This window comes from Natrinema saccharevitans (assembly GCF_001953745.1).
GTDB lineage: Archaea > Halobacteriota > Halobacteria > Halobacteriales > Natrialbaceae > Natrinema > Natrinema saccharevitans.
Genome location: NZ_LWLN01000001.1, coordinates 829,340 through 1,280,095, shown reverse-complemented (window position 1 = coordinate 1,280,095; position 450,756 = coordinate 829,340). Strand labels below are relative to the sequence as shown.

General features: G+C 66.5%; 437 protein-coding genes, 4 tRNA genes and 7 pseudogenes. 239 read left to right on the top strand and 209 right to left on the bottom strand.

What is annotated here, in order from left to right; all coding sequences use genetic code 11:
- Positions 1-134: 134 nt before the first annotated feature.
- Positions 135-452, top strand: coding sequence for a zinc ribbon domain-containing protein (locus A6E15_RS06485; RefSeq protein WP_076144870.1), 318 nt, complete (start codon positions 135-137; stop codon positions 450-452).
- 184 nt (positions 453-636) lie between these two features.
- Here the strand turns inward: A6E15_RS06485 and A6E15_RS06480 are convergent.
- Positions 637-711, bottom strand: a tRNA-Glu gene (locus A6E15_RS06480).
- Between the two features lie 332 nt (positions 712-1,043).
- Here A6E15_RS06480 and A6E15_RS06475 point away from each other — a divergent pair.
- Both A6E15_RS06475 and A6E15_RS06470 read left to right on the top strand, forming a co-directional pair.
- Positions 1,044-1,781, top strand: a complete 738-nt coding sequence (locus A6E15_RS06475) for a fumarylacetoacetate hydrolase family protein (protein ID WP_076144869.1) — start codon at positions 1,044-1,046, stop codon at positions 1,779-1,781.
- A 99-nt stretch (positions 1,782-1,880) separates the two neighbouring features.
- Positions 1,881-2,579: an MBL fold metallo-hydrolase gene (locus A6E15_RS06470; RefSeq protein WP_076144867.1), complete on the top strand. Its 699-nt coding sequence runs from the start codon at positions 1,881-1,883 to the stop codon at positions 2,577-2,579.
- A gap of 18 nt (positions 2,580-2,597) precedes the next feature.
- Here the strand turns inward: A6E15_RS06470 and A6E15_RS06465 are convergent, their stop codons facing one another.
- Positions 2,598-2,903, bottom strand: coding sequence for a hypothetical protein (locus A6E15_RS06465; RefSeq protein WP_076144866.1), 306 nt, complete (start codon positions 2,901-2,903; stop codon positions 2,598-2,600).
- A 247-nt stretch (positions 2,904-3,150) separates the two neighbouring features.
- Here A6E15_RS06465 and A6E15_RS06460 point away from each other — a divergent pair, with 247 nt between their 5' ends.
- Entirely contained in the window at positions 3,151-4,506 is a 1,356-nt protein-coding gene (locus A6E15_RS06460; RefSeq protein WP_076144864.1) for an Nramp family divalent metal transporter, read from the top strand.
- A 78-nt stretch (positions 4,507-4,584) separates the two neighbouring features.
- On the opposite strand, the gene A6E15_RS06455 is transcribed toward A6E15_RS06460, so the two are convergent.
- From A6E15_RS06455 to A6E15_RS06415, 9 genes are all read right to left on the bottom strand, one after another.
- Positions 4,585-5,676 carry a DNA topoisomerase IV subunit A gene (locus tag A6E15_RS06455; protein ID WP_076144862.1) on the bottom strand — a complete coding sequence of 364 codons (1,092 nt, stop codon included), beginning with the start codon at positions 5,674-5,676 and terminating at the stop codon, positions 4,585-4,587.
- Entirely contained in the window at positions 5,673-8,147 is a 2,475-nt protein-coding gene (locus A6E15_RS06450) for a DNA topoisomerase VI subunit B (RefSeq protein ID WP_076144861.1), read from the bottom strand. Before A6E15_RS06450 ends, A6E15_RS06455 begins: the two co-directional genes overlap by 4 nt.
- Before the next feature lie 120 nt (positions 8,148-8,267).
- Positions 8,268-8,624, bottom strand: a complete 357-nt coding sequence (locus tag A6E15_RS06445; RefSeq protein ID WP_076144859.1) for a DsrE family protein — start codon at positions 8,622-8,624, stop codon at positions 8,268-8,270.
- A gap of 242 nt (positions 8,625-8,866) precedes the next feature.
- Complete coding sequence (locus A6E15_RS06440; protein ID WP_076144857.1) at positions 8,867-9,109, bottom strand: amphi-Trp domain-containing protein; 243 nt, start codon at positions 9,107-9,109, stop codon at positions 8,867-8,869.
- A gap of 228 nt (positions 9,110-9,337) precedes the next feature.
- Positions 9,338-9,604 carry a hypothetical protein gene (locus tag A6E15_RS06435; protein WP_076144856.1) on the bottom strand — a complete coding sequence of 89 codons (267 nt, stop codon included), beginning with the start codon at positions 9,602-9,604 and terminating at the stop codon, positions 9,338-9,340.
- 167 nt (positions 9,605-9,771) lie between these two features.
- Entirely contained in the window at positions 9,772-11,208 is a 1,437-nt protein-coding gene (locus tag A6E15_RS06430; protein ID WP_076144854.1) for a dihydrolipoyl dehydrogenase, read from the bottom strand.
- Positions 11,209-11,315: 107 nt separating this feature from the next.
- Entirely contained in the window at positions 11,316-12,320 is a 1,005-nt protein-coding gene (locus A6E15_RS06425) for a hypothetical protein (protein WP_076144853.1), read from the bottom strand.
- On the bottom strand, positions 12,317-13,558 hold the full coding sequence (locus A6E15_RS06420; RefSeq protein ID WP_076144851.1) for a hypothetical protein: 1,242 nt from the start codon (positions 13,556-13,558) through the stop codon (positions 12,317-12,319). Before A6E15_RS06420 ends, A6E15_RS06425 begins: the two co-directional genes overlap by 4 nt.
- Before the next feature lie 263 nt (positions 13,559-13,821).
- On the bottom strand, positions 13,822-14,274 hold the full coding sequence (locus tag A6E15_RS06415) for a universal stress protein (protein WP_076144850.1): 453 nt from the start codon (positions 14,272-14,274) through the stop codon (positions 13,822-13,824).
- Positions 14,275-14,829: 555 nt separating this feature from the next.
- Here A6E15_RS06415 and psmA point away from each other — a divergent pair.
- The 4 genes from psmA (at position 14,830) to gyrA (ending at position 21,001) form a co-directional block, all read left to right on the top strand.
- Positions 14,830-15,570 (top strand): archaeal proteasome endopeptidase complex subunit alpha, encoded by a 741-nt coding sequence (gene psmA, locus A6E15_RS06410; protein ID WP_076144848.1) that lies wholly within the window; start codon positions 14,830-14,832, stop codon positions 15,568-15,570.
- A complete protein-coding gene (psmB, locus tag A6E15_RS06405; RefSeq protein ID WP_076144847.1) occupies positions 15,563-16,267 on the top strand; it encodes an archaeal proteasome endopeptidase complex subunit beta in 705 nt (234 codons plus the stop codon). The genes psmA and psmB overlap by 8 nt, the downstream gene beginning before the upstream one ends.
- Before the next feature lie 111 nt (positions 16,268-16,378).
- Complete coding sequence (gyrB, locus tag A6E15_RS06400) at positions 16,379-18,310, top strand: DNA topoisomerase (ATP-hydrolyzing) subunit B (RefSeq protein WP_076144845.1); 1,932 nt, start codon at positions 16,379-16,381, stop codon at positions 18,308-18,310.
- Between the two features lie 201 nt (positions 18,311-18,511).
- Positions 18,512-21,001, top strand: coding sequence for a DNA gyrase subunit A (gene gyrA, locus A6E15_RS06395; protein ID WP_076144844.1), 2,490 nt, complete (start codon positions 18,512-18,514; stop codon positions 20,999-21,001).
- A 107-nt stretch (positions 21,002-21,108) separates the two neighbouring features.
- Here gyrA and A6E15_RS06390 read toward each other — a convergent pair whose 3' ends face one another.
- A complete protein-coding gene (locus A6E15_RS06390; RefSeq protein ID WP_076144842.1) occupies positions 21,109-21,642 on the bottom strand; it encodes an Rrf2 family transcriptional regulator in 534 nt (177 codons plus the stop codon).
- Between the two features lie 175 nt (positions 21,643-21,817).
- A complete protein-coding gene (locus A6E15_RS06385) occupies positions 21,818-22,504 on the bottom strand; it encodes a metal-dependent transcriptional regulator (protein ID WP_076144840.1) in 687 nt (228 codons plus the stop codon).
- A gap of 96 nt (positions 22,505-22,600) precedes the next feature.
- Between A6E15_RS06385 and rocF the strand changes: the two genes are divergently transcribed.
- Both rocF and A6E15_RS06375 read left to right on the top strand, forming a co-directional pair.
- The gene (rocF, locus tag A6E15_RS06380; RefSeq protein WP_076144838.1) at positions 22,601-23,521 is read left to right on the top strand and encodes an arginase; all 921 of its coding nucleotides are present in this window, start codon (positions 22,601-22,603) and stop codon (positions 23,519-23,521) included.
- Between the two features lie 106 nt (positions 23,522-23,627).
- Positions 23,628-24,797, top strand: coding sequence for an NAD(P)/FAD-dependent oxidoreductase (locus A6E15_RS06375; RefSeq protein ID WP_076144836.1), 1,170 nt, complete (start codon positions 23,628-23,630; stop codon positions 24,795-24,797).
- Between the two features lie 60 nt (positions 24,798-24,857).
- On the opposite strand, the gene A6E15_RS06370 is transcribed toward A6E15_RS06375, so the two are convergent.
- Positions 24,858-25,403: an acyltransferase gene (locus A6E15_RS06370; RefSeq protein ID WP_076144834.1), complete on the bottom strand. Its 546-nt coding sequence runs from the start codon at positions 25,401-25,403 to the stop codon at positions 24,858-24,860.
- A 130-nt stretch (positions 25,404-25,533) separates the two neighbouring features.
- Between A6E15_RS06370 and A6E15_RS06365 the strand changes: the two genes are divergently transcribed.
- Entirely contained in the window at positions 25,534-25,869 is a 336-nt protein-coding gene (locus A6E15_RS06365) for a DUF7344 domain-containing protein (protein ID WP_076144832.1), read from the top strand.
- 31 nt (positions 25,870-25,900) lie between these two features.
- Here the strand turns inward: A6E15_RS06365 and A6E15_RS06360 are convergent, their stop codons facing one another.
- Both A6E15_RS06360 and A6E15_RS06355 read right to left on the bottom strand, forming a co-directional pair.
- Positions 25,901-26,734, bottom strand: coding sequence for an Nmad3 family putative nucleotide modification protein (locus A6E15_RS06360; RefSeq protein WP_076144831.1), 834 nt, complete (start codon positions 26,732-26,734; stop codon positions 25,901-25,903).
- Between the two features lie 54 nt (positions 26,735-26,788).
- A complete protein-coding gene (locus A6E15_RS06355; protein WP_076144829.1) occupies positions 26,789-27,049 on the bottom strand; it encodes a hypothetical protein in 261 nt (86 codons plus the stop codon).
- Between the two features lie 283 nt (positions 27,050-27,332).
- Here A6E15_RS06355 and A6E15_RS06350 point away from each other — a divergent pair, with 283 nt between their 5' ends.
- The 3 genes from A6E15_RS06350 (at position 27,333) to A6E15_RS06340 (ending at position 32,001) form a co-directional block, all read left to right on the top strand.
- Positions 27,333-28,067 (top strand): MBL fold metallo-hydrolase, encoded by a 735-nt coding sequence (locus A6E15_RS06350; protein ID WP_076144827.1) that lies wholly within the window; start codon positions 27,333-27,335, stop codon positions 28,065-28,067.
- A 134-nt stretch (positions 28,068-28,201) separates the two neighbouring features.
- Positions 28,202-31,252, top strand: a complete 3,051-nt coding sequence (locus A6E15_RS06345) for an MMPL family transporter (RefSeq protein ID WP_076144825.1) — start codon at positions 28,202-28,204, stop codon at positions 31,250-31,252.
- Entirely contained in the window at positions 31,249-32,001 is a 753-nt protein-coding gene (locus A6E15_RS06340) for a TrmB family transcriptional regulator (RefSeq protein WP_076144823.1), read from the top strand. The genes A6E15_RS06345 and A6E15_RS06340 overlap by 4 nt, the downstream gene beginning before the upstream one ends.
- A gap of 9 nt (positions 32,002-32,010) precedes the next feature.
- Here the strand turns inward: A6E15_RS06340 and A6E15_RS06335 are convergent, their stop codons facing one another.
- On the bottom strand, positions 32,011-33,078 hold the full coding sequence (locus tag A6E15_RS06335; RefSeq protein WP_076144821.1) for an mRNA surveillance protein pelota: 1,068 nt from the start codon (positions 33,076-33,078) through the stop codon (positions 32,011-32,013).
- Positions 33,079-33,271: 193 nt separating this feature from the next.
- Here A6E15_RS06335 and A6E15_RS06330 point away from each other — a divergent pair, with 193 nt between their 5' ends.
- Positions 33,272-33,883, top strand: coding sequence for a hypothetical protein (locus A6E15_RS06330; RefSeq protein ID WP_076144820.1), 612 nt, complete (start codon positions 33,272-33,274; stop codon positions 33,881-33,883).
- A 28-nt stretch (positions 33,884-33,911) separates the two neighbouring features.
- On the opposite strand, the gene A6E15_RS06325 is transcribed toward A6E15_RS06330, so the two are convergent.
- The 3 genes from A6E15_RS06325 to A6E15_RS06315 all read right to left on the bottom strand — a co-directional run bounded on the left by A6E15_RS06325 (position 33,912) and on the right by A6E15_RS06315 (position 35,084).
- Positions 33,912-34,097 (bottom strand): hypothetical protein, encoded by a 186-nt coding sequence (locus A6E15_RS06325; protein WP_076144818.1) that lies wholly within the window; start codon positions 34,095-34,097, stop codon positions 33,912-33,914.
- A 161-nt stretch (positions 34,098-34,258) separates the two neighbouring features.
- A complete protein-coding gene (locus A6E15_RS06320; protein WP_076144816.1) occupies positions 34,259-34,837 on the bottom strand; it encodes a DsrE/DsrF/DrsH-like family protein in 579 nt (192 codons plus the stop codon).
- A gap of 1 nt (position 34,838) precedes the next feature.
- Positions 34,839-35,084 carry a sulfurtransferase TusA family protein gene (locus tag A6E15_RS06315; protein ID WP_076144815.1) on the bottom strand — a complete coding sequence of 82 codons (246 nt, stop codon included), beginning with the start codon at positions 35,082-35,084 and terminating at the stop codon, positions 34,839-34,841.
- 244 nt (positions 35,085-35,328) lie between these two features.
- Between A6E15_RS06315 and A6E15_RS06310 the strand changes: the two genes are divergently transcribed.
- The 5 genes from A6E15_RS06310 (at position 35,329) to A6E15_RS06290 (ending at position 39,488) form a co-directional block, all read left to right on the top strand.
- Entirely contained in the window at positions 35,329-36,522 is a 1,194-nt protein-coding gene (locus tag A6E15_RS06310; protein WP_076144813.1) for an MBL fold metallo-hydrolase, read from the top strand.
- 6 nt (positions 36,523-36,528) lie between these two features.
- Positions 36,529-37,086 carry a YeeE/YedE family protein gene (locus A6E15_RS06305; protein WP_076144812.1) on the top strand — a complete coding sequence of 186 codons (558 nt, stop codon included), beginning with the start codon at positions 36,529-36,531 and terminating at the stop codon, positions 37,084-37,086.
- Positions 37,087-37,168: 82 nt separating this feature from the next.
- On the top strand, positions 37,169-37,630 hold the full coding sequence (locus A6E15_RS06300; RefSeq protein ID WP_076144810.1) for a YeeE/YedE family protein: 462 nt from the start codon (positions 37,169-37,171) through the stop codon (positions 37,628-37,630).
- Between the two features lie 53 nt (positions 37,631-37,683).
- Positions 37,684-38,856: an inorganic phosphate transporter gene (locus A6E15_RS06295; protein ID WP_076144808.1), complete on the top strand. Its 1,173-nt coding sequence runs from the start codon at positions 37,684-37,686 to the stop codon at positions 38,854-38,856.
- Between the two features lie 161 nt (positions 38,857-39,017).
- The gene (locus A6E15_RS06290) at positions 39,018-39,488 is read left to right on the top strand and encodes a cupin domain-containing protein (RefSeq protein ID WP_076144807.1); all 471 of its coding nucleotides are present in this window, start codon (positions 39,018-39,020) and stop codon (positions 39,486-39,488) included.
- Positions 39,489-39,834: 346 nt separating this feature from the next.
- Here the strand turns inward: A6E15_RS06290 and A6E15_RS06285 are convergent, their stop codons facing one another.
- Positions 39,835-40,269: a thioredoxin family protein gene (locus tag A6E15_RS06285; RefSeq protein WP_076144805.1), complete on the bottom strand. Its 435-nt coding sequence runs from the start codon at positions 40,267-40,269 to the stop codon at positions 39,835-39,837.
- 348 nt (positions 40,270-40,617) lie between these two features.
- On the opposite strand from A6E15_RS06285, the gene A6E15_RS06280 reads away from it, so the two are divergent.
- From A6E15_RS06280 to A6E15_RS06265, 4 genes are read left to right on the top strand one after another with little or no spacing between them, the layout of a single operon-like run.
- A complete protein-coding gene (locus tag A6E15_RS06280; RefSeq protein ID WP_076144804.1) occupies positions 40,618-40,968 on the top strand; it encodes an SHOCT domain-containing protein in 351 nt (116 codons plus the stop codon).
- 4 nt (positions 40,969-40,972) lie between these two features.
- Entirely contained in the window at positions 40,973-41,212 is a 240-nt protein-coding gene (locus A6E15_RS06275; RefSeq protein ID WP_076144802.1) for a sulfurtransferase TusA family protein, read from the top strand.
- A 1-nt stretch (position 41,213) separates the two neighbouring features.
- The gene (locus A6E15_RS06270) at positions 41,214-42,356 is read left to right on the top strand and encodes an NAD(P)/FAD-dependent oxidoreductase (RefSeq protein WP_076144800.1); all 1,143 of its coding nucleotides are present in this window, start codon (positions 41,214-41,216) and stop codon (positions 42,354-42,356) included.
- A complete protein-coding gene (locus tag A6E15_RS06265) occupies positions 42,357-42,980 on the top strand; it encodes a DUF1641 domain-containing protein (protein ID WP_076144798.1) in 624 nt (207 codons plus the stop codon).
- A gap of 88 nt (positions 42,981-43,068) precedes the next feature.
- Here the strand turns inward: A6E15_RS06265 and A6E15_RS06260 are convergent, their stop codons facing one another.
- Positions 43,069-43,914: a universal stress protein gene (locus A6E15_RS06260; protein ID WP_076144796.1), complete on the bottom strand. Its 846-nt coding sequence runs from the start codon at positions 43,912-43,914 to the stop codon at positions 43,069-43,071.
- A 361-nt stretch (positions 43,915-44,275) separates the two neighbouring features.
- Here A6E15_RS06260 and A6E15_RS20820 point away from each other — a divergent pair, with 361 nt between their 5' ends.
- The 3 genes from A6E15_RS20820 to A6E15_RS06250 all read left to right on the top strand — a co-directional run bounded on the left by A6E15_RS20820 (position 44,276) and on the right by A6E15_RS06250 (position 45,972).
- Complete coding sequence (locus A6E15_RS20820; RefSeq protein WP_175607214.1) at positions 44,276-44,422, top strand: DUF7512 family protein; 147 nt, start codon at positions 44,276-44,278, stop codon at positions 44,420-44,422.
- Complete coding sequence (locus A6E15_RS06255) at positions 44,422-45,462, top strand: sulfite exporter TauE/SafE family protein (RefSeq protein ID WP_076144794.1); 1,041 nt, start codon at positions 44,422-44,424, stop codon at positions 45,460-45,462. Before A6E15_RS20820 ends, A6E15_RS06255 begins: the two co-directional genes overlap by 1 nt.
- Positions 45,463-45,564: 102 nt before the next feature.
- Complete coding sequence (locus tag A6E15_RS06250; RefSeq protein ID WP_076144792.1) at positions 45,565-45,972, top strand: helix-turn-helix domain-containing protein; 408 nt, start codon at positions 45,565-45,567, stop codon at positions 45,970-45,972.
- A gap of 436 nt (positions 45,973-46,408) precedes the next feature.
- Here the strand turns inward: A6E15_RS06250 and A6E15_RS06245 are convergent, their stop codons facing one another.
- Positions 46,409-46,780 carry a thioredoxin family protein gene (locus A6E15_RS06245; protein WP_076144790.1) on the bottom strand — a complete coding sequence of 124 codons (372 nt, stop codon included), beginning with the start codon at positions 46,778-46,780 and terminating at the stop codon, positions 46,409-46,411.
- A 413-nt stretch (positions 46,781-47,193) separates the two neighbouring features.
- Between A6E15_RS06245 and A6E15_RS06240 the strand changes: the two genes are divergently transcribed.
- The gene (locus tag A6E15_RS06240) at positions 47,194-48,117 is read left to right on the top strand and encodes a sulfite exporter TauE/SafE family protein (protein WP_076144788.1); all 924 of its coding nucleotides are present in this window, start codon (positions 47,194-47,196) and stop codon (positions 48,115-48,117) included.
- A 13-nt stretch (positions 48,118-48,130) separates the two neighbouring features.
- Here the strand turns inward: A6E15_RS06240 and A6E15_RS06235 are convergent, their stop codons facing one another.
- The 4 genes from A6E15_RS06235 to A6E15_RS06220 form a co-directional block, all read right to left on the bottom strand.
- Positions 48,131-48,394: a DUF7521 family protein gene (locus A6E15_RS06235; protein WP_076144786.1), complete on the bottom strand. Its 264-nt coding sequence runs from the start codon at positions 48,392-48,394 to the stop codon at positions 48,131-48,133.
- Positions 48,394-48,756, bottom strand: a complete 363-nt coding sequence (locus A6E15_RS06230) for a helix-turn-helix domain-containing protein (protein ID WP_076144784.1) — start codon at positions 48,754-48,756, stop codon at positions 48,394-48,396. Before A6E15_RS06230 ends, A6E15_RS06235 begins: the two co-directional genes overlap by 1 nt.
- 257 nt (positions 48,757-49,013) lie before the next feature.
- The gene (locus A6E15_RS06225) at positions 49,014-49,490 is read right to left on the bottom strand and encodes a hypothetical protein (protein ID WP_076144783.1); all 477 of its coding nucleotides are present in this window, start codon (positions 49,488-49,490) and stop codon (positions 49,014-49,016) included.
- Positions 49,487-50,035, bottom strand: coding sequence for a hypothetical protein (locus tag A6E15_RS06220; protein ID WP_076144781.1), 549 nt, complete (start codon positions 50,033-50,035; stop codon positions 49,487-49,489). The genes A6E15_RS06225 and A6E15_RS06220 overlap by 4 nt, the downstream gene beginning before the upstream one ends.
- 108 nt (positions 50,036-50,143) lie before the next feature.
- Here A6E15_RS06220 and A6E15_RS06215 point away from each other — a divergent pair, with 108 nt between their 5' ends.
- The 4 genes from A6E15_RS06215 to A6E15_RS06200 all read left to right on the top strand — a co-directional run bounded on the left by A6E15_RS06215 (position 50,144) and on the right by A6E15_RS06200 (position 53,799).
- On the top strand, positions 50,144-50,869 hold the full coding sequence (locus A6E15_RS06215) for a DsbA family protein (RefSeq protein ID WP_076144779.1): 726 nt from the start codon (positions 50,144-50,146) through the stop codon (positions 50,867-50,869).
- Between the two features lie 209 nt (positions 50,870-51,078).
- Positions 51,079-52,503 (top strand): cytochrome ubiquinol oxidase subunit I, encoded by a 1,425-nt coding sequence (locus A6E15_RS06210; protein WP_076144777.1) that lies wholly within the window; start codon positions 51,079-51,081, stop codon positions 52,501-52,503.
- Positions 52,496-53,497, top strand: a complete 1,002-nt coding sequence (gene cydB, locus A6E15_RS06205; protein WP_076144775.1) for a cytochrome d ubiquinol oxidase subunit II — start codon at positions 52,496-52,498, stop codon at positions 53,495-53,497. The genes A6E15_RS06210 and cydB overlap by 8 nt, the downstream gene beginning before the upstream one ends.
- Positions 53,497-53,799, top strand: coding sequence for a hypothetical protein (locus tag A6E15_RS06200; RefSeq protein ID WP_076144773.1), 303 nt, complete (start codon positions 53,497-53,499; stop codon positions 53,797-53,799). The genes cydB and A6E15_RS06200 overlap by 1 nt, the downstream gene beginning before the upstream one ends.
- 44 nt (positions 53,800-53,843) lie before the next feature.
- Here the strand turns inward: A6E15_RS06200 and A6E15_RS06195 are convergent, their stop codons facing one another.
- The 6 genes from A6E15_RS06195 to A6E15_RS06170 all read right to left on the bottom strand — a co-directional run bounded on the left by A6E15_RS06195 (position 53,844) and on the right by A6E15_RS06170 (position 61,254).
- The gene (locus A6E15_RS06195; protein ID WP_076144771.1) at positions 53,844-54,404 is read right to left on the bottom strand and encodes a class I SAM-dependent methyltransferase; all 561 of its coding nucleotides are present in this window, start codon (positions 54,402-54,404) and stop codon (positions 53,844-53,846) included.
- A 2-nt stretch (positions 54,405-54,406) separates the two neighbouring features.
- Positions 54,407-54,847 (bottom strand): DUF302 domain-containing protein, encoded by a 441-nt coding sequence (locus A6E15_RS06190; protein ID WP_076144769.1) that lies wholly within the window; start codon positions 54,845-54,847, stop codon positions 54,407-54,409.
- Between the two features lie 158 nt (positions 54,848-55,005).
- The gene (locus A6E15_RS06185) at positions 55,006-55,689 is read right to left on the bottom strand and encodes a TorD/DmsD family molecular chaperone (RefSeq protein ID WP_076144767.1); all 684 of its coding nucleotides are present in this window, start codon (positions 55,687-55,689) and stop codon (positions 55,006-55,008) included.
- The gene (locus A6E15_RS06180) at positions 55,686-58,973 is read right to left on the bottom strand and encodes a molybdopterin-dependent oxidoreductase (RefSeq protein WP_076144765.1); all 3,288 of its coding nucleotides are present in this window, start codon (positions 58,971-58,973) and stop codon (positions 55,686-55,688) included. Before A6E15_RS06180 ends, A6E15_RS06185 begins: the two co-directional genes overlap by 4 nt.
- The gene (gene nrfD, locus A6E15_RS06175; protein ID WP_076144763.1) at positions 58,966-60,225 is read right to left on the bottom strand and encodes an NrfD/PsrC family molybdoenzyme membrane anchor subunit; all 1,260 of its coding nucleotides are present in this window, start codon (positions 60,223-60,225) and stop codon (positions 58,966-58,968) included. Before nrfD ends, A6E15_RS06180 begins: the two co-directional genes overlap by 8 nt.
- A gap of 6 nt (positions 60,226-60,231) precedes the next feature.
- The gene (locus A6E15_RS06170; RefSeq protein WP_076144761.1) at positions 60,232-61,254 is read right to left on the bottom strand and encodes a 4Fe-4S dicluster domain-containing protein; all 1,023 of its coding nucleotides are present in this window, start codon (positions 61,252-61,254) and stop codon (positions 60,232-60,234) included.
- A 338-nt stretch (positions 61,255-61,592) separates the two neighbouring features.
- Here A6E15_RS06170 and A6E15_RS06165 point away from each other — a divergent pair, with 338 nt between their 5' ends.
- On the top strand, positions 61,593-63,527 hold the full coding sequence (locus tag A6E15_RS06165) for a bacterio-opsin activator domain-containing protein (RefSeq protein WP_076148216.1): 1,935 nt from the start codon (positions 61,593-61,595) through the stop codon (positions 63,525-63,527).
- A gap of 89 nt (positions 63,528-63,616) precedes the next feature.
- Positions 63,617-63,850, top strand: a complete 234-nt coding sequence (locus A6E15_RS06160; protein WP_076144759.1) for a hypothetical protein — start codon at positions 63,617-63,619, stop codon at positions 63,848-63,850.
- A 51-nt stretch (positions 63,851-63,901) separates the two neighbouring features.
- Here the strand turns inward: A6E15_RS06160 and A6E15_RS06155 are convergent.
- Positions 63,902-64,063: pseudogene (locus tag A6E15_RS06155) on the bottom strand (helix-turn-helix domain-containing protein); the annotation flags it as partial.
- Between the two features lie 200 nt (positions 64,064-64,263).
- On the opposite strand from A6E15_RS06155, the gene A6E15_RS06150 reads away from it, so the two are divergent.
- From A6E15_RS06150 to A6E15_RS06120, 7 genes are all read left to right on the top strand, one after another.
- Positions 64,264-65,610 carry an FAD-dependent oxidoreductase gene (locus A6E15_RS06150; RefSeq protein ID WP_076144756.1) on the top strand — a complete coding sequence of 449 codons (1,347 nt, stop codon included), beginning with the start codon at positions 64,264-64,266 and terminating at the stop codon, positions 65,608-65,610.
- Positions 65,611-65,615: 5 nt separating this feature from the next.
- Entirely contained in the window at positions 65,616-66,878 is a 1,263-nt protein-coding gene (locus A6E15_RS06145) for a M20 family metallopeptidase (protein ID WP_076148214.1), read from the top strand.
- Between the two features lie 117 nt (positions 66,879-66,995).
- Positions 66,996-67,208 (top strand): YgaP family membrane protein, encoded by a 213-nt coding sequence (locus A6E15_RS06140; RefSeq protein WP_076144755.1) that lies wholly within the window; start codon positions 66,996-66,998, stop codon positions 67,206-67,208.
- A 255-nt stretch (positions 67,209-67,463) separates the two neighbouring features.
- On the top strand, positions 67,464-68,588 hold the full coding sequence (locus A6E15_RS06135) for an aminotransferase class V-fold PLP-dependent enzyme (RefSeq protein ID WP_084177341.1): 1,125 nt from the start codon (positions 67,464-67,466) through the stop codon (positions 68,586-68,588).
- A gap of 117 nt (positions 68,589-68,705) precedes the next feature.
- Positions 68,706-70,691, top strand: a complete 1,986-nt coding sequence (locus tag A6E15_RS06130; RefSeq protein ID WP_076144754.1) for a NosD domain-containing protein — start codon at positions 68,706-68,708, stop codon at positions 70,689-70,691.
- On the top strand, positions 70,688-71,425 hold the full coding sequence (locus A6E15_RS06125) for an ABC transporter ATP-binding protein (RefSeq protein WP_076144752.1): 738 nt from the start codon (positions 70,688-70,690) through the stop codon (positions 71,423-71,425). Before A6E15_RS06130 ends, A6E15_RS06125 begins: the two co-directional genes overlap by 4 nt.
- Complete coding sequence (locus tag A6E15_RS06120) at positions 71,422-72,330, top strand: ABC transporter permease (protein ID WP_076144751.1); 909 nt, start codon at positions 71,422-71,424, stop codon at positions 72,328-72,330. Before A6E15_RS06125 ends, A6E15_RS06120 begins: the two co-directional genes overlap by 4 nt.
- A 31-nt stretch (positions 72,331-72,361) precedes the next feature.
- Here A6E15_RS06120 and A6E15_RS06115 read toward each other — a convergent pair whose 3' ends face one another.
- Together A6E15_RS06115 and A6E15_RS06105 are read right to left on the bottom strand one after the other, a co-directional pair.
- The gene (locus A6E15_RS06115; protein WP_076144750.1) at positions 72,362-72,952 is read right to left on the bottom strand and encodes a nitrous oxide reductase accessory protein NosL; all 591 of its coding nucleotides are present in this window, start codon (positions 72,950-72,952) and stop codon (positions 72,362-72,364) included.
- A gap of 512 nt (positions 72,953-73,464) precedes the next feature.
- On the bottom strand, positions 73,465-73,881 hold the full coding sequence (locus A6E15_RS06105; RefSeq protein WP_076144748.1) for a CBS domain-containing protein: 417 nt from the start codon (positions 73,879-73,881) through the stop codon (positions 73,465-73,467).
- Positions 73,882-74,067: 186 nt separating this feature from the next.
- Between A6E15_RS06105 and A6E15_RS06100 the strand changes: the two genes are divergently transcribed.
- Positions 74,068-74,508, top strand: a complete 441-nt coding sequence (locus A6E15_RS06100) for a universal stress protein (RefSeq protein WP_076144746.1) — start codon at positions 74,068-74,070, stop codon at positions 74,506-74,508.
- Between the two features lie 156 nt (positions 74,509-74,664).
- On the opposite strand, the gene A6E15_RS06095 is transcribed toward A6E15_RS06100, so the two are convergent.
- Positions 74,665-75,114 (bottom strand): pyridoxamine 5'-phosphate oxidase family protein, encoded by a 450-nt coding sequence (locus A6E15_RS06095; RefSeq protein ID WP_076144745.1) that lies wholly within the window; start codon positions 75,112-75,114, stop codon positions 74,665-74,667.
- A gap of 332 nt (positions 75,115-75,446) precedes the next feature.
- On the opposite strand from A6E15_RS06095, the gene A6E15_RS06090 reads away from it, so the two are divergent.
- Both A6E15_RS06090 and A6E15_RS06085 read left to right on the top strand, forming a co-directional pair.
- Complete coding sequence (locus tag A6E15_RS06090) at positions 75,447-76,595, top strand: MBL fold metallo-hydrolase (RefSeq protein ID WP_076144743.1); 1,149 nt, start codon at positions 75,447-75,449, stop codon at positions 76,593-76,595.
- A 367-nt stretch (positions 76,596-76,962) separates the two neighbouring features.
- Positions 76,963-77,388: a universal stress protein gene (locus tag A6E15_RS06085; RefSeq protein WP_076144742.1), complete on the top strand. Its 426-nt coding sequence runs from the start codon at positions 76,963-76,965 to the stop codon at positions 77,386-77,388.
- Here A6E15_RS06085 and A6E15_RS06080 read toward each other — a convergent pair.
- Entirely contained in the window at positions 77,359-77,595 is a 237-nt protein-coding gene (locus A6E15_RS06080) for a hypothetical protein (protein ID WP_076144740.1), read from the bottom strand. The two genes, A6E15_RS06085 and A6E15_RS06080, sit on opposite strands and share 30 nt — an antisense overlap.
- 110 nt (positions 77,596-77,705) lie before the next feature.
- On the opposite strand from A6E15_RS06080, the gene A6E15_RS06075 reads away from it, so the two are divergent.
- From A6E15_RS06075 to A6E15_RS06065, 3 genes are all read left to right on the top strand, one after another.
- Entirely contained in the window at positions 77,706-78,359 is a 654-nt protein-coding gene (locus tag A6E15_RS06075; RefSeq protein WP_076144738.1) for a class I SAM-dependent methyltransferase, read from the top strand.
- Between the two features lie 224 nt (positions 78,360-78,583).
- Positions 78,584-78,943 carry a thioredoxin gene (trxA, locus tag A6E15_RS06070; protein WP_076144736.1) on the top strand — a complete coding sequence of 120 codons (360 nt, stop codon included), beginning with the start codon at positions 78,584-78,586 and terminating at the stop codon, positions 78,941-78,943.
- Positions 78,940-79,983 carry an NAD(P)/FAD-dependent oxidoreductase gene (locus A6E15_RS06065; protein ID WP_076144733.1) on the top strand — a complete coding sequence of 348 codons (1,044 nt, stop codon included), beginning with the start codon at positions 78,940-78,942 and terminating at the stop codon, positions 79,981-79,983. The genes trxA and A6E15_RS06065 overlap by 4 nt, the downstream gene beginning before the upstream one ends.
- 154 nt (positions 79,984-80,137) lie before the next feature.
- On the opposite strand, the gene rqcH is transcribed toward A6E15_RS06065, so the two are convergent.
- A complete protein-coding gene (rqcH, locus tag A6E15_RS06060; protein ID WP_076144731.1) occupies positions 80,138-82,297 on the bottom strand; it encodes a ribosome rescue protein RqcH in 2,160 nt (719 codons plus the stop codon).
- 243 nt (positions 82,298-82,540) lie between these two features.
- Between rqcH and A6E15_RS06055 the strand changes: the two genes are divergently transcribed.
- From A6E15_RS06055 to A6E15_RS06045, 3 genes are all read left to right on the top strand, one after another.
- Complete coding sequence (locus A6E15_RS06055) at positions 82,541-83,185, top strand: hypothetical protein (RefSeq protein ID WP_076144728.1); 645 nt, start codon at positions 82,541-82,543, stop codon at positions 83,183-83,185.
- 62 nt (positions 83,186-83,247) lie between these two features.
- Positions 83,248-84,081, top strand: coding sequence for a ZIP family metal transporter (locus A6E15_RS06050; RefSeq protein ID WP_076144726.1), 834 nt, complete (start codon positions 83,248-83,250; stop codon positions 84,079-84,081).
- 270 nt (positions 84,082-84,351) lie between these two features.
- Positions 84,352-84,669: a nickel-binding protein gene (locus A6E15_RS06045; RefSeq protein WP_076144724.1), complete on the top strand. Its 318-nt coding sequence runs from the start codon at positions 84,352-84,354 to the stop codon at positions 84,667-84,669.
- Positions 84,670-84,788: 119 nt separating this feature from the next.
- Here A6E15_RS06045 and A6E15_RS06040 read toward each other — a convergent pair whose 3' ends face one another.
- Positions 84,789-86,495, bottom strand: coding sequence for a tRNA uridine(34) 5-carboxymethylaminomethyl modification radical SAM/GNAT enzyme Elp3 (locus A6E15_RS06040; RefSeq protein ID WP_076144722.1), 1,707 nt, complete (start codon positions 86,493-86,495; stop codon positions 84,789-84,791).
- 162 nt (positions 86,496-86,657) lie between these two features.
- On the opposite strand from A6E15_RS06040, the gene mbhE reads away from it, so the two are divergent.
- From mbhE to mnhG (A6E15_RS06005), 7 genes are read left to right on the top strand one after another with little or no spacing between them, the layout of a single operon-like run.
- Complete coding sequence (gene mbhE / locus A6E15_RS06035) at positions 86,658-89,123, top strand: hydrogen gas-evolving membrane-bound hydrogenase subunit E (RefSeq protein ID WP_076144719.1); 2,466 nt, start codon at positions 86,658-86,660, stop codon at positions 89,121-89,123.
- A complete protein-coding gene (locus A6E15_RS06030) occupies positions 89,120-89,584 on the top strand; it encodes an MnhB domain-containing protein (RefSeq protein WP_076144717.1) in 465 nt (154 codons plus the stop codon). Before mbhE ends, A6E15_RS06030 begins: the two co-directional genes overlap by 4 nt.
- Complete coding sequence (locus A6E15_RS06025) at positions 89,581-89,934, top strand: sodium:proton antiporter (RefSeq protein ID WP_076144714.1); 354 nt, start codon at positions 89,581-89,583, stop codon at positions 89,932-89,934. Before A6E15_RS06030 ends, A6E15_RS06025 begins: the two co-directional genes overlap by 4 nt.
- Positions 89,931-91,592, top strand: coding sequence for a complex I subunit 5 family protein (locus A6E15_RS06020; RefSeq protein ID WP_076144712.1), 1,662 nt, complete (start codon positions 89,931-89,933; stop codon positions 91,590-91,592). Before A6E15_RS06025 ends, A6E15_RS06020 begins: the two co-directional genes overlap by 4 nt.
- A complete protein-coding gene (locus A6E15_RS06015; RefSeq protein WP_076144709.1) occupies positions 91,592-92,197 on the top strand; it encodes a Na+/H+ antiporter subunit E in 606 nt (201 codons plus the stop codon). Before A6E15_RS06020 ends, A6E15_RS06015 begins: the two co-directional genes overlap by 1 nt.
- On the top strand, positions 92,190-92,480 hold the full coding sequence (locus A6E15_RS06010) for a monovalent cation/H+ antiporter complex subunit F (RefSeq protein WP_066296502.1): 291 nt from the start codon (positions 92,190-92,192) through the stop codon (positions 92,478-92,480). Before A6E15_RS06015 ends, A6E15_RS06010 begins: the two co-directional genes overlap by 8 nt.
- Positions 92,477-92,851: a monovalent cation/H(+) antiporter subunit G gene (mnhG, locus tag A6E15_RS06005; protein ID WP_076144707.1), complete on the top strand. Its 375-nt coding sequence runs from the start codon at positions 92,477-92,479 to the stop codon at positions 92,849-92,851. The genes A6E15_RS06010 and mnhG (A6E15_RS06005) overlap by 4 nt, the downstream gene beginning before the upstream one ends.
- A 1-nt stretch (position 92,852) precedes the next feature.
- Here mnhG (A6E15_RS06005) and A6E15_RS06000 read toward each other — a convergent pair whose 3' ends face one another.
- The gene (locus A6E15_RS06000; protein WP_076144705.1) at positions 92,853-93,329 is read right to left on the bottom strand and encodes an SHOCT domain-containing protein; all 477 of its coding nucleotides are present in this window, start codon (positions 93,327-93,329) and stop codon (positions 92,853-92,855) included.
- A gap of 134 nt (positions 93,330-93,463) precedes the next feature.
- Between A6E15_RS06000 and A6E15_RS05995 the strand changes: the two genes are divergently transcribed.
- From A6E15_RS05995 to A6E15_RS21345, 3 genes are all read left to right on the top strand, one after another.
- Positions 93,464-94,108 carry a helix-turn-helix domain-containing protein gene (locus A6E15_RS05995; protein ID WP_076144703.1) on the top strand — a complete coding sequence of 215 codons (645 nt, stop codon included), beginning with the start codon at positions 93,464-93,466 and terminating at the stop codon, positions 94,106-94,108.
- A 72-nt stretch (positions 94,109-94,180) separates the two neighbouring features.
- Complete coding sequence (locus A6E15_RS05990) at positions 94,181-94,570, top strand: HalOD1 output domain-containing protein (RefSeq protein ID WP_084177340.1); 390 nt, start codon at positions 94,181-94,183, stop codon at positions 94,568-94,570.
- Positions 94,557-94,877 (top strand): hypothetical protein, encoded by a 321-nt coding sequence (locus A6E15_RS21345; RefSeq protein WP_245800533.1) that lies wholly within the window; start codon positions 94,557-94,559, stop codon positions 94,875-94,877. The genes A6E15_RS05990 and A6E15_RS21345 overlap by 14 nt, the downstream gene beginning before the upstream one ends.
- Before the next feature lie 84 nt (positions 94,878-94,961).
- Here A6E15_RS21345 and A6E15_RS05980 read toward each other — a convergent pair whose 3' ends face one another.
- On the bottom strand, positions 94,962-97,193 hold the full coding sequence (locus tag A6E15_RS05980) for a DHH family phosphoesterase (RefSeq protein ID WP_076144702.1): 2,232 nt from the start codon (positions 97,191-97,193) through the stop codon (positions 94,962-94,964).
- Between the two features lie 79 nt (positions 97,194-97,272).
- Positions 97,273-97,536, bottom strand: a complete 264-nt coding sequence (locus tag A6E15_RS05975; protein WP_076144700.1) for a hypothetical protein — start codon at positions 97,534-97,536, stop codon at positions 97,273-97,275.
- 326 nt (positions 97,537-97,862) lie between these two features.
- Here A6E15_RS05975 and A6E15_RS05970 point away from each other — a divergent pair, with 326 nt between their 5' ends.
- The gene (locus A6E15_RS05970) at positions 97,863-98,591 is read left to right on the top strand and encodes a metal-dependent hydrolase (RefSeq protein ID WP_076144696.1); all 729 of its coding nucleotides are present in this window, start codon (positions 97,863-97,865) and stop codon (positions 98,589-98,591) included.
- 96 nt (positions 98,592-98,687) lie between these two features.
- Here the strand turns inward: A6E15_RS05970 and A6E15_RS05965 are convergent, their stop codons facing one another.
- Both A6E15_RS05965 and A6E15_RS05960 read right to left on the bottom strand, forming a co-directional pair.
- Positions 98,688-99,272, bottom strand: a complete 585-nt coding sequence (locus A6E15_RS05965; RefSeq protein ID WP_076144694.1) for a metal-dependent hydrolase — start codon at positions 99,270-99,272, stop codon at positions 98,688-98,690.
- A 4-nt stretch (positions 99,273-99,276) separates the two neighbouring features.
- The gene (locus tag A6E15_RS05960; RefSeq protein WP_076144693.1) at positions 99,277-99,480 is read right to left on the bottom strand and encodes a hypothetical protein; all 204 of its coding nucleotides are present in this window, start codon (positions 99,478-99,480) and stop codon (positions 99,277-99,279) included.
- Positions 99,481-99,615: 135 nt separating this feature from the next.
- Between A6E15_RS05960 and A6E15_RS05955 the strand changes: the two genes are divergently transcribed.
- The 4 genes from A6E15_RS05955 to A6E15_RS05940 all read left to right on the top strand — a co-directional run bounded on the left by A6E15_RS05955 (position 99,616) and on the right by A6E15_RS05940 (position 102,413).
- Complete coding sequence (locus A6E15_RS05955; RefSeq protein ID WP_076144691.1) at positions 99,616-100,011, top strand: OsmC family protein; 396 nt, start codon at positions 99,616-99,618, stop codon at positions 100,009-100,011.
- Between the two features lie 148 nt (positions 100,012-100,159).
- On the top strand, positions 100,160-101,227 hold the full coding sequence (locus A6E15_RS05950) for a ComEC/Rec2 family competence protein (RefSeq protein WP_076144689.1): 1,068 nt from the start codon (positions 100,160-100,162) through the stop codon (positions 101,225-101,227).
- Positions 101,224-101,568: a DUF3006 domain-containing protein gene (locus tag A6E15_RS05945; protein ID WP_076144687.1), complete on the top strand. Its 345-nt coding sequence runs from the start codon at positions 101,224-101,226 to the stop codon at positions 101,566-101,568. Before A6E15_RS05950 ends, A6E15_RS05945 begins: the two co-directional genes overlap by 4 nt.
- A 305-nt stretch (positions 101,569-101,873) precedes the next feature.
- A complete protein-coding gene (locus A6E15_RS05940) occupies positions 101,874-102,413 on the top strand; it encodes a gamma carbonic anhydrase family protein (protein ID WP_175607213.1) in 540 nt (179 codons plus the stop codon).
- Between the two features lie 7 nt (positions 102,414-102,420).
- On the opposite strand, the gene A6E15_RS05935 is transcribed toward A6E15_RS05940, so the two are convergent.
- Together A6E15_RS05935 and A6E15_RS05930 are read right to left on the bottom strand one after the other, a co-directional pair.
- The gene (locus A6E15_RS05935; RefSeq protein WP_076144685.1) at positions 102,421-103,473 is read right to left on the bottom strand and encodes an amidohydrolase family protein; all 1,053 of its coding nucleotides are present in this window, start codon (positions 103,471-103,473) and stop codon (positions 102,421-102,423) included.
- 118 nt (positions 103,474-103,591) lie between these two features.
- A complete protein-coding gene (locus A6E15_RS05930; protein WP_076144683.1) occupies positions 103,592-104,824 on the bottom strand; it encodes an HD domain-containing protein in 1,233 nt (410 codons plus the stop codon).
- A gap of 129 nt (positions 104,825-104,953) precedes the next feature.
- Between A6E15_RS05930 and A6E15_RS05925 the strand changes: the two genes are divergently transcribed.
- Complete coding sequence (locus A6E15_RS05925) at positions 104,954-105,199, top strand: hypothetical protein (RefSeq protein ID WP_076144681.1); 246 nt, start codon at positions 104,954-104,956, stop codon at positions 105,197-105,199.
- Between the two features lie 47 nt (positions 105,200-105,246).
- On the opposite strand, the gene A6E15_RS05920 is transcribed toward A6E15_RS05925, so the two are convergent.
- The 7 genes from A6E15_RS05920 to A6E15_RS05890 form a co-directional block, all read right to left on the bottom strand.
- Positions 105,247-105,639: an acyl-CoA thioesterase gene (locus tag A6E15_RS05920; protein WP_076144679.1), complete on the bottom strand. Its 393-nt coding sequence runs from the start codon at positions 105,637-105,639 to the stop codon at positions 105,247-105,249.
- Between the two features lie 513 nt (positions 105,640-106,152).
- Positions 106,153-107,292 (bottom strand): Gfo/Idh/MocA family protein, encoded by a 1,140-nt coding sequence (locus tag A6E15_RS05915; RefSeq protein WP_076144677.1) that lies wholly within the window; start codon positions 107,290-107,292, stop codon positions 106,153-106,155.
- An 89-nt stretch (positions 107,293-107,381) separates the two neighbouring features.
- On the bottom strand, positions 107,382-108,455 hold the full coding sequence (locus A6E15_RS05910; RefSeq protein WP_076144675.1) for a methionine synthase: 1,074 nt from the start codon (positions 108,453-108,455) through the stop codon (positions 107,382-107,384).
- Complete coding sequence (locus A6E15_RS05905) at positions 108,452-109,456, bottom strand: 5-methyltetrahydropteroyltriglutamate--homocysteine methyltransferase (protein WP_076144673.1); 1,005 nt, start codon at positions 109,454-109,456, stop codon at positions 108,452-108,454. Before A6E15_RS05905 ends, A6E15_RS05910 begins: the two co-directional genes overlap by 4 nt.
- Before the next feature lie 146 nt (positions 109,457-109,602).
- Positions 109,603-110,175 (bottom strand): HemK2/MTQ2 family protein methyltransferase, encoded by a 573-nt coding sequence (locus A6E15_RS05900; protein ID WP_076144669.1) that lies wholly within the window; start codon positions 110,173-110,175, stop codon positions 109,603-109,605.
- Entirely contained in the window at positions 110,176-111,315 is a 1,140-nt protein-coding gene (locus tag A6E15_RS05895) for a mechanosensitive ion channel family protein (RefSeq protein WP_076144667.1), read from the bottom strand. It lies immediately after the preceding gene.
- A 121-nt stretch (positions 111,316-111,436) separates the two neighbouring features.
- Complete coding sequence (locus tag A6E15_RS05890; RefSeq protein ID WP_076144665.1) at positions 111,437-112,273, bottom strand: 16S ribosomal RNA methyltransferase A; 837 nt, start codon at positions 112,271-112,273, stop codon at positions 111,437-111,439.
- Positions 112,274-112,485: 212 nt separating this feature from the next.
- Between A6E15_RS05890 and A6E15_RS05885 the strand changes: the two genes are divergently transcribed.
- The 4 genes from A6E15_RS05885 (at position 112,486) to A6E15_RS05870 (ending at position 115,249) form a co-directional block, all read left to right on the top strand.
- Positions 112,486-112,794 carry a 50S ribosomal protein L21e gene (locus A6E15_RS05885; protein WP_076144663.1) on the top strand — a complete coding sequence of 103 codons (309 nt, stop codon included), beginning with the start codon at positions 112,486-112,488 and terminating at the stop codon, positions 112,792-112,794.
- A gap of 5 nt (positions 112,795-112,799) precedes the next feature.
- Entirely contained in the window at positions 112,800-113,156 is a 357-nt protein-coding gene (locus tag A6E15_RS05880; RefSeq protein ID WP_076144661.1) for an RNA polymerase Rpb4 family protein, read from the top strand.
- Positions 113,157-113,356: 200 nt separating this feature from the next.
- On the top strand, positions 113,357-113,953 hold the full coding sequence (locus A6E15_RS05875; protein ID WP_076144659.1) for a DUF655 domain-containing protein: 597 nt from the start codon (positions 113,357-113,359) through the stop codon (positions 113,951-113,953).
- A gap of 129 nt (positions 113,954-114,082) precedes the next feature.
- Positions 114,083-115,249: a cystathionine gamma-synthase gene (locus A6E15_RS05870; RefSeq protein WP_076144656.1), complete on the top strand. Its 1,167-nt coding sequence runs from the start codon at positions 114,083-114,085 to the stop codon at positions 115,247-115,249.
- An 85-nt stretch (positions 115,250-115,334) separates the two neighbouring features.
- Here A6E15_RS05870 and A6E15_RS05865 read toward each other — a convergent pair whose 3' ends face one another.
- Positions 115,335-116,336: a hypothetical protein gene (locus A6E15_RS05865; RefSeq protein WP_076144654.1), complete on the bottom strand. Its 1,002-nt coding sequence runs from the start codon at positions 116,334-116,336 to the stop codon at positions 115,335-115,337.
- A 131-nt stretch (positions 116,337-116,467) separates the two neighbouring features.
- On the opposite strand from A6E15_RS05865, the gene A6E15_RS05860 reads away from it, so the two are divergent.
- Both A6E15_RS05860 and A6E15_RS05855 read left to right on the top strand, forming a co-directional pair.
- Positions 116,468-117,154, top strand: a complete 687-nt coding sequence (locus A6E15_RS05860) for an MBL fold metallo-hydrolase (RefSeq protein WP_076148206.1) — start codon at positions 116,468-116,470, stop codon at positions 117,152-117,154.
- 94 nt (positions 117,155-117,248) lie between these two features.
- Positions 117,249-117,683, top strand: coding sequence for a hypothetical protein (locus A6E15_RS05855; protein ID WP_076144652.1), 435 nt, complete (start codon positions 117,249-117,251; stop codon positions 117,681-117,683).
- Positions 117,684-117,845: 162 nt separating this feature from the next.
- On the opposite strand, the gene A6E15_RS05850 is transcribed toward A6E15_RS05855, so the two are convergent.
- The gene (locus A6E15_RS05850) at positions 117,846-118,112 is read right to left on the bottom strand and encodes an elongation factor 1-beta (RefSeq protein ID WP_006179491.1); all 267 of its coding nucleotides are present in this window, start codon (positions 118,110-118,112) and stop codon (positions 117,846-117,848) included.
- 2 nt (positions 118,113-118,114) lie between these two features.
- A complete protein-coding gene (locus tag A6E15_RS05845) occupies positions 118,115-118,294 on the bottom strand; it encodes an HVO_2753 family zinc finger protein (RefSeq protein WP_076148204.1) in 180 nt (59 codons plus the stop codon).
- 307 nt (positions 118,295-118,601) lie between these two features.
- Between A6E15_RS05845 and nreA the strand changes: the two genes are divergently transcribed.
- Positions 118,602-119,903, top strand: coding sequence for a DNA repair protein NreA (gene nreA / locus A6E15_RS05840; RefSeq protein ID WP_076148202.1), 1,302 nt, complete (start codon positions 118,602-118,604; stop codon positions 119,901-119,903).
- A 215-nt stretch (positions 119,904-120,118) separates the two neighbouring features.
- Positions 120,119-121,555, top strand: a complete 1,437-nt coding sequence (gene arcD / locus A6E15_RS05835; RefSeq protein WP_076144650.1) for an arginine/ornithine antiporter ArcD — start codon at positions 120,119-120,121, stop codon at positions 121,553-121,555.
- Between the two features lie 6 nt (positions 121,556-121,561).
- On the opposite strand, the gene A6E15_RS05830 is transcribed toward arcD, so the two are convergent.
- The 3 genes from A6E15_RS05830 to A6E15_RS05820 form a co-directional block, all read right to left on the bottom strand.
- Positions 121,562-122,638 (bottom strand): AI-2E family transporter, encoded by a 1,077-nt coding sequence (locus A6E15_RS05830; RefSeq protein WP_076144648.1) that lies wholly within the window; start codon positions 122,636-122,638, stop codon positions 121,562-121,564.
- A 68-nt stretch (positions 122,639-122,706) separates the two neighbouring features.
- Entirely contained in the window at positions 122,707-123,402 is a 696-nt protein-coding gene (locus A6E15_RS05825; RefSeq protein WP_076144645.1) for a CPBP family glutamic-type intramembrane protease, read from the bottom strand.
- 4 nt (positions 123,403-123,406) lie between these two features.
- A complete protein-coding gene (locus A6E15_RS05820; protein WP_076144642.1) occupies positions 123,407-123,691 on the bottom strand; it encodes a DUF5789 family protein in 285 nt (94 codons plus the stop codon).
- A gap of 241 nt (positions 123,692-123,932) precedes the next feature.
- Here A6E15_RS05820 and A6E15_RS05815 point away from each other — a divergent pair, with 241 nt between their 5' ends.
- Complete coding sequence (locus A6E15_RS05815) at positions 123,933-124,907, top strand: DUF7139 domain-containing protein (RefSeq protein ID WP_076144639.1); 975 nt, start codon at positions 123,933-123,935, stop codon at positions 124,905-124,907.
- A 69-nt stretch (positions 124,908-124,976) separates the two neighbouring features.
- Entirely contained in the window at positions 124,977-125,300 is a 324-nt protein-coding gene (locus tag A6E15_RS05810) for a DMT family transporter (RefSeq protein ID WP_076144637.1), read from the top strand.
- Positions 125,301-125,321: 21 nt separating this feature from the next.
- On the opposite strand, the gene A6E15_RS05805 is transcribed toward A6E15_RS05810, so the two are convergent.
- Positions 125,322-125,807, bottom strand: coding sequence for a metal-dependent hydrolase (locus A6E15_RS05805; protein ID WP_076144634.1), 486 nt, complete (start codon positions 125,805-125,807; stop codon positions 125,322-125,324).
- 115 nt (positions 125,808-125,922) lie between these two features.
- On the bottom strand, positions 125,923-126,435 hold the full coding sequence (locus A6E15_RS05800; RefSeq protein ID WP_076144632.1) for a CinA family protein: 513 nt from the start codon (positions 126,433-126,435) through the stop codon (positions 125,923-125,925).
- A gap of 109 nt (positions 126,436-126,544) precedes the next feature.
- On the opposite strand from A6E15_RS05800, the gene A6E15_RS05795 reads away from it, so the two are divergent.
- From A6E15_RS05795 to A6E15_RS05785, 3 genes are all read left to right on the top strand, one after another.
- Positions 126,545-127,645 carry a pyridoxal phosphate-dependent aminotransferase gene (locus tag A6E15_RS05795; RefSeq protein WP_076144630.1) on the top strand — a complete coding sequence of 367 codons (1,101 nt, stop codon included), beginning with the start codon at positions 126,545-126,547 and terminating at the stop codon, positions 127,643-127,645.
- Positions 127,646-127,717: 72 nt separating this feature from the next.
- Positions 127,718-129,160: a glycosyltransferase family 2 protein gene (locus A6E15_RS05790; protein WP_076144628.1), complete on the top strand. Its 1,443-nt coding sequence runs from the start codon at positions 127,718-127,720 to the stop codon at positions 129,158-129,160.
- 66 nt (positions 129,161-129,226) lie between these two features.
- Entirely contained in the window at positions 129,227-130,450 is a 1,224-nt protein-coding gene (locus tag A6E15_RS05785) for an ArsA family ATPase (protein WP_076144625.1), read from the top strand.
- Position 130,451: 1 nt separating this feature from the next.
- On the opposite strand, the gene A6E15_RS05780 is transcribed toward A6E15_RS05785, so the two are convergent.
- A complete protein-coding gene (locus A6E15_RS05780) occupies positions 130,452-130,907 on the bottom strand; it encodes a universal stress protein (protein ID WP_076144623.1) in 456 nt (151 codons plus the stop codon).
- A 168-nt stretch (positions 130,908-131,075) separates the two neighbouring features.
- The gene (locus A6E15_RS05775) at positions 131,076-131,465 is read right to left on the bottom strand and encodes a tautomerase family protein (RefSeq protein ID WP_076148200.1); all 390 of its coding nucleotides are present in this window, start codon (positions 131,463-131,465) and stop codon (positions 131,076-131,078) included.
- Between the two features lie 136 nt (positions 131,466-131,601).
- On the opposite strand from A6E15_RS05775, the gene A6E15_RS05770 reads away from it, so the two are divergent.
- On the top strand, positions 131,602-133,428 hold the full coding sequence (locus A6E15_RS05770) for an SLC13 family permease (RefSeq protein ID WP_076144621.1): 1,827 nt from the start codon (positions 131,602-131,604) through the stop codon (positions 133,426-133,428).
- 107 nt (positions 133,429-133,535) lie between these two features.
- On the opposite strand, the gene purF is transcribed toward A6E15_RS05770, so the two are convergent.
- Positions 133,536-135,020 carry an amidophosphoribosyltransferase gene (gene purF, locus A6E15_RS05765; protein ID WP_076144619.1) on the bottom strand — a complete coding sequence of 495 codons (1,485 nt, stop codon included), beginning with the start codon at positions 135,018-135,020 and terminating at the stop codon, positions 133,536-133,538.
- A gap of 593 nt (positions 135,021-135,613) precedes the next feature.
- Between purF and A6E15_RS05760 the strand changes: the two genes are divergently transcribed.
- Positions 135,614-138,691 carry an FAD-binding and (Fe-S)-binding domain-containing protein gene (locus tag A6E15_RS05760; RefSeq protein ID WP_076144617.1) on the top strand — a complete coding sequence of 1,026 codons (3,078 nt, stop codon included), beginning with the start codon at positions 135,614-135,616 and terminating at the stop codon, positions 138,689-138,691.
- A gap of 103 nt (positions 138,692-138,794) precedes the next feature.
- Positions 138,795-140,570: a MutS-related protein gene (locus tag A6E15_RS05755; RefSeq protein ID WP_076144615.1), complete on the top strand. Its 1,776-nt coding sequence runs from the start codon at positions 138,795-138,797 to the stop codon at positions 140,568-140,570.
- Positions 140,571-140,582: 12 nt separating this feature from the next.
- On the opposite strand, the gene A6E15_RS05750 is transcribed toward A6E15_RS05755, so the two are convergent.
- The 3 genes from A6E15_RS05750 to dps all read right to left on the bottom strand — a co-directional run bounded on the left by A6E15_RS05750 (position 140,583) and on the right by dps (position 142,710).
- Positions 140,583-141,242 carry a DUF6735 family protein gene (locus A6E15_RS05750; protein WP_076144613.1) on the bottom strand — a complete coding sequence of 220 codons (660 nt, stop codon included), beginning with the start codon at positions 141,240-141,242 and terminating at the stop codon, positions 140,583-140,585.
- A 280-nt stretch (positions 141,243-141,522) separates the two neighbouring features.
- Positions 141,523-141,975, bottom strand: coding sequence for an SRPBCC domain-containing protein (locus tag A6E15_RS05745; RefSeq protein WP_076144611.1), 453 nt, complete (start codon positions 141,973-141,975; stop codon positions 141,523-141,525).
- Positions 141,976-142,050: 75 nt separating this feature from the next.
- Complete coding sequence (dps, locus tag A6E15_RS05740; RefSeq protein ID WP_076144610.1) at positions 142,051-142,710, bottom strand: DNA protection during starvation protein; 660 nt, start codon at positions 142,708-142,710, stop codon at positions 142,051-142,053.
- Positions 142,711-142,839: 129 nt separating this feature from the next.
- Between dps and A6E15_RS05735 the strand changes: the two genes are divergently transcribed.
- Positions 142,840-144,123 (top strand): DUF7405 family protein, encoded by a 1,284-nt coding sequence (locus A6E15_RS05735; protein ID WP_076144609.1) that lies wholly within the window; start codon positions 142,840-142,842, stop codon positions 144,121-144,123.
- 27 nt (positions 144,124-144,150) lie between these two features.
- On the opposite strand, the gene A6E15_RS05730 is transcribed toward A6E15_RS05735, so the two are convergent.
- Positions 144,151-144,591: a thiol-disulfide oxidoreductase DCC family protein gene (locus A6E15_RS05730; protein ID WP_076144608.1), complete on the bottom strand. Its 441-nt coding sequence runs from the start codon at positions 144,589-144,591 to the stop codon at positions 144,151-144,153.
- A gap of 204 nt (positions 144,592-144,795) precedes the next feature.
- On the opposite strand from A6E15_RS05730, the pseudogene A6E15_RS05725 reads away from it, so the two are divergent.
- The 5 genes and pseudogenes from A6E15_RS05725 to A6E15_RS05705 form a co-directional block, all read left to right on the top strand.
- Positions 144,796-145,710, top strand: a pseudogene (locus A6E15_RS05725) (transposase); the annotation flags it as partial.
- A 93-nt stretch (positions 145,711-145,803) separates the two neighbouring features.
- The gene (locus tag A6E15_RS05720) at positions 145,804-146,688 is read left to right on the top strand and encodes an IS1595 family transposase (RefSeq protein WP_076144604.1); all 885 of its coding nucleotides are present in this window, start codon (positions 145,804-145,806) and stop codon (positions 146,686-146,688) included.
- 659 nt (positions 146,689-147,347) lie between these two features.
- Positions 147,348-147,935, top strand: coding sequence for a tyrosine-type recombinase/integrase (locus A6E15_RS05715; RefSeq protein WP_076144602.1), 588 nt, complete (start codon positions 147,348-147,350; stop codon positions 147,933-147,935).
- A gap of 775 nt (positions 147,936-148,710) precedes the next feature.
- The gene (locus A6E15_RS20265; protein ID WP_139326567.1) at positions 148,711-149,109 is read left to right on the top strand and encodes a hypothetical protein; all 399 of its coding nucleotides are present in this window, start codon (positions 148,711-148,713) and stop codon (positions 149,107-149,109) included.
- A 504-nt stretch (positions 149,110-149,613) separates the two neighbouring features.
- A complete protein-coding gene (locus tag A6E15_RS05705) occupies positions 149,614-150,612 on the top strand; it encodes an IS110 family RNA-guided transposase (RefSeq protein WP_076144598.1) in 999 nt (332 codons plus the stop codon).
- Positions 150,613-150,839: 227 nt separating this feature from the next.
- On the opposite strand, the gene A6E15_RS05700 is transcribed toward A6E15_RS05705, so the two are convergent.
- From A6E15_RS05700 to A6E15_RS05695, 3 genes and pseudogenes are all read right to left on the bottom strand, one after another.
- Positions 150,840-151,664 (bottom strand): IS5 family transposase, encoded by an 825-nt coding sequence (locus A6E15_RS05700; protein ID WP_076144596.1) that lies wholly within the window; start codon positions 151,662-151,664, stop codon positions 150,840-150,842.
- 62 nt (positions 151,665-151,726) lie between these two features.
- Positions 151,727-151,837 (bottom strand): annotated as a pseudogene (locus A6E15_RS21865) (IS5/IS1182 family transposase); the annotation flags it as partial.
- A gap of 56 nt (positions 151,838-151,893) precedes the next feature.
- Positions 151,894-152,280: a 2Fe-2S iron-sulfur cluster-binding protein gene (locus A6E15_RS05695; RefSeq protein WP_076144594.1), complete on the bottom strand. Its 387-nt coding sequence runs from the start codon at positions 152,278-152,280 to the stop codon at positions 151,894-151,896.
- 122 nt (positions 152,281-152,402) lie between these two features.
- On the opposite strand from A6E15_RS05695, the pseudogene A6E15_RS05690 reads away from it, so the two are divergent.
- The 3 genes and pseudogenes from A6E15_RS05690 to A6E15_RS05680 form a co-directional block, all read left to right on the top strand.
- A pseudogene (locus A6E15_RS05690) lies at positions 152,403-152,741 on the top strand (hypothetical protein); the annotation flags it as partial.
- Positions 152,742-152,969: 228 nt separating this feature from the next.
- Positions 152,970-153,746, top strand: a complete 777-nt coding sequence (locus tag A6E15_RS05685; RefSeq protein ID WP_076144590.1) for an NAD-dependent epimerase/dehydratase family protein — start codon at positions 152,970-152,972, stop codon at positions 153,744-153,746.
- A gap of 64 nt (positions 153,747-153,810) precedes the next feature.
- Positions 153,811-154,146 (top strand): DUF7535 family protein, encoded by a 336-nt coding sequence (locus A6E15_RS05680; RefSeq protein WP_076144588.1) that lies wholly within the window; start codon positions 153,811-153,813, stop codon positions 154,144-154,146.
- Between the two features lie 103 nt (positions 154,147-154,249).
- Here the strand turns inward: A6E15_RS05680 and A6E15_RS05675 are convergent, their stop codons facing one another.
- Both A6E15_RS05675 and A6E15_RS05670 read right to left on the bottom strand, forming a co-directional pair.
- Positions 154,250-155,272, bottom strand: coding sequence for a glutathione S-transferase family protein (locus tag A6E15_RS05675; protein WP_076144586.1), 1,023 nt, complete (start codon positions 155,270-155,272; stop codon positions 154,250-154,252).
- Positions 155,273-155,359: 87 nt separating this feature from the next.
- Positions 155,360-156,349 carry a calcium/sodium antiporter gene (locus A6E15_RS05670; RefSeq protein ID WP_076144584.1) on the bottom strand — a complete coding sequence of 330 codons (990 nt, stop codon included), beginning with the start codon at positions 156,347-156,349 and terminating at the stop codon, positions 155,360-155,362.
- Between the two features lie 112 nt (positions 156,350-156,461).
- On the opposite strand from A6E15_RS05670, the gene A6E15_RS05665 reads away from it, so the two are divergent.
- Positions 156,462-157,556, top strand: a complete 1,095-nt coding sequence (locus tag A6E15_RS05665; RefSeq protein WP_076144582.1) for a DNA methyltransferase — start codon at positions 156,462-156,464, stop codon at positions 157,554-157,556.
- 145 nt (positions 157,557-157,701) lie between these two features.
- Here the strand turns inward: A6E15_RS05665 and A6E15_RS05660 are convergent, their stop codons facing one another.
- Positions 157,702-158,376 (bottom strand): potassium channel family protein, encoded by a 675-nt coding sequence (locus A6E15_RS05660; RefSeq protein ID WP_076144580.1) that lies wholly within the window; start codon positions 158,374-158,376, stop codon positions 157,702-157,704.
- A 192-nt stretch (positions 158,377-158,568) separates the two neighbouring features.
- Between A6E15_RS05660 and A6E15_RS05655 the strand changes: the two genes are divergently transcribed.
- Together A6E15_RS05655 and A6E15_RS05650 are read left to right on the top strand one after the other, a co-directional pair.
- Positions 158,569-160,005, top strand: coding sequence for an NCS2 family permease (locus A6E15_RS05655; RefSeq protein ID WP_076144578.1), 1,437 nt, complete (start codon positions 158,569-158,571; stop codon positions 160,003-160,005).
- 127 nt (positions 160,006-160,132) lie between these two features.
- Positions 160,133-160,390: a glutaredoxin family protein gene (locus A6E15_RS05650; RefSeq protein ID WP_076144576.1), complete on the top strand. Its 258-nt coding sequence runs from the start codon at positions 160,133-160,135 to the stop codon at positions 160,388-160,390.
- 225 nt (positions 160,391-160,615) lie between these two features.
- Here A6E15_RS05650 and A6E15_RS05645 read toward each other — a convergent pair whose 3' ends face one another.
- Entirely contained in the window at positions 160,616-161,581 is a 966-nt protein-coding gene (locus A6E15_RS05645) for a transcriptional regulator (RefSeq protein ID WP_076144574.1), read from the bottom strand.
- A 182-nt stretch (positions 161,582-161,763) separates the two neighbouring features.
- Between A6E15_RS05645 and A6E15_RS05640 the strand changes: the two genes are divergently transcribed.
- Positions 161,764-163,065, top strand: coding sequence for a tRNA(Ile)(2)-agmatinylcytidine synthase (locus A6E15_RS05640; protein WP_076144572.1), 1,302 nt, complete (start codon positions 161,764-161,766; stop codon positions 163,063-163,065).
- A gap of 47 nt (positions 163,066-163,112) precedes the next feature.
- On the opposite strand, the gene A6E15_RS05635 is transcribed toward A6E15_RS05640, so the two are convergent.
- From A6E15_RS05635 to A6E15_RS05625, 3 genes are all read right to left on the bottom strand, one after another.
- Positions 163,113-163,316 carry a VNG_1110C family protein gene (locus A6E15_RS05635; protein ID WP_076144570.1) on the bottom strand — a complete coding sequence of 68 codons (204 nt, stop codon included), beginning with the start codon at positions 163,314-163,316 and terminating at the stop codon, positions 163,113-163,115.
- Positions 163,317-163,463: 147 nt separating this feature from the next.
- Entirely contained in the window at positions 163,464-165,086 is a 1,623-nt protein-coding gene (locus tag A6E15_RS05630; RefSeq protein WP_076144568.1) for a COG1361 family protein, read from the bottom strand.
- Between the two features lie 241 nt (positions 165,087-165,327).
- The gene (locus A6E15_RS05625; RefSeq protein ID WP_076148198.1) at positions 165,328-165,732 is read right to left on the bottom strand and encodes a universal stress protein; all 405 of its coding nucleotides are present in this window, start codon (positions 165,730-165,732) and stop codon (positions 165,328-165,330) included.
- Positions 165,733-165,967: 235 nt separating this feature from the next.
- Here A6E15_RS05625 and A6E15_RS05620 point away from each other — a divergent pair, with 235 nt between their 5' ends.
- From A6E15_RS05620 to A6E15_RS05610, 3 genes are all read left to right on the top strand, one after another.
- Positions 165,968-167,080: an OBG GTPase family GTP-binding protein gene (locus tag A6E15_RS05620; protein WP_076144565.1), complete on the top strand. Its 1,113-nt coding sequence runs from the start codon at positions 165,968-165,970 to the stop codon at positions 167,078-167,080.
- Positions 167,081-167,355: 275 nt separating this feature from the next.
- Entirely contained in the window at positions 167,356-169,068 is a 1,713-nt protein-coding gene (locus tag A6E15_RS05615; RefSeq protein WP_076144563.1) for a Na+/H+ antiporter NhaC family protein, read from the top strand.
- 48 nt (positions 169,069-169,116) lie between these two features.
- A complete protein-coding gene (locus A6E15_RS05610; protein WP_076144561.1) occupies positions 169,117-169,905 on the top strand; it encodes a VOC family protein in 789 nt (262 codons plus the stop codon).
- A gap of 75 nt (positions 169,906-169,980) precedes the next feature.
- Here A6E15_RS05610 and A6E15_RS05605 read toward each other — a convergent pair whose 3' ends face one another.
- The 3 genes from A6E15_RS05605 to A6E15_RS05595 form a co-directional block, all read right to left on the bottom strand.
- Positions 169,981-170,370, bottom strand: a complete 390-nt coding sequence (locus A6E15_RS05605; protein ID WP_076144558.1) for a universal stress protein — start codon at positions 170,368-170,370, stop codon at positions 169,981-169,983.
- 398 nt (positions 170,371-170,768) lie between these two features.
- A complete protein-coding gene (locus A6E15_RS05600) occupies positions 170,769-171,086 on the bottom strand; it encodes a DUF7521 family protein (RefSeq protein WP_076144555.1) in 318 nt (105 codons plus the stop codon).
- Entirely contained in the window at positions 171,083-171,430 is a 348-nt protein-coding gene (locus tag A6E15_RS05595; RefSeq protein ID WP_076144553.1) for an ArsR/SmtB family transcription factor, read from the bottom strand. Before A6E15_RS05595 ends, A6E15_RS05600 begins: the two co-directional genes overlap by 4 nt.
- A 233-nt stretch (positions 171,431-171,663) precedes the next feature.
- Here A6E15_RS05595 and A6E15_RS05590 point away from each other — a divergent pair, with 233 nt between their 5' ends.
- The 4 genes from A6E15_RS05590 to A6E15_RS05575 are packed head-to-tail and all read left to right on the top strand — an operon-like array spanning position 171,664 to position 174,612.
- Positions 171,664-171,843: a cytochrome oxidase gene (locus A6E15_RS05590; protein ID WP_076144551.1), complete on the top strand. Its 180-nt coding sequence runs from the start codon at positions 171,664-171,666 to the stop codon at positions 171,841-171,843.
- Positions 171,840-172,631 (top strand): cupredoxin domain-containing protein, encoded by a 792-nt coding sequence (locus tag A6E15_RS05585; protein ID WP_076144550.1) that lies wholly within the window; start codon positions 171,840-171,842, stop codon positions 172,629-172,631. The genes A6E15_RS05590 and A6E15_RS05585 overlap by 4 nt, the downstream gene beginning before the upstream one ends.
- Complete coding sequence (locus A6E15_RS05580) at positions 172,628-174,385, top strand: b(o/a)3-type cytochrome-c oxidase subunit 1 (RefSeq protein WP_076144549.1); 1,758 nt, start codon at positions 172,628-172,630, stop codon at positions 174,383-174,385. The genes A6E15_RS05585 and A6E15_RS05580 overlap by 4 nt, the downstream gene beginning before the upstream one ends.
- Positions 174,385-174,612, top strand: a complete 228-nt coding sequence (locus A6E15_RS05575; RefSeq protein ID WP_076144547.1) for a CbaC protein — start codon at positions 174,385-174,387, stop codon at positions 174,610-174,612. Before A6E15_RS05580 ends, A6E15_RS05575 begins: the two co-directional genes overlap by 1 nt.
- A 48-nt stretch (positions 174,613-174,660) precedes the next feature.
- On the opposite strand, the gene A6E15_RS05570 is transcribed toward A6E15_RS05575, so the two are convergent.
- Entirely contained in the window at positions 174,661-175,392 is a 732-nt protein-coding gene (locus A6E15_RS05570) for an alpha/beta hydrolase family protein (RefSeq protein ID WP_076144545.1), read from the bottom strand.
- A 134-nt stretch (positions 175,393-175,526) separates the two neighbouring features.
- Here A6E15_RS05570 and A6E15_RS20815 point away from each other — a divergent pair, with 134 nt between their 5' ends.
- On the top strand, positions 175,527-175,691 hold the full coding sequence (locus A6E15_RS20815) for a hypothetical protein (protein ID WP_006179539.1): 165 nt from the start codon (positions 175,527-175,529) through the stop codon (positions 175,689-175,691).
- A 323-nt stretch (positions 175,692-176,014) separates the two neighbouring features.
- Positions 176,015-177,139 carry a tyrosine-type recombinase/integrase gene (locus A6E15_RS05560; RefSeq protein WP_076144541.1) on the top strand — a complete coding sequence of 375 codons (1,125 nt, stop codon included), beginning with the start codon at positions 176,015-176,017 and terminating at the stop codon, positions 177,137-177,139.
- Positions 177,140-177,232: 93 nt separating this feature from the next.
- Here the strand turns inward: A6E15_RS05560 and A6E15_RS05555 are convergent, their stop codons facing one another.
- Genes A6E15_RS05555 through A6E15_RS05515 form a run of 9 tightly spaced genes read right to left on the bottom strand, consistent with a single transcriptional unit; the run spans position 177,233 to position 185,668 of the window.
- The gene (locus tag A6E15_RS05555; RefSeq protein ID WP_076144539.1) at positions 177,233-179,062 is read right to left on the bottom strand and encodes a Na(+)/H(+) antiporter subunit D; all 1,830 of its coding nucleotides are present in this window, start codon (positions 179,060-179,062) and stop codon (positions 177,233-177,235) included.
- Positions 179,062-181,002 (bottom strand): proton-conducting transporter transmembrane domain-containing protein, encoded by a 1,941-nt coding sequence (locus A6E15_RS05550; RefSeq protein ID WP_076144537.1) that lies wholly within the window; start codon positions 181,000-181,002, stop codon positions 179,062-179,064. The genes A6E15_RS05555 and A6E15_RS05550 overlap by 1 nt, the downstream gene beginning before the upstream one ends.
- The gene (locus A6E15_RS05545) at positions 181,002-182,549 is read right to left on the bottom strand and encodes a monovalent cation/H+ antiporter subunit D family protein (RefSeq protein ID WP_076144535.1); all 1,548 of its coding nucleotides are present in this window, start codon (positions 182,547-182,549) and stop codon (positions 181,002-181,004) included. The genes A6E15_RS05550 and A6E15_RS05545 overlap by 1 nt, the downstream gene beginning before the upstream one ends.
- Positions 182,542-182,919, bottom strand: coding sequence for a cation:proton antiporter subunit C (locus tag A6E15_RS05540; RefSeq protein ID WP_076144533.1), 378 nt, complete (start codon positions 182,917-182,919; stop codon positions 182,542-182,544). The genes A6E15_RS05545 and A6E15_RS05540 overlap by 8 nt, the downstream gene beginning before the upstream one ends.
- A complete protein-coding gene (locus tag A6E15_RS05535; RefSeq protein WP_076144531.1) occupies positions 182,912-183,442 on the bottom strand; it encodes an MnhB domain-containing protein in 531 nt (176 codons plus the stop codon). Before A6E15_RS05535 ends, A6E15_RS05540 begins: the two co-directional genes overlap by 8 nt.
- Positions 183,443-183,982, bottom strand: a complete 540-nt coding sequence (locus A6E15_RS05530) for a DUF4040 domain-containing protein (RefSeq protein ID WP_076144528.1) — start codon at positions 183,980-183,982, stop codon at positions 183,443-183,445.
- Complete coding sequence (gene mnhG, locus A6E15_RS05525; protein WP_076144526.1) at positions 183,979-184,362, bottom strand: monovalent cation/H(+) antiporter subunit G; 384 nt, start codon at positions 184,360-184,362, stop codon at positions 183,979-183,981. Before mnhG (A6E15_RS05525) ends, A6E15_RS05530 begins: the two co-directional genes overlap by 4 nt.
- Positions 184,359-184,640 (bottom strand): cation:proton antiporter, encoded by a 282-nt coding sequence (locus A6E15_RS05520; protein ID WP_076144523.1) that lies wholly within the window; start codon positions 184,638-184,640, stop codon positions 184,359-184,361. Before A6E15_RS05520 ends, mnhG (A6E15_RS05525) begins: the two co-directional genes overlap by 4 nt.
- The gene (locus tag A6E15_RS05515; protein WP_076144521.1) at positions 184,637-185,668 is read right to left on the bottom strand and encodes a monovalent cation/H+ antiporter subunit E; all 1,032 of its coding nucleotides are present in this window, start codon (positions 185,666-185,668) and stop codon (positions 184,637-184,639) included. Before A6E15_RS05515 ends, A6E15_RS05520 begins: the two co-directional genes overlap by 4 nt.
- A gap of 242 nt (positions 185,669-185,910) precedes the next feature.
- Here A6E15_RS05515 and A6E15_RS05510 point away from each other — a divergent pair, with 242 nt between their 5' ends.
- From A6E15_RS05510 to A6E15_RS05495, 4 genes are all read left to right on the top strand, one after another.
- Entirely contained in the window at positions 185,911-186,096 is a 186-nt protein-coding gene (locus tag A6E15_RS05510; protein ID WP_066296827.1) for a CbtB domain-containing protein, read from the top strand.
- Positions 186,096-186,872 (top strand): CbtA family protein, encoded by a 777-nt coding sequence (locus tag A6E15_RS05505; protein ID WP_076144519.1) that lies wholly within the window; start codon positions 186,096-186,098, stop codon positions 186,870-186,872. The genes A6E15_RS05510 and A6E15_RS05505 overlap by 1 nt, the downstream gene beginning before the upstream one ends.
- A complete protein-coding gene (locus A6E15_RS05500; protein ID WP_076144517.1) occupies positions 186,869-187,198 on the top strand; it encodes a (2Fe-2S) ferredoxin domain-containing protein in 330 nt (109 codons plus the stop codon). Before A6E15_RS05505 ends, A6E15_RS05500 begins: the two co-directional genes overlap by 4 nt.
- Before the next feature lie 71 nt (positions 187,199-187,269).
- Positions 187,270-188,904, top strand: coding sequence for a class I adenylate-forming enzyme family protein (locus A6E15_RS05495; RefSeq protein WP_076144515.1), 1,635 nt, complete (start codon positions 187,270-187,272; stop codon positions 188,902-188,904).
- 432 nt (positions 188,905-189,336) lie between these two features.
- Here the strand turns inward: A6E15_RS05495 and A6E15_RS05490 are convergent, their stop codons facing one another.
- Positions 189,337-190,122, bottom strand: a complete 786-nt coding sequence (locus A6E15_RS05490; RefSeq protein WP_076144512.1) for a hypothetical protein — start codon at positions 190,120-190,122, stop codon at positions 189,337-189,339.
- Positions 190,123-190,549: 427 nt separating this feature from the next.
- Between A6E15_RS05490 and A6E15_RS05485 the strand changes: the two genes are divergently transcribed.
- Positions 190,550-191,620 (top strand): quinone-dependent dihydroorotate dehydrogenase, encoded by a 1,071-nt coding sequence (locus tag A6E15_RS05485; RefSeq protein ID WP_076144510.1) that lies wholly within the window; start codon positions 190,550-190,552, stop codon positions 191,618-191,620.
- A 6-nt stretch (positions 191,621-191,626) separates the two neighbouring features.
- Here the strand turns inward: A6E15_RS05485 and A6E15_RS05480 are convergent, their stop codons facing one another.
- Together A6E15_RS05480 and A6E15_RS05475 are read right to left on the bottom strand one after the other, a co-directional pair.
- Complete coding sequence (locus A6E15_RS05480; RefSeq protein ID WP_076144508.1) at positions 191,627-191,866, bottom strand: hypothetical protein; 240 nt, start codon at positions 191,864-191,866, stop codon at positions 191,627-191,629.
- A 139-nt stretch (positions 191,867-192,005) separates the two neighbouring features.
- The gene (locus A6E15_RS05475; RefSeq protein WP_076144506.1) at positions 192,006-193,376 is read right to left on the bottom strand and encodes a dihydroorotase; all 1,371 of its coding nucleotides are present in this window, start codon (positions 193,374-193,376) and stop codon (positions 192,006-192,008) included.
- A 277-nt stretch (positions 193,377-193,653) separates the two neighbouring features.
- Between A6E15_RS05475 and A6E15_RS05470 the strand changes: the two genes are divergently transcribed.
- The 3 genes from A6E15_RS05470 to A6E15_RS05460 all read left to right on the top strand — a co-directional run bounded on the left by A6E15_RS05470 (position 193,654) and on the right by A6E15_RS05460 (position 197,814).
- Positions 193,654-194,628 (top strand): NAD-dependent epimerase/dehydratase family protein, encoded by a 975-nt coding sequence (locus A6E15_RS05470; protein ID WP_076148196.1) that lies wholly within the window; start codon positions 193,654-193,656, stop codon positions 194,626-194,628.
- A 475-nt stretch (positions 194,629-195,103) separates the two neighbouring features.
- Positions 195,104-195,598, top strand: coding sequence for a helix-turn-helix transcriptional regulator (locus tag A6E15_RS05465; protein WP_076144503.1), 495 nt, complete (start codon positions 195,104-195,106; stop codon positions 195,596-195,598).
- A gap of 155 nt (positions 195,599-195,753) precedes the next feature.
- Positions 195,754-197,814 (top strand): DUF7282 domain-containing protein, encoded by a 2,061-nt coding sequence (locus A6E15_RS05460; RefSeq protein ID WP_076144500.1) that lies wholly within the window; start codon positions 195,754-195,756, stop codon positions 197,812-197,814.
- Positions 197,815-198,001: 187 nt separating this feature from the next.
- On the opposite strand, the gene A6E15_RS05455 is transcribed toward A6E15_RS05460, so the two are convergent.
- Both A6E15_RS05455 and A6E15_RS20810 read right to left on the bottom strand, forming a co-directional pair.
- Positions 198,002-198,505, bottom strand: coding sequence for a DUF7344 domain-containing protein (locus A6E15_RS05455; RefSeq protein WP_076144498.1), 504 nt, complete (start codon positions 198,503-198,505; stop codon positions 198,002-198,004).
- 355 nt (positions 198,506-198,860) lie between these two features.
- Positions 198,861-199,022 carry a DUF7563 family protein gene (locus tag A6E15_RS20810; protein WP_162834899.1) on the bottom strand — a complete coding sequence of 54 codons (162 nt, stop codon included), beginning with the start codon at positions 199,020-199,022 and terminating at the stop codon, positions 198,861-198,863.
- Between the two features lie 585 nt (positions 199,023-199,607).
- Between A6E15_RS20810 and A6E15_RS05445 the strand changes: the two genes are divergently transcribed.
- The 3 genes from A6E15_RS05445 to A6E15_RS05435 all read left to right on the top strand — a co-directional run bounded on the left by A6E15_RS05445 (position 199,608) and on the right by A6E15_RS05435 (position 201,684).
- Positions 199,608-199,961, top strand: coding sequence for a winged helix-turn-helix domain-containing protein (locus tag A6E15_RS05445; RefSeq protein ID WP_076144495.1), 354 nt, complete (start codon positions 199,608-199,610; stop codon positions 199,959-199,961).
- 201 nt (positions 199,962-200,162) lie between these two features.
- Entirely contained in the window at positions 200,163-200,438 is a 276-nt protein-coding gene (locus tag A6E15_RS05440) for a PadR family transcriptional regulator (RefSeq protein ID WP_006179577.1), read from the top strand.
- Positions 200,439-200,694: 256 nt separating this feature from the next.
- Positions 200,695-201,684, top strand: a complete 990-nt coding sequence (locus A6E15_RS05435; protein WP_076148195.1) for a DUF1616 domain-containing protein — start codon at positions 200,695-200,697, stop codon at positions 201,682-201,684.
- A 326-nt stretch (positions 201,685-202,010) separates the two neighbouring features.
- Here A6E15_RS05435 and A6E15_RS05430 read toward each other — a convergent pair whose 3' ends face one another.
- Positions 202,011-202,547: a DUF7344 domain-containing protein gene (locus A6E15_RS05430; protein ID WP_076144492.1), complete on the bottom strand. Its 537-nt coding sequence runs from the start codon at positions 202,545-202,547 to the stop codon at positions 202,011-202,013.
- Between the two features lie 453 nt (positions 202,548-203,000).
- Here A6E15_RS05430 and A6E15_RS05425 point away from each other — a divergent pair, with 453 nt between their 5' ends.
- Genes A6E15_RS05425 through A6E15_RS05405 form a run of 5 tightly spaced genes read left to right on the top strand, consistent with a single transcriptional unit; the run spans position 203,001 to position 208,362 of the window.
- Positions 203,001-203,591 carry an acyltransferase gene (locus A6E15_RS05425; RefSeq protein WP_076144490.1) on the top strand — a complete coding sequence of 197 codons (591 nt, stop codon included), beginning with the start codon at positions 203,001-203,003 and terminating at the stop codon, positions 203,589-203,591.
- Positions 203,588-204,781, top strand: coding sequence for a DegT/DnrJ/EryC1/StrS family aminotransferase (locus tag A6E15_RS05420; RefSeq protein ID WP_076144487.1), 1,194 nt, complete (start codon positions 203,588-203,590; stop codon positions 204,779-204,781). The genes A6E15_RS05425 and A6E15_RS05420 overlap by 4 nt, the downstream gene beginning before the upstream one ends.
- Positions 204,778-205,803: a Gfo/Idh/MocA family protein gene (locus tag A6E15_RS05415; protein WP_076144484.1), complete on the top strand. Its 1,026-nt coding sequence runs from the start codon at positions 204,778-204,780 to the stop codon at positions 205,801-205,803. The genes A6E15_RS05420 and A6E15_RS05415 overlap by 4 nt, the downstream gene beginning before the upstream one ends.
- Positions 205,803-207,290: a nucleotide sugar dehydrogenase gene (locus A6E15_RS05410; RefSeq protein WP_076144482.1), complete on the top strand. Its 1,488-nt coding sequence runs from the start codon at positions 205,803-205,805 to the stop codon at positions 207,288-207,290. The genes A6E15_RS05415 and A6E15_RS05410 overlap by 1 nt, the downstream gene beginning before the upstream one ends.
- Positions 207,283-208,362 (top strand): glycosyltransferase family 2 protein, encoded by a 1,080-nt coding sequence (locus A6E15_RS05405; protein ID WP_076144480.1) that lies wholly within the window; start codon positions 207,283-207,285, stop codon positions 208,360-208,362. Before A6E15_RS05410 ends, A6E15_RS05405 begins: the two co-directional genes overlap by 8 nt.
- A gap of 93 nt (positions 208,363-208,455) precedes the next feature.
- Here A6E15_RS05405 and A6E15_RS05400 read toward each other — a convergent pair whose 3' ends face one another.
- Positions 208,456-208,659 (bottom strand): hypothetical protein, encoded by a 204-nt coding sequence (locus A6E15_RS05400; RefSeq protein WP_076144477.1) that lies wholly within the window; start codon positions 208,657-208,659, stop codon positions 208,456-208,458.
- 96 nt (positions 208,660-208,755) lie between these two features.
- Positions 208,756-209,856, bottom strand: coding sequence for a DUF354 domain-containing protein (locus tag A6E15_RS05395; RefSeq protein WP_076144475.1), 1,101 nt, complete (start codon positions 209,854-209,856; stop codon positions 208,756-208,758).
- A gap of 164 nt (positions 209,857-210,020) precedes the next feature.
- Here A6E15_RS05395 and A6E15_RS05390 point away from each other — a divergent pair, with 164 nt between their 5' ends.
- From A6E15_RS05390 to A6E15_RS05380, 3 genes are all read left to right on the top strand, one after another.
- Positions 210,021-211,007: a glycosyltransferase gene (locus A6E15_RS05390; protein WP_076144473.1), complete on the top strand. Its 987-nt coding sequence runs from the start codon at positions 210,021-210,023 to the stop codon at positions 211,005-211,007.
- An 82-nt stretch (positions 211,008-211,089) separates the two neighbouring features.
- The gene (locus A6E15_RS05385; protein ID WP_076144471.1) at positions 211,090-211,677 is read left to right on the top strand and encodes a DUF7342 family protein; all 588 of its coding nucleotides are present in this window, start codon (positions 211,090-211,092) and stop codon (positions 211,675-211,677) included.
- Positions 211,670-212,101, top strand: a complete 432-nt coding sequence (locus A6E15_RS05380) for a hypothetical protein (RefSeq protein ID WP_076144469.1) — start codon at positions 211,670-211,672, stop codon at positions 212,099-212,101. The genes A6E15_RS05385 and A6E15_RS05380 overlap by 8 nt, the downstream gene beginning before the upstream one ends.
- Positions 212,102-212,143: 42 nt before the next feature.
- Here the strand turns inward: A6E15_RS05380 and A6E15_RS05375 are convergent, their stop codons facing one another.
- The 4 genes from A6E15_RS05375 to A6E15_RS05360 all read right to left on the bottom strand — a co-directional run bounded on the left by A6E15_RS05375 (position 212,144) and on the right by A6E15_RS05360 (position 216,304).
- On the bottom strand, positions 212,144-213,124 hold the full coding sequence (locus A6E15_RS05375; RefSeq protein ID WP_076144467.1) for an NAD-dependent epimerase/dehydratase family protein: 981 nt from the start codon (positions 213,122-213,124) through the stop codon (positions 212,144-212,146).
- Complete coding sequence (locus tag A6E15_RS05370; protein WP_076144465.1) at positions 213,121-214,053, bottom strand: DUF362 domain-containing protein; 933 nt, start codon at positions 214,051-214,053, stop codon at positions 213,121-213,123. Before A6E15_RS05370 ends, A6E15_RS05375 begins: the two co-directional genes overlap by 4 nt.
- A complete protein-coding gene (locus tag A6E15_RS05365) occupies positions 214,050-215,204 on the bottom strand; it encodes a Gfo/Idh/MocA family protein (protein WP_076144463.1) in 1,155 nt (384 codons plus the stop codon). Before A6E15_RS05365 ends, A6E15_RS05370 begins: the two co-directional genes overlap by 4 nt.
- Positions 215,205-215,371: 167 nt before the next feature.
- Entirely contained in the window at positions 215,372-216,304 is a 933-nt protein-coding gene (locus A6E15_RS05360) for a polysaccharide deacetylase family protein (protein WP_076144462.1), read from the bottom strand.
- Between the two features lie 268 nt (positions 216,305-216,572).
- Between A6E15_RS05360 and A6E15_RS05355 the strand changes: the two genes are divergently transcribed.
- A complete protein-coding gene (locus A6E15_RS05355; RefSeq protein WP_076144460.1) occupies positions 216,573-218,165 on the top strand; it encodes an alkaline phosphatase family protein in 1,593 nt (530 codons plus the stop codon).
- 45 nt (positions 218,166-218,210) lie between these two features.
- On the opposite strand, the gene A6E15_RS05350 is transcribed toward A6E15_RS05355, so the two are convergent.
- The gene (locus A6E15_RS05350; RefSeq protein ID WP_076144459.1) at positions 218,211-219,599 is read right to left on the bottom strand and encodes a PAS domain-containing sensor histidine kinase; all 1,389 of its coding nucleotides are present in this window, start codon (positions 219,597-219,599) and stop codon (positions 218,211-218,213) included.
- Positions 219,600-219,922: 323 nt separating this feature from the next.
- On the opposite strand from A6E15_RS05350, the gene A6E15_RS05345 reads away from it, so the two are divergent.
- From A6E15_RS05345 to A6E15_RS05320, 7 genes are all read left to right on the top strand, one after another.
- Positions 219,923-220,138: a hypothetical protein gene (locus A6E15_RS05345; RefSeq protein WP_076144457.1), complete on the top strand. Its 216-nt coding sequence runs from the start codon at positions 219,923-219,925 to the stop codon at positions 220,136-220,138.
- A gap of 140 nt (positions 220,139-220,278) precedes the next feature.
- Positions 220,279-220,422: a hypothetical protein gene (locus A6E15_RS20805; protein ID WP_175607212.1), complete on the top strand. Its 144-nt coding sequence runs from the start codon at positions 220,279-220,281 to the stop codon at positions 220,420-220,422.
- Positions 220,419-221,483: a non-hydrolyzing UDP-N-acetylglucosamine 2-epimerase gene (wecB, locus tag A6E15_RS05340; RefSeq protein WP_076144455.1), complete on the top strand. Its 1,065-nt coding sequence runs from the start codon at positions 220,419-220,421 to the stop codon at positions 221,481-221,483. Before A6E15_RS20805 ends, wecB begins: the two co-directional genes overlap by 4 nt.
- The gene (locus tag A6E15_RS05335; RefSeq protein ID WP_076144453.1) at positions 221,476-222,540 is read left to right on the top strand and encodes a polysaccharide deacetylase family protein; all 1,065 of its coding nucleotides are present in this window, start codon (positions 221,476-221,478) and stop codon (positions 222,538-222,540) included. Before wecB ends, A6E15_RS05335 begins: the two co-directional genes overlap by 8 nt.
- The gene (locus tag A6E15_RS05330; protein WP_076144451.1) at positions 222,537-223,868 is read left to right on the top strand and encodes a hypothetical protein; all 1,332 of its coding nucleotides are present in this window, start codon (positions 222,537-222,539) and stop codon (positions 223,866-223,868) included. The genes A6E15_RS05335 and A6E15_RS05330 overlap by 4 nt, the downstream gene beginning before the upstream one ends.
- A gap of 290 nt (positions 223,869-224,158) precedes the next feature.
- Entirely contained in the window at positions 224,159-225,241 is a 1,083-nt protein-coding gene (gene fni, locus A6E15_RS05325) for a type 2 isopentenyl-diphosphate Delta-isomerase (RefSeq protein WP_076144448.1), read from the top strand.
- An 81-nt stretch (positions 225,242-225,322) separates the two neighbouring features.
- Positions 225,323-226,276, top strand: coding sequence for a lysine exporter LysO family protein (locus A6E15_RS05320; protein WP_076144445.1), 954 nt, complete (start codon positions 225,323-225,325; stop codon positions 226,274-226,276).
- Between the two features lie 161 nt (positions 226,277-226,437).
- On the opposite strand, the gene A6E15_RS05315 is transcribed toward A6E15_RS05320, so the two are convergent.
- Positions 226,438-227,556 carry a glycosyltransferase gene (locus tag A6E15_RS05315; RefSeq protein ID WP_076144443.1) on the bottom strand — a complete coding sequence of 373 codons (1,119 nt, stop codon included), beginning with the start codon at positions 227,554-227,556 and terminating at the stop codon, positions 226,438-226,440.
- A 171-nt stretch (positions 227,557-227,727) separates the two neighbouring features.
- On the opposite strand from A6E15_RS05315, the gene A6E15_RS05310 reads away from it, so the two are divergent.
- The 3 genes from A6E15_RS05310 to A6E15_RS05300 all read left to right on the top strand — a co-directional run bounded on the left by A6E15_RS05310 (position 227,728) and on the right by A6E15_RS05300 (position 231,380).
- The gene (locus tag A6E15_RS05310) at positions 227,728-229,089 is read left to right on the top strand and encodes an antibiotic ABC transporter permease (RefSeq protein WP_076144440.1); all 1,362 of its coding nucleotides are present in this window, start codon (positions 227,728-227,730) and stop codon (positions 229,087-229,089) included.
- The gene (locus A6E15_RS05305) at positions 229,086-230,252 is read left to right on the top strand and encodes a glycosyltransferase family 4 protein (protein ID WP_076144438.1); all 1,167 of its coding nucleotides are present in this window, start codon (positions 229,086-229,088) and stop codon (positions 230,250-230,252) included. Before A6E15_RS05310 ends, A6E15_RS05305 begins: the two co-directional genes overlap by 4 nt.
- Before the next feature lie 114 nt (positions 230,253-230,366).
- Positions 230,367-231,380, top strand: a complete 1,014-nt coding sequence (locus tag A6E15_RS05300; RefSeq protein WP_076144436.1) for a GNAT family N-acetyltransferase — start codon at positions 230,367-230,369, stop codon at positions 231,378-231,380.
- A 40-nt stretch (positions 231,381-231,420) separates the two neighbouring features.
- On the opposite strand, the gene A6E15_RS05295 is transcribed toward A6E15_RS05300, so the two are convergent.
- From A6E15_RS05295 to A6E15_RS05270, 5 genes are all read right to left on the bottom strand, one after another.
- A complete protein-coding gene (locus A6E15_RS05295; protein ID WP_076144434.1) occupies positions 231,421-233,559 on the bottom strand; it encodes a right-handed parallel beta-helix repeat-containing protein in 2,139 nt (712 codons plus the stop codon).
- Positions 233,560-234,039: 480 nt separating this feature from the next.
- Positions 234,040-235,506, bottom strand: a complete 1,467-nt coding sequence (locus tag A6E15_RS05285; protein ID WP_076144430.1) for a flippase — start codon at positions 235,504-235,506, stop codon at positions 234,040-234,042.
- Positions 235,507-235,586: 80 nt separating this feature from the next.
- Complete coding sequence (locus A6E15_RS05280) at positions 235,587-236,678, bottom strand: Gfo/Idh/MocA family protein (RefSeq protein ID WP_076144428.1); 1,092 nt, start codon at positions 236,676-236,678, stop codon at positions 235,587-235,589.
- Between the two features lie 87 nt (positions 236,679-236,765).
- Positions 236,766-238,598, bottom strand: a complete 1,833-nt coding sequence (locus A6E15_RS05275) for a DUF6541 family protein (RefSeq protein WP_076144426.1) — start codon at positions 238,596-238,598, stop codon at positions 236,766-236,768.
- Between the two features lie 229 nt (positions 238,599-238,827).
- Positions 238,828-239,838 carry a DUF1616 domain-containing protein gene (locus tag A6E15_RS05270; RefSeq protein ID WP_076144424.1) on the bottom strand — a complete coding sequence of 337 codons (1,011 nt, stop codon included), beginning with the start codon at positions 239,836-239,838 and terminating at the stop codon, positions 238,828-238,830.
- Positions 239,839-240,062: 224 nt separating this feature from the next.
- Between A6E15_RS05270 and A6E15_RS05265 the strand changes: the two genes are divergently transcribed.
- On the top strand, positions 240,063-241,073 hold the full coding sequence (locus tag A6E15_RS05265; RefSeq protein WP_076144421.1) for a lipid II:glycine glycyltransferase FemX: 1,011 nt from the start codon (positions 240,063-240,065) through the stop codon (positions 241,071-241,073).
- A 50-nt stretch (positions 241,074-241,123) separates the two neighbouring features.
- On the opposite strand, the gene A6E15_RS05260 is transcribed toward A6E15_RS05265, so the two are convergent.
- Positions 241,124-242,245 (bottom strand): GNAT family N-acetyltransferase, encoded by a 1,122-nt coding sequence (locus A6E15_RS05260; RefSeq protein WP_084177339.1) that lies wholly within the window; start codon positions 242,243-242,245, stop codon positions 241,124-241,126.
- Positions 242,211-243,188 carry a polysaccharide deacetylase family protein gene (locus tag A6E15_RS05255; protein ID WP_076144417.1) on the bottom strand — a complete coding sequence of 326 codons (978 nt, stop codon included), beginning with the start codon at positions 243,186-243,188 and terminating at the stop codon, positions 242,211-242,213. The genes A6E15_RS05260 and A6E15_RS05255 overlap by 35 nt, the downstream gene beginning before the upstream one ends.
- A 226-nt stretch (positions 243,189-243,414) precedes the next feature.
- Here A6E15_RS05255 and A6E15_RS05250 point away from each other — a divergent pair, with 226 nt between their 5' ends.
- Positions 243,415-245,028 (top strand): alkaline phosphatase family protein, encoded by a 1,614-nt coding sequence (locus tag A6E15_RS05250; protein ID WP_076144415.1) that lies wholly within the window; start codon positions 243,415-243,417, stop codon positions 245,026-245,028.
- Between the two features lie 22 nt (positions 245,029-245,050).
- Here A6E15_RS05250 and A6E15_RS05245 read toward each other — a convergent pair whose 3' ends face one another.
- The gene (locus A6E15_RS05245) at positions 245,051-246,358 is read right to left on the bottom strand and encodes a hypothetical protein (RefSeq protein WP_076144413.1); all 1,308 of its coding nucleotides are present in this window, start codon (positions 246,356-246,358) and stop codon (positions 245,051-245,053) included.
- Positions 246,359-246,701: 343 nt separating this feature from the next.
- Between A6E15_RS05245 and A6E15_RS05235 the strand changes: the two genes are divergently transcribed.
- From A6E15_RS05235 to A6E15_RS05225, 3 genes are all read left to right on the top strand, one after another.
- The gene (locus A6E15_RS05235; RefSeq protein WP_076144409.1) at positions 246,702-248,489 is read left to right on the top strand and encodes a hypothetical protein; all 1,788 of its coding nucleotides are present in this window, start codon (positions 246,702-246,704) and stop codon (positions 248,487-248,489) included.
- A 510-nt stretch (positions 248,490-248,999) separates the two neighbouring features.
- Positions 249,000-249,950: a hypothetical protein gene (locus tag A6E15_RS05230; protein ID WP_076144406.1), complete on the top strand. Its 951-nt coding sequence runs from the start codon at positions 249,000-249,002 to the stop codon at positions 249,948-249,950.
- Positions 249,951-250,378: 428 nt separating this feature from the next.
- Positions 250,379-252,181 carry a hypothetical protein gene (locus A6E15_RS05225; protein WP_175607211.1) on the top strand — a complete coding sequence of 601 codons (1,803 nt, stop codon included), beginning with the start codon at positions 250,379-250,381 and terminating at the stop codon, positions 252,179-252,181.
- A 397-nt stretch (positions 252,182-252,578) separates the two neighbouring features.
- Here the strand turns inward: A6E15_RS05225 and A6E15_RS05220 are convergent, their stop codons facing one another.
- Entirely contained in the window at positions 252,579-253,172 is a 594-nt protein-coding gene (locus A6E15_RS05220) for a DUF7344 domain-containing protein (protein WP_076144401.1), read from the bottom strand.
- A gap of 748 nt (positions 253,173-253,920) precedes the next feature.
- Between A6E15_RS05220 and A6E15_RS05215 the strand changes: the two genes are divergently transcribed.
- Positions 253,921-254,880, top strand: coding sequence for a transcription initiation factor IIB (locus A6E15_RS05215; RefSeq protein WP_076144399.1), 960 nt, complete (start codon positions 253,921-253,923; stop codon positions 254,878-254,880).
- On the opposite strand, the gene A6E15_RS20800 is transcribed toward A6E15_RS05215, so the two are convergent.
- The gene (locus tag A6E15_RS20800) at positions 254,873-255,049 is read right to left on the bottom strand and encodes a hypothetical protein (protein WP_175607210.1); all 177 of its coding nucleotides are present in this window, start codon (positions 255,047-255,049) and stop codon (positions 254,873-254,875) included. The genes A6E15_RS05215 and A6E15_RS20800 overlap by 8 nt on opposite strands.
- 136 nt (positions 255,050-255,185) lie before the next feature.
- On the opposite strand from A6E15_RS20800, the gene A6E15_RS05210 reads away from it, so the two are divergent.
- Positions 255,186-257,129 carry a DEAD/DEAH box helicase gene (locus tag A6E15_RS05210; RefSeq protein WP_076144396.1) on the top strand — a complete coding sequence of 648 codons (1,944 nt, stop codon included), beginning with the start codon at positions 255,186-255,188 and terminating at the stop codon, positions 257,127-257,129.
- Between the two features lie 346 nt (positions 257,130-257,475).
- Here the strand turns inward: A6E15_RS05210 and A6E15_RS20260 are convergent, their stop codons facing one another.
- On the bottom strand, positions 257,476-257,874 hold the full coding sequence (locus A6E15_RS20260) for a hypothetical protein (protein ID WP_139326566.1): 399 nt from the start codon (positions 257,872-257,874) through the stop codon (positions 257,476-257,478).
- Positions 257,875-257,885: 11 nt separating this feature from the next.
- Complete coding sequence (locus A6E15_RS20255; protein ID WP_139326565.1) at positions 257,886-259,184, bottom strand: hypothetical protein; 1,299 nt, start codon at positions 259,182-259,184, stop codon at positions 257,886-257,888.
- Positions 259,185-259,799: 615 nt separating this feature from the next.
- On the opposite strand from A6E15_RS20255, the gene A6E15_RS05205 reads away from it, so the two are divergent.
- Positions 259,800-261,563 carry an ATP-binding protein gene (locus A6E15_RS05205; RefSeq protein ID WP_076144393.1) on the top strand — a complete coding sequence of 588 codons (1,764 nt, stop codon included), beginning with the start codon at positions 259,800-259,802 and terminating at the stop codon, positions 261,561-261,563.
- Between the two features lie 14 nt (positions 261,564-261,577).
- Here A6E15_RS05205 and A6E15_RS05200 read toward each other — a convergent pair whose 3' ends face one another.
- Complete coding sequence (locus tag A6E15_RS05200; protein WP_076144390.1) at positions 261,578-262,684, bottom strand: aminotransferase class I/II-fold pyridoxal phosphate-dependent enzyme; 1,107 nt, start codon at positions 262,682-262,684, stop codon at positions 261,578-261,580.
- Positions 262,685-262,912: 228 nt separating this feature from the next.
- Here A6E15_RS05200 and A6E15_RS05195 point away from each other — a divergent pair, with 228 nt between their 5' ends.
- Positions 262,913-264,541, top strand: a complete 1,629-nt coding sequence (locus tag A6E15_RS05195) for an alkaline phosphatase family protein (protein WP_076144388.1) — start codon at positions 262,913-262,915, stop codon at positions 264,539-264,541.
- Positions 264,538-265,551, top strand: coding sequence for a lipid II:glycine glycyltransferase FemX (locus tag A6E15_RS05190; protein ID WP_076144385.1), 1,014 nt, complete (start codon positions 264,538-264,540; stop codon positions 265,549-265,551). Before A6E15_RS05195 ends, A6E15_RS05190 begins: the two co-directional genes overlap by 4 nt.
- A gap of 177 nt (positions 265,552-265,728) precedes the next feature.
- Here the strand turns inward: A6E15_RS05190 and A6E15_RS05185 are convergent, their stop codons facing one another.
- Positions 265,729-267,156, bottom strand: a complete 1,428-nt coding sequence (locus A6E15_RS05185) for a sodium-dependent transporter (protein WP_076144383.1) — start codon at positions 267,154-267,156, stop codon at positions 265,729-265,731.
- A 227-nt stretch (positions 267,157-267,383) separates the two neighbouring features.
- Complete coding sequence (locus tag A6E15_RS05180) at positions 267,384-267,644, bottom strand: MarR family transcriptional regulator (RefSeq protein ID WP_076144380.1); 261 nt, start codon at positions 267,642-267,644, stop codon at positions 267,384-267,386.
- Positions 267,645-267,900: 256 nt separating this feature from the next.
- Here A6E15_RS05180 and glmM point away from each other — a divergent pair, with 256 nt between their 5' ends.
- Positions 267,901-269,226 carry a phosphoglucosamine mutase gene (glmM, locus tag A6E15_RS05175; protein WP_076144377.1) on the top strand — a complete coding sequence of 442 codons (1,326 nt, stop codon included), beginning with the start codon at positions 267,901-267,903 and terminating at the stop codon, positions 269,224-269,226.
- A 91-nt stretch (positions 269,227-269,317) separates the two neighbouring features.
- Here the strand turns inward: glmM and A6E15_RS05170 are convergent, their stop codons facing one another.
- Positions 269,318-269,524, bottom strand: a complete 207-nt coding sequence (locus tag A6E15_RS05170) for a DUF7563 family protein (RefSeq protein WP_066296984.1) — start codon at positions 269,522-269,524, stop codon at positions 269,318-269,320.
- A 660-nt stretch (positions 269,525-270,184) separates the two neighbouring features.
- Complete coding sequence (glmS, locus tag A6E15_RS05160; protein WP_076144373.1) at positions 270,185-271,996, bottom strand: glutamine--fructose-6-phosphate transaminase (isomerizing); 1,812 nt, start codon at positions 271,994-271,996, stop codon at positions 270,185-270,187.
- 528 nt (positions 271,997-272,524) lie between these two features.
- Between glmS and A6E15_RS05155 the strand changes: the two genes are divergently transcribed.
- Complete coding sequence (locus tag A6E15_RS05155) at positions 272,525-272,710, top strand: DUF5786 family protein (protein ID WP_066296993.1); 186 nt, start codon at positions 272,525-272,527, stop codon at positions 272,708-272,710.
- Between the two features lie 162 nt (positions 272,711-272,872).
- On the opposite strand, the gene A6E15_RS05150 is transcribed toward A6E15_RS05155, so the two are convergent.
- The 6 genes from A6E15_RS05150 to A6E15_RS05125 form a co-directional block, all read right to left on the bottom strand.
- Positions 272,873-273,619 (bottom strand): helix-turn-helix domain-containing protein, encoded by a 747-nt coding sequence (locus tag A6E15_RS05150; protein ID WP_076144372.1) that lies wholly within the window; start codon positions 273,617-273,619, stop codon positions 272,873-272,875.
- 345 nt (positions 273,620-273,964) lie between these two features.
- Positions 273,965-277,198, bottom strand: a complete 3,234-nt coding sequence (locus tag A6E15_RS05145) for a bacterio-opsin activator domain-containing protein (RefSeq protein WP_076144369.1) — start codon at positions 277,196-277,198, stop codon at positions 273,965-273,967.
- Positions 277,199-277,402: 204 nt separating this feature from the next.
- Positions 277,403-277,825 (bottom strand): universal stress protein, encoded by a 423-nt coding sequence (locus tag A6E15_RS05140; RefSeq protein ID WP_076144366.1) that lies wholly within the window; start codon positions 277,823-277,825, stop codon positions 277,403-277,405.
- 104 nt (positions 277,826-277,929) lie between these two features.
- Positions 277,930-278,625, bottom strand: a complete 696-nt coding sequence (locus A6E15_RS05135) for a cytochrome c biogenesis CcdA family protein (RefSeq protein WP_076144363.1) — start codon at positions 278,623-278,625, stop codon at positions 277,930-277,932.
- Between the two features lies 1 nt (position 278,626).
- On the bottom strand, positions 278,627-279,169 hold the full coding sequence (locus A6E15_RS05130; RefSeq protein WP_076144360.1) for a TlpA family protein disulfide reductase: 543 nt from the start codon (positions 279,167-279,169) through the stop codon (positions 278,627-278,629).
- The gene (locus A6E15_RS05125) at positions 279,170-279,886 is read right to left on the bottom strand and encodes an SCO family protein (protein ID WP_076144358.1); all 717 of its coding nucleotides are present in this window, start codon (positions 279,884-279,886) and stop codon (positions 279,170-279,172) included.
- Between the two features lie 179 nt (positions 279,887-280,065).
- Between A6E15_RS05125 and A6E15_RS05120 the strand changes: the two genes are divergently transcribed.
- Positions 280,066-281,190, top strand: a complete 1,125-nt coding sequence (locus tag A6E15_RS05120) for a DUF7350 domain-containing protein (RefSeq protein WP_076144355.1) — start codon at positions 280,066-280,068, stop codon at positions 281,188-281,190.
- 1,843 nt (positions 281,191-283,033) lie between these two features.
- Entirely contained in the window at positions 283,034-284,239 is a 1,206-nt protein-coding gene (locus A6E15_RS05115; RefSeq protein ID WP_076144353.1) for a Cdc6/Cdc18 family protein, read from the top strand.
- Positions 284,240-284,463: 224 nt separating this feature from the next.
- Here the strand turns inward: A6E15_RS05115 and A6E15_RS05110 are convergent, their stop codons facing one another.
- Positions 284,464-285,654, bottom strand: a complete 1,191-nt coding sequence (locus tag A6E15_RS05110) for a M24 family metallopeptidase (RefSeq protein ID WP_076144350.1) — start codon at positions 285,652-285,654, stop codon at positions 284,464-284,466.
- A 477-nt stretch (positions 285,655-286,131) separates the two neighbouring features.
- Here A6E15_RS05110 and A6E15_RS05100 point away from each other — a divergent pair, with 477 nt between their 5' ends.
- The 3 genes from A6E15_RS05100 (at position 286,132) to A6E15_RS05090 (ending at position 289,187) form a co-directional block, all read left to right on the top strand.
- Positions 286,132-287,820, top strand: coding sequence for an alpha,alpha-trehalose-phosphate synthase (UDP-forming) (locus A6E15_RS05100; RefSeq protein WP_076144345.1), 1,689 nt, complete (start codon positions 286,132-286,134; stop codon positions 287,818-287,820).
- A gap of 3 nt (positions 287,821-287,823) precedes the next feature.
- The gene (otsB, locus tag A6E15_RS05095) at positions 287,824-288,663 is read left to right on the top strand and encodes a trehalose-phosphatase (protein WP_076144343.1); all 840 of its coding nucleotides are present in this window, start codon (positions 287,824-287,826) and stop codon (positions 288,661-288,663) included.
- A gap of 176 nt (positions 288,664-288,839) precedes the next feature.
- Positions 288,840-289,187 carry a winged helix-turn-helix domain-containing protein gene (locus A6E15_RS05090; protein WP_076144341.1) on the top strand — a complete coding sequence of 116 codons (348 nt, stop codon included), beginning with the start codon at positions 288,840-288,842 and terminating at the stop codon, positions 289,185-289,187.
- A 151-nt stretch (positions 289,188-289,338) separates the two neighbouring features.
- On the opposite strand, the gene A6E15_RS05085 is transcribed toward A6E15_RS05090, so the two are convergent.
- The 5 genes from A6E15_RS05085 to A6E15_RS05065 form a co-directional block, all read right to left on the bottom strand.
- A complete protein-coding gene (locus tag A6E15_RS05085; protein WP_076144339.1) occupies positions 289,339-290,112 on the bottom strand; it encodes a peptidase M10A and M12B matrixin and adamalysin in 774 nt (257 codons plus the stop codon).
- Between the two features lie 54 nt (positions 290,113-290,166).
- Positions 290,167-290,454 (bottom strand): hypothetical protein, encoded by a 288-nt coding sequence (locus tag A6E15_RS05080; protein WP_076144337.1) that lies wholly within the window; start codon positions 290,452-290,454, stop codon positions 290,167-290,169.
- A gap of 457 nt (positions 290,455-290,911) precedes the next feature.
- Entirely contained in the window at positions 290,912-293,017 is a 2,106-nt protein-coding gene (locus A6E15_RS05075) for a bacterio-opsin activator domain-containing protein (RefSeq protein ID WP_076144335.1), read from the bottom strand.
- 231 nt (positions 293,018-293,248) lie between these two features.
- Positions 293,249-293,500 (bottom strand): MTH865 family protein, encoded by a 252-nt coding sequence (locus tag A6E15_RS05070; protein WP_076144334.1) that lies wholly within the window; start codon positions 293,498-293,500, stop codon positions 293,249-293,251.
- A gap of 51 nt (positions 293,501-293,551) precedes the next feature.
- On the bottom strand, positions 293,552-294,271 hold the full coding sequence (locus A6E15_RS05065; protein WP_076144331.1) for a hypothetical protein: 720 nt from the start codon (positions 294,269-294,271) through the stop codon (positions 293,552-293,554).
- Positions 294,272-294,446: 175 nt separating this feature from the next.
- On the opposite strand from A6E15_RS05065, the gene A6E15_RS05060 reads away from it, so the two are divergent.
- Positions 294,447-294,836 carry a ribbon-helix-helix domain-containing protein gene (locus A6E15_RS05060; protein WP_006179649.1) on the top strand — a complete coding sequence of 130 codons (390 nt, stop codon included), beginning with the start codon at positions 294,447-294,449 and terminating at the stop codon, positions 294,834-294,836.
- A 673-nt stretch (positions 294,837-295,509) separates the two neighbouring features.
- On the opposite strand, the gene A6E15_RS05055 is transcribed toward A6E15_RS05060, so the two are convergent.
- The 4 genes from A6E15_RS05055 to A6E15_RS05040 all read right to left on the bottom strand — a co-directional run bounded on the left by A6E15_RS05055 (position 295,510) and on the right by A6E15_RS05040 (position 300,225).
- Positions 295,510-297,108, bottom strand: coding sequence for a cobyric acid synthase (locus tag A6E15_RS05055; RefSeq protein ID WP_076144329.1), 1,599 nt, complete (start codon positions 297,106-297,108; stop codon positions 295,510-295,512).
- A 108-nt stretch (positions 297,109-297,216) separates the two neighbouring features.
- Positions 297,217-298,698, bottom strand: coding sequence for a hypothetical protein (locus tag A6E15_RS05050; protein WP_076144326.1), 1,482 nt, complete (start codon positions 298,696-298,698; stop codon positions 297,217-297,219).
- Complete coding sequence (locus A6E15_RS05045) at positions 298,695-299,450, bottom strand: ABC transporter ATP-binding protein (protein ID WP_076144324.1); 756 nt, start codon at positions 299,448-299,450, stop codon at positions 298,695-298,697. Before A6E15_RS05045 ends, A6E15_RS05050 begins: the two co-directional genes overlap by 4 nt.
- An 85-nt stretch (positions 299,451-299,535) precedes the next feature.
- The gene (locus tag A6E15_RS05040) at positions 299,536-300,225 is read right to left on the bottom strand and encodes a cob(I)yrinic acid a,c-diamide adenosyltransferase (RefSeq protein WP_076144321.1); all 690 of its coding nucleotides are present in this window, start codon (positions 300,223-300,225) and stop codon (positions 299,536-299,538) included.
- A 110-nt stretch (positions 300,226-300,335) separates the two neighbouring features.
- On the opposite strand from A6E15_RS05040, the gene A6E15_RS05035 reads away from it, so the two are divergent.
- Complete coding sequence (locus A6E15_RS05035) at positions 300,336-300,695, top strand: winged helix-turn-helix domain-containing protein (RefSeq protein WP_076144320.1); 360 nt, start codon at positions 300,336-300,338, stop codon at positions 300,693-300,695.
- A 23-nt stretch (positions 300,696-300,718) separates the two neighbouring features.
- Here A6E15_RS05035 and A6E15_RS05030 read toward each other — a convergent pair whose 3' ends face one another.
- Entirely contained in the window at positions 300,719-301,939 is a 1,221-nt protein-coding gene (locus tag A6E15_RS05030; RefSeq protein WP_076144317.1) for an FAD-dependent oxidoreductase, read from the bottom strand.
- A 638-nt stretch (positions 301,940-302,577) separates the two neighbouring features.
- Between A6E15_RS05030 and A6E15_RS21655 the strand changes: the two genes are divergently transcribed.
- Positions 302,578-302,709 carry a hypothetical protein gene (locus A6E15_RS21655; protein ID WP_277612882.1) on the top strand — a complete coding sequence of 44 codons (132 nt, stop codon included), beginning with the start codon at positions 302,578-302,580 and terminating at the stop codon, positions 302,707-302,709.
- A 28-nt stretch (positions 302,710-302,737) separates the two neighbouring features.
- Here A6E15_RS21655 and msrA read toward each other — a convergent pair whose 3' ends face one another.
- Positions 302,738-303,268, bottom strand: coding sequence for a peptide-methionine (S)-S-oxide reductase MsrA (gene msrA / locus A6E15_RS05025; RefSeq protein ID WP_076144314.1), 531 nt, complete (start codon positions 303,266-303,268; stop codon positions 302,738-302,740).
- 133 nt (positions 303,269-303,401) lie between these two features.
- Here msrA and A6E15_RS05020 point away from each other — a divergent pair, with 133 nt between their 5' ends.
- Positions 303,402-304,172, top strand: a complete 771-nt coding sequence (locus tag A6E15_RS05020) for an enoyl-CoA hydratase/isomerase family protein (RefSeq protein WP_076144311.1) — start codon at positions 303,402-303,404, stop codon at positions 304,170-304,172.
- A 1-nt stretch (position 304,173) separates the two neighbouring features.
- Here the strand turns inward: A6E15_RS05020 and A6E15_RS05015 are convergent, their stop codons facing one another.
- Positions 304,174-304,839: a 2,5-diamino-6-(ribosylamino)-4(3H)-pyrimidinone 5'-phosphate reductase gene (locus tag A6E15_RS05015; protein ID WP_076144308.1), complete on the bottom strand. Its 666-nt coding sequence runs from the start codon at positions 304,837-304,839 to the stop codon at positions 304,174-304,176.
- Positions 304,840-304,991: 152 nt separating this feature from the next.
- Here A6E15_RS05015 and A6E15_RS05010 point away from each other — a divergent pair, with 152 nt between their 5' ends.
- The 4 genes from A6E15_RS05010 to A6E15_RS04995 all read left to right on the top strand — a co-directional run bounded on the left by A6E15_RS05010 (position 304,992) and on the right by A6E15_RS04995 (position 309,754).
- The gene (locus tag A6E15_RS05010; protein ID WP_076144305.1) at positions 304,992-305,687 is read left to right on the top strand and encodes a metallophosphoesterase family protein; all 696 of its coding nucleotides are present in this window, start codon (positions 304,992-304,994) and stop codon (positions 305,685-305,687) included.
- 11 nt (positions 305,688-305,698) lie between these two features.
- Entirely contained in the window at positions 305,699-308,143 is a 2,445-nt protein-coding gene (gene ppk1, locus A6E15_RS05005) for a polyphosphate kinase 1 (RefSeq protein ID WP_076144303.1), read from the top strand.
- A 181-nt stretch (positions 308,144-308,324) separates the two neighbouring features.
- Positions 308,325-308,552, top strand: a complete 228-nt coding sequence (locus tag A6E15_RS05000) for a DUF7511 domain-containing protein (protein WP_076144300.1) — start codon at positions 308,325-308,327, stop codon at positions 308,550-308,552.
- A gap of 206 nt (positions 308,553-308,758) precedes the next feature.
- Positions 308,759-309,754, top strand: a complete 996-nt coding sequence (locus A6E15_RS04995) for a phosphate uptake regulator PhoU (RefSeq protein ID WP_076144298.1) — start codon at positions 308,759-308,761, stop codon at positions 309,752-309,754.
- Positions 309,755-309,910: 156 nt separating this feature from the next.
- Here the strand turns inward: A6E15_RS04995 and A6E15_RS04990 are convergent, their stop codons facing one another.
- The 3 genes from A6E15_RS04990 to A6E15_RS04980 all read right to left on the bottom strand — a co-directional run bounded on the left by A6E15_RS04990 (position 309,911) and on the right by A6E15_RS04980 (position 314,056).
- The gene (locus tag A6E15_RS04990; protein ID WP_066297088.1) at positions 309,911-310,282 is read right to left on the bottom strand and encodes a 30S ribosomal protein S8e; all 372 of its coding nucleotides are present in this window, start codon (positions 310,280-310,282) and stop codon (positions 309,911-309,913) included.
- Between the two features lie 80 nt (positions 310,283-310,362).
- Positions 310,363-311,796, bottom strand: a complete 1,434-nt coding sequence (locus A6E15_RS04985; RefSeq protein WP_076144296.1) for an outer membrane protein assembly factor BamB family protein — start codon at positions 311,794-311,796, stop codon at positions 310,363-310,365.
- 4 nt (positions 311,797-311,800) lie between these two features.
- Positions 311,801-314,056 (bottom strand): NADP-dependent malic enzyme, encoded by a 2,256-nt coding sequence (locus A6E15_RS04980; protein WP_076144293.1) that lies wholly within the window; start codon positions 314,054-314,056, stop codon positions 311,801-311,803.
- Between the two features lie 148 nt (positions 314,057-314,204).
- Here A6E15_RS04980 and A6E15_RS04975 point away from each other — a divergent pair, with 148 nt between their 5' ends.
- Positions 314,205-314,672 (top strand): phosphopantetheine adenylyltransferase, encoded by a 468-nt coding sequence (locus tag A6E15_RS04975; RefSeq protein WP_076144291.1) that lies wholly within the window; start codon positions 314,205-314,207, stop codon positions 314,670-314,672.
- Between the two features lie 124 nt (positions 314,673-314,796).
- Here A6E15_RS04975 and A6E15_RS04970 read toward each other — a convergent pair whose 3' ends face one another.
- The gene (locus A6E15_RS04970; protein ID WP_076144289.1) at positions 314,797-315,105 is read right to left on the bottom strand and encodes a transcription initiation factor IIB family protein; all 309 of its coding nucleotides are present in this window, start codon (positions 315,103-315,105) and stop codon (positions 314,797-314,799) included.
- A gap of 458 nt (positions 315,106-315,563) precedes the next feature.
- Here A6E15_RS04970 and A6E15_RS20795 point away from each other — a divergent pair, with 458 nt between their 5' ends.
- The 3 genes from A6E15_RS20795 to A6E15_RS04960 all read left to right on the top strand — a co-directional run bounded on the left by A6E15_RS20795 (position 315,564) and on the right by A6E15_RS04960 (position 320,014).
- Positions 315,564-315,737, top strand: a complete 174-nt coding sequence (locus A6E15_RS20795; RefSeq protein ID WP_175607209.1) for a hypothetical protein — start codon at positions 315,564-315,566, stop codon at positions 315,735-315,737.
- A 57-nt stretch (positions 315,738-315,794) separates the two neighbouring features.
- A tRNA-Leu gene (locus tag A6E15_RS04965) sits at positions 315,795-315,879 on the top strand.
- A 229-nt stretch (positions 315,880-316,108) separates the two neighbouring features.
- The gene (locus A6E15_RS04960) at positions 316,109-320,014 is read left to right on the top strand and encodes an Eco57I restriction-modification methylase domain-containing protein (protein WP_076144288.1); all 3,906 of its coding nucleotides are present in this window, start codon (positions 316,109-316,111) and stop codon (positions 320,012-320,014) included.
- A gap of 75 nt (positions 320,015-320,089) precedes the next feature.
- On the opposite strand, the gene A6E15_RS04955 is transcribed toward A6E15_RS04960, so the two are convergent.
- Positions 320,090-320,326, bottom strand: coding sequence for a hypothetical protein (locus A6E15_RS04955; RefSeq protein ID WP_084177390.1), 237 nt, complete (start codon positions 320,324-320,326; stop codon positions 320,090-320,092).
- A gap of 242 nt (positions 320,327-320,568) precedes the next feature.
- Here A6E15_RS04955 and A6E15_RS04950 point away from each other — a divergent pair, with 242 nt between their 5' ends.
- From A6E15_RS04950 to A6E15_RS04940, 3 genes are all read left to right on the top strand, one after another.
- Positions 320,569-320,970 carry a hypothetical protein gene (locus tag A6E15_RS04950; RefSeq protein ID WP_076144286.1) on the top strand — a complete coding sequence of 134 codons (402 nt, stop codon included), beginning with the start codon at positions 320,569-320,571 and terminating at the stop codon, positions 320,968-320,970.
- 108 nt (positions 320,971-321,078) lie between these two features.
- Positions 321,079-321,891 (top strand): diadenylate cyclase DacZ, encoded by an 813-nt coding sequence (gene dacZ / locus A6E15_RS04945; protein WP_076144284.1) that lies wholly within the window; start codon positions 321,079-321,081, stop codon positions 321,889-321,891.
- Position 321,892: 1 nt separating this feature from the next.
- On the top strand, positions 321,893-322,660 hold the full coding sequence (locus tag A6E15_RS04940; RefSeq protein ID WP_076144282.1) for a mechanosensitive ion channel family protein: 768 nt from the start codon (positions 321,893-321,895) through the stop codon (positions 322,658-322,660).
- 20 nt (positions 322,661-322,680) lie between these two features.
- Here the strand turns inward: A6E15_RS04940 and A6E15_RS04935 are convergent, their stop codons facing one another.
- A complete protein-coding gene (locus A6E15_RS04935; protein ID WP_076144280.1) occupies positions 322,681-323,502 on the bottom strand; it encodes a nucleoside phosphorylase in 822 nt (273 codons plus the stop codon).
- 59 nt (positions 323,503-323,561) lie between these two features.
- Between A6E15_RS04935 and A6E15_RS04930 the strand changes: the two genes are divergently transcribed.
- Positions 323,562-323,987 carry a DUF488 family protein, N3 subclade gene (locus tag A6E15_RS04930; RefSeq protein WP_076144278.1) on the top strand — a complete coding sequence of 142 codons (426 nt, stop codon included), beginning with the start codon at positions 323,562-323,564 and terminating at the stop codon, positions 323,985-323,987.
- An 82-nt stretch (positions 323,988-324,069) separates the two neighbouring features.
- On the opposite strand, the gene cdd is transcribed toward A6E15_RS04930, so the two are convergent.
- The 3 genes from cdd to A6E15_RS04915 form a co-directional block, all read right to left on the bottom strand.
- On the bottom strand, positions 324,070-324,459 hold the full coding sequence (gene cdd / locus A6E15_RS04925; RefSeq protein WP_076144276.1) for a cytidine deaminase: 390 nt from the start codon (positions 324,457-324,459) through the stop codon (positions 324,070-324,072).
- 63 nt (positions 324,460-324,522) lie between these two features.
- Positions 324,523-325,899 (bottom strand): phosphohexomutase domain-containing protein, encoded by a 1,377-nt coding sequence (locus A6E15_RS04920; protein ID WP_076144274.1) that lies wholly within the window; start codon positions 325,897-325,899, stop codon positions 324,523-324,525.
- An 85-nt stretch (positions 325,900-325,984) separates the two neighbouring features.
- Complete coding sequence (locus tag A6E15_RS04915; RefSeq protein ID WP_076144272.1) at positions 325,985-326,626, bottom strand: MaoC family dehydratase; 642 nt, start codon at positions 326,624-326,626, stop codon at positions 325,985-325,987.
- Between the two features lie 312 nt (positions 326,627-326,938).
- Between A6E15_RS04915 and A6E15_RS04910 the strand changes: the two genes are divergently transcribed.
- The 5 genes from A6E15_RS04910 (at position 326,939) to A6E15_RS04890 (ending at position 330,691) form a co-directional block, all read left to right on the top strand.
- Positions 326,939-327,259 (top strand): AbrB/MazE/SpoVT family DNA-binding domain-containing protein, encoded by a 321-nt coding sequence (locus tag A6E15_RS04910; protein ID WP_066297119.1) that lies wholly within the window; start codon positions 326,939-326,941, stop codon positions 327,257-327,259.
- Positions 327,256-327,741 carry a hypothetical protein gene (locus A6E15_RS04905; RefSeq protein WP_076144270.1) on the top strand — a complete coding sequence of 162 codons (486 nt, stop codon included), beginning with the start codon at positions 327,256-327,258 and terminating at the stop codon, positions 327,739-327,741. Before A6E15_RS04910 ends, A6E15_RS04905 begins: the two co-directional genes overlap by 4 nt.
- Before the next feature lie 44 nt (positions 327,742-327,785).
- Positions 327,786-328,334, top strand: a complete 549-nt coding sequence (locus tag A6E15_RS04900; RefSeq protein WP_076144268.1) for a poly(R)-hydroxyalkanoic acid synthase subunit PhaE — start codon at positions 327,786-327,788, stop codon at positions 328,332-328,334.
- A complete protein-coding gene (phaC, locus tag A6E15_RS04895; protein WP_076144265.1) occupies positions 328,331-329,839 on the top strand; it encodes a class III poly(R)-hydroxyalkanoic acid synthase subunit PhaC in 1,509 nt (502 codons plus the stop codon). The genes A6E15_RS04900 and phaC overlap by 4 nt, the downstream gene beginning before the upstream one ends.
- A 108-nt stretch (positions 329,840-329,947) precedes the next feature.
- A complete protein-coding gene (locus A6E15_RS04890; RefSeq protein WP_076144263.1) occupies positions 329,948-330,691 on the top strand; it encodes a beta-ketoacyl-ACP reductase in 744 nt (247 codons plus the stop codon).
- 50 nt (positions 330,692-330,741) lie between these two features.
- On the opposite strand, the gene A6E15_RS04885 is transcribed toward A6E15_RS04890, so the two are convergent.
- The 3 genes from A6E15_RS04885 to A6E15_RS04875 are packed head-to-tail and all read right to left on the bottom strand — an operon-like array spanning position 330,742 to position 333,693.
- Positions 330,742-331,755: an NAD(P)H-dependent flavin oxidoreductase gene (locus A6E15_RS04885; RefSeq protein WP_076144260.1), complete on the bottom strand. Its 1,014-nt coding sequence runs from the start codon at positions 331,753-331,755 to the stop codon at positions 330,742-330,744.
- The gene (gene moaC, locus A6E15_RS04880) at positions 331,752-332,273 is read right to left on the bottom strand and encodes a cyclic pyranopterin monophosphate synthase MoaC (RefSeq protein ID WP_076148193.1); all 522 of its coding nucleotides are present in this window, start codon (positions 332,271-332,273) and stop codon (positions 331,752-331,754) included. The genes A6E15_RS04885 and moaC overlap by 4 nt, the downstream gene beginning before the upstream one ends.
- Positions 332,266-333,693 carry a bifunctional ADP-dependent NAD(P)H-hydrate dehydratase/NAD(P)H-hydrate epimerase gene (locus A6E15_RS04875; RefSeq protein ID WP_076144257.1) on the bottom strand — a complete coding sequence of 476 codons (1,428 nt, stop codon included), beginning with the start codon at positions 333,691-333,693 and terminating at the stop codon, positions 332,266-332,268. The genes moaC and A6E15_RS04875 overlap by 8 nt, the downstream gene beginning before the upstream one ends.
- A gap of 79 nt (positions 333,694-333,772) precedes the next feature.
- Here A6E15_RS04875 and A6E15_RS04870 point away from each other — a divergent pair, with 79 nt between their 5' ends.
- Positions 333,773-334,270: a hypothetical protein gene (locus A6E15_RS04870; protein WP_076144255.1), complete on the top strand. Its 498-nt coding sequence runs from the start codon at positions 333,773-333,775 to the stop codon at positions 334,268-334,270.
- A 150-nt stretch (positions 334,271-334,420) separates the two neighbouring features.
- A complete protein-coding gene (locus A6E15_RS20790; protein ID WP_175607174.1) occupies positions 334,421-334,579 on the top strand; it encodes a hypothetical protein in 159 nt (52 codons plus the stop codon).
- Between the two features lie 70 nt (positions 334,580-334,649).
- Here A6E15_RS20790 and A6E15_RS04865 read toward each other — a convergent pair whose 3' ends face one another.
- The 3 genes from A6E15_RS04865 to A6E15_RS04855 form a co-directional block, all read right to left on the bottom strand.
- Positions 334,650-334,928, bottom strand: coding sequence for an acylphosphatase (locus A6E15_RS04865; protein ID WP_076148191.1), 279 nt, complete (start codon positions 334,926-334,928; stop codon positions 334,650-334,652).
- Positions 334,929-335,023: 95 nt separating this feature from the next.
- A complete protein-coding gene (locus tag A6E15_RS04860) occupies positions 335,024-335,338 on the bottom strand; it encodes a DUF3784 domain-containing protein (protein ID WP_076144254.1) in 315 nt (104 codons plus the stop codon).
- 120 nt (positions 335,339-335,458) lie between these two features.
- Positions 335,459-336,340, bottom strand: coding sequence for a DNA-3-methyladenine glycosylase family protein (locus A6E15_RS04855; RefSeq protein ID WP_076144251.1), 882 nt, complete (start codon positions 336,338-336,340; stop codon positions 335,459-335,461).
- 127 nt (positions 336,341-336,467) lie between these two features.
- On the opposite strand from A6E15_RS04855, the gene A6E15_RS04850 reads away from it, so the two are divergent.
- The gene (locus A6E15_RS04850; protein ID WP_076144249.1) at positions 336,468-336,944 is read left to right on the top strand and encodes a DUF555 domain-containing protein; all 477 of its coding nucleotides are present in this window, start codon (positions 336,468-336,470) and stop codon (positions 336,942-336,944) included.
- 116 nt (positions 336,945-337,060) lie between these two features.
- On the opposite strand, the gene A6E15_RS04845 is transcribed toward A6E15_RS04850, so the two are convergent.
- From A6E15_RS04845 to A6E15_RS04830, 4 genes are all read right to left on the bottom strand, one after another.
- Positions 337,061-337,300, bottom strand: coding sequence for a UPF0058 family protein (locus A6E15_RS04845; RefSeq protein WP_006179697.1), 240 nt, complete (start codon positions 337,298-337,300; stop codon positions 337,061-337,063).
- A gap of 259 nt (positions 337,301-337,559) precedes the next feature.
- Positions 337,560-337,739: a DUF7836 family putative zinc-binding protein gene (locus A6E15_RS04840; RefSeq protein ID WP_076144247.1), complete on the bottom strand. Its 180-nt coding sequence runs from the start codon at positions 337,737-337,739 to the stop codon at positions 337,560-337,562.
- 103 nt (positions 337,740-337,842) lie between these two features.
- Complete coding sequence (locus A6E15_RS04835) at positions 337,843-338,820, bottom strand: transcription initiation factor IIB (protein WP_076144245.1); 978 nt, start codon at positions 338,818-338,820, stop codon at positions 337,843-337,845.
- 214 nt (positions 338,821-339,034) lie between these two features.
- The gene (locus tag A6E15_RS04830) at positions 339,035-339,322 is read right to left on the bottom strand and encodes a DUF357 domain-containing protein (RefSeq protein WP_066297147.1); all 288 of its coding nucleotides are present in this window, start codon (positions 339,320-339,322) and stop codon (positions 339,035-339,037) included.
- 239 nt (positions 339,323-339,561) lie between these two features.
- On the opposite strand from A6E15_RS04830, the gene A6E15_RS04825 reads away from it, so the two are divergent.
- Positions 339,562-340,887 (top strand): FAD-dependent oxidoreductase, encoded by a 1,326-nt coding sequence (locus A6E15_RS04825; RefSeq protein ID WP_076144243.1) that lies wholly within the window; start codon positions 339,562-339,564, stop codon positions 340,885-340,887.
- 442 nt (positions 340,888-341,329) lie between these two features.
- Here the strand turns inward: A6E15_RS04825 and A6E15_RS04820 are convergent, their stop codons facing one another.
- Both A6E15_RS04820 and A6E15_RS04815 read right to left on the bottom strand, forming a co-directional pair.
- On the bottom strand, positions 341,330-343,882 hold the full coding sequence (locus A6E15_RS04820; protein ID WP_175607208.1) for a BGTF surface domain-containing protein: 2,553 nt from the start codon (positions 343,880-343,882) through the stop codon (positions 341,330-341,332).
- Positions 343,883-344,362: 480 nt separating this feature from the next.
- Positions 344,363-344,977: a TetR/AcrR family transcriptional regulator gene (locus tag A6E15_RS04815; protein ID WP_076144238.1), complete on the bottom strand. Its 615-nt coding sequence runs from the start codon at positions 344,975-344,977 to the stop codon at positions 344,363-344,365.
- A 252-nt stretch (positions 344,978-345,229) separates the two neighbouring features.
- On the opposite strand from A6E15_RS04815, the gene A6E15_RS04810 reads away from it, so the two are divergent.
- The 3 genes from A6E15_RS04810 to solA all read left to right on the top strand — a co-directional run bounded on the left by A6E15_RS04810 (position 345,230) and on the right by solA (position 350,991).
- Positions 345,230-346,840 (top strand): COG1361 S-layer family protein, encoded by a 1,611-nt coding sequence (locus A6E15_RS04810; RefSeq protein WP_076148189.1) that lies wholly within the window; start codon positions 345,230-345,232, stop codon positions 346,838-346,840.
- Positions 346,841-346,842: 2 nt separating this feature from the next.
- Entirely contained in the window at positions 346,843-349,344 is a 2,502-nt protein-coding gene (locus A6E15_RS04805; protein WP_076144235.1) for an efflux RND transporter permease subunit, read from the top strand.
- Between the two features lie 495 nt (positions 349,345-349,839).
- Positions 349,840-350,991, top strand: coding sequence for an N-methyl-L-tryptophan oxidase (solA, locus tag A6E15_RS04800; RefSeq protein ID WP_076144232.1), 1,152 nt, complete (start codon positions 349,840-349,842; stop codon positions 350,989-350,991).
- A 363-nt stretch (positions 350,992-351,354) separates the two neighbouring features.
- Here solA and A6E15_RS04795 read toward each other — a convergent pair whose 3' ends face one another.
- Together A6E15_RS04795 and A6E15_RS04790 are read right to left on the bottom strand one after the other, a co-directional pair.
- Positions 351,355-351,678, bottom strand: a complete 324-nt coding sequence (locus A6E15_RS04795) for a chorismate mutase (RefSeq protein ID WP_076144230.1) — start codon at positions 351,676-351,678, stop codon at positions 351,355-351,357.
- Positions 351,675-352,547 carry a shikimate kinase gene (locus A6E15_RS04790; protein ID WP_076144228.1) on the bottom strand — a complete coding sequence of 291 codons (873 nt, stop codon included), beginning with the start codon at positions 352,545-352,547 and terminating at the stop codon, positions 351,675-351,677. Before A6E15_RS04790 ends, A6E15_RS04795 begins: the two co-directional genes overlap by 4 nt.
- Before the next feature lie 255 nt (positions 352,548-352,802).
- On the opposite strand from A6E15_RS04790, the gene A6E15_RS04785 reads away from it, so the two are divergent.
- Positions 352,803-353,234, top strand: coding sequence for a DUF5796 family protein (locus tag A6E15_RS04785; protein WP_076144225.1), 432 nt, complete (start codon positions 352,803-352,805; stop codon positions 353,232-353,234).
- Positions 353,234-353,479: a DUF7508 domain-containing protein gene (locus A6E15_RS04780; RefSeq protein ID WP_006649357.1), complete on the top strand. Its 246-nt coding sequence runs from the start codon at positions 353,234-353,236 to the stop codon at positions 353,477-353,479. Before A6E15_RS04785 ends, A6E15_RS04780 begins: the two co-directional genes overlap by 1 nt.
- A 1-nt stretch (position 353,480) precedes the next feature.
- Here A6E15_RS04780 and A6E15_RS21650 read toward each other — a convergent pair whose 3' ends face one another.
- Both A6E15_RS21650 and A6E15_RS04775 read right to left on the bottom strand, forming a co-directional pair.
- Positions 353,481-353,615 (bottom strand): DUF7128 family protein, encoded by a 135-nt coding sequence (locus A6E15_RS21650; protein ID WP_277612879.1) that lies wholly within the window; start codon positions 353,613-353,615, stop codon positions 353,481-353,483.
- A 74-nt stretch (positions 353,616-353,689) separates the two neighbouring features.
- Positions 353,690-354,589: a ribonucleotide-diphosphate reductase subunit beta gene (locus tag A6E15_RS04775; RefSeq protein ID WP_076144224.1), complete on the bottom strand. Its 900-nt coding sequence runs from the start codon at positions 354,587-354,589 to the stop codon at positions 353,690-353,692.
- Positions 354,590-354,675: 86 nt separating this feature from the next.
- On the opposite strand from A6E15_RS04775, the gene A6E15_RS04770 reads away from it, so the two are divergent.
- Both A6E15_RS04770 and A6E15_RS04765 read left to right on the top strand, forming a co-directional pair.
- Positions 354,676-355,311, top strand: coding sequence for a helix-turn-helix domain-containing protein (locus tag A6E15_RS04770; protein ID WP_076144222.1), 636 nt, complete (start codon positions 354,676-354,678; stop codon positions 355,309-355,311).
- Between the two features lie 52 nt (positions 355,312-355,363).
- A complete protein-coding gene (locus A6E15_RS04765) occupies positions 355,364-357,598 on the top strand; it encodes an AAA family ATPase (RefSeq protein WP_076144219.1) in 2,235 nt (744 codons plus the stop codon).
- Here A6E15_RS04765 and A6E15_RS04760 read toward each other — a convergent pair.
- The 3 genes from A6E15_RS04760 to A6E15_RS04750 are packed head-to-tail and all read right to left on the bottom strand — an operon-like array spanning position 357,595 to position 360,582.
- Positions 357,595-358,809: a hypothetical protein gene (locus A6E15_RS04760; RefSeq protein ID WP_245800531.1), complete on the bottom strand. Its 1,215-nt coding sequence runs from the start codon at positions 358,807-358,809 to the stop codon at positions 357,595-357,597. The two genes, A6E15_RS04765 and A6E15_RS04760, sit on opposite strands and share 4 nt — an antisense overlap.
- Complete coding sequence (locus A6E15_RS04755) at positions 358,806-360,047, bottom strand: hypothetical protein (protein WP_076144216.1); 1,242 nt, start codon at positions 360,045-360,047, stop codon at positions 358,806-358,808. The genes A6E15_RS04760 and A6E15_RS04755 overlap by 4 nt, the downstream gene beginning before the upstream one ends.
- A 19-nt stretch (positions 360,048-360,066) precedes the next feature.
- On the bottom strand, positions 360,067-360,582 hold the full coding sequence (locus A6E15_RS04750) for a DUF7382 domain-containing protein (RefSeq protein ID WP_076144213.1): 516 nt from the start codon (positions 360,580-360,582) through the stop codon (positions 360,067-360,069).
- A 74-nt stretch (positions 360,583-360,656) separates the two neighbouring features.
- Here A6E15_RS04750 and A6E15_RS04745 point away from each other — a divergent pair, with 74 nt between their 5' ends.
- Complete coding sequence (locus A6E15_RS04745; protein WP_076144211.1) at positions 360,657-361,721, top strand: ATP-binding protein; 1,065 nt, start codon at positions 360,657-360,659, stop codon at positions 361,719-361,721.
- Between the two features lie 57 nt (positions 361,722-361,778).
- On the opposite strand, the gene A6E15_RS04740 is transcribed toward A6E15_RS04745, so the two are convergent.
- A complete protein-coding gene (locus A6E15_RS04740) occupies positions 361,779-364,010 on the bottom strand; it encodes a CDC48 family AAA ATPase (protein WP_076144209.1) in 2,232 nt (743 codons plus the stop codon).
- Between the two features lie 117 nt (positions 364,011-364,127).
- On the opposite strand from A6E15_RS04740, the gene larC (A6E15_RS21860) reads away from it, so the two are divergent.
- Positions 364,128-364,442 (top strand): nickel insertion protein, encoded by a 315-nt coding sequence (larC, locus tag A6E15_RS21860; RefSeq protein WP_394329267.1) that lies wholly within the window; start codon positions 364,128-364,130, stop codon positions 364,440-364,442.
- 18 nt (positions 364,443-364,460) lie between these two features.
- Positions 364,461-364,753: pseudogene (larC, locus tag A6E15_RS21335) on the top strand (nickel insertion protein); the annotation flags it as partial.
- 147 nt (positions 364,754-364,900) lie between these two features.
- Here larC (A6E15_RS21335) and A6E15_RS04725 read toward each other — a convergent pair.
- Positions 364,901-365,203, bottom strand: a complete 303-nt coding sequence (locus tag A6E15_RS04725) for a hypothetical protein (protein WP_076144206.1) — start codon at positions 365,201-365,203, stop codon at positions 364,901-364,903.
- Complete coding sequence (locus A6E15_RS04720; protein WP_076144204.1) at positions 365,200-365,532, bottom strand: hypothetical protein; 333 nt, start codon at positions 365,530-365,532, stop codon at positions 365,200-365,202. The genes A6E15_RS04725 and A6E15_RS04720 overlap by 4 nt, the downstream gene beginning before the upstream one ends.
- Before the next feature lie 707 nt (positions 365,533-366,239).
- Here A6E15_RS04720 and A6E15_RS04715 point away from each other — a divergent pair.
- Positions 366,240-367,754, top strand: coding sequence for a hypothetical protein (locus A6E15_RS04715; RefSeq protein ID WP_076144201.1), 1,515 nt, complete (start codon positions 366,240-366,242; stop codon positions 367,752-367,754).
- 77 nt (positions 367,755-367,831) lie between these two features.
- Here the strand turns inward: A6E15_RS04715 and A6E15_RS04710 are convergent, their stop codons facing one another.
- Entirely contained in the window at positions 367,832-368,623 is a 792-nt protein-coding gene (locus A6E15_RS04710) for a hypothetical protein (RefSeq protein WP_076144199.1), read from the bottom strand.
- Between the two features lie 178 nt (positions 368,624-368,801).
- On the opposite strand from A6E15_RS04710, the gene radB reads away from it, so the two are divergent.
- Positions 368,802-369,509, top strand: coding sequence for a DNA repair and recombination protein RadB (radB, locus tag A6E15_RS04705; RefSeq protein ID WP_076148187.1), 708 nt, complete (start codon positions 368,802-368,804; stop codon positions 369,507-369,509).
- 18 nt (positions 369,510-369,527) lie between these two features.
- Here the strand turns inward: radB and A6E15_RS04700 are convergent, their stop codons facing one another.
- On the bottom strand, positions 369,528-370,685 hold the full coding sequence (locus A6E15_RS04700) for a CBS domain-containing protein (protein ID WP_076144196.1): 1,158 nt from the start codon (positions 370,683-370,685) through the stop codon (positions 369,528-369,530).
- 104 nt (positions 370,686-370,789) lie between these two features.
- On the opposite strand from A6E15_RS04700, the gene A6E15_RS04695 reads away from it, so the two are divergent.
- The 4 genes from A6E15_RS04695 to A6E15_RS04680 all read left to right on the top strand — a co-directional run bounded on the left by A6E15_RS04695 (position 370,790) and on the right by A6E15_RS04680 (position 373,553).
- A complete protein-coding gene (locus A6E15_RS04695) occupies positions 370,790-371,107 on the top strand; it encodes a lycopene cyclase domain-containing protein (RefSeq protein WP_076144194.1) in 318 nt (105 codons plus the stop codon).
- A gap of 72 nt (positions 371,108-371,179) precedes the next feature.
- Positions 371,180-371,920 (top strand): CAP domain-containing protein, encoded by a 741-nt coding sequence (locus A6E15_RS04690; protein ID WP_076144191.1) that lies wholly within the window; start codon positions 371,180-371,182, stop codon positions 371,918-371,920.
- 101 nt (positions 371,921-372,021) lie between these two features.
- Positions 372,022-372,804: a YihY/virulence factor BrkB family protein gene (locus tag A6E15_RS04685; protein WP_076144189.1), complete on the top strand. Its 783-nt coding sequence runs from the start codon at positions 372,022-372,024 to the stop codon at positions 372,802-372,804.
- A 92-nt stretch (positions 372,805-372,896) separates the two neighbouring features.
- Entirely contained in the window at positions 372,897-373,553 is a 657-nt protein-coding gene (locus A6E15_RS04680; RefSeq protein ID WP_076144187.1) for a hypothetical protein, read from the top strand.
- A gap of 37 nt (positions 373,554-373,590) precedes the next feature.
- Here the strand turns inward: A6E15_RS04680 and A6E15_RS04675 are convergent, their stop codons facing one another.
- Positions 373,591-374,499, bottom strand: coding sequence for an AEC family transporter (locus A6E15_RS04675; protein ID WP_076144185.1), 909 nt, complete (start codon positions 374,497-374,499; stop codon positions 373,591-373,593).
- Between the two features lie 85 nt (positions 374,500-374,584).
- On the opposite strand from A6E15_RS04675, the gene A6E15_RS04670 reads away from it, so the two are divergent.
- Positions 374,585-375,631: a hypothetical protein gene (locus A6E15_RS04670; RefSeq protein WP_076144183.1), complete on the top strand. Its 1,047-nt coding sequence runs from the start codon at positions 374,585-374,587 to the stop codon at positions 375,629-375,631.
- 269 nt (positions 375,632-375,900) lie between these two features.
- Here A6E15_RS04670 and A6E15_RS04665 read toward each other — a convergent pair.
- Positions 375,901-375,975, bottom strand: a tRNA-Val gene (locus tag A6E15_RS04665).
- Between the two features lie 184 nt (positions 375,976-376,159).
- Here A6E15_RS04665 and trpD point away from each other — a divergent pair.
- From trpD to trpG, 4 genes are read left to right on the top strand one after another with little or no spacing between them, the layout of a single operon-like run.
- Positions 376,160-377,179 carry an anthranilate phosphoribosyltransferase gene (gene trpD, locus A6E15_RS04660; RefSeq protein ID WP_076144180.1) on the top strand — a complete coding sequence of 340 codons (1,020 nt, stop codon included), beginning with the start codon at positions 376,160-376,162 and terminating at the stop codon, positions 377,177-377,179.
- Positions 377,176-377,832 (top strand): phosphoribosylanthranilate isomerase, encoded by a 657-nt coding sequence (locus A6E15_RS04655; RefSeq protein WP_076144178.1) that lies wholly within the window; start codon positions 377,176-377,178, stop codon positions 377,830-377,832. Before trpD ends, A6E15_RS04655 begins: the two co-directional genes overlap by 4 nt.
- A gap of 5 nt (positions 377,833-377,837) precedes the next feature.
- Complete coding sequence (gene trpE / locus A6E15_RS04650; protein ID WP_076144176.1) at positions 377,838-379,520, top strand: anthranilate synthase component I; 1,683 nt, start codon at positions 377,838-377,840, stop codon at positions 379,518-379,520.
- The gene (gene trpG, locus A6E15_RS04645) at positions 379,517-380,167 is read left to right on the top strand and encodes an anthranilate synthase component II (RefSeq protein ID WP_076144174.1); all 651 of its coding nucleotides are present in this window, start codon (positions 379,517-379,519) and stop codon (positions 380,165-380,167) included. The genes trpE and trpG overlap by 4 nt, the downstream gene beginning before the upstream one ends.
- Positions 380,168-380,188: 21 nt before the next feature.
- Here trpG and A6E15_RS04640 read toward each other — a convergent pair whose 3' ends face one another.
- Positions 380,189-380,380: a hypothetical protein gene (locus tag A6E15_RS04640; RefSeq protein WP_006649331.1), complete on the bottom strand. Its 192-nt coding sequence runs from the start codon at positions 380,378-380,380 to the stop codon at positions 380,189-380,191.
- A 439-nt stretch (positions 380,381-380,819) separates the two neighbouring features.
- Between A6E15_RS04640 and A6E15_RS04635 the strand changes: the two genes are divergently transcribed.
- From A6E15_RS04635 to A6E15_RS04630, 3 genes are all read left to right on the top strand, one after another.
- A complete protein-coding gene (locus tag A6E15_RS04635) occupies positions 380,820-383,972 on the top strand; it encodes an adenosylcobalamin-dependent ribonucleoside-diphosphate reductase (protein ID WP_076144172.1) in 3,153 nt (1,050 codons plus the stop codon).
- Between the two features lie 110 nt (positions 383,973-384,082).
- A complete protein-coding gene (locus tag A6E15_RS20785; protein ID WP_175607207.1) occupies positions 384,083-384,256 on the top strand; it encodes an HVO_2523 family zinc finger protein in 174 nt (57 codons plus the stop codon).
- A gap of 109 nt (positions 384,257-384,365) precedes the next feature.
- Entirely contained in the window at positions 384,366-384,869 is a 504-nt protein-coding gene (locus A6E15_RS04630) for a response regulator (RefSeq protein ID WP_076144169.1), read from the top strand.
- Between the two features lie 128 nt (positions 384,870-384,997).
- Here A6E15_RS04630 and A6E15_RS04625 read toward each other — a convergent pair whose 3' ends face one another.
- Complete coding sequence (locus A6E15_RS04625; RefSeq protein WP_245800529.1) at positions 384,998-385,708, bottom strand: TVP38/TMEM64 family protein; 711 nt, start codon at positions 385,706-385,708, stop codon at positions 384,998-385,000.
- A gap of 222 nt (positions 385,709-385,930) precedes the next feature.
- Between A6E15_RS04625 and A6E15_RS04620 the strand changes: the two genes are divergently transcribed.
- Positions 385,931-386,015 (top strand) — tRNA-Leu (locus tag A6E15_RS04620).
- Between the two features lie 385 nt (positions 386,016-386,400).
- The gene (locus A6E15_RS04615; RefSeq protein WP_076144167.1) at positions 386,401-386,964 is read left to right on the top strand and encodes a DUF420 domain-containing protein; all 564 of its coding nucleotides are present in this window, start codon (positions 386,401-386,403) and stop codon (positions 386,962-386,964) included.
- 8 nt (positions 386,965-386,972) lie between these two features.
- On the opposite strand, the gene A6E15_RS04610 is transcribed toward A6E15_RS04615, so the two are convergent.
- Positions 386,973-387,170: a DUF5800 family protein gene (locus A6E15_RS04610; RefSeq protein ID WP_076144164.1), complete on the bottom strand. Its 198-nt coding sequence runs from the start codon at positions 387,168-387,170 to the stop codon at positions 386,973-386,975.
- A gap of 138 nt (positions 387,171-387,308) precedes the next feature.
- Between A6E15_RS04610 and A6E15_RS04605 the strand changes: the two genes are divergently transcribed.
- The 6 genes from A6E15_RS04605 (at position 387,309) to A6E15_RS04580 (ending at position 393,810) form a co-directional block, all read left to right on the top strand.
- Positions 387,309-388,166 (top strand): polymer-forming cytoskeletal protein, encoded by an 858-nt coding sequence (locus A6E15_RS04605; RefSeq protein ID WP_076144161.1) that lies wholly within the window; start codon positions 387,309-387,311, stop codon positions 388,164-388,166.
- A gap of 288 nt (positions 388,167-388,454) precedes the next feature.
- Positions 388,455-389,324 carry an electron transfer flavoprotein subunit beta/FixA family protein gene (locus A6E15_RS04600; RefSeq protein ID WP_076144158.1) on the top strand — a complete coding sequence of 290 codons (870 nt, stop codon included), beginning with the start codon at positions 388,455-388,457 and terminating at the stop codon, positions 389,322-389,324.
- Between the two features lies 1 nt (position 389,325).
- Positions 389,326-390,849: an electron transfer flavoprotein subunit alpha/FixB family protein gene (locus A6E15_RS04595; protein ID WP_076144155.1), complete on the top strand. Its 1,524-nt coding sequence runs from the start codon at positions 389,326-389,328 to the stop codon at positions 390,847-390,849.
- Positions 390,842-392,515 (top strand): FAD-dependent monooxygenase, encoded by a 1,674-nt coding sequence (locus A6E15_RS04590; RefSeq protein WP_076144152.1) that lies wholly within the window; start codon positions 390,842-390,844, stop codon positions 392,513-392,515. The genes A6E15_RS04595 and A6E15_RS04590 overlap by 8 nt, the downstream gene beginning before the upstream one ends.
- Before the next feature lie 84 nt (positions 392,516-392,599).
- The gene (locus A6E15_RS04585) at positions 392,600-393,007 is read left to right on the top strand and encodes a hypothetical protein (RefSeq protein ID WP_076144150.1); all 408 of its coding nucleotides are present in this window, start codon (positions 392,600-392,602) and stop codon (positions 393,005-393,007) included.
- Between the two features lie 164 nt (positions 393,008-393,171).
- Complete coding sequence (locus A6E15_RS04580) at positions 393,172-393,810, top strand: cupredoxin domain-containing protein (protein WP_076148183.1); 639 nt, start codon at positions 393,172-393,174, stop codon at positions 393,808-393,810.
- Between the two features lie 21 nt (positions 393,811-393,831).
- On the opposite strand, the gene phoU is transcribed toward A6E15_RS04580, so the two are convergent.
- The 11 genes from phoU to A6E15_RS04520 all read right to left on the bottom strand — a co-directional run bounded on the left by phoU (position 393,832) and on the right by A6E15_RS04520 (position 405,920).
- Complete coding sequence (phoU, locus tag A6E15_RS04575; RefSeq protein ID WP_076144148.1) at positions 393,832-394,503, bottom strand: phosphate signaling complex protein PhoU; 672 nt, start codon at positions 394,501-394,503, stop codon at positions 393,832-393,834.
- 121 nt (positions 394,504-394,624) lie between these two features.
- Positions 394,625-395,068: a metal-dependent hydrolase gene (locus A6E15_RS04570; protein ID WP_076144145.1), complete on the bottom strand. Its 444-nt coding sequence runs from the start codon at positions 395,066-395,068 to the stop codon at positions 394,625-394,627.
- 302 nt (positions 395,069-395,370) lie between these two features.
- Positions 395,371-396,300: a phosphate ABC transporter ATP-binding protein PstB gene (pstB, locus tag A6E15_RS04565; protein WP_076144142.1), complete on the bottom strand. Its 930-nt coding sequence runs from the start codon at positions 396,298-396,300 to the stop codon at positions 395,371-395,373.
- Between the two features lie 3 nt (positions 396,301-396,303).
- Complete coding sequence (gene pstA, locus A6E15_RS04560) at positions 396,304-397,917, bottom strand: phosphate ABC transporter permease PstA (RefSeq protein WP_076144140.1); 1,614 nt, start codon at positions 397,915-397,917, stop codon at positions 396,304-396,306.
- A gap of 34 nt (positions 397,918-397,951) precedes the next feature.
- Positions 397,952-398,893 carry a phosphate ABC transporter permease subunit PstC gene (gene pstC, locus A6E15_RS04555; RefSeq protein WP_076144138.1) on the bottom strand — a complete coding sequence of 314 codons (942 nt, stop codon included), beginning with the start codon at positions 398,891-398,893 and terminating at the stop codon, positions 397,952-397,954.
- 49 nt (positions 398,894-398,942) lie between these two features.
- Positions 398,943-399,908: a phosphate ABC transporter substrate-binding protein PstS family protein gene (locus A6E15_RS04550; protein WP_076144136.1), complete on the bottom strand. Its 966-nt coding sequence runs from the start codon at positions 399,906-399,908 to the stop codon at positions 398,943-398,945.
- 638 nt (positions 399,909-400,546) lie between these two features.
- A complete protein-coding gene (locus tag A6E15_RS04540) occupies positions 400,547-401,266 on the bottom strand; it encodes a phosphate signaling complex PhoU family protein (RefSeq protein ID WP_076144131.1) in 720 nt (239 codons plus the stop codon).
- Positions 401,266-402,192, bottom strand: a complete 927-nt coding sequence (pstB, locus tag A6E15_RS04535; protein WP_076144128.1) for a phosphate ABC transporter ATP-binding protein PstB — start codon at positions 402,190-402,192, stop codon at positions 401,266-401,268. Before pstB (A6E15_RS04535) ends, A6E15_RS04540 begins: the two co-directional genes overlap by 1 nt.
- Positions 402,189-403,760 carry a phosphate ABC transporter permease PstA gene (gene pstA / locus A6E15_RS04530; protein WP_076144126.1) on the bottom strand — a complete coding sequence of 524 codons (1,572 nt, stop codon included), beginning with the start codon at positions 403,758-403,760 and terminating at the stop codon, positions 402,189-402,191. Before pstA (A6E15_RS04530) ends, pstB (A6E15_RS04535) begins: the two co-directional genes overlap by 4 nt.
- Positions 403,757-404,824 (bottom strand): phosphate ABC transporter permease subunit PstC, encoded by a 1,068-nt coding sequence (pstC, locus tag A6E15_RS04525; protein ID WP_084177337.1) that lies wholly within the window; start codon positions 404,822-404,824, stop codon positions 403,757-403,759. The genes pstA (A6E15_RS04530) and pstC (A6E15_RS04525) overlap by 4 nt, the downstream gene beginning before the upstream one ends.
- A 37-nt stretch (positions 404,825-404,861) precedes the next feature.
- A complete protein-coding gene (locus tag A6E15_RS04520; RefSeq protein WP_076144121.1) occupies positions 404,862-405,920 on the bottom strand; it encodes a PstS family phosphate ABC transporter substrate-binding protein in 1,059 nt (352 codons plus the stop codon).
- A 527-nt stretch (positions 405,921-406,447) separates the two neighbouring features.
- Between A6E15_RS04520 and A6E15_RS04515 the strand changes: the two genes are divergently transcribed.
- The 5 genes from A6E15_RS04515 (at position 406,448) to A6E15_RS04495 (ending at position 412,706) form a co-directional block, all read left to right on the top strand.
- The gene (locus A6E15_RS04515) at positions 406,448-407,443 is read left to right on the top strand and encodes a phosphate signaling complex PhoU family protein (protein ID WP_076144119.1); all 996 of its coding nucleotides are present in this window, start codon (positions 406,448-406,450) and stop codon (positions 407,441-407,443) included.
- Positions 407,444-407,898: 455 nt separating this feature from the next.
- Positions 407,899-409,173, top strand: a complete 1,275-nt coding sequence (locus A6E15_RS04510) for a Single-stranded DNA binding protein (protein WP_076144116.1) — start codon at positions 407,899-407,901, stop codon at positions 409,171-409,173.
- Complete coding sequence (locus A6E15_RS04505; protein WP_076144114.1) at positions 409,170-410,954, top strand: hypothetical protein; 1,785 nt, start codon at positions 409,170-409,172, stop codon at positions 410,952-410,954. Before A6E15_RS04510 ends, A6E15_RS04505 begins: the two co-directional genes overlap by 4 nt.
- A 10-nt stretch (positions 410,955-410,964) precedes the next feature.
- Entirely contained in the window at positions 410,965-411,801 is an 837-nt protein-coding gene (locus tag A6E15_RS04500) for a metallophosphoesterase (RefSeq protein ID WP_076144111.1), read from the top strand.
- A 77-nt stretch (positions 411,802-411,878) separates the two neighbouring features.
- Positions 411,879-412,706, top strand: coding sequence for a hypothetical protein (locus A6E15_RS04495; RefSeq protein ID WP_076144109.1), 828 nt, complete (start codon positions 411,879-411,881; stop codon positions 412,704-412,706).
- 31 nt (positions 412,707-412,737) lie between these two features.
- On the opposite strand, the gene A6E15_RS04490 is transcribed toward A6E15_RS04495, so the two are convergent.
- Positions 412,738-413,052 carry a hypothetical protein gene (locus tag A6E15_RS04490; RefSeq protein ID WP_076144107.1) on the bottom strand — a complete coding sequence of 105 codons (315 nt, stop codon included), beginning with the start codon at positions 413,050-413,052 and terminating at the stop codon, positions 412,738-412,740.
- 166 nt (positions 413,053-413,218) lie between these two features.
- Between A6E15_RS04490 and A6E15_RS04485 the strand changes: the two genes are divergently transcribed.
- Positions 413,219-413,449, top strand: coding sequence for a MarR family transcriptional regulator (locus A6E15_RS04485; RefSeq protein WP_076144104.1), 231 nt, complete (start codon positions 413,219-413,221; stop codon positions 413,447-413,449).
- An 81-nt stretch (positions 413,450-413,530) separates the two neighbouring features.
- Here A6E15_RS04485 and glnA read toward each other — a convergent pair whose 3' ends face one another.
- The gene (gene glnA / locus A6E15_RS04480; RefSeq protein WP_076144101.1) at positions 413,531-414,883 is read right to left on the bottom strand and encodes a type I glutamate--ammonia ligase; all 1,353 of its coding nucleotides are present in this window, start codon (positions 414,881-414,883) and stop codon (positions 413,531-413,533) included.
- Positions 414,884-415,100: 217 nt separating this feature from the next.
- Positions 415,101-415,466, bottom strand: coding sequence for a hypothetical protein (locus tag A6E15_RS04475; RefSeq protein ID WP_076144099.1), 366 nt, complete (start codon positions 415,464-415,466; stop codon positions 415,101-415,103).
- Between the two features lie 209 nt (positions 415,467-415,675).
- Here A6E15_RS04475 and A6E15_RS04470 point away from each other — a divergent pair, with 209 nt between their 5' ends.
- The 3 genes from A6E15_RS04470 to A6E15_RS04460 all read left to right on the top strand — a co-directional run bounded on the left by A6E15_RS04470 (position 415,676) and on the right by A6E15_RS04460 (position 420,071).
- A complete protein-coding gene (locus A6E15_RS04470) occupies positions 415,676-416,026 on the top strand; it encodes a thioredoxin family protein (protein ID WP_076144096.1) in 351 nt (116 codons plus the stop codon).
- A gap of 66 nt (positions 416,027-416,092) precedes the next feature.
- Positions 416,093-417,544 carry a ribonuclease H-like domain-containing protein gene (locus A6E15_RS04465; RefSeq protein WP_076144093.1) on the top strand — a complete coding sequence of 484 codons (1,452 nt, stop codon included), beginning with the start codon at positions 416,093-416,095 and terminating at the stop codon, positions 417,542-417,544.
- A gap of 1 nt (position 417,545) precedes the next feature.
- Positions 417,546-420,071 carry a DEAD/DEAH box helicase gene (locus A6E15_RS04460; RefSeq protein WP_076144091.1) on the top strand — a complete coding sequence of 842 codons (2,526 nt, stop codon included), beginning with the start codon at positions 417,546-417,548 and terminating at the stop codon, positions 420,069-420,071.
- Between the two features lie 3 nt (positions 420,072-420,074).
- Here the strand turns inward: A6E15_RS04460 and A6E15_RS04455 are convergent, their stop codons facing one another.
- The 3 genes from A6E15_RS04455 to A6E15_RS04445 all read right to left on the bottom strand — a co-directional run bounded on the left by A6E15_RS04455 (position 420,075) and on the right by A6E15_RS04445 (position 422,543).
- On the bottom strand, positions 420,075-420,395 hold the full coding sequence (locus A6E15_RS04455) for a hypothetical protein (RefSeq protein WP_076144088.1): 321 nt from the start codon (positions 420,393-420,395) through the stop codon (positions 420,075-420,077).
- Positions 420,396-420,894: 499 nt separating this feature from the next.
- The gene (locus tag A6E15_RS04450; RefSeq protein ID WP_076144085.1) at positions 420,895-421,119 is read right to left on the bottom strand and encodes a hypothetical protein; all 225 of its coding nucleotides are present in this window, start codon (positions 421,117-421,119) and stop codon (positions 420,895-420,897) included.
- Positions 421,120-421,580: 461 nt separating this feature from the next.
- A complete protein-coding gene (locus A6E15_RS04445) occupies positions 421,581-422,543 on the bottom strand; it encodes a PGF-CTERM sorting domain-containing protein (protein ID WP_076144083.1) in 963 nt (320 codons plus the stop codon).
- Positions 422,544-422,948: 405 nt separating this feature from the next.
- On the opposite strand from A6E15_RS04445, the gene A6E15_RS04440 reads away from it, so the two are divergent.
- The gene (locus A6E15_RS04440) at positions 422,949-424,346 is read left to right on the top strand and encodes an APC family permease (RefSeq protein ID WP_076144080.1); all 1,398 of its coding nucleotides are present in this window, start codon (positions 422,949-422,951) and stop codon (positions 424,344-424,346) included.
- A gap of 19 nt (positions 424,347-424,365) precedes the next feature.
- Here the strand turns inward: A6E15_RS04440 and A6E15_RS04435 are convergent, their stop codons facing one another.
- Positions 424,366-424,857, bottom strand: a complete 492-nt coding sequence (locus A6E15_RS04435) for an Lrp/AsnC family transcriptional regulator (protein WP_076144078.1) — start codon at positions 424,855-424,857, stop codon at positions 424,366-424,368.
- A 167-nt stretch (positions 424,858-425,024) separates the two neighbouring features.
- On the opposite strand from A6E15_RS04435, the gene A6E15_RS04430 reads away from it, so the two are divergent.
- Together A6E15_RS04430 and A6E15_RS04425 are read left to right on the top strand one after the other, a co-directional pair.
- Positions 425,025-426,359, top strand: coding sequence for an aspartate aminotransferase family protein (locus tag A6E15_RS04430; RefSeq protein WP_076144075.1), 1,335 nt, complete (start codon positions 425,025-425,027; stop codon positions 426,357-426,359).
- Between the two features lie 161 nt (positions 426,360-426,520).
- Positions 426,521-427,864, top strand: coding sequence for an acetyl-CoA carboxylase biotin carboxylase subunit (locus A6E15_RS04425; RefSeq protein WP_076144072.1), 1,344 nt, complete (start codon positions 426,521-426,523; stop codon positions 427,862-427,864).
- Positions 427,865-427,871: 7 nt separating this feature from the next.
- Here A6E15_RS04425 and A6E15_RS04420 read toward each other — a convergent pair whose 3' ends face one another.
- The 5 genes from A6E15_RS04420 to A6E15_RS04400 all read right to left on the bottom strand — a co-directional run bounded on the left by A6E15_RS04420 (position 427,872) and on the right by A6E15_RS04400 (position 431,455).
- Positions 427,872-428,633, bottom strand: a complete 762-nt coding sequence (locus A6E15_RS04420) for a LamB/YcsF family protein (protein WP_076144069.1) — start codon at positions 428,631-428,633, stop codon at positions 427,872-427,874.
- A 243-nt stretch (positions 428,634-428,876) separates the two neighbouring features.
- Entirely contained in the window at positions 428,877-429,119 is a 243-nt protein-coding gene (locus A6E15_RS04415) for an acetyl-CoA carboxylase (protein ID WP_076144068.1), read from the bottom strand.
- A gap of 81 nt (positions 429,120-429,200) precedes the next feature.
- Entirely contained in the window at positions 429,201-430,175 is a 975-nt protein-coding gene (locus A6E15_RS04410) for a 5-oxoprolinase subunit C family protein (RefSeq protein WP_076144066.1), read from the bottom strand.
- The gene (locus A6E15_RS04405) at positions 430,172-431,074 is read right to left on the bottom strand and encodes a 5-oxoprolinase subunit B family protein (protein WP_076144063.1); all 903 of its coding nucleotides are present in this window, start codon (positions 431,072-431,074) and stop codon (positions 430,172-430,174) included. The genes A6E15_RS04410 and A6E15_RS04405 overlap by 4 nt, the downstream gene beginning before the upstream one ends.
- A gap of 186 nt (positions 431,075-431,260) precedes the next feature.
- Complete coding sequence (locus tag A6E15_RS04400) at positions 431,261-431,455, bottom strand: hypothetical protein (RefSeq protein WP_076144061.1); 195 nt, start codon at positions 431,453-431,455, stop codon at positions 431,261-431,263.
- A gap of 187 nt (positions 431,456-431,642) precedes the next feature.
- On the opposite strand from A6E15_RS04400, the pseudogene A6E15_RS04395 reads away from it, so the two are divergent.
- The 11 genes and pseudogenes from A6E15_RS04395 to A6E15_RS04345 all read left to right on the top strand — a co-directional run.
- Positions 431,643-431,915: pseudogene (locus A6E15_RS04395) on the top strand (DUF5789 family protein); the annotation flags it as partial.
- Positions 431,916-432,019: 104 nt separating this feature from the next.
- Positions 432,020-432,631 carry a translation initiation factor IF-2 subunit beta gene (locus A6E15_RS04390; RefSeq protein WP_076144058.1) on the top strand — a complete coding sequence of 204 codons (612 nt, stop codon included), beginning with the start codon at positions 432,020-432,022 and terminating at the stop codon, positions 432,629-432,631.
- A 335-nt stretch (positions 432,632-432,966) separates the two neighbouring features.
- Entirely contained in the window at positions 432,967-433,614 is a 648-nt protein-coding gene (locus tag A6E15_RS04385; protein WP_076144056.1) for an HAD family hydrolase, read from the top strand.
- 39 nt (positions 433,615-433,653) lie between these two features.
- Positions 433,654-434,664 carry an adenosylcobinamide-phosphate synthase CbiB gene (gene cbiB / locus A6E15_RS04380; RefSeq protein ID WP_076144054.1) on the top strand — a complete coding sequence of 337 codons (1,011 nt, stop codon included), beginning with the start codon at positions 433,654-433,656 and terminating at the stop codon, positions 434,662-434,664.
- A complete protein-coding gene (cobS, locus tag A6E15_RS04375) occupies positions 434,655-435,434 on the top strand; it encodes an adenosylcobinamide-GDP ribazoletransferase (RefSeq protein WP_076144052.1) in 780 nt (259 codons plus the stop codon). The genes cbiB and cobS overlap by 10 nt, the downstream gene beginning before the upstream one ends.
- The gene (locus A6E15_RS04370; protein WP_076148181.1) at positions 435,434-436,021 is read left to right on the top strand and encodes an NTP transferase domain-containing protein; all 588 of its coding nucleotides are present in this window, start codon (positions 435,434-435,436) and stop codon (positions 436,019-436,021) included. Before cobS ends, A6E15_RS04370 begins: the two co-directional genes overlap by 1 nt.
- Before the next feature lie 2 nt (positions 436,022-436,023).
- Positions 436,024-437,067 (top strand): nicotinate mononucleotide-dependent phosphoribosyltransferase CobT, encoded by a 1,044-nt coding sequence (cobT, locus tag A6E15_RS04365; protein WP_076144049.1) that lies wholly within the window; start codon positions 436,024-436,026, stop codon positions 437,065-437,067.
- Positions 437,057-438,106, top strand: a complete 1,050-nt coding sequence (locus A6E15_RS04360) for a pyridoxal phosphate-dependent aminotransferase (RefSeq protein WP_076144047.1) — start codon at positions 437,057-437,059, stop codon at positions 438,104-438,106. Before cobT ends, A6E15_RS04360 begins: the two co-directional genes overlap by 11 nt.
- 2 nt (positions 438,107-438,108) lie before the next feature.
- Entirely contained in the window at positions 438,109-438,894 is a 786-nt protein-coding gene (locus A6E15_RS04355; protein ID WP_076144044.1) for an adenosylcobinamide amidohydrolase, read from the top strand.
- A 275-nt stretch (positions 438,895-439,169) separates the two neighbouring features.
- A complete protein-coding gene (locus A6E15_RS04350; RefSeq protein WP_076144041.1) occupies positions 439,170-439,619 on the top strand; it encodes a hypothetical protein in 450 nt (149 codons plus the stop codon).
- 132 nt (positions 439,620-439,751) lie between these two features.
- Positions 439,752-439,973: a hypothetical protein gene (locus A6E15_RS04345; RefSeq protein WP_076144039.1), complete on the top strand. Its 222-nt coding sequence runs from the start codon at positions 439,752-439,754 to the stop codon at positions 439,971-439,973.
- A gap of 84 nt (positions 439,974-440,057) precedes the next feature.
- On the opposite strand, the gene A6E15_RS04340 is transcribed toward A6E15_RS04345, so the two are convergent.
- Positions 440,058-440,297: a hypothetical protein gene (locus A6E15_RS04340; RefSeq protein WP_076144036.1), complete on the bottom strand. Its 240-nt coding sequence runs from the start codon at positions 440,295-440,297 to the stop codon at positions 440,058-440,060.
- 123 nt (positions 440,298-440,420) lie between these two features.
- Here A6E15_RS04340 and A6E15_RS04335 point away from each other — a divergent pair, with 123 nt between their 5' ends.
- From A6E15_RS04335 to A6E15_RS04325, 3 genes are all read left to right on the top strand, one after another.
- A complete protein-coding gene (locus A6E15_RS04335) occupies positions 440,421-441,182 on the top strand; it encodes a fumarylacetoacetate hydrolase family protein (RefSeq protein ID WP_076144033.1) in 762 nt (253 codons plus the stop codon).
- 240 nt (positions 441,183-441,422) lie between these two features.
- Entirely contained in the window at positions 441,423-441,932 is a 510-nt protein-coding gene (locus tag A6E15_RS04330; RefSeq protein WP_076144031.1) for a YkgJ family cysteine cluster protein, read from the top strand.
- 143 nt (positions 441,933-442,075) lie between these two features.
- Positions 442,076-442,360, top strand: coding sequence for a translation initiation factor eIF-1A (locus tag A6E15_RS04325; protein ID WP_074854731.1), 285 nt, complete (start codon positions 442,076-442,078; stop codon positions 442,358-442,360).
- A 114-nt stretch (positions 442,361-442,474) separates the two neighbouring features.
- On the opposite strand, the gene A6E15_RS20245 is transcribed toward A6E15_RS04325, so the two are convergent.
- Positions 442,475-442,669: a hypothetical protein gene (locus tag A6E15_RS20245; RefSeq protein WP_139326564.1), complete on the bottom strand. Its 195-nt coding sequence runs from the start codon at positions 442,667-442,669 to the stop codon at positions 442,475-442,477.
- A 67-nt stretch (positions 442,670-442,736) separates the two neighbouring features.
- On the opposite strand from A6E15_RS20245, the pseudogene A6E15_RS21855 reads away from it, so the two are divergent.
- Positions 442,737-443,189 (top strand): annotated as a pseudogene (locus A6E15_RS21855) (TSUP family transporter); the annotation flags it as partial.
- Positions 443,190-443,254: 65 nt separating this feature from the next.
- Here the strand turns inward: A6E15_RS21855 and A6E15_RS04315 are convergent.
- Positions 443,255-443,953 (bottom strand): SDR family NAD(P)-dependent oxidoreductase, encoded by a 699-nt coding sequence (locus tag A6E15_RS04315; RefSeq protein ID WP_076144028.1) that lies wholly within the window; start codon positions 443,951-443,953, stop codon positions 443,255-443,257.
- A 157-nt stretch (positions 443,954-444,110) separates the two neighbouring features.
- On the opposite strand from A6E15_RS04315, the gene A6E15_RS04310 reads away from it, so the two are divergent.
- From A6E15_RS04310 to A6E15_RS20780, 4 genes are all read left to right on the top strand, one after another.
- Positions 444,111-445,607 carry a phytoene desaturase family protein gene (locus A6E15_RS04310; protein ID WP_076144025.1) on the top strand — a complete coding sequence of 499 codons (1,497 nt, stop codon included), beginning with the start codon at positions 444,111-444,113 and terminating at the stop codon, positions 445,605-445,607.
- 112 nt (positions 445,608-445,719) lie between these two features.
- On the top strand, positions 445,720-446,592 hold the full coding sequence (locus A6E15_RS04305; protein ID WP_076144023.1) for a prenyltransferase: 873 nt from the start codon (positions 445,720-445,722) through the stop codon (positions 446,590-446,592).
- Entirely contained in the window at positions 446,585-447,484 is a 900-nt protein-coding gene (gene cruF, locus A6E15_RS04300; RefSeq protein ID WP_076144021.1) for a bisanhydrobacterioruberin hydratase, read from the top strand. The genes A6E15_RS04305 and cruF overlap by 8 nt, the downstream gene beginning before the upstream one ends.
- A gap of 95 nt (positions 447,485-447,579) precedes the next feature.
- The gene (locus A6E15_RS20780; protein WP_175607205.1) at positions 447,580-447,741 is read left to right on the top strand and encodes a hypothetical protein; all 162 of its coding nucleotides are present in this window, start codon (positions 447,580-447,582) and stop codon (positions 447,739-447,741) included.
- Here the strand turns inward: A6E15_RS20780 and A6E15_RS20775 are convergent, their stop codons facing one another.
- The 3 genes from A6E15_RS20775 to A6E15_RS04290 form a co-directional block, all read right to left on the bottom strand.
- The gene (locus A6E15_RS20775; RefSeq protein ID WP_175607204.1) at positions 447,742-447,894 is read right to left on the bottom strand and encodes a hypothetical protein; all 153 of its coding nucleotides are present in this window, start codon (positions 447,892-447,894) and stop codon (positions 447,742-447,744) included. It abuts the gene before it with no gap.
- Positions 447,895-447,956: 62 nt separating this feature from the next.
- Positions 447,957-448,907: a phytoene/squalene synthase family protein gene (locus A6E15_RS04295; protein WP_076144018.1), complete on the bottom strand. Its 951-nt coding sequence runs from the start codon at positions 448,905-448,907 to the stop codon at positions 447,957-447,959.
- A gap of 217 nt (positions 448,908-449,124) precedes the next feature.
- A complete protein-coding gene (locus tag A6E15_RS04290; protein WP_076144016.1) occupies positions 449,125-450,726 on the bottom strand; it encodes a bacterio-opsin activator domain-containing protein in 1,602 nt (533 codons plus the stop codon).
- Positions 450,727-450,756 lie beyond the last annotated feature (30 nt).

Genomic DNA, 450,756 nt, shown 5'->3' with positions numbered 1-450,756 from the left:
GGGGGTTCGGTCGGCTGGCCGTGAGCCGTCACTCGGGCGGCCACACGGCTCGTCCCACGGGATCCGTGGTGGCGTATATGACTCGTGGACCATTCCACGAGTGCGGTTACGGTGAGCGAGACGAACCGTTCCCTATGAGCCTCGTCCTCCTGGGAACGGTCCTCTCGCTCTGTCTGCTCCCGTCGCTTTGCTTTCTGGGACTCTGGCGCGGACTCGGCCGACTGCAACGCAGTTCGCTGGTTTCGCGTGCGAGCGATCGTGCGGGCTGTCCCGATCCGGCAGTCACGTGGGGCGACGTTCTCGACGCGTACACTGACCCCCAGAAACGACGCTTCGCGTCCCCGTCCGAATCCCGCCCGTCGACGACTCGCGACGACCAGTGTGACGTCTGTGCCGCGGACAACGACCCGGTCGCGTCGTACTGCCACAACTGCTTCCGGAAGCTCGAGTGAGGCCAGTTCTCACGTATTAGGGCGGCAGTTCCCGATCCATAGTCGGGACTCCGGAATTCGGCCGTCGGAAAATGCTCCGTCTGGGATTTGAACCACGCCCAGACGTGCTCGCTACGCTGCGCGCGACTGGTCTGATTCAAATCAAGGGCCGCATTTTCGGCTCACGGATTTGTTCGCCGAAAAGTGCTCCGTCTGGGATTTGAACCCAGGTCATCGGCTCGAAAGGCCGAAATGATTGGCCGGACTACACCAACGGAGCGTTCATTGCGTTCGCGCACCGAGCCGCAACGGACTGTGTCCACCTCGCCAACGGAGCGCGTCTCGCAACTGCTTGTTGCCGAGGGCTAATGAAAAGCGTTCCGTTCCGATCCGGCACTGCCACGAGGTCACGCACGCTGACTCATCAGGATACGAACACCATTCGGTTCCCGCTCGAGTCCCGGCAGGGCGACGATCGGCGGAGTCACGTCGCTCGCGTCGACCGGCCCCGTGTTTTCGAGGACGGCGTCGCCCTTTCCGAGGCCCGCAGGCCACCCCTCGGACCGTCCGGCTTCTCAACGCTTTTGATCCCCGGTGTCCATTCCACCGAGCATGAAATACGTCCGCTTTCGCGACCCGGCCGGTGCCGTCCGCCGCGGCGAGTACGAGAACGGCACGGTCCAGTTCGGAACGGAAAGCTACGACCTCGAGAGCGACGAGATCGACGTGTTACCGCCGACGGAGCCGTCGAAGATCGTCTGTATCGGAAAGAACTACGCCGACCACGCGGCGGAACTCGACTCCGAGGTGCCTGATCGACCCTTGCTCTTCCTGAAGCCGCCGAACACGCTGGCGGCCCACGGCGACACCGTCACCCTGCCTGCGGGCAAGGAGCGGATCGACCACGAGGCCGAACTCGGCGTCGTCATCGGCGAGCAGTGCCACCACGTCTCCGAAGCCGACGCGATGGACGTCGTGGCAGGCTTTACCTGTGTCGACGACCTCTCGAACCGCGACGATCAGCGCCAGGAACAGAACTGGGTCCGCGGGAAGGCCTTCGACGGCGCGGCCCCGATCGGACCGGTGCTGGCGACCCCCGACGAAGTCCCCGCGGACGCGTCCGTACGGACTCGCGTCAACGGTGACCTGAAGCAGGACGGCTCCCGCGAGCAACTTATCTTCCCGATCCCGGAACTGATCGCCGAGATCACGACGTATCTCACCCTAGAGCCCGGCGACGTGATCGCGACGGGCACGCCCGAGGGCGTCGGCCCGCTCTCGGACGGCGACACCGTCGAAATCGAGGTCGAAGGCGTCGGCACCCTCGAGCATTCGGTCCGAATTCCCTGAACCGGCCACGCAGGAGCCAACACTCGACCGGCCGACGACCGGGGCCGCTCACGGCCCTCGAGAGAAGCCTTTTCGGATCTCTCGCCTGTGTCTTCGGGCATGACAGTTCGATTCGACGCGGTGACCGTCGACTGGCTCGGCCACGCCACCGTGCGCCTCGCGGGCCAGACCGGCGCGGTCGTCTACACCGATCCCGGACCGGAGCGGATACTGAAAGACCTCGAGCCGCGTGACGGCGACCTGATCCTCGTCTCTCACGGTCACCACTACGATCCCGACGCGATCCGGCGGGTCGCTCGCGACGACGCACTGGTCGTCGTTCACGAGTCGGTCGACGCGGGCGAGATCGACGGCGTCGACGAGCGCCTCGACGACCTCCCCTTCGACGTCGAACGCGTCCGTGCGGACGAGTCGTTCGTCCTCGGCCCGCTGGATCTGTTCACGACGCCGGCGTACAACGATCCCGCCGGGCCACACACCGATGCGGACGGCATCCCCGCACATCCGGCGGGACAGGGCTGTGGCTTCGGCGTAACGGTCGACGGGATCACGGCGTTCTGGCCCGGCGGCACCGACGCCCTCCCGCTCCACGAGTCGCTCGAGATCGACCTCCTGCTCCCGCCGATCGGCGGTTCGGTCACGATGGACCGCCGTGAGGCCGCGTCGCTGGCGAGCGAGATTCGCCCCGATCTAGTCCTGCCGGTCCACTACGACGCGGACGGGACGCTCGCCGCCGACGCCGAGGCGTTCGTCGTCGACGTGGCGACCCGCGGCGTCCCGGTCGTCCTCGACGAGTAGGCGCGCCGGCGGCCGTACTCACACGCCGGCTCGAGACCAGGCGAAAAGTGCGATCGCGGCCAGGGCCACCGCGCCGAGTGCGAGCCACTGCCCGAGCCCCGAGTCGGCGATCGGCGCGAAGAAGTCGACGAGGCCGGACCCCTGCAGGAGACCGAGCCCGAGGAGGACCATGGCACCGATGGCGATCAGCCCGACCGTGACCCCCTCTTTCATCATCCACGCGGTCTCGTCGGCCTCCTGTGCGCCCGAGGTCGTCGGCTCGTCTATCGCGCCCTCGTCGGGGTCGCTGTGCAACGGCCGTTGGTCGTCTTTGTCGTCCGCCATGCCACCGTTCTAGACGGTGAGTGGCCGCGCAGACGGGAACCGGTTGCACCTGCAGTCACAGGGCGCCGGCTCGGGCCGTGACTGAGCCCGGTTCGACCCGCGGCACGCGCCGGAGTCGCACGGTATAAGTACTCCCTCCGGAATTCTCCGACACTCATGCCGAACGGTACCATAGTGTTGCGGACGAGACAGGCCGGGTCGACATACCCAGCACACGGGAGTCCGATACCGAAGACGGGTGATCCCGATGAGCGGTGAGGGAGCGACGGAGATCCCCGAGGCTGACCTCGAGTATCCCGAGCGGGACTGGCGCGGGTTCTTCAGGGAACACTTCGGCCCGTCGATGCTGTGGGCGCTGATCAGCATCGGCGGCAGCCACATCGTGCTGGCGCCCACCCTCGGCGGGACCTTCGGCCTGGTCGCGATCTGGATGTTCGGATTGATCTACGCCGCGAAGTACGGGGCCTGGGAACTCGGGATCCGCTACAACTACGGCGTCGGCGCGAACCCGATCGAAGCCTACGACCAGCTGCCCGGCCCGAAGAACTGGGCGCTGTGGGTGACGATCCTCGTGTTCACGGGGATGTACACGTTCATCACGGCCAGCGTCGGGATGAACACCGCGGCGTTCGTCGCCGCCCTGACCCCGGAGTGGTTCACCGCCGCGATGGCCTACGTCGTCTTCGTCGGCGGTGCGGGCCTGCTCGTGGCCCTCTCGCGATACAGCCTGCTCGAGACGGCCCTGATCGCCTTTACGATCGCGCTGGGCGTCCTCGTCCTGCTGGGCGTGATCGTCGGCCCGCCGTCGGGCGACGTCGTCGCCGAAACGGCGTTCGCGGTGCCGGACCTGACCGGGCCGGCCTTCGTCGGCCTGTTCGCCGCCGCCGCGGGCTTCGCTCCGACCGGCTTCAGCACGAGCATCCTGATCGGCAGCTGGAGCATGGCGAAAGGAGAGGGCGCGAGCGAACTCGAGGAGCGGGGGCTCGACCCCGACGATCCGAAACACCACGACTACATCCGGGCGTGGATCCGGACCGGTCGGCGCGACTTCAATATCGGCTACGCCTTCAGCTTCCTGCTGATCGTCGCGATGGTGATGCTGGCGTCGAACGTTCTCTATCCGGAGCCGCCGACGGACGCGAACCTCGCGTTCGCGATCGGCTCGATTCTGAGCGACTCCTTCGGCGAGTGGTCGTACTACGCCATGCTGCTGGGCGGGTTCGCCGCGCTGTACTCGACGGTCATCACCCTGCTCGACGGCGCAGCCCGCGCCACCGGTGACATCCTCCCGATGGCTCTCGAGAACGACGACGTCGACAGCGAGCGGGTGCGGAAACTCGTCGTCGTCGGCGTCGTCGCGGTCAGTAGCGCGATGGTCCTCGCGCTGGGGGAGGTCCCGGTGACGCTGTTGCTCTACGTCGCCGCGATACTCGCGGTCACGGAGATCTTCTTCTATCCCGCGAACTGGTACGTCGTCGAGAAGAACCTGCCCGAGCCGTTCCGCCCCTCGCGGGCCTGGCACGCCTACTACGTCGTCAGCCTCGCGTTCGTGTTGCTCTTCGGCGCGATGGGCGCGGCGGTCCGGCTCGGCTACATCGGCTGACGGACGCCGTCAGTCCGTTCCGGTCGCGATTTCCGGTGGGCGGCCCGCGCGTGTCGAGATTCGATCGGAGTGGGGGCCTTACAGGACACCCATCGCGTCGAGTCGCTCGGGGAGATAGGTGTCGGTCACGAAGTCCAGCCCCCGGGAGGCCAGCGACTGCTGTTCGGACTTCTTCCCGAGGTCGAGCTGGAGTTCGATCTGTTCCTCCCAGTAGTCGGTCTGGAACCGCGGGTCCTCGAGTTCGCTCTCGAGGGCGTTGACGTCCGAATCCGACAGCGGGTCGGAGGGGAGGTCGTACTCGACGATGTCGGCGGGCTGAATGCCGATGAAGTCCGCCTCGGGGGTCGCCAGATACTCCGAGAGGTGGGCGGACTTGATCGAGCCGTAGGCCACCGAGCCGTAGATGCGGTACGACCACGGGTCGCCGTCCGTAAACACGGTGACCGGCAGGCCGAGTTCGTCGTGGAGCCGTTTGGTGATCCGGCGGGTCGCGCGGGCGGGCTGGCCCTTCAGGTGGACGATCAGGGCGTCGTACTCCTCGTCGAAGCCGTTCTCGACGAGTCGATCGCGCATCCCACCGGTCTCGACCGCGAGGATGAAGTCGGCGTCGCAGTCCAGAAACTCGATCGTGTCCGGATTGTTCGGGATCTGGTAGCCGCCCTCGCCGACGTCCTCCTGACAGTGGATCTCGCGCTCGCCGCGGCGGGTCTGCTCTCGCAGGTGCAGCGGACCCATGATCGTCGCGCCCGATTCCTCGGGGCGCATGTGGAAGTCCTCGCGGGTGACCCCCGAGACGATCTCGAGGTCCTCGACGAGGTTGTTCGACTCGTCCTGGCTCGAGAACTGCGCCTCCTCGTTGTCCCAGCTCTCCGAGAGGTAGTAGAGTTCACGCAGGGTCGAGGAACGGTCCTCCTCGAGTTGCTCGGCGAGGAACTCGATCGTGTAGACCGCCTTCAGGAGCTTTCGAGCGCCCTGGACCGAGTTGGCCGACCGGGTCGACTCCCGATCGCCGTAGACCCAGACGTCGCTGTCCTCGTCGTACTCGATGTTGTTCTTCGTCCGCGTCGGCACGGACATGTGAGGGATCTCGCCCAGTTCGAACTGGTCGTAGAACTGCGCTGCGAGATCGATCAACTGCTCTCTGGCTTCCTGAGTGTCGTCTGCGCTCATTGGTTTACGGTCAGTTTCTCGCTTTCGACGCCTTTGACGTCCAGATCGAAGGTCACGTCGTCCGGTACCTCGTACTCGAGGGCCGCCTCGTCGTCACTCGGGACCTCGGGTTCCCACTTGACGAACCACTCGCCGTCCATCTCGACGACGGTCGCGCCGTCCGAGAGTTTCCGCGGTTCGGCCGAGACGATGTCGGTGATCTCGAGGGTCTCGTTCGTCCCGGAGTTGTTCTCGACGACGACCGAGACGGCCCGCCCGTCGCCGTTTTCTTCGACCTGTCGTTCGACGAGGACGTTGTTCATGATTCGGGCGATCGCGTCGTCGATATCGGGCTCGTCGCGGCCGGTTACTTCGGCGACCTTCGTGGCCATCTCCGGGAGGATCTTCCCGAGGACGTTCTGTTTCTTCCGGCGCTGTTGCATCGAGCGCCGTTTGTTGAGGTAGCTCTTGAGATCGCGAGCGGCCTCCCGGATCGCGAGTTCGATCTCGTCTTCGATCTCGGGGACGTTCGCGACGGCGTCTTTCGACTCGCTGGTGAAGGGGACGTTCGTCGAGGCGACGTGGACCATGATCACGACCGGCCCGTTGGGCAGGCCGGAGCCGCCGGGCTGGTCTAACCCGTAGTTGCGCCAGCCGATCGACTTGACCACGTCCGTCGTGGCACAGGCCCCGCGCTGGTAGACCAGCGGGACCCGGTTGGCAAAGCGCATGACCTCGCCGGTTCCCTCCGCGGGGAGGTCGCCGCCGTAGGCGATCCCGGCTTCGACGATGAACGGGTCGCCGCCGGAGACGCCCGCGTCGCGGGTCGCCGAGGCGTAGAAGTCCGCGTCGAACTCCTTCTCGAGGCCGGCGGTGATAAGGTCCTCGGAGATGGGCGAGAGACACCGCGTCGGCGGTGCCATGATATCGGTCGCGCGCATCGCGTCGACGAGGTCGCTGGTGGCATCGCGGTCGTCGTTCAGCTCCCGCACCAGCGGCGGATCGTCGGGTACGGTCGCCATCACGTCCCAGATCGCGTCGGTGACGTTTTCGCGGGCCGTCTCGCCGAAGGAAACGTCGTCGTACTCCTCGGTGAGGTCGGCCGCGCGATCGACGAACCCCCGAAGCCGCGTCCGCGTGAGCCGGTGGCGGACGTTCCCCTCGTCGTCGCCGTCCGCGAGTTCGTCCCCGAACGCGGCCCCGAGCCGGTCGGCGAAGGCGTGGACGGTCTCGTCGTCCTTGCGGGTACTCGTCGCCTCGTCCGCGAGGTCGTAGAGGTCGGCGACCAGTCGCGAGCCGTCGTCGGCGTCGACGTCACCTTTCGACTCGTCCGTCTCGACGGCGTCGATCAACTCGAGCCAGACGGCCTCGACGGCGTTTTCCCGGACGGTGTCGCCGAACGTCGTTCCGTGGTCCGCTTCGACCGTCTCGGCCGCTGCCTCGACGGTCTCGAGCAGTTCGTGGTGGGCGATGCGGTCGTAGTCGTCGACTCCGTCGGCGATGGCCGCGGCGAACGCGGCCGTCGCCTCGGCACCCTTGTTCGCGGTGGCGTCGGCGACGGCGGCCTCGAGATCCACGTCCTCGTGGGCCGCCGGCGGCCGCCAGCGCATCTCCCGGCCGTAGTGGCGGTCGCGGAACTCGTCGATGATCGAGTCGGCGGTCTTTTTCCCGACGCGAGTGAACTCCTCCTGGACGAACCCCGAAACCGTCTGGGAGTCCGTCGCCGCGAGCATCTTCATCACGGTGCCGAGTTCGACCCCGTGGGGGTGGGGCCGGATCTCTTCGGTCTCCGCGGGGAGCTGGTCGGTCGCGCGCTCGAACTTGAAGTGTTCCTGCGGTTCGCGCAGCTCGAGGCGGGCGTGGGGGTTGACGACCGCCGTGTGCTTGATGTAGTCGTGGAGCTGCTGGCGGGCGCGCATGTTCGCCTCCATCTCGAGTTCGATGCGCGTCCCGTGGGGGCGGTCCCAGGTCGTGGTCTCCTCGACGCTGATCTCGGGCTCGTTGTCGTCGGTGTCGACGATGAGTTCGAAGTATTCGGCCTCCTCGGAGCCCTGCGTGCGGCTGGTAATCTTCGCGGGCTTGCCGCTGGTCAGTTGGGAGTAGAGGACGGCCGCGGAGATCCCGATCCCCTGCTGGCCGCGCGATTGTTCGCGTGCGTGAAAGCGAGAGCCATAGAGCAGTTTCCCGAAGACTTTCGGGAGCGATTCCTTTGTCAGCCCCGGTCCGTTGTCCTCGACGATCAGGCGGTAGTAGTCGCCGGTCTCCTCGATCTCGACGTAGATATCCGGGAGAATTCCCGACTCCTCGGCGGCGTCCAGGGCGTTGTCGACGGCCTCCTTGACGGCCGTGACGAGGCCTCGAGCGCCGCTGTCGAAGCCGAGCATGTGCTTGTTCTTCTCGAAGAACTCGGCGATGGAGATCGACTGCTGGCTCTCGGCCAGTTCCTCGGCGATCCCCGACTCGTCACCGAGTGTCGACTGGAACGACGTCATCGTCTCCCTGTACTAACGGGGAGGCTAAAAGGTGTGTGCTACCGGAGTGAAAGTGAATCCGCAGCGGCGTTTTCGCGTCGTCGGTGCCGCGGACCGGTCTGCTGGCGGGTCCTCGCCGCGTTAGAAGGTAATGATATCGTAGTCGTCGTCGACCAGCGAGCGGATGCTCGGGTGACCGTCGTTGTCGTCGACCGTGACGATGCCGGCGTCGTTGACGGCATCCTCGACGCCGAACGCGCCCGAACAGTAGTCACAGGCCGCCGCCTCGTCGCTGACCGACCGGTAGAGGTCGTGGTAGTCGTGGTCCTCGTCTTCCAGTTCCGGGATCCACTGCGTGCTGGCCCCGTCGAAGACGAGTTCGAGGTCGTCGTCGGGGTTCTCGGCGAACTCCCGGGCGGCCTCGAGGCCGTTGACGAGTCGCCCGAGGTCGCTGTGGGAGTCGGTGCCTGCCAGAATTACGATTGCCGCGTTCGTCATTACGGGGGATGGTAGACCGGCGACTGATAAAAGGGAACGGCGGTCGTGTGCCGTGGACACGGACCCGTCGGCGGTGTCGAGGATCAGCCGAGACGAGAGGTTCCGAGATCGGGACGGACTGCGATGGAACGGTATCGTCTCGCCGGAGTCGGACTCGGACGGTCCATCCCTCGTCGAAATCCTCGGTGGCGGCTCGGAGTGGCGTGCTGGATACAGCGGACGGACTCAAAACGACGGGAGCGTCACTCGGTCCACCTGATCTCGTACTCGAGTTCGTACCGCTTTTCTCCCGTTTCCGAATCAGTGAGTCGTTCGAGTTCGGTTTCAAATCGGGCGTTTTTCGGGACGGTAACGTCTCTCGAATCCGTTTCGCTCTTCAACTCGACGGAGCCGGATTCGATCTGTTCGGCGGCATCGCGTAGCGCCGCCGCGATTTCGGTTCTCGTCCGCTGGTCCTCGAGCTTGAACAGTTGCTCTTCTGGCATCGATTTTCTTCACGTTCCGTATCGTAATAGAGGTGTGGTCCGTTCTCGAACTGCTCATACAGGATTCTTGTACCGTGTATCGGTGTACCCGCGACCGTCCTGCGGGGACACCGGCAATGGCTGACAGGAACCGGTACGACGGGAAACCGTATCGGTGGGAGACGAGACCACTGTAGCCAGAATCGGACGGGTCCCGTTTGATCATGCCGTGTCCACGTCCCGCGTCTCTTAGAGCGGTTCGACGCGAAACACGTACTCCGCGTAATTGCCATCGAGATTCGCGGGACTCTCTTCGGCGGCGTGGTCTTGACAGAGGGCCGCCTCCGCCTCGACGGCACCGTGGCCGGTTTCTTCCTGATATCGCTCGAGGGCGACGAACGTCGCTCGCTCGGTGCAGCCACGGCGATGACACTCCGGGACCGAGTCCGGTGAGTCGTCTTCGCGTCGGTTCTCGTCGTCTGCTCGCGTCTCTCCTCTGCTTTCCGTGTCTGCCATCCCGACACCGTAGGGAAGCGAGCGAAATAATACTGTGGGGGTCGCGATCGCGGTGATGCAGACGCTCCGTATTCGGGACGCTCTCTGAGACGGAGTACCGTCACCGTGTGTCGGTCTACCCGCGGCCGGCCTGCGGTCCCGTCGGAACATTGGGACGGCAAACCGTCTCAGTGATCGTGCCCGCCACCTCGAGTGAACTGCCCGGAGAACGCCCGCTGGACGACCTCGGAGAGCGCGGGGTGGATGTGGACCGACTGCCGGATGTCCTGAACCCTCCCGAAGCCGGCCGTCATCGCGACGACGACCTCCTGGATCAGGTCCGAGGCCTCGGGGCCGACGATGTGACAGCCCAGAATCTCGCCCTCGAGATCGATGAGCGGCTTGACGAACCCCTCGGCTTTCATCGCCTTCCCGCGGGCAGTATCCTCGTAGCGGTAGGTGCGTTTGGCGTACTCCCGACCGGCCTCCCGCAGTTCCCCCTCGGTCAGCCCGACGCCGGCGACCTCCGGCGAGCCGAAGACGGCGAAGGGCATCGCCGAGTAGTCGACCGGCTCGAGGTCATCGCCGAACAGGTTCCGCGCGACGGCCCGGGCCTCGTGGTTGGCGTTGTGTTTCAGCAGGTACTCGCCGACGACGTCGCCGAGCGCCCAGACGCCGTCGGCGGTCGTCCGCAGGTACTCGTCGGTCTCGACGAAGCCGGCCGCGTCGGTCTCGATCCCGGCGGCTTCGACGTTCAGCGTGTCGGTGTTGGGGACGCGGCCGGCCGCGACGAGCAGTTCGTCGCCGGTGACCGAGACCGTCTCGCCGGGACTCGCCGCCTCCGCGTCCGCATCGTCGTCGGACTCGGAGAAGGGCCGTGCCTCGACAGTGATCGACTCCCCCGACTCCACGACCGCGGTGGCCTCGTAGCCGGTGTAGACGTCGAACCGGTCGGCGTAGCGGTCGGTGAACTCGGTGGCCACCTCCTCGTCGGCGTCGGGAAGCAGGTGCGGCCGCCGGCCGACGATCGACACGTCGCTGCCGAAGGTGCCGAAGAACTGCCCCAGTTCGGCGGCGATGTAGCCGCCGCCGACGATGACGAGGCGGTCCGGGACCGACTCGAGTTGCAGCGCCTCCCGGCTGGTGAGGTAGTCGACGGACTCGATACCGTCGATCGGCGGGACCGCCGGGCGGGTCCCGGCCGCCACGAGGACGGTGTCGGCGGTGAGCCGCTCGCCGTCGTGGTTGCCGCCGGCGAGTTCGATCGTCCGCTCGTCGACGAACCGGGCCTCGGCCTGGTACAGGTCGTGGCGGTCCGACGAGGAGAGGCCGCGCTCGATCGAGTCGGAACTGCCGTGGACGTCCGCGGTGACCTCGCGGACGATCTCGGCGAAGTCGACGTCCTCGACGGTCGCGTCGATGTGGAACTCGTCGGCCCGCTCGATCGTCTCCAGCACGTCGGCGTGATAGAGCAACTGCTTCGAGGGGATACAACCCCGGTTCAGACAGGTCCCGCCGAGCCGTCCCTTCTCGACGATCGCGACCGATTGGCCCTGATTCACCGCCGCGTTCGCCACGTCCAGCCCGGAGCCGGATCCGACGACCAGAAAGTCGTACTCTTTCATGGATGATGAACGACCCCTGGCCCAATGAATATCGGGCCCCGTTTCCGCCCGCTTCGATCGGAATCCGAGCCGACGCGGTCCGAAAATTACCGAAAACCGCCCCCGCGCTACTCCTTGACCGGCGGCCACTCCCACGCGTCCGCTTCGACCACGCCGAGGAGCCGCCGTCGCCGGTCGGTCCGGTCGGCGAGCGCCTCGGCGAAGACCTCGTCGGAGACGGTCGGAACGTCGTCCTCTCGTAGGCGCTCGAGGTCCGGCGCTCGCGGGACCGACGGCGCGGGATCGATGAACGCGGTGTCGAGCGTCTCGAGGTAGCTTTCGACGCTCGAGCGGCCGTTATCGACGATCGCGGGGTCGAGCCCCTCTCCCTCCGGGATCGCGTACCGGGACAGCATAAGCGCCTCGTCGAGGATCGGGACGGCGACGGCCGAGGCCCGGTCGGCCCGCTCGCTGTGGTAGTAATGGAGGATCGGGTAGGACTTGTGCTGTTCGGCGAGGGTACTCAGGTCCGCCGCGAGCGACTCGACGGTCAGTTCGAGCCCGCGGAAGTCCTCGCCGTTCCAGCCGGTTCGGAGGAACGCCTCGCTGCGGTCGCCAAGCCCCGTTACGGTGCTGGCGAAGGAACGTTTGTCCGAGACGGCACCGAGGACGGTCAGGACGTAGGAGACGCCGAGCGTGACGAAGGCCATGCCGGAGGCCGTCGTGAACGCGCTGGCGACCTCCCAGACGTTACCGCCGTACACGGGAGTATAGTCGCCGTTCCCGTCCGTGAACATCGTGTAAGCGACGTAGTAGAACCGCCCCCACCAGTCGGCGGGACCGCCGGTCCGGCTGTTGACGACTGCGAGGGGCTCGCTCGAGAAGATCAGCGTCCAGCCGAGCCAGATGAGACCGATCCACGTCGCGAGCGTGAGCAGCAGAATGAGCGGGCCGGCGAGGCTGAGCGCCCGGTTTCGGTCCCCCGTCGCGGCGCGCAGTCCCTTCCAGATCCCCGTCGTGAGCCGACCGGAAACGGGGCCGGAGCCGCCGTCGACCCACAGCGTCGTCCAGACGATGTCGACGATGCCGGCCGCGAGGACGACGATTCCGACGGCGAGATAGACCGGGTTCATTCGACGACCGCTCGTCGGTCGACGGTCTCAGCCAGCACCTGCGCGATCTCGGCGTTGGTCTCGGGGCTGTAGTGGCCGCCCTCCCCGCGCTCGACGTACAGCGACTCGACCTCGCCGTCGTCGGGCGAGAGGTGGGTGGCCATATCGATCGTCGTCAGGCCCTCGTAGCGCTCGTCGAGGCGCTCGAGCAGGTCGCCGTAGATCGGACCGTGTTCGGCCTCGTAGGTGGCGTACCGGAGCTGCGGGACCATCACGACCGTCGGTTCGAAACCCCGTTCGTCGGCGTAGTCGACCAACTCCTCGATGAGCGCGTCGAAGAGGGGCTCGTGGGTGTCGAACAGCCACTCGTGATAGCGCACGCGGGGTCGCTCCAGTCGCAGCGTCGACCGGGTCTGGGCCAGATCGAAGTCGATCCCCGGGATCGATCGGCCGAGCCGCCGCTCGAGGTCCTTCCCGGCCGTATAGGCCGCGTAGCGGACGTGTTCGTTCTTCGCGAGGAGGTCTGCGGTGTAGGGACGGGTCGCGAAATGGGGCTCGAACCAGTGGTCGTAGTAGAAGTCGTGCTCCCGGAGCAAGTCGGCTTTCGACTCGAGATCGAGCAGGTCCTCCTTCCCGTCGACGGGGCTCTCGAGTCGCTCTACCTCGCCGTCCTCGAGGACGTACCGGGGCTTGACCGCGAGGATGTTGCCGAACTCTTGGTAGTGTTTCCAGACCGAGAGGATGCGGGCGATCGAGGAGGCGGTGACGACCATGCAGACGTGGTCGGTCGGGTCCTCGGGATACTGGCGCTCGAGTCGCATCTGGGCCCGATCGAGGCCGTAGTTGGCGACGTGGGTGTCGAGTTCCTCGGCGAGGTAGTTATGGAAGGGCTCGTCGTCGACCTCCCGGCAGAAACGGTCGGAGTCGCCGTAGGTCGAGACGGAGAGGTCGGCGTCGGGATCGCGCTCTCTCGCCGGGCAGACCCGGCTCGCGTACTCGTCGGTCGAGTAGGTGACGACGGAGCGGACCTCCTCGCCGGGGAGGTGGTCGCCGGTGTCTTTCTGGTTCTCCCGGTTCGGCCGGGGACACCAGTCCAGTTCGGGGTCGAAGCTGCTGAACTTCCCCAGCAACGCCCGGTCGATCTCGGGGAACTCCTCGGTGGCGACCGAGGGGAGTCGCTCGAGCGCTCGGTGCGACACGACCTCGAGAACGACCGCGACGCCGACCACCGCGAGGGCGATCGCGACGAACGGAAGCATGGACGTATCGTACCGGAACGGGTGGTAAGTGGGTTGGGCCGGACAATGCCGCTTTCAGGTCGCAGTGGGGCGCACGTCGACCGCCCGACGGCGACGCCGGATCCGGACGGCGCTGTCGGTCCCCAGCCCGGCGGCGAGCAGTCCAGCGACGACGGCGGTCCAGAAGCCGGGCTCGCTCGTGGCCTCGAAATCCCCGCTTCGGCGTCAAGCGGGCGTTGCTCGTGTATGCAGGCCGGGAGGCCGGATCGACGCCCGCCGCGGCGCTACCGGACGACTGTGACCGGCACCGGCGAGTATCTGACCACGACTTCGGCGACGCTGCCGAGCAGGATCCGCGCGACACCGGAGCGCTCGCGGCTGCCCATAACGATGTGGTCGATCGACGCTCCCTCGGCGTACTTCAGGATCTCCCGGGCCGGCGTCCGCAGTCGCGTTCGCGATTCGATCTCGGTCCCGCGGTCCGCGGCGATCGACTCGGCGGTCTCGAGCAGGGCGGCGGCCTCCGAGAGCAACTCCCGGGATTCGTCGCTGGACTCGTCGTCGGCGGTGTTCGGGCCGAACGGCAGTGACGTGGTGTCGACGACGATCAACGCGGTTACGTCGCCGTCGGGGAACAGATCGAACGCGTACTCGAGGGCGTCGCGGGCGGGCTCGAAGTCGTCGAAGGGGACGAGGAGTCGGGCCGCAGGGGTGGGCTCGACGCACGTCGCCTTCAGCCTGGGTCCGGCAGGAGCCGTCTCAGAACGCGAGGGAGGGCCCGACGCCCAGCAGGACGATCCTCAGCGTGACCTTCAAACGCTCGGGATCGACAGCGTGGGCGACTCGCCAGCCAACGACGACGCCGAGCAACAGCGGCGTGCCGACGACGACGGTCAGGCCGGCCCGAGTCGCCGGAGCCGGCGGGGCGAACCCGTGTACTGTTGGACGGAACTCTGTACCCGAAGCAAGGACTGGAATCTGTTTGAGCGGAAAGCTTGAGATAGCAGACGCTCCGTCGGTAGCTGGTACGCGTAATCAGTCGTTACCGAGGCGACCTCGAGCGAGCGAACGCGCCGGCGTGACAACGAGTCTCTCCCCCGATCGGGCCTGAGAGTGACCCGGTCGGCGGTCGAGCGAGTACCGCCTCCCGGTCCGATCCATGGAGAGCCCGCGGCCAGCTCCCCTGCTGGCACCACTTTCTTGGGAGTCCGGGCCGAAGCGCCCGATACAGACGAAGTTGCCTTCAGAAGAAGGCCTATATATTTCTATCCCTTACCAGAGGTGAAGACCAAATGCAAGGACAATCCCAACAGCAGGCCTACGACCGGGGGATCACCATCTTCTCCCCGGACGGACGCCTCTATCAAGTCGAGTACGCCCGCGAGGCCGTCAAACGCGGCACCGCGAGCGTCGGCGTTCGGACGCCCGACGGTGTCGTCCTCGCCGCGAACCGTCAGATCAGCTCGCCGCTCATGGAGCGCTCGAGCGTCGAGAAGATCCACAAGGCCGACGAGCACGTCGGCGTCGCGAGCGCCGGCCACGTCGCCGACGCGCGCCAGCTGGTCGACCTCGCGCGGCGACGCGCACAGGGCGAACAGCTCCGCTACGGTCAGGATGTCGGCGTCGAGACGCTGACCCGATCGATCACCGACCACATCCAGGAGTACACCCAGACTGGCGGCGCACGGCCGTTCGGGGTCGCCCTGCTGGTCGGCGGCGTCGAGGACGGCCAGCCGCGGCTGTTCGAGACCGACCCCTCGGGCACCGACTACGAGTGGCAGGCCGCCGCCGTCGGCGGCGACCGCGACGTCATCCAGGGCTACCTCGAGGAGGAGTACCGCGAGGATCTGGACATCGACGCCGGCATCGAACTCGCCATCAGCGCCCTCAACGAACCCGAAGAGGAGTCCGTCGCGGCCGAAGCGGTCGACGTCGCGACGATCACGACCGAAGACGAGTCGTTCAGTACGGTCGCGGAGGAGCGCCTCGAGTCGATCGTCGCGGAGATCGACACGGAGGAGAGCGATGAATAACCCGCTCTCGCAGGGCAACGGCGACCCGTCGCCGTACGAGCCCGAACTGGGTTCGCTGCCGAACGGAGGGGAGGCCGGCACCGACGACGGGACGGTCAACAAGACCGGGACGACGACCATCGGCATCGCGACCGCCGACGGCGTCGTCATCGCGACGGACATGCGCGCCAGCCTCGGCGGACGGTTCGTCTCGAACAAGAACGTCCAGAAGGTCGAGCAGATTCACCCGACCGCCGCGTTAACGCTGGTCGGCTCCGTCGGCGGCGCGCAGTCGTTCATCCGAACGCTGCGCTCCGAGGTCAACCTCTACGAGGCTCGGCGCGACGAGCCCATGCCGATCGAGTCGCTGGCGACGCTGGCGGGCAACTTCGCCCGCGGCGGTCCGTTCCGCGCGATCAACCCCATCCTCGGCGGCGTCGACGACGAGGGCAGTCACGTCTACAGCATCGACCCCGCCGGCGGCGTCATGGAAGACGACTACACCGTCACCGGCTCCGGGATGCAACTGGCCTACGGCCTCCTCGAGCAGGAGTACGACGACGACCTCTCGCTCGCGGACGCGAAGTCAGTCGCGGCCCGCGCGATCAAAAGCGCCGTCGAGCGCGACACCGGGTCGGGCAACGGCGTCTTCCTCGCGGAAATCACCGACGAGGGCGTCGACATTCAGGGCCACGAGGAGTTCGACGCGGTCATCTAAGCCGATTCGACGGCGGTTTCGAGTTCGACGCCGCGGGTCGCCGGATTCGCGCTCGCGCGCGTACACGTGACTTTTATTAGGGCCGGACCGCTATCCGAAAGCAGGTTTTACATGTCCCAGGAAAGCGAGTACGGAGCCGGACAGATCCAGGTCTTAGAGGGTCTGGAGGCTGTACGAAAGCGACCGGCGATGTACATCGGCTCTACCGATTCTCGAGGCCTCCACCATCTGGTCTACGAAGTGGTGGACAACTCGATCGACGAGGCGCTGGCCGGCCACTGCGACGACATCACCGTCTCCATCCACGAGGACGGTTCGGTGAGCGTCGCGGACGACGGCCGCGGCATCCCCGTCGACACACACGAGGAGTACGACCGCCCCGCACTCGAGGTCATTCTGACCGTCCTCCACGCCGGGGGCAAGTTCGACAACAAGTCCTACCAGGTCTCCGGCGGCCTTCACGGCGTCGGCGTCTCCGTCGTCAACGCCCTCTCCGAACGCCTCGAGGCCGAAGTCAAACGCGACGGCGGGGTCTTTCGCCACGCCTTCGAGGGCGGTGAGCCCGTCGGCGACATGGAGCGGGTCCGCGATATGGAGTCCGACGAAGAGACCGGCACCCGGATTCGGTTCTGGCCGGACACGGGGATCTTCGAGACGGGCGAGATGTCCTTCTCGACGCTGTCGAACCGACTCCGCGAACTGGCCTTCCTCAATTCCGGCGTTCGCATCACGCTTCGCGACGAGCGCGAGGAGACCGACGACGGCGACGTGGTCGCCGAAACCTACGAGTACGACGGCGGGATCCGTGAGTTCGTCGAGTACCTGAACGAGACGCGCTCGGCGATGCACGAGGATATCATCTACTTCGAGAACGAGGAACAGAACATCCACGTCGAGGTCGCAATGCAGGCCACCGAGGAACTGCAGGGATCGATCCACGCCTTCGCGAACAATATCAACACCCGCGAGGGCGGGACCCACCTCACCGGGTTCAAGACCGCATTGACGCGGTGTGTCAACGACTACGCCAACGAGAACGACCTCCTGTCGGATCTCGACGACAACCTCAAAGGCGAGGACATCCGCGAGGGGCTGACGGCGGTCGTCTCGATCAAACACCCCGATCCCCAGTTCGAGGGCCAGACGAAGACGAAACTCGGCAATTCCGAAGTGCGAGGAATCGTCGAGAGCGCCATGCACGAGGGACTGGGCACCTACTTCGAGGAGCACCCCGACACCGCCGAGGCCATCGTCAGCAAGGCCGTCGAGGCCGCCAAGGCCCGCATGGCCGCCCAGAAGGCCGAAGAACTCACGCGGCGCAAGTCCGCCCTCGAGTCCACCTCGCTGCCCGGGAAACTGGCCGACTGCCAGACCAAGGACCCCGAGGAGGCCGAACTGTTCATCGCGGAGGGCGACTCCGCGGGCGGCAGCGCGAAACAGGCCCGCAACCCCGACTTCCAGGCGATCCTTCCCATCAAGGGGAAGATCTTAAACGTCGAGAAACACCGGCTCGATCGCATCCTCGAGAACGACGAGATCCGGAACATGATCACCGCCATCGGCGCGGGGATCGGCGACGAGTTCGACGTCGACGACGTCCGCTACAAGAAGATCATCATGGCGACCGACGCCGACGTCGACGGGGCACACATCCGGACGCTCCTGCTGACGTTTTTCTACCGGCACATGCGGCCGCTGCTCGAGGGCGGCTACGTCTACGCGACCCAGCCACCGCTGTACCGCATCCGGTACCGCGGCGAGACCTACGACGCGATGACCGAGGCCGAACGCGACGAGATCGTCGCGGAGAAATGCGACGGCAACCCCTCGCAGGTCCAGCGGTTCAAGGGGCTCGGCGAGATGAACCCCCAGCAGCTCTGGGACACGACGATGGACCCGGACAACCGCATCCTCAAGCAGATCACGATCGAGGACGCGGCCGCGGCGGACAAGATGTTCTCCGTCCTGATGGGCGACGCCGTCGAACCCCGCAAGCAGTTCATCAAGGAACACGCGCCGGAAGCCGAGTGGATCGACATCTAGACCCGAACTTTTACCCTGCGTGCGGTCGCTTCGCGACCGCACTCGGTAAAACTTCGATGAAAAGCACTCCTCCCTCCCCGCCGCGCGGCAAGCCGCGCTCCGGGTCGGTCGTCGGCCCGCTCGAGCGTCCGCAGAGCGGACGCTCTCACGGATGCAGTGCTTGCAAGCTGACCGGATACCACCACGAAACCAAATGAAGACATGAGTTCAGACGTACCCGATCCGACTGATATCGAGGCGCGAGCGGTAGAGAACGTCCGCATCGAGGACGAAATGGAGCAGAGCTACATCGACTACGCGATGTCCGTCATCGCGGGCCGTGCGCTCCCCCGCGTCGAGGACGGCCTGAAACCCGTCCACCGGCGCATCCTCTATGCGATGCACGAGATGGGGGTCTCTTCGGGCTCGTCCCACCGGAAGTCCTCCTCGATCGTCGGAGAGACGATGGGTGACTACCACCCCCACGGCGACAGCGCGATCTACGACACCCTGGTCCGGATGGCCCAGGACTTCTCGATGCGGTACCCGCTGGTCGACGGCCAGGGGAACTTCGGCTCGATGGACGGCGATCCGGCCGCCGCCCAGCGGTACACGGAGGCCCGGATGTCGCCGATCTCCGAGGAACTGCTCGCGGACATCGAGAAGGACACCGTCGACTTCTCCGCGAACTACGACGACCGCCTGCAAGAGCCCGACGTGCTGCCGGCGGCGTTCCCGAACCTGCTGGTCAACGGCTCCTCGGGGATCGCCGTCGGGATGTCGACCAACATCCCGCCGCACAACCTCGGCGAGGTCGTCGACGCGACGATCGAACTGATCGACGATCCCGACGCGACGGTCGAGGACCTGATGGACCATATCAAGGGTCCCGACTTTCCGACCGGTGCCAACATCGTCGGCCGCGACGCTATCTACTCCGCCTACAAGACCGGCCGCGGGCGCATCCGCGTCCGCGCCGAGTTCGAGGTCGAGGAGTGGAAAAACGGCCGCGAACGGATCGTCATCACCGAACTCCCCTTCCAGGCCAACAAGGCCCGCCTCGTCGAACGCATCGCCGACGACGTCAACGAGGGCGAAATCGACGGAATCACCGACCTGCGCGACGAGTCCGACCGCGACGGCGTCCGGATCGTCGTCGAACTCAACCGCGGGGCAAACGCCGAGGTCGTCAAGAACAAACTGCTCGAGAACCACCTCGAGAAGACCTTCGGCGTCATCAACCTCGCTCTGGTCGACGGCCAGCCGCGAGTCCTCTCGCTCAAGGAGACCTTAGCGGAGTACGTCGCCCACCGCCGCGAGGTCGTCCGCCGGCGCAGCGAGTACGACCTCGCCGAGGCCGAGGACCGCGCCCACATCCTCGAGGGTCGGTTGACGGCCGTCGAGAACGCCGAGGACGTGGTCGAACTGATCCAGAACAGCGAGACGCGGTCGGACGCGAAGGAGAACCTCCAGGACGCCTACGACTTCTCCGCGGACCAGGCCGACCACATCGTCCGGATGCAACTGGGCAGTCTCACCTCGATGGAGGCCGCCGAGATCGAGGAAGAGTACGAGGCGGTACAGGCCGAGATCGAGCGCCTGACGGAGATCCTCGAGAGCGAGTCGGAGTTGCTCTCGGTCATCAAAGAGGAACTCCGCGAGATCAAAGCCGAGTACGCCGACGACCGCCGCACCTCGATCGTCGAGGATCAGGGGACGGTCACCCACGAGGACCTCATCCCCGAGGAGGAAGTCGTCGTCGTCATGACCGAAGACGACTACGTCAAGCGGATGCCGATCGAGCAGTTCGACCCCCAGGGCCGGGGCGGCAAGGGGATCATCGGCGCGGACGTCAAGGCCGAGGACCGCGTCGCGACGGTTTTCCGGGCCAACACCCACGACTACCTGCTCTGCTTTACGAATCAGGGCGAAGTCTACCGGCTCAAGACCTACGAGATCCCCGAGATGGGCCGGACGGCCCGCGGGAAATCGGCGGTCAACATCCTCGATCTCGACCCCGGCGAGGACATCACGGCCATCGTCGACACCGACGCCCTCGAGGACGACGAGTACGTGACGATGGCTACCCGGAACGGTTACGTCAAACGCACCGCCGGCGAGGCGTTCGACAATATCCGCTCGACGGGAATCATCGCCGCCGATCTCGAGGCGGGCGACGAACTCGTCGACGTCGAGGTCACCGACGGCTCGCAGGATCTGGTCATCGCGACCGAGGGCGGGATGACGATCCGCTTCGACGAGGACGAAGTCCGCGCGATGGGGCGGAACGCCCGCGGCGTCAACGGCATCAAACTGCAGGACGGCGACGCCGTGGCGGGGCTGGTCGCGACCGACGAAGGCGACGAGCAGGCGCTGCTGACGGTGACCGAGAACGGCTACGGCAAGCGGACGCCGCTCTCGGAGTACAGCGCGCAGTCGCGGTACGGCAAGGGCCTGATCGACATCAAGACCGGCGAGCGAAACGGCCCCGTGACGGCCGTCAAGGCCGTCTCCGAGGACGATCAGCTCGTGTTGATGAGCGAGCGCGGGCAGATCGTCCGGACTCGCGTCGACGAGATCTCGACCGTCGGCCGGAACACGATGGGCGTGATCGTCATGGCAGTCGAGGACGGCGACGCGGTCGCTGCGGTCGACGACATCCCGGCGGCCGCCGCCGAATCCGACGACGAGCCGGTCGAAGCGACGGACTGAGCCGACCGCGACTCGGCGCTGTTCGAGCGAGACACGCGGGACTGTTTTCGAACACGACGACGAGAGAACAGCTGCTGGAAAGACGAGAGACGGCGGTCGAGCGCCGATCAGTGAGCCGGTTCTTCGGCGGGCGCGACCATGTCGTCGATCCGCAGGATCAGGATGTTGTTCGTGTCGTCCTTGCCGTCGACGGTCCCCTCGATCAGCAGCTTTGAGAGCGGCGTCGGGCCGACGGTGACCGAATCGTTCTCGTGGATGTCGCTCAGCGTCCCCTGAATGTGGATCTCGGCCCGGCAGAGTTCGGGGTGGTGAACGCTCGAGAGATCGATCTCCTCGATGATGGTGTCGTCGACGGGTTCGCCCTCGTGTTGCATCGGGACCGCGGCGGGCTCGTCCATCTGCTGGATCTCGAGTGCCTCGTATGCGGCTGCAGTGGGCTTGTATCCACCTTTCGGCCCCGGTACACCCTCGACGAGCTGGAGGGCTTTGAGACTCTGCATCTGGTTGCGGATCGTGCCGGGGTTGCGGTCGACCTGTTCCGCGATGTCCTCGCCTTTGATGGCGTCTTCGGACTCCTTGTGGAGGTTCGTGAGCGCGCGGAGGATCTTCTTCTGGCTGGGCGTGAGTTCGATGGATGACATAGGTATTTATTCGTATTTGGTTTCCTTAAACCCGGCGGGTGAGCCCGCGGGATTCGTGGGAGAATGTGACGTTTACAGCGGGGACTCGAAGGCGTTTCTCTTCGTCCGTCGGCGGAAAATCGGCGTCCGTTCGTTCGATCGGCCGCTGATCGACCGTCCGCAGAACCGCGACCGGTTATCCCTGCGGTTCCGGCTCCGCGGGCGTCGTGACCCGGACGTGATGTGCGACTGTTTCGGGCAGCGAGACCGGCTCCTCGCTCTCGCTCGAGCGGGCAGTCACCATGCCGAAGGGGGCGACCTCGAGGATCTCGAGTTCGACGCCGGGTTCGACGCCGTGGTCGGCGAGATAGGAGAGAACCTCGGGGTCGCGGTCGGCGACCTCCGCGACGGTGACGACCGCCCCCTCTCCGAACTCGGAGATCGCCTCGCCGGCGGGCCGCTCCGGCGGCTCGAGGTCGGCGCCCGGGATCGGCGAGCCGTGAGGATCGACCGTGGGTTCGCCCAGCGCGTCGGCGACGCGGGCCTCGAAGTCCTCGCTGATGTGGTGTTCGAGCCGGTCGGCCTCGGCGTGGACCTCCGACCAGTCGTAGTCGAGATGCTCGGTGAGGTAGGCCTCGAGCAGGCGGTGGTGACGAACGATCTCGAGAGCGACCGTCTCGCCCTCGTCGGTCAGCGTGACACCGCGGTACTTCTCGCGGTCGACGAGTTCCCGTTCCTCGAGTTTGTCGAGCATGCTGGTGACCGTCGGCGACGTGACGTCTAACTCCGCGGCGATCTCGGACGTGCGGATCCGCTCGTCGGTCCCGCGTTGGAGCTGATAGATCGCCTTGAGGTAGTCCTCCATCACGTCGCTCAGCATCATCCTGCCCCGGATTTAGACGGGTCTAACCCTAAACCTGTCGCCCTCGAGAACGCCGCGGACCGCCACGATCAAACCCGTCGATCCCGTACCGTGGGTATGGACCGGACCGTCAGGATCATCGGCGCGCCGATGGACTACGGGGCGAACCGTCGGGGGGTCGACATGGGGCCGTCCGCGATCCGGTACGCGGACCTGGCCGACCGGCTGGGCGAAGCCGGTGTCGAACCGATCGACGACGGCGATCTGTCGATGCCCCGCGCCGAGGAACGGGATCCGGACGCCGACCAACCCACACGCGGGAACGCGAAGTTCCTCCGCGAGGTCGAAGACGTCTGCCGGCGGGTGAGCGACCGCGTCGCGGCGACGCTCGCGGACGGGGAGTTCCCCCTCGTTCTCGGCGGGGATCACTCGGTCGCGATCGGTTCGCTGGCGGGATCGGCACGCGAGGCCGACCTCGGCGCGATCTGGTTCGACGCCCACGCGGATCTCAATACGCCCGAGACCTCGCCCAGCGGCAACGTCCACGGGATGCCCCTGGCGGCGGCGCTCGGCTACGGGGCATTCGGCGAGACGGAGTGGGCCCCAGCCCCTCGACTCCGGGCGTCTTCGATCGCGTACGTCGGCCTCCGGAGCATCGACGAGCGCGAACGCGAACTGCTTCGCGAGAGCGAGCTGACCGTCTTTACCATGTCCGACATCGATCAGCGTGGCGTCTCGTCCGTCGTCGAGGACGCCCTCTCGGTCGCGACCGACGGGACCGACGGCGTCCACGTCAGTCTCGACCTCGACTGGCTCGATCCCAAGACCGCGCCCGGCGTCGGCACCCCCGTCCGCGGCGGGGTCACCTACCGGGAGGCCCACGCCGCCCTCGAGGCCCTCTCGCGGCGTGACCGCGCTGACAACATCCTCAGATCGATAGATGTCGTCGAGGTCAATCCGATCCTGGACGAGGGCAACGAGACGGCGACGCTGGCGGCCGAACTGACCGCCAGCGCGTTCGGCAAGCGCATCTTCTGACTGCCCGGCCGTCGATATCCGGCCGCGGAAAGCGGCGCTTGTCAACAGTATTCACGGGGATGCTGGTTTCAACAGCTTTGTATCATAGTGCTTCCCAGTATGCGATATGACTGAGAACGTCGTCGTGCTCGGAGCCGGCTACGCCGGAACCGGCGCGATCACGAAGCTCCAATCCGAACTCGGGGACAACGCGCGACTGACTTGGATCGCCGACGTCGACTATCACCTCGTTCTCCACGAATCCCACCGCGTCATCCGCGATCCCGGCGTCCGTTCGGACATCACCTTCCCCGTCGAGGAGATCGCCGCCCCCGCCACCCGCTTTATCCAGGACGAAGTCGTCGGCCTCGACGTCGACGAACAGGTCGTCGAACTGGAAGAGACCGACGACGTCGAGTACGACTACGTCCTCGTCGGACTGGGCAGCCAGACCGCCTACTACGGCATCCCCGGCCTCGAGGAACACTCCCTGACTCTGAAGAGCCTCGACGACGCGCTGGAGATCCACGAAGCGGTCAAAACGGCCAGTCAGGAGGCGACCCGCGGCGAACCCGCACAGGTCGTCATCGGCGGCGCCGGCCTCTCGGGCATCCAGACCGCCGGCGAGGTCGCCGAGTTCCGCGACGAACACCGCGCGCCGATCGAGATCCACCTCGTCGAGGCACTCGAGGAGATATTCCCCGGCAACGACCCCGAAATCCAGCAGGCTCTGCGGGACCTCCTCGAGGACGCCGGCGTCCAGATTCACACTGACGACCCGATCACCGAAGCCACCGCCGACCACATCGAGTTCGACGAGGCCGACCCCCTCGAGTACGACGTCCTCGTCTGGACCGGCGGCATTACGGGTCGCGACGCCATGGAGGAGGCCGACCTCGAGAAGGAACACAACCGCGTCAACGCGGGCGCGAACTTCCAGACGTCCGACGAGCGCGTCTTCGCTATCGGCGACTCGGCGATCATCGATCAGGGCGACCAGCCCGCGCCGCCGACGGCACAGGCCGCCTGGCAGGCCGCCGAAGTCGCCGGCGAGAACATCGCCCGCGCGATCGAGAACCGCCCGCTGAAGACCTGGGAACACGAGGACAAGGGGACCGTCGTCTCCGTCGGCGACGAGGCCGTCGCCCACGAGGTCAAGCCCGCTTTCGGCATCTCCCTGCCCGTCGACACCTTCGGCGGCGTTCCGGCCAAGAACCTGAAGAAGATGATCGCCGCCCGCTGGATCGCCGACGTCACCTCCTGGAACGAGGCCCGCAAGTCCTGGTCGTCGCTATAGATCGGGTTCGACGAGTTCGGTTTCGCCTCCGTTTTCGCGAGTCGCTCGAGCGAGTACTCCTCAGTCCGGCCGTTCGTCTGTCGATCCGTCACCGGCCGCCTCGCCCATCGGTTCCGCGGGGACGCCCGCGACCGTCGCCCCTGGCGCCACGTCGCGGGTCACCAGCGAGTTCGCCGCCACGCGAGCGTCCGCTCCGATCTCGACGCCGGGCAGGACGATCGCGCCCGCGCCGATCATCGCCCGCTCGCCGACGACGACCTCGCCGGTCCGGTACTCCTCGTAGAGGAACTCGTGACAGAGGATCGTCGCGTCGTAGCCGACGATCGCGTCGGCCTCGACGGTGATCAGGTCAGGCCAGAAGACGTCCGGCGTGGCCTCGAGCCCCCACGAGACCCCCTCGCCGACCGTGACCCCGATCCGGCGCAGGAGCCAGCGCTTGAGTTTGAGACTCGGCGAGATCCGGACCAGCCAGACGACGACGTAGTTGATCGCGACCCGGAGCGGGTTGCGAGCGGCCGTCCAGTGGGCAAGCGAGTTGCGCGGCCCGGGCGTCGCGTGGCGTTCGACGCGCTCGTGTCGCGGCGTCGTATCGTCGGAACCCGTCACTGAATGGTGGTTTCGAGCCGTCGACACATGAAACCGAGCGATGCGGAACCGCGGACCGGCGCGTGGCGATCAGCTGATACCCAACTAGTAAGGCCAGATTAGTGTCGGCGTTCGGACTGATCCCACAGCTATGGCCCGCCCTCGACAGACCGCCCTCGAGACCGAGCCCGTCTACACGCTGCTCACGGACGAGACACACCGAGCCGTCCTCGAGACGCTCCGCGCAGTCGAGTCGACATCACCCGACGAACTCGGTCGTCGCCTCGCCGCGTCGGATCGCTCCCTCGAGGTGAGCGCCGCCGGATCCGCCGACCGTCGTGCGATCGCCGTCGAACTGATCCACTACTACCTGCCGAAACTCGACGATCACGGCGTCGTCGAGTACGATCGGTCGGACGCGACGGTCACGATCGGATCGAACTTCGACGATCTCGAGCCGTTTCTCGACGGGATGGTCTCGTCCTGACGGCGGGAGTCGATCCCCCGCCGGCCGCCGCCTACGGCTGCCGACGGCGATCCGGGTTCCAGCGATCGCGTTCCGCGGCCGTCCGCGCGCTCGGAACCCCGACCAGTTCCCGGAAGGTCGACCCCGAGAGGGCACAGCGATAGGCCGGCTTGTACATCATGTTCTCGCCGCCGGCCTCCACGTTCCACTCCGCATCGATCCCGTCGCGGAGGTAGTACTGTGCCCGCTCGTTGCCCGGCTTGACGTAGTAGTCGCTGAGCCGGATCGGGTCCCGCGCGAAGAGCCCGCCGGGCTCGCGGCCGTCGACGATCACGACCGGCTTCTCGAGGTAGAGGTCGCCGTCCCGGGCGCGTTTCGCGTGTGCGTTCTCGGGGTGGGAAGCGAGGATCGATTCCCGCTCGGCCGGCGGCGTCTCCGGGCCGACGACGGTCACCTCGTCGACGGTGAAGTAGCCGATCAGATAGCGGTGCGCGCGGTCGCCGTCGGGCCGGCGCAGGCCGGCGTAGAACCCCACGACGTCCCCCGGCTCGAGCGCGCGCAGCCGCGAGACGTAGCCGCTGGTCCGGTGTTCGCCGTAGGTCAGCGCCGCGAAGTTGGGATCCCGGTGAAGCGGCCAGGACTCGAGGGCGTCGCCGGCGACGGTCTCGCTCCCGTCGTGGACCGGCTGTGGCGTGATCCGAGTCGTCAGGTCCGCGGCGACGCCGTCGCCGGCCCGCAGGTTCCACGAGCCCAGCGTTTCGGTCTCGGCCGTCTCGCGGGTCTTCTCGGGGATCGGGACGTACTCGAACCGCCCGTCGTCGTACAGCGGGGCCAGGGCGCCGAGGTTCGTGCTGTCGGCGCCGACGCCGGCGAGGACGACCGTCATGGTGTTGTCGTCCGCTCGGGACGGCGAGGGCCTAAAGCCGCCGATCGCGGTCGGTCACCCGTCCGCGCCGCGAGCGAGATAGAACAGCGGGATCGAGAGCGCGAGGAACACCGATCCCAGCCCGGCGATGCCGATCCAGGCCGCCGACAGCCAGCGGTCGGGGAGGACGCCGCCGACCTCGAGGACCCACAGCAGGCTGTAGGTGCCAAGGAGCAAACAGCCGGCCACGTAGAGCCGCAGGAGCCAGCCGGCGATCCGATAGAGCGTCGCCTTCGTGACCGCTGGCGAGAGCGCGTCTTCGAGGTCCTCGATCATCGGCTCACCGTCCGACCGGGTGGGCGACCGCTGCCGTCGGTGACGGCGGTTACGTCACCGCTCGAGCGTCCGAGGTCGCGGGCCGTCGGAAGCGATACCATGGACCGATACCCGACGGTGCGGCGTCGAGCCGCTTGAACCTTCGTGTACTCGCGGCGGGGTCGGACGCCGTGACGACCGCGATTCCGATCGCGTCCGCGTCGATCGTCGCTGTGGCCCGTTCGCGACCGTCGCCACGCTCGCGAGAGGTACCCTTATCGGGGCGGACGTTCCACTTCGGCGTATGCGTGTCACCTTTCTCGGAACGGGTTCGGCGTTGCCCACCGGCGAACGGTTTCAGGCGGGCATCCTCGTCCAGGAGGACGGCCGGACAGTCCTTATCGACTGCGGGGCCGGGGCCCTCCAGCGACTCCAGCAGTCCGGCGTCGGCTACGAGGGCGTCTCGACGGTGCTGCTGACCCACCACCACCTCGATCACGTGTCCGACCTGCTCCCGCTGGTGAAGGCCCGCTGGCTCGCCGGCGAGGACCACCTCGAGGTCGTCGGGCCCCAGGGCACCAAGGCGTTGCTCGACGACCTGCTCGCGGTCCACGAGTACATGCAGGACAAGATCGACCTGCAGGTCCGGGAGGTCGTCCCCGGCGAGTTCTCGGTCGGCGGCTTCGACGTCTCGGCCTACGAGACGCGCCACTCGCTGCCGTGTCTGGCCTACCGGTTCGACGATCGGTTTACCTTCAGCGGCGACAGCGAGGCCTTCGCGGGACTGGCCAACTTCGCCGAGGGGTCGGCGATCCTCGCCCACGACTGCTCGTTCCCCGACGACGTCGACGTCTCGAACCACCCGACGCCGGACAGCCTCGGCCGCGCGCTGGCCGGCCGGGAGATCGGCCGGGTCTACCTGACCCATCTCTACCCCCACACCGAGGGCCGTCACGAGGAAATGCTCGAGTCGATCGGGAGCCACTACGACGGCGACGTTCGGTTCGCCGAAGATCTCCAGACGATTTCGATCGAATAAGTAAGACAGACGGTCATCGACACCAATATTTCACTTCTAAGATAACGAAATAAATATAGGCAGCGGCATGTGTAGGATACTAACAACAGCATGGTATCCTCCGGAGCCGCGGACCGAGACGAGGTGTCGGTCGAATGAGCCTGGCCGATCGACTCAGCAACGCGATCACCACACACAGTCGCGTCGTCCTCGTCGTCCTCCTGCTCGCGACGGCGCTCGTCGGCGCGGGCATGCCGATGGTCGACGACGACTCCTCGCTCGATCAGTTCGAAGGCGAGTCCGACGAGGCGAAGGCCCTCGAACGCATCGACGAGAACTTCACCAGTGAGCAACGGGAAAACGCCACGACCGTCCAGTTGATCGTTCGGGGTAGCGAGGACGACAACGTTCTCGCGAAGGAGTCGCTGATCGACTCCCTGGAACTCCAACAGGAGATCCGTGAGGACGAGTCGATCAACGAGACGCTGGTCGAGAACCAGTCGATGACCGGCGTCGAGAACGTCATCGCGACGTCGGTGATCCGAAACGAACAGGCGGCCGAACTCAACGAGACGCGGTCGCGGCTCAGCGACGGGCTCAACACGACAGTCGGGATCCAGCGACAGTACGAGCAGCTGAACGAGTCGTACAACGAGTCCGATCCCGAGTACCAGCGACAGGCGGCCGACCTCGAGGCCCAGCTCAACGCGACCGTCGAGAACGCGACGGTCGGCCTCACAGAGACCCAGACCGCGCGGTACGAGGCTGCGGTCCGGGACGTCCGTGAGATCGAGTCACAGCAGTCCGCGATCCGCTCCCAGACGGAGACGCCCGAGGAAGACCCCGAGTACCAGCGACTCTCCGCGGAGCGCCAGGAAGCGTATCGGAACGGAACCGCCGGCGTCCTCGAGGCCGAGTACGCCGCCCTCCAGAGCAGCGAGCAACCGCCGCTCGAGGAACAGATCGAGGCCCTCGAGGGCCTCGACGACGAGGAGTACGAGCGGACCCTCGAGGAGACGCTGTCGGGCGAGGGTGACGACAACTTCGCGATCGGGTTCATGCCGACGTCGTACGAACCCGGCTCGACGGAGGCCGAAACCCGCATGACGGCGATCACGCAGTCGACCGCCGGCGACACCGCGGGCGGGATGGAAGGCGGCACGATCGACGACGCGGTCCTCGATGGCCAACTCGAGATCCGCGACATCGCGGAGACACACGAGCAGGACTATCTCGTCTTCGGTTCCGGCGTCATCACCGACGAGATCGACCGCTCGATGGGCGACAGCCTCGCCATCGTCGGCCCGCTCGCGTTGTTTTTCGTCGTCGTCGCCTTGCTCGTCGCCTACCGCGACCTGCTCGACATCGTCCTCGGGGTCGCCGGCATCGTCGCCGTCCTCGTCTGGACGTTCGGCTTCATGGGCTGGGCCGACATCGCGTTCAACCAGATGTTCGTCGCGGTCCCGGTGTTGCTGATCGGGCTCTCGATCGACTACGCGATCCACGTCTTCATGCGCCACCGGGAACAGCGGGAGACCGACGGCACCGAGGGAACCGTCCGCGGCTCGATGACGGTCGCGCTGGCCGGCGTCGGCGCCGCCCTCGTCTGGGTGACGGCCACGACCGTTATCGGGTTCCTCTCGAACCTCGTCAGTCCGATCGGCCCCATCCGCGAGTTCGGGATCGTCAGCTCCGTCGGTATCGTCGCCGCGTTGATCGTCTTCGGTGCGTTGATCCCCGCCGCCAAGGTCGAGATCGACGAGTTCCTCGAGTCCCGCGGCTTCGACCGCCGCAAGCGGGCCTTTGGGACCGGCGGCGGCCGTTTCAGTGAGGTGCTGACGGTCGGCTCGACCGCCGCCCGTCGGTTCCCACTTGCCGTCCTGCTGGTCGTCGCGTTGATCACCGCCGGCGGCGCCTACGGGGCGACGCAGGTCGACACCAGCTTCCAGCAGGAGGACTTCCTCGCCGACAGCCCGCCGGAGTGGACGCAGAACCTCCCCGGCGGGATGGCTCCCGGCGAGTACCACGCCAAGGACAACCTCGAGTACGTCAACGAACACTTCCAGCCCGAGAACAGTCAGGCACAGATTCTCGTCGAAGGTGACGTCGCCGACGACGAGTTCCTCAACGCGACCGCGCAGGCACAGGAGGAGGTCGCCGCGGAAGGCGGCGTCGCCTACACGCTCGCGACCGGCGACGCCGACGTACAGGGCCCGCTCTCGACGATGGAACAAGTCGCCGGCCAGAACGAGTCGTTCAACGAGTCGTTCACTGCGGCCGATACGGACGGCGACGGCGTCCCCGACGAGAACGTCTCGGCGCTGTACGACCAGCTGTTCGAGATCGACGAAGACGCCGCGAGTCAGGTCATCCACCGAACCGACGGCGGTGAAGGATCCGACGGATCCCGATCCACGGTGGACGACTCGTCCGCCGATGGCGAGTACGAGTCCGCACGGCTGATCGTCGGCGTTCAGGGCGGTGCCTCGAGCGCGGAGACGACCGACGAGATGCGGACCATCGCCGGCGACCTCGAGGACCGGGGCGACGGCGAGTTGAGCGCCATCGCGACCGGCGATCCGATCGTCAACTACATCGTCGAACAGGACCTGCTCGATACCGTCCTCGAGAGCCTGCTGATCACGCTCGTGGCGGTGTTCCTGTTCCTCACCGCCGCCTACTGGCTGGCCGGCAACAGCGCGTCGCTGGGGGCGATTACCCTGCTCCCGGTCGCGTTCTCCGTGGCCTGGATCCTCGGCACGATGTATCTCATCGGGATGCCGTTCAACGTCCTCACGGGGATGATCACGAGCCTCACCGTCGGGCTCGGGGTCGCCTACAGCATCCACATCAGCGAACGCTACCGGCTCGAACTCGAGCGCCAGGGCAACGTCTGGGCGGCGCTGCGGACGACCGTCACCGGCACCGGCGGCGCGTTGCTCGGCAGCGCGGCGACGACCGTCGGCGGGTTCGGGACGCTGGCGTTCGCGATCCTCCCCGCGCTCCAGCAGTTCGGGATCATCACCGGGCTGACGATCACGTACGCGTTCCTCGCGAGCGTCGTCGTCCTCCCGTCGCTGCTCGTGTTGTGGACGCGGTACTTCGGCCCGGACGTCTCGTTCGACACGGCCGGAGCCACCGGCCCCGCACCGACCGCCAGTGACGGCGGCGCACCGACCGACGCCGACGGAGGGACCGACGAGTGAGCAACGAGAACGCGGCCGTCGACGCCTTCGAAACGCTGGGGCTGACCAGCTACGAGGCCAAGGTCTTCATCGCCTTGCACCGACTGGGCGCGGGAACCGCCCGCGACGTCGCCGACGTCACCGACGTCCCCCGCTCGCAGGTCTACAGCGTCGCCGAGAGCTTGGAAGAGCGGGGTCTGCTCGAGGTCCAGCAGTCGAACCCGATCCGGTACCGGCCGGTGGGTGTCGACACCGCCCGGGAGACGCTCCGGACGCAGTTCGAACGCGAGCAGGATCGCGCCTTCGAGTACGTCGAAACGGTCAAGAACGAACCCTCGTGCGAGGAAACCCAGGAGGACATCTGGACGGTCCGTGGTCACGACCGCGTCACCGATCGGGCCGTCGATCTCATCTCGGCGGCCGAAGACCGGGTCCTCTTCGGGACGCGGCTCCCGGAACTGGTCACGGACTCGATCGAACGGACACTCGTCGACCGCGCAACGGCCGGCGTTACGGTCGTCGTCGTCAGCAGGACGCCCGGGGTCCACGAACGGGTCGCGGACCACGACGACATCGCGGTCGCCCAGCCGCCGGCCCATCGGACGGACGATCAACGCTCCGGGCGGATCGTTCTCGCCGACGACGACAGCATCCTGTTGAGCGTCCTCGGCGGGGAAAGCGGCGAAACCGCCATCTGGAGTTCGGGCTCGGTGTTCGCCTCGGTCCTGATCCAGTTGATCGAGGCCAGCGACGAGATGGCGATCGAGTGACGACCGCTCTCACTCGAGCCGATAACGGAGCAACGCGGCGATCCCGCCCAGATTCGACAGCTGCTGGCCGGGCGGGAACTCGCTCGAGAAGACCGTTACCTCGCCGCCTTTCTGTTCGGTCGTCCGGATGACCTCGTCGACGCTGATCGGCCACTCGCCGTCGGGACCGCGTTCTTTCTGCAAGCGGTCGTCGAGGACGAGCAGGTGTTCGATCGCACCGAACTCGGCGGCTTTGTCGACCTGTTCGGGGCCGTAGGCCGCCTTGGCACCGTCCGCGATGCGCCGCGTGAGTTCGTCGATGTACTCGGCCTCGCTCTCGATACGAGTCTCCTCCTGGACGTCCGCGACCGCCCCCCGTTTGAGGACCTCGTGGACGCCCCGGTCGCCGACGGCGGCCGTGTCGACCATCGTGACCGTCTCGGCGACCTCGGGCTCGTTTTGCTCGAGGTACTTGTAGGCGTCTTGCTTCGTGAAGCCGGGGCCGGCGAGGATGATCGCGTCGACGTCCTGCCGTTTGAGGACGTCACCGAGTTCTTCGAACAGCTCCGACCGGCCGCGGGCGTACTCGCCCTTGCCGGTCGTGCCGGTGATCGTCGCCCGCTCTTCCGTGCCGTACTGGGCGACCGTGTGGACGTGGGCCTGTCCCTCCTCGACGGTCGCGATAGCCACGTCGGGGTTCTCTGTGGCCTCTTCGGCCTCCTCGAGGCGAGCCTCTTGATCGGGTTTGAACCGCTTTTCGATCGAGAGTTCGTCGCGCGGTTCGACGTTGAGGGTGTGATGGAAGTGCAGCTGGTCCTCGCGCGAGCAGGCGACGATCTCGCCGCCGACTCGCAGCCGGTTGGCGAACTTGTGGAATTCGACGTCCTCAACGGCGATGGCGACCCACATGTGTTCGCGCTCGCCACCGGTATCGCGCATCTGGTCGTCGTTGCGCTGGATCCGCCGGGTCGTATCGCCCGCGACGCGGTCGCCGGGTTCCAAGACGTACTGCAGGTGCCAGAGGTCGTCGACGCTCTCGGGGACGACCGTGACCCGTTCGCGGCCGCCCTCGACCTGCTCCCGGTCTTTGATCTGCATGGCCGTTCGTTCGCGGGGTGGCGGTAAGTGGACTGCGATCGGTGCGCCCGTCGGGGTCTCGACCGGCCGACCTCGTCCCGGTCGCCGTCCGGTGAACGGACGACGTATCAGCGAGTGTTGAATTTCGCGTTAATTGTCCACAATTAACATAGTCAGGGGGCGACGCTATCCCCGGTGCGCACCCACGTCTAGTATGAACATGGGATACATGGCTCAGTTAGAAGACTTCGGAACGCGGTCGCTGGTGACCCACCTCATCATGGCGACGACGTTCGCGGGGGCGATCGTGTCGGGACTGTTCGTCGGCGGTCAGGTCGGACTCGTCTCGTTCGTCGCGTTCCTGAACTTCACCGCCGGCGTCTGGGTCGCACAGTCGATCCACTCGCTGGGGAACGCACGGACCGACGACTCCTACGAGGGGATCCTGTCGGTGTTAGCCGACACGACCGGCGAAAAGACCTACCGGGGCCTCGACACCGGCCGACTCGCCCGGCTCCTGACCCTGATCGCGGTCGTGACGGCCGTCTCGCTGCTGGTCTCCGGGGAAGTCCTCTCCGGAACCGTGGCCTCGATCGGTGCCGTCGCCATCGGCGTCGTCGCGCTCGTGACCGCGATGGTCGGGTTCCTGATCGCGATGAGTTCGGCGTACGACGCGTCCGAACGCGAACGGATGCGGACCGTCGAACGCGACTCGTCCGAACCCGGAGGTGCCGACCGGTCGACGGGCGAACTCGAGGACGGCTCCGACGTCAGGATCTCGATCCGGGAATCGCACGTGGACGAACCGGCCTCGGAGTACCGGTAGGCGCGGACGACACTGCCAGCGCGAGCCATCAGTCCCGAAACTCTTCGACTTTCCCCGCGGCCTTCTCGAGCCCGGACTCGAAGGTTTCCTCGATCTCCCCGACGGACCGTTCGACGTAGTGGACCCGCTCTTTGGGGACCCGGCGAACGACGTCGTTGCCGTCGTCGTCGGTCCCGTACGCGAACAGCCTCGTCGTCTCCTCGCAGGCGCTCACCCGTCGGTAAAAGCGGTGTTCGGCAGCGTCACACGTCCGATGATCCTCGAGACGAGCCGGCCCGCGCCGGTCGGCTAAACACGATCCGACGCGTCGATCGACGACCTCTTCGAGGACGTCGGGCGCGGCTTCGAAAACGTGGACTCGGTGTCGGTCATCGATCAGACGAGCAGCTGGATGTCGGATTCGGCCATGTGTTGCAACGCGGTGGCCGCACCCACACCCGTAGTGACGCCGTCGTAGAAGGCGTCCTCGTCGTAGTCCATCAGTTCGATGGTCATCTGGCAGGCCTGCAGGTCGACGCCGCTCTCCAGCGAGAGGTCGATCAACTCCTCGATGGTGGCGGTCCCGTTCTCGTCGATCTTCTTTTGCATCATCTTCGTGGCCATCGTGTCCATCCCGGGCAGCGCAGCGACGGCGTTCGGGACCGGCATGTTCGGGTTGCCGACGGCACTCAGCTTGAGGTCTTTCGACTTCTCCTCGTGGAGGATGTCGAGCCCCCAGAACGTGTGGAAGACGACGACGTCCCAGCCGAAGGCGGCCGCCGTACTCGCGAGGATCAGCGGCGGATACGCCATGTCGAAACTGCCCTGCGTGGCGACGATGGTCATCTTCTGCTGATCGTCACCAACCTCCGTCTCGAGCGCGGCGACTTTCTCCTCGAGTTCCGCGACCTGTGTCCGCAACTCCTCTTCGGTCATCGGCTCGCCGTCCGTCGCCGAAGGTGTGTCCGTACTCATCTTACGCCGTCTTCTGCACGTAGTGTTTGTAGACGTCGCCGTCCTCGACCTGCTCGAGGAGTTCGACGCCATCGGTCCCGGTCGCCCAGCCGTCGATGTCGCTCATACTGCCCGAGTCCGTCGCCACGACCTCGAGGACTTCGTCCTCGTCGAGGTCGTCGATGGCGGACTTGGTCTTGACGACTGGCATGGGACACGATGCACCTTTGACGTCGAGCGTCTCCGTGATGTCGAATTCGTCACTCATAGTTGGATACTCCGTATCTGTATTGGAGCTACTACACAATATTGGCTGCGAGGTTAAAAGGATATCGATTATTGTGGGATACGCAAACAACTGATACCGCATACAGGCGCGATACAACCTCTAGATTATGTTCGTGGCTGCTTGAGGGTGTTTCGACACATCTCTCCGATGCTATATTGTGCGAACAAGGAACTACTATGCAAATCCTTTTATGCGGCCAGCCAATACAGAGTGATGTACGACGATGAACCCAGAAGATTTCCCGACCCCTGACGCAGAAGTCGAAACGATCACGCCGGACACGCTGAAGAGCCGCATCGACGCGGGCGAAGACGTCACGCTCCTCGATGCGCGTATGGAATCGGACTACGACGAGTGGCACATCGACGGCGAGACCGTCGAGTCGATCAACGTCCCGTACTTCGAGTTCCTCGAGGACGAGATCGACGACGACGTCCTCGCACGGATTCCCGAGGACCGCGAGGTGACCGTCCTCTGTGCCAAGGGCGGTGCCAGCGAGTTCGTCGCGGGCACGCTCGCGGACCGCGGGTACGACGTCAACCACCTCGAGGACGGGATGAACGGCTGGGCGCGCATCTACGAGCGCGTCGAGGTCACCGACTACGACGGCTCGGGGACGCTCTACCAGTACCAGCGCCCCTCCTCGGGCTGTCTCGGGTACCTGCTCGTCGACGGCGGTGAGGCCGCTATCGTCGATCCGCTGCGTGCGTTTACCGATCGCTACCTCGCGGACGCCGAGGAGTTGGGCGTCGACCTGCAGTACGCGCTCGATACGCACATCCACGCCGACCACATCTCTGGCGTCCGCAACCTCGACGACGACGGGGTCGAGGGCGTCATCCCCGCAGCGGCGGTCGACCGCGGGGTCACCTACGCCGACGAACTGACCCAGGCCGAGGACGGCGACGAGTTCCAGGTCGGCGACGCCACCATCGAGACGATCGCGACGCCCGGCCACACGACCGGAATGACCTCCTACCTGCTCGATTCGAGCCTGCTCGCGACCGGCGACGGGCTGTTCATCGAGAGCGTCGCCCGCCCCGACCTCGAGGAGGGCGACGACGGGGCTCCCGACGCGGCCCGAACCCTCTACGAGTCGCTCCAGGAGCGGGTCCTCACCCTGCCCGACGAGACCCTGATCGGCGGCGCTCACTTCAGCGATTCCGCCGTCCCCGCCGACGACGGCACCTACACCGCGCCGATCGGCGACCTCGTCGAGGAGATGAACGCCCTGACGATGGACGAGGACGAGTTCGTCGAGCTGATCCTCTCGGACATGCCGCCTCGACCGGCCAACTACGAGTCCATCATCGCGACGAACCTCGGGCAGCAAGAGGCCGACGACGAGGAGGCGTTCGCACTCGAACTCGGCCCGAACAACTGCGCGGCGAGCCAGGAGTCGCTCGCCGGTGACTAACGCCACATGGTAGCTGATCCAATCGCGCTCCAACTGACCGCCGAGCTGTTCCCCAACGGGATCAGCCGCTACGCCGTCGGCGGACTGCTCGTCGGTCTCGGCGCAGTCGTGATCTACGTCGGGACCGGCATCCCGGCCGGGGCGAGTACGTTCCTCGAGTCGACGCTGTCGTACGTCTCGGGGCAGTCCCGGTTCCAGCAGTACGTCCCGTCGCGAGACTGGCGGGTCGTGTTCACGCTCGGTATCATCCTGGGCGCGCTCGCGTTCGCGGCGACGGTCCAGTCGGGCGTGATCACGACCTCGCTCTACGAGCCCGGGACGACCGGCGAACTGTACGAGGTCGGCGGCGTGACGCTCTGGTCGACCGACGTCCAGCCCTGGCGGCTGCTCGTCGGCGGCGTGTTCGTCGGGATCGGCACCCGGATCGGCAAGGGATGTACGTCGGGTCACGGCGTCTGTGGCGTCGGCTCGGCGTCGAAGACTTCGCTGGTCGGCGTGGCGACGTTCCTGACGGTCGCGATCGTGACCGCACAGACCGTCTCGGCACTGGGGGTGAGTCCGTAATGTGTGCGACGCAACGAGCGCGGCCACCCCGCGCGGCGACGACGGGAAAGATCCGGGCTACCCGACGGGGAGGTGACGGCCGATGAGCCGTGATCGCCATCCCCTGTTCATGCCGCTGATCCTCGTCGGCGGCCTGATCTTCGGGTTCGGCCTCGGGTTCAGTCAGATGGCGCGCCCGGAGGTCGTGTTGAACTTCCTGCAGTTCGAGGACTTCGGACTGCTGTTCGTGATGTTCGGCGCGGCGATCGTCTCGGGGATCGCGTTCGCCCTGATGCCCCGACTCCGCGATAGCGCGCCGTTGACCGGCGACCGGTACGAACGCCGGCTGAAGCCCTTCGACCGAAACGTCCTGATCGGCGGGGCGATCTTCGGCGTCGGTTGGGGCCTCTCGGGCATCTGTCCCGGTGCCGCCTACGCCAGCCTCGGCGTCGGCAACGTCTCCATCCTCTGGGCGCTCGCCGGCATGTTCGTCGGCGCATACCTCCAGGGGGTCTGGCGAAGCAAGCGCGCCGCGGCCGACGCGGCCCCAGCAGGTGCCGACTAACGCCGCTCACATCTCGTGTTTCGCAAACTAAACGGAAGGCAGTTTCCACACTAATGGAGCCAGGAACGATACTACTGTTCGTAGCCGCCGCTCTCGCGAGCCTCTTTATGGCCTGGGTGATCGGCGCCGGCTCGAGCGGCGCGACGCCCTTTGCACCGGCCGTCGGCGCGAACGCGATTTCGACGATGAAGGCCGCGTTTCTCGTCGGCATCCTCGGGTTCGCGGGCGCGGTGACTCAGGGCGCAAGCGTCTCCGAAGCCGTCGGGAGCGGCCTCGTCGAGGGGATCGCGCTCCCGGTCGGCGGCATCATCGTCGTCCTGCTGATCGGGGCCGGCCTGATGGCGATCGGCATCTACACGGGCTATCCGATCGCGACCGCGTTCACCGTGACCGGCTCGGTCATCGGCGTCGGCCTCGCGCTCGGCGGCGATCCGGCCTGGGAGAAGTACGTCGAAATCGGTGCCGTGTGGGTCCTCACGCCGTTCGTCGGCGGCGGCATCGCCTACGGCCTCGCCAGTATCCTCCCGCGACCCGACGTCCCGGAGGACGCCAGCGTCCCGCTCCTCGCCGGGATCGTCGGCACGGTCGTCGCGAACCTCGAGTTCTCGTTTCTCTCGTCGGTCGGAGGGACGCTCGCCACCGCCGGGGCCACGCTGGTTCCCGCTGACGGCCTCGCCACTACCACCGCGATCTCGCTCGGCTTCGGAGCGATCGCTGCGGCCGCCGTTCGCTGGGACATCGGTCGCGATCAGGTCGGCGGTCTGCGTCGGTTCCTGCTCGCGCTCGGTTCGCTCGTAGCGTTCTCGGCGGGCGCGAGTCAGGTCGGACTGGCGGTCGGCCCGTTGTTCCCGCTACTCGAGGAACTGCCGTCGGTGTCGCCGCTGGCGGTGCTGCTCGGCGGTGGACTCGGCATCCTCGTCGGCTCCTGGACGAGCGCACCCCGAATGATCAAGTCGATTTCGCAGGAGTACGCGTCGCTGGGGCCGCGCCGATCGATCTCGACGCTCGTCCCCTCGTTTCTCATCGCACAGACCGCGGTCCTGTTGGGCGTCCCGGTCTCGTTCAACGAGATCATCGTGAGCGCCATCGTCGGTAGCGGACTCGCGGTCACCGGTGGGGACGGTGTCAGCCCCCGAAAGCTAGGACTCACCGTCGCCGCGTGGGTCGGGTCGTTCGGACTCGCGTTCGGACTCGGCTACGGCTCGATGTTCCTGCTGGAACTCTGAGACCGCGGACGGACGCGGCCGGCACCCTCGAGTTGCCACCCGTTTCGATCGACCCCCGGTCGGCGTCGCGGTCGCCGCGCGTTCTCGAGTGGCCGGACAACGGGAGACCCCGTCCGAGCCGCAGTATACTTTTCAGCCTCGAGATTGCTATCCATGGTTGTATGCAGAAAATAGACCTCGACGACATGACGCCGGAATCGGAAGAGCAGAAGCGACGAAGCGTATCGGATCCGCTCGACGCCACGAATTTCTCGATGAACTACTACGCACTCGAGTCGGGCGAGGAGTTCGCGGGCAGCCTTCATACACATCTCGACCAAGAAGAGACGTTTGTCGTACTCGAGGGGGAGGCCACGTTCGAGACGAAACCGGAGCTGGCGGCGGATAGCGAAACCGTCACCGTCGGCGAAGGAGAGATGATCCGGTTCGATGCGGGGGAATACCAGCAGGGACGAAACGACTCGGACGAACCCCTCCGCGCGCTCGCCCTCGGCACGCCACAGGAGTCGACCGACATCCGAGTCGCAGTGCCGTGTCGGGACTGTGGTGAAAGCGAATACATGGAGTTCACGATGGTCGACGGGGAACCGGCGATGGAGTGCCCGGACTGTGGTACCGAACTCGAGGTGTAGTTGCGTCCGACGGCCGCCCACGGCTACGTCCGCGGGGATTACTCAGAGGGAGTCGAACCCACGTAACCGGCCGAATCAGTGTCGACTCCTCCCTCGCTTTGTGACCGTCTACACCGATGGCTATAGTAGCTCTTGAAAGTCAATGCACACCCGATCGCAGGACAGCGTTGTGATCGGTGTGTAAATCGTTTCAAGAGCTACTATAGTCGTGACTCGTGGATTTCGATCACCAGTGACTGAAAGGGCCTGCCGGGATTCGGTGGGCGACCCCGCGGAGTTGTGTACGGAGGATGGGATGTGTTTCGAACAGTCACTATCGACTGCCGTGGACGCTGCAGAGGCGGCGCTACGCGTGTTGCTCGATTAGCCCCTCGAGCGTTCCGCGGTCCTGAGCGCCGACCATGCGTTCGACCGGCTGGCCGTCGGCATAGAGGACGAGCGTCGGCACGCCGCGGGCGCCCAGTTGCTGGGCGATCCGCTGGTGTGCGTCGACGTCGACCTTCGCGACCGCGGCGTCGGTCTCGGCGGCCAGCGCTTCGATCGTCGGCTCCAGCATCTGACAGGGACCACACCAGTCGGCATAACAGTCCACGAGGACGACGTCGTACTCCTCGACGACCTCGTCGAGGTGACCCTGGCCCGTGATCGCGATCGGCTCGTCGGGCGCGTCGCCCGCCTTGGCGGGCGCGTCGAGGCTCTCGCCGTTCTCGAGGCGTTCCCGTAGCTCTCGTTTCTTCCGCTCGCGGATCCGTTGTCGTTCGTCGTCGATGGACTCGCTCATCGACTGACGGTATGGCCTCCACGATTATAATAATTTTGTGCACAAAGAGCAATATTATCCCGGTGGAACGGCCGGACTGTCTCGATGCGGACGACGTGGCTGATCGTTCGGTGTTCGCGACGGTCGTGCCGATGAGTTCGAACGGGACCGATAGTTCTTCGGCAGATCGACTTTTTTGGTGATAGTAGCCGCCTCTATCGCTCTACAGGGTCCGGACGGAGCGGCCTGGGGATCGATAAACCGGACGAGGATAGTCGTGGCATATATACCTACTGCCAATTCCTGAACAGGTGGCCTTTTCAATAGTGCCAATATCATACAATACCTTTCTCCGAGTGTGATCGAACGATGACCGACCCAGACGAGACGATCGGACGATACGCGAGCCGAGCGACGGTCCTCGGCACCGTCCTCCTCGTCGCCGTGACCGCGACGGCGTCCGCACAGCCCCACGGCGGTAGTGCCGGTGGATCGATGGGCGGCTGGGGAGCGGTCGGTGGCTGGCTGTTCCGCTGGCCGGTCCTGCTACTCGGGCTGCTCGCACTGCCGGTCGTCTGGACCGGCAGTCGACGCTCGGGAGACCGCGTCGATCGCGCCGAGGGACCCGACCGAGCGCTCGAGAAACTCCGCGAGCGCTACGCCCGCGGGGGACTCTCGACGGACGAGTTCGAACGACGACGACGCAACCTGCAATCGTAGACCAATGACTGACACAGACGATCCGGACGTGACGATCGACTCGAAGGACGCATCGTGTCCCGGCCCGCTGATGGCCCTCATCGGGAAGGTGAAGACACTCGACGCCGGCACCGTGGTCGAACTCCAGACGACTGCACGGAACTCCACGACGGACGTTCCGGAGTGGCTCGAGGAGGCCGGCCACGAGTTACTCGAGATCGAGGAGCGCGACGAGTACTGGAGCATCTACCTGGAGGTCAACTGAAATGCACCGAGTCGCTATCGTCGGCGGCGGAACGGGGGGAACGGTCCTCGCGAATCGACTCGCGGACGAGCTACGGTCCGAGATCGAGGCCGGCAAGGTCGAGGTCCGACTGATCACGGCCGATCCGAACCACGTCTACAAGCCGACGTTCCTGTACGTGCCCTTCGGGAAGAAGACGGTCGACGACGCGAAACGGCCGATCGAGGAACTTGTCGACCGCCGCGTCACCCTGACGATCGACGAAGTCGTCGACGTCGATACCGACCGGAATCGCCTGTCGCTGGCCGACAGGACGACGCGACTGCACTACGATCAGCTCGTGCTGGCGACCGGTGCGAACCTCGAGCCCGAGGCCGTGCCCGGGCTCGCCGAGGGCGGCCATCACTTCTACGGCCCCGACGGCGCCGAGCGGCTCCGGGACGAACTCGCCGACTTCACCGAGGGACACCTCGTCCTGAGCGTGGTCGGCGTCCCGCACATGTGTCCGGCGGCGCCCGTCGAGTTCCCGCTGATGGTCGACGACTGGCTCCGCGAGCGGGGCCGGCGCGAGGACGTCGAGATCACCTACACGTACCCGATCAACCGCGCCCACGGCCTCGAGTCGGTCGCCGACTGGGCGACCGACCTGTTCGAGGAACGTGACATCGCCGTCGAGACGTTCTTCAACGTCGACGAGGTCGACCCCGACGCGGAACTGATCCAGACGGTCGAAGGCGACGAACTCGAGTACGACCTGCTCGTGGCGATCCCGCCCCACCGGGGCAGCGACCTCGTGATCGACGCGGGGCTGGGCGAGGACGGCTGGGTCGACGTCGACAGGCACACGCTCGAGGCGACCGAGGCCGAGGACGTCTACGCGATCGGCGACGTCGCGGACGTTCCCACGAGCAAGGCCGGCAGCGTCGCTCACTACGAGGCGGGCGCCGTCGCCGATCGGATCGCCAGCCGCGCCCGCGGGGAGACGCCGACGGCGACTTACGACGGGAAGACGGTCTGCTTCCTCGAGGCCGGCATGGACGAGGCGACGTTCATCGAGTTCACCTACGGCGAGGAACCGTACGTCCGCGAGCCGTCGAAACCGATCCACTGGGCGAAGCTCGGCTACAACGAGTCCTACTGGCTCACCGCACGGGGGTTACTGTAGATGTCCGAACCCACGACCGAGACCGCCGACGCCGGGGACCCGACGCTCGAGGAACTCGTCGCCGAAAACCCGGACGAGGTCGCACGGTTCATCGAGCGCCTCGGAGTCGTCAACGAACTGCTCGATACGGCGGACCTCGCGACGGCCGCGATGGACGATCGCATGGTCCAGGAACTGTCCGGCACCGCGACGAACCTCGGTGCCGCGGCCGACGGGCTGGCGACCGACGAGGTCCCAGCCCTCGGCGAGGCGACCGGCGAGAACGCCGACGAGCTGGCCGACGCGATCGAGACGCTCGCCCGACTCCAGCGCTCGGGGACGCTCGACGATCTGCTGGCGATGACGGACCTGCTCGCGCTCGCGTCGTCGGCGATGGACGACGACATGGTCACGGACCTCGCGGCGACCGGGACACGCCTCGGTGAAGTGGCCGACACGGCGGCCGACGACGACGTGGCTCGGACGCTCGGGGACCTGCTCGAGGCCGTCGGCGAGGCCGGGTCCGAGCCGGCAGAGCCCGTCGGTCCGGTCGGCGTCGCGAAAGCGCTTCGCGACCCGGACGTCAAGGCCGGTGCGGGCTTTCTGCTCACACTCGCGAAAGCGCTGGGACGAACGACGAGATAACCGGTCACCTCGCCTCTCGCAGCGAGTTCGGGCCGTCCGCGTTCGCCGGGCGTGAGTCGTCGCTGTCGGCCCCGTATCGGATCGTCGGTCAGGCAGATCGGTTCGGCGGGATCAACATGACGTTCCCGTTCGCCCGTGCGACGATGTCTTCGGAGACGCTCCCGAGCAACAGTCGGCGGAGTCGGCTGTGCCCGCGCGAGCCGACGAGGGTCGTGGTCGGCTCGTACTCGGCCTCCGCGGCGAGGATCTCGTCGGCGGGATCGCCCCGTCGGACTACGGTCCGCGTCTCGATCCCCCAGTCCTCGAGTCGCGTCGCTAGCTCCGTCAGTCGCGCTTCGGGATCGTCGTCCTCCGGAATTCCCGGGTCCTTCGGCGTTTCGACGTGGACCAGCGTTGCCTCCCGCGTCGCGTGGTGGAGGTACGAGAACGCCTCGAAGGCCTGCTCGGCGTTCTCGGAGAAGTCCGTCGCGTACAGCAACCGCCGGAACAGGTGTTCGCGGACGACGTCCGGTTCGTCCGCCTCGCGTTCGATCCGGTTGACCAGCAGCGGGACGACCGTCGTGCGCGCGAGGTTGCGCGCGGTCGAACCGATGACGCGGTTCTCGAGCGGACTCTTCCCGCGCGAGCCGACGACCGTGAGACTGGCACCGACGGCCTCGGCGATGCCGTTGATTCGTCGGTACGGCGTCCCGCGGACGACGTGCGTTTCGACGTTGAAGTCCGAGTTTTCGATGACGCGGCGGTAGCGCTCGAGCGCCTGTTCGCGGCGTTTCTCGAAGTTCATCCCGGGCATGCCCGCGTGGACGTTCGACGGAATCACGGTCACGAGGTGGATCTCCTCGACGCCGATTCGGCCGAGACACTCGAGGCAGGTCTCGCTCTCGATCGTCGCCTCGCTGGCAGCGGAGAGGTCGGTCGCACAGATTGCTTTCATACTACTCGTAGGGCCGACGACACTATATTGTTACCGGCTATCAATACCAGCGTCGGCCACGCGGTCGCGGACGGGTGGACAGTGACTCGAACCCCGCAAGTGTCAACCGAGCAGACGCCGAGGGCGTGACCAGTGGAACCGCCCGTCATGATCGTTTTGACCGCGCGCGAACGTGCAGACGGGTCTTCGCCCGATCCGCATATTCTCGTAAGTTATTCGCATATCTTCGTAGGATAGCCGTGAGATAGATCGCAGTAATATTGTGCGCAATTCCCAAAAGCGTTATAGTCGTCCTCCGGGTAGACAGTACTGAGCAGAAACCCATGAGAAGTACACAACCGAACGGCGGTGGTCGGTCCCGATGATCGATCTCGCCACGTCTTCGTCAGCAGTACAGGCAGGCGCCCTCGTCGGTGCCGTCCTCCTCGAGGCGATCGTCCTCTACGTCGGGTACGGCGCCCTCGAGCGAGTCGCAACGCCGGTCGTTGAGCGGATCAAACACGCATAATGGAACCATTTGGAATCGCACTGACGACGCTCGCACTGTTCGTGAGCTTCGGCTTCATGGTCGGCGTGCTGTTCGGCTTCTTCGGAATGGGCGGCTCGTTCCTCGTCACGCCCGCGTTGCTCGTGATGGGGTATCCCGCCAGAGTCGCCGTCGGGAGCGGGATGGCTTTCGTCTTCGGGACGGCGGTCATCGCGACGCTCAAGCACCACGACCTAGGCCAGGTCGACTACAAACTCGGCGGATTGATGATCGTCGGAACCTCGGCCGGTATCGAGGTCGGGCGAATCGGAGTGTTCTACCTCGAGGATCTCGGCCTCGCCAGTGGTGTCATCGGTGTCACGTACGTCGTCCTGCTTGGCGCAATTGGCGTGTTCGTCACGCGTAACGCGCTCAAAAACGACGGCAGTGATAGTTCCGGTGGCGGACACCACGACGCAGCCGACGACGAGATCGATCCGGACGCGATCCCCGACATCGCGAAGAAGATCCAGTCCTACCGCGTCCCGCCGATGATGACGATCGCGGGCGGTATCCAGGTCTCGCTGTGGATGGTCCTGGGCGTCGCGTTCGCGACGGGGCTGCTGTCGGGCTTCCTGGGTGTCGGCGGCGGCTTCATCCGGATGCCCGCGATGTTCTACCTCATCGGGGTGCCCGTTCCCGTCGCGGTCGGGACCGACCTCTTCGAGATCGTGTTCTCGGGCGGGATCGGTTCGTTCCTCTACGGGATGGAAGGCGGCGTCGACCTCTCGATCGTCGCGCCGCTGCTCGCCGGGAGCGCGCTGGGCGCCAGGATCGGTTCGGCCGCGACCAGCATCGTCAACGAAGACGACATCAAGGTCTACTTCGGACTGATGCTCCTGGGTGGATCGATCGCCGTGGCGTTCCAGCAGGCCGGCGACTACTTCGCCGTCGAGATCTTCAACACGGTCGGCTTCGCCCTGATCCTGCTCTCGGCGTTCATGGTCAGCGGGGCCGTGATCTACAGCACTGTTACGGAGATGCGCGCACAGGCCCACGCGTCCGTACCGTCAGCGGACTAAGGACGCATTCCGCCGCTCGCGCGTCTCAGTCACAGTTCATCGAGATTGTACGATACTCACACAACCCTTATAGCGATGCGGTCCCTATCACCGGATAGTAACATGGCTAACTCGATGGCAGAGCAACTACAGCAGGACATGGTGTGTGAGGGGTTGCTGGAGTGTATCCACGGGCTCAAGCAACTCGACAAGGACTGCTTTCGCGTCCTCGTCGAGAGCGAGCGAGCGCTGACGATCGACGAGGTCGCCGACCGGGTCGACCGCGAGCGTTCGACCGCGTACCGATCGATCCAGCGCTTGCTCAAGAGCGGGTTCATCCAAAAAGAGCAGATCAACTACGATCAGGGCGGCTACTATCACGTCTACTACCCGACGGATCCGGCTCAGATCGCAAACGACATGCAGCGAAAGCTAAACGACTGGTACGCGAAGATGGGGCAACTCATCCAGGAGTTCGAGGACAAGTACGAACGCGCAGAGGCCGACACCGAGATCCCTGCCCAGAGCTAACCGTCTCCCGGTCGATATTCTAATAAAAGCCTCGGGCCACCGCGCCCGAGGCTGTTTACTTATATCTCACAGCAGTAGCACCGCGAAAGCCCGCGGCCGTAGCGTTGACATCCTCCCCGCCCTGAAGGGCGAGGCTTTCTCCTCGATTCCCCGAAGCAGCAATCGGACGCTCGATTCGACCCCGTCTCCAGTCCGGCCGCCGGCAGAGGACGCCCCTCGTGAAAAAACAAGGGGACGGGGAGCTTTCCGGTCGGGAGCACGACACTCGACGATCCCGGCGTCGATCCGTGGGGAGCCGACCGTTGCCCCGACCTCGCCGCCCGCCCGACTTTGCGAAATCTGCCGTCTCGCGACGAGTCGGCCGTCTCCGCGACCGCTCGAGTCGGGACCGAAGACGGCGACGGAAAAGCGAAGCGACCGGCCGAATGCGGCCGCGTTACTGCGCTGCGTGCGTCTCGAGCGCGTCGACGAGCGTGTCGGCCTGCTGGAAGCCGTCGTCGAAGCGAGCGACTTCTTCGCCGTTACGCAGGACGACGAGCGTCGGGACGCTCTGGACGCCGAATTCGGCGGTGAGATCCGGGACGTGACCGGCGTTGACGGTCGCGACGACTCCCGGCGCGCTGCGCGCGACCGCACCGAGTACCGGTTCCATGGACGCGCAGATACCACAGCCGGACGTGACGAACTCGAGCAAGACGAGGTCGTGTGTCGCGAGCAGTTCGTCGTAGTCGGTCCCGTCGGTCAACTGGACGGGGCTTCGGGTCGTGGGGTCGTCGCCGGTTGGCTCCGGGGACGTTGAGTCGGTCATCACTGACGTTAGGATCCGAACGTATTTCAGTGTTTTGCGGCAATCGTACAATACTGAATCCTCTTGCTATAGTAGCCGCTGAAACGATTTACACACTGATCGCAACGCTGTCGTGCGATCAGGTGTGCAATGACTTTCAGCGGCTACTATAGAGCGAGCCACTGATGGAAGGCGGTCGACGGTGACGCGCCGCCGTCGGCGGAGGAGGCAGTGAATATCTCCGCCATCTATGACGCGAGGATTTCCGGGAACCCCTCGTGAATGTCCTCGAGAAGGCCCGGTTCGAGACGGTCGTCGACTACCGGTGACTCGAGCGATGACGAATCTCGCCGTATCGCACAGTCGAATACGTCGGGCCCGATGATTGCCTACAAACGACGGTCCCGCGCCGTCTCCACCTACTTCGAACTAGCATGAGTGCCTCCGAATCCAGAGTCGACGTCGAACAGTTTCTCACCAACCTCCTCGAGTTCCGATACCGGGAAGTGACGATGGTCGGTGCGACGGTGGCCGTTCTCGTCGCCGCGATCGTCTTCTTCCCCGGATTCGAGAACGTCGGAGACGGCGTCCAGCCCGACCTCTCGGGCGGGTTGCTCGCCGGGATCGTCCTGATCGCGATCGTCGCCGGCGCCGTCAAGGGCATGACCGGGTTCGGCTACTCGCTCATCATGACGCCGATCGTCGCGTCGGTGATCGATCCGACCGTCGCCGTCGTCGTCCTGGCGATCCCGCCGTGGATGCTCAACATGTTCCAGATCGCCGAAACCGGGACGGGACGGGCGTTCGTTCGCGAGGAGTGGACGCTACTGGGACTCGCGATCGTGGGGACCATCGTCGGCGTTGCGGCGCTTGCGACGTTCAGCGTCGGCCCGATCGTCGCGTTCGTCATCGGCCTCGTCCTCTTCGGTTACGTGGCCTTTCAGGTCGTACAGAACTTCGTCACGATCGAAGAAGCCCACCACCCGTTCGCCCTCGGCGCCGCCGGGTTCTCCCAGGGCTTCCTGCTCGCGTTCGCGAATCTCGGGCCGCTTCTCCCGGCGTACTTCCACACCTTCGAACGCGACACCGAGCGATACATCGGCGGACTGTCGATGGTACTCGGGACGATCTTTACGATCCGTCTCGTCCAGATGGCGTTGTTCACCGATCTCCTGACGACCTACCGGCTCTGGCTCGGTTCGGTGATCGCAGTGGTCACCATCGTCGGGTTGTTGCTGGGCACGTACCTCCGTCGCTTCGAGTTCGACGAACGAACGTTCAACTGGTTCGTCGTCGGACTCCTGTTTGTCATCTCGCTCAACATCTTCCGGAACACCGTGCCGGCGCTGTTCTTCTAGATTCGGGGCAACGTCACTTCGTCAGTGAGACGAGAACGAGTATCATCCCGCTCGAGACGATGACCGCCTGCACGAGGGCGGCGGACGCGATCGTCGTCCCGAACGAGTGATAGATAAGTCCCTCACAGATCGCCCCGGCACCGATGAAGACGAATCCGCCGGAGACATACAGCATCGGCGTCCGTCCGCTCCGACGATACCCGTGAAACGCCAGATACGCGACGACGAGACTCAAAACGAGCGTGATCAGTTTGGCGAGGAGAAACGACGCGTCCATCAATCCTCACCCCGGATCCCGCGCCAGAGGTCCGTGAAGTTGTCGGCGAGTTCGTCGCGCGTCTCCATCGTCAGCGAGAGTTGGCCGTCGGTGACGTCGACGTGGAGTTCCTCGAGCGTGGTTTCGAACTCGCTTCGGTGAGAGCCGTCCGAGTCGACGGTGCTGCATTCCTCGATGAGGTCGTATTCCTGCAGTGTCGCCACACGGCGGTAAACCGTCGTCAGCGAGGCGTCACACTCCTCGCTGAGCGTCTTCGCGGTCTTCGGGCCGTCCCGATCGGCGGCGAGGAGTATCTTCCGTGCGTACTCGTCCGCGAGGAGCTGGAAGATCGCCGCCGAGTCCGAGGAACCTCCGGGTTGCACACGAGAGACCCTCTCGTTCAGCGGCAAATAGGCCACGATTCGCTGACCCGGCAAATCACCACAATCGTCTTGTATCGCCCCCTCGACCGGCGTCGGTGAGATGCCGCCGATAGCGACTCGTCGGGCGAGGCAGGCCGAGTGTTTCGAGCCGTGACTCCGAGGCGGGTTCCCATTGTCTTCGAGCGACGGGTCGGACGCTCCGTGACGAGTTAGTCCACGAGGACCGCGGACGGCTCGAACGCGGTTCCCGAAACCGATCAGACGGCACAGGTCGGACACGTCCGGCTGTGGCGGACGTAGATCAGCCCGACCAGCAGTACCACCGAGAGGGCCCCGAAAACCGGTCGTAGCGGATCGACGTACGTCATGGCCGCGGAGGAACCGAACAATGCGAGCAAAACGACGTTACAGATCGGACAGCTGACTGCCAGAAACCCGCCGACGAGCCCGCCAAGCGCCAGGCGATCTTCGCCGCTCGTGTCGTCGCCCTCGAGTCCGGGTTCGACTCTCTCGGTCGCCAGCCGCTGTGCGGTGTACGCGCCGGCGAGCAGTGCGGTCGACGTCAGGAACAGGTAGTCGACGGGCGTCCGCGGGACCATCCGAACGTAGAGCGGGTTCGGGAGCAAGCCGGTGACGAGACCGAACAGCAGGAACACGCCGATTCCAGCGGCCGCTCCGTACACCATCGCCCGTCGATCCGAGAGGATCGGCCGGAGGAATTCTCTACCCGTCATTTCGACCCCTCGGTCGCGATGGCACACCGTTCGGGATGGCCCGTCCGTCCGAGGAAGAACAGCAACAACAGGAGCCCGCCGACGCGAAGCACCGCGCCGTCGTACGGGAGTGCCGCGAGGCCCCCCGCGAACCCGAGAAAGCCGAGGAGACCGGCACCACAGCTCGCACATCCGGAGGCGAGGAGTCCGGGAACGATTCCGGAGAGGTCGGCGAGACTCGAGACGCCGACGCGTCGCAGTTGCGTGACGGCGTTGACGACGGCGATCCCCGACAGGAGTGCATAGAGGACGATGGTTCCGAGTCCGGTCCAGCCGTCGGTGCGGTACACCGTCTCCGTGAGCGAGACGACGACGTACTCGAACCAGTGGAGGCCGTCGCCGAGCATCTGAAGCGAGAACTCGGGCATCGTACTCAGGATCAGGAGAACGTAGGTGGCGGCCGTGACGGCGACGACGCCGATCGTCCTCCGCCACGTCTCGAACGGGTACGAAACCGCTGCGACGAGGTTCGTCAGGTACTCCCGGCCCGCGGCGCGTGTAGTCATCCGATCGAATCGACGGGGGACGACCTGAAATCACCAACTCCGATTTGCTGACCCAGCAAATCGGCGGTTCCGTTACCATCCCGGATCAGAAACGGTCACGAGAATCCGATGTCGATCGATCAGCCATCCCGTCGCGCCGTTCTCGCCGGCTCCGTCGTGACACTCGGCGCCGGTGGCGCCTACTATCTCACGCGATCCGACGACACCGCACAGCACCTCTCCCCGTCGTTTCACTCGAGCGACGAGACGTCCGCGTTCGGCGTCGATCTCGGCGGAAAGCCGATCATGGGCTCGCGGGCAGCACCGCTCGAGATCTACTACTGGACCGACTTCCAGTGCCCGTTCTGCGAGCGGTTCGAGCGGGAGACCCTCCCCGATCTCGTTCGGGAGTACGTCGAACCGGGCGACGTTCGCATCGTCTTCGTCTCGGTGCCCTATTTCGGTGCGGACTCGATGACCGCCGCGGTCGCCGGCAAGTGCGTCTGGGAGCGGGTCCGCGACGACGATCCCGGCGCGTACTGGGACTGGCACACGGCGGTGTTCGACGAACAGGGCGAGAAGAACTCGGGGTGGGCGTCGACGGACAACCTCCTCGAGTACACCCGTTCCGTCGACGCCGTCGACGCGGACGCCCTCGAGTCGTGTCTCGAGGACCGACGGTCGGAGTTCGAAGCAGAGGTCGAAGCAGATGCGGAACAGGCGACCGAGTTCGGTATCTCTGCCACGCCCTCGTTCGTCGTCTTCGATCCGGAGTCCGAGGCCGCGGGATCGCTCACCGGTGCCCAGCCGCCGGAACGGTTCGACGACGCGATCGAACGGGTCAGGGACGCGTAGCACCGACCGACGTCGGATCCGGCGTCCGTCCGACGGGCTCGGTGATCGTCCGTGCCGTCGGCGTTACGTCGGGAAACGACCGCGTCAGGCACTGTTTCGACGTTCGTACCCCAAACCCTACTTCTCGGTAGGACCGAGATCCAATCGAAGCCGCTCGCGGTTCACGAGAACGGACGGACGACCGACAACAGGTTCCGACCCCAACAGCCATGATCGACCCAGTCCTCGGCAGCCGGCTGCAGTTCGCGCTCACCACGATCGTTCACATCATCTTCCCGGTGATGAGCATGGGGCTCGCCCCCTTCCTCGTCTACTTCACGTGGAAGGACATCCGTACCGGCGAGCCGATCTACGAGCAGTTACGCCGGTTCTGGACGCGGATCTTCGCCGTCAGCTTCGTCGTCGGCACCGTGACCGGTATCGTCCTCGAGTTCGAGTTCGGAACCAACTTCGCGGCGTTTTCGACGACCGCCGGCGAACTCTTCGGCGGCCCCCTCGCGCTCGAGGGAATGATGGCGTTCATGCTCGAGGCGACGTTTCTCGGCGTCTTCGTCTTCGGGCGCGAGCGGGTCGGGAACGCGCTGTATATGGTGTCGGCGGTCGCGGTCGGACTGGGGACGTGGCTCTCGGCGGTCTGGATCCTGATCGCCAACTCCTGGATGCAGACCCCCCGCGGCTACGAGTTGACGACGGCGAACGGCCACACGATCGTCGAACTGGTCGATCCGGTCGCGGCCTACGCCAACCCCCGGTTCCCCTGGATGTTCGTCCACATGCAAAACGCCGCCGTCGAGTCCGTCGCGCTGTTTATGGCCGGCGTCGGCGCGTATTTCGTCTTCAGACACCACGTCTGGGAGTACCCGGTCGAGAACGTCGCGTTCTGGGAGGCGACGCTGAAGTTCGGTCTCGTCGCGTTGCTCGTTACCGCGCCGTTGCAGGTGCTACACGGCGATCTGTACGCGCGACACATCGTCGAGACTCAGCCCCAAAAGTTCGCCGCGATGGAGGCCGTCTGGGAGACCGACTCCTACGTCCCCGAGTACATCGTCGCGTTCCCGACCAGCCTCGACCAGTTGCTGGATCCGCGGGCCAAGGAAATCTTCGGCATCGGCATCCCCGGCGGCGCGTCGTGGCTCGCAAGCGGCGGCGATCCGCAGGCGACGATCAAGGGGCTCGAGGAGTTCGATGGGAAACAGCCGCCCGTGGCGATCGTCTTCTGGTCGTTCCGGATGATGGTCGGTCTCGGGTTCTGGTTCGTCCTGCTGGCCGTCTGGGGCGGCTACCGCTGGTGGAGCGGCGAACTCCTCGAGGACGATCTCCTCCACAAGGCCCTGATGCTCTCGACGCCGCTTGGCATTATCGCGGTCGAACTTGGCTGGATCGTCACGGAGGTCGGCCGCCAGCCGTGGGTCATTCAGGACGTGTTGCGGACGACCGACGGCGTCTCGCCGGGACTGACCGCCGGCGAAGCGACGGCGACGCTCGTGGGGTTCGCGGTCGTCTACCTCGGACTCCTGGCCCTCTACACCTACGTCGTCGTCCGCATCGTTCGGGCCGGCCCGCCCGACGGGGACGACCTCGCGACGCGGGACACGCCGGAGCGGCCCGCGTCGGAGGTGAGCGTCGATGACTGACCCGGCCGCGCTCGCGACCGAGCCGCTGTTCGGTCTCCCGCTTGCCGACCTCTGGTTCGGACTGGTGTTTTTCATCCTCGCGATGTTCCTCTTTCTGGACGGCTTCGACTTCGGGGTCGGCGCGCTGTTCGCGACGCGCGAGGACGACGACGAACGCGAACGGTTGCTGGCGGCCATCGGGCCGTTCTGGGACGGCAACGAGGTGTGGCTCGTCGTCTTCGGCGGCGCGCTGTTCGCGGCCTTTCCGTCGGTCTACGCCAACCTCTTCAGCCGCCACTACCTGTTGATGTTCGCCATCCTTGGCGCGCTCATCGTTCGGGGACTCGCGCCCGAGATGTACGAACAGCGCCACGACGACGGCTGGCAGCGCTGGTGGGGTCGGGCGTTCGTCGTCGGCAGCCTCACCGCTCCCTTCTTCTTGGGCATATTCATCGCGAACTGGGTGACCGGCGCGACGTCGATCGTCACTCTCCCGGCGCTGGTCGTCGGCCTCGCCGTCGTCGCGCTCACCGTCGTCGACGGCGTGGCCTTCCTCCGACTGAAGACGCGAGGCGACTTGCGCGACGATCTCCGGACGGACGGCTACCGCGCGCTCGGCGCGTACCTCGTCCTCGTCGTAGCGGCGCTGGGCTCCGTGTACGCGGCCGAACCGGCGTTGCGGTCGGCCCTGCTCTCGGCACCGGTGCTGGCGCTCGTCCTCGCGACGCTCGCGCTCGCCGGCGCGTACGCGGCGGCGACGCGGGCGGACCGCTACTACGTGGCGTTCGGTGCGGCCGCGGGGCTGGTCTTCGCGCTGGTCGGCATCGTCGCCGGGCTGATGTACCCGTCCATCGATCGAGCGACCGGACTGACGGTCGAGGCGGCCATCGTCTCGACGCTGCAGCTCAATCTCATGTCCATCGGCGCGGCCGTCCTGTTGCCGCTCGTGTTCGTCTACTTCGCGGTCCTCTACACCGCGTTCAGCGGGCCGATCGAAGCGGGTGAGTCGTACTGATGGCAGCCGACGGCGATGATGGTCGACCCGCTACTCGCGACGACGGCCGCACCGGCGACCGGGCAACGACCGGACGACCGCCCCGACTCGGCTCTCGAGTCCTGCTAACGTGGCTCGAGCTGACGGTCGTCGGGATCACCGGCGGCCTCCTCGGCGCGACGGTCGGCGGCCCGCCCGGGTTCGTCGTCTATCTGACGACGACGCTCCTGTCGGTCGGGATCGTCTTCCACAACGTCAACGAACTGATCAAGGACTGGCTTCGAGCGACGGGAGTCGACGGGCCACCCGAGGTGACGGACTGAAACGGGTGCCTCCCAGTCACGACCCGCTCGAGTGAGCAGCCGGCTCACTCGAGCGTCGCGATCAGCAGGAAGGTCTCCGGACGGACGGCCGCGTGTTCGATCTCGAACCCGGCCGCGCGGAGCGCGTCCGCCGCCTCGTCGGCACTGTACCGTTCCTCGACCGGCGGACCGGCCTCGCCGATGCCGGTCGCCGCCCAGTCGACGATCACGAGTCGCCCGTTCGGAGCGAGGGACCGCCGGATCTCGGCGATCGCCTCGTCGCTCGCGAACTCGTGGTAGGTCATCGTCGAGAACGCGGCGTCGACGTCGCCGTCGTCGAACGGGAGGTCGCTCACGTCGCTGGTCACGAGATCGACGTTCTCCGGAACGCCTTTCTCGCGGTAGTACTCGTGCATCGCCTCCTGCAGGTCGACCGCGTAGACCGCCCCGGCGTGCGAAGCGACGTCGTCGGTGAAGAAGCCGGTCCCGCTACCGAGGTCGGCGACGGTGTCGTCCGGCGAAAGCGAGAGCGCCCACAGCAGTTCCTCGGCCGACACGAACCGGTATCGCTGCTCGGCTTCCTCTAACTTGTCCGCTCGCTCGGCGTCGAACGTGTGGTGACCCATGGTTACAGGGCCTCGAAGGCGTCGTCGACGATTTCGCCGGTATCCGCGATGATATCGGCCATTTCGTCGTCGTCCGGCGCCATCCCGACGAGCCGTGCGATCCGCATGATCGAGACGTGATAGACCAGCTGGCGGCCGGGCGCTTCCTCCCGGACGACGACGTTACACGGGAAGAGTCCGCCCATCTTCCCGTCGGTCGCCTCGAGCGCTCGGTCGGCCACCGCCGGGTTACACGCCCCGAGGACGTAGTAGGGATCGCGGTCGGCGTCGACCTTCTCGTTGAGCAGCTCCGACGGGGAGAACTCGACGGGAACCCCGAAGCCGGCGTCGGTGAACACCTCGCGGACGTGTTCGATGGCCGCCTCGTGGTCCATCTCGAGGGTCGTCTGTGTCGCACCGATGTCGTCCGGATCGATCTGGCTCGGGTCGATGGGCAACGTCATCGTGTGCGGTATTGTGCCCATCACGAAAATCACTTCCGGATTCCGACGTTCCGCGTTGCCGCTACCGGTTCGTCGACGCGGCTCGGAGCCGGTCCCGACACCCCATGGCCACGGACGGTGCGAAACGCGACTTCCGATGAGTGGCCGCGACGCCGACGCTACGCCACCTCGAGGTCGCGAGCGTGCCACGCCGCGACGGTCCGCGCGAGCGCGACGACCGCCGTAAACACGCCGTCACTGCCGTCGACGGCGGCGACGCCCTCGTGGAACGCGTCGAGCCAGCCGAGTCGCGTCAGCGCCTCGCGCTGGAACGACCGGGCGCGCTCGAGGGCGTCCGCGTCGCGTCGGTCGCCGCGCCCGGCCGCCGCGCGGGTCACCGCGGCGAGGAACCCGAGTTGTGCGGCGACGTGATCGGGAAACTCGCCCCGCTCGGGGCGAACGCCGGCGCGCTCGTACAGCGACGCCATCGTCGCGGCGGGGTCGCCGAGCAACTCGCCCGCCTGTCCCTCCTCGTGGAACGGCGAGTCCGACTCGAAGGACTCGGACGGCCGGTCGCGGTGTGCGGAGGCGACCGGCGGGACGTATCGCGGCCCCGGAACGACGAACAGATTGTCGTAGGCGATCGACAGCGCCGTCTCGTCGACGGAGTCGGACTCGAGGGCGCACACGTCGATCTCGACCGGGAGCGTCGCCGTCACGTCGGCGAGCGAGCCGTCCCGGATCGCCGTCGCGAGGACGTCGGTTTCGCCGTCGAGCGCGGCCGCGAGCAGGTCGTACAGGTCGGCGCGCGCGTCGGCGACGGCCGCCGTCGTGGCCGTGGCGCGCTCGGTATCGGTCGTCATCGGTCGCTCACCCGTTCGATCTCGACGTACGCGGCGAACTGTGCGTTGCTACCGCCGACGGGATCGCTCAGGCCGACGTCGCCGAGCGCGTCGTCGAGGGGCTGGACGTGGTTGATCGCGAAGCCGGCGTCGCGGCCCTTCGCGTAGCCGCCCGTGTCCTCGCCCGGCGTGTCGAAGGCGTGATCGGTGTGGCCGTAGCGCTCGGTCGCGCCCGCCCGCCGGTCGCCGTCGATCGTCGTGTCGGTTGCGCCCCCGCCGTCGCGGCCGAAGCCCCAGGCGGCACCGACGACGCCGGGACGGATGCCACCCGTGACGCGGGCGGTTCCTTCGACGGTGCGACGGCCGGCGTCGAGGCGGATGCGATCGCCGTTCTCGATCCCGCGATCGGCCGCATCTTCGGGGTTGATCCACACGGGGTTTTCCGGCTCGGCCTCGCGCAGCCACGCCGAGCCGGTCGTGCGGTGCATCCCCTGTGTCCGCGGCTTCCAGTTGGTCAACTGGAGCGGCCGATCGGGATCGTCGTCGCTCGTCACCGGGACCTGAACCGTGCCGTCGTAGTGGACGACGTCCTCGACGCGGGGGAGCGGATCGAACCGCTCGCCGTCGTGGGCGTGTTTCCCCGTCGGAGCCACCTCGTCGTAGAAGTTCACCCGCCCGCCGAGCTTGTACCGCAGGTGGTCGCCGTCGTAGGCGTTCGTGTCAGGGTGGTGGCCTGCGTAGTCGTAGTCGTGGCCGCGCTCGGCGAAGGTCTCCGCGTAGCCGTCGATCGGCTCCTCGAACCGACCGCCGCGGTTCAGGACGGTCACGACCTTGCGCCACTCCTCGTCGGTCACCGCGCCCCGCCAGTCCGCGAGGTCGAACCGTTCGCCGAGTCCCTTCTCGTGGGCCGCCTCGAACACCTCGAGTTCCGCGTCGTCGGCGTCGGGAACGGGCTCGCGGTCGTAGGCGACGTTCGCCGCGAGCTTGACGTAGAAGTCCTCGGCGGCGTCGAGCGGCCACAGATCGCCGTCTGCATCCGGGATGGCGTCCTCGCCGACGCCGGGGAGGTCCATCTCCTTCCAGATGTCGATCAGCACCTCCTCGAACGGCCGCGCGTCGGGGACGACGCTGATCGTCGGCTGGCTGATCTTCTCGTCGGCCAGACGCTTGTTCGGATAAGTGCCGAAGTTCTCCCAGCGCTCGAGGTAGGTCGGCTCGGGCAGGACGTAGTCGGCGTACCGGCTGGTCTCTCCGAGGACGGTGTCCGAGGCGACGATCAGCCCGATGGCGTCCTCGTCTTTCAGGACGTCCGGGATCGTGTCCCCGCCGGCCGCGGACATGACGTGGTTGTTCGAGTACGGCCGGATGAACAGCGCCTCGACCCCGTAGGGGTACTCGTCGTCGGCGCTGGCGTAGAGTTCCTGGGTCGCCATCGGCGGGGCGACGGGGAACCACGGCCGCTTCGCGGGGTAGCCGTCGTCACGCTCGAACAGCGACGTCTCCTCGTAGTTGACGCCGCCCCGAAGTAGCGGGATCCCCCACGGCTCGTGGCCGTCGGGGACCTGCCCCAGTTCGTACCGGCCGCTCATCGTCTGGTAGCCCGCGTAGGGGGTGATCTGTCCGCCCTTCCAGTCGAAGTTGCCGATCAGGTGCTGGAGCGTCGAGATCGCACGCGTGGCGTAGAAGCCGTTCGTGTGCTTGGCCGGGCCGCGGTAGGCCATGATCGCCGCGCGCTTGTCGTGGCTCGTGAACTCGTCGGCGAGCCCGTCGATCCGATCGACGTCGACGCCGGCCATCTCGGCGTACTCCGCGAGGTCGTACTCGAAGACGCGTTCGCGGTACAGCGTCCAGACGCTCTTGACCGACTGCCCGCCGACCGTGATATCGACGTCCAGAACGCCCTCGTCGACCTCGCTCGCGGGCGCCGGCTCGCCGGTCGCGGCGTCGACGACGACGAACGCGCCCTCGTCGTCCGCCTCGAGTCCCAGATCGCTCGCACGGGCTTTGGGACGCTCGTCCTCGTCGACGAGGACCAGGTGGGTCGCGTCGCTCCAGGTCGGTTCGTCGTCGTCGGCCGCGGCGTCCTCGCCCGGGTTCCTGAGGTACGTCTCGTCGTACCGGTCGCGTTCGATGATCCAGCGCGCCATCCCGAGCGCGAGCGCCGCGTCCGCACCGGGTTTGACCGGGATCCACTCGTCTGCCTTCTCGGCGGTCTTCGAGAGGCGCGGATCGACGACGTCCATCCGCATGCCGTCCTCGATCGCGTTCGTGAGCTTCGGGGCGAGCCACGTCGGCCCCTTGTTCGCGACCATCGGGTTGGTCCCCCAGACCAGCAGGTACTCGCAGTTCTCGACGTCGGGATACTGGCGTTTCTTCTGACCGTCGTGAGAGCGGTTGTTCCCCACGACGCTCGAGATTCCACAGACGCCGGCGTGGTGGATGCTGTTGACCGAGCCGAGCCCCTGATGCCAGAGCCGGTTCCGGATGAAGTTGCGCCGGAAGCCCCCCACGTCGACGATCTGATTGGCCTTCGGGCCCAGGTCCGGATGGTCGGTGTCGATCAGGACGTCCTCGTAGCGCTCGTCGAACGCTTCGCGGCGCAACTCGCCCGCCTGAACGGCCTCCCAGTCGCTCATCACCTCGTCTTCGGGCGCGTACGCCCACATATCACGAAGGCCGTCGTGATCGAGTTCGTCGTCGCCCTCGACGATCTCTTCGATAGCCTGCTCCCAGGAGATGGTCCGCCACTCGTCGCTGCCCCGCGGGCCCACGCGTTTCATCGGCTTTCGCAGCCGGTAGGTGTCGAAGGCCGTCTGGATGCCGGCCTGTCCTTTCAGACAGATGCGCCCGCCCGACAGCGACCACTTGCTCACGTCGACCTCGCCCGTCCCCTCGAGGTCGCCGGTCGCGACGGCCTCGGGGTCGCTTTCGTAGGGGACCTGGGCGTTGGGCTGGGTGTTGAGAAACGAGTACGGGTTGCCCGCGAGTTTGCGCACGAGCGAACTGTACTCGCCGGTCCCGCTCTCGTCGGCCAGCCGGACCTTGATCGGGCAGAACGTGTTGCACTGCCCGCAGGTCGTGTAGATGACGTCCGACGCCTCGTAGTCGCCGTAGTCGGTGCCGACGCCGTGGTCGTCGTCTCGGAACCAGCCGTCGACGTCGAGGACGGTGTTTGCGATGCCGCCGGAGAGCGAGAGCGCTCCCATACCGCCGACCGCCTTGACGAACTCGCGGCGGTCGACCCCTTCGGCGTCCGGTTCGTCCGATCGTTCGATCTCCGTCTCGGTCGTGTTCGAATCAGTCATGGGTCTCACCTCGCGGCACGAGCGGCAGCAGTTCCGTCCCGATCGTGTAGACGAGCAGGCCGAAGGCGACGATACCGATCGAGAGGATCCACTCCGGTATCGACGGCACGTAGTAGCCCGTCGGCAGGCCGTACAGCGCCGGCTCGATCTGTGCGGGCACCACGATGTTGAATCGCGTGCCGATCACGCCGAGGACGACGCTCGCGCCCGCAGCGGCGACGAACGCCGGCCGCCGTCGCCACGCCCGCCGGTGCAAGAGGACGAGCGAGGCGATCCAGCCGAGGCCAACCATCACCAGCCAGAACGACCACCACATCTCGCCGGTCATGATCGTCAGCCACGACTCGACGTGGCCGGGGTGGAGACTGTACAGCCCGACGAACGCCTCGAGTACCTTCAGCGACGCGTCGAGGACGACGAAACCGACGAACAGCGCCGCCATCCGCTCTAACAGCGCCACGTCGAGCGTGCGACTGCCAAGCCGCGCCCGGAGGACGTACAACAGGGCGATCAGGGCCATTCCGCTGACCACCGCGGACGTGATGAAAATCACCGGGAACAGCGGGCTGAACCAGTAGCTGCGCGCGGCCGCGACCGCGAACAGGTTCCCGGTTCCGCCGTGGACGAAGACGATCGCCAGCGGAATGCCGACCACGCCGAGTCGCTTGAGCCACGTCCGATCGGCCGCGAGCGTTTCCGCGTCCGTGTCGGTCCGCCCGAGCGTGAGGAGGCCGGCGACCCGTCCCCGCAGGCCGTCGTCCGACTCGCTCGTCGCGACGAGGTCCCGACGCATCGAGAAGTACAGTTCACCCATCAACACGCCGATGTAGAGGACGTACGCGTGGACCTCCCACGAGAGAACCGACAGGGGCTGGCGCCACGCGAAGGGGTGCCAGAGCCGGTCCATCCGCCCGAGGTCGACCAGGACGAACGTCAGTGCGACGATCATCGAGACGATCGCGACGAACAGCGCCTCGCGCTCGATCTCGTGCATCCCCTCGACGTCGAAGACGTTCGAGAGCGTACTCACGAGGAACGCCCCCGCCGACAGTCCGACGAAGTAGATGTAGAAGGCGACCCACGCACCCCACGGCACCGCACTCGAGAGGTTCGTCGCGCGGAGCCCCTCGGTAACGCGCAGATAGCCGCCGTAGGCACCGACGGCGAGTAACACTGCAAGCAGCGCGTACCAGGCGATCCGGAGGCGGTTCCTGTCGACTTTCGCCGCCGCAGTCCGTGTGTTCGTTGCCATGGTGGCTCACTTGAGGTAGTAGACGTTGGGATCGGTCCCCTCCTTCTCCTTGAGCTGGAACGAGCGAGAGGACGATGCCAGTTCGCTCACGTCGCTGTCCGCGTCCTCGAGGTCGCCCATGTACCGGGCGTCGCCGACGCAGGTTTCGACGCAGGCCGGTTCCTCACCGCGCTCGAGGCGGTGATGACAGAAGTTACACTTCCGGACGTTGCCGATCGGCGACTCGCCGTCCTCGCGCGGGCCGCGGTCCATCCCGTACTCGGGGCTGGTCACCTCGCCTCCCTCTTCGAACTCGCCGTCGTAGTTCTCCCCGAAGTCGAAGTAGCGGGCGTCGTAGGGACAGGCGACCATGCAGTACCGACAGCCGATACAGCGGTCGTAGTCGATGTTGACGACCCCGTTGTCCATCTTGTACGTCGCGCTGACCGGACACACCTGCACGCAGGGGGGCTTTTCACACTGCATACACGGCCGGGGGACGTTCGTCCGCGTGACGTTCGGATACTCCCCCTCCTCGCGTTCCAGGACGACGTTGTACGAGACGCCCGGCGGCGTCCGGTTCTCGGCCTTGCACGCGACCGTACAGGACTCGCAGCCGATACACTTCTGGAGGTCGATGACCATGCCCCACGTCGGGTCGTCGCCGTCCCCGTTCTCGTCGGCCGTCTCCCCCTCCGCGAGCCCCTCGGCGACGCTCGCCATCGAGCCGACCGCACAGCTGAGCGAGTCCGCGGCCGATTCGGCGATCGTCCCCGTGGCCGAGTCGACCGCGGGGTTCGGCGTCTCGCGGTAGTCGTCGCCGAACTCCGCCGCGGCGTCGGCGTCGTACTGCTCCCAGTAGGCCTCGCTCGAGAGTTCGCCGCGGCTGACGCGGCGCGCGTCCTCGGCCATCTCGAGACCGAGGTCGGTCCGATACGACGTCTTCTCGAGTTCCGCCCGCGGATCCGTGGCCTCGACGTCGACCATCTCGTCGGCGGCCGCCCGTCCCGACGCCTCCGGGACGGACGGCAGCGGCTCGTCGGCGCTCATCGCGGACCACCGGACGATGCCCGTGACGCGTGTGACTGGGTCGGTGTCATACAGGTAGTACGAGGGCCCCCAGGGGGCTGAGCGTTCTACCGATACTCTTGGGCCCGACCTCGTCCCCGAGTACCCCCCGTGATTCGGATACCGATACTGTTGGGCCGCCGGCTCGAGCCCCGGTGGGTGAAACACGTCGAAACGCCGAAAAAGACCTCCGAACGGCTCGAACGGCGTATTTCCTACGAAATAGGAACGCCGCAAGTTCATATGGCCCGATAGCGACAACGGTCTTCTATGATCGGGAACCCGGTATCGCGGCGACCGCCGCGGTGGGGGTGGGCGCGATGAGCGCCGTCCTCGCCGGTTCGATCCTGCTTCGGCTCGCGGGGACCGGGTACTCGCTGCTGCTGTTGCATCGCAGCGGCGACCGGCGCTTCGGCTTTCTGACCGTGATGCTGGGGCTCATGGCCTCGCGACAGCTCTGGACGCTCTGGAACGGCGGCGCCACCGGCCTCGCCGAACTTCCCGGACTCGTCGTGAGCGCCCTCGCGGTGGCGACGGTCCACTACCTCGCGGCGTACGTCGACGAAGAGACGCGAATAAAGCGCGAGCTATCGGCCGCCAACGAGCAGTTGCGACGCTTCCGGAAGGCCGTCGAACACGCGGGTCACGCGATCTTTCTCACCGACGTCGGCGGGACGATCGAGTACGCGAACCCGGCGACGGAGGACGTGACGGGCTACTCGCCGGCGGAGGTCGTCGGGGAGACCCCCCGCCTCTGGAAGTCGGGCGAACACGACGACGCCTTCTACGACGACCTCTGGGAGACCGTCACCGACGGCGAGGTCTGGGACGGCGAGATCATCAACCGGCGGAAGAACGGCGAACTGTGCTGGGTCGACATGACGATCGCGCCGCTTACCGACGAGACGGGGGCCGTCGACGGATTCGTCGCGGTCGACACCGACGTCACCGATCGCAAGGAGCGCGAACTCCGCATCCGGGAGCAACACGCCGAACTCGAGGTGTTGAACACGACCAACGCGGTCATCCGGGACGTCAATCGGGAACTGCTCCGCGCGGACTCGAAAGCGGAAGTCGAGTCGGTCGCCTGCGAGCGGTTCTCGAGCGCGCCGCCCTACGAGTCGGCGTGGATCGCGGATCGAAACGCCGTCACGGACACCGTTCGCGCGAACACGAGCGCCGGCATCGACGGGGACTCGCTGTCGGGCATCGTCGCCGCGATCAACGACAGCGACCGCGAGACGGTCGTCGACCGCGCCCTCGAGGCCGAGACCACCCACGTCGTTCGCGACTGCGGCGCGGACCGGCCGGCCTGCGAGCGCAAGGTGTGTGAATGCCACTCGTATGGCGGTGCGGCGGCGACGGTCGCCATCCCGCTGTCCCATCGGGACGTCCACTACGGCGCGCTCGTTCTCCACGCGAGCGACGCCGAGACGCCGGACGCGCTGGACACCGAGGTGCTGGACGAACTCGGCGAGACCATCGCCGCCACGATCACCGCGGCCGAGAGCCAGCGGTCGCTGGTCGCCGACCGGCTCACCGAACTGCGATTCGAGCTGACACCCGCGGACGACCCGCTCTCGGGGCTCGCCGCGGCCCTCGAGTGCGACCTCGAACTCGAGCAGCTCACGGCGACCGACGGTGAGACGGTCGTCGAGTTCGTGACCCTCCGCGGCGCCGCGATCGAGGACGTCCGGGCGTACGTCGACGATGCCGACGACATCGCGGCCGTCGAACCGATCCGTGAGGCCGAGGAATCGCTGGTCCGGCTCACCGTCTCGGGGATGTCGATCGTCGGGACCCTCGCGAACTACGGCGCGGTCGTCCGCTCGCTGACCGTCGACGCCGACGGGGGAACGCTCGTCGCCCACCTGGCCGGGACCGCCGACGTCCGGAGCGTCGTCGAGGCCGTTACCGAGACTCACCCGGGCGTGACGCTCGTCGGCCAGCGCGAGCGGAACCGAACCCCCGAAACCCGCGGCCAGTTCCGCTCCGCGGTCGAGGACAGCGCCACCGACCGCCAACTCGAGGCGCTCCGACTGGCTCACTTCGGCGGGTTCTTCGCGTGGCCGCGAGACGAGAGCGGCGACGAACTGGCCGAGAAGATGGGCGTCTGTCAGTCGACGTTCCTCCAGCACCTCCGTGCCGGCCAGCGGAAGGTCTTCGAGACCTTCTTCGACGACGACCGGGCGACCGACTCCCGGGACGTGCCTCGAGGCGCACCCGGTGTCGATACCGAGTACGGCCACTCCTGACGCTCGATGCGGAGCCGTTTCGGAACGCCGTCCGCTCGGACGGAAAAACGCCGCAACACATTTACCCACACTCGATCGAACGTCGAGGTATGGACTCCGACTCGGCGTCCCGGCGGTCGCTTCTGGGACTCGCGGGCGTTGCGAGCCTCTGTTGTCTCGGGACCGGCGGCCTCGTGGTCGGCGGCACCGCCGCCGTCGCCGGCGGGGCCGCGGCCGGGAACGCGAGTAGCGGGATCGTGCAACTGGCGGTCTCCCTCGTCACGCTCGGCGTGATCGGAATCGTGCTGCGGTTTCGGACCCGCTGTTCGGACTGCGAAACCTGAGTCGAACCCGCGGAAACCGAACCGGCCGCGCCCGTCGTCCCTTCCCGCCGCTCACCGCTCGAGGTGTGATCGCGGCTCCGACGCCGGCCCGAACCGTTCGTCGACGAACCACGAGACGATGCTGCCCTCGGCCCGATGTAGCACGTCGCTACACGTCGCTTTCGAGACGTTCGATCGATCGGCGACGTCGGTCAACGTCGCCTCCCGCGGCGTCGCATCGCTTCTCGCGCTCGGCGGCTACCTCCTGCTCGCCGCCGCGTGGGAGGCGTTCGTCGTCGACCTCTGGACGGCCCTCGCGGGCGGGCGGTCCATCCGGCGACGGCTCGAGGAGACCCCGTCCGGATAGCTCGCTAACTTGTATAATATTGGGAATTTTGGAAAATACTTTACGCACGGCAACCCTCCCCTCGAGTATGAACGAGACGTTCGTCGTCATCGGCGGTGACGCAGCGGGAATGAGCGCCGCGAGCAAGGCGAAACGCGAGGATCCCGAGCGAGAGGTGATCGTCTTCGAGAAGGGAGAGTGGGTCTCCTACGCCGCCTGCGGGATGCCCTACTACGTGAAAGGCGCGGTCGACGACCTCGACGATCTCGTTACCGTGACGCCCGAGGCGTTCAGGGAAGAACGGGACGTCGACCTGCGAACCGGCGCGGAGGTCGTCGACATCGACCGAGAGGGACGGACGGTAACGGTCGAGACCGACGACGAGACGTACGAGCAACCCTACGACGACCTCCTCGTCGCGACCGGGGCGAGCGCGATCGAGCCGCCCTTCGACGGGATGGACCTCGAAGGCGTGTTCACGATCCACGATATGGACGAGGCCGACGCCATCGAGACGTACGTCACCGAGGAGAGCCCGGGGACCGCCGCGATCGTCGGCGGCGGCTACGTCGGCATCGAGATGGCCGAGGCGCTGTCGGCCCGCGGGGTCGACGTTCACCTCTACGAGATGTTGCCCCACGTCCTCCAGCCGTTCGGCGAGCCGGTCGCCGAGGTCGTCGAGGAACACCTGCGCGAGCAGGGGATCGATCTCCACCTCGAGACGGCCGTCTCGGGGTTCGCCGGCGACGAACGGGTCGAGGCGGTCGAACTCGAGGACGAGACCGTCGACGCGGACATCGCGATCGTCGGCGTCGGTGTCGAACCCAACGCCGACCTCGCCGAGGCGGCCGGCATCGAACGCGGGCCGACCGGCGCTATCGCGACCGACGAGTACGGGCGGACGAACGACGAGAACGTCTACGGGGCGGGCGACAACGCCGAAGCGACCCACGTCGTGACCGGGGAGCCGGACCACGTGCCGCTGGCGCTGACCGCAAACCGCGCGGGCCGTGCGATCGGCCAGACCGTGACCGGCGATCCAACGCCGGTCGGCGACATCGCGGGCACGGCCATCGTGAAGGCGTTCGAACTGGGGGCCGCCCGGACGGGAATCGTCGACGAGGAGCGGGCTCGCGAGGCGGGGTTCGATCCCGCTTCGGTGACGATCTCGGCGTCGTCGCGCGCACACTACTACCCCGACGGCGCGGAACTCACCGTCACCCTGCTGGCCGATCGGGAGAGCGGCCGGCTCCTCGGGGGAAGCGTCGTCGGTCGCGAAGGCGCAAAGCGCATCGACACGGTCGCGACGGCGCTGACGGCCGGGATGACCGTGACCGAACTGCAGAACGCCGATCTGGCGTACGCGCCGCCCTTTAGCCCCGTCTGGGATCCGATCCTGACGGCGGCGAAGGTCCTCTCGGGCAAACTCGAGTGACGGCGATGACCGACGAACTCGAGGCGGTCGTCGCCGACCGCCGCGAGGAGCTGGCCGACCTCGCGCTCGAGTTGTTGGCGATCGACACGGCGAACCCGCCCGGTGACACGCGCGAGATCGTCTCGCTGCTCGCGGAGTCCCTGTCGCAGCACCCGGTCGACGTCGAGCGGTTCGCGGTCGATCCCGCGAAGCCGAACCTCCTCGTGACGCTGCCGGGCGCGAGCGACCGAACGCTGCTGTACAACGGGCACCTCGATACGGTGCCGTTCGACCGCGGGGCCTGGTCGCACGATCCCCTCGGCGAGCGCGTCGACGACCGGCTCTACGGCCGCGGCGCGACGGACATGAAAGGGGCGGTCGCCGCGATGCTGGTCGCGCTCCGCGCGTTCGTGGAGACCGACACCGAACCGCCGGTCGACCTCGCGTTCGCGTTCGTCAGCGACGAGGAGGTCGGCGGCGACGCCGGGCTGCCGGCGCTGCTCGAGGACGACCGGCTCGAGGCCGACGCCTGTGTCATCGGCGAACCGACCTGCGAGGAGGGACGCCACTCCGTGACGGTCGCCGATCGGGGCAGCATCTGGCTGACGCTCGAGGCGACCGGCGAGGCCGCACACGGCTCGCGACCGGTCCTGGGCGAGAACGCGATCGATCGCCTCTACGACGCGGTCGGAACGCTACGGCAGCGGTTCGGGCGGCGGCAACTCGACCTCGATCCCGCGATCGAGCCGATCCTCGACGAGTCGGTCGCGTTCTACGAGCCGACGATGGGTGTCGAGACCGCCCGCGACCTGTTCGAGACCCCGACGATCAACCTCGGCGTCCTCGAGGGCGGGGACGCGATCAACAGCGTCCCGCAGACGGCTCGCGCTGAGATCGATATCCGATTGACCGCGGGCGTGTGTACCTCCGATCTCCTCTCGGAGATTCGGGAGTGCGTCGCCGACTGCGAGGGGGTCACGGTCGCCGACGTCGCCTGGAGCGTCGGCACCGCCGAATCGATCGACAGCCCGCTCGTCGAGGCCGTCGCCTCGAGCGCCGAAGCGACGACCGGCGAGCGGATATACCGCCGGAGTGCGACCGGCGGCGGCGACGCGAAGAAGCTTCGCAACGCCGGCGTACCGACGGTGGAGTTCGCGCTCGGGACGGACACCGTCCACGCGATCGACGAGTACACGACCGTCGACGCGCTCGTCGGGAACGCGACGATCTACGCGCGCCTCCCCGAACGGTGGGCGGCCGCGGTCGACGGGGCGGACGTCCGGCCGTAGCGGCCACCGAAAGTCGTTGCTTGCGATCGGCGTGTACCCCGTTTCAGTGGCTCCGATAGCTCGCCGAAACTCGGAATGTGAGAAACGCTTAACCCACTGCTGTGTATATTTGTGAACATGAAGCACAATGTAGGAGCGACGGACCGGAACGTCCGCGCGGTCGGCGGTGCGGTACTGGCCGCCGTCGGCGTCGCGATCCTCGGCGGCGCGCTCGAGTTCGGGACGGCGGTTGGTGCCGTCGCGCTGTTGATCGGAGGCGTCCTGGTCGGAACGGCGCTGACTCGAACCTGTCTCCTGTACCGGATTCTGGGCGTCGACACGTCGTCGTAACCCGATTCAGGGACGCGACGCGGTTCCGGAATACGGGACAACTCGACCGGGACCGGTGAGGGAGAGGGACTGCGGCCGACGCCGGGGCCGCCGCTCCGTCGTCAACTGGCACGATCGGTCACGCGAGACGACCACCGTCGGGGCCGCCGGCCGACGGTCGGTGACCGGTACCCGACGGCGAGACGCGTCCGGCCGCCGGAACAGCATTTCATAGTACTCCCAATATTATTACCGCACGAATCCGTAGGGTGAGGTATGCAATCGAGTACGACGATGACGCCGACCGAACTCAGGGCGGATATCCCCGCCCTCCAGAAGGGGACCTACCTCAACTTCGGCGCTCACGGACCGAGTCCGAAATACGTCGTCGACGCCGCCGACGAGTTCGTCCGCGAACACGAGTACGAGTCGCCGACCGGGGACCACCCCTACGAGACGGCGTTTCGAGCGTTCGACCGCACTCGAGAGCGGGTCGCGTCGTTCGTCGGTGCCGACGCGGACGAGATCGCGCTCACCGAGAGTACGACGGCCGGGATCAACGCCGTCGCCAACGCGATCGACTGGCAGCCCGGCGACGTCGTCGTGCGGACGGACCTCGAACACCCCGCCGGAATCCTCCCGTGGCAACGCCTCGAGCGGGACGGCGTCGAGGTTCGCGTCGTCGAGACCGAGGCCGGTCGCGTCGACCTCGAGCGGTTCGCCGAGGCCGTCGCGGACGCCAGCGTCGTCTGCTTCAGCGCGGTCACGTGGACCCACGGGACGCGGCTTCCGGTGGCGGAGATGGTCGATATCGCCCACGATGCCGGTGCGATCGCGCTCGTCGACGCCGTCCAGGTCCCCGGACAGTTGCCGATGGACGTCCGAGAGTGGGGTGCCGACGCGGTCGCTGCCGCCGGCCACAAGTGGCTGCTCGGGTTGTGGGGCGGCGGCTTCCTCTACGTTGCCCGCGACGTCGCCGAGCGTCTCGAACCGCGGACGGTCGGCTATCGAAGCGTCGAGACGCCGTCGGCCGACCCCTACGAGTACGCGGCCGGCGCGCGTCGGTTCGAGGTCGGCTCGGCGAACCCGGCACCGCACGTCGCACTCAGGGAAGCGATCGACGCGATCGACGACGTCGAGATCGAAGGCCGCGTCCGCCGCCTCGCCGGCCGACTGGCGGACGGCGTCCCCGCCGACCGCCTGCTCAGTCCGTCGACGCCGGAGTCGGGGCTCGTGACGATCGACGTCGACGACCCGGCGGCGACTGTCGAGCGGCTGGCCGCCGACGGGATCGTTCTGCGGGACCTCCCCTCTCCGAACGCGATTCGGGCGTCAGTCCACGCCGTCAACACCGAGAACGAGATCGATCGGCTGCTCGAGTCCCTGCGATCGGAGTGGTAACGGAATCGGCCGCTCACACGGACCGTCGTCCCGGGTCCGATCCACGTCACGATCGTTGACGGGATCTTTCGATAGACGGACCAGAGGGGCTTTTTCGCCGACGATCAAAGGACACCTGTGTACCGGCCATCTCGAGAGGTCATCCTGGCTGCCATCGTCCTCGTCGCCACCGTCGGACTCGGTGGCCTCTTCGTCGGTGACGCCGACCCGGCGCCCCCGGAACCGGTCCCGTTCGACGAAACCGTGTCCGTGGGGCTCACGCTCGAGAACGAACAGCAGCTCGACGAAAACGTCACGCTCCCGCGGGCGCAGGCGTTTTACTCGCAGTATCAGTACGTCGTCGGCTACTACGGCGTCGAGACGTTCGTCGACGCCCAGCGGCAGGACGGACACGAACAGCGCTTTGGCTATCCGCTGGCGGTGTACGTCTCCGATTACGGCGCCACGTCGGTCGAGTTGAACGAGAAGGGGTATCCGGTCACCGACCGACAGCCCCCGTGGATCGACGCCACCGACGCGTGGTTCGTCGTCGGCAGCGAGGCCCGAACGCCGTCGGGCGAGACCGTCGTTTCGTTCGCCGACCGAGCGGACGCGACGGCGTTCGCGACGACCCACGGCGGTGAGGTGTATTCGTGGGACGAAACCCTCGAGCAGTCGTTCGACACCGACGACGTGACCGGCGTCCGCGACCGGGTTTCCGAGCAGGACCGCCGCGCCGACGCGACCGTCGAATCGACGCAGGCCCGCACCGATCGGCCGGTCTCGACCGTCGTCGGAGCGGACGCCGACGCCGTTCGAGACCGCATCGACGAGGACCCCGCCAACGTCACGGTCGTCGATACCGTCCAGGCGGGCATCGACGCGGCCCCCGCAAACACCACGGTGCTGGTCTCCGAGGGGACCTACGAGGAAACCCTCGAGATCGACCGTCCGATCACGCTCGTCGGGGACGGGACGCCGACGATCAGCGGCGACGGCAACGGGTCGGTCGTGACCGTCACCGAACCGCGGGTCGGGATCCGGGACCTCGAGATCACCGGCGTCGGGCCGGTGACCTCGGGAGCCGAGGACGTCCCCGGACCGGCGATCGACGACGACGCCTGGGACGAGAAGTTCCTGACGTACTACACCGGAGCGGACGCCGGCATCTCGGCCCACGTCGCCGCGGGACTGTCGGTCGAGAACGTGACGATCGAGACGCCCTCGAACGGAATCATCCTCCGCGAGAGTCCCGATACCGTCGTTCGGAACGCGACCGTCCGCGGCAACGAACGGTGGCAGGACGGCTTCGCCGGAATCATGGCGTTCCGGTCGCCGGGCGTGGTCGAGGAAACGACGATCGTCGACGGGCGGGACGCGATCTACGCGTACCGGTCCGAGGGGATCGTGATTCGGGAGAACACGATCGAGGAAAGCCTACTGGGAATCCACTTGATGCACACCGACGGCACGCTACTCGAGAACAATCGCATGAACGACGTCGTCGATACGGGGATCTATGTCATGACCGGGCCCGAACGGAACGCGATCGTCGGCAACGAGATCAGAGGCTCACAGGTCGGTGCGTACGTCGGCGGTTCGGACACGTACGTCGCCGAGAACGTCCTCGAGGCCAACGACGTCGGACTGGAACTGGCGGCGTCGGGCTCGATCTACGAGCGAAACGTCGTCGCGGGGAACCAGGTCGGCGTCAACGATCGGGTGATACTGCCGACGAACCGGGTCGTCGAGAACGACTTCGTCGGCAACGACGACCACGCCACCGCGGGCGCCGGACCGTTGCGCGTCTGGACGCACGACGGTCGCGGGAACTACTGGCAAGGTGCCACCAGTATCGCGGACGGCGACCCGCCGTCCCGATCGTACTCACCGACCGACACCGTCGACGGGCGACTGCACCGCACCGACGGCGCAGCGACGCTCGCCCGAGCGCCGGCGCTCGACGCGCTCTCGGGGTTCGAAGCGTCGGTGTCCGGGATGCAGACCGGCAGCATCACCGACACGGAACCCGCGTGCGAACCGAACAACCCGGACCTGCTCGAGCGGACCGAGTACGCCGACCGCGCCACGGCTTGTGACGGCTCACTCACGATCGAACCATGACGACAGACCCACCCCTACTCGAGGCATCGAACGTCGAGTTCGCGTACGGAGACGTAACTATCCTGCAGGACGTGTCACTCCCGATCCGATCGGGCGCGGTGACGGCCCTGATCGGGCCGAACGGGACCGGGAAGACGACGCTGCTCCGCACGCTCGCCGGACTCCAGGAACCGACCGGGGGGTCCGTCGCGTATCACGGGCCGGAGGCCGCACGCGAGATCGGGTATCTCCCTCAACACCCCGAGTTTCGGCCCGGATTCACCGTTCTCGAGACGCTCGCGTTCTACGCGTCGCTCGTCGGCGGTGGCCGCGACGAGGCGAGGGCCCAACTCGAACGCGTCGGACTCGAAGACGCCGCGACGCGTCGGGTCGAGGCGCTTTCGGGAGGGATGACGCGGCTCGTCGGGATCGCCCAGGCGACGATCGGCGATCCGCCGCTGGTCGCCCTCGACGAACCCGCGTCCGGACTCGATCCGGGGATGAGCAAGCACGTGTTCGCGGTGGCCGACGAACTCGCCGCCGCCGGAACCGCGGTGGTGGTGAGTTCGCACGATCTCGAACTCGTCGAGCGGACGGCCGATCAGGTGGTCGTCCTCGACGACGGCACCGTCGTCGAACGCGGAGCCCCGACGGTGCTGTGCGATCGGCTCGGCGTCGAATCGCTCGAGGACGTCTACGAGTCGTCGATCACCGGCGACCTCAGTCGCGTTCGGGTCCAGGGTGAGACCGCGTGACCGGCACGCCACGCTCGGTCCGCGACGACGACGCGACGACGGCGACCGACGACGAGACCGCCCTCGAGGACTCGAGGTCGGCCGTCCGTGCGCCGAAGCCGACCCGCCGGATCGAGCGCATCGTCGGCCGCGAACTCAGGACGGTCTCCCGGAACCGGACGTTCGTCCTCCTCGGCGCGGCGTTCGCCGCCGTCATGCTCGGAATCGCGTGGGTCGGCGGCGGCGTCGGAGCCGGCTACGTCCCGACGATCGTCGATCTCCTGACCCCGCTCGAGTTGCTCGTCCCGATCGTGGCCGTCGCGTTCGGCTACCGGGCGATCCTCGGCGATCGCCGACGGGGCGAACTCGACGTCCTCGAGACGTATCCGATCGCACCGCGAGAACACGTTCTCGGCGTCTTCGTCGGTAGGGCCGTCGGGCTTCTCGGGACGGTCGTCGTGTCGCTTCTGCTCGTCGGCGGCGCGGTCGTCGTCGGTCGCGAGGAGCCGTTCAGCCGGTACGCGTCACACGCCGGTGCCGACTCCCCGCTCCTGTTCGCGCGGTTCGTCGTCCTAACCGCGCTGTTCGCGCTGTCGATCCTCGCCGTCGCGATCGCGATTTCGGCGCTCGTAAGCGGGACGCGAAGCGCTCTCGCGCTGTCGGTGGTCGCGCTGGTCGTCGTGCTGGTCGGGCTGGATCTCGCGCTCGTCTACGGCCTCGCAAGCGGCTATCTGGGTGAGTCGTCGCTCGTCTACGCGCTCGCGGTGAGCCCGCTCAGCGCGTACCGTGGACTCGTCTTCGAAACCGTCGTCATAACGGCGGCGGGAACCGGGCCACAGACGGCCTCGCCCGCGGCTAGCCTGATCGGACTCGCGGTGTGGACGATCGGGTCTCTCGCCGTCGCAACCAGCGCAATAGATCGGTAGCCGTCGTTTCGAACGCGATCGCGGTCGGTCGTTACATCATCGACATCACGAGGTCGCGACTCACGTCGCCGTGGTCGTAGAGGTCGCCGCCGTAGTCCGCTTGGAACGCGTCCGCGTCGTCGGAGTCGGAAAAGCCGATCATCGACGCCCCCATCGCGCCCTCGACCTCGCTGTCGACGACCAGCGTGAGATCGGTTATCGGCGCGAAGGCGTCCGCCTCGACGTGGCTGGTAATTTCGGGCGCGTCGCCGCCGGTATCGATCTCGTAGTCGACGCTCGAGTAGTCGGTCACGTACGTCACGCTCGGCTCTTGCTCGTCTTCGTGTTCGAACGTGAACGCGTACGTACAGAGCGAACTGCAGAACTGTGCCGGACGGTCCTCGTCGAGTAACTCCTCGGCGTCGTCGTAGAACGATTCACCGACCGGGCCGGGGTAGTCGACGATTGCCATCGTGCAGTTGTCACAGTTCGTCCCGTCCTCGATCGTGACCGGGTCGGGATTGCTCGCCTCGTTACCGTTGAGGCACCCGGCCAGAGCGGTCAGTCCGGTGAGGGCCGACCCGGCGAGGATCGTTCGACGCGACACGCTTCGTTCGCTGTCACTTCCGTGGCAGTCGTCCATGTGCGTCCTTGGGTGGCGATCGATAAGGGGAATCTGGTCCAATCGCCGAAACAGCGTGCGGTGGTCCGCACGGAACGGCTACGAGATCGACGTCGGTATCACGCCGTTGCTCGGCTCGATCGCTGTCGCCGTTCGCGAGACCGATGGCGTACCGGGAACGTTGGAACCCCGATACGGCGAGCCCGGCGACCGCCCTCGGTGCGGCACTGCTCGTCAGCGGGCCGCCGTCGACGGCGGCCTCACCACGTCCGATCGGAAGCGAGCGCGTCGTCACGGACCACGGAATCGGCCATCGGAACTGTCCCAAACACACAGCCACTCCGAAAAAGGAGACCGTCCGAGGCGCTCGAGCGTTCGACACTGCCGGACGATCGGCAGTCGGACCACGTCGTCACCGGCGACCGTCCAGCGACCGGCGGACGAGTCGGGACGTCGCGATCGCTGTCGAGGCCGACCGCACGCCGACGGAGTTGTCTCGGGACGGCGAGTGACGGACCACGGACCGCCGGGGATCAGTATTCGGGTCGCTGGGCCCGAATGACGTCCGCGAGCTGTTGTTCCTCGTCGGCGATGAGTTCCGTCAGATCGTCGGCCGTGATTATGCCGACGAGCTGGTCGCCGTCGCTGACGGGGAGGCGGCGCACGCCGTGTTCGGCCATCAGATCCGTCGCCTCGTAGAACCCGCCGTCCCGCTCGATCGTACAGGGATCTTCGGTCATTACCTCCGTTGCCGTCCGCTCGGCGTCGGTCCCGTCGGCGAGGACGCGCACAGTCAGGTCGCGGTCGGTCACGATACCCACCGGCGCATCGTCGTCGGTGATCACGATACTCCCGACGCCCTCCTCGTCCATCGTCGCCGCGAGTTCGGCGACCGACGCGTCGGGTGCGGCCGTTACGACGTCGCTGCGGGCTAAGTCATCGATTGGCATGAGTACACCGGATGAGTCGACGACGCGAGACGTCTTAATCTCGGGGCCCAAGTGTGACGACGGCGGACTCTCTCGCCGGTACGACCGTCACGCGACCGTACTCGAGTCACCGGCGGTCGCGCTCGAGCCGGTCGCAAGCGGCCGTTTTCGGCCAGGTTTCTTGTACGTCGCTGACGTGTCCCCGGTATGGGAACGCACGTACTCGTCCCGTTGGACGGCTCATCGCAAGCGTGGGCCGCGTTCGATCACGCGGTCTCGAATCACGACGGCGAGCGGATCACGACGTTACACGTCGTCGATCCGATGGCGGGTGTCTACAGTGACTACGGGGGCGGCGGCTACTACGATCCACAGATCCACGACCAGGCCGTCGAACGGGGTACCGAACTCGGCGAAGAGGCACGCGATCGAGCTGACGAAGCGGGGATTCTCGAGACGACCACCATCGACACCGCGGTCGAAACGGGACCGGCCGCTCGAACGATCGTCGAGTACGCCGACAAGAACGACGTCGATCACATCGTCATGGGCAGTCACGGCCGATCGGGCGTTACTCGCGTCCTGCTCGGAAGCGTGGCCGAAACCGTCACGCGGCGCTCCCCGGTCCCGGTGACGATCGTTCGATGACGGAGCCGCCAGTCGCGTACCTCCCGTAGTAGCCACTGAAACGGTCGTGTGTCATACGGACTGCTGCCCGTCGGTTCCGACGAAACCGCGCCGTCCCGCGATTGCACGGGAAATCGGGACGACAGCACGGAGTAGCCGTTGGTGGACGGCCGCTCGCTACGTGTCAGTTCGGACCTCTTTCCGCCCCGTCATCGTGTCCGGATCGAGGCTGAAATAGCGGAACGTCATCTCCCTCGGCGGTCGCTCGAACACGTCGACGATCGGGATCCGGATCCCCCACATCCCCTGTATTTCGGTCGACTCGTACGGTGCGTCGGCCGTATCCGAAAGCCGTCCCGTGGCGACGACGCTTCGCCATCCGGCGTCGGTCTCGTCGTGTGTCACGAAGGAGACGGGGTTGTCCACGAGGTCCTCCTTTCTGCTGTCCTGTGGGATCGACAGTCGATAGTAAAACCGCTTCACGTCCGCGCTGTATCCGTACGAGACGGGGATCGAAACCGGCGGTTCGTCGGGATCCGTGGCGAAGGAGATGACGCCGGTACCGCCGCGACCGAGGAACTTGTTTATTTCGTCTTCACTCAGTTGCAGCCATCGAGGATCCTGCATACGTTCCTCGACGACGCGCTGGCTAAAAGTCCCCCATTACTGGAACCCGTACTATCATTGCAACGGGAACGTCGCCGCTGGCCTGCCGGTGTAGTCTCGTATCGTAGCCACTGACAGTCATTGCGTACCCGATCGCACGACAGCGGTGCGATCGGTGTGTGACTCGTTTCAGTGGCTACTATAGCCGACGACGAAGCGTGTGCCGAAACGAGCCAACCGACAGCGACACACGTCCTCGGACCGGTCGAGCCCCGTCTCGGTCCTCGAGGGTGCCTGTGCAGGGATGATTCCTATCAGCGGGCTCGCAGTATGAGTCTTGTAAGGAGATCCCAATGGTGACCCAACTATCACCCGAACGGCTCGCGGAACTGATCGACTCGGACGAGTCGTTCACGCTCGTCGATACGCGCCCCGAAGACAGTTACGAGGGGTGGCGGATTCACGGCGCCGAAAACGTCCCGTTCGACCCAAGCGGCGAGTTCGAGGACGGGAAAATCGAGCGCATCGAGGCGGCGAACAACGACGACTCGATCGTCGTGATCTGTGGGAAGGGGCTCACGTCGACGCCGTTCGGTTTCGAACTCGAGCAACGCGGCTACGACGACGTGGCCGTCGTGAAAGGCGGGATGGAAGACTGGAGCAAGGTGTACGAGGTCGTCCCCGTCGAGACGGAAAACGAGGATCTCGTCGTCCTGCAGCTACAGCGCCGGGCAAAGGGCTGTCTCGGCTACGTCGTCGGTTCGAAAGCCGCCGAGTCGGCGGTCGTCGTCGATCCGACCCGACAGACGGACCAGTTCAAGATCGCCGCCGAGGAGGCCGGACTCGCGATCGAGCGCGTCCTCGACACCCACGTCCACGCCGACCACATCTCGGGCGGGCCGAAACTGGCGGCCGAGCTAGACGTATCCTACCACCTCGGCGAACGCGCGAGCGAGCGGGGCGTCGAATACGACTACGAACCGCTTGCCGACGGCGAGACGATCGCCCTCGGCGACGTCGAAATCGAGACGCTACAGACGCCGGGACACACGACCGAGATGGTCAACTACCTCGTCGACGGCGAGGCGCTGCTGACGGGTGACACGCTGTTCGTCGAGTCCGTCGGCCGGACGGAGCTTCAGTTCGGTGACGAGGACGCGGCGAACGGCGCCGAACTACTGTACGAATCGATCCACGACACCGTTCTCGAACTGCCGGACGAGACGCGAGTCTGTCCGGGACACGTATCGGTCACGGCGGACAACCGATACGAGGTCGGCTCGCCGGGCGAGTCGATCTGCGCTCGCCTTGGCGACCTCCGCGACGATCTCGAGTTGCTCGGACTGGACGAGGACGAGTTCGTAGACCGGTTAGTCGAGAACGCCCCCGAAAAACCGCCGAACTACGAGCGCGTGATCGAGATCAACACGGGGACGGAGCCGCCCGAGGACGAGTCTGAGGCGACGGAACTCGAACTCGGCCCCAACAACTGCGCGGCCTGATTCGCCGACGGGCGTCGGACACGAGAACACTGCACGGACAGGCTCGGCAGGCGACTCCGTGGTCGATCTCGTCGGTTTCACCCGTCAGTGTGTGCTGCGACAGGGGACAGGGAACTCAATTGCTATCGAAACTACTGAATGGAGTTACATACTGATCGCAACGCCGCCGTGCGATCTGGTGTGCAACGACTGGCAGCTACGACAGCAGTCCACTCGAGGGGTCAGCGGCCGAACCGAAACCGATCGAAGTTCACGCAACGGGAGGCCACGGCGAGTGTCCGACAACACTTTTGGTGGCCGCTGGAGCAATTTTTCAGCCATCGAACAGGCGTGACGATTTTATATTGGGTGGTCGAAGCCATTCGTCATGGCCGATCGAGTTCTCGTTCCCTACGACGGGTCGCCGCAAGCGACGGAAGCTCTCGAATTGACCTTCGACGAATTCCCGGACGCAACCGTCATCGCGCTGTACGTCATCGAGATACCCGAGGGGCGCTGGGCGCAACTCCTCGGACCGGAACTGCAAGCACCGGTTTCCGAGAAAGCGAAGGAACACGCAGCCGACGTTCTCGAGACGGCGACGGAACTCGCAGCCGAGTACGATCGCAGTCTCGAAACGAACATAGTCACGGGCGAACCGGACGACCGCATCGTCGCGCAGGCGGCGGAGGAATCGGTCGATCTGATCGTCATCGGAAGCCACGGAAAGGAGGGGGTCTCCCGCGTCCTGCTCGGGAGCGTCGCTGAAACCGTCGTTCGACGATCACCGATTCCCGTCCTCGTAGTCCGGTAGCGGCGACCGGAAAGCGAACGCGATACGAGCGGAGAGCGTGGTGCCGTAGGCCGGTAGGACCGCGGTGTTACAGGACTCGAGAACTCGCTCGAGGCGCTCGTACGCGTCGTCACCGACCGGGTCGACGTCGTCCTCGAGGACGTCGGTCGTTTCCGCGACGACGTCGTCGAACTCGCCGTCCGTTCGCGTGCGAAGGGTGTCGGACATCGTCTCCGGTCGACTTCGATGGCCATCGTCGATGGGATACGACGGCAAGCCAACAGGGCTCGCGTCGGTTCGGGGGAAGACTGTAGTCAATCCGTGCGGACCGTATTCCTATGAGTTCTCGTCGTCTCCCGCGAGCGATCGCCGCCCTGCTCGGGGTCGTGTTGCTCGCCGGACTCGGATACGCCCTCCGGTGGCGGTCGAACCCGTCACCGTGTCCGTACGCCCAGCGCCACGCGATCGACCTGCCGCGTCCGGTCGTCACTCGCTCGAGGCTGTGTGACGTACTCGAGCCCCGGCCCGGTGAACGTCTTCTCGAGGTCGGGCCGGGAACGGGCTACTACACGGGGACGGTCGCGCGGGCGGTCGAGCCGTCGGGGACGGTACACGCCGTAGACGTCCAATCGGAGATGGTCGAACACCTCCGGACGCGGACGCGAGCGGACGGCGATTCGAACGTCGAACCGGTCCGCGGCGACGCGCGGGCGCTTCCGTATCCGGACGACGCGTTCGATGCCGCGTATCTGGTCCTGGTCCTCGGCGAGATTCCCGACCAAGAGCGGACGCTCGACGAACTCGAGCGGGTCCTCGAGCCCGGCGGCCGTCTCGTCGTCGGCGAATCGCTCCCCGACCCGCACTTCGTCGGGTTCGAACGGCTACGACGCCGCGTCGAACGACGCGGATTGACGTTCGACGGTCGTGTCGGGACGCGAGCGGGGTATTTCGTCCGCTTCGACGCGAGTGCCGCGGAGCGGCCGCCTCGTTGAACGAACGGTTGTTAGGTATATCCACAAAACTACTCGTACCGAGCCGAACGGGGTGGAACCGGTTTCACCTCATCGTCGATCACGAATGCAGCCACGAACACACGTTCTACAGCCACCTAACCACGTAGTACGTGTAACACGGAGCTATCCGCCGAGAATAGCCGCCACTATATTGTACACTATGTACAAAACCTTTAAGCGGTGTCGGTCCATACGTAGTGGTGATGGCAACTGATGCACGCGACGACGTTTCGGCACGATCGCTCGACGAACCGGTCTACATCGACGGGAGAAGCCACCTCGAGGACGTCACGGCGGAACACGACGTCGTTCTCGTGGACTTCTACGCCGACTGGTGTGGCCCCTGTCAGATGCTCAATCCCGTCCTCGAGAAGCTGGCCGACACGACCGACGCCGTGATCGCCAAGGTCGACGTCGACGAACACCAGCAGCTCGCGGGGTCGTTCGGCGTTCGCGGCGTGCCGACGCTCGTCCTCTTCGCGGACGGTGAGCAGGTCGAACAGCAGTCCGGCGTACTACCGGAAAACCGACTCCGCGCCCTGATCGAGAGATACACCGAATGAACGAGGCAACCGACGCGACCGCGGACGTTCGTAACGTCGTGATCGTCGGCTCCGGCGTCGCCGGTCTCTCGGCGGCCGTCTACGCCGCGCGGGCCGACCTCGAGCCGCTGGTACTCGAGGGGCCCGAGCCGGGCGGCCAGCTGACGCTGACGACGGACGTCGAGAACTACCTCGGCTTCCCCGAGGGCGTCGGCGGGATGGAGCTGATCGGGAACGGCAAGGAACAGGCCGAGCGCTTCGGTGCCGAATTCGAACACGGGACCGTCGAGGACGCGACGCTCGCGGACCGGCCGTTCGAACTCGAACTCTCGAACGGCGAGCGGCTGCGAACGCGCGCGTTGATCGTCGCGAGCGGTGCGAGCGCTCGCTGGGTCGGCGCCGAAAACGAGGACGAGCTAATGGGCTACGGCCTCTCGACGTGTGCGACCTGCGACGGCGCGTTCCACCGCGGCGACGACGTCCTCGTGATCGGCGGCGGCGATTCGGCGATGGAAGAAGCGCTCTTCCTCGCGAAGTTCGCCGACAGCGTGACCGTCGTTCACCGCCGCGAGGAACTGCGCGCGTCCGAGATCATGGCCGACCGCGCCCGCGACAACGAGACCATCGAGTTCCGCTGGAACACGGAACTCGAGGCGCTCCGGGGCTCCCAAGACGAAGGCGTCACCGGCGCGACGCTCGTCTCTCACCCCGAGGGGTATCCCCTCGAGAAAGCCGCGAACGGCGCCGACGTGACGCGCGAGACGGTCGACGTCGGCGGCGTGTTCTACGCGATCGGCCACACGCCCAACACCGAGTTCCTCGAGGGAACCGCCGTCGACCGCGACGAGAGCGGCTACCTCTACACGCGAACCGACGACGCCGGCCGGGCGACGACCGAGACCGCGGTCGAAGGTGTCTTCGCCGCCGGCGACGTCGCCGATCCGAACTATCAGCAGGCGATCACCGCCGCCGGAACCGGCAGCATGGCGGCCCTCGACGCCGAAGCGTACCTCGAGACGCTCGAGCGGACGACGGCACCCGCACTCGAAATCTCTCAGTAGTCGTCCGCGTCACCTGTCGAATTCCCACCTACCGGTTGGCACGCGCCTTCGAACGCAAATTTTCCCCGACATTTCGACGTCGTCGAGGACGAGGTCCGGTCCGACACCGACTCGACGCGGTGACCCGCGGCCACCGTCGCTCGGATCGGCGCGACTACTCTTCTTTGATCCGGCTACCGCCCGGCGGCATGAAGTGTTGGATCCGGTCCGGGCTGGCGATCTTGCGGACGAACGATTCGTCTTCGAAGCGCTCGCGGAACCGCCGGTAGAGCCGCTTTGCCGTGTCCGCCTGCGCGTACTGACCCGGCTCGAGTTCGATCGCCGTCTCCGTCCGGTCCGCGATGGCCGACGGCGGGCCGCCGATCACTCGCGTGTAGGGCTCACACTGGATCCCGACCGCCGCGCCGACCGCGGTGTCGCGATAGTAGGTCCGATCGCCGCGGATCGCGAACCCGCCTTTCTCTAAGTACTCGCCGCTCTCGGGGGTCTTCGACACCTGGTCGGCGTCGACCGCGTAGACGTCGCCCGCGTAGCGGCCGTCCTTCCAGACCGAGGCGTACGAGACCGCGAACTGGGCGGCCTCCTCGATGCTCGACTCCGGCAACTCGATGTCGCTCGAGGACGCTTCACTGGGGTCGGTCGCCTTCAACACGGTGACTGGACCGCCGTGGGCCTGCGTGTGCAAGACTTTGTCGCCGGGCTCGAGGTACTTCTTGACGATTTCCTCGTTCTGGTCGGCGTTGCGGCCGCCGATCACGAGGTAGTCGTCGCTGGTGTGGAACCAGCGGAAGCGGTCGAACCAGGGCTCGTTCTCGCGGATGGGAATGGACGGCTCGGCGAGCCAGTCCCGTTTCGACTCCTCGTCGTCTTCGTCGCCGTCCTCGTCGTCGCTCGCGGCGTCCTGTGCTTCCCACTCGTCGCGGCGTCGTTTGGCTTCCTCGAGATCGTCGCGGGTGTCATCGATGGCCGCCAGCGCGCCCTCCTTTTTTTCTTCGACGCGTTTGGCCTCGGTGTAGAGCCGATCGGCGTTCTGCTCGACGCCCCGGTCGGCGACCAGTTCGATCCGCTCGCCGTCGAGGTCGACGGTCACGGTCCCCTCGCTGCCGTCGACGTCGACGACCGCCTCGGCGGCCTCGATGCCGCGGTCGGCCCCCTCCTCGAACCGCTCCCTGATGTCGTCCCAGGCGCGGTCCCGCTCGCGGGCCTCCTGGACCGTCGAGAGGATCTCGTCGACCAGTCCGTACTCGGCGTAGAGCAACTCCGCTCGCTCGCGCAACTGCTCGGCCTCCTGCTCGAACCCCTCGATCGCCCCCTGCTGTTGCTCGATGATCCGCTCGTGTTTGGCGATCTCCGACTCGAAATCCGGTCGCTGGTCGGTCGGATCGGGCTCTTCCTCCTCCTCGAGTTCGAGCCGGAAGAAGTAGTCGTCCAGCGCCGACAGGAACGAGTCGTAGCCCTCGGCGGGCAGGTCCGCGCGTTCCTCGAGCGGGAACGGCGTGACGTCGACGACGGGACCCTCGCCTGCGTCGCTCTCGTCGTCCCCGTCGTCCCCATCCCCGTCGTCGCCCTCGAAGTAGAGCCGCGGATCGAAGTTGCCGTTCCGGATGTCGAGCGCGAGTCGCTCGATCGCCTCGTAAACCCGGTCGTAGACGTCCTCGTCGGCGTCGGCGATGTCCAGCCCTTTCTCGACGCCGGCGCGGGTACAGATCTCCTCGGCGTAGAGCCCGCCGAAGTTGAGCTGGGTCGCCAGCGTCCGCACCACGTCGGTGTCGGAGTCGTCCATCTCGCGGTCGAAGGTCTCCCGCGAGACCGTCAGCGGGTTCGTCCGGGAGTCGGGGAACTCGTAGCGCGAACCCGGGACGACGGTCCGTGACTTGAGCCGGACCGTCTCGAGGCAGTCGATCACCTCGTACTCGCCGTCGGTGACCGCGACGTTGCCCTGCCCGAACAGTTCGACGATGATCCGCGTGGTGCCGTCGTCGCGCTCGAAGACGAACTCGAGGATGCGGTCGAACTCGTACTGTTCGACGCCCGCGAAGTCGGCCCCCGAGAGCCGGTTGCGGAGCATCATCGCGAACTGGGGCGGCCGGCCGGGGGCGTCGGGCACCCGCTCGGGGGCGACCGTGTGGGCCCGCTTGACCTCGCCGACCTCGAGGATCAGTTCCAGTCGGCCCCGGTCGAAGTCCCGCATCTTGAGGCGGACGAGATCGTCGCCGTAGAGGTAGGCCTTGTCGACCTTCGCTCCCTCGTAGGTGCCGAGTTCCCCGACGAGGGCCGCGAGGTCGACGCTTGTCAGCTCCCGCTTCGAATCCATACTACACACTGCCCGGTCCGGTCAAAAAGGGGTGTCGCTCCGAGACGGGTCGATCGCGTCGGCGAGCGCCCGCAAGGGCGGTCGACCGTCCCGTTCGTCGGTCGCTGTCGGAACATCTAATCCTCGCGGGCACCCAGTAGGGTGCATGCACGAGGCCGTGGGTGGCGTCACCCGTGAGTCGAACGAGCGACTGCGAGGGGACACGGACCGAACGCGGACGGTCGCGAACGGAGGGCCGACCCGATGAGCGCGGGCGAGGAGCCGCCCTGGACCGACGTCTCGCGGTTCCCGGACTTCCTCGATCACCTCGAGCAACAGGGCGGCGCGACGGTCCGCGGGATCGTCGACCGGATCGAGGCCGACGTCGACATGGACGGCGTCGTCTACCACGATCGGGGTATCCGATCGCCGGGCTACGACGCGACGTTCGTCCCGGAACCCGACGGCGAGCGGCTGCGACCCGCGTTCAGCGTCGAACTCCACACCGTCGGTCCCCGAAGCGTCTGGGCGGTCTTCGACGCGACGCTCTCGTGGGACTTCTATCTCCTCCAAGCCGAGGGGATCGCGGCGCTGGCCTGGGTGAGCGACGAGGAGTACAACGCCGAGGAATCCGGGATGTTCCTCTCGAAACACGACGCGCTGGCCGCCGGCCGGTTCTCCTTCGGGACCTTCATCTACGCCGACGAGGACTGGCGGGAACAACTGGACCTCATCGAGGGGACCGACACGCCCGCCTTCCTCCAGCGCGACGACGGCAGCACGCTCGTGCCGACCAGCCAGGACGATTTCTACAGCGTCGTCAACTCCACGCCCGAGGAGTTCCGGACCACCGGCGGCGGCGCGCCGCCACACCTCGGACTGCTCGAACTCGAGGTCACGATCGACTGACGCCGGTCGCGCTGTGGTAGCCGACCACAACCGTTTTCGAGCCGGCGTCGAAGGGAATCGATATGTCGTCGCTCGAGGAAGTCGTCATCGTCGCGACCATCGCCGGCTGTACCACCGGGATCGGAGCGTTACCACTCCTGCTCACCGACCGGATCAGCCACCGCGTCTACGACGGCTCGCTCGGCCTCGCGGCCGGCATCATGGTCGGGGCCGCGGTCTTCGCCCTCGTGTTGCCCGGCCTCGAACTCGGCTCGCCGCTCGAGGTCACCGTCGGCCTCCTCGCGGGCGGGGGCTTCCTGCTGGCGGTCAACGCCGTCCTCCCGCATCTGCATCTCCTCTTTCGCGGTGAACGCGTCGAAGGGACGAAACAGACGTTCGACCCCGCCGGCGAGCTACCGTCGGCCGAGGGCGACGGCGACCTCGAGGCGCTCGGCGACGACGTCGACGACCTCCGGCGGGCCGCGCTGGTCGGCGGGGCCGTCACCATTCACAACGTCCCCGAGGGATTAGCGGTCGGGATCGCCTTCGCCAGCGGCGAGACGGCGCTCGGCCTCGCCATCGCGACGGCCATCGCCGTCCAGAACGTCCCCGACGGGTTCGCGATGGCGGTCCCGGCGGTCCGGGCCGGCGTCTCCGCCCCGCGGACGCTGCTGTACACCACGCTCTCGGGCGGCGTCCCGGAGCCGATCGCCGCCGCCGTCGGCTTCTCGCTCGTCGCGGTCGTCTCCGGGCTCTTCCCCCTCGCCGCCGGCTTCGCGGCCGGGGCGATGATCGCCGTCGTCTTCCGGGAACTGGTCCCCTCGAGCCACGGCCACGGTTACGCCGACACCGCGACGGCGACGTTCGTCCTCGGCTTCGCGGTCATGCTGATCGTCGACACCGTCCTCGCGGTCTGAGACGATCTCCTGTCCGTATACGATTCTCTACTGGAATCCGAACCGTCACCGGTAACTGCGTGTGCGGATGCATCAAAACTGTAGCGTCCTTTCGATGAACGCAGTGGACTCCCGGAGAGATCCTCGATCAATATTTCCTCGGGTTTCGGCCCGCTACAACACCACGCCAATACGAGGAGGTCCGTATAATTATAAGAAACGGCTATTGCGCTTGGAAGAGTACCAGTACTGAGAATCCGAACACCGTACTGTTCCTTCTCAGGAATCACCATGACTAACTACGACGTATTGCGCGAGTTCGAGGCGGGAATCACAAACGAGCAGTTGGAGCAGGCAGTTGAACGTTCGGGCGAAACCATCGAGGAACTCCGAAATAGGGGGGTACCGATGTCGTATCTCGGCTCCCAGACGTTCCTCAACGAGGATGGATCGATCGGCGCGACGATGTGTCGGTACGACGCGGACTCCGAAGCGACCCTCCGCGAACACAGTGAGCGGGCCGGTCTCGCCGTGAGCGACATCTTCGTGGTCGGCCCCCCGCACGCCGGGACGGCCCCGAAGACCGGCGGCACGTCGAAGTCGGCCTAAAGCGCCGGCTACACGCGAACGAACACGGAACATATTTGATGAGGTTAGGACGATGAATCCTCGTTCTCGACTGAACGCTACTCCCACAGCTCGAGCTGGGAAAAGAGTCGTGAGTCCCGCTAGAGCCGCTTGCTCACGTACGGGCCGTCCTGGTGGTAGCCGAGTTTGTTCCGGTAGTACTCCCGCGCGCCGATCCCCGAAATCACGCTCAGCTTGTCGTAGCCGGCGTCGGCCGCGAGGTCCTCGGCCCGCTCCATCAGCCGGCGGCCGTAGCCCTGGTGCTGATGTTGGTCCGTCTCGCCCGCTCGCGGACCCTGCCCGCTCGCGTTTTCCGAGCCGCTTCGCGGCTCGCTACCCACCGCGACCTCGGAGCCGTAGACGTGGAGTTCACGGACTAACGCCGCGTTCTCGAGTTCCGGCCGAACGGGGTCGTTCGGGAACCGGAGCCGACAGAAGCCGACCAGCAGGTCCTTCTCGAAGTCCTCGACGGAAATGAAGTGTTCGGTGCCGCCACAGGCCTCGTAGCGCAGCACGTCGAGTTCGACGGTTTCGGGCTCGTCGTCGTGCATCCCGGCCTCGCGACAGCGGATGCAGTCGCAGGACCAGCCGTGCTCGTCCATCCGCTGGCGGGCGAGCTGGCGGAGGTTCGACTTCCAGACCCCGGCGTCGATGAAGTCCGCGGGGATGTCGCGCTGGACGCGCTGGAGCCGCGTGTACCGGGGGATCATGTCCTTGATCTCCGCGATCAGCTCCGCGGCCTCGTCGTTTCCGAGCGGCTCGTACTCGTCCTTGTGCCACCAGTCGTAGGTCGCGGTGCCGCGCACGACCAGCGTCGGGTAGATCTTCAGGTAGTCGGGTTTCCACTGCTCCTCCTCGAAGAGCCGCCGGAAGTCCTCGAGACACATCTCCTTGGACATCCCCGGCTGGCCGGGCATCATGTGAAAGCCGACCTTGAACGCCGAGTCCCGGAGCCGTCGGTTGGCGTCGATCGACGCCTGCGCGCCGTGGCCCCGGTGCATCTCCCGGTTGATCCGCTCGAAGGTCGTCTGGACGCCGACCTCGACTTTCGTCCCGCCCAGCTCGAGCATCCGGTCGATCTGTTCCGGATCGCACCAGTCGGGCTTGGTCTCGAAGGTCGTCCCGATGTTGCGGACGTCCGCCGTCTCGTTCTCGGTGATGACGTCCTCGAGGTACGCGAACTCGTACTCCTCGGGGTCCTCGGCGAAGCTAACGCCCTGGGCCGGCTCGGGCTCCTTGTCGACGTCGTAGTCGTTCATCGCCTCGAGGGCTCGCTTGACGAACCACTCCTGGTAGTCGTGGCTCCGGGCGGTCATCGTCCCGCCCATCAGGATGAGTTCGACCTTGTCGACGGGGTGGCCGATCTGGCGCAGCTGCTCGAGTCGGAGCGTGACCTGTCCGTACGGGTCGTAATCGTTCTGGACGCCGCGGGCCGCGGCGGGCTCCTCGCCCGTGTAGCTCTGGGAGCTCGAGAACTCCGAGTCGGGGCCGCCGGGACAGTAGAGACACTTCCCGTGGGGACAGCGCTCGGGCGAGGTCATGATCGCGACCGGCGAGACGCCGGAGGCCGTTCGGACCGGTTTGCGCTGTAACACCGCTTGCAGGTCCTCGCGGTGTTCTTCGGGCGCGTAGTCCAGCAACTCGGAGTTTTTCGGCACCTTGGGTGCCGAGTGTTCCGAGCAGGCCTCGAGCTTCGCTTTCTCGACCTCGTCGCGCTCGATCTCGCCGGCGAGGATCCGCTCGACGAGCGTCTCACAGACCCGCTCGAACGCTTCGGTTTCGGTCGGTTCTGGCGTCTCGGTACTCACTACGTACGAATGGTCGCCGTTCGCGAATAAGCGTGTCGGACTCTTCGATCCGGGCCCCTCCCGTCGCGACCGTCCGATCCGTGTGTGGCGTTTCCGTCCACCAGTCGGGCTTCCGAAAGGTAATCGCTTAAGGGACGTCTCACCCTATCCTCGGCGTACCGAATGTCTCCCGACCTGGCGGTCGTCGTCGCCGCGGTCGCGTTGCCGTTCGTCGCGGCAGCACTGACGCCGCTTGCGTTCCGCGTTTTCGGAGAGCGAACCGGGTTCCTCGGGACCGCCGTCGCGCTGGCGTCGTTCGGGCTGCTCGCCACGCAGTACGGCACCGAGGGAAGCGTCGCCCTCGAGTGGATCCCGTCGTTGAACGTCGCGCTCCAGTTCTACGTGGACGGCTGGGCGCTGCTGTTCGCGATGCTTGCCACCGGCATCGGCGCGCTCGTGTTCACCTACTCGCCGGCGTACATGCACGGTCAGGCCGGCCTCCCGCGATACTACGCCGCGCTGCTCGCGTTCATGGGGTCGATCGTCGGCGTCGCGCTGGCCGCCGATCTGATCGCGGTCTTTCTCTTCTGGGAACTCACGAGCCTCGCGTCGTTCGTCCTGATCGGCTACTACACCGCCGACGACTCCTCGCAGTACGCCGCCCGGATGGCCATGTTCATCACCGTCGGCGGCGGCCTGTTCCTGCTCGTCGGCCTCCTCTTGCTCTCGATCGTCGCCGGCGACGTCCTCGGCCCGGGGGCCGCGTTCGACCTCGCGACGATGCTCGAGAACCCCGATACCATGCGCAACGCCTTGCGGGAGCGGGGGCTGTTCCTCCCGGTGCTCGGCCTGCTCGCGATCGGCGCGGGCACCAAGTCCGCGCAGGTGCCGGTCCACTTCTGGCTGCCCAACGCGATGGCGGCCCCGACGCCGGTCTCCGCCTTCCTCCACTCGGCGACGATGGTCAAGGTGGGCGTCTACTTCATCGGTCGCGTCCGGCCCATGCTCGTCGGCGAGGAGTGGCTCTTTCTCTTCGCGACGCTCGGGCTGACGACGATGACCGTCTGTGCGATCATGGCGGTCGCCGCGACCGACATCAAGGAACTGCTCGCCTACTCGACCGCGAGCCACCTCGGACTGATGGTCGCCGGCTTCGGCTTCACGTCCGTTTACGGCGCTGAAACCGGCGTCTTCCACCTCCTCAACCACGCGCTGTTCAAGGCCGCACTCTTCCTCGTCGCCGGCATCGTCGCCCACGAGGCAGGGACCCGCGAAATCGAGGAGCTCGGTGGGCTCCGTCACGACCTCCCCGTCACGGCGGCGATCACGGGCGTCGTCGCGCTCAGCATGGCCGGCATCCCGCCCTTCAACGGCTTCTACTCCAAGGAACTGCTCTTCGAGGCCGCCGTCGAGGCGAGCCACCACCACGAGATCGGCGTGCTGGGCTGGCTCTATCCAGCCGTCGCCGTCTTCGGCAGTATCTTCACCGTCCTCTACTCGCTGCGCTTTCTCTCCCTGTTCGTCGGCGAGCGACCCGACGCGCTCGGCCACGTCCACCGCCCGCCGGTGAGCCTACTCGCCCCGCCGGCCGTCCTCGCGCTGCTGGCCGCGGCCGTCAGCGTCGACCCGCAGCGAGCGGTCGACCTCGTCGTCCAGTCGGGGCTCGAGGCGACGGCGGTCGACCCCCACGCGATGCACGTCGGCCTGCCGACTTCGTACTCGACACCGGTCGGGATGAGCGCGGTCACGATCGGGGCCGGCGTCCTCGCGTACCCGGCCTACGGACGGATCCACGACGGCGTCCGGGCGGGGCTGAAAGCGGTCCCGCCGATCCGCGCGAACTGGTGGTACGACCGCGTCGTCGAGGGTCTCTCCGACGAGGGGCGAGCGTTCGCGGAGTGGGTCCACAACGGCCACCTCCGGACGTACGCGACGTGGACGCTGGCGGCGACCTGCGCGCTGGCTCTCGCCGGATTCGTCGCCGCCGGTGCCATCGTCCCGACGACGATGGGACTCGAGGTCACGGTCCCGATCGCGCTGGTGTTGCTCGTGGCGGTGATCGGCGCGGTCGCGGTCGCACGCGCCGACACCCACATCGCCGGGATCCTCACGCTCTCGATCCTCGGCTTCATGATCGCCATCTTCTACATCCTCGCGAGCGCGCCCGACCTCGCGCTGACCCAACTGGTCGTCGAGACGCTCGTGCTGGTGATCTTCCTGCTGGTCGTCGAGGAGATCCCCGAACGCTACGAGATCGAGGTCGGGCGGGTCGCCCGCGACGCCGCCCTCTCGGTCGCCGTCGGCGCGACCGTCTTCGTGACGATTCTGGTCACGACCGACGCCCGGCCCGACGGCCCGACCGAGATCGCCCGCGCCTACGCCGAGCAGGCGGTTCCGGGCGGCGGCGGGACCAACATCGTCAACGTGACGCTGGTCGACTTCCGCGGCTTCGACACGCTCGGCGAACTCGCCGTGATCGCGCTCGCCTCGATCTCGATCCTGACGCTGATCGTCATGCGCGGTCGCGGCGACGCGAGTTCCGCCGGCGACGACGGATCCCGCGCCGACTCGAGCGTCGGCGGACCGACCGTCGACGACGCCGCCGACGCCGGCACCGACGGCGGCCCCAGCGGAGGTGAGGATGCGTGACGACGGTCATCATGCGGACGACCGCGCGGGCGATCGTCCCGATCGTCCTCGTCGTCGCGATCTCGTTGTTCGTCGAGGGGCACAACCTGCCCGGCGGCGGGTTCATCGGCGGCGTCCTCACGGTGACGGCGTTCGGGATCGTCTACATGGCGTTCGGACTGGACTTCCTGGAGCGGGGGGTCCTCGGCCGCGAGGTCGATCCCGGGAAGGGGCCCTCGCGGGACCGCGTCGTACTGGCGTATCGCCGCCTGTTCGCATACGGCTTCGCGATCGCGGTCGCGAGCGGCCTCGCCCCGCTGGTCTTCGACCGTCCCTTCCTGACCCAGACGTTCGTCATGCTCGAGGGAGTCCCGATCTACGACCACCTCGAGGTCGCGAGCGCGCTGGCCTTCGACTTCGGGGTCTACTGCGTCGTCGTCGGTGGACTGCTCACGATCCTCTCGGTGGTGGGTGCCGAATGACCGCGATCGCCCTGGCGGCCGCGGTCGGCGCGCTGTTCGCGCTGGGAACGTTCCTGCTCCTGCGGCGGGATCTGATCCGGGTCGTCTGGGGGCTGGCGATCATCAGTCAGGCCGCGAACGTCTACCTGCTGGCGATGGGCGGGATCGCGCCGGCGACCGCCGACTCGGTGCCGGTACTCGCCGGTCACGGCGAGGGCGTGCCGGAGACGGCCGATCCGCTGGTTCAGGCGCTGGTGTTGACCGCGATCGTCATCGGCTTCGGCATGACGGCGTTCGCGCTCGTGCTGTCGTATCGGGTCTACGAGGAACACGACACGTTGGACGTGACGGAACTGGGTGATCGCGAATGACGACGACGCTGACCGCGACGCCGGTCGGAACCGAATCACAGCTCGTGATCGCGCCGATGCTGATCGTCCTGGTCGCGGCCGCCGCGACGCTGTTTCTCGGCCGCCACCCCCGGGCTCGAGCGGCCGTGAGCCTCGCGGCCGGCGTCGCCTACGGGCTCGCCGTGGCGGCGATCGACTGGTATATCGTCCTCGCGCCCTCGGCGCCGGGGATCGCGACCTACCAGGTCGGCGACTGGCCGGCCCCCTTCGGGATCACGCTGGTCGCGGACGGCCTCTCGGCGTTCATGCTGACGATGGTCGCCGTGCTGGGGATCGGATCGTTGGTCTTCTCCACTCGTCGGCTCCCCGGCGGGGAAGGCCGTAGTTACTACTTCCCGCTCTTTCACTTCCTCGCGCTGGGCGTGACGGGCGCGTTCCTCACCGGCGACCTTTTTAACCTCTTCGTCTGGTTCGAGGTCATGCTGATGGCCAGCTACGTCTTCGTCGCCTACAGCGGCGGCCCCCAGCACACCCGCGCCGCGTTCTGGTACGTCGCGTTGAACCTGCTTGCGAGCGCCGTCTTCCTGCTCGGGGTCGGCGGGATCTACGCGACGACCGGCACGCTCAACATGGCCGATCTCGCCCAGCGGCTCGCCGACCCCGCGGCCTACGGCCTCGAGCCCGTGCCCGTCGTCGGCCTGCTCGGCATGCTCCTGTCGGTGTTTGCCATCAAGGCCGGTCTGGTCCCCTTCCAGTTCTGGATCCCGACGGCCTACCGGGCCGCGCCGCCCCAGATCACCGCCCTGCTGGCCGGCGCGACCAAGAAGGTCGGCATCTACGCGATCATCCGGCTTTCCTTTACCGTCTTCGCCGGTGCCGAGGTCGCCGTCGACCTCCCGCTGCCGGTCGTCGACGCCGCGATCGCCGGCGACTCGCCGCTGCCGTTCGTCGGCGCGGCGCTGCTCGTCATGGGCGCCGGCAGTATCCTCGTCGGCGGGATCGGGGCCGTCGGCCGCGACTCCATGGAGGGCGTGTTCGCCTACTCGAGCATCGGACAGGTCGGGTTCATCGCCGTCCCGGTCGGGATCGCGGCGACGACGGTCGATCCGGCGCTTCGCGAGTTCGCGATCATCGCCGCGCTGGTGTTCGCGCTGAATCACACGCTGGCGAAGGGATTGCTCTTTCTCGCGGTCGGGACCGTGCGCTCGGCGACGGGGACGAGCCGCTTTACCGATCTCGGCGGGCTGGCCGGCCGGTCGCCGCCGCTGGCGATCGCGGTCTTTATCGCCTCGCTCGCGCTCGTCGGCATCCCGCCGCTGTCGGGCTTTTTCGGTAAGTTCCTCGTCTTCGACGTCGCGGCGCGGGCGCGGGCCGGCCCCGTCATCGTCCTCCTGCTGGTCGGCTCGCTGTTGACCATCGCGTACGCGACCCGCATGTGGAACCGGAGCTTCTGGGGCGCTCGGACCGACGCCGTCGACGCGGCGACGATCGACCCGGTTCAGGTCGGCGTCCTCGCGGTTCTGGCGGCGACCATCGTCGTGGTCGGGATCGGCTTCGATCCCGTCTACGAGTTCGCGGAAACGGCCGCGGAGGCCGCCCTCGACACCGATGCCTACGTCGACGCGGTCGACCCACAGGAAGTGAGCGATCTCGACGGCTCGAGCGGGGGTGACCACTAATGAGAGTTCGCACCTGGCCGGTCGTCGGCGTCGTCTTCGCCGTCCTGTGGGTGTTCGTCGTCGGCCAGCCGCTGACGCCGATCTCGCTCGTTCGGGGCTTTCTGGCGGGACTGATCGTCGGGCTGCCGATCGCGTACGTGTTCCGCCGGCTCTACGGCCGACGACTCGATCTCGGGCGTGGCCTTCGTGCGCTCCCCTACGCCGGGCTCTATCTGGGGGCGTTCACGCGGGAACTCCTCCGGGCGAACGTCGACGTCGCCTACCGGGTCCTCTCGCCGGGGATGCCGATCGAGCCCGAGGTGATCCTGGTGCCGCTGCGGGTCGAGTCCGACGTCGCGGTCACGGTCATCGCCAACAGCATCACGATCACGCCCGGGACCGTGACCCTGGACTACGACGACGAGACCAACGCCCTGTACGTCCACGGCGTCGACGGCCGGAACCCCGAGGCGATCGCCGAGCCGATCCGGACCTGGGAGGACTACGCCCTCGAACTGTTCGACGAGAACGCATCGCCCGACGACGAACCACGTTCGATCGTCGTCTCCGGCGGGGAAAGGGATAGTACGGCGGACCGCCAACGGGGAGGTGTCGGCGATGACTGAGAGCGATCCCGCCGTCCTCGAGACGGCGATCCGGGCCGCGCTCGTCGTGGTCAGTGCCCTCTGTGTCGCCTGTGGCTACCGGGTGATCCGCGGGCCGACGAACCCGGACCGGGTGATCGCGCTCGATGCCATCGCGACCAACGTCATCGCGATCGCGGTCCTCTTCGCGCTGCTGACCGGCCGGGGCCTCTTTATCACGGTGAGCCTCGTGCTGGCGATCATCGGCTTCATCGCGACCGTCGCCGTCGCCAAGTTCGTCACCGACGGGGAGGTGATCGAATGATCCACGCCGCCGTCGTCATCGCCCTGATCGCTATCGGGGTCTTCTTCCTGACCGTCGGGACGATCGGATTGCTTCGCCTGCCCAACGTCTACAACCGGATGCACGCCACGAGCAAGCCCACGACGCTCGGCACCGCCGCGATCTTCCTGGCCGGCTTCGTCGAGTTCGGCCCCGGCTCGGAGGGACTGACCGCCCTCATCGGCATCGGCTTCCTGTTCCTGACGGTGCCGACGGGCACCCACATGATCGCCCGGGCCGCAGAACAGATCGGCGTCCCGTTCCTCGGGAGCGTCACCTGGCCCGATCCCGACGCCGTCGAACGACCCGACCGCACCGAGCGAACGGACGAGGCCGAGCCGGGCGACGATTGACTCAGCGATCGTACTCGAGGTCCCGATCGCGAACCGCGTCGTCACGCCGGTCGCGCTCCCGCGTCCACTCCTGGGCGTCCTCGAGCGTCTCCGTGTCCAGCAGCCGCTCGAGTTTGCGCTCGAACTGCTCGTCGCTCAGTTCCCCCGCGGCGTAGCGCTCGCGCAGCGTCTCGAGGGCGTCGCGCGGGCTCGTCTCGGTGTCGGCCGTCGGCTCGGATCGGTCGGCGTCATCCGACGAGAGGTAGTCGTCGGCCCACTCCTCGCGGTCGGCCTCGTCGCCGAACAGGATCGCCACCAGCGGGACGACGGCGATGTAGCCGACGAGCAACGCCGCGAGCCACCAGTCCTGTCCGGTGAACATCGCCCCCAGCCAGATCGCCGTCACGAGCAACGAGACGATCCCCGTGGCGTTCTCGCGGAGTCGGGTCCACGGATCGTCGCCGGCCGGTTCGCGGCCGATTCCCTCGGGTCCGCTCATGCGTGTGCATTCGGCGTGGAGGGGAAATACGTTGGTGGTCCGAGGGATCACCGAGCGTCGCGAGGCGGCACCGATCGACGGTCCGACGGCACCGCAACCCGATCGTTCACGGTGTGTCGGCACCTCTCACGAGTATGGCTATCGAGGCGTCGTTCACCATCGACCGGACCGAGTTCCCGTTGACCGCCGTCTTCGAGGCGTTCCCCGACGCGACCATCGAACTGGACCGAGTCGTCCCGACGGACGACGCCGTCGTTCCCTACTTCTGGATTTCCGCGGCCGGGATCGACGAGTTGACGGCCGATCTGAGCGAGGACGAGGGGATCGAGACGGTCAAAATAATCGACCGACTGGAGGCGCAACTGTTCGTCCGCATCGACTGGAACCTGGACTACGCGAGCGTCCTCACCGGACTCGTCGAGACCGACGTGACGCTCCTCTCTGGGTTCGGCGACAGCGAGAACTGGACGTTCGAAGTCAGAAGCGCCGACCAAGCGGCGGTCGCCGAGTTCCAGACGTACTGCCGTGCGAACGACATTCCGGTTCGGCTCGCGCAACTACACGCGCTCTCGCCGCTCGAGTCGGACGGCGAATACGATCTCACCGAGGGCCAGCGGACCGCGCTGGTACTGGCCTACTCCCGGGGCTACTTCGACTCGCCGCGGAAGGCCACGCAGGCCGATCTCGCCGACGAACTCGACATCAGCCGGCAAGCGGTGTCCTCGCGGCTGCAACGCGGGCTGCGGCGACTCGTCGCGAGTTCGCTGATAACGGGGTGAGGTCGACCGACTTAAATGCATGTTGCTCGAGCAAAACCCACCGTCATCACCGTCGATACCGTTTTACGGGTAATGAATACGCCAGCAGGCTCGATCGATGCCCTCGAGATCGTCGACTCGATGCACGCCGTGGAGTTCGATCCCGACGCGGGGCTGTTCCGGGCGACGTACGATCGGACCCGCGATCGGTCGAGCCTCGCCGTCGTCGCAGCGGTCGCGGTCGCGAGCAGCACCACTCCGGTCGATCTGGCGCCGCTCCACACCGCCGTCGAGACGGCCGCGCTCGATTCCCTCTTTCCGGGGTCGGTCGACGACGCGGAACCGGCTCGGATTTCGTTTCCCTACGAGGGGTTCGAGGTGACGGTGTCCGGCACTGGCGCGATCGAGCTCGATTCACAGGGGGAGCAGCCGGCGGCGAACGCCCCGGACGGGACCACGGGTGTCTCGAGTGGGACCCGATAGCCGAACGGCAGAACGCGGTACGGACCTCGCGACCGCGTTGAGGGCCCAGCGGGACCGGGTGCTGGCCGCGCTCGCGGACGACGGCTCGCTCGAGGCTACGCCGATTCTCCGCCCCGACGAACGCCTCGACTGCGACGCCTACGTCACGCTCGTCTACGAGTTCCACCACGTCGTGCTCCCCGAACTGGCGGCCGACGGTCTCGTCCGCTTCGATCGAGAGGCGGACGCGGTGACGCGCGGGGGTCGGTTCGACGCGGCGGCCGCGCGAGCCGACTGCACGTGCGAGTCGTCGGACGGAACGCGTTAGTGGTCGCGGTTCCGGTTCGAGTTCCGACCCCCACCACAGCGCCGCCGCTCGCGGGTCGAGCGGACGACGGAGGAAGAACGGGGCTTACGCGAGCGTCTCGCCGAGCGCCTCGAGCGCGGCCTCACGAACCACATCGCGTTCGCCGGGCAGGAACTCGACGTGGCCGTCCTGACCGCCGACGACGGAGACCCCGCCGTTCGGGACCGCCTCGGCGATCGCGTCGCCGAGTTCGCGGACGTCGACCGGATCGGTCGCGCGGACGTGGAGTTCGTCGTCGCCGACGCCGAGCGTGACGACCGGCGGGTCGGCACGGTCGCGCTCGCTGCGATGGAGCGCGTCCAGCAGCAAGATCGTGTTCGGGAAGTTGTACCGATGCGTGAAGGCGTCGGTGTCGAGGACGGAGACGGTGACCCCGTCGACGCCCCGCACGGAGAGGTTCTCGCGGGCCGTCTCGAGTTCGGTCTCGAGCTTGTCGCGGAACTGTTCGGAGACGTGAGCCGCGAGGTCGCCGTCGCGGGGCCGCTCGGCGTCCTCGTCGCCGAACAGCAGGTCGATGATGAGTTCGCGTTTGTCCTTGTAGGACTGGTAGTAGGCCTGCAGCGCGACGGCCTCGCGGCGCTCGGAGATTCCGGTCTCGTCGTAGCCGGCCTCGCGGGCGAGCTCGAGGTAGGCCTCGGGGGCGTCCTCCCAGTAGCTGACCGCGGGGAGGTGTTCGAGGTCGGCACGGACGTCGTCGTTGACGTGGGCGGCGACGGTGGCCGCCAGTGCCGTCGAGGTCACGTCCGAGACGTCGACGCCGGCGAGCGAGGGCGCGACGGCGAGGTCGACCGCGTCGGTGACCTCCTCGTCGGCCCGGCTGTCGTCGATCACGAGCGAGTCGGCGTCGTACAGCGAGAGCAGGTCGTAGCCGTCGACGGATTCGACGGTCGAGCCGGCGTCGATCAGCACGACTAAGGGAAGCTGCTCGCCGTGTCGGTCGCGGGCCTCGAGCATCGAGGTGACGTCGCCCGTGGCGGCATCCATGTCGTAGACGCGGCCGTCGAGCGGACGGCGCTCGAAGTAGTGGTACTCGGCGTCGTCGCGGGTGTGTTTCTCCCGGATCAGCGGGAGGACGGCGCGTTCGATCGCAGCGCCGGCGACGTAGCCGTCGGCGGTCGCGCCGTGGCGGACGACGATCGGCCGGGCTTCCATGACGGCGCGTCGGATCGCGGTCGCCGCGTCGGCGACGGCGTCCTCGACGGCCGCGACGGCCTCGTGGTCTGCAAGCGGCGCGACGTCGGCCGGTCGGGCCTCGCGTTCGATCGCCGTCTCGAGGCGGTCGACGACGCGCTCGCGCTCGTCGCCCTCGAGAACGTCGAGGGATTCGGTTTCGACCTGCAGATCGCCGTGGTGGTGTTCGACCTCGCCCTCGAGGCCGACGACGTCGTCGATTTCGACGTTGGGGTAGGCGCGAACGCCGGCCTCCTCGAACGCCGCACACTCGACGCTGCCGGTTTCGTCCGTCAGTTCGAACACCGTCGGACCGCTCGTCTGTCGAACGCCGGTGATCTCGCCCTCGAGGCGGACGACGCTACCGACCTGGTTCTCGATGGCTTCGACGGTCGTTCGCTTGAGCGCGGGTTCGTCCTCGGCCTCGGACGCGGCGTCGGCCGCGTCGCCGGTCGCGGGAGTCGAGGCGGCGGCGGACTCGGTCGCGACCGAGCCGCTGCTCGCGACGGCGCCGGCGGCCTCGGCGGCCGCGGGCTGGTTGTCCTCGACGGTATCGGTGTCTGACTCGGTGTCCTCGGCGGCGGCCTGCAACTCGCCGGCCTTCGCAGCGCGGTCGTCGGTGACCTGCGCTTCGGGTTCGGCGTCGGAGCCGTCGGCCGCCTCGGTCGACGACTCGTTCGAGCCGGCGTCGGCGTCGCCGTTCCCGGCGTCACTATCGTCTTCGAGGTCTTCGGGCCGGAACTCGTCGTCCTCGGTCTCGATCAGCTTGCCGCGGAACTCGCGTTCGCGCTGACGGATCGACCAGCCGAGGTCGACGTTGCCGTTGTCCCGAACGTCGAGAACCTGAACGAAGACGTCGTCGCCCGGTTCCCAGTCGAGACTCTCGAGGCGCTGGTCGAGTTCGCTTCTGTGCAACAGTCCGGTGACGTGATCTCCGATGTCGACGAAGACACCGAAGTCGGCGTAGCCGTCGACGGTACCCCGGTAGTACCGACCGGGGGTGAGCTGTGAGGCAGCGGTGCCGCGGAATTCGAACACGGCGTCCTCCTCGTGGCTCTCGCAGATCTCGCCGTCAACGGGTGTGCCGCAGATGATACAGTTACCCATCTACTCGGACCAAGCAGTTTCGCCCTAAAACGGTTGTCGGAATGCGTTCGCCAGCCGAACCCCATTCGTGACCCCGATCTCAGTCGAAAACCGGCGACTCCTCCTCGAGGCGCTCGATGTCGTCGACTAACTTCCGGACGTCCTCCGGGAACAGCGAGATCTGGATCTCGTTGTCGTCCTCGTCCTCGAAGACGAGCTTGACGCGCTTGTCGCCGAACTCCCGCGCTTCGGCCGACTCGACGTCGAACAGCTTGGCCGTCGCCGCCTTGTTGTTCGGCCCGACGTTCTTGATCGCACCGTCGTTCAACTCTACCATGAACTCCTCGAGCGTGAGCGCGAGCATGGTCGCCGTACGGACCGGAGCTAAAAAACGCCACGGCATCGCGGGTCGATCAACGCCTGCCTAAAGCCAGTGACCCCCGCAGCGACCGGTCGGGGCCGGCCGCGAGGACCACCGCCGCATGCGTGGTGTGTCAGTTCGCCTGCGGCTTGCTGGCGTAGCGAGGGCGGAGGTATAAATTGTGGTGATCGTCCACCCGGAGACGGCGGGCCGACGGTCTGGGACGGTGGGCCAGACACCCGTTGACCGCGAGGTCACGGACCGTCGACTCGAGGGATCGTCCGCCTCGCCCAGTTTTAAGTTGTATTCGCCCCAATTGATCGGATGCTATGGAACTTACCTGGCACGGCCACTCGACGTGGCACGTCACCGTGGGGGAGACGGAGCTGCTGATCGATCCGTTCTTCGACAATCCGAAGACGGATCTGGAGCCGGCGGATGTCGATACGCCGGATTACGTGCTGTTGACACACGGCCACGCGGATCACATCGCCCACGCGGGCGAGTTCTCCGACGCGACGCTGGTCGCGACGCCGGAGATCGTCTCCTACTGCGAAGACGAGTTCGGCTTCGATGACGCCGTCGGCGGCATGGGGATGAACCTCGGGGGAACCGTCGAGTGCGGCGACGCCTACGTCACCATGACCCGCGCCGACCACACCAACGGGATCATGACCGAAAACGACGAAAGCGGCGGCATGCCCGCCGGCTTCGTCATCTCGGACACGAAGCCCACGCAAGTCAGCGACGAGGACTCGACGACGATCTACAACGCCGGCGACACCAGCCTGATGAGCGAGATGAAAGACGTCATCGGCCCCTACCTCGAGCCCGACGCGGCGATCGTCCCGATCGGCGACCACTTCACGATGGGGCCCCAGCAGGCCGCCGTCGCCGTCGACTGGCTCGACGTCGACCACGCCTTCCCGCAGCACTACGACACCTTCCCGCCGATCGAACAGGATCCCGAGGACTTCGCCAGCGAGGTCCGCGGCACCGGGACCGACGCCGAGGTCCACGCGCTCGAGGCCGACGAGCCGTTCGAACTCGAGGGCTGAGCTGGCATCGCCGCCTCGAACAGGGGATTCGAGTCCGACCGACGATCGTTTTTTCGTTCGAACCGTCGCACTATGGGTCCGTTTCCGGCCGCGCCGTCAGTCGTCGCCGCTCGTGTGAGACGACTCGCGACCGCCGATCCGATAGCGCGTCTCGAGCGGATAGCGGTCGTCCCAGACGAGCAGCAGGTGGAGGGCGACGGCGACGCCGAACAGGCCGACGTTCCAGACGGGCGAATCGTAGTAGATGACGTCGACGACGATCGGCTCCGGGTACAGCGGCCAGAACGGCGAGAGCGGGGCCGCGACGTCCGGCGCGGAGAGGACGTCCGCGAACAGGTGGCTGATACCGCCGGTAAGCAGTCCGCCCGTCGCGAACGCGAAGACCGTCTCGCTCCCGATATCGGTGCTTCGGATCCAGCGGGTGGCGTTGACCCAGTCGGTGAGAGAGCGGGCCGCGACCGCCCCGGCGAGGACGCTGCTCAGCGCCACGAACAGCAGGGTATGGGTCACGCCGTGATGGGTGATCGGCAGGACGCCCTGCAGGACCAGATCGGTGTCCGGGAGCATGGCCGTCACCAGCGTGAAGCCGGCGAACGCGAGCGCTGCTCGGCGGCCCCAGACGAGCCACGCCGGCGCGGCGAACAACAGCGCCATCGCGAGGTGTCCGGTGACGTCGACCATCGGCTCACCCCGACCGACGGAGTCGCCGCATCACCCGGAGACACAGCGACGCGGCCGTTCCGATACCCGGGACTCGAGCGGAGAGCGCGGCCGCGCCGAGGAGCACGAGCGCGCTCTTCGGCCGCCCCCGCCGGACCGCCATCGCACTGTCGACCAGCGTCGAGCGGATACTGAGCCCGTTGATCGACCGTCTGTCGAGCGTCCCCATCGTTCGTCCGCGGACGTTGGCCCGCAACCGACAAGGCGAACCGCACTGCAAGCGCAGGCCCGACGCCGCGGATCTCGGCCGCCGCGGAACCCCCACCAAACGTTTACGCCGTCGCTCGTGGACGACTCGAGTGCCATGGCGAAGCAGGTCACCACCGTTTCCGACGAGGGGTACAGCGCGACCAACGAGATCCGCGACTTCGAGACGACCGTCGACGCCAACGGCGAGGCGGCACCCGACACGCTCGAGACGCTGCTTGCGGCCTACGGCTCCTGTTACGTGCCGGCGCTGCGGGTCGGCGGCCAGCAGCGCGGGGCCGACGATCTCGGTCGGATCGAGATCGACATCGACGGCGACCTCAACGACGACGACAAACTCGAGTCGATCGCCTTCGACATCCGGGTGGAAGCCGACGTCGACGACGACACCGGCGAGGAGATCCTCGAGCGGGCCTTCGAACTCTGCAAGGTCCACGACGCGCTGAAAGACGGGCTGCACGCGGAGGCGAGCTTCGAGGGCGACGCGTTCTGAGGACTGCCACCGACGGTCCGGTCCCGCGGCCATCGCCCCCGTTTCGCGGCCGTCGACGACTCTCCGTTCGAGTCAGCCGCCCGAGCAGTTTCTCGATCGCAGGGGTCCGAACCCCCATTGCCCTCGAGGCCGTCCGTCACGGACACGAATGGGGCGAACCATCACGGTCGTCGCGATCGCGGGGCTGCTCGTCCTCGCCGGTTGTAGCGGCGGGTTCGGCACGGACGACGGCGACGGAACCGCCGCGGTCGAACGCAGCGGCGACCTCGAGATCCACCACATCGACGTCGGGCAGGCCGACTCGACGCTCGTGGTCACGCCGTCGAACGAGACGATCCTGATAGACACCGGCGACTACCGCGACGACGGCGAGACGGTTATCGACTACCTCGAGGCCCGCGACATCGACCGGATCGACCATCTGGTCACGACTCACGGCCACGCGGATCACATCGGCGGCCACCCCGCCGTCATCGAATCCCTCGAGACAGAGGGCGAGGGCGTCGGCGCGGTCTACGACTCCGGCGTCCCGCACACGACCGCGACCTACGACGCGTATCTCGACGCGATCGAGGCCCACGACGTGACGCTGTACGAAGTCGCGGCGGGCGATCGTCTCCCGCTCGAGAGCGACGATCTCACGGCGACCGTCTTGAACCCGCCCGAGAACGAGACGAGCGGCGACGTCGACGCCAACGGCATCGTCCTCGCCCTCGAGTACGGCGATTTCTCCTATCTGGCGACCGGCGATATCGCCGAGCGGACCGAACGGCGACTGGTCGAAACGCGCGGCGACGACCTCGCGGCCGACGCCTATCAGGCGGGCCACCACGGCTCCTCGACTTCCTCGAGCGCCCCCTTGCTCGACGCAGTCGCCCCCGAGGTAGCCGTCGTCTCGAGCCCGCTCGACTCGCGGTACGGCCACCCCCACGACGAGGTGCTGGCGGCCTTCGCCGACCGTGGCGTCGAGACCTACTGGACCGGCGTCCACGGGACCGTCGTCCTCGCGACCGACGGAAACGAGATCGACGTCGCGACCGAACGCGAGGGGCCGACGGCTCCCGAGGCGCTGCTCGAGCGGAAGGCGGACGCACAGTCGTCGCTCGCGGCCGCACAGTCGTCGCTCGCGGCCGCACCGGATGGGCTCGACCGCCCACGCGCCAACGAGGTCCGACCCTCGTTTGATGGCGCTCCCGCCCGTACGCTCCCTCGATGAGCGAACCCTACACCGGGGTCCTCGACCGGATCGTCGACGGGGAACGAGCGGTGCTGTTGCTCGAGGACGGCGGGGACGACGACCGAGCGACCGAGAACGCGGCCGGCGAGGAACCCGGGGACGGAGCCGAACCCGGACGGGCGACCGTCGTCGACGAACTCGTCGTCGGCGTCGACGCCCTGCCGGCCGAGGGCCGTCACGAGGGGGCCGTCTTCGCGGTTCGCGTCGATACGGACGGAACGCTGCTCGAGGCGAGCTACCGGGCGGACGCGGAAGGGGAGCGTCGGGCGTCCGCCCGGGAGCGATTCGACCGGCTCTCCGAGCGGTTGCCCGACGAGTAGCGCCAGCGGACGGGATGGGTGGAAGGGAGGGGACGAAACGGAAAGGGGGAAGTACCGAACCGCGGTAGGTTCGGGGGGATGACAGGCGACACGCGGCCGTCGGTGCGACGATGGCGTGTCGCCGTTTCCATCTTGGGGAGAAACTGCATTAGCCCTACTGCCAAAATGTATTGGGTCTCGAGCCGAACGAATCCCGAGAGTCGGCAGCATCGGCCACCCTGCGGCGCTGCGCGCTCGGAGCCGGTCGGTCGAGCCGATTTCCCTCGCGTCGAGACCGCTCGACGACGGCGCGCGTGCGAGTCGGGATGGGCAGGTTCAAGAGCGTCCTCGAGACAGGAACAGCCATGTTACGATCGTTCGACGGGACGGAACCGCAGGTCGCCGACTCGGCGTACGTCGACGACGCGGCGGTCGTCATCGGCGACGTCGTCATCGAGGAAGACGCGAGCGTCTGGCCGAACGTCACGATCCGGGGCGATCACGGCCGGATCGTCGTCGGCGAGGGAGCGAACGTCCAGGACAACGCCGTCCTCCACGAGGACGCCGAACTCGCGCCGTACTCGACGGTCGGCCACAGCGCCATCGTCCACGCCGCGACCGTCGCCGAGCGCGCGCTGGTCGGCATGAACGCGGTCGTCCTGGACGACGCCCACGTCGGCGAGGGATCGGTCGTCGCCGCCGGCAGCGTCGTCACCGAGGGCACCGAGATCCCCGAGTCGACGCTGGTCGCCGGCACCCCCGCGGAGCCGAAGACCGAGATCGAGGACGCCCACCTGCAGGCGACGGCCGACCGGTACGTCGAACTCTCGTCGGAACACGCGGCGACATCCGAACGGCTCGACTGACCATCACTCAGCGATCGCCGTCGCCGTCCGCGGTCGCGTCCGCACCGTAGCGGACCTCCCGCACGTCGTCGACGCCGGCCCGCCGGACCACGGCCCGGACCGGATCGCGAGCGCCCGCGAGGTTATCCGAGTCACCGTCCAGTACCAGCAGTCGGGCCTCCCGCCCGGGCTCGACCAGTCCGTACTCCAGGTCGGCGATCTCGGCCCCGTTGACCGTCGCCATCCGGAGGATCTCGGCGGCCGGCAGGTCCGACAGCTTCGCGAGGAACTCCATCTCGCGGAACATCGACGGCGAGTTGAGCATCACGTTGTCCGTCCCCAGCGCCAGCGTCGTCCGCTCGTCGAGTTCCGCGTAGGGCGAGAGTCCCACGTCCGTGACGAGGTTCGATCGCGGGCAGACGACGACCGGAATCTCGCTGTCCGCGAGCCGCTCGAGGTGGACCGGTTCGGGATGGACCATGTGGACCAAAAAGTCGGGCTCGAGGTCCAGCGCCGGGTTGATGTCGCTCGAATCGACCTCGCCGGCGTGGATGCCGAAAGGCTTGCCGGTCTCACGGGTCGCCGTCCGTTCCCGGTCGAAGCTGTCGTCGTTGGCCCCGCTGGCCCCGAAGCCGTCGCCCGCATGCATCGCGTCGATCGATCCCCGCGCGAACGACAGCGCGTCGATCGAGAGCCCCTCGGCCGCCCGCTCGAGCGTCCGGACACCCTCGACGCCGCCCTCGCGGAACTCAAGACAGGCCGCCGTGCCGCCCCGCTGCATGAACTGCAGCGAGCGTCGCATCGCCGCGGCGAGTTCGTCCTGCGAGGCCGCCCGCAGGAGTCGGTGTTTCAGCCCGTCCGGCGGCGCGACCAGTTCCTCGAGCGAGAGGCCGCCGCCGGCTTCCTTGGCGATCGAGTCGCCGATGTGGGTATGCGCGTTGACGAAGGCCGGCAGAATGATGTCGTCGCTCTCGACCGACGTCTCCTCGACGGCCTCGATGCGGCCGTCGTCGTCGATCACGACCCGCCCCTCGACGGGCTCGAACTCGCGGCCGCGGAGGATCGTTCCCGTTCGTTCCATACCGGGCCGTTCGTGGGCCGTCTTTTCAATCGTTCCGACCCGATATCGGTCGGGGCTGCGTTCGCCGTCGCTCGAGTCGTCTCGAACGCCGCCGGTTCCGCGAGCGAGGCGCGCCCCGCTACTCGACGAACTGGTCCAGCGTCGCGTCCACGCCGTCCCGGACCTCGCTGACCAAGGCACCGTCGATGTCGAGCCCGAGGACGTCGACGGCGGCCCGGCCGACCCGGTCGCGGAGGTCGGCCGGCGAGTACACCCCGAGCCGCCACTGGGAGTACTGGGACGCCCGCAGGGCCGCGACCAGCGGCGACTGCTCGTCCAGTCGTCTGATCTCGCCGTTGACCATCACCCGCGAGGTGGACTCGGTCATCGAGGGGCGACTCGGCACGTCGAGGATGACCCGCTCCGGATCGACGCCGGCCCGGTCGCTGATCTCGCGTTCGAACGCCCGGATCGTCCCGTGATCGGCCTCGATGATCCCGCCGGGCACGTCGTCCATCTCCGCCCACACCGCCCGCTTGAACAGGTCCCGCTGGTCGAGGCGGCGGGAGAACTCGCTCGTCGCCGGACACGACCGCAACGCCACGAGCAGTTCGGGGTCGTCCATCCGCTGGAGGATCCCGGCGTCGACGTCGGTCTCGGGGGACTCGAGCAGCCGTTCGGCCGCCCGGCGCAGCATCGCCTTCCCGATTCGGGCGACGCTGTGGCTGTAGACGGTCGGGTTCATCAGCGCCCGGGCGACCAGCAGGCTCTCGGCGGTCTGGACGTTGCCTTCCGCGAGGACGAGCTCGCCGTCGGCGAAGGTCAACTCACGGACGAGTCGGCCGTGATCGATCGTCCCGTAGGGGACTCCGGTGTGGTGGGCATCCCGTACCAGATAGTCCATCCGATCGACGTCGAGTTCCCCGGAGACGAGCTGTCCGAACCGGCCTTCGCCGGCGACCAGGTCCGCGACGCGGTCGGGCTCTAAACCGTGCGATCGCAACACCTCGCCGACCTCCCCGTCGGCCAGCAGGTCGTGGACGTCGTCGTGATACCGGCCCGTCCGGCGGTGGGTCAGCGACTCGAGGTTGTGGCTGAAGGGGCCGTGGCCGACGTCGTGGAGCATGGCGGCGGCGTGGACCCGCTGGGCCTCCCGACCTTCGATACCGAGCTGCTCGAGGGCCTCGCAGGCGAGGTGATAGACGCCGAGGCTGTGTTCGAAGCGGGTGTGGTTGGCCGAGGGGTAGACCAGCGAGACGGTGCCCAGTTGGTTGATGCGGCGCAGCCGCTGGAGCGCCGGCGTGTCCAGCAGATCGCGGGCGACGCCGTCGACCCGGATGTGGTCGTGAACGCTGTCCTTGATCGTCTTCATTGGCGCGGGGGTTCGGCCCGAACGTACAAAAACGGTCGTCCGGCCCCGACGGCCGTCCGGACGCCGCGCTCGGAGTTGCGAATACCGGTACAACAACTACCCGCGTGGCTCCCGGACGATCGATACGCTATGACCGACCTGACGATCCCGGCCGACGCCGGCACGGACCGTATCAAAACCCTCGTGCAGGACCACCTCGAGATCGGCGACACCGTCGAAGTGCGCGACGCGGAACGGACCGAGGACCACGGGACCGACGTCGTCGGCGAGGTGACGGGGTTCGAACCGGGCTACCTCGAGATCGACGGCCGGTCGCTCGACGAGGGGAGCGTCCGCTACGACGAGATCCACACGGTCGGGAAGATCGAGGGCTAGAGGCCGTCGAGTCCGCCCGATCGTCCCCCGGAACGCGACGGCTGGCGTCAGGTCACCGCCTCGAGGTCGGCACTCAGTCCCTCGCGCAGCGAGTCCGGGAGCGGCGTCGGGCCGTCCCCGTCGACCGTGACCGCTACCGTGGTGACCGTCGCGACGACCGCGTCGTCGTCCCGGAGTTCGTACTCGAGCGTGAAACTCGTCTCGCCGACGGCGGTCACGTCGATTCCGACGGTGACCGGCGTCAGCGACGCGAGCGCCCGCTCGTACTCGACCTCGAGGCGGACGACCAGATGAGCGAGGTCGTCGGGGCCGTAGCCGTGACTCGCGAGATACCGGTCCCGCGCGAGGTCGGTGTAGGCGACGAACTTCGAGTTGTTGACGTGGCCGCTGCGCCCGAGGTCGTCGGTCCTGACGTCGATCGTCGTCTCGTAGGCCGCCATCGATCTGTGAGAGGGGGTGCCACGGCGAATACGTTGCGAACTCGGTCGGCCGCTCGAGTCACGCAGTTCGTCGGCGTACGATTCGAGCTACCGTTCTCGGGGCCAGGCGACGTCTCGCGCCGAACCGACCACCCGGCGTGCGGTGGCGCGCGCTGTGTCGCGGTGAGTGAGTAACGAACCGCGACACGACTCTGCGCGAGGGATGAGCGACCGACTGAAAGGAGAGAGCGAATCGGCTGGGGAGGACGTGGTTATTCCCCGTTGCCACGATAGCAGGGAAGTCCGTATCGACTGCGATGTTGGGAAGGAGAGGGTCGTTCTGCTATCGTGGCTGCACGGAGTCTCCACACCCTCCCCAACCGATTCGTTCACGCCTGGCGGCGTTCACTCATCCCTCGCACGGTGTCGTCGACTGCTCTCGTTCTCACTCGAGCAGTCGACAGCGTGCGCCACCGCACGTCGGCTGTGGCGGTCCGACCCAAAACCCAACTTGCCTATCTCGAGGGACCGAACTCACTCGAGGTCGATCCACTCTCCCCGCTCGTCGCTGCGTTCGATCGCGTCGAGGACCCGCTGGGCGGTGAGCCCGTCCGCGAAACTCGGCGCGAACGACTCGCCGCGCGCGACGGCGCTGAGAAACTCGTAGTTCTCGTGCACGAAGGTGTGTTCCCACCCCAACACGTGGCCCGGCGGCCACCAGTGGTCGACGTAGGGGTCGTCTTCGTCGGTCACGAGGATCGTCTCGTACCCCCGGTCGCCCTCCCGGAGCACCTCGAGTTCGTTCAGCCGCTCGAGCGAGAACCGCAGGCTCCCACTCGAGCCGTGGATCTCGAGGGTGTGGTCGTTCTTGTGCCCCGTCGCGAACCGCGACCCCTCGAGGGTACCCAGCGCGCCGTTCGCGAACTCGAGCTGGGCGGTGTAGGCGTCGTCGACGGTGACGGGGCGGGTCTCCGGGTCCCCGCCCTCGCCGCCGTCTTCGACCGGCCGCTCCTCGACGAACGTCCCCAAGTGACCGCTGACGCGTTCGATCTCGCCGGCGAGGTCGTCGTCACCCACGAGAAAGCGCAGGAGGTCGACGGTGTGCGCGCCGAGGTCGCCCAGCGCACCCGACCCCGCCATGTCCTCGTCGTTGCGCCACGACCACGGCGCGTCGGGGTCGACCAGCCAGTCCTGTAAGTAGCGCCCGCGGACGTGGTGGATCTCGCCGAGGTCGCCCGCCTCGAGCAGCTCCTTGGCGTACCGGATCGCGGGGACGAACCGGTAGTTGAACGCACAGCCGGCGGGCACGTCGTCGCCGGCCTCCCGGGCCGTTTCGGCCATCGCCTCTGCCTCCTCGAGCGTCGGCGCGAGCGGCTTCTCGCAGAACACGGGGGTGCCGGCCTCGAGGGCGGCGATCGACGGCTCGGCGTGGACGTGGTTCGGACCGAGGTTGTAGAAGGCGTCGACGTCGTCGACGACCGCGCGCCAGTCGGTCGCGGTCGATTCGAAGCCGAACCGATCGGCGGCGTCGGCGAGCGCCTCCTCGTCGCGGCCGACAAGCACCGAGCGTTCGATCTCCGGCGCGTCCGGGAAGAACATCGGCAGCCGCGCCATCGCGTTCGCGTGTGCCTTGCCCATAAACCGGTAGCCGAGTACACCGACCTCGAGGGTCATGGACGGCCGTTCACCGGCCCGGTAGTTAGCGCTTTGCGGTGGTCTCGCCGGCCGACGCCCGCGACGAGTACCGAAAAGGGAAGTCTCGCTCAGTCGTCGGCGGGCGTCGGCGCGCCGCGCTCGATATCGATGTCGCCCGCGTCGAGGGCTTCTTCGACGTTGCGGGCGGCCTGGACCATGTTCGCCATCTTGCCGTAGGCGACGTCACGCGGCAGCAGCTTCACGCCGCAGTCCGGCGAGACGACCAGCTGTTCCGGCGGGACGACCTCGAGCCCTTTCTTGATGTTTTCCTCGATCTGTTCGACCGATTCGACCTCGGCGACGTGGGCGTCGGTGACGCCGAGCGCGAGGTCCTTGGAGAACTCGGGGTCCTTGAAGACGTCGAGCTGTTCGTAGTCGCCGTTGGCCAGTTCGAGGTCGAACTCGTCGACGGGGAACTCGAGGATCTCGGGGTAGATCCGGGAGTAGTCGCCGTAACAGACGTGGAGGCCGATTCGGACCTCTTCGGGGATGTCGGCGACGATGTGTTCGAGGGCCTCGCCGACGATGGCGTGGTCGTCCGGCGTCGTCGCGAGCGCGGGCTCGTCGATCTGGATGTAGCGCGCGCCGGCGTCGACGAGCTTCTCGATCTCCTCGTTGACGAGGTCGGCCAGCTCGAGGGTGAGTTCGTCGTCGTCCTCGTAGGCCTCGTTGAACGACCAGTTCGCGAGCGTGTAGGGGCCGGTGATCGGGACCTTGACCGGGCGATCGGTGGCGGCCGCGGTGAACTCGTACTCGTCGACCAGCCAGGAGTCGTCGTACTCGACCTCCGAGACCACGGAGGGCTTGTCGAAGTAGTTGTGGCCCCAGACCTTGACGGGGCCGTTGAACTCGTAGCCCTCGATCCGGTGGGCGAAGAACTCGACCATCTCGTTGCGCCGCATCTCGCCGTCGACGACGACGTCTAAGCCCGCGCGCTCGTGTTCGGCCGTGATCAGGCGGGCCGCGTCGTCTTGCGCTTCCTGCCAGTTGTCCTCGTCGAAGTCGCTGTTTTCGTCCTCGTAGAGATCCTTCGCGCGGTTGAGCCACTTGGGCTTGGGGTAAGAGCCGACGACGGTCGTCAGCAGGAAGTGGTCGTTCTCGTGGTCGTCCGGTCGGAACTGATCTTTGTTCTCGTTTGTCATGCTGCGGTCACCTCCGCGAGGTCCGCGGCCTCCGCAAGGGCCTCGAGTTTCTCCACGTACTTGGCGTAGGGCAGGTAGAACGTCTCGGTGTTGGTCGTCAGGTAGACCGTCTCGAAGTCGGTGACCCCGAGCTGGCCCTCGACCCACTCGACCCGGTCACGGATCGCTTCGGGGTCCTCGACGAGCGTGTTCTGGCCGTCCGCGAGCCCGAGCGCGACGTCGTCGGTCGCGCCGTACTCCTGGAGGTTGTAGACGTTGTCGTCCTGATTCGCGACGAAGTCGAAGCCGACCGCGTCGATGTCCGCATCGAGCAGGTGTGCATAGACCTTCTCCTCGAGTGCGCCCCAGTAGGGCTGGACGACGACCTCGGCGTCGGTCGCGCTCGCGACCCGGTCGATCGCCTCGCTGGCGCGTTCGTCCAGCCCGTCCGCGGGCGCGGACTCGACCAGCGAGGGCTCGAGCAGGAACAGCGTCTCGACCGCGGGGAAGGTCTCGACCTCTCCCGCGAGGAACTCGGTGATCGCGCCGAGGAAGTCGGCGTCGTCGCCGTAGCGCTCGTCGGTCGCGAGATCGAACAGCGAGTACGGGCCGGGGAGGACGGCCTGCAGGTCCTCGCCGTCGGTCAGTTCGACGAGGGCCTCGAGTTCCGCGGCGACGTCGCCGGTCGGCTCGAGGTCGTCGGTGACGACCGGCTCCCGGTAGAAGTTGTTGTTGTCGTAGTAGCGGACGATCCCGCGGGTCTCGACGGCGTCGGCGACGGCCAGCGGATGGGCGAGCATGTCGTCCCAGCGCAGTTGGCCCTCGACGATCCGATCGAGGCCGGCGTCCTGTTGGACGCCGACGACCTCCTCGCGGGCCTGCTCGTAGGCGGCGGTGATTGCCTCGCCCTCGTCGCCGCTGATGAGGTCGTGTTTCTGGTGTCCCTTGAGATCCGAGAGATCGTCTTTCGCCCAGTCCGGGAGCGGATAGAGCCCCGGCGTGGTCGAAACGTACTCAGTCATCGTAGCCCCGACTAGGCTATACCGACGCTTAATATTTTCCATCCATACTAATACACTGCAGTAATTCTTGCGGGTTTCCGGACGCTCGAGCGTTCGCACCGAGGGCCGCGTCAACAGCCGGCACAGTGGAGAAACGCCGATCGCGATTACCGAAGCAACTCGAGTACCGTCAGCGTCTCGAAGGGGAACGACTCGTCGGCGACGGCGACGGCGCTGAAGCCCTCCTCGCCGGCCCGTTCGACGACCTCGTCGACGCCGGTGAGGCTGCTCACGAGCAGGTAGACGACCCCGTCGGGCGCGAGGACGCGCCCGACCGCCTCGAGGAAGGGGTCGATGACCGCCCGGCCGTCCTCGCCGCCCGACAGGGCGCGTTCCATCCAGTCGTCCCACTCGTTGTCCGGATCGGTCGGCAGGTAGGGCGGGTTGAACGCGACCGCGTCGAAACTGCCGTCGCGGAACGGCGAGACGAGATCTCCACGCACCGTTTCGACGCCCTCGCCTCGGGCCTGGCGGACGGCGTGGGGGTTCAGGTCCGACGCAATCACGCGAGCGTCGGTCTCGGCGGCGATCCGGCCGGCGACGAACCCCGAGCCCGTGCCGACCTCGAGGACGCGATCGGCCCCCTCGAGCCGGTCACAGACCGCCTCGGCCAACAGCTGCGAGTCCTCGGCCGGCTGATACACGTCGGTCTCGACATCGCGTTGTTCCTCGAGTCCCATCTATCGTTCCTCCGGTGTCTGCATGCGGTGTTCATCGCTCCGTTCGCGCTCCGACTCGTCGGCGATCCGGAACCCCCCGGTCTCGGCGCGGCCCGAGAGTTCCCGCTGCGGGAACGGGATCTTGATCCCCTCGTCTTCGAAGGCTCGCTTGACCGCGGCGATCGCGGCGGTCCGGGCCTCCCAGTAGCGTCTGGCGCTCGGCTTGTCGATCCAGAAGCGCACGCCGAGGATCACCGCCGAGTCGCCGAAGGACTTCCCGACGACCTGCGGCGACGGCGCGGACAGCACCTCGTCGACCTCCCCGATCGCCGACTCGGCGAGCGACGCGGCCCGATCGACGTCGGTTCCGTAATCGACGCCGACCTCGACTTCGATCCGCAGGCGGCCCCGCTTCGAGCGGTTCGTCACCATGCTCGAGGCGATGACGTCGTTGGGGATCATGATGTACTCGCCGTCGAACGACCGGATGCGGGTGTTGACGATCGAGATGTCGGTGACGATCCCCTCGTCGCCCTCGACTTCGATCCAGTCGCCGATCTCGAACGGTCGGGCGAACATCAGGACGAACCCCGACAGCATCGTCCCCAGCGTCTGCCGGGCCGCCATGCCCAGCACGATCCCGAGGAAGCCGGCCCCGACGAGCAGGCTGCCGAGGTCCTCGATCCAGATGCCGAGGATCACGACCAGCGCGACGGTCCAGATGATCACCTGCGAGAGCCGGTGGGTGATCTGTCGCTGATGTTCGGTGACCGCGGCCGTCGAGTCCATCACCTCCTCGATGATCCGTCGGACGAACCGTGTGACGATGACGGTCAGGACGAGCAGAATGAACGAAAAGACCGCGCGCGGAACGGTGTCGCCGCCCGGATCGAGTCCCACGAAGAGCTGGCGGACCTCGTCGGTGCGGTCCCAGACGCCCAGGACGACGCCGGCGCTGACCGCACAGGCCCCGACCAGCACCGCCACCGAGACGACGTCCGCGTACAGCGGTCGCGTTCGCTCTGCGACGCGCGCGTGTAGCCGGCGGTAGGTGAGCAGGACGGCGAAGACGAGCCCGACCGCGACGAGGGACACCGCGAGCCGAAGCGGGACCGTCGAAAACACCTCCGAGAGCCAGTCGAGCCGCGTCAGTACTGACATGCGTTCGTCTCCCGGGTTCCTCGGCCGTGCAGCTTTGAGTATTCGTTGGTTACTCCGCCCCCGCCCGAGTGGTCGGCTCGAGCCGCCTCGACCCGGCGTTAGGTCCCGGGCCCGCAACCGACTACGTCTCGGGTTCGCCGACGTCCCGCGCGAGCGAAGCCAGCGCGGCAAACTCCGCCGGTGCCATCGCGTCGGGCCGCTTGCGAAGCAGGTCCTCGTCGGCCGCCTCGACGACCGCGTCCGGGTCGCCGAGCCCGGAGATGTGGGCCGTGTTCCGGACGGCGTTGCGGACCGTCTTCCGGCGCTGGGTGAACACGGCCTTGACGAACCGCAGGAAAAAGTCCTCGTCCGCGACCGTGTAGTCGGGCTCGCGCGGGATGGCCCGGACCACCGCGCTCCGGACGGCGGGCTGGGGATCGAACGCCTCCTTGGGGATCGACTCGACGAGTTCGACGTCGGCGTAGTGCTGGCTCGAGACCGAGAGCCGGCCGTACTCCGACGTTCCGGGCTCGGCGACCATCCGCTCGGCGAACTCCTGCTGAAACATCAACACGAGCGGCTCCTTCTCCGGAAAGAGCCGAAACGCGATCTCGCTCGAGACGCCGTAGGGGAGGTTCGAGACCGACGCGGTAAAGTCGGGCAGGTCGACCTCGAGGGCGTCGCCCTCGATCACGGTCAGCTCGTCGGCCGCGATCTCGTCGGCGAACTCCTCGCGCAGGAAGGCGGCGAGTTCGCGGTCGCGCTCGACGACGGTCACCTCGTCGCCGACCGCGAGCAGTCGGTCTGTCAGTGCGCCCGTTCCCCCGCCGATCTCGAGCAGGTGACTCGCGTCCGCACCGATCTCCTCGAGGTAGGTCGGCAGCCGGTCCAGCACCCGATCGTCGACGAGGAAGTGTTGATCGCGGTCCGGATCGCCCCGCACGCCCGCTCGGGCGATCAGTCCGTCTGGGTCTCTCATTGTCGGCGCTTCGGCCGGGACGGGTGTAAACGCACCGTCTCGGCCGTCCGTCGACAGTGCGGGACCGACGGTCTCGGGGGACGTGCGACGTACCGCCAACTCGTGAGCGGACGCGAGTCGAGGCCAACGCCGCTGGGCGTGGATCCCGATACAGCTGGTGGGTGGAATACGTGTGTTTTATAACCGTCACCGGACAAAGCGGGCGTACGACTATGCCGAAATCTAATGGCCCTCGTCAGGGAACCCGGAAGAAGCTCGCGAACGATCCTCGAGACCGCGGTACGTCGCCGCCACAGCGCGCGATTCAGGAGTACGAGGAGGGTGAGAAAGTCCACCTGAAGATCGACCCCAGCGTCTCCGACGGTCGCTTCCACCCGCGATTCGACGGTCGCACCGGCGAAGTCGTCGGCAAACAGGGCAGCGTCTTCAAGGTCGCGATCAACGACGGCGGCAAGGACAAGACCCTGCTCGTCGCCGCGGCTCACATGCGCGCACAGAATCAGGAAAAGAGCCGGATCTAAGCAGGATGACGATCTTCAAAGAGATCGTCGACGAGGAGTTCCTGACGGTCTCGGAGACGAAGGAGCTGCTCGCCGACATCGAAGCCGAACGCGCGATGGACGAGGACCGCGAGCTGCGGTACGAACTCGCGCGAGCGATCGAACACGCCAATCGGTTCGCGGTCCTGGAGCCGGCGGAGGCCCAGGCGCTGGTCGACGACCTCCAGGACTTGGAGAAGGTAGACGAGCCGACCGCGTACAAGATCGCCAACCTCCTGCCGCGCGACCGGGACGAACTCCGGTCGGTGTACGCAAAGCAGCGCTACTCGCTGTCGGGGGACGAACTCGACGAGATTCTCAACGTCGTCGCACAGTACGCCTGAGACGGTTTACTGTCAGTCATTGCCGGCGCAACCGCACCCGGGCGGCGGTTGCGTCGGGACATCGTTACACCAGTCCGTATGACCGGTCGGTCTCGAGCGTCCCGACCAGACGGACCGGCCGCCGACGACGTCGGATGTTTCGTCCGGCCGACTGAAAGCGAGCCGACTCTTTAAGTGCGGCCTCGACGTATCGTAAACCAATGAGCGAAGCCGATGGCGACGAGACGGACGTTCGGCGCGCGGTCGTGTTGGATTACCTCGCCCACGGGCTGTCTGACGACGGCCGACCGCAGTACGAGAAGTCACCGGCAGGGTACGCCGTCGGAATCGAGGACTTCCAGCTCTATCAGGTCGCCTTCGACGAGGACGAGCGACTCACGATCGGCAGCGAAGTCGTCGTCGAACCGCCCGCCGAGCGCGGCATCGTCACCGAGTGTCACCGCGTCGAGTACGAGGACCTCTCCTCGGGTGCCCAATCGGAACTCGAGTACGTCGTGGCCGATCTGGTCGAGGAGAACGAGGAGCGGTTCGTCGACTTCTACAACGACGCCCAGCCGATCACGCTGCGGCTCCACCAACTGAACCTGCTGCCGGGGATCGGGAAGAAACTCCGCAACGGCATCCTCGACGAGCGAAAGCGCAAACCCTTCGAGAGCTTCGAGGAGCTATCCGAGCGCGTCTCGGGGCTGCACGACCCCGACGAGATCCTCGTCGAGCGCATCCTCGAGGAGCTACGCGACGACGATCTCAAATACCAGACGTTCGTGGGCCGACGCGACCGGGAGCAAAACCAGTAAGCCGGGACGGTTACCTGTGGGGAAACACCATCCTCAGCAGCCGCGAGCGGGCAAGAATCCTCGCTTCTGCAACCGACTGCGACAACGGCGTCCACAACAGTGATCCGACCGCGGGGCACTCGTACGGGTATGGACGACGACCACGACCGTCGGATCGAGACCAGATCCATCCACGCCGGTCAGGAACCCGATTCCGACACGGGCGCGCTGATGACGCCGATTCACGCGAACTCCACGTATAAGCAGGACGCCCCGGGGGACCACCGTGGTTACGAGTACTCCCGCACCGGGAACCCCACGCGAACCGACCTCGAGGAAAACCTCGCGAGCCTCGAGAACGCCGAACACGGCCGGGCCTTCGCCAGCGGGATGGCCGCGATCAACACCGTTCTGAACCTGCTCGAGGCCGGCGATCACGTCGTCACCGGCAACGATGTCTACGGCGGGACCCACCGCATCTTCACGCAGGTCTACGAGGACTACGACCTCGAGTTCTCCTTCGTCGATATGACCGACCTCGACGAGATCGAGGCCGCGTTCCGCGAGGAGACGGCACTGCTCTGGCTCGAGACGCCGACGAATCCGCTCATGTCGGTGGTCGACATCGCGGGGGCGGCCGAGATCGCCCACGACCACGGCGCGCTGTGTGCGATCGACAACACGTTCGCCACGCCGTACCTCCAGCGGCCGCTCGATCTGGGCGCGGACATCGTCTCCCACTCCCTGACGAAGTACCTCGGGGGCCACTCCGACGTCGTCGGCGGGGCCCTCCTGACCAACGACGAGGAGATAGACGAGCGACTGGGCTTCTACCAGAACTCCGTCGGCGCGACGCCCGGCCCCTTCGAGTCCTTTCTCGTCCTCCGGGGGACCAAGACCCTCCCCGTCCGGATGGACCGACACTGTGAGAACGCGCGACAGATTGCGGAGTGGCTCGACGACCACCCCGACGTCGACCGGGTCTACTACCCCGGCCTCGAGTCCCATCCCGGCCACGAGATCGCCGCCGAGCAGATGGACGACTTCGGCGGCATGCTGAGCTTCGAACTCGACGCGAGCCTCGAGCAAGCGAGCGCGGTCGTCTCGAACACCGAGGTCTTCACGCTCGCGGAGAGCCTCGGCGGCGTCGAGAGCCTGATCGAACAGCCGGCGCCGATGACCCACGCCGCCATTCCGCGGGAGGAACGGCTCGCGGCCGGCCTCTCGGACAGCCTGATCCGCGTCTCGGTGGGGATCGAACACGTCGACGACCTGATCGCCGACCTCGAGAGCGCGATCGACGCCGCGCTCGCCTGATACGGGCTGGTGTAACTGTTCCCCGGAACGACCGCGAGCCGTCCTGCGGTCGCTCCGGATATGACTTACAGCGGTCCGTATGTGCTTACTCCCTGGCCCGGGCCCGTCGCGCGAGTTGCGAGCGGAAGATCGGCTCGAACCCCTCGAGGTAGGCGCGTGCGTCGAACGATTCGCCGTCGACGCAAGCGCCGATCGCGGTCTCGAACTCGCGGCCCCACTGCTCGACGAAGGCGGTCTCGATGTCGGACTCGCGGATCCGCTCGATCACGGACGCGACGGCCGCGTCGGTCGACTCGTTCCGGAGCGTTCGAAGTTCCGCGGGCGAGACGACTCCCGACTCGAGGGCTCGGACGGCGACGCCGGAACTGTAATCTCCCTCGGCGAGTTCCCGCTCCCAGGTGGCCAGCCAGTTGCCGATCCGCGCCATTCGCTGGCCGTGATCGACGACGGTCCGGAGCGTCGAGAGGTCGCTCGGATCGAACGCGCTCGCGTTTGCGATGTCGATGTCGGCGAACGGGAATAGCATCATGTTGTAGACGTCGTAAGTCAGGAGTTCGCGCTCGCTCGTGAGGCCGGGATGGCGGGCCAGCAACGCCGAGTAGTCGACCGACTGGAGCGCCTGTCGAACGTCGAACCGGAACAGGGTCTCGAATTCGTCGGCGCGTGGACCCGCCCGGAACTGCTCGCAAAGCGCGCCCCAGAGGTCCCGCTGGAACCGGACGTACTCGCCGTCGACACCCGCTCGCGTCGGATCGGCCGCCCGGGAATCGAACGGCACGAGGCGGAGTTCCTCGAGGGTCGCGCGGTCACCGTGGCGTTCGGCGACGTCGTCGATGACTGTAATAAACATCGTCGCGAGGACCTTCGCGTCGTGGACGCGCTGGCCAGCCCCGTCGTCGACACAGGACAGTCGGAACGCCGGTTCGACCGCGTCGAACCAGCGCCACGTCGACCGGTCACGGTCACCGATCCGCTCGTCGTAGGCGTCGGCCAACGGCCGAACCGTCTCCGAAAGGGTCCGCTGTGGTGCGTTCGAGAACGGGTCCGATTCGACCTCGAGGACAGAATTGATCGATTCGAGAGCCATTACCGATAGTTCTGTCCCTCATACTAAAATAATTTATTACGAATTATTATAAATTAGCACATTATTGGCTGCGGGACGGTGTGGCGATCGGAGGCGAACGACCTTTTGTGGTCGCCGTCGACGACTCGAGCATGACGGCTGACGAACGCGGCGCGGGCGTCCACGTGCTGCCGCTGACGGTAGAGTACGGCGGTCGGGAGATCACCATCACGCCGACGCTCGTCGAGACCGAGCGCGGCCCGATCCTGATCGACGCCGGCCCGGAGGGTGCCCGCGAGGGGATTCGAACGCACCTGCGGTCGCTGGGGTACGAACTCGAAGACATCTGGCTGGTCCTGCTGACGCATCACGACGGCGATCACGCCGGCGGCCTCGCGGCCCTGCTCGAACGCGTCGATGCGGTCGTCGCGACACACCGCGAGGAAGCGCCGTACCTGACGGGCGACCGGGAACCGATCAAGGGCGACGGCGACCGGTATCCGCCGGTCGACGTCGACATCGAACTGGCCGACGGGGTTCGGTTCCCGACGCTGGCCGGGCCGATGGAGGTCGTGGCGACGCCGGGTCACGCCCCCGGCCACGTCTCGCTGTACCTCCCCGAGGGGAACCTGCTGATCGCCGGCGACGCGCTCGTCGCGGACGGCGACGAGCCGCTGGCCGGACCGAAGCCCCACTTCACGCCGGACATGGAGCGGGCGACCGACTCGGTCGGACGCCTGGCCGACCGCGAGATCGACCACGTGGTGTGCTTTCACGGCGGCTACGTGGAACGGGGGACCGAGCGGCTTCGGGAGATTCACGAGAAACTGCAAGCGTAGGGCATCGTGTCCGAACGCGGCTCGCGGGCGGTGCGCGGGGTCTCGAGGAATCGAAGCGGAATTCTCATCGGTGTCGCTCGCGTAGGGGCGCCCAATGCGACTCGAACTCCGCGTCTGCCAGCACTGTCTCGACGGCGATCACGGTAACGAGAAGCGAACCGCGCTGCTCAACGACATGGTAAACTGCGCCGAACAGATCAAGAAACACAAGGAAGTCATCGACCTCGATGCGGTCCACATCCGTAAAGTCAAGGACGACGAACCGGGCAAGCCCGCGGCGCTGCCGGTCGTCTCGGCGACGATCCAGAACGATCAGGTCGTGCTGAACGACACGCAACTCGTCGCGGAGGGCCAGGACGGGAACATGCTGCTCTACGCGAACCCCGACGACGTGTTGACCGTCCTCGCGGGGAACCTAGACGAGATCAGCAAGGCCGTCACCGAGGACGTGACCGTCGACCTCTCGCCGATCGGCGCGGAGATCGTCTCGGAGGCCGATCTCGGTGCGAACCGCGAGCAGGAACAGTGAGGGCGGTCGAACCCGGCACTACCGCTGCTCCGCTGGCGTCCGTTTTCACGCCGTTTTCGCCGGCGTCGGCTCGAGTGCCGACGGTCCCCGTCTCGGACGGAGAAATCGACGGCCCCGTGGCTCACGACTGACGAAAACAGCCGAAAATCGGCTACTGACCGGTTATATCCGGCCGACGTTTTCGACTTCGACGCTTTCGACGCCGTCGACGTCGCCGAAGTTCTCCTCGACGGTCTCCGTGCCGCCCGAACCGTCGGGGACGATCACGGTGGGGTAGAGCGCGACGAGGCCGAACGCGACATCGTCGCGTTCGACGCCGTTGATCTTCGCGCCCTCGGGGAGGGCGCTCTCGAGGCGCTCCTGGAGCGCGTCCAGGTCGATTTCGGGGCTGTCCGGCATGACCTTGATTTTGGCAGCGACTTTTCCCATTGTTATGGACCCATGAACCCGCAGTCGGGGCACTCGTAGAGGTTACTCTGCTTGCGACACTTGGCACAGCGGTAGATCTGCTGGCCGCAGTCGGGGCATTTGAACGCGGCGGCGTTCGTGCCCGCGATGTTGAGCCCACAGGAGACGCAGGAACGCGTCTCTCGGTCGTCGGTCGTACTCATATCCATCCTTTCCCGCCCGCCGTTTTTAACGGTTGTCTTTCCGCATCCCTCCCACTATCGAGCGGTAGCAGGACACATGGTGGCGGCTCGAGACGGCGTCCGACCACAGCCGCGGCGTTTTCCGACTCTGAAAACGCACTGGCGGCTATTTTATGTCCCCGTGTGATAGTTGGGATGAGGTTCGGTTACTCGACGCCCGACCGAACCTCTGCCTCTGACATTCTGTCCGGACTCGCCTCCGAGAGCGGTGCCGATCGACGGCCGGAACGACGAACATTCAAACCGGTGCCGTCCCTACGTCGACCGAATGCGCCTCGACGACTACATCGAGGAGTTAGAGCCCGACGAGGAGGCCGAGCGTCGCCGCCTCGCCAAGGAGAAGTCCTACGCGATCACGGACCACCTGGAGGAGTTCGAGCGCCGGTTCGACGACGCCCTGAGCGGTGACACGCTCGTGGGGTCGACTTCCCCTTCGATCTTCGTCGGGCGGTCGAACTACCCCGACATCCCCGTCGGACTGCTCTCGCCGGTCGGCGACGAGGGCGACGCCGAGGAGTACGTCACCGACGGCGACTGGTACCGGCAGGGGTACGCGATCGACGACGTCCTCCAGCGCCGGACCGGCCTCCTGAACTCCAACAAGCGGGCCAACGTCGACTCGCCGTCGATCGCGAGTCGACTGACGCCGTCGGTCCACGACACGTGGGACGGCTTCGTCGGCGTCCAGCGGGAGGTCGCCATCGCCGACCGCCCGGTCGATCTCGAGATCGGGCTGGACGACACGCCCGACCTCGGACTCGACGCCGGGACGGACGTGGCGACGCCGCGGGGTCCCCGCGCGAACGCCCGCAACGCGGATCTCACCGAGAACCCCCACGTCCCGCGGCCGGTCAAGAAGACCTTGGAGGACGACGACTGGCAGGCCGAGGGGGCGATGACCTACCTCTATCGCCGGGGGTTCGACGTCTACGAGATCAACTCGATCCTCTCGGCGGGCGCGCTCGGGCGGACGAAACAGCGCCGGCTCGTCCCGACGCGGTGGTCGATCACGGCCGTCGACGACACCGTCGGGAAGTTCCTCCGCGGGACCATTCGAAACGCGCCCAGCATCGACGAGGTACAGGTCTGGGCCAACGAGTACGTCGGCAACCGCTACTGGATCGTCCTCGCGCCGGGCAACTGGGAGTTCGAACTCGTCGAGATGAAAGCGCCGGGCAGCATCTGGAACCCCGACCCCGAGGACGGCCTCTGGATGGCCAGCGCCTCTGAGGGGTACGAAGGCCGCTCGAGCTACGTCGAGGAAACCGCCGGGGCCTACTACGCCGCCCGGCTGGGCGTGCTGGAGTACCTCGAGTCGATCGGCCGCCAGGCGAAGTGTCTGGTCTTGCGGGAAGTCTCGGACGACTACTGGGCTCCGGTCGGCGTCTGGCAGGTCCGCGAGAGCGTCCGCAACGCATTCGAAGGCCAGTACGGCGAGGCCGAGACCTTCCACGACGCGGTCTCGGAGGTCGCGACGCAGTTGCCGGTGTCGCTCGCCCGGTTGCGCCGCAAGTCCGAACTCGCGGCCGGGCTGCAGTCGAACCTGAGCGCCTTCTCGAGCCGCGACTGAGCGCCGAACGGCGCGGTTCTCGGTCCGCAATCGTCACGGTAGTTTCTCGTGCCGGTGCGAGCGAGCGCACGCGACCTCGTCAGTTCGATCCCCGTCTCGAAAGGAACTGTGGGCGTGACTCCCGTCCGTTCCGGAATATGATCACTGGTACCATGATGCATGCCCAGTAGTAATGTATCGTTCAGTTTTTATGCTCCAAATGCATAACCCGGCCGATGACCTTCGACTTCACACCGACGACGATCGACGACATCGCGCCCGAACGGCGGCCGTCGTTCGCGCTCGCGCTCGTTCCGGTCCTCGCGGTCGTCGCCTTCCTCGGGGTCGGATCGGCCGTCCTCGGGCTCGATCCGCACGTCCCGCTGCTGTGGAGTATCGTCTTCGTCGGCGCGTTCGGCATCTATCTCGGCTACGACTGGCCCGAACTCTCCGACGGCGTTGCCAACGGTCTCCTGATGGGGATCCAGGCGCTGCTGATCATCTTTACGATCTACGCGCTGATCGCCACCTGGGTCGAGGCGGGAACGATCCCGGCGATGATGTACTACGGCCTCGAGTTGCTCACGCCGTCCGTCTTCCTGCCCGTCGCGGCGATACTGGCGGCCGTCGTGGCGTTCTCGATCGGCTCCTCGTGGACCACGGTCGGCACGCTCGGCGTCGCGTTCGTCGGGATCGGCGCGGGGCTGGGCGTCCCCGCGCCGATGACCGTCGGCGCGGTCATCTCGGGGGCCTACGCCGGCGACAAGCAGTCTCCCCTCTCCGATACGACCAACCTCGCGGCCGGCGTGACGAACACGCCGCTGTACGACCACATCCGTCGCATGCGAACCGGGACGGCCGTCGCCTTCGGCCTCTCCGTGGCCGGGTTCGCCGTCCTCGGACTCCGGGCGGCCGGGGAGATCCCGACCGACCGAGTCGCCGAGATCCAGACCGCGCTCGCGGGCGCGTACGATCTCTCGATCCTCGTCTTCCTGCCGCTCGTGGTCACCTTCGGGCTGGCCCTCTACGGCTATCCCGCACTCCCGACGCTCGTCGCCGGCGTCTTCGCCGGCGTCCTCACCTCGATCGCGGTGCAGGGCACCGGCTTCGTCGCCGCCTGGGAGGTCTTCATGAGCGGGACCGCGCCCGAGACCGGCACCGACCTCGTGAACGACCTCCTCGCGACCGGCGGACTCACCGGCTCGGCCTGGACGATCACCGTCGTCGTCGCCGCGCTCTCGCTCGGGGGCCTCCTCGAGCGGACCGGCGTCCTCGCGGTCCTGGCCCATCGCCTCTCGCAGGGCGTCCGCAGCTCCGGGAGCCTGATCGCCGGCACCGGCGCGTCGGCGATCCTGGTCAACGTCCTGACCGCCCAGCAGTACATGAGCATCGTCCTGCCGGGGCTGACGCTGCGTAACCTCTACGAGGAGTTCGGTCTCGACAGCGACGAACTCTCGCGGGCCGTCGAGGCCGCCGGGACGCCGACCGGCGCACTGCTCCCCTGGCACGCCGGCGGCGTCTTCATGGCCTCCGCGACCGGCGTCCCCACCCTCGAGTACGCGCCGTTTTACCTGTTCGGCGTGCTGTCGCCGCTCGTGCTGTTCGCGATGGCGGGGTCAGGCTGGGGGGTGCCGACGACGAGTCGCCGCGAGAGCGCCCAGTACGCCGACTGAGTGGGCCTACCGTTCGGTCTCGACGACCGGGGATTCCCGTTCGATCTCGGTTCCGGACTCGGTCGAGACGGGCTCGAGACGGCGGTTCGCGACCCGCAACGCGGCGACGAACGCCCCGAGGATCACCGGGCCGACGAACAGCCCGACGACGCCGAACAGCGAGATTCCGCCGATGACCCCGAGCAGGGCCAGTGCGGGATGGAGCCCGGACCGGCGATCGACGAGGATCGACCGCAGGTAGTAGTCGGCGACCGCCAGTACGACGATCCCGTAGCCGAGCAGGACGGCCGCGCTCGCCGGCCCGTCCGCGGCCGCGTGAGCGACCGTGACCGGGCCCCAGACGAGCCAGACGCCGACCGTCGGCAGGAACGACGCGAACAACAGGACCACCGCCAGAACGGTGGCGGAGGGCACGCCGAGCAGGGCCAGCCCGATGCCGCCGAGTGCCCCCTGCAACACCGCGACGAGAACGTGACTGCGGAGAACCGCCCACGTGACCGCGTGGACCTCCGCGAACAGCTCGTCGACGACGGCCGACTCGAGCGGGACGATCCGGCGCAGCCAGGCGAGCAACGCGGCGCCGTCGACGAGCAGGTAGTACAGCAAAAACGCGAACACGACCGTTCCGATCGCCACGTCGACGGCCGTCGAAAGGAGCCAGACCGACCGCTCGAACGTGACGTCAACGACGCTGGCAACCGCCTCCTGAACCCGCGTCTGCAGTTCGGATTCGACGACCGCCACCGACTCCCGCTCGATGCCGAGTTCGGTCCGTGCCACCTCGCCACCGTACGCCGTGAGCCCCTCGACTGAGACGTTCTCGAGCGTCGAGGCGGCCGTTCGAACGACGACGAGCGAGACGAGTACGAGCGGTACGAGGCCGGCGACGATCACGAGTGCGGTCAGCGCGAGCGCGGCGACGCGGTCGCCGAACCGCGGTGCCAGCCGTTCGTACGCGGGCCGGAGGACGACCGCGAGCAGGCAGGCTCCGAGGACGTACTCGAGCAGCGGGCGGACCAGCAGGGCGGCGACGCCGGCGAGGATGGAGACGAGGAGGGCGAAAAACGACGTCCGGGCGTCCATACGCGATCCACTCGGCTGGTGGCCATAAGTGTTGATGTTCTATACTGTTGGGCGCAGCGAAAGGATCGTCAGAGCGGGAGCGGCAGCGCCTCGAGGACGTTCAGGACCGGAGCCGGATCGAACAGCGGGTCGTGAAGAACGAGCCAGTCCAGTAAGACGAGCCCGCCGCCGTGGGCGATCACGGAGGGGAGGATCGAGTCGGAGGTGTAGTCGACGGCCCCGAACAGGACGTCGGTCGGCCCCGACAGCAGGAACTCGATCGGCGGCTTCGAGGTGTGGTGAAGCATGTAGACGACGGGACTGATGAACACCGCGCCGAAGCCCAGTTCCCGGACGCCGACACACAGCAGGCCCCGGTAGTAGGTCTCGGCGGCCAGCGCGAGGACGAAGAGCTTGATCGCGTGGGGGACGAACGCGGCCGGCGCGGCCGACGTCTCCCAGATCGGGTAGTACGCGCGGATCGTCGGCAGCGTCGAGCCGACCAGATAGAACGGCAACACGAACAGCCCGAGCAGGACCGCGTTCCGAACCGCGACCCGGTCGGCCCGCCAGCCGACGCGTCGCCCGTGGGACAGCCCCAGCGCGAGCGGGCCGCCGATCAAGAGGATCCCGTCGACGAGGAGCCGATCGTCCAACCCGTCGGGAACGAACCGCATCCACAGCACCGTCAGGAGAGCCCCAAACAGTAACGACTTCTGTACCCAGGAGAGGCCCAACCGCTGGCGAAGCCAGCGCACGGCGCGTCGATCCGGCTCGGACGCCACGGTGTTACTCGTCGGCGGTCGGAATCGGTCCGGTCCCGATCACGTCCCGGACGTGGCCCTCGAACTCCTGTTTGCGCTGGAAGTACGTCTCGTCGACCGACTCGAGGATCGTCGATAGCTCGCGGGGACCGTCCGGCGTTCGAACGACCGTCTCGCCCTCCATGCGTTCGACCTCGCTCTTTTCCTTGGGCCAGGTCAGCCGCGAACTCACGCGGGCGAGCGGTTCGCCCTCGACGGGCGTGTGCGATCCGAGTTCGACGGCCGGCTCCGCGTCCTCGTCGTCGCTCATGGCGAGTCGTTTGCGATCGCGGTGATTCAAGCTTTCGCTTCCGTGGATCGCGAGAGCGGGCACACGGCCGTGCTGCGAGTGACCGACCGAACGCGGTGCAACCGAGGTGGCTTCCCGGCGACCGGACTGGGTCCCCGCACCCCCGACGACTCCCCGGCGATTCGTCGACGGCCCTCGACCCCTCTACGATCCGAAATGTGTCTGACGTATCGTTTTGTGATAGGACATCGAACGGGCTCGTATGACTAGCCTGACGGAGGTTTACGACGGGACCGCATCGGGGGTGACGAGTCGCCGGCTGTACGCCGGCACGACGCTCGTGGTCCTCGGCGCGATCCTGGCCGTCGTGGCCGTCCTCGCGGCGACGACCGACCTCGTCGGCGGATACGCGGCCGCCTTCTCGAGCGGGATGGCGCCCCAGTTCGCGACCGTCCGCGCCGCGGGTGTGTTGGCCGGACTCGCCGTCCCGACGGCACTCGTCGGCGTCTTCGTCGTATTGCCGGCCGGCCGTCGCGTACAGGCCGCAGCCGCGATCAGCGCGAGCCTCTGCCTGCTCGGGGTCGCGCTCTTCTGGCACGCCTACCCCCACCACTGGCGGGGCCACGGCCAGGAACTGACCTTCGAAGTCTCGGCGGTCTACCTGCTCGGACTCTTGCCCGCGATCTGGTGTCTGTTCGCCGCCGTCGCCACGTTCAAACGGCGCAACGATCCCGGCGGCAACCTCCAGATGAACGTCACCCGACACAACAAGACCGTCCTCGAGGTCGAGGAGGAAAGCGAGGACGGCGGCCTGGGCGGGATCGGCTTCCTCGGGGGGACCCCCGACGGCGACGTCGAGACGCAGACGAACGCGGACGGCGGGGCCGACGGTACGTCGCTGTCCTACGACGAGGGATCGGTCGGCGGTCGGACGACGGAGCGATCGGCCGCGTCGTCGCGGTCGACCGGCACCTCGACTCCCGGACGAGCCGTCGGCGCCGCGACCAGCGACGGCGGCTCGGCGGCGTCGGACATCTCCTCGCCGCTCGAGGGGGGCGACGCCGAGATCGTCGAATCCGAGCCCGCCGGTCCGACCGAGCCGACCGACCGCTACTGCGGGAACTGCGAACACTTCGAGTACGTCCGTTCGTCGGAGGGGATGGTCCCCTACTGCGCCCGCCACGAGACGGCCATGGACGACATGGACGCCTGCGAGGAGTGGACGCCGAACCGCTAGGCTCGTCCGGCCCCGCACGCCGTCCGAGAACGGAAGCTATACTCGCCGCCGATCGATACCTCCGATGGAATGTCGTGGCCGCTCCTGTTCGTCGCCGGCTGTTTCGAGATCGCGTGGGCGATCGGACTCGCGTACTCCGACGACCTCTCGCGGCCGGTGCCGACGCTCGCGACCGGGCTCGCGATGCTCGTCAGCGTGGTTCTCCTCGCGCGGGCCGTCGAAGAACTTCCCATCGGGACGGCCTACGCGGTCTGGACGGGCATCGGAGCCGTCGGGACCGCGTCGCTCGGCATCGTGTTGTTCGACGAGCCGGCGACGCTCGCCAGAATCGGGTTCATCGGCCTGATCGTCGTCGGGATCGTCGGGCTCCACCTCGTCAGCGGCGGGCCGTGACGGCGAGACGGGGCGAGACCGCTACAGCCCGAGTCCCTGCCGGCCCAGCTCGAACCCCCACTGAGGCACCCGGAAGACGACCAGCGCGACCAACAGGAGTTCGGCGACGGTGACGACCACCATCATGAGGTCGGCGCGCTTGCTGCTGACCGCGACCCCGATCGGCAGTCCGAACTCCTTCTTCCAGAGCGGGTAAAACAGTGCGATCCCGCGCTTGCTCCCCGCCACGTCGAGGACGTAATGGGTCAGAACGCCGACCCAGACGTACTCGAGATTGCCGAAGACGTACGGAAAGGCCAGGAAACCGAGCAGGATCGGCAGGTTGTGCAGCGTCTTCCGGTGTTTGCCGAAGGCGGTGTCGACGTCCGGAAAGAGCGCCCCCAGCGTCACCGGAACGCCGATCATCACGATGGTCCTGAACGTCTCCAGACTCCCGGAAGGCTCGAGCAGATACCCCAGCCCGATGCTCAACAGCACGGCGTTCAACACGTGTCCCTTCTTGTTCATTCACCCGACTCTGGGGGGTCGACCCGGGAATAGTTTTCTCTCGAGACTGTCAGGTTTGCGAACCGATCGTCGCGTCGGCGCGGGGTCGCCGAGGGACGGATGACTCGCGGGCCGATCAACGATCCTCGAGTTCGGCGAGCAGGTCCTCGAGGGCTCGATCGACGGTCTGTGCGCGCACAACGGCACGATCGCCGTCGAAGACGTACCGGGAGACGGTGGCGTAGGAGTCCCCGCTGTCCCACGGAGCGGCGTGGGCGACGCCGATGTAGACGGTCCCGACCGGGGTTGCCTCGGTCCCGCCGGTGGGGCCGGCGACGCCGGTCGTCGCGACGCCCCAGGTGACGTCGGTCACGTCCCGGACCCCTCGCGCCATCTCGCGGGCGACGGGTTCCGAGACCGCGCCGTGATCGTCGAGCGCCTCGCGGCTGACGCCGAGGTGGCGGCGTTTCGCGCCGTAAGCGTAGGTCGTCAGCCCCGCGTCGAAGTAGTCGCTCGCGCCCGGCACGGCCGTGATCGCGGCCCCGATCAGCCCGCCGGTACAGGACTCGGCGACCGCGAGCGTCTCCTCTCGGTCGCGAAGCACGTCGCCGACGGCCATCGGCAGATCGGGGTCGATGTCGTCGTTCATACGTGAGTCGACGGGCCCGGTCGTTGTGAAAGCGAGGGTCCGGCTCGCCCCCTCGCGTCGTCCGGCGGAAACGGAAAGACAAACGACGGTCGTCGCCCCAGTGGCCCGCATGGACTACGAGACGCCGCTTTTCTTCCACGTGATGGAGTACGCGGACGCGGCGGACCGCGACGTGGTCGACATGGTCAGCGGCAACCCCGACTGGGAGCCCCCCGAGGCGCTTCGAGAGGGACTGCGCGAGTACGCCGATCTCGAGCCGGACCGGTTGCAGTATCCCGCCAGCGAGGGACTGCCCGAACTGCGCGAAGAGATCGCCGCCCGGCGGGGCGTCGACGCCGACCAGATCGTCGTCACCAACGGCGCGGGCGAGGCCAACTATCTCGCGATGGCGCGGGCCCTGGAGCGCGACGCCGGCGACGAGGTGCTACTGACCGATCCCGTCTACCCCTACTACCCCGGCAAGACGACGATGCTCGGGGGCACACAGCGGTACGTCGCGGCTGACGACGAGGGACGACTCGACCCCGCGGACGTCCGCGCCGCCGCGAGCGACGAGACGGCCGCGATCGTCGTCAACACGCCGAACAACCCCACCGGCGCGGTCTATCCCGCCGAGACGATGCGGGAACTCGTCGCCGTCGCCGAGGACCACGACGCCGTTCTCATCAGCGACGAGGTCTACGACCACTACGACCTCGCCGGGGAGTTCGCGAGCGCGCTCGAGACCGAGTCGGTCCACCGGATCGTCACGAACGCCGTCTCGAAGTCGATGGCCGTTACCGGCCTCCGGGTCGGCTACGCGATCTTCCCGCCGGAGCTGGTCGGGGACGCTAGGAGCCGCCACATGCTGGTCAACGTCGCGACGACCCGTCCCGGCCAGTACGCGGCCCTGAAGGCCTTCCGCGAGACGGGTCCCGAGTACTACGAGCGCAATCGAGAGTTGCTCCGCGAGCGCGTCGATACCTTCACCGACGCGCTCGAGGCCGTCGGTGCCGAGTACACGACGCCGCAGGGCTCGTTCTACGTGCTGGCCCGCTTCGACGGCTACCCCGGCACGCTCGAGAACGTCGAGCGCCTGATCGACGAGGCCGGCGTCGCGGGGATGCCCGGCGAAGCCTTCGGCGATTCCCGGAGCGAGTGGCTGCGCTTTGCCCTCGTGACCCCGCGCGTCGAGGAAGCTGCCGAGCGGCTGGCGGCGTACTTCGGGTGAGCGGCCGAACGGTCGGCGACGGTGACAGTCCGGCCGAAATACCGATACGTCGGGCGGCCGACCCACCGCGTAATGCTTCTCGAGGCCGTGATCGCGGTGTTCGTCCTGACCCAGGTGGCCTACTTCGTCGGCAACTGTGCGCTGGTGACGCTGCTCGTTCGCCGCTCCGACGCCTTGGTCGACGACGCCACCGTAGAGCGGCGCGTCGCCGAGGGGACCGAGACCGACCGCGATCGACCGCTGGCACGGCCCGACGGGGGCTCGAGCAGTGGCGTCGCTCCCGCATCGGCGAACGCGGACCGGACGGCCGGCGAGCCGCGACCGACGGCCCGGTCGGGCTGTCGGCTCCCGCAGTCGGCGGTCCGCCGGCTCCGCGTTCTCGTCCCGATCTACCGCGAGTCGCCGGCCGTCCTCACCGAGACGCTCGACAACATCGCCGCCCAGCGGTATCCGACCGCGGCCGTCTCCGTGTACGTGATCTACGAACCCGACGATCCGACCGCGTCGGCGGTCCGCGAGGCGGTCGCGGCTCGCGAGGACGACCTCGCCGTCGAGTTCGTCGCCGTCGATCGGGCGGCGCTCGCGGCCGACCGCGCGCCCGGCGACTGGACGTTCAGCGGGACGGGCGTCCCGCGGACGAAGGCCGCCGCCCTGACCTACGCCTTCACGACGCGCTCGTTCGCGGCCGACGACGTCGTGACGGTCTTCGACTCGGACACGCAGGTGCCCCTCGACACGTTCGAACTCGCCGCCGCCGGCCTCGCGGAGTACGACATCGTCCAGGCGAAACAGACCGCGCGAAACGTCGACGACGGGCTCCTCCCGCTGCTCGAGTCGATGGGGATCGCGGCGTGGTCGGACCTGATCTACGCCAACTCGACGGACGGCCCCTACCAGCTGCTGGGGAAGGCCTACTTCGTCCCGGCCGGCGTCCTCTACGACCTCGATCGGTGGCAACTCGACGCGGTGACCGAGGACATGGCGCTCGGCGTCGCCGCCCACGAACGGGGCTGTACGCTCGGTATCATCGACCGCTACGTGCAGGACCTCTGTCCGGCCGACCTCGAGGCGTGGATCCGTCAGAAGCGCCGCTGGGTCCGCGGCCCGTATCGGCACCTGCTGACGCCGGGCTGGTCCGGGCTCGAGCGCGGCCGGTTCTGGGCGGGCACCGTGTTGACCCAGCTCCTGGCGGTGACGAACGTCCTCGGCCTGCCGGTGGGACTCGCCGTCCTCTGGCAGACACTCACCGGCTCGACCGGCGTCGTCCCCGCGTCGCTGCTCCCGCTCGTCGCGTTCAACGGCGTCGTCTGGTGTTACTACAGCTGGCGGTCCTACCGCGCGGCCTGGGAGGCGGTCCCATTCGATAGCCGGTGGGAGCAGGCGCGGTACTCGCTGCTCTCGAACCCGGTCACGCAGGCGCTGTACGCGACGCTGTGGGCCGTCCCGATCTGTCTGGCGCTCGCAGACGCCGTCCGCGGCGTCGTCCCGACGTTCGACGTGACGCCGAAGGGCTGACTCGAGGGCGACGGCCGGCCGCGGGAGACCGACGAATACTCCTGTCGGGACCGGGAACGGCGGCGTATGAGCGGCATCGACGTCGAACCGGTGGAGGAGGACGAGGGGGCGACGAACGACGGCGACGACGACGGCGCACACACCATCGAGGTGACGCCGACGGAGTCCGTCGGCGACGAGGAGCGCAAGACCGTCGACGTCGAGCCGTCCGACGAGCCGATCGACGGCCCCGACTACGTCCTCTACGGCGGGAAAGGGGGCGTCGGGAAGACGACGATGGCGGCCGCGACGGCGCTGGACAGCGCCCGCGGCGGGACGTCGACGCTGGTCGTCTCGACCGACCCGGCCCACTCGCTGTCGGACACCTTCGAGACGGAGATTCCGGCCGAACCCGGCCGAATCCGGGACGACATCCCGCTGTACGCGGCCGAGATCGATCCCGAAAGCGCGCTCGAGGAGGGGGACACGCCCTTCAGTGGTGCGGCCGGTGCGACGGACTCAGCCGACGAGACGGACCCCTTCGCGGGCGGCGAGACGAGCGGCTCGCCCTTCCCCGGCGAGGGGGCCGAGGGCGGGCCGCTCGGCGGCCTCGGCGACATGCTCGGCGGCGAATCGCCGATGGACGCCCTCTTCGGCGGCGCGATGCCCGGTGCCGACGAGGCCGCCGCCATGCAGCTCTTGCTCGAGTACATGGACGACCCGCGGTTCGAGCGCGTGGTGATCGACACCGCGCCGACCGGCCACACGCTCCGCCTGCTGCGGCTCCCCGAAATCATGGACACGATGATGGGTCGGCTGATGAAACTCCGCCAGCGCCTCGGCGGGATGCTCGAGGGCGTCAAGGGGATGTTCGGCGGCGACGCGCCCGACGACGGCGACGACCTCGAGGATCTGGAGGTCCTGCGCGAGCGCATCGAGCGCCTGCGGGCGGCCCTGCGCGATCCCGCGCGGACGGACTTCCGGATCGTCATGGTGCCAGAGGAGATGAGCGTCTTCGAGTCCAAGCGCCTGCGAGCGCAACTCGAGGAGTTCGGGATCCCGGTCGGTACCGTCGTCGTCAACCGGGTGATGGAGCCCCTGTCAAACGTTACCGACGACGTCCGCGGCGAGTTCCTCCAGCCGAATCTGGACGACTGCGAGTTCTGTCAACGGCGCTGGGACGTCCAGCAGAGCGCCCTCGCGGAGGCACAGGAACTGTTCCGCGGCACGGACGTGCGACGCGTCCCGCTGTTCGCCGACGAGGTCCGGGGCGAGGGGATGCTCGAGGTCGTCGCGGCCTGTCTGCGGTAGCTCACTCCGCGGGGACGACCGTCACCGGTCGGTCGCTCTCGAGGACGACCGACTGGGCGACGCTCCCGAACAGCGCCTTGCCGACCGGCGATCGCCCCTCGAAACCGAGGACGAGCAGGTCGCTGTCGTACTCGGCGGCCGCCTCGAGGATCCGGTCCGCGGGGTCGCCGATCGCGGTCCGGACCGTCCACTCGATACCGTCCGCCTCGAGGGCGTCGACGGCCGCCTCGACCGACGCCGGGAGCGCGTCGTCGCCGGCGAGCCGTTCCATCTCGGCGGCGTACTCCTCGGCGAAGCCGCCGGCCGCCCACTCGGCGTCGGGCCCCGACCCGCCCTCGCTGACGTGGAGGACGTCGACCGAGACGGCCGTCGCCGCGTTCGGCAGGTCGCGGACGGCGTTCGCTTGCGCCCGCGCCCGAGACTCGCTGTCGTCGACCGGGAGCAACACGCGGTACATACGAACGGCTTCGGGCGCGAGACGGATAGTGGTTTCATACGGTTTCCTGTCAGTCATTGCCGGCGCACCCGCGACCCGGGCGGCGGGTGCGCCGGGACATCGGGACAGCAATCCGTATCAGGGGCCGGAGCGCGGTCGGGACGGAGAGCCGGTCGCTCCCCGTGACGATCACTCGGCGTCCTCGCTCTCGCCGTCCCACTCGCCGCCGACGCGGTCGACGCCCATCATCGACTCGCCGGGGTGTTCGGCGAAGACGATCTTCATGTTCTCGTCGGGAACGTCGAAGCGCTCCCCGACGTACTCCATCGTCGCGAGCCCGAACGCGCGCTTTCGCTCGAACGGCCGGCCGCGACGGATCTCGGCGTCCAGAAAGAGCAGCGGCCCGTCGACGGCACGGCCGAGATGGAGGGCGGCCGCCCCGCGCTCGCGGATCGAGACGGCGACGTGGCCCGCCGTCGTCGCCATCTCGGTCGTGTACAGTTCCGTTACTCGCTCGGCGAGGGCGGTCTTTTCCTCGTCAGAGAGCGATAACGTCGTCTCGAACTGTAACAGCGGCATTACCTCGAGTCGGCCGGCCACCGGCTTGGGCGTTCCGGCGGACGAGGGGCGGTCGCTCGTCGCCGGGAGGCGTCACCGCCGGCGGCCCTGTAAGCGACCACTATTTATACGCCTGTCCGTGGGAGGTCTCGAGACCATGGGAACCGAACGCGAGCGGGACGCTCGATCGGTGGCGGGGCGACTGTGGCGGTCCCTGTGGCGCGTCAACGCCCGGACGAAGGCGTATCTGACGCTCGACGCGCCGGCTATGATCGCGGACATGGACGACCTGACGGCCGAGAAACGGCGGCTCGCGCGGCGGGTGTTCGCCGACGGCGGGCGCGACCCGTCCGGAACCGACGACACCGAGCCCGATCGGGAACGCGAGTCCGACCCGGGCGGCGGTTCCGGCGGTGGTCCCCGCTCTGACAGCGGCGACGACGGCTCGCCGTTCGACGTCGGCGGCACCTACGGCCGCCGACAGCAGGTGGGGTTCGTCCTCGGACCGGTCCTGTTCGCCCTGCTCTTCCTCTCGCCGACGCCGGACGGCCTCTCGGCCGCGGGGAAGGCGGTCGCCGCCGTCACCGCGTGGGTCGCGGTCTGGTGGATGTCCGAGGCGATCCCGATTCCCGCCACGTCGCTGCTCCCGATCGTCCTCTTCCCGCTGACCGGCGCGCTGCCGGTCGCGGACACGACGCCGTCCTACGGCCACCCGCTGATCTTTCTCTTCATGGGCGGCTTTTTCCTCGCGGTGGCGATGCAGCGGTGGGGGCTCCACCGACGGATCGCGCTCCGGACGATCAAGGCCGTCGGCACCGAACCCTCGAGACTCATTCTCGGGTTCATGCTCGCCACCGCCTTCCTCTCGATGTGGGTCTCCAACAGCGCGACCGTGATGATGATGGTCCCGATCGCGCTGGCGGTCATCTACCAGACCGCCGATCTGATCGACGAGACCGGCCTCGAGGTCGACACGAGCGAGGGAAACTTCTCGTTCGGGATCGCGCTGATGCTGTGTATCGCCTACGGGGCCTCCGTCGGCGGCGTCTCGACGCTGATCGGGACGCCGCCGAACGTCCTCTTCGCCGGACAGGCCGACGCGCTGTTCGGTCAGTCGGTCTCCTTCGCCGAGTGGATGCTCTACGGCGTCCCCATCTCCGCGGTCGGCCTGGTGGCGGTCTACACCTACGTCACGCGGGCCGTCTCGCCGCAGTTCGCGGAACTGCCCGCCGGCGCGGACACGATCGACCGCGAACTCGAGCGGCTCGGTCCCATGAACCGACAGGAGAGATGGGTCGCCGTCGTCTTCGTCGGGATGGCGACGGCCTGGATCGGCTCGAGCCTGCTCGACCCGTTGCTCGGAATCGCGCCGCCGGACGACGCCGACACCATCGTCGCGATCGGCGGCGCGATGGTGCTGTTTACGCTGCCGACGACGACCGCCGACGGCGACCGGACCTTCCTGCTCGACTGGACCAACGCCGTCGACATCCCCTGGGGCGTCATCCTCCTGTTCGGTGGCGGGCTCGCCATCGCCAGCGGCTTCGGCGACACCGGGCTCGCGGCCTGGATCGGCGAGCGCCTCGAGTTGCTCGCGGGGGTCCCCATGATCGCGATCCTGTTCGCGGTGGTCGTGATGACGATCTTCCTGACGGAGGTCACCTCGAACACGGCGACGACGGCGATGCTGATGCCGATCCTCGCCGGGGTCGCGGTCGGGATCGGCGTCCACCCGTTCGGGTTGATGATCGCGGGCGCGACCGCCGCGTCGTTCGCGTTTATGCTGCCGGTCGCGACGCCGCCGAACGCGATCGTGTTCGGTAGCGGCTACATCACGCTGCCCCAGATGGCAAAGATCGGGTTCGGACTCAACGTCATCGGCATCGTCTTGATCACCCTGGTCGCGGTGGGTTGGCTCCCGATCGCGTGGGGGATCGAGATCGGCACGCTCCCGACGGAGTTTGCTGACGCGTTCCAAGGGTGACCAGTACGGTCGGTGGAACGCGGACACCGGTTGCATCCGCGAGGGAACCCGAAAAGTCATCGCACACCTGATCGCATGACAGCGGCGCGATCAGTGTGTGAATCGTTTCAGTGGCTACTATAGTCGGCCGTGGTGAGTCGTTGGTCGCCGACGTCGGGCCGGCTGACGTCGCGGTCGGTCTCCTCGCCCTCGATGTCGTAGGGGTACTCGCCGGTGACACAGCCCAGACAGAGGTCGATGCGCTCTTTCCCGAGGATGTCGGCGACGGCGTCGGTCGAGAGGTAGGCGAGGCTGTCGGCGGCGATCTCGTCGCGGATCTCGCCGACGGACTTGTCCGAGGCGATGAGTTCCTCGCGGGTGGCCATGTCGATCCCCATGTAACAGGGGGCGACGATGGCGGGCGCGCCGATGCGAACGTGGACCGCCTCGGCCCCGCAGTCTTTGAGGAGTTGGACGAGCTGCGTCGACGTGGTGCCGCGGACGATCGAGTCGTCGATGACGGTGACGGTCTTGCCCTCGATCGTCGACTTGATCGGGTTGAGTTTGAGCCGCACCGCGCGCTCGCGTTCGTCCTGCGTCGGCATGATGAACGTGCGACCGACGTAGCGGTTCTTCATCAGGCCCTCGGCGAACGCGACGCCGTCGTCGTCGGCGTCGCGGGCCTCGCCGTCGGCGGTGGTCTCGCTCGCCGCGTCCGCGTAGCCCGAGGCGAACGCGCGCCCGGAGTCGGGGACCGGCATCACCACATCGGTCTCGACGCCGCTTTCCTCCCAGAGCTTGCGGCCGAGGTTCCGGCGGGCCTCGTAGACCAGCGTGTCGTCGATGACGCTGTCGGGGCGGGCGAAGTAGACGTGTTCGAAGAAACAGTGGGCGGTGTTGTCCTTCTCGACGAGCTGGTAGGAGTCGAAGCCCCCGCCGTCGTCCTGCAGGACGACCAGTTCGCCCGGCCGTACGTCGCGGACGAGGTCCCCGTCCAAGGTGTCGATCGCCGCCGACTCCGAGGCGAGTATGTAGCCGTCCTCGAGTTTCCCGATACAGAGCGGGCGATTGCCCCGCGGGTCGCGCACGCCGAGGACGGTATCGTCGTGGGTAATCGTCAGCGAGTAAGAGCCGTGAATCCGCGTCATCGTGTCCTTGACGGCTCGTACCAGATCCTCCTCGAGCAGGTTGCGCGCGAGGTCGTGGGCGATGACCTCGGTGTCGCCGTCGCTGGTGAAGGCATGGCCCGCGCTGGCGAGTTCCTCGCGGATCTCGTCGGCGTTGACGAGGTTGCCGTTGTGACTCAGCCCGAGCGAGCCGCTCTTGAAGGAGACGGAGAACGGCTGGGCACACGAGGAGTCGACCGAGCCGGCCGTCGGATATCGGACGTGGCCGATCCCGGCCGACCCGTTGAGCGTCTCGAGGTCGCCCTCGTCGAAGGCGTCTCCCACGAGCCCCATTTCGACGTGGCTGTGCTGCTGGAACCCGTCGTGTGTGACGATGCCTGCGGACTCCTGTCCCCGGTGTTGGAGTGCGTACAGCGCGTAGTACAACGGCCGTGCCGCGTCCCGACCGTCGAGTGAGACGCCGACGACGCCGCACTTTTCGGTCATTCCTGTTCGCCGGGGAGTCTCGCCCCGCCCATCAGTCATGGGAGTGCGTAGGACACCGAACCGATAAAAACCCCCGTGTTTGTGCTGCTTCGACTCCTCTCTAAGCAGAACTATATACGTGTTCGTGTATATGTGGTGTGGGGCCACGTGACAGTGATGTTCCGTCACGGCGAGAGCGGCCGACCGGGCTCGAGTGCCCCCCTCTCGCTGAGCGGGTCTCCGAGCCGATTTCACGGTCCGGTGGCGTTCTGATGTGGTTTGCTGTCCCGATGTACCGGGAGGGCATTGTACAATACCCCACGGAGTGTTATTTTTCACAGGTGATCTGTGAATCAGTGGGGCGAAGAACGGATGTGTAAACCGTTGTATGACACTCGTGTACCGGTGCAACCCCGACTGCTCTGCGGTTGCACCGATACTGACGTACAGTAGACGTCTGACTCGAGTACGTACCGGGACGAACCCATCCGACCCACGATCGTCGAACCCCTTCGGAGTCTACAAGAGATCGGTTGGCGATCACACCGACCAGCGGTTCGAACGGTTTATCGGTGTGAAACGTATGATGGACCATTCAACGTGTTCAGTTGAGGATGACTGCAAGCTCTAACACGACGTTCGACGACGGGGCCGAAACCGGTGACCGGCGGGCCGACTACGATTTCGTCTCCGAGGACGTCGCGCAACCGGCGCTGGTAGACGAGATCCGCGACCGCGTCGCGGGGGACGTTCGCTTCGACACCTACACGCGACAGCTGTACGCCACCGACGCGAGCGCGTACGAGCTAACGCCGATCGGCGTCGTCTATCCGCGATCGACCGCCGACGTCGCCGCGACCGTCGCCTACTGCGCCGACCGGGGGATTCCCGTCCTCCCGCGGGGCGGCGGGACGAGCCTCGCCGGGCAGGCCGTCAACGAGGCCGTCGTCCTCGATTTCACCCGCTACATGGACGGCGTGGTCTCGATCGATCCCGACGCCGGCCGGGCCCGCGTCGAGGCGGGGACGGTCCTTGGCGAACTCAACGACGCGCTCGCTCCCCACGGCCTGAAGTTCGCGCCCGACCCCGCGGCCGGCGACCGCAGCGCGATCGGCGGCGCGATCGGCAACAACTCGACGGGCGCACACTCGCTGGTCTACGGCAAGACCGACGCCTACGTCGAGGAGTGCGAGGCGGTACTCGCCGACGGCACGGTCGCCACGCTCGGCGAGATCGCCGTCGAGGACCTCCGCGAATCCGCCGATCCCGAGGGCACCTTGCTCGAGCGGATTCACGCCGAAGTCGTCCGGATCGTCGACGAGGAGAGCGAGGCGGTCCGGGAGCGGTTCCCTGACATGAAGCGCAACGTCTCCGGCTACAACCTCGACGTCCTCGTCGAGGAGGCCGAGACGGGGACCGTCAACCTCGCGCGGCTGCTGGCCGGCAGCGAGGGGACGCTGGCGGTCGTCACCGAGGCCGAGGTCGCGCTCGAGCCCGTTCCCGAGACCAAGGCCGTCTCGCTGCTGTTCTACGAGAGCGTCCTCGAGGCCGTCACCGACGTCCAGCACGTCCTCGAACACGAGCCGGCGGCGGTCGAACTCATCGACGACGTGTTGCTGGGGTTGGCCCGCGACACGACGGAGTTCGAGGCGGCAGCGTCGCTGGTTCCCGACGCGGCCGACGCGGCGCTGCTGGTCGAGTTCTACGCCGAGGACGACGACCACGGCCGCGAGCAAACCGCCGGCCTGCTCGCCGACAGGGTACCGGAGCCCGACACCGAGGAAGCCCCGCCCGCCGAGCGGCCGGCGATCGACGAGACGATCGCGTTCGACGGCCTCGAGGCCCACGACGAGGGCGAGCGCGAGACCTTCTGGACGCTGCGGAAGGCCGGGCTCCCGATCCTGCTCTCGCGGACCTCCGACGAGAAGCACATCAGCTTCATCGAGGACTGCGCGATCCCGCCGGAACACCTCCCCGAGTTCGTCGAGCGGTTCCAGTCGCTGCTGACCGAGAAGGGGCGGGACGACGACGCGGCCTTCTACGCCCACGCCGGCCCGGGCGTCCTCCACGTCCGGCCGCTGGTCGACACGAAGGCAGACCGCGACCGCGAGGAGATGGTGGCGATCGCCGACGCGGTCACCGACATGGTCGTCGAGTTCGGCGGCAGCGTCTCCGGCGAACACGGCGACGGCCGCGCGCGCACCCAGTGGAATCACAAGCTCTACGGCGACGACCTCTGGCGGGCCTTCCGCGACCTGAAGACCGCGTTCGATCCCGACTGGCTGCTCAACCCCGGCAACGTCTGTGGCGACCACGACATGACCGAGCACCTCCGGTACGACGACGACTACGCGTACGACGCCGGGCTCGAGCCGTCGCTGCACTGGGACAACGAGAACGGGATGCAGGGGATGGTCGAACTCTGTCACGGCTGTGGCGGCTGTCGCGGGAGCCAGGAGACGACCGGCGGCGTGATGTGTCCGACCTACCGGGCCGCCGACGAGGAGATCACGGCCACCCGCGGCCGGGCGAACCTCCTCCGGCAGGCGATGAGCGGCGACCTGCCCGACGATCCGACCGACGACGAGTTCGCCGAGGAGGTGCTGGACCTCTGTATCGGCTGCAAGGGCTGCAAGCGGGACTGCCCGAGCGGCGTCGACATGGCCAAGCTCAAGACCGAGGTCATGCACGAGCGCCATCAGGAGGAGGGCGCGAGCCTCCGGGACAAGCTGTTCGCCAACTTCGATACGCTCGCGGCCGTCGGCAGCGCGCTGGCACCCGTCTCGAACCTCGCCCAGTCGCTGCCCGGTTCGGGCACGATCGCCGAGAAGACGGTCGGCATCGCGAGCGAGCGGTCGCTGCCCGAGTTCGAGCGGGAGACGCTGCAGGACTGGTTCGAGCAGCGAGGCGGCTCGCGCGTTTCGGAAGCCGACGCCGAGCGGAAAGCGATCCTCTTCGCCGACACCTACACGAACTACAGCCACCCCGAGGTCGGCAAGGCGGCCGTCCGCGTCCTCGAGGCCGCGGGCGTCCGCGTCGACGTGGCCGACCGGACCGACAGCGGCCGGCCGGCGCTGTCGAAGGGCTTTATCGATACCGCCCGCGAGGCGATCGAGGCGAACGTGGCCGAACTCGAGCCCCGGATCCGCGAGGGCTGGGACGTCGTCGTCGCGGAGCCCTCCGACGCGGTCATGTTCCAGTCCGACGCGCTGGACCTGCGCTCGGGGACGGCCGTCGAGCGCTTCGCCGCGAACTCGTACGGCCTCTGTGAGTACCTCGACACCTTCCGGCTCGACGAGAACGTCGACTGGGCGGCGCCCGACGAGTCGGTCGTCTACCACGGCCACTGCCACCAGAAGGCCGAGAAGAAAGACCACCACGCGGTGGGGGTCCTCCGGCGGGCCGGCTACGCCGTCGACCCGCTCGACTCGGGCTGTTGTGGCATGGCCGGCACGTTCGGCTACGAGGCCGAACACTACTCGCTGAGTCAGTCGATCGGCGACATCCTCGTCGACCAGATCGAGGACAGCGGTGCCGACGTCGTCGCCGCGCCGGGTACCTCCTGTCGGACCCAACTCGGCGACAGCCGGGTCGAGCCGGTCCCGGCCGATAGCTCCCTCGCCGGCGGTTCGCTGGACGGCGAGTCGCCGCCGACGCCGATCGAACTGCTCGCACACGCCGCGTCGCGGTAACGCGGGCTCGCGCTCCCCGCGCCGAGGCGTTCGTCCCGGTTCTACGGCGGGCTCGAGCCCGCGAGGCGCAGTGTTCAAGACGGTCGCCACGAGTCACCACCGTATGCGACTCGAGGAGTACTGGGGCGTCGGCCCGAAGACGCGCGAGCGGCTGGTCGACGAACTGGGGACGGAAGCGGCGGTTCGCGCGATCGAGAACGGCGACGTCCGGGCGCTCGCCGACGCCGGGCTCGCCCGCGGGCGGGCGACGCGGATCCTCCGGCGGGCGACCGGCGGTGCCGGCATGGACGTTCTGGCGACGAGCGACGCGCGGTCGGCCTACAAGGAACTGCTGGACCTCGCGGTCGACCACGCCGTCACGCAGCGGGCCGCCGACCGCATTCGCGTGCTGACGCCGCTCGCCACCCGCGAGGCGATGGAGGACCGTCTCGACGACGTGATCGCGGCTCGCGACGCGTGGGCCGCCCTCGGCGAGGCCGACCGCGAGGCGGTCCTCTCGGCCTACGAGCGCTACGACGAACGCGAGGGCAGCGAGTACGCCGCCGTCGAGGCCGCGCTGGCGCTGCTCTCGGCCGGCGTCGACTCCGGGCCGTTCGCCGCGATCGCCGACCTCGAGCGCGACCGGCTCGCCGACGCAGCCGACGCGCTGGCGGCGCTCGACGGGAGCCGGGTCCGCGAGGGGGCCGACGACGAACTCGATCGCCTCCGGGACGCGCTGGGAGCGATCGAGGACATGGACGCGAACGCCCTCGAGCTGATCGAGGAGCTGCGCTCGGAGGGGGTTCGCGACGTCGAGAGCTTCCGCCAGTCCTTCGAGGACCACCTGCTGACCGAGACCGACGTGACGATCGATCGCGTTCGGGACGCGATGGCGACCGACGCCGCCGACGCGACGGACTTCGTCGGCGGGACGCTGCGGACCCTCCGGACCGACCTGACCGAAGCGGTCGACGAGCGCGAGGACGCCGTCGCGAGCGACCTCGAGGACACCCTCGCGGACGCCAGCGAGGCCGTCGACCGGGCCGTCGCGGCCGTCGACGACATCGCCTTGCACCTGTCGCTAGCTCGCTTCGCGCTCGAGTACGACTGTACGCGGCCGGTCTTCGTGGAGGGTGAAGAAGCCGCAGTCTCCGTCGTCAACGCGCGCAACCTCACGCTCGCGGCTCGCGACGACGAATCGGTCCAGCCGGTGACCTACGGGCTCGGCGACCACGGCGTCGCGAGCGTCCCCGACGGCGTCGGTTCGGTCCCCGGCGAGCAGCGGGTCGCGGTCCTGACCGGGGCCAACAGCGGCGGGAAGACGACGCTGCTCGAGACGCTGTGTCAGGTCGTCCTGCTGGCGACGATGGGGCTGCCCGTCCCGGCCGATCGGGCCGAGGTGACGCCCGTCGACTCGCTGGTCTTTCACCGCCGGCACGCGAGTTTCAACGCCGGCGTCCTCGAGTCCACGCTCAAGTCGATCGTCCCGCCGCTCTCGACCGGCGGGCGCACGCTGATGCTGGTCGACGAGTTCGAGGCGATCACCGAACCCGGCAGCGCCGCGGACCTGCTACACGGGCTGGTCACGCTCTCGGTCGACCGCGAGGCGCTGGGCGTCTTCGTCACCCACCTCGCGGACGACCTGGAACCGCTGCCGCCCGAGGCCCGCGTCGACGGCATCTTCGCGGAGGGGCTGAACCCCGACCTCGAGTTGCTCGTCGACTACCAGCCCCGCTTCGACACGGTGGGTCGGTCGACGCCGGAGTTCATCGTCTCGCGGCTGGTCGCCAACGCGGACGACCGCGGGGAGCGGGCCGGCTTCGAGACGCTCGCCGAGGCGGTCGGTAACGACGTCGTCCAGCGGACGCTCGCGGACGCCCGCTGGACGACCGGCGAGTGACCGAGTCCCGGCTCAGCCCCTATCACCGCCCGCCTCGCCGTCCCACCCGTCCCCCTCGTCACGCTCGTTCTCGCCGGTTCCGTCCCCATCAGCGTCGCGTTCCCCGTCGGCTTCCTCGAGTCCGTCCGCGCCCTCGAGCCACCGGTCGAGGGGCGGGTCGTAGCCGCCCGCGGGATCGTCGGCCGGCGCGTCGCCGTAGGAGTAGCACCGCCCGTCGAACTCCTCGCAGACGCGGGCCTCGAGGTAGGCCTGTGCGGCTCGCCGCGAGAGAACGCCCATCTCGATGACGTCGGCCAGCGCGGTCTTGGTCGCGCGAAACCAGACCCTGACCGCGCGGTCGTCGGCCGGCTCCGTCGCGACGATCGCGCCCCGGCCGCCGTCGCGGCCGTCGCCCCACTCGAGCCAGCAGACCCGATAGGGATCGACCGCGTAGCCGGCGTCGGGAGCGACCAGATACAGCGCCTCGTGGACGCGCGGGTCGAGGTGATCGGTCAGGATCCGGTCGCGGCTGATCGAGTCCGCGAGCAACGCGCCGTCGATCGCGCCGTCGGCCAGCGGCGTCCGCGGCGTGATCGCCGCGGCGAGGTCGAGGGTCTCGCCGCCCCAGTGACTGTACCGCAGGTCGTAGAGCCGGTCCGGTCGCCGGTAGGCGACCAGCGCTCTATGTCCCATGCGCGTCCCTCGCTTGCGGACTCGAGGCGGTTCGATCGCGGCACGAACGACGGAGCGTGGGGTCGGTCACGGGAGGGCTGGCCGCCCGTCCGTACTTGAACCCTCGCTCGCGGCGCGTTCGGCGTTCGCTACAGCCGCCGCTGAATCAGTGATACGCTGATCTCGACACCGTCGTGCGATCAGGTGCGCAACGACTGTCAGACGGTTTACTGTCAGTCGTTGCCGGCGCACCCGGGACCCGGGCGGCGGTTGCGCCGGGAAATCGGGACAGCAATCCGTATCAGTGGCTACTATCGGCGGAGACTCGCCGCTCCGCGCGGGTCGCGATCGCCTCGTTTATCGCGACGAAGGCCCGCTCGAGGCGCGCCTCGTCGAACGCCAGACCGGCGAGCGCGCCCCGGACCGTCTCCCGCTGGAGCAGCCGGGTTCGCCGGCCGTTTTCGAGCGGCTCGAGGTGGAACTCGTGGTAGCGATCGTACGCGAACGGCACGACGAGCCGATCGTGCCAGGCGAGCCGTCGCGGCGGGTCGGCGGCGACGACCGTCGGCCCGACGGGCCGGGGGCGGTACGCGAACGCGTCGCCCCGTTCGGGACCGTCAGTCGCGTCGACGGCGACGCCCTCGATCGTTCGCGTGAGTGGGTCCCACTCCGGGTAGCTGTCGAACGTCAGGAGCGCGTCCCAGACGATATCTGGCGGCGCATCGATCTCGACGAACGCCTCGACCTGGTTCATGCGAATACGTACCACTCGGGGACGGATGGCGCTGCCGGAATCGGGTTCGGTTCCGCGAGCCGGCCGGGACGACGCTTACGCGCTGTCGTTGAACCGGCGATTCGTCGAGAGCGGTGCGTCGCCGGGCTCGCCCCGGACGAAGTGGCCCGCCGGATTGATCTCGCCGTCCCGCTCCATCGAGAGGAGTTCGACGAACCACGCCTCGTGTTCGATCTCCTCCTGGAGGATGCGCGAGGCCATGTCGTAGGTCCGTGGGTCTTTCCCGTGTGTCATATCGCAGACCTCCGACCACGTCCGGATGGCACAGCGTTCGGCCTCGAGCAGCACCTCGAGGATGCCCTCGGCGTCGAGGGACTCGGTGTCGAAGCTCCCGTCGCCGGCCATCGGGGTCGGTACCTCGGCGTCGGGACAGGAGGCCCGATCGGCGAAGTCCCGAATGTCGTTGGGGAGCGCGCCGCCGAGTTCGTACACCCGCGGCGCGACCAGTTCGAAGTGCGCTCGATCCTCGAGGCGGGCGTCCTCGGTGATCTCCTTGTAATCCTCGTGGCCGGCGAGATGCATCCGCAGATTGGTGTAGTAGTAGTAGGTCGTGAACTCGGCACCGATCGCATCGACCAGTTTCTCGCGCAGTTCCTCGGGCTCGAGTCCGCGTTCGCGAAGCACCGCCATCCCGACGCGCTCGCTCGTGTCTCCCGCGTCGACGTCGCCTGCCGCGTGTGGTTTCTCGTCGGACATCCACCGGTCCACTCCCATAACTCGGCCCATGAAGCTTTGCTTGCAACTGCCGAGGATCGGTGACGGTCCCGGCGAAGGTTCAGCGGAGAGACCACAATATCCTTAGTCGTCAGCACCCCAGAGTCGTGTATGGACAGGTCGGACCGGGGACTCTCGCGTCGCGGATTCGTCAAGAGCGCCGTCGCCGTCGGCGGGGCCGCCGGGCTCGCCGCCTGCCTCCAGCGCGAGGAAGCCGAGGACGTCCCGCAGGCCGTCCGCTCGCCCGACGAACTTCCGACCCGACAGCACGCATGGAACGAGTTCCTCGCGACGGACGACCACGGCAACGACGTGCCACCCAGACACCACCTCCTGCTGGCCCTCGAGTACGTCGGCGACGGCCCCGCCGACGTCGCCGACGAGCGCGACCAGCTCGAGGCCGCGTTCCGGACCCTCGAGCGGGCCTACAAACGGGGCAACGAGGGGCTCGCGTTCACGGTCGGCTACGGCCCCGCGTACTTCGATCGCTTCGAGGCCGACCTCGAGGGGGTCGAACTGCCCGCGCCCGAGCCGCTGACCGAGCTGGAGGATCCCACCCTCGACGAGTACGACGCGCTGTTGCATCTGGCCAGCGACTACGGCCACGTCACCTTGAGCGCCGAGGAAGCGCTGAAGGGCGAACTCGAGGAGCTGAACGGACTCGAGGTCGAGGGCACGTTCGAAGGGATCTTCGAGGTCGCCGAACGCCGGACGGGGTTCATCGGCCGCGGGCTCCCGGCCGAGAAACAGTCGGGCGTCGCCGGCATCCCCGACGGCGAGCCGGTCCCCGAGGACGCGCCGATGTTCATGGGATTCAAATCCGGCTTTCGACGCACGCAGGCCAGCGAGGACCGCGTGACGATCGACGAGGGACCGTTCGCCGGCGGAACCACGATCCACCTCTCGAAGCTCCACCTGCATCTCCAGCAGTGGTACGATCAGGACAGCCGCGAGCAACGCGTCGCCAAGATGTTCTCGCCGGCCCACGCCGACGAGGGAGTCGTCGAGGGGGCCGGTCACAACCTCGGCGACTCGAGTCGGGTGGCCGAGGTCGCCGGCGCGGCCGACGAGGCCGCCCGGCGGCAGGGGACCGTCGGCCACGCACAGAAGACAGCCCGTGCCCGCGAGGACGGCGAACCGATCGTCCTCCGGCGGGACTTCGACTCGACCGACGACGACCGGGCTAGCCTTCACTTCCTCTCGTTGCAGCGCTCGATCGACGACTTCGTGACGACTCGGACGGCGATGACGGGCGGCGACCTCACCGAGGGGTCGGTCGGCCGGCGAACGAACAACGGCATCCTCCAGTATCTCACCGTCGTGAATCGGGCGAACTACCTCGTGCCGCCTCGGGAGCGGCGGTCCCTGCCCGAGCCGACGGCGACGTCTGAGTGAGAACGCGAGCGAACGGTGGGAATTTGATCAGCGCGAATCGGACGGAGCGTGCGTCCGACCCGCGCTTGCTGCGAGGTCGTCGAACATGGCCGCGGCGTCGTCGGCCATCGGATAGGCGTCGTGATAGGGGTCGATCTCGCGGTCGGCCCCCGAGACGACCCGCACGGCGTCAGCGAGTCGCTCGTAGTTCTCGCCGACGATGTCTTGGACCAGCGCCGGCATTCCCGCTCGCTCGCAGAGTTCGGTCGCGGCCACACGGCCCGCCCAGACGGTCTCGGCCTCGCGATCCGCCAAAAAGAGCGCGAACGGCGTCTCGCCGAACTGGGCCTCGAGAAACCGCTGTGGCGCCGGGTCCGACCACGCGACGACGCCGACGGACTCGAGTTGGCGCACGGCGGTCGAGGCGGCCGAACAGAACGGGCAGTCGCCGTCGTAGAGCAACACGCCGGTGAACCGCGGGTCGGTCATACCCGAGCGTCGGTCGCGGGAGCCGAAAACGTTCGGCGGGCAGTCGCCGGTGTCGGCCGGCTCGAGACGAGGGAACTATAGTAGCTCTTGAAACGATTTACACACCGCTCACAACGCTGTCCTGCGATCGGGTGTGCATTGACTTTCAAGGAGGGTGTCATAGAACGAGTAGCACACCAAAGAGCAGGGTGAACGCTGTGGTGGATGAGCCCAGCGACCCTGCAAGATGATCCTTCGGTAGAGACGTTCTTCAATGTCGTGGAGACAGAGACGCTCGCGTTGTTTGAGCACCTTTCATTCGAGTTTCTCGAAGAGTTCGACGTGTTCGCCCCGGCGGAGACGGGGCGAACACGAGATCACGAGCCACCAGAGCTGATGCGTGGCTTCCTCCATTGCTACTACAAAGACATCTACGGCATCCGCCCCGTCGAACGAGAGCTTCAGAATGCAGTTGTCTGGCTCAGTTGTGGCTTCGATCGACCGCCGTCGAGAGACGCGGTCGATCGCTTTCTCACCGATCTCGAACACGTCGTTGACGAAATCTTCGACCACCTCGTCGAGCAGGCCGCCCGCCGCGGCCTGCTCGACTTGACCTACTGCATCGATTCGACTGACGTGAGGACGATGCCAGCCGATCAAGATGCGTCGAAATGCTACGATCCAACCGCCGAAGAATACTACTACGGCTACGGCTGTACGATCGTCTCGACCGGACAAAAGATCCCTATCGCCGCGGCATTCACCGAGAGCAAACAAGCACCAGAAGAGACGGCGATGCGCGTCACGCGTGACGCGCTCGCCGTCGAACAGCCGATCTGGATGGTCGGTGATAGTGCCTACGACACGCTTGACTGGCACGACCACCTGCTGGCCGCAGGGGTCGTGCCAGTCGCTCCGTACAACGCACGAAACACTGACGACCCGAAAGATATCGAGTACAGGGTCGAAGACCGCATCACTGAGCACAGTAAGGACGTTCAGTTGAAGCAGTCGACGTTAGACGAGACGTACAACCGCCGCACAGGAGTCGAACGAACCAACAATGCAGTCAAAGACTGCGGCCTCGGGCACGTCCGAGCCCGAGGCCGCGTCCATGCACGAGCGCAGGTGTTTCTTGCTCCGCTCATGGGTAGAGGATTGTTGGTCAGCCCGCAGCAGTAGCTGAAAGTCGTAGCGGGCAAGGGTGGCGCGTTCGCGCCACCCGACGAAAGCATGATTCCACTCAAGACGTTCGTCTCGGAGCGTCGCGCCGCGAACCTGCTCCAACAGGTTCGCTGGCGTGACGGCGTCTATTGCCCACGCTGCCGTGCCGAATCTGTGATTCGGTACGGCAGCTATCGGGTGTTTCAGCGATACCGCTGTAAGAATTGCGACCGCACGTTCAACGATCAGACCGGCACCGTCTTTGAACACTCAGCGGTCGAACTCAGGAAGTGGTTTCTCGCCGTCTACACCTACATCCGCTTCAACACCAGTCTTCGGCAGTTAGACGTAGAGATCGATGTCTCCTACAAAACAGTGTACCGGCGCGTCCAGCGCTTCCTGCGAGCGCTGGACGCGCCTCAGCCACAACTCGAAGGACCAGTCGAGATTGACGAACTGTACGTGAAAACCGGGCTCAAAGGCCGCGAGCGCGACCGTCCGTCGCGCTCGCGTGGCCTGTCCACGCGCGGAAGAGGATCGTACGAACAGGACAAGCTACCCGTGTTTATTCTGGCTGATCGCGGCACCGGCGACCGCTACGTGATCCCAGCGAAAGCCGCTGATGAATCGACGATTCGACTCCTCCTTGCTGACCGCAAAGAGGAGTCGCTCACGGTCTATACCGACGGCTTTCGAGCGTACGAACCGCTTGATGAGGACGACGCATTCGACCGCGAATACGTCGTCCACGGCGACGGCGAATACGCCGATGGAGACGTTCACGTCAATACCTGCGAGAGCCACGGATCGCTGGCGCGATCCTGGCTCTCGCCCCATCGAGGCGTCTCCAAGGCCAAGCTCACGCCGTATCTCCGAGCCTTCCAGCTCCGTCGCCGCGTGTATCGAAAACCGGGAAAAGAAGCGCTGAAAACCATCCCCAAAACTGCGCTATGAGTCACCAACAATCTCCGCCACAAGAGCGTAAGGGATAATGCGCATGTTTTCCATTCTTCTCTAAGAGTATCAATTGATTCGTTCAAAGTAGTCATATTATGTCTCTGTGGATTGTCTGATTCTACAATAAGTTCGCGAGCCTCATTCAGTGTCTGATCCAATATAATTGCAGATGAATAGAACCGGATCACTGCCTCTGCTTCTTCTGGCGTCAAAAGAGAAATTTCCGAAGAGTTGGATCGATACACCTCAACTGAGATGAGGCTATGTGCTGGGATTTGGTTAGCATAATCCGATGATTTTTGCATAGCTAATTCGTCCATAGAGCCAAGTTCGCTCAAAAGTGATCGCCGGAGGTTTTCAATTCGTTCTTCTTTCCGATTCTTGCGGGACTTCTCTCGTGCCACATAGGTCCCATACGAGCCCAGAATCGCACCTACGGTAGCGCCTCCAAGAGTCGAAATAACACTGATATCAACCATCGTCCGTACTTTCTCCTGTTCTACATACTATGTTGGTCCAACATAATTACTTACCAAAGCCACCTGTCCGAGAACTGCAGTAGAGTCGGACAGAATCACCCCGATCTCCCCCTTGAGGACCACCGAAAGAACTAGATTGCTAGCGGTTTTTGTCCGGAATGCAGGCAACCCGGACGCATGAATCTGCAACAGCACGAGAACCGCGACGACATGAAGGTCTGGCTCAGCCAGAACGAAGTAGAACAATTGCTCGAGGCGGCCGACGATACCCAGCAGCGGATCGCGTTTGCACTTGGGGCGCGATGCGGGCTCCGCTCACACGAAGTCCTCGACGTTGCACCGGAGGACATCGTCGATACCGACGCTGGGACGATGCTCCGCGTCTGGCACGGGAAGGGTGACAAGTTTCGAGAGACGCCGGTCCCGCGAGATCTCGCGACGACCATCCGGACGGTCGACGACGTGCGCGACGCACCGACCAGCTCGTCGCTCGTCGAGATCACGAGTACACGGTCACTCCGGCGGTGGGTGCGATCGGCGGCAGATCAATTGCACGACGAGACAGGAGATGCCGGCTGGGATCACCTCGGGTTCCACGATCTCCGACGGACCTGGGCGACTGCACTTGCCTCGGAAGATGTCGACCCGCTTCTGGTGTGCGACTGGGGTGGATGGAACGACCTCGAGACCTTCCTCGAGCATTATCGGGGCAGCTACAGTCCTGAAGTGCAGCAACGAGAGCGCCAGAAAGTTAGTTGGCTCTGAAGAGTATTGATAGTAGAATAGTGCGCGAAACAATTTCACCTACCCATGATTGGTGGTATCTCTTTGCCCCTATTCGTCCTTATATCCACAAATTAACTTTAATTCTACAAAATAGCAGGAATGATCGATATAACCTTATCTCCAATCTCTGGTAACGAGTATCGAGATTCGGTAGGTGATAGAAGTTTATCTATTAACGACTTAGTTCAAACAGTAATATTTTAGTATTAGAACTAATTATTACTAACCGGATGTCTAATAGAAGCTCAGGCCGATCCCTGAAAAGACGAACCGCTCTTAAAACATCCGCCCTCCTCCTCAGCACTGCTGGGGCAACGGGTATGACAAGCGCGGCCAGCGCTGGAAAATTAAGCGAAAACAACAATGCTCGCCAAAAGGCAGAAGCGCTGATTCACGAAAACCAACCCTCAAAAGCAGTCTCAGTCCTGAAGAAAGCCGGCGTTCCACACCTCCATGCCGAACAGTCTGTTCCTATTTCGAAGGACCCCACTGCATTAGACTCAGAAGAGAATGGGGGGTGGTGTTTCAACTCAGGACTTTTTCACAAAACCAGGTTCTGATGATATCCACACCATTCTGTATGAAACGGATACGGATGGGGTCTGGCATCTGAGTGTGAGCTGGGATTTCAACCGCAATTCTGATATCGACGGGCCGGAGCCTACAGATGGACTGATCTTGGCATGAGATGACTCACATTTCAAATATGACAAGGGGGGGGTCACTTAAATATCAGGTATCGCATGTGTATGATATGCCAACAGAAACTGTGACGCATAGGAACGGTCATCAACTAGAGGGTGGAAAGTACGTTGATTATATGGAGGTGTCTGACGGCCCGCTCATCGGTGATTTCAACAATGGCATCGGTTTCCGGATCTTCGACCATGCACAAGAGTCGGATGGAGTTCATGTATATTGGCCGAAAAGACAGTATGGCTCTGCAGAGGTGCATATTGAACGTCAGTCTGATGGACCTACAAATATTCAGACACTATTTGAGCATACGTGGTCAATCGGAAATATTTCACAATTTGACCCAATTTTAAATACTAGCATATCAAGAAATGCTTCTTCTGTTGATGTTTCGGTACCCTATGAGGCTGATTCTTGGAGTGCGGATGCAATAAAAGAGATACCAGATAACCAGTAGCCATTGGATAAGGCATATTGATAGGCGTACGAGTTGAGTTAAATCTTAAACCTTTTACATCTGACCATTGTATTAGGCATATGAGCGAAGATAACAATCGATTCATACTAATAGTAACACTATTGGTATTTATACTACTTAATAGTCTTGAGAAACAGCCTACTCGGTGGTTCCAACAAGCATCTTTTTTCCTGTCATATGGGGTTCTCCTCTATATTATATATTTAATTACGTCTACCTTAGCACAGTATCTTCGATCAGAGTAGTTAGTCTTGCTCTGTTGACTCGATGGAAATCCTGCTATCCCATGAGAGCGTGAAACAAGTATGGGACGCAAGAGGCCGAGATCTATTCCGTGCTCCGAAGCACGTGCTGTTGACTGGCCCAAGTGCGTAGGAAGCCGAGTCCTGGGCATTACAGCCCGACTGCCGCTCCTGGCGGCAGTCGGGAAAGCCCGTATAGGTGAATCTCTGTTTCACGCACCACCGTCCCGAGGTGAACCCAATGTTCATCGGAATCGACGTACACAAGCGGTACTCACAAATCGCAGTATTGGACCAAAACGGTGAGATCGTCGAAGAGGTTCGCGTCGAAAACGCGAACCTCGACGACTTCGCCCAGCAGTACGCCGGGTCAAAAGCCGCGCTTGAAGCGACCAGCAACTACTACCACATCCATGACACTCTTTCAGAGTATCTGGATGTGACCGTCGCTAACCCCGGCGAATTGAAGTTGATCTCCGACTCGGACAAGAAAACTGACCGCGTTGACGCGAAACAACTCGCTCGGATGGTTCGGTTAGGATCAATTCCTGAAAGCTACGTTCCAACTGACGAGGTTCGGCAAGCCCGCGCACTTGTGCGCGGGCGCCAGAAGCTCGTCGAGAACCGGACCGAGTACGCGAACAAGATCCATGGCTTGTTGAGTGATCACGGCATCACTCGGGAGGTGAAGCCGTTGAGTGTGAAGGGACGAGAGTTCCTAGCGGAACTCTCGCTCCCGGCCCCGTGGGATGCGTTGTTGGAGTCGTATCTGGAACTCATTCAGGTGCTCACCGAACAGATTGAGTCGTTAGAAGCAGAGATCGAGGAGCGGGCTGGGTCTCTGAAGGAGACCCAGCTCCTGATGACGATTCCTGGTGTGAGTTACTTTACGGCGTTGACGATTTACGCGGAGTTGGGAGAGATAAACCGGTTTGATCGGGCCAAAGAGGTCGTAAGTTACGTTGGATTGAACCCGATAATCCGCGAGTCTGGCGACTCGCGGTTTGAGGGGAGCATCTCGAAGCGAGGATCAGGACGAGTCCGGTGGCTGCTCGTTCAAGCGTCATACTCAGCGGTACATACGTGCAAAGACGAGTACCTCAGCCGGTTCTACAACCGGTTAGCTCGAAAAAAGAACTCGAAGACAGCGATTGTAGCAACCGCCCGAAAGTTGCTGGTTTCAATGTATCACATGCTGGATCGTGAGGAGGTGTACGACCCACCAGGGGTGAGTGCCTGAGCGCCGCTCCGGCGGCGCTCATTGGCCGGTTGGTGGCAGCGTGAGCGACTGCTCTCGCAAACAAGAAATCCCCCGCCTGATGGTTGTCTCAGTAGCTATCGGTTCGCCGGTTGTCGATTCTACGTTCGAAAACTACAGCAAGTCCTCGTCGCCGGAAGAATTATCTTGGCAAGCGTGGTTTGGTCAGTCAGCAGAATTTCCATAGGTGAATAGATACTGAATCACGGTTACAGCGGTTCACACAGCGATTCTATATTGATGAGGGTGAACATCAAGACAATTTTACGGAACTGGCGATACCAGCCCAGCGCTCGCACGGCGTCGCCGAGCGAGCGCTTCGTTGTTGAGTACGAGGTTTCGGCCATCCAGCGCTGAGAGTAACCTTTTGCCCGGATGAGCGCGTTGTTCACGACTGCATTCGGCGATGAGCCGCGGTAGTGAACAAGGTACTCAACGTCAAGTGCAGAGATTTCGTACTCAGTGTGCCAGTCTTGGAACCCGTTGTCGGCAACCACGGACTGCAGGTCGTCCGCGTTTCGGCGGACGACCTGCGGTCCAGTCTTCGTATCGTGCTTCCACCGTGCTGTGATATGGACATCAAGAACAGCGAGCGACTCTATATCAGTTAATGTCGTCACTTTCAGCGTCTGCACGGTATTTCCTGACCGCTGGCGGAAGTACGACGATGAACGGCGGCGGTCAAAGAACGTGCTGTCGAGAGCAGCGTGGCCAGACTGCGGGTGTTGCTGCGCTGAAACGCGCAGCAACGCCCGCCACACCCACATTTTCAGCCGGTCGAACGACTTGTAGATCGTGCTGTAGTCGGGGAGGTTCTCTCGATCGAGACCGAGCACGTCACAAACCTCGGTCATATACTTCAACCGATTCGGCGTTTCACGGTAGCTGTGGCCTTCTTCGAGCCGAAAACAGTGTAGGACGACATGGACCCAGCGGGCGAACCCGCCGCTGGCGGGCTCGCCCGCGTGCTTCCCCAACGCTTGTTTGGCTAGGTCACGACACTGCTCAATGAAGTCGAGGAGATCGATTTCCATAGGACAGAATCGAATTCCTCGGCTTCATCCTTCTAAGCCAGTGATATCGGCTGATTAGACCGCTGTTCAACAGAGCAGAATGAAAGGTGCTCAAACAACGCGAGCGTCTCTGTCTCCACGACATTGAAGAACGTCTCTACCGAAGGATCATCTTGCAGGGTCGCTGGGCTCATCCACCACAGCGTTCACCCTGCTCTTTGGTGTGCTACTCGTTCTATGACACCCTCTTTCAAGAGCTACTATAGCCGAGCTTCGACCGCCCCGGCGGCCTGTCGTGGTCGGCGCGATGGCGGAGCAGTTCGTCGTACTGTTCGACCACGACGACGCAGTCGGCGCGTGGCCGGGCGACACAGGTCAACACGAAGTTCTCGGCCTCGTCCTCGGGGTAGTACCGCTTCGCGTTACTGTGGTCGACCTCGCCCTCGAGCAGTCGCGCGCCGCAGGTGATACACCAGCCCTGCTGGCAGTCCGCGGAGAGCCACAGCCCCGCCCGGCGGGCCGCCGCGAGGATCGCCTCGTCCTCGCGGACGTCGATGGTTCGGGACTCGCCGGCGGCCTCGAGGTCGGCGTCGTCGGGGACGCGGAGTTCGACCTCCCACGTCGTGGGCGCTGTCACGGGTACACCTACGGCCGACGGGGAAAAAGGGCTGGGCCGGCGGTCCCAAACCCGCCGATCCGCGCTCGACGTGGGTTCCGCCTTCCCCAGGGTCTTTCTCCTCGGGACCGGTCCGAAACTCGATGCGAGCCGCAGCCTTCACCGACCTGATCGGCCCCGAGGGAGTGCGGACGATCGAGCGCGACGAGTCCGGCCCGGGCGAAGCCGCCGTCGACGTCGCGGCCTGCGCGATCAATCGCCACGACCGCTGGATCCTCGAGGGCGATCGGCTCGTCTCGCTGCCCGACGGCGTCGACGCGACGACCGCCACCGTGATCCCGACGGCCGACACGACCGCCTTTCACATGCTCCGGTGGGCCGAAGTCGGCCCCGGCGCGGCCGGCGGCGAGTTCACCGCGCTGGGCCAGTCGGTCATGCGACGCAGCGGGACGACGGCGATCTGTGGCCGCACGGCGGGCGGGAACGAAAGGGGCTCGCGCTCTGGCCGAGCCCGGACGACGCAAGCACCGTAGGGAGTGAGCGAAGCGAGCGACCGAGGCGCACAGCGAGCCCCGGGAATCCAGAGCGAGAGGGGCTTTCGAGGGCGTTGTGTCCGCGTCTCCGGCGTCCGGATTACTCGCAGCGGCGCACACGACTCGGCAAGAAGACGCCGGCCCGACCTATTTTGCACCGGTGGCCGTCCACCTCGTATGACGAACGTCGCCATCACCGGCGCGGCGGGCAACGTCGGCCGAAAGGCAATCGACGCGTTCTCCGACGACGACCACGACCTCGCGCTGTTTACCCACCACGAGACCTCGGATCTCGAGTCCGAAACCCTCGAGATAACCGATCGCGAGGCGTTTCTCGAGGCGCTCGCGGGCCAGAATGTCCTGCTCCACCTCGCGGCCAACCCCTCGCCGCGGGCCGAGTGGGACGCGGTCCGAGAGCCGAACGTCGACGGCGTCTACAACGCCTTCGAGGCGGCCGCCGAGAACGACCTCGAGCGGGTGGTCTTCGCGAGTTCGAACCACGCGGTCAACATGCGAAACGTCGTCTCGGGGATCCGGCCGGAGTCGACGGTCGGCAAACCGGAGATCGTTCGGCCGGGCGGTCCGACCGATCCCGACACCTACTACGGCGTCACGAAGGTCTTCGGCGAGGCGCTGGGGTCGTACTACGCGACGCGCCACGGGCTCGAGGTGGTGAACCTGCGGATCGGCTGGCTGCTCAGCCGCGAGCAACTCCGCGCGGAGTGTCGCGAGCGCGACGGGGCCGGCGAGCGCTACGCCCGCGCGATGTGGCTCAGTCCCGGCGACTGTCGACGGCTGCTCGAGGCGGCCGCGACGGCGACGCTCGAGGGATCGCCGCTCGTCGCACACGGAATCTCCGACAACTCGGAGCGGTTCCTCTCGCTGTCCGAGACCATGCAAGCGCTTCAGTATCGGCCGCAAGACGACGCCGAGGCAGTGCTGGACGGCGAGTAGAACGACGGCGGCGAGGACCCGCCGAATCGAAAGACCGAACACCGATACGTTCGTACGATCGCATATGTCAGTCAAGGTGTCCGAGTCGACGGGGTACGGGCCCAACACCCAGATGTCCCTGTTCGGCTATATTATGGCCGCGGTACTCGTGATCGTCTTGCTCCCGCTGATTCCAGTCTTGATCCCGGTCTGGATCCTCTGGAAAGTGTTCGTCTCCGAGGAGGAGTTCGGCCACAGCTTCGAGGACTGGCGGCGCGACACCGGCCGTACCCCCGATGACCGTGCGGCCGCCGCCGAGGCGGAATCCGCAGCGGCAGACGCGGACGACGCCGAAGACGACGACGTAGCGGACGATACCGAGTCCGGGGACGAAACCGAACAGGCGACTGCGGAGTCCTGACGCCGCAAGATTTCTCTTCTGCTCGGGGACGACCTATAGTAGCTCTTGAAACGATTTACACACCGATCACAACGCTGTCCTGCGATCGGGTGTGCGTTGACTTTCAAGAGCTACTATAGTCGTCGGCGCTGGCGGCCGCGACCAGATCCGACGGCGGGCCGCCGGGGAGGTCGTCGCGGTCGTGGGGTTGCTCGAAGTCTACGTCCGGACCCCTGGCGACGATTCGGTGGGGGTTGACGTCCGGGTGGGTCGTGTAGTAGTGTTCTTTGATGTGGGCCATGTTCACCGTCTCGGCGACGCCGGGCGTTCGGTAGAGGTCGCGGAGGTACGGCCAGAGGTTGTCGTACTCGCGAATGTACTGGACGTTACACATGAAGTGCGTGTGATAGACGTTATCGAACCGGACGAGCGTCGTGAACATCGCGATGTCGGCCTCGGTCAGCCGGTCGCCCGCGAGGTAGCGCTGGTCGGCCAGCACCTCGTCCCAGTGGGAAAGCGCCGCGAAGAGGGCGTCGACCGCCTCGTCGTAGGGTCCCTGCTTCGTCGCGAAGCCGGCCCGGTAGACGCCGTTGTTGATCGGGTCATAGATGTCGTCGATGATCCGGTCCACCTCGTTCCGGTAGCCCTCGGGATAGAGATCCACGTCCCGCCGAGCGTATTCGTCGAACTCGGTGTCGAGCATCCGCATGATCTCCTCGGACTCGTTGTTGACGATGGTTCCTTCCTCGGTGTCCCACAGTACCGGCACCGTGACGCGACAGGTCGCGTCGGGATCCGCTTTCACGTACAGTTCACGCAGGGAATCGGCGTCGTGGACGTGATCGCGCGTACACCCTTCCTTCTCGGGGGTGAACTGCCAGCCGTCCTCGTCCCGGTAGGGGTCGACGATCGAGACCGAGATCGCGTCCTCGAGGCCCTTCAGCGCCCGCGTTACGAGCGTCCGGTGGGCCCACGGACAGGCGTCGGAGACGTAGAGGTGATACCGGCCCGCCTCCGGCTGGAACCGGGCGTCTGGGTCGTCGCGGACGCGGTCGCGGAACGGCGACGTCTGGCGCTCGAACGAGCCGTCGTCGTCCGTCGACTCGTAGGCGTCGGTTCGCCACTCGCCGTCGACGAGCATGTTCATACTCGCATCCAAGGGCCGGTGTCCTCATATGCCCTCGCTAACACTCGTGTCACCCGACTCGGGACGCCGATCGACGACACCGCGGCGTCAGAGGAGGGCGCTGACGGCCCAGTAGCCCGCGCCGGCCGCGACGAGGGCAGCCCCCTCGAGGCGGGTCAGCTGCCGGCCCGTTGCGAGGACGACCGTTGCGAACGCGGTCAGGGCGGCGAGCCACCCGAGCGCGAGAACGACCGCCGGATCGACGGTCAGCGGACGGGCTGTGGCGGCCAGCCCCAGTACACCGAGCACGTTGAAGACGCTCGAACCGACGACGTTGCCCGCGGCGATCCCGGTATCGCCACGGCGGGCGGCCACGACGGAGGTCACTAGCTCCGGCAGCGACGTGCCAGCCGCGACGATCGTCGCGCCGACGACCCATTCGGAGATTCCCGCCGAGAGGGCCAGTCCGACGGCGGCGTCGACCAGTACGCGCCCGCCGACGATCACGATCGCGAGCCCCGCCGCGGTTCGGCCGGCCTCGAGGCCGAGGCGGACTTCTCGCCCGTCGCCGTCGACCGTGACGGACGCGGCCGCGTCGTCGGTTCCGCCGTTCGAGTCGCCCGTCGGTTCGCCAGCCTCGTCCCCGCCCCTGACCGCGATCACGAGCGCGCCCAGATAGCACGCGAGCAGCGCGAGGAGGACGGCCCCCTCGAGCCGCGAGACGAGGGCGTTCGCGAGGACGGCGACCGCGACGGCCGTCGAGGCGGCCATCGCCAGTACGTCCCGTCGAAGCAGCGGTTCGGCGACGCGAAACGGCGCGATGACGGCGACGAACCCGAGGATCACGCCCAGGTTGAACACGTTCGAGCCGACGACGTTGCCGACCGCCACGTCGCCCTGGCCCTCGAGGGCGGCCCCCGTCGAGACGACGATCTCCGGCGCGGACGTGCCGAAGGCGACCACCGTGAGCCCGACGACGAGCGCCGAGATCCCGGCCGCGCCGGCGATCCTCGAGGCTCCGGTCACGAGGAAGCGAGCGCCGACCCAGAGCGCGAGGACGCCGACGGCCAGCGAGACGGCGTCTCCGAGGGGGACCATCGTACCGGATCCCTTCGGACGGGGCCGCCAAAAACGACGGGGACGGCCCCCGGCGCTCGAGCCGGCGGAGCGCGAAAGGAGTATTTAAACGGGTCGCGCGACCACTCCTGGTATGGCAGACGACGGGGACCGGCACCGCCAGAGCCGGCTGTTCACGGACGACGACGGCGGGTTCGACGCCGAGCGCGCACGCGAGGAGTCCCTGCCCGTCGAGGACGGCGAGGTGATCGACACCGACGAACTGGCCGATCACCAGACCTACCTCGAGGGCCGCGGGATCTACGACGAGCGCAACCGGGTCAACGACCTCACCGGCAAGGAGTGGAAGTACGCCACCAAGTCCGTGATCCCCGAGGGGTACCCGCCGGACCTCCAGCACGATCTCCGGGGCGAACACGGCGGGCAGAAACCCCCGCGACTCTGTGCGGAACTGATCGGCCGGTTCAGCAAGGCCGGAGACACCGTCCTCGATCCGTTCGCCGGCGTCGGCGGCACCTTGCTGGGCGCGAGCCTCTGCGAACACGAGGGGACCGGCCTGCGGGAGGCCATCGGCTTCGAGCGCACGCGGCGGTGGGTCGAGATCTACGAGACGGTCCTCGTCCGGGAAAACGAGGAGAGACGCGAGCGCGGCGACCCCCCGCTGGCCGCACAGGACATGCGCCACGGCGACTGCGCCGAACTGATCGAGGGAGTTCCCGACGACTCGGTCGACCTCCTGTTGACCGACGTTCCCTACTGGCACATGGACGAACTCGAGCAGACGCGCAACGAGCGCCGGACCCGCGAGAGCAACCTGGGGTCGTTCGACGGACCGGCGGCCGACGATGCGGACGACGAGAGCGCCGGCGGCGACGCGGACTCCACGTCCCGCGAAGCGGGGTCGACCGACGACGAGTGGGAGACGAAAGCCGACTGGCTCGAGGATATGGCCGCGAAGTTCGACCGCTTTACCGACGCGGTCACACCGGACGGTCACGTCGTCGTTTTCATCGGCGATATGTACCGCGAGCAGTCCTACGAGTTCCTCGCCGCCGACCTCGCGCGGGCGATCGAATCGGCGGCACCGCTGACGCTTTCGGCGAACCTGATCTGGTACGATCCGACGAAGGACCTCCACGTCTACGGCTACCCGTTTTCGTTCGTCCCGTCGATGGTCCACCAGAACGTTCTCGTCTTCCGACCCGACGACGATTCGGACGCGAACTGACAGTCGTCAGTCGATCGTCTGACGCGGTTTTATTGGGCTCGGATCCGTCGGAACGAACAGGCGCGCTGGCGGCCTCCCCACCCCTCCCCCCATCCGTCCGTCCGCGCGCCTACTACCGTTCCTCTCCCCCCTTCCGATCCGACCGCTACCGCGAGGTTCGGGCGCCTGCAGGCAACAGCGACGATCGAACGTCGGCCGCGCGGTCGGCCTCGGTGACGATCGCGACCTCGTCGCCGACCGCGAGTTCGGTCCCGGGTAGCGGGATGGTCAGCGGTTCGCGAGCGCGCCCGTGTGCGTAGATTCGCGCGGCCTCGGGCAGGTCGAGTTCGCTCATCCGCTTCCCGACTGCGGGCGATCCCTCTCGAATCTCGAGGACGGTCAGCTGGAGGTTCGCCGCGAGGTCGGCGACGACGTTGAAGTCGCCGCCCAGAAGCGCCGTCTTCGCGCCCGCCGCACCCAGCCGCTCGGGGTAGATGATCTCGTCGACCTCCGCGGCGTACTTCTCGTAGATGTCCTCGCGGTAGTCCTCGTCGATCCGCAGGACGGTCCGACAACCGTGGTGCGTGCCGACCATACAGGCCGCGAAGTTGGCGTTGAGATCGGGCGTGAACGCACCGATCGCGTCGGCGGTCCCGATATCGGCGTCGACGAGGACGTCCTCGTCGGCACCGTCGCCGTGTCTCGTCTCGAACCCGTCGTCGCCGGCGCGTTCGATCCGGTCCGTGTCGTTGTCGACGACGACGACGTCGTGGCCTTCCTCAGCGAGGATGCGCGCGGTCCGGGAGCCGACTCGCCCGTACCCCACGATGACGAACCTCATGTGAACGAGGTACACGCTCCGGGGTAAAATACGTTCGTCCGGCATCGTCGCTCGCGGCGGCGCGACACCGCAGCGCTCGAGGCGGGCGTGGGTCGGCGGGCTCGGGTGTGTATGCACGAACGTGGCTACATTTCGCGTCGATCCGGACAAGAACGCTTAACTAACCCCTGTTGTTATGCTCGAGCATCCAATATGGGGGCACTCGACTCGCTCGCAGCGTACTTCCGATTCGGCGACCACGAGACCGACCTCGAGACGGAATCGATCGCGGGGCTGACGACGTTCCTGGCGATGTCGTACATCATCGTCGTCAACCCGATCATCCTCGGCGAGGCGATCTCGCTCGAGGGCTACCGTTCGGGCGAGGTCACGCAGATGATCACCGTCGCGACGATCCTCTCGTCGGTGGTCGCCATGCTCGTGATGGCGTTCTGGGCGAACCGGCCGTTCGGCCTCGCGCCCGGGATGGGACTGAACGCCTTCTTCGCGTACACGGTCGTCCTCGGGCTCGGCGTCCCGTGGCAGGTCGCGCTCGCGGCCGTCTTCGTCGAGGGGATCGTCTTCATCGTCCTGACTGCCGTCGGCGCGCGTCGCTACATCATCGAACTGTTCCCCGAACCGGTCAAGTTCGCCGTCGGGGCCGGGATCGGCGTCTACCTGCTCTTTCTCGGCCTCCAGGAGATGCAACTCGTCGTCGACAACCCGGACACGCTCGTTTCGCTGGGCAACGTCGCGACCAGCGCCGTCGCGGCGCTGTCGGTCGCCGGGCTCGCGCTGATGCTCGTCTTACACGCCCGCGGTATCAGGGGCTCGATCGTCATCGGAATCCTCGTTACCGCCGTCGCCGGCTGGCTCCTGACGGCCCTCGACGTCGTCTCGCCGGGGACGCTGACGCCGCCCGGAAGCTACGAGCAGATGACCAACGAAGGCCTGCTTGGCCTGATCGCGAACGTCCAGTACGACTTCACGCCGCTGGTCGCCGGCTTCGTCGACGGCCTCGGCATGATCACCGACGATCCGCTCGTCTTCGTGCTGGTCGTGTTCACGTTCTTCTTCGTCGACTTCTTCGACACGGCCGGAACGCTCATCGGCGTCTCCCAGATCGGCGGCTTCCTCGACGAGGACGGCGACCTCCCCGAGATAGAGAAACCGCTGATGGCCGACGCGATCGGGACCACGGTCGGCGCGATGATCGGGACCTCGACGGTGACGACCTATATCGAGTCCTCGACCGGCGTCGAAGAGGGCGGCCGGACCGGCTTCACCGCGCTCGTGGTCGGCGTCCTCTTTTTCCTGTCGCTGCTGCTCGTGCCGCTAATCAGCGCGATCCCGCAGTACGCCTCCTATCTGGCGCTGGTCGTCGTCGGAATCATCATGCTACAAGGCGTCACCGACATCGACTGGCAACACCCCGCATGGGCGATCTCGGGCGGGCTGACGATCACGGTCATGCCGATGACCGCGTCGATCTCGAACGGGCTCGCCGCCGGGATCATGAGCTACCCGCTCGTCAAGGGCGCGATGGGCGAGGCCGACGACGTCTCGGCCGGGCAGTGGGCGCTCGCTCTCGCCTTCGTCGTTTACTTCGCCGTCTACTTCGCCGTCGACGCCGGGATGCTCTCGTTCTGACGGCCCCGTCGCTCTCCGGACGCGGTCAGCGTTTCGCTCGCGGGTCGCCGTGTCGTCGCCCGCCGCGATTCCGGCAACCGGTCGGGCGACCGGTGGGCTGATACGGCTTCCGGGACAACGGTTTTTTATGGCAGACATCACGATGTACGAACTCCCCGGCTGCCCGTACTGTGCAAAGGTCCGCTCGAAACTCGACGAACTCGACCTCGAGTACGACACCATCGAAGTGCCCCGCTCCCACGGCGATCGGACGGAAGTCGAGACGGTCAGCGGCCAGACCGGCGTGCCGGTCATCGTCGACGAGGCCAACGGGATCGACGGGATGTCGGAGAGCGACGACATCGTTGAATACTTGGAGAAGACCTACAGTAGCGGCGCGACCTGAAGCCGACAGGAGCCGATTTTCTCGAGTTTCGGTCGCCTCTTCTCGTCCGACGGGTGATCGTTCGTCGACTATAGTGGCGATTGAAACTCGAGGTACACCCGCTCGCAGGACTGCGTTGCGATCGGTATGTGAACGTTTCAGTCGCTACGATAGCTACTGTTCCCAGAACCGTCTACAGACGGAGTACCCGATAGAAAGCGACGGTCGTGGCGGGGAGAGGCCGACTCAGGCCGCCTCTTCGTAGTCGGCGCGTTCCCGGATGACGTCGCGGAGTTCGTCGGCGTTCCGGAGGTCGGCGAGTTCGTCGCGTTCGACCAGAGCGGTGCCGTCGACGTTGTCCTGTTTCGCGCGGTCGACGACGTAGACCGAACGGGTGCGGGTCACGTGGCCGATCGAACTCATGATCCGGGCGCGTTTCTCCGCGGCCTTGGTGAACTCGGAGTGGCCGGTCAGGACGACGTCGCTGTCGTCTTCGTCCTCGCTGACCGCGGTAAACGGCGAGCGGACCGTCGGATGGACGCTGTAGCCGGCCCGGGTGAAGACGGCGACGACCTGTTCGTCGTCCGGGTCCGCCGCGGGGTCGTCCGGCGTCGCCTCGCTCTCGTGGACGTCGTCGGCCCCCTCGAGGACGTCGACGGGACTGGTCAGCGGTGCCTCGAAGAGGTCCTCGAGTTCCATCGCGACCTCGACGGAGGCGTTCATGCCGTCCTCGTACTTCGAGACGGTCCGGCGGGAGACGCCGAGTTCGCTGGCGAGTTGTCCGAGGCTCCAGTCGCGGTCCTCGCGTTCGTCGGCCAGCAGGTCGCCGTCGATGTTGACGTAGAGGCCGCCGGGAGCGGCGTAGATCAGCGGCGGGACCTCCTCGATGAAGAGATTGTACGCCGTGTCGGGACTGAGGACCGGCACGCCGTGTCGGAAGTAGGTGACGTCGGGTTTCAGGTCCTCGTCGCGACTCCGCAGGCCGATGACCAGCGGCGTCGCCCGGAGGTAGGTCCCCAGTCGCCGCATCTCGTGGCCGGTCGCTTCGTTGAACGCGTCGATGTTCGCGAGGATCTTGACCAACAGCAGATCGTCGCCGCGACGCGCGGCGATATCGAAGCTCTTCGGCCGGATCGCACACCGGTCGCTTACCACGAATCCCGCGTCCTCTAACATCGCGGTCACGTTGCCGACCATTGCGGAGCGGGACATAGGGGGTTGTAAGCGATTCCTCCTATAAGACGTTTTCCCCGATATGTCCGTGTGCCGTATCGCGATTCGAACTCATATCGGGAACATGTTTATATACTTGATTCGGCCCGCGGCCGGCGACGCTCCCGCGCCGACCGCGCCGTCCCGAAAGGGGTTACTCGCTGCTCGGCCAAGGACCGCCGATGACCGTCGTCGGGATCGACGATACCGACTCGCGCGAGCGCGGCATGTGTACGACCTACGTCGCCGCGACGATCGCCGAGCGACTGCGACGGGATCACGGAGCGTCAGTTTCCCGACTTCTCCTCGTCCGCCTCAATCCCGCCGTCGAGTACAAGACGCGAGGGAACGCCGCGCTGGCGATCCATACCGACTGCGATTCCGAGACGGCGTTCGCCGTCGCCCGCGACCGCCTCGAGGCGCTTTCCGAAACCGCCGACGAACGCACGAATCCCGGGCTGGTCGTCGCCGATCACCGCCCCGACGACGTGGCCGACGCGGTGTGCCGATTCTCGCGGGCGGCGATCCGCGATCACCTCGAGATCGACGACGCCGCGGCGCTCGTCGACGACTGCGGCTATCGGTCGTGGCACGCCGGCGACGGTCGGGGCCGCATCGGCGCGGTGGCCGCCGTCGGCGCGTGGGCGGCCCTTTCGGAGTGGACCTACGAGTACATCACCTACCGCGAGCCGGAACGGTGGGGAACGCCTCGCGACGTCGATCACGAGAGCGTCTTCGCGGCGGCCGACTGGGGGTATCCCGCGGTCTGGGACACCGTCGACCGCGGCGAGGACGAGACCGTCTGCGTCCCGCACACGCCGGGCCCGATCCTGCACGGGATCCGCGGCGACGACCCGGACGCGGTCCGGGCGGTCGCCCGGCGGATCGAGGGCGAACCGGCCGCCGCGAGCCAGCTGTTCGTGACCAATCAGGGGACCGACGTCCACCTTCGGAACGGGACGATCGCCGAGGTGAGAAACGGGCGGGCCTACCGGCTCCCGGGTCGAGTCGCCAGCGAACCCGAGACCCGCCGCGGCGGCCACGTCTTCGTCGACCTCGAGCCGCCCGAGGCCGGCGAGAGCGCAGCGACCGCAGCCACCGAGCGACTGAGCTGTGCCGCCTTCGAACCGACGAAGCGGTTCCGCGATCGGGTACGGGCGCTCCGGGTCGGCGATCGAATTACGGCCTGTGGCGAAGTGGCGGACGGCACGATCAAACTCGAGAAGCTGGCGGTCCGCGACCTCGTCCGCACCGAGCGGGTGACGCCGACCTGTCCCGACTGCGACCGGCGGATGAAAAGCGCCGGTCGGAACCAGGGGTACCGCTGCCGGGACTGCGGGACGAGCCGGGACGAGAAGGCGATCCGACGCCTCGAGCGCGCCCTCGAGCCCGGCTGGTACGAGGTGCCGCCGTGTGCGCGCCGCCACGTCGCGAAGCCGCTGGTCCGGGGCGGGTTCGACGCGCCGACGCACCCGGAGCGATAGGGGATCGGCGGGGCGGCTCGGCGTAGCAGCGTCCGCGCCGGCCGGGATCAGCGGACGCTGACGCCGCGGCGGGTGAGAAACTCGTGGACCGCTCGGATCTCGACGGGACTGCCGATGATCCGACGGCGGTCCTCGCCGGCCGACGCGATCGTGACGGTGAACGCCTCGTCGAGCTGCGGCTCGAGGGACTCGAGGGTCTCCGCGGGAAGCACGATCTGGGTGCTGTCACGCAGCTGCGACGCGTTCGACATACTCGAGGGTCTCCCGCCGGTCGTTTAGGTGTACCGGAATTTCGTTGGTAATGGTAATTAAACTGGGTGGTAGTATCCGGGACTATCGGCCGACGCGGGCCGCAACCGGCGACGCCACACGGGGCCGTCGACCGAGGCGATCGAGCGTCAGTCCGTCCCGTAGACCGTCACCGTCCGGGTGTCGCTCGTGTGGGGCGACCGAACCGACACCGGGAACGTGTCGTCGTTGGCGACCGGGTAGGTGTCGTAGCCCAACCGGACCGTCGCCGTCTCGCCCGGTTCGAGCCCGACGCGTCGGGTATCGACCACCGTCGGCGAATGGCCGACCACGAGTTCGACGTCGCCCGACCCTGCTGTCCCGCCGACGTTTTCGACGGTCGCGGTCACCGCGAGAAAGTCGCCGCCCGACACCGGTGCCTTCGTCCCGGTAATCGACACGGCAAACTGCGCCTCGTCGCCGCCGTCGCCCCCGTCGCGACCGGACACGAGGACGGACCGCGAAGCGCTGTCGTCGCCCGTCCGCACGCGGACGGGAAACTCGTCGTCGTTCTCGACGGGATAAGTATCGTAGCCCATCGTTACCGCCGTCGTCTCGCCCGCGCCGACGGTGACCGATCGGCTATCGACGGTCGTCGGATCGTGCCCCACCACGAGTTCGACCTCGCGACTCGCCGGCCCCTCGCCCGTGTTCGCGAGCGTGACCGTCACCTCGAGCCGATCGCCGCCCGTCACCGGCGCGTTCGTCTCGAGGCCGGTCACCGCGAGGTGACCCTGCCCGTCGTCCTCGGTGCCGATGACGGTGACGTCGGTCTCGGCAGCCGCGTGGCGCGTCTCGAGGCGGGCCGGGAACGTCTGGGTGTTGCGGACCGTCGCGGTGGTGAACTCGAGGGAGACCGGCTCGGACTCGCCCGCGAACACCTCGACGGTTTCGCTGTCGACGCGGGTCGGATCGTGACCGACGATCAGCTCGACGGTCGCCTCGACGAACGCGTGATACGTCGAGTCCCCCTCGACCGCGACCTCGGCGTCGACGACGAGGTCCTCGCCCGCGTGAACCGGGTCGTTCGTCCCGGTGATCGAGACGTCTCGCAACGCCTCGACCGACGGGCCGTCGGTCCGGACGGCCCGCGTCCGACCGTCGCGACAGACGACCCAGGCAATCATCGGATAACCGCCGACGAACCAGATCGCGTCACCCCCGGTCGTGGCGTAGGTAACCGTCGCCGTCGATCCCGACAGGTCGACCCGCTCGAGGTACGTGGCGTTTCGCCCCTCCTGCCAGACGAGCCGGTGGAAGTTCCCGTGGTCGTCGGCAGCCGTCGCGGTGACCTCGATCGACTCGTTCGGCGTGACGGTCGCGTCCGGTCCCGGCTCGCAAGTCACCTCGACGGACGGGGCCGGCGGCGCGTCGTCGGTGACGGTGACCTGCCAAGAGAGGGTCGCCCCGTCGGCGGTCACCGACACCTCGTAGATGCCGGACTCCTCGAACCGGCCGTGAGCCGCCGGGTTCCCCGTCCGGTACGTGTAGCTCCAGAAGGGTGCGGCCGGCGCGAGATCCGCCGCTCCCGGACCGTCGACCGTCCACTCGGCCGTCGTCGGTTCGACGCCCGGCGTCGCCGCCGCTTCGAACACGACGTCCTGGCCGGGCCGGACCGTCGTCGCGTCGCCGACCGGACAGCCCCGCTCGAGGGAGATCGACTGGGTCCTCGTCCCCATTCCGAGCCCGCCCACGCTGCTTCCCACCGCCATGACGTAGTCTCGCCGTCGCATGCGATGACGTACGTCCGCTCGGCTCGAATAGCTAACAGAACGTTGACGATACGAAGGGGTTCGATAAAACGACTCTCGGTGAACGGGTCATATCGGATCCGTCCCCCGTATCACTCGACCGTCCGTGTGGGTTCGTCGTTTCCGACGCCCGCCGCTGTCGCCGTCTTCGTGATCGCCGTGTTCGTCCGCGAACCGGGGGTCCGCGAGGAGTCCCGACGCGGGCCGGCTTCCGTCCCGATCGTTACCTGACGATCACGACCGAAACGGGAGAGCGACGCGTCACGGTCTCCGCGACGCTTCCGAGGAGTACTCGCGACACCCCCGACCGACCGCGACTCCCCATCACGACGTACTCGATGTCCCGATCCTCGATGTAGCGGAGGATCGTTCGCGCGACGTGGCCTTCGGTCATCGACGTCTCGATCGTCCGATCGGATTCGGCGGCGATCGTCTTCGCCTCCTGAAGGATCGTTTCTCCCTTCTCCCGGGCGTACTCGTAGGGCGACGTTCCCGGATCCGACGGAATCCGAGTGACCTGAACGACGTGTACGACGTGAATCTTCGCGTCCGGAAACAACTCGAAGGCCTCCGTAAGCGCGGCGGTCGCCTGCTGGGAACCATCGATCGGGACCAGAACGCGAACCATGGTCATTGGAAACGCCGCACGCAGAAATTCCTTCCCCCAACTGGACAGTATCCCGACCGTTTCGGGTCACGATCCGCCGTCGATCGAAGCGAGGCGCAACTCAGATAGTCGTACTCGAAGCGAAGGGGTCTGGGTCGAGTCTCATCCTGTGACGAGCGGGTCTCGCGGTCGATCAGCGATCGGAGGGCGACGTTCTCGAAAGGGTTTTTCGGCGCGACCGGTTGTGTACGGACAAATGGGGCTCGAGGACGAGATCGAGGAGATCGAAGAAGAAATCGCCAACACGCCCTACAACAAGTCCACGGAGGCCCACATCGGCCGGCTGAAGTCCAAGCTCGCCGAAAAAAAGGAGAAACTCGAGAACCAGCAGTCCGGCAGCGGCGGTGGCGGCGGCTACTCCGTCGAGAAACACGGCGACGCGACCGTCGCCCTGGTCGGCTTTCCGAGCGTCGGCAAATCCTCGCTGTTGAACTCGCTGACCAACGCCGAGAGCGAGACCGGCTCCTACGAGTTCACGACGCTGGACGTCAACCCCGGGATGCTCAGCCACCGCGGCGCGAACATCCAGCTGTTAGACGTCCCCGGCCTGATCGAGGGCGCGGCCGCGGGCAAGGGCGACGGCCAGCAGGTGCTGGCGGTGGTGCGCAACGCCGACCTGATCGTCTTCATGCTCTCGGTGTTCGAGATCGAACAGTACGACCGCCTCCGGAAGGAACTCCACGACATCAACATCCGCGTCGACCAGCAGCCCCCGCGGGTCACGGTCCGGCCGAAGATCAAAGACGGCATCAAGATCACCTCGAGCACCGACCAGGACCTGGACGAGGACACGATCAAACAGGTCCTCCGTGAACACGGCTACGTCAACGCCGTCGTCAACCTCCAGGAGAACGTCACAATCGACCGGCTGGTCGACGGCCTGATGGAGAACCGCGAGTACATCCCCTCGATCACCTGCGTCAACAAGGTCGACCTCATCGACCCCGACTACAAGGAGACCGTCGACGAACAGCTGCGCGAGCGCGGGCTCGACCCCGAGGAAGTGACTTTCATCAGCGCCGAGGAGGAGAAAGGCCTCGAGGCACTCAAGGACCGCCTCTGGGAGAACCTGGGGCTCATCCGGGTCTACATGGACAAGCCCGGCCGCGGGATCGACTGGGAGGAGCCGCTTGTCGTCGAGGAGGGCGCGACCGTCGGCGAAGCGGTCGAGAAGCTCGGCGGAGAGATGGAGGAGCGATTTCGCTTCGCCCGCGTCACCGGCCCCAGCGCGGCCCACGACCAGCAACAGGTCGGGAAAGATCACGTCCTCGAGGACGAGGACGTACTGAAACTGATTCTGCGACGTTGACGTCCTCCGTGAACGCCTGTTCACCGGTCCAATTCGCCATCTAGAGGGTGACTATAGTAGCTCTTGAAACGAGTTACACACCGATCACAACGCTGTCCTGCGATCGGGTGTGCATTGACTTTCAAGAGCTACTATAGATAGAGTAGCCACTGAAACGAGTGCTACGCCGATCGCACGACAGCGGTGCGATCAGGTGTGCATCGACGTTCAGTGGCCACTACAGTGGCCAAATCGGAACGATGAAGCATATCCGGAGACCGGACGACTAGGTAGCTATGGCAACCTACGGCGCGCTCTCGCTCGCACCGCCGCTGCTCGCGATCGCGCTCGCGATCGTGACCCGCCGGCCGATCCTGTCGCTGTTTCTCGGGATCTGGTCGGGCGGCGTCATCGCGACCGGCAGTCTCGGTATCGGACGAACGTTCGACTGGATCGTCGGCTCGATCGCCGACGAGTTCCACGCCCAGATCCTCGTGTTCACCCTGTTGCTGGGGTCGGGGGTCGCGCTGATCTGGCGCCTCGGCGGGGCGACCGCCGTCCGCAACTGGGCGGTCGCCAACCTCGAGACCCCGCGAAAGACCGGACTGGCGACGTGGATCCTCGGGATGGCCATGTTCTTCGACGACTACGCGAACACGGCCATCGTCGGCAGTACGATGCGGGAGATCTCCGACCAGATGCGTATCTCCCGGGAGAAACTCTCCTACATCGTCGACTCGACGGCCGCCCCCGTGGCGACGCTCGGCCTCTCGAGTTGGGTAGCGTTCCAGCTGTCGATGATCGAGGACGGCTACAGTACGCTCGCGGACGCGGACAACGGCGTTTCGGCGGCCGATACGCCGGGCGCGTTCGAGACGTTCGTCGGCTCGATCCCGTTTAACACCTACTCGCTGCTGGCGATCCTCATGGTCGGGATCATCGTCGTCTCGCGGCGGGATTTCGGCGAGATGCTCGACGCCGAACACCGCGCGCGGCAAACCGGGAAGGTCAACCGCGACGACGCTCAGCCCCTACAGGAAGTCGAGAAGGACCTGGGCGCCCCCATCGAGGACCGACCGATGCTCCGGACGTTCTTCGCGCCCGTCGTCGTGTTGATCGCGGTCACGCTGGCCGGGGCGTTCTGGACCGGCTATCAGGCGTGGCAGGCCGACCAGGCCGACGCCGGCGCCACGACGTCGCTCGAGACGGCGATCGGGGCCGACAATCTCGTCCCGGTCCTGATCGACGTCGTCGGCTCCGGGAACTTCGCGGCGGCGCTCGTCTGGGGATCGTTCGGGATGGTGGCGACCGCGATCGCCATCGGTCTGTTCTACGACCTCTTCGGTATCGGGGACAGTACCGAGTCGATCCTCGACGGGTTCGGCCTCATGCTGACGGCGGTGACGGTGCTGGTCCTCGCGTGGTCGATCAGCGCGGTCGCCGAGGACCTCGGGACCGGCGAGTACGTCGCCGGCGCCGCGGAGGGCGTCGTCTCGCCCGCCGTCCTCCCGATCGTCGTGTTGCTCGTCTCGGCGTTCGTCGCGTTCACCATGGGGTCGTCGTGGGCGACGATGGGGATCGTCACGCCGATCGCGATCCCCGTCGCCTACGAACTGACCGGGACGTTCGAGCTGATGCCGGCGATGGTCGGGGCAGTGTTCTCGGGCGCGATCTTCGGCGATCACGCCTCGCCGATCTCGGACACGTCGGTCCTCTCGTCGACGTTCACCGGGGCCGACCTCATCGACCACATCCGGACGCAACTGTCCTACGCCGGCACCGTCCTGTTCGTCGTGATCGTCTGTTACGCCCTCTACGGCTTCCTCGGCGTCTCGCCGGTCTTTTTCCTGCCGCTGGGCGCCGTCCTGCTCGTCGGCCTGGTCTACGCCCTCTCGGAACTCGACGCCCTCCGCAAGGGACTCGATCCGAAAGCCGCCTCGGTCGAGGTCGACCTCGGCGAACGCGGCCCCGGAACCGACCCCGGTTCGACCCCCGACGACCTCGATTAGACCGCCGTCTTCGCCACGTTTTTGCCGTCTGCTGGCCTGTCTTCGCGTATGGACGGAACGCTCGATCACACGATGATTCGCGTCGCCGACCTCGAGGAATCGCTCGAGTGGTACGGGACCCACCTCGACTACGAGGAGAAAGACCGCTACGAGGGCGACGGCTTCACTATCGTCTACCTCGGCCCCGAGGAGATGCACGAGGAGGGTGCGATGCTCGAGATTACCCACAACGAGGGCGAGGAGCCCGAGCTGGGCGACGCCTGGGGCCACATCGCCGTGCGAGTTCCGGAGGGCGAACTCGAGGAGTACTACCAGCAGCTCATGGACGAAGGCGTCGACGATTACCGGGATCCCGAGTCCTGTGGCGGGCGGTACGCGTTCGTTACAGATCCCGACGGTCACGAGATCGAGATCGTCCAGCGCGAGACCGGCGCACTGTGGTCGCTCGATCACACCATGATCCGGGTCGAGGACGCCGACGAGGCGCTGGGCTTCTGGACCCGCAAGTTCGGCTACGACGAGGTCGGCCGCTGGGAGGCCGACACCTTCGCGAACTACTTCGTCGAGCCCGCAGACGTCGCCGACGAGGCGATGTCCGTCGAGCTGACCTACAACTACGACGGCCGCACGTACGACATGGGCGACGCGTGGGGTCACCTCTGTGTCCGCCTCGACGACCTGCAGGACGACTGGGAACAGCTCATGACCCGGGAGGCTCCCGACTACCGCGACCCCGAGAGCTGCGACAACATGTACGCGTTCACGAAGGACCAGGACGGCCACGAGATCGAACTCATCGAGCGCGACCTCGAGGCCGACTCGCTGTTCCCGTTCTGAACTCCGGGCGTTCTCTCCGTTTTTCGGGCCGTATCGAGCCGGTCGGCACTCGAGTCGTCGGCTACGAAGGCGACGCTAGAGGTCCGGGATCGGCACGACGACGACCGGTCGGTCCGCGTCTGCGTCCGCGAGAAGTCCCCGAGTCGTCGATCCCAGTTCGCGCGTCGTCTCGGGATCCCCGCCGTGCGCTCCGACGACGAGTTCGTCGGCCGACGATTCCGCCGCCGCGTCGCGGAGTTGCGCGACCGGGGAGCCGGTGCGGACCTCGGTCTCGACGTCGCCGACCGTCGCGAGCCGGACCGGAGCGACGTTCAGTGCCTCCTCGCAGTCCCGACGTGCCGTCGGGTCGTCGGCCGGCGCGACGGCGACCACCGTGACGGCGTCGTCGCCGGTCGCTCGCCCCTCGAGGTAGTCACAGATCGCTGCGGTGGTGTGGACCGAGTCGGTCCCGGCGAGATACTGCATGGCCGACAGCAGGGCGGCAGTCGACACAAACCTATGGGATCGAGCATCGGAAACGCGTCGAGCCGGCGGATTTTCCGACTCGGAAAACGCTCTCCGATCACTAATAGGAACGGGCCGGTAGCGGAAAGCGGGGGACGAGATAGGCCAACCCCGCACGCCTGCGTGGTCCCCCGCTCCCCCGCATCCGATCATCCCACGGTCGCGACGCCTGCCCCACACGTCCCCGCGATCCCCCCTCGCGCGGAGACGTGCGGCGTCGGCCGTTTCCCTGAGCGTTGGTCCCCGTCGCTTCGGCCCGGTCGGTCCGCCCGGATTCTCGTACCGTTTGCTGTGAGTCAGTACCGGTGGAGCCGCCTACTGCCCTGCAGTCTATCGGTACATCGTGACAGCAAACCGTATCAGTGGCGGCCGTACAGCGAATACGTGATCGCGACCAGTCCGAGCAATCGACTCACGTTCTCGAGCAGCGCGATGACGACCTGATCGGGATCGACCAGCGTCGTCACGAAGACGTTGAGCAGGAACGGAAACACCGTCAACAGCGAGAGTCCGATGGAGAGATAGAGCATCGACCGTGCGTCGTTGCGCCGGTACCCCCGGTAGGCCTGATACGCGATGACCGCGCCGAACAACGCGACGAGGAAGAGACTCGCGACGGTCAGCAGTTCGAACAGCGTCGCCTCGTCGATCCGGACGACGTTTCGACTCGCGATCATCGCATCCCCTCCCACATTCGGGTGAACTTGTCCGCGACGTCTTCCTCGCGATACGTCAACTCGAGTTCGAACGAGCCCTCCTCCAGGGACAGTTCGAGCTGGTCGAGGTTCGCACTATAGACGCTGTAGTGATTGCCGTCGGGTGCGAGTTCGGTCTCCTCGGTGACGAGTCGACATTCCTCGAGGCGATCGAGTCGGCGATAGATCGTCGGGAGGGATGCATCACACCGTTCGCTCAGGGTACTAGCAGACATGGGTTCGACGCTCGTGTGAGTGAGGATGTCCCGTGCGTACTCGTCGTCGAGAACCGAAAGCAGGGTCGACAGATCGGTTTCCTCACTCACTGGTATAGCAGTTCCTTCCGGCATGGGTATGAAAAGCGGTCCGGTTTTTCTGAGTGAGAAAACGCCGTCGCCGGCCGCCGTAACGACCCGCCTCGATAGCGAGAGCGTCCGTTCTCGGCGAACGAAACGATCGGCGCCAGTGACGGTAATAAACGCTTTCGTCGTCCAAGTCGGGATTTCGAGTGCGAACACTCCACAGGGGTTATTTTCTCGACTGTGGTGGCGATTCAGATATGAATTCTCCTGTTTCGCGGGAGATCGGCCACGACGAGTACGATCCATGGGGGACACTCGCGCTCATCGCGCTGTACTTCGTGGCGCTCGTACTCATGTGGCTGTTCACGTACTTCGTCGAGTTCGTCGGGAACGACCTGACAGTGTATGGCACGGTCGTGTCGGTGATCCTGGGATGAGGATCCACACGTACGAGAAGCTCTGGCTCGTGGGCTCGATGGTCCTGATCGTCGGCTTCATCGTGACGATCACGTACGGCTCGGTCGGCCTCGGCATCTCGATGATCGACGACGAGGACGAGAACGTCGCACCGACCGAACTCAACGACGACGAACGCTTCGGCGAACCGCGAGTCGAACAGGTCGGTGATGACGAGTACGCGGCCTACGTCGTCGCCCAGACGTTCGTCTTCCAGCCCGATCCGATCGAAGTCCCGGCGAATAGCGAAGTCACGTTCCACGTGACGAGCCGCGACGTGATCCACGGCTTCTACGTCCCCGGAACGAACCTCAACGCGATGGCCATTCCGGGACAGGTCGCGGAGATGTCCGTCGAATTCGACGAACCTGGCGAGTACGGCCTCATCTGCCACGAGTACTGTGGCTCCGCCCATCACGACATGGAGGGACTGATCGTCGCACAATCCGAGAACGAGTTCGACCTGACCGACCTCTCCGTCGAGGCACCGGATGAGGTCGCTCCGGGCGAGACGATCGAACTCACCGCGACGGTCGAAAACGGGCAATTCGAGCCACTCGAGACCACCGTCGACGCCGAACTCGGCAACGAGACGTTCCAACAGAACGTGACCGTCGACGGCGAAAGCAGCGAGAACGTAACGTTTACAAGCGAGAGCGATACACTCGGCGAGGGCGAACACGACTGGTCGGTCTCCGTCGAAGACTACGAGGAAACCGGATCGGTGGAAATAGAGGGCAACGAATCAGCGGAGGGTGACGAGTCATGACGGCACTGTTCGTCGACGAGTACCCCGCAGAGGCACGCGTCGTTCGTGCTGCCTTTCTGAGTTCGTTCATCGCGTTCGGGATCGGGGCGATCTTCGGAATCATTCAGGCCTTTCACCGGACGGACCTCTTTCGGTTCATCGATTCAGCAGACTACTACACCGCCCTGACTGCCCACGGTGTCTTCCTCATCATCGCGTTCACGATCTTCTTCCTCGTCGGACTGTATCAGTGGGCGATAACGGACAGCCTCGATCGGGGGCCCGTCGACATCCGGTTCACCTGGCTCTGGTATGGGCTGATGTCGATCGGATCACTGCTCGCGGGGATCACGATCCTCGCTGGGTTCCTCAACGAACCCCCGATGGTACTCGGCTCGGAGTTGAGTTCGGACACACTCTTTACGTTCTACGCTCCCCTACTGGGCCATCCGCTCTTTTATATCGGGCTCGTCGTCTTCGTCGTCGGCACGTGGCTGGCCGGGTTCGACTGGTTCCGGACGTGGTGGACCTGGAAAGACGACAACCCAGGCGAGCGGATTCCACTCCCGACGTTTATGGTGTTGACGACGATGCTCATGTGGTATCTCGGCACGCTCGGCGTCGCGACCTCACTTCTGGTGTTTCTCCTGCCGTGGTCGCTCGAGATCATCGACAGCGTCAATCCCTTGCTGACCCGGACGTTGTTCTGGTTCTTCGGCCACATGGTCGTCTACTTTTGGGTGTTGCCGGCGTATCTGCTGTGGTACAACGTGTTACCGAAGCTCTCGGGCGGACGACTGTTCAGCGATCCGCTCGCACGGGTCGTGTTCATCCTGTTCGTCCTGCTGTCGACGCCGGTCGGCATCCACCACCAGTACATGGACCCGGGCATCGCAGAGGGGTTCAAGTTCATCGCGATGACGAACACGATGTTCCTGCTGTTGCCGAGCCTGTTGACCGCCTTTACCGTCGTCGCCAGTATGGAACACGGGGCCCGCCAGCGCGGCGGTGAAGGGACGTTCAAGTGGCTCCGAGCCCTTCCGTGGCGGAATCCCGCCTTCACCGGGATGGCGCTGGCCGGCGCGGTCTTTGCCTTTGGTGGCTTTACCGGGATCGTCAACGCAGGCATGAACATCAACTACCTCGTCCACAACGCGCTGTGGATCCCCGGGCACATCCACACGCAGGTGGGAACCGCGTCCGCGCTGACGTTCATGGCTGGGTCGTACTGGCTCGTCCCACAGCTGACCGGTAATCGGCTCGTCGGCCGGCAGATCGCCCTCTTTCAGGTCGTCCTCTGGTTCGTCGGCATCGTGTTCATGACGAACTCGATGTACCGGGCCGGGCTCGTCGGCGTCCCGCGCCGAACGGCGGAGCCACAGTACCAGGGCTTCGACTACAACGTCGGCGTCGGATCGATGGGCGAACTCAACGCCCAGCTCGCACTCGGCGGCACCTTGCTGTTTATCTCTGCAATGCTCTTCCTCGGGCTCATGGCACTGACGGTGTTCAACGCCGATAGCGAACCGGTCGTCGACGGGGAGATCCCCGCGGCGCTGTCCGGCCCGGACGACTCGCCGCGGGTTCTCGACAACCTGCGGCTGTGGTTCGGAATCGCGTTTCTGCTCGTCGTCCTCGCTTACGCCCTGCCACTTGCCAGTATCGCGAACGATACGGGCCTCTTCGGCCGGGATATCAGATCGTTCCCCGTCTCCAGCGAAGCGGTCATGTATCTCGAGTTCGGACTAGAATACGTTGGAGCGTTAGTCACCTGATGCATACTTCCCCAGCTAAATTACTGATCCTCATCGCACTGAGCCTCGTGATCCTCGTCGAGGGACGGACGGTGCTGGCGTTCTTCGGGGTGAATATTCCGCCGCTCGAGACGGCGCTGGTCGGACTCGTCATCATCGTCGTCCTCATCGTTTGGGCGATCAGACCGATCCGTGGTGCCCCTTGGAGACGGAGTGACGAGGACACGGGCGAAGATACAAACGCGTGAGTCCCCGATCGGTGGGACGGCAACTCTCGGTTCGACACCGGCCGGTGATTAGCTATCGCCCCACTCGAGCCAGCCGAACAGTCGGTCGCGCAACCGCCGTTCGCCGGCCTGCGAGAAGCGATGGCCTTCGCCCGCGAACCGTTCGAGGAGGACGTCGGTCTCGAGTCGCTGCGCGGCCGCGAAGCTGTCGGCGGGATCGACGACGTCGTCGGCCCCGCCGTGGAAGATCGCGACCGGGACCGCGAGCGACCCGATCACGTCGTCGAAGGGGTGCCGATCGAGCGCCTCGAGAAACCGGCGGTCGATCCGCTCGCCGGTCTCGAACTGCACCGCCCCGTCGCGATCGATGGTGTCCCGAGAGTCGTCGAACGTATCGGTAGTCGTCACGGGCGCGCGCGTCGCGACCGCCCGCGCCCGGTCGTCCGTCGCGGCGGCGTGGAAGGCCACTTTCCCGCCGAAACTCGAGCCGAAGAGGACGTACGAGTCCGGGTCGAAGTACTCGATGACGCCCCGGAGATCGGCCAAGCGGGCCTCGAGGGTGGCGTCGACGAACGCGCCGTCGGACTCGCCACAGCCCCGGCAGTCGAACCGGACGGCGTTGTACCCCTCCCTGACGGCCCGCCGACACCGGCCCTCGTAGCTTCCGGACTTGTCGCTGCGGAGACCGTGACAAAACACGATCCAGTCGTCCGAGTCGGCCTCGTGATGAACCGCGGCGACCTCGGGGGCAGCCCCCGTCGCCGTCGCCGTTTCGATCGAGATCCTGTGTGATTCCGGCATGGTCCGAAACGACGACCGGCAACGTCTTGATCCCGGCGCTGTTCTCGGGAGGGGGTCGCGGTGTCGGTGCCGACTCGAGCGCCCGAGCCCCGGCCGGCGAATCGTTTATCGCTCCCGACGGAGTCGTCCCGACTATGACCCGCACGACCTACCGCTGTCCGTGTGGTGCCCGCCTCGAGTTCAAACAGGACCTGCGGAAGGAACGCGGGACACCGACGCCCGAGTGGAAATGCAAAGACTGTGGGACGCCGGTACCGGGGATGACGGCCGAGAAGATCCGCCACCAGCATCCGTCCTGACCGGCGGCTCGAGCGAGTTCGCCGATCATGGCACCAGATATAACCCAAATTCGGATATATGGAATCGCCGCGATCGCATACGAGAGTCCGATGTTGGAGCCGTCGTCGTGGGCGGCCGAGACGGTCCGTTTTTTCCACCCTCGTGGGATCGAAACACAGATTTAGGGCCGTGGAACAGTACCACACGAACAGATGATTCCGAACGACTCCCTCGCGACCTGCGCCGCCCGCGACTGCGGTCGCCGCCGGCGAGCGACCAGGAATCGCGCTGTCCGGCGACGATCCGGGACGGCCGACGCGGGCGTCGGGCGGGTGATCGCGCCGTGACCGGCGTCGCGATCACCGACGCGGTCGACACCTACATCCAGCGCAAGGCGGTGGGAGATCCCGACGGCTCTGGCGCGGGTGCCTACGCGTCCAACGCCGAGTCGATCCTGCGGCGGTGGGCCGAGTGGCTCGAGGCCGACCACGGGATCCGATCGATCGCCGCCCTTGAAGTCGACCACATGCGCGCCTACGCCGCGGAGCTTCGCCGTCGGACGGAGCGGGGAGAGTACACCGCCTCGACCGCCGGCACCTACTACGCCGTGGTCCGGGCCTTCCTCTCGTGGTGCGTTCGCGGCGGCATCCTCCAGACTAACCCCGCCGCGACCGACCGCGCCGAGTCGGCGCTGCCGACCGCCGACGCCCGGCCCGCCAGCGACTCGTGGACGGCCGACCAGCGACGCGAACTCGAGCGCCACGTCCGCGAGCGGGCGCTCGAGTCGGGGGCCCAGTCGACGAGCGAGCGCCGGCGGCGGCTGCGCGAGTACGCGATGGTGGCCGTCCTCGCCCACTCGACGGTCCGGGGCTCGGAGCTGTTCCGAGTGCCCGACGACGACCGCCGCACCGGCGCGACGTGGGACGACGTCGACTTCTACACCGGAACGATCCGCGTGCTGGGCAAGTCCCAGCGCCTCGAGGACGTCCCCCTCCCGGCCCGCGCGCGGACGCCGCTGCGTCGCTACCGGATCGTGCTGGACCCGCCCGCGAACGACTGGCCGCTGTTCCCGACCGGCCACGCGCCGTCGATCGCCCGCCGCGTGCGGACGGTACTCGCCGAGCGCGACCACGACGAAGCGGAGATCGAGTCGCTGCTCGAGTCCGCGACGGCCCGGGAACTCGCCCGCGAGCGCGCGATCGCGCCCCCGGCGATCACCACCGAGGGGGCCCGGTCGGTGCTGCGACGGCTCTGCGAGGCGGCGGGACTCGAGGTCGACGGCGACTACCTGACGCCGCGTGGCGTTCGTGGGGGTCGCTCCGGGGACGAGTACCGACAGGAGGCGACGGCATCGAAGCCGACGCTACGGGCCTCGGTCCTGGAGCAGTCGATCGCCGTCCCACCCGAGGAGCCGCTGGTCGTCGACGCCGAACCGGTCGAGGGCGAGGAGTCGACCGACACGGACTGACAGAACTGAACTGCGATTTGACGATTCTCACCGAGTCTCGAGTCTACGCGAGCGGGTCGTAATACGGTCCGATGGGGAGCGAGAGGGCGGCGATCAGACGACGAGCAGCCAGAGGATCACCGTCAGGACGAGCGTCAGCAGGAGGACGGTCGTCCCGATGCTCGTCCGGAGGTGGATCGTCGACGGCCGGCCGCCGTCGGTCGGTCGCCGGTCGTCGACCTCGACCAGCGGGAGCCGCCGCGCGGCCGCGTCGACCGCGAGGACGGGGTTGTTCCCGATCCAGTAGCAGCGCTTGACGCCGCCGACGACGGCCCGGTCGACGGCGGCGTAGGTCTCGGTCACCGCGAGCATCGTCCACCGACTGACGTGGTAGGTCGCGGGGTAGACGATCATCGCCGGATCACCGAGATCGAGCTTCGAGAGGGGCTTGCGGACGACGACGAACGTGACCGCGGCGACGCCCGTCAGGATCCCCGCCGTCTCGAGGTGGCTCGGGCTGTAGGGGTGGAGGTGGCTCTCGCCGCCGGGGTATGCGAACGCGAAGTCGGCCCCGTGGATCGTCGGCGCGAGGTCGGCCAGCCCCTGCCACCAGACGCCGAAGAGGAGACAGGCCCCGCCGAGTCCGAGCATGGCGACGGTCTGGCCGGGCTTGGCGTCGGCGACCTCGATATCGCTCTCGCCGTGGAAGAAGACGTAGTAGCCGAGCTTGATAAAGGAGAGCAGCGTCCCGATCGCGCCGAGCCAGAGCAGCCAGTACAGCGCCTGGTACTCGGGCTGGCCGTAGTAGCCCGGATCGGCGGCGTCGAAGATCATCCCCTTGCTGACGTAGCCGTTGAAGCCGGGGATCGCGGTGATCGAGAGCGCGCCGAGCCCGAAGCCGACGGCGGTCAGGGGCATCTCCCGCCAGAGGCCACCGAGTTCGTACAGGTCCTCCTCGCCGGTCCGGTAGATGACGACGCCGACGGCCATGAACAGCAGGCTCTTGAACAGGACGTTGTTGAACAGGTGGCTCATCGCGCCGGCGACGGCAAGCGGCGAGCCGATCCCGATCGCGGCGACGATGTAGCCCAGTTGGGCCTGAATGTGGTAGGACAGCAGCGCTCGCATGTCGTGTTGTAACAGGGCGAAGGTCGCGCCGTAGACGGCCATCAGTCCGCCCATGTAGGCGACGTAGATCGAGACGTCGTGGCTCCCCTCGAGCGGGAACGCCCGGTAGAGGACGAACGCGCTGGTCTTGGTCGTATAGACCGAGAGGAACACCGAGGCGGCGATGTGGGGCCGCGGGTAGGTGTCGGGCAGCCACGTGTGAAAGCCGATGAAGGCGACGTTGACGCCCATTCCGAGTACCGCGAGCAGGGCCGGGATCCCGTCCGCGATCCCGGTCCCGTCGTAAATGAAGGTGCCCGTCTGGACGTAGTGGGCGGCGACCGCCAGCATCACGAGGACGCCGCCGGTACCGTGAAAGAGGGCGTACCGGAAGCCGGCCCGGACCGCGTCGCCGCCGTAGTGCCAGACCACGAGCGTACTGGTCACGGCCATCAGCTCCCACATGAACAGCAAGACGAGCCAGTCGCCGGCGACGGCCGCGCCGACCGACGAGGCCACGTAGACGAGCGCGAACGCGACCAGCGTCTTGCTGGCCTCGCTCGAGTAGGCGTAGATGACGCTACAGACCCCGAGGAAGCCCAGACCGAGCCCGACCATCCGGGAGAAGTCGTCGACGTAGTAGGGGACGACCTCGAACCCGAGGAAGGTCCCAGCGAGGTGCTGGCCTTCGGGCGCGACCAGCGAGATCGCGAGGACGGCGGCCAGGCTGAGCGCGCCGGCGGCGAAGCCGGCGATCCGGGGCAGGACGAGGACGAGCAGCGCCGCCGCGAAGATCAAAATCGGCGGGTAGGCAAGCGACAGGAATTCGAGTTCCATCATTCGTTCACCTCCGTCATGAGTTCGTCAAAGGGGACGGTCCCCAGTTCTTCGAAGGACATCCCGAAGACCTCTTCGACGATTCGCGTCGCCAGCTCGAGGAAGACCGCGTAGTCGGGGCCGACCCCGAGGACGACCGCGCCCGTCGCGATGACGGCGATGGGCGCGAGCATGAGCCACGTGCTTTCGGTAAACGGCGAGCGGCGCTGCCAGACGTCGGCCGGCGGGCCGCCGGTGAGGTGGTCGTCGTGGTCGCCGTGGTGATCGACGGAGCTGACCTGCTCGCCAGCGGGGACGTCGGCGTCGCTCGGATACTCGTCGACGGCGTACTCGTAGTCGCCGTCGTCGGCCGCAGCGGGGCGTTCCGACTCGGTCACGTCGGCGTCGTCGGCGTCCGAATCGGCCGCGTTCGCATCGGCCCGATCGGCCCCGCCGTCGGTCGGCCGACCGCCGTCGGCGGCGACGTCGTCATCGGCGGCGTAGGACTGAACCAGCCCGCCGGCCGGGAACTCGAGCAGCGGTTTGGCGTCGTGGTCGTCCTCGCTCTCGAAGAAGGCGGTGTAGACGACCGGCCAGAAGTAGCCGACGTTGAGGACCGCCGAGAGCAGCAATGCGCCGGCGAAGAGCCAGTAGCTGCCGCCGACGTCGGCGCTCCCGATCAGCATGTAGAACTTGCTGACGAAGCCGGCGACCGGCGGCAGCCCGGCCATGCCGGCCGCGCCGATCGTGAACGCCGACATCGTCAGCGGCATCCGCTTGCCGATGCCGGCCATCTCGCTGATGTAGTCGGTGTGGGTCTCGACGTGGATCGCCCCGGCACAGAAGAACAGCGTCAGCTTCGCGAACGCGTGGGCGGGGATGTGGAACAGGGCCCCGACCACGGTGTAAGGATGGAGCAAGGAGAGCCCCAACACGATATACGAGAGTTGGGCCGTCGTCGAGTAGGCCAGCCGGCGTTTGAGGTGGTCTTTCCGCATCGCGATGATGCTGGCCGCGGTCAGCGTGAACGCGGCGACGACGGCGACGGGGATGTTGAGCCCGACCTCGCCGATCCCCGGGACGTCGAGCGGGAGATCGTAAATGAGTCCCGGCCCGTAGACCTCGAGGATGACCCGCGCGATGCCGAAGGCGCCGGACTTGACGACAGCGACGGCGTGGAGCAGCCCGGAGACGGGGGTCGGCGCGACCATCGCGTCGGCCAGCCAGGAGTGGATCGGCATCAGGGCGGCCTTGACGCCGAAGCCGGCGATCAGCAGGAAGAAGGCGGCCTGTGCGTAGACCGGCTCCGCCCCTGCCGCGGCGGCCAGCGCCTCCATCCCGCCGGCCTCGAAGGCCAGCGTCGGCTCGCCGACGAGGCTCGTCAGCCAGTAGATCACGACGGTGCCGGCCAGCAGGAAGACTCCGCCGCCGAAGAACGTGTAGGTGAGGTACTTCCGGCCGGCGATCCGGGCCTCGTCGTCCTCGTTGTGGGCGACCAGCGGGTAGGTCACCAGCGACAGGAGTTCGTAGAAGACGAAGATCGTCACCAGGTTCGCGGCGAAGGCGATCCCGACCGCCGTCGAGAGGCTGGCCGCGAAGGAGGCGAAGAAGCGGGTCTGGGCGTGTTCGTCGAGCCCGCGCATGTAGCCCGCCGCGTAGAACGACGTGAATATCCAGAGGAAACTCGCCAGCAGGGCGAAGAAGATCCCCAGCGGGTCGGCCTGCAGGGCGAAGTCCAGCCCCGCGAGGAACTCGAGTCCCGTCGAGTCGGCGAGGCTCCACCGGAAGACGGTCCCGTCCATGACGGCCGGGAGCATGCTCGCGACGATGGCGAACTTCGCGAGGGCGGCCAACACGGACCATCCCTCGCGGAGGTTCGGCCGGCGATGCGACGCGACGATCAGGACGATCGCGACCGCCGAGACGAGAACGGCCGCGAGCGGACGGATGTCTGCCACCATCAGTTGAACACCTCCGTGAGGAACGGCTCGAGCAGGTCGGCGACGGTCCCGCCGGCGAAGCCGAGCGCGACGGCGGCGACGGCGGCGACCACGACGACGGCGATCATGCCGACCGAGACCGGATCAGCCGACTCCGCGCCGCGGATGGCGGCCGCCGCGTCGGCGTCGGTCGTGCCGCCGTCGGTCGCGGCCGTCCCCGGGTGAGTCGCGTCGGCCGGTGCCGACGGCGTGAAGTACATCTTCTCGAGCAGGCGGGCGGCGTAGGCGAGGGTGAGCATGGTACTGAGGAAGATCACGGCGGCGACCGGCCAGAGCTGCGATTCGACGGCACCCAGGGCGATGTACCACTTGCCGACGAAGCCGACGCCCGGCGGGACGCCGACCAGCGCGAACAGGAGGACGGCCATGGAGCCGGCGACGAACGGCCGGCGTTTGGCGAGGCCGGCGTACTCGTCGACGGTGCGCGCGCCGTAGCTCGTCGCGACGAGGGCGGCTCCGAGGAAGAGGCCGGCCTTCAAGAGGCCGTGCCCGACCAGATGGACGACGGCACCGACCAGCGCGGTTTCGGACTCGCCGGCGACGACGACGCCGTAGGCGGCGATCACCAGCCCGAACTGCGACACCGACGAATAGGCGAGCATCCGCTTGACGTCGGTCTGAATCACCGCCAGAACGGTGCCGGCGAGGACGCTCACGCAGCCGATCGTCAGGACGATCGGAGCGAGGTTCGGCACGGCGGTGAGGTAGTCGACACCGAAGACGGTGACGATCACGCGGCCGAACGCGTACGCGGAGGCCGTCGAGACGAGCGCCGCGATCAGCGGCGTCACGCCGTCGGGGGCCCGGTGGTAGGCGCTTGGCTGCCACGTGTGTAGCGGCCACTGGGCGACCTTGACGGCGAAGCCGACGATCATGAACCCGATGCCGGCCCGGATCAGGGTGGCGTTCGCCTCGGGGATCGCGGCGGCGAGTTCGACCATGTTGAGCGTCCCGGTCGCCATAAAGACGAACGCGACCCCGATCAGGTACATCGAGGCGGCGACGGTTCCCAGAATCAGGTACTTCAGGGCCGCGACCGCCGCCTCGGGGCCGTCGCCGCTGGCGACCAGAGCGTAGGTCGCGATGCTCGTGATCTCGAGGAAGACAAAGAGGTTGAACACGTCGCCGGTCATCGAGATACCCAGTAGGCCGCTGACCAGCAGCAGGTAGGCGGTGTAAAACGTGTTCCCGCGCGGGCCGCCGCGTCGCGTGTAGGCGAGGACGCCGGCGGCGACGGCGGTCACGAGCAACACGATGAGAGTCGAGAACTCGTCGGCGACGAGTTCGATTCCGTACTCGCGGGGGTAGCCGCCGAGTCGGTGAATCACGTTCCCGCCGGTGTAGACTTCGTTCGCGAGGGCGACGGCCCCGACGAAGAGGCCGCCGGTCGTGGCCGCGGCGACGTACCAGCCGGTCCGATCGAACCACAGGCCGAGCGCGATCGGCAGCGTCGCCGCCAGAATCGGGACGGCGATCAGCAACGGCAGGAGCAGATCGGCGCTACTCATCGGCACGCACCTCCCGAAGGGTATCCTCGCGGAGGGTCCCGTACTCCGCGTAGATGCGGATGATCAGCGCCAGCCCGACCGCGGTCAGCGCGATGCCGACGACGATGGCGGTCAGCACGATGACCTGCGGTAGCGGGCTCGCGACCATGACCTCCCCCGGCGTGCCCTCGTGAGGGACGATCGGTGCCGAAGCACCGTCGACGTCGATGTAGGCCATCGCGACGAAAAACAGGAAGATGGCCGTCTGGAACAGGTTGACGCCGATCAGCTTCTTCACGAGGTTCTCGCTGGCGATCACCATGTAGATCCCCAGTCCGAGCAACGCGAACGTCAGGACGTAGATGTAGTGTGTCGTCAACAGTTCAATCATCGTCGCTCACCTCCGGCTCGGTCGCGTCCGGGGCGTCGTCGACGTCGACGCCGCTGGCCCCGCCGGTGTCGCTGCGTCGGTCGGGCGCAAAGCCCGCGGCCATCGTGAAAAAGAGGCTGATGATGACCCCCGAGACGATCAGCGAGATCCCACCGATCTCGACGGCCTCGAGCCCCCACTTGGGCTTGATGTCGAAGACCTCCTTGAGTTTGTAAAACTCGAGAAACTCCCCGCCCAGCGCGATCATCCCGAAGCCGATCGCGCCGAAGATGACGACGCCGCCGGTGACGATACCCGTAATGAAGGAGTTGCGCAGCCACTGGCGGGTGGGTTCGATGCCGAAGGCGAAAGCGAGCATGAGGACGGTGACGCCGACGATGGTGCCGCCCTGGAACCCGCCGCCGGGGGCGTCGCCCCCGTGGAAGGTCATGAACAGTCCGTAGGTCAGCGTAAACGGTGCGATGATCTTGACGGCGGTCATGATCACCTGACTTTCGGTGTAGGTATCGTCGTAGTCTGCCATTCAGGCGAACACCTCGCGTTTCAGGACGAGCAGCGTGGAGACGCCGGCAGCGAAGACGACGACCGCCTCGCCGAAGGTGTCGAACCCACGGTAGGCGGCGAGAACGGCGGTGACGGCGTTCTCGACGCCGGTCTGGTGGTACGTCTCCGTGATGTAGTGTTGGGTCACGTCGGGGTTCGACCAGACGGGCGCCTCCGTGCTACCGACCGCGTACATCTCCGGTAAGACTGCGGTACACAGCAGGAGGACGAACGCGCCGACGACGACGACCGCCGGGACGTGGATCCGTTCTCTGAGTTGGTCGGTCGTGGGGCGGGTCGTGCGCGCGATCGTTAACAGGAGCAACAGCGTCGTGACGCCGGCACCGATCGCGGCCTCGGTCATCGCCACGTCCGGGGCCAGCAGGAACGTATAGAGGATCGCCATCCCGAGGCTGTAGGCCCCGAAGACGATGATCGCGGACAACACGTCGCGAAACAGCGCCGTCGCCACCGCCGTCGCGAGGACGAAGGCGACGAGCGAGTAGACGAAGAGGCTCATCGCGTCTCACCCTCCGTGTCGGCGGCCGCCTCGTCCGTCTCGCCTTCCTCGGCGAGGACCGGCTCGACGCCGGTCTCGGCCGCCGATCGCGCGATCGCGTGGGCGGCCGTCGGGTTCGTGACGAACACGAAAAACAGCAGCAAGACGGTGTAAACCGCCGCGTGCTGCCAGCCGAAGGCCAGAGCGACGCCGGCCAGGGCAAAGCCCGCCCCGAGCGTGTCCGTCTGAGAGGCGGTGTGGGCCCGCGCGTAGATGTCCGGCAGGCGGAGGACGCCGACCGTCGAGACGAGCGTGAAGAACACGCCCAGTCCCAACAGGACGACGATCGCCCAGAATCGGGCCGTCTCGAGGGTCACCTGCAGCGGGGTCGGTTCGATCACAGCACACCACCCCGCTCGACGGTGAACTTCGAGATGGCGACCGACATCAGGAAGTTCAGCAGGGCGTAGATCAGCGCCACGTCGAGGAACCACCGCTGGTCGAGCCCCGCCGCCAGCAGGGCGAGGATGACGACCGTGTTCGTCCCGAGGACGTTGACCGCGAGCAGCCGGTCCTGCGTGGTCGGGCCGACGACCGCCCGGTAGAACATCGCGATCGCCAACACGACGAACAGGCCGGCCGCGACGAGGAAGACGTCCTCGAGCGAGGTCGGCGTCACAGCTCGTCACCCCCGACGATCTCGGCGTCGTCGCGTTCGCGCGGCGAGGGGATCGCGGCCGACTCGCGGCCGTAGAAGACGAACCGGATCGCCTTCTCGAGGCCGCCGTCGAAGAGGTCCTCGCGGGCGGCGGGGATCAGCGTGTGGACCAGCAGCCGCTGGTCGGTGGCCCGCACGGTCAGCGTGCCCGGGGTGAGGGTGATGCTGTTGGCCAGCGCGGTCAGGGGCAGCCCGCTTCTGACTCGCGAATCGACCTGCGTCAGCGTCGGCTCGATGGGCATCGACGGCCGGAGTATCACGGCCGAGACCGCGATGTTCGCCTTGACGATCTCCCAGAGCAGGTAGGGAATGTAGAGGGCGAAACGGACGACCCGGATCGGCGACTGAACGCGGTCCAGCGGGACCGAAAACGTCACCCGCGCGAGCGAGACGGCGACGATGCCCGCGACCGCCGCGCCGGTGACCAGATCGAACCAGTAGGTGGGATCGCCCAGGACGAGATAGAAGCCGTAGGAGATCATGAACGTGGCGAACAGCCGGTCGAAGTCCTCGCTCCCCGAGAGGCGTCCGCGGCGAGTCGAGCGCTCGACCGGTGCCTCGTCGTAGGTCAGGCCGATCCGGTCGAGTTCCCGCTCGAGGGGCTGGAGGATGCGGGCGGTGACGCCGGGCTGGTACTCCGGATCGAGGACGACCCGATCGAGGCCGTGTTCCGCGGCGTACCCGTCGAAAATCTCCGCGTAGTCGCGGGGACCGAAGAGGTATTCGTCGGCACCCAGCGTCGCCGTCTCGATCGTCACGTCGGCGTCGCCGGCGTCCTCTTCGACCCAGTTTCGCGCCCGCGACAGCAGGTCGTCGGCGTCCTCGCGCTGGCGCGCATTCTCGGGGACGTCGTCGTCGTAGGGAAGGGCAACGACCAGGTGACACTCGAGCGAATCGGCGCGCTCGAGGCCCGATTGGACGGCGTATCCGACCGTCTGCCGGACGGTCACCGTGTCCGACAGCGGGACGAGCAGGCGTTCAACCGCCACGGCCGTTCCCTCCGGGTGACCGTCGTTGGATATGCATGACTCTCGTTGGTCGAGTCAAGCGTCAGCCGTAGGAAAACGATTTCGTTATTCCCCGAAGTCGCCCGATCCGGCGAATTCGTTCGGATTATTCGTGACTATCTTGGTTCCGTCCCGCCGAGCGGTTGACAGCGGTGAAATCCGGTGCCGTCGTCGGACGATCGGTAGTTTTACAAGCGGAGTTTCAGTAGAGAAAATTGACTTGCATGACGACGACCGACACCGTTCACGATCGTATCGGGACCGCACGTGACGATCTCACGACCGCACAACTGCTTGCCGTCTTCGCGTTCGTCGCGGCAACGGCGTTCGCCCTGCTGTTCCTGCAGGAGCCGCTGGCCCACGACGCGATGCACAACTTCCGGCACGCGGCCGGGGTCATCTGTCACTGATGCTCGCCGACTACCTCGAGCGGGGCGTCCTCGCCGGGGCGATCGCGGGGATCGCCTACGGGGCCTACGTGGCGCTGGTCGCGAACCCGCTCGTCGGTCACATGGAGACGCGCGCCGAGGGCGGCGAACACGCCCACGCGGCGGGTGAACACGCCCACGCGGCGGGTGAACACGCCCAGGCCGCCGGCGAACACGCCCACGCGGTCAGCGAGGCGACGACAGCCGCCGTCAGCATCGGCAGCGGCGTTCTCTGGGGGATCCTGCTCGGCGGCGCATTCGCGCTCGCCTTCTACTTCCTCGAGCCGGCGCTGCCCGGCCGCGGGCGGGTCAAGACCTACGTGCTGGCCGCGGCCGGCTTCCTGACCGTCTCGGTCGCCCCGTGGCTGGTGTTGCCGCCGACGACGCCGGGGGCGGAACTTGCGTTCGACCCGACGTTGCGAAGCGCGATCTACGCCGGGATGATGGCCGTCGGAGCCGTCGTCGCCGCGGCGTCGGTCTACGGCTACGGCCGCCTGTCGCCCGAAAACCGTCCGCTCGGGGTCGGCGCGGCCGCGGTTCCGATCGTCGCGCTCGTCGCCGTCACGACGATCGCGGCACCGACGATCGTCGAGGCCGGTACACTGTCGGCCGAACTGGTGACCGCGTTCCGCGGGCTGACCGTCCTGAGTCAGGCCGCGCTCTGGGCGCTGGTGGCCGCCTGCTTCGGCTGGCTCCAGACGCGGGCCGGCGTGCAGTCGGCCGCCGAACGCCGCGACGACCTGCTGACGAGCCCATGAACGACCGGACCGAGCAACACACCGAGCGGCTCGACGCCCACGTCTTCGTCTGTACGAACGACCGCGAGGGCGAACACGCGAGCTGTGGCGCGGTCGGTGCCGACGAGACCGTCGCGGCGGTCAAAGAGTGGCTGCGCGAGCGCGACGCCTTCTGGACCGCCGTCTCGGTCAGCGAAACCTCGTGTCTCGGCCTCTGTAGCGAGGGCGGGACCGCGATCACGATCCAGCCGCGAAATCGCTGGTACTCGGACGTCTCCCCCGAGGATGTCCCCGCGTTGCTCGAGTCGGTTTTCGGGCCGGACGCCGAACGAGTCGGCGAGACCTGAGTCCGCAGCGGTGCGAGGCCGACGGGACGCAACCGTTTTACCCGTGGTTTGTGATACCACACCTGTTACCGATGCTCGCGTGGCCAGACGAAACCATCTACGAGGGGATCGCGTCGGTCGCGGCGGACCGGCCGGATCGGCGGGCCGTCGTCTTCGAGGGAACCGAGTGGACCTACGACGACCTGCTCGCCGAGAGCCGGGCGCTCGCGGCTGGACTCGCCGAACTGGGCGTCTCGGACGGCGACGTCGTCGCCGTCTGGCTCGGGAACCGCCCCGAGTGGATCGCCTGCCAACTGGCGACCTCGATGCTGGGCGCGGCGACCGTCGCGGTCAACACCCGCTACCGGACCCACGAACTCGAGTACATGCTCGCCGACTCGGGCGCGTCGGTACTGCTCACCGAGGACGCTCTGCTCGGACGGGACTACCACGAGATGCTCGCGACGGCGGTCCCCGAAGTCGCGACGGCGTCGCCCGACGCGTTCGACCCCGACTCGATCCCGACTCTCGAGGCGATCGTCAGCCTCGAGTCGGCGGCCGAACGCCCGGCGCTACGCGACTACGACGACGTGCTGGCGACGGGGCGAGCGCGAGGGTGGGACGGCCTCGAGCCCGCCGCCGATCCCGAGGCTCCGGCGGCGATCTTCTACACGAGCGGGACCACGAGCGATCCGAAGGGGTGTCTCCAGTCGAGTCGGTCGCTGTTGAACCACGCCACACACGTCGCCGACCACCTCGGGGTCGACGGGGACGACGTCAGCGTGGCGACGCTGCCGTTCTGTGGCATCTGGGGTTACAACACGCTGTTCAGCGTCCTCGCGACCGGCGGTACGCTCGTCGCGCAGACCCACTTCGACCCCGGTGAGACGATCCGGCTGGTCGACGAGTACGACGCCACTTCCCTCACCGGGCTGGGTGTGATGTTCGAACGGATGCTCGAGGACGAGTCGTTCGACACCGCACGGGTCGAAACCGTCGACACAGGCGTCGTGGGGTTCATCAGCAAGGGGTTCGACGAGACACTGTTCGAGCGCATCGAGTCGACGTTCGGCTTCCCGGTCGTCCAGCCCTACGGCCTCTCGGAGGCCAACAGCCAACTCTTCGTCGGCGACCCGGCCGACCCCGCCGAGCGGCGCAAGCGGGTCGGCGGCCCGCCGATCCACCCGGCCATCGAGGCGGCGATCGTCGATCCCGAAACACGCGAGCAACTGCCGGCCGGCGAGGAAGGCGAACTCGCGATCCGGGGGTACCCCCTGGCCGACGGCTACCTCGGGAAACCCGAGGCGACCGCCGCGGCCTTCGACGAGCGGGGGTGGTTCTACACCGGCGATCTCGCCGAGATCGACGCCGACGGCTACGTCTACTACCGCTCGAGACTCGACGACGCCCTGCGGGTCCGGGGGTTTCTCGTCGCGCCCCGCGAGATCGGGGCCGCCGTCGAAGCCCATCCCGCCGTCCGCGCCTGCGAGGTCGTCGGCGCGCCCCACCCGCGCCACGGCGAGGTGCCGGTCGCGTTCGTCGTCCCCGCCGACGGCGAGGTCCCGACCGACGACCTCGAGGCGTTCCTCGATGCCCGCGTCGCCGACTACAAGATTCCCGAGGCGGTCGAGGTCGTCGACGGGTTCCCGACGACCGAGGGGCCGAACGGGGAGAAAGTCCGGAAATCGGCTCTCCGGGACCGGGTCCGCGATCGGTTCACGGCCTGACAGCACGTTCTTGCAGCCTCGAGTCGGAACGTCGCCTCGGGCAACGGGATCGGGCGGGCCCGCGACGTCAGGACGCGAACCGACGTGTCGCTGATTTGTGAACCCGGAACGAGGAATTTGATGCAGTTTCGACCGCTGAGCGGAAACGGTCGGGTAAAGTGAAATTGGGGAAACGGCATAAGACATCGGTGACAACTACCGAAAGTAATATTGTTTTATGTCGGAAAGCTATTAGTATGAATCGAGCCGGAATAGCAATAGTCGGTGAGGATCACTGGATAACGCTCGTCGTCGGTATCGGCCTTATCGCACTGCTGGGGCTAGCCACGTCCCTGCAATGGTATTATATACTAACCGTAGGGGCGGTAGCGTCCGGAATCAGTGAACTACTGATACGAGGCCTTCCCAAAAAATAGGGTGCTACCCTATCAGTCAACAGAAGTCGATCGTGTGGCAGACTGCTGTCGACAGACCTCCAGAACCACAGGCGATTTTGCCTAGTTGCGACGTGAGGGCATAACAGAGCGCTGCGCAGCCTCCTCCGAGAGCAGGGTTACTAACGACGATCGGGACACAACGGGAAACACATCCCGAACGGCCGAGAGTTCCGTTGACACCGACACAGATAGCACCGACGACGACCTTACAGCCGTCACAGCCGAGACCGGCGGTACTCACTCCGTCCGAACCCGGTACAGCCGTCGAGGCGGCGCCATCGACGGACTGCGTGGCCACGGTGCCGATCGAACCAGTTTCATCCTGCCCGTAGAGGTCAAGAGCGAGACCATTACTCGCGGTAGAGACAGTGTCCGAATCGGGTGTTTTCGGGGTGGAGTCGCGATAGGACATTCCCATCGCGGCGACCGGAGATCGAGTGCTGTTCTCCTCCGCGGTCAGAACGAACTGTAGACCGACATCGGAAATCGACAGTTCGCTCCACTCTTTGTCTCCCGGTTTCATCGGAACGATCGTGAGCGCGGGAGCTTGCTCCCGAACATCCCGTTCTTCCGCCTCCAGATGGTAGGAGATCGTCTTATCGCTGCTTTCTCGGCCCGTTTCTTGAGCCATCACGGATGCCAATTGGCTCGTTTCCGCCGTTTCTTCGATAGCAACGCGGTCCGCATGCGCAGCGCTCGTCTGTTTGAGTCGTACATTACTGATGGTGAACTCGCCGTCAGAGGTCTCTGCACCAGCAGCGGACATGCCGGCGGCGACCATACTCGCACCACTAATTCCACTCGCGGCTACCGTTCGGAGTATTTTTCTCCTGTTCATATCTGGTTACTCTTATTGGGTGCATTCAAGCACCCATGCATATTTCTGTATGTAATATTACTAGTCTTGCTAACATTTTCATGGGTTGTATTCCTTCATAATAACTGTAATTACCTAATCACTAATATTAAAATTTTTCCAATGTTTTATGGCAGCTGTAGTTTACGGAGCAGCCATTGTACGTAACGCGGGGACGAGAGGAAAGTCACACAGTCGTCCGTCCTACGACTACCATCGGCTTCTTCTGCGTGAGTGGCTATCTAATCTCGCCCATCGCCGACAGCGACATGCTCCTCGAGTCGCTCTGATCGGGATCACCGACCGCGCCGCTTCGGGACGTTTACCTGTTGGCCGCCCCCAGGGTCCGGCAATGACGCTGTACTCGCGGGTTCGCCCCCTCGCGTTCAAACTGCCGGCCGAGACGGCCCACGATCTGGGCAAACGAACGCTCCGGGCGGCCCAGTCCACGCGACCGACGCGGGCGGCGCTCTCGTATGCCTATCAGTACGACGATCCGGCCCTCGAGGTCGACCTGTTCGAGACAACGTTCCCGAACCCGGTCGGCGTCGCCGCCGGCTTCGACAAGAACGCCGAAGTGACCCACGCGCTCGCAGCGCTGGGCTTTGGCTTCGTCGAGATCGGCACCGTCACGCCCTACCCACAGGAGGGCAACGACCGCCCCCGGCTCTTCCGCCTGCGCGAGGACGAGGGGATGGTCAATCGGATGGGCTTCAACGGTCAGGGGATGGAACGGGTCAAGTCGCGGCTCGAGGAAGACGGCACCCCAGCGATCCCGCTGGGCGTCAACGTCGGGAAAATGAACTCCTCGAGCGAGCGCGAGGCGATCGAGGACTACCGGCGCGTCTTCGACCGGCTCTCGCCGTTCGCCGACTACGTGGTCGTCAACGTCTCCTGTCCGAACACGCCCGAGGAGTTCGACGAGGGGTCGCCGGAGCATCTCCGGGCGATCTTCGAGACCCTCGAGGCCGAGAACGACCGCGACGTCCCGATTCTGGTGAAGATCGGCCCCGACGAACCCGAGGAGTCGATCTTCGACCTCGTCGATATCGTTCAGGCATTCGACCTCGACGGTATCGTCGCGACGAACACCTCGACGAGCCGCGAGGGGCTCGCGTCGCCCCGGCGGGAGGAGTGGGGCGGGCTCAGCGGCAAGCCGATCGCGGATCGCTCGACAGCCGTCATTCGGTCGCTCGCCGAGTACACCGACGGGGACCTGCCGATCATCGGCGTCGGCGGCGTCGACTCCCCGGAGAGTGCGTACGAAAAGATCCGGGCCGGTGCCTCGCTCGTCCAGTTGTACACCGGCTTCGTCTACGAGGGACCCTCGACCGCAAAGCGGATCAACCGCGGACTGGCCGCGTTGCTCGAGCGTGACGGGTTCTCCTCGGTCGAGGACGCGGTCGGTGCGGACCTCGAGTAAGGGGGGTCAGTCGGCGGGTTCAGGATCCTCGATCGCGTCGCCGAGCCCGTGGATTTCGGCCGGCCCGACGGCCTCGTCGGCCCGCGCTTCGTCGAGTTCCCGTCGGTCCGAATCCTCCCGCTGTGACTCGACGACCGGCTCGGCGTCGCCGTCGGTCACGGAGAGATACAGCGACCGGAGCTGTTCCGTCTTGTCCGTCCCGCCCGTTTCGTCGCCCGCATCCGTCTGAGAGTCTGAATCGGTCATAGCGCGGTCCCTGTCGGCATCGGAGGGCCGAACGGGAATATAAACAGGCCGCCACTTTCAGTCGCTGAGAATTCTCACGTGAAACGACATGTTTCGGTTCGACGACCGTCGAAAGAATGGTGCCAGCGGGCCGAACCGATCAGGTGTCGACGTCGACGCGCGTTCCGTACCCCGACTCGCCGACGACGTCGCCGTCCTCGGCGACGATCTCGCCGCGGACGACCGTCGCGACCGCTTTCCCCGTGAAAGACTCGCCAATAAACGGCGTGACGCAGTTCTTCGAATGGAGTTCGTCGGCGTCCTCGAGCGTCCACTCCCGGTCGGGATCGACGATCGTGAAGTCGGCGTCGGTGCCGACCTGTAGCGACCCCTTCTGGGGGTACATGCCCCAGATCCGGGCCGGTCGCGTCGAGTGCCGGCGGACCCACTCCTCCATCGTGAGTCGCCCCTGATCGACGAACGTCAGCATGACCGGGACTTCGGTCTCGAGGCCGACGAAGCCGGAGATGGCCTCCCAGGTGTTCCCGAACGGGTCGTCGACTTTCTTCTCCTCGGGGGTATGTGGCGCGTGGTCGGTGGCGATGGAGTCGATCGCGCCGTCGTCGATGCCGACCTCCCAGAGTTTCGCGCGTTCCTCGGCGTTCCGGATCGGCGGCTGGATGCGGGCCGGGTTCCCTTTCTCGCGCATGACCTCCTCGGAGAACCAGAGGTAGTGGGGCGTGGTCTCGGCGGTGACGTCGACGCCGCGCTCTTTGCCGCGGGCGACGGCCTCGGCGGCCGAACCGGAGGAGACGTGGAACATGTGGATCTTCGCGCCGGTCTCCTCGGCGAAGGTGAGCATTCGTTCGACGGCTTCCTGCTCGGCGATCACGGGCCGGGAGTGGGAGTGATCGATCGGCTCGTTGCGGCCCTCGGCCCGGAACTTCTCGGTGTAATGGTCGATGATCTCGCCGTTCTCCTCGTGGAAGCCCAGTCGCTTATCGGTCTCGCGAATCTTCTCCATGGCCTCTATGATCTCGCCGTCGTTCGGCGGTGGGACGTCGCCGACCGTCGAGCCGAGGAAGATCTTGAATCCGAGCGCGCCGGCCTCGTCGATTGCCGGGATGAGATCGAGGTTCTCGCTCGTGACGACGGCGTAGCTCTGGAAGTCGACGTGGGCAGAGGCCTCGCCGCGCTCGAACTTCAGTTCGAGGTGGTCGGGCCGGTCGATGACCGGGTCCGTGTTGGGCATGCCGACGACGGTCGTCACGCCGCCGGCGGCCGCGGCCCGGGTCGCGGACTCCCAGTCTTCCTTGTACTCGAGGCCGGGCTCGCGGTTGTGGATGTGGCCGTCGACGATGCCCGGCACGAGGACGTTGCCCTCGGCGTCGAGGGCGCGGTCGGCGTCGGGAAGCCGATCGCTTCGCCCGACGGCGACGATCTCCCCGTCCTCGACGGCGACGCCCGCGTCGGGCGTCCGCCCCGCGGGCGTGACGACGGTACAGTTGCGCACGACGAGATCGACGGTCATTGCCGTGGGGTTGCCGAGGGCGGCGCATATAGCTTCCCCAAACGGGTCGTCGAGTCGGTGCGGCCGAACCGGCGAGTTAGCGGTTTTCGCGCCGAGTGTCGGCCGGCGGTTCCTCGAGCGCCCGTTCGGCCTCCCGGCGTCGCCTGTGCTGGGGCGAGACGATCGTCGACAGGACCCACCGAGCGGGCCCGTAAGCAGTGCCTTACGGGCGAGCGACCGCCGACCCGGCGGGGTACGAGCGCGATACTAAACAGCGATGATCCGGTCGCTTCAGGGGATGGACTCCCCAGCGATCCGCGACAGCACGGTACTCGTGACCGGCGGGGCGGGCTTTATCGGGAGCCACCTCGTCGACGCCTTGACCCCGCACAACGAGGTCAGGGTCCTCGATAACTTCTCGACCGGCGACCGGACACATCTCCCCGACGTCGTGACGGTGATCGAAGGCGATATCGGGGACCCGATCGCCCTGCAGGAAGCCGCTCGCGGCGTCGACGTCATCTTCCATCACGCCGCCGTCGTCAGCGTCACACAGAGCGTCGATCGGCCCCGACAGAGCAACCGGACGAACCTCGAGGCGGGGCTGCTCGTCCTCGAGCAGGCCCGCCAGGAGGACGCTCGGGTCGTCGTCGCCTCGAGCGCCGCGGTGTACGGTCACCCCGAGGAACTGCCCGTCTCGGAGGCGGCACCGACGAACCCGACCTCGCCCTACGGCGTGCAGAAACTGGCCCTCGACGAGTACGCCCGCCTCTACGCGGAGCTGTACGATCTCCCGACGGTCGCCCTGCGGTACTTCAACGTCTACGGGCCGCGCCAGCGGGGTCCCTACAGCGGCGTCATCTCGACGTTCCTCGAGCAGGCCCGCGCCGACGAGCCGATCACGATCGAGGGCGACGGCCAGCAGAGCCGCGATTTCGTCCACGTCAGCGACGTCGTCCGCGCGAACCTGCGAGCGGCGACGACCGACGCGGTCGGCGAGGCCTACAACGTCGGCACGGGAGAGCGGACGGCGATCCGAGAACTCGCCGAGACCGTCCGGGACGCCACCGGATCGTCCTCGTCGATCGTCCACCGCGAGCCCCGTCCCGGCGACATCAGACACAGCGGTGCCGATACCACGAAGACCGCCCGCGAACTCGGGTTCGAGGCGCGGGTGAGCCTCGAGTCGGGAGTCCGGTCGCTGGTCGAGCGCGATGTAGGCGTCCCGACTCCCGGGGATCCCGAGACGGCGGTGGAACTGTCCGGAGAGTGAACCCGCGACCGCCAGCTGGCTCCGCGCGACCCTGCTGACGGGACACCCACGGGGGACTGCGGCCGTCCGAACTGACCGACACGGCGTCGTCTCGTCGGCCTCGAGCGGCGACCACCTGTGTTGGTTCCGCGGAGAGTCACGACAGTATCGGATTACCGTCTGAATCGGGAGCGAATCCGGGCTAACCGATCGAAACGTCCGGGCCGGTTTATTCCTCCCGTCGAGCAACGAGTGGCCATATCATGACTAGGGAGTGTCAACCGAAATCCGGCACCGACAGGACCGACGTGATTCCGCCGCCGAGAGGCGTCGATCGACGATGACGCGTCCGTCCGGATCGATCGAACGCGCGGACCGTTCGGTCGGCGTGAGAGACACCGCGGCGACTAACAGCATATGGGTTATAAAAAATGATTTGTGAGACGGTCACGAGGGTACAGGACATGAACCACCGAAAGACAACACCTCCGGAGTTATGACTATCCGACGACGGGCGTCCGCGACCGTCGACGCGTTCGGACCGTCGACCGGCGGGGCGGTCGCGACGACGGTCGGGTTCGGGTTCCGACCCGAGGTCTCGGGAGTCGCCGAGCCGCTCCAGCTAGAGGGAAGCGCACATCTCGCGGCTCTCGTCGGCATGGTCGCGCTCGCGCTTCTCGGCGGCGTGCTCGTCGCTCGAAACCGATACGAGGGCCCCGGGACCGGTCACGAGACGGAACCCGATCGGGAGGAGTTCGTCACCGACCGGGAGCGAGTCCGGCAACTGCTCCGGGACAACGGCGGTCGGATGAAACAATCGAACATCGTCGACTCCGTCGACTGGTCGAAGGCGAAGGTCAGCCGGCTGCTCGCCGACCTCGAGGAGGACGGCCAGATCACGAAACTGCGTCTCGGTCGGGAGAATCTCGTTTGTCTTCCCGGACACGAGCCGACCGCGTCGAAATCGCCCGAACAGGCCGGCGACGACTAACGGGGCCACCGTTCCTATCAGCAATCGTTGGTTTCGGAATCAGAACGAGAGACTGAATCCGCCACTGTTGGGCCGTAGTTTCCGATTTCTCAGCGTAATGGTTCTGCCGGTTTATCCGCCGAAGTCACGACGGGACGGATGCCATTACGGCAACCATGAACGCACGCAAACAGGTACTAGTCGTACTCACCGCGCTGATGGTAGTTTGCTCCGGCGGGGCGATGGTCACAGCAGCTTCGGGCTCTGGGGCCGTCGATTCGGGTGACACTGCCAGCGACGGCGAATACGACTCGGCGAACGAGACGGAGAGCGACGACACAACGACAGACGATACAGCCGCCGACGAGAACGAGACGGCGGACGACGAAACTGATCTCGAGGAAGACGCGGCCGGCCAGCAGTCCGCGTACGTGACGTTCGAAGACCAAGAGACCGACGGGCAGACGGTCGTGGTCGAGAACGTCACGCTCGCCAGCGGCGGCTTCGTGACGATCCACAACAGCAGCCTCTTGGTCGGTGACGTCGTCGAGAGCGTCATCGGAACCTCCGAGTATCTCGAGGCGGGGACCCACGAACAGGTCGAAGTCACCCTCGACGAACCGCTCGAGGAGGACGAGACGCTGATCGCGATGCCGCATCGGGATACGAACGCAAACGAGGCGTACGATTTCGTCGAGAGTGAGGGCGCGGCCGACGGGCCGTACCTCACGGCCGACGACGAGCCGGTGACCGACGACGCGGTGGTCACCGTCGTCGCGGCCGACGAGGAACCCGTTGCGGAGGAACCGGCCGAAGATGACAACGACACCGTCGTCGACCAGGAACCGGTCGAAGAAGATAACGACACCGTCGACGACAACGAAACTATCGTCGACCAGGAACCGGTTGAAGAAGATAACGACACCGTCGACGACAACGAAACTATCGTCGACCAGGAACCGGTTGAAGAAGATAACGACACCGTCGACGACAACGAAACTATCGTCGACCAGGAACCGGTTGAAGACGACAACGAAACCGTCGTCGACGAGCCGGAGACGGACGACGGGCTAACGATCAACGTCGTGATCGAACAGCTCACCGTCATCGTCAGCGAGGACGGTGACGGTCTCGAGATGGACGGCGAGACGGACGCCGAACACGAAGACGAGCAGGCCGACGACGGAAACGAGACGGACACTGACGACGACGCTCTGGAGGACGATAACGGAGCCGTCGACGACGAAACCGAGTCGGACACCGATGACGAGACTACGACGGACGCCGCCGGACTGCTCGATCACGGTGACATGTCCTTCGAGCAGGTGACGATCACCGTCGACGTCGAGAACATCGAGATCCAGAGCGCGTCCGAAACCCCTTCGGACGATGACGGAACCGAAGATGAACTCGACACCGGGACTGACGACACCGAAACCGACACCGACGACGCTGCAGACGGTGCCGATGACGCTGTCGCGGACGACGGTGACCAGATTCAGGTGACCATCGAAGAGGCCACCGTGTACGTCAACCTCGGCGACATGGACGAGCAGCCCGTCGAGGAAGAGCCGGTTGAGGAAGAGGAACCGGTCGAAGAGGAGCCGACCGACGACAACGAAACTGAAGACGACCTCGAGCCGATCGAGGACGAGCCAACCGAGGACAACGAGACCGAGGACGGCCTCGATGACGAAGAGCCAACCGAGGACAACGAGACCGAGGACAACGAGACCGAGGACGGCCTCGATGACGAAGAGCCAACCGAGGACAACGAAACTGAAGACGACCAGGTCGAGACGGAACCGGCGGAGGCCTTCGAGGTCAGTAACCTCGATGCGCCCGCGAGCGCCGAAGTCGGTGACACGATCACCGTGACGGCGACGATCGAGAACCCGAGCGACGAGGAACGCACCGAGACGGCACAGTTCCGTCTCGACGGTGACCTCGTCGACGAGCAGAACGTCACGCTCGAGGGCGGCGAGAGCGACGACGTCGAGTTCGAAGTCGACACGAGCGACCTCGCGGCCGGCGACTACATCCACATGATCCTGGCCGACCAGACCGGTGAAGTCGCGACCCTCGAGCTGACCGAGGCGACCGACGACACCGAGACTGACGACACCGAACTCGAGGACGGCGACGACGGCCTCGAGAACGACACCGACGACAACGAAACCGCGGACAGCGGTCTCGACAACGACACCGACGAAGAAACCGCACTCGTCGGCGCCTGAGGAGACTATCCCAACGGACGGCGCGCTTTTTCATTTTGAACCGACGACTCGAGCGACCGGACCGTCAAGGCGATCGGCCTCGACGGTGATCGGACGCGACAGGAGCGTCGGGGTCGTCTCAGGAGCCGACAGCGACGAGGAGCCAGTCCGGACCGGCTAGACACGGAGAGCCGCGCTGGTGTGGTCCTCAGGCGAGCAATCGATAGAGGCTGCTCGCGCCGACGACGAGCAACACCGCCACGCTCGAGAGGACCGGATCGAGAGCCGAAACCACCGGGAGGCCGAGCCCGACCAGCGCGATGATCACGAGTCCGAGGAAACAGCAGCCGAGATGTAACTGCAGGACTCGAGAGTGGTCGTCGGCGTGGCCGTCGACGTACTGCAGGACCTCGTCGAAGTGCCGACCGGGCTGGATCGTCTTCGCGTCGGAGTCGTACTCGATCACGTCGTCTTCCTCGAGTTGGGGGAGATGGGTCTGCTGGAGGGAGACGTAGACGCTCTTGTAGAGGTTGTTCGGGACCGAGGTCGTGTCGGATTCGGTCGCGGCGATTTCGCTCGCAACGTCGGAGACGTCGATCTGTCCGCCGTCCTCGGCGAGCAACTGGACGATCGCTCGTCGCCTGTCGTTGCCAAGGATGTGAAACACTTCGCTCTCCGCCAACGGGTCAGCTCGGTTCGTTTGAACTGACATCGATCAGGGAGAAGGGGAGCCGATTCTCGAAGGGCGATCCACCACCAGTGACCATATCCCCCTAGTTCCGCCACCAGTGACTTTAACTTTTGCAGGTTACGGGGGTCGCCGGCCGGGGCCGCGAGCCGGCGAGGTTCGGGAACCGGGGTAGGGAGCAGGTACAGCGGCGAGACCGCGACGGACGGTGTGTCGGTCAGCGGTCCGTCTCTGAAAAGGGTGAAACGCCTCTCGGAACTGCGAACCGGCGCGGCGAACCGATCGGGGCGGCCGGCGAAGCGACCGATGGAACGTCGAACCGGCGGCCGAGTACCGGCGAGTCGGAGAGTTCAGCGTCGTCGCTCGACTCCGGCCGCGGTCAGTCACCGGGGAGGTGGCCGCCGGACTGCATCTCGCGATAGGTCGTACAGGACGGACAGCCGTGGACGACGTCGCCGTTATCGCCGAAGACGCGAGCGAACTGCTGTGTGACGTGTGTCCCGCAGTTTCGACAGCGAGCGCCGGCTGTCGACGATTCCATGGGCTTCCAGTCGTGTTTGTGAGCGTTCATGGGTGGTGGGGGTGTACTCGAACGGGCGCGGGAGCCGTCCCGTCGAGCGGAACCAGGTGTGGTCCGTGACGGAGGGCGACGGCAACGCCGCCGATATCCCGCGATACCCGTCCGGGCATCATCGTATCGAGGGGAGCAAACGAGAATAAAGGACGCCGACCGTTCACCGGTGTCTCGGAACGCGAACGCGGGAAATAGCCGATTGCTTCCCGATACGACGGCTGAAGCGGCTCTAATTCACTGTTCCGGAACGATCCGAGCGATCGATCTCAACCCGAATTCAGTCGTCTTGGCGCTGTGTCGGTCTCCAAACGAGAAATTGAGCCGCTCGAAACCAGTCGTTTCCGGGCCGAAATACGATCTTACGTTGTCGAAGGACGTGCCAAACGCGCATAAGGTACATCGTTATAAAATACCACTATGGCTTACCGATCCTCGTGCCGGAATGTATCGGTGGACCCCCAGACAGTGGCTGCCCCCCTATGAACTCTCTCGAATCGCATCCTCTCACGAAGAGCGAACGGACCAGACACATCCCATTCGGTGACTCCCACTATGTCAACGCACGCGAGTGACACGCGATCGGAATCGACGACCAACTCCGCGACACAGCTGGACGTCCTCGGGGACGACTGCGCCCGGACGATCCTCGTCGCGACCAGCGAGGGACCGAAGACGGCCAAGGAACTGACCGAGCGGACCGACAGCTCGTCGGCGACCGTCTATCGCCGGATCAACAACCTCCTCGAGAGCGACCTCATCGCGGAGTGTGTGCGGTTCGAGGACGACGGCTCGCACACGACCGCCTACGAGGCGACCGTGGATAGCCTTCGGGTTCGGATCGACGCCGACGGGATCGAGGTCGCGGTGTCGGAGCCGAACGAGCCGGACCTGTCGGACCGAGAGTGACGACGTGACGCGTTCGAGACCGACAGGTCAGACTCGAGCGGGCGTGGGTGCGAGGGCTCGAGCGTTCGACCCATCGGAAACGAGTGACAGTCTGGATCGGACGTCGTTTCTGCCAGTAATACGGCGTAAAATCGGGGATCGATGACTGTATGATACGGATAACAAATATCCGTTCACTGGAACGGTCAGTGTGATTGAGCAATGCACGATCTGACCGGCTTCCAGCGCGACCTGCTGTACGTGATCGCAGGTGCCGACCGTCCGTCGGGCCAGACCGTCAAGGACGAAGTCGAGAAGTACTACAGTTCGGAGATCAATCACGGGCGGCTGTATCCGAACCTGGACACGCTCGTCAACAAGGAGTTAGTCGAGAAGGGGCAACTCGACAGGCGAACGAACTACTACGCGATCACCGATGCCGGTCGAGAGCAGATCCAAGAGCGTCGGGAGTGGGAATCGCAGTACGTCGATTTCTGAACGGCCGCCAGCCCGATCGTCGGCCCGCGGTCGTCGCCCGTCGTTCGCGATTGCCGATCGCCGTGTGTCAGACACCGACTGTACATCGACAGGTCGATCGCTCGAGTGTGGCCAGTAGCGGCCTCGAGCGCGTTGTACGACACACGTTTTGTTCGATAAGACGGCCATAACGAAGAACGGCAGTGTATACCGATCGGAGGAGAATGGCATTCGGATCGTCCGAACGGAGACCGAACGCGTCGACGGCGGTGGACCGATGAGTCATCGAACGAGTACCTGGACGCGGTTCGGGATCGTTCGCCGCTACCCGTTCGATCTCGCCGCCGTCTCGGTCGGCGCGGTCGTCGCGTACCTGCTCGTGACGGGCGAGAGCGGGAACGAAGTCCTTCGACTGCTGGCGACGCTGCCGCTCGCCCTGTTTCTGCCGGGCTACGGGCTGGGAGCGGTGCTGTTCCCGGCCGCCAAACGCGAGGACCGTGAGACGGCGGCGACGGCCGCCGACGCCCGCCCCCGCGGAATCGATGCCGTGGAACGGATCGGGCTGGCGTTCGTCCTGTCGCTGACGATCGCACCGCTGGTCGTGCTGGTGTTGCCGATCACGTCGTGGGGACTGACGACGGCCTCCGTGTCGGCGGGGCTGGCCGGCCTCGCCGTCTGTCTGGCCCAGCTCGGCGTGGTCCGGCGGCTCCGAACGCCGGCGTCACAGCGGTTTACCGTCTCGCCGCTGGCCGGCCTCGAGCGGCTCCGGCGGAACGGGCGAGGGGCGGCGACGGTGTCGACGGTGGTGTTGGTCGTGGCGATCGGAACGGCCGTCGGCGCGTTGCTCGTCGGCGTCCTCGTTCCCGTCTCGGGCGGCGGGTTCACCGAACTCGCGCTGTACAGCGAGAACGAGGACGGCGAGGTCGTCGCCGGCGCGCTCCCCGAGGAGGTCGAGGCGGGCGAGGCGATCCCGACCGTCGTCGAGATCGAGAACGGAGAGGGCGAGGAACGGGCGTACACGACCGTCGTCCAGCAGCAGGTCCTCGAGGACGGCGCGGTCGTCGAGCGGACGCAACTGGAGCGGACCGAGACGACCGTCCCGGCGGGGGAGACGGAAAACGGCGAGCGATCGGTCACGCCGACGGCCGATCCCGGCGAGACGGTTCGGATCAGCGTGTTGCTCTACGAGGACGAGCCGCCGTCGACCCCGACGAACGAAAACGCGGCCGAGAGTACGCACTTCTGGGTGACGGTCACCGACGGTTGACATCCTCCCCGCCCTAAAGGACGGGGCTTCGTTCTCGATTCTCCGTAACTCGGCTCTCGCTCGAGCCCGTTCGGGCCCCCGTCACGGCGCGTGAGATCGTGGTCGAGAAGACGCGGGTGGGACGCCACTACTTACGACCGGGAGAAACCGTTCGCACGGACGACTCACCGAGCGATATCGCACCCACTGCGAGTCGTTGTCCACCCGATCGCACGACGACGTCGGATCAGTGGTCGAATCGTGTCAGTGGCGACGGGAGCCGAGACGAGTTACTCCGTCGAGGAGCGATCGCGTCCGAACTGGTGACCGGAGACACGACGGCCGAACTACCGGCCCGCGAGCCCGATCGAACGGCGAAGATCGGACCGACGAGACACGTGCTGAACCGCCGCGAGCCCGAGAACGACGAGACAGAGACCCAACGCCACGAGCGGCGCGGCGGCCGTCGTCAACGGACCGACGGCGAGTATCGACGGGACGACGGCGATTACGCCGACGACCGTCACGCCCCCGTAGAGGTACTGCCACGGCCGCTGGTCCTCGAGGTGGCGATCCAGATACGGATCGAACCGCTCCTCGCTCGGCAGCAGTTCGATCCGGTGGCCGTCGGGGTCCCAGTCGACGATGCCGTGGTCCTCGAGCATGGGGAGGTGGGTCTGGTACAGCGAGATGTAGACCCGGCGTCGCTGGGTCCGGGTGACGTCGTCGGGGTCGGTGTCGTTCTCCCAGGCGGCGACCTGTTCGACGAGCGGTGCGAGATCACAGGTGCCGCCGGTGCGTTTGAGATACTGGACCGCGTGTCGTCTGCGCGCGTTGCTGAAGACGTCGAACAGTTCGGCCTGCGTGAGGTCGCTTTCAGACATGTGTGCCCTCGTTGTGTCCCAGTGGGTCCCGTTCCGATCCGACGGGTGTATTCGGATAGCTCACGGACTCGAGTGACAGCGATTGACACTTTACTATCGCCGGGCTACCCGTCCGAAATCGAATTGTACCAGTTAGCGTCCGTGACAGACGCTGATACCGACGTTTCGTCGATTCGTCGGCGTCCGAGCCCTCGATCACGGTCACGACGGGGAGCCCCGACGAGCGCTGGAAGCGGCCGCCAGCGACGCTGTAGTTCGCGGCTACGGGCCGCTCAGGTCGGGGATAACAAAGCCTCGTTACCGGGTGTGTCAGCACGACTGCCCACGCGGGTATCGATTCACTATGGAACGACTACACGATCGACGACGAACGGCGGTGCGAACGCGGACCGCGCGTGACCGCGCTCGCCCGGGCGAGCGCCGGATCGCGCCCGGCCGAACGCGAGGTGGACGATGAGCGAGACGGTACGCGAGGTCGTCCGCGGCGACGGCTGTACGATCGACGACGACGCGACGGTCGGCTACGGCGAGTTCGACGAGCCGACCCGGCTCGGCGACGGCGCGACGATCAGGGCCGGCTCGATCGTCTACGGCGACGTCCGGATCGGCGACGGGTTCGCGACGGGCCACGACGTCCTGGTCCGCGAAGGGACGACCATCGGCGACGACGTCCTCGTCGGGACCAAGACGGTCATCGACGGCGAGACGACGATCGGCTCCCACGTCAGCCTCCAGACGAACGTCTACGTCCCGACCGAGACGACGATCGGCTCCAACGTGTTCGTCGGGCCGGGTGCCGTCCTCACGAACGACGAGTACCCGGTCCGGACCGACGACGGACTCGAGGGGCCGACGATCGAGGACGGCGCGTCGGTCGGCGCGAACGCGACCGTCCTGCCCGGCGTGACGATCGGCGAGAACGCCTTCGTTGCGGCCGGAGCCGTCGTCACCGAGGACGTGCCGGCCGGGCGACTGGCCGTCGGATCGCCGGCGACGATGCGACCGCTACCGGATCCGCTCGAGGGGGAGAACCGGCTCGCATGACCGATACCGAAACGAACGCCGAGCTCGACGCCGATATCGAGGAAACGGCCGGGTCGGGCGAGGCGACGGTCGAGGCCGACGCCGACCCCGTCCCGATCGCCGATCCGGAACTGAGCGAGGCGGCCGTCGAGCGGGTCGAGTCGCACCTCGATGACGGCCGGCTCGCCGACGGGCCGGAAGTCAGGGCCTTCGAGGAGGAGTTCGCCGCCTACTGCGGAACTGACGCCGGAGTCGCGACCTCGAACGGCACGACCGCGCTGCACGCCGCCCTCGAGGCGATCGGCCTGGAAGACGGCGATGCGGTGATAACCTCGCCGTTTTCCTTCGTCGCGAGCGCGAACGCGATCCGACTGGCCGGCGGTACGCCGGTCTTCGCCGATATCGACCCCGAGACGTACACGCTGGACCCTGCCGACGTCCGGCGCGTTCTCCGCGAGCGCGACGACGTCGCCGGCCTCCTGCCGGTCCACCTCTACGGGCTGCCCGCCGACGTGCCGGCCCTGTGTGCGATCGCCGACGACCACGACCTGTTCGTCCTCGAGGACGCCTGTCAGGCCCACGGTGCGGCCGTCGACGGCACCCGCGTCGGCGGTTTCGGCGACGCCGCCTGCTTCTCGTTCTACCCCACGAAGAACATGACCACCGCCGAGGGCGGGATGATCGTCACCGACCGCGACGACGTCGCCGAACGGGCCGCCAGCTACGTCAACCACGGGCGAGCCGACGACGGAACCGGCGGCTACGACCACGTCGAACTGGGCCACAACTACCGGATGACCAGCCTCGAGGCGGCGATCGGCCGCGTCCAGCTCGATCGGCTCGCCGAACTCAATCGGACGCGTCGCGAGACCGCCGCGGTCTACGACGAGGCGCTGGCCGACCTCCCGGTCGAGACGCCGACGGAGCCGGCCGGCCACCGGCACGTCTACCACCAGTACACGATCCGGACCGACGATCGGGACGCCCTCGCGGCGACCCTCGAGGAACGCGACGTCGGGACGGGGATCTACTACGAGACGCCGATCCACCGGCAGCCGGCCTACGAGACGGTGAGTTCGGCCGCGGCGACGTTCCCGGCGGCCGAGCGGGCGGCCGACGAGGTGCTGTCCCTGCCAGTCCATCCGACCCTCTCGGAACGCGACAGGCGGCTCGTCGTCGAAGCAGTCCGCGATCACTTCACGACCCAATGAATTCCCACGATCGAGCGAACGCGACGACCGAAGAACAGCTCCGCGCCGGTGTCGTCGGCGTCGGATCCATGGGCGAGAACCACGCGCGTGTCTACGGCGAACTCCCGGGCGTCGAACTCGCCGGCGTCGCCGATCACGACGACGAGGTCGCCCGCCGCGTCGCTGCCGAGTACGGAACGGAGGCGGTCGACCTCGAGACGCTTTGCGAACGCTGTGACGCCGTGACGGTTGCGGTGCCGACCCGCGCGCATTACGAGACGGTCTCGACGTGTCTCGAGGCGGGGGTCGACGTCCTCGTCGAGAAGCCGATCGCCGAGACCGTCGAGCAGGGCCAGCGGCTCGCCGAGCAGGCCCGGGAGGCCGGGCGGGTCCTCCAGGTGGGCCACATCGAGCGGTTCAACCCGGCCGTGCGGACGATCGGGGACCTGATCGACGACCTGGACGTGATCAGTGTCGAGGCCGAACGGCTCGGCCCGCCGATCGATCGGACGGCGACGGACAACGTCGTCTTCGATCTGATGGTCCACGACGTCGACATCGTCGGCGCGCTGCTGGGTGAGCGGCCCCGATCGGTCGCCGCGATGGGGGTCGAGAACGGTCGGTACGCCACTGCGACGATCGAGTACGGCGACGCCGTCGCCACCGTGACCGCGAGCCGCGTCACCCAGAAGAAAGTGCGGAAACTGACCGTCACCGCCCGCGAGTGTCTCGTCGAGGTCGACTACCTCGAGCAGTCGGTGTTGATCCACCGCGACTCCTACCCCGAGTACCTCGCCGACGACGGCCAGCCCCGCTACCGCCACGAGAGCGTCGTCGAACGACCCCACGTCGACAACGGCGAGCCGCTCCGGTACGAACTCGAGTCGTTCCTCGAGGCCGTCCGGACCGGCTCGGCGCCGGAAGTCACCGCCGACGACGGGATCGCGGCCCTCGAGACGGTCCAGTTGATCGACCGGCTCGCCACGGGGCCGTCCGACGAGCCCGACGAGGGACGGCTTCGAGACCGGGAGGTGGAAGCCTGATGGACGCGGACTCGAGCGGCGAACGCGGCGAGCGCGGCGGGACGACCGTCGAGGGGCTCTACGGCTCGCGCCTGTTACCGGACCGCCAGCGCGAGCGCCTGGCGGCGGGCGAGATTCCGGTCGCCGTCTACGGACTCGGCAAGATGGGGCTGCCGCTGGCGGCGGTCTACGCCGAGACCACGGGCAACGTCACCGGTGTCGATATCGATCCCGACGTGGTCGAGACCGTCGCCGACGGCGGGAGCCACGTCGTCGGCGAACCCGGACTCGACGAGCTGGTCGCGAAGCAGGTGGCAGCAGGTCGGCTCGAGGCGACGACCGACGGCCCGACGGCTGCCGCGGCGGCGCGGATCCACGTAATTATCGTGCCGACGCTGCTGGACGCGGAGAACGAGCCGGATCTGACGACCGTCGAGTCGGTGGCCGACGACATCGCGGCCGGGTTAGCTCCCGGCGACCTCGTGATCGCCGAGTCGACGCTGCCGCCGGGGACCTGCCGCGACGTCCTCCGGCCCCACCTCGCGAGCGAGAGCGGGCTCGCGCCCGACGAGTTCGGACTGGCGTTCTGTCCGGAACGGACGTCCTCGGGGACCGCCCTGCGGGACATCCGCGGCCAGTACCCCAAGGTCGTCGGCGGGGTGGACTCCGAGAGTACGCGGGCCGCGGCCGTCGTCTACGACGAACTCTCGGAGAACGCGGTCCACCCCGTCTCGGACGCGACGACCGCGGAGGCGGTCAAGGTCTTCGAGGGAATCTACCGCGACGTCAACATCGGGCTGGCCAACGAACTCGGCCGACTCGCGGACGAACTCGAGATCTCGGCACGCGAGGCGATCGACGTCGCCAACGACCTGCCGATGTGCCAGCTCCACGACCCCGGTCCGGGCGTCGGCGGCCACTGCATCCCCTACTACCCGCACTTCCTGCTCGGGCGAACCGAGGAGCCCATGGCCGTGACGGAGACGGCCCGCCGGGTCAACGACGGGATGCCCGCGGCCGTCGTCGAGCGCCTCGAGCGGGAACTCGCCCGCGACGACACCGCCCTCGCGGACGCCGCGGTCGTCGTCCTCGGAATCACCTATCGGCCCGGCGTCGAGGAGACCCGCGCCTCGCCCGCGCTGGGGGTCATCGACGCGCTGGCCGAGTTCGGGGCCGACGTCGCCGGCGTCGACCCGCTCGTCGATCCGACCGACTACGGCGCGCGTCCCGTCGGCATCGACGAGTTGGGCGACGAGGCGTTCGACGCCGCGGTGGTCGTCACGCCTCACGCCGCGTTCGATCGCATCGAGTGGGACGCCCTCGAGCCGATGGTCGTCGTCGACGGCCGGGACGCGGTCGACCTCTCGGGGACGCACCATCGGGAGTACGACCTCGCGGGCTCGGGCGACGGGCGACCGCCTCGAGGCCGGCATCGTGAGGGCGACGGAACGGACGGCGGCGACGCCGGGACGACGCCGGCGACGATCGACGGGGGAACCGATGTATAAGGGCAAGCGGATCGGCGTCGTCGTCACGGCCTACGACGAGGCGGCGTTCGTCGGGCGTGTCATCGAGACCGTCCCCGAGTTCGTCGATCGGATCTACGCCGTCGACGACGCCTCGCCGGATGAGAGTTGGAGCGTGATTCGGCGGGTCGCCGAACGGCTCAACGAGCGGGCGGCGAGCGAGGGTGCCGATCCGGCCGTCGCCGTGGCCGACGGGGGCGACGATCGGCGGGTCGTCCCGATCCGCCACGAAGAGAACCGCGGCTACGGCGCGGCCGTCAAGACCGGCTACCGGCGAGCCGCCGAGGACGGGATGGACGTCGTCGCCGTGATGAACGGCGACGGCCAGATGGATCCCGCGATCCTCGATCGGATCGTCGACCCGGTCGCCACGGGCGAGGCCGACTACGCGAAGGGCAACCGGCTGCGCAGCCCCGCGGACCGCGCGGAGATGTCGACGTTCCGCCTGTTCGGCAACGCCGTGCTCACCGGCCTCTCGAAGTTCGCGTCGGGGTACTGGTCGATCGGCGATCCGCAGAACGGGTACACCGCGATCTCGCGGGAGGCGATCGAAGAACTCGACCTCGAGGCGATCACCGACCGATACGGCTTTCTCAACCACATACTGACCCACCTCAACGTCGCCGACCGTCGGGTCGCGGACGTCCCCATGACCGCCGTCTACGGCGACGAGGAGAGCAGTATCCGCTACGTGCCGTTCGTCCGGTTCGTCTCCCTGCTGTTGCTCCGTAGTTTCTGCTGGCGGCTGAAGACCGAGTACGTCGCCCGGTCGTTCAACCCGGCCGTCGTCCACTACGCCGTCGGCTCGCTGGGCCTGGCCGGCGGGCTGATCGGGCTCGTCGGGGCCGCCGCGCGAGCGACCCGCGGCGCGGACGGGTTCACCGCCGGGGTCGCGTCGTTCGTCACGACCATGCTCGGACTCGTCTCGCTCGGTTCCGCGATCCGGCTCGACGCCGCGGCGAACGAGGACCTCGAGCGCCCGTGTGCAGACCGCGGGGTCGACGCGGAACGCGTCCGTCGTGCGGATCGAACGCCGGCACGGCGGGACCCGTAGCGACGCGTCTCCGGGGGAGGACGGGGGGCGACAGTGACTCGAGAGCGACAGCGACGGCTCGAGAGACGTCGTCGCCTGCCCCGGATTCCCGGCTCACTCGATGGAGTAGGTGACGATCTCGTCGCTCTCGCAGGCGGGACAACGGCTCGTCTCGGCGGAGACGTTGGTCCCGCAGTTTCGGCACTCGTGGAGGACGGTGACCGACCCGTCCTCCCCGTTCTCCGTAGCGGTTTCGGGGGTGTCCGTCCCCGACTCCGCGTCGGAGAACAGGTCACCGAGGAGGGAGGAGAGGCTCATAGAACGGGGTAGTGATCGGTCCTATTCCGGAGCGAGTCATAAGTGTTTCGCGACCGCCGGAACGACAGTATCGGTACTGAATGACCGACCGAGATCTCACGAGGAGCGCGATCGGGGGCGGAGCGCCCGCTTTGCCTCTCCGTCGAGACGGGCGATCGAGCCCCTGGTTTCCGCGACCGCGACCAGCAGGTCGGTCAGGTTCACCAGGTCGCCGACGTACTCCCGCCGCCGACGGTCCCAGCGGTCGCTCGCTCCGTCGTCGGCGAGGATCTCGAGCGAGCGGTCCCGGACCGCGTCGTAGGCGTCGAACTGTTCGGCCAGCCCGGCTCGCTCGAGTTCGCGGAACTCGCCGTACTCGTGGTCGTCGGTGCCCCGGTACCGGAGCGACGGGGTGCCAAGCAGCGCGGCCTCGGTGGCCATCGTGCCGGTATCGGCCACCAGGAGTTCGGCCTCGGCCATCGCGTCGTGGATCAGCGCGGGGTGGAGATCGTACGGTCGCGCCGGGAGGTCCCGCAGGTCCAGTTCGTCGCCTTCGTCGGAGACGAAGACCGTCGCCGCCTCGCCGAGTCGCTCGATCAGGTCCCGGCGCTGCTCGGGCCGGAACCCCTCGAGGTCGGTGTCGTGGAGCGCGTCGAGCGCGTTGAACCGGACGATGACGTAGGGCTCGTCGGGGTCGACGTCGAGGTACGCCCGGACGTCGCCGGTCGGCTCGAACACCTCGGGGTGGAGATAGGCACACTCCTTGAAGCCGTCGAACGTGTAGTGGGCGTCGCCGAGGTCGCGGCGGGTCACGTCGGGCGAGATGATGCAGTCGGCGAAGGGCCGGGAGACGGTGTGGTTGAAGTCGCCGGGCTCGTCGTCGAGGACGAGGACGACCGGCGACCGCGAGAGCGTGCCGGCGTAAGCCGCGTAGGGTCCCCGGCCGAAGATCACGTCCGGATCGAATCGCAACGCCTCGATTCCGATCGTCAGGAACTGCCCCCCAAGTTCGCGGGCGAACCCGAGCCGCGAATAGCCGTCCGTCTCGTGGCCGCCGTAGACCCGAGAGGGCATCCCGAAGAACTCGAGTAGGTCGGTCGTACAGGCGTACTCCCGGGTGAGGACGAGGACGTCGTGGCCCGCCCGCTCCAGTCGGTCGACCGCGTGTCGATACAGGTGAACGTGTGCCGGCGTGTTCGCCAGAACGAGGATCCGCATCGCCGGTGGCTAGGGCACCTCGAGGCTTTGTAATCGCATTACTACAGACGGGCGTGGGACGAACGGTCGGGAGGCGATCGTCACGTCCCGCTGTACGTGAACAAAAACGTCCTCGAGGCCACGGATAACGAAGCGACACCGGACCGTCGTCCCCCGCAGTCGAGATGGAGGTCCTCACGCTCACGACGTACGCCGACGCCCCGTTCATGACTCAGCAACAGGCCGCCCTCGAGGAACGCGGCGTCTCGTTTTCGACGCTGTCGGTGGCCGGGGAAGTCGCCGCCGACACCGATCGGCGGCCCGTCGACTACGTCCGGACCGTCCCGCGGGTCGTTCGGGAGGCGGCGACCGGCTACGACCTGATCCACGCCCACTACGGGCTGACGGCACCGCTGGCGCTGGCGGGGCTCGGAACGCCGGTCGTCCTCTCGCTGTGGGGGTCCGACATCCACGGCCCCGTCGCCCCCATCAGCAAGGCGGCCGCGCCGTTCTGCGACGAAGTCGTCGTCATGTCCGAGCGCATGCGCGAGGCGCTCGGGCGGGAGTGTACGGTGATCCCCGACGGGGTCGACCTCGAGCGGTTCCGCCCCGAGCCGCGGGCCCGGGCGAAAGCGCGTGTCGGCTGGGACGACGAGGAAGGCCGCGACGTCCTCTTTCCGTATCCTCCCGCCCGAGAGGTCAAGAACCACCCGCGCGCCGAGCGGATCGTCTCCGTCGTGGACAACCTCCGCGAGGTGCCGGTGCGGCTCCGGACCGTCCACGGCGTCGCCCACGACGCCGTCGCGGACTACATGAACGCCGCCGACGCGCTGCTTTTGACCTCCGATAGCGAGGGGTCGCCCAACTCCGTCAAGGAGGCACTGGCCTGCAACCTCCCCGTCGTCGCCACGGACGTCGGCGACGTTCCCGAACGGCTTGCCGGCGTCGACCCCGCCGTCGTCGCGACGAGCGACGAGGAACTCGTCGAGGGGCTGCTCGCGGTCCTCGAGCGCGACGAGCGATCGAACGGTCGCGCGGCCGCCCGCGAGGTCAGCATCGATCGAACCGCGGACCGGTTGCTCGAGGTCTACGAGCGGGTCGCGGGCACGGTGATCGAGACCACGGCCGAGCGTGAGCGGCGACGCGTCGCGGGGACGGGTCGGCTCGAGTAAACGTCGGTCTCGCCTTCGAGATCCGACTCCAAGTATATTTTTCTGGAGAAAGCATATGTTTCACCGGCGCGTACGGTGGCGTATGAGCGAGGACGGTCCACGAGTCGCCGACCTCGAGCCGTTTCCGGAGACGGACGCCGACGACGAGGTCAACGACGCCGCGGAGACGGAATGGCGGGCCGCGACGACGGCGTTCGAACGCGTCGACGCGGTGTTAGGTCGGACGACCGACTGGCAGCGCGCGAGCGAGATCGCCGATCGCGCCCGCGTCTCCGAACCGACCGCACGCAAACACCTCACGGCGCTCGCCGAGACGGGGCGGGCGGCGACGAAAGAGACCGGCACGGGGAAACGGTTCCGTCGCGATCCCGATCGGCGACGGCTCGAGCGGGTCCAGCGACTGGCCGACGACCACTCGCGGGCGGAACTCGAGCGCTCGATCCGCGAGATGAAGGCGCGGATCCGGGAGTTCGAAGAGCGCTACGACGCGACGGGTCCCGACGAACTCGTGGATCGGCTGGAACCGGACGACCAGGACGGCTGGGACGACCTTTCCCGATGGAAGACGACGCGTCGGAACCTCGCGTTCGCGAAGACGGCCCGATCGTTCGCGGAGACGCGACTCGTCGACGCGAGGAGTACCGAGACGAGACACACGGAGAATGCCTGACGAACGGGGACCGATCGACTGGGACGCGCTCCGCGCGGTCGAGGGCGTCTTTCGGGACCGACTGAACGGACTGGTCACTGACGCCGAATACGTCCCCGACGCGATCGACCCGGTCGAACTGCGGGTGACCCTCGCCGCCGGCTTCGACGCCGATCGCTGTCGGTTCGACGTTCAGTGGTGGACGAACCACGGCTACAAGTACCACTACAGCGAGGCCGACCTCGAGTTCCGGTTCGGCTGGGAGATCCGGCCTTCGTCTCCGGGCAAACACTTCCATCCGCCCGGGAATCCGACCGAACACCGCGAGTCGTGTATCACGCACGAGGAGCCGGAACTGGTCACACTCGCCGTCATCAAGTGCTGGTGGGACGCGCTCGAGGCCGGTGATCTCGCGGTCCTCAATTCGAACGAAAACCAGCCGTAACCCCGACGAGGAACGATCGTCAGCGATCGCTCCGTCTCGCAGTTATTGGACTTCCGCCCGGTACCACTCCATCGCTTCGGGGACGTGGGCCTCGAGGGGCCGATACTCGTACCCTAGCTCCTCGCTGGCCTTTCTCGAGGTGTAGAACAGCCGCCGGGTCGCCAGCTCGGCCATGTCCCGGTCGAAGGGGAACACTCGGCGATCGGCGACGGCGTCGACGACCTCGGCGACGGGGCCGGCGGCGCGGATCGCGGTCGCGGGCACGCGGATCCGCGCGGGGGAGCCGTCGACGGCGTCGGCGATCCGGGACACGGCGCGGTCGTAGGTGAGGTTCTCGCCGCCGAGGATGTAGTGGTCGCCGCTCTCGCCGCGCTCTGTGGCCGCCACCAGCCCGTCGACGACGTCGGCGACACCGACGATGCTGAGCCCGCCGGGGAGGTGGGCGGGCATGGTCGGTTCGACGCCCATCGCGAGCAGCTGTGCGGTGAACGCCCCGTCGCCGGGGCCGAAGATCGAGGTCGGATGGACGGTGACGGCGTCGCCGCCGTCGGCAGCGTAGTCGTCGACCAGCTCCTCCGCGGCGGCCTTCGAGGCCTGGTAGGCCCCGACCGGCTCGGCCACGTCGGTCTCGTCGGCGAACGCGTCGTCGCCCTGCGGGCGGCGCGTCCCGGCCGTGCTGGTGAACACGACTCGACCCACGTCGCCGCCGCGACAGGCCGCGAGGACCCGCTCCGTGCCGTCGCGGTTGACCGCCCAGATCGTCGCCGGGCCGGCGCTCCAGAGCCCGATCCCCGCGAGGTGAAAGACCACGTCCGCGCCGTCGACGAGCTCTCGGAGCGTCTCGCCGTCGGCGAGATCCCCCACGTACCAGTCGACGCCCGTGAGGTCGCCCCGGTCCGAGGTCGGCCGGCAGAGGCCTCGAACGGTCCAGCCCTCGGCCAGCAGCCGCTCGCAGAGGTGCGAGCCGAGAAACCCCGTCGCGCCGGTGACCGCCGCAGTGGGGGCGTCGGCTGGCACGGTCATCGACCCCCCTCGAGCTGCGGGGGCACGGCGTCGCCGGCCACCGCCGCGTAGACTCGATAGGCGGTCGTGACGGCGGGGTGGGGATCGTCCGCCGGCGGCAGGTCGCCGCCTGCGATCCGGTCCCGCAGGCGATCGACGTCGACGCCAGCCCCCTCGACGGCGACCGGCTCGTCGGTACGACGGGTGGTCGCGAGCGCGGGGTCGGCCTCGAGCGAGCGCCCGAGCAAGGAGGTGGCGACGGCGTCGACGGCGGGAGCCGAGCCGGCGAACAGCGCGTCCGCGGCGATCGGGTCGCCGCCGTAGGCGACCGTCGCGTCGAGGACGGCGAGGGTCGGTTCGACCGACCGGGTGACCGCGACGGGGCCCCGATCCGCTCCCGCGTCGCAGTCGACGCGGGCGGCGAGGGTCCGCATCGCGCCAGCGACGGGACCGTCGACGGTCGGCCGCAGCGACGGGACGACGACGACCGCGTCCCCGGCGAGCCGGGTCGGAACGGAGAGCGCGACCGGCTCGTCCTCGACCCCGCTGAGGCCGCCGGTGCGGGGCTCGTCCGCGAGATCGACGAGATCGGCGTCGAACCGTTCGAGCAGGGCCGGATACCCCAGATACGTCGCGGTCCGATCGAAGTGGATCCGGTCGTCGGTCGCGCCCGCGACGGCGATCTCGGCGTCGGTCCGCTCCTCGAGACGGGCGACGATCGCGGCGACGACCGCGGGATCGGTCACCATCCCCGAGGAGGGGTGGAACGGGTAGTGTGCGTCGGGGACGACCGTAACCCGATCGGCGTCGCCCAGGTCCTCGAGTGCAGGGCCGAGGACGTCCCGGACGGGCGACTCGAGGGCGGCCAGCCGGGCGTCGACGTCGGGGTCCCAGCCGCCGCGGCGATCGGGGTCGTCGACGCCGGCCGCACGGACCGTCTCGTTTTTCATCGGGTCACCTCCGGGGTTCCGGGGTCGTCCGCGGTACCGCCCGTCTCACTGTCCGCGTCGTCAGCCGCACCGTCCGTCTCGCCCGCTTCGGCGGCGGCGAGTTCGTAGGCCCGTTCGGCCAGCGCGAGCGTCCGGCGGCCGTCCTCGCCGTCGACCGGCGGCCGCTCGCCTTCGCGAACCGCCTCGCAGAAGTCCGCCAGCGCGTCGTAGTGGGCCTGCAAGTAGAAGGTCGGCCCGAAGACGTCCGGCTCGTCGCCCGCGAGCCGGCTCGCGACGTTCGAGAGCGCCGATCTGGCCGCGTCGGCGTAGAAGTTCTCCGGCAGGTACGCGTCGTTGCTGATCGTCCCCGTTACGCCCTCGAGGCGCAGTCGGGTGTTGACCTCGGGGAGCTGTTCCCACTGGTAGGAGCCACAGTGCAGCGTGATCGTCGTCTCCGTCTCGGGAGCGGCCATGAGGACCGTCGCCGCGTCCTCGACGTCGGTCTCGAGCGTCCGCCCCGTCGACGCGTCCCGCACCTCGAGGTCGCCGAACAGCCACTCGAGGACGTCGAAGCAGTGAACGCCGAGTTCCAGCAGGGAGCCGCCGCCGGCGGCGTCGGCGTCGAGCGGCCAGGACGCGGGGGCGTCCGCGGCCGGCGGTCGGCCGAGCGGCCCGTCGTTGAGGCGGGTGATCGAGGCGTAGGGGACGTGGCCGACGCTGCCCTCATCGTAGGCCGCCTTGACGCCTTGCATGTCCGGCTGGTAGCGCAGCGTGTGATCGACGCCGACGGCGATGTCGGCCTCGCGGGCCGTCTCGAGGAGCCGGTCGGCCTCCTCGGTCGAGCGGGCCAGCGGTTTCTCGACGAAGACGTCGACGCCGGCCTCCGCGGCCCGCTCGACGGCGTCGGCGTGGAGAAAGGGCGGCAGTGCGACCACTGCCGCGTCCAGGTCTTCGGCGGCGAGCAACGCGGCGTAATCGTCGTAGGTCCGCGAGACGCCGGCCCGTTCCGCCCGCTCGCGGTTTGCCGGGACGGCGTCGGCGGCCGCAACGGGTTCGACCGACGGCATCGCCGCCGCCGATTTCAGGTGTACCATGCCGATGTTGCCGACGCCGAGGATACCGAGCGAGAGCGCACTCGAGTCCGTCCAACGATTCAGAAGCGGTGGAGTCATCTGCCCGAAACGGGGCCGGCAGCGGGCTTTGTTATCGCCGTCGTACGTCTCGCCGCGCTTTCGTGTAGCGATCCCTTTCAGACGGCCTCCTGTCCGTCGTTCCCGGTGGGGCCGCGGTCGTCCTGCGGTCTCACCGGGAACTCGGTACGACAACCCGTCTCAACCGCTCACTGCCAACTCGCCGTCGCCCGCTCGCTAAACCCCGATTCGGGCGCGACCCGACCGGCGACGTCGGCTATCGTCTCGACCCGGAGGTCCGTCGCGGCCCGCTGGCGGTCGAGATGCGACAGGATCGCCCGCATGCGCCGGTCGTCGCGCTCGTCGGTCAGGTTGTTCGGGTGCAGCCACATGTGAAAGAGCCCGTCGGTACGGGCGGCCTCGTCGATGCCGCGACGGGCCAGTTCGACCATCGGATCCGCCCAGATCGACTCGGCGACGGTGCGGGCGGCTCCTTCGAACCCGAACAGGAACATCGAGGCCGGAACGTTGACCAGTCCGTACTCGTCGACGACCGGTTCCACGAGCATCGACCGATCCCGGACCGTCGAGTCGAACAGGCCGCGAACGCCGTCGCGGGTCGGCGACCGCCCGCGATAGGCCGTAACTCCCTGCTCGGCCAGTACGTCGCGGTGGCCGACGTCGTTGCGCGGATAGACCAGCGTGTCGATCGACCGGTTCCAATCGGCCGCGATCTCGCGACTGCGCTCGAGTTCGGCCGCCGCAAGTTCGCGGTCGGTCTCGGGGCGACCGAACAGCACGTGCGAAAAGGAGTGACTGGCGAACTCGTGGTCGGCGTCGGCCTCGAGGACGGCCGCGACGAGGTCGGGGCCGTATCGGAGGTCCTCGCGGTCGGCCCACTCGCCCCGTTCGCGGGCGAACCAGCCCTCGGGGGCCGGATGGTCGGCGTGGACTCCGTCACAGCTGTCGAGCATGAGGTGGCCGACGACGGCCCAGGTCGCCGGCACCTCGAACTCCTCGAGTAACTCGAGCATGACCGACCAGCCGCGACGGCCGGCCTCGACTCGCTCGGTCGGTGGCGTCACGAGATCGTGAAACCCCCAGCCGAGTTCCGCGTCGAGCGAGATTACGACGCTGCCCACGGATCCCACCACGGTTGGACGCGTTTCATATCCGGACGGTTCCGACGGGATGACTTTGTTATGGAGATCTTGCCGCCCGCGGAGCCGAGTCCGGCGCTATCGTCCGGCGACGGGCCCGCGGCGGCGGGACGGGCCGCGCTCGCCGCCGGGTTAACCGAACCGAACAGGGGCCGGGTCGACGCGAAACTGCCTGAACACGCTCTATAACAAAACGCGCATCGAGCGATTCCCGGGGTAGCAGGCGTCTCAGACACTTCAAAACCCAATCATGAGCGGATCTATACCCCCTTCCGAGCGAGCGTTCGTACTCGGACTCGACGGCGTCCCGTGGCGACTCATCGAGCGATGGAGCGACGAGGGCGAACTCCCGAACTTCGCCCGGATGCGCGAGGAGGGTGCCGCCGGCCCACTCGAGAGTACGCGCCCGCCGACGACGCCGCTTGCGTGGCCGTCGATCGCGACCGGCGTCTGGCCGGACAAACACGGGATATACGGCTTCCAGAACCTCTCGTCGGAGTACAGCCACGAGATGTACACGAGCCGGGACCTGGCGCAGCCGGCCCTGTGGGACCAGCTCGCCCCGGCCCACGTCGGCAACGTCCCGATGACGTATCCGGCCCGCGAGATCGACGGCACGATGGTGACCGGGATGATGACGCCCGCGACGGACCGGGAGTTTACGCATCCGCCCGAACTGAGCGAGGAGATCGACGCGCGGATCCCCGATTACGAGATCAGCCTCGATTACCCCGAGTACGCCGACCGCCCCGACGAGTTCGAGGTCGCCGTCGACGAGATGCTCACGAACCGCCGCGAACTCCTCGAGTTACAGCTGGAACGGGCCGGCGACGACTGGCAGCTGTTTTTCTTCGTCTTCACCGCGCCGGACCGCTTCCAGCACCTCGTCTGGGAGATGGATCGGCTGCTCGCACACTACAAGCAGCTAGACGAGATCCTCGGGGAAGTGATGGCCTACACCGACGACCACGACGCCGACCTCTACGTCGTCTCCGACCACGGATTCGGTCCGATCGAGGAACTCGTCTACGCCAACCGGATCCTCGAGCGGGAGGGGTATCTGGTCAGGCGCGAAGACGACGGGACCCGCGGCGCGCTCGCCAGTCTCGGGATCTCCCGGGACACCATCACGGGAGCGCTCAGCCGCGTCGGGATCACCGAGGAGACGCTGGTTCAGTCGCTGCCCCGGCGGCTGGTCGACTCCGTCGCCGAACAGATCCCCGGCGATCACGCCCTCTACGACGTGGACTTCGATCGGACCGTCGCGTTCGTCCACGACACCGGCAACTGCTATATCAACGATACCGAGCGCTTCGACGGCGGCGTCGTCTCGCCGACGGAAATCTCGGAGGTGAAAGCGGACGTCAGGGCCGCCCTCGAGTCGGTGACCGACGAGACGGGGGAGCCGCTGCTCGAGGTCCGCGACGGGGACGAACTGTTCCCGACGGACGACGACTCGCCGGACCTGGTCGTCGGCGGACGCGACGTCTACGAGTCCCGCAGCGGGATGGCCGACGAGGTGCGGGGCGGCACCGGAACCTACGACGCGAGCCACCGCAGCGAGGGAATCGTCCTCTGTCGGGGGCCGTCGATCGATTCCGGCGCGACCCTACGCGGGGCTCGAGTCGTGGACGTCGCCCCGACCCTGCTGCACGGCATCGACGAGCCGGTTCCGAAGAACGCGGACGGGCGTGTTCTGTTCGACGCCTTCGACGAGGCGAGTACCCCGGCGACGAGCCGGGTCGAACGGACGGCGGTCACGGCGATCGATACCGGCGACGACGTCGACGAGGACTTCGACGACGTCGAAGACCGGCTGAAGGGGTTGGGCTACATGGAGTGATTCCGCCCCGCGAACTGCGGGCACGGCCCGGTAGACGGTCGCCCGCTACGAGACCCAAGGCAGCGACACGACGACCGTGTTTCCCCCCTCGGAGCGCTCGAAGGCGATGTGGCCGTCCGAGAGATCGACGACCCAGTGGACGAGCCACAGCCCCAGCCCCGAGGTGTGATAGATGTCGTCCATCTCCCAGTCGCCGGTCAGGACGCGAAACTCCACCTCCGGAATCGGCGGGCAGTCGTCGCGGATCACGATATCGACCGCATCCGTTCGGATGCGGACGGCTACCGACAGCTCCGGCGACCCGTTCAAGCTGTGGCGAACGGCGTTCTCGAGCAGTTCCGTCACCGCTAGTTCGACCTCGTGTACGGTGCGGACGGTCGCCGCGTCCGGCAGGCTCGCCTCGATCGTCGCCTCGGGGTATGCGTCGCGGACCCGGTCGATCGAGTCGGCGACGACCGGAACGAGGTCGATCGATTCCGGGACCGGTCGATCGGTCAGCAGTTCGATGATCTCGCGCTGTTTGTGCGCGCTCTCGAGGAGGTCCTGCCCCTGCATTCGGATGATCTTCGCGTGCCTGCGAGCGGGTTCCGACGCCTCGCTGGCGATACGCTCGGCGTTGCCGAGGATGACGGACATGTCGTTGCGGAGGTTGTGTCGCAGGAGGTTGTCCATGACCGCGAGCTGGCGTTCGCGCCGTCGCCGGTCGGTGATGTCCCGGGAGAAGCCGGCGATCCGGTCGACATCACCGTCCTCGAGGATCGGTTCCGAGCGGACCCAGACCCAGCGGCCGTAGTCGGCCGCGGGGTTGACTCGATACTCGAGTTCGATCGATTCGCCGCTTGCGACCCGCTGCATACTCCCCTGGACGCGGGGAACGTCGTCGGGGTGGACGACGTCGAGAAACGCCTGCGGATCGTCCTCGAGGATCGACACCGGCTGGCCGAAGACCTCCTCGTACGCGGGGTTGACGAACAGGACCTCCTCCCAGTCGCCGTCGAACATCCAGAGAACGTCGCCGACCGTGCCGGTGATCGTCCGCAGGCGATTCTCCGCGTCGCGGCGTTCCTGCTCCGCAGACACCTGCTCGGAGATATCTCGCGAACTCACGACACAGCCCTCGAGGCTCTCGTCCGAGGGGTTCGTGAACCGGCTTTCGAGCCACACCCACTCGCCGTCCGCGGCCGCGTGGCGGTAGCGGACCGTCGCCGACGACCCCGTCTCCGCCGTGACGGCCTCGAGCTGCTCGAGAACGGTCGTTCTGTCGTCGGGATGAACGTACTCGATGGCGCGGTCGCCGACGAGCTGGGCCGGCTCGTAGCCGACGATCGCGGTACTGGCTTCGTTGACGTACGCGAACGTCCCAGCCGCGTCGACGACCGCGAGCTTTTCCCGGGCGTGCTCGAGCAACACGGACGCGAGATCATTCACCTCCATACGACTGTTGTGATGCGGGTTAGTGTTAGAGCCCGAAAAGGGTATGGTCAGTGTTGCCACGACAACATCATCGGGGCCGGATGACTGGATTGAGCGGGCGCACAGATCGCCGTCACGGGGACTGTTGACACCGAAACGCGAGCTGTAACAGGATACTACCGTCGGTACGTGAACGCTACGGGACGGCAGGAGCCCCGATCCGAAGGGAAACGGATATATAATTAATAGAGTCGGTCTCAGTGACCGGTCGTACGCATGTACCCGTACTCGGCGTCGTCTTCGACGCAGCCGGCGTGTCGAACGCGTCTCCCTCGAGTGGTACGATGAGTCGACGGAAGCTACTGGTCGCGGTCGCAACCGCGGTGGTCGGGGCGGTAACGCTCGTCGAATCCGGTCGCTTCGCATCGATCGCCCGCCGGGCCGATGGATCGGAGCAGGCAGACACCGAGCCGACGGTCCCGCGGGACGGCACGAGCGGGGAACGCCGGTTCGGTCGGCGCGTGTCCGCCTCCCTCGATCCCATATTCCGGCAGCCGTGACGAGTGGAGGTCGTGGTCCCGGCGCCCGGCCGCCCGGTTTCGGTACCGTCGGCCGCGACCCGTCGTCGACGGGGACTCTCCGGTATGCGACTATTTACTAACACCGTGTCTGTGATGAGACGTAATCGGTCAAACAGACAATGAATCGAGGTCAGACTCGGAGCGGCCCGCTCCCCGCCGGGACCGACCGACGACCCGCGGACGGACTCGAGACGCGTACGAGAGCCGACGCCAGCGCGCTCGCGACCGGCCGCGAGCGAGTCGCGGAGGTGGACGCCGAATGAAGGTGGTGTCGGTCGTCGGTGCCAGACCGCAGTTCGTCAAAGCCGCGGCCATCTCTCGACGGCTCCGTGACGCCCACGACGAACGCCTCGTCCACACCGGCCAGCACTACGATCCCGAACTCTCCGCGGTGTTCTTCGACGAACTCGCCCTCCCCGTGCCGGCGTACCACCTCGGCGTCGGGTCGGCCCCCCACGCGACCCAGACCGCCGAGATGATGACGGCGTTGGAATCGATCGTCGAAGACGAGTCGCCCGACGTCGTCCTCGTCTACGGCGACACGAACTCGACGCTCGCGGGCGCGCTGGTGACGGCCAAGTCGTCGGCGACGCTCGCACACGTCGAGGCCGGCCTGCGCTCGTACGACCCGTCGATGCCCGAGGAGGTCAACCGCCGGCTGACCGATCACGCCGCCGACCTCCTGTTCGCGCCCGGCCCGGACGCGAAGCGGACCCTCGAGCGGGAGGGGATCACCGAGGGCGTCTCGGTTCCCGGGGACGTGATGTACGATACGCTGCTGGCGATCCGGGACCGACTCGACGCGGTGGCCGGCGACGGGCCGTCGGTCCCCGACGAGTACGTCCTCGCGACGGTCCACCGCGCGAAAAACACCGACGAGCCCGAGCGCCTCGAGTCGATCGTCGACGGATTGGCGCGACTCGAGCGGCCGGTCGTGTTCCCGGCCCACCCGCGGACGGTCGACGCCCTCCACGACCACGGTCTCTGGGAGCGACTGACGGCGGACGTCCGCGTCGTCGATCCCGTCGGCTACGCCACGTTCGTCCGACTGGTCGAGGGCGCGACCTGCGTCGCGACCGACTCCGGCGGCGTCCAGAAGGAGGCGTTCTACCTGGACACGCCGTGTGTCACCCTCCGCGATCGGACGGAGTGGACGGCGACGGTCGACGCCGGCTGGAACGACCTCGTCGGGGCGAACGCCGACCGGATCGTCGACGCCGTCCGGGCCGCCGAGAACCCGCCCGCCAAGCCCGACCTCTACGGGAACGGCAACGCAGCGGCGCGAATCGTCACGACGCTCGAGCGACACGTCGACGATGACTGAGACACCCACTGGTGGGCGGCCCGAACCCGGGGCGTCGACCGACGACGACCGCTCGTCGGACGCGGTCTTCGACCGGGTGGCCGACTTACCGCGGGCGCGGTTCGATCCCCCCGGCGACGCCTCGTTCGCCCTCTGTCTGACCCACGACGTCGACCGGCCGTTCAAGGGGATCCGGTCGCTGTACTACGCCCTCCAGGAGCGGCCGACACACCACCTTCGGACCGCGATCTCCGGGGACAATCCCTACTGGCAGTTCGAGGAGATCATGGCCCTCGAGGACGAGCTGGGAGTTCGGTCGGCGTTTTACTTCCTGAACGAACAGCACCTGCTGGCGGACCGGCCGGTCCGGGAGTGGCTCTCGCCGGCCAACTGGGTTCAGCACCTCGGCCGCTACGACGTGACCGCTCCCGAAATCGCCGCCGTCGTCCGGGACCTCGATGCCGGCGGCTGGGAGGTCGGCCTCCACGGCTCCTATCACTCCGCGGACGAACCGGAGCGGCTCCGCGAGGAGAAGCGGATCCTCGAGGACGTTCTCGACGGCCCGATCGCCGGCGGTCGCCAACACTACTTGCGGCTGTCGGTTCCCGAGACCTGGCGCTCCCACCGGGCGATCGGCCTCGAGTACGACGCGAGCCTCGGTTCGAGTACCGAGTGTGGCTTTCACGCGGGCTACGACCCGATCCGGCCCTTCGGCGACGACTTCCTCGTGTTTCCGTTGACGATCATGGAGCAGGCGCTGCCGGACCCCGACGGCCGGCCCCGCGCGGCCCGTCGGACTTGCGAGCGACTGTTGACCGAGGCGGCGGCGAACGGAGCCGTCGTGACCGTCCTCTGGCATCCGCGGTATTTCAGCGAAGCGGAGTTCCCCGGCTACCGGACGCTGTATCGCTGGCTGATCGAGCGAGCGCGGGAGCTGGGGGCCTGGATCGGCCCGCCGCGAGCCCTGCACGCGTCGCTCGAGGGCGAGCCCGATCGATCGAACCGTATCGAAGCCGACCGATCGTATCGCGCCGAAACCGACCCCACCGAGTTTCGATTCACACAGGTACACTCATGAGTGCGCGACTCCCCACAGGTACCGCGGCAGTCGTCGTCACCGCATTGCTGCTCGTCGGCGGCGTCGCCGGCCAGTCCGGCGCGAACACCGGTCCGCCGATCGCACAGACGGCCGCGCAGCCACCCGACACCTACGTCGTCGAACAGGGTTCGCTCTGTCAACAAATCGAACCGCTGTCGTCCGGCGAGACGGTCGAATCGTTCTACGAGTATCGCAGCCACGAGACCCATCCGGAGGGGACCGACCGGTTCTACAGCTCCTACGGGACGACTCATCTGCAGCGGGACAACACGTCCAGTCTGTTCCTCCACGAGGGCCCGGAGGGGCTGAGTCTCGTAACGGTCCACGACCGGCTCGATACCGAGACCCCCGGCGGACTGGTCACCTACGAGATCGCCGGCCTGCCCGCCGAGAGCGAGTGGGTCGTCCGGGACGACAACTACACGGCCGAAACGCGGATGGACGAGTTCGATCGCGGCGACGGGTGGACGTCGGCCTCCTGGATCTTTCAAGAGGGACGGACCGACGGCGGCGCGATCCGGGGCGGCCTCGACGGCCAGTTTGCCGTGACCGTCCGCCCAGGCTTCAACGAGGACTCGGCGTTCGCCGACAGCCGCAGCGAGCTGTACGACCCCGACTTCGACGGCGGCGGCGAGATCGAACGGTGGGACATCCTCTCCGGCGCGGCCGACGACCCCGATCGGACGGAACTGCCCTCCCTCGAAGAGCCTGTGACGATCCGGTCCGGCACCTGCGACGACCCGTCGGTCACGTACGACCGGACCGACGGCGGGATCACCGCGACCGTGACCGACGCCGTGCCCGAGGATCGCGTCTTCCTGCAGCCGACCCGCGGGACCGACGACGGCGTCCGATTCGACGGCGTCGAGCTGACCGGTCTCGAGAGCGAGGCCTCGATCGGCTTCGAGAGCCGGTTCTCCGAACTCTCCGGGAGCGGCCTCGACGGCGTCGAGCCGCTGTCGTATCTGACCATCGCGAACGAGTCGGGGACCGCCAACGCATCGGGGACCGTCTCCGTCGCCGTCCGGAAAGACCGACTCGAGGAGGCAGGCCTCGAGCCCGAGGAAGTCGTCCTCTACGAGCGGACTGGTGACGGGTGGACCGAGGCCGAGACCACGGTCCTCTCGGAGTCCGACGGCGCGTACCGACTCGAAGCGAACGTGACCGCGCTTTCGACCGTCGCGGTCGCGCCGGCACCGGGCAGCGGCTCGGACTCGCTCGGCCTGCTCGGGCTCGGTGCGGGACTCGCCGCCGGTGCCGTCGTCGGCCTGGGCTGGCTGGCGACGACCAGACTGCGCGATCGGTAGCCGTGCCGTCCGTGGTCGTGTCGGATCGGGTTCCGGGAGGATGACGTCGTCGGGACTCCTCCGCGTAGCTGTCGCGGAAACGCGTCCACCGGACCGCTTCTGCCGTCCGCTCGTGCCGTCGAGTCGGAGAGACGGGGCAACTCCCGGGGTCGAGCCTTAAGACTCGGCAGTGAATCCCGCGACGGATACGGCGTCCGTAGCGGGGACGGGAGTGGGATGCCAGTCCAATCCGGGAGGGGAGAGTCGGAATAACAATACCCTTTTGGCCCTCCTTTTGCAATTTTCGGCCAATGACGGAGCAGGGTTCGTCGGAGACTGAAGACCGGAAAGACGATCATATCCGGATCGTTCAGGAGCGAGACGTCGAAACCACGGGAACGGGCTTCGAAGACGTACGACTCGTCCACGAAGCGCTGCCCGAACTCGATTACGACGCCATCGATCCGTCCATCGACTTTCTGGGACACGAGTTAGCCGCCCCGATCTTCATCGAGAGCATGACCGGCGGGCATCAAAACACGACGGCACTCAATCGGGCACTGGCTCGCGCCGCCGGCGAGACGGGCATCGCGATGGGGCTCGGGAGCCAGCGGGCCGGTCTCGAACTCGACGACGACGGCGTCCTCGAATCGTATACCGTCGTCCGTGACGTCGCACCCGACGCGTTCATCTACGGGAACCTCGGCGCTGCACAGCTTCGGGAGTACGACATCGAAACGGTCGAGCGCGCTGTTTCGATGATCGACGCCGACGCGCTCGCCGTCCACCTGAACTTCCTCCAGGAGGCCGTGCAACCCGAAGGCGACGTCGACGGGCGGAACTGTCTGGCTGCGATCGAACGCGTCGCCGAGGATCTCTCGGTTCCGATCATCGTCAAGGAGACCGGCAACGGTATTTCCGGAGCGATTGCCCGAAAGCTGTCCGCGGCGGGTGTGAGCGCGATCGACGTCGCCGGCAAAGGTGGCACGACGTGGTCCGGGATCGAGGCCTACCGTGCGGCTACCGCGAACGAACCACGCCAGCAACGGATCGGGACCCTGTTCCGAGACTGGGGCATCCCGACCGCTGCGAGTACGCTCGAGTGTGTCACCGAACACGACTGCGTGATCGCAAGCGGCGGCGTGCGGACGGGACTGGACGTGGCAAAGGCGATCGCGTTAGGTGCCCGCGCCGGCGGGCTGGCGAAACCGTTCCTGAAACCGGCCGCGAACGGACCGGACGCCGTTATCGAACGCGTCGAGGACCTGATCGCCGAGTTACGGACGGCGATGTTCGTCACCGGTTCGGGTTCGATCGAAGCGCTGCGAGGGACGGAGTACGTGTTGCACGGGGAAACGCGAGAATACGTCGAACAACGGACCAGTAGCGAGTAACAACTGTATTTGTGACCACCGTCCAACGATGCGACGATCATCGATGAAACCCCGTTGTGCCGTATCGGCTCGTAGAGCAACATGAGTATCGAACTGCTACTCGCCGCACTGTTACTCGGTAGTCTGGTCGGATACTACGCATCTCTGCACCGGCTCGGGGAGATCGGCGATGGTATTATTTTCGCCGGTCTCGCCGTTTTGCTCGTTTCGATCGGGACGCAACTCGGCGGTGACGATCGGATCCTGCGGGATTTGAATACGATCGGCGGATCGGCACTCGTGTTGTGTCTGGGGAGTATCGTCGGCAGCGTCGTCTGTGTCTACCTCCTCATCACGGCCACGTCGATCGTCGATCCGGTAGCCGCCTCGGCCGACGAGAACGCGATCACCCGGCCGGACACGCCGTCGGAACTGGGCGCTGACGGCTTCGATTGGAAGATCACGGGCCTCATCTTCGTCTCGCTTACGCTCGGTTTCGGACTCTCGGCCGTCGGACTTCCGGAACACGTCGTCACACGTGTCGTCTCGATCTCCGATTACGCGCTCTTGGCGCTGCTGTTCGGCGTCGGCGTTACGGTTGGTGGAGATACCGAGGCCGTGAGTCATATCGTCCGGATCGGCTGGGGCGTCCTCCTGATCCCGTTGGCTGTGGCCGTCGGAAGCATTCTCGGTGGCGTGTTGCTCGGGACGGTTATCGGCATGCCGGTCACCCACGCCGCAGCGGTCGCAGCAGGGTTCGGGTGGTACAGTTACGCGGGGGTCGTCGTGTTCGATCTCGGCGGGGTCGAACTGGGGACGATCGCGTTTCTCGCAAACCTCTTTCGGGAGATCGTCACCTTCCTGGTGCTGCCGGCCGTCGCCAAGTACTTCGGGGGAACAACGAGTATCGCACCGGGCGGCGCAACGACGATGGACGTCACGCTCCCGTTGATTCAGCGCGTGTCCGGCGAGCGGTTCGTGATTCCGGCGCTCATCAACGGCCTCGTGCTGTCGGTCGCTGCGACCGTTCTCGTTCCGACCATTCTGGGGATCTAGACGCCATTTCACCGAAGACGAAGGTGATGGCTGTCCTTCCGCTGGTGCCGGAGAACGGAGAGCGAACGTCGCTCGAGACCCATACGGAGTCTCGTCACCGTTTCCCGGGACACCCGCAGGACGGTCGCGGGTGGACCGGCAACGACTGACGGGAACCCGTATCAGTCGCTGCCGACGCCGACGGGCGCGTTCGGATCGCCGGTCGCCGGGCGGTCGAACTGGCGGACGGCGTCGATGTCGTCGACGCGACCGCGAGCCGTCGCGACGTCGACGAGCAGGTCCGTGAGATTGATCGTCTCGGCCAGGTAGTCGTCGCGACGCCGTTGCCACGCCTCGTCGACGCCCTCGTCACGAAGCAACGCCGTCGCCCGATCGCGGAGGTCGTCGAAGCGGGCGACGTTGTGGATCAGTCCCCTGTTCTCGAGCGCGACGAAGTTGCCCATGTCGGCCTCGCCGACGAAGGAGTTCGACCGGATCGCCGGCGTGCCGAGAAGGGCGGCCTCGGTGACCATCGTCTGGGTGTCGGCGACCAACAGCGTCGCCTCGGCGAGCGCGTCGTGCAGCAGTGCGGGATGAAGGTCGAACGATCGCGCCGGCAGCCCCGCGAGGTCGATGTCGTTTCCCTCGTCGGAGACGAGGATCGTCGCGTCGTCGCTCAGTCGCTCGACGAGGCGGCGACACTGCTCGCTCGAGATGCCGTTCTTGCCGACGTCGTGCTGGGAGCCGAAGGCGTTGAGCCGGAGGAGGACGTACGGCTCCTCGTCGTCGACGCCGAGCCGGTCGCGGACTGCGGGGTTCGGCTCGTAGACGTCGGGATGGAGGTACGCACACTCCTTGAGTCCCGGGAACACGTAGTGGTCCTCTCCGAGGTCTTTTCGGAAGGTGTTGGGCGTGAGGATCGCTCGAGCGAACGGCGTCGAGATCGTGTGGTCGAACGACGCCGGCTCGGAGTCGATGAGCAACACCGTCGGCGTCCGGAGCAGGGCCCCCGTGTGGGCCGCGTAGCCGCCCATCCCGAAGACGAGATCGGGGTCGAACCGCCTGGCCCGCCGGATCGCCCGGAGATAATGGGCCGGCAGCCGGCTCAGCAGCGACCCCTTCGACGTGTCGCAGTAGCCGTAGACCTCGTAGGGCAGCTCGTACCACTCGAGCAGGTCGAGAGTACAGGTGTAGTCACGCGCGAGGACGAGGACGTCGTGGCCCCGCTCGCGCAACGCCGCGACGGCGTGTTTGTACAGGTGTACGTGTGCCGGCGTATTAGTGAAGAACAGGTATCTCATGTCACGGACCACCCGGATCCATACCCGAACGTGGGACCGTCACTGCAATTGTTATCTTGCTCATACCAGTTTCGACGGGAGAGTCAACCGAACTGATCGGTCTCCAGCGCGACCGCTCGAGGGGGGTAGCCGCCGTATAATAATGGCCCGCCGGCGGGAGCGCGGAGACAGATGCAGTCCGAGTACATTCCGCGGATCGGCGTCCGGCGACTCTCGCGTACCGCGACCTCCCGATCCGCCGACCCGGCGGGCGATTCGACGGGGGAAAACAGGTCGGGGACGGACGCTCGAGCGGTCGAGCGATACGGGCCCGCCCTCGAGTCGACGCTCGCCTACGCCCGGGAACGCGACTACGTCGGACCCGATTACGGCGACGGGATGAGTAGCCGGCTCCTGCAGTCGCTGCCGGTCGAGAACAAGTGGCTCAACCTCGCCGTCCAGGAGACCGTCAAACGGACGCCGGTCGACGTCAGGCCGCTGTTTCGCGTCGAACTCCGGCGTAACTTCAAGGGCGGCGGCCTGTTCGCGATGGCGAACCTGAACTACCACGACCTCGGAGCCGAGTGGGAACCGGCGAACGAACCGGCGTTCGACCCGCTCGCGGAGGCCGAACGACTCGCCGACTGGCTCGTCGCCGAGCGGTGTGAGGGGTACAGCGGGTTCTGCGGGGGGCATCGCCACGAGATCCAGCATCTCCACACGAAAGGCGAGCCGAACGATCCCGACATCGTCTCGACCGCCTACGCGGTGAAGGCGCTGTTGTGCGCCGCCCGACTCGACGAGCGATACGCGGAGATCGCCCGGACCGCGCGCGACTTCCTCGTCGAGGACCTGAACTACCGAGAGGTGCCGGCGGGCGCGAAGATCGACTATCACATGAACCACCCGGACGACTCCTACACCCTCAACTCCGCGGCGCTCGGCGCGGGCATGCTCGTCGACCTCTACGAACACTTCGGCGACGACGAGTACCGCGAGCGGGCGACGGAGATCCTCGATCACGTCGTCGCCCACCAGACCGACCGCGGCGGGTGGCCCTACCGGCTGCCGGCCTCTGCCTCCCACCTCTCGATGGACAACCACCACAACGGCTTCGTCATCGAGTGTCTCCAGCGCTATCGCGACGTCATCGACGAAGATCGGTACGCCGACGCGCTGGAGGACGCCCTCGAGTTCTACCGGACCGAACTGTTCGAACTGGACGGCGCGCCCAACTTCGACGAGGAGAACGCCTATCCCCGGGACATTCACGCCAGCACGCAGGGGATCCTGGTGTTCACTCGCGAGGGCGAGCTGGCGTTCGCGGAACGGATTCTCCGGTGGGTCCTGACGAACCTCCAGCCCGAACAGGGACGGTTCTACTACCGGAAGTACCGCCACCACACGAAACGGGTGACGCTGATGCGCTGGTGTCAGGGGTGGATGTCCTACGCGCTCTCGGAGTTCCTGCTCGCGAGCGCGAGCCGAACCGGACCCGATCGGGTGCCGGAGCGTCGCGGGACGGCCGACCCGTCGGCGGTCGGTGACCGATGAGTCGATCCGGGGCGTCGTCGCGTCCGGAGCGGCCGGGGGCGGCGTCCGGGTCGGAGTCCGCAGCGACGGCAGCGGCGTCGGGGGAACCGGCAGACGGAACACCGGCAGTCGACGATCGCCGGGTCCTCGTCGTGACGGGGCTGGCACACAAAAACGAGCGCCACTACGGACCGCTGGCCGACGTCGCCGGCGAAACGACGATGGTCTGTCTCGATCCGACCGGCGGCGTCGAGTCCGCGCGGACCGTCCGCGTCCCCGAGGTCGGCCCGCGGATCGTCCGCGTTTTTCTCCTCTTCGTCCTCGCGCTGTACGAGGGGTATCGCAACGACTACGACGCGGTCGCGTCGATCTCGCTCGTTCCCTACGGCTGCTACGCGCTCGCGCTGAAAGCGATCTACGGCTACCCCGCCCACCTCGGGATCATCGGGATCGATCTCGACCATCACGCCGAGCAGTGGTACGGCCCCGTCCCCCGGTGGCTGTTCAGGCGCTTCGACGCGGTGTCGGTCCCCGGGACCGCCCACGCCGAGCGACTCGTCCGGTTCGGCGTCCCGCCCGACCGGATCGAGCGGCTGACGAACGCGATCGAGGTCGACACCTACCGGCCGCCGGAGCGGGCGGTCGAGACCGACTACGAGTTCGTCTGGGTCGGCCGGTTCAGCGCCGAAAAGGACCCCCTCCGGTTCGTCGACGCCCTCGCCGAACTCGAGGCCGCCGACCGGGAGTTCCGGGCGGTCATGGTCGGCGACGGCCCCCTCCGGTCGGCCGTCGTCGACGAACTCGCCGCCCGCGGGCTGTCGGACCGGGTCGACTGCCCCGGCTGGGTGGACGAACCGCTCGAGTACTACCACCGCTCGGAAACGTTCGTCCTGACCTCCGAGCGGGACGCCTTGCCGCTGGTCATGCTCGAGGCGATGGCGACCGGCCTGCCCGCGATCGTCCCGCCGGTGGGGTCGATTCCCGACGTGGTAACCGACGGCGAGAACGGGCTCGTCGTCTCGGACCGCGAGCCCGCGACCGTCGCCGCGGCGATGGAACGGTGTCTGGACGATCCCGACTTCCGGCGCTCGCTCGGGGCGGCCGCGACGGCGGTCCGGTCGGACGTCTCGCTCGAGCGGGCGAGCGAGGACTGGCGGCGGATCCTGGCGACCCTCGAGCGGTGAGCCGGGAGCCGGTTGCGGCTCGGCGGCCGAGCGGCTGCCGGTGACCGGAAAGAGCCCGATTACCGTCGGTAGCAACGCGATAACAAAGCGAATACTCACCGCAGGGAGACCTACATGGACATCGAACGGCTGACCCTCGAGGAGTGGGGCGACGCCTTGCCGGCGACGGGCTACGAGGTGTTTCACGAGCCGGACGCACTGGGCGTCCTCGACGACCACACCGACGCGGAGCTACGGCTGTACGGCGCCTTCAAGGGCCAGCAGCCGGTCGGCCTGTTGCCGGTGTTCGTCGACGAGCGTTCGATCGGCCGGACGGTTCTCTCACCGCCGGTCTCGTTCAGCGTCCCGCGGCTCGGCCCGATACTCGATCCGGCCAGCCCGAAGCGACACAAGCGCGAGCGGATCAACCGGGAGCTGACGGCCGGCGTGATCGACGCCGTCGGCGTCGGCGACCGGACGACGCTCTTTCGGATGCGCTGTCCGCTCGAGTACGTCGATCCCCGCCCCTACGAGTGGAACGACTTCTCGCTCGAACCGCGGTTCACCTACGTCGTCGACTGCGAAGGCGAGACGATCGAGGGCCTGATGAAAGGCTTCAGCAAGAGCCTGCGCCGAGAGATGCGCAAGAAAGACGAACTCGATCTCGCGGTCGAACGGGAGGGGATCGAGTCGGCCCTGCGGGTCTACGAGGACGTGGTCGAGCAGTACCGGGCCCACGACGATCCGCCGCCGATCTCGCGGGCGTTCCTCCGCGATCTCCTCACCGCTCTGGACGACGAACTGTGGCGGGTCTACGTCGCCCGGACCCCCGACGGCGAGTACCGAGGCGGCGTCGTGACCCTCTACTCGCCCGACCTCGCGTACTTCTGGCAGGGCGGGGTGACGGCCACCTACGAGGGCGTCAGCGTCAACAGCCTCCTCCACCGGGCGATCCTCGAGGACGCCCTCACCGATCCCGCCCTCGAGTCGGTGACCGGCTACGACCTCGTCGGCGCGAACACCGAACGGCTCTGTGAGTACAAGGCCAAGTTCAACGGCGACCTCCGCCAGTACTACGTCGTCGAATCGTCGGGACTGGAGATGTCGCTGGCGAAGACGGCCTATCAGAAACTCTCGCGGGTCAAATAAACGGCTGCCTCGGAGCTCGGCGTCCCCTCCCCGATCGCGATCAGTCTCGAACGTCGTACTCGACGTCGACGCTCGCGTCGCCGGTCAGCCGGAAGTCGACGATGTCGCCGTCGAACCAGTAGGCGTCCAGCGAGTCGGCGACGCTGCCGCTGACCGTCGTCCCGTCGATGACGTCGCCGTCGTCGACCGTGGCGTCGCGGTAGCTCGAGGCGACGACGTCGCCGTCGGTTTCGAAGACGTACGACGAGTCACCGTCCGCGTCGCGTCCGTCGATCGTGATCGCGTGTGGCAACAGCTCGGACTCGCCGACCTCGTCCGGCTCGACCTCTTCGTCGTCGACGTAGACGTTCGCCGAGCCGTTGGTGAACGTGATATCGCTGACGGTGCCGGAGAACCGGAACCGCTGAACGCCGCGATCGATCGATCCATCGACGGTGTTCTCGGAGATGGTCGCCGACGCCGCCGCGTCGTCGCCCACCGCCGCGTCGATCGTCCCGTCGACGCTGATCTCGTAGTTCGCGGCCGACCCGTTCCCGACGAGTGTCAGAACGTGTGGCCGTTCGTCGCCGTAATCGGCCGGATCGACCTGGTCGCCGTTGACGTAGACGCGAGCGGTCCCGTCGACGGTGAGTTCCTCGAGGTCGCCGCTAAAGCTGAAGGCGTCGCGCCAGCCGCCGACGGAGCCGGTGACGGTGCCGCTCTCGATGCGGTCGTCGGCGTTGATCGACGCGCTGCCGGCGGTCGACTTCTCGACCGCGCCGCTCACGGTGAACTCGTAGCGGGTGCCGCCGGCCGTTCCGACGCCGTCGACGAGCAAGGTGTTCTCGAGGTCCGAGTCGCCGACCGAGTCGGGATCGATCTCCTCGCCGTCGAGTTCGACCCACATCACGTCGGGGTTGTCGACGTTGATCGAGGTGAGCGAGCCGTCGACGCGGTAGGCGTCGCCGTGGCCACCGCCGGTGACGCCGCCGGCACGCCACGTGCCGTCGTCGGACTCGACGAAGTCCTCGGACGTGTACGTTCCGCCTTCGATACGCCCGCCGGACGGACTCTCGTACGGTGCATCGGCGAACTCGACGGGGCCGTCGGCGGTGAACTCGTAGCTGGCGTAGCTGGCGTCGGGCTCCGTGATGAACGCGAGGAGGCTCCCTTCCGATTCCGGTTCGTCCGTCGCGTCGTCGCTTCCGCCGGTCGAGTCGTCACTCGAGCCCGACGAGCCGGACGCGGCCGCCTCGGGACTCAGCGGGACGCCCGCGACGTCCTCGGGTTCGGTCCGCTGGGCCGTTCCGGCCGAGGAGCCGTGGATCGCCGCGCCGCGGTTATCGGTCGTCTCGTATCGGGTGTTCGTGACGGTGATCTCCGCTTGCTGGCTCTTGTCCCAGTTTTGAGCGCCACACCGGATGTCGGCGTGTTTACAGTCGGAGATGTCGGAGTCTCTGACCTCGATGTGTTCGTAGTACCCCCAGACGCCCTTGTCACAGCCGACGACGACGCAGTTGTCGACGAGGGAGCCGTCGGTCCCGACGCGGAACCCGCCGGCGCGGGAGTTGCGAGCGTACGAGTCACGGATGATGACCTCGCCGCCGCCGCCGGCCCCGATGGTGTGATCCGCCGGGTCGCCGGGGTTGCTCGCGTACACGGAGTTGTCCGGGCAGTTCTGGATGTTGACGTTACGGATCTCGACGCGTCCGTAGTGACCGTTCGCGACGTTGATACCCGTGATCCCGGGGTAGGTGTCGTCGTTCTGACTGCCCATGAAGTAGACGTTCTCGATCAGGCCGGTCGCGTCCGGACTGTTGACCTGACAGATGATGGCGTCGGCCTTCTCCGTGCTGTCCCAGTTGCCCCGGAAGCCGATGTTGCGGATCTCCCAGTCGTCGGCGATCGCCCTGATGTGGAACCGGGCATTGTTAGCGGTGATATCGATCAGTTTGTTCTCGAAGGTCTCACCGTCGTCCAGTCGCACCGTCCGAGATTCCCCCGCCCCGACTTCGATTACGTCGTAGTCGTCCGCCGCCGAGGTGACCCCGGTCATCGCGGCCGCCGCGGTCGCGGCGGTCCCGAGGAACTTCAGATATCGTCGACGATGGAGTAATCCACTATTACTGCCAGATCCCGCCGTCAGACTCTCTGTATCGGTCGATTCGACGTCGTCCAGTACCGAATTATCGCGTGCCATACCATCAGCTAATTCGAACTTACCACCATAAACTTTCTGTCTGAATTTACTTAATATTTGGAGAATATCCTTTTCTCGTTGTTTATATCCTAGTGTATATTCTACATTCCACTCTGTATGTAATTCGAGGGAAGACTAAGAGAACAGGCGATCGGCGGGAGACTCGAACCCGAAGCGACCCGATATCGACCGGAGTAAGTAGTGCTTACCCGAGTCGATTCGCTCCGAGAGCAGACGGTCGACGGTACTGAGATGCCGATCCGAGCGGCCGTCGATTCGATTCCCGGCTCGGAGAACGACCGACGTGACGACCGGCCGAACAGCCGTCCGCATCACTGTCCCTCGAGTACGAACCGGACGTCCGGCACGACGTATTCGACGGCAGTTAGTCACGAGGCACACGAGAAAACGAGCGGACGGGGACATCCGTCTCGGTCCGATGCGGTCGACGCGCGGCGACCTGTCGGGATTCGCCGCGGATCAGCGAAGCTGTGAAACCGCCCGCCGAACGTCCAAGAGGCCGCTCGTGACGGCACCCACCAGCCAGATACAGACCCCGAGGAGGACCACACCCAGCAGCGAGGGAATGTCGGTCACGACGACGAGCGACGCGTGGACGATCACTGCCATCCCGCCCGCGATCGCACAGACGAGTGCGAGCGTCCTGCCGAGACGGGCTATCGAGAGGGATAGCTCGGTGTGGATCAGATAGATGTTGATCGCCACCATGATCCCGTAGCTGACGACGGTCGAGACGGCCGCGCCGGTGACGCCGATGGCCGGAATGAGAAGCAGGTTGAGGCCGAAGTTGAACGCCCCTGTCGCACCCTTCGAGATGGCACGATGTTTCGCGCGGCCGAGGTAGTCCAGGGCGTCGTTGGTGATCTTGTCGATCGACTGGAAGACGATGAACACGGCGAACACCTGAACGACGGGGACCGCGCCAGTGTACGCCGCACCGAACACGAACCTGACGAGCGGGTCCGCGACGACGACCAGCCCCGCGGCCGCCGGGACGTAAAAGAGGACGTTGTGTTCGAACGTCGCCTCGTAGATTTCGGCGGCTCGCTCGAGTTCGCCGTTTGCCTTGTACTCCCCGTAAGACGGCGAGACGGCAAAGCCGAGCGAGCCGGCCGGCGCGATAATGAAATCGGACAGTTGCTTGGCGAGCGTGTAGTAACCCACGGCAGCCGGCGTGAGAAAGAATCCGACGAGGATCGTATCGACCCGCTTGTACAGTGCGTTCGAGCCGCCTGAGACCGAAAGCGGGAGACTGTACTCGAGGAGCCGCCGCAAAAGTCCCTCCTCGCGGGACGGTGCGGGCTCGAACTCGGAAACGAGCCTGTACAGCAAGTAGAGCCCACAGAGCGCACCGAGGGCGTAACCGGCGACGTAGCCGAGCAACGCGCCGATCGTGCCGAAACCGAGCGCCAGTAACGCGATGACCGACGCGACGATCCCGACGTTCGAGACGATCGTGATCCGCGCGCTCCAGGCGACGCGATTGAACCCCTGAAACAGGGTGTGGACGTACGAGTTCGCGGTTCGAGCGATGATATAGAAGAACCCGACGAGCAGGAACGGAGCCAGTTCGGCCTCGCCGATCCAGCCGGCCAGCCGGCGGTGAAACAGCGCGATCGCGATCGCGACGGTCGTCATCGAAAGCGCGAGAAACGACAGCGATCCGCGGACGATGTGTGGAACCTGCGAGGGGCCCGTCTCGCGATACTCGGTCACGTACCGCGCCGTCGAGCGCGGGATCCCGATCCTGCTAAAGAGCAAGGCCACGCCGAAGACCGAGATCGAGAGAAAGAGCAGCCCGTACTCGTCCGGGGTCAGGAACACCCGTGCGAGCAAGACGACCAGTCCACCCTTCGCGACCGTCCGAACGACTTCTGCGACGAGCGTTGCCTTGAATCCGGTCAGTATCTTCCGTTCGTCAACCATTCTGAGGGGCGGTTGTGGAGCAACCCGATCGAATTACGCCGTTCGATACGCGGGACGTCGATGGTTCCGTCACCAGTTGCTTACGATGGTGTCGCGCGCAGGGACTCGGGCGTCGCCGCGTCGCGAAGAGCTTCCAACAGCGTGATCGTCCACTTCGAGGACTCGAGCGAAACCGGCATCGGCCCGTCCGCCTCGAGCGCGCGGGCGGTGCGATCGAACTGCGCGTAGTGGGGGTTCATCCGCGTCGCGGTCTCCCAGTCGTCGTTGAGTTGCGCGTCGGCGACGAGCCTGAGATTCGCGGCGAGATCCGTCAGGTGATTCGCCGACCGACTGATGGCCTGTTTTCCCTTGTCGACCGAGGAGAGGTGGTACTCGTCTTCGATCGTCTCGACCGACTGGAGAATGAGGTCCAGACGCATCGACACCCCTTCGCCGTGGATCAGGATCTCGTGTCGCGGTTTCGACCCGGAAAGCATCTTGAGAGTACACAGCGCACCGTCGGCCGACTCGTACTGGAGTTGGGCGGTATCGTAGGCGAAGTCGTCCTCGTACTCGCCGGCGAGACGGGTGTTGGCGGAGATATCGTCCGTGGATTTCGGGAAGCCACCCACGGCGAGCCCGGAGTAGATCGGATGGGGGAGCCCCTCCTCGAACTCGCCGCCGGGGAGATCGAACACCCAGGTTCCCCGCTTCGCCGCGTCCGGTGGCGTGAGACCGGTATAGATGACGTCGACACCGTGAATCGGTCCAACGTTACCGGACCGGATCAGCCGACGCGCCGTCCGCATCGCCGGATCGAACAGGTGCTGATGGACCGGCGAGACGGGCACGCCGTGTCGATCGGACAGCCGCTGGAGTTCCTCCAGTTCCGCGACCGTCTCCGTGACCGGTTTCTCGATGAGAACCGGAATCCCGGCCTCGATCGCCGTCCGGGCGATCTCGAGGTGCGTCTGGACGGGAGTGCAAACGTGGAGCCAGTCGAGGGATTCGCGGGCCAACAGATCCTCGAGATCCGAGTACGGCGTGATATCGTACGCCGTCGCCGCTTCGTTCGCGCGATCGAGATCGACGTCACAGATCGCAACGAGATCGGTTCGGGGGTTCTTCTCCAGTCCCGAGAGGTGGACCTCCGACACGGTTCCTGCGCCGACGACTGCGGTGCGTACCGTCATTCCATCGGAGAACGGACGGAAAGGGGTATTGTTATAGCGGCGTTTACCGCCTCGAGGGCGGAGTAGGTGCCGGGGAGAACGGCTGTGTCACGTCGCCGTCTCGTTCCCGGGGACGTAGTACAGTTCGAACTCGCCGTTGGACTGGATCCGGTTCACGCCCGGCTCCCGGCCGATGCCATCGAGACCGGACGCGGTGTACCGGAGTTCGCGATACGCACCGACCTCTCGTTCGTAATCGGCCCGCGTCAACGAGAGGTACCGATCGGCTTCGTACTGGCCGGCAACTCCCGCCTCGAGTTCGGCCGCTGACACGTCCCGGTGGGCGTCGCTCCGGTCTTGGTTCCCGTTCACCGCGTCGTCGTACCGGTCGGGCCCGTTTCGCAGGCCGAGGAACTCGATCTCTTCGTTCCGTTCGTCGAACGCGGTCCGATAGCCGTCCATCGCAGCGTCGGTCACGTGCGGCGACGCCTTGTACGCGTAGGGGGAGGGAAACACCGCGAGCAGCGAGACGACGAGCAAGATGGCGAACCCGAAGGCGAACACCGGACTCCCGGAGACGGACGCGTTCGAGTCGGCGGTCCAGTTCGAGAGACGCCTCGAGAGCCCGTGTAACGCGATCGCGCCGAGAATCGTGACGAAGACCATCATCAACCCGAACACGCGGAAGTACATCTTCGATCCGGCGGCGACGGAGTAGGCCACGAACACCGGCCCGAGCGCGATCACGGCGACGGTGAAGTACGTGGTCTCGGGGCGGACCTCGTCGAGCCATTCCGAGCGGCGGACGACCAGCGCGGCGAGGACGAGGCCGCCGGTCAGCAGCGAGAACGCGAGCTGGGCAGAAAACAGCTTGAGAAAGATCCCGAGTAGGCTCCCGCCGATCGCGGAGAGCGACGATCCCTGCGTTCCGACCGTGTCGCCGACCGCACCGCCTCGGCCGAACAGGAAGTCGACGGTCGAGCCGAGGAAGTACCGGATCGTGCCGCCGAAGAATCCGTAGTTCGAACTCCACAGCAGGAATGCGGCCCCCAGAAACAGCGCCTGTCCGTAGACGGGCGTCTGGTCGGCGATTCGCCCGCCACTATTGGCCACGCGCGAGAGGTACTGGACGACACAGATCCCCAGTAACGCGACGAACAGGTGTGCTGCGAGCTGTGGGTGATAGAGGACCACCCCGAGCGACGTGAGGGCGAACGCGACGCCGACGGCGGAAAACGTGACCCCGTCGTGAGCGGTTCGGAGGTACTTCGTGAACAAATAGAGCAGGACCCCCGAGAACAGCACCGCCTGCGACATCGAGTGGGGGGACAGATACATCGAAATCGTCGTGATCGGCAACAGGAGGAACGCCGAGAACCCGCCGATCGTCGCGGCTCGACCGTCCGGAAGGATCGTGCGGAGACAGAGCGGGACGAACAGACAGAACAGTACTGCCGCCAGCACGACGACGAACAGCATCGATCGCGAGAGCGGAACGCCGACCGTCGAGTGGACGAGCGTCGTCACCGTGTGGATGCCGGGATAGAACAGTTCGAAGGGGAGGTACGTCCCCTCGCTGATACCGCGAGCCCACCCCAGGTGGGTCAACGCGTCGTAGTGCCCGTAGAAGCGATAGCCGCGAACGATCGGGAGTGCGACGAAGACGACCATCACGAGCCCGCCGAGAAGGAGCGCGGTCACGCGATCCCCGCGTGGCCGACGTTCCCGTGAGAACGGGACGAACGCGACGGCAAGCGAGACGCTCAGTGCGACCAACAGCCCCGCCCAGACCGCCCGCGGCGTCATCGTGTAGATCGATATCTCGTAGCCGGTCGCGGGGTTAGCGTGCGCGACGAGCGCGCTGGCGCTGACCGCGAGAAAGCCGATCGCGAGAACCAGCTTCCGAATCGGATCGTCGTCGACGGCTGAGTGGGATGACATTCGAACTACCCTGACGTTGCCCGATCGCGGGCCTTGTTATTCACCGGTTGCCGACCGTAAGCTAGCTCGTACCGTCTCTACGGAGCGAACGACATCGAGATCGGACCCGGCCGGAATCGACCGGCGAACCGGCGCTTCGAATCGTGAGCGCCGGTTGTCGAGGGTCGCTCGAGTCGCTACCGAGGCGTCGAGGCCCACTCCGTTCGAACCGACGGTGACGAGCGGCCGCTCACTCGCCGTCGGTGACGTCGACCCAGACGTAGCTGTGACGGTACGCGTTCCCGGTCGTCGGCGTCTCCGGAACGTCCCCGTCGTATAGGAGGACGGCAATCCGGATCGACCCCTCCTCGGCCTCGGGTGACAGGGTGCGATCGGCGTAGGCCGTGTCGCCGGCGTCCACGCCGTAGTCGACCCGCTGTAACTCGTTGCGTTCGACCACCTCTCCGTCCTCGAGGCGCTGCTCCTGGACGACGGCCGTGTACTCCTCGTCGGCCCCCTCCTGATTCTCGACAGCGACGACCAGCGGGACGGCTTCACCGGGTTCGATCTCCGAGGGATAGTCCGACGCGACGAGTTCGCCCGTGTCGTCCTCCGTGAGCAGTCGGAGGCTCGTGTACTCCTCGCCGTCCTGGGGTGCGACGAGCGCGTAGCCGACCGTCGTCAGCGCGAGGAGCATGCTGAGGGCGAGGACGACGTTGACGGCGACCTGACGCGTCGACCTCGCGTCGAAGATCGCTGCACGAGCCGCCTCGAGTCGGCGGCCGGGCCGATAACGGTCGGCGGGCGGAACCGCCAGTCGGCGGGCGATCGCGACGCCGGTCCCGAGCAGGGTGGCCCCCGCGACGGCGTTGACGACGACCGAGGTGGTGAACCCGAACGGCGTGGCGGCGATCACCAGCCCCAGTGGCGGGAGGAGCGCGAAGCTCAGCCCGAACGACAGCGCCGCTCGCTCGGCGTCGGACAGGGGAACCGTCTGTCGGAGCAGGGACCGGCCGTCGGCGCTCGCGGGCGTCTCCCGGGGGAAGAGTACGGACAGGAACACGTAACCGGGCGCGAGGAACAACAGCGGGAACCCGACTGTCGCCCGCAGGACCGGCGACGCGGCGTCGACGACCGTCAAGAGGACGGCCGCGACGAGGACGAAGCCGGCGACACCGAGCAGATCGATGGGGGAACCAGCGAGGAGGGACTTGCTTCGCCGCCGCAGGGCCGCGACCGGCTGAAATGGCAGGCCTTTCATTGTACTTTCTCGACCGCACCATCCTGTCAGGTATTGTTACTAGTCGGCTACCGTGGCGGTCGAGGCCGGCCCCGCTGGGACAGCGCCCCGACTCCCGACAGCGCGAGCGAACCCGTCGCTTCAGACGACGGAAACAGGCTGCTTACAAAGTAGCTGTACGGGGAGTCTCCGCTCATGGAACGCCGAGCGACGACCGCCCCGATCGCACGCGAGGGATCGCGACCATGAGCATCGACGTCCGCGTCGCGACGGGGGACGATCTGGACCAGTGGAACGGGTACGTCGAGCGATCGCCACAGGGGCGGCTGGGTCACGAACTCGAGGCGCTGCGGGTACAGGCCGACCACGCGGACGCGACGCTGCATCCGCTGGTGGGGTTCAAAGGACAGGAGCCGGTTGGGATCTTCCCCGTCTTCGAGATCACGAAGCGGGTCGTGACGACGGCGTTTTCGCCGCCGCCGGGCCTCCGCGTTCCCTACCTCGGGCCGGCATTCCTGAACATGGGGAAGCTGAAACAGCGCAAGCGCGAGCGCCGGCGACAGCGGTTCATGGACGGCTGCTTCGAGTGGATCGAGTCCGAGTTGAACCCCAAATACGGCCACGTCCGCACCGCGACGACCTTCGACGACGCGCGGCCGTTCCAGTGGAACGAGTACGACGCGACGCCGGCCTACACCTACGCGGTCGACCTCGAGCGGGACGAAGACGCCCTCCTGATGTCGTTCAGCAGCGACGCGCGGAGCAACGTCCGCAACGCCGACGACGACGCCTACGAGATCGACGTCGGCGGCCGCGAGGAGATCCGGCTGATCCACGAGCAGGTCCGGAACCGGTACGAGTCCCAGGGGATCGACTTCGACGTGCCGCTCGCGTTCGTCCTCGACCTGGCCGAGAGGTCGCCCAACGGCCACGTCCGCCCCTACACCCTCCGGGTCGACGGCGAGTTCGTCGGCGGCATCCTCGCGCTGGAGTACGGCGACGCCGTCGGCCGCTGGCTCGGCGGCGTCCGCACCGACGCCGACGTCGACGTCCCGACCAACGACCTCCTCGATTGGGCGATCATGCGCGACGGACTCGAGCACGGGCTCGGGACCTACGACCTCGTCGGGGCCGACACCCGCCGGATCAACCGCTACAAGGCGAAGTTCAACCCCGAGTTGCGGACCTACTACAGCCTCGAGTACGGCTCCTGGGGGGTCCGGCAGGTCGCGTCGCTGTACGACTCGGTCAAATAGCGCGATTCGAGGGGGCGTCCGCAGCCGCATCGGGTCCCACCCACCGGAGTTCAGTTCCTGTCGTGACTGAGGTACGTCGTCGCCCAGTTGTCGCCGTCGTCGATCGCGTCGCCGCCGAGCGTCCAATCGGATTCCGGCGAGAGCGGTCGGACCATCAGCGTCGTCGTCTCCGTTACGGGCGAAAGCGGCGGCTTGTCGTCGGGCAGAAAGCCCCGTTTCAGGAGCGTCGTTCGGGGAATCGAGTCGGACGAAGCGACCAGCAGGTCGGCCGCCCGGTTGTCCGCGAGGACGGCGGTCAGGAGGCGCTCGCGGACGGCAGTCGACCCGTCAACACCGGAGAGGACATCGAGGATCATCGTCCGCGTCAGTCCGGGGGACCGGTCCGTCCCGGTAATCATCGCGGCGCGGTCTCGGTCGCCGTCGGTCGCGAGATACGCGCGGTACTCCCAGTCGGGCCTGCGGAGCCGCCACTGCAGGAACCGCTCGTCTCGCGGGACGTGGAACCCGTCGGGAACCGACTCGCGATAGAGCGACGCGAGACGCGCCGCTGGAACGGGTTCGTGACGGCGGACGCTGACATCGGCCCCCGCCGATCCGCCGTCCGCAACGAGATCCCACGCGGCCAGATACCCCCTCGCGACCGGTGAGGCGGCACTCGAGGCGAGGGCCATGACGCCGTCGCCGCTCCCGGCGGCGATCGCCGACGGGTCGTGGATGCGGTAGTACGACGTGCGTTCGGCGGCCACTCGCCAGCCGAGCTGTCGGTTGCCGGCGCGGGTCTTGCTGTTAGGGAAGTTGAAACAGAGTTCCGGCTCGCCGTCCCGGTAGTCCTCGATCGCCGCCTCGGTCAGCCGTGTGAACAGCCCCTGCCGACGGTGGGCCTCGTGGACCATCGTGTCGCACGGTTGTACCGCACGGACGACGGTGCGGCCCGTCCGGAGCGGCAGGGCGAAAAACGAGCGCGCACCGACGATCTCGCCGTTTGCCGCCGCGACGTAGATCGGGACGCGGTCGGCGTAGGGGTTGTCCCGATACTTCCACCGGAACCAGCCCTCGTCCGGTCGCCGCCCGAAGACGTCGTCGTACAGCGACAGGTACCCCTCGAGGTCCCCGCGCCGAAACCGCCGAATCGTGTAGTCAGTCATCGTCGCCGACCGCTCGAGCGGCGCCATCGGTCGTGGCCTCGTGTGTGGCGTCGTCCAGAACGCGATCCGTCACGTCGGCCATCGTCTCGACCGAGAGCAGCCCGCGGTCGCGCCGGTCGGCGACGTACGAGAGGATCCGACGGAGCCGGTCGCGGTCGGACTCCCGGACCAGGTTGTTCGGGTGGAGCCAGACGTGGAAGATGCCGTCGCGCTCCGCCGCCGCGTCGATCCCCATCTTGGCCTGTCTGACGACGGGGTCCTCGCCGATCGTTCGAGCGACGCGACGAGCGGGACCTTCGAACGAGAAGAGATCCAGCGAAGCCGGGACGTTCACGAGACCGTGTTCGTCCACGGTCGGTCGAACGAGCGGCGGCGGCGTCTCGCCGACGGTGTAGCTCGCGAACTTCGCGAGCGGATACGCCGGCGAGCCGTCGTACCAGCGCGGTGGCGAGACGTCCCGATACCCCCTGAAGCCGTGTTCGGCCAGAAGATCTCGGAACCCGACGACGTTGCGCGGGAAGACGAACGACGAGGCGGGCAGATCGCGTTCGCGAGCGATGGTCGCACAGCGTCGAATCTCCGCCGCCGCGATCTCGGGCGTGATCCGTTCCCGATCGAAGACCGTGTGCGAAAACGCGTGCCACCCGATCTCGTGGTCGGCGTCCGCGTCCCGGATCCGGTCGACGAGGTCCGGGCCGAACCACCGCTCGTTCTCGCTCGCGTCACCGCCGGGATCGGAGGAGAACCATCCCGAGCCCGCGGCGGGATGGTCACGATGGGCTCCGTCACACTCCTCGAGTAGCAGGTGGCCGACGACGGCCCACGTGGCGGGGATCGAGTACTCGTCGAAGACGTCGATCGCTCGTTGCCAGCCCGCTCGAGCGCCCCGGACCCGGCGTTCGGGCGGGGAGTCGAGGTCGTGAAATCCCCACGCGAGTTCGGAGTCCAGTGAGACGACGATCGTTCCCATGTGAGATGACCGTACTCGAACGGTGTTAGTTACGCAGCTGTTATACTCTCGAGAAGTGACTCACAGGGAGGGAATACCTGCGGTCAGCTGTTCCCTCGCGGGCGAACGCGCAGTCGGGCACCGCCGCCGGGCCGAACGCCCTGCGCCGGCCGCGGGGTCGTGAACACCGGATTTCCGACGGGAATTCGATCAATAACGAAAGGAGAGTGTCCCGGAATCGTCAATAATGGACGACGGATCCTCCCTTCGAACGCTACTCGTCGGCATCGACGCGGCCTGCGAGCGGATCCTCGAGCCGCTGTTCGACGCCGGCGAGGTACCGACCCTCGAGTCGCTCTACCGGGACGGCGCGAGCGGCCCGCTCGAGTCCCAGATTCCGCCGTGGACGGCCTCGGCGTGGCCGTCGCTGTACACCGGGATGAACCCGGGCAAACACGGCGTCTACGGGTTTCTGTCCTTCGACGGCTACGACTGGGACGTGGTCAACGCGACCGACGTCCGCGAGCGGACGCTGTGGGAACTGCTCGACCGACACGGGATCACGAGCGTCGTCGTCAACGTCCCCGTGACCCACCCGCCACGGGAGTTCGACGGCGCGTTGATCCCCGGCTACACCGCGCCGGAAGACCCCGACTGTCACCCCGCCGGCCTGCTCGCGGACGTGCGAGAATCGATCGGCAAGTACCGGGTCTACCCCGACGAGGACGCCGCTGACCGCGGGAGCGCCTACGCCGACTGCGTCCGGACCCGCGGCGAGGCGTTTCGGTATCTCGCCGACCGGTGCGATCCGGAGTTCGGCTTCCTCGAGTTCCAGGCGACCGACTCGATCTTCCACGAGCGCCCCGACGACGACGCGGCGATCCGGTCGATCTACCGCGAGGTCGACCGCCAGCTCCGCGAGACCGTCGCGGCCCACGATCCGGACACCGTGATCGTCGCCAGCGACCACGGGATGGGACCCTACGACGGCTACGAGTTCCGCGTCAACGACTATCTCCGTGACCGCGGCGTCGTCGAGGCCGAACGCGGCGGCGAGGGAATGCCCACGTGGGCGACGGTCAGAGACGGCAACCTCAAGGAGGGCGACGACGCCACGAGCTACGAGCCCGGCCTCGCCGAGCGTGCGATGGCGAGGGCCGCGGGCGTCGGACTCACGAGCCAGCGGATCGGTGCCGTCCTCGCGCGACTCGGGATCGACGACGTCGTGGCCGAGTACGCCCCCGCGGGGCTGGTCAACGCGGGCGCGACGCAGGTCGACTTCGCGGCCTCGACCGCCTCCGTCCGCTCGCGGATCGAACTCGGGATCCGCATCAACCTCGAGGGCCGCGAGCCCGACGGGGTCGTCCCCCGCTCGGAGTACGAGACCGTCCGGTCGCGGCTCATCGGTGAGTTACGGTCGGTCACGACGCCCGACGGCGACCCCGTTTTCGAGACCGTCGCTCCCCGCGAGGAGTTCTTCCACGGCCCCGAGAGCGACCGCGCCGTCGACGTCGTGACCGTGCCGGCGGACTTCGATCACCTCCTGTCGGCGACGCTGCGCGACGAGCAGTTCGGCCCGCCGAGCGAGCCCTGGAACCACAAGCTCGAGGGGACCGTCGCGGCCAGCGGCGACGCGATCGATCCCGATGCGGGGGTCGGCCGGCCGCACCTGTTCGATATCGCGCCGACGGTCCTCGCGACGCTTGGCGTTCCGGCCGACGAGCGGATGGACGGCGAGGCGCTGCCCTGCGTCGAGCCGACCGAAACCCGCTCGTATCCCCGGTTCGACGCGGACCCGTCGGTCGAGACGGCCGACGAGGGGGTCGAGAAGCGACTCGCGGATCTGGGATACCTCGAGTGACGCCGCGTGGCCCGTCGACGGCCTACCGCTCGGAGCGAACGGTTCGAAGGCCGGCCTTCGCCGTCGTCCAAGCCGGGTAGACCGCGTTGTAGACGGCCGTCGGCGCGTTTCGCGCGCCGGCCCGGAGGAGTCGATGGGACAGCGGCGGCTCCGAGGCCGTAATCAACTCGTCCAGATCGACGCCGTCGAGCCACTCGAAGAAGGCCCGCTCGGCCGGCGACGACGGCTCGGTCTCGCGTGCGCGCTCGCGAATGTCGGCCCACATGTGGCGCTCGTCCTGCCCGAGGACCCAGTCGCCGCGCTCGAGCGAACGCCGGAGGCGGCGATAGTCGGCGTCGGTGAAGGGGTAGCCGTGGTCGGTCGGCTCGAGGCCGGCCAGCCGGAGCCCGACCGAAGTACGATAACACTTCTCGCACTCGCCGCAGTTGCCGTCCATGCGGTCGTTACAGGTCTGGAGTTGCAGGTCGGGATCCTCGGTGCGGACGTAGTCGGCGATGAGATCGAGGCGCTCCTGGCGGGTGAGTTCGTAGGCGTCGTGGTGACACCGGGTACCGGCCCACCGAACCCGCTCGTCGATATCGGGACGGGAGCCCCACTCGAGATCGATCCCCTCCCAGTGGGTCGCGGCGACGGAGAGGTCCGTCATGCCGCGGGCGTACGCGAGGGGGGCACAGAGCCCGAGCAGCCCCAGCCCGTGGCCGACGGAGCTGTACCAGCCGCCGTCGACGTGGCGCTTGTAGTGGGCCAACAGCATGGGGTGATCGAGGAAGGAGAGCATGTTCGACTCGACGAACGCGGCGTCACAGTCGCGGTCGTCGGCGAACCCCGACACGCGCTCGCGGAGCGCCGCCCACTTCTCGTCGTCGGCCGCGTCGGGGGTGATCGTCCAGCCGCGGATACCGATCAGCGTCGGCGATTCGTCGCGATGTCGCACGTACGAACACGTCGAGTCGACCCCACCGGTAAAGAGCAGTCCGCGTTCCCCGTCCGGTTCGGGATCCGGCTCGACGGTCCGGCGGGCGTAGAGCTCCCCACCCTCGAGGAAGTCGTACATCGCACACAGCGACGCTTCGACGTCCTCGAGAGCGCGGGCGAACGTCGCGTCGACCTCGTCGACGTAGACGTCGGCTCCGTTGGCCCACGCGACCGGACAGACGTGTGCGAGAACGGGGATCGCGAGGATCCCCTCGGGGACGTTCTCGATGGGGGCGTCGTAGCCGGCGCGAAACGGGTCGTCGGTGAAAAACCGCTCGAGATCGCTCGACGGGCGGACGGACCACTCGAGCGTGCGGTCGTCGACGGATAGCTCATCGATGAGAACGGATGACATTCGGAATCGCCTCTTGCCTCGAGCGGATCACGACCGTCTACAAAAACAATCGGAGCCGTCGATCGGTTCGGGATCGAGACATCGTTCCGTAGCCGACCGTTCGGAACGACAGGGTAGCCATACGGACGTCGCCGCCGAGCGCTCGCGACTCGAGCCGATCCCAGGCGGTTTCCGACGGCGATATCGACCATAACGGCACCGATAGCGGTCGCACGGTCGTCGACGAGACCGAGTCACACACCTGCTTTCGAACGTAAGAGACGGATAACAAACGGTGCCAGTGCCGACGGCTGGACCAACACATGCGTGTCGAGAGCCCGCCAAACGGGCGCGGTGAGAACGCGTGAACCGCTCGCGACTCGACGTGACGCTCGCGGTCGGCTACCTCGCGGTCGCTGCGGGGATCCTCGTCGCGAGAGCCAACCCCGCGACGGCGTACGAATCCTCGGTGTACACCGGCTCACCGACCGAGGTCTGGGTCGGGTTCGCGCTCGCGCTCGCGATCGCGGTCGGGACGGCGCTTACCTGTCGCGGCCGGCGGCAGGGAGTCGGAATCGCGCTCGGCGCAACGACGGTTACCGCCGTCGCGAGCCTCCCCGTACTCCGGAACTATCGGTTCCTCGGGATGGGCGACCCGATGACCCATCTGGGCTGGACGCGGGACATCGTCTCGGGCGGGACCGCACCCCACGAACTGTTCTATCCGGGCCTCCACGCGATCGCGTCGGTCTTTCACCTCGTCGGCGGCGTCTCGATCGAACGCGCGCTCCTGTTCGGCATGGTCGTCCTGTTCGTCCCGTTCCTGCTTTTCGTCCCCCTGACCGTCCGGGAGATGGCCGACAGCGGGCTCGCGGTCGGACTCGCCGCGATCGTCTCCTGGATGGTACTGCCGGTCAACAACATCGCGACCCACATGGCCGTCCACACCAACTCGAACGCGCTGTTTCTGGTCCCGCCCGTCGTCTTCGCGGTCGTCGCCTATCTCCGCCGCCGAGCGACCGTCGAGCGGCTGCCGCTCGGACTCTCGCCGTTCAGCGTCCTCCTCGCTCTCACCGCGACCGCGCTCTTGCTGGTCCACCCCCAGCAGATGTTCAACGTCGTCGTCCTCATCGGCGCGATCACCGGCGTTCAGTATCTCGCCCGCTGGCGGTTCGACGACCACCCGATGCTCGAGCATCCGACCCTGACCGCACAGACGCTGCTTCTCGGCGGACTGTTCGGGCTCTGGGCGCTGGGCAACGAGCGGTTCCGATCGGCGGCGGTCGCGCTCGTCTCCGGGCTGCTCACGGACGACACCGGAACCGGCAACACGGTGAACCAGCGCGGGACGTCGCTGACGGAGATCGGCGGCAGCCTGCCGGAACTGTTCGTGAAGCTGTTCCTCGACGCGGCGATCGTCGGCCTCGTCGTTGGCCTGTTCGTCCTGGTCGTCTGGCTCCGCCGCTCGAGCCTCGAGGCCGAGCCCCGCGCGTTCGTCAACTACGTCTCGCTCGCGCTCGTCCCGCTCGGCGGCCTCTTCGCGGCCTACTTCCTGGGCACGCCGACGATGGCGTTCCGGCAGGTCGGTTTCATCTACGTGTTGCTGACCATCCTCGCCGGGATCGCACTGGCACAACTCCTCGGCGGGCTCTCGAGTTGGATCACGAGACCGGGTGCGAACGCGGTCGTAGCGCTGCTCCTCGGGGGCTGTCTCGTCCTCGGGCTGCTCACGATGTTTTCCTCGCCGTTGATCTACAATCCGGGCCAGCACGTGACCCCAGAGATGATGAGCGGCTACGAGGACGGGTTCGAACACGGTACTAACGGTACCCCCCACGTCGGAATGGGGTTCGATCCCTACCGGTACGACCACGGAATCAACGGTCTCGCCGGCGACGACACGCTCAGCGCCGCGTCCGCGGCCACCGGCTCCACCAACGCCACCGAGTTCTCCGCCGGCAACTACAGCGGTGCCTACCCCGCCGACGAGTACTACTTCGTCTACACGGAGTGGGACCGTACGAAGGAGATCGAGATCTACGACCAACTCAACTACCGGCGCGCGGCGCTCGAGGGACTGGTGCGGTATCGCGGCGCGAACAAGGTCATCTCGAACGACGAGTTCGAGATGTACGCCGTCCGAGACGCGTAGGCCGACCGGCGTCGATCTCGAAGCACCGGTGGTCGCCGGAGCGAGCCGCTCGAATCGTCGTCTCTCGCCCGCGCGAGCGACACGTCGAAACCGCGCCGCGAGTCGTGATCGGTCCGTCGTCGCTCGTCTCGTTCGCCACCGTCGACTCGCGCCGCTGCCGCCCGCTTCGGCCCGCGCGATTCTCCTGCCACCCGCGTTGAAGCGCGAGTAATAGCCTGTTACGAGCGAAAAACACGATCGTGCGCCGTCGAAACAGTGTCGTCTCCGGAACGGAAGGATCGGTTCGACGGGAGCAATCGGCCTCGAGCGGGCCAGAAACTATCGTATGTGAATGTTGCCGGGGAAAACAATTGCTTACCGGCTACCGATTCCTCACGATCACGTTCGTAATTTCGTGAATTCACGGCGGTATCTTGTTCGTGATTCCACAGTGTTAGAAATATAGTCTGTAAATTTAAGACGTGTCTGCAAGAAAAAGTTTATGAGTGTAAGCCGGTGTTACGATGATGTATGGCGCAGAACCCCCGTACGTCCGAAACGGAATCCACTCCGATTACAGGCCGTAACAGCGGATTAAGCCGCCGAAACTACGTGCGCTCGCTCGCCGCGGTGGCGACCGCGACGACCGCACTCGGCGGTGCCGGCGCGGCCGCGGCCGAGGACGACTACGAGGTCATCGAAGCCCAGGGACAGACGATCACCCTCGACGAGGGCGAGACCTGGGAGAACAAGCTCATCGACATGACGACCGGGCAGGACATCGTCGTCACCGCCCACAGCAGCGACTGGACGATCCGAAACGTCGGCTTCAAAGGCGAGAACACCTCCGGAACCGGTTCCGCCACGTTCGGTATCTCCGACACCGGCAACGGGACCAGTACCGTCGAGAACGTCTACCTCGGCGACGGCTCGAGTACGGGCAACGGCAACCCGAACGGCCACGGACAGACGGCCTTCTGGGTCGCCCCGGATCACAACGGTCACATCGACTTCGAGAACGTCAACATTCAGAACTTCGCGGACAACGCGATCTACGGCTCCGCGCCCGGCAACAAAGGCGGCGGCACGATCCACATCGACAGCAGTTTCGCCGCCAACTGTTACGTCTCGCACTTCCGACTCGGGACTGAGGGCAGCAAGGTCACCAACTCGAGCGTCTACGTCGACGAAAGCAATGGCTACGTCGGCCGCGGGATCTGGGCGTGGGCCCCCGGTACGGTCGAGGTCGAGGGCTGCCAGATCGAGATGAACGGCCAGAACACCGCCATCGACGCGGGCGCGAACGGCAACCCGACCGAGGTCGTCATCGCGGACTCCGAGTACGACGAGAACGCCGGTGTCGCGGAACACGCCGGCTCGACCGTCAAACTCGGCGACGGCGTCGGAACCGACCCCGAGGCCGTCATCCCCAGCGGCGTCCCGACCTCGCCCGAGGAAGCGGCGTCGGGCGCGTCGAACTGAGTCGCCGACGGACCCCGTCACACCCCCCGCTGACACGTCCTTCTCCGACACCGCTGACGCCGGCCCCTCCACATCACAACCCTGCTGACCGCTTCCCGCCACCGCAGTCCCGCTGACGCCGCACCCCTCCACCGTTTTCCGCTGTTCTTCCGCACCGCTTCCGGTCCTCGGGTTCCCCGTTCCGACGCCGGAGCGTCGAGTAATCAGTGATTATCGATCGAGGTCGCCCTCGAGCGGGCCCGGAATCGGCCGCCCGTCCTGGTAATAGCTACTTACCGAGGTCCCGAGCCGAAAGTTGCGCCTCATAAAATGCATTGCCGAATATCACCAAATCTTCTGCGAATAGTGCTGTATATAGTTACAGTCTGTTAATTTTATGCCCGCAAATAGGGAAAGTTTATACTGGTAGTATCGTATTACCCGATTGCATGGCACGCGACCCTTCGGTATCGGACGGCGAGTCGTCCCCCTCCCCGCGCGGGGAGGCGAGCGACGAGAGCGATAAGGACGGATTACTACACCGGCGATCGTACATGAAGCTGGCCGGGACGACGACGGCGGCGGCGACGCTGACGGGGGCGGCGGCCGCCGCCGGCGACGACTACGAAACCATCGAAGCCCGCGGGCAGACGGTCAGGATCGGCCGCGGCGAAACCTTCGAGAACAAGCTGATCGACCTGACCACCGGCGAGGGCTTCCTGCTCTACGTCGACGGCGCGAACGCGACGATTCGGAACGTCGGGTTCGAGGGACTCTATCGGGGTGACTCCTTCATGATCTCGATCAAGGCCGGTGCCGGTGACGTCCTCGTCGAGAACGTCTACCTCGGCGACGGCGCGACCAAGGAGGGCTCGAGTTTCGTTCACGGGCCCGGCGGCGTCTTCATGCACCCGGAAAACGACGCCGACGTGACGTTCCGGCGCTGCAACGTCCAGGGGTTCCCGAACAACGGTTTTTATTGTTCCAACACGCCTTACGGCGGCAGCGTCCGCTTCGAGCGCTGTTTCGGCAAGAACAACGGCGTCACCACGTTCCGCTGTGGCAGCGCCGACGACGAGATCGTCGACTGCGTCGCGTACAACGACGACACCGACTACGGCCCCGGTTACGGCGGCTACGGCGAGACCGACGGTCGCCCCGTCTGGGTCTGGAACGGCGGGACCGTGACGATCCGCGACTCCCACTTCGCGGCCGGTCCCTACCCCTACGCGCTCGTGGCCGGCGCGAACGGCTCGCCCGGCAGCGTCGACTTCCAAAGCGGCGGCGTCCGCGGCGAGATTCAACGCGCCAGCGGCTCGACGGTCGACGTCGCCAGCGCCGTCTCGAGCGACCCCGATCTCTCGGTCCCCGACGGCGTTCCGACGACGCCCGAAGAAGCCGCGACGGGCGAGGGTTCGAGTGATTCGGCCGCCGACTCGGCCGACGGGACGGACGGCGACGGGCTCCCGAACCTCCTGCTGGTCGACGGCAGTTCGGCGGACGCGACGCGCTACGAGTTCACCGTCGACGGCGACGTCGAGCGCTCGAACGCCGAGGGCGCGTCGATCGACGACGAGGACACCATCGACGGCTCGACGGTCCGGGGCAGCGTCGCCGACTGGAAGGACGCCTTCCGCTTCGACGGCGATCTCGCCGAACTGACCGTCGATGGCCCCGGCACCGTGCTGGTCAACGGCGACGCGGTCGATCCCGACGATTACGGCTCGGACCTGCCTCACGTCCTCGAGGTCAGCGGCGACGGAACGGCGACGAGTTACGAGATCACCGTCGACGGGACGATCGACCTCGCAGACGACGAACCGGCCGCGGAGGCCACGACCGTCTCGGGCTCGACCGTCCAGAGTTCCGTCACGGACGGCACCCAGACCTTCCGGTTCTCGGGCGCGCTGACCGACGTGACGTTCACGGACGGGACCGCGACGATCACGGTCGACGGCGAACCGATCGACCCCAGCGAGTACGGCGCCCACGAGATACTTCCCCACGCGCTGGTGATCGACGGCACCGACGCCGACGGGCCGACGACCTACGCCCTCGAGGTCGACGGGGCGATCGTCAAGTCGGACTACCGCGACGCCTCGATCGACGACGAAGACGTCGTCGAGGGGCGGGCGGTTCGCGGCGCGGTCGGCAATTGGCTCGACGCCTACTGGTTCGACGGCGATGTCGTCGACTTCCGACTGCGCGGGGACGCGGCAGTCGACGTGCAGTACAACGCGCGCGATCAGTAACGCTCGAGTTTTTTCCGGTCGCGAGCGCGCTGCCCCGTGGGCCGCGGGGACTCGTAACGGCGGCCGCGAGTGCCGGCCGGACTCGTCTCTCGAGACGGAGTGAGGACTGTTCGGGTCGGAGCGTATCGAGAAGGCTCCCGCGCCTGGAACAGCTGCTGGCACGCGACTGCTCCGGTACTGGATGACGGTCGTCGGGAGCCAGTGACCCCTACGGAACCAGGTAGTAAAAAGGCTTCTCAGCGGTCGGCGGTACGGCGATCGGTCGTGGCGATCGGACGGGCGCGACTCCGATCAGGCAACTCGAGCGACGACCCGCCGCTCGGTGGGCGAAAGTGACCGGAACCCGCCCGGAGTGACGACCGTCGAAACGGACGAGTCGAGACCGGCGGATCGGGGATCACTCGATGCGGGAGAGTTTGCCGTCGACGTTGCGCTCCTGATGGTGGTTCCGGACGAGATGGGCGCCGGAGAGACAACAGAACGCGGCGATGACGACGGCGGCGAGCGCGGTCATCGGAACGGCGGCAAGCACGGGAAAGCCGAGAAACGCCGCAGCGAGGAGGGACGCACCGACCACACTGAGGGCGGCGTACCACCGGTCCCACCGGTCCTGTCGATGGGTCTCGGTATCGAGATACATCATCAGCAGGTCGGCGTTGTCCGACAGCGAAATCAGCCCGCGGTCCTGATCGTACTCGACGATGCCGGCGTCGTCCATCTTCGGCAGGTGGGTCTGATAGAGGGCGACATAGACCCGTTTTCGCTGATCGGAGCTGAGCGCGTTGATTTCGGTGTCGTTCTCCCAGGCCGCGATCTGTTCGGCGAGTTCGCCGAGGGTGACGGTTTCGTCGGCTTCCAGCAAGTATGTGAGGACTTCCCGCCGTCTGCGATTCTTTAATAGTTCGAAAATGACGTCCTTCGAGAGACGCTCGCCCTCGTCGTCGGTGACCGACGCGATCTCGTCGGGCAACGACGTATCGACCGAGGACATCACCGACTCCCCCCGGTCGTATCCGTCCCATTCGAGCTTGTTACACCCTGACACCGGAACGCCGGATCCCCGGCATATCGACTCGACGACGACCGCTGTACGTTCAAACGGCGGGTCGAAATCACGTTTGACACACCAGGTTGAACACCAACAGAGATACTCTTAAACACGACTACGTTTCGCACCGTCTGCAAAGGAGGTACGGATCGACTTCTCGGCCGACCGCTAGCGGCGGCCGCTCGAGGGCGAGACGGGCAGTGACGACGGGCGTCGAGCCCGGTTCGTATCCGGGGATTGCGTGCGTATATCGACGACGTACGGGCGAGTAAGGGGTGAAAGGAACGACGACCGTGCGGCGAGGGGGTACGTCGGGACACGGCACTGGTACCGAACGTCCGCTGGGACCGATATAAATTCGAGCGACAGTTCACACACGAAAGAGCGGTTTACGGAATGAAGGGGTGATTTACGTCGGCGACTCGGCGAAACGGTCGGACCGTTTCTTGTTGCATGTGATCAGTAGTCAGAGTGGGTCGAAACGACCGATCGGCGGTCGTTTCGCCCGGACACGACCGATGGGACACGGTTTCGACCCGACCGTCGGGGCTGTTCGCTCGCGGACAGTCGACGGCCGGGTCCTTTCTCTCCGCTTTCCGCTTCGGATCGCCGGGCGGGAACGGTAAGTCGGTGTTTCCGCCGAAACCATGTGAACTCCTTACAATGCCGGCACGGTTTCGGTCGAGTACTAATGACGCGGTCTATCATCGATCACGCCAGCGACGAATCACAATCCGAGCAGGTCGAGGCTGGTCTGTGTCCCGACTGTGAGACCGACACGATCGTACACGATCCCGATCGAGGAGAGCGTGTCTGTGAGGAGTGTGGGCTCGTCCTGACCGAGGAGCCCATCGACTACGGGCCCGAATGGCGGGCGTTCAACGCACAGGAACACGACGAACTCTCCCGGGTCGGCGCGCCCCTGACCCAGTCGATGCACGACCGGGGGCTGACGACGACCATCGACTGGCGCAACAAGGACGCCAACGGCCACTCGATGTCCGCGGACAAACACGGCCAACTCCATCGACTGCGGGTCTGGCAGGAACGGATCCGGACGAAAAACGCCGGCGAACGCAACCTCAAGTACGCCCTCTCGGAGATCGACCGAATGGTCAGCGCGCTGGGCGTCCCCAGGCCAGTCAAGGAGACAGCGAGCGTTATCTACCGGCGAGCGCTCGAGCAGGACCTCATCCGCGGGCGCTCGATCGAGGGCGTCGCGACGGCGTCGCTGTACACCGCCTGCCGGAAGGAGGACATCCCCCGGAGCCTCGAGGAAGTAACCGCCGTGTCACGCGTCGAGCAACGGGAGATCGGTCGGACCTACCGGTACATCGCGGACGAACTGGACATCAACCTCGAGCCGACGAACCCACGGCAGTTCGTCCCGCGGTTCTGTTCGGAACTCGACGTCGGCACGGACGTCGAGACCAAGGCCGTCGAGATCATCGACCGGACGACCGAGCAGGGCCTGCACTCGGGCAAGTCGCCGACCGGCTTCGCGGCCGCGGCCATCTACGCCGCCGGGCTGCTCTGTGACGAGACCATCCCACAGCGGGCCGTCGCCGACACCGCCCAGACGACCGTCGTCACGGTCCGGAACCGGTACCGCGAGCAGCTCGAGGCGATCGATCAGCAGCCGGCTACATGACCGAGCGGTCGTCCTCGCCGTAGAACGCCTCGTCGACCAGCGCGTGGAGGTTGTCGTAGGGGACGAACGCGATGAACTGCTCGTCGTCGTTGTAGAGTTCAACGCCCGTATCCGTGCGGTCGTACCGGTCGCACTCGATCTGTCCCTCGGGGAGGATCGCGCGGTACATACCCCGACTCGACACCGCCCAGTCGCATATAGCTATCCGGGCTCGCGGCCGGGTCGTCCCGGACGGCGCCGCCGGCCTCGAGCGGCCGGCACCCGCGAACGAAATCGGTTTACCCGCACCGCCGTTAGACCGGGCAGTGACCGACGAACGTTCTGCGACACCCTCCGACGAGCAGCGAAGCGACCCCGATCTTGACGAGTCGGCCGGCGGCGGGTCGACTGCCGGCGGCGAGGCGACCGACGCCGACGAGGGAGCGACCGATGCCGAGGAGTTCACCATCGCCGACTTCCACGACGCCAGCCAGCGGGAGGGCCGGCCCGTCCTGACCGCCGCGGCCGTCGCCCGCGCGCTCGATATCCCCCACGAAGACGCCAGCGACCGGCTCGCGGAACTGGCCGAGGACGGCTCCCTCGAGCGACTTTCGGTCTCGACGGATCCGGTTGTCTGGTACCCGACGGAACTCGAGGACCTCACGGACCGCGAGCGGATCGTCGTCTTCCCGAAGCGTCGGGAGATCGTCGTCGACCGTCCGGACCAGTTCACGCGCGCGCAACTGGCCCAGTTCGCCCACCTGGCCGACGCCAACGGCGAACAGGGGTATCGCTACGTCGTCCGGCCCGAGGACGTCTGGAGTACGCCCCACGACTCGTTCGAGAATCTCGCCCGAACGATGCGACAGGCGCTCGGCCAGCGCTCCGAGGCCCTCGAGGAGTGGGTCCACGGCCAGTGGGACCGGGCCCACCAGTTCCGGCTGACCACCCACGAGGACGGCTACACCGTCCTCGAGGCCCAGACGCCCGAGATCATGGGCAACGTCGCCCGCCAGAAACTGGACGAGGAACACGTCCACGCACCGATCTCCGAGACGGAAGACTGGGTCCGGGAGGGCGCGGAGGCGGCGATCAAGCGGATCCTCTACGAGGCCGGCTACCCGGTGCAAGACCACCGCGACCTCGAGTCCGGCGAAGCGTTGTCGATCGACCTGCAGGTGTCGCTGCGGGACTACCAGCGAACGTGGGTCGATCGCTTCGCCGAGGCCGGCGAGGGCGTCTTCGTCGGCCCGCCGGGCAGCGGGAAGACCGTCGCGGCGATGGGCGCGATGGCCCACGTCGAGGGCGAGACCCTCGTCCTCGTGCCGAGCCGCGACCTCGCCCAGCAGTGGGCCGACACGATCGTCGAGTACACCTCGCTCGAGCCCCATCAGATCGGCCAGTACCACGGCGGGCGGAAGAACGTCCGCCCGGTGACGATCGCGACCTACCAGATCGCGGGGATGGACCGCCACCGCTCGCTGTTCGACGACCGCGAGTGGGGGCTGGTGATCTTCGACGAGTGCCAGCACGTCCCCTCGGACGTCTATCGGCGGAGCACGCACCTGCAGTCGAAACACCGGCTGGGCCTTTCCGCCAGTCCCATCCGGGAGGACGACCGCCAGACCGAGATCTTCACCCTCGTCGGCCCGCCGATCGGCACCGACTGGGAGGCGCTGTTCGACGCCGGCTTCGTCGCCGAACCCGAACTCGAGATCCGCTACGTGCCGTGGGGCGACGACGAGCAGCGAAACGCCTACGCGTCGGCCGAAGGCCGGGAGAAGTACCGCATCGCCGCCCGCAACCGGGGCAAGATCGACGAGGTGCGGTACCTGCTGTCGGCCCATCCCGAGGCGAAGGCGATCGTCTTCGTCGACTACCTCGAGCAGGGCCGGGAACTCTCCGAAGCGCTCGAGGTGCCCTTCCTCAGCGGGGAGACGCCCCATCACGAGCGCCGGCGGCTGCTCGAGGAGTTCCGGCGCGACGAGCGGGACCTGCTGCTGATCTCGCGGGTCGGCGACGAGGGGATCGACCTGCCGACGGCCGATCTGGCCATCGTCGCCTCGGGGCTGGGCGGCTCCCGCCGGCAGGGGACCCAGCGGGCCGGGCGGACGATGCGGCCCGCCGGCGGCGCGCTGGTCTACGTTCTGGCGACGCGTGGCAGCCGCGAGGAGGACTTCGCCCGGAAACAGCTCCAGCACCTGGGCCGGAAGGGGATCACGGTCCGCGAGCAGCGGGTCGACGACGGTCCGAGCGAAGACGGGGACTGACCGCCGCGGCGACGAGCGGGAGGACGATTTCAGGTCCGCATCGAACGGCGACTTCGCGAGGCCGGCGTCGACGACGGTCTCGAGGTCCTCGAGGCGTGGGGTCGAGGACCTCAACGGGCCTACGCCGAGGTCGCGGATATATTCGAGAACCCACAAGAATCGGGAGGACCGTTCGGCGATCGGGACGCGGAAGTCGATGGGCCGAGAGCAACTCGTCGAAGTCGAGTACCCTGTCGCGACCGTCCCTGCTGGCGAGGCCGCGTTATTCGAGGATCCTATCTACGACCCCGGGTAGTCGTACGTCGAGTACAAAGCCAGTATTGATCTCCGAAATAATATAATATAACTAACATTCTGTCTGGTCAAATTGAATGAGTTCCTTATCTCGTACTCTTACTATTAACCTATTATCCTCACAATTACTCATAGAGAATTTATAATCACTAGTCGTTCCTGTATCAATAGTAACTTTAAAAGTATAGTTTCCACCATCAATAGCATCTTTCCGTAGCACATCCTCATTTTGACTGAGTGTGAAACTATCCTCAAAGACTATTCTATCATCTTGAAGTGCCCGAACTGATATTTCCCTCTGAGATTCGCTCCAATTCAAAATATACAAGGATATTTTCCGGTCACTCAGGACAGAGAGGCAACCTGAGAGTGTTGCTACAGACCCGATAGCAGTTGTTTTTATTAATTTTCTTTTCCCTAACTTGAACCCACCACAGGGATAATCATCCATTCTAAACTCACTTATCCAGACTCTAGGACTTCAAATTTTGGGTGGAGCGAGTGTTGATCTGCTGTTGAGAACACACCGACACGGGATCCATCGGTTCCTAGTTCCAATATTTGCCAATCAGTTTCTGCTACTATTTCGAATTCTTCTTCTCTATTCTCTTCCCCTCCGTGAACATTAAAGTAAACGCCACGGGAGTTTGTCTGTTCTCGTGGGAAGAAATCAATTGGATAGTCCCATTCTATTTCACGGTGTGGTTGGTTGATCTCGGGAGATTGCGCATTCCCATTTTTTGATATTGACCAGCCAGCTGAGATTATACCATATCCTGCGCCAATCGATATCCCGAAATTAAATTCGTCTCCGTTATCATGGTTTTCACCAGGATTAAGCTCACTAACATATGCATTATTATTCTGATATCCACGATTATAAGAGACATCGATATTGAATCTCATACTTATAGGACTCATAACATGACATGGAGTTCCATAGTTACAATCATCATATTGATCTTCACTCGGATCAGGAGTCTCAGAATAGAATCTTTGGACATTCCAACGATTCCATGTTCGAACTTGATCTGGATCATGTCCATTCTCTGCATCTGCAGTTAAATAAGTACAATATTTATATTGCCCTTCAACTTCTCCAATTGCAGAATGTGTTCTACGGTAATCTAAAACTTCGTATCGTGAATCATCACAATTTCCTGTATCGCAGCCTCCTGCCTGAGTAGTTAACTTGGTCCCTCTATTCTCTATGCTATCTGTTAGAAGGTCTTTTTCTTTAGTTGGTGCGTACTTTTTCACAACCTCTTCAACGTCATGCCGAGTATTATTAGATGATTTGGAGATCGAGAAGGCAATACGTTCCCGCTCAGGGGTTCGAACCACCCCTGTGAGGGATTTATCATCTTGAGCAAGAATTGTGATTTTTCTGGGTGTCTTTATTTGCCTGTCTTTTCCCTTGTTCTCTTCCTGGCTTTTTTTAGCAATTCCAATTTTGTCCACCTTCTCAAAATTACTTGTTATGAAACCCTTGTTTGAAATTTTTCGTTCGGGAGTTAATCCGCTACTCATATTAATTTCTTCACCAGAAACTCTAAGATTCCCCCTCAGTTTTCTTTGGGTGGAATTGAACTTGCCTGAAGCAGACCCAAGGATCTCATGAGTTGTGGGATCATATGCTACTCCCACATATCGACCGCTTGGTTTTGCACCAAGTACTGTCGGGAAAGAACTCAAGCCGACTACAGAAGTAGTTGCTGCTTTCATCACGTTTCGTCTTTTTACATTATAGTCTCCATCCATGTATTAATATATTCGGTCGTCAGTATCAGTTCTTTTTATATGGGAAATTATTTCTAGTATGAATAGCTATAAGATTGGTTGCTGTTATTACTATATAAGATATTGTGTTTCTAGCTTATATTAATTAGATTTCTATTTATAATTGTGCCAATCAATCGATTTGCAGTCTAGATTAATAGCGGGTCTTGTCGCCTCGAAAACGTAGATATATCCTCTTTGCGTCGGTTCTCGTTCTGATCGTTCTGGGCGTTTTCTGGGGTCCTTTTCTCCAAAGCTTGCATCTGGCAAGCGACGCTCGTTGAGGCTGTCGTCCTCGCGACTGCCGCCTCGTTCGAATACTGGAACGCACCGCTAGTGTACATACTGCTGGTCAACTCACTCGACTATGCCTGCGCTGTGACAGCTATTGATCTCGTCAAGGAGTTATTCGCGTGAGAGATCACCACCCAAACTTCGATCGAGAATTCGTGACGGCCGCAGGCGAGACAGTCGCGTCGTCGTAGCCGTAGTCCTCGCCGCCGCGGCCTCGCGGCTCGAGCCGAGGCCAATATTCAAGGTGTCGTGTTCGAACCGTACTGATATGACTGACTCGAGCGCGGCCGGGGTGGGGCGTCGGTGAGCGACGACACCAAGCAGCGCCAGATCCTCGTCGGCGAGACCGACGACGGTGCCGACCTCAAGCTGCCCGTGGTCGAACTGCTGACCGGACGCGGGTTCGTCACTGGGAAGTCGGGGTCCGGCAAGTCCAACACCGCGTCGGTCATCGCCGAGGAGTTGCTCGAGGCCGGCTATCCGCTCCTGATCGTCGACACCGACGGCGAGTACTACGGCCTGAAAGAGGAGTACGAGATGCTCCACGCCGGGGCCGACGAGGAGTGTGACATCCAGATCGGGCCGGAACACGCCGAGCAGATGGCGACGATCGCCCTCGAGGAGAACGTCCCCGTCATCCTCGACGTCTCGGGCTATCTCGATTCGGACGTGGCCGACGAGTTGCTCCGGGAGGTCGCCCGACAGCTGTTCGTCAAGGAGAAGAAGCTCAAAAAGCCCTTCCTGCTGGTCGTCGAGGAGGTCCACGAGTACATCCCCGAGGGCGGCGGGGTCGGCGAGACGGGGAACCTGCTGATCAAGATCAGCAAGCGCGGCCGCAAGCACGGACTCGGCATTCTGGGGATCAGCCAGCGGCCCGCCGACGTCAAGAAGGACTTCATCACGCAGGCCAACTGGCTGGTCTGGCACCGGCTGACCTGGGACAACGACACCAAGGTCGTCGGCCGGATCATCGACACCGAGTACTCGGACCTCGTCTCCGACCTCGACGACGGGCAGGCGTTCGTCCAGACCGACTGGACCGAGACCGACGTCCGGAAGGTCCAGTTCCGGCGCAAGCGGACCTTCGACGCCGGCGCGACCCCCGGCCTCGAGGACGTCGAACGCCCGGAACTCAAGTCCGTCTCCGACGCGCTGGTCGGGGACCTCCAGCAGATTTCAGAGCGCAAGGACCGCGAACAGGACCGGATCCAGGAACTCGAGACCGAACTCGAAAAGAAGGAAACACGGATCGAGACCTTGGAGGACGAACTCTCCTCGGCCCGGGACGTCTCGAGCGCGGCCAGACAGATGGCCGACGCCCTGCAGAACACCGAGACGGTCCAGTCCCAGCTGCCCGGCGGCAGCGATGATCTGCGCCGACTCCACGAGGAGATCGCGGACCTCGAGGCCGAGCGCGACGAGTTACGCGAGTCCCTCGAGGAACGCGACGAGCAGGTCGCGACGCTCGAGGCCGAACTCGAGGACCGAACCGCGGAACTCGAGCGGCTCCGCGGGGAGAACGAACAGTTGCGCGAGGTCGTCCGCGAGCGCGCGGCGGCGAGGCACGAGGCGGAACCGGACGGCGATACGGACGAGAGCCGACCCGGGGACGCCGGGACGGGGTCGGCCGACGGGGACGGGTCCGAGATCGTCCGGGCCGGCGGCGATCCCGTCGAGTTCGGATACACGCCCGTCGACGACGCCGACGGGGACTCGAGCGGAGACGCCGACTCGGCCGCGACCGGCGAGAACGGAGTCGTCGTCGCGGACGAGGACCGCCGCATCGGAGAGATACTCGAGACGGACATCGGGGACCGACTCGCCCGCGCCTGCGAGGGATCGCAGTGTTCGGTCGAGACGGCCGAGGTGATCGTCGAACTGTTCGCGCGGACGGGCCCGCTCCGGACCGAGACCGTCGCCGCCCGGGTCGATCGATCGCGGGTCGCGGTCCAGAGTCTGGTCTCGGAGCTGCGAACGGCGGGCGTCCTCGAGCGGGCGGGCGAGCGGACCTACGCGCTCCACGAGGACGTTCGGGCGGAGTTGCGGACCGCGACCGCCGGCGACTAGCCGGTTCCGAACCGTCACCGCCGGAGTCGATCGCCGACGGTTTCGATCGCGCTCGGCTCGATCCCCTGGTGGACCGGCAGGGCGACGACCGACTCGGCGTAGCGGTTCGCCGTCTCGTAGGCGTCGTTGCCCCGCACGGACTCCCGGAGGATCGGCCAGGTGTGGGCACCGGCGACGCCGCGGTCCTCGAGGGCGGCGAGAAACGACGACGAGTCGGCCGCCAGCACGGGATATTCGTAGGGGCTGATTCCGGTCGGTAGCTCCTCGTACAGCGGGGAGAGATCGTCGCGGTCGGCCAGCACGCGGCCCCACGCGCGGAAGTTCTCGCGGCGGGCGGTCCCGATCGCGTCCGGATCGGCGGCGTCGGTGACGACCGCCGAGAGCTTCGACATCGGTGCCTTCGCGGCCTCGTATCTGGCGGTCGGATCGACGCTCGAGACGTCGTCGTCGAGGAACGACTCGATCGATCGGTAGAGCGGGTCGAGTGCGGTTTCGGCGACCGACGTGGCGAGATAGCGGCAGTCACTGGCACCGAGTTGGCTCGCCCTGCCGGCCAGCGACGACGGCTCGAAGGCCGCCTCCACCTCGTCGCTGACCCGATAGAGGACGGCACCGTCGGGGACCGGTAGCAGCTTCCGTAGCGTCGTGATCCCGAGGTCGCCGTGAGTGCCAAGCAGCCGGCCGTCGGCGACGCTGATCGGCCCGTGGGCGTTGTCGTCGACGTGATAGCAGCCGTACTCGTCGGTCAGGTCAGCGAGCCGCTCGAGGCCGGGCTGGGGGAACCCGAAGTAGTTGACAGAGGTGACGGCGACGGTGTCCTCGTCCAGTCGGGACTCGAGGTCGGCGAAATCCGGGGCGAGGCTCTCCTCGAGGGCGTAGAACCGGGGCTCGAGCCCGAGTTCGCGAAACGGCTCGACGACGGCCGGCGAGAGGTAAGCGGGGACGAGGACGTTTTCCCCGGGTTCGACGAGGCCGGCGAGGCCGTCCCGGAGCGCGACCTTGCCGGCACCGTAGTAGGCGTAGCCGACGCCGGGAGCGTGGCGCTCGACGTAGGCGTCGATCCCCCCGGGGTCCGACCGCGAGAGCGAGGCGTCGAACACGGACGGGGTCGCACTGATCATGCCTGCGTTCCCGGGCGGTCAGTAGGAGAGAGGGTCATCAGCGAGACACGGTTCGTCCGTGCCCTTAGTGATGCGGACGATACGGGGTCAGCCCCGGTGGCAATCGGGGCTTACAGCCGCGCTGTCGATCGCGCAGTTCGCTCGCGTTCCGGGACGGTCGCTGCCAGCATCGGCTTACAGCGTACCAGTACTTGCATAACAAAGCCCGACCGGGGGTACAACGCCTCCATGGCAGGTTCGACGGACGGAGACGACCTTCGGCTGCTCGTCGTCGGCCTCGACGCGGGCTGTCTGCCGATACTCGAGCCGCTGTTCGAGTCGGGCGAGCTACCGACGCTACAGGGGTTGTTCGCGGAGGGGACGGCGGGACCGCTCGAGTCGCAGATCCCGCCGTGGACCGCGAGCGCCTGGCCGTCGCTGTACACCGGCAAGAACCCGGGGGAACACGGCGTCTACGACTTCCTTACCTTCGACGGGTACGACTGGGACGTAGTCAACGCGACCCACGTCCGGGCGCGACCGATCTGGGAGCTGTTGGGCGATCACGGCCGCTCGAGCGTCGTCGTCAACGTCCCCGTGACCCATCCGGCACGGGAGTTCGACGGCGCACTGATTCCGGGCTTGACCGCCCCCGAGGAACCGACCTGTCACCCGGAGGGGATCCTCGAGGACGTCAAGCTCGCATGCGGGGGCGAGTACTGGATCTATCCCCAGAGCGGGCCGGCACCGGACCGCTCGATCGAGGGCTACGAGCGGACGATCGAACTCCGGGGGAAGGCGTTTCGCTACCTCTCCCGGCGGTTCGCTCCCGACTTCGGCTTCCTGCAGTTCCAGCAGACGGACTCGGTGTTTCACGAGCGACCGGGGGACAGGCGGGCGATCGAGGCCGTCTACCGGGAAGTCGATCGACAGGTAGCCGAAACCATCGAGCGGACCGAGCCCGAGAACGTCCTGGTCGTCAGCGACCACGGGATGGGGAAAGTGACCGGCGACGAGTTCCGGCTCAACGAGTACCTCCGCGACGCGGGCTACGTCAGCGCCCGCAGCGGCGGCGAGGGGATGCCCGACTGGTCGAAGACGTGGGAGAACGATTTCCTCGAGGGCTCCGAGGCGAGCAGCCGGGAGCCAAGCGCCGTCGAACGGGCGCTGAACGCCGCCGCGACGGTCGGGCTCACGACCCAGCGGATCGCGGGCGCGCTCGAGCGAGTCGGACTGAAGGAACCGATCGGCAAGCGGGTTCCCAACGACGCCATCCGGGCGGCGAGCGAACAGGTCGATTTCCCCGACTCGCGGGCCTACGTCCGCTCGAAGAGCGAACTCGGCATCCGCATCAACCTCGAGGGGCGCGAGCCCGACGGGACGGTGTCGCCCGAGGAGTACGAGACCGTCCGGGAGGACCTCATCGCGTCGCTGTCGGCCGTCCGAACCCCCGACGGCGAGCCGATGTTCGATGCGGTCGAGCCGCGGGAGACCTACTTCGAGGGGCCACACGTCGAAGCGGCACCGGACGTGATGACGATCCCGGCGGACTTCGACAACGCGATCGTCGCCGATCTCGGCAGGGAGCGGTTCGGCGAGCCGATGGAGCCGTGGAACCACAAGCGCACCGGCGTCGTCGCGGCCGCCGGCCCGGCGTTCGACGCATCGGCCGGCCTCGAGGGGGCGACGATCTTCGATATCGCGCCGACGATCTGTTCGCTGTTCGACGTGCCGGTCGACGACGACATGGACGGCGAGCCGCTGCCGGCCGTCGACGGCGGTCGGCGGCGATCGTATCCGACCTACGATCCGGAGCCGATCACCGCGACCGACGACGGAACCGTCGAGGACCGACTTTCGGATCTCGGATATCTATGAGTATCGAGATACGACAGTTCGATCCGCGAGCCGACATCGACGAGTGGAACCGCTACGTCGAGCGGTCCGACGGCACGAACCCGTTCTTCCGGGCGGAGGCACTGGCGTTGCAAGGCGAGGAAACCGACACGACACCCCATCTGCTCGCCGGGTTCAAGGGACAGGAACCCGTCGGGGTCTTTCCCGTCTTCGAGTACGCGAAGGGACCGATCACCGGTGCGTTCTCACCGGCACCGCACTCGTGGACGAGCTATCTCGGCCCCGCCCTGCTGAACGTCGCGAAGCTCAAACGCCGCAAGGCGGATCGGCGGATCAAGCGCTTCCTCGAGGGCTGTCTCGAGTGGATCGAGGGGACCATCTCGCCGCTGTACAGCAAGTTCGTCACCGGTGCCGCGTTCGACGACGTCCGGCCGTTCCGCTGGAACGAATACGACGTCGTCCCCGGCCACACCTACGTCGTCGACCTCGAGGGCAGCGAGGAGGACCTGCAGAAGCGGTTCAGCAGCGACGCCCGGAGCAACGTCCGCAACGCCGACGACGACGCGTACGTCATCGAGGAAGGCGACGGCGACGACGTCGAACGCATCGTCGAGAAGGTCCGGCAGCGCTACGAGAGCCAAGGCCAGCCGTTCCGGCTGCGATCCGGCTTCGCGCGGTCGCTGTACGAGACGCTGCCCGAGGGCGCGATCCGGCCCTACGCCTGTCGGGTCGACGGCGAGTTCCAGGGCGGCATTCTCGTCGTCGAATCCGATCGAACGCGGTACCGGTGGCAGGGCGGGGTCAAACCGGACGTCGACGTCGGCATCGCGATCAACGACCTCCTGGACTGGCACGTCATGCGCGACGGACTCCGCGACGGGATCGAGGAGTACGACCTCGTGGGGGCCGGCGTCCCCAGCATCAACCGCTACAAGGCCAAGTTCAACCCCCGTCTCGAGACCCACTACGAGATCACGCGGGGCGCGTTCGGGATCGACCTGCTCGTCGACCGATATCAGAAACACAGGTAACGGTAGTCGGTGCTTTTTTCACGTTCCAGACTGTGGAATCGACTCCGTCGCGTTCACGGCACAAACGTCGGTTCGCACCGAGCGACGTGGCTTATACGGTTTCCTGTCGGTCAGTATCGGTGTCCCCGCGATCGTCCTGCGGGGACACCGGGAAACGGTGACGATAATCCGTATCAGTCAGTCCATACGCTCGCTCGGTTGCGATCGGTTCTCGGGGACGGAACGGCGGGCCACGAAGACGAGCGCCAGCATCGTCAGCAGCACCGCGACCAACAGCGGTCCCGTTCCCGTCGAGAACCCGACGATGGCCGTGACGTCGGCGTAGAACGTAAACAGGAGAAACGCCGGGAAGAGGGTCCCGATCGCGTATCGCCACGGGACCGCGAGCGGGCGTGAGAAGCGTCCCGCACCCTCGAGGTACTCCTCGATCGCGGCCGGGCCGAGGACCCAGGCCGTGTACGCCATGAACCCGGTCAGGCCGAGTGTCAAGAGGAGATCGACGAGCTGGTCCGCGAACAGCGTAAACACCGCGGGGCTGAACGCGTTCACGCCGCCGGTGAGGACGACCAGCGCGAACAGTCCCCGGGTCGCCGTCGACCGCTCGAGGTCGAACTCGTCGACCAGAAACGAGACCGGGATCTCGAGCATGCTGATCAGGCTCGTCAGGGCCGCGAGGAGAACGACGAGGAAGAAGACCGCGCCGAGGAGTCGCCCGGCGGGCAGGCTCGCGAACGCACTGGCGATCCCGATGAACAAGGCACCGGGGCCGCCCTCGGTCGGTCCCGGCGCGAACGAGAACAGCAGCGGGAACACCACGAGTCCGGCCAGAATGCCGACGCCGAGATTGAACACGGCGATAGCCGAGGCGTCGAGGGGCAGCGAGCGGTCGTCGTCGACGTAGGAGGCGTAGGTGATCATCGTCCCGCTGCCGATCGAGAGGGTAAACAGCGCCTGGCCGGCGGCCGCTCCCAGCACCGAGAGGAAGTTCGCCGCGAGGTAGGCACCGTCGAATTGGAGGTAGAACTCGTATCCCTGCACTGCGCCGGGTTGTCGGGCCGCCCAGACCGCGAGTCCGACGAGCAATACGACGACGCCGGGTATCATCACTTTCGTCGTCGCTTCGATGCCGCGTCTGACTCCCGCGGCGACGATCAGGGACGTGACCGCGAGGACGGCGAGCTGGTAGCCGAACGCTTCGGCACCGTAGCTGATCGCCGCGAAGTGGGTTTCGGGAGCCGCGAAATAGGCGCCCGTCGCGCTCTCGAGGAAGTACCGAAGGATCCACCCGCCGACGACGCTGTAGAACGACATCAGCATGATCGAGGTGACGACACAGAGGACGCCCAACGCCGTCCAGAGACGCGATCCGGCGAGTGATTTGAACGCACCCACTGGGTTCCGATTCGACCGTCGGCCGATCACGAACGCGGCCAGCAATCCCGGTACCCCGACGACGAGGACGATGAGCAGATACAACAGCAGAAAGGCGCTCCCACCGTTCTCCGCGGTCATCCAGGGAAATCGCCAGATGTTCCCCAGTCCGATCGCGCTGCCGACCGCGGCCAAGATGAATCCGGCCCGACTCGCCCAACTCTCACGTACCATCCTGTCTCAGGGAACCGACTCGGCGCGCATAAGATTTGTTTATCAGTGGCATAGCATAGTCGCAGTGACATGGAATCGGGGACTCCGAACACGGCGCGTGCCTCGGCCGGTCCGCAACCGTCGTCTCCGGGTTACTCGATTCGGTTACGATCGCATTGTCGAATGCCGAAGTCGTACTATTCGCTCCTGATAACGCGGCAGCGCCGGCGAAACGGAGGCTGTCGAGATTACTCGAGGATCCGGTACGTCGACTGGCGCGCGTCCTCGAGACAGACGCGACTGTCGACCAGTTCCCGCTCCTCGAGTTTCCCGAGGGCGTAGCGAACGGTTCGGGGACAGAGTCGCGATTCGGTCGCGATACCCTCCTGTGTGAGCGGTTCCTCGTACTCGAGGACCTTGTAGACGAGTTTCGAACTTGGCGGGAGGTCGTCGAGCGAGACGTCGGTCCCGGGGTCGTCACCGCGGGTGTCGGACTCGGTCGCGCTCATACGGTTCGACTCGATCGGACGGCCGCTGGCTGTGTCGGTCCCATGCTGTTCGAACCTACCCGCGTCGGTCATATATACGGCCCAGACAGTTCAGCCAGACAGGCGGATGCTAACCGGTCGCATCGACGTGATACGCGACCGGACGCGGACGGCCGCCCACGAACGCCCGCGAAAAGGGCGATCTCGGCCGACGCACACCACTCGCCGGCCGGTTAATCCACACATAGTAAGGCGCTCGCCCGACTCAGAGAATCGTATGTTCGGAACCAGCGGTATTCGCGGCCGGGTCGGCGACGAGGTGACGGCGGCGACCGCCCTCGAGGTCGGTCGCGCGGTCGCGTCCGAGGGACACGACCGCGTCGTCGTCGGGCGGGACGTCCGCGAGAGCGGGGCGATGCTCGTCGACGCCGTCGCGGCGGGACTGTGTGAGTGTGGCGCCGACGTCGTGACGGTGGGCGTCGAGGCGACGCCGACGGTCGCCCGTGCGATCGATCGCCTCGAGGCTGAGGCGGGCGTCGTCATAACGGCGTCGCACAACCCGGCGACGGACAACGGGATCAAGCTCTGGACCCCGTCGGGGAAGGCCTTCGGCCCCGACCAGCGCGAGGCGATCGAACGACGGGTTCGCGAGGACGACTACGAACTGGCCGACTGGAACGGGGTCGGCGACCGGGTCCGTCGCGAGGGTGTTCGCGAGTCCCACGCCAACGCGCTCGGAGCGGCGGTCGACCTCGAGCGGACCCCCGGCGTCGTCGTCGATATCGGCAACGGAACCGGCGAGGTGACGGCGTCGGTACTCGACGAACTGGGCTGTCGAGTACGGACGCTCGACGGACAGCGGGACGGCTCGTTCCCCGGGCGGCCGAGCGAGCCGACCGCCGAGACCCTCGAGACGCTGTCGACGCTGGTCGCGGAGACCGACGCGGAGATCGGACTCGCCCACGACGGCGACGCGGACCGGATGCTGGCGGTCGACGGGACCGGTGCCCTCGTCCCGAAAGACGTCCTCCTCGCGCTGTTCGCCCGCGACGCGGCCGGCGAGGGCGACCGCGTCGCCGCGCCAGTCGATACCAGCCTCGCGGTCGACGACGCACTCGCGGCGGTCGGCGCGTCGGTGACCAGAACGCAGGTCGGGGACGTCTACGTCGCCGAGCGGACGACCGAACCGGACGTGGTCTTCGGCGGCGAACCGAGCGGCGCGTGGATCTGGCCGACAGAAACGCGGTGTCCCGACGGCCCGCTTGCCGCCTGTAAACTGGTCGAACTGGTCGCGGAGCGGGGGGCGCTGTCGGATCTCGTCGGCGAAATCGAGCGGTATCCGATCCGGCGAACGTCGATCGAGGTCGAAGACAAGCGAGCCGTGATGGCCGCCGTCCGACGGCGGGTCGACGAGCGATACGACGAGATCGAAACGCTCGACGGCGTCAGAGTCGAGACCGGGGCGGGCTGGTTCCTGCTTCGTGCGAGCGGTACCCAGCCGCTGATCCGGGTCACTGCGGAAGCGCGATCACCGGCCGACGCCGACGGCCTGTTCGACACCGCCCGGTCGCTGCTCGACGAGGCCATCGCTTCGTCGACGTAGGCGGCGACAGACGACGGGAGAGAACGGGCGCGACGCGAGGTGTGGGCGGGAACGATGTGACGACGATCACGAGCGACGGCGAAAATAGTGATTATCTGGCTTCCTTCGGGATGAAATCGGAGGTCTTCATCTCGCGGTAGGTCGCACAGTCAGGACAGGCGTGGACGACGTCGCGGTTGTCGCCGAACACGCGAGCGAACTGACGGGTCACCTGATTACCGCAGTTGACACATCGGGGGGCTGTCGTTTGCTGGCCGGACGTCATGGGCGTCCAGTTGGCGGATGGATCCGTCGACATCAACAGCCCGTAGCGACAGAACGGTATTTACTATAGACCGCATAATGCCGGTCGTAGCCGGAGACCGCGACGCGGTCCCGGAACGGCTCGAGTCAGATGACTGTTCGAGGATCGGGAGTATGAGCCGCTGAGCAGCGAGAAATACAGTATTAAACGCGAGTAACAACGTCTTTATCGCCGCCGAAAGCCGCCCGCACTCCCACGAGCGAACGGCTTCCCGATCCGTGGTGTGAAACGTCGCCACGAGGCCGTCGACCGGGACCCGACTCGTCGCGAGCCGGTCGGATCGTGACCGATCGGCGAGCGGCGGAGCCGGGCCCGTAGCTATCAGGTGTGTCATTTATACGGGCAGCGAACACCTAGACTAACTGGAGGGTATCGATCGATACCCACAGTTCCGGTGATCGTCACCGGCGGCCTCGATCGGCAGCGTGACCCTCCGCGTTCGACTCCGACGTCGTTCGAGTACGGGTCGCGATCGACGGCGCCGTGTGGACCGGGCTACGGGGGTGGCCTCGGGTCCTGCGGCCTCGATGACCCCTGCTCGAGACCGACCGATCGGGTTTTTCGCCGTCGCGAAGTCGAGAACGGCCACGAGTGAGTCGAAACCGGAGACGACCGGCCGTGAAAATGGGGACCGACGGGAGTCGCCGGGACCGCCTACTCGACCGTGACGCTTTTGGCCAGGTTCCGCGGCTTGTCGATGGGACGGTCGAGGAGGTCGGCGGCGTGATACGACACCAGCTGGAGCTGGACGTTCGCGAGCAAGCCCGCCAGATCGGGTTCGGTGTCGGGGATCGAAAGATGGTCGTCGGCGGCCTCGACGGCCGGGTGATCGTCGGGACAGACCGCGATCACCGGCGCGCCACGGGTCTGTGCCTCTTCGGCGTTTTTCAGCGTCTTCTCGTCTTCCTCCCCGGTGAAGATGGCGAATACCGGCGTCTCCGGCGTCACCAGTGCCAGCGGCCCGTGTTTGAGTTCGCCCGAGGCGAAGCCCTCGGCGTGTTCGTAGGTGATCTCCTTGAACTTCAGCGCACCCTCGAGGGCGACGGGGTAGCCGAGCCCGCGGCCGATGAAGAAGTACGCCTCGCTGTCGCTGTACCGCCTCGCGATGTCCTTGGCGGCCGACTCGGCGAGAACCTCGTCGATGGCCGCCGGCATCGACTCGAGTTCCGGCAGGAGCGCCTCGAGGTCGGCCGGCGGCTCGCCCTGCAGATCGGCGGCGATGCGCTGGGCGAGCAGCGTGAGCATGACCGCCTGCGAGGAGAAGGTCTTGGTCGCGGCGACCCCGATCTCCGGGCCGGCCCGGATGAACAGCGCGTCGTCGGCCTCGCGGGCGGCCGTCGACCCGACGACGTTCGTCAGGGCGAGGGTGTCCGCACCCTCGTAGGCGGCCTGCCGGAGCGCGGCGAGGGTATCTGCCGTCTCCCCGCTCTGGGAGACCGCGATCACCAGCGTGTCGTCGTCGATCGGCGGGGACGAGACGCTGTACTCGTTGGCCAGCAGGGCGGTCGACCGGATACCCGCCTGATTCAGCGCCAACGAACCGTACAGCGCGGCATGATAGGAGGTCCCGCAGGCGACGAACTGGACGCTGTCGACGTCGGCGAAGGTCCCGGGTTCGAAATCGGCCAGCGCGATCCGACCGTCGACCGGATCGATCCGACCCTCGATCGCCTGTGACAGCGACGTGGGTTGTTCGTGGATCTCCTTGAGCATGAAGTGGTCGTACTCGCCCTTGCCGGCCTGTTCGGGGTCCCAATCCACGGTTTCGGGTTCGCGTACGACCGAGTTCCCCTCGAGGTCGGTGAACTCGACGCCGTCCGCGTCGACGACGACGACGTCGCCGTCCTCGAGGTAGATGACGCTGTCCGTGTACTCGAGGAAGGCGGGGACGTCGCTTGCGAGGAAGTACTCGCCGTCCTCCATGCCGACGACCAGCGGCGACCCGCGGCGGGCCGCGTAGAGGACGTGTTCGCCCGAGATCATCGCGGTGACGGCGTAACTGCCCTCGAGTTCGTCGATGGCCTGGCGGAACGCCCGCTCGCTGTCGTAGCCGGCGTCGAGGTAGTACTGGACGAGATGCGGAATGACTTCGGTGTCGGTGTCGCTGGTGAACTCGTAGCCGTTGGCCGCGAGCCGTTCTCTGAGTTCGGTGTAGTTCTCGATGATGCCGTTGTGGACGACGGCGACGTCCTCGCTCTCGTCGGTGTGCGGATGGGCGTTGGCGTCGGTCGGGGGCCCGTGTGTACTCCAGCGGGTGTGGCCGATTCCGACTTCCCCCTGGAGCGGGTCGCCGATCGACGATTTCAGTTCCTCGACCTTTCCGGAGCGTTTCTCGACGTTGATGCCGGAGCCGTTCTGGACGGCGACGCCCGCGGAGTCGTAGCCCCGGTACTCGAGGTTCTCCAGTCCCGTCAACAGCGGCTCGAGGGCGTTGCCGTCGCCGACGCGGCCGATGATGCCACACATCGGCGGCTCACCCCCCGTCGGGCCGGTGGTGACGTTCGTGTGGCCCGATCACGGTAGTTGCGCGTGCAGCGACGGCCCGACTCGGCTCCGACAGCGAGGAGTGACGTGGCCTGCTAGCACAGTGATCCAAAGCGAGTGTGCGAGATGACAACCGGTACGCGACCATGAGCCAAGGCACCGCTCCCGAACTCATTACTATAGACGGACTACTGAACGCCGTAATCTCCAGGTACTCGAGGCCTGAGTCCCGGTTCCGCCGGTGCGAATGTCGGGGGACGGAACTCCGTATCGAGTCGCTAGCACGACCGAACCGTCAGTCCCGGCCGCGCACTCGAGCGGTTTTGCCGAAGGCGTCGGACGACGGTGAAAAGTACGGAAAACGAACAGGGAGCCACAGATCGGGTACGGACGGCGAAACGATCGGTAAGGAGTAGAAACCGACCGGCCGGTTTTCGGACAGTTACAGCCGTGTTGACAGAAAAGGGGCAAAACCGGCACACCTTTTGCAGTGGCTGCGAACGGATGCGTATGGGTTTTGGTAGCTACGACGAATCCGAACAAAAAGAGCAGACTGCCGACGACGACGAGGACGTCGAAGCCGTCAACGTCCACGAAAACGACCACCAGGGCGAGATGTCGTTCGAGTCCGACGTGTCGACGGACGAGCTGGTCGACCAGCTCGGTGCGATGAAAGACGACGAAGACGACGAGTAACGCGTCAGCAGGCGGTCGGAACCCCGAATCGCTCGAGATCGCGGGGTCGTCGAACTGCTTATATTTCGGTTTTCTCGCGCGTACGTACCCCCCGTCGCTCGACCGGGAAGCGGTGGGACCGGACGGCAACGACACGTAACGCCGGCCGGCCCTGCGGCGCAGTTAGAGCGTCTGTGCGCAGAGTTCGCCGATCGCCCGTCGCAGTCGCTGGGAGACGGCCGACTTCGAGACGCCGAGTCGCCGTGCGAGTTCCTCCTGAGAGATGCCACGTGGCACCTCGAAGTACCCCTCCTCGTGAGCAACGGTGAGCAGTTCCTGTTGTTTGTCGGTCAGGGCGACGACGCCGTCGTCGTCCTCGTCGGATACCCGGAGGTGGTCGACGGTGACCGACACGTCGCGATCGCGGCAGTAGTCGTTGAACGAGACGAGCCGATCTCGGTCGGGAAAGCGGAGCTGAACCTGCCAGCCGGCCCGACAGCTCGAGCAATCGAGGAGGCGACCGCCGACGGCGGCGGTCGCGGCGGTGAACGTGACCGCGCGGTCGGTGAGGGTCACCCGGTAGACCAGCCTGTCGGGGTAGCGGTCGACGAGGACGGGATCGGTGACGGTAGGGTCGATCTCGAGTCCGGCCTCGAACGCCTCGAGGTCGGTTCCGTGGGCCGTGACGAACACGACGGTTCGGCCGGGTTCGGGCTCGGTCCAGTAGTCGGGTTCGACGGTGACGTCCGGGGCCCGACGGAGCGAGGGGGCCAGAAACAGCCGCGGGTGATCGAGCCGGAGCTGGGCGACGATACCGCCCTCTGCCGTCGAGCGAACGCTGCTCGCGTCGGCATCGGTTCCGTCGGCGTCGGCGTCGGCGTCGGTCACCGGCTCCGGACGGTCCTCGGCGTCGGCGATCTCGATGCTCACGGGACCATCCCCCGGCCACCCGGACGGCGGCTGTAATCAATTCTTACCTCGAACGCACTCATTGAATGGCTCATTAGGAGCCGAGTACATGGTCGTAGATGCTATACACGGAACCGGACGGGGAGCCGACGTCAATACGTATTCATTAGTCAGTTCGCTGTCTGGTTCGGCTCGAGCCGGAAAGAGTCTGTTACCCGACGGATCGGTCCGGTAAGACCGTAATACGTCCGGCCGGTCACCGACGCTATCCGGGTCGGACCGGTGACCGATGCTAGTTGGGTCGGCCCGGTCACCGCTGCTCGGAGTGGTGCGAGCGAGTCCGCCAGTTCGGCCGACGGCGATCGATCACTCCTCGTCGGCGTCGTCGAACAGCAACGCGAACAGTTTCCGCTGGGCCAGTCGGAGGTGGCGACTGAACGTCGGCTGGGAGATTCCGAGGGTGGCCGCGATCTCCTCGCCGGTGTGGTCGCGAGGCCACTCGAAGAACCCGCCGTGGTAGGCCGCCTCGAGCGTCCGCTGCTGTCGCTCCGAGAGGCGCTCGGCGAGGTCGTCGATCGCTCCCGCGGCCCGGGGCGGCCGCTCCCGCGTTCGGCGCGCGATCAGTTCCGTCCCCGGATGCCGCCGCTCGAGGGCCCGGACGAACGCGCGGACGTCGACGGGCTCGCCGAGTTCGATCGTGAGCCGGGTCCGGTCGTCGACCGGCTCGAGCGACCGGAGGACGCCGCCGTGGGCCGCGACGGTCCCGGCGACGGTGGGCGCGGCGAAGACGATCTCGAGGGTCGTCCGGTCGTCGGCGTCGCCGGCGATCGCGACCGATTCGACCGTCGACGCGGCCGCGACTCGGGACCGGATCGCGTCCGAATCGTCGCCCGACACCGAACAGTACACCGTCGAGCCGTCCGTCGACCGCAGGATCACGGCCCGAACGTCGATCGGCCGCTCGAGTCGGCCGGCGAGCGACGACAGCGGCTCGGTCTCGTCCCGGCAGACGACCTCGAGTTCGGTCACCCGGTCGGCGAGCAGCGCCGCTTTCGTCTCGATCGCACCGATCGCGGCGCCCGCGATCGCCCCGAGATGCGTACAGGCCCGGCGGGTCCGCTCGTCGAAGGGTCCCGGCCGCGTCGCGTACGCGGTCAGCGCCCCGAAGCGGAACTCGTCAGCGGTGAGGGGAACGCTCAGCGCCGATCGGAACCCGCGATCGCGCAGGCGTCGCCGCCACGAGTCCTCGCCGGCGTGGTCGGTCGTCTCGGCATCCATCGTGTCGTCGGTCGCGAGATCGTCGATCACGACCGCCTCGCGGGTCGTCGCCGCGGCGTGAGTCGGCGTCCCCTCGCTCCCGTCCAGCGCCACCGTCGCCGACTCGAGGAACGCCGCGTCGCGACCGGCCCACGCCACCGGAACGATCCGTTCGCGGCCGTCGTCGACGCGACCGACCCAGGCGAGCGCGACGCCGTCGGTCGCAGCCGGCAACGGAAGCGAGGCCACTCCCTCGCAGAGCCGTGTCTCGACGGCCTCGCGAGTCTCAGCCGCCAGTAGCGACCGGCCGAGGGCCCACAGTCGCTCGTCCCGGTCGACGACCGTCTCGAGTCGGTTGCGTTCGTGACGGCAGGTCCGAAGGGCGGCGGCACGGTCGCGGTCCTCGAGTGCGAGCGCTGCGACCGTCGACAGCGCCGCGAGCGCGTCGACGTCGACGCCGTCGAACGCCGTCGGCTCCGCGCTGGTCGCGAGGACGACCCCGTCGGAGCCGACCGGCACTGCGAGGACCCGCTCGGCCCGGAGCCCGGTGCGGGCGAGCGTGTCGGGAAACGCCTCGCGGTCGTCGACGGTCGGCTCGCCCGCCTCGCGGATGGACTCGAGGCGCGTCCCGCGGGGGTCGATCGCCGGCGGTTCGATCGACGCGTCGTCGCTGCCAGTGTGGTCGGCCGTCACGGTGGCTGCCGGCCGAAGGTCGTCGTCGGTTCCGCGGTACCAGACGGCGACGTCGGCCCCGACCCACTCGCCGACGGCGTCGACGACCGCCGTTCGGACGGCCGAGGGAGTTTCGGCACTGGCGAGTACCTCTGTCGTTCGACGGAGCATCGACACCGCGCTCGTCCGTGACCTCCGGCCGTCGCGGACGACACAGAGCGTTCGAGCCGCCGTCGACGCGTCGCGGTCGGTGCCGGAAGACAACGGTGCGACGGAAACGTCAACCGAGCGCGGTGGCTCGGTCGCGAGCGTCCCCGAGACGGGTTCCAGCCACCTGACGACCGGCGAGTCGGCCCGCTTCAGCACCGCCGCCGCGAGGTCGTCGTCGAACACCGATTCGAGGTCCCGACCGACCAGCGACTCCGTATCGGCCAGTTCCAGCAACGCCGGGTTCGCCAGCCGGATCGTCGACCCCTCGAGGACGGCGATCCCGACGTCGACCGCGTCGACGACCGACTCGAGGAGCGCGAGGCGGTCCCGCTCCGTCCGCACGGCGTCCGCGGCCCGGTCCCGGACGTGGATCGTCACGCCGTCGTCGCCGGGATGGACGGCGACCGCGACCGGCTCCTCGAGCGAGGGGACGGTCGTCTCGACGGCGGTGACCGAGCCGGTCCGTTCGGCCTCCCGGACGCGTTCGGAGAGGGATCGACTGAGGGCGTCCGGCAGCCGGTCCCAGAGGACGGTACCCGCCGGGAGCGGCTCGTCGGCCGTCGTCGAATCGAACCGCCGGACGAACCGGCTGGCTGCCGCGTTGGCGTACTGTACGTCGTCGTCCGCACCGAGGACGAAAACCGGGTCCGCGAGTCGATCGAGGCCCGTGCGGACGGGATCGGAACCGTCGGCGTCGGTGGGCGGTTCCGCGCCCGTCCGCGTCACGACGACTCCCTCGAGGGCCGGATCCGCGAGCCGGTTGGTACAGCTAAGCGTCGCGACCCGCCAGGTGCCGTCGGCGTGGCCCAGCCGAACGCTGGCCCGCTCGGTCGTCCCGGTCGGACCCGCGGCGGCGGTCGCGACGGCCTCGCGAACCGCCTCGCGGTCGTCGGGGTGGACGAGCCGCGTCAGCGCCGTTCGCTCGAGTTCGGCGGGCGTGTACCCCAGTCGCGACTCGACGGCCGGCGTCGTGTACTCGACGGCCCCCTCGGCGTCGACGACCCAGACGACCGCGTCGGCGGACTCGAGGACCGCTCGGTGCCGCGGAGCGGCCGCGGACGCGGCGCGGCGATACCGCTCGCGGTCGGCGGCGTTTCGAACGCGGGTCCGCAGGACGGTCGCCGACGCGTCGCTCACGACATCGCTGGCACCCGCCTCGAGCGCGCGATCGGCGTCATCCCCGTCGGCGAGCGCGACGATCGGCGCGTCGGTTCGGTCCGCCAGCCGCTCGAGGAGCGAGGGGGAGTCCGAGCGCTCGTCGGGGTCGAAGGGACAGACCAGACAGTGGACGTCACGCTCGGTCAGGCGCTCGCGGGCGTCCGCGGCCGTTCGCGCCCGCAGCAGCGATCGCTCCGCGAACGTCCCGGCGAGGGCGTCCATCGCGTCGTCGGCCGACCGGGAGTCGCCGACGATCAGGATACACGGCGAATCGCCGACGGCGGTCGTCGTCGCGTCGCTCACCCGGCGATCACCTCCGAGGAGTACCGCCGTGACGGCGAGACACGCCGGGCTCGAGCGGTCACAGTAGCGATTCCAACGTCTCCGGGCGTGTTAAGTATCGATCTCGTACCGGTGGGTAGCACCGGATTAGCCACGGAGACCGCTGTCGGGACCGTCTCAGTGGTCGGCATCGGCGAGCGAACCGGGGACACCGCGGGGGCGCGGTCAGGGTTGCTCGCGGACCGTCAGCACCGGTACCGGCGCGTTCCGGACGATCTCCTCGGCGACGCTGCCCGAAATCAGGTGATCGAGCCCGGACCGACCGGCCGTCCCGACGACGATCATGTCGACCGGGTTCGTCTCCGCATAGTCGACGATCTGCTCCTGCGGAACGCCGTGGCGAACGTCCGTCGTCGCCTCGACCCCGTCGCGTTCAGCGGCCTCTCGAGCGCGTTCGGCGGCCCCCGCGGCCTCGTCCTCCGGATCGGAGCGAAGTCGATCCTGTTTCTCCGTCGCCTGTGGCCCGTCCTCCGAGACCGACAGGACGTGCAGCGTCGCGTCGAGTCGGTGCGCGAGTTCGATCCCGTGGTCGGTCGCTGGCCGTGCGGCGTCGCTGCCGTCGGTCGCGAGCAGCAGATCCTGATACATGTCCCTGGATTCGGGAGACGGCGGCATAGGTTCCGGACCTGCCGTTGCCTGCTCGGACGGGGCGGGGACTCGAGTGAGAAGTGGGCCGACGGTCGGAACGACGCTCAGGGAACCAGCGCGGCGAGATCGATCGCGTCGAGGACGACGATCGCGAGGTACAGCTGTCCGATCCCGGCGACGATCATGACGACGCCCGCGATCCGTTTGAGCAGCCCGGTGTAGGCCGCGAGCCGGCCCGCGCCCGCGACCAGTCCCATCCCGGTCGCGACGGTCAGCGACACCATCAACACGACGAAGCTCCCGACGTAGGTCCCCAGCAGGACCGCCGCCGAGGTCGTCGGCAGCGACAGCGCGCGGGTGACCACGCCGAAGAACACCGGCGCGACACAGCCGGCCGCCGCCAGCGCGTAGCCGATCCCGAAGATCCCGAACCCGAGGACGCTCGAGCGCCGCTTGGGGAGCGCGACCGACGGCGACGGGGCGCGATCGAAGACGATCAGGAGGCCGAACGCGATCAGGACGACGCCGGCGACGACCTCGAACCAGGTGACGGCCGACAGCGTCGAGTGGCCCACCCAGAACGTCGCGCCGAGCAAGACGCCGAAGGTGATTAATACCCCAAGGCCGGCGATCAGCCCGCGGCTGAGCGCGCCGCCGAGCGATGCGCGGTCGCCGTCGGTCTGGCTGACGTAGAAGCCGACGTAGCCGGGCAAGAGCGGGTAGGAACACGGCGAGAAAAACGTCGCGATTCCGGAGGTCAGTCCGAACGCGATCGAGGTTGCGAGTGTGGCGTCGACCATGTTAGTTCTCGATCGCCCGTTCGATGCCGTCGACGAACTCGTCGGCGGACTTCTGCCCACTGTCGGACCACTGAACGCGTCCGTCGGCGTCGATCGCGACGGCGTAGGGAAGTCCCCCGATCGAGTACTGGGCGCTCAGGTCCCTGACCGGATCGATGCCGAGCGTCCAGTTCCCGTCGTGTTCTTCCCACCAGTCGACGACCTCTTCTCTCGTGACCGAGCCGCCGACGTTCTCGTTCGTGACCGACATGAACAACACGTCGTCACCGACTCGCTCGTGGGCCTCGATGAGATCGGGCATCTGCTCGGAACAGGGCGGACACCACGTCGCGAAGAAGTCGATGAAGGTCGGCTGATCGGACGCCGGCACGCGTACCTCGCCGGCCTCGCTACCCGGTGCCTCGATCGTCTCCACCGTCTGTGGGTCGACGGGGTCGGCGTCTTCGCTACTCCCGAACGAGGGGACACCGACGATAGCGACCGCGCTCGCGCCACCGACCACACCGAGGCTACCGATGCCGGCGAGTAGTTCCCGCCTGCGCATCTAGCCGTTCACCACCGTTTCGAAATCGTCGATGAGGCGGGATACCTCGACCGAGTGCCCTCTGACGTACACGCGTTCGACGATTCCCGATTCGTTGACGAGAAAAATATAGGGGAGATGCGGGAAGGTGTACTCGACGTTCTCGTAGTCGTGGTCGTAGTTCTTTTCCAGCGACTCCTCGGGGAGTCCGTAGGTCTCTCCGATGATCGACTGAGCCGTCTCGTAGCTCTCGGGCCGCAGGAAATGCCAGTTCTCGGCGTCGTAATCGACGCTGCGTCGGTCGGCGAACGTCCGTAGTTGCTCCGCGGTGTCCCGTTCGGGATCGAACGTCATCGTGAGAAACTCCGCCTCGTCCTCGTACCCGTTTTCGACCGCGGCCTTCTGTGCGCGTTGCAGTCGCAACGTCAGTGCGGGACACATCCCGTCCGGACAGTTCGTATAGATGAACGTCATCAACACGGTGCGGTCCCCCTCGAACTGCTCGACGGACACCGTCTCGTCGGAGAGGGGGTCCGGCAGCGTGACCGACGGGTACTCGTCCCCGTAGCTCGGATGAGTCGCCTCACTGAGGTCCGTCTCCGGCGGTCCGAGAACGGTGTCGGGATGGCCCGCGTCCCCGTCGTCGTTCCCGTTTCCTCCAAGCGCCTCACCGAGACAGCCGGCAATACTGGTGAGTCCCGCGATCCCGGCCGTACCGAGGTATGTTCGCCGGTCCATACTCGATCGGAAGGGTGGGCCGATGAAATGTTCATTGGTTCGGTTCCCGAAGAGCGGGCGCTCGGTCCCGACTCGAACCAGTCTCCGAGAGGGCGCGTGGTCACGATCGTGAGATATCCATCGACCGTTCGACTGGTGAACCAACAGGCGTTTTATCACCGGTTGCCAACCGTCTGTCGATGAACCGTCGGCGTTACCTCCGCGGCGTGGCCGGGATCGGAGCGGTCGGAACCGCCGGTCTCGCCGGCTGTCTCGAGGGGCTTGGCTTCGAGGAGGAATCGGCGTGGGCGAATCCGCCGCTGGTCGAAGACCGTCCCGACGCCGTCTACCTGCCGGCGTCGCTCGAAGAGATGGGCATGTACGGCATGGACAGCGACGGAGATTACGCTCTCGGGCTCTCGTACACATTTCCGCATCGATTCTGGACCGTCGAGGCAACCAGCGATGGCAAACAGCTCGTCGAGGTCGACGCCGACGACAGCCTCCATCTCATGCTGACCGTCTGGGATCAGGAGACGGACACCGTCCTTCCGGTGGATCCGGTCATCGAGGTGTTACAAGACGGGTCGCCCGTCGACGCCGGCAGCTCGTCGCCGTGGCCGATGATCTCCCAGCGGATGGGGTTTCACTACGGCGATAATATCCGCCTCCCCGGCGAGGGGGAGTACACCGCCCGCGTCCGTACTGGTCCCGTCTCGCTCGAGCGAACCGGCACGTTCGACGGTCGACTCGAGTCGGCCGCGACCCTCGAGGTCGACTTCGAGTACAGCCGCTCGGCGGTCAACGACCTCTCGTTCGAGACGATCGACGAGGACCGGCGAGGGAGCCGCGAGGCCTTGCCCCTGATGTCCCACGGCGATGACGGGGCCGGCAACGGGTCCGGAGACGGGGGCGGCGGCATGCCACCGATGGGGCAAGGGCCGCCGATCGACGACCTCCCCGGCGAGTCGCTGGGGACCGAACGCAGCGGCGACGCGGCGATCACCCCGATTAGGACTGACGCCGACCGATTCACCGACGGTGGCGACTACCTAGCGGTCTGTCTGAGAACGCCGTATCACGGTATTAGCCTCCCGCTGACGTCGCTGTCGGCGACCCTCGAACGAGACGGCTCGGTCCGTCGGGAGGAACGATTAACCGAGACGTTAGACGGCGAATTCGGTCACCACTACGGACTTGCGGTCGACGATCTCGCGGCCGGAGACCGACTGACGGTGTCCGTCGATTCCCCGCCACAGGTGTCCCGTCACGACGGCTACGAAACGGCGTTTTTCGAATTCGACGACGTAACGTACACGGTCTGACGGCCCAGAACCGTTCTCCTGTCGGCCAAGTTAGCGTCCGCGTCGGTCTCGGGTCGACGCGTCGCCGTCGCGGAGTAAATCCGATCATAGCGGAGACAACCGATCCGAAACGAACGGACAACCGATTCGAAACCGACTGCAAGAGTACCGTACGGTTCCGATAACTATCGGGGAGTACCGAATACGGCCGACGCATGTCCCTGACAGGCAATGCGGATATGGACATCGGCTGCCCGGCGTGCGATGCGACGGTCGTCGCGTCCGTGCCGCCGGGGCCGGGAATCCACGCGGAGAGCGATTCGAACCGGTTACTTGGGAAGGAAACCCGATGTCGGAACTGCGGCCACGAATTCGAACTCTATTACTATTGAACGGGGCGTACGGGATCGCTCGACCCACTGGTTCCCATCGGACTCCCGTTTTTTGCCCGTCTAATCCCCGTTTCTCGGCTACTTTCTCGGACGGTTCCGGCCCGAGCCCTCGGACGAACTGGAACCGGAACAGCTGGGGTCGTGTCCCGCTATAGTCGCCACTGCACGTCCGATCGCACGACGGCCGTGAGATCGGTGTATAAATCGTTTCAGCCGTTACTATCGTTCGGACTCGAGCGGCGGACTACCGGTTCCAGCGGCCGTGTCCCACACCGTGTTTCCGGTGAAATACGACGGGACGACCGGGACCAGTTTGGCATGGCCACGTGGAAACACACCGGGTTTCCGGTGGACAGGATCGAGTTTCCAGTGGACAGGAGCGAGGGGTAGGAATGATCGTCGAGGAGATGACTTGGTTCGGCACCGATACGGGCTCCACGGCCCGGTCCGATTCATAGTGGGGTCGGATCGGCGATAGCCGTAGGGCCGAACCGACAGAAACGACGGGTTCGAACACCGGGTTTCCGGTGAATCAGCGGGGGTGTTCCCGAATTCGCGTTCCGGGGCGGCGCTGTTTTCCGGGATCGCGCTGTTTTGCCACCGATTCGGTGACGTGAGAACCACCGTCTCGACGTGGCGGCCGACTCCTGGTCGAGTTCGACCACTCACCTCTCGATGAGCGCGGTAGTTCGACCACTCGCGCGGTCACACCGTGTTTCCGGTGAAACAGGACGAGGCCACCGCTCGAGAGCGGTGTGGGGAGACACACCGTGTTTCCGGTGAAGTTGTCCGTGGCTCAGGTGCTTCGCTTTCGATGCGTTCTCGGTGAATCGACTCGGACCGATCGTTTGCCCACGGCGACCGATCGACTCGCAGCGACCCGGTAGACCCGACGCCACCGTAGCCTCCAGAGAGAGGGTAATTGACTGATTGGATGCCCAAGAGAACATAACAGTTCCCGTATTAGTCGACTGCAGTTCCCGTACTAGTCGACTGCTGTCCCCTACTGCTATAGATACATATAAGTGATAGATATGAGTATAGCCCATTGGGTTAATCGAAAGGTATTCTCGAGAGGAATCGAGAGTGGATGCAGTCGAATCAGTGGGTTGTGCCAGCGGCGCTTGCAAGGGATGAACCGATCGTTCGTCTCGACTCGAGCTGGCTCGTCCGTCCTGAGCGGCCGTATTTCGAGCCGTCCCACACCTGGTTTCCGGTGAAACGAACCCCGACTTCGACTCCGCCCCACCCCACACTTATCCCGTTTCACCGGAAACACGGTGTGTGTCCGCGACCGATCAGCGATCGCAACCGAGGTCCCGGCCTCGAGTTTCCGGGCGAGGACGGAACAATCGGGCCGCCAGTTCGGGCCGTAACTGACCTCTCGACGCCGAACACGATCCGTACGACCGACTCTCGTCTCGTCGGTACGGAACGGAAGGGCTATTTCACCGGAAACCCGGTGTCCGACTATGTCGAGTTCCGGCGACGACCTGTTCACTCGCGACGACCCGATCTTCGAGAACAAGGAGCTACTCGAGATCAACCACCTGCCCGAGGAAGGGCGGATCGTCGGCCGGGACGACGAGATCGCCGAACTCGCGAACGCGGTCAATCCGGCGATCTTCGGCCAGAGTCCGAGCAACCTCCTCATCTACGGGAAGACGGGGACGGGTAAGTCCCTCTGTGCGAAGTATATCTCCGAACGGCTCGTTCGAGTGGCAGAGGACGAGGGAATCACGTCGGCGTTCGCCTACGTCGACTGCGCACAGGACAACACGGAGACCCAGGCAGTTCAGACGATCGCGCACACGTTGAACGAGCCGACGATTACCGACGTCAGAATTCCGGACAAAGGCCTGAGTACCTCGACCTACTACAAGCGCCTCTGGACGGTGCTGGACGCCCAGTACGACGTCGCTCTGGTTATCCTCGACGAAGTGGACAAGCTCGACGACGACGACATACTCATGCAACTCTCGCGCGCGGGCGAGGCCGGCAAACTCGAGTCGTGCAAGATCGGCGTCATCGGGATCAGTAACAAGATCAAGTACAAAGATCGGCTCGACGAGCGGGTCAAGTCCAGCCTCTGTGAACGGGAGTTCGTCTTCCCGCCCTACGACGCGACCCAGCTCCGGGACATCATGGAGGCCCGCAGCGACGCGTTCAAGGACGGCGTTCTCGAGCCCTCCGTCATCCCGCGAGCCGCCGCACTGGCCGCCCGGGAACACGGCGACGCGCGCAAGGCGATCGACATCCTGCGCTACGCCGGCGAGATCGCCCAGTCGGAGGGCCACGAGACGGTCCGCGAGGAGTACGTCGTCCAGGCCCGCGAGCGGGCCGAGACCGACCGGTTCCGAGAACTCATCCGCGGCTCGACGCCTCACTCCCGCTACGTGTTACAGGCCCTCGCGGTCCTCTCGCTCAACACGCCCGACGAGGACGGGTTCCGGACGACGCGGATCTACGACGTCTACGAGGAGATCTGTCGCCAAGAGGGCTCCGACCCCCTCTCCCTGCGCCGCGTCCGCGATCTCCTGAAGGAACACGCTTTCCTCGACATCCTCGAGCAGACCCGCCGCAGCGGCGGCAGCGCCGAAGGTAGCTACACCGAACACCAACTGCTCGAGGACCCGGAGGTCGTCCGAACGGTCCTCGTCGAAACCGACGAAACCTAACGCGAGTGGGCACAGCGCGAACGGGCACGGCACGAACAGGTGACGGACTCGCGAGACCGGTATGTGTCGGTCAGCGACCGACACGTAGCGACCTGTCAAACCGTCAGCGGGAGTCCCCTACCGTCGACATTTCACCGGAAATTCGGTGTCCCGTCCCGTTCGTCCGCCTCGTCACCGTTCGACCCGAATCCGGTCCCGTCCCCACTCGGTTCGCCGACGACCCGTCACTGACCGGTCTCCCAGCCCCGCGGCGTGTCGTTCAGCCGTTCGGCCCCGTCCTCGGTCACGACGACGAGGTCCTCGATCCGCACGCCGAACCGCCCCTCGAGGTAGATCCCCGGTTCGACGCTGAAGACCATGCCGGGCTCGAGTTCGCGGTCGTTGCCCGCGGCGACGTAGGGCGGTTCGTGGACCTCGAGGCCGACGCCGTGGCCGGTCCGGTGGACGAAGGCGTCGCCGTAGCCGGCGTCCTCGATGACTCCTCGTGCGGCGCGGTCGATCGCTCCCGCGGTCACGCCCGGTTCGACCGCCTCGACGGCGGCCGCCTGTGCCTCCCTGACGGTCTCGTGGACGCGCTCGTACGCCGCGGGCGGCTCGTCGCCGACCACGATCGTCCGCGTTTGATCGCCCGGATACCGCCCCACAGCAGTCGCCGCACTTCCCTCGAGGTCGGCCGCGAGGAAGGCCCCGAAGTCCAAGACGACGGGGTCGCCGGCCCTAATCTCCCGCGAGCCGCTGTGGTGGTGCGGCCGCGCGCCGTTCGGCCCCGCGGCGACGATGGTTTCGAACGCCGGTTCGTCGCCGCCTTCGGCGGCGAGCAGGCGGTCGATCTCGCTCGCCAGTTCCGCCTCCGTCGTTCCGATCAGGTCGGTGCCCCGTTCCCGGATCTCGAGCGCGACCCGGTCGGCGATCGCCCCGGCCCGCCGCAGTGTCTCGAGTTCGACGTCGTCTTTCCGGATCCGGAGCGGCTCGAAGACGGCCCCCGCGAGTCCGAACGCGGCGTCGGGACACAGCTCCCGCAGGTCCTGCGTGAACGTCGCCCACATGCGGTCGTCGACGAGGACCGTCGGCGGCTCCCGATCCGCCGTCGACGAACCGCCCTGATCCCGCTCGAGCGAGTAGTCCTCGAGGACCGCCGCGACGGCCTCGAGCGGGTCGTCCGCGTCGGTCCAGAACCGGCGTTCGAGGTCCGGAATCGGAAGCTCGGACAGTTGCGCCTCGTACATCGCCGGAGCGACGATCGCGGGGTCGCCGTCCTGAGGGACGAACAACAGTAGGTGCCGCTCCGAGGGCGACTCCTCGAAGCCGGTCAGGTAGGTCAGATTCGGGCTCGGGAAACAGACCGCGAGGTCGGCTCCGTCTGCCGCGAGCCGGCGCTTGCAGGCCGCGATGCGGCGCTCGAACGGTGGTTCCATGAACGGGTGTTCGCTCGGGCGGTGAATCAACGTTTGGTTAGTCGGTCAACGTTTGGTCAGTCGGGTGTGAAAGCGGCTCCCGACGTGAACAGCGGCTCAATGATATCGACCGTCCTGCTATCGTAGCAACACGGAGTGACCACGCCCTCCCCAGCCGATTCGCTCGCTGCTCACGGTTCCCGTTGGTCACCGTTCGCTTTCGAGACCTCCCTCCGGTCGGCCTCGCACCGCTCGCTCATCCCTCGCGCGGTGTCGTCGGCCGTCCTCGTTGGCACTCGTCCGGCCGACAGCGCACGCCACCGCCAGTCGTTTCCTGATTCCGACGACTCGAGCCAGCTCCGAACGCGATAGTTTCCCGACGGGACCGTCGCCACGAATGGACGGTCACTCGAGGGCGAACGCCGTCGGGAACGTATTAACCCCCCAGCGATGGCAGGCCGCGAAGCAACCCGTCGGGGCGCTGTGGGATTACAGCGAATGCGAGTTACCGAGCGGTTGTCGTCGACGGCTGTACGGAATCGACAGCGCCGGGCCGGCGGGCGGGGACGAACGGACGACGAGTCCGCGACCGACGGGCCGAACTGTCCCGGTTCGCTGATCGTCGTCTCGAACCGGCAACCGTATCGTCACGAGTACGCGGCCGCGTCCGACACCGAGTCCGCAAGCGACGGCGCGGAACCGCCGACCGGGACCGACGGCGGTACTCGTCAGAGCGCGGCTGCGGGGGGCCGGTCGATCACGGTCGACGAGCCGACCGGCGGGCTGACCGCCGGGCTCGATCCAGTCGTCAAGCGGACCGACGGGACGTGGATCGCCTGGGGCGACGGCGAGGCGGACTTCGACGTGACCGACGAACGAAACTGCGTCGCCGTCCCGCCCGGTGAGGAGGCCTACACCCTCCGCCGGCTCGACCTCTCGGAGGAGGCCGTCGACTCCTACTACTACGGCTTCAGCAATCGCGTCCTCTGGCCGCTCTGTCACGGCTTTCCCGACCTGATCGAGGACCGATCGAACGACTTCGAGTGGTACCGGACGGTCAACGAGCGGTTCGCCGACGCGGTCGCCGACCACGCGACGGCCGACTCCGTGATCTGGCTGCAGGACTACCACCTCGCGCTCGCACCGCGGATGATCCGGGAGTCCGTGCCGGCCGGTGCGACCGTCGCCCACTTCTGGCACATCCCGTGGCCGTCGCCGCCGACGTTTCGGCAGTGTCCCGCCGGCGGCCGCGTCCTCGAGGGACTGCTCGGCAACGACCTGCTGGGCTTTCACCTCGAGCAGTACGCGGATCGGTTCCTCGAGTGCGTCGACCGGTTCTTGCCGGCCGCGGCGGTCGACCACGACCGTCGGACCGTACGATACGATGGGGGACGGACCCGCGTCGTCGCGACGCCGATGGGGGTCGACGCCGAGGCCTACGATCGCGACGCGCGCTCGGTCGACGCCGACCGCCTCGCCGAACTGCTCGAGGAGTACGATATCGCGCCCGACGCGACGCTCGGGCTGGGCCTCGACCGGCTCGACTACACCAAGGGGATTCCCGAACGGCTGGCGGCCATCGAGCGGTTCTTCGAGCGAAATCCCGGCTGGCGCGGCGAGTTTACCTTCCTCCAGAAGGCGACCCCCTCGCGGACCGACATCGAGACCTATCAGCGCCACGGCGACCTCGTCCGCAGCGAGGCCCAGCGGATCAACCGTCGCTTCGAGACGGCCGACTGGCGGCCGATCGCCTACACCGAAGACTACCTCTCGACCGACGACATCTGTGGGCTCTATCGGCGCGCGGACGCGATGGTCGTCAGCCCGCTGGTCGACGGGATGAACCTGGTCGCACAGGAGTACGTCGCGGCCAGCGTCGACGGCGACGACGCGCTGGTGTTGAGCGACCGGACCGGCGCACACGACCGGCTCGGCTCCCACGCCCTGACGATCGACCCGACCGACACCGAGGAGTTCGCCGCCCAACTCGAGGCGGCGCTCTCGATGCCGGGCTACGAGCGTCGGCGGCGAATGAACACGCTGCGCCAGCGCGTGTTCGCCGGCGACCTCGAGTCGTGGATGGCCACGCAGTTCGACTGGTTCCGACGGCTCCACGGCGATCCGAACCGGACCGATGCGGACTCGGACACCGACTCCGATTCGCGGGAACCCACGCCGCCGGTGTAGCGAATGGACGGCCCCGAGTCCGGAACCGCCGCTGCCGAGTCCCCGCCCCGGCCGCTCGAGGAGCGACTGCCGGCCGTCCGAGAGACGCTCGCGAACGCCGAACGATTGCTGGTCTGTCTCGATTTCGACGGGACGCTCGCGCCGATCGTCGAGGTGCCCGACGCGGCCCGACCGACCGAAGACAACCGCCGTGCCGTCGCGAGGCTCGCCGCCCATCCGGCCGTGACGACGGCGGTCGTCAGCGGCCGGGCGCTGCGGGACGTCCGCGATCGCATCGACGGGCCGGCGATCTACGCCGGCAACCACGGCCTCGAACTCGCGCGACGGGGATCGATCGCCGTCCATCCCGTCGCGCGAAAACGGGCCGCCCGAATCGAGCGCCTCTGTGCGGTCTTCGAGACCGCTCTCGCGTCGATCCCGAACGTTCGGGTCGAGAACAAGCGCCTGTCCGGGACGGTGCATTTCCGGTCCGTACCGCCGGCCGCCCGCCCGGTCGCCCGTCGGCTCACGACCGCCGTCTTCGAGGCGTTCGACGGCGGCGATCTCGAGCTCTCCCGCGGGAAGCGCATCCTCGAGATCGGGCCGTCAATCCCGTGGGGCAAGGGGAACGCGGTCGAGTTGATCGCGGCCGACGAGCCGCCGGGGACGGCCGCCGTCTACGTCGGGGACGACATCACCGACGAGTCGGCGTTTCGTGCCGTCGAACCGGATGGGATCGGGATCCAGGTCGGCGGCGACGGCCCGTCGGCTGCCTCCTGTCGGGTCGAGTCGCCGGCGAGCGTCGCGTCGTTGCTCGCCCGACTCGCCGACGGCGTGTCGTCCGGCCTCGAGCGGCGGCCCTGAGTCGGACCCGAACCGCCGACGGTCGTGCCGCCGCTCCCGCTCGGCAGCGAGGGCCGATCCGGCCGCCTATTCGACCGTTCGACATTTCCGAAAACAATACAAATCAGAAATTTGTTGTTGGGAGCGGAAAGTATTAGTTACCACTGGAAACATAGTGTGGACGAGTGTGAACGAGTGTGAAACTCCGACAGCCAACTGATTTCCTGGTCCTCGAGGCGCTCGAGGACGAGGGGCGAAACGTCGCGACGAACCTCGCGGCGCATACGGGGAAGAGTCGAAAGAACATCAACACCAGACTGCCGGTCCTCGAGGACTACGGGTTGGTCCGGAAGATCGGCCCCGCCGAGCGCTCGGGGCTCTACGAGATCACGTCGGCGGGGAAAGCGGCGGTGGTGTATCGCGATCAGTACGACGAGGTCGACGACTTCGAGGCGCTGATCGAGGGGCCAAACGCCGACACCGACGGGGAAGGGGACCGGGCGAGTTTCGTCCGTGGGGGCGACGACGCCGACGACGGTGAGTAACGTTCGTTCTCCGCGCACCCGCTCCGTACCGACCGAACAACCCACGGTTCCGTAGCCCCCGGCTCGAGCAGCCCGCAAACCGGGTAGCCGCCGGCTCGCAGACCGATCAGGCGCGACTCGAGCGTCGGTCAGTCGACGGTTCGGGTGCCGGTCAGTCGCCGGCCTGGCGACGCGTCTCCGGTCGGCCCCCGTCCCGTCCGTCGTCGTCGAGTTCGCGCCGGGCACACGCGGAAAAGGCGAAATCGAGCCGTCGTTCGAGACCGTCCGTCTGCGGAATCGCGCCCCCACACCGCGTCGGGGAGGGGTCGAAGTCCGGAGCCCAGGCGTAGGAACTCAGCATCGGCGTCGCGACGACCGTATCGCCCGAGCGAGCGGCGACGCCGTGGCGGTGGGCTAGCCCGAGCGCGTGCCCGACTTCGTGAAGTAGCACGTGCATCGTCCGCGCCGCCGTCGTAACTGGGGCGACCCAGTCGTCGCCGAGCAGGTCGTCGACCGACTCGAGCCGTTCGATGTGTCGCGCGCCGCCGACCGACGCGACGCGGGGACCGCCGTAGCCGGTCGGTGCGTCCCGCATTCCCCCGTCGGTCACCAACAGGTTGACCCCCGAGACGGGGTCGATGTCGCGGCGGCCGAGCCGTCCCGCCGCGAGCGCCAGCGGCCACTCACCGCGACTGGTGAGGCGGGCGGCGTCCTCGGTCGACACCGCAACTGTGCCTCCCACGGTCGGCTCGACGCGCCGACGCTCGGGCGCGAGCGTCCGTGCGAGGAACTCGCGGACGCGATCGGCTACCCCGTCGTAGCGACCGGCCCGCTCGGAGAGCCAGATCCGGACCGCGAGGGCGTCGTCGTCGGACCGAGTCGTATACGCCAGCGTGCCGAGCGACGCGGCCGATCCGACGGTCCCCAGAAACACGCGGCGCTTCACGACGACGACTTCCGCGGGCGCCGTTCAGTTCCTGCGGGTGAACATGGCCACGCATTAGAGTCGCTCGGTGACACCGCGTCCTCCCGGGGGTCGTCGGGTATCGACCACGCGAGCGCGGCGGCCGCTAACTCTGACCTCGAGCCCGGCCGGCAGTGCGGTCGGCTCGACCGGCCGGAGCAAGAGCAAGGCGTCCTCGGCGGTTTCGACCAGTCGTCTGTCCGGTCCTCGCTGGCGCAGACAGAGCGCCCACTCGCCGGATCGGAGTCGGGTTCGAACCTGCCAGTTGGTGTAGTACCGCCCGTTCGATCCCGCGAAGACGGTTTTACACGGCGCGGTTACCACGGACCGATCACCCCCACTCGAGCCGCGAGCCGCCGTCCGGAAACGGAACTCGACATCCTCGCCCGATCCGACCGGGGCCAGCCCCGTCGCCGCTCGGCTTCATATACGCGACTGTTAAACGATCGTGACTATCACTCGAGCGCGAATACGGGACGTCGATCCGGGACACGGTAGCGTCCCCTCCCCGCCTCGATCACCGCAGCGGACACCAGTATCAGGGTCGAGTGCCCGCGTTCGATCGGCGTCAGTCGGAGTCACCGCACGACCGCGATGCCGTTCGAAACACACTACCTCCCGCGCCGGGGCGCGGCGTCGCGCGGCTCCGTTGGCGTCCGGGAACGAACGGGTGCGAACGATCGGCCCGTCACTGCTCGGCCCCGTCTCTCGACGCCGATGTCCCCAGGTGTTCCGCCGTCTCGAGCGCGAGCCGATCTCCACTCGAGTGGCGGATCGATGCTCACTCGGTACTGCCGCCGCCCTCGAAGAACTCGCTGAGGATTCCCTTGAGTCCCTTCCGTAGGTGCTGGTGCATCGTCGGCGGAGAGATATCCATCGCCTCGGCGATGTCCTCGCCGGTGCTCTCCCGGGGCCAGTCGAAGAAGCCGCCGTAGTAGGCGAGTCGCAAGGTCGTGAGCTGTCGGTCGGTGAGCCTATCGAGGATCCGATCGCGACGCTCGGCCGCCGTCCGTACCGGCCGGTCGACCTCCCGCCTCGCGACGAGTTCGGTGTTCTCGTAGACGACGGTCAGCGCGTCCGCGATCTCCCGGATGTCGGCGTCCTGTGAGACTTCGACCAGACAGCGTCCCACGCCGTTCTCGACGACGACGTCGCAGATCGTCGCGCCGTGGTTCACAAGCGTCCGAACGCCCGATCTGGCGAGCCGGATCTCGACCGTACACTGGTCCTCGCCGTCGTGGATGAGTCGGCACTCCTCGACCGAGTCGTGGGAGTCGGCTTCCTCGAGGACCGTCTCGCCGTCGAGGCCCTCGATCGTGACGTACTGGAAGGTTCGCCCGCTGGCGGTCGTCCCCGCCCACTCGAGCGAACAGGTACAGTCGTACTCCTCGGAGAGATCGAAGGAGAGCGTGTCGCCGTCGTCGATGCGAAACTCGAGTTCGACGACGGTGTCGGCAAACAACAACTGGCGGTTCTTGACGGCCATGATCGTGAAGCCGATCGTCTCGCCGAGCAGTCGGAACCCGGCTCGCTCGCGTTCGCTGAAGGCGTCGTCCCGACTGGCGAGTACCGTCAACACCCCGTAGGTCGCGTCTTCGTGGGTGATCGGGACGGCGATCGCCGACCGAACGTCGTCCTCGCGGGCCGCCTCCCGAAGCGGCGCGGGCGTCGCTTCGTCGTCGAGGAGGTGGTTCGTCGTCTGGATCTCGCCCGTTCGGGCGGCTCTGGCGACCGGTCGATCCCGGTCGGTGGCGTACTCGGTACCGTCGCTGATCCAGCCGAGGTACGTGTCGGCCTCGCCTGCACCAGTTCGATAGGCGAGCCGCCCCTCGCCGGTGTGCTCGGCGATCCACGAGCCACAGTACAGCTCCGAGTCGACGAGTTGCGTACAGACCTCGCGCTCGATGGCGTCGCGGGCGGGTGCCTCGACCAGCGTCTCGATCACCTGCCGAACCACCGCGTTGATCCGGTTCAGCGTCTCGAGTTGGTCCTGGCGCGATCGGAGCCGCCGTTCGCGTTCGACCCGCTCGGTGATGTCCCGGGCGAGCCAGACGACGGCGCGTCGTCCCCGAATCCGCTCTCCGATCGGGACGACGCGGGCCTCGAACCGCCGGCGACCGTCGGTCGTGTCGGCGTCGTACTCGACGGATTGGACCTCGGCCGTTCGGAGGGCCCGATCGAGGCAATCCTGTAACTCCGCGGCGACCTCGTCCGAAAAGGCGTCGTCGAGTCGGCTGCCGCGCAGTTCGTCGGGGCTCGTCCTGTACAGGGCCGCCGACTCCGAGCGTACTTTCGCTTCCAGATAGGTCCCGTCCTCACCGATGACGAAGGCCTCGTCGGGCAGTTCGTTCGCGAGAATGCGGTGATGGCGCTCGTCCGTCGTCGTCGCACGGTCCCGAGACCGGATCGTCGAGACGATCCGGTCGATCGGGTCCTCGTCGCGTTCGCTCGGGACGTAGTCGGTCGCCCCGGCACGAAGCGCCACCGTTGCGAGTCGCTCGCTACCGTCCCCCGGGGCGACGACCGTCGGCACGTCCGGCGTCTCGGCGTGGACCCGTTGTAACAGCGTCTGGATCTCGCCGGGACTGTCCAGTTCGAGGACGACCCCGCCCGGTGGCGACGTCCCCGCTTCGTCCGCCGGCGTCAGGGACGTTCCCTCCGTCGCCGTCGATTCGTCGTCAGTCGCCGGACTCGAGTCGTCCCCGCCGTCCGTTTCGGGGTCGCTCTGCTCGGTCGGCGACTCCAGGACGGTTCCGATATCGTCGGCCGTCGACACCGCTCGAACGGCGCGGTCGGTCGCCTGCTCGAGTCGCGGTCGAAGGCGACTCCGTTCGCTTCGAGCGTCGATCACGACGACGATCGGTCGTTGACAGTATCCAGTGGTCATCCGTATCTCCCCCGTCGCGTCCGCCGAAGCCGCTACCGCCGCGCTCCTTTCTGTGCTATCGTGACTGTGAAATAAAAGCTTGCTGGTCAAACGCGGTCGATCGAAGTGAACTCGACCGGCCGTGGATGCGCCGCAGTCGAGGCCCGGTGACTGCCTCGAGCGGAAAGACCAGCCGAGAGAGCCACGACCGAACCCGCCACCGAACGGAACCCCGGCGCGTCTCGTGGCCGATTAGAGTTCGCCTCGTTCCCGTAACGCATCGATTAGATCGTCCACGAGGGGTTCGACGCCCTCGTAGGGAAAGTCGCCGCCGTCGGTCTTGGTGTACAGCTCCATCGCGGTCATCGAGAACTCCCCGGCCTCGAATCTCGTACTCGGGCCGTTGGGAAGCGCCGGGACCAACACCATGGGATCCGAAACCGGATAGTCAGCGCCCTCGAACGCGTCGATCAGCTGTTCGCGGAGGTCTGCTTCGGCCGTCATGTTAGGTCGTGGTTGTCCCGCGGACGGATTAACTCTCGGGTGCGGTCGCCATCAGAGCCGGCGCATGAACTCGGGGAGGATCCCCCGCTCGGTCGATTCGCCGGCCGCGGTCGGTTCCGCAGCGGCTCGGTCCGGCTCGGCCTCGCCTCGAGGCTCGGCGGACGCGGCCCGTTCGGCCTCGCCCGGGCCAGCCGTATCGGCTGTGGGGGTATCGGCCGGAGCGTCGGTTCCCCCGTCGGTCGCGTCCGCCGTTCCGCCGCCGGTCGCGGACTCGGTACCGGCCTCGACGGCCGCCTCGAACGCCTCGGCGGACTCGGGGCCGAAGTAGTAGGGATCGGCGGGAAGCGCCGCCCGAAGCCGGACGTTCGCGTAGGCCGCCACGGCGAGTGCCGGGAGAAACAGCGGTTCGATCCCGACGACCGTCGGCCCGGCCGTCAGGATGACGAGAAAGACCGACAGCGGCGAGTACGCGAAAAAGGCGACCAGCCGAAAGGCGTCCCCGACGTAGGCGTCGACGACGTAGGCGTAGACGCCGTAGGCACCGACGACCAGTCCGAGGTCGGCGTAGAGTCCGACGAGCAGGCCGACTTCGCCGGCCACGAAGCCGTGGATGTGAACCGCGAGCGCGCCCGTCAGGACGGTCGTTCGGTTGACGTAGGTCTCGTCGAGTGCCATCCCGAACACCAGCACCGCGAGCTGGATCAGCGGGGCCGCGAGCCACCACGGGAGGGAACTGAGGAGAACGCCGGGATACACGTCAATTACACCCACTCGTTCGGGTAGATCCGTCCCGGTCCCTTTAACGTTCGTTCCGTTTCGAGACTCGATACGGCGGCCGGAACCGGCCACGTCCATCCTCGAGTGCCGCCCCCGGCCACGACAGAAATAACAGATGAAGTATAATTTTTCGAAACAGTGATTAATCAGCGGGGACGAGTGTTCCCCCATGGCGAAGGATACCGTCAGGTACCCCGACGACGTGGTCGAGGAGATCGACGCGCTCGTCGACGACGGTATGTTCGAGAGCAAGTCCGAGTTCTATCGCTTCTCCGCGGAGTACGTCCTGACCCTGATCAACGACGATCACGACGTCAAGACGTTCAATTTCGACGAGATCAAGGGCGAACTCGACATCAGCGACCGCGACCACGCCGAAGCGCTCGGGGCCGACGGCGGGACCTTCTTCCTCGACGCCGTGATCAACGTCCGCAAACACGGGCTGCGGGGCAACTACGAGGCCGCGGAACGCTTCATCGACACCCACTACGACGAGACCGACCAGGAGTGTATCATCCTCGAGGAATTGCTCGGCACCTACCGCGACGAGTCGGCGTAAGTGTTTGGGACCGTCTCAAAGCGATCTAGAGTTTCGAGTTGTCGACAATCTGAAATTTCGAAGTGCCGATCTCTAACGCGCTCTAAACGACGTGTACTCGGCGCACGCCATTCTAACGCAGCATCACTGTTGTAATAAGGTGCCGTCGCGACTCGCAGCGGCAAACTCGAGACGGCTTTGCGACACGACCGAAACTCTTCTTAAATAATATCTGTTATTGAAATCTATTCGGGTGAATACTGTAGTAGCCACTGAACGTCATTGCACACCTGATCGCACGACGGCGCTGCGATCAGTGTGTGAATCGTTTCAGCGGTTACTATATTTATCGTTGGATTTCGTCCATCGATTATACCAAACGAGAACGTGAGCCGCTACGGTAAAAAGCGTTATAAGCCAAAGGTCTAACAGGACGAGCGGATCGTCCATATTTGTTTGCCCCACCTCTGTTTTCCCAAGTAGATATACGCCTATACTAAATAATAAAGCAATATCCAATATTCTAGCTGTATTCTTTGGTTTCACCATGTATCGTTGAGTTGAATGAGTTTGGGAAGTTAAAACTAAATTAAGTACATCATTCGATCAATTATTTCCTGTTCACCGTCTACACTGTCCTCATAGATGTCTCCAGCACTATCAATTGTTTGTCCAGTCTCCACGTTTTCTCCGCTCACTCGGCGAACGGCTCGCCGAGCGCCGCCAGATCGACGTTCTCGGCGACGAGCCGCGCCGCCCGATCGTACGGCGTCGTGTCGGTCTCATCGGCGTCCGACGGTGATCGGCCACCCGATCCGTTCGTCGGCCAGTCGACGCCGGCCGTCTCGGCGACGTGATCGAGAAACGCCGCTCGGATCGACTCGTTGTCGAACAGGCCGTGCAGGTAGGTCCCCAGCACGCGCCCGCGGGCCGCGCTCGAGTCGCCGAGCGGCCGCGTCACGTCGCCGACCGCCTCCGTCCGGCCCGCGTGGATCTCGTAGCCCGTCGCGGGACCCGCTGCCCCGGCGAGCAGCGGCGACGCCGACCCGTCGACGGGCACCGCGGTCCGCTCGAGGCGCTTCTCGCCCTCGAATCGGGTCTCGACCGGCAGCAGGCCCAGTCCCTCGACGACGTCGTCCTCGCCGGTCCCCTCGAGCGCGGCGTTGGTGATGCGCTCACCTACCAGCTGATAGCCGCCACAGAGGCCGACGATCGGGCCGTCGAAGGCCGCGAGCGCGTCGGCGTAGCCGGCCGCGTGCAGCGCCAGCAGGTCGTCGACCGTGTTCTTCGTCCCCGGGAGGACGACCGCGTCGGCGTCGACGCCCGCGAGCGGATCCCGACCACCGCCGCTCTCGTCGACCGGAAGGTAGACGACGGAGACACCCGGCTCCGCCGCCAGCGCCTCGAGGTCGGTCGCGTTCGAGATGCGGGGGAGCCGCGGGACAGCGATCCGGAGTCGCCGGTCGGCCGCCACGCCGTCGTCGTCGCCGACGACCCCCCGTTCCTCGCTGCCGGGGAGGCCGACGCTGTCCTCCTCGGGGAGCCCGGGATCGTCGTAGGGCACCACCCCGAGGATCGGCACGCCCGTTCGGGATTCGATCTCCTCGATCCCGGGCTCGAGCAGGCACGGGTCCCCGCGGAACTTCGTGATGAGCGCGCCGACGATGCGGTCCCGGAGGTCGTCGGGGACGAGTTCGATCGTGCCGTAGAGGCTGGCGAAGGCCCCGCCGCGTTCGATGTCGACCAGCAGGAGGATATCGGCGTCGGCGAAGTCGGCGGTCTCGACGTTCGCGAGGTCCCGATCGTGGAGGTTGATCTCGCCGATGCTGCCCGCGCCCTCGGCGACGATCACGTCGTTGTCGGCCGCCAGCCTGCGGTACGACCGCTCGGCGGCTTCGCGCGCGCGAGTCCAGTACTCTTCGTAGTAGGTGCCGGCCGGCACGTGGTCGTGGGCCTCCCCCTGCAGGACCAGCTGGCTCTCGCCGTCGCCGCGGGGTTTGAGCAGGACCGGGTTGCAGTCGGTGGTCGGGGTCGTTCGGGCCGCTCGAGCCTGGACGAACTGGGAAACGCCGATCTCGCCCCAGCGGTCGCCACCCTTCGCCGAGCCGCCGTCGGTTCCGTCCCCGCCCTCGGCGTCCGGCCGCACGACGACGCGGGCGTTGTTGCTCATGTTCTGGCCCTTGAAGGGGGCGACGTCGACTCCGCGGTCGGCGAGCAGGCGACAGAGGCCGGCCGCGACCGTCGACTTGCCGACGTGGCTCGCGGTGCCGGCGACGAGAAGGGTTCGTGTCATCCGCGTTGGCGGTAGTCGGAAAGCCGGGAGTATCGGCCTGTCGGTTCGCGTTCGGCGTCCGGTGCCGCCGCGACCGGAGCGATAGGATCGGTTGGCGACTCCCGTCAGCTACTCCGTTCTGTATCGCGCGTCCCAGCGCGGCCCGGCGCGACTCGAAAGGACGATCCCTACCGTCCCCATAACGAACCCGCCCAGACCGAGGGCCGCGGCCACCTCGAGCGACGGCGGGGCGACGACGAAGCCGGCCACGAGCGTCGGGACGAGCGCGACGGCGACGCCGACGGTAAACGTCGCGAACCGGACGGCGTCGAAGAGGAACTCGTTTGGGTCGAAGCCGGCGATGGAGACGGTCAGCCCGTAGTAGTACAGCGCGTAGCCGGCCAACAGTATCGCGCCGACGACGGCGTCGAGGGGCGTCGCGTCGAACCAGACGACGGCCGCGAGATACGGGACCGCGGCCGTCGGCGCGCCGACGAGGACGAACGCCGTCCGCTTGGCTCGGAAGACGTCGGCGATCGAAACGGGGTAGGCGAGGTAGGCCTCGAGGGAGTCGAACTGGGTGAGCCAGTTGTACGTGGTAAAGGCCGAGAGTCCGAGGACGCCGCCGAAGAAGATTCCCGGCGCGGGCGCGACGCCGGTGATCGAGTCGACGACGCCGACCAGGGCGGCCACGAGCGCAAGCAGGATCGTCGACGAGACGAACGGCTTCCAGACGCCGCCCGAGGAGCGGGCGAGATCGAGCAGCGACTTCGTCACGAGGGGCGAATCGGCGACGGGCAGGGCCGCACTGAGTCGGGCGAACCGGTCGGTCGCGGTCCGCGAGGGCCGGCCGTAGGTCGGGTCGTACAGCAGGAGCGAGCCCGCCGCGACGAGGAGGGTCGCGGCGGCCAGCCCCCCCGCAGTCGCGACGGTGCCCTCGAGCGGGACGAGGACGCGCCGGAGGACCGCACCCGCCTCGAGCGCCCACGAGCCGACGACGGCGAGGCCGATCGCCAGTCCGATACTCCACGGCGGCGCGCCCCGGGTCCGGACGGCGATCGCGGCGACGGTCGTCGCCATCCCGACGGCGAAGACCAGAAAGAGCGATCCCCAGAACAGGGCGACCGAGAGCGGCGTCGTCGCGGAGAGACCCTCGGCGACCGCGCCACCCAGCGCCATCGGCAACACGAACGCGACGCCGTAGAACAGCGCGTCCTTCAGGAGGAAGGCCCCGAGCAACCGCCGCCGCGAGAGCGGCAGCGTCGTCGACGAGGACAGCAACAGCGAGAGTCGGCCGAAGACGTTCTCGAGCATGTCCGAGCCGGCAAAGCCCGCGGTGCCGCTGTAGAGGCCGAAGCCGGCCGCGAGGACGTGGAGGCCGACAACGACCGTTCCCGGCGCGGTGCCGGTCTCGACGAGCGCGACCGCGCCGCCGATCGCGAGGGCGGCGATCACGAGCGGAAAGAGCGCGAACCGCCAGCCGCCGAACAGCTCGGTGTGCATGCGCCACTCCTCGCGAAGGAGGATCGCGAGCAGCCGACGAGTCGACAGGCCGGTGCCGGACTGGTCTATCCCCGTCGGGCCGGCAGGGTCCGTCGTCTCGCCGGTCATGCGTCCAACTGCTCGAGCGTCGGCGTGTCTCGCGCGTCCGCGCCCTCGACGCGGTCCAGGAAGACCTCGAGCAGCGACTCGCCGCCCTCGCCGTCGGCCACGGACTCCTCGGTGACGAGCCGGCCGTCGGCCACGATGCCGACGCGGGTACAGATCTCCTCGGCGACGTCGATGTTGTGCGTGGAGACGAAGACGGCGTTGTCGCCGGCCGCGTAGGAGACGAGAAAGCGCTTGACCTGCTCCTGAACGAGCGGGTCGAGGTTCGCCAGCGGCTCGTCGATGAAGACCACGTCGGGCTCGTGGAGGAAGGCCTGCGCGATCATCACTTTCTGTTGCTGGCCCCGGGAGAGGTCGGTGTGTAACGTGTCGAGCTTGCTCTCGAAGCCGAGTCGCTCGGCCCAGCTATCGGTTCGCTCGGCGACCCGGTCCGCGTCGAGGTCCCGAACCTCTCCGACGAACTCGAGGTACTCGCGCGGCGTGAGAAAGCTCGGCGGCGACTCCTGTTCCGGGAGGATGCCGACCCGTCGGCGCGTCTCGATCGGCTCCGCCGTCGGATCGGTCTCGAGGACGCTGACCGTGCCCGAGTCGGGTTCGATCTGGCCGGTCAACACTCGGATCGTCGTGGTCTTGCCCGCACCGTTGGGCCCGAGAAAGCCGTACAGTTCCCCCCGCTCGACGGTGAACTCCATGCCGTCCACGGCGTCGACGGCACCGTAGGACTTTGCGAGTCCGGCAACGTGAATCGCACCCATTGAACGCGAAACCGTTTGGAGGATTTGATAATAATTGTATTGGTAGGGGTATAGTGACAGGTCATCACCGCACGTGCCACGGCGCTCAGAACTCGGTGCCTCGTCGCGCTCGCTGGCCGTCGTCGATCGGGTGTTTCTCCTTGCGGACGTTCGTGATCAGGTCCACGCTGTCAGTGAGATACGCGGGCTCGGTGTGGCTCCCCGAGAGGACGAGTTCGAGGTCGTCGGGCGTGGCCTCGATCAGCCCCAGCACGTCGTCCCGGGACAGCAGCTCCCGGTCGGCGGCGTAGAGGACCTCGTCGAGGATGAGCATGTGCATCCCAGCCTCCGGCTCCGCCTCGAGAGCGATCGGGGCGGCGAGGTCGGCCGCTTCGGCCGCCTCGAGCAGTTCGTGGGCGCGCTCGAGGCCGGCCTGCGCTTCGGCCTCGTGGTCGGCCTCGTCGCTGCCGTCGGCCATCCCGTGCCAGCCGTAGTGGCCGAGGTTCTCGTAGCTGAACCCCGGCAGGGCGGCGATGGCGTTGTACTCGCCACGAACCGCGTCGACGCTCGAGGCCCCGCCTTTCATGAACTGGAGCATGTGGACGCGGTAGCCGTGGCCGGCGGCGCGCATCCCCATCCCCAGCGTCGCCGTCGTCTTTCCCTTCCCGTCGCCCCACCAGACCTGCACGCGGCCGAACTCCTCGGGCGCGGCCGGTTCGATCCGCTCCGGTTCGGGCGTCCGCCCCTGACCGGGCGTGTTCTCGATCGCGGACTCGACTGGCTCCTCGTTGCTCATACGCGGGCGGTCGGGCCGCGCCCACATGTACGTTGCTCCATCGCCGGCGGATCCCATGACATGTGTAACCAAATGTGTCTTGAGTCCTCGCTCCCAACCCGCGATCACCGATGTCCCTCGAGTTCTCCGCGTCCGACGAGACCCCCGGCCTCGAGCGCGTGATCGCCGCGCTCGACGACGGCGCTTGCCGTGAAATCATCGCGGTCCTCGCGGAGCCGATGACGGTCGGGGAGATCGCCGAGGCGACGGAGCGTCCGCTCTCGACGACCTACCGCAAACTCGAGTACCTGACCGAGGCCGGCCTCGCCGAGGAAGCCGTCGGCGTCCGCGAGGGCCGCCACCGGACGTCCCGGTACGTGGCCAACCTCGAGCGGATCTGGATCGGGCTCGACGAGGACAACGAGTTGCGCGTCGACGTCGACCACGCCTCGGGGGCCGACATCTGGGCCGACCTGCAGGGCAGCCACTGACGCTCTCGCTCGGTCGCCCCGCGTTAGCTTTCGACGAGGTCCGCGTCCGTCGGCCCCTGGCCGTCGAACTCCCGGACGAACCCGTCGAGCCGTTCGGGATCGGACGCCGCCGGCAGTCGCTCGTCCGCGGTGGAACACTCCGTCTCGACCCCGAGTCGCTCGCAGACGCGGTCCGCGGTCGCCTCGGCCATCCGCCGATAGGTCGTCAGCTTCCCGCCGACGATGCTACAGCAGTTCTCGACGCCCTCGTCGGCGTGATCGAGCAGGCGAAACCCCCGCGAGATTCCCCGACCGCCCCGCGCGGCTTCGTCGGGTTCGTACAGCGGGCGGACGCCCCACCACGTCCGGACCCGGTCGGCGTCGGCCACCGGCGGGAGCATCGCCGCACACTCCCGAACCGTCTCCGCGATCTCCCAGTCGCCCCGCTCGTAGTCGTCCGGATCGTCGACCGCCACGCTCGTCGTCCCGAGGACGACCTCGCCGTCGTGGGGGACGACGATGTCCCCGTCGGCCGGCTCGCGACACCGGTTGAGAACGGGCTCGAGACCCGGGTATTCCACCGAGACCATGACCCCGCGAGTCGGTCGCATCTCGACGTCGGCGCCGGCCATCGCCGCGACCCGAGCGGCGTAGGGTCCGGTCGCGTTCACGACGTAGTCCGGGCGGCGGAGGGTCGCATCGGCGTCGCCGCCGAGCGTGACGGTCGCGATCCGGCCGTCCTCGACAGTCATCGATATCACCGGGGCGTGAGTCCGGATTCGCGCGCCGTGGTCGCGGGCGTCGACCGCGTTCGCCGCGACCAGTCTCGACGGTACGACGACCCCGTCGGGGACTTCCATCGCGCGGTCGACGTCGGCCGCGAGATCCGGGACCGCCTCGCGGGCGGCCGCGCCGTCGACGACGCGAGTCGGGATGCCGACGTCCTCACAGGCCGCTCGCTTGGCATCGAAATAGGCCGGATCGTCGGCTTCGAGTTCCACGAAGAGGCCGCCGGTGTCCCGGACGCACGCGCCCGCGATCCGGCGGACGGTCCGGTTCTCCTCGAGACACGCCCGGGCCTCGGGGCCGTCGGCCTCGGCGTAGCGCGCGCCGCTGTGTAACAGGCCGTGCGACCGCCCCGAGGTGCCCGATGCGAGCCCGTCGCGCTCGACGAGCGTGACGTCGACGCCCCTGCGCGCGAGGTCTCTCGCGATTCCCGCCCCGGTCGCGCCGCCGCCGATTACGAGGACTGTGGGTCGCTCCATACTCGACCGACGGCGGCCAGACTGACGTAGCTTTCTCCGATCGAGTCGGGATCCGACGAACGAGCGGGTCGTGGCTCGCTGTCGTGTCTCGAGCGCGGCGACGGGAGCGTCGCCGACTCGACAACGATGACGCTGCTACCGGGTGGTGGAGATGAGTGATCGGAGTTGCGTTGCCGGTCTGTTTATCGGTGCCGGCGGCCACGATATCGACTTTCGAACGTGTTCCGAGACCGGACACTGTTACCGCGGAACTCATCCCGCCGGGGTCTCGCTACACCGGGTTCGGATCGCGGCGTGACCGGCAGTGACGTGGCTCGGCTATCGCTCTCGAGACGATCGCAGCGATCGATCGCGATGACGCGTCGATCGACACAGCCGATGGCCTCACCGCCGCTGTGGCCGGTTGCTCCCCGCAGCACTCCACCTTCTTTCGACGGAGATAGCGGCAGTAGTTTCCGAAACGCCCGAGCCGAGGTATCGCTTGCTCGGGAACTCGTCTTTATGCGTGGGACCGCCTAACCCGGGTCCATGACAGCAGACGTGACGAAAACACTGGGTTCCCGAGCCGCGGCCGCATCCGCTTTGCAAACCGGACCGGCCGCGGTCACGTCGGGCCCGCGATCGGAGGTGTCCCGGGAATGAGCGACGCTTCGGAGTCCGATACTCCGGACGAGGGGTCCGACCGAGACGACGGCCACCTCGAGGACGTCGAGGTCGGTGCGGGGTGTACCGAAATCTGGGAACACCTCGCCGAGGAACGCGAGGAATGAACTGCCGGTCCCGACTCGAGCGACCCCGCTACTGGTTCGGCGCGATTTTCTCCTCGAACCGCTCGCGGACTTTCTCGACTTTCGGGGCCGCGTGCATCTGGCAGTAGGCGTCGGTGGGGTTCTTCTCGAAGTAGTTCTGGTGTTTCTCCTCGGCGCGGTAGAACGTCTCGAGGGGCTCGAGTTCGGTTACCACGTCGTCGTCGTACTCGGCGTCGAGGGCCTCGATGTAGGCCTCGGCCTGCCGTTGCTGCTCGTCGTCGTGAGCGAGGACGATCGAGCGGTACTGCGTTCCCACGTCGGGCCCCTGTCGGTTGAGCTGGGTCGGGTCGTGCGTGGCGAAAAAGACCTCGAGCAGTTCGTCGTACGCGATCGCGTCGGGGTCGTACTCGACCTGGACGACCTCGGCGTGGCCGGTGTTGCCGGAACAGACCTCCCGATAGGAGGGGTCCTCGACGTGGCCGCCGGCGTAGCCCGAGGTCACCGACGCGACGCCCTCGAGTTCCTTCATCGCCGCTTCGGTACACCAGAAACAGCCGCCGCCGAACGTAGCTCGTTCCATACCCCCAGTAGGACGCGACCGAGGAAAGGTGTGACGGGTGGGTTCGTGCGGCCCCCGGCCACCCGGCCGGCGCTCGTCTCGCGATCCGAACCGCGTGCCAAGGGATTTGCCGGTGGCCGACGAACGCCGGGGTATGTCCTGGGACACAGTCGACCTCGAGTGGGACGGCGCGGTCGCGACGCTGACCGTCGACCGACCGGACGCGTTGAACGCCCTGAACGTCGAGACGCTGACGGCGATGGGTGAGGCGATCGAAGACGCGGCCGACGAGGGCGCACGGGCGCTCGTCCTGACGGGGGCCGGCGACGCGTTCATCGCCGGCGCGGACATCAAATACATGCGGGATCTCGATCCCGAGGCGGCACAGGAGTGGGGCGAACTCGGCCACGACGTCGCCGACGCGCTCGAGGCCTTTCCCGCGCCGACGATCGCGGCGGTCAACGGCTACGCGTTCGGCGGCGGCTGTGAGATGGCGCTGGCCTGCGATCTCCGCGTGGCTGGCGAGTCGGCGCTGATCGGCAATACCGAGATCGATCTGGGGATCATCCCCGGCTGGGGGGCAACCCAGCGGCTGCCGAGGCTGGTCGGCGACGAGACCGCCCGCCGGATGATCTTCCTCGGCGAACGCCTCGACGCCGAGTCGGCCGCCGAGGCGGGACTGTTCGGCGAGGTCGTGGCGGACGACGAACTCGAGACGGTCGTCGGCGAACTGGCCGATCGGCTCGCCGCGAAACCGGCCTTCGCGATGCGAACCGCAAAAGCGGCGCTCAATCAGGGCTACGAGGGCTCACAGGAAAGCGGTCTCACCTACGAAAAGCGGGCCTTCGCGAGCCTCTTCGGGACGCCGGACCAGCGCGAGGGGATGGCGGCGTTCGTCGAGGATCGCCAGCCCGACTTCGACTGAGCTAACGCTCCGCGACGCGCCAGGTGAGCAACACGCCCTCGTCGAGCCGGTCGGCGGCTGTGAGCGCGAGTTCGGGGAAGTCGGCGACGAACCCCTCGCCGTCGGCCAGCGTGGGCGCGTCGCGACCGCCGATAATCGTCGGGCCGACGAACGTCCGGAGCTCGTCGACCAGCCCGGCTTCGAACAGCGAGAAAATGAGTTCGCCGCCGCCCTCGACCATGACCCGCTCGAGGCCCGCCTCCTGAAGCGCCGCGAACGCGCGCAGGAGGTCGACCCGGTCCTCGCCCGCGGTGACCAGTTCGGCGGCGTCGGCGAGTTCCGCGCGGCGATCGACGGGGGCGGCCTCGCTCAGACAGCAGTACGTCGTCGCCGCGTCGTCGAGAACGGCCGCGTCGGTCGGCGTTCGGCCGCTCGAGTCGACCACGACCCGCGCGGGATTTTCCGGATCGCCCCGCTCGAGCCGTCGCTCGCGCAGCCGCTCGTCTTTGACCGTCAGGTGCGGATCGTCCGCGAGGACGGTCCCGACGCCGACGAGGACGGCGTCGCTTTCGGCCCGGACCCGATCGACGCGGGCGAAGTCCTCGTCGCCGCTGACCGCGAGTTGCTCCCGGCGTCGCGAGGAGAGTTTGCCGTCGGCGCTCATTGCGGCGTTGACCACGACGTGCATACCCTTGCTGCGGGGACGACGGTAAAGAAAGCCCCCGTCTCGTGGCCGCCCTCCGAGCCGCCGCTCGGTCCGACTATGCGCCGCTATATAGCATCGCATACCCAACATATAAACGACTTATCCGGCTTCGCTGGACGAGTCGGACACTACGCGTGACGACCGCTACCACCCCGTCCGACGACGCGGTATCGTTCGACCACCGCCACATCGACCTCGAGAACCGCGACGACGTCTACGTCGTCGGCGACGTTCACGGCTGTCCGGACGCGCTCGATGCGCTGCTCGAGCGTCTGGACCTCGGGGGGAACGACCTCGCCGTGTTCGTCGGCGATCTGGTCCGAAAGGGGCCCGACAGCGAGGCCGTCCTCGATCGGGTCCGACGGTCGCCGCGACTGCTCTCCGTTCGGGGCAACAACGAGCGAAAGCTCATCGAGGGATCGTCCTCCCTGCCGTCCCTGAGACCAGTCGACTATCAGTATCTGGAGTCGCTGCCGACGGCGATCTCGTGGGACGGCGGTCTCGTCGTCCACGGCGGAGTGGACCCGACTCGCTCGCTGGCGACCCAGACCCGCGACGACGTGTTGACGATGCGCTCGCCCGAGGGCGACGGCTACGACGGCCCCTTCTGGTTCGACGCCTACGAGGGGCCGCCGCGGGTCTTCTTCGGCCACACCGTCCTCGAGACGCCGATCGAACGGGAGTGGGCGGTGGGACTCGACACGGGGTGTGTCTACGGCGGCAGTCTCACGGCGTACGACGTCGGGAACGAGCGATTCGTCAGCGTCGACGGCCCCGACCACGTCGAGCGGTCGGCCGAGAAGATCGTCACACCGGACGACAGTCGCTAGGGATTTTCGGGATGAACGAACGAGACGCGACAGCCGACGACGAACGGGGTGGAACGACCCCGGGGGAACGGGCAGACGACCAGTCGACCGCCGACGACTCCGCGTTCGCGTTCCGATCGATGCTCGACGAGGACGGCGTGGCCACCTCGGACGCGACCGGCTCGAGGGCCGACGACGCGGAAACCGACGACGGCGGTGACGAGACCGCGGCTACCGGTTCCGACGACGAGACGCCGAATACGGGACCGGACGAGACCGACGACGGCAACGCTGCTACGCCGGGTCTCCCCGAGGAGACCGGTGACGGCCCGACCGGCGTCGACGGGCTCGGTCCCGTGACCGAGGAGACCGACCCGTCGTCCGACGTCGCCGATGTCGACCTCTCGGACCCCGACTACTACCTGAACCGCGAACTCGGCGAACTCGCCTTTCAGCGGCGGGTCCTCCACGAGGTCCTCGACGACGACAACCCGCTGTTAGAGCGCGTGAAATTCTGCTCGATCGTCACGCGAAACCTCGACGAGTTCTTCCGCAAGCGCGTCGGCGGCTTGAAACAGGGGATCGCGGCCGGCGTCACCGAGGAGACGCCCGACGGCCGCACGCCCCGCGAGCAGTGGGACGCCGTCCTCGAGGCGGCCCGGCCGCTGCTCGAGCGCCAGAGCGAGTGTTACCGCGAGGAGATCCGCCCTGCGCTGGCCGATGCGGGCATCGCCGTCGTCGACTACGACGACCTGACCGCGGTCGAACGCGGGACGGTTCGCGAGTACTTCGAGAGTTCGGTGCTGCCGACGCTGACCCCGCTGACGTTCGATCCGGCCCATCCGTTCCCGTTCATCTCGAACCAGAGCCTCTCGCTGGCGGTGCTGACGCGGGAACGACCCGGCGCGGAGCTGACCTTCTCCCGGGTGAAGATCCCGCGCAACCAGCTCCGGTTCGTCCAACTCGGCGACGAGCGGCGGTACGTCCTCCTCGAGGACGTCGTCCGGGCGAACCTCGAACTGCTCTTCCCGGACGTCGAGGTGGTCGACACCGCCCTGTTTCGCGTGACCCGCAACGCCGAGGTCCGGCGCAACGAGGAGGTCGCCGAGGACCTGATCGAGAGGATCGAGGAGGTCATCGAGGAGCGACGCTTCGCCACCGCCGTCCGCCTCGAGATCGAACCCGACGCCCCACGGAAGGTCCGCGAGATCCTCACGCGGGAACTCGAACTCGACGAGCGGGAGGTGTTCGAACTCGACGGGCCGCTCGACTACCGGGACTTCGCGGATCTGACCGACCTCGATCGGCCGGACCTGAAACTCCCCGAGTGGTCGCCACAGCCTCACCCCCGGCTGGGGCGGTGTGACGACGCGACGAACGTCTTCGACGCGATCAGCGAGCGCGACGTCCTCGTCCATCATCCCTACCACTCCTTCGAGGGGACCGTCCAGCGATTCCTCGAGGCCGCGGCCAACGATCCCGACGTGCTGGCGATCAAGGCGGCGATCTACCGGACCGCCAGCGATTCGCGGGTCATCGAGAGCCTGATCGAGGCCGCCCACAACGGCAAGCAGGTCGCGGTCATGGTCGAGTTGAAGGCCCGCTTCGACGAGGAGAACAACCTCGAGTGGGCAAAGAAACTCGAGGAGGAGGGGATCCACGTCGCCTACGGGACGATCGGGTACAAGACTCACACCAAGACCTCGCTGGTCGTCCGCGAGGAGGACGACGGCGTCCGGCTCTATTCCCACGTCGGGACCGGCAACTACCACTCCGAGACGGCCAAGAGCTACGAGGACCTGGGGCTGCTGACCGCCGACCGGGACATCGGACAGGACCTCGTCAGGCTGTTCAACTACTTCACCGGCCACTCGATGCACCGGGACTACCGGGACCTGCTGATCGCGCCGGGGAACATGCGCGATCGGTTCACCGAACTGATCCGGGCCGAAACCGAACGAGCCCGCAACGGCGAGGAAGCGCGGATCGTCGCCAAGATGAACCGCCTCGAGGATCCCGAACTCGTCCGGGAACTCTACGAAGCCTCGATGGCCGGCGTCGACATCGACCTGCTCGTCCGTGACATCTGTCGGCTCCGGCCCGGGCTCGAGGGGATCAGCGAGACGATCGACGTCTACAGCGTCGTCGGTCGCTTTCTCGAACACTCGCGGATCTTCTACTTCCGAGCCGGCGGCGAGGACCGCTACTACATCGGGTCGGCCGACTGGATGACCCGCAACCTCGACAACCGGGTCGAGGCGGTGGCACCGATCGAGGATCCGCGGCTCCAGGGGCGACTCGAGACGATCCTCGAGACGCTGCTCGCCGACGATCGGAACAGGTGGGTAATGCGTTCGGACGGCACCTACGACCGCTGTCGATCCGCCGAGGGCTCGACGACCGACGCCCACGAGACGTTCATGCGATCGACGATACACGACGCAGATAGGGATCGGCGAACCGATCTCGGCGACTGAACGGCGGGTCGACCGCCGGCCGACGGTTCCCCTTTGGGTTCCCGGAGCGAGTTTCGCCAGCGGAGCGGCCCGCAGCCACCGATACCGATCGGTTCGGGGCCGTACGGATCTCTCAATAGCACAACTAGCAGCGGCTTTGTACGTTCCGTCGGCAGGATCCGATACGCGTTCCATCCCGACCATGAACGGCTCAACCGGTGGTTACGGCGATCGTTCGACGCGGCAACGGCTCTCGACGGCGACGCAGTACGCGACCGAGACGGCCGCCCTCGAGTCGATCGTCGTCCGGTACGAGGGCCGGCCGGACAGATGTACGATCACCCCGCGCGAGTGTCCGGCCGACGACCAGTTGACCACGTGGCTGTCGGCGGACGTGGACGCGTTCGTCGACCTCTCGGACGCGCGCTGACGGCGACCGTCTCGCGGCCCCGTGATCGATTCGAGCCGTTTCCGAGAATACTATATAGTACTATGTTTGGTAACTATTTTCGATAGACCATTACTGACGGCTCGATACCTAAAACGCCAAAAATCAGGCTACTACGGCGCTATTATCGAAATCGACTCTCTCTATAGTCTAGTGGATTTATATTGTTGTGATCGAAAGCCACCCGTATGGAGACGCGCAAGGTCCAGGTGACCGGTGGGTCGACGTATACCGTTTCGCTCCCGAAAACGTGGGCGACCGACAACGGTGTCAGCAGCGGGACGACCGTCGAGTTCTATCCCGAAGGCGACGAACTCCTCCTCACGCCGGAACGCGAGACGCGCCGGCAGGAGGGTACCCTCGACGTCTCCGGCCTCGAGGGCGAACAGCTCACGCGGGCCGTGATGACGATGTACGTCAGCGGCTTCGACGTCATCTCTCTCGAGGCCGGTCGGATCACGACCGAGCAACGAAGCGCGATCAGGGGCGCGACCCAGCGGCTCGTCGGCGTCGAGGTCTTAGAGGAGACCAGCGATAGCGTGGTCATTCAGGACCTGCTCGACTCCTCGGAACTCTCGATCGTTAACGCCGTCACGCGCATGCGCTTGATCGCCCAATCGATGCTCGAGGACGCGGTGACGGCCCTGATCGAGAACGACGACGCGATCGCCGAGGACGTGATCGAGCGCGACGACGACGTCGACCGGCTCTGGCTGGTCGTCTCGCGGATCTTCCGCGCAACGTTGCGTTCGCCGCGTGCCGTCGAGGAACTCGGCGTCTCCCGGGAGGATTGCTTCGACTTTCACTCGACGGCTCGGCAACTCGAGCGGATCGCCGACCACGCCGTCAAGATCAGCGACATCGCGCTCAAACTCGACGACCTCCCGGCCGACGTCGCCGATGCCGTCCACGGGCTCCACGCCGAGGCCGCGTCGGTCTTCGAACAGTCGACCGACGCGCTGTTCGCCGACGAGACCGAGGAGGCAAACCGCCTCGGCCACGCGGCGCTCGAGGCCGTCTTCGAGATCGACGAATACACCCGCAGAATCGACGACATGTTGCGCGATCTCGAGCCCGCACAGGCCCAGTCGCTGGGGCTGATCGTCGACTCGCTCTCGCGGAGCGCCGACTACGGCGGCAACATCGCGGAGACGGCGCTGCAGAAGGCCGCCCCGCGGCCCTGAGCGACCCGCGGGCGACCTCGGGTCGGCGCGCTCGACTGGAAGGAGAGATCACGCCGGTCCGGCACCCCGAGATCGGGGACGTCCGATCCGCGCTCGTCGTGCGAAACGGAGAGCCGCGGCTGGCCGCGCTGCCAGCGACGGAAGAATCAACGGGCGTTACTCGAGGAGGACGGCGTTGACCTGACCGGTCTGGCCGGGACGGGAGGTAACGCGGGCACGACCCTCGCTCGTCTCGATGACGGCGCCTTTCGTGATGATGTTTCGGCGGACGTAGTTCGGGTTGGCGTCGTTCTCGACGACGTCTTCGATCTCGGCCGAGACCGTCTCGTCGCCCTCGTTGACGCTCGCGACGTTGGTCGCCAGCGCGCGGGTCTTCGTCTCGTTTCCGCGGGCGTCGACGGTGCGGAACCGCGGTTCGCCGACCTGCGTCTCGGTCGGCAGTCGACCGAGTTCGTTCTTCCGGCGCTTTCGAACGTTCTTCAGTCGACCGCCGGTTCGCTTGCGCGTAGAGCGTCCCTGATCCTGCATACACGTACCCAGCCCCGGCGCGTATTTATATGCAACGAGATACACCCCGTCGGCGGACCGCCGGCGCGCTCGCCGCTCGGTCACTCGTCTGCGACCAGACAGTAGGCGCGGCCGGGCTCCTCGAGGGTCGTCTCCTCGTCGCTGTAGTAGTTCGAGAAGACGCCGCGCTCGGCGTAGTAGATCCGCCCGTCGCGGGGGATCGCACCGCTGGTGACGTGGCCGCGGTTCGCGACCCGCCAGCGCCGGTCGCCGGTCTCGCGATCGAGCGCGTACAGGTGCGTGTCGTAGGAGCCGACGAGGATCGTCTCCGCGGTGGCCGTGAGCGAGCCGATGACGTGCCCGCCCACGTTGGCAGACCACAACTCCTCGCCGCTGTCGGTATCGAGCGCGTAGACGTGATGATCGTCGCCCCCGACGTAGACGACTCCCGCCTCGGGATCGATCGCCGGATTCGACATGACGACGTCGCCGGTGTCGAACGACCACTCCTCGCTGCCGTCCGCGAGGTCGAGCCGGTAGAACCGGCCGTCCCACGAGCCGACGAACGCCGCGCCGTCGTAGACCGGGATCGTCCCCTTGATCTGCGCGCCGAGGTTGAACCGCCCGCCGGCCATCGACTTCCCGTCGGGGCCGCCCTCGCCGCCCGCCTGAAACGACCACGCGAACTCGAGCGAGGGAAACTCCCAGCAGTAGACGACGCCGTCGTTCGAGCCCGTGACGAGCCGGCCGGTCTCACAATCGATCGCGGGCGAGGGGTGGGGCATTCCCCACAGCCGATCGTCACTCCACGTCGGGGTGCCGGTCGCGGCGTCGAGTTCCCACACCGTTCCGCTGGCGGGATGCTTGTGTTCGGTGAGCAGGTACAGCGAGCCGTCGACGTACGCGGGACTCGAGCCGATCGCGATCGCACCGCCGAACTCGCGGGCGGTGGTCCGCCAGATCACGTCGCCGGAGCCGATGTCGATGGCGTAACAGTCGCCGTCGTAGCCGCCGAGATACGCGACGCCGTCGACGATCGCCGGCGTGCCGTGAAAGCCAAGGCTCCGCGAGGCACCCGTCTCGAGGTGCCAGCGCTCCTCGCCGGTCGGCGTGACGGCGTCGATTCGGCCGGTGTCGCTGGCGACGAGGACCGTCTCGCCGTCCGGCGTCGGTCGCGGCGTCGACTTGGCCGCGGTGTGGCCGATCCGGTTGGTCGGGAACGACCAGTCGACTCGAACCGCGTCCGGGACGGTCTCCTCGGGGTAGTACCCGTACCGACGCAGGCCCCGCCGGAACATCGAGGTGCCCTCGTCGGCCGGCAGGGGAACGTAGCCGTCCGCGTCGTTCGCGGCGGCAGTGATCGCCGAACAGTCCGCCGGCGAGCGGTACTGGCGGTCGGCACAGCCGGCCAGTCCGACGACGCCAGCCGTGCCGGCGGTCCCGAGCAGTTGCCGCCGGGTGACGCGCGCAGTCGCGGCCCTCTCGCCGTCGCGATCGGCGTCGGCGGCTCGGCGATCCGCGGCGCGCTCGCTCACGCGTCTACTCCTGCTGGGCGTCGACGACCGCCACGCCAGCCAGGTTCACGATGTCCTTGACCTCGTCGCCCCGCTGGAGGACGTGAACCGGCTCGTCCATCCCGACCAGCATCGGGCCGATGGCGTCGGCCCCGCCGAGTCGCTGGAGCAGCTTGTAGCCGATGTTTCCCGACTCGAGGTTCGGGAAGACCAGCACGTTCGCGGGCTCTTCGAGTTCGGAGAACCCGTAGGTGCCCTCGAGGATGTCCTCGACGACGGCGGTGTCGGCCTGCATCTCGCCGTCGACCGTGAAGTCGACCTCGGGGTCGTCCTGCAACAGCTTCGCCGCCTTGCGCGGTTTGCGGGTCCCCTCGTTGTCGACGCTGCCGAAGTTCGAGTACGACAGCAGGGCCGCGCGGGGTTCGATGTTGAACCGCCGCGCCAGCTTGCCGGTCTGTTTGGTGACCTCCGCGAGGACCTCCTCGTTTGGGTCCTGGTTGACCGTCGCGTCGGCGACGAAGATCACGCGGTTCTTGAACGTCAGCATGTAGACGCCCGCGGCGTAGTCGACGTCGTCGTCGGTGCCGATCACCTGCAGCGGCGGCCGCAACGCCGAGGGGTAGTGATGCGAGAGGCCCGTCAGCAGGGCGTCGGCGTCGCCCTGTTCGACCATCACGCTGCCGAAGTAGTTCGAGTCGCGCTCGATGAGTTCGCCGGCTTCGCTGCGCGTGATCCCCTTGCGGGCCCGCAGTTCGTGGAGTCGGTCGGCGTACTCCTCGTAGTCGCCGACGGAAGGATCGGCGACGGTCGGATCGAAGTCCAGCCCGAGGTTCGCCGACGTCTGCTTGATCTCGTCTTCGTCGCCGATCAGGACCGGCAGGGCGATCCCCTGCTCCTGGATCTGGTAGGCCGCCCGGATCATCTTCTCGTTTTCGCCCTCCGCCAGGGCGACCGTCTTGGGATCGCTCTTGGCCTTGTTGAGAACGACCCGCATCATCTCGCGAGACTTGCCGAGTCGAGCCTCGAGTTGCTCCTCGTACTCGTCGAGGTCGAGTTCGGTGCGTGCGGCACCGGATTCCATCGCCGCCTCGGCGATCGCCGGCGCGACGCGGAAGAGGACGCGAGGGTCGACGGGCTTGGGGATGATGTAGTCGGGGCCGTACTGGATCGGCTCGTCGCCGTAGGCCTTGACGACCGCGTCCGGGACGTCCTGTCTGGCGAGTTCGGCCAGCGCCTCGGCGCAGGCGACTTTCATCTCCTCGTTGATCTCGGTCGCGCGCACGTCGAGGGCCCCGCGGAAGATGAAGGGGAACCCGAGGACGTTGTTGACCTGGTTCGGGTAGTCCGAGCGGCCGGTGGCCATGATGACGGTGTCGTCGCGGGCCGCCTTGGCCTCCTCGTAGCCGATCTCGGGATCCGGATTCGCCATCGCGAAGACGATCGGGTCCGACGCCATCGACTGGATCATCTCCTGGGAGACGATGCCGCCGATCGAGAGCCCGACGAAGACGTCGGCCCCCTCCATCGCGTCCGCAAGTCCGCCCTCGGGCACGTCGCGGGCGAACTGCTGTTTGTACTCGTTGACCTCGCCCGCCGCGGCGCGTTCCTCGGTGATGATCCCCGAGGAGTCACACATCGTGATATTCTCCTTCCGGACGCCCAGCGAGACGTAGAAACGCGCCGTCGCGATGGCGCTCGCCCCCGCACCCGAGAAGACGACCTCGAGTTCCTCCAGGCTCTTGCCGGCGATGTCGGCGGCGTTGAGCAGCGCGGCCCCGGAGATGATCGCGGTGCCGTGCTGATCGTCGTGGAAGACGGGGATGTCGATCTCCTCGCGCAACCGTTCCTCGACGGTGAAACAGCCGGGCGCTTTGATGTCCTCTAGGTTGATCCCGCCGAAGGTCGGCTCCATCATCTTGATCGCCTCGACGAGCTTGTCGGGGTCCGAGTCGTCGAGTTCGATGTCGAAGACGTCGATGTCGGCGAAGCGCTTGAACAGCACGCCCTTGCCCTCCATGACGGGCTTGGAAGCCTGTGCGCCGATGTCGCCCAGCCCGAGAACGGCCGAGCCGTTCGAGACGACGCCGACGAGGTTGCCCTTGGCCGTGTACTGGTAGGCGTCGGTCTCGTCGTCGTCGATCTCGAGACACGGCGCGGCGACCCCCGGCGAGTACGCCAGCGAGAGGTCGCGTTGGGTGTTCGTCGGTTTCGTCGTCGAAATCTCGATCTTGCCCGGCGGATCGGTCCGATGGTACTCGAGTGCGTCCTCGTCTAATCCCATATCGGGGACACTGTGGGCGACTACAAAAAACAATGCGAAGGGGAGTTTCGACGACCGTCGAAATACACTGCAGCCCACGGCCGCAGTTCGTCCGAGTAAAAGACGGAAATTCGACCGTTTTATACGCTCCGCAGAAGTGTGGTGGGGTATGGACGTCGCGCTTGGTGGGACCTTCGACCCCGTTCATGACGGCCATCGACGGCTGTTCGAACGGGCGTTCGAACTCGGGGACGTGACTGTCGGCTTGACCAGCGACGACCTCGCCCCGAAGACACGAGACGTCGACCGGCGGGTCCGGTCGTTCGACGAACGGAAACGGAACCTCGAGTCGGAACTCGAGTCGATCGCGGCCGATCACGACCGCGCGTTCGAAGTTCGGATGCTCGAGTCGCCCACGGGGATCGCAACGGAACCGCAGTACGACTATCTCGTCGTTTCGCCGGAGACCCGCGAGGGCGGCACACGTATCAACGAGATCCGCCGCGAACGGGGCCACGACCCGCTCGAGGTCGTCGTCGTCCCGCACGTCCTGGCCGAGGACGGCGACATCATCTCGAGTACCCGGATCGTCCACGGTGAGATCGACGAACACGGCGCGGTCGTCGACGGGGAGTAAGCGCCGTCGCGAGGAGCGATCGCCGGGTCGACGATCGATTGCCGTCGGACAGTACCGGACGATACGGCTTCGTATCGTACAGTTACGCCGGGACAGCCCGCTCCTGGGTCGCGCTACGAAACGATTACCAGCGCGGCGGCTCGAGGCCCGCCGCCTCGAGCAACTCCTTCCAGCGCGATTGGATCGAGAGCCGGGAGACGTCGGCGGCGTCGGCGACCGCGCCCTGCGTGCGGCCGTCGCCGGCGACGAGCGAGCCGGCATAGAGACTGGCGGCCAGTACCGCCCGCTTCGATCGATCCGACTCGGGGACGTCGGTCAGAAAGAGGTCGGCCGCACACGAGCGGGCCTCCGTCGAGAGCTCGAGCCGGTCGGCGATCGTCTCGAGTTCCGCGAGCCACGGCTCGTACTCGACCCGATCCCGGGCGCTGTGCATACGTCCGGGTATCGGCTCGGACGGCATAAACGTGCGGTCGCGCCGGGCCGCGTCGACGGCCGATATCGTACCGGTCGAAACGCGTTCGGCTCCGATCGCACAGCCGTCGTGCGGTCGGGTGTGCAGCGACTGTCTGTGGCTCCCGTCGCCTCCAACAGAGTACTACCGATCGCAACACTTGATTTACGTTCGACGGGGCATCGGGACCGCGTGCGCCGGATTCGACGATAGTATAGTAGCGCTTGAAAATCAAATGCACACCCGATCGCAGGACAGCGTTGCGATCGGTGTGAACCGTTTCAAGCGCTACTATAGCAGCTGACCGTCACTGCACATCTGATCGCACAACAGCGTTGCGAGCAGCCTGGCAATCGTTTCAGTTGCCACTATAGGAGCCGACTACTTAACCTCACGTCGGCCGTCGGGTCGAGTGACGCGCGGCGTGTCGAGTCCACCCCATGACGGAGCCAACCTGCAAACTCGTCTGTACCGGCTGCGGGCTCGAGCTGTCCTACCGGGAGCGCTCGCTGGCCGAACGGGCCGCGGAGTTACACCAGCTCCGGGATGCAGAACACGTGACGTTTATCGTCCCGCCGGACTGGTCGCCCGAGGAGCCGGTGACTCGCTGTTGATCGCCGCTTGGCGCGGACCGACAGGTACTTACTCGATTCGTGAAAACTCGAGACCGAGCGCGGGTAGCCAAGCTAGGCCAACGGCGCAGCGCTTAGGACGCTGTCCCGTAGGGGTCCGCCGGTTCGAATCCGGTCCCGCGCATTCTCCGCGAACAACGTCGTGAGCGGAGAATGCGGTCAGCGGAGTCGAACGAGAGAAGACGGACGAAGCGAAGCGAGTCCGTCTTCCCGTTGTTCGAATCCGGTCCCGCGCACTTCGTATCTACCGTCATTGGTGTTTATACCGGCCTGCAAGCAATGCTTCTATTCAGCAGAGCGCGGACATTCCACTTTGCGTACTTTTTTGATGGCCGGATGAATTGAGTTCGATAATGCCAGATGCGGCCGCCGTCCACGACTCTCTACGGGCTATTGCCGACAGCGCAAACGACGATATGAGCGAGCGGGACGTTGAAAACCTGTTTTTGGAGCAGGGGTTCTACGATGCACTTGATTACGAGGGAACGGGTACGGACCTCCGGAGCGAGTTTACGCTCCCGGATGATCGACGACCGGACTATATCACACTGGATACCAACGAAGCCGTTACCGCGGTCTACGAGTTCAAGACGACAGGACGAGACCTGCCACCGAATGAAGATCAACTGTTCCACTACATGGACCATCTCCGGGCGGAATACGGCGTCCTCACCAACGGCGAGATGCTTCGGCTCTACCGGCGTGGTGACACCCGTCCGATGCTCGTCGTCTCACTCGAGTCAGTCACCGAGAGTGAGGTGCGTGATCTCGTCAGCGCCCTCCAGAAACGGGAGTTCGAACTCACTGACCCCGAGGACGTGAATCAGTTCCTGGAACGGCTCGAGCCGGTTCCATTGGACGAGCAAGCGGAACTCGGCCAGGAACACTTCTTCGATACCTTCCGGCTCGAGGAGGACGGTCCCTTCGCAGACCTCGTCATCGGGATGATGGACCTGCTTCAGGAACTCCGCGACGAACGGGAGGCGAAGTTCGTGAAGGGGGCATACGACTTCTGGGAAGCAACCTACGCCGATGTTCCCGACGATGACAACATCCCAGATTCGTGGGAGCCGTTTATCGACGGCAAGCAATCGCTTCGGGACTTCATGTTCTGTCTCGAGAGTGGTCACGCACTCCTCGCTCGGCTCCTGCTGGCCAAAGCCACTGAGGACCACGACTTCTTTGCCGGCACGGGCTACAACGGGATGGACGACTACTTCCGCGGCCTCCAGGGCTTCAGCGACAGCATCAATCTCGACGCGTTCCCGGTCGCGGCGGACAACCTCATCGACGATATGCAAGAGCAGTTGGTCGAGGGGCTGTTTCAGGACGACATTTTCGTGTGGTGGACCGACGGCTACGTCGAGCAACTATCCCGTGGACACGAAAGTGGTCCGAACCAGTTCGAGGCCGTCGCAGAGGGAACGGGCGAGGTCGAGCGAATCAGCGAAGCAACGCGGGACCGCTTCAGTCGAGCCGTCGCCGAGGTCTTCTTCAACGTCTTGCGGTTCGACTTCGCGGACGTAGAGGGCGACCTCCTCGGCGACCTCTACCAGCGCTACTTCGACCCAGAGACGCGCAAGGCCCTCGGCGAGTTCTACACGCCGCAACCGGTTATCGACTACATCATGGACGGCGTAGACTACAATCGCGGTGTCTCGAACGAGCGGCTTATCGACCCATCTTGTGGGTCCGGGACGTTCCTCGTGGAAGCTGTCGAGCGCTACATCGATGACGTTGAGAACTACGAGGACAATCCGGACTGGGAGGAACACCTACGGGATCTCTGTACGCGACCGCGAATCGTCGGGCTGGACATCCATCCGTTCGCTGTCCTCATGGCCCAGATTCGGTTCGTGGTCGCTATTCTCCCGGCGTACCGAAAAGCGAAGCAGCAGAACCCGTCTTACACTATTCGACGGCTTCCGATCTACCGCACTGACACCCTTCGCAACGAGCGAGAACTTACCGGGGTCGATATTGGGGACGACAGCACGCGGCAGTTGACCTTCGACGCGATGACCGAAGATGAACAGGACGTTCGGATTCCCGTTCCGCTACCGGTCGAAGTGGACGAGGACGGGGCCGCCGAGACGGAAGACGGGTTCCTCGTTCGGCGCGTGCGGATGCCGCTTTTCGATACCATCCAGTTGGAGACCGGTGTGAGCAACTTCGGCGAGTATTTCGCGGCGCTGCAAGGCGTCTTGGACACGGTAAAGGCGCATATGCGTCTGGCAGAGGAGTTCGGTGATGAATACGACTGGACGTACCAGAGCGGCCTCGAAGAACGCGTCAATCACTACACTTCGCGGGAATACGATGGGGTCGAGGACTTCTTCGAGCCGTACGTCAACGATATGCTCGAGAACGTCCGGTATCTCAAGGAGGAACACAACGACGGACGGCTGTTCAAGATGTTCGAGGACACCGTTCTGGCCCTCGTCGTCAAGAACTACATGGAGTACGACTACGTGGTCGGGAACCCGCCCTACGTCAGTAGCCAAAACATCCCAGATGAACAGAAAGAGATGATAGATAGTTTATATCCAGACTCTGCCACTGGCCAATATGACCTGTATTGCCCCTTCTTTGACCGTAGTTTAGAATGGTTAAACGAAGGTGATAGACTCGGATTTATCACACCGAATCAATTCATGGTTGCTAACTATGGTAAGGGTGTACGTAAACTCATTCAGGACAATACAGTTATTAAAGAAACTCAGGATTTCAGAGATTCAGGAGTTTTCAAAGATGCTACCAATTATCCTGTTATCACCGTTCTTCAAATAGAGGGAGACGAGGAAGTTCGAGAGAGCAATTCTATAAGATGTGGACGAGTCAAGTCAAATATTGATGATGAGAGTGGGAGAGAGTTAGATGAGCAGGTAGTGGAGACTATCAGAGAAGAATATGGCAATCCGGGCTATAGTGATGACTACGTAGACATCTTTGATTATCCCCAATCGAGACTTTCTGAAACTCGATGGCCGGTCATGCCTGAATACGAATGGCAGGTGTTCAAGAAAATCGAATCAGAAGCCGACCAAGTTGTAGGAGAAGTCACAGATGCTGTCTTCCAAGGCATTATGACCGGGAAAAAAGGAGTCTATATTGTTGACGTTCTCGATGCAGATATTGTAACTACCAGTGATTCGGGCAGTACTGTAACTATTTCACCTACGGGTAGCGAAGAAGAATATGAGATTGAAACAGATGTTCTTCGTCCCTTCATTGACGGCAAAGAAGTAGAACGCTGGCAGGTAACATGGGGCGGACTCCACATTGTACACCCATATCAGATGGAGGAAACCGGAGATGACGAAGAAACAGCGGAACTCATTGATGAAGAGACATTGTCGTCTGAACTTCCTCTTACACTGAACTACTTAGAGCAGCATAAAGAAGAACTCAGGAACCGTTCAAGTCTCGGTGACAAAGAGTGGTACGAATACAGTAGGCCACAAAACTTAGAGAAGTTTGAGCATCCAAAACTCATTCTTTCGAAAATTTCGGATAAAGCCACCTATATGTCCGATACAGAGGGTACATGGTACTTCACTACTCCTTATTCCGTTCTTCTTGACGAAGACCGGGGAGAAATTGCACAGGAGATGACCGCACAACTAAACTCAAAAGTGTTAGATTATTACTTTAAACATATATCGGCAGTAAAAGCAGGTGGCTTCTACGAATATCTCAATCAGTATATCACACCAGTCCCATGTATGGTTGAAGCGGACGATGGTGAATTTACTTCTATCCGAGGTTCCGTAGAGCAGATTCTTTCGGTTCATCATATTGAGAACAAGACCGACCGCTTCCCGGAGGCGTACCTCGGCGACTACGACGGCGAACTCGATTACATCACCTACGAGTGGCAGACGCGACGGTACCCGGTCAACGCCGACGTGCAAGCTGACGTGGACGATAACTTCACGGTCCAAGCCGGTCGGTCGGACACCATCAACGACCCAGCGATGTACTCCGATGACCGGGACGCACGGAAGCGACGAGCCGAGTACGTTCACGCCGCCGTCGATGGGCGGAACGTCAAGAGCGGCGAGGAAATGACCATCCCGATTCCACGAAGTGATGCCGGTGTTGAAGAACTACTCGACCGACTCGAAGCAGATCGTGACGAAGTGCAACAGACCGACATCGGGGCACTCGAGGCCGAAATCGACGAAGCAGTGTACGACCTGTTCGACCTGACCGAGAACGAGCGCGAGGTCGTCGAAGACTATCTCGAAGTGTTCTGATCCGGCGATCATACCCGGGGTTCCTGTTCCGCTTCTAACCGCAAGTTCGAATCCAACGGTCGCACTCGAGGCACGTCACTCGTCGTCCGATAACGTACTCGCGTCTAATTCACCCTCGAGATACGCCGTCCCCGCGTCGGTAATCACGTAGAACCCACGCGATGGCCGCTCGACGAGGCCGTACGAGGCGAGTTTTCGGCAGCGAACGCCGATGTAACCGTTGCTCCGATCGAGAGCGTCCGCGATCACCTTCGGAGTACCGGCGGTTTCTGATGCAAGGTATTCCAATATCTCGTCGTCAGCCCGTGTCATCCACTCAGCACGCTTTCGCATCTGTATAGCTATGCTGGACAGTGTTCTATGAAAGTATGTAGTAGATAGTCAACAACTACCTTCAAACATTCCAATTATAGGTTGGAAAACTCGATAGATTCTTTAAGCGTAGTTTTTTGTGTATTCAGTGAAATTATCTATCCGGGAAGCGTGATGGACAGACAAGCCGACCCGAAGAACTCGAGATCAATGCCCACACGTTTCCATCCCCATAACGACCAATGCCAACCGACGACTCGCGGGGGTCCGACGCCCCCGATCGACCGGACGAATCGACCGAAACTGACGCGCGAGCGGCGTCGCTCGAGGGGTACAGCGAACGCCTCGGAGCGATCGAAGCGATCAGTCGCAACCTGCTGGCGGCGGTCGAGGCGACCGCCGACGCCGACGATCGCGAGCAGGAGTGGCGACGGGACGCGACCCGGCACCTGCGGGAGATCCGCTCTGAAGCCGCGTTCGCCCGGCGAGCGCTGGCGGGACGCCCCGTCCGCGAGGGCGTGACGACCGACCGGGACGACGGTACCGCGTCGATGATCCGGACCAGCGGCGGCGGGGGCTCCGTCGTCCACGGCCCCGACCCGATCGCGTACCAACGCGACCACGGCGACGCCGACGAGCAGTAATCCAACCGACGCCACCGATCGTTTCGATCGATAGGCACGGAGAGAAACGACAGACAAGCGTCAGACGCTCCATAACGCTTATTCGGGCAGACACAGGTTGTATGGTCAATGGCTGGGTTAGACGACGTGTTCGGGGACCTCTTTGCGAGTGTCGATGCGGTCGTACTCTTCTCACCCAGCGGCTCTTACTACGAGCAGTTCGTGGAGATCGAGGACCTCGACGTGATCGTCGTCGGGACCGAAAACGCCGTCGGCGCGGAGACGTTCGTCGAACTCCCCCTCGAGTTCGAGAACGTCTCCGAACGGATCCGGTACGGCCTCGAGGGGGCCCTCGAACAGGGCGTGATCGAGGACGGCGACGAGGTGGCCTGTGCGACCAGCGTCTTCGAGGACGGAATCGATACCGTCTCGCGGGTGCGGGCCGACGCGGAGACCCGGACGGGAATCTACGACCTGTTCGTCAAGTCCCGCGCGGACCCGGAAGTGGTCAAGTCGGTGCTGGAGGTGGCGATCGAACTGGGCAAGAAGGGCCAGAAGGGCAAGCCGGTCGGCGCGCTGTTCGTCGTCGGCGACGCGGGCAAGGTGATGAACAAGTCCCGGCCGCTTTCCTACAACCCCTTCGAGAAGTCCCACGTCCACGTCGGCGATCCGATCGTCAACGTGATGCTCAAGGAGTTCTCGCGGCTCGACGGCGCTTTCATAATCTCCGACGCGGGCAAGATCGTCTCGGCGTATCGCTACCTCGAGCCCTCGGCGGAGGGGGTCGACATTCCGAAGGGGCTGGGCGCGCGCCACATGGCCGGCGGTGCGATCACTCGGGACACGAACGCGATCGCGATCGTCCTCTCGGAGAGCGACGGCCTCGTCCGGGCGTTCAAGGCCGGAGAACTCATCCTGGAGGTCGATCCGGAGGCGTACTGATATGGTAGCGTGGCAGCCGCTCCTCAACGAACCGGCCGTCATCGCGGCGGCGGTGCTGGCGCTCGGACTCGTCGTCGGCTATCTGGTCGGCCGACTCAACGAAGAACTGCTCTCGGCCTCGGGCGTCCCCGAGGCCGTCGAGGGGACCCCCTTCGAGCGGACCGCCCAGTCGATCGGCACCTCGACGGTCGAGATCGTCGCCCGCCTGAGTTCGTGGTTCATCTACGGCATCGCGGTGCTGACCGCGATCCACATCGCCCAGTTGCTCGACACCGACGCCTTCTGGCTGCGGGTCACGGAGTTCGTCCCCCAACTGTTCATCGCTGTCCTCGTTCTCATTCTCGGCTTCATCGTCGCGGACAAGTCGGAGCTGATCGTCAGCGAGTACCTCCGGGGCGTCAAGCTCCCCGAGGTGTCGGTCATCCCGAAAGTGGTCAAGTACTCCGTCCTCTACGTCACCTTCATCATCGCCCTGGGGCAGGTCGGCGTCCACGTCCTCGCGCTCTTGATCCTGTTGACGGTCTACGCCGTCGGCATCGTCATCGTCGGCACCGTCGCCTTCAAGGACTTCCTCGTCTCGAGCGCGGCGGGGATCTACCTGCTTCTGAACCAGCCCTACGGGATCGGCGACGAGGTCCGGATCGGCGACCAGACCGGCATCGTCCAGGAGGTCGATCTCTTCGTCACCAAGATCGAGGACGACTCCGAGGAGTACATCGTCCCCAACCGGAAGGTCTTCGAGGACGGGATCGTCCGGATGCGAGACTGAAGCGGGCCGTCGCCGGTCCGTCACTCGAGCGAGAGGCCGGCGTGCCAGCGGTCGACACCCGCCTCGCGTTTGACGGCGTCCATTTTCGCCAGCAGGCGCGTCGCGAGCGTCGCGGTTTCGGCGGCCCGTGACTCGCCCTCGGTCCGGAACGCGCCGGTCTCGCGGTTGGCGTAGACGGTACAGACCGCACCGGCCCGGAGCCCGTAGAGGTTCGCCAGCGTCAGGACGGCGCTGGCCTCCATCTCGATGTTCTTGACGTTCGCCGCTTTGAGTTCGTCGACCAGCGCGTCCGAACCGGCGGCCTCGAAGCCGTCGAATCCGGGCCGCCCCTGGCCCGCGTAGAACGAGTCCGAACTCATCGTCACGCCGGTGTGGTAGTCGTAGCCCAGCCGCTCGGCGGCGGCGACCAGCGCAGAGACGACCTCGCCGTCTGCGGCGGCCGGGTAGTCCTCGCGGACGTACTCGTCGCTGGTCCCCTCCTGGCGGACCGCGCCCGTCGTGATCACCAGATCGCCGACCGCCATGTCGGGCTGGATCGCGCCGCAGGAGCCGACCCGAAGGAACGTGTCGACGCCGATCCGGGCCAGTTCCTCGACGGCGATGGCGGCCGACGGACTGCCGATCCCGGTCGAGGTGACCGAGATCGGCGTCCCCTCGTACGTTCCCGTTGCGGTGCGGTACTCCCGGTGGTGGCCGCGGATCTCGTGGTCGTCCCAGAACGCCACGATCTTCTCGAGGCGTTCGGGGTTGCCCGGCAGCAACACGGTGTCGGCCACGTCATCGGGGCCGACCTCGAGGTGGTACTGTTCGTCGGCGTTCGGATCTTCGCTGTCTCGAGTCATCGAATAGCGGCGGTTCGGGTCGACGCTGTATATAAATCCGGGGCGAACCTAGCGACGGTATGGCACGCGGGACGCTCGCGGACGCCCACGTCGCGGCGATCCAGCACGGGTTGGTCGATCTGCCCGCCGACGCGACCCGGATCGGCGTCGTCCGTCGGCCGACCTCGTGGTTCCACGCGGCCGTCGACGAGAACCTGCCCGAACTCGGGCCTCCGGAACCGCTCCTCGAGTCGATGCGCGACGCCGAGGCGGACATGAAGCTGCAGGGGCTCTGCGAGGAGGGTGCCCACAACGCCGCCTGGGAGCGGGTCGGGTTCGAGGAGGCGTATCGCGACCACCTCGAGGACGACGGCGACGCGCGGGCGGCGATCGGAGCGCTCTCCGAGCGGTCGGCATCGGGCGAGTCGCTGGCGCTGGTCTGTGACGAAAACACCGAAAAGAAGCGGTGTCACCGGACGATCCTCCGGGAGTTCCTCGAGAGGTGAGTCGAATCCGTCTCGGGGCCGGCATCGATCGACCGGCGGCTCCGAGCCGCGACGGCGGGTTCGACGGCAGTGGCCCGAGCCGTCACTCGAGTGTCTCTTCGGTGATCGTGTTCGGCAGGAGTTCGCCAAGCGTGTACTCGGTCACCTCGTCGCCGCCCTCGTCACAGATCACGGTGAGATCGTCGTCGCAGAACTCCGCCAGCGTCTGGCGGCACATCCCACAGGGCGTGACGCCGTCGCGCCGCCCGGAACTGACCGCGAGCCGGGCGAACTCGCGGTGGCCGTTCTTGACCGCCTCCGCGACCGCGACCTCCTCGGCGTGGAGGCTGTTGCTGTAGTTGGCGTTCTCGAGGTTACAGCCGGTGAAGACCGCGCCGTCGGCCGTCTCGAGGGCGGCGCCGACGCGGTACTCGGAGTAGGGGACGTGGGCCCGGTCCTGTGCGTCGCGAGCGGCCGCGATCAAGTCGGTCATGGGAGTCGGTTCGACCGGCGGGGACCAAAGGATGTCGGCTCCGACGCCGGTCGTCGGCGACCGCTATCGGGCGTCCTCGACCGCCGACTCGACGACCGCGCTCGCCTCGTCGACGAGGTCGTCGACCGACTCGCTCTCGGCGTAGAGGCGCACGTAGGGTTCGGTGCCGCTCGGGCGAACCAGCAGCCACGAGGCGTCCTCGAACTCGAGGCGGACGCCGTAGTCGGTGTCGACGGTGGCCTCGGGGAACGCGTCGGGCAGGTCGGTCTCGAGGGCGGTCACGGCGTCGGCCTTGGCCGCGTCGGGACAGTCGAGGCTGACTTTCCGGTAGGGACGTTCGGTGACGGGCTCCCGGAGCCGGTCGGTGTCGCCGGCCGCGGCGACGACCGCGGCGACGACCGCGGCGCTCGCGACGCCGTCGATCCAGCCGCCGAAGGCGGTGTGGATGTGTTTCCAGGGCTCGGCGGCGAACGCGACCTCGGTGTCGGCCGAGCCGCGATCGCGCTCCCTCGCGATCCCCTCGTGGAGCGCCCCGAGCCGGACGCGCTCGACCCGGCCGCCGGCCGCGCGGACCCGCTCGTCGATGCGGGCGGAGGCGTTGGGCGTCGTGACGACGACGGGGTCGTCGGCGTCGCTGTCGGCCGCGTAACGGGCCGCGACCACCGCGAGGATCGTGTCCTCGTGGATCACGTCGCCGTCGGGACCGAGGACGACCAGTCGGTCCGCGTCGCCGTCGTGAGCGAGGCCGAGGTCGAACTCGCCGTCCGCGAGGAACGCCGAGAACTCCGAGAGCGTCTCCGGGGTCGGCTTGCTCCCCCGGCCGGGGAAGTGGCCGTCGACGGAGGCGTTGACCGCGACGACCGTCGCGCCGAGGCGCTCGAGGACCTGCGGCGTCGCGAGCGCGCCGACGCCGTTCCCGCAGTCGACGGCGATCCGCAGTCCCTCGAGCGGGTCCGCCGGGGTCGCGGCGTCGGCGAACCGCTCCCGGACGTAGTCGGTGACCGCGTCGCGATACTCGGAGAGGACGGCGAGACGTTCGCCGTCGCCCCACTCGTCCCAGTGGACGGGGCCGTCGTCGGCCGCGACGGCCTCGTCGACGGCCCGCTCGGCGTCGCTGTCGTACTCGACGCCGTCGGCGAAGAGCTTGATTCCGTTGTCCGCGGGCGGGTTGTGGCTGGCGGTGATCATCACGCCCTGTCGACCGCGCGAGGCGTAGGCCAGTGCGGGCGTCGGCACCCGTCCAACGCGGCGCACGTCGGCCCCGGCGCTCTCGAGGCCGGCCTCCATCGCCGCGGCGAGCGCCGGGCCTGTCTCCCGGCCGTCGCGGCCGACGACGAACGTCGTCTCTGGTTCGGCGGCGGCCTGCCCGACGGCGAGCGCGAGCGACGGTGTTACTTCGTCGACGGGGCCCCGAATCCCCGCGGTTCCGAAGAGAGTCATACGCGCCCGTTCCGCGAGCAGCCACTTAGCAACGTTGCAACGCGTTGCGGACGACGAGCGGAGCCGACGCCGGGCGAAAAGGGGATTACTCCGCGGGCAGGTCGTCGATCAGTACGACGGCCTCGCCGTCGATCACGGTCGCGTCGTCGTCCTCGTTGCGGACGACCGTCTCGAGGCGGTACTGGTCGTTGCCGAGGGCCTCGACGATCTCGACGCGGGCGGAGACCCGATCGCCGATCCCGACGGGGCCGCTGAACTCCAGATCCTGCGAGAGGTAGATCGTCAGCCCCGGGAGGCGAGCGAGGGCGGCACTGATGAGGCCGGAGACGAGCGTGCCGTGGACGATGCGCTCGCCGAAGCGGGTGTCGGCGGCGAAGCCCTCGTCCAGGTGGAGCCGGTTCGTGTCGCCGCTGACCGCGGCGAACGCCCGGACGTCCTCGTCGGTCAGTGCCTTCTCGAAGGTGACGGTGTCGCCGACGCTGATCCCGTCGGGGTCGTCGACGGTGCGGTCGAACCCCCAGTCGAGATCGGAGTACTCGATGGAGGGGATCGGCGGCGCGATCCTGTCGGCGTCGGAACCGTGGTCGCCGTCGGCGGCGACGGGAACCATCGCGGAGACGGCCGCTCGGTTGGCCGCGGTCGCGGTTCGGAGGAACCCCCGAGTCATCGCCGACCAGGCGTCGGTCATGGCGGCGAAGTTCTCACCCCCAGTGTGCTCGTGTGACATCTACGAGCGGCTAAGCGAGGGACGTATATGACTTCTTTGGCTGGTTTCCGGCCGAGCCAAGCTCGTTTTACCGGCGACAAACCGCCGTAAGACTCGATTACGACCGGGTCGTATTCCGGGGTCGTTCCGTCGTCGAGACGGCCGTGACCGATGAGCGGTCGGCACTCACGCGGCCCGCTCGAGACGGGGTGACCGCCCGGACGGACTGGCGACGCGACCCGGCAACGACTCGTCCCCTCTCGGAACCGCTCAATGGCAACAGATGGTATCTAGTGGAAAGCCTTATCATGTCCGCGAGCCAAGGTACTGTTGATGACGGACGACTCCGACCGATCGCCCTGGTTCCCGCCTGCGATGTTTACCGAGCAGATGCAGGAAGCGGGCGAGCAGGTTGCCCAGTCCCAGCAGGAGATGATGAAACAGTTGCTACAGGCCAGCTCGGCGAACCCGCTCGAGGACACGTCGGCGTTCGGCCCGATGAACATGGGCACGGCGACGTTCAAGGCCCGCGTCCAGAGCGGCGGTCGGATCAGTATTCCCGAACCCGAACGGGACGCCCTCGACATCGAGGAGGGCGATATCGTCCAGACGATCGTCGTCCCCGTCAAACGCAACCGAGAGGACCACTCATGACCCAGAACCCATTCACCGCAGTCTTCGACGCACAGCGCACCGCACTCGAACAGAGCCAGTCGTTCGCCCACGAAGCCCTCGAGGCCCAGCGCGCCTCGATCAGCGCCGTCGCCGACGTCGTCGAGACGTCGGGCTCGCTGGCCGAGTCCAACGCCGAACTGACCAAGGGCGCAGTCCACGCCTACTTCGACGCCCTCGAGGCGTCGATGCCCGAGGAGGCCGCCGAGTTCGACGACCTCCGCGACCTCGTCGACGAGGGCTTCGACTCCGCGACCGAGGCCCAGTCGCAGTCGCTCGAGGCCGTCCTCGAGGCCCTCGAGGAGTCCGAACTCGCCTACGAGGAGTTCGCCGCGAACTACTCCGAAGTCGTCGACTCGTCGTTCGACGCCGCCCTCGAAGCCCACGAACAGGTCGAGGAAAACGTCGAGTCCGTCGCCGACAACGTCGAGACCGCCGCCGACGAGTTCGACGCGTCGGCCTGAATCGGGCCCTCCCGTTTTTCACCCACCATCCCCAATTCCCGCATATGTCTGACCAACACCAGCCCCGGGCAGGAGACTGGAGCGCGTTCGCCGAACAGTGGAACGAGCAGTTCCTCGACGCACTCGAGGACAACATGGAAGCGCAGGCCCAGTTCGTCGAGCGCTGGTCCGAAAGCGTCGGTGAACTGAGCGAGGAGGAGGAACTCTCCGACGGCGTCGAGGGCTACGCCCGCGCCTACGAGACGTGGATGAACGCCTCCCAGCAGATGGTCGATCGGATGAACGACCAGCTCGAGGGCGAGGACGTCGATATCGACGAGTTCCGCGACATCTGGCTCAACACGGCCAACGAGGCGTTCAAGGACGTCATGTCGACGACCGCCTTCGCCAAGATGACCGGCGAAACGGTCGGCGACGTCCTCGAACTACAACAGCAGGCCGACGAGGCCGCCCAGGAGACGCTGCACACGCTCGGCTTCGCGACCGAGAACGACGTCGTCGAGGTCGGCGATCGGCTGGTCGAACTCGAGCGCCGCCAGCACGCCGTCGAGGAGAAACTCGACCGCGTTCTCGTTCACCTAGAGGAGCAATGAAGAACCCCTTCGCCACCGCCCTGAACATGCAACGGCAGGCCTGGGAGGCGACCGCCGACCTGGCCGAGAAAACCGGTGTCGCACCCGACCGGACCGAAACCGTCGAGAACGTCGGCGTCGGGCAAACGCCCAGCGAGGTCGTCTACGAGGAGAACAAACTCCGGCTCCTCCACTACGAGCCGATGACGGAGGAGCAACACGACATCCCCATCCTCGTCGTCTACGCGCTGATCAACAAGCCCTACATCCTCGATCTTCAGCCCGATCGGTCCGTGGTCCAGACGCTGCTCGAGGCCGGCTTCGACGTCTACCTGATCGACTGGGGCGAACCCTCCAAGCTGGACCGGACCCTCGGCCTCGACGACTACGTCAACCGGTACATCGACAACTGCGTCGACGTGGTCCGCGACCGATCGGACCGGGAGTCGATCAACATCCTCGGCTACTGCATGGGCGGGACGAAATCGGCCATGTACGCCTCCCTGTACCCCGAGAAAGTCGAGAACCTGGCGCTGATGGCCGCCGGGCTCTGCTTCGACGGCGACGGCGGCGTCCTCGAACTGTGGGGCAGCGAAGACTACTACGACCCCGAGACGGTCACGGCGACGTTCGACAACGTCCCCGCCGAGTTCTTGGACGTCGGCTTCGCCCTGATGGACCCGGTCGCGAACAACGTGACGAAGTACGTCCGCTTCTACGACAACATGGAGGACGAGGACTTCGTCGAGAACTTCGCCCGGATGGAACGGTGGCTCGACGAGGGGATCGACGTCGCCGGCGAGGCCTACGAGGAGTTCATCCGCGACATCTACCAGGAGAACAAACTCTACGAGAACGAACTCCGGCTGGGCGGCGAACACGTCGATCTCGCCAACGTCGACATGCCCGTCCTCCAGATCGTCGCGGAGTACGACCACCTCATCCCGCCGGCGGCTTCCAAGCCGTTCAACGACGCGATCGCCTCGGACGACACCGAGATCCTCGAGTTCGCGACGGGACACATCGGCATGTCCGTCTCCTCGCGAAGCCACGCGGAACTCTGGCCGGAGGTCTGTGACTGGTTCGAGGCGCGTTCGAACGGGACGGACGAACCGTCACGCGCCTCGGATCGATCGAGCGGCGACGAGCCGCGAGACGCCGAGTCCGAACCGCCGACTACCGAACTCGAAACCGCGGACGCAGGGCCGGCCGGGGACGTTGCCGGCGACGAATCGGGAGCCGGCGACCTCGCCGACGGCGGCATCGACGTCGAGACGGGGACGGATATCGACGCCGCGACGAGCGAGTTCCACGGCGAGGACCGCTCGGACGAGGAGATCGAGTCCGAACCCGACGACCTCACCGATCTCCGGGGCGTCGGCGAGGCCTACGCAGAGGCGCTCGCCGGGGCCGGGGTCGAGACGGTCGCGGAGTTGGCCGACGCCGACGCCGCCGACCTCGCCGCCGAGACGGGGATCTCGCCGAACCGGATCGAAGACTGGATCGAGCAGGCTCGAGAGCGCTGACGGCGGCGTCGACGACGGGATATTCGGTTCGTCTCCGGTTGTCCTCACCCTCACAGTCCTGATAGCTAACAGGTCGTTATTTACCGTCGGCCGTCGAATGTGCGAGTTATGTCCATGGATGGTCGCACTTGCGTTATTACGGGCTCGGCGAAGGGGATCGGTCGCGGCATCGCCGAGTACCTCGGCGAGGAGGGGGCGAACGTCGTCATCAACTACCGGTCCTCGGAAACCGCAGCACACGAGGCGGTCGACGCCATCGAATCGTCCGGCGGCGAGGCCGTCGCGGCCCAGGCCGACGTCTCCGACCGCGCGGCGGTCGAGAACATGGTCGAAGTCTGCCACGAGGCGTTCGGTCCGGCGGACGTCCTCGTGAACAACGCGGGGATCACGGCCGACAAGCAGTTCACCGAGATGTCTCCCGAGGAGTGGAACCGCGTGATGGACGTCAATCTGGGCGGCATGTTCAACTGCACCCAACTGTTCTACGACGATATCTGGAACGCCGAGGAGGGCCGACTGATCAACATCTCGAGCGTGGTCGGCAAACAGGGCAACTACGGCCAGGCCAACTACGCGGCCGCGAAAAGCGGCATGTTCGGCTTCACCCGAACGATCGCCCTCGAACTCGCGAAGGGCGGGTCGACGGCCAACTGCGTCGCGCCGGGCTTTACCGCCACCGACATGCTCGAGAGCGTCCCGGACAAGGTGTTAGACCGGATCATCGCGGAGATTCCGCTCGAGCGACTGGCAGAGGTCGAGGACGTCGCGTCGGTGGTCCGATTTCTCGCCAGCGAGGACTCCTCGTACGTGACCGGCGAAGTGATCGACGTCAACGGCGGAATGGATCTCTAACCGACCGAAGAGATCGCTTGCGATGGGGCCTCGGTTGCCGGACCCGCGAGTCAGGAGCGACCGGGAAGGCCCGAGATCGCTTCCCGCGTTTCCGCGACCAGTTCCTCGACGAGCGCGCCGGCGGGCCGGCTCTCGTCGACCAACCCGACGCTCTGGCCGGCGAACAGCGCCATTGACTCGATGTCGCCCTCGACGGCGGGCGTCGCGAGCGCCTCGTCGTAGCGCTCGATCGGATCGCCGTCGCGAGTCGCGACCACGTCGCGTTCGCCAGGCCGGTGGCCCGACGGCGGCCGTCCCTCGCGCTCCCACCGCTCGAGGGTCTCGTTCTCGAGGACTCGGTGTGGCGTTCCCGGCCAGCCCTTGTCGAACAACGTCGTGTGAGCGGTGTCGGTCTCGTCGCTCTCGCCGAGTCGGCGTCGGTAGGCGTCGTGGACGCGCGCCTCCTCGCTCGCGACGAATCGGGTGCCGAGCCACGCGCCCGCGGCCCCGAGCGCGAGCGCGGCGGCGATTCCACGTCCGTCGGCGATCCCGCCGGCCGCGACGATCGGCACCGCGTCGCCGACCGCGTCCGCAACCCGCGGCACGAGCGCCGTCGTCGCCACCTCGCTCTGGAGGTGGCCGCCGGCCTCGAGGCCCTGCGCGACGACGACATCGACGCCGGCGGCGACGGCCTCGCGGGCCGCCTCGGCGCTGCCGACCGTCTGCATCACCGTCGCGTCCGCCTCGTGGACCCGATCGACGTACGGAGCGGCGTCGCCGAACGAGAGGGTGACGATCGGCGCGCCCGCCTCGAGGACGGCCTCGAGGTGGGCCTCGGTGTCGACGACCGTCGTCGCCTCGTCCAGCGCGAGGTTGACCGCGAACGGCTCGTCGGTCAGGTCGCGAGTCTCGCGGATCGCCCGCCGCGTCTCCTCGCAGTCGCGCCACGTGACGGCGAGGTGGCCCAGCCCGCCGGCCTCGGAGACGGCCGCCGCGAGTTCCGGGGTCGTCGCGCTCCCGATCGGTGCCTGGACGATCGGGTACTCGATTCCGAGCAGATCACAGAGCGGCGTCTCCAGCGTCATTCCTCGCGCTGTCGTTTCTCCTTCTCGAGGACCCGCACGTTCTCGATCCCGGTGTCGGGGTACTGGCCGTCCGCGTCCTTCTCGACGGCCTTGACCATGTCCCAGACGACGTTCAGGCCGGTCGTCACGCCCTCGAGGGCCTCCATCTCGCAGCCGGTCTTACCGGTGGTCTCGACGCCGACCCGGAGTTCGATGCGGTCCTCCTCGAGGTCGAACTCGGTGTCGACGTTCGTGATCGGGATCTGATGACACATCGGGATCGTCTCCCAGGTGTGTTTGACTGCCTGAATCGCGCCGATACGGGCGGTCGCGAGGACGTCGCCCTTGCCGATCTCGTCGGCCCGGATCGCCTCGATCGTCGCGGGTTGGAGACGGATCTCGCCGGCCGCGACGGCGCGGCGCTCGCTGTCGGGTTTGTCGCCGACGTCGACCATCTGAACGTCTCCCTCCGCGGTGGTGTGCGTGAGATCGTCGGCGCTGCCCTCGCCCGCACCGTCGACCGAACGATCGTCACTCATCGCTACCACCCCAGAGGACCGCGGGAAGCGCCGCGAGCATGTCCGACGCGAGGAAGCCGTACTCCTCGCGCTCGGCGAGCCGTTCGCCCGCGAGCCCGTTGACGTGGGCGCCCGCCGCGGCGGCCTCGAGCGGGCCGGCGTGTTCGAGCAACGCCGCGACGATCCCGGCGAGCGTGTCGCCGGTGCCGCCGACCGTCATCCCGACGGTGCCCGAGCGGCTGATCCGCGTGCGCTCGCCGTCGGTGATCACGTCGTTCGCGCCCTTCGCGAGAACGACGTGTCCCAGGTCGGCCGCGAAGGCCTCGATTTCGTCGGCCGCGGCGGCCAGATCGTCCGTGTCCGGACCGCCCATCCGCGCCAGTTCGCCGCGGTTTGGCGTACAGACCAGCGTCGCGTCGGTCTCGATCTCGGGGACGACCGCGAGCGCGTCGGCGTCGACGACCGCCCGGCCCGTGTAGGCCGAGAGGAACTGGCGGGTCGCCTCGAGGGTCTCGTCGGCGGTCCCGAGGCCGGGGCCGATGACGACGACGTTGTCGTAGCGCTCGGCCGTCTCGAGGAGGTCGTCGGCCACGTCGGGCGTGAGGACCCCGCTGTCGTAGGGCTGGACGATCAGGTCCTCGCTGTAACCCTGAATCTCCCCGGCGACGGAGTCGGGCGCGGCGACGAAAGACAACTCCGCGCCGGCCCGCAGGGCGGCCTGTGCGGCCAGCGCCGGCGCGCCGGTGTAGGGACCGCCGCCGATGACGTTGGGTCGTCCCTCGCGACCGTCCGGCCGCGCGAGGCTCACGTCGCCGGGCCCGACGAACCGCTCGGCGGCGGCCGGGATGCCGATGTCCGCGACCATCACTTCCGCCTCGAGGTCGTCGAGTCCCGGCTTCGTCTCGTGGAAGGTGACGACCCGATCGGCCTCGACGCCGTTGTCGGCGTGGTCGCCGCCGTCGGCGTCGAACCCGGAGGGCACGTCGACCGAGACGACCGTCGCATCGGCGGCGTTGATCGCCGCGGCCGCGGTCGCGGCCGGCTCTCGGAGGTCGCCGCTGATCCCGGTGCCGAGCATCGCGTCGACGATCACGTCCGCCGCGGGAAGGTCGACCTCGCTCGAGTCCGCGATCTCGCGCGTCTCGTAGTCGGCCCGCTGGAGAGCCGCCCAGTTCTCGCGGGCGATCTCGGTGCCGATCCGCTCGGCTCGGCCCAGCAAGATCGTCGTGACCGAATACTCGTCCAGAAACCGGGCCGCGACGAACGCGTCCCCGCCGTTGTTACCGCGGCCGGCGACGATCGCGACGCTCGCGCCCGACTCCGCGACCTCGCGGACCGCGCGGGCGACGGCGTGCCCGCTCGACTCCATCAGCTGCTTTCGCGGGACGCCGAGCGCCGCGGCGTTCTCGTCGACGGCGGCCATCCGCTCGCCTGTAATCATGGCTACCGGTTCGACCGGCCGACTGGTGAAGATTGCGGACGACCGGTAGCCTCAAATCGCCGCGGTCCCCAGCCACGCCGTGAACGTCTTCTGGCTCGACGAGGACCCGCGGAAAGCAGCGCGGTACCACTGCGATCAGCACGTCAACAAGCTGCTGCTCGAGGCCGCGCAGGTCCTGTGTACCGCCGCCCGCGAGAACGGCCTCGAGGCCGAGTTCCTCTATGGCTCGACCCACGTCGATCACCCCGTCACGAAGTGGGCCACCGAATCGCGGGCCAACTGGCTCCGGCTGCGCGACCACGCCGAGGCGCTCAACGCGGAGTTCGTCGAGCGCTACGACAAGGACGAGGCCCACGCCAGCTGGTCGGTCATCGAACGCATCGACGTCGACGAGATCGAGTTCCCGTCCGACGAGCCGACGCCACGCCCCCAGGCGATGCCGGATGAGTACAAGCGACCCGGCGATCCGGTCGCAGCCTACCGCGCCTACTACGCCGGCGAGAAGGCCGACTGGGCCGAGTGGGCGTACACCGAGGAGCCGCCGTGGCTCGGGGCTCACCTGCCGGATTCCGAGTGAGCCGACGGTGCCCCGCGAACTCCACTCACCGAAGCGGCCCATGAGACGTGTCCCCGAGGCCCGCGAGACGACGACTCGATAACGATTATTCGACTTAATTCCGCACCTAGAGTTGTGAACTCATAAGTTCCCCCGACCCGTACTGCGTACATGAACGCGCTCGACGCAACCGACTCGATCGACAGCGCCGACGACGACTTTCCCGACCCCCCGCTCGCACAACCGGACCCCGACATCTATCTGCCCGGAACGCCGACCGCGTCGTTCGTCGAGTACGTCGCGGTCGCAATCCGAACCCTGCGTCGGTGAATCGACACCGGCGTGACCGAAGCGGCCGCGAAGGAGAACAGCTTTCTCGACTGGTACTGCCAACGACGGCTCAGTACCGGATTTCGAACCCGTCCTCGCCTCGCGGATTCTCGTACTCGACCGTGACGTCGTCGACCTCGGCGGCGGGGCTGCCCGTGTGACACCACTCGACTGTCGCCTCGACGGCGTCGTCGGGCCCTTCGAAGACCGCCTCGACGCGGCCGTCCTCGAGATTCTTGACCCAGCCGTCGACGCCGTTCTCCCGGGCCGTGTCACGGGTGTTCGCGCGGTAGTAGACGCCCTGTACCGTTCCGGAGACGAAAACGTGTGCGCGGGTGCGGTCGGCCATGTTCGTGCCCTCGAGCGCGACGGGCAAAAATCCGCGGCCGGTCGGCCGGCGAGTGACGCGACGACGACGCGTCGGAACCGCCCCGCCTACGTCTACTAGGACGCTTCGTAGCGGCGAGCGCCGACGATCATCCGGGCGGCAAGCACGACGACGCCGACGGCGAACGCGATCCAGACCGCGTCCGAGCCGCCGAACGAATCCGTGTATTCGACGGCGGCGACGAGGAGAACGAGCGCCGCCACGTACAACGTATTGGTGCCGATGAAGTCCGCCAGCCCCTCCTCGTCGGTCACCCGGTCCGGATCGTAGCCCGCGATCAACCGGACCGCGCCGACGTACTTGATCAGAACCCCGAGCGTCCCGACGAACCCCGCAGCCACGAGGAGACCGATGACCGAGTCCGTGACCATACCGAACAATTGACACGGATCTCACAAAATTCTTCCGAACATCGGTCCCGGTTGCGTGATCGATACTCGCCGGATCGGCGGTCTCGAGCCGTTACTCGCCGGGCCAGCAGGACCGACCGGTCACTCGCCGGTTCGGAGGTGATGGAAGATGTACGTCTGGGCGTAGCCCGCGAACTCCCCGCCGAGTCGGTCTCGGATCGCTCGAGACGTGTCGGCGTAGGAACCCCGATCGCAGTCGGGGTAGTACTCCTCGATCGCCGACCTGATCCACGTATCGAGCGGGACGGCCTCGTCGAAGCCAAGCGAGAACAGCAGAACGCAGTCGGCGACCTTCTCACCGACGCCGACGAACTGCGTCAGGTACTCGCGGGCGGCCTCGTACTCGAGATCGCGGGCCGCGGCCGGATGCGCCTCGCCGTCGGCGACCATCTCGGCGGTCCGGACGACGTAGGGGGCGCGATACCCTAATCCGAGGTCCCTGAGATCGGCCTCGGTCGCGGCCGCCAGTTGCGCGGGCGTCGGGAACGCGTCGTAGGTCTCGCCGTCGAAGGCGATCGAACTGCCGTATTCCCGAGCCAGCGCCGAGACCATCCCGTGGATTCGGCTCACTCGCATCTGCGCCGAGCAAATAAAGGCGATCAGCGTTCCGAACGGCGGGTCCTGAACGAGACGCAGCCCGCGATGGGCCTCGTAAGCCTCCCGAAGTAAGGGATCGTCCGGCCCGGCAGCGACAATCGCCTCGAGGTCGTCGTCCAGTCGCAGGAGTCGCCGGACGGTCTGCTCGGCGTCGGCCGTCGATTCCCACTCGAGGCGATCGTCGCGACGCCGAACGCGGATCACGTCGCCGTCGACGACCGTCGAGTACCACGCGCCGGGCGCGGGGTCGCCGCCGTACATCTCGCCGTCCTCGCGTCGCCAGAGGTAGCTCTGTCCGCTCTCGAGCGTCCGATACAGATCGAGTCCACCGGCGAGTTCCGCGAGTTCGATCGTGCCCGTCGCCATTCGTTGGGGCCTTCGCGGGGGTGGGCTTTTGCCTTTCGAACCGGCCGGCTGACCCAGTACGCAAGCGTGTGTCCGTCACTCCACAGTCGGGCGAACCTTCTTACTGTAGGCCACACAATGTCTAGGTATGAATTGCAGGGTTGTCGTCGAAGCTGCCGTGCCGGTGTTTGACGTCGAAACGCCGGACGAGGCGATCCGTATCGCCATCTCGAAGACGGGCGAGATGTTGAACCCTGACCTGAACTACGTCGAGATCAACATGGGCGAACGCACCTCTCCGTCCGGAGAGGAACTGCCCCCCGCGTTCATCGCGGCCGACGAGGCACTCGTCGCGCTCGAGTTGGAGATGACCGTCTTCAACGTCGAGCGCGAGGAACACGCCTCGCGAATCGCGCGCAAGGAGATCGGTCAACGCCTCGAGAACATTCCGCTCGAGGTCACACAAATCGAGGTCCTCGAAGACGAAGACGCCGAAGACGAAACGGACGGATCAGCCGGGACCGAGTCGGCCGACGGCGAAGCCATCGAGTCGTCGACTGACGCCGACGAGGACGAGAGTGACGACGAGGAAATCCTCCCCGAGTTCGAGGATCTAGTCGAGTAGTCGTTCGTTTCTGACCCGTTCGAACGGCAGTCGTGGTTCTCGAGCGGTTCGTCGACAGCCGAGAGATAGATCTCGTCGGGTAGCGGTTGCGACGGTCGGAGGATACGACGAGTGACTCAGTCGGCAGTAGCGGCGACTGCTTCCTGCTCCCCTTCCTCACGCATGTTCTTCGTGATTCCCCCGGCGAGTGCAAAAACAGCGGCCTTGTGGTCGGTCTTCGATTTGTGGATGGATGTCGGTCGGATCCCTTTGGCTTCGTATTTCTCGAGATCGATCTGACAGTTGTCCCACTCGGCGCACTGGTTCGATACCTCCGCGAGAAGGCCGTGAAGGTGAATGAGCTCCTGCTTCTTCATAACCATGCAGTCCTACCCACTGCAGGGTTATATTATTATCTTGAGTTGCGTTAACACGCGGCTCGTGGCAGTCGAACGGTCTGTCATCGTCCGGTACGGTTCGAACGGCTCACCTACAATGACGTAATCACGTGCAGGGATCGGGGTAGAACCGCCTTTCTCGCCGTAATCATTTCTTTCTCCCCAAGTTCCGAGACGCTGACTACGGAGAGTTAAACGGTGACTACTCGGAGAACGCCGGCGGGAACAGCCGGTACTTCTAGCCGAGCTGTTTCAGTGTCTGGAGGTCGCGATCCGTCCGCATGAACTCGGCGGTCCGGTGGGAGGCATGGCAGTTCGGGCAGTGGAACATCTCCGCAGCTGCGGGGAGTTCGCCCGGGGAGACCTGCCAGTCTTTGGTACATTCGGGACACAGTAACTGGACGGTCGTCGTATCCATGTGACTCCCTTTCACTGGGGGACAGAAAAGCGTTGCCGCAGTTTCGGACGGTCGAGAATACCACCCGCCTCGAACCGGCCTGACAGATGACGGTCGGAAGCGCTTACGCGGGTGCGGCCGTATCGGAGGCCTCGAGTAGCTCCTTGTAGCGGTTGCGGATGGTGACCTCGGAGATGCTGGCGACGTCGCTGACCTCGTTCTGGGTGACCTTCTCGTTGGTCAGCAGGGCGGCAGCGTAGACCGAGGCGGCCGCGAGGCCGACCGGCGACTTGCCGCTGTGGACGCCCTCCTGTCGCGCGGACTCGAGCAGTTCGCGCGCCATGCGTTCGGTCTCGTCCGAGAGATCGAGGTCGCTGACGAAGCGGGGCACGTAGTGTTCGGGGTCGGCCGGCTTGACCTCGAGGCCGAGTTCCCGAATGATGTAGCGGTACGTGCGGGTCAGTTCCATCTTCTCGACGCGGCTGACCGCCGAGATCTCGTCGAGACTGCGGGGCGTGCCGGCCTGTCGGGCGGCGGCGTACAGCGACGCCGTGGCGACGCCTTCGATCGAGCGACCCGGCAGCAGATCCTCCTCGAGGGCGCGCCGATAGATGACGCTTGCAGTCTCGCGGACGTTCTCGGGGAGGCCGAGCGCGCTGGCCATCCGGTCGATCTCGCCGAGCGCCTGCTTGAGGTTGCGCTCCTTGGAGTCGCGGGTTCGGAACCGCTCGTTCCAGGTGCGCAGGCGCTGCATCTTCTGGCGCTGGCGGCTCGAGAGCGAGCGGCCGTAGGCGTCCTTGTCCTGCCAGCCGATGTTGGTCGAGAGCCCCTGGTCGTGCATCATGTTGGTCGTCGGCGCGCCGACGCGGGACTTCTCGTCTTTCTCGGCGGCGTCGAAGGCCCGCCACTCGGGGCCGCGGTCGATCTCGTCTTCCTCGACGACGAGGCCACAGTCCGTACAGACCGTTTCGGCGTGTTCGTCGTCCGAGACCAGTCGGCCGCCACACTCGGGGCAGTGTTCCTGTTCGTCGGATACCGCGGTCTCTTCCTCGGTTTCGGTCTCCCGCTCGTTCGTATAGGTTCGGATGCTCGTATCTGTCATTGTGTATCGGGTGGGTTACTCGGGGCTCCCGGGTGGGGTAACCAGAAGAAACCCGGTCGCCTCGGCTAACATAGGGTAAGGCCGAAACGCATATAAATGTTTCGCCTACTTTATAAACTAACCGTATTTTCTATTATATGGGTTTCGGTTACATAGTGATTAATCGTGTGGGTTACCTTGCCGGAGATCGAGTGCCATCGGGCGGCCCGGATCGCTACTCGACGGTGAAGAGATGGCCCTCTCTCGGGACGTCGAACAGCCCGACACGGGCACCCGCGTCCAGCCACGCGTGTCCGTACGAAAACGACGCGAGAGCGTTGACGAGGTCGTCGTGCTCCCGGAAGTGGTTGCCGTCGTCCAGATACGACGCCGCCATCTCGTAGCAGTCGGCGGCCGCCTCGGCCATCGGTGTCCCCTCGGGCGGCGCGATCGTCGCTTCCTCGAGCGCCTCCGCGAGCAACTCCCCGTACCGGTTCGTCTTCTCCTCGAGATCGGCGGCCATATCCGACCTCTCGTCGCTCGAGTCCGTAAGTGCGTCGCCTCTTCGATCCGGTCTTCCGAACGACGAACGGTCGACGCGTCGGCGGGGGTTCCGACCACTGTCTCCCGCGAGCTCTCCGTATGAGTCACGTCCCGGAAATCACTCGAGCGGGGCCCTGAACGCGCTCAGGGCCGTCGTAGCAAGCGGGAGCGATTGCTGAGAACGCAAGCGGTTTAGGCGTTCTGCCCCAACCGGAACGCATGAGCGACCAGCCACGCGTCGAGATTTATACGAAGGCCGATTGTCCGTCTTGTGAGAAGGCAAAAGACCTCTTCGACAGCAAGGGCATCGAGTACGAGACGTACAACGTCACCGACGACGAGGGCCGCTTCGAGGAGATGGTCGAGCGTGCGGACGGCCGCCAGACCGCTCCCGAGGTGTTCATCGACGACGAACTCATCGGTGGCTGGGACGACACCGCCGCACTGAACGAGACCGGCGAACTCGACGAGAAACTGGGCGTCACCGAAGAGAGCGGCGACGAGATCGTCGAACACCGCAAACTGATCATCGCCGGCACCGGGATCGCCGGCCTCACCGCCGCCATCTACGCCGGCCGCTCGAACAACGAGCCGCTGGTCATCGAGGGCGACGAGCCCGGCGGGCAGCTCACTTTGACCACCGACGTCGCCAACTACCCCGGCTTCCCCGACGGCATCGGGGGCCCCGAACTGGTCAACAACATGAAAGAGCAGGCCACACAGTTCGGCGCGGAGCTACAAAACGGCATCATCGAGTCGGTCGACGACTCGAGCCGCCCCTTCCGCGTCGAGATGAAAAACGGCGACGTATACACCGCCGACGCCGTCATCGCAGCCTCGGGTGCCAGCGCCCGCACGCTCGGCATCCCCGGCGAGGACGAACTCATGGGCTACGGACTCTCGACGTGTGCGACCTGTGACGGCGCGTTCTTCCGCGGCGAGGACATGCTCGTCGTCGGCGGCGGCGACGCCGCCATGGAGGAAGCGACCTTCCTCACGAAGTTCGCCGACACCGTCTACATCGCCCACCGCCGCGAGGAGTTCCGCGCGGAAGACTACTGGGTCGATCGCGTCCAGGAGAAAGTCGACGAGGGCGAGATCGAGATCATGAAAAACACCGAACTGATCGAGATCTACGGCTCTCAGGAGGAGGGCGTCGACCACGTTACTCTCGTCGAAAACGAGCAGGGACACCCCACCGACCGCCTCGAGGACCCCGAAACCGAGGAGTTCGACTTCGACGTCGGCGCGGTCTTCTTCGCGATCGGCCACACCCCAAACACCGACTACCTCGCGGACACCGGCGTCGAGACCGACGCCGACGGCTACCTGAAAACGAAAGGCGGCGACGGCGGCGGCCAGACCGAAACCGACGTCCCCGGAATGTTCGGCGCTGGCGACGTCGTCGACTACCACTACCAGCAGGCCGTCACCGCGGCCGGTATGGGCTCGAAAGCCGCCTTGGACGCCGACGAGTATCTAGAGGATCTCGAGCGCGCCGAGTCGACGGCCGAAGAAGCCGAACCCGCCGCGGCCGACGACTGAACTCGCGCGTCGTATCGGTCCCGCGACGGTTGCGGTCGATCGAGCCCGGTCGCTCTTTTGACGACGCGTTCGATTCCACTCTGATCACCGGCCATCGACCGTTTGCAGTCGTCTCTCACGTTTGCGCTGCGCTGCTGACCGCCGGTCAGCGATGTCCAGCGCTGTCGTGAGCGCCGACGCAGCTACTCCCGGCGGCAGTGAAGACACGATGAGCGTCGTCCCTCGAGCCGAGACGAAGCGCCGGCCGATCGGCTCACTGCCGCCGCTGAGACCAGCATGCGTGTGGCGCTGTCTCGATGTCGAGCGGTCGGCGTCGTCGTTCGATCGGTACCGGCGAACGGCCGTCCGACTCGAGCGCGCAATACCCGTCGCTGGTCGGTGTAGCGTTCGATAAAAGAAAACCGCGGAAATTGAGGCCGGCGTGAGCCGGTGGTTCTACGGCTTAGTTCTGGCGGCGCAGGGCCAGCATGGCCGCGCCGAGGAGTGCGACGAGAGCGACGCCGACACCGAAGCCGGGCGTGCCGTCTCCGCCGTCGTCACCGTCAGATCCGTCGTCACCGTCGGAGCCGTCGTCACCGTCGGAGCCGTCGTCACCGTCGGAGCCGTCGTCACCGTCGGAGCCGTCGTCACCGTCGGAGCCGTCGTCACCGTCGGAACCGTCGCCCTTGTCGGGGTCCTCGACGGTCAGCGTGCCGTCTTCGACGACTTCGCCGTCAGCGGTCAGTTCCCACTCGTAGTCGCCAGCGGAGGCGTTCTCGAGGAGGGTCGCGCCGTCGACGATCGTGGTCGAGGAGTCGCCTTCGATGGTGACGGTGTCGTTAACGAGTTCTTCACCGTCGAAGGTGAAGGTGACGTCCTCGGAGACCTCGGCGTCCGCGTTGGGGTTGGAGGCCTCGACCGTACCGGTCACGTCGTCGCCCACGACGGGCTCGGACGGGCTAGTGGAGACGTCGTAGTCGACGGACTGGAGTTCCTCACCAGCGATGGTGGTTCCCTCGAGACTGGCACTAGCAGAGGTCCCGGAGTCCGACTCAACATCAAGGTCATAGTTGATATCGGCCGAGTACTCGCTGAGATCGTGACCGATCTCGAAGGTACCGTCCTCGGTAACGTACGTGTTTTCGGACTGCGTGAAGTTACCGGGTGAGCGCAGACGATCGCTGACTTCCGTGTGCGGTGCGAGGTTGGTGTCGCCCGTCACGGTCGCCGTCGCGGAGGCGGGCAGCTCCTCGTTGCTGTCGTCGAGGTCGAACTCGACTTCTTCGAGGTCGAAGGAGTCAGTTGCCTGTTCGTCCTCTTCGTTGTCGTCAGCTTCTTCGCTCGCGTATTTCCACTCATAATCAACATTGAACGAGGCATCGTAGGTCTCGTCAATGTCGATGTCAGGATCATTCTCGTCGTTATAAGTGGTGTAGTCGACGTTGAAGAGTACGACTCCTTCAGACTGGTTCGAACCAACGATTTCAACGTATTCGCTGATGTCGTGCTCTTTAGTATCGGTGGCGTCACCAGTAGTCCAAACCGGCGGATCAGCGTTCGGACCACTGTCCTCTCCTTCGATTGTCAGGTTGAATGAGTCCTCACCATCAGCGAGGTCACCATCTTCGAAGTAGGTGTGGAGGCTGTCGGCTTCGAGGCCGATCAGCATGCCATCACCAGCACTAGTCACATCACTCGTTGCGATGGAACTAGTGTCAGTGAGGTTTTCGTTGTCAATCACATCGCTAACGGTCTCATCATCGTCAAGACCGTCGACGATGTCGTCAAGGTCGTCACCGGAAGGTGCGGTGTACAACGTGAGAGCGTCCTGATCGAGCGACTGTCGGTTCTCGAGGGTCAGATACGAGGTATCCTCCTCAGCATCGTCGAAGACCTCACGTTCAGTCTCCGTGATAGAGTCGGAGAATCCACCATCAGGAATCTCGGTCGAGAGCGAAATTGGGTAGTCACCTGTCCCAAGTTCGCCACTCGCGCTGCCTTCGTCGACAGTCACGATGTTAACGTTATCGTCGTCGCCAGCTGCCGTGAAGGCGTCCTCGCCACCGACAACAGAGGTAGAACCTTCTCCATCGCCAATTGCGCCGATGGTATCCATCTCAACGATGACTTCGCCAGTACTGTCCTCGTTACTGTCATCATCAACAACTTCGAGGTAGGCTTCGTAGCCAGCGTCGTCCATCGTACCGATACGGAGGTAGCCCGTGTCGGTATTCTCGAGTTCGACAGGGATCTCTGCCGTGTTCGTTCGCGTTTCGATAGTTTCGCCGTCGAAGCTGAGCGAGGCGTCGCCTGCCTCAGTCACTTCGATATTAGCGTTTGCTTCAGCGCTCGTGTCGGTCGATTCGAACGTGAAGTTGTACTCACCGGTGTCGATACCGTCAAAGTCTGCGCGATGGGTTTCGGAATCAGTGACATCAACGAGTTCGATAACCTCATCGTCATCTTCGTACGATGAAGTCTCGAAGCTGCCTTCGTTCTCCTCCTCATTGAAGATACTCTGAAGATCCTCGTCTTCGAGACCATCAGCACTGACGTTCAGGTTGTACGTACCGCGGTTGGTGTCGATGTCGAGGTCGACAGCTTCGTCATCGTCGACTGTACTCTCATCGAACTCAAGGGTACGGAACTCCATCGGCTGGAGTTCAAAGGATCGGTCTTCGTCACTAGTTCCTCCGTCGTTCGGACCAGTGATGTAGTAATATCCCGACTCGTATCCGCTCGTGTCGAGTTCATACTCACTGCCGGAAGCAGTGAATACGTCTTGGTACTCGTCGTCCTCAGCGACTCCATCAGTGTCGAAGCCGCTAGCGGACCGAATCGTGTATTCAGATCCGTCGTTCAATCCCGTAATAACGAGCGTCTGTCCCTCGTAGTAGATGGCTTGACTGTCACCATCTTCGTTTTCGAAGCTTGCGTTCTCGGCTGCAGCCGCTCCACCCACGAAGGCCGTGGACATAGCGACTACTGAGAGAACCATAAGCGCGGCCAGGATCACTGCACGACCCTTTTGGCGATAGGTTGTGTCGTTTGTCATTTAGTATTGTATTATCGTTGTATTTCGGTTGGTTAGCGCACGATTCAGGAGTGCGAGTCGTCACCGACGTGCCACCGCACGGTTGCCGGTTGGGGACTCACACCGGGTAGGGGTATTAGACATATATTAAGCATCCAGTAATAAGCTTTCTGGAAACTCATCAGATTGTCGTCATCCGGTAAAACTGTACTAATCGCAACCGGTAATCGGGATTCCCGCAATTGCCGTGATATTGGTATGCGCATCTGACTGTCCGTCCCGGTCCGCTACCTTCGGTCACAAGAGGGGTTTCGTACGGCCAATATTCGGCAGAATTCACCCGCCTGAGATTTCGGTACCGACATTCATCAACTCTCTCGAGCTGTCCTGAACTCACTGAACGGTGTCGCCGGATTCGCACGCGCTACCGAGAGCCGAACAGAATATCCGGACAATAGTCACTTACTCCGACGTCGACGTCCCGTACACGCGCGAATCGAGATAAATTTGTAACTCGTCGCGGACCGCGTCCAGCCACGCGTCGTCGTCGGTGCTCGAGCGCCGCAACACCGACCCGAGGATCGTCGCCTGAACCGTCGCCGCGACGGCCGCCGGATCGCACTCGCGGAAGTCCCCGCTCTCGACGCCCGCGCGGAGGACCGCCTCGATCGACGCCTGGAACAGCCGGTCGCTCCGGGTGAAGTGCTCCCGGTAGGCCGCGTCGTGGATCGCCTGCGTCCGGAGTTCGAACATCGCCGTCACGAACCCGGCCCACTCGTCGTCGACCTCCGCTCCGAGCCACCACTCGAGCAGTTCCTCGAGCCTGGCCGGCGGGTCCTCGATCCCCTCCTGACCGAGCTCGCCTTCGAAGTACTCGAGCAGGTACTCCAGACAGGCCAGCACCAGCGCGTCCTTGTCCTCGTAGTGGTGGTAGATCAGCGAGGGACTGCGCTCGAGTTCGGTCCCGATCTTCTCGATCGTCAGGTCCGCGTAGCCGTGCTCCCGGAGACAGCGGTAGGTCGCGGCCAGGATCTCCTCGCGGGTGTCGGTCGGATCGTCGAACACGTCGACGGTCACGCCGAGCCACCCCGTGAATCCCGCGCCGACGACCGGCTGCGCTCGGCCGATGCGGTCGCGACGGACGATTGCATACTCCGACCGTCTCTGCCGGGGGCCATAACCGGTTCGATTGAATATTCATTCAAAAAGGTTATAGCCCCCGGCTCCCGGACTGTAAGCAATGAGTAACGATCACGTTTGCGAACACGTTCACCGGCCGTCCGCGACCGACGCGACGACCGCGATGGAGACGCCCGACGGGTGGTCCCCGTGAGCGACGGTCGACTCGCGGCGCTGCTGGCGGCGATCGCGGTCGTCGGCTTCCTGGCCCCCCTCGGCGCGACGGCCGCGGTGGCACAGGAACAGACCGGCGGCGAACTGACCCGCGGCGAACCGGACCTCGAGCTCGTCGACGCGAACCCCGAGGTGACGCCGGGCACCGAGACCACACTCGAGGTCCAGATCAAAAACGACGGTGACCTCCACACCGGCGCGCAGGCCGACCGGGTCCTCACGGCCCGCGGCGTGACCGCCGAGATCGACGACGCCGGCCCCTTCGAGGCGGCCGGCGGCGAGGTGGCGGTCGGGCCGATTCAAGACGGCGCGATCGCGACGGCCCCGCTCGCGATCGAGGTCCCCGAGGACGTCGAGTCCGGGACCCACGAGATCGAGGTCGACGTCGAGTACGCCTACACGAACCGCGTCTCGGACGCCTCGAGTTCCCAGCAGCGACTCGAGAAGTCCGAAACGCTCGATCTCCGGGTTACCGTTCCCGAGGAACCCCGATTCGACGTCTCGACCGTCGCGGCCGACGTCGCCCCCGGATCGAGCGGCGACGTGACGATGGAAATCGAAAACACGGGCGGCGAGCCCGCGAACCACACGCGCGTGTCCGTCGCCGGCTTCGGCGGCGTGACGATCGGCGGCGGGACCAGCGAAAATGCGATCGGCGACCTCGCGCCCAACGAGTCGACGACGACGACCGTCGAAGCCGCGATCGCCGATACTGCCAGCGCGACGGACAAGCCCCTCGAGGCAACGTTCACCTACGAGGACGGAGCCGGCATCGAGCGGACCACCGAACCCGTGCGAACGACCCTGGCACCGACTGCGGAGCAGTCCTTCTCGATTCGGAACGTAGACGAGTCGCTCTCGGTCGGCTACGAGGGCGATATCACGGGCGAAGTCGTCAACGACGGCCCCCGAAACGTCGACGACGCGGTCCTGATCGTCGAACCGATGAGCGAGTCGCTGTTCGTCGAGGACACCCGGTACGCGCTCCCCGAACTGAAAGCGGGTGAATCCACCGAGTTCCGCTACCCGACCGACGTCAGCGGGCAGGGCGATCCGGGAGCGCGTCAGCTTCGCTTTACGGTCGAGTACACCGGCAGCGGAGACGCGACGCTGACCGACGGCCCGATCTCCGAGCGGGTGGTCGTCGACGAGCGACGCGACGAGTTCTCGATCGCCGACGACGGACTCTCGGTCAGTCAGGGTGACTCGAGCGACGCCGTCCTCGAGATCACGAACGAGCGGCCGACGACGCTCTCGAACATCGACGCCAGACTCTATGCCGACGATCCGCTCGACGCGCCCGACGACGAGGCGTTCGTCGACGAGCTCGAGCCCGGCGAATCGGCGGAGATCCGGTTCGAAATCGAGGCGACAGAGGACGCGACCGTCGAGACGCATCCGGTGGAACTCGACTTCGAGTACGAGACCGAACGCGGCGAGTCGGTTCTCTCGGACACCTATCAGCATCCGATCGAGGTCACGGCCAGCGAGGACGACGGCGGGGGGACCCCCTCGGTCGTCGTCGGGATACTCGTCGCACTCGCCGTGAGTACGATCGGGGTCGCCCTCTGGTATAGACAGGACTGACGATGCCGGACATCGACGCGTTCCGCGACGACGACCCGGGGGAGAACGAGCCGTCACTGACGGACCGGCTAGAGACGGCGATCACCGAACATCCCCTGAAAGTTGTCCTCGCGTTCGCCGTCGTGACCGTGCTGCTCGCCAGCGGCATCGGTGGCGGCGGGGAGCAACAGGCCGGCACTGATCAGTTCACCGAGGGACTCGAGGAACAGGAGGCCTACGAGGAGATGCAGGCCGACTTCGAGAGCGGCGCCCGCGACGAGGGCAACGCGACCGCGAGCCTGTTCTTGGAAGACGGCCGGAACGCCCTCTCGAAACCGAACCTTCTCCGGATGCTCGAGTTCCAGGAACGGGCGGAAAACGAGGACGGACTTCGGGTCGCGTCGACGACGAGTCCGGCGTCGCTCGTGGCGCGGCAACTCGACCCGAGTGCGACGACGCCGGAGACGCAGTACCGTGCCATCGAGCGCGCGTCACCGCGCCAACTCGAGGCGGCGATCGCGGACGCCGACGAGACGGCGGGTCTCCCGGTAAGTACCGACTTCACCCGCGAGTCGGCCGCAGCGGACGTCGCTCAGGTCGCGGTGACGTACGACGTACCGCCGAACGCGGATACCGACGATACCGCTGAGCTACAGAGCCGAACCGTCGAACTGGCCAACGAGATCGACGGCTACGAGTCGGGAGACAACGTCGTGGTCTTCGGCGACGCAATCATCGAGGAGGAGATGCTGCAGTTGCTCGGCGATACCTCGATGGTCGTCTTCCCCGCGGCGCTCGTCTTGATCCTGTTTTTCCTGCTGGTGGCCTACCGGGATCCGATCGATCTCGGACTCGGCCTCGTCTCGCTACTGCTGACGATGGTCTGGACGTTCGGGTTCATGGGCCATGCCGGGATTCCGTTCTCGGATTCGTTGATCACGGTCTTCCCGCTGTTGCTCGCGGTCGGCATCGACTTCGGGATTCACATCATCAATCGATACCGCGAGGAACGCGCCACGGGTGCGGCGATCGGCGACGCGATGGGTATCACGACTGGCCAGATGTCCGGCGCGTTCATCATCGTCACCCTCACGACCGTCATCGGGTTCGCCGCGAACCTGACGAGTTCGCTGTCGCAGCTTCGCGATTTCGGCATCGTCGCCTCGGTCGGAATCACGTTTACGTTCCTGATCTTCGCCGTGTTCCTGCCGGCCGGAAAGGTCGGACTGGACCGGCTCCGGGACGGGACTCGGTTCCCGGCGTTCGGCTCGACCCCGCTCGGCAACGACGACTCCGTACTCGGTCGCGTTCTCCCCGTTGGAACGAGGCTTGCGAAGGTCGCCCCCGCCGTCGTCCTCGTGACTGCGCTCCTCTTTGGCGGCGTTGCGGCCAGCTACGGGACGGGCGTCGACTCCGAGTTCTCCCAGGAGGCGTTCTTCCCGGACGAAGACCGACTCGATCAGTACGAACGGCTCCCGGGGCCGCTCCAGCCAGGTGAGTACACGTTCCTGACGGTTCTCGACTACCTCGAGGAGGACTTCGATCAGGGGTTCGTGGAGTCGGTGACGGTCTACGTCGACGATCCGGACGTCAGATCGAACACTGCCTTCCGTGAGGTTGATCGCGCGCTACAGGACCCACCGGATGCGTTCAAGGAGACCGACCGGCGCGCGGAGGCGACCAGCATCGTGAGCGTCACGGAACAACGGGCTGAGACCGATCCCGAGTTCGCGGCGACGGTCAAGCGAACCGACTCGAACGGGAACGGACTGCCGAACCGGGACGTCGACCGGGTCTACGACGAACTGCTCGAAGGCGACGAGGGCCCGCAGTACGTGACCAGCGATCGAAGCGCCACGCGCATCGAGTATCAGGTGGATCCCGACGCCGATCAGGCCGAGGCGACGGCGGCCGCGAGGACGGTCGCCGACGGAATGAACATGGACGCGACGGCGACGGGAACGATGGTCGTCAATCAGGCCGTCATCGACCGGATCACCGAGTCGGCGATGCGGAGTCTGGTCGTCGCGTTCGTTCTCACCGCCGTCTTCCTGATGCTCTCCTACCGGTGGCTCGAGGGGCGGATGATCTACGGCGTGATCAACCTCGTCCCGGTCCTCGTGACGGTCGCGATGCTTGCGGGTTCGATGCGGCTGTTCGATATTCCGCTGTCGCCGTTCAATGCGCCGATCCTGTCGGTCTCGATCGGGCTCGGCGTCGACTACACGGTTCACTTCATGCACCGGTTCGTCGACGAATATGAGTCCGGTGCCGATGTCCACGACGCACTACAGGTGACCGTTCGCGGTACCGGGGGCGCCCTGACCGGGAGTATGCTCACGACCGTCTGCGGTCTCGGTGTCCTCTACTTCGCGCTGATCCCGATGATCATGGAGTTCGGCCTCCTACTCGCGATGGGCGTCCTCTATGCCTATCTCACGTCGATCGTCATACTGCCGTCGACGATCGTCGTCTGGGACCGTCTCGAGCGACGGTTCGGTCCGATCGGTGGTGTTCCGTGGTAGGCTTTCGCCGTCCCGTTCACAACCGCTGGACGCGAGTGCCGGTCACCCACGACTGATCTCGTCATCGGATTGTGTGGGTGCGCGCCATTCGAAAACCGTACTCGGCTCGCTCTCGGAACACGACTGAGCGAACGGCTCATGAAACTGGGCTGAACACGGCGTCGGACAAACAGTCCTTCAGCGGTTCTCGCGTTGCTCGACCTTGTTCAGATAGATAAAACCCATGATGGATTCTCGAGGAAAATAGGATATTATGGATTCAAGGAAGCCGATATCAGTCGTTACAGACCTCGAAACGAAACCATATATAAAGAAACGACGATAGTGAACATGAGGACCTTGTTGAATCCATCAATCGGTGATATGTTTCAGAATCTGTGCTGCATACACTGCGCAAATGCACCAACTCCGACCCCGGTGCCGGGAGGCTGGTGAGAATTGAAAGCGGATTGGTCACACCGTAGATTTCAAGTGAGCGTTCTTGGATGCAGTATCATGAGCAAACTGAACTCCGAGACCAAGTTCGATTACGACGTGCTCGTCGTCGGTGTTGGAGGGATGGGAAGCGCCGCAACGCACCACCTCGCCGCACGAGGGGTCGACGTTCTCGGGCTCGAGCGATACGACATTCCACACACAATGGGGTCGTCACACGGTGTGACCCGAATCATCCGAAAAGCGTACCACGAGCATCCCGACTATGTACCGCTACTCAACCGGGCGTACGAGCTCTGGGACGATCTCGAAGCACAACACGACCAAGCATTACTCCACACACAGGGGTCACTCGCTCTCGGTCGTCCCGATTCAGAGACCGTCACTGGTGCCCAAGAGGCGTGCCAGACCCACGGTCTCGAATACGAACGGTTGGATGCAGCCCAAATCAACGAGCGATTCTCGGGATTCGACCTTCCAAATGATTTCGTGGGAGTCTACCAACCGGAGGGTGGCTTTCTGTGGTCAGAGCAGTGCATCGTCGCTCAAGTCGACGCGACCCATCGCGAGGGCGGAACGATCCACGCACGCGAGCGAGTGACCGAGTGGGAAGCCACCGATGAGTCGGTACGCGTCTCAACGGATCGAGACACCTACACGGCCGAAAAGTTAGTTATCGCTGCAGGAGCGTGGGCGTCAAAAGTGCTACCTGAACTCGCTGACGTACTTCAGCCACAGCGGCAAGTGCTCGGCTGGTTCCAGCCAGCGGCTCCTGTGAAGTTCCAGCCCGAGTCGATGCCAGTCTATGTCGTCGAACGCAACGAGGATGACCTCTATTACGGCTTCCCGCAGTTCCACGTCCCAGGCGTGAAAGTCGGGAAACACTATCACCTCGGGGAAGACGTCGATCCAGACGAGATGGAACGCGAGCCTCGAAACGAGGACGAAGCCGCCCTCCGAGAGTGGTTGGCTCACGGCCTTCCAACTGCGAATGGGCCACCGATGACGCTGTCGACCTGTCTGTACACGAACACGCCCGATGAGGAATTCATAATCGACCACCACCCTACGTATGAGAACGTCGTCGTCGCCTGTGGGTTCAGTGGACACGGATTCAAATTCTCGAGTGTCGTCGGTGAGATTCTCGCTGACTTAGCAATCAACGACGAGACCGACCATCCGATAGATCGCTTCGCAGCTGACCGATTTTAAACCGAGGATCGAGACAAGTTGCTTAAAATCAGCCGGCTCGTTCTGACAGCAAACGAGGTGATGGCAGTGTGCGTTTGCTCGATATGCCCTCTGTATGCAGCACGCGACTTCTGTTATCTAACTGACTATTGAAGCCGATTATCGATACGGATCGACCGAGTAGCGATCTCCAGCAGTAAACTACCTCGTGAACAAATTTACCAAATATTTGATCACTCACTGCAAGATTCCGTTTTGAATCAGTGTTCGTGGCACCGACGAATCTACACTATCGTTCACCAATTCGGGAACGAAAGAGCAACTACGGGAAGAATATTTTTGCAATTCGAACAGCTTTAGAGCCCCTGAAACAGCCGAATTCTCCTACCGGCTCTCCCGTTGCTCTACTTTGTTCAGTTCGATCAACAACCGAAAGATCGCCTTGACGAGGTTCGCGTCGACATCGAACTGTTCGGCGTTATCCCCCGCTCGGTCCATGACCTGCTGTTCCTGCGTCTCGTCGGTCGTCGGCAGACCCTGCTCGTCTTTGACCGCCGCGATCGTGTCCGCGACGTAGGTCCGCTGGGCGATCAGCTCGACGATCTCCTGATCGATCGAGCGGATCTCCTCGCGGAGTTCGTCCAGGCTCATCTCGTCGGGCGTGCGGTTCTGGTCGTCGGTGTCGCTGTCGGTTGGCTCTCGAGTCATAGTCGTTGCGTACCGTCGGTTCGCGTCTGCAGTAGCCGCGTCCGTCCGTCTCGGTCGGTCCAGCGCTCCTGTACGGTCTCGAGCGCGTCCCGTTCCCCGACGGCGACGTAGCTCGGTCCGGTGCCGGACAGCGAGACGCCGGCGGCGTCGGGGAGGGCGTCGAGCATCGGTCCCGTCGGGAACTCGAGGGCCGCGGCGAACGCGAAGCCGTTGACGGTCATGGCCTCGCCGTAGCGGCCCTCGAGCGCGAGTTCCTCGACGAGTCGGGCCATCGGCGCGACCCGCTCGCAGGCCGAGACGTCGGCGTCGGCGCTGTAGGACTGTTCGGGCGGGGTGTACACGAGCGCCGTCCAGTCGATCTCCTCGCGGGCGAGCAGGGCGTCGGCCGTGTTGTCGGTGACGGTCACGCCGCCGAGCATGCTGGCGCTGGCGTCGTCGAAGGCACCGGTTACGGTGACGCCGGCGTCGCGGGCGGCCCGGACGCCGAGCCGGCAGGCTTCGATGCGTTCGACGGCGTCCGCGACCTCGAGGGCGGAAAGCGTCGCGAGTACCGTCGCATTCGCGGCGGCGCTGGAACTCTTCAGGCCGGAGGCCATCGGCACGTCGCTCTCGGTCGTCACGCGAGCGCCGACGGTGGCGTCGTCCAGTCCCGCGGCGTCCGCGTACTCGGCGATCGTCAGTTCGGCACAGCGCTCGACGAGCGTCGTATCGGCCTCGGGCCGGCCGGCGACCTCGCCGACGACGTCGCCGTCGCCCGTGAGTTCGACGCTGGCCGTCGTCTCGAGGTCGATCGCGAACGCCGACCCGGTGCCGGTCGCGAGCGCGTTGAGTACCGTCCCGGCTGCGGGTGCGACAGCGCGGCCGTCCATACTCGAACTCTCTCAGAGGGCGTACTTACGGCTGACGGTCTCGTGGCTACGCGCCGGGCTATAGTAGCCGCTGAAACGATTCACACACTGATCGCAGCGCCGTCGTGCGATCAGGTGTGCAATGACTTTCAGCGGCTACTATAGCGGGCAGATTCTCGAGCGGTCTCGATCACCCCGTGCGCGAACGCCTCGAGCGGCCGAACGGACGGGCGACGGAACGCACCTCTTTTCCCCGATCCGACCGAACGGGCGTCTATGAGCGCGCGCAACGACGTCCCCCCCAGCACGATCGGCGTCGATCTGGTCGACGGCGGCGTCGTCGTCGAGTACCACGACGGTCGGGAGGTCTTTTACCACGGGCCGCCGGAACCGGTCGAGGACGCCGTGACGACGCCCCCGGGTAAGGAGGTCCACGTCCTCGTGACCGATCCCGACGGCGTCGAGGGCGTCATGACCTACGTCAACGACCGCAACACCCACGACGACATCCTCGAGTCGACCGGCGTCGGCCGCGTGATGCTCGATCGCGACGACGAGGAGGAGCTGTTCCCCGGCGTGACCGTCGCCACGGAGGCCTACTCGATCCGCGTCGAGGCCGACCCCTCGCTCGTCGATGGCCGGGTGTTCGTCTTCGCCGAGGACGAGATGAGCGAACACGCCTACGAACTCGTCGAGGAGGCCGACTGATGCCGCTACAGAAGTCCTGGCGCGACCTCGATCGCGACGCGGTCGCCGCCGCCCCGGATCGGCCCGGCGTCTACGAACTCGGCGACGGATCGGGCACGGTACTGGCGGTCGACCACGGCGTCCTCCGGGACGAACTCAAGAGCGCGCTGGCCTACGGTGACGGCGACCGCGTCCGTTGGACCGAAGCCCACACGCTCGAGCGGGCCGCGGAACTCGCCGCCGAGCATCGCGACCGGCTCGAGTGACCTACTGGATGTAGGACGGATCGCTGTCGTCGCAGTGTTTCTCGTGTTCGGCGGCGTCTGCCTTCTCGTCGAACAGCATCCCGCAGGTCTCGCACTCGTACCAGGTGGCGTCGTCGCGCTCCGTCTGGACGACCATGTGTGACGGTGGAACGCGAACGACAAAAGGCGTTGCTCCGAGTCCCCCGCCGGCGAGGACCGGCGTCTACGGCGTCAGTTCTCGAGTTCGGTCAGTTCCTCGACGTCGGGAATCTTCTCGCTGGCGGAGGTGATCTGTTGCATGCGCTGTTCGTGTTTCGTGTAGGCGTAATCGGCCAGTTCGGACGGGCTCGGGCCGGGGCCGCTCTCGGAGCTTGCACCGCCGTCACCGGCCAGACTCTCCTGGACGAGCGGCACCAGTTCGTCGACCGTCTCCCGGAGGAGGTCCGGCTCGACCTCGCCGTCGCTCACGAGCGACTTGAGTTTGGCCATCCCGAAGCCGACGTGACGACCCTCGTCGCTGCGGACCAGTTTGAGCCCCTCGACCAGCCCCGGCAAGTCGGGGAGTTCGGGCTCGTTTTCGCCGTAGGCAAGCGTGAGGCCGTAGTAGCCGGTCTGGGCGAGGATCCCTTCGATCGTCAGATGGTAGTGACAGTGTGCACGCGCGCGGTTTTCGGGGGTGTCGTCCTCGAGCAGCCGTGCCATCGCCCGTTCGTTGCGCTCGAACAGTTCGTCGTAGGGCTCGTTGAACCACTTCTCGTCGGTCGGCGACGACAGCTCCTGCCCGCGGCGCTTCTCCTCGGCGTGGATGACCTCTCGCCAGTAGCGGTCGAAGAAGTCCGTGTGTTTCGACTCCTCGTAGAGCTGGGTCGTGAGGAACAGCTGGTCGTCGATGTCCTCGAGGACGACGGCCAGCGGCGCGAGGTCTTCGGTCACCGACTCCTCGCCAGCGCCGAACAGCGCGAGCGACTGCTTGAGCCCCTCGAAGGCCGGCTCGGGGAGTTCGGCGGCTCCCTCGCGGTCCGCCTCGAGATCGACCTCGTGGGGGTCCCAGTGTTTCTCGACCGCGTTCCGGTAGTAGTTGTGCGAGCGAATACCCGTGTCGAGTTGCATCGCCGGCTCGTCAGCGCTCATGCGTGTCCGAACATATGCGTCGGTTCCCGATGAGACTGTATCTTATGAGTTAGGGCGTTTAAGTATAGTCGGATCGAACGCGGCGTATGGGTCTCATTGCGGAGTTCCAGCATAACTCGCCGGACATGCCCCTGACGGACGCCGTCGCGGTCGTCCCGGACGTGACGCTCTATATCGATCGGATCCTCGTCGTCGACCCCGATCGGCCGGTCGTCCTCTGTCGCGTCATCGGCGACGACGAGGGGTTTTCGGCGGCGCTCGCGGACGATCCGACGGTCGAGACGGCCGAGACGATCGACGGCGTCGGCGGAGAAGACGCGATGTACCGAATCAGGCTCCGGGACCCGCCGCTGCCGATCTACCGAAAGTACGTCGAACTCGGGACGACGCCGCTAGGCGGGATCGTAACCGTCGACGGCTGGTGGGCACGTGCCCGGTTTCCCGACCGGGAGGCACTCGCCGAATACCGGGCGTTCTGTACCGAGCGGGGCGGCGACTTCAAACTCGAGCGGCTCACCCGAGAGTCGGGTGCCGACGAGCCGCCGTTCGGGCTCACGCGCGAACAGTACGATGCCCTCGTCGAGGCCCGCGATGCGGGCTACTTCACCGTCCCGCGGGCGGCCTCCACCGAGGAGATCGGCGATCGACTGGGGATCTCGGCACCGTCGGCCTCCGAGCGGATCCGACGCGGGATCGATCGGTTGCTCGAGAACGCGCTGTGAGGGCGCTTCCGAGGGGGCAATTCTCAAGGCCTCCGGCGCGAAACGAACGGGTATGAGTTCGTCGGAATCGGACGGCGTGACGCTGTCGGTTCGCGCTGCGGAGAAAGGCGACGCCGGCCGGGGCGTCGCCCGCATCCCCGAGCGGGCGCGGCGACAGCTCGGTGTTCTCAGCGGCGATACCGTCGTGATCGAGGGCTCGGCAACGACGGTCGCCAAGATGTGGCCGGCCGACGCGTCCGTCCCGGAGACGGCGATCCAGATCGACGGCGATACGCGCGCGAACGCGGGCGTCCACGTCGGCGATACGGTCGCCGTCCGGGCCAAGGACAAGTCGACGATCACCGACGCCGATCGCGTGACCCTCGTCGCGCCGCCCGGCCTCTCGGACCGCCAGCAGCGGGCCGCCGAAGCCGACGCGTCGAAGCGACTCCGGAACCGACCGGTGCGCGCCGGGGAACAGATCCGGATCGAGGGGATCGACCAGCAACCGTTCAGGGTGACCGACACCGATCCGAACGGCGACGTGCGGATCACCGACGAGACGACCGTCCGAATCGTCGACGCCGACGCGGGATCGGGCGCTGTCGGGTCGAGCGACGCCGGCGCCGACACTGCTGCCCGCGGCGGTTCGGATACCAGCAACGGGGGAGCCGCGACCGTGCCGTCCGACGACGCGAGCGACCGCGGCGAGCCCGAGCCGAGTTCGGGCGTCACCTACGAGGACATCGGCGGCTTGGACGAGGAACTCGAGCAGGTCCGCGAGATGATCGAACTCCCGCTGTCGGAACCGGAGCTGTTCCGCCGTCTCGGCGTCGAGCCGCCGTCCGGCGTCTTGCTGTACGGCCCGCCGGGCACCGGGAAGACCCTGATCGCACGGGCGGTGGCCAACGAGGTCGACGCCAACTTCGAGACGATCTCGGGGCCGGAGATCATGTCGAAGTACAAAGGCGAAAGCGAGGAACGGCTCCGCGAGGTCTTCGAGACGGCCGAGGCGAACGCGCCGACCATTATCTTCTTCGACGAGATCGACTCCATTGCGGGCGCGCGAGACGATGAGGGCGACGCCGAGAATCGGATCGTCGGCCAGCTACTGACGCTGATGGACGGCCTCGATGCCCGCGGCGAGGTGATCGTCATCGGCGCGACCAACCGCGTCGATACGATCGACCCCGCACTCCGACGGGGCGGTCGCTTCGACCGCGAAATTCAGATCGGCGTCCCCGACGAGGAGGGCCGCCGGGAGATCCTCGAGGTCCACACCCGGGGGATGCCGCTTTCCGACGACGTCGACGTCGACGCAATCGCCCGACGGACCCACGGGTTCGTCGGGGCAGACCTGGACGCGGTCGCGAGCGAGGCCGCGATGGCCGCCATCCGCGACAGGCCGACCGACACCGACGAGCGTCGCGACTGGAATCGGAACCCGACGGTGCGAAAGGCCCACTTCGACGCCGCGCTCGCGTCGGTCGAGCCCTCCGCGATGCGCGAGTACGTCGCCGAGTCACCGACCACCGACTTCGACGACGTCGGCGGCCTCGAGGCGGCCAAGCAGACGCTCCGGGAATCCGTCGAGTGGCCGCTGACCTACGACCGGCTCTTCGAGGAGACCAACACCGATCCACCCTCGGGCGTCCTCCTCCATGGCCCGCCAGGGACCGGCAAGACGCTGCTCGCTCGCGCGCTCGCGGGCGAGACGGACGTCAACTTCGTCCGCGTCGACGGTCCCGAGATCGTCGACCGCTACGTCGGTGAGAGCGAGAAGGCGATCCGGGAAGTCTTCGAGCGCGCCCGCCAGTCGGCACCCTCGATCGTCTTCTTCGACGAGATCGACGCGATCACCGCCGCCCGCGGCGAGGGTCACGAGGTCACCGAACGGGTCGTCTCGCAACTGCTGACCGAACTCGACGGAATGCGGGAGAATCCCAATCTCGTCGTGCTGGCCGCGACCAACCGGAAGGACCAGATCGATCCGGCACTGCTTCGACCCGGCCGACTGGACACACACGTCTTCGTCGGCGAACCCGACCGAGCGGCTCGAGAGAAGATCCTCGCGGTCCACACCGAGGGCAAGCCGCTCGCCGACGACGTCGATGTCGACGCGCTGGCGGCCGAACTCGAGGGCTACACCGGTGCCGATCTCGAGGCGCTGGTCAGGGACGCATCGATGCGTGCGATCCGAGAGGTCGCGGACGAGTACGGCCCGGAGACGGCAAACGAGAAGGCCGACGAGGTCCGCATCGAGCGCCGCCACCTCGAGGCCGCACGGGACGCGACCGACCGGCCCTAGGGCCGGGTCGCGGGCCGGCGGTCCGAGGCCGACTCGTCGGCGTCGGCGGTCCGGTCGGTGCCGTCCCGATCGTCCGCGCCCGGCGACACCGAGCGCAGTTCGTCGACGGTACCGAGAACCGAGAGGTCGTCGCCCGCTCGGAGCGTCAGGTTGTCCGCCGGGAACGGGCGGACCTCGCCGTCGCGGACCACGGCGAGGACGGTCCCCGGAACCCACCCGACGAAGACGTTCTCGAGCGTCCCGCCATCGTCGACGGTGACCGAGCGGACCGTCCCGTCGGCCGCCCGGAGCGCGGCGAGCAGCCGGAAGCCGTCGTCCGGGGCCTCGGACCGGGCCGCGAGTCGATACCGCGTGTCGGGCCCGGTACCGAGTCGATCGACGGCATCGGCGTCGACGGCGACGGTCGCGGCGTCGCCGTCGATAGCCCACAGCCGTCCGGTCGCGACGAGGCGGCTCGAGCCGTCGGCGGGCGCCCAGACTTCGATGGGATCGCCCGCGCCGACGGCGGGTGCCCGTTCACCGCGGATCGCCACCGCGACGGATCCCGGTGGAATGGTCGCTGCGATCCCCGATCGGGCGCGGCCGATCGCGAGCCGGTCGATCGCCCCGTCGGCCCCGACCGTGATCGAGACGTGGCCGAGATCGTAATCGCGCTCGAGCCGGGTCGAGAGCCGGGTTCGAAGCGCCGCGTCGGTATCGACCTGCGGCAACAGGACCGTTCCGCCGGCGAGGTCGCGTTTGATCGACGGCTCGACGGGCGGGTAGCCCGCCGCGTCGTCGATCCGGTCGGGCAGTCGGACGACCGACGGGAGCCGCGCCGACCGGACGAGTGCGGCGATCTCGCCGGACGCGCCCGGGCGCTCGATATCGAAGACATCGCGGGCGATCCGATCGCCCACCCGTCGGCCACCTTCGGCGCTGAGGGCGCTCGCGGCGATCGTCCCGAGGACGTACGCGGCAGTGGCGTAGTGAACGAGCGGCGTCCCGCCGATCATCGTCGACCGGCCGAGCCCGACCGCGTTCAGCCAGCCGAGGGCGACGCCGAGCCCCGCGAACAGCCCCACGCCGACCGGGAGCGCTCGAGCGCTCGCGATGCGGTAGCCGAACGCGACGACCGTCGCGACGAGCCCAGACAGGAGGGCGAGTCCGATGACGTTGCGTACCGCCGTTTCGGTCCACTCGGTGACGACCGTCTGAGCGATGACGCTCATGGTGACACCTCCGTCGCCGTCTCGACGGGCGGCGGTGGCCGCGAGTCGCGAGCATCGCCGATGCAGCGCTGGAGAGTGACTTTCTCCCCCGCGACGAACACCGACTCCCGTTTCTCGAGTCCCTCCGGATCCGGATCGAGCTGCCACCGGTTCCGGTCGGCAACGGGCTTTGCTCCCGCCGTCTCGATCACATCGGCGTCTGCCGGTGAACTCGCCACAACGGGGTGGATCGGATCGTCGGTCTCGGCCGCCTCGAGCGTCGATGCGATCGCGCCGCCGGAGACGTGCCGGACTACGTAGCCCGCGCGCTCGAGGCGGGCGATCGCCTCCCGTTCGGGGTCGTGGCCGGCCGCGGGAACGGCGATGCGAACGCGATCCGCGGCCAGTAGCGGCGCGGCGTCGGTTGCGGGAACGGCGAGGGTAACGGCCCCGTACTTGTCGACCGAATCGTCGGCCCCCGCCACTCGCTCCGAGCGAGCGTCCCGGTCGACGGACAGGACGGTCCCGGCTGTCGACGCGTCTCGAGCGGAGACCTCGACAGTCGTCCCGGGTTCCAGCCCGGGCGGGGACGGGCCGGAGACCGAAACCGCACGCCAGCCGTCCGGGACCGACGCCGCATCGCCGTCGGTCGGCGGTGCGGCGGCGACGGTCGCCCGTCCGCGTCCGTCGACCGATACCGACGCGGCCGTCAGGTCGTACTCGGTGCGGAGCCGGGTCGCCAGCCGGCTCTCGAGGGCCGAAAGCGGCAGGTCCGCGGGCAGTCGCCACGCGTCCGCCTCGATCGCTGCCCGCACGTCCGGTGACAGCGGCGGGTAGCCGTCGATATCGCGAACGTCGCCGGTCGTCCGGATCTGCACCTGTCCCATGGCGTCGACCGCGTCGATGGCGGCGGCCGACAGCGACCGCGTCCGAACGGTCGGCCGGTCGGTCCCGATCGGGAGTTCCGAGGCGACGCGCTCGCCCTGACTGGCCGCGAAAACGGCGAGCAATGCGACGACGAGCGCCGCGGCACCGATGCGAGGGACCCGTAGTGGGCCCATTCCGCCCTCGAAGAGGCCGACGAGATAGCCGTTACATCCGGCGAGTCCGCCGGCGACCGCGACGCCGAGCGGCAGCGAGAGGTGTCGTCCTCGGATGCTGATCCCGGCGGCGAGGACCCCGACGGCGATCGCGGGACCGACGCCGACGACGAAGCCGAACGCGACGCCGACGACGAGTTCCGTCGTGATTTCGATCATCGGTGGCCGGGGCCGCCGGTCATCGGGAAACCACCCGGATGGTCGGGTTCGGCTGCTCGTCGATGTAGTTGCTGTCCGACGGCGGGATCACCTCGAGCTGGATCGACCCCATGTCCTGATCGGCCCGCAGGCTCTGATCGCCGCCGAAATCGAGCTGTGCGTGATTGTCGTCGCCGGTCGATTCGTCGAGGACGCCGTCGAGCTGTGCCGAGTCGGCGGTCGCGACGATCGTCGCGTCCGAGACGTTGTTCCCGTTCTCGTCGATCGCGTAGACATCGACTTTCGCGTCGCTCCCGGTCGCGTCCGCCTCGATCACCTGATCGTCGTCGGCGATCTTCACGGTCACTTCCGTATCGCCGACGCTGCCGATCCCGCCGAGCATGTTCAGCATGATCGCCAGCGCCGCGACCCCGACGACCAGCGCGATGACCAGCCGGATCGGCAGCCCCTCGATCGCGCGGTCGTCGCGAGCGAACGACGTCGGCGAGCGATGCGGTCCGTCCCTCGAATCGGAATCGGTCCGGTTCGAACCCATGGGCGTGCTGGCCGCGGCTTCCGTTGTAAACGGTGGGACGCAGGTTCAAATACGAAGCCGCGGGAGTCGGGGCCGTGACCTTCGTACTCGGTCGCGACGCCGATCGCGAGGACGGCCCCGTCTGTCGACTCGGTGTCTACCGGGCGCTCGACGGCAGCGACGGCGCCCCGCTCGCGCTCGATCTGGACTCCCCACACGCGATTTCCCTCGTCGGCAAACGCGGCTACGGCAAGTCCCACACGATGGGCGTGATCGCGGAGGGGCTCGCGCGGGCACGCGGCCTCGCACCGGTCGTCGTCGATCCGATGGGGGCGTTCGCGACGCTCGCGGCGTCGGCGGACGGTGAGCCGGTCCCGGCGACGGTCGTCGCGGAGCCGACGGTCGCGCCCGCGTCGCTCGACCCCCGGTCGTGGTGTACGCTGCTCGGCCTCTCGCCGGAAAGCGCCGCCGGAAGCCTGCTCTGGCGGGCCGCACAGACAGAATCCACGATCGACGGCATGCGAACCCACGTCGAGTCGGCGGACGCGGCACGCGCCGCGCGACGCGCCGCGACGAACCACCTGCGGCTGGCCGACTCGTGGGACGTCTTCGACGCCGACGGACTCGGCGCTCGAGCGCTCGCCAGCCCCGAAATAACGGTCGTCGACGTCTCCAGCCGAGCGGCCGCCCCGATGAACGCCGTCTGTCGCGGGATCGCCGAAGCGCTGTATCGCGCCCGCGTCGACGGCGCGATCGACCGGCTCCCCTGGCTCCTGCTCGACGAGGCCCACGCCTTCTTCGACGGCGTGGCCGCGCCCGCCCTCGAGACGATCCTGACTCGCGGCCGCGCGCCCGGCGTCAGCCTCGTGGCTGCGACACAGCGTCCGAGCGCGCTCCCCGCGGTCGGGATCTCTCAGTCCGATATCCTCGTCTCGCACCGGCTCACGGCCGGGGACGATCTGGCGGCGCTCGAGGCCGCCCAGCCGACCTACGTGGGCGGGTCGCTGGCAGAGGCCGACCGGCTGCCGGAGGCCCCCGGCGAGGTCCTCGTCATCGACGACGCCACGGAAACGATCCACGCGGGCCGGGTGCGGGAACGGGACACGCCACACGGCGGCGACAGTCCGGCCGCGAGCGACGTGACCGTCCTCGAGCAATGACGACGACCTGTGGGACTTTCGAATCGCGACGCAACGGCGAAAAAGAGGTCGCTCGCGTTACTGGAAGCCGATCCGGCTGCCGCGCCGCCCCGTCGGGTCGGGACCGCCGCCGCCACCGCCGCGGAACTCCTCTTCGATCCGCTCGTAGTAGTCGAGGATGTCGTCGGTGATCGTCGGCCGGACGTTCTCCATGGCCTGGCGGAAGTGTCGCATCTCGACGACGTCGGCCCCCTCGTCCTCGCGCAGCGCCTCGATGGCCGCCTCGCGGGCGATCGACTCGAGGTCGCTGCCGACGTAGCCGTCCGTGATCTCGGCGATCTCGCGCAGGGTGACGTCGGCGGCCAGCGGCGTGTCCTGGGTGTGGATCTCGAGGATGCGTTCGCGGCCGTCGACGTCGGGCTGCCCGATCATGACCAGCCGGTCGAAGCGCCCCGAGCGCAGCAGTGCGGGATCGATCATGTCCGGTCGGTTGGTCGCGCCGATGACCATCACGTCGCCCATGTCCTCGAGGCCGTCGAGTTCGGTCAGCAGCTGGTTGACGACCCGCTCGGAGACGTTCGAGCCGGTCTCACCGCCCCGTCCGGGCGCGAGCGCGTCGAGTTCGTCGAAGAAGATGACCGTCGGCGAGACCTGGCGGGCCTTGCGGAAGGTCTGGCGGATGGCCTTCTCCGACTCGCCGACCCACTTCGAGAGCAACTGTGGCCCACGCACCGAGATGAAGTTGGCGTTGGTCTCGTTGGCGACGGCTTTCGCCATCAGCGTCTTCCCGGTGCCCGGCGGGCCGTACAGCAAGACGCCGGCCGGCGGGTCGACACCGAGCCGGTCGAACCGCTCGGGGTTCGAGAGCGGCCACTCGACCGATTCCTGAACCTGCTCCTTGGCGTCGTGGAGGCCGCCGACGTCGTCCCAGGAGATCTTCGGCAGTTCCACGAGGACCTCCCGCATCGCCGAGGGTTCGACCTCGTTCAAGGCCCCGCTGAAGTCCTCGCGTTTGACGATCATCCGGTCGATCAGGCTCGGCGGGATGTCCTCCTCGTCGAGATCGATCTCGGGGAGGTAGCGCCGGAGCGCCTTCATCGCCGCCTCTTTGGTCAGGCTCTCGATGTCGGCACCGACGAAGCCGTGGGTCTCGTCGGCCAGATGCCCGAGACTGACGTCGTCGGAGAGTGGCATCCCGCGGGTGTGGATCTGCAGGATCTCCTCGCGGCCCGTCTCGTCGGGGACGCCGATCTCGATCTCGCGGTCGAACCGACCCGGCCGTCGGAGCGCGGGATCGACGCTGTCGACGCGGTTGGTCGCTGCGATGACGATCACCTGGCCCCGGGACTCGAGGCCGTCCATCATCGTCAGCAGCTGGGCGACGACCCGGCGCTCGACCTCGCCGGTGACGTCCTCGCGTTTGGGTGCGATGGAGTCGAGTTCGTCGATGAAGATGATCGAGGGCGATTCCTCGGTCGCGTCCTCGAAGATCTCCCTGAGTTGTTGTTCGGACTCGCCGTAGTACTTCGAGATGATCTCCGGCCCGGCGATAGAGAAGAAACTGGCGGAGGTCTCGTTGGCGACCGCTTTGGCCAGCAGGGTCTTCCCGGTGCCCGGCGGGCCGTGCAGCAGGACGCCCTGTGGCGGCTCGATGCCGAGCTTCTTGAAGATCTGCGGGTGTTTCATCGGGAGTTCGACCATCTCCCTGACCCGCTGGATCTCGTTTTGGAGGCCACCGATGTCCTCGTAGGTGATCCCGCCGCCGGTCTTTTCGAACCCCGAGATCGGCTCCTCGCGGAGTTCGACGTCGGTGTCCTCGGTGATGAGGACTACTCCCTCGGGCTCGGTTTCGACGGCGATCAGCGGGATCGCCTGTCCGGGCGACCGCATGAACGGATGATTCGTCGAGGACATCACCGGGACGATGTCGCGACCGACGACCGGTCGCTTGAGGATCTGGCGTTTCACCATGCCGGCGGCGTCGGAACCGAACTGGACCGACGCCTCCTCCGGCGGTGCGAGGACGAGCTTGTCGGCTTTCGTCGCCTCGGCCTTGCGGATCGTCACCCGCTCGCCGATGCCGACGTCGGCGTTCTGGCGCGTGAAGCCGTCGATGCGGACCGTGTCGGTGTTCCAGTCCTGCCGGTCGGCGCGCCAGACCTTCGCGGCAGTGGTGTCTGCACCCTCGATCTCGATGATGTCGCCCGGACTCAGCTTCAGATGCAACAGCGTGTCCGGGTCGAGTCGGGCGATACCACGACCCGAATCGTTCGGGTACGCCTTCGCAACCTCCAGTTGGACTTCGTTCATGATTTGGGGACGGCGATGTGATTGACTCCGATTCGTGCGCGGATAGGTTTTTTGCTAGGGTGAGTCATTTCCTGTGCTAGTAGCTACCATACTCATCTCCGACCGGCGGCTACAAAGATGTACCGGCCTCGGTGGGTTTTGGTCCCTATCGACAGCCGGCCGACCTCGGAACGGTGGTTGGTTTTTGCGTTTTCCGCTCCGAAAACGGGCCCGGGAGTTCTCGCGTTCGACGGCCGGATGGGAGCAAGCGTCGACCTGATTCTCGCCGCGTTCAGAGACGCCGGTGCCCACGTCGACGCCCTCGAACCGGTGACCGAGGCACTGTCGGCGGCCTATCGGATCGACGAGACCGAAAAGGCCGGGATCGCGGCCACGATCGTCGACGTGGTCCTCCCCGACGATGATCATGTACACGACCACGCCGAGACGTAACAACTCTCGTGGACGCGGGCGCGAGACGTGCCGATCCTGTCCGCGACGATGAAAGAGTCCCCGGCCCGGGCATCTGCAACCCCGCGGATCGGGAACGGGTCGCTCGAGCGCTGGCCGAGGAGACCGGCACGCTCGGCGTCCGGAATGCAGGGGCCACGCATCGATGGATCGCCGAGCGGGCGTTCGAGACTGTGAGCCTCGAGATCGACGGCGAGGCGGACGAAGTCACCGTGAAGATCGCCAGCGACGCCGACGGCGAGGTCTGCGACGTGAGCGCGGAGTACGACGACGCGGCGGCGGTAGCCCGGTAGAGCGGCCGTCCCGTTCAGGATGTGCTTCGTCGGGTGGCGGATCGAGCCGATGCGTCGTCGAGTGAGTCGGACGAAACGCGTCTCCGACCGGTTACCGCGGCCGCATCAACCACAAAAAGAGGGAGTCACCGAACGGGTTCCGTCACCTCAGAATCCGAGGGTGAAGAACACGGAATCCTCGGTGTTGCTGTTGTACTGGTCTATCGTCGCGGTTTGGGTGTTCGTGCTGCTCTGTTCGACGTAGTTCCCGCTGTTCGCCTCGGAATCGTCACCGATGGCTATCGCGACGCTGCCATCGCTGGACGAGGAGGACGTCTGTACGACGGTCTGGTCCTGATCGATATCCGCGTCGTTCGACTGGCTGGCGGCTGCGGCCGTTCCGGCGAGTCCCGTAACCGCGAGGCTACCGATCAGTGCGATCGTCAGTGCGAGCGTGAGTGCGCGGTTCATAGGCCACCCAGTTCGACGAAAAGGGAATCTTCGATGTTCTCGTTGTCCTGGTAGATGTCAGCGTTTTGGTGATTGTCCGACGTCTGCTTCACTTCGTTTCCGGTGTTGGCCGTCGGTCCGTCACCGTTGCCTTTATCGCCGAAGTCCACTGCGATCGCCCAACTGTCCTCGCTCGAGACGTCGGCTCCCTGAGCGACTCTCTGGTCTTGGTCGATGTCCGCGTCGTTCGACTGGCCGTCGTCAGTCGCTGCGGCTGTTCCCGCGGCCCCCATGAACGCGAGGCCACCGATCAGTGCTACCGTCAGTGCGAGCGTGAGTGCGCGGTTCATTGTGTTATGTGTGGGTACCACGCCACGCTGGGGCCGCCCTCGAGGGGCCGTCCCGTCGAATGACGGTGCTATCGCTCGTCGCGAATTCGGCCGTCGTCTCCCGGTCACTCCCCGCTGTGGCGCGTTTCCCAGTGGCCACCTGAACGGGAACCTATTTGAACCCGGTAAACGGTTTCGGCAAGAATAGCGGAATTAGAGCGACTGAGGGCTTCTCTTACGGCTGCAAGTGGTTTTTCACTTCCTGTAGGCGTGGCCTTATCCGGATTCGGCTGATCGTAGCGCATTCGCCCCTTTGGTTTCGACGGAAGCGTCGCCCTACGCCGTCACCGCAATATTCGCTGTAAAGCCGTTGGTACTTGAGTATGAAACCCTAATCACCGCATTCGACCTCCGAAACAATCGTCGGGACGGGACAGTATCGACTGTTTTCGTGCTCTCTCGTCACGCCGACTTACGATCGGAATTCGGTCGTTTAATTCGCCGAATACGGGCTACAGCAGTCCAAGTCTCCGATTTCGTTCCGTAAGCGGTCACCTTCGGATCTCTAGTCCACTCCATACCGGCCCCAACCTGTAGATAACAAAGGGACTCATGCGGATAGGATGGTTCGCATCGCAGAGACTCAGAAACGAAAGACCATCACGACACCAATCCAACGATCAATGAAACACGACACAACGAGACGATCACGAACTACGACGGTTCTTATGGCCTGTATGGTGGCCTTGTCGATGGTAGCAGTCGGCGTCCCCGCGGCGACCGCCGAGGACGCCGCGGCCAACAGTGACACGATACACACGCTCGAGGACGGCGAGGAGCTGTATCTCGTCTTCGGCGCGGACCTCGGTGAGCAGTCGCTCGAGGAGTACATCGACGAACACGCGAACGATGCGAACAGTTCCGGTGCCGAAGTCATCCAGCATCCGGACGTCGATCTGGTCGAGCTCCAAGAACGGGGCTCGGCAGTGTCGATCGCGATCGACGGTGGCGAAGCGACCGCCATTCAGGAGGCCAACCAGCAGAACGACAACGTCCAGACCGGTGAGGCGACCACCGGAAACGTCGACGTTCGGAGCGCGGAGACGCAGTTCGAGAACGTCGGCGAGGTCAATATCATCATCGGTAACGGCGACGACCAGCAGTTCGACGGCTGGGGGATCAAGGACAAGAAAGATGACGATGGGACCGAGACCGAAGAGGCCATCGCCAGCGTGACCCAGTCCCAGACGGTCGGCCAGGTCAACTACAACAACCAGAGCACCGCGTTCGCGTTCGCCATGGACGACAGCGACGCGACTGCACTCCAGCAGTCCTACCAGCGAAACGAGAACCTACAGGAGGGAATGGCCAACGCTTCGAACGTCTACCTCGGTGACGGGGAGTTCGGCCACGCGAAGGACAAATCCGGCGACGAGTCCGGAACAGGCCAGAGCGCATCCGCGTCGCTCGATCAGTCCCAGGACGTCGCTCAACAGAATGTCAACGAACAGGGCGGTGCAGTCGCCATCGCGATCGGCGAGAATAGCACCGCTACGGCGATCCAGTTTACCGACCAGAGCAACCTCAACGAGCAGTTCGGCAGCGCCACCGCCTCGAACCTGATGGCCTCTTCTCTCGGGATGAACGTCGCGACCGCGGGCGACGTCAGCGGCGAGGTTCTCTCGACCGAGACGGACACGCACGGCCCCGATAAGAAGGACAAGAACGACGACCTCAACGATACCGAACAGACCGCGACCGCGGCCGTAGCCCAAGAACAGGAGGTCGAACAGCGGAACATCAACCTCCAGAACACCGCCATGGCCCTCGCACAGAACGGGAGCGAGGCCACGGCGATCCAGCTCGCCTACCAGCAGAACTACAACGCGCAACTGGCCTACGCCGACGCGCTCAACGTCTACGCGAGCCCGGGCTACGTCTCCGACGACGTCACCCGGACCTCGAGTACGACCGTCACGGTCGACGGGAACGCGGGGATGGCGCCCGGCACGTCGTACGACTACGCCGGTAACGCCACGCAGACGAACGACGTCGAGCAGGAGGCAAGCGCCGCCATCGCCCAGCAGCAGTTCATCACGCAGGAGAACTTGAACGAGCAGCACACCTCCGTCGCGGTCGCTGAAGACGGCGGCAGCGCCGGGAGTTCACAGATCAGCCTGCAGGAGAACGAAAACGTCCAGCTCACGTCGGTCGCCTCGACGAACGCCTGGGTCGGCGCGTAACCTATCGATCAGTCACACGGTCGATTTTCGACCGCAGTGACCGACGTATCCGTTTCTTTTGTCCGGTTTTCCGCGCCCTACGATGACGGCTCCGAGCCGTCGGCGTCGTCCGTCTCGCTCGACCCGGTTTCCGATCCAGTCCCGTCGTCGCGGTGTCGCGCGAGCGCCTCGTCGACCGTCAACTCGCCGGCGGCGACCCGCCGGGCCAGACCCTCGTCGATCGCCCGGTTGTGTTCGCTTTGCTCGCGCGAGCGGTCCTTGATGACCTGAATCTCGCCCGCGGTCGGCTCGATCTCCCGTTCGTCGGCGACCTCGCCCTCGAGCCGGGCGATGTTGACCGCGGCCAGCACGTCGCCCATCCCCCGCGCGCCCGTTCCGAGGTAGGGGGTCGTCCCCGTCTCGTCGACGAGTTCGACCCGGACGTCCTCGAGGTCGTTGACCAGCGTCGCGCTCTCGAGGCGGGAGCCGTCGCCGATCCGGACGACCGGGGCGGACGCGTCGGCGGCTTCGCGTTCGATCACGTCGACGGCGTCGGAGAGCGGGACCTGAAAGGCGGCGACGACCGTCTCGCCGGTGAGGACGGCGATGCCGGGTTTGCGGCCGGGATCGACGCCGATGATCGTCCGGCCGCCGTCGCCGCGAACGGCCGCCAGCGCCCGGTCGACCGCGCGCCGCGGATCGTCCGGATCGGCGACGACGGTCGTTGCGTCCGCGAACGCGTCGGCGCTGTCCGCGTCGGAGATGACGACGCTCGTCCGCTGGGGGAGTTCCTCGTCGAGTTCGACGGTGGTAAACGTCGTACCGCGGTCGCGAAGTTCGTTGACGACGCCGTGGTACACCTCGAAGTCGGCCGTAGCGACGACGATCACGGGCGACCTTCGCTCCCCCGAGGAATAAACGTACGCGACCGGGTTCGATCATCGGGACGGCCCGTCGGTCGGAGACAGGCACCGACGGTATCGGGCCGCGATGGCCCTCGAGGCGGCGGTGGTGTCCCGCGTCGGCCCGTTCCGGGGCCTTTTTGCGCGTACCCCGTCAACTCGAACCGTGACCGACGAGGCGATCCCGACCGGCTGTGGCCCGGTCGACGAGTTGCTCGACGGGGGGTTCGAACGCGGGACCGTCACGCAGTTGTACGGCCCGCCGGCGGCCGGGAAGACGAACCTCGCGCTGTCGGCGGCCGTCGAGACGGCCGTCGACGGGGGGACCGTCGTCTATATCGATACCGAAGGCGTCTCGGTCGACCGCTTCGAGCAGTTGCTCGAGGGGAGCGTCGACGACGGGGACCTCGAGGCCGTCGCCTCGCGGATCGTCATCGAAGACGCCGTCGACTTCGAGGAACAGGCCGAGGCCGTCCGCGACGCCGAGGAGTTCGCCGAGCGCGCGGAACTGATCGTACTGGACAGCGCGACGGGATTTTACCGACTCGAGCGCACCGCCGACGGCGACGAGGGGGAGGCGCTGCGCAGCGTCACCCGGCAGGTGACTCACCTGCTCTCGCTCGCGCGGAAACACGATCTGGCGGTCGTCCTGACGAACCAGGTCTTTTCGGATCCCGACTCGGATCGGACCCGGGGACTGGGCGGTAACACGTTGGAACACTGGACCGGGACCGTCGTCCGCTTGGAGCGGTTCCGTGGCGGGAACCGACGCGCGACGCTGGAGAAACACCGCTCGAAGCCGGCCGGCGAGTCGGTTCAGTTCCGGATCACGGATCGGGGGCTCGAGGGCGGCGAGGAGTCGGCGCGCCACTGAGCCCGCACCGAGTCGGCGCTACAGTTCGTTGAGCTTCCGCAGGAGCTGGCCGCGGTACTCCTCGTCGCTGGTGACGCCTTTGAGTTCGAGGACGTTGCGCTCGAGTTTGTCGAGCGCGACGCGGAAGGCGTTCTCCGAGCCGTAGCCCTCGCCGGTTCCGGCGACCTGACCCTTGTTCGTTCGCAGGCGGATCTGACACTGCACGAGCGGCGTTCCGCGGAGCCGTTCCTGATGTTCCTTGAACCGAACGTGGGCGTGCATCACCTGCATGTCCTGGTACTTGTCGACGACCTCCTCGATGCTCTCGACGATCCCCTCTCGAGTGATGGTGTCGAGCATCGAGATGTTGGTGATCTGAACGTCCATGTGTTCCTCTTCGGTGAAGGTCAGCGCCCGCAGGACGTCGGTCTTGGTGATGACGCCGATGACGACCCGACCGTCGTCCTCGGGCGTGACCATAAGCCCCGCGTAGTCGTTGCCAAGCATCGTCTCGACGGCCGCTTTCGCGGTCGTGTCCAGCGTGGTCGTCTCGACGGGGCTGGTCATGATGTCGTAGACGGGCACGTCGAGCAGACGCTGGCTGTCACCGACCCGGTCGCCGGTCGTCGTCGTGTGGTTCTCCCGGATGACGAAGTCGGCGATGTCGTGGGTCGTGACGACCCCGGCGAGGTAGCCGTTCTCGTTCATGACGGGCAGGCGAGAGATACCGTGTTCGCGCAGGAGATTGATCGCCTTGCCGATCCCGTCGTCTTCGGTGACCGTGACCGGATCGGCGGTGTAGATGTCGTCGACGGTCAGCGCGTCGAGGTTCTCGAGAACGGCCTCGAGGATCGCGTCGTCGGTGATGACGCCCCAGAGGTCGTCGTTCTCGAAGACCGGCGCGACCTTCGCGTTGCTCTCGACGAGAACGCGGGCGGTCTCCCGGACATCCTCCTGTCGGTCGACCTTGGGTGAGGGCGTACTCCGGCTCGGCTTCGTCAGTGCCGCCACCTTGGCGTCGTCCTCGACGTGGGACTGGAGAACCTCCCGCTCGCTGATGACCCCCTCGTAGTCCCCGTCGTTCGTGACGATGATCCCCTTGGGGTTGCCGTCTTCGAACATGGACCGAACCTTCCCCATTCGCGTTCCGACGTCGACTTCGATGAACTCCGTGGTGGCGATATCAGCGATATTCATCTTTCTGCGTGAACGTAGAGCCGCCGGGGTATTTAAAATACTGCACGTTTTATCCGGGTGGCTTCAGCCCGGGTGTTTTTATACTGGCCGTTGAATGGCCGTCGATGGTCGACATCAGCGTCTTCGGACGCTACACCTACCTCGTGACCGAACTCGTCTGGGGAATCGTCGCTGCGCTCCTGTTGCGTCGCGCGAACGCCGTCCGGAAGGCCGCCGTGACGATCCTCGCGCTGTACCCCATCGCCTACATCTGGGACCGCTATACCCTCGCCGTCGGCGTCTTCGACATCAAACTTCGGACCGGGATCGACGTCGCCGGCATCCCCCTCGAGGAACACCTGTTCATGGCGGTCGTTCCCGGCCTCGTGATCGGGATGCACGAGACGATCTTCGGCGACGGCGACACGACCGCGAGCCCGTGATCGGGTCGCGGCGCTCTCACTCACTGTAGTCCGTCCCGACGCTCTTGTACCGACGAGTGGACCGTCGATTCGATGGACGAGCGACGATCCGATGGAACGGACGGTGAGACGACCGAGCGAGTCGACCGGGCGCTGCTCCGGGGACTGGCCAGCCTGCTCGTCGCGGTCGCGCTCGTCGTCTCCCTCGCCGTCGGGGCCACCGTGTTCGCCCCACAGGTGGTCGACGACCTCGGCCTCGGCGAGGGGCCCGCGCCCAGTTCCGAGCCGCCGCCGGCCGGCGAGCGCAATCCGCCGGTAACGGATCCCGACGATCCGGGCGTGACCCGGTACGAAACCGACGTCGAGACGATCACCTCGCCGACCGTCGAGGACTTCGTCCACGCCGAAATCAACGAGCGCCGTGCCGAGCGCGGTCTCGAGCCCCTCGAGTGGGACGGGACCGTCGCGTCGGTCGCTCGGGCACACACTCACGATATGGGTCAACGGGACTACTTCGCGCACACGAACCCCGAGGGCGAGGGACCGTACGATCGTTTCGGAGACGTCGACGACTACTGTCGGGCCTACGGCGAGAACATCGCCATGACCTGGGTCGACCGACGCGTCGAACGGCCGACCGGCGGAGTCGTCCGCTACCGGACCGCCGAGGCGCTCGCGACCGGTCTCGTCGATCAGTGGATGAACTCCACGGATCACCGGCGGGCGATCCTCGAGGAGGGCGAGACGCCGACGTGGGACCGAGCGGGCGTCGGCGTCTACATCGACGAGGACGGCGCGGTCTACGCCGGCCAGAACTTCTGTCGCGAGTGGTGAGGGCCCGTCTCGGGTCGTCGGCGGGCCGTTCGGACCGCGAGACTCACACAGGAACTGCGAACGACTTACACGTTCTTGGGCCTGATCGTCGTACGAACTGTATGGAACTTCCGGAGGCAGTCACTGCGATCTATCGGACGGCGAGCGACCGAGATCTGACCTTTCTCGCGGCCGGCTTCGCCTACTACGCGTTCGTGTCGCTGATCCCGCTGGTCCTGCTCGCGCTCGTCGTCGGCTCGCTGCTGGGCGGCGAGGCGGCCGCCGAACGGCTGATCACTGTCGCCGGGGACTTCCTCCCGGCGTCGGGCGAAGACCTCGTTACCGAAGCGCTGACGACCGAATCCGGACGGGTCGAGGCGACCGTCGTCGCGCTCGCCGTCGCCGGCTGGGGCGCGCTCAAGGTCTTTCGGGGGCTGAGCCTCGCGTTCGACAAGGTCTACGACGAGGTCGCCGAGGAGAGCCTCGTCGGGCAGCTCGTCGACGGACTCACGGTACTCGTCGCGGGCGCGGGCGCGATGGCTCTGATGATCGGGATCGGGGCGGCGATCAGACTCGTCGCCGACACCGTGCCGCTGGCCGGCCTCCTCAGTTGGCTCGCCCTGCTCGCCGGGCTCGTTCTCGTCTTCCTGCCGATCTACTACGTTCTGCCGCCGGTCCCCGTCGACGTGACCGAGATCCTGCCGGGCGCGGTCTTCGCCGCCGTCGGCTGGACCGTCCTCCAGTTCGGCTTCCAACTGTACGCGGCCAACGCTGCCCAGTACGAGGCCTACGGGGCGCTCGGTGCTGTGTTGCTGTTTGTCACCTGGCTCTACTTCGCGGGCGTCATCATTCTGTTCGGGGCCGTCCTCAACGTCGTCCGCGCGAACCCGGCACTCGCGGAGTGATTCATCCCCGACGTCCGGGTACTGTCCATAGGGCTCGTCGTTCGACCACCGACAGGGGAAGGATTATGTCGCCGGCAGCGACAGCCACCACCATGAGCGACGAGCGATCATCCGGTCCCTCCACGGCCGACGAGGCGGACGCGGCCGACGCCGACTCCGACGACGCCTTAGAGCCCGGCGGCGGCCCCCAGCGGGTCGTCTCCGAAGAAAGCGTCGACGACATCCTCGAGTCGCTGGATTCGGCCCGGTCGGCGGCCGACTCGAGCGACGACACGACGGCCAGCGAGTCCGTGACGACCGAGTTCGACGAGGACGACGTTCCGACCACCGATCCCGCGACCGCCGAACCGACCTCGGAGCCGAGTGCGGGCGAGGGTCGTGACAGCACGCCCGCGGACGCCGCTGAGTCGGAGCCGACCTCGATCGACGCCGCCGCCGCTTCGATCCCGGACGACGCCGACCTCGAGGATCTCGCGGCCCGCGTCGAAACGGGCGACGTGACCGGCGCGGACGTCCGCGCGGCCGAAGCCGGCGAGGGCCGCGAGTCGACCCCCGAGATCGACGACGTCGACCTCTCGATGGACGACCTCGAGACGGGGGCCGCACCGGGGTCGACGGACGACGACTGGCCCGACGACGCCGGCCCGCTCGCCGGTTCGGTCGATCGCGACGGGAACGGCGGGGGAGACGACGCGTCCGACGACTCACCCGGCCTACTCGGCCGGCTCAAGCGATTCTTCTCGCCGTAACGCGACGCTCTTTGCGGTCCCCGCTCGCTCGAGGGAATCAGCCGACCAGCGTGATGAGGACGAACAGCGTCACGACCGAGGACAGCGTCGTGACGAAGACGTTCAGCGACGCGAACTCCGGGTCGCCGCCGAGTTCGTTCGCGAAGACGAACGTCGAGACGGCCGTCGGCGTGCCGAGCATCACGACGCAGGCGACGAGCGTCGCGGTGTCGACGGCCAGCGCGGAGAAGACCAGCCACGCGAGGACGGGCATCAGCCCGACTTTACAGGCGACGACGGCCGCGGTCGCGCTCGCGTCGATCGAGGACCGGTCGACGTCCAGCGACGCGCCGACACAGAGCAACGCGACGGGCAGCGCGAGCGACCCGACGGCGTCGAGGCCGACGGCGACGGGAGAGGGAACCCCGATCCCGAGCGAGCCGATCGTCAGTCCCGCCAGCAGCGTCAGGAGGACGGGGTTGGTCGCCAGTCCCCGTAGTTCGTCGGTGACCGAGGTACCGGCCCCGTTGAGCGTCGAGAGGACGACGACCGTCAGCGGGACCTGGGTCAGCGAGACGACGCCGAGGACCACGCTCGCGATCGCCGTGACCGTCGAGTCGAACGTCGCGGCGACCAGCGGCAGCCCCAGATAGCCCAGGTTGGAGTGATACGACTGCACGACCGCGACGCTCCGGCGCGCGCTCGAGTCTCGGTGCCAGTGGACGGCCCAGGCGACTCCCGCGGTTCCCGAGACGACGAGCAAGAGCCCGCCGAGCAGCGCCGGCGAGAGCAACGCGGCGATCGAGCGGTCGAACGTCGACACGAAGATCAGCGCCGGGAGCGCGACGTAGTAGGCGAGGTCGTTCAACAGCGCGGTCCGACGGCCGTCGAGGACGCCGATCGCTCGGACGCCCGCGCCGAACAACAGGACGACGAGCAGTGCCAGCAACCGGCCGACGACCTCCATACCCCCCGCTCAGTCGGTTCCGCGGTTTGTACCGTTCGATCCGCTTCGGGGGGTTTATAATAGGTGACAGGACAGGTGTACTATCATGACTGTGAACCGCCGCGACGTGCTGAAGCTCACGGGTGTCTCGATGGCAGCGGGTGCCGCCGGCTGTCTCGGTTCCGACGACGAGGACGGTAACGGTAACGGCAACGGCAACGGTGGCGGCGAGGACTCCCCGCCGACGTACGCACAGTGGCTCACCACCGACGACGAGGGTGCGGTCGGGTTCATCTACATCGACTGGTCGGACCTCGAGGATTCCGAAAGCGACGACGGGACTCAGGACGACGAACTGGGCGAAGAGTATCAGAACGACCCGATGATGGGACTGCCGATGGCCGGAACGATAGCGGCGGGGTTCGCCATCGGGTTCGGCCTCAACTCCTACGGTCTCACCGGCGTCCTCGAGGCGACCGACTCCGAGGACGTGGCATCGCTCGACTCGAGCGCCGACGCGACGCTCGTGGCGAACAAGACGGTCGTCCTGCCCGGCGAGATCGACACCGACGAAGTGGCCGACGTCCTCACCGCCGAACCCGAGTCGGCGTTCGAGAAGCAGTACGAGCGAAGCGACGGGATCGACGACTACGACATCTACACCCCCGCCGACGGGAATTCCGGCGCGATCGCGGTCGGCGAGAGCGCGATCGTCTTCGCCAGCGACAACGAGATGACCGATCCCGTCGCCGCGGTCAAAACGCCGATCGAGGCCGCCGCGGGCGAGGCCGAACGAGCGACCGAAGAGGTCGCGGACGTCGAGTGGTTCCTCTCTGCCGCCGGCCACGGTGCGGTGGCGTTCGGGGGCTACGGGGACGAGTTCGAGATCGACCTCAACGGCGACGGCGGAACCAGCGGCGGCGGGGAGTTCTCGGACGTGGAGTATCCCGAACTCGAGGGGCTCGAGGGCGGCGTCAGCTCGCTGTCGTTCGACGGCGACGGCGGCGGCGGCGCCGGCGAGTTCGCCGCCGTTCTCGGCGACGCGGACGCGAGCGCGCTCGAGGACTCGCTCGGTTCCTCCGCCGACGAGCGTTCGGTCGACATCGACGACGATCGGGTGACCGCCTCGGCGACCTGGAACGCCGTCGAGTAATCGCGACTACGAGAGTCGTCCTTCGATCGCGACTCCGACGGTCGGGAGAGACGACCCCGGTCGCTCGTTCGAGTCCGATTTTCCGCCGGCTTCTCGGAATCAACTGCCCCTCGAGAGCGACGACTGCAAGATCGGACCGACGGTTCCAGCCGGTCGAAATTGTGGACAACTGCCTCGAGACGACAGTCGCAGTCGGTCGTAAAAAGGGCTCAAGCCGTTCCGTTCGGGCGCAGATATGCCGCTCGCTCCTCGTTGTTGCGTCGTAGAAGTGGGTTGGAGCAGATTTGAACTGCCGGCCTCCTCCATGTCAAGGAGGTGTCGTAACCAGACTAGACCACCAACCCTGGTTCGGCGTTCGTCCGTGGCCGTCGTCGCCACGTCCTCTACACTCAATCGTTGCCGACCACACTAATTGAAGGTTTCGAATCGACTGCCGTACGCGACTCGTCCGCACGCAGCCGGGCGACACGCTTAAGTCGATGTACTTATTTGGACATTACAAGACAACTACGTACATTGGTGTTCACTATGCAGGAATACGTCGAACGAGTCACGGACGGGCAGGATCTCACGCAAGCGGACGCTCGAGCGGCCTCGACGGCCGTGTTCGAGGACGCGACGGAGGCACAGATCGGCGCGCTGCTGGCCGCGCTGCGCGCCAAAGGCGAGACGGAGGCCGAGATCGCCGGCTTCGCGGAGGGGATGCGCGATGCGGCCCGGACGATCTCGCCGGACCGGGAGCCGCTGGTCGACACCTGCGGTACCGGCGGGGACGACTACGACACGATCAACGTCTCGACGACGAGCGCGATCGTCGCCGGCGGGGCGGGCGTTCCGGTCGCCAAGCACGGCAACTACTCCGTCTCCTCCTCGTCGGGCAGCGCGGACGTCTTAGAGGAGGTCGGCGTCGACGTCGAAGCCGAACCCCCGGCCGTCGAGGAAGCGATCGAGGAGGACGGCATCGGGTTCATGCTCGCGCCGGTCTTCCACCCGGCGATGAAGGCCGTCATCGGCCCGCGTAAGGAACTGGGGATGCGGACGATCTTCAACGTCCTCGGACCGCTAACCAACCCCGCGGGCGCAGACGCGCAGGTCGTCGGCGTCTACGACCCCGACCTCGTCCCGGTCCTCGCGGACGCCCTCGCCCGGATGGACGCCGAGCGCGCGCTGGTCGTCCACGGCGCGGGCACCGACGAGATCGCGATCCACGGCGACACCGTCGCCGCCGAAGTCGACGGCGATTCGGTCGAGGAGTACACCCTCGAGCCGGCCGATCTCGGGCTCGACGACCACGACATCGCGGACATCTCGGGCGGTTCGCCGGAGGAGAACGCCGCGGACATGCGCGGCATCGTCGAGGGCGATGTAACCGGCGCGAAACGCGACGTCATCCTCGCGAACGCGGGCGCGGCGATCTACGTCGCCGGCGAGGCCGACTCGCTCGCGGCCGGTGCGGACGCGGCCCGCGAGGCCATCGAGTCGGGCGCGGCCGCCGAGACGCTCGACCAGTTACGCGGCGTACCGGCACAGGCGACCGGGGACCGATGACCCGGGTCAAGATCTGCGGCCTGACCGACGAGGCCGACCTCGAGGCGGCGATCGACGCGGGCGCGGACGCCGTCGGGATCATCTGTAACGTCTCGGTCGACACACCCCGCGAGGTCTCGATCGAGCGGGCGACGGCGCTCGCGGCGGCGACCCCGCCGTTCGTCACGAGCGTCCTCGTGACGATGCCCGACGGGCCGGCGGACGCGATCGAACTGGTCGAGGAGATCGAGCCCGACGCGCTCCAGATCCACAGCGACATCCGGCCCGGCGACCTCGCGTACCTGCGCGCGAACCTCGAGGCGGAACTGCTGCTCGCGGTCGACGCCGACGACGCCGCGACCGCCGAGACCTACGACGAGATCGTCGACGGACTGCTCGTCGACACGGGCAGCGCCGAGGGCGGCGGCGGGACCGGCCGCACCCACGACTGGGACCGGACCCGCGCCGCCACGGTCGACCTCGAGTCGCCGCTGATCCTCGCCGGTGGGCTCACCCCCGAGAACGTCGGCGACGCGGTCCGAACCGTCGCGCCCTTCGCCGTCGACGTCGCCAGCGGCGTCGAGGAACGGGGCGGGGTCAAGGACCGCGAGGCCGTTCGCTCGTTCGTCGACCGAGCCAAGACCGCCCGCAAGCGGGCGGAACCCGAAGCGTGACTCCCATGCCCGATCCCGAACCCACCACCGCCGACCGGGTCTCGTTCGATCTCGACCGTGAGGCGTTCGGCGAGGACGCCGGCTCGAACGCCGACCGCGACGACCGACCGGTGGTCGTCCGGACCGTCGCGACCCTCGAAGTCGAGACGACGCCGCTCGCGGCCTACGCCGCGCTCACCGGCCGCTCCGAGGCGAGCAGTCGGGAGCGATCGCCCTACGCCTTCCTCCTCGAGAGCGCGGAGAAGACCGCCTCGAGCGACCCCGACGGCGCGTTTCGGCCGAGTACCGCCGACGTCGAGCGCCACGCGCGCTACTCCTACGTCGGCTACGATCCCGAGGCCGTCGTGACGGTCGAATCCGGCGAGGCGACCGTGGAGGCCCTGACCGACGACGCGCCGCTTGCGGCCGTCGACACCGACGCCGGGGGCGACACGGTCGACGCCCTCCGGGCCGCGATGCCCGACGTCCGCCTCGAGAACGTCCCCGACCACGACCGCCAGCACCTCGAGGGCGGGCTGGTCGGCTTTCTGGCCTACGACGCCGTCTACGACCTCTGGCTCGAGGAGGTCGGTTACGAGCGGCCCGACTCGCGGTTCCCGGACGCGCAGTTCCTCCTGACGACGAAGACGCTGACGTTCGACGAGCGCGACGGGACGGTATCGCTGGTCTTTACGCCCGTCCTCGAGGCCGACGACGACCCCGACGCGGTCTACGACGCGCTCGTCGCGGAAGCGGCCGAGGTGGCGTCAACACTCCGTGAGGCCGAACCGCCCGAAACCGGCAGTTTCGTCCGTGACGAGGAGGTCGCGGGGCCGCAAGCCGCATACGAGGGGAGCGTCCGGGCGGCCAAGGAACACGTCCTCGACGGCGACATCTATCAGGGCGTGATCTCCCGAACCCGAGAGATCCACGGCGAGGTCGATCCACTCGGCTTCTACGAGGCGATGCGCGAGGTCAACCCCTCGCCGTACATGTATCTGCTCGATCACGACGACCTGACCGTCGTCGGGGCCAGCCCCGAGACGCTGCTCTCGGTGCGCGGGCGCGAGGTCATGTCGAACCCGATCGCCGGCACCTGCGACCGGGGCTCGAGCCCCGTCGAGGACCGCCGGCTCGCGGGCGAGATGCTCGCCGACGGCAAGGAACGCGCCGAACACACGATGCTGGTCGACCTCGCGCGCAACGACGTGCGCCGCGTCTCGGAACCGGGGTCGGTCCGGGTCGACGAGTTCATGAACGTCCTCAAGTACAGCCACGTCCAGCACATCGAGTCGACGGTGACCGGCCGGCTCGCCGCGGATTCCGACGCGTTCGATGCGACGCGGGCCTCGTTCCCCGCCGGGACGCTCTCGGGCGCGCCGAAGATCCGCGCGATGGAGATCATCGACGACCTCGAGTCCGAGCCCCGCGGACTCTACGGCGGCGGCGTCGGCTACTACTCGTGGTCCGGCGACGCGGACTTCGCGATCGTGATTCGGACTGCCACGGTCGAAGACGAGGGTGACGAGGACCGGATCACGGTCCAAGCCGGCGCGGGACTGGTCGCCGACAGCGACCCCGCCGCCGAGTACGAGGAGACCGAACAGAAGATGGGGGGCGTCCTCGCGGCCCTCGAGGCGATCGAACTGCCCGCCGAGGAGCCGGCGACTCGAGCGGACCCCGACGCGACGCCGGAGGTGAGCCGATGAGCGCGACGACAGCGGACGACCGCGACGCGGCGGGCCGCGACGGCGAGGCGGAGCCGCTGACGGTGCTTTTCGTCGACAACTACGACTCCTTCACCTACAACCTCGTCGAGTACGTCAGCCAGCAGGCCGGCACCGAGACCGAGGTCCTGAAAAACACCGCGTCGCTCGCGGACGTGCGCGCGGTCGATCCCGACGCGATCGTAATCAGTCCCGGGCCCGGTCATCCGGAGAACGACCGCGACGTCGGCGTCACGATGGCCGTCCTCCGGGAGATCAGCCCCGAGGTCCCGACGCTTGGAGTCTGTCTCGGCCTCGAGGCGGCCGTCTACGAGTACGGGGGCAGTGTCGGCCGCGCTCCGGACCCGATCCACGGCAAGGCCTCCGCGGTCGACCACGACGGCCGGGGCGTCTTCGAGGACTTAGAGCAGGGCTTTCGCGCGGGCCGGTACCACTCACTGGTCGCGACCGAAATCCCGGACTGCCTCGACGTGACCGCGACCGCGGAACACGGCTCGGAGACGCTCGTCATGGGCGTGCGCCACGCGGAGTACCCCCTCGAGTGCGTGCAGTTTCACCCCGAGAGCGTCCTCACGGCCGTCGGCCACGACGTGATCGAGAACTTCCTCACGTTCGCGAGGGAGAAGTAGGGCGGCGAAACCGGAGACGACTCAAAAGAACGGGAGGAAGCCGAGGTCGGTAAAGCCGGTGGCGTACAGCGCCGCCAGCACGACGGCGGCGACGATGCCGATACGGACGGCCAGTTTGATTGCGATCTTGATCGCGACGACGGCGACGGCGAAGGCGGCCAGCGCCGCCAGGACCAGGAGGATCGTCGGTCCCGAAGTCAGTGCTTCGATCATGTACCACTCCCCGCACTGGAAGGACGTAATCTTTCTGGAAGTCGTGACTGACGACCGGCGACGACTGACTCGCTCGAGCGATCGTTCGGCGCGCCGGATCGTGTGGGTGCGAAAGAGAAAACCACCAGAGGGGACAGTGATCACGTCGCAAACAGTCACTTTCAGTTCGGTCTGAAAATGGTTAAGACGGTCGCCCACGTAGGTTCGAGCGACCACGGCAGCGGCCGTTTCACCGGTCGTCTGCTGACGGAACACGACAAGGTGACAGAGACATCTATACAACTATATTTGTATTACTACAAGAACGGTAGGACTACAACACCACGTTTTATGATGGATGCATGAATACCAAACCTTCGTCACGAATGATGCAAGCCAGGACCCGGATCCACGCCACGATCGACGTACTGCAGCGAGGTAGCGACGAGGTGACCCGCGCATGAGCGACGCCGACCTCTCCGCGGAAGAGCTGACGCTCCCGATCAAGCGCACCGAGGGGGAGACCCTCGAGGAGCGATTGACCGACAACGCCTATCACGACATTCTGCCGGCCCGTTATCTCCGCAAGGATGCCGACGGCGACCTCGTCGAGGACCAGGAGGACCTCTTCGAGCGCGTCGGCAAGAACATCGCGCTGGCCGAAGCCGTCTACGAAGCGCAGAACCACGACAGCGAGATCACGGTCACGCCAGACCAGCTCAAGCCCGACCACCCGCGGCGGGACGAACTCGCGGAGGAGGTCTTCGGCGCGGGCACCACCGCCGAGGACGACAGCGAGGAACGAAGTTCCTCTGGCTCTGGGGCGGAGCCGCAGAACGCCGAGACGACGCTGTCTATCTACAACGTCAACAAGTTCGCCTACGACACCGTCGTCCCCGAGCTCCCCGACGAGATCCGCGAGCACGTCGAGGACGTCGCCGAGGAGTTCCAGGGCATGATGGAAAATCTGGATTTTATGCCGAACTCGCCGACCCTGATGAACGCCGGTGACGAACTCCAGCAGCTCTCGGCGTGTTTCGTCGACTCCCCCGAGGACGACATCGACGACATCCACCAGACCGCCAAGGAGGCCGCGCAGGTCTTCCAGAGCGGCGGCGGCATGGGGTATGCCTTCTGGCAGCTCCGACCCTACGGCGACGCGGTCGGCTCGACCGGCGGTATCGCGTCGGGACCGATCACGTTCATGCGCACGTACGACCAGATGTGCGAGACGATCGCCCAGGGCGGTGCCCGACGCGGCGCACAGATGGGCGTCATGCGCGTCTCCCACCCGGACGTCATCCAGTTCATCCACGCCAAGAACAAGGACGTCTCGCTGGCCGAGACGCTGCGGCTGAACGACCCCGACGACTACACGCACACTTCCTTCCAGGACGCCTTGGAGGAGGCCCGCGAACTCATCGACGACGACGGACGGGTCCCCAAGCACCTCCGGAACGCCGTCGAGGGACACCTCTCGAACTTCAACATCTCCGTCGGGATCACCGACGACTTCATGGACGCCGTGAAAAACGGCGAGGAGTTCACGTTCACCAACCCCCGAACGGGCGAGCCCCACATCGCCACGGCCGAGACGAAGGAACTCTACGAGATGTTCGGTCTCGGCGACCACGTCGAGGTCGGCGAGGAGCTGTCGATCCCGGCCGAGGAACTCTGGGACGACATCGTCGAGGGCGCCCACGAGAACGGCGAACCCGGCGTGATCTACCTCGAGCGGGTGAACAAACAGCACTCCTTCGACGTCGAGAAACACCCCGACCACCGTATCCTCGCGACCAACCCCTGCGGCGAGCAGCCGCTCGAGGAGTACGAGGCCTGTAACCTCGGCCACATCAACCTCTCGACCCTCGCGGACCTGGAGGCGCCCGACTGGCGCGTCTGGTACGACGAGCACGGCGACGAGTACGACTCGCGAGCCGAGGCCGTCGACGCCTTCCTCGACGAGGCGATCGACTTCGAGGAGTTCGACCGCCGCATCGAGATGGGCACGCGCTTTTTGGAGAACGTCGTCACGATGAGCGACTTCCCGGTCGAGAAGATCGAGCAGAAGGTCCGGGAGATGCGCAAGATCGGCCTTGGCATCATGGGACTGGCACAGCTGTACGTCCAGCTCGGGATGGAGTACGGCAGCGAGACCTCCAACGAGGTCGCACGCCAGCTGATGCGTCACATCAACCACGGGTCGAAGTGGGCGTCCCACGAACTCGCCGAGGAGCGGGGCAGCTTCGACGAGTGGGACAAATCCAAGTACGCGAACCCGACCGAGTACCGCGAGTGGTTCGAGAAGCAGACCGGACTCGACGCCGACGACTGGGCGGACGGGTTCCCGGTCCGGAACCACAACACGACGACCATCGCGCCGACCGGCACGACCTCGATGGTCGGCAACACCACCGGCGGTTGCGAACCGATCTACAACGTCGCCTACTACAAGAACGTCTCCGACGACGTGCAGGGCGACGAGATGCTGGTCGAGTTCGACGACTACTTCCTCCGAACGCTCGAGGCCAACGACATCGACGTCGACGCGGTCAAGGAGGAGGCCAAAGAGCAGATGGCCACCAACCAGTTCGACGGAGTCGAGGGGCTGTCGACGGTGCCCGACGCCATCGGCGAACTGTTCGTCACGACCGGCGCGCTCTCGGCGAAGGAACACGCCGGCGTGCAGGTCGCCTGTCAGGAAGGCGTCGACTCCGCGATCTCGAAGACGGTCAACGCACCCAACGACTCCACGCTCGCGGACGCCAAGGACGTCTTCGAGTACATCTACGAACACGGCGGCAAGGGCGTCACCTACTACCGCGACGGCACCCGCAGCAAGCAGGTGCTGACCACCCGCGCCGACAACGCCGACTTCGCCGACGAGACCGAGGCCGCACAGGCCTTAGTCGAGCAGATCGACGAGATCTTCGGCGGCTTGGCGCAGTTCCTCGAGAGCGAGGAAGTCCAGGACGTCCTCGAGACGGACGTCGGCGGACTCCTCGACGAGGACGGCGAGCCCGCACAGGTCGACTTCACCGAGAAGCGCGAGCGGCCCGACGCCCTCCAGGGCGTCAGCCAGCGTATCGACACCGGCTACGGGAAGATCTACGTGACGATCAACGAGGACCCCGAGACCGGCCAGCCGTTCGAGCTGTTCGCCAATATCGGGCATTCGGGCGGCTTCACGAACTCCTTCACCGAGGCGCTGGCGAAGGTCATCTCGACCTCGCTGCGCTCCGGCGTCGACCCCGAGGAGATCGTCGACGAACTCTGTGGCACCCGGTCGCCGAAAGTCGCCTGGGACAAAGGCGAGCAGATCCAGTCCATTCCGGACGCCATCGGCACCGCGATGCGACGCTACCTCGAGGACGAGATCGACAAGCCGTATCCGAAACAGCAGACCTTAGAGGAGTCTGCCGACGCCGACATCGAAGTCGACGGGCCGAAGACCGACGGCGGGGCGGCCGCCGCGTCCGCGGACGCCGACGACACGACCCAGGACCTCATCGACGCCGGCGAGTCGCCGGAGTGTCCCGACTGCGGCTCGATGTCGCTGTACTTCTCCGAAGGCTGCAAGACCTGCGAGAGCTGTGGCTGGAGCGAGTGTTGAGCGCTGACTGACGGCAGTTCGATCGGTTCCGGTTTCGCGGTTCGTTTTTTCGGTCGCGGGCGAGTACCGCAAACACCACACTTAGCACCGGGCGGCGCGAACGGCGTCGTATGACAGCCGACGCCGGGGACGGCGCCGCCGGTAGCGGGACGACGGCGGACTCGAGCGACGGGGCCGGCGCGCCGCGCTGTCCCCACTGCGAGGCCCCGATGTACAAGCGCCACTGCAAGTACGTCTGCCCCCACCACGGGGTCATCATCGACTGTAGCGACCCCTTCCGCTGACCCGCGTTCACGAGTTCGGGCCGAACGCCCGACTCGGCGCCCGACTCGAGCGGTGAGTCGCCCGATACCCCTACAAGACGACGGGCTGTGGGTCCGCGTACTGATCGCTATGGCTGCGCGACCGACGATCCTCGTCGTCGACGACGAACGGGAACTCGCCGACCTCTATGCGATGTGGGTCGACGACGATTACGAGACGCTGACCGCCTACGACGGGACGACGGCACTCGAGCGGTTGCACGACGGGGTCGATGTCGTCCTGCTCGATCGGCATATGCCAGATCTCAACGGGGACCGGGTCCTCGAGGGGATCCGCTCGCGGGGTCACGACTGTTGGGTGATCATGGTGACCGCGGTCGATCCCGGGCTGGATATCGTCGAACTGGACATCGACGACTACGTGACCAAGCCCGTCACGCGACCCCAGCTGACGCGAATCATCGATAATCTCCGCGTACAGTCCCGCTACGGCGACGGCGACCGCCGCGAACTCGAGTCACTCTCGAACAAGATGGAGGCCTTGGAGGACGAACACGACCTCGAGGAACTGACCGACACCGAGGCCTATCGGCGACTCGAGACGGAACTCTCGGAGATGAGCGAATCGCTATAGTAGCCGCTGAACGTCATTGCACACCTGATCGCACGACGGCGCTGCGATCAGTGTGTGAATCGTTTCAGCGGCTACTATAGTCGAGGGACTCGAGACCGAGTAGCGACGGGCAGCGGTGGGCCATTCGGTCAGTTGTCCGTCGATTTGCCGTTCTCCGTTCGGAGCGGGTCTCGCGATCGGAGCGTGCGGTAGGCGGGGCCGGCGAGCAGGAGACAGGCCGCGAGGAGCCCGGCCAGCGAAACCGCCAGCCCGGCGTCACCGATCCCGCCCGTCGTCGCCGTCGCCGCGGAGGCCCCGACGACGACCGCGGCGACCGTCCACGGGAGTTCGCCGATCGCCGTACCGACGAGGAACCACCTGTGTGGGACGCCGCTGACCGCCGCGGCACACGTCGCGACGTCCGACGGGATCGGGGCCAGCCGCGAGGCGACGACGCCCCGAAGCGGGCCTGCGGTCTCGTAGTAGCGACCGGCGGCGTCGCCGGCGCGCTCGAGAAACCCGCTCTCGTCACAGTTTCCCGACACCGACTCGTCACCGGCGATCCAGCGGGCGGCGAGAAAGATCGGCAGGACGGTGACGACGACGCCTGCGAGTGCGACCGGAACGCCGACGGCGACGCCGTAGCCGTAGCCGACGACGGCCGCGAGCGGCGTGGTCGGCCACGCGAGCAGGGGCCGCACGAGATAGAGCGCGGCGACGACGAGGCCGAAGGGAAGCGGATCGGCGGCGAGCGAGTCGACGGCCCCGATTGCCGTCGGCGGCGAGACGAGCAGGCCCGCCGCGACCATGGCGCTGGCCACGACGGCACCCGCGAACGCACGCGTTCGTCCCGACTGCATCGATCTGAGATTTCGCTCGAGCGTTGAAACCTTTGTGTCTCGGGAGGCTCGACAAGAATCTGGCGTACGTGTTCGCGATCGTGGCGTCTCGATCGGACGAGTAGTCCGCGAACCTGTCACGCGGGACCGTCGTCCACGTGTGATCCGGCCGCAGTCGCCGATCCAAAGGAAAGGGCTTTTATAATCACACTGGATACGATTGAGTGCAGACAGAGATCGCGAGCGTGGGTAGCCAAGCCAGGCCAACGGCGCAGCGTTGAGGGCGCTGTCCCGTAGGGGTCCGCCGGTTCGAATCCGGTCCCACGCATCGCAATGGTGCGAGCGATCACGCGCGCACCTCGATGTTGACGGCCGGTTCGAATCAGGGAGCGCCTCCGGCGCGACCGTGGTTCGAATCCGGTCCCACGCATCGCACAGGTGGCTGAGCTCCACCCCAAACCGATGCAGGTGATTTCCCTTCGTGGGCATCACCCACGCATAATCCTTTCCGACGCTACACCGACGAGCGATAGCAGTACGTGGCCGAACTGACGTGTTCTCGATGAAAACAGCGCCGGCGCTAGAACTTCATTTCGACCGGTTCAGCTGAGAGCAAACAGCCGGACGGCAACCGATGCCAGGCGTCGGTTTCGAACAGCATCGTGACCGTCGCGGAGAGTAACCGCTTTCCCGCTTCGCTCGAACGGTCACACATGGAATACGTCCCTCGAGAGCGCGTGCGCCTGCTCACCGGCGTGTTGAGCGTTGTGTCGCTGGCGGTGGTCTTTGCGGCCGCCGGCGGCCGGATCCCTGCCTCAAGCGTGCCCGCCGCCCCGGAGTGGGTCATCGACGTGATCCCGGCGGTCAACGCCGTGATTAGCGCGGTCGCGATCGCGACGATCGCGGTCGGCTGGCGGGCGATCCGCCGCGGCGAGATCGGCCGCCACCGGGCCGCGATGATATCGTCGTTCGGGCTGTTCGTGAGCTTTCTCGTCCTCTATCTCTACCGGCTGACCGTCACCGGCGGCCCGGATCCGTTCCCCGGCCCCGACGTGGTCTATCAGTTCGTCTACCTGCCGTTGCTGGCGATCCACATCCTGCTGGCGATCGTCTGCATCCCGCTGCTGTACTACGTCCTCCTGCTTGCGGCCTCGCGGCCGGTCGCGGAGATCCCGTCGACGAGCCACGCCCGAATCGGCCGCGTCGCGGCGTCGCTGTGGTTGGTCTCGTTCGCGCTGGGGATCGTCGTCTTCGTGTTACTCCACGTGATCTACTGACCCCGGGCTCAGTCTAGAATGTCGCCGATGCGTCGCGGCTCGCCCTGCAGGTTCGGCTGCTCGGCGACGATCTGTAGCACCTCGTGGTCGGTCACGTCGTAGTAGGACTTCTCGGTGGCCTCCTCGAGCAGGTCCTTCTCGAGGCGGAACTCGGTGCCTTCGTAGACGACGTCGACGCCCTCGTCGTCGAATGCGAGCGTAGTCATGATCGGGCGTACGCAGCGGGGGTGTAAAAGCGAGGCGACTGGTCGCGACGGTCGAGCGCCGGGACCGGCAGACGGGCGTCGGACGGGCGACTGACGACGCGCGAGGTTTATTAGGTGATGCCCCCTTTGGGCCCGAGTGTGGCCTTCAGCAGGGACCCGCTCGACGAACTCGTCGTGCCCGACGGGACGGAAGCCCAGGAGCGCGACCTCGTTACCGACGGGGACGTCCTCGTCGGGGCCCGCTCGACCGTCGAGTTCGGCGTACGCGGCCGGAACGTGCTGGCAGGCGAGTCCGCCGAGTTCGGCGGGGCGATCGAGGCCGACGGCGACTGCCGGCTCGACATGTGGTGTGACGTGGCCGAGAACGTCTTAGTCGGCGAGGACGCCTACATCGGCGAGCGCGTCCACATCGGTGGCCGACTGAAAGTCGCCGGCGATCTCGACATCGGCGACGACGTCGAGATCGAGGAGGGGTTCGAAGCCAACGGCTGGATCGTCATCCGGAACCCGATGCCGACGATCGTCTTCCTGTTCGTCTACCTCAAACACCTGCTGTTGATCGGCGAGGAAGACGCCGCCCAGCGGCTCGTCTCCGAACTCGTCGAGGATGAGGACGACGAGGCGGGTGCCGAGCCGCTGGTGATCCCCCGGAACGCGACCGTCGGCGACGACGCCTGGCGCGTCTCGACGCCTGCGACGATCGGCGACGACTGCCGACTCCACGGCAACGTCCGCGCCGAACGGATCGCCGTCGGCGCGGACTGCAACGTGTTCGGAAGCCTCCGTGCGCGCGGCGACATCACGGTCGGCGAGGGGACCCGCATCCACGGCGACGTGACCACGCGCGAGGGCGACGTCGACATCGCCGCCGACGCCCGAATCCTCGGCGACGTCTCCTGTGCGGACCTCGAACTCGGTCCCGACGCCGAGATCGACGGCACGATCCGCGCGGACGGCGAGATCACGATGCGGACGACCGAGCGCGACAGCGAGTGAGACGGACCGGTGTACCGGGTTCCCGGTGCAACCGTCCGACGGTCGCGGTTGGACCGGAGACGACGGACACCGGTCCGTATGAGCCGATCGATCGATTCTCGCAGTACTGAGACGCCCGCTCGAGCCAGCGCTGTGGAGGGAATCTCGGCGGTCCCGGTGAGCAGCCGACAGCGCCGACCCGTCGATCCGCGCTATCTATCGGCGATTTTCACCCCTATTCTTAATACTGATACTATGATAGAGGGCCACAGCCATGTCAATAATGGTCAAATACCGACGGGGGTATCCATGCGATCGATCGTGCTGACGAAGGGCGTCCCCGACTTCTCCGAGGGGGCCGTCTCGTTCGACGAGGACGGCCACTTGGAGCGGGGGAAGACGCCGACGGTAATGAACCCCAACGACGAGTTCGCACTGCGGGCCGCGCTCCAGACGAAGGTCCGCCACGGCGGCCACGTCAGCGGGATGAGTATGGGGCCGCCGGGGTACGCCGAGGTCCTGCAGGGGGCGATGGAGACGGTCTACACCGACGACAGCTACCTGCTGTCGGACCGCGAACTGGCCGCCTCCGATACGTGGGCGACGGGGATCACGCTTTCGGCCGGCCTCGAGACGTATCGGGAGGAAGTCGCGGACATCGACGTCGTCTTCGCCGGGTTCAAGACGGCCGACGGGGAGACCGGCCAGACCGGCCCGCAGACCTGCTGGGCGATGGACTGGCCGATCGTCACGCACGTCGTCGCGCTCGACATCGACCCCGACGAGCGGTCGTTGCGAGCCAAGCGACTCGTCGAGGGCGACGTCGACGAGATCGAGACGGTCGAAGCGCCCCTGCCGTGTTTCGTCGTCACCGACCCGGAGTTCGAGCCGACCTACCGGACGGCCTCCCAGCGGTTGACCCGCAAGCGGCTCCGGGCAGAGACCGAGGACCGGGCCGCCGACCACGAGGAGTACCTGACGACGTGGGACCACGTCGACCTGAACCTCGATCCCGACTACATCGGACTCGACGGCTCGCCGACGATCGTCTCCTCGGTGGATCCGATCCCCAAAGCGCCCTCCGAGCGCGAGGCGACGATGATCGATCCCGACGCCGGCGACGGCATGGGCGAGGTACTCGAGGAGATGCACCCCTACGCCGCGGAGGCGGGTGATTGAGATGACTGCGATCGATCCGGGCGATCACACGGTGGACGAACTGACCGACGAACTCGAGACGATCGACGACGCGGACGAACTGCGGGCGGTCCTCGAGGCCGAGCGGGCCGGGCAGGATCGCGCCACGGCCCGCGAAGCGGTCCGGGGTCGGATCGAGGCGGTCGGAGCCGAGAGCGACGGCGTCGAGGCGGACACCGAGACGGAAGGCGAGTCAGACGCCGAATCCGACGACGGAGAGACGAGTGCCGACGAACACGAGACCGAGGTCGAGGAAGACGACGGCCTCTCCCACCCGACCCGCGACAAGCGACACGTCCGGGCGCTCGCGGACGGCGACTACGCCGACATGTGGGTCTTCTGTGAGACCCAGGGCGGCGAGTTGCTCGAGGTCTCCAAGGAGATGCTGGGGAAGGCCCGCGAACTGATGGACGACTTCGCGGACGAGTATGGTGACGAGGAGCGGGTCGTCGCGTTCCTCATGGGCGACGACTGCGAGGGACTGGCCGAGGAGTGTGTCGCCTACGGGGCAGACGTCGCGGTCTACCACGACGATCGCAGGTTGGAACGGTTCCTGCACAAGCCCTACACCGAGATCGCGGCCCACATGGCCCGCGGCGAGGGCACCGTCGAGAGCACTGACTGGCGCGACTACGACAAGCCCCGCTACGTCCTGTTCCCGGCGACGAACAACGGACGCGACCTCTCGGCGAAGGTCCAGGCCGAACTCGACTCCGGGCTCGCCTCGGACTGTTCGGACCTGTTCATCGAGGAGAACGAGGTCTCGAACCCGGTCAAGACCGGCGAACCGGGCGTGAAAAAGACCTTCGAGAAGGTCCTGCACATGAAGCGGCCGGACTTCTCGGGCTTCGAGTACTCGACGATCCTCTGTCTCGACAACCCGGGCCGGGAGTTCCACCCACAGGGAGCGTCGGTCATTCCCGGCAGCTTCGATCCCATCGAACGCGACCCCGATCGCGACGGGCTGGTCGTCGAACACGAGCTGGAGCTGCCCGACGACTGGTTCCGCGTCGACGTCACCGAGTACGATCGGCTCGAGGCCGGGATCGATCTCACCGGCCACGACGTGATGGTCTGTCTCGGCCGGGGAATCGCCGACGACCCGACCCGCGGGATGGAACTGGGGCTCGATCTCGTCGACGCCTTCGAGGACGCCGCACTCGGCATCACGCGGGGGATCGTCACCTCCTCCTACGAGTTCGAGGGCCACGTCGAGGAGTACGCGACCGAGGAACGCCAGATCGGCGAGACGGGACAGGTCGTCGCGCCCGACGTCTACATCGCGGCCGGCGTGTCGGGCGCGGTCCAGCACAAGGTCGGCATGGACGAGTCCGACACCGTCGTCGCCGTCAACACCGACGCCGACGCCCGGATCCGGGACTTCTCGGACTACTTCGTCGAGGGCGACCTCTTCGAGGTACTGCCGCGTCTGACCGAGGCCGTCGAAGCCGGTGAGACGACGCTCGAGGCCGAGGCCGTCGCCGACGGGGGTGAGGACGATGACTGACGACTACGAACACTACGAGGCGATCGTCGTCGGTTGTGGCCCCGGTGGAGCCGCGGCCGCGGCGCGGCTGGCCGATCACGGCGTCGAGACGCTCGTCTTGGAGCGCGGCACCGAGGCGGGCTCGAAGAACGTCTCCGGCGGCCTGATTTACGGCGAGGAGTCCGCCCCCTACACGCTCGCGGACCTCTTCGACGGCTTCCGGGAGGCAGCGACCGAACGGCCCGTGACCGATTACTACATCCACAACGTAGCCGGCAACTCGGTCAAGACCTACGACCTGACCGACCTCCACGAACACGACACCGACTGGTGCGATGCCGTTCTCCGCCGGGAGATGGACTCGTGGCTCGAGCGCCGCGTCCACGAGAAGACCAGCGAGACGGGCGGCGGGGTGCTGACGAACGTTCGGGTGAACGGCCTGCTCGAAGACGACGGCGAGATCGTCGGCGTCACCTGCGACGAACTCGAGCCGATCACGGCCGACCTGATCGTCGCGGCCGACGGCGTCAACTCCGAACTCGCCCGCGAGGCGGGGCTGATGGACTGGGAGGAGCCCGAGGAGTGGTTCCAGGGGGTCAAGGCCGTCGTGGACGTCGATCCCGACGCGATCGACGACCGGTTCGATCTCGACCCCGACGAGGGCGCCGCCCACCTGTTCTCGGGCGACTTCTTCGACGACGTCCGGGGCGGTGGCTTCCTGTATACCAACGAAGCGTCGCTCTCGATCGGGACCGTCTTCCACCTCGACAGCCTCCTCGAGCGGGAGGCCGAACCGCACGAACTGCTCGACGCGTTGCTCACGCATCCGCTGCTGGCGGGCTGGTTCAAAAACGAGTACGACGAGCGCGAGTACGCGGCGAAGCTCGTCCCCGACTCCAAGAAGGTGGCTCATCGCGAGCCCTACCGCGACCGGCTCGTCCTCGTCGGCGACGCCGCCGGCCAGATGCAGGCCCAGGGGCCGATCATCAAGGGGATGAACCACGCCGTCACCGCAGGCGCGCTCGCGGCCGACGCCTTCGCCGTTACTCGGGGCAATGCCGACCCGGCTGCCGCCGGGCGGCGATACACCAAACTGCTCGAGGACTCCGGAACCATGGCCAAGCTCCGGCCCCGACGGTACGACCTCGCCCGCGCCGTCGGCGAACGCGAGGGCGTGACCAGCGCCGTCGAACGGATCCTCGAGTCGCCGCTGGGCTCGCTGGCGGTCGGCAACCCGATCGCGGACCGGCTGCTCGAGCGGGCGTACAACTCGCCGTTCCTGGTGTCGATGCTGCCGGACACGAAGACCGGCTACGTCTCCCTGCCGACGCTGATCGCCGAGGAACGCGGCAAGACGATCCACTGGGAGAGCGAGATCGACCCGCCGACGCTCGAGGAGCGGATCGGCGAGCTGACCTACGACACCGACGTGGGCAATCCTCACATCGAGTTGCTGGATCAGTCCCTCGAGGCCAGCGGCGCGGCGGTCACCGCCTGTCCGGTCAGCGCCGAGGACTTCGGCGGCGGCTGCTACCGCTCGGAGGCGGTCAAGACCAACGGCACCGAGGAGACGCTGGTCAGTCTCGACACCCAGCCCTGCGTGGAGTGTGGCACCTGTGCAGTCGTCGCCGACACCGAGTGGGAACACCCCCGCGGTGGCAAGGGCGTCGAATACAGGGAAGGCTAGCATGAGACGGTCCACCGTCAGTCGTTGCAGGTGGAACCGCCGACCGCCCTGCGGTCTCACCGGGACAGCGGGGCGGGAACCCGTATGAGTCGGTACGGTCCGCGGATCGCCGCGCTCGCACGCCGGGCCGAGCGCGAGCGGGCGGCGTTCGACGGGATCGACCGTTCGCCGACGGCGTCGAACGGCCCCCCGGCCCCCAGCGACGCCGACGCGTACCTCAGAGACGGCGTGGGCCCGGCCGTCTGGCTCTACGTCGAGGGCCGGACCGGCGGCCGCACGGTCCCGTTCACCGAGGCCGAACTGGCCGCCCTCGAGACCGCGATGAACCGCTGGCTCGAGTGTTACACGCGCTGTCACGGCGTCGATATCGAGGCGTCGTTTACCGTCCGTGAGGCGGCGGAACTGCTGCTCGAGACGCGAAACGTCGTCGACACGGCCCAGTTGCTGACCCGCGTTCCGGAGCGCGACCGGGCGTCGGCGCCGACCGGGTAGCGACCCGGGCCGGCGCCGCCGGACGGGAGAACATGAGAGATGCCCACAAATCTCACGGAAGCCGACTCGTACTTGAGTCCCACGCAGTAGACGGGTATTCGACTATTCCCGTTGAGCGCAAAGTCAACCCGATGGCACGAGACGATCGGTTATCCCGACGACGGGTGCTTCAGTTGACAGGTGTCGCGGCTTCGACGGCAGTCGTTGCGGGCTGTGGTGGCGGTGGCAACGGTAACGGCGGTAACGGCAACGGTGGTAACGGCGGCGGTGGGGGCGAGACGATCGATCCCGGCGCACAGATCGAGTTCGACGGGCAGACGCCCGGCTGGGTCGGCATCGCCCCCGACGCGATCGCGGACGAGGAGAACCCGACGCTCGTCCTTCAGGAGGGAGAAACCTACGAGATCGGCTGGACGACCGGCGACGGCGCCGAACACAACATCGCGATCTACGACGAGAACGACGAGGTCGTCGACGACCTCGTGACCGAGCGGGTCACCGAACCCGGTGACGGTCAGTGGCTGGAGTTCGAGGCCAGCAGCGAGATGGTCACGTACATCTGCGAGGTCCACCCGACGACGATGGTCGCCGACATTCAGGTCGAAAGCGGCGGCGGTGGCGGTAACGGCGGGGCCGACGACGAGACCGAGGACAACGAAACGGACGGCAACGAGTCGATGGACAACGAGACCGAGGACAACGAAACGGACGGCAACGAGTCGATGGACAACGAGACCGAGGACAACGAAACGGACGGCAACGAGTCGATGGACAACGAGACCGAGGACAACGAGTCCGAGTAACTCGGTTCTCGATCGGGGCGTTCAGTAGATGAGTTCGTCGTCGTTCTCGACCATGTACAGCGTCCGCGCAGCGATGTTGACCGTGTGGTCGCCGACCCGCTCGAGGTCGCGGATCGTCAGCAGGAGTCGGGAGACGTCCTGGAGGATGCGCTCGACTTCGTCGGTCGAGTCGAGTTCGCGCTCGATGAGGTCGCGGACGACGATCTTGCTCGCCCGTTCGGCGAACTCGTCGAGTTCGTCGTCGCGGCCGGCGAGTTCCCGACAGCGGTCGGTGTCTTCGGTGTCGTAGGCCATCATCGCGTCCTCGAGCATGTCGAGGGTCAGTTCGCCCATCTCCTGAACGTCGACGTCGGGGAACAGGTCCTGTTCGGCGTCCATGGTGTACTCGCCGAGGTTCGTCGCCAGATCGGCGATCCGTTCCAAGTCGGTGATGATCTTGAACGAGGCGGCGATAAAGCGGAGGTCGCTCGCAACCGGCTGCTGAAGTGCGAGCAAGTCGATACAGTCCTGCTCTAGGTCGAGGTACATCCGATTGATCTCGCCGTCACCTTCGATTACTTCCCGAGCGAGGTCCTCGTCTTTCTGTTCTAACGCGTCCAGTCCCATGCGAAGTCGCTCCATGACGACTTCGCTCATGTAGAGGACGTCCTCACGGAGTTCCGTGAGCTTCTCCTGGTAGGATTGCCTGGCCATAGTAGTCAAAGCCCGTCCGTGCTTCATAAATACTGTGTGCGAGGTGCCGCCACGGGTCAGTGGTTGCCGGCCACGAACGGGCACTGCGACCGTTGCTATCGGGTCGGCAATCGTGGACGTGTTACCGGAGCCGCTCGAGCGGTGTCGCCGGGGAGCGAAGCAGTTCCGGGCGTCGGACGGCGTATTTCATCGCGAGCAAGCCGCCGAGGACGACGGTGACTGCGACGGCCGAAACGGTGGCGTTCAGGAGTAGCCAGTCGACCGACGTGCCGTACACCGTGTCGTCGACGGGGGTGAGCAGGTAGACGCCGCCGCTGACGAGATCGAGCGCGATGTGCGAGCCGACGCCGAGGACGGCGGCCCGCCAGGGACCGACGGCCGAGCAGAGTCCGATCAGGACGAGACCGCCGAGCAGCGAGTGGGTCAGCGCCCGATGACTCCACAGCGCGCCGTCGACGGAGCCGAGTTCGACCAGCGGCCGAAAGAGGAACGTGTCCGCGTCGGGGGCGGCAGCGGCGAGCGCGGCCACGAGGTAGGGGGCCGCGCGCCGGGACCGGACGACTATAGTAGCTCTTGAAAGTCAATGCACACCCGATCGCAGGACAGCGTTGTGATCGGTGTGTGAATCGTTTCAAGAGCTACTATAGCGCGACCAGCGCCAAACTGCACGGATGTGGACCCCGGTTGCGACCATTCCGCTCGGGACACACGTCGTGTGAGACAATAAGTAGCGTTCTCAGTGCGGAGTACACATTCCCTCGTCCGACGGTGTGTTTCGGCAGGATTACTCACTCGAGTGAGAACGACGATGTCGTGGCGAACGGGTCGTGCGTGCGCGAAACGCCGGCGGCCGACCGGTGACGCCGGCTACCCGAACTTACCGGTGATGTAGTCCTCGACGCGGTCGTGTTCGGGATTCTCGAAGATCTTCTCGGTATCGTCGAACTCGACGAGTTCGCCGCCGGTCAGGAAGACCGCGGTCTTGTCGGAGATGCGGGCGGCCTGCTGCATGTTGTGGGTGACGATGACGACCGTGTACTCCTCGGCGAGGTCCTCGATGAGGTCCTCGATCTTCGAGGTCGCGACCGGGTCCAGCGCCGAGGCCGGCTCGTCCATCAGGATCACGTCCGGGTCCGGCGCGATCGCCCGCGCGATACACAGCCGCTGTTGCTGACCGCCCGAGAGGTCCAGCCCGCTCGAGTCCAACTGGTCTTTCACTTCGTCCCAGAGCGCGGCCCGGCGGAGGGCGTTCTCGACGATCTCGTCGTAATCGCCGTCGACGCCCTGTACGTCCAGCCCGTAGGTGACGTTGTCGTAGATGCTCTTCGGGAACGGGTTCGGGGACTGGAACACCATCCCGATCTTCCGTCGGAGCACGACCGGATCGACATCGTCGTCGTAGACGTTCTTCCCCTCGAAGCGCAACTCGCCCTCGACGCGCGCGGCGTCGACGAGGTCGTTCATCCGGTTGATGCAGCGGAGGAACGTCGATTTCCCACAGCCGGAGGGACCGATGATCGCCGTGACCTGTTCGGCCGGAATCTCGATGTCGACCGACTGGAGCGCCTGAACGTCGTCGTAGAAGACGTCGAGGTCTCGGGATCCGATCACGGTCCGACTCTCGCCCTCGTCCCCGGACGGACCCGTACTATCGCCGACGTCGATCGACGAATCGACGAGGGGCTCGGTCGTCGGATCGGACCCCTCGAGGTCGTTGCTTGCGAGGCTCTCTTGCCCCCCGTCGGTCGCTTGGTTATCGGTACGGCTGTCCGGGTCGGTCATTTGATCTCGTGTCATGAGTCAGCCTCGGCGTTGATACTTGTTACGGATGATGATGGCAGCACCGTTCATCAGCAGAAGCACGACCAGCAGCGTCATGACGCCGGCCGCGAGGACGCCGTGCTGGAACGCGGGGTCGATCTCGCTCGACCAGGTGTAGATCTGTCGCGGCATCGCGCTGAACTTGTTGGTGAAGGAACTCGGTGCGATCCGAACGACCGCCGGTGCGCCGATGATCAGCAGCGGTGCCGTCTCACCGATCGCACGTCCCATGGCGAGGATGTTTCCGGTCATGATGCCGGGTAACGCTTCCGGGAGGACGACGTTCCGGACGGTCTGCCACCTGGTCGCTCCCATCCCGTAGGAGGCCTGTCGCATCGAGTCCGGGACGGCGCTGATCGCCTCCTGCGAGGAGATGATGACGATCGGGAGGATCAGCAGGCCGACGGTGAAGCCGCCAACGAGCGCGGTTCCCGACCCGAGCCCGCCTTGCCGAATGAAAAGCGCCAGCCCGAGTACACCGTAGACGACCGACGGAACGCCGGCGAGGTTCCCGATGTTGACCTCGATTAGATCGACGACGCGACCCCAGCGTCCCCGGTCGGGGGCGTACTCCTCGAGATAGACCGCGGCGCCGACGCCGACGGGAAACGCGGAGACGACGATGACCAGCAACATCATCACGGAGCCGACGAGCGGTGGATAGAAGCCGGCGTCTTCGGGCGTTCGAGACGGTGGACTCGTCAGAAAGCCCCAGTCGAGCCACGAGTTCGGTCCGGCGAACCCGAGCGCGTCCGTGAGAAGGACGCCGGCGACGATGCCACCGGCGACGAGGACCGGGAACGCGAGTCCGGCCGTGCCGGCTCCGCGGCGGACGACGCTTTCGATGTAGAGGGCGGTCGGGACGCCAGTGACGACGACCAGCAGCATCCAGACGAACGGACTGAGACCGACGACCGGGGCGACTCCCAGCCCGGCCGCCGCGGCGACCGCCGTCAGAACCGCGGCGATAGCCCCGTCACGGTTGCTCTCGCGTTGTCTGCGGACGAACCAGCCGACAGCCAGCGCGATCGGGACGACGAACGAGCCCAACAGCGCGAGCGACTCGGTCGGCAGCATCGGCAACGAAAGGATAAGGTCGGGGATTAGAAGGAGCGCTGCGGCCGGAACCGCGACCAGAACGATGAGTCGCTCGAGGTCGGCCGCCGCCCGAACGCGACTGTGCGCGGCGATGATCGCGCCGGAAACGATGAGCGCGACGAGGATCGAGAGCCACTGATAGACGCTGACGACGTGTTCGAGCGTGATGAACATCCCGCCGGTGAGCAGGAGCGAAACGACCGGCAGTCCGAGCGCGATCGCTGCGGTTTCACCGGCCCGCGTATCGCGGGTATAGTAGTAGACCGTCGCCCCGAGGGTCGGAAGCAGAAGCGTCGCAGCGAAGGTCAGCAGCCAGCCTGGGTCGGCCGAAAGCGGCTTGAAGGCGTCGTTTGCCACGTACAGGAGCAGCACGAAGACGGCCAGTAAGGCAAGCAGCGTCGCACCGAGACAGAGCGACTTGAACGCCTTGCCCCGGACGCGGCTGACAGCCTCGTCGGTTCCGTACCAGTCCGCCGTGTGCTGGTCGGTCGCCATTATCGATTCACCCCGTTCGTCTCGCCGGTAGCAGTCATTTGTATTCCTCCTCGTAACGCGCTGCGACGTAGTCGCTTGCGAGATTCATGGCGAACGTGATCACGAACAGCGTCAGCCCGAGCGCGAACATGCTCAGATACGTCGCCGAACCGCCGGTCGCGTCGCTCGTCACGGCGTTTACCATCCCCGCCGTCATCGGCTGGCCCGAGTTGAGCAGGTTGTTCAGCGGGTTCGAGAAATCGAACATCCGCGGCCGCAGGCCGGCGGCCATGACGACGATCATGGTTTCGCCGATCGCTCGCGAGAGCGCGAGGATGAACGACGAGAAGATCCCCGATATCGCCGCCGGGATCACGATCCCGGTCGAAACCTCGTACTTCGTCGCGCCCATCCCGTAGCCGGCCTGTCGGAGCGAGTCAGGGACGGAACTCATCGCGTCCTCGGACAGCGACGACACCATCGGAATGATCATGATCCCGACCATAATCGACGCACTCAACAGGTTGAACGTCCCGACAGGGATCCCGATCGTCTGCAGCGCGGGCGTCAAATAGACCAGCGCCAAGTAGCCGTAAACGACCGTCGGAATGCCGGCGAGTACCTCCAGTGCGGGCTTCAGGACCGACCGCATCCGTTCGCTCGCGTACTCGCTGAGGTAGACGGCGGCCGCGACGCCGGTCGGCACCGAAATGAGCGCCGAGACGACGGTGATAATCAACGTCGAAGTGACGAGCGGCCAGACGCCGAACGTCCCCCCGTCGGACCGGGCGACCCACTCTGTTCCGGTGAAAAAGGCGATCGGTGAGACTTCACTGAAAAACGTGATCGCGTCGGCCGCGAGCGTGACGATGATACTCACGGTGACGAAAACGGTCAACGCAGCACAGCCGAACAGCAGCCACTTGTAGATGCGCTCTTTGACGACTTGGCTCGACGACGACCGCGTCAGATCGACGTCTATCGATCGCTCACTCATCGTTGGGGCGTAGTTGGACTGCCATCGTGAATGGTTCGGTTCGGCGGGATCAGTTCACTGCGTCCTCGAGTTTCTCGAGGTTCGACTCGACCTGATCTTCGCTCGCGGGGACGTAGCCGACGTCGGTGACGGTGTCGGTCGAGGACTGTTCGAGATAGTATTCGACGAAGTCGTAGACGACATCTCGCTGAAGCGACTCCTGACTGGCGTAGATGTACAGCGGCCGCGCCATCGGGTATTCGTCCGACTGCGCCGCATCGAGGTCCGGCGCAGTACACTCACCGTCTTCGCTCTCTCTGATCTCGAGCGCCTTGAGGTCGTCCTCGTTTTCCCGATAGTACGCGTAGCCGAAGTAGCCGATGGCGTTTTCCGTCGTGGAGATGCCCTGAATGAGTTCGTTATCGTTTTCGGTGTTCTCGTATTGCTCGACGTGACTACCGGCGTCCCCGATGACGTTCTCGTTGAACCAGTCGAACGTCCCGGAGGTGGTCGCCGGCCCGAAGCGTTCGATCTCTTCATCGGGCCAGTCGGAGTTGACTTCGGCCCACGTCTCCGCGCCGTCTTGCATCCAGAGCTGGGCGAGTTCGTCGTAGCTGACGCAGTCGACCGGCGAGTCGTTGTGGACGGCAACGGTAAGTGCGTCCGCACCGATCTGGAACTGGATCGGTTCGACCTCGCTGTCGCTGCAGTCTTGTTCCTCGGCGTCCTGAATCCGACGCGACGCGCCGTTGATATCGGAATCGCCCGGGCAGAAGTTGTTACTGAACCCGCCACCGGTCCCGGTCGGGTCGGTAGTGACGTTCACGCCGTCGTTTTCCGCCATGAAGTCTTCGGCCATCCTGTCGGAAACCGGATGGACCGTACTGCTTCCCGTAACGACGACTCGCTCGTTGCCCCCGTTATCGGTGTTTTCGGTACAGCCGGCGACCGCAAGGGCGCCCGCCGTACTCGTGGCGGCGAGGAACGTTCGTCGAGAAAGCGATCGACCCGTACGGTCCGTCTGGGAATCAGTCATCACCTGGATCTTCGACCGTATATAGAAATACGATGCTATGTTAGCTATATAGATCTACATACTTGGACATAGCGAGGAAGAGGCCGACCGGGAAACCAATAACGCTTTCGACAATGGTTCTAGCGCCGTATTTCTGCGGCATCGAAATTACTGATAGACACGTAGTTGTATATACTCGTCTATAGGACATTGGGACTATAGATCCCGTAGAACTATAGTGTCGATCGAGTTCACCGACCGCTCGCCGACCAGGGGACTGAGACGAGACGGTCGTCGCACGAAGAAGCGATGCTGGCCGGACGGCCGCTCGAGAAACGTCGGGTGGCTTCCCCGAAGATCGACGGCGACCGCTCTTTTCCGCGTCGGCACCGATCGTGTCGATCGACGCCGAACCGCTCCCCGACGATCTCGTCGAGTCGCCTCGAGGCTGGTTCGACACGCGCATCGTCGGTCTCGCCCCGAGACGGTCGGCGAGCCCGGTCAGTCCGGTGCCGCCGGTCGCCGCGATGAACGTCCGTTGCGATATCCTCCCGCGAATTAGTTCGAGTTGGGTGGATCGCATCGCCTGAACGAGCCCGCAGCGGAAGAAACAGGACGCGATGTGACGTGTACCTCGGTCAATAGCCGTAGATACGACCTCACGCGAGCAGCGATGCGTCGCTCTCGAGGGCGTACAGCGTTCGAGCGGCGACGTTGACCGCGTGGTCGCCGACGCGTTCGATGTCGCGGACGATCACGAGGGTTCGCGAGACGTCGGCGAGAAGAGGCCCGAGTGAGCGGCGGTCGATCTCGGCTCCGAGCGATCGGTCCCCGACGCGCCCGTCGGCGTCGAGCCGCAACTCGATGAGCCGTCGGCCGACGCGCTCGGTCACCGCCTCACAGCGCCGGTCGAGTTCGTCGTCGCGGTCGGCGACCGCCCGGCAGGCCGCCGGATCCTCGTCGAAAAACGCCTCGATCGCGGCCTCGAGTTGCTCGAGCGCCAGCGCGGCGATGCGCTCGAAGTCCACGTCCGGGAGCGTCGGGTCCGAGACGGTCGCGTCGCGCGTGTACTCGGCCAGATTGGTCGCCAGATCGCCCACCCGCTCGAGGTCGGTGACGATCTTGAACGCAGCGACGACGATCCGGAGGTCGCCGGCGACGGGCTGGTACAGCGCCAGCAGGTCGAGACACTCGCGTTCGATCTCGAGAGACCGGTCGTTGACCACGCGGTCCCGCGCGATGACGTCGCTCGCGAGGTCCCGGTCTCCGGTAAACAGCGCGGAGCAGCCGTCGGCGAACTGTTCGCGGACGAGATCGCCCATGGCGACGACCGTCTCGCGGAGCCGCTCGAGTCGATACCGATAGTCCTCGCGGGTCATCACCCGAACTTGCCGGTCACGTAGTCCTCGACGCGTTGACTCTCGGGGTTCTCGAAGATCTTGTCGGTGTCGTCGAACTCGACGAGTTCGCCGCCGGTCAGGAAGACCGCCGTCTGGTCGGAGATACGGGCGGCCTGTTGCATGTTGTGCGTGACGACGACGACCGTGTACTCCTCGGCCAGTTCCTCGATCAGGTCCTCGATCTTCGCGGTCGCGATCGGGTCCAGCGCCGAGGCCGGCTCGTCCATCAGGATCACGTCGGGGTCGACGGCGAGACACCGCGCGATACAGAGGCGCTGTTGCTGGCCGCCGGAGAGGCCCAGGGCGTTGTCGTCGAGCCGGTCGTTTACCTCCTCCCAGAGCGCCGCCTGTTTGAGACAGCGCTCGACGAGTTCACGCTCTCGCTCGCTCGAGTCGTCGCCGAGCAATCGGGCGACCAGTCCCGTTTCGATCTCGCCGTGTTTCCGCGGCCCGTAGGAGATGTTGTCCCGAATCGATTTCGGGAACGGGTTCGGCGACTGGAATACCATTCCGACGCGTTTCCGGAGTTCGACGAGGTTGACGTCGTCCTGGTAGATCTCCTCCCCCTCGAGTTCGACGGAGCCGTCGACGCGGGCGCTCTTGATTCGGTCGTTCATTCGATTGAGACACCGAAGGAACGTCGATTTCCCGCAGCCAGACGGACCGATCAGCGCGGTGACGCTGTTCTCGGGAATGTCCATCGTGATCCCGCGGAGGGCCTGTTCGTCCCCGTAGTAGACGTCGAGGTCCTCGACCGAGAGCTTCGGTTCCCCGTCGAGTTCGTAGTCGGTCCACTCGTCCCGCGTCTTCTCGCTGGATTCGCCGACCGTCGTTCGCGTGGCGCTGTCGGTCGTCTGGCGGTTCGATTCTGCCGGTCGCTGTGATTCGTTCGTGGTATTACTCATGCCTGAAGCTTCTTCCGGAAGTACATCCGCGTCGCGATGCCGATCACGTAGAACGAGAGGACCACGAGCAGGAGGACGAACGCGGTCGCCCATCCGTACCCGGGATCGTCGCCGACGACGCCGGTCGTGATCGCGCCGTACAGCTGGTAGGGGAGCGCACTCGAGCCGCTGAGCAACGCCTCGTTCGTGATGAACGGCGGCGTCGCGGTGAACTCGAACGAACCGAGGACGGCCGGTGCGAACTTCCGCTGGGGGTTGTCGGCGGTGACGATCAGTATCGGGGCCGTCTCGCCGGCGATGCGACCGATGCCGATAATGACGCCGGTGACGATGCCGGGCATCGCCGAGGGGATGGTGACGTCTTTGATCGTCTCCCACTTGGAGACGCCCAGCGCCGCGCTGGCGTCGCGGTACTCGTCGGGAACGCTCTTGATCGCCTCGCGACTCGTGATCACGACGAGCGGAAGGAGCATGAATCCGAGGACGATCATCCCGGCCAACAGGCTCGTGTTGTTCCCGAATCTGGGCACGAGGAAGGCGTAGCCGAACAGGCCGAAGACGACGCTGGGGGTGCTCCAGAGGCCGTTCGTCGCGATCTCGAGGACGGACGTGAACCGACCCTGTTCCGCGTACTCGGTCAGGAACACCGCCGCGCCGACCCCGATCGGAACCGCCAGCACGACGGCACCGACGACGAGCCAGAACGTGCCGACGATCGCCGGGAAGATGCCCTTCGTCCCGACGTACGCGTCGTACCCGTTCATCACGAAGGGCCAGTGGAAGTGCAGGCCGGGCCCGATCTCGATCCCTTCGACGGCGTACCCGAACCCGTTCTTGACGATGAACGCGATCAACAGGACCAACACCAGCATGATGAGCGCGGCGTTGGTCCCGACCAGGAAGAACGCGCCGGCTTGCCGGCCGACGGCTCCGAATCCGCGGAACGCGTTGGCACCGGCCCACCCACCGACGAAGGTCGCGAGGATCGTCAACAGCGGAACGAAGACCGTACCGAGGAACGTCACGCCGAACCCCTCCGGGCTGTACGTCCAGCTCGGATCGATCACGTCGAGCAGGAACAGCCCGGCGATCAGCAACGAGAACAGACCCGACGGGACGGTCACGCCGAGGTCCTCGCGTGCGTACAGAACCAGACCCGCGACGAGGAGGCCGACCACGGACGCGGGAAGTGCCCAGAAGACGCCGCCGAGCCCGAACGTCTGCGACGCGGCCAGGCCGATCGCGCTGAAGGCGACGAAGCCGAAGCCGGCCGAGACGCCGACGCCGACCGACCGATCCGGCGTCGTCTCGACCAGCTCGAGTCGGGACGCCGCGCCGGTCGCCAGAAGACAGGCGCCGGAGGCGACCAGCAACGCGGTGAACACCGTCTCGAGGGCGAGCCCGAAGAGCGGCGACTCGAAGCCGAGCCATCCGACCAGCGTCCCGCTACCGACGACGAACGCGACCAGAAACAGCGCGATCGGGACGAGCGAGAGTCCCGTCAGCGCCGGGGAGTGATCCACGGTCAACGCGTTCCGTGAGTGGTACCGAAGCGAACGTTCGCTCATACGTCACCTCCGAGATTCTGCTTCATACGCTCTTCAATGAACTGGGCAGTGATGCTCAACGCCATGACGGTGATGAACAGGATCACGCCGGCCGCGAACAACGCCTCCCTGTGAAGGCCGTGGGAGTTCCCGTACTGGCTGGCGATGAGACTGGTCAGTGTAACCGTGTTCCCGAAGACGTTGTACAGCGGCTCCGGTAGCTGCATGACGTTTCCGAGGATGACGGTCGCTGCCATCGTCTCACCGACCGCTCGACCGACGCCGAGCAGCACCGCGGCGGAAACCCCTGAAAAGGACGCGGGAAGCGTGACGCTCTTTATCGTCTGCCACTCCGTCGCGCCGATCGCGGCCGCGCCGTCTTTCATGTGGTCGGGGACGCTCGCGACCGCGTCTTCGGCGACCGAAGCGACCGTCGGCAACGCCATCAGTCCGACGACGATGCCGACGACGATGATGCTCCCGATCGAGTTGAGGCCGAAGTTGTCCATCATGTAGCCGTTGATGATGGTAAAGCCGATGAACCCGTACACGATCGACGGAATCCCGGCGAGCGTTTCGACGGCCGGCTTCATGAGTTCGTGGGCCCACGACGGGGCGATCTCGCTGATGAAGATCGCCGACGCGATACCGAGCGGGGCGGCGACGATCGTGGCCAGAATCGTCGTGAGGACGGTCCCCCAGATAGCGGGGTACAGCGAATACCTGTCATCTGCCCGGCTCCAGTAGTCCCCGTCGGCGTAGAGGATGTCGAGTCCCATGTGTTCGAACGCGGGAGCCGAACGGTAGAACAGGAAGGCGATGATGAGGACGAGAACGAGCGCCGTCGAAACGGTCGCCAGGAACATCAGCCCCTTGGCCGTCCGTTCCTGGTAGGCGAACCAGCCGTATCCGACGATCGCGAGAAACGCAATGACGAAAACCCCGGTGAGCCACGGCGCTACGAGAAACGTCACCAACGAGCCCGCGAGCGAAGCGCCGGCGAGGAGATGCAGGTTCGATCCCAACCGGTCTTCGGTGCCCTGGTCGGTCTCCGACTGGTTCACTGTCTGTAATATATCGCTCATTTATAATGAAACGGTGTTGATCGATCGGCTGCGCAGCTTAGTTACTCGGCTCGGGAAGTTTACCCAGTTCCTCCTCCCGACGCTCGTCCGTCAGCGGGAGGTAGTCGGCCGGTTCGACGAAATTCTGCTGTCCGTAGGGGTGCAGGATCATGCGGATGAACGCGGCTTCCTTCTCCGACGTGTCCTCCCAGGTGTAACAGTGCAGGTCGCGAGCGAGCGGATAGCCGGGATCGGCCATCTTCTCGCGCGTGTACTCGGTGCCGTCGATCACGAGGTTGACCATCGGCGCCTGATCCGAAATGAACGCGAGGCCCGCGTAGGCGATGGCGTTGTCCGACTGTTCGAGGGTCGTCTGGACCTGCTGGTTCTCGCCCCTGCGCGCGTCGACTTCCATCTCGGCGTCGGGGTCGCCGAGGACGTTGTTCCGGAACGACGTGTCCGTACCGGAGCCCTCGGCGCGACCGATGACCTGGATTTCCTGTGAGCCCCCTTCGTAGGCTTCGACCTCGTCCCAGTTCGAAATTTCGCCCGTATAGATTGCCTGAATCTCTTCGAGCGTGATCTTGTCGAGGCCGGCGTCCTTAATCGCCTTACTCACCATGATCGGCTGGGCGTCGACGCCGACGACGTGGTCGACGAACGGCTCGAGATCGCTCTCGCTCCGGTCGGGGAACTCCGCGGAGACGGGAGCGCTCGCGTCACCGATATCGACCTGTCCCTCCTCGAGTTTCTGCAGTCCGACGCCGGTGTGGTTCAGTCCGATCGACGTCTCGAACGGCGGCCTGCCGCCGTCGTTCGCCTCGAAGCCGTAGAGGCCGGCCCAGTAGTCCGCGAGGTTTTCGTCGGTGTCGATATCGTACTGACTCGGACCCCAGTACTCCTCGTCGTCGGCCGGCGGGTTCGAGTTCCACAGCGAGCCGGCCTTGCTCGTGATCGGATAAACGGTCGACGAACCGTCGGCCGATAGCGATTCCGTATCGCTCCCTTCGCTACCGCTCCCGATGCATCCGGCGACCGCCGCCATCCCTGCGACACCGGTTCCAGCGATAAACTTCCGTCGCGATACTGTGTCGCGTCCGAACTGGTTGTCTGCCATCACGTGTGTGATTCGAGACGGTATAAAAAAGGGATGCTATGAACCATATATACCCGTCAGTGAACACAGATCTCTATATAGAACTATTTCGCCGCTCGTGACGGCGTCGGGATCCGGTACAGTGGGGCGACGGCCCGAAACCGACTCGAGCGAGTCAGCATCGACCGCTCGAGGGCCGATCTCCGGTTCGGACGCTCGCGGTGTCGATACCGACAGTGACAACGGCGCTTCGTGGCAGGGTCCGTGGCCGGCGTTCGCCACCGCTGTTCCGCCGTCGCGAGACGACACGCTCTCCCCGTCTAGACGCTCGTCTACCGGCGCGGGCAGTAGCGGGACTCGGTGACGATCCGAACGACGTCTCCTAAAACTATATACTGCTATTGTCTGTCCCCTCACGAACAGCTCCACACGTATCGTTCTCTTCCGTAATCGGACCGAAACGGCCCTGAGAAGCTCCTCACAAGATTACCGGACGGCTCTCTATAGACACACGCATATTTATACTCTCGCGGTCGAAATCGCGCTCTATGGAGACGCGAAAGGTCCAGGTGACCGGCGGCTCGACGTACACCGTCTCGTTGCCAAAGACGTGGGCAACCGACAACGACGTCAGCGCCGGAACGACCGTCGAGTTCTACCCCGAGGACGACGCGCTCTTGTTGACTCCCCAGAGCGACATCGAACGGCAGGAGGGGAGCCTCGACATCTCGAGTCTCGAGGGCGAGCGCCTGACCCGGGCCGTGATGACGATGTACGTCAGCGGCTTCGACATCATCAGGCTCGATGCCGGCCGGATCACGACCGACCAGCGGCGGGCGATCCGCGACGCCACTCAGGGGTTAGTCGGCGTCGAGGTCCTAGAGGAGACGACCGACAGCGTGGTCATTCAGGACTTGCTCGACTCCTCGGAACTCTCGATCGTCAACGCCGTCACCCGGATGCGGCTGATCGCCCAGTCGATGCTCGAGGACGCGGTCACGGCGCTGACCGAGAACGACGACGACATCGCCGAGGACGTGATCGAACGCGACGACGACGTCGACCGGCTCTGGCTGGTCGTCTCGCGGATCTTCCGGGCCACCCTGCGATCGCCAAAGGCCGCCGAAGAACTCGGCGTTCCGCGAGAGGACTGTTTCGACTTTCACTCCAGCGCCCGCCAACTCGAGCGCGTCGCCGACCACGCCGCCAAGATCAGCAACCTCGCGCTCAAGCTCGAGGAGATCCCGGAGCCGGTCGCCGACGGGCTCGAGGAGCTACGGACCGACGCCGCGACGGTGCTGGAGAAGTCGATGGACGCGCTGTTCGCCGACGAGACCGAGGAGGCCAACCGACTCGGTCACGACGCCCGCGAGGCGGTTCTCGAGATCGACGAACATACTAGACAGATCGACGACATGCTGCGGGATCTGGAGCCGGTCCAGGCCCAGTCGCTGGGGCTGATCGTCGACTCGCTGTCCCGAAGCGCCGACTACGGCGGGAACATCGCCGAGACGGCGCTGCAGAAGGCCGCCCCGCGGCCCTGATGAGACGCTCATACCGCGTGCGCTCGTTTCTCGAGGACGCCCTGAACGGTGCAGTGGTTTTGACGGGAGAGTCGGTGAGAAGAGAAGCGTCCTGCGACTGTGGCAACGGGGAGTCGCCACACCCTCCCCAGCCGATTTCTACTCACGGCGGCTCCGCCGCCGTTCGTATGGTTCGCGGGACCTGTGGTCCCGCGCTAACGCTCGCGCCTCCGGCACTCGCTCATCCACCGGAAGACGCTCCGCGTCTTCCGAGCCATTCGCTCACTACGTTCGCGAAGACCTCGCGCAGTGGTATCGACCGACCTCACTATCGTTCGGTCGGCCGACAGCGCGCGCCACCGCATGCCGGTTGATCGGTCCGAAACCCCTCCTGATTTTCCGTTTCGTGACCGAGACGGATTCACTTCCGCCCTCCTCCGGGAACGCTTTTTAAGCCCCACCTCCAAAGGAAAACGATGGAACTCGACGATCATGCCGAGGAACTCGCCTCCGACCTCGGTGTCGACAAAGAGGAGGTCAAAGACGACCTGCAGAACCTGGTGGAGTACAGCGTTCCGATCGACGAGGCAAAGCAGAGCCTCCGACGGAAGTACGGTGACGGACAGAGCGGCGGTGGCGGGACGCCCTCGGCGAAGGACGTCGCCGACATCGATCCCGACGAGAGCAACGTCACCGTCACGGGCGTCGTCCTGACGGCCGGCGAGCGGTCGATCCGCTATCAGGGCGACGACCACGTCATCGTGGAGGGACGGCTGGCCGACGAGTCCGGCGTCATCGACTACACCGCGTGGGAGGACTTCGGCCTCGAGCCGGGCGATACGATCACGGCGGGCAACGCCGGCGTCCGCGAGTGGGACGGCGAGCCCGAACTCAACCTCGGCGAGAGTACCTCGCTATCGTTCGACGCGGAGTCGCTCGACGTCCCCTACGAGGTCGGCGGCGAGGCACAGCTGGCCGACCTCCGGACCGGCGACCGCGCCGTGACCGTCGAGGTCGACGTCCTCGAGTGCGAGCGTCGCACGATCGACGGCCGCGACGGCGAGACCGAAATCCTGAGCGGCGTCTTCGGCGACGAGAGCGGCCGGCTTCCGTTCACGAACTGGGAGCCGGCCTCCGAGATCGAAGCGGGCGGTCCGGTCCGCATCGAGAACGCCTACGTCCAGGAGTTCCGCGGCGTCCCGGAGGTCAACGTCTCGGAGTTCTCGACCGTCTCGGCGCTCGATCGCGAGATCGACGTCGGCAGCGACACCCAGACGATGACCGTCGGCGAGGCGGTTCGGACCGGCGGCATCTACGACGTCGAGGTCGTGGGCAACCTGCTGGCGGTCCGGGACGGCTCCGGCCTCGTCCAGCGGTGTCCGGAGTGTTACCGGGTCATCCAGAAGGGACAGTGCCGGACCCACGGCGACGTCGAGGGAATCGACGACCTCCGGGTCAAGGCGATCTTGGACGACGGCACCGGCACCGTCACCGTCGTCCTCGACGATGAACTCACCGAGCGGGTCTACGACGGCACCCTCGAGGACGCCCTCGAGCAGGCCCGCGAGGCGATGGATCAGGAGGTCGTCGCCGACCGGATCCGCGAGCGCATCGTCGGCCGCGAGTACCGCGTTCGCGGCCACCTCTCGGTCGACGAGTACGGTGCGAACTTAGACGCCGAAACCTTCGCGGAGAGCGACGACGATCCGGCCGCGCGTGCGATGGCCTTCTTAGAGGAGGTGGACGCATGAGCGCGACGGACGAGAACGACGAGGAGATTCCCGGGCGGGAGATCGCCTACCGGCTGTTCGCGGCCGAGTACGACGATGCCTCGCTGTCCTACGCCGAAAGCGACGAGGAGCGCGCCCCGAACTACGTGATCTCGCCGACCGGCGCGCGGCTCAACCGCGTGTTCGCGGTCGGCACCCTCACGGAGGTCACCTCGGTCAACGAGGAGATGGTCCGGGCCCGCGTCGTCGACCCGACCGGCGCGTTCGTCGTCTACGCCGGCCAGTACCAGCCCGACGAACTGGCGTTCTTGGAGCAGGTCGAACCCCCCGAGTTCGTCGCGGTGACCGGCAAGGCACGGACCTTCCAGCCCGAAGACGGCGATCAGGTCTATACCTCCCTCCGTCCCGAGAGCATCGCCACGGTCGACGCCGACACTCGGGACCGCTGGGTCGTCAGCGCGGCCGAACAGACCGTCGCGCGGATCAGGACCTACGCCGGCGCGGCCGACTCCGACGCGGCCGGCGAGGACCTGACCGACGCCCTGCTCGAGACCGGCGTCGAGTCCGGCCTCGCGGCGGGAATCCCGCTCGCGCGAGACCACTACGGAACGACGCCGTCGTATCTGGCCGCGCTGCGCGAGTGCGCGCTCGAGGCCTGCGAGGTCGTCGCCGGCGAACGCGATCAGGTGAGCGGGCTCGACCTCGCGCCCGACGCCTCGAGTCCCGAGTACGACGCCGCTTTCGAGTCGCTGGCCGACCTCGACGGCGTCGCCGCCGACGCGCTCGAGTCCGAGTCCGAACCGGCCGAAGCGATGGCGGCGACGGCCGGCGGGAGCGAGGCGGCGACCGATCCCGACGACGCACACTCGGGCTCCGCGGCGGGAACGGCGACCGAAACCGAGCCCGGACCCGCGGACGCCGCGATCGACGCCGCCCCCGACGGGACGACGGCGGATCTCGAGGCGGACGCCGACCCGGCGACCGACGCCGAGACGGCCGACCCCGCGGCAGCCGGTTCGGCGGGCGACGAGCCCGCGGAGGCCGAAGCGGACGCGGAGCCGGCGGTCGACGACGCCGAGCCCGACACCGGATCGCTCGAGACAGGGGACGACGAAACCGAAGCCGAAACGACCCCTGCCGAGCCCGACGGATCGGCGACCGCCGACGGGAACGACCTCGGCGACTTCGACGCCGGCGCGGCCGACGACGGCGGGATGTACGAGATGGACGACGAGGAGCGCGAGCAGCTCGAGGCGGAGTTCGGCGCGGAGTTCACGACCGGCAGCGAGGTCGAGGAGCCCGGCGAGGCGGAGATCGACGTGCCCGAGCCCGACGAACCGGCCGACGACCTCGACGACGCGCCGGACTCGGCGGCCGAGCCCGAGCCCGCGGCCGACGCCGCCGCGAGTAACGAACCCGACGACGACGGGATCGGCGCACCGCCCGAGTCCGGCCTCGAGGGAGCCGATTCCGACGCCGAAAGCGATGGAGCCGAGCCGGAACCCGAAACCGAGGCGAAAGCGGTGGAGCCGGCCGCGGACGAGTCGACCGGCGAAACAGAGCCCGAGGGAGACGACGCCGGGGGCGGCGACGAGCCCGCCGACGACGTCGACCTCGAGGACTACGTCGTTGAGACGATGGAGGACCTCGACGACGGCGACGGGGCCGACCGGACGGAACTGGTCGAGGCAGTCGCCGACGACACCGGGGCCGCCCCCGAGGACGTCGAGGAGGCAATCCAGGACGCGCTGATGGGCGGGCAGTGTTACGAACCCGACGACGAGACGCTGAAGGCGATCTGATCGCGAACGGATGCGCGACGATTCCCGCCGACGCGACGGGGCCGCACCGTCGACGCAGCCGCTGGTCGAGCCCGTCCCCGGCGAACCGGCCGCGACCGCGACGATCGGCCACGAGCGCGCCCTGCTAATCGCCGACTACCACGCCGGCTACGAGGCGGCGTTGCGGGACGAGCGCGGCGTCGACGTTCCCAGTCGGGCCCCGGACCGACGGGAGCGGCTCACTGCCCTGCTCGAGCGGACTCGAGCCGACCGGCTGGTCGTCTGCGGCGACCTGATGCACTCGATCGGCGAGCCGGGCGGGGCCGAACGCGGCGAACTCGAGGTGCTTTTCGAGTCGTTCCCGAGCGACCTCGCGGTCTCCGTCGTCAAGGGCAACCACGACGGCCGGATCGAGACCTGGCTCGGCGAGAGCGACGACGTCGATGCGACGGTCGCGGTCGTCCCCGGCGCGGGCGTCGCCCTCGGCGACGTCGGCGTCTGTCACGGCCACACCTGGCCCGCGCCGGCCGTCCTCGAGAGCGCGGTCGTCTGTCTGGGCCACGAACACCCCTGCGTCCTCCTCGAGGACGAGGTCGGCGGCAGCCGCGTCGAGCGGGCGTGGCTGCGGGGACGACTCGCTCCGGAACCGTTTCGCGACCGCCCGGAGTACGAGGGCGTATCGTGGCTCGAGGGGGCGACCGAGCCGCCGCGTTCGGTGGTGATCCCCGCGTTCAACGACCTGGTCGGCGGGACGTGGACCAACCTCTCCGGACAGTCGTTTCTCTCGCCGTTCCTCCCCGCGGGGCTGGCCGACGGCGAGGCGTACCTGCTCGACGGGACCCGACTCGGGCCCTACGAGTCGGTCTGATTCGACGGCGGGAGCGCGGCCCGACCGAAACGTTTCAACTTAAAAACTATTTTGGCGAGAGAGACCCAACGTGGAATATGTCTCTCCGGAACCCGTCGGCCGCGTTCTTCTCGGTCGTCCTCGGCGGGTACGTCGGGGTACTCGCGCTGTGTGCGACCAGTCGCGTCCTCGCCGCGGAGTACACGGCGATCGGGCCCGTCGCGATCGGTGCGTGTGCCGGGCTGATCGCGGCCGGCTGGTGCCATAGGCGGCCCGCGCTCGCGACGACACTCGCCCGAACGCGGTTGTACGTCCTCCCGGTCGCGGTGATCGTCGCCGGGGCCGCCGTCGTCCCGGTCCTCCCGGCGGCCGGCGTGCGCGGCCTCGAGCCGTGGCTACGCGAGTGGTTCGTGGAGATCGTCGTCTTCAGTTTCGGCGGCGCGGCCGTCTATCTGGTCACGGTAAACCGCCACGTCACCGCGCTCCGCGACCGAGAGTCGGTACTGGCCGAGTGGCACGCGCGGCCGGACCGTCGGTATCGGCGGCTGCTTCGCGCTGGCGGGCTCGTTCTCGGCTGCAGCCTCCTCGTCGTCGGGTTCGCGCTCGTCTTCGTCCTCGAGCCGAGCGTCAATCCGCTGCCCGCGTTCGGCGGTGCCTTGATCGGACAGGCGATCACCGCCGGCCGACCGCGAACCTACACGCTGTTCGAAAGCGGACTGTGCGTCCACCGGTCGGGGACGATCAACTACCAGTTCGTTCCCCGATCGCAGTTACGGACGGTCGACCTCGCCGCCGACCGACTCGAGATCGGACGCGGGCTTCCGTGGCCGCTCCCGATCCGGTGTGCCACGACGACGATGGCCCGCCCGGAGCGGGTCGCGGACGCGCTCGAGCGGGTCCTCGAGTCCGCTCCGGCGGCCGACTGACGCCCTTCCACCGTATCGGGCGGCGGACCGCCTACCGTCGGACCGTCTCCGATCTGATCTCGTCGCCCTCGCGCCACTGGAAGTAGTAGTACTCGGTGCCGGCGATTTCAGTCACAGAGACGCTCGCCCGCTCTGGGACGCCGTCGGGATACGCGGCCGGCTCGCCGTCCGCCGGGGACGGTTCGCCTCCCCCCTCGGTCCCGCCCGCTTTCCACGCCGCCAGTTTCTCGAGGTACTCGCTCGCCGCGCGGAGCGCCGCCGGCTCTCGAGTCGCGAGTTCGTCGAGTGCCTCGTGGCCAACGCGATCTAGCTCCGTCGGTGGGCTCGGTCGCTCGTCCGCGGTCATACTCGCCGCTGGGACCCGACGGGCCCTAAAACTCGTCGTTCCGCTCGAGTCGGTGTCCGAGATCGGTCAGTGATACGATGTCACGACCCATATCAGGTCCTAGTATCCATTAGTACGCCAACTACGTGTGAATTTATATACACGAACGGGGTCGCTGGGAGTGACGATGGTTTCACAGACGCAGCGTCAAAAAGCGTTCGATCCGATTCCGGACGACCTCGAGTCGGCCCGTGCGAAACTCGTGTACCTCTACCTCGAGGTGGCCGGGGGCGCGACGGTCGAGGAAGTCGGGGAGAGACTGGCGATGAAAAAGATCAACGTCCTGAGCGTGCTGGGCTCGCTGGTCGAGGCCGGCCACGTGGAAAAACGGGAGTCGGCCTACGCCGTCGCGAACTGACCGGCGACGGCGGGATCGACGCCCCTGTGACGAACGGGGTCGAACGAATCGGGACCTCGGTGGGCCGTCGCGGCGACGTCGTCAGAAGGTCTCGAGGTAGCGCTCGAGTTCCCAGTCGGAGACGTCGACGAGGTAGTCCTCGAACTCCTGGCTCTTGGCCTCGACGAACTTCGGCCCGACGTGGTCGCCCAGCGTCTCGTAGATGACCTCGTCTTCCTCGAGAGCGTCGACGGCTTCGCCGAGGTTGGTCGGGAGCGTCTCGATGCCGTACTCCTCGCGTTTTGCCTCGTCGAACTCGTAGATGTTCTCCCGGATCGGGTCGGGACACTCGAGGTCGCGTTCGATGCCGTCGAGGCCGGCGCTGATGAGCGCGGCGAGCGCGAGATAGGGGTTACAGGACGGGTCGGGGAAGCGCGCCTCGATGCGGGAGGCCGCCGGGATCCGCGCGGCCGGCTTGCGGATCAGCGCCGAGCGGTTGCGGTCGGACCAGGCGACGTAGACCGGCGCTTCGTAGCCCGGTACCAGGCGTTTGTAGCTGTTGACCGTCGGGTTCGAGACGGCCGTGATCGCCGGCGCGTGTTCGAGGATCCCGGCGACGAAAGACTGTGCAGTCTCCGAGAGGTCGAACTGACCGTCCTCGTCGTGGAAGGCGTTCTCGCCGTCCTCGAACAGCGAGAGGTGCGTGTGCATTCCCGAGCCGTTGATCCGCGGGATCGGCTTGGGCATGAAGGTCGCGTGCTGGTCGTGCTGGGCGGCGATCGCGCGGACGACCGTGCGAAACGTCGCGACGTTGTCGGCCGTCGCGAGCGCGTCGTCGTACTCGAAGTTGATCTCGTGTTGGCCGCGGGCGACCTCGTGGTGGCTCGCCTCGATCTCGAAGCCCATGTCCTCGAGCCCGTAGATGATGTCGCGGCGGACGTCGCTGGCGAGATCCTTCGGCGCGAGGTCGAAGTAGCCCCCGTGATCGCCGGTCTCGGTCGTGGCGCGGCCGTCGTCGTCCTCCTCGAAGAGGAAGAACTCCGGTTCGGGCGCGGCGTTGACCGTGTAGCCCATTTCGTCGGCGCGTTCGAGGGTGTTCTTCAGAACGCGACGCGGGTCGCCCTCGAAGGGTTCGCCCGTCGAGGTGTCGATGACGTCACAGATCATCCGGGCCGACGCCCCGTCCTCGCGGTTTTGCCACGGCAGGATCGCGAACGTCTCGGGGTCGGGTTTGAGTCGCATGTCCGACTCCTGAATGCGGACGAAGCCCTCGATCGAGGAGCCGTCGAAGTAGATCCCCTCGGTGAAGGCCTTCTCGGCCTGTCGGGCCGGCACGGAGACGTTCTTGACCGTCCCCAGAATGTCCGTGAACTGCAGGCGGAGGAAGTCGATGTCCTCCGCCTCGATTTCGTCCAGTACCTCCTCTTCGGCAGCAGTTAGGTTCCCGTTCGTCATCTTCTGCTCGCCTAAGCCAATGGATTCTACTATTAAAGTTCTACTGTTGTGGGCGAATATCCGCAAATAGTCAGAAAAATGGTCAAGCGTTGTTTATAAAATGGTGTGTTCGGTGACTGACTGACAACACCCGAAAAATAGCTCGGGAATTGAATATTCGTTTAGCAACGCTCGGTTTCCGACGGCGAACACTGATCCGGATCCGGATCGAAACCGATCAGACCGACGGATACTCGCGCTCGGAACGGGACCGGGTGCCGGCGGTCGGCCCCGCCTCCAGCAGCGCGGCGAGATTCGAGAGGCCGAGGTCGACGCTCGCCCGCCAGACGGTCGCCGACGACCGGATCGCTCGCCGCCACGCCGCCAGCGGCTCGGCCGTCGCTCCCTCGCGCGACTCCTCCCGATGCGGTCGCGTCGTGAGCGTCGTCTCACAGCCCGGACAGACGTACGCGATGCGGTCCTCGCGGGACTGTACCGCCCAGTCGCCGTCGACCGGGCTCGAGTGATCACACTCCCAGCAAAACAGCGTCGCCTTCCGCAGCGTCGGCGTGCCGTCGTCGTGGTCAGTTGTGGGCCGGGTCATCGAGCGTGGGTACAGGACCGACGCATAAAGTTACACTCCGTGCAGCATTCACACAATACACCGAAACGGTGAATCCGTCCAGTAATAACGTCATCACGCGTTTGAAATGAGACGCGTTCACACTGGACAGCCGCGTGACCGTCCGACGCGTCCGCCGTCCGACGGTCCCCGTCCGTCAGTGGTTTCAGCGATCGAGGCGTACCACGCGTATGGCCGCGACCAGCAAACCGAGCCGGCTCGAGACCGGCGACGACGTAGACGAGTTCGTGGCGAGCCACGACGTCGCGCTCGTGGAGTTCTACACGAGCGGCTGTGCACTGTGTCAGGCGATGGAACCGGTCCTCGGCAACGTCGCTCGCGCGACCGACGTCGCGATCGGCATGGTCAACCCCGGCGACGACATCGGTCTCGTCGACCGGTTCGACATCCGGTCGGTGCCGACCCTGCTCCTGTTCGAGGACGGCGAGGAGACTGCGCGGCTGGCTGACGGGTTCCAGGGCGGCGACGCCGTGACCGACTTCCTCGCGTCGAACGTGCCCACCGCCGTCGACGCCGACTGACGGGCCCGGCCGGTCGCCGCCCGGCGTCCGAGAACCCTTATGCCCGCTCGCTCGCATGCCTTTCCTATGCCCGACGAGGGAGGGGCCGACCTGCTCGCGCTCCGCTGTGACGCCGTCGCCGAACTGGACGAGGCGGCGGTCCGCGACGCCCTTGAGTACTTCGAGCCGGCCCTCGTCTACGTCGTCCGGGAGTCGTCTGACGGCCGCGTCGTGAGCCGGGTCCGACGGGCCGCCGACTGTCCCGTCGTCGCCGCCGCCGGTCCCGCGGAGATCCGGACCGAAACCGTCGGGGAGATCTCGTTCTGTTTCGCGGGTTCGACGTCGCTGCTCGCGGACGCGCCGGCGGCCGGCTACCTCGTCTGTGACGACCTCGAGTCGACGACCGACGCCGTCGCGCTCGAGGCGACGCTCGCCGGCCGCGAGGCGGCCGCGCGCTACCGAGCCCGCTCGAGTCGCGAACCGACGTTCCTGACCGGTGCGCTCCCCGCGAGTTACGACCACGTCTGGGAGGCGATCGTCGACGGCGAATCGGTCCGGCTACCGGTCCGCGGGCTCGCCCCGCTGGAGCGGTCCGGAGCGGCCGAACTCGCTTGCCTCACCTGCGGTCGGGCCGGCTCGGTCGCGGTGTCGTCGGTCCCTGCCGACAGGTTCGGACTGGGGGCGCTGTCGGGTGTCGGTCCGACGACGACCCGACGGCTCCGGGAAAGCGGCTACCAGACCCGAGCGGCCGTCGCAGCGGCGTCGGCGACGGCGCTGTCCGCGATCGACGGGATCGGCCCGTCGACGGCCCGCGAGATCGTCCACAGCGCGCGGGCGCTATCCGACGGCCGCGTCGTCCGGACGACGGCGGACCCGCTCCCGCCGGCCGGCGACGCGACGCCGCTGTTCGTCGACATCGAAACCGACGGGCTCCAACCAACGACGATCCCGCTAATCGGCGTCTACGATCCCGTCCGCGACGAATACGTCGACTTCGTCGACACCGCCCCCTCCCGCGAGGACCCGGGGCGAGCGACCCGCGAGTTCGTCTCGTGGCTGGCCGCCGAGTACGACGCCCCCTCGCTGGTCGCGTGGAACGGCCGCGGGTTCGACTACGACCACCTCGAGCGCTTCGTCGCCCGCTACGCGCCCGAGTACCGCGCGTACTGGCGCGATCGCGTCTCGACGTACGACCCCTACGACTGGGCGGTCCGCCGGGACAACGCCGTCCTGCCGGGCCGAACGAACCGCCTCGAAGACGTGGCCGCGGCGCTGGGCCACGATCTCGAGGGGGCCGCGGCCGCGCTCGACGGGAAGACGTTCGCCGAGCGGCTCCGGCGGCTGCTCGAGGCCTCGAGCGCGTCCGAAGCGCCGGCCATCGACTGGACGGTCGTCCGCCGGTACTGCGAGGCGGACGTTCGCGAACTGGCCGCGGTCTACGAGGCGATCGCGGCGGCCCCGATCGAGACGGAATCGTCGGGAGAGAAAGCGGACGGCTCCACGGCGGAACCGACACAGACCGGACTCACTGATTTCTAGTATGCCACCGCAAGACACCGACGGACCGATCGGCGGCCGGGGCGACACCGACTCGGACGCCCTCGCGCTGACCGGCGCGCAACTCCGCGAGACGTATCCCGACGCCCGCTATGCCGGACAGTGCCGCGAACGGTTCACGCTGCCGGCCGAACCCGCCGACCACGTCCCCGCGGAGGAAGTTCTGCCGCCCGACCTCGCCGCGACACTCGCGGTCGATCCCTGGCGCCATCAGGCCGAGGCGCTCGCGGCGCTCGAGCGCGGCGAGAACGTCTGCGTCACGACGTCGACGTCCTCGGGGAAGACCTACGTCTACGCGCTGGAGATCGCGCGGCGGTTCCGCGAAGGTTCCGACGTGCGCGCGCTGCTGGTCTACCCGACGAAGGCGCTCAGTCGCGATCAGGAGCGGGAACTCAACGATCTGTTCGACGACCTCGGACTGGACGTCGCGGTCGGCGTCTACGACGGCGACACCAAGCGCCGGGAGAAGTCCCGCATCCGCGAGGAAGCGAACGTCGTCATCACGAACTTCGCGGGGTTGAACCGGTACCTCGAGGGCCACCACCGCTGGGCCGCGTTCCACGCGAACTGCGACCTGCTCGTCGTCGACGAGGCCCACGCGTGGACCGGCGTCAGCGGGATGCACGCCGCCTGGATCCTCCGACGGGCCCGACGGGTGATCGAGTGGTACGGCGGCGACCCCCAGTACGTCCTGACGAGCGCGACGATCGGCAACCCGGCCGACCACGCCGAGGCGCTGACGGGCGAGCCGGCGACGGTGATCGACGAGGACGGCTCCCCGAGCGGCCGCCGCCACCTCGTCTTCTGGGATCCACCGACCGACGGCGACGCGGGCGAGTACGGCGGCAGCGGTGGCGAGGACGACGAGGCAAACTGGCGGCCGAGCAAACGACCCGCCACCGTCGAGGCCCCCGAGGTGTGGGCCCACTGTTGCTACCACGGCGTTCCCTCGCTGCTGTTCTGTGACTCGCGGAAGGGGACGGAACTCGCCGTCAGCCGCGCGCGTGACTACCTCGAGACCCCGTCGCTTCCCTATCGCGGCGGCGCCGACCTCGCCGCCTACAACGCCGGCCACGGCAAGCGCTCGCGTCGGAGTACCGAGAACCGGCTCAAGAGCGGCGCCCTCGACGGCGTCGCGACGACCAGCGCGCTCGAGGTCGGCATCGACGTCGGCGGGATCGACGGCACCGTCCTGCTGGGGTATCCCGGCTCGAGACAGTCGTTCTGGCAGCGGATCGGCCGGTCGGGCCGTGGCGAGCGAGAGGCCCTGTCGGTGTTCGTCCCGAGCCACTCGACGCTCGATCAGTACGTTTGCAATCACCCCGAGTACCTGCTCGAGGAGGGTCCGGAAAGCGCCGTCGTCGACCTCGAGAACAATCCGGTCTACCTGCAGCACCTGCGGTGTGCGGCCCAGGAGCTGCCCCTGCGCCGCGAGGACGCGGCCCGTTTCGGCGGGCGCGATCGGCTCGAGCGAGCCGTCGAGTACGGCCGCCGGACGGGCGATTTCGAGGGCTCGCTCGCGGGCGGGATCACCTACGCCCACCGCGATCGGCCACAGGACGAGATCAGCCTCTACGCCGCCGGCGGGAACGCCTTCGAGATCCGGCTGGCGGGCGAGGGCTCGATCGATCACCAGCCGATCGGTCGCGCACGCGCGTACCGGGACTATCACGAGGGCGCGACGGTGCTGTATCGGGGCGACCAGTACGAGGTGATCGAACTCCGTGAGGACCGGCCGCAGCCGTACGTGACACTCCAGGCCGCCGACCTCGACTACTACACGCAGTCCCAGCGCCGGACGACGATCTACGACACCGAAATCCGAGCGTCCCGCGAGGTCGGCGATTTCCGACTCAACTGGGGGTACGGGACGGTCACGGTCCACCACGGGACGTTCGTGAAACGCGACCTCGAGTCGGGCGACGTCCGGGAAGTCGGCCTCGAGACCGGCGTCCCGCCGCTGGAGATGCGCACCCAGTTGTGCTGGACGGAGGTCCCCGACGGCGTCGAGCGAGCGGTGACGGCCGCTCACAGCGACTACCACAACGACGAGTGCGAGGACCTGCCTCCGCGGCTCCACGGCTACCTCGGGGGGATCCACGCCGTCGAGCACGCGATGATCGCCGTGGCTCCGCTCGAGTTGACCGTCGACGCGGCGGACCTCGGCGGGCTCGCAACCAACCGGCTCCCCGACGGGACCGACGCGAGCGGCTGGTTCATCTACGACGGGATCGAGGGCGGGCTGGGCTTTTCCCGGCGCATCTACGAGGAGTACGAGGCGGTCGCGCGGCGGGCCCGCGACCTCTGGGTCGACTGCGACTGCGGTCGCGACGAGGGCTGTCCCGCCTGTCTCATGAGCGACCGCTGTGGGAACGACAATCGGCCCCTGTACGGGCCGGCGGCGAGGGACGTGCTCGACGCGGTACTGGACGAAGGCAGTGCCGCCCCGCGACCCGACCGCACGGACGGGGACCGCGACGAGCGCCGCCCGCCCGCGTCGGTCTCGTAGCGGCTACTCGTCGGGCTCGAGTTCGCTGGGGTCGAGGTCGCCCGCGAGGTACCGCTCGCCCGCGTCGCTGACTTCGTAGACGCCGGGCATGTAGCGCGTCATGAGTCCGTACTTGGTCAGTTCCCGGCAGCGATAGGCGGCGAAGTCCGCCGGACAGATCCCCGCCTCGTCGAACTGGTTCGGTTCGAACACGTCTTCGGCCTGCATGTACTCGAGGATCCGTTCGTCGGCGGGGTCCATCCACTCGGCGTCGGTTTCCGGCTCGTCCGGCTCGGCCTCGTCCGATCCGTCGACGTTCGCGTCGTCGGGGGTTGCGTCGTCCATGAGCGTACGTGACGGGTCCCGTTCGGGAGTATGTTTGCGTATCGGTCGTCGACGCCGATCCGACGCGCCGGCGCTACGACCGCGGTCCGTCGGCCGTCTCGGTGGACCGTCTCCCTTCGTCGACCGTCGCGTTCTGGCGTGGCAGACAGCGGACCCAGTCGAGGAGACCAGCATAAGCCGTCCCACTGAACTAACGGTACGGAAACCCGAAATATAACTGCTCGAGCCGGAAGCGAGCGGACTTTCACGACCGGTCGTATCGGTGCGGCTATCCGGACGGGGCGCCGCCGGTCGTCGGCGCGGCGGGGTGAGCTTACAGGGGAAACGACTGTGCCACCGGTCGCCGTGTTCGGGGGATGGACTCGAAACGACCCGACGTTCGACTCGACGAAGCGCCCGACGAGGAGGGACGCGTCACCGCGCGGAAACGCGAGGGCTCGTCGGACTCGCTCGTCGACAGGTCCGCGGGCTCGTTGGCCGCTGACGGGCCAGTCGGCGGTCACTCCGCGTTCTCGAGCAGTCCGAGTTCGTCCGCGACCAAGTCCGCGATCCGATCGGCGATTTCCGGGTCGACTTCCGCGACGGCATCGCCGTCGTGAAGCTGGTCGTTGTGTCGTTCGATCGCGTCGGCCACGTCCGAGAGCGGGACGCGAGAGGTGGTCTCGCAGTCGGGGCAGACGATGGGAACGCGGGGGGCATCGTCCGAATCGTTCGGGGTCGTCATTTCTCGGGTGTCTCGCGTCGACGGTCAAAACCTAATTGATTCCGGCGGCCGGCCGGTGCGAACGTCGCTCGAGACCGACTGTATCACGGGGCCGCCAGCCCGTCGCGATCGGGCGTTCGACAGGTGTGATATGAGAACCCATATCTTCCGTGTGGGGGATTCTACCGGCGGTTTTCGCATCGTTCTCGACGCGTTGGCCAGCAGAATTATTGTGGTTCGAACCAATCGTCGGGTAGACGGGAGTACGACAGTCTGTCGGTGGGGTCACCCACTCGATCGTCACCCCGTCATCACACAACGGAGCTCCATGGTTCCCGGCTACATCCGGTAGCCGTTCCCTGTCTTTCGTCTCCGCGAGTCCGGTAGCGACGCGTCCCGGTGCCCGCCCGTCTTATAGTAGCCGCTGCAACGATTCACACACTGATCGCAGCGCCGTCGTGCGATCAGGTGTGCAATGACGTTCAGCGGCTACTATAGCCGCGACGGCGAGCGAGGACGGCGACGGACAGCGCGACGAGCGCACCGACGACGCCGAAGCCGGGCATCTGGTCGCCGCTCTCGGCGTTTTCGTCGTCATCATCGTTTTCGCCGGCCGATGCCGGGTCGGACGCGTTCGACGGGCCGTTCGAGCCGTCGGGGTCGAACCGCTCGTCGGCGGGGGCGTCGAGCTGCAGGACGACGACGGCCTGACCGTGGGTCGAGTTCTCGGCCGCGTCGTAGGTCCAGCCGCCGCCCGCCTCTTCGTAGGGCTCCGCGGCGGCGATCGGATCGATATCGGTGTCCCAGCCGTCGCCTGCTGGTTCCTGTTGGATATAGCCAGCGACATCGATTCGATCGGCGTGTTCGCCGCTGATTTCGGCTTCGCCGTAGGTGAGGGTCGCGTCTTCGGGGTTCCCGTGGAACTCGAGACAGTGGGAGTCCATATAGCCGTCGCCCTGTGCGACGTCCGGACTGGTGCCGAACTGATCGCCGTCGAGCGGGAACTCGTGGTGGTCGTCCATGGGGAACTGGACGGTCATCGGATCGGCGTCGGAGTGCCACGTCGTCGCGCCGCCGGTCGGGACGGTCACGGACGTGTTCGGCACCGACTCGCCGATGACCGGGTCGCCGTTTTCGTTGACCAGCGAGACGCAGATCTTTCCGGAGCCGTCGCCGAGATAGGGACTCCGGTACTCGTCGCGCGGGTTCTCGTAACTGACCCAGCTGCCGTCGTCGGCCGCCGCTTCGTAGTAGGGGTCTCCCTTCTCTGGTGCGGGGTCGACGTATGCCGCCTCCGAAACGGTCCCGTTGTCGTCCGGATCGGCTTGCGCGGCGACCGTCCCGGCACCCGCCGCGACGAGGCTGCCGATCACGGCCAGTCCGAGCCCGACCGCGAGAAGTGTTTGCCACCGCTCCGGACCGCTCGAGCCGCGTACTTCAGCCATGATTATACACCTCTCCGGGTTCGACTCGCCGGGAATCGAGCAGGCGATCGATCAGCGTCGATGACTGTCGTTCTATCGTACGTGTCATCGACCTGCGATACCGGATCGGCTATCCTATATATGAGTTTGCTACTCGAGCGGTAGCAGGTGGTTACGCGGAGTAGGCGGTCGTTTGAGTAACGGTGGCCGTCGAAGCCGACACCTACTGCCGTCCCTTCGACGCTCGATCCGCCCGGCCACGACTCCGGTGGCGAGACGACGGCCGGTCCGTCGGTCCGTCGGCTTCGATTGCCGGTACGATCGGTGAGAGTTGTGCATTGTCCAATATGTAGTGATTATATGGAATATTATCCTGGTCGCTTTTGAATGGTTAGACTTAACACCCATCATTTGGCACTGAGTGGTATGGCAGGAAACGACAGTGACTTCGAGCGGATCCTGACGAAAAAAGACCTCTTCGTCCTCGCGTTCGGCGCGATGATCGGCTGGGGATGGATCATCCAGACCGGGTTCTGGATCGACGAAGCGGGCGTGGCCGGATCGGTACTCGGCTTCGTCGTGGGCGCGATCATGGTATGCGTCGTCGGACTGATATACGGTGAACTCACGTCCGCGATGCCGTTCGTCGGCGGCGAACACGTGTACAGTTTCCGCGCGCTCGGCCCGCTCTGGTCGTTCGTGTGTACGTGGTCGCTCGTCCTCGGCTACGTCGGTGTCGTCGTTTTCGAGGTCGTGGCGCTGCCGTCCGCGATGGCGTTTATCGTGCCCGGATTCAACGTCCTCGAACTCTGGACGGTCGCCGGGGAGCCGGTGTACGCGTCCTGGATCCTCGTCGGCGGGATCGGCGCGATCGTGATGACGGGGCTCAACTACCGCGGCGTGAAACCCGCGGCACAGTTCCAGACGCTGCTAACGCTCGTCATCGGCCTCGCGGGTGTCATGCTCGTCATCGGGGCCCTGTTCAACGGACAGACCCAGCCGAACCCGCCGCTGTCGGACGTCGGGACGGCCGGCGTCGCCACGGTCGCGATCATGACGCCGTTCATGTTCGTCGGCTTCGACGTCATTCCCCAGTCCGCCGAGGAAGCCGACGTCCCGCCCCGCGTCATCGGACTTCTCATTCCGGCGGCAGTCTCGCTTGCCGCGCTGTTTTACATCGGCGTGATCTGGGCGTCCGGGCAGGCCATGCCCGGCGTCGAACTCGTCGAGAGCCCGCTGCCGGCCGCCGCGGCCATGGAAACGATCTTCAGCAGTCAGCTGATCGGCCGTATCATGGCGCTTGCTGGCATCGCGGGCATCCTCACGAGCTGGAACTCCTTCCTGCTGGGGGCCAGTCGCGCCGTCTTCGCGCTCGCCGATTCGGGGATGATTCCGCGACGGATCAACGCGCTCCACCCCGAGTACAACACGCCCTCGACCGCGATCGTCCTCATCGGCGGGCTCTCGATCTTCGCGCCGCTGTTCGGCGAACAGATGCTGGTCTGGATCGTCAACGCGAGCGGGCTCGGCCTCGTCGTCGCCTGGTTCCTCGTCGTCGTCTCGTTCCTCGTTCTCCGCTACCGAGAGCCCGGCCTGAACCGCCCGCTGAAGCTCCCGTTCGGATACGCGTTCGGGGCCGCGGGGCTGGTCCTGACGCTCGGCTTCATCGGCCTCTATCTTCCGGGCGGGCCGTCGGCGCTCGTCTGGCCCTACGAGTGGGCGATCGTCCTCTGCTGGGCGCTCCTCGGCGTCGTGCTGTATGGAATCTCCTCGACGGACTCGGAGATCGAACTGGCCGATCTGGAGCCGAGCGAACTCGAGTAAACGCGCGAGACCGGCGGCGTCAGTCCTCGTCCGCGATCGACTCGACTACCGTCTCGAGTTCGAAGTCGTTCAGCGGATGCGGTTCGTCCTTGACCGTTTCGACCACGAACTGCGAACTCGTGCGAACGACCTCGTCGATCGCCTCGTAATCGCTGATGAGACGGTGGACCATCTCCCGGTCCGCCAGATGCGCGATGACGATGAAATCGGTATCGCCCATCGTGAAATACACCTGATTGACCCCCTCGATGGCGGCGAGTTGCTCCCCGACGTCCTCGTGATACTGTTCGTCGTACTCGGCGATGACCTCCGTGACGACCGTGATCTCCAGTCCCAACGCCTCGAGGTCGACGTCCAAGAGGTCGTTGCTCACGACGCCGTCTTCCTTGAGCTTCGTGAGCCGGTAGTGGACGGTCGATTTCGGAATGTCCGTGTACTCCGAGATCTCGTCGGGACTCCCCGTCCCGAGTTCCGCCACGGCCTGGAGGATACGAACGTTTCGCTCGTCCATGGCACGGGTATTCGCCCACGCCGATAAACAACATTCGAATACCGGGCCCGCCTCAGGACGAAAGTCGGATACAGTACGACCGACCGAGCCGTCAGCCGCTCGGCCGAGGGCGCGAACTGTGTTCTAGTAGCTATAATTTATTAGGACTGGGTCTAGAGATATGTGGTATGTCCGAGCAGAAATTCGAGCCGTCCGACGGTCGGGACTCGAACGCGGCCGTCGTCTCGAGCTACGACGACCACATGATGCCGATCTGGAAATCGCTCGATATCCCCGTCAAACGGGCCTCGGGCTGTACGCTCGAGGACGTCGAGGGCAACGAGTACCTCGACGTCTTCGCGGGGATCGCAGTGACGAACGTCGGCCACGGGAACGAGGCCGTCGTCGACGCCGCCAAAGCCCAGCTCGAGGAGTTCGTCCACGGCTGTTCGTACGTCCATCCCAACGAGCCGGTCGCCGACCTCGCCGAGCGGATCGCGGAGGTGACGCCGGGCGACCTCGAGAAGACGTTCTTCTGTAACTCCGGGACGGAGTCGGTCGAGGGCGCGGTCAAACTCGCACGGAAGTACACCGGGTCGAAGGAGGTCATCGCCCTCGAAATGGGGTTTCACGGCCGGACGCTTGGCAGTCTCGCGCTGACGGGCAACAAGTCCTACAAGCAGGGGATGGCCCCGACGCTCAACGACGTCGCCCACACCGCACCACCCTACGGCTACCGGTGCCCGCGCTGTGACGGCGGGGAGTGCGACGCCGACTGCGCCGACGAACTCGAGCGTGTCATCGGATCGCATACGAGCGGCGACCTGGCGGCGATCGTCGTCGAACCGGTCATGGGCGAAGCCGGAATCGTCGTCCCGCCGGAGGGCTGGCTCGAACGAGTCCAGGAAGTCGCCCACGACCACGGGGCGTTGCTGATCGTCGACGAGGTCCAGACCGGCTACGGCCGGACGGGCGAGCTGTTCGCGAGCAGCCACTTCGACGTCGAACCGGACATCCTGACCCAGGCCAAGGGGATCGCGAACGGGCTGCCGCTCGGGGCCTTTACCGCCCCCGCGGAGATCGCTGACGCCTTCGAGTCCGGCGACCACCTCTCGACGTTCGGCGGCAACCCGGTCGCCTGCGCCGCCGCGCTGGCGACGATCGACGAACTGCAGGACGGGATCGTCGACGACGCCCGCGAGCAGGGCCGGTGGCTCGCCGACGAACTCGGCGCGCTCGAGGGCGAGTACGAGGTCGTCGGTCAGACCCGCGGGCTCGGACTGATGTGGGGCGTCGAACTCGTCGAGCCGGGGACGACGGGGCCACAGAACGTCGCCCCGAAGCCGGACCCCGAGCTGGCGTCGGCCGTCAGCGACTACCTCCGCGACGAATCGAACGTCGTGATGGGGGTCGGCGGCTACTACAAGAACGTCATGCGCTTCCAGCCGCCGCTTTCCATCTCGCGCGAGCAGCTTCAGTACGCCGTCGACGAACTCAGGGCCGCGCTCGAGACGGTCGCCTGATACGGGTCGTACTCGCGATAGACCGTCTGCGTCCGGCCGGGTCGCGTCGCGGAACGAGCCGACTGGTCGAACGCGGCCGCGGACCGTCCCAATTATGAACGACATCCGAGAATCCGAGTAAGGTTAGATTTATCATTTAATAGCGAGTCTCGTCCCATATTGTGTTCGAAAAGGTCCTGATCGCGAACCGCGAGGAGATCGCCGTTCGAATCGCGCAGGCGTGTGCGGATCTCGGAATCGACTCGGTCGCCGTCTACAGCGATGCGGACGAGGACGCGAAACACGTCCGACTGGCTGACGAGGCCTACCATATCGGTCCCTCGAAGGCGAAGGAGAGCTACTTGGACCAGGACGCGTTGCTCGAGGCCGCACGGGCGGCCGACGCCGACGCGATCCATCCTGGATACGGGTTCCTCGCGGAGAACGAGTCGTTCGCGGCCGCCGTCGAGGAAAGCGAGTTCGAGTGGATCGGGCCGCCGAGCGACGTGATGGCCGACTTCGGCGAGAAGACCAAAGCGCGCAAGATCATGGCCGAGGCCGACGTTCCCATCGTTCCGGGGACGACCGAGCCGATCACGTCGCCGGAGGCGGTCGAAGCGTTCGCGGACGAACACGGGTACCCGGTCGCGATCAAGGCCGACGGCGGTGGCGGCGGCCGCGGGCTCAAAATCGTTCACGAGCCGTCACAGATCGAATCGAAGCTACAGGAAGCGATCCGAGAAGGGGACGCGTACTTCGACAATCCCAACGTCTATCTCGAGCGCTTCCTCGAGGGGCCGCGTCACATCGAGGTCCAGATCATGGGCGACGAACACGGGAACGTCCGCCATTTCGGCGAACGGGACTGCACCGTTCAGCGCCGCCAGCAGAAACTCGTCGAGGAGTCGCCCTCCCCCGTGCTGGACGACGAGACCCGCGACGCGATCTGTGCGGCGGCCCGTCGCGGCGCGGCGGCAGCGGACTACGTCAACGCCGGGACGGTCGAGTTCCTCTACGAAGACGGCGACTTCTACTTCATCGAGGTCAACGCTCGGATCCAGGTCGAACACACCGTGACGGAGGAACTCACTGGAATCGATCTGGTGAAGTGGCAGCTCCGGGTCGCGGCCGGCGAGGAACTCCCATTTTCCCAAGACGAGATCGAACCGCGAGGTGCCGCCATGGAGTTCCGACTCAACGCCGAGGATCCGGACAACGATTTCACGCCGCTCCCGGGGACGCTCTCGACGTACGAACCGCCCCGAGGGATCGGCGTCCGCGTCGACGACGGCGTCGACGAGGGCGATTCGATCGCGCCGTTCTACGACTCGATGTTCGGCAAACTGATCGTCACCGGGCGAGACAGAGCGGAGGTGATCGCTCGCGGCAAGCGCGCGCTCGACGAAACGGCCATCGAGGGCGTCCCGACGACGGTTCCGTTCCACCGCGAGTTGCTCGAAGACGAGGGGTTCCTGGCGAACGATCACACGACCAAGTACGTGGATCGGGAACTCGTGGGCGAGTAGCCGGTCGTTACGCGATCGCCGACAGCGACTCGAGTTCGATCCCGTGTTCGCCGACTCGCTCGTGGATCGCCTCGAGGATCGCGACGGCGTTCGGATTGTCGCCGTGGATACAGATACTGTCGGCGGGGACGGCGATCTCTTCCCCGTTGGCCGCCTCGACGACGCCGTCCGTCGCGATCGAGACGAATCGGTCGGCCACGAGTTCGGGATCGCGGTCCGCGAGTTCCCGTTCGACGATGAGCGAGCGGTCGGCCCGGTAATCCAAGTCGACGTACCCCTCGAAGACGGCCCGGAGCCCGTCGACCTCCTGTGCGACCTCGTAGATGTTCATATCGGTCGCGAGGTAGATCAGGTCGTCGTCGACCTCGAGCATCCCCTCCATGGCGGCGCGGGCGTGTTCCGGGCTCTCCGAGAGCATCGAATACATCGCGCCGTGGGGCTTGACGTGTTGCACCGCGGCACCGTGGCGGCGCGCGAACGCGGTGAGCGCACCGAGTTGATACACGACGTAGTCCCGAACCGCTTCGGGACTGGCATCGATCTTCCGCCGGCCGAACCCCATCCTGTCGGGGAGTCCCGGATGGACGCCGATCGCCACGTCGTGTTCGGCGGCGAGCGAGACCGTCTCGCGCATGACGTGGGGGTCGCCGGCGTGGAACCCCCCTGCGATGTTCGCTGACGTGATATAGGGCATGACTTCCTCGTCCCGCCCCATCTGCCAGTTCCCGAAACTCTCTCCCATATCGCAGTTGATGTCTATCGTCGTCACGGGCGTAATTATAGCAGGATTTCGCATATATCTTCCGTCGCCCCGTCTACAGAATCGGAAAAATTCGGACGCTGTCCGACTTCTGAATCGGTGATGAAATATAGGTGTGAAGAAGGCGGTATTGCTCGAAGGTGATATATCTGAGCGAAAGCGCGGGTTCGACAGGCGAGCCATCTCGGCTCGAGTCCGCGATCGGAGTCGGCCGACGGCGGTTCGGTCGCTGTGGCGACGCCGCGAGGACGGTTACTCGACCTCGACGAGCGGCTGGTCGGCCTCGATCTCGGCCTCGTCCTCGACGAGGAACTCGCCGACGGTCCCCGAACTGTCGGCCTCGATATCGTGGAAGTTCTTCATGACTTCGACGAGTCCGACCGTCTCGCCCTCCTCGACCTCGTCTCCCGGCTCGACGAACGGCGGGTCATCGGGATCGGGACGGCGGTAGAAGACGCCCGGCATCGGTGACGTAATCGTGGTCTTGTCGGACATGGTGTGCGTCCGTATTGTATTCAGTACCGAATATATCCTTTGTTCTGTTCTCTGTTTCAGTCAACTCGAGAGAGTTGAATGTCAGATCCCGCCATCGATCGCCGCGCGAACGGCTTCGAGGCGTTCGTTGCGCTCCTCGCGGGCGGCGTGTGCGTCGTCGACGTCGACGGCCTCGAAGTACACCGAATCGTGGGTCTGTCGCTGTGCGAGCAGTCCGCGGTCGGCGCTGATGACCGTCCCGACGGTCGCGTAGCCTCCGCCAGTGACCGCGTCCTGCATCAGGACGATCGGCTGGTTCGGTACCTGGATCGAGCCGATTGGGTAGCCGAGATCGACGACGTTCGACGGATCGGTCCCGGCACCGAACGGCTGTTCGCGCTCCTCGAACTCGAGGTCCGGTCCCTCGAGCCGGTAGCCGACGCGATCGGCCTCCGACGAGACCGTCCATTCGGCGTTGCAAAGCGTCTCCTTCGCCGCCTCGGTCAGCCGGTAGTCGGTCAGTCCGAGGACGATCCGGACGGTCTCCTCGTCCGCGTACGTGGGGACGTACTCGTCGCCGACTCGCGTTCCGACCAGTTCGTCGCCGTCGTTGGACTCGCCGATCGACAGTTCGTCGCCCGCCTCGAGGGCGCGACCCTCGTGGCCACCGATGCCGACGAGCGTGTACGTCGACCCGCTGCCCATCACCTTCGGTACGTCGATACCGCCGGCGACGGCGAGATACGCCCGCGCCCCTTCGGTCGCGAACGAGAGGGCGAGTTCGTCGCCGGCCTCGACGGCGACGGACCGCCACGTCTCGATCGGATCGCCGTTGACTCTCGGCGACATGTCCGCGCCGGTGATCGCGATCACGGCGTCCTCTCGGAACGTCGCCGTGATGCCCTGATAGGTCATCTCGACGGTCGCGGCGTCGGCGTCGTTTCCGACGAGGTAGTTGGCGACCGTGTGTGCGTACCGGTCCATCGCGCCCGACGGCGGCATTCCGATGTGGTAGTGGCCGGTGCGTCCGAGATCTTGTATCGTCGTCGCGATACCGCCCTCTTCGATCTCGATCATGCTTCCCCCTCCACGAGCCGGGCGTTGTATTCGCGTGGCGACTCGAAGAACTCGTCGGGCGAGAAGGTCACCGTCTCGTACTCGAACTCGTAGGTCCCGTCTTCGACGGCCTCGCGGATTTCGTCGTACTCCGCCCGATCGATCCGTCTGTAGTTCAAGATGTCACCTGGGTTCGGGAACACCATCGAATCGCGGAAGTCGGGCAGCGTCCGGTCGGTGTCCAGCACTTCGACCGGCGTGCGACCGAACAGCTGGTAGCCGCCGGCCCCCTGAACCGGGTAGATGACCGAGAACGCGCCACCGAAACCGACCGCGCGTCCGGGCGTGTCGGTCCGCGGTTCGACGTATTTGGGCACTTCCAGCTGTTGACTGCGCGGCACCATCTGGAAACACCACGGGAGTCCCGGAACGAACCCGACCATCGTCACCATATGCGGTGCGCCGACGAACGCGTCGATGAACGAGTCGACGTCGTCGAACCCGTTGAGCTGAGCAGAGTACTCGAGGTCCGTCGAGTCCGGGTCCTGATGGCGGTCGCGAAACTCCATGAGCGTCTCGTGGGTCCACGGGTCCTCGAACAGGACCGGGACGTCGATGACCCGCGTCTCCCACTCGTAGTTCTCGATGTCGGTCTCCGCCTCGATCGCTTTCAGTTCGTCGATCAGATCGTCCGGCCGGATGACGTCCGGATCGATGCGAAGCATGTAGGACGCGTTGGCCGGACAGTTCTCCACGACCCCCTCGATGTCTCGATCGGCGACCTGTTGGGTGATCGCCATGGCCTTGAAATTGGCCGTGAAGCTCATTTCCTCCGCGAGTTCGACGAACACGTGGTCGTCTCCCCCGTACTCGTATCTCGGTTCGGGAAGTTCTACGGGTGTAATACGTTCGTCGTCCATGCCTTGCGATGACAATTCAGAGTTCAGCTATGAATAGGTATTGGTCTCGAGCCCACATTGTACAGATATGTCGAATTTAGTTCGAACCTGAAATAATAGTAGAACGGGGTCCGACGGATCGGCGGTTCGACGGCAGGCTCGCGACCGGCGAGTACCCGATCGGGAACATCCGCCGAGTCGTCGCGCTCAGTCGTCGCCCTCCCCGCGGGAAAGCCCAGCGAGCGAGCCGTCGACACTGGTGAACTCGGTACATCCACACTGACAGCCGTCCTGGCGACCGATCGGGTGGAGCTTGCCCGCGCCCAGTTCGAGCGCCGCGTAGAGTGCTCCACACTCTTTGCAGGCGGCGATCGTTCGCCGGTTGTCTTCCGTTTCGTCCATCGGCGCGGCGCACCGCGACGTGGCTACCCCCGGTCAAGTATCCAGTGTGAGGACGCGAGTGACAACAACTCTGTTGTCATCTTAGTAACAACGCAATACGGCCGCGCGAAGAATATGACTCGATCACAACCTCCGCCACGCCATCGTCGGCCCGCCGCTTTTCGGTCGGGTCGGGATTGCTCGAGCCATGAGCGACGGACCGAACCGCGACCGGGCACAGGACAGCGCGGAAGCACGGAAAGCCGAACGGGTCGACCACACCGAATCGATCCTCGAGGAAGTCGAACGCGACCTCGGCGACCTCGAGTATCCGGTCACCGGCGAGGAGTTGGCGACGGAGTACGCCACCGAGCCGATCGACATGCCCAACGAGACGGAATCGTTAGGCAGCGCCTTCGATCGACTGGCCGGCGAGCGGTTCGACTCGCCGGAGGAGGTCCGGGAGGCGGCCGACGGCGAGTGACCGACAGTCGGCGCCCGGCGCTGACGGCCGTCACGCGGCCGCTCTCGCGGTCGGATCGTGATAGCAGAACGGATTTACGTTCCCGTCGTCTTCCCTTGAGTATGGATTACGAATCGAGCCTCGACCGAGCGATGGAGGAGGTCCCCGATATCGGGGGCGACGAACAGCGGCTGCAGATCCCCGATCCCGAGCCCCAGAAGGACGGGGCGTTCACCCGTTTTACCAACCTCGACGAGATCGCGGACGTCCTCTCGCGGGACACCGAACATCTCCACCGGTTCATCCAGCGCGAACTCGGTACCAGCGGCAAACTCGAGAACGGCCGCGGCCGGTACAACGGCACCTTCTCCCAGAAGGACTTCGACGCGGCGATCGACGCCTACGTCGACGAGTACGTCCTCTGTTCGGAGTGTGGCCTGCCCGACACCCGCCTCGTCCGCGAGGACCGGACGCCGATGCTGCGCTGTGACGCCTGCGGTGCCTTCCGTCCGGTGACCAAGCGCTCGACGGCCAGCCAGCAGCAACAACAGCAGGAGGCCGTCGAAGAGGGCAAGACCTACACCGTCGAGATCACCGGCACCGGCCGCAAGGGCGACGGCGTCGCGGAGAAAGGCGAGTACACGATTTTCGTCCCCGGCGCGGACGAGGGCGACGTCGTCGACATCTACATCAAGAACATCTCGGGCAACCTCGCGTTCGCCCGGCTCGACTGAGCCGATTCGCCGTACCGATCGCCCGGTCGGACCGCGGCCGTCCTGCCGTCGCCGGCAATGACGGACCGGAGACCGGCTGGGGCCTCGTTTTCGTCGCGGTCGCGGTTTCGACGACTCCGACCGCAGTGACGACGCCGCCGACCGGCCGTCCCGGTCGGCGAACCGCCGCTGTTCGAGCCGACCCGACCAGACTCGAGGCGGCCGCGAGCGGTCGATCGCACCGACCGTCCGTTCGACTGGCCGCGACGGTACCGACGGATGCGGACCTATCCAGCGGGCACCGGCCCCGCCGGCGGATCGCGAAATTAAAGTCGACTTGTGGTAGTCACACCACCGTGGGAGTATCGTTCGACCTCTTCGGGACGCTGGTAGACGCCGATCGACCCGCCGATCCGGCCGCCGCGGTCGCGGCCGAACTCGAGAAACGGGACGTTCGGGTGCCCGACGACTGGGCCGCGGCCTACGCGGAGCCACACGTCGACGCGCCCGAGGGCGCGGAGGTACCGTTGCCGGCCCACGTCTCGCGGGCGCTCGCGAGCCGCGGCGTCGACTACGATGGCAACGCGGCCAGGCGGGCCGTCGTCGCGGCGTTCGATCCCGCGGTCGAGACCCGGCCGGGCGCGCTCGAGGCGGTCGCGGCCGCCCGCGACCGCGGCCCCGTCGCGATCTGCTCGAACTGCAGCGTGCCGGAACTCGTCGGCCGCACGCTCGTCCGCTCGGCGTTCGACCGCGACGACTTCGACGCCGTCGTCTCGAGCGTGGGCTGTGGCTGGCGCAAGCCCGCCCCCGAAATCTTCGAACTGACCGCCGAGGAACTCGGCGTCGCGCCCGCCGACCTCGTTCACGTCGGCGACGACCCCCGAACCGACGGCGGGGTCGAGGCCGTCGGCGGCACGGCGTTGCTCCTCGAAGAACTGTCGCTCGCGGACGTTCCCGCCCGACTGGCCGCGTCGTCGGCCGACGAACGCAGCAGTAATGACTGAGCGCTACCCCTCTCCGACTAGCATGGAGGCGACGCCTGTGTGTTAACGACACTCGCGGTTCTCGGGCTGGCGTTCAGCCTCGACCTGCTCGTCGGGGAGCCGCCGACGGCCGTCCATCCGGTGGCCTGGTTCGGCCGACTCGTCGACGCCGTCGACCGGGACTGGACCGACGGCGAGCGGGGACAGCGGCTGGTCGGGGTCGCCGTCGCCGCCCTCGCGCCGCTGGTCCCCGCCGCCGTCGCGGGCGGCCTCGTCCTCGGCGCGACGCCGTTGCATCCGACGGCCGGCCCCGTCGCCGCCGCGCTCGGCCTCTTTCTGACGACCAGCCTGCGCTCGCTGCTCGAGTTGACCGAGGACGTGGTAGCGGCGACCGACGGGGACCCCGACCGCGCCCGCGAGCGGGTCCGCGGGCTGGTCGGTCGGGACACGAGCGACCTCTCGCCGGCCGGGATCCGCAGCGCGGCCGTCGAGAGCGCGGCCGAGAACCTCGCCGACGGGCTGGTCGCGACGCTGGTCCCCTTCGCCGTCCTCGCGCCGGTCTCGCTGCCGGCCGCCGCGGCGGCCGCCGCCTGGGTCAAGGGCGTCAACACCCTCGACTCGATGCTGGGCTACCCCTCGAAGCCGATCGGGACCGCCAGCGCCCGGCTGGACGACCTCGTCATGTACCTCCCCGCGCGCCTCGCGGCCGTCTCGATCGCCGTCGCCGCGGTCGACCCGCTCGCGTTCGCCCGCGCTCGAGCGTGGGCGCGGACCCCGCCGTCGCCCAACTCCGGCTGGCCGATGGCGACGCTTTCCTGCGCGCTCGGCGTCCGCCTCGAGAAAGCGGGCGTCTACACGCTCAACCCCGAGACCGAGCTGCCGACGCTGGCCGAGGGCGAGCGGGCCGTCGCCGTCGTCGGTCGCGCGGCCGTCGTCTCGATCGCCGTCGCGGTCGCGCTGGCGGCCGTCGTCGCGACCGTGGCGACGCCGTTCGTCCCCGACCTCGAGCCGTTGATGGCCGTACCGACGACCGACGATACCGCCCCGGCGGAGGTGATCGAGTGGGCCTGATCAGCCGCTGGATCGGTGCCGTCCGCGGCGGGCTGGGTTTTCTGACCCGGCTGCCCGTCGGCTACCGCGACGGGGACTGGACGGCGTTTCGGACGACGCCGGCGGCGTTTCCGGTCGTCGGTCTCGTGGCCGGAGTGCTCGCGGCGCTGCCGCTGCTCGCCGTCGAGACGCTCGGGGGGCCGACCGTCGCGCTGGGCTATTTGCTCTCGGTCTACGCCGTGACGGGGATCCACCACCTCGACGGGATCGCGGATCTGGGCGACGCCTCAGTCGTCCACGGTGATATCGACCGGCGCCGCGAGGTCCTGAAGGACACGACGACCGGCGTCGGGGCGCTGCTCGCGGTCGCGATCGCCATCGTCGCGCTCGCGCTCGGCGGGCTCGGGCTGGCCGGGCTGTCGGTCCGCGTGGCGGTCGGCGTCGCGATCGGTGCCGAGACCGGCACGAAACTCGGGATGGCCGCCATGGCCTGTTTCGGCCGCGCCGCGTACGACGGGATGGGCAAGGGATTCACCGACGCGTCCGCGCCGGGCTCGTTCCTGTCGCCCCTCGCGATCGCCGTCGCCGCGGCCGCCGGCGTCGGCGCTGCACTCGCCCGGCCGCTCCCCGTCGCCGTCGCGCTGGCCGGTGCCGTCGCCGGGATCGGCCTGCCGTGGTACTGGGCCGACCGCAACCTCGGCGGAATCAACGGCGATATCTTCGGCGCGGCCAACGAGATCGGTCGCGTCGCCGGCGTCCACCTGGGGGTGATCGCGTGGACGCTGTCGTGATGTGCGGCGGCGAGGGGACCCGCCTCGAGAGCCCCCGCGAGAAGCCCCTGTACCCGATCGCCGGGACCGCCATGATCGATCGCGTCCTGTCGGCGCTCGGCGGGAGCCGGGTCGAGACCGTCTACGCCGCCGTTTCGCCGAACGCACCCGAAACGCGAACCCATCTCGAGGGCCGCGACGGCGTCCGGACGATCGAGACGGCCGGCGACGGCTACGTGGCCGATCTCGTGGCCGTCCTCGAGCGTCCCGCCCTCGACCCGCCGATCCTGACCGTCGCCGCGGACCTGCCGCTGCTCGAGGCCACTGTCGTCGACCGGATCCTCGCGGCCCACGGCGACGGTTGCGGTTCGCGGACCGTCTGCGTCCCAGCAGCGCTCAAGCGCCGACTGGGCGTCAGCATCGACTCGCGACTCGCGCCCGACGACCACCTCGCGCCGACCGGGGTCAACGTGGTCGGCACGACTGACGATTCACCATCCATGACCGACGTCTCCTACGACCCACGACTCGCGGTGAACGTGAACCGACGCGAAGACGCACGGCTCGCGGCCGACCGGCTGCGGACCGGAGACGGGGAGGGGCGCTGACCATGCGCGTGGTCCTCCCCGCCGGGACGACGGAGACGGCCCTGATCGACGGCATCAGCGCCGCCGGGGCCGCCCCGGAGCTGATGGAACACACACCCTCCGCGGACGTCGAGATCCTCGAGTACGGGGAACCCGTCGCGTCGCCGGTGACGCCGGTGAGCCCGAACGGCTGTCCGACGCCCGCGGCCGTGACCCGCGCCGTTCGCGAGGTCGTCGGCTTCGACGTCTCGATCGTCGACGCGGGGCTCGTCCGGTCGACGGCCGCACCGACCGTCGAGATCGGGGCCGACCCCGGGGCGGACGTCCGCGAGTCGGCCGCCGTTCCGGGCGCGGACGCGGCCTTCGACCGCGCCTACGACTACGGCGCGAGTCTGCCCGACGACGAACTGCTGATCGGCGAGACGGTCCCCGGCGGAACGACGACCGCGCTCGGCGTCCTCACCGCGCTCGGCGAGCCGACCGCCGTCTCCTCGTCGCTGCCCGAGAACCCCCTGGAGCGCAAGCGCCGCGTCGTCGACGAGGCCCTGACCGCGAGCGATCTCGAGCCCGGCGACTGCGAGGGCCGCCCGCTCGAGGCGATCGAAGCGGTCGGGGACCCCGTCCAGCCGACGGTGGCCGGGATCGCCGCCGGCGCGCTCGAGTCCGGGACCGCGGTGACGCTGGCCGGCGGCACGCAGATGATCGCCGTCGCCGCCGCCCTGCGCCACGCCGGGATCGAGGCCCCGCTGTCGATCGCGACCACGTCGTTCGTGGCCGACGAGCAGGGCGACCGACTCGAGGCGGCCTGCGAGCGGGTCGACTGCGATCTCACCGTCACGGACCCCGGCTTCGACGGACGGGACCACGTCGCGATGGAACGCTACTGCGCCGGCGAGGCCAAGGAGGGCGTCGCCATGGGCGGCGCGCTCTCGCTGGTCCCCGACGGCGAGATGGCCGCGGTCAGGGACCGGCTCGAGGCGGTCTGTGCCCGCCTCGGGATCGAAGCCGAGGGGGACGCGGGCGGCGACCCGAGCGCCGACGCGACGGAGGACGGTCGTGGACCCTGACGCGATCCGAGAAGGGGAGCGGGTCCCCCACGGCGGCGAGCCCGACCGGGACCTGCTCGACTTCTCGGCCAACACCAACCCTCGGACCCCCGACGGCGCGGCCGAGGTGTACGGCGACGCGCTCGCGGAGGCCCGGCGCTATCCGGACGACGACTATCCCGACTTCCGGGCCGCTGCAGGCGAGTTCGTCGGCTGTGAGGCCGAGCGGGTGCTCCCGACCCCCGGCGGACTCGCCGCGATCCGGCTGGCGATGGAGGCCGTCCTCGAGCCGGGCGACGAGGCGCTGGTGCCGTACCCGAGCTTCGGCGAGTACGCCCGGGAGGTCCGGCTACAGGGCGCAGCCCCGCGGTTCGTCCGCTACGACGACCTCCTCGACCTCGGGCCGACCACCCTCGAGCCGTGCGCGCTGGCGGTCGTCTGTACGCCGAACAACCCGACCGGCGACGCCGTCGACCCGGACGCGCTCGCGTCGTTCGCGGCCCGCTGTGTCGCCGCCGACACGACGCTGCTCGTCGACGAGGCGTTCCTCGGGTTCACCGACCGGCCGTCGACGGCGCGGCTGGACCGCGAGAACGTCGTCGTCGCGCGCTCGCTCACCAAGCTCTTCGGGCTGCCGGGACTGCGGGCCGGGTTCGCCGTGGCGAGCGGCGACCGACGCGACGCGCTCGAGACCGCCCGTCGATCGTGGTCGCTCGGCACGCCGGCGGCTCGCGTCGGTGCCCACTGCCTCCGACGGGACGAGTTCGTCCGCGAGACGCGCGAGCGGGTCGCGGACGAGCGCGATCGGCTGCGCGAGGCCCTCGAGGAACGGTTCGACGTTCGCCCCTCGGACGCCCCCTACCTGCTGTGTGACGTTGGTGACCGCGACGCGGCGACGGTGATCGCCGACGCGCGGGCCGCCGGCGTCGCCGTCCGCGACGCGACGACGTTCCGCGGACTGGACGCACACGTCCGCGTCGCCGTCAAGGACCGCGCGGCGAACGACCGACTGCTCGCGGCGCTGGGCGTTCGCGACGCCGACGAGGGCAGCGAGGGCTGACGATGTCCGAACCCGACCCGGCCTACGACGCGGTCCGGCGCGACGGCGTCCTCCGCGTCAGCCGGCCGGACGCCGAGTGGCTCTCGACCGGGCCGAACGGCGGGCGTCGGACGGCCGATCACGCCTACAACCTCTCGGTGCCCGAGGGGTGGGAACGGACGGATCTGGCCGCCTACGTCGGGGAACGCCTCGAGCGGGCGGGCTTCGATCCGCCGGGCGCGACGCGCCGCGGGCCGGCCCTGCTGACCGGCGTCGATATCGCCGACGCGCGCGGCGCGTGCCGCGGGCCGGTCACGGTCTACGCGACCGCCGGGATCTCGAACCCGGCCGCGTTACCGATCGAGCGGTCCAGCGAGGCGACGGGCCGAGCCGACGGGAGCGACCCCGACGACCTCGCGTCCGACGAGTCGGCTTGCGGGCAGGGCCTGGGGACCGTCAACGTCGTCGTCGGCACGACGCGAGCGCTCGCGCCGGGCGCGCTCGAGAACCTGATCGCCGTCGCCGCGGAGGCAAAGGCCGCGACGCTGCTTTCCGAAACCGGGTTTCCGGGGACCACGACCGACGCGATCGTGGTCGGCCACGATCCCGAGGGCCGGTCGGCCGAGTTCTCCGGTAGCGGGACCGAGGTCGGTGGCGCGACCCGCGCCTGCGTTCGGGACGCCGTTCGGGCGTCGCTCCGGGCCCACTACGCCGACCGCGACGCGGACGCTCCGGATTCGGTCGCCGACGCGACCTACGGCGTCTCCACCGACGGCCGCGCCGCGGTCTTTCGGCCGCGGCTCGAGTGAAATCCCCGAGCGCGGACGCGCCGGTTCGGCGTCGGCTACAGGACGCCGACGTACTGCAGGCCCGCGATCAGCAGGATCGCGACGATCAAGACGACTTTGAACAGCCAGGGCGGAACGTCCTTCCGGATTCGGAGGCCCCAGTCCATACGGAATGCTGTCGTTTCTATCCCAATAGTCTTCGGTCGGGTTCCGAGCGCGAACCACCGGCGGTCGGTGCCAGTACGGCGGCGGTTCGAATCCGACAGTTAATCCGCCTCGAGTCCAACCATCGGCCGATGGACGATCCGTCAGGCACCGACGACCAGCCGGGCGAGGACGACCCGGGGGCCATCCGGTCGATCGCACTGTCACCGGAGGACGCCGTCGACGCCTACGTCTACGGGCGAGAGAACCCCGGCGACGCCGTCCTCCGGGTCACGCCGCCGTTTCACGGCCGGATGCGGGCCCGGATCCACGTCTACCGCCGCGACGACGCCGAACTGACCGGTGCAATCCATCTCTCGCCGGCCGACGTCATCGCCGACGACGTCGTCGCCGACTACCCCGACCTCGAGTCGGCGCTGGCCGACGCGGACGCCGACCCCGACGAGGCCGAACGGCTCCGCGAGCGACACGCCGACTCGGTCGCGGCGTGGCGAGAGCGCGCCCGCGAGGCGATCGTCGAGACGGTTACCCTCGAGACCGACGAGGGGCCACAGCAAGTCGAGGTCAAGACGCTGGGGTAACACGGCGCGACCGTATCCCCGGCCGGCCCGAACCGAGACGCAACTCCTCCGCCCCGAGCGCCGCTCCGTCCCGCACTTTCACTTTCACTCCGGACGGATCGGTTTGATGAACACTCGGTCCAACTGAACGGTATGCAACTGACAGTCGAGCGGACAGACGATCGGGCCGAGCGCAGCGAGGCCGACACTGCCGTCACTGCGGCCGCGGATCCGTCCGGACGACAGCGACGCCGCATCGACGTCACCGACCTCCACGCAGCGGGACTCGAGGAGTTCGTCCGGACGAACGTCGAGGCCGACGCCGTCTCGCTCGAACACCGCGGCGGTCGGACCTACCTGCTGCTCGAGGACTGACCTCGGGGAGTCGCGACCCGTTGTCGCTCGAGCGGCCGCTGTCGTCCCGTATACATCGTCTCGACGTGACCGGAAGAGGCCCCCTTAGAGGCGCTGCAGTCGGACCTCGTCGTCGGAGATCGACTCGACGTGGTCGTCGTCGAGCGGGTAGGTGTCCTCGTCGCGGTCGCCCCAGCCGAGTTTCGACTTGATCGTGTCGGTCATTCCCGGATCGGGCTCGATGTGGGCGGTCCCGCCGCTGACCGTTTTGATCATCCCGATTTCGTCGCCGTTGGCGTTGACGACCCGTTTCCCCTCGTCGTCGTCGGTGAAGTGTGCGGACATGCGAGTTCCCCTCCGCCGGGCGGCGGCGTATAGACTGGGCCTGCATCTGCCCGGTTGCGGCCGAGTCGGTCGATTCGAACTGGAACCGGTACGACTAATCGGCAGGGACCGAGAGCGCCGGTAATGAAACTCGCGCGGATCGCGACCGACGACGGACCGGTATCGGGACGGTACGAGGACGGCGTCGTGCATACGGACGACGGCGTCCACGAGGTGGGAACGGACGCGGACTTCCTGCCGCCCTGTGAGCCTTCGGCGCTGTACTGTGTCGGCCGGAACTTCGCGGCGACCATCGACCAGATGGAGTACGAGCGCCCGGACGAACCGGACTTCTTCATCAAGCCGCCGGCGTCGCTGGTCGGCCACCGGGATCCGGTGCCGTACCCGTCGTTCAGCGACGAGGTGACATACGCCGGCGAACTCGCAGCCGTCATCGACGAGCCCTGCCGAAACCTCTCCGAGGACGAGGTCTCCGAGGTCGTCCGGGGCTACACGATCATGAACGATATGGACGCGCTCGATCAGGGCGAGCGCACGCCCCGGAAGGCCTTTGACGCCTCCGGTCCGCTGGGCCCGTGGATCGAGACGGCCGTCGACCCGACCGGGATCGACATGCACACCGACGTGGCCGGCGAGCGCCGCCAGGAGGCAAACACCGAACTGATGCTGTTCGACCCCGACGAGATCATCTCGTATCTCTCCGAGCGGTTCACCTTCCGACCCGGCGACGTGGTCTCGTTCGGCAGTCCCGCCAATCCCGGCCTCGTCGAACCCGGCGACACCGTCGAGATCACCTACGAGGGCGTCGGGACGCTCCGCAACACCGTCGTCGACGCGAGCGAGCGCGAGACCCTGCCGCTCGAAACCGAAACGATCCGCGCATAGGCGGCCTCGGCTAGGACGTGCGACGGCCCCACCAACCCACCGCCGGGCGGGACTGAAAGGGGCGACATCGCTCGAGGAAGGACGGCGACGCAAGCACTGACCGGAGGGAAGCGCGCAGCGAGCCGCCCGACTCGAGCGATGTCGGGGCTTTCGAGAAAGCGTGGACGAAACGTGGACTCTAACTACAGCCACAAATCCGGGGTAGAAAGGCACTTCACGACGACCGCCCACCGACGACACGTGAGCGCCGACACCCGACGCGTCGAGGTCTACCCCGGCCGCGAGGTCGTCGTCGAGTTCGACCCCGACCTCACCTTCGAGTGCGTCGACGACTGCACGTGGTGCTGTCACCACGGCGTGTTGCTGTACGACCGGGACCTCCTCGAGCTGGCCCAGCGGGCGAACCTCGCGGAGACGACGACCGACTTCCGCGGCGAGAAGTTCGTCACCCGCGAGCCCAAGGACCGCGACGACCACGTCGCCGAGGACGGCCACGCCTGTGCCTTCCTGCGCGAGGACGGCCTCTGTACGCTCCATCTCGAGGAGGACTGGAAGCCGGCCCGGTGTTCGGTCTTTCCGCTCGCCGTCCGGCTCGAGGACGGCGACCTCCACGTCGATATCAGGGACTCGGCCCACGATCACTGCGACGGGTTGAACGTCAGCGAGCGGTCGGTCATCGACAACCTCGAGGCGTTCCTGCCGGAAGTGCTGTGGGAACTCGAAAACCCCGACTCGGATCGGGAACTGTAGCCGCGGTCCGGATCGGCCCCGCTCGCGGGACGACGACCGATCGTGTACTCACATCTCCTGATCGGTAAATAGTCGAACAGTATCGTGGGGGACGCTACCGCGACTCTCCAAGCGCTTAAAGGGTTGCCGCACGTAGTTAAACTGTGACAGAAGACTCCGGGCGACGGAACCTCCGTATGCCCAACAACGATGAAGTATTCGCCGTCGTAACCGAACACCTCGGTGGCAACCACGTCCAACTGCGGTGTGAAGACGGCAAGGAACGGCTCGGCCGCATCCCCGGGCGCATGAAATACCGCACCTGGATCGAGCAAGACGACATCGTCGTCGCCGAGCCGTGGGACTGGCAGGACGAGAAAGCCACCATCGAGTGGCGCTACACCGGCCAGGACGCGGATCAACTGCGTCGCGAAGGCCACATCGATTGAACCACGCGACCGGGTCCGACAACTACTAGCTTTCTCTCGAGACGACACCGCTCCGTAGCAACGGCACTGGCACGTCGCTTCGGCCACGGAAACTCGGACGGCGGAACCGAACTGCTAACAGAAGTACACCCAGTAGGTGTGGCCCTGTGAACAGGTAACGGTCGTGTAGTCGCCAAACGCCGCGACCGATTGCCGCACTTTCACCTCGACGTCCGTTGCGGGAAGTGCGACCGTCGCGTTCGTCCCACAGTGCGGACAGCTGACCGTTTCCGTCGCTATTTCTTGCATGTTCGTTTCCCGTGGTACCATACGGCACGGGGTAGCATAACTGTTCGTCGCGATCCGACCGACAGAGGTGGTCCCCCGCTCGTAGCCGGGGAACAGAGGCCGTACCGATCGGACAGCCGCGGGGGCCAGTTACTCCCGGAGCGGCTACCTCGAGCGGTTCGCCAACTACAGCGTCGGCGGCGTCTTTCAGGGGCTCGCCGGGTTCGGAATCGGTGAACTGGGTATCATCTCGATACTTCGAACCGACGTCCCCGTTCGCGTCGCGATCGGGACCAACCACATCGTCGTCGCGACGACGGCCGTGTTGGCCTCGGTCGTTCACGTCTTCGGCGGCGGGCTCGTACCCGGCGGGCACACGATGGACCTCGCCTCGACGCCGTGGAACATAGTCGTCTGAACGGTGCCGGCGACGACGCTGGGCGGACAGATCGCCCCCTACGTCTCGGCGGCGCTCGACACGAGTACGATCAAGAAAGGCGTCGGCGGCCTGTTCGCGATCATCGCCGTCGCGCTGTTCCTGATGGCCGTCGGCGGCTTCTGAGCGCGCCGTTCGCTACTCGCCTCGCGGCCGGGGAGCGACCTCGAAGCGCCGACTGCCGTGGCGCCTCACCGCGTCGTCCCTTTCCACTCTCGGAGCCCGACGATCTCCCCGTCGACGGTCTCCGGCGCGGCCTCGGTCGCCGCCCAGACGAACATCGGCGCGACCGACGCCGGATCGCGGCCGGTCCCGCCCGAGAGTTCCGTCGCGACGATGCCCGGATCTAGACAGCCGACGACGTACTCGGTGTCGGCGGCGAACCCGCGGGCAACCGCCTCCGCCGTCGCCTTCGAGATCGCGTAGGAACCGTAGCCCGCACTCCCGTCTCGAGCGACCGCGCCCGTCGGCACGAGGACCCGCGCGCCGTCGGTCAGGTGGGGCAGCGACTCGCGGATCGTCGCGTACGCGCCGCGGCCGTTCGTCCGCCAGTGATCGTCGAACGCCGCGTACGACTCGTCGTCCGTCGGCGTCTCCCCCGGCTCGCCGTGATAGACGCCCGCCGCGGGGACGACGACGTCGATCCCGCTCGCGGTTCCCGCCCGCGCGGCGGTCTCGGTCAGCCGCTCCACGTCGTACTCGTCCCGGACATCGGTTCGGTGCCCGTCGGCGGTCGCGCCCGCGCGCTCGAGTTCGTCGACGGTCGCTGTGACCTCCTCGGCGTTTCGAGCGCCGACGACGACGGTCGCTCCGTCGGCCGCGAACGCCTCGGCGACGGCCCGGCCGATTCCGCGAGTGCCGCCGGTCACGACGGCTGTCGTTCCGTCCATACTTCACTTACGGGACTGAACCACAGGAATCCCCGGGACGGCCAGACGCCGATCCGTCACGTCGCCCCGGCTACGCGAACCCCTCCCCGATAACCGATCGGGTTCCCTACCTATGTATGACACACGTTTAACACCGGGCCGCTACTCACGTACGACCATGGAATCGCTGGCCGGTGAGTCGGTCGTCGTGATCGGGGGCGGGATCGGTGGGCTTTCGACGGCCTGTTACCTCGCCGATGCGGGTGCCGACGTACGCGTCATCGAAAAGAACGAACAGCTCGGCGGTCGGGCGAGTCGCCTCGAAAAAGACGGGTTCCGGTTCGATATGGGGCCCTCGTGGTATCTGATGCCCGACGTTTTCGAGCGGTTCTTCGCCAATTTCGGCCGGACGCCGGGCGACTACTACGACCTCGAACACCTCGACCCCCACTATCGGATTTTCTTCAAGGACGGCGATCAGGTGGACATCACGCCCGATCTCGAGCGGACGAAAGCCATCTTCGAGGAGTACGAACGGGGAGCGGGCGAGGCCCTCGAGCGCTATCTCGAGAAGTCGAAGGAGAACTACGAGGTCGGGATGGAACACTTCGTCTACGAGGACCGCCCGCGACTGCGGGACTACCTCGACCTCGACGTCGCTCGACAGGCTCGCGGCCTCTCCTTGCTGGGGTCGATGCAGGGCCACGTCGAGGGCTACTTCGACCATCCGAAGCTCCAGCAGATCATGCAGTACACGCTCGTCTTTTTGGGCGGCTCGCCGACGAACACGCCCGCGCTGTACAACCTGATGAGTCACGTCGATTTCAACCTCGGCGTCTGGTACCCCGACGGCGGGATCGGGGCGGTCATCGACGGAATCGTCGACCTCGGGCGGGAACTCGGCGTCGAGTACGAGACGGACCGTCCGGCGACGGAGATCAAGGGCCGCACGGGCGGATTCGAGATCGAGACCACCTCCGGACCGATCCCGGCGGATCTGGTCGTCAGCAACGCCGACTACGCCCACACGGAACAGGAACTGCTCACCCCCGAACGACGCGGCTACGACGCCGACTACTGGGAAGAGCGAACCTACGCGCCCTCCGCGTTCTTGCTCTATCTGGGCGTCGAGGGCGAGGTCGAGAACCTCGCACACCATACGCTCGTCCTGCCGACCGACTGGCAGGACCACTTCGATCGGATCTTCGAGGACCCCCAGTGGCCCGACGATCCCGCCTACTACCTCTGTGTGCCCTCCAAGACCGACGACACCGTCGCGCCCGAGGGCCACAGCACCCTCTTTGCCCTCGTTCCGATCGCGCCCGGTCTCGAGGACACCCCCGAAACCCGCGAGGAGTACCGCGACCGAGTCCTCGCGGACATCGCCGCGAACACGGGCACCGACCTCCGGGACCGGATCGTCCTCGAGGAGCGGTTCACCGTCTCCGACTTCGCGAACCGGTACAACAGCCACGACGGGACGGCGCTGGGGATGGCCCACACCCTCCGCCAGACGGCGCTCTTCCGGCCGCCCCACCGCTCGAAAGAAGTCGACGGACTCTACTTCGTCGGCGGCGATACTACGCCCGGAATCGGCATGCCCATGTGTCTCATCAGCGGCGAACTGACCGCCGAGGCGGTCCTCGACGATCACGGGACCGCACACACGCCGTGACGGCCGCTCGAGCAGTCCGGCGGACCGAACGCACCGGGCGACTCGTTCGCTCGGAGCGAGACGACCGACCGCGCCGCGGACGTCGGCGCGGGCCAGCCTCGAGACCCGATCGATGACTTCGGAACCGACCGCGGCGGGCGAGACCGATCTCGGCGAACAGCTGTCGTACCTGCTGTCGCTCTCGCGGCCGCGGTTCTGGCTCTATCTCGCGGGACCGGTCGTCGTCGGCGTCGCCTACGCCGCCGACGCGCCCGCCGAATTGTTCACGCCGGCCACGGTCGCGCTGTTTGCCTACTTCCTCCTGCCGGGGAACGTCTTCCTCTACGGCATCAACGACCTCTACGACCGGGAGATCGACGCCGCGAACCCGAAAAAGGGAGCGCGTGAGGTGCGGTATCGCGGCCAGCGATACGTCCCGGCGGCTGTCGGCCTCTGTGCGGCGCTGCCGATCCTGCTCGTCCCGCTGGTCGGGACGGCCGCGGTGCCGTGGCTCGTGGCTTTCCTCGCTCTCGGGGCGGCCTACAGCGCCCCGCCGGCACGGCTCAAGACGACGCCGTTGCTCGATTCCGTCTCGAACGGGCTCTACGTCACGCCCGGGATCGCCGCGTACGCGACCGTCGCCGGGACGGCACCGCCGCTCCTCGCGATCGTCGGCGGCTGGCTCTGGGCCATGGGGATGCACACCTTCTCCGCGATCCCCGACATCGGGCCCGACCGCGAGACGGGCATTCGCACGACAGCGACGGTCCTCGGCGAACGGCGAACCTACGCCTACTGCGGCGCGTGCTGGCTCGCCGGCGCGGCCGCCTTCGGCGCGATCGACGTTCGGATGGGGGCCCTCCTGCTCGTCTATCCCGCGCTCGTGGCCGCCATCGCGACCGCGAGCGTCGCCGTCGACCGCGCGTACTGGTGGTTCCCGGCGATCAACACCGTCGTCGGGGCCGTGCTGACGATGGGCGGGCTCTGGAGGCTGCTGTATGGATAGCAGCGAGCCGACCGCGCCGGGGTCAGAGGCCGACGCCTCGAGTCCGCGTCCCGGCGACGCGGCCTTCGACGATTCGATCCGGGGGACCGTCCAGCGCCGCCTCGAGGCGCTGATCCGAGAGAACCGGTTTACCATCGCGGTCGTCTTCCCGGTCGTCGGCGCGGTGACGCTGGTCGCCAGCGCCGAGGAACTGCTCCCGCCGGCGCTGTCGTACAACCCGTTCCTGATCCTGTTCGGGACGCTGGTGATGCGGTCGCCGCTGGTCGTCGCCCTGTTACCGCAGATCGACCGACGGGCGGCCTTGCCGCTGTCGATTCTGGTCGCCTACACTTACGGGATCGAACTGCTGGGCGTTCGGACTGACTGGCCCTACGGAGCCTTCGAGTACGGGATCAGCCTCGGACCGATGCTCGGCGGCGAGGTGCCGCTTGCCCTGCCGCTGTTTTTCGTCCCGCTGGTGTTGAACGCGTACCTGCTGACGCTGCTGGCGCTGGGCGACCGTGGGGCTCGGCTCGTTCCCCGACTGCTCGGCGCGATCGCCGCCGTGGTGGCGGTCGATCTGGTCCTCGATCCGGCGGCCGTCGCCATCGGCTTCTGGTCGTACGTCCCGCCCGGCGGCTACTACGGCGTCCCCCTCTCGAACTACCGGGGCTGGCTCCTCTCGGGGACGGTCGCCGTCGTCCTCGTGGAAATCGCCTTCGACCGACGAGCGCTCGTCGAACGCGTCCGAGCCTGCGAGTTCGCGCTGGACGACCTGGTGAGTTTCGTCCTCCTGTGGGGATCGATCAACCTCCTCTACGGAAACTGGCTCGCAACCGGGGTGGCCGGCGCGTTCTGTCTCGGCCTGCTCCGGACCGACCGCTACGACCTCGGGATGTTCCGGGGAACGTGACGGTCCCGCGAACGCGACCGCGGGTTCCGGCCCGCGTCGAACGCGGCCGAGTATGCCGGCCCCCCGCTTTTGCTCGTGGCCCCCGTGGCCACCGTATGGCGACCAAAGAACCCCTCGAGTGTCCCGTCTGTCGCGAGCCGCCCGGGACCGATCGGCAACTCGAGGACCACCTGGTCGACGAACACGAAAAGCGCAAGCTGGCGAAGTTCATCGTCGCCGAGACGGCGGCGCTGACGACCGACGACGTCTCGGAGTGATCAGACGAACAGGCTCGAGATGGCGTCGCCCAGCAGGAGCAACAGCACTACCGCGGCGACGGTAATCGCGAGCCAGACGCCGAGACCGATCGCCGTCGTCCGGGCCATGCGTCTGTCGTTGCCGGTGATGTCGGACCCCGTGTCCGTTGACATACCGTCGGGTACGGGACCGATCACAACGAAAGAGTAGCCACCATATCGAGGGGGTTGAAAGACTACCGCGTCGGGACGCCGTCGCCGTGTTCGGGTCCGTGACGGCTGGGCTCGCCGGCCGGCACCGCCGACACTCGCTGGAACACCGCTTCCGGATCCCGGTTCCAGTGCCAGTGCCAGCGCGTCTTCGCGAGACACCACAGCTTCCGGGTCGTCGACAGCGACGGCTCTGCGGAGAGGACGTCGTACTCCTGGGCCCGGATGAGCGAGTGGTGTTCCGCATAGAGGACCGCCGCCAGCAACACGGGTAGCTGACAGTCCTCGGGGAGATACCGGATGCCGGCGACCCCCTCGCGATAGAGTTCCTCGGTTCGCTTGAGTTCGGCCGCCATCGCCGCCGCGAACGACTCGGAGTGTTCGAGGCGTTCGATCTGGGCCGGATCGACGCCGTGTTCCCGGAGCGTCTCCTGTGGGATGTAGATCCGATCCCGTTCGACGACGTCTTCCCGAACGTCCCGCAGGAAGTTCGTCATTTGGAACGCCTCACCGAGTTTCACCGCGTGAGGAATCGCCGTCTCCTCGGCCTCGGGCTCCATAATGGCGGTCATCATCACGCCGACCGCCGCCGCCGACCCGCGCATGTACGACTCCAGTTCCGCGTAGGTCTCGTACCGGTGGGTGTCGATGTCCGTCGCCATCGCGTCGATGAAGACGTCGACCTCGCGGTCGCTGATGTCGTATCGCTCCCGAAGCTCGACGAACGCCTCGAGGACCGGATCGCCGGAGTCCCGTTCTCCCAGTGCCTGTGCCCGGAGGTCCTCGAGTCGTGCGCGCTGTTGGGCCGGGTCGACGCCCGCGGCGTCGTCGACGACCTCGTCGGCGATTCGAAAGAACGCGTAGAGGACGTGCGTGGCGTGTCGCACTCGCTCGGGGAGAAACCGCGTCGCGAGATAGAACGTCTTCCCGGTCCGCTTCTGTATCGCCTTGCCTGCGTCGATGTGTTCCTGTTGCATTCTCTGTTGCTGACCCTACCCGCCGGCGAACGGATGTATACGGTACGACAGGAGAGTATAAAGTAGCATACCCTCACTATGTTCAGAATCGTTGTCGGACGACGGTCTCGCTCCCGGCACAGTCCAATCGATCGACGGGTCGGATCGCCCCGAGTCGGCTCCGGTGTGACTGCGGGACGGAGACGGTCGCACCGGGACCTCGAGACACCGATCCGTCTCAGTCGAACAGTTCCTCGAGGACCTTCCGCTGGGCGGTCCGGAGGTGCTGGTGGAACGTCGACCGGGAGATGTCCATCGAGTCGGCCAGTTCCTCGCCGGAGATGTCGCGAGGCCACTCGAAGTAATTCGCGTGGTAGGCCTTTCGCAACGCCAGCAACTGTCGGTCGGTCAGCGACGACTCGAGCCGCGCCGAGACGTCGTGTGGCCGTTGGCTCGGCTCTTCCCGTTCGTGGTAGCTGATCAGTTCGACCCGGTCGTACCGACGCTCGAGGAGGTCGTACGCGGAGCGAGCGGACCGGCTGTCGGGCAACTCGACGGCGAGGTCGGCGACGCCGTCGCTGACCGACAGTCCCTGAACCACCGCACCGTGTTCGTTCAGCGCCGTCACCGGCCCGTCCCCGGCTGTGACCTCGAGGAGGATCCCGCCGTCGTTCTCCGAGAGGACCGAGAGGTCACGGGCGTCCGCGTCCGGTAGGAGGGTCGTCTCCTCGTCGAACTCGCGATCGGCGTGGAGGATCAACCGCGGCGTCTCGTCGGCGTCGTAGGTCAACCCGCGGTAGCTGATCGTCGCGTCGAGGCGCTCGGACAGCGACGTGACGAACAGCGACGGGTCCTCGACGGCGACCTCGATCGAGACGACGGCCTCGCTCGTGAGCATCCGTCTGGCCTCGAGGGCGTTCATCGCGGTCGCGACCGTCCCGGCGAGCGACTCGAGAACCAGCGATTCCCGCTCGTCGAAGACGCCGGGTTCGTCGGCGAACACCACGAGGACGCCGTAGGTCACGTCGCCGTAGGCCAGCGGCAACGCGGCGACCGACCGGAACCGCTCGCTGGCCCCCACGGGCCACCAGCGGTCGGCGTCGTCGAACGCGTCGATATCGTCGATCACCTGCGGCTCCCGGTCGACGAACGTCCGGACCGCGGGGTGGGACTCGTCGCTCTCGAGGACGAGTTCGTCGTCCTCGAGCGGGACGTCGTCACGACTGGCCCACTCGCGAGGCGAGAGCCGCCGTCTCGTGACGTCGACCCGGCCGGTCCATGCGAGGACGTACGGATCGGTGTCGGTCAGTCGCGTACAGACGTCGCGCTCGAGGGCCGCCCGGGTCTCCGCGCCGACCGCCGCGTCGGTGATCTCGCTGACCAGTCCGTCGACTCGCTCGAGGACGTGTTCGATGTCTTCCCGTTTCGCGCGTACCTGCTCGGCGTTCTCCTCGGCGGCGATCTCGGCCAGTTTCCGATCGGTGATCTCGAGGTGGACCAGCGAGGCCAGTCGCCGGCCCCCGTGTGAAAACCGGGTGACGCGCATCAGGAACCAGCGCTTCTGGTCGGGCGAGTGACACGGGTACTCCATCGAAAACGCGTCCCGGTCGCCCGCGAGGACGGCCTCGATCCCCGCGACCGCCCGCCGGGCGTGTTCGTCATCGGCCGTCGCGGCGTTCGCGAGGTAGTCGACGCCGACGTGGTCCGCGGGGCCGTCCGCGGGACCGAACTCGCGCCACGAACGATTGGTCAACAGAATCTCTCCGTCCTCGTCGATGAGTGCGACGGTGATCGGAAGGTCCTCGAGCGCCGACGCAGCGAGTTCGTTCCGAGTGCCCATCGGTCCGACGTAGGGGATTAGCCCCCTTAA

Bases quoted from the DNA above. Each gene is read 5' to 3' on its own strand.
- A6E15_RS06485 (WP_076144870.1), top strand. From the start codon at position 135: ATGAGCCTCGTCCTCCTGGGAACGGTCCTCTCGCTCTGTCTGCTCCCG.
- A6E15_RS06475 (WP_076144869.1), top strand. From the start codon at position 1,044: ATGAAATACGTCCGCTTTCGCGACCCGGCCGGTGCCGTCCGCCGCGGC.
- A6E15_RS06470 (WP_076144867.1), top strand. From the start codon at position 1,881: ATGACAGTTCGATTCGACGCGGTGACCGTCGACTGGCTCGGCCACGCC.
- A6E15_RS06465 (WP_076144866.1), bottom strand. From the start codon at position 2,903: ATGGCGGACGACAAAGACGACCAACGGCCGTTGCACAGCGACCCCGAC.
- A6E15_RS06460 (WP_076144864.1), top strand. From the start codon at position 3,151: ATGAGCGGTGAGGGAGCGACGGAGATCCCCGAGGCTGACCTCGAGTAT.
- A6E15_RS06455 (WP_076144862.1), bottom strand. From the start codon at position 5,676: ATGAGCGCAGACGACACTCAGGAAGCCAGAGAGCAGTTGATCGATCTC.
- A6E15_RS06450 (WP_076144861.1), bottom strand. From the start codon at position 8,147: ATGACGTCGTTCCAGTCGACACTCGGTGACGAGTCGGGGATCGCCGAG.
- A6E15_RS06445 (WP_076144859.1), bottom strand. From the start codon at position 8,624: ATGACGAACGCGGCAATCGTAATTCTGGCAGGCACCGACTCCCACAGC.
- A6E15_RS06440 (WP_076144857.1), bottom strand. From the start codon at position 9,109: ATGCCAGAAGAGCAACTGTTCAAGCTCGAGGACCAGCGGACGAGAACC.
- A6E15_RS06435 (WP_076144856.1), bottom strand. From the start codon at position 9,604: ATGGCAGACACGGAAAGCAGAGGAGAGACGCGAGCAGACGACGAGAAC.
- A6E15_RS06430 (WP_076144854.1), bottom strand. From the start codon at position 11,208: ATGAAAGAGTACGACTTTCTGGTCGTCGGATCCGGCTCCGGGCTGGAC.
- A6E15_RS06425 (WP_076144853.1), bottom strand. From the start codon at position 12,320: ATGAACCCGGTCTATCTCGCCGTCGGAATCGTCGTCCTCGCGGCCGGC.
- A6E15_RS06420 (WP_076144851.1), bottom strand. From the start codon at position 13,558: ATGCTTCCGTTCGTCGCGATCGCCCTCGCGGTGGTCGGCGTCGCGGTC.
- psmA (WP_076144848.1), top strand. From the start codon at position 14,830: ATGCAAGGACAATCCCAACAGCAGGCCTACGACCGGGGGATCACCATC.
- psmB (WP_076144847.1), top strand. From the start codon at position 15,563: ATGAATAACCCGCTCTCGCAGGGCAACGGCGACCCGTCGCCGTACGAG.
- gyrB (WP_076144845.1), top strand. From the start codon at position 16,379: ATGTCCCAGGAAAGCGAGTACGGAGCCGGACAGATCCAGGTCTTAGAG.
- gyrA (WP_076144844.1), top strand. From the start codon at position 18,512: ATGAGTTCAGACGTACCCGATCCGACTGATATCGAGGCGCGAGCGGTA.
- A6E15_RS06390 (WP_076144842.1), bottom strand. From the start codon at position 21,642: ATGTCATCCATCGAACTCACGCCCAGCCAGAAGAAGATCCTCCGCGCG.
- A6E15_RS06385 (WP_076144840.1), bottom strand. From the start codon at position 22,504: ATGATGCTGAGCGACGTGATGGAGGACTACCTCAAGGCGATCTATCAG.
- rocF (WP_076144838.1), top strand. From the start codon at position 22,601: ATGGACCGGACCGTCAGGATCATCGGCGCGCCGATGGACTACGGGGCG.
- A6E15_RS06375 (WP_076144836.1), top strand. From the start codon at position 23,628: ATGACTGAGAACGTCGTCGTGCTCGGAGCCGGCTACGCCGGAACCGGC.
- A6E15_RS06365 (WP_076144832.1), top strand. From the start codon at position 25,534: ATGGCCCGCCCTCGACAGACCGCCCTCGAGACCGAGCCCGTCTACACG.
- A6E15_RS06360 (WP_076144831.1), bottom strand. From the start codon at position 26,734: ATGACGGTCGTCCTCGCCGGCGTCGGCGCCGACAGCACGAACCTCGGC.
- A6E15_RS06355 (WP_076144829.1), bottom strand. From the start codon at position 27,049: ATGATCGAGGACCTCGAAGACGCGCTCTCGCCAGCGGTCACGAAGGCG.
- A6E15_RS06350 (WP_076144827.1), top strand. From the start codon at position 27,333: ATGCGTGTCACCTTTCTCGGAACGGGTTCGGCGTTGCCCACCGGCGAA.
- A6E15_RS06345 (WP_076144825.1), top strand. From the start codon at position 28,202: ATGAGCCTGGCCGATCGACTCAGCAACGCGATCACCACACACAGTCGC.
- A6E15_RS06335 (WP_076144821.1), bottom strand. From the start codon at position 33,078: ATGCAGATCAAAGACCGGGAGCAGGTCGAGGGCGGCCGCGAACGGGTC.
- A6E15_RS06330 (WP_076144820.1), top strand. From the start codon at position 33,272: ATGAACATGGGATACATGGCTCAGTTAGAAGACTTCGGAACGCGGTCG.
- A6E15_RS06320 (WP_076144816.1), bottom strand. From the start codon at position 34,837: ATGAGTACGGACACACCTTCGGCGACGGACGGCGAGCCGATGACCGAA.
- A6E15_RS06315 (WP_076144815.1), bottom strand. From the start codon at position 35,084: ATGAGTGACGAATTCGACATCACGGAGACGCTCGACGTCAAAGGTGCA.
- A6E15_RS06310 (WP_076144813.1), top strand. From the start codon at position 35,329: ATGAACCCAGAAGATTTCCCGACCCCTGACGCAGAAGTCGAAACGATC.
- A6E15_RS06305 (WP_076144812.1), top strand. From the start codon at position 36,529: ATGGTAGCTGATCCAATCGCGCTCCAACTGACCGCCGAGCTGTTCCCC.
- A6E15_RS06300 (WP_076144810.1), top strand. From the start codon at position 37,169: ATGAGCCGTGATCGCCATCCCCTGTTCATGCCGCTGATCCTCGTCGGC.
- A6E15_RS06295 (WP_076144808.1), top strand. From the start codon at position 37,684: ATGGAGCCAGGAACGATACTACTGTTCGTAGCCGCCGCTCTCGCGAGC.
- A6E15_RS06290 (WP_076144807.1), top strand. From the start codon at position 39,018: ATGCAGAAAATAGACCTCGACGACATGACGCCGGAATCGGAAGAGCAG.
- A6E15_RS06285 (WP_076144805.1), bottom strand. From the start codon at position 40,269: ATGAGCGAGTCCATCGACGACGAACGACAACGGATCCGCGAGCGGAAG.
- A6E15_RS06280 (WP_076144804.1), top strand. From the start codon at position 40,618: ATGACCGACCCAGACGAGACGATCGGACGATACGCGAGCCGAGCGACG.
- A6E15_RS06275 (WP_076144802.1), top strand. From the start codon at position 40,973: ATGACTGACACAGACGATCCGGACGTGACGATCGACTCGAAGGACGCA.
- A6E15_RS06270 (WP_076144800.1), top strand. From the start codon at position 41,214: ATGCACCGAGTCGCTATCGTCGGCGGCGGAACGGGGGGAACGGTCCTC.
- A6E15_RS06265 (WP_076144798.1), top strand. From the start codon at position 42,357: ATGTCCGAACCCACGACCGAGACCGCCGACGCCGGGGACCCGACGCTC.
- A6E15_RS06260 (WP_076144796.1), bottom strand. From the start codon at position 43,914: ATGAAAGCAATCTGTGCGACCGACCTCTCCGCTGCCAGCGAGGCGACG.
- A6E15_RS20820 (WP_175607214.1), top strand. From the start codon at position 44,276: ATGATCGATCTCGCCACGTCTTCGTCAGCAGTACAGGCAGGCGCCCTC.
- A6E15_RS06255 (WP_076144794.1), top strand. From the start codon at position 44,422: ATGGAACCATTTGGAATCGCACTGACGACGCTCGCACTGTTCGTGAGC.
- A6E15_RS06250 (WP_076144792.1), top strand. From the start codon at position 45,565: ATGGCTAACTCGATGGCAGAGCAACTACAGCAGGACATGGTGTGTGAG.
- A6E15_RS06245 (WP_076144790.1), bottom strand. From the start codon at position 46,780: ATGACCGACTCAACGTCCCCGGAGCCAACCGGCGACGACCCCACGACC.
- A6E15_RS06240 (WP_076144788.1), top strand. From the start codon at position 47,194: ATGAGTGCCTCCGAATCCAGAGTCGACGTCGAACAGTTTCTCACCAAC.
- A6E15_RS06235 (WP_076144786.1), bottom strand. From the start codon at position 48,394: ATGGACGCGTCGTTTCTCCTCGCCAAACTGATCACGCTCGTTTTGAGT.
- A6E15_RS06225 (WP_076144783.1), bottom strand. From the start codon at position 49,490: ATGACGGGTAGAGAATTCCTCCGGCCGATCCTCTCGGATCGACGGGCG.
- A6E15_RS06220 (WP_076144781.1), bottom strand. From the start codon at position 50,035: ATGACTACACGCGCCGCGGGCCGGGAGTACCTGACGAACCTCGTCGCA.
- A6E15_RS06215 (WP_076144779.1), top strand. From the start codon at position 50,144: ATGTCGATCGATCAGCCATCCCGTCGCGCCGTTCTCGCCGGCTCCGTC.
- A6E15_RS06210 (WP_076144777.1), top strand. From the start codon at position 51,079: ATGATCGACCCAGTCCTCGGCAGCCGGCTGCAGTTCGCGCTCACCACG.
- cydB (WP_076144775.1), top strand. From the start codon at position 52,496: ATGACTGACCCGGCCGCGCTCGCGACCGAGCCGCTGTTCGGTCTCCCG.
- A6E15_RS06200 (WP_076144773.1), top strand. From the start codon at position 53,497: ATGGCAGCCGACGGCGATGATGGTCGACCCGCTACTCGCGACGACGGC.
- A6E15_RS06195 (WP_076144771.1), bottom strand. From the start codon at position 54,404: ATGGGTCACCACACGTTCGACGCCGAGCGAGCGGACAAGTTAGAGGAA.
- A6E15_RS06190 (WP_076144769.1), bottom strand. From the start codon at position 54,847: ATGACGTTGCCCATCGACCCGAGCCAGATCGATCCGGACGACATCGGT.
- A6E15_RS06185 (WP_076144767.1), bottom strand. From the start codon at position 55,689: ATGACGACCGATACCGAGCGCGCCACGGCCACGACGGCGGCCGTCGCC.
- A6E15_RS06180 (WP_076144765.1), bottom strand. From the start codon at position 58,973: ATGACTGATTCGAACACGACCGAGACGGAGATCGAACGATCGGACGAA.
- nrfD (WP_076144763.1), bottom strand. From the start codon at position 60,225: ATGGCAACGAACACACGGACTGCGGCGGCGAAAGTCGACAGGAACCGC.
- A6E15_RS06170 (WP_076144761.1), bottom strand. From the start codon at position 61,254: ATGAGCGCCGACGAGCCGCTGCCGTCCGTCCCGGAGGCGTCGGGACGG.
- A6E15_RS06165 (WP_076148216.1), top strand. From the start codon at position 61,593: ATGAGCGCCGTCCTCGCCGGTTCGATCCTGCTTCGGCTCGCGGGGACC.
- A6E15_RS06160 (WP_076144759.1), top strand. From the start codon at position 63,617: ATGGACTCCGACTCGGCGTCCCGGCGGTCGCTTCTGGGACTCGCGGGC.
- A6E15_RS06150 (WP_076144756.1), top strand. From the start codon at position 64,264: ATGAACGAGACGTTCGTCGTCATCGGCGGTGACGCAGCGGGAATGAGC.
- A6E15_RS06145 (WP_076148214.1), top strand. From the start codon at position 65,616: ATGACCGACGAACTCGAGGCGGTCGTCGCCGACCGCCGCGAGGAGCTG.
- A6E15_RS06140 (WP_076144755.1), top strand. From the start codon at position 66,996: ATGAAGCACAATGTAGGAGCGACGGACCGGAACGTCCGCGCGGTCGGC.
- A6E15_RS06135 (WP_084177341.1), top strand. From the start codon at position 67,464: ATGCAATCGAGTACGACGATGACGCCGACCGAACTCAGGGCGGATATC.
- A6E15_RS06125 (WP_076144752.1), top strand. From the start codon at position 70,688: ATGACGACAGACCCACCCCTACTCGAGGCATCGAACGTCGAGTTCGCG.
- A6E15_RS06115 (WP_076144750.1), bottom strand. From the start codon at position 72,952: ATGGACGACTGCCACGGAAGTGACAGCGAACGAAGCGTGTCGCGTCGA.
- A6E15_RS06105 (WP_076144748.1), bottom strand. From the start codon at position 73,881: ATGCCAATCGATGACTTAGCCCGCAGCGACGTCGTAACGGCCGCACCC.
- A6E15_RS06100 (WP_076144746.1), top strand. From the start codon at position 74,068: ATGGGAACGCACGTACTCGTCCCGTTGGACGGCTCATCGCAAGCGTGG.
- A6E15_RS06095 (WP_076144745.1), bottom strand. From the start codon at position 75,114: ATGCAGGATCCTCGATGGCTGCAACTGAGTGAAGACGAAATAAACAAG.
- A6E15_RS06090 (WP_076144743.1), top strand. From the start codon at position 75,447: ATGGTGACCCAACTATCACCCGAACGGCTCGCGGAACTGATCGACTCG.
- A6E15_RS06085 (WP_076144742.1), top strand. From the start codon at position 76,963: ATGGCCGATCGAGTTCTCGTTCCCTACGACGGGTCGCCGCAAGCGACG.
- A6E15_RS06080 (WP_076144740.1), bottom strand. From the start codon at position 77,595: ATGTCCGACACCCTTCGCACGCGAACGGACGGCGAGTTCGACGACGTC.
- A6E15_RS06075 (WP_076144738.1), top strand. From the start codon at position 77,706: ATGAGTTCTCGTCGTCTCCCGCGAGCGATCGCCGCCCTGCTCGGGGTC.
- trxA (WP_076144736.1), top strand. From the start codon at position 78,584: ATGGCAACTGATGCACGCGACGACGTTTCGGCACGATCGCTCGACGAA.
- A6E15_RS06065 (WP_076144733.1), top strand. From the start codon at position 78,940: ATGAACGAGGCAACCGACGCGACCGCGGACGTTCGTAACGTCGTGATC.
- rqcH (WP_076144731.1), bottom strand. From the start codon at position 82,297: ATGGATTCGAAGCGGGAGCTGACAAGCGTCGACCTCGCGGCCCTCGTC.
- A6E15_RS06055 (WP_076144728.1), top strand. From the start codon at position 82,541: ATGAGCGCGGGCGAGGAGCCGCCCTGGACCGACGTCTCGCGGTTCCCG.
- A6E15_RS06050 (WP_076144726.1), top strand. From the start codon at position 83,248: ATGTCGTCGCTCGAGGAAGTCGTCATCGTCGCGACCATCGCCGGCTGT.
- A6E15_RS06045 (WP_076144724.1), top strand. From the start codon at position 84,352: ATGACTAACTACGACGTATTGCGCGAGTTCGAGGCGGGAATCACAAAC.
- mbhE (WP_076144719.1), top strand. From the start codon at position 86,658: ATGTCTCCCGACCTGGCGGTCGTCGTCGCCGCGGTCGCGTTGCCGTTC.
- A6E15_RS06025 (WP_076144714.1), top strand. From the start codon at position 89,581: ATGACCGCGATCGCCCTGGCGGCCGCGGTCGGCGCGCTGTTCGCGCTG.
- A6E15_RS06020 (WP_076144712.1), top strand. From the start codon at position 89,931: ATGACGACGACGCTGACCGCGACGCCGGTCGGAACCGAATCACAGCTC.
- A6E15_RS06015 (WP_076144709.1), top strand. From the start codon at position 91,592: ATGAGAGTTCGCACCTGGCCGGTCGTCGGCGTCGTCTTCGCCGTCCTG.
- A6E15_RS06010 (WP_066296502.1), top strand. From the start codon at position 92,190: ATGACTGAGAGCGATCCCGCCGTCCTCGAGACGGCGATCCGGGCCGCG.
- mnhG (WP_076144707.1), top strand. From the start codon at position 92,477: ATGATCCACGCCGCCGTCGTCATCGCCCTGATCGCTATCGGGGTCTTC.
- A6E15_RS06000 (WP_076144705.1), bottom strand. From the start codon at position 93,329: ATGAGCGGACCCGAGGGAATCGGCCGCGAACCGGCCGGCGACGATCCG.
- A6E15_RS05995 (WP_076144703.1), top strand. From the start codon at position 93,464: ATGGCTATCGAGGCGTCGTTCACCATCGACCGGACCGAGTTCCCGTTG.
- A6E15_RS05990 (WP_084177340.1), top strand. From the start codon at position 94,181: ATGAATACGCCAGCAGGCTCGATCGATGCCCTCGAGATCGTCGACTCG.
- A6E15_RS05980 (WP_076144702.1), bottom strand. From the start codon at position 97,193: ATGGGTAACTGTATCATCTGCGGCACACCCGTTGACGGCGAGATCTGC.
- A6E15_RS05975 (WP_076144700.1), bottom strand. From the start codon at position 97,536: ATGCTCGCGCTCACGCTCGAGGAGTTCATGGTAGAGTTGAACGACGGT.
- A6E15_RS05970 (WP_076144696.1), top strand. From the start codon at position 97,863: ATGGAACTTACCTGGCACGGCCACTCGACGTGGCACGTCACCGTGGGG.
- A6E15_RS05965 (WP_076144694.1), bottom strand. From the start codon at position 99,272: ATGGTCGACGTCACCGGACACCTCGCGATGGCGCTGTTGTTCGCCGCG.
- A6E15_RS05960 (WP_076144693.1), bottom strand. From the start codon at position 99,480: ATGGGGACGCTCGACAGACGGTCGATCAACGGGCTCAGTATCCGCTCG.
- A6E15_RS05955 (WP_076144691.1), top strand. From the start codon at position 99,616: ATGGCGAAGCAGGTCACCACCGTTTCCGACGAGGGGTACAGCGCGACC.
- A6E15_RS05950 (WP_076144689.1), top strand. From the start codon at position 100,160: ATGGGGCGAACCATCACGGTCGTCGCGATCGCGGGGCTGCTCGTCCTC.
- A6E15_RS05945 (WP_076144687.1), top strand. From the start codon at position 101,224: ATGAGCGAACCCTACACCGGGGTCCTCGACCGGATCGTCGACGGGGAA.
- A6E15_RS05940 (WP_175607213.1), top strand. From the start codon at position 101,874: ATGGGCAGGTTCAAGAGCGTCCTCGAGACAGGAACAGCCATGTTACGA.
- A6E15_RS05935 (WP_076144685.1), bottom strand. From the start codon at position 103,473: ATGGAACGAACGGGAACGATCCTCCGCGGCCGCGAGTTCGAGCCCGTC.
- A6E15_RS05930 (WP_076144683.1), bottom strand. From the start codon at position 104,824: ATGAAGACGATCAAGGACAGCGTTCACGACCACATCCGGGTCGACGGC.
- A6E15_RS05925 (WP_076144681.1), top strand. From the start codon at position 104,954: ATGACCGACCTGACGATCCCGGCCGACGCCGGCACGGACCGTATCAAA.
- A6E15_RS05920 (WP_076144679.1), bottom strand. From the start codon at position 105,639: ATGGCGGCCTACGAGACGACGATCGACGTCAGGACCGACGACCTCGGG.
- A6E15_RS05915 (WP_076144677.1), bottom strand. From the start codon at position 107,292: ATGACCCTCGAGGTCGGTGTACTCGGCTACCGGTTTATGGGCAAGGCA.
- A6E15_RS05910 (WP_076144675.1), bottom strand. From the start codon at position 108,455: ATGACAAACGAGAACAAAGATCAGTTCCGACCGGACGACCACGAGAAC.
- A6E15_RS05905 (WP_076144673.1), bottom strand. From the start codon at position 109,456: ATGACTGAGTACGTTTCGACCACGCCGGGGCTCTATCCGCTCCCGGAC.
- A6E15_RS05900 (WP_076144669.1), bottom strand. From the start codon at position 110,175: ATGGGACTCGAGGAACAACGCGATGTCGAGACCGACGTGTATCAGCCG.
- A6E15_RS05895 (WP_076144667.1), bottom strand. From the start codon at position 111,315: ATGTCAGTACTGACGCGGCTCGACTGGCTCTCGGAGGTGTTTTCGACG.
- A6E15_RS05890 (WP_076144665.1), bottom strand. From the start codon at position 112,273: ATGAGAGACCCAGACGGACTGATCGCCCGAGCGGGCGTGCGGGGCGAT.
- A6E15_RS05885 (WP_076144663.1), top strand. From the start codon at position 112,486: ATGCCGAAATCTAATGGCCCTCGTCAGGGAACCCGGAAGAAGCTCGCG.
- A6E15_RS05880 (WP_076144661.1), top strand. From the start codon at position 112,800: ATGACGATCTTCAAAGAGATCGTCGACGAGGAGTTCCTGACGGTCTCG.
- A6E15_RS05875 (WP_076144659.1), top strand. From the start codon at position 113,357: ATGAGCGAAGCCGATGGCGACGAGACGGACGTTCGGCGCGCGGTCGTG.
- A6E15_RS05870 (WP_076144656.1), top strand. From the start codon at position 114,083: ATGGACGACGACCACGACCGTCGGATCGAGACCAGATCCATCCACGCC.
- A6E15_RS05865 (WP_076144654.1), bottom strand. From the start codon at position 116,336: ATGGCTCTCGAATCGATCAATTCTGTCCTCGAGGTCGAATCGGACCCG.
- A6E15_RS05860 (WP_076148206.1), top strand. From the start codon at position 116,468: ATGACGGCTGACGAACGCGGCGCGGGCGTCCACGTGCTGCCGCTGACG.
- A6E15_RS05855 (WP_076144652.1), top strand. From the start codon at position 117,249: ATGCGACTCGAACTCCGCGTCTGCCAGCACTGTCTCGACGGCGATCAC.
- A6E15_RS05850 (WP_006179491.1), bottom strand. From the start codon at position 118,112: ATGGGAAAAGTCGCTGCCAAAATCAAGGTCATGCCGGACAGCCCCGAA.
- A6E15_RS05845 (WP_076148204.1), bottom strand. From the start codon at position 118,294: ATGAGTACGACCGACGACCGAGAGACGCGTTCCTGCGTCTCCTGTGGG.
- nreA (WP_076148202.1), top strand. From the start codon at position 118,602: ATGCGCCTCGACGACTACATCGAGGAGTTAGAGCCCGACGAGGAGGCC.
- arcD (WP_076144650.1), top strand. From the start codon at position 120,119: ATGACCTTCGACTTCACACCGACGACGATCGACGACATCGCGCCCGAA.
- A6E15_RS05830 (WP_076144648.1), bottom strand. From the start codon at position 122,638: ATGGACGCCCGGACGTCGTTTTTCGCCCTCCTCGTCTCCATCCTCGCC.
- A6E15_RS05820 (WP_076144642.1), bottom strand. From the start codon at position 123,691: ATGAGCGACGACGAGGACGCGGAGCCGGCCGTCGAACTCGGATCGCAC.
- A6E15_RS05815 (WP_076144639.1), top strand. From the start codon at position 123,933: ATGACTAGCCTGACGGAGGTTTACGACGGGACCGCATCGGGGGTGACG.
- A6E15_RS05810 (WP_076144637.1), top strand. From the start codon at position 124,977: ATGTCGTGGCCGCTCCTGTTCGTCGCCGGCTGTTTCGAGATCGCGTGG.
- A6E15_RS05805 (WP_076144634.1), bottom strand. From the start codon at position 125,807: ATGAACAAGAAGGGACACGTGTTGAACGCCGTGCTGTTGAGCATCGGG.
- A6E15_RS05800 (WP_076144632.1), bottom strand. From the start codon at position 126,435: ATGAACGACGACATCGACCCCGATCTGCCGATGGCCGTCGGCGACGTG.
- A6E15_RS05795 (WP_076144630.1), top strand. From the start codon at position 126,545: ATGGACTACGAGACGCCGCTTTTCTTCCACGTGATGGAGTACGCGGAC.
- A6E15_RS05790 (WP_076144628.1), top strand. From the start codon at position 127,718: ATGCTTCTCGAGGCCGTGATCGCGGTGTTCGTCCTGACCCAGGTGGCC.
- A6E15_RS05785 (WP_076144625.1), top strand. From the start codon at position 129,227: ATGAGCGGCATCGACGTCGAACCGGTGGAGGAGGACGAGGGGGCGACG.
- A6E15_RS05780 (WP_076144623.1), bottom strand. From the start codon at position 130,907: ATGTACCGCGTGTTGCTCCCGGTCGACGACAGCGAGTCTCGGGCGCGG.
- A6E15_RS05775 (WP_076148200.1), bottom strand. From the start codon at position 131,465: ATGCCGCTGTTACAGTTCGAGACGACGTTATCGCTCTCTGACGAGGAA.
- A6E15_RS05770 (WP_076144621.1), top strand. From the start codon at position 131,602: ATGGGAACCGAACGCGAGCGGGACGCTCGATCGGTGGCGGGGCGACTG.
- purF (WP_076144619.1), bottom strand. From the start codon at position 135,020: ATGACCGAAAAGTGCGGCGTCGTCGGCGTCTCACTCGACGGTCGGGAC.
- A6E15_RS05760 (WP_076144617.1), top strand. From the start codon at position 135,614: ATGACTGCAAGCTCTAACACGACGTTCGACGACGGGGCCGAAACCGGT.
- A6E15_RS05755 (WP_076144615.1), top strand. From the start codon at position 138,795: ATGCGACTCGAGGAGTACTGGGGCGTCGGCCCGAAGACGCGCGAGCGG.
- A6E15_RS05750 (WP_076144613.1), bottom strand. From the start codon at position 141,242: ATGGGACATAGAGCGCTGGTCGCCTACCGGCGACCGGACCGGCTCTAC.
- A6E15_RS05745 (WP_076144611.1), bottom strand. From the start codon at position 141,975: ATGAACCAGGTCGAGGCGTTCGTCGAGATCGATGCGCCGCCAGATATC.
- dps (WP_076144610.1), bottom strand. From the start codon at position 142,710: ATGTCCGACGAGAAACCACACGCGGCAGGCGACGTCGACGCGGGAGAC.
- A6E15_RS05735 (WP_076144609.1), top strand. From the start codon at position 142,840: ATGGACAGGTCGGACCGGGGACTCTCGCGTCGCGGATTCGTCAAGAGC.
- A6E15_RS05730 (WP_076144608.1), bottom strand. From the start codon at position 144,591: ATGACCGACCCGCGGTTCACCGGCGTGTTGCTCTACGACGGCGACTGC.
- A6E15_RS05720 (WP_076144604.1), top strand. From the start codon at position 145,804: ATGATTCCACTCAAGACGTTCGTCTCGGAGCGTCGCGCCGCGAACCTG.
- A6E15_RS05715 (WP_076144602.1), top strand. From the start codon at position 147,348: ATGAATCTGCAACAGCACGAGAACCGCGACGACATGAAGGTCTGGCTC.
- A6E15_RS20265 (WP_139326567.1), top strand. From the start codon at position 148,711: ATGCCAACAGAAACTGTGACGCATAGGAACGGTCATCAACTAGAGGGT.
- A6E15_RS05705 (WP_076144598.1), top strand. From the start codon at position 149,614: ATGTTCATCGGAATCGACGTACACAAGCGGTACTCACAAATCGCAGTA.
- A6E15_RS05700 (WP_076144596.1), bottom strand. From the start codon at position 151,664: ATGGAAATCGATCTCCTCGACTTCATTGAGCAGTGTCGTGACCTAGCC.
- A6E15_RS05685 (WP_076144590.1), top strand. From the start codon at position 152,970: ATGACGAACGTCGCCATCACCGGCGCGGCGGGCAACGTCGGCCGAAAG.
- A6E15_RS05680 (WP_076144588.1), top strand. From the start codon at position 153,811: ATGTCAGTCAAGGTGTCCGAGTCGACGGGGTACGGGCCCAACACCCAG.
- A6E15_RS05675 (WP_076144586.1), bottom strand. From the start codon at position 155,272: ATGAACATGCTCGTCGACGGCGAGTGGCGAACCGACGCCTACGAGTCG.
- A6E15_RS05670 (WP_076144584.1), bottom strand. From the start codon at position 156,349: ATGGTCCCCCTCGGAGACGCCGTCTCGCTGGCCGTCGGCGTCCTCGCG.
- A6E15_RS05665 (WP_076144582.1), top strand. From the start codon at position 156,462: ATGGCAGACGACGGGGACCGGCACCGCCAGAGCCGGCTGTTCACGGAC.
- A6E15_RS05660 (WP_076144580.1), bottom strand. From the start codon at position 158,376: ATGAGGTTCGTCATCGTGGGGTACGGGCGAGTCGGCTCCCGGACCGCG.
- A6E15_RS05655 (WP_076144578.1), top strand. From the start codon at position 158,569: ATGGGGGCACTCGACTCGCTCGCAGCGTACTTCCGATTCGGCGACCAC.
- A6E15_RS05650 (WP_076144576.1), top strand. From the start codon at position 160,133: ATGGCAGACATCACGATGTACGAACTCCCCGGCTGCCCGTACTGTGCA.
- A6E15_RS05645 (WP_076144574.1), bottom strand. From the start codon at position 161,581: ATGTCCCGCTCCGCAATGGTCGGCAACGTGACCGCGATGTTAGAGGAC.
- A6E15_RS05640 (WP_076144572.1), top strand. From the start codon at position 161,764: ATGACCGTCGTCGGGATCGACGATACCGACTCGCGCGAGCGCGGCATG.
- A6E15_RS05635 (WP_076144570.1), bottom strand. From the start codon at position 163,316: ATGTCGAACGCGTCGCAGCTGCGTGACAGCACCCAGATCGTGCTTCCC.
- A6E15_RS05630 (WP_076144568.1), bottom strand. From the start codon at position 165,086: ATGCGACGGCGAGACTACGTCATGGCGGTGGGAAGCAGCGTGGGCGGG.
- A6E15_RS05625 (WP_076148198.1), bottom strand. From the start codon at position 165,732: ATGGTTCGCGTTCTGGTCCCGATCGATGGTTCCCAGCAGGCGACCGCC.
- A6E15_RS05620 (WP_076144565.1), top strand. From the start codon at position 165,968: ATGGGGCTCGAGGACGAGATCGAGGAGATCGAAGAAGAAATCGCCAAC.
- A6E15_RS05615 (WP_076144563.1), top strand. From the start codon at position 167,356: ATGGCAACCTACGGCGCGCTCTCGCTCGCACCGCCGCTGCTCGCGATC.
- A6E15_RS05610 (WP_076144561.1), top strand. From the start codon at position 169,117: ATGGACGGAACGCTCGATCACACGATGATTCGCGTCGCCGACCTCGAG.
- A6E15_RS05605 (WP_076144558.1), bottom strand. From the start codon at position 170,370: ATGCAGTATCTCGCCGGGACCGACTCGGTCCACACCACCGCAGCGATC.
- A6E15_RS05600 (WP_076144555.1), bottom strand. From the start codon at position 171,086: ATGATCGCGAGTCGAAACGTCGTCCGGATCGACGAGGCGACGCTGTTC.
- A6E15_RS05590 (WP_076144551.1), top strand. From the start codon at position 171,664: ATGAATTCTCCTGTTTCGCGGGAGATCGGCCACGACGAGTACGATCCA.
- A6E15_RS05585 (WP_076144550.1), top strand. From the start codon at position 171,840: ATGAGGATCCACACGTACGAGAAGCTCTGGCTCGTGGGCTCGATGGTC.
- A6E15_RS05580 (WP_076144549.1), top strand. From the start codon at position 172,628: ATGACGGCACTGTTCGTCGACGAGTACCCCGCAGAGGCACGCGTCGTT.
- A6E15_RS05575 (WP_076144547.1), top strand. From the start codon at position 174,385: ATGCATACTTCCCCAGCTAAATTACTGATCCTCATCGCACTGAGCCTC.
- A6E15_RS05570 (WP_076144545.1), bottom strand. From the start codon at position 175,392: ATGCCGGAATCACACAGGATCTCGATCGAAACGGCGACGGCGACGGGG.
- A6E15_RS20815 (WP_006179539.1), top strand. From the start codon at position 175,527: ATGACCCGCACGACCTACCGCTGTCCGTGTGGTGCCCGCCTCGAGTTC.
- A6E15_RS05555 (WP_076144539.1), bottom strand. From the start codon at position 179,062: ATGGAACTCGAATTCCTGTCGCTTGCCTACCCGCCGATTTTGATCTTC.
- A6E15_RS05550 (WP_076144537.1), bottom strand. From the start codon at position 181,002: ATGGTGGCAGACATCCGTCCGCTCGCGGCCGTTCTCGTCTCGGCGGTC.
- A6E15_RS05545 (WP_076144535.1), bottom strand. From the start codon at position 182,549: ATGAGTAGCGCCGATCTGCTCCTGCCGTTGCTGATCGCCGTCCCGATT.
- A6E15_RS05540 (WP_076144533.1), bottom strand. From the start codon at position 182,919: ATGATTGAACTGTTGACGACACACTACATCTACGTCCTGACGTTCGCG.
- A6E15_RS05535 (WP_076144531.1), bottom strand. From the start codon at position 183,442: ATGGCAGACTACGACGATACCTACACCGAAAGTCAGGTGATCATGACC.
- A6E15_RS05530 (WP_076144528.1), bottom strand. From the start codon at position 183,982: ATGAGCCTCTTCGTCTACTCGCTCGTCGCCTTCGTCCTCGCGACGGCG.
- A6E15_RS05510 (WP_066296827.1), top strand. From the start codon at position 185,911: ATGACGACGACCGACACCGTTCACGATCGTATCGGGACCGCACGTGAC.
- A6E15_RS05505 (WP_076144519.1), top strand. From the start codon at position 186,096: ATGCTCGCCGACTACCTCGAGCGGGGCGTCCTCGCCGGGGCGATCGCG.
- A6E15_RS05500 (WP_076144517.1), top strand. From the start codon at position 186,869: ATGAACGACCGGACCGAGCAACACACCGAGCGGCTCGACGCCCACGTC.
- A6E15_RS05495 (WP_076144515.1), top strand. From the start codon at position 187,270: ATGCTCGCGTGGCCAGACGAAACCATCTACGAGGGGATCGCGTCGGTC.
- A6E15_RS05490 (WP_076144512.1), bottom strand. From the start codon at position 190,122: ATGGTCGCCGCCGGCATGTCCGCTGCTGGTGCAGAGACCTCTGACGGC.
- A6E15_RS05485 (WP_076144510.1), top strand. From the start codon at position 190,550: ATGACGCTGTACTCGCGGGTTCGCCCCCTCGCGTTCAAACTGCCGGCC.
- A6E15_RS05480 (WP_076144508.1), bottom strand. From the start codon at position 191,866: ATGACCGATTCAGACTCTCAGACGGATGCGGGCGACGAAACGGGCGGG.
- A6E15_RS05475 (WP_076144506.1), bottom strand. From the start codon at position 193,376: ATGACCGTCGATCTCGTCGTGCGCAACTGTACCGTCGTCACGCCCGCG.
- A6E15_RS05470 (WP_076148196.1), top strand. From the start codon at position 193,654: ATGGACTCCCCAGCGATCCGCGACAGCACGGTACTCGTGACCGGCGGG.
- A6E15_RS05465 (WP_076144503.1), top strand. From the start codon at position 195,104: ATGACTATCCGACGACGGGCGTCCGCGACCGTCGACGCGTTCGGACCG.
- A6E15_RS05460 (WP_076144500.1), top strand. From the start codon at position 195,754: ATGAACGCACGCAAACAGGTACTAGTCGTACTCACCGCGCTGATGGTA.
- A6E15_RS05455 (WP_076144498.1), bottom strand. From the start codon at position 198,505: ATGTCAGTTCAAACGAACCGAGCTGACCCGTTGGCGGAGAGCGAAGTG.
- A6E15_RS20810 (WP_162834899.1), bottom strand. From the start codon at position 199,022: ATGGAATCGTCGACAGCCGGCGCTCGCTGTCGAAACTGCGGGACACAC.
- A6E15_RS05445 (WP_076144495.1), top strand. From the start codon at position 199,608: ATGTCAACGCACGCGAGTGACACGCGATCGGAATCGACGACCAACTCC.
- A6E15_RS05440 (WP_006179577.1), top strand. From the start codon at position 200,163: ATGCACGATCTGACCGGCTTCCAGCGCGACCTGCTGTACGTGATCGCA.
- A6E15_RS05435 (WP_076148195.1), top strand. From the start codon at position 200,695: ATGAGTCATCGAACGAGTACCTGGACGCGGTTCGGGATCGTTCGCCGC.
- A6E15_RS05430 (WP_076144492.1), bottom strand. From the start codon at position 202,547: ATGTCTGAAAGCGACCTCACGCAGGCCGAACTGTTCGACGTCTTCAGC.
- A6E15_RS05425 (WP_076144490.1), top strand. From the start codon at position 203,001: ATGAGCGAGACGGTACGCGAGGTCGTCCGCGGCGACGGCTGTACGATC.
- A6E15_RS05420 (WP_076144487.1), top strand. From the start codon at position 203,588: ATGACCGATACCGAAACGAACGCCGAGCTCGACGCCGATATCGAGGAA.
- A6E15_RS05415 (WP_076144484.1), top strand. From the start codon at position 204,778: ATGAATTCCCACGATCGAGCGAACGCGACGACCGAAGAACAGCTCCGC.
- A6E15_RS05410 (WP_076144482.1), top strand. From the start codon at position 205,803: ATGGACGCGGACTCGAGCGGCGAACGCGGCGAGCGCGGCGGGACGACC.
- A6E15_RS05405 (WP_076144480.1), top strand. From the start codon at position 207,283: ATGTATAAGGGCAAGCGGATCGGCGTCGTCGTCACGGCCTACGACGAG.
- A6E15_RS05400 (WP_076144477.1), bottom strand. From the start codon at position 208,659: ATGAGCCTCTCCTCCCTCCTCGGTGACCTGTTCTCCGACGCGGAGTCG.
- A6E15_RS05395 (WP_076144475.1), bottom strand. From the start codon at position 209,856: ATGCGGATCCTCGTTCTGGCGAACACGCCGGCACACGTTCACCTGTAT.
- A6E15_RS05390 (WP_076144473.1), top strand. From the start codon at position 210,021: ATGGAGGTCCTCACGCTCACGACGTACGCCGACGCCCCGTTCATGACT.
- A6E15_RS05385 (WP_076144471.1), top strand. From the start codon at position 211,090: ATGAGCGAGGACGGTCCACGAGTCGCCGACCTCGAGCCGTTTCCGGAG.
- A6E15_RS05380 (WP_076144469.1), top strand. From the start codon at position 211,670: ATGCCTGACGAACGGGGACCGATCGACTGGGACGCGCTCCGCGCGGTC.
- A6E15_RS05375 (WP_076144467.1), bottom strand. From the start codon at position 213,124: ATGACCGTGCCAGCCGACGCCCCCACTGCGGCGGTCACCGGCGCGACG.
- A6E15_RS05370 (WP_076144465.1), bottom strand. From the start codon at position 214,053: ATGAAAAACGAGACGGTCCGTGCGGCCGGCGTCGACGACCCCGATCGC.
- A6E15_RS05365 (WP_076144463.1), bottom strand. From the start codon at position 215,204: ATGACTCCACCGCTTCTGAATCGTTGGACGGACTCGAGTGCGCTCTCG.
- A6E15_RS05355 (WP_076144460.1), top strand. From the start codon at position 216,573: ATGAGCGGATCTATACCCCCTTCCGAGCGAGCGTTCGTACTCGGACTC.
- A6E15_RS05350 (WP_076144459.1), bottom strand. From the start codon at position 219,599: ATGGAGGTGAATGATCTCGCGTCCGTGTTGCTCGAGCACGCCCGGGAA.
- A6E15_RS05345 (WP_076144457.1), top strand. From the start codon at position 219,923: ATGAGTCGACGGAAGCTACTGGTCGCGGTCGCAACCGCGGTGGTCGGG.
- A6E15_RS20805 (WP_175607212.1), top strand. From the start codon at position 220,279: ATGAATCGAGGTCAGACTCGGAGCGGCCCGCTCCCCGCCGGGACCGAC.
- wecB (WP_076144455.1), top strand. From the start codon at position 220,419: ATGAAGGTGGTGTCGGTCGTCGGTGCCAGACCGCAGTTCGTCAAAGCC.
- A6E15_RS05335 (WP_076144453.1), top strand. From the start codon at position 221,476: ATGACTGAGACACCCACTGGTGGGCGGCCCGAACCCGGGGCGTCGACC.
- A6E15_RS05330 (WP_076144451.1), top strand. From the start codon at position 222,537: ATGAGTGCGCGACTCCCCACAGGTACCGCGGCAGTCGTCGTCACCGCA.
- fni (WP_076144448.1), top strand. From the start codon at position 224,159: ATGACGGAGCAGGGTTCGTCGGAGACTGAAGACCGGAAAGACGATCAT.
- A6E15_RS05320 (WP_076144445.1), top strand. From the start codon at position 225,323: ATGAGTATCGAACTGCTACTCGCCGCACTGTTACTCGGTAGTCTGGTC.
- A6E15_RS05315 (WP_076144443.1), bottom strand. From the start codon at position 227,556: ATGAGATACCTGTTCTTCACTAATACGCCGGCACACGTACACCTGTAC.
- A6E15_RS05310 (WP_076144440.1), top strand. From the start codon at position 227,728: ATGCAGTCCGAGTACATTCCGCGGATCGGCGTCCGGCGACTCTCGCGT.
- A6E15_RS05305 (WP_076144438.1), top strand. From the start codon at position 229,086: ATGAGTCGATCCGGGGCGTCGTCGCGTCCGGAGCGGCCGGGGGCGGCG.
- A6E15_RS05300 (WP_076144436.1), top strand. From the start codon at position 230,367: ATGGACATCGAACGGCTGACCCTCGAGGAGTGGGGCGACGCCTTGCCG.
- A6E15_RS05295 (WP_076144434.1), bottom strand. From the start codon at position 233,559: ATGGCACGCGATAATTCGGTACTGGACGACGTCGAATCGACCGATACA.
- A6E15_RS05285 (WP_076144430.1), bottom strand. From the start codon at position 235,506: ATGGTTGACGAACGGAAGATACTGACCGGATTCAAGGCAACGCTCGTC.
- A6E15_RS05280 (WP_076144428.1), bottom strand. From the start codon at position 236,678: ATGACGGTACGCACCGCAGTCGTCGGCGCAGGAACCGTGTCGGAGGTC.
- A6E15_RS05275 (WP_076144426.1), bottom strand. From the start codon at position 238,598: ATGTCATCCCACTCAGCCGTCGACGACGATCCGATTCGGAAGCTGGTT.
- A6E15_RS05270 (WP_076144424.1), bottom strand. From the start codon at position 239,838: ATGAAAGGCCTGCCATTTCAGCCGGTCGCGGCCCTGCGGCGGCGAAGC.
- A6E15_RS05265 (WP_076144421.1), top strand. From the start codon at position 240,063: ATGAGCATCGACGTCCGCGTCGCGACGGGGGACGATCTGGACCAGTGG.
- A6E15_RS05260 (WP_084177339.1), bottom strand. From the start codon at position 242,245: ATGGCGCCGCTCGAGCGGTCGGCGACGATGACTGACTACACGATTCGG.
- A6E15_RS05255 (WP_076144417.1), bottom strand. From the start codon at position 243,188: ATGGGAACGATCGTCGTCTCACTGGACTCCGAACTCGCGTGGGGATTT.
- A6E15_RS05250 (WP_076144415.1), top strand. From the start codon at position 243,415: ATGGACGACGGATCCTCCCTTCGAACGCTACTCGTCGGCATCGACGCG.
- A6E15_RS05245 (WP_076144413.1), bottom strand. From the start codon at position 246,358: ATGTCATCCGTTCTCATCGATGAGCTATCCGTCGACGACCGCACGCTC.
- A6E15_RS05230 (WP_076144406.1), top strand. From the start codon at position 249,000: ATGGCGCAGAACCCCCGTACGTCCGAAACGGAATCCACTCCGATTACA.
- A6E15_RS05225 (WP_175607211.1), top strand. From the start codon at position 250,379: ATGGCACGCGACCCTTCGGTATCGGACGGCGAGTCGTCCCCCTCCCCG.
- A6E15_RS05220 (WP_076144401.1), bottom strand. From the start codon at position 253,172: ATGTCCTCGGTCGATACGTCGTTGCCCGACGAGATCGCGTCGGTCACC.
- A6E15_RS05215 (WP_076144399.1), top strand. From the start codon at position 253,921: ATGACGCGGTCTATCATCGATCACGCCAGCGACGAATCACAATCCGAG.
- A6E15_RS20800 (WP_175607210.1), bottom strand. From the start codon at position 255,049: ATGTACCGCGCGATCCTCCCCGAGGGACAGATCGAGTGCGACCGGTAC.
- A6E15_RS20260 (WP_139326566.1), bottom strand. From the start codon at position 257,874: ATGGATGATTATCCCTGTGGTGGGTTCAAGTTAGGGAAAAGAAAATTA.
- A6E15_RS20255 (WP_139326565.1), bottom strand. From the start codon at position 259,184: ATGGATGGAGACTATAATGTAAAAAGACGAAACGTGATGAAAGCAGCA.
- A6E15_RS05200 (WP_076144390.1), bottom strand. From the start codon at position 262,684: ATGATCAGTGCGACCCCGTCCGTGTTCGACGCCTCGCTCTCGCGGTCG.
- A6E15_RS05195 (WP_076144388.1), top strand. From the start codon at position 262,913: ATGGCAGGTTCGACGGACGGAGACGACCTTCGGCTGCTCGTCGTCGGC.
- A6E15_RS05190 (WP_076144385.1), top strand. From the start codon at position 264,538: ATGAGTATCGAGATACGACAGTTCGATCCGCGAGCCGACATCGACGAG.
- A6E15_RS05185 (WP_076144383.1), bottom strand. From the start codon at position 267,156: ATGGTACGTGAGAGTTGGGCGAGTCGGGCCGGATTCATCTTGGCCGCG.
- A6E15_RS05180 (WP_076144380.1), bottom strand. From the start codon at position 267,644: ATGAGCGCGACCGAGTCCGACACCCGCGGTGACGACCCCGGGACCGAC.
- glmM (WP_076144377.1), top strand. From the start codon at position 267,901: ATGTTCGGAACCAGCGGTATTCGCGGCCGGGTCGGCGACGAGGTGACG.
- A6E15_RS05170 (WP_066296984.1), bottom strand. From the start codon at position 269,524: ATGTCGACGGATCCATCCGCCAACTGGACGCCCATGACGTCCGGCCAG.
- glmS (WP_076144373.1), bottom strand. From the start codon at position 271,996: ATGTGTGGCATCATCGGCCGCGTCGGCGACGGCAACGCCCTCGAGCCG.
- A6E15_RS05155 (WP_066296993.1), top strand. From the start codon at position 272,525: ATGGGTTTTGGTAGCTACGACGAATCCGAACAAAAAGAGCAGACTGCC.
- A6E15_RS05140 (WP_076144366.1), bottom strand. From the start codon at position 277,825: ATGTATCAGGATCTGCTGCTCGCGACCGACGGCAGCGACGCCGCACGG.
- A6E15_RS05135 (WP_076144363.1), bottom strand. From the start codon at position 278,625: ATGGTCGACGCCACACTCGCAACCTCGATCGCGTTCGGACTGACCTCC.
- A6E15_RS05130 (WP_076144360.1), bottom strand. From the start codon at position 279,169: ATGCGCAGGCGGGAACTACTCGCCGGCATCGGTAGCCTCGGTGTGGTC.
- A6E15_RS05125 (WP_076144358.1), bottom strand. From the start codon at position 279,886: ATGGACCGGCGAACATACCTCGGTACGGCCGGGATCGCGGGACTCACC.
- A6E15_RS05120 (WP_076144355.1), top strand. From the start codon at position 280,066: ATGAACCGTCGGCGTTACCTCCGCGGCGTGGCCGGGATCGGAGCGGTC.
- A6E15_RS05115 (WP_076144353.1), top strand. From the start codon at position 283,034: ATGTCGAGTTCCGGCGACGACCTGTTCACTCGCGACGACCCGATCTTC.
- A6E15_RS05110 (WP_076144350.1), bottom strand. From the start codon at position 285,654: ATGGAACCACCGTTCGAGCGCCGCATCGCGGCCTGCAAGCGCCGGCTC.
- A6E15_RS05100 (WP_076144345.1), top strand. From the start codon at position 286,132: ATGCGAGTTACCGAGCGGTTGTCGTCGACGGCTGTACGGAATCGACAG.
- otsB (WP_076144343.1), top strand. From the start codon at position 287,824: ATGGACGGCCCCGAGTCCGGAACCGCCGCTGCCGAGTCCCCGCCCCGG.
- A6E15_RS05075 (WP_076144335.1), bottom strand. From the start codon at position 293,017: ATGACCACTGGATACTGTCAACGACCGATCGTCGTCGTGATCGACGCT.
- A6E15_RS05070 (WP_076144334.1), bottom strand. From the start codon at position 293,500: ATGACGGCCGAAGCAGACCTCCGCGAACAGCTGATCGACGCGTTCGAG.
- A6E15_RS05060 (WP_006179649.1), top strand. From the start codon at position 294,447: ATGGCGAAGGATACCGTCAGGTACCCCGACGACGTGGTCGAGGAGATC.
- A6E15_RS05055 (WP_076144329.1), bottom strand. From the start codon at position 297,108: ATGACACGAACCCTTCTCGTCGCCGGCACCGCGAGCCACGTCGGCAAG.
- A6E15_RS05050 (WP_076144326.1), bottom strand. From the start codon at position 298,698: ATGACCGGCGAGACGACGGACCCTGCCGGCCCGACGGGGATAGACCAG.
- A6E15_RS05045 (WP_076144324.1), bottom strand. From the start codon at position 299,450: ATGGGTGCGATTCACGTTGCCGGACTCGCAAAGTCCTACGGTGCCGTC.
- A6E15_RS05040 (WP_076144321.1), bottom strand. From the start codon at position 300,225: ATGAGCAACGAGGAGCCAGTCGAGTCCGCGATCGAGAACACGCCCGGT.
- A6E15_RS05035 (WP_076144320.1), top strand. From the start codon at position 300,336: ATGTCCCTCGAGTTCTCCGCGTCCGACGAGACCCCCGGCCTCGAGCGC.
- A6E15_RS05030 (WP_076144317.1), bottom strand. From the start codon at position 301,939: ATGGAGCGACCCACAGTCCTCGTAATCGGCGGCGGCGCGACCGGGGCG.
- A6E15_RS21655 (WP_277612882.1), top strand. From the start codon at position 302,578: ATGAGCGACGCTTCGGAGTCCGATACTCCGGACGAGGGGTCCGACCGA.
- msrA (WP_076144314.1), bottom strand. From the start codon at position 303,268: ATGGAACGAGCTACGTTCGGCGGCGGCTGTTTCTGGTGTACCGAAGCG.
- A6E15_RS05020 (WP_076144311.1), top strand. From the start codon at position 303,402: ATGTCCTGGGACACAGTCGACCTCGAGTGGGACGGCGCGGTCGCGACG.
- A6E15_RS05015 (WP_076144308.1), bottom strand. From the start codon at position 304,839: ATGCACGTCGTGGTCAACGCCGCAATGAGCGCCGACGGCAAACTCTCC.
- ppk1 (WP_076144303.1), top strand. From the start codon at position 305,699: ATGAACGAACGAGACGCGACAGCCGACGACGAACGGGGTGGAACGACC.
- A6E15_RS05000 (WP_076144300.1), top strand. From the start codon at position 308,325: ATGAACGGCTCAACCGGTGGTTACGGCGATCGTTCGACGCGGCAACGG.
- A6E15_RS04995 (WP_076144298.1), top strand. From the start codon at position 308,759: ATGGAGACGCGCAAGGTCCAGGTGACCGGTGGGTCGACGTATACCGTT.
- A6E15_RS04990 (WP_066297088.1), bottom strand. From the start codon at position 310,282: ATGCAGGATCAGGGACGCTCTACGCGCAAGCGAACCGGCGGTCGACTG.
- A6E15_RS04980 (WP_076144293.1), bottom strand. From the start codon at position 314,056: ATGGGATTAGACGAGGACGCACTCGAGTACCATCGGACCGATCCGCCG.
- A6E15_RS04975 (WP_076144291.1), top strand. From the start codon at position 314,205: ATGGACGTCGCGCTTGGTGGGACCTTCGACCCCGTTCATGACGGCCAT.
- A6E15_RS04970 (WP_076144289.1), bottom strand. From the start codon at position 315,105: ATGCACAGCGCCCGGGATCGGGTCGAGTACGAGCCGTGGCTCGCGGAA.
- A6E15_RS20795 (WP_175607209.1), top strand. From the start codon at position 315,564: ATGACGGAGCCAACCTGCAAACTCGTCTGTACCGGCTGCGGGCTCGAG.
- A6E15_RS04960 (WP_076144288.1), top strand. From the start codon at position 316,109: ATGCCAGATGCGGCCGCCGTCCACGACTCTCTACGGGCTATTGCCGAC.
- A6E15_RS04955 (WP_084177390.1), bottom strand. From the start codon at position 320,326: ATGACACGGGCTGACGACGAGATATTGGAATACCTTGCATCAGAAACC.
- A6E15_RS04950 (WP_076144286.1), top strand. From the start codon at position 320,569: ATGCCAACCGACGACTCGCGGGGGTCCGACGCCCCCGATCGACCGGAC.
- dacZ (WP_076144284.1), top strand. From the start codon at position 321,079: ATGGCTGGGTTAGACGACGTGTTCGGGGACCTCTTTGCGAGTGTCGAT.
- A6E15_RS04940 (WP_076144282.1), top strand. From the start codon at position 321,893: ATGGTAGCGTGGCAGCCGCTCCTCAACGAACCGGCCGTCATCGCGGCG.
- A6E15_RS04935 (WP_076144280.1), bottom strand. From the start codon at position 323,502: ATGACTCGAGACAGCGAAGATCCGAACGCCGACGAACAGTACCACCTC.
- A6E15_RS04930 (WP_076144278.1), top strand. From the start codon at position 323,562: ATGGCACGCGGGACGCTCGCGGACGCCCACGTCGCGGCGATCCAGCAC.
- cdd (WP_076144276.1), bottom strand. From the start codon at position 324,459: ATGACCGACTTGATCGCGGCCGCTCGCGACGCACAGGACCGGGCCCAC.
- A6E15_RS04920 (WP_076144274.1), bottom strand. From the start codon at position 325,899: ATGACTCTCTTCGGAACCGCGGGGATTCGGGGCCCCGTCGACGAAGTA.
- A6E15_RS04915 (WP_076144272.1), bottom strand. From the start codon at position 326,626: ATGTCACACGAGCACACTGGGGGTGAGAACTTCGCCGCCATGACCGAC.
- A6E15_RS04910 (WP_066297119.1), top strand. From the start codon at position 326,939: ATGACGGACGACTCCGACCGATCGCCCTGGTTCCCGCCTGCGATGTTT.
- A6E15_RS04905 (WP_076144270.1), top strand. From the start codon at position 327,256: ATGACCCAGAACCCATTCACCGCAGTCTTCGACGCACAGCGCACCGCA.
- A6E15_RS04900 (WP_076144268.1), top strand. From the start codon at position 327,786: ATGTCTGACCAACACCAGCCCCGGGCAGGAGACTGGAGCGCGTTCGCC.
- phaC (WP_076144265.1), top strand. From the start codon at position 328,331: ATGAAGAACCCCTTCGCCACCGCCCTGAACATGCAACGGCAGGCCTGG.
- A6E15_RS04890 (WP_076144263.1), top strand. From the start codon at position 329,948: ATGTCCATGGATGGTCGCACTTGCGTTATTACGGGCTCGGCGAAGGGG.
- A6E15_RS04885 (WP_076144260.1), bottom strand. From the start codon at position 331,755: ATGACGCTGGAGACGCCGCTCTGTGATCTGCTCGGAATCGAGTACCCG.
- moaC (WP_076148193.1), bottom strand. From the start codon at position 332,273: ATGAGTGACGATCGTTCGGTCGACGGTGCGGGCGAGGGCAGCGCCGAC.
- A6E15_RS04875 (WP_076144257.1), bottom strand. From the start codon at position 333,693: ATGATTACAGGCGAGCGGATGGCCGCCGTCGACGAGAACGCCGCGGCG.
- A6E15_RS20790 (WP_175607174.1), top strand. From the start codon at position 334,421: ATGAACGCGCTCGACGCAACCGACTCGATCGACAGCGCCGACGACGAC.
- A6E15_RS04865 (WP_076148191.1), bottom strand. From the start codon at position 334,928: ATGGCCGACCGCACCCGCGCACACGTTTTCGTCTCCGGAACGGTACAG.
- A6E15_RS04860 (WP_076144254.1), bottom strand. From the start codon at position 335,338: ATGGTCACGGACTCGGTCATCGGTCTCCTCGTGGCTGCGGGGTTCGTC.
- A6E15_RS04855 (WP_076144251.1), bottom strand. From the start codon at position 336,340: ATGGCGACGGGCACGATCGAACTCGCGGAACTCGCCGGTGGACTCGAT.
- A6E15_RS04850 (WP_076144249.1), top strand. From the start codon at position 336,468: ATGAATTGCAGGGTTGTCGTCGAAGCTGCCGTGCCGGTGTTTGACGTC.
- A6E15_RS04845 (WP_006179697.1), bottom strand. From the start codon at position 337,300: ATGAAGAAGCAGGAGCTCATTCACCTTCACGGCCTTCTCGCGGAGGTA.
- A6E15_RS04840 (WP_076144247.1), bottom strand. From the start codon at position 337,739: ATGGATACGACGACCGTCCAGTTACTGTGTCCCGAATGTACCAAAGAC.
- A6E15_RS04835 (WP_076144245.1), bottom strand. From the start codon at position 338,820: ATGACAGATACGAGCATCCGAACCTATACGAACGAGCGGGAGACCGAA.
- A6E15_RS04830 (WP_066297147.1), bottom strand. From the start codon at position 339,322: ATGGCCGCCGATCTCGAGGAGAAGACGAACCGGTACGGGGAGTTGCTC.
- A6E15_RS04825 (WP_076144243.1), top strand. From the start codon at position 339,562: ATGAGCGACCAGCCACGCGTCGAGATTTATACGAAGGCCGATTGTCCG.
- A6E15_RS04805 (WP_076144235.1), top strand. From the start codon at position 346,843: ATGCCGGACATCGACGCGTTCCGCGACGACGACCCGGGGGAGAACGAG.
- solA (WP_076144232.1), top strand. From the start codon at position 349,840: ATGAGCAAACTGAACTCCGAGACCAAGTTCGATTACGACGTGCTCGTC.
- A6E15_RS04795 (WP_076144230.1), bottom strand. From the start codon at position 351,678: ATGACTCGAGAGCCAACCGACAGCGACACCGACGACCAGAACCGCACG.
- A6E15_RS04790 (WP_076144228.1), bottom strand. From the start codon at position 352,547: ATGGACGGCCGCGCTGTCGCACCCGCAGCCGGGACGGTACTCAACGCG.
- A6E15_RS04785 (WP_076144225.1), top strand. From the start codon at position 352,803: ATGAGCGCGCGCAACGACGTCCCCCCCAGCACGATCGGCGTCGATCTG.
- A6E15_RS04780 (WP_006649357.1), top strand. From the start codon at position 353,234: ATGCCGCTACAGAAGTCCTGGCGCGACCTCGATCGCGACGCGGTCGCC.
- A6E15_RS21650 (WP_277612879.1), bottom strand. From the start codon at position 353,615: ATGGTCGTCCAGACGGAGCGCGACGACGCCACCTGGTACGAGTGCGAG.
- A6E15_RS04775 (WP_076144224.1), bottom strand. From the start codon at position 354,589: ATGAGCGCTGACGAGCCGGCGATGCAACTCGACACGGGTATTCGCTCG.
- A6E15_RS04770 (WP_076144222.1), top strand. From the start codon at position 354,676: ATGGGTCTCATTGCGGAGTTCCAGCATAACTCGCCGGACATGCCCCTG.
- A6E15_RS04765 (WP_076144219.1), top strand. From the start codon at position 355,364: ATGAGTTCGTCGGAATCGGACGGCGTGACGCTGTCGGTTCGCGCTGCG.
- A6E15_RS04760 (WP_245800531.1), bottom strand. From the start codon at position 358,809: ATGAGCGTCATCGCTCAGACGGTCGTCACCGAGTGGACCGAAACGGCG.
- A6E15_RS04755 (WP_076144216.1), bottom strand. From the start codon at position 360,047: ATGATCGAAATCACGACGGAACTCGTCGTCGGCGTCGCGTTCGGCTTC.
- A6E15_RS04750 (WP_076144213.1), bottom strand. From the start codon at position 360,582: ATGGGTTCGAACCGGACCGATTCCGATTCGAGGGACGGACCGCATCGC.
- A6E15_RS04740 (WP_076144209.1), bottom strand. From the start codon at position 364,010: ATGAACGAAGTCCAACTGGAGGTTGCGAAGGCGTACCCGAACGATTCG.
- larC (WP_394329267.1), top strand. From the start codon at position 364,128: ATGTACCGGCCTCGGTGGGTTTTGGTCCCTATCGACAGCCGGCCGACC.
- A6E15_RS04725 (WP_076144206.1), bottom strand. From the start codon at position 365,203: ATGAACCGCGCACTCACGCTCGCACTGACGATCGCACTGATCGGTAGC.
- A6E15_RS04720 (WP_076144204.1), bottom strand. From the start codon at position 365,532: ATGAACCGCGCACTCACGCTCGCACTGACGGTAGCACTGATCGGTGGC.
- A6E15_RS04715 (WP_076144201.1), top strand. From the start codon at position 366,240: ATGGCCTGTATGGTGGCCTTGTCGATGGTAGCAGTCGGCGTCCCCGCG.
- A6E15_RS04700 (WP_076144196.1), bottom strand. From the start codon at position 370,685: ATGAATATCGCTGATATCGCCACCACGGAGTTCATCGAAGTCGACGTC.
- A6E15_RS04695 (WP_076144194.1), top strand. From the start codon at position 370,790: ATGGTCGACATCAGCGTCTTCGGACGCTACACCTACCTCGTGACCGAA.
- A6E15_RS04690 (WP_076144191.1), top strand. From the start codon at position 371,180: ATGGACGAGCGACGATCCGATGGAACGGACGGTGAGACGACCGAGCGA.
- A6E15_RS04685 (WP_076144189.1), top strand. From the start codon at position 372,022: ATGGAACTTCCGGAGGCAGTCACTGCGATCTATCGGACGGCGAGCGAC.
- A6E15_RS04680 (WP_076144187.1), top strand. From the start codon at position 372,897: ATGAGCGACGAGCGATCATCCGGTCCCTCCACGGCCGACGAGGCGGAC.
- A6E15_RS04675 (WP_076144185.1), bottom strand. From the start codon at position 374,499: ATGGAGGTCGTCGGCCGGTTGCTGGCACTGCTCGTCGTCCTGTTGTTC.
- A6E15_RS04670 (WP_076144183.1), top strand. From the start codon at position 374,585: ATGACTGTGAACCGCCGCGACGTGCTGAAGCTCACGGGTGTCTCGATG.
- trpD (WP_076144180.1), top strand. From the start codon at position 376,160: ATGCAGGAATACGTCGAACGAGTCACGGACGGGCAGGATCTCACGCAA.
- A6E15_RS04655 (WP_076144178.1), top strand. From the start codon at position 377,176: ATGACCCGGGTCAAGATCTGCGGCCTGACCGACGAGGCCGACCTCGAG.
- trpE (WP_076144176.1), top strand. From the start codon at position 377,838: ATGCCCGATCCCGAACCCACCACCGCCGACCGGGTCTCGTTCGATCTC.
- trpG (WP_076144174.1), top strand. From the start codon at position 379,517: ATGAGCGCGACGACAGCGGACGACCGCGACGCGGCGGGCCGCGACGGC.
- A6E15_RS04640 (WP_006649331.1), bottom strand. From the start codon at position 380,380: ATGATCGAAGCACTGACTTCGGGACCGACGATCCTCCTGGTCCTGGCG.
- A6E15_RS04635 (WP_076144172.1), top strand. From the start codon at position 380,820: ATGAGCGACGCCGACCTCTCCGCGGAAGAGCTGACGCTCCCGATCAAG.
- A6E15_RS20785 (WP_175607207.1), top strand. From the start codon at position 384,083: ATGACAGCCGACGCCGGGGACGGCGCCGCCGGTAGCGGGACGACGGCG.
- A6E15_RS04630 (WP_076144169.1), top strand. From the start codon at position 384,366: ATGGCTGCGCGACCGACGATCCTCGTCGTCGACGACGAACGGGAACTC.
- A6E15_RS04625 (WP_245800529.1), bottom strand. From the start codon at position 385,708: ATGCAGTCGGGACGAACGCGTGCGTTCGCGGGTGCCGTCGTGGCCAGC.
- A6E15_RS04615 (WP_076144167.1), top strand. From the start codon at position 386,401: ATGGAATACGTCCCTCGAGAGCGCGTGCGCCTGCTCACCGGCGTGTTG.
- A6E15_RS04610 (WP_076144164.1), bottom strand. From the start codon at position 387,170: ATGACTACGCTCGCATTCGACGACGAGGGCGTCGACGTCGTCTACGAA.
- A6E15_RS04600 (WP_076144158.1), top strand. From the start codon at position 388,455: ATGCGATCGATCGTGCTGACGAAGGGCGTCCCCGACTTCTCCGAGGGG.
- A6E15_RS04595 (WP_076144155.1), top strand. From the start codon at position 389,326: ATGACTGCGATCGATCCGGGCGATCACACGGTGGACGAACTGACCGAC.
- A6E15_RS04590 (WP_076144152.1), top strand. From the start codon at position 390,842: ATGACTGACGACTACGAACACTACGAGGCGATCGTCGTCGGTTGTGGC.
- A6E15_RS04585 (WP_076144150.1), top strand. From the start codon at position 392,600: ATGAGTCGGTACGGTCCGCGGATCGCCGCGCTCGCACGCCGGGCCGAG.
- phoU (WP_076144148.1), bottom strand. From the start codon at position 394,503: ATGGCCAGGCAATCCTACCAGGAGAAGCTCACGGAACTCCGTGAGGAC.
- pstB (WP_076144142.1), bottom strand. From the start codon at position 396,300: ATGACACGAGATCAAATGACCGACCCGGACAGCCGTACCGATAACCAA.
- pstA (WP_076144140.1), bottom strand. From the start codon at position 397,917: ATGGCGACCGACCAGCACACGGCGGACTGGTACGGAACCGACGAGGCT.
- pstC (WP_076144138.1), bottom strand. From the start codon at position 398,893: ATGAGTGAGCGATCGATAGACGTCGATCTGACGCGGTCGTCGTCGAGC.
- A6E15_RS04550 (WP_076144136.1), bottom strand. From the start codon at position 399,908: ATGACTGATTCCCAGACGGACCGTACGGGTCGATCGCTTTCTCGACGA.
- A6E15_RS04540 (WP_076144131.1), bottom strand. From the start codon at position 401,266: ATGACCCGCGAGGACTATCGGTATCGACTCGAGCGGCTCCGCGAGACG.
- pstB (WP_076144128.1), bottom strand. From the start codon at position 402,192: ATGAGTAATACCACGAACGAATCACAGCGACCGGCAGAATCGAACCGC.
- pstA (WP_076144126.1), bottom strand. From the start codon at position 403,760: ATGAGCGAACGTTCGCTTCGGTACCACTCACGGAACGCGTTGACCGTG.
- pstC (WP_084177337.1), bottom strand. From the start codon at position 404,824: ATGAGCGATATATTACAGACAGTGAACCAGTCGGAGACCGACCAGGGC.
- A6E15_RS04520 (WP_076144121.1), bottom strand. From the start codon at position 405,920: ATGGCAGACAACCAGTTCGGACGCGACACAGTATCGCGACGGAAGTTT.
- A6E15_RS04515 (WP_076144119.1), top strand. From the start codon at position 406,448: ATGGAGACGCGAAAGGTCCAGGTGACCGGCGGCTCGACGTACACCGTC.
- A6E15_RS04510 (WP_076144116.1), top strand. From the start codon at position 407,899: ATGGAACTCGACGATCATGCCGAGGAACTCGCCTCCGACCTCGGTGTC.
- A6E15_RS04505 (WP_076144114.1), top strand. From the start codon at position 409,170: ATGAGCGCGACGGACGAGAACGACGAGGAGATTCCCGGGCGGGAGATC.
- A6E15_RS04500 (WP_076144111.1), top strand. From the start codon at position 410,965: ATGCGCGACGATTCCCGCCGACGCGACGGGGCCGCACCGTCGACGCAG.
- A6E15_RS04495 (WP_076144109.1), top strand. From the start codon at position 411,879: ATGTCTCTCCGGAACCCGTCGGCCGCGTTCTTCTCGGTCGTCCTCGGC.
- A6E15_RS04490 (WP_076144107.1), bottom strand. From the start codon at position 413,052: ATGACCGCGGACGAGCGACCGAGCCCACCGACGGAGCTAGATCGCGTT.
- A6E15_RS04485 (WP_076144104.1), top strand. From the start codon at position 413,219: ATGGTTTCACAGACGCAGCGTCAAAAAGCGTTCGATCCGATTCCGGAC.
- glnA (WP_076144101.1), bottom strand. From the start codon at position 414,883: ATGACGAACGGGAACCTAACTGCTGCCGAAGAGGAGGTACTGGACGAA.
- A6E15_RS04475 (WP_076144099.1), bottom strand. From the start codon at position 415,466: ATGACCCGGCCCACAACTGACCACGACGACGGCACGCCGACGCTGCGG.
- A6E15_RS04470 (WP_076144096.1), top strand. From the start codon at position 415,676: ATGGCCGCGACCAGCAAACCGAGCCGGCTCGAGACCGGCGACGACGTA.
- A6E15_RS04465 (WP_076144093.1), top strand. From the start codon at position 416,093: ATGCCCGACGAGGGAGGGGCCGACCTGCTCGCGCTCCGCTGTGACGCC.
- A6E15_RS04460 (WP_076144091.1), top strand. From the start codon at position 417,546: ATGCCACCGCAAGACACCGACGGACCGATCGGCGGCCGGGGCGACACC.
- A6E15_RS04455 (WP_076144088.1), bottom strand. From the start codon at position 420,395: ATGGACGACGCAACCCCCGACGACGCGAACGTCGACGGATCGGACGAG.
- A6E15_RS04450 (WP_076144085.1), bottom strand. From the start codon at position 421,119: ATGACGACCCCGAACGATTCGGACGATGCCCCCCGCGTTCCCATCGTC.
- A6E15_RS04445 (WP_076144083.1), bottom strand. From the start codon at position 422,543: ATGGCTGAAGTACGCGGCTCGAGCGGTCCGGAGCGGTGGCAAACACTT.
- A6E15_RS04440 (WP_076144080.1), top strand. From the start codon at position 422,949: ATGGCAGGAAACGACAGTGACTTCGAGCGGATCCTGACGAAAAAAGAC.
- A6E15_RS04435 (WP_076144078.1), bottom strand. From the start codon at position 424,857: ATGGACGAGCGAAACGTTCGTATCCTCCAGGCCGTGGCGGAACTCGGG.
- A6E15_RS04430 (WP_076144075.1), top strand. From the start codon at position 425,025: ATGTCCGAGCAGAAATTCGAGCCGTCCGACGGTCGGGACTCGAACGCG.
- A6E15_RS04415 (WP_076144068.1), bottom strand. From the start codon at position 429,119: ATGTCCGACAAGACCACGATTACGTCACCGATGCCGGGCGTCTTCTAC.
- A6E15_RS04410 (WP_076144066.1), bottom strand. From the start codon at position 430,175: ATGATCGAGATCGAAGAGGGCGGTATCGCGACGACGATACAAGATCTC.
- A6E15_RS04405 (WP_076144063.1), bottom strand. From the start codon at position 431,074: ATGGACGACGAACGTATTACACCCGTAGAACTTCCCGAACCGAGATAC.
- A6E15_RS04400 (WP_076144061.1), bottom strand. From the start codon at position 431,455: ATGGACGAAACGGAAGACAACCGGCGAACGATCGCCGCCTGCAAAGAG.
- A6E15_RS04390 (WP_076144058.1), top strand. From the start codon at position 432,020: ATGGATTACGAATCGAGCCTCGACCGAGCGATGGAGGAGGTCCCCGAT.
- A6E15_RS04370 (WP_076148181.1), top strand. From the start codon at position 435,434: ATGTGCGGCGGCGAGGGGACCCGCCTCGAGAGCCCCCGCGAGAAGCCC.
- cobT (WP_076144049.1), top strand. From the start codon at position 436,024: ATGCGCGTGGTCCTCCCCGCCGGGACGACGGAGACGGCCCTGATCGAC.
- A6E15_RS04355 (WP_076144044.1), top strand. From the start codon at position 438,109: ATGTCCGAACCCGACCCGGCCTACGACGCGGTCCGGCGCGACGGCGTC.
- A6E15_RS04350 (WP_076144041.1), top strand. From the start codon at position 439,170: ATGGACGATCCGTCAGGCACCGACGACCAGCCGGGCGAGGACGACCCG.
- A6E15_RS04345 (WP_076144039.1), top strand. From the start codon at position 439,752: ATGCAACTGACAGTCGAGCGGACAGACGATCGGGCCGAGCGCAGCGAG.
- A6E15_RS04340 (WP_076144036.1), bottom strand. From the start codon at position 440,297: ATGTCCGCACACTTCACCGACGACGACGAGGGGAAACGGGTCGTCAAC.
- A6E15_RS04335 (WP_076144033.1), top strand. From the start codon at position 440,421: ATGAAACTCGCGCGGATCGCGACCGACGACGGACCGGTATCGGGACGG.
- A6E15_RS20245 (WP_139326564.1), bottom strand. From the start codon at position 442,669: ATGGTACCACGGGAAACGAACATGCAAGAAATAGCGACGGAAACGGTC.
- A6E15_RS04315 (WP_076144028.1), bottom strand. From the start codon at position 443,953: ATGGACGGAACGACAGCCGTCGTGACCGGCGGCACTCGCGGAATCGGC.
- A6E15_RS04310 (WP_076144025.1), top strand. From the start codon at position 444,111: ATGGAATCGCTGGCCGGTGAGTCGGTCGTCGTGATCGGGGGCGGGATC.
- A6E15_RS04305 (WP_076144023.1), top strand. From the start codon at position 445,720: ATGACTTCGGAACCGACCGCGGCGGGCGAGACCGATCTCGGCGAACAG.
- cruF (WP_076144021.1), top strand. From the start codon at position 446,585: ATGGATAGCAGCGAGCCGACCGCGCCGGGGTCAGAGGCCGACGCCTCG.
- A6E15_RS20780 (WP_175607205.1), top strand. From the start codon at position 447,580: ATGGCGACCAAAGAACCCCTCGAGTGTCCCGTCTGTCGCGAGCCGCCC.
- A6E15_RS20775 (WP_175607204.1), bottom strand. From the start codon at position 447,894: ATGTCAACGGACACGGGGTCCGACATCACCGGCAACGACAGACGCATG.
- A6E15_RS04295 (WP_076144018.1), bottom strand. From the start codon at position 448,907: ATGCAACAGGAACACATCGACGCAGGCAAGGCGATACAGAAGCGGACC.
- A6E15_RS04290 (WP_076144016.1), bottom strand. From the start codon at position 450,726: ATGGGCACTCGGAACGAACTCGCTGCGTCGGCGCTCGAGGACCTTCCG.